374 protein-coding genes, 15 tRNA genes, 6 rRNA genes, 2 pseudogenes and 7 riboswitches (2 of these 404 only partly in view) are annotated in these 461,373 nt (G+C 50.7%); of the genes and pseudogenes, 306 read left to right on the plus strand and 91 right to left on the minus strand.

Annotation, left to right across the window (positions count from 1 at the left end; genetic code table 11):
* From QU597_RS02030 to QU597_RS02065, 8 genes are all read left to right on the plus strand, one after another.
* Positions 1 to 110: the final stretch of a pyridoxamine 5'-phosphate oxidase family protein gene (locus QU597_RS02030; RefSeq protein WP_310831142.1), read on the plus strand. Its footprint begins 328 nt before the window's first position; the window shows 110 of its 438 coding nt (coding positions 329–438); its start codon lies off the left edge, out of view; its stop codon occupies positions 108 to 110.
* A 170-nt stretch (positions 111 to 280) separates the two neighbouring features.
* The gene (locus tag QU597_RS02035) at positions 281 to 1,318 is read left to right on the plus strand and encodes an EAL domain-containing protein (RefSeq protein WP_310831143.1); all 1,038 of its coding nucleotides are present in this window, start codon (positions 281 to 283) and stop codon (positions 1,316 to 1,318) included.
* 148 nt (positions 1,319 to 1,466) lie between these two features.
* Positions 1,467 to 2,141: a response regulator transcription factor gene (locus QU597_RS02040; RefSeq protein ID WP_236335672.1), complete on the plus strand. Its 675-nt coding sequence runs from the start codon at positions 1,467 to 1,469 to the stop codon at positions 2,139 to 2,141.
* Positions 2,138 to 3,574 (plus strand): HAMP domain-containing sensor histidine kinase, encoded by a 1,437-nt coding sequence (locus tag QU597_RS02045; protein WP_310831144.1) that lies wholly within the window; start codon positions 2,138 to 2,140, stop codon positions 3,572 to 3,574. The genes QU597_RS02040 and QU597_RS02045 overlap by 4 nt, the downstream gene beginning before the upstream one ends.
* Before the next feature lie 62 nt (positions 3,575 to 3,636).
* A complete protein-coding gene (locus QU597_RS02050) occupies positions 3,637 to 4,548 on the plus strand; it encodes an ABC transporter ATP-binding protein (RefSeq protein ID WP_310831145.1) in 912 nt (303 codons plus the stop codon).
* Positions 4,545 to 5,261, plus strand: a complete 717-nt coding sequence (locus QU597_RS02055; protein WP_310831146.1) for an ABC transporter permease — start codon at positions 4,545 to 4,547, stop codon at positions 5,259 to 5,261. The genes QU597_RS02050 and QU597_RS02055 overlap by 4 nt, the downstream gene beginning before the upstream one ends.
* Positions 5,262 to 5,263: 2 nt before the next feature.
* Positions 5,264 to 6,004 carry an ABC transporter permease gene (locus QU597_RS02060; protein WP_310831147.1) on the plus strand — a complete coding sequence of 247 codons (741 nt, stop codon included), beginning with the start codon at positions 5,264 to 5,266 and terminating at the stop codon, positions 6,002 to 6,004.
* A gap of 144 nt (positions 6,005 to 6,148) precedes the next feature.
* A complete protein-coding gene (locus tag QU597_RS02065) occupies positions 6,149 to 6,514 on the plus strand; it encodes an ArsR/SmtB family transcription factor (RefSeq protein ID WP_054943168.1) in 366 nt (121 codons plus the stop codon).
* Positions 6,515 to 6,592: 78 nt separating this feature from the next.
* Here the strand turns inward: QU597_RS02065 and QU597_RS02070 are convergent, their stop codons facing one another.
* Positions 6,593 to 7,549, minus strand: a complete 957-nt coding sequence (locus QU597_RS02070) for a cation diffusion facilitator family transporter (RefSeq protein WP_310831148.1) — start codon at positions 7,547 to 7,549, stop codon at positions 6,593 to 6,595.
* A 238-nt stretch (positions 7,550 to 7,787) separates the two neighbouring features.
* Here QU597_RS02070 and QU597_RS02075 point away from each other — a divergent pair, with 238 nt between their 5' ends.
* Positions 7,788 to 10,061: a heavy metal translocating P-type ATPase gene (locus tag QU597_RS02075; RefSeq protein WP_310831149.1), complete on the plus strand. Its 2,274-nt coding sequence runs from the start codon at positions 7,788 to 7,790 to the stop codon at positions 10,059 to 10,061.
* A gap of 191 nt (positions 10,062 to 10,252) precedes the next feature.
* Positions 10,253 to 12,283 (plus strand): methyl-accepting chemotaxis protein, encoded by a 2,031-nt coding sequence (locus tag QU597_RS02080; RefSeq protein ID WP_310831150.1) that lies wholly within the window; start codon positions 10,253 to 10,255, stop codon positions 12,281 to 12,283.
* 75 nt (positions 12,284 to 12,358) lie between these two features.
* On the opposite strand, the gene QU597_RS02085 is transcribed toward QU597_RS02080, so the two are convergent.
* From QU597_RS02085 to QU597_RS02095, 3 genes are all read right to left on the minus strand, one after another.
* Positions 12,359 to 13,321 (minus strand): L-lactate dehydrogenase, encoded by a 963-nt coding sequence (locus QU597_RS02085; RefSeq protein WP_310831151.1) that lies wholly within the window; start codon positions 13,319 to 13,321, stop codon positions 12,359 to 12,361.
* A gap of 324 nt (positions 13,322 to 13,645) precedes the next feature.
* Positions 13,646 to 14,152, minus strand: a complete 507-nt coding sequence (locus QU597_RS02090; RefSeq protein WP_310831152.1) for a CcdC family protein — start codon at positions 14,150 to 14,152, stop codon at positions 13,646 to 13,648.
* Between the two features lie 182 nt (positions 14,153 to 14,334).
* Positions 14,335 to 14,595 (minus strand): GlsB/YeaQ/YmgE family stress response membrane protein, encoded by a 261-nt coding sequence (locus tag QU597_RS02095; RefSeq protein WP_054943165.1) that lies wholly within the window; start codon positions 14,593 to 14,595, stop codon positions 14,335 to 14,337.
* A 278-nt stretch (positions 14,596 to 14,873) separates the two neighbouring features.
* Between QU597_RS02095 and QU597_RS02100 the strand changes: the two genes are divergently transcribed.
* Positions 14,874 to 15,932: a lactonase family protein gene (locus tag QU597_RS02100; protein ID WP_310831153.1), complete on the plus strand. Its 1,059-nt coding sequence runs from the start codon at positions 14,874 to 14,876 to the stop codon at positions 15,930 to 15,932.
* A 70-nt stretch (positions 15,933 to 16,002) separates the two neighbouring features.
* Here QU597_RS02100 and QU597_RS02105 read toward each other — a convergent pair whose 3' ends face one another.
* Complete coding sequence (locus QU597_RS02105) at positions 16,003 to 18,303, minus strand: alpha/beta hydrolase (protein ID WP_310831154.1); 2,301 nt, start codon at positions 18,301 to 18,303, stop codon at positions 16,003 to 16,005.
* Positions 18,304 to 18,711: 408 nt separating this feature from the next.
* On the opposite strand from QU597_RS02105, the gene QU597_RS02110 reads away from it, so the two are divergent.
* From QU597_RS02110 to QU597_RS02125, 4 genes are all read left to right on the plus strand, one after another.
* Positions 18,712 to 19,836 carry a sulfate ABC transporter substrate-binding protein gene (locus tag QU597_RS02110; protein WP_310831155.1) on the plus strand — a complete coding sequence of 375 codons (1,125 nt, stop codon included), beginning with the start codon at positions 18,712 to 18,714 and terminating at the stop codon, positions 19,834 to 19,836.
* An 80-nt stretch (positions 19,837 to 19,916) separates the two neighbouring features.
* Positions 19,917 to 20,756 (plus strand): sulfate ABC transporter permease subunit CysT, encoded by an 840-nt coding sequence (gene cysT / locus QU597_RS02115; protein WP_310831156.1) that lies wholly within the window; start codon positions 19,917 to 19,919, stop codon positions 20,754 to 20,756.
* Positions 20,757 to 20,809: 53 nt separating this feature from the next.
* Positions 20,810 to 21,673, plus strand: coding sequence for a sulfate ABC transporter permease subunit CysW (cysW, locus tag QU597_RS02120; RefSeq protein WP_310831157.1), 864 nt, complete (start codon positions 20,810 to 20,812; stop codon positions 21,671 to 21,673).
* Positions 21,674 to 21,775: 102 nt separating this feature from the next.
* Positions 21,776 to 21,997, plus strand: a complete 222-nt coding sequence (locus QU597_RS02125; RefSeq protein WP_310831158.1) for a YezD family protein — start codon at positions 21,776 to 21,778, stop codon at positions 21,995 to 21,997.
* Positions 21,998 to 22,158: 161 nt separating this feature from the next.
* Here QU597_RS02125 and QU597_RS02130 read toward each other — a convergent pair whose 3' ends face one another.
* Positions 22,159 to 22,467 (minus strand): hypothetical protein, encoded by a 309-nt coding sequence (locus QU597_RS02130; RefSeq protein ID WP_310831159.1) that lies wholly within the window; start codon positions 22,465 to 22,467, stop codon positions 22,159 to 22,161.
* Between the two features lie 258 nt (positions 22,468 to 22,725).
* Here QU597_RS02130 and QU597_RS02135 point away from each other — a divergent pair, with 258 nt between their 5' ends.
* From QU597_RS02135 to QU597_RS02145, 3 genes are all read left to right on the plus strand, one after another.
* Positions 22,726 to 23,133, plus strand: coding sequence for a GNAT family N-acetyltransferase (locus tag QU597_RS02135; RefSeq protein WP_310833208.1), 408 nt, complete (start codon positions 22,726 to 22,728; stop codon positions 23,131 to 23,133).
* A 94-nt stretch (positions 23,134 to 23,227) separates the two neighbouring features.
* The gene (locus QU597_RS02140; protein WP_310831160.1) at positions 23,228 to 23,860 is read left to right on the plus strand and encodes an NAD(P)-dependent oxidoreductase; all 633 of its coding nucleotides are present in this window, start codon (positions 23,228 to 23,230) and stop codon (positions 23,858 to 23,860) included.
* A 640-nt stretch (positions 23,861 to 24,500) separates the two neighbouring features.
* Positions 24,501 to 26,168: an NAD(P)H-hydrate dehydratase gene (locus tag QU597_RS02145; protein WP_310831161.1), complete on the plus strand. Its 1,668-nt coding sequence runs from the start codon at positions 24,501 to 24,503 to the stop codon at positions 26,166 to 26,168.
* 7 nt (positions 26,169 to 26,175) lie between these two features.
* On the opposite strand, the gene QU597_RS02150 is transcribed toward QU597_RS02145, so the two are convergent.
* Both QU597_RS02150 and QU597_RS02155 read right to left on the minus strand, forming a co-directional pair.
* The gene (locus QU597_RS02150) at positions 26,176 to 26,631 is read right to left on the minus strand and encodes a hypothetical protein (RefSeq protein ID WP_310831162.1); all 456 of its coding nucleotides are present in this window, start codon (positions 26,629 to 26,631) and stop codon (positions 26,176 to 26,178) included.
* Between the two features lie 110 nt (positions 26,632 to 26,741).
* Positions 26,742 to 27,641 carry an SDR family oxidoreductase gene (locus QU597_RS02155; protein WP_310831163.1) on the minus strand — a complete coding sequence of 300 codons (900 nt, stop codon included), beginning with the start codon at positions 27,639 to 27,641 and terminating at the stop codon, positions 26,742 to 26,744.
* 201 nt (positions 27,642 to 27,842) lie between these two features.
* Here QU597_RS02155 and QU597_RS02160 point away from each other — a divergent pair, with 201 nt between their 5' ends.
* Both QU597_RS02160 and QU597_RS02165 read left to right on the plus strand, forming a co-directional pair.
* Positions 27,843 to 28,430: a DUF4269 domain-containing protein gene (locus QU597_RS02160; RefSeq protein WP_310831164.1), complete on the plus strand. Its 588-nt coding sequence runs from the start codon at positions 27,843 to 27,845 to the stop codon at positions 28,428 to 28,430.
* A gap of 23 nt (positions 28,431 to 28,453) precedes the next feature.
* Entirely contained in the window at positions 28,454 to 28,870 is a 417-nt protein-coding gene (locus QU597_RS02165; protein ID WP_310831165.1) for a GNAT family N-acetyltransferase, read from the plus strand.
* A gap of 112 nt (positions 28,871 to 28,982) precedes the next feature.
* Here QU597_RS02165 and QU597_RS02170 read toward each other — a convergent pair whose 3' ends face one another.
* Both QU597_RS02170 and QU597_RS02175 read right to left on the minus strand, forming a co-directional pair.
* A complete protein-coding gene (locus tag QU597_RS02170; RefSeq protein ID WP_310833209.1) occupies positions 28,983 to 29,963 on the minus strand; it encodes an NAD(P)H-quinone oxidoreductase in 981 nt (326 codons plus the stop codon).
* A gap of 9 nt (positions 29,964 to 29,972) precedes the next feature.
* Positions 29,973 to 31,202 carry an MFS transporter gene (locus tag QU597_RS02175; RefSeq protein ID WP_310831166.1) on the minus strand — a complete coding sequence of 410 codons (1,230 nt, stop codon included), beginning with the start codon at positions 31,200 to 31,202 and terminating at the stop codon, positions 29,973 to 29,975.
* Positions 31,203 to 31,313: 111 nt separating this feature from the next.
* Between QU597_RS02175 and QU597_RS02180 the strand changes: the two genes are divergently transcribed.
* The 3 genes from QU597_RS02180 (at position 31,314) to sdaAA (ending at position 33,818) form a co-directional block, all read left to right on the plus strand.
* Positions 31,314 to 32,144, plus strand: a complete 831-nt coding sequence (locus QU597_RS02180) for a helix-turn-helix domain-containing protein (RefSeq protein WP_310831167.1) — start codon at positions 31,314 to 31,316, stop codon at positions 32,142 to 32,144.
* Between the two features lie 88 nt (positions 32,145 to 32,232).
* Complete coding sequence (sdaAB, locus tag QU597_RS02185) at positions 32,233 to 32,943, plus strand: L-serine ammonia-lyase, iron-sulfur-dependent subunit beta (protein ID WP_310831168.1); 711 nt, start codon at positions 32,233 to 32,235, stop codon at positions 32,941 to 32,943.
* Entirely contained in the window at positions 32,940 to 33,818 is an 879-nt protein-coding gene (sdaAA, locus tag QU597_RS02190; RefSeq protein ID WP_310831169.1) for an L-serine ammonia-lyase, iron-sulfur-dependent, subunit alpha, read from the plus strand. The genes sdaAB and sdaAA overlap by 4 nt, the downstream gene beginning before the upstream one ends.
* A gap of 36 nt (positions 33,819 to 33,854) precedes the next feature.
* Here sdaAA and QU597_RS02195 read toward each other — a convergent pair whose 3' ends face one another.
* Positions 33,855 to 34,157 (minus strand): hypothetical protein, encoded by a 303-nt coding sequence (locus QU597_RS02195; RefSeq protein WP_310831170.1) that lies wholly within the window; start codon positions 34,155 to 34,157, stop codon positions 33,855 to 33,857.
* Positions 34,158 to 34,224: 67 nt separating this feature from the next.
* On the opposite strand from QU597_RS02195, the gene QU597_RS02200 reads away from it, so the two are divergent.
* Positions 34,225 to 34,419 (plus strand): YwbE family protein, encoded by a 195-nt coding sequence (locus tag QU597_RS02200; RefSeq protein ID WP_054943150.1) that lies wholly within the window; start codon positions 34,225 to 34,227, stop codon positions 34,417 to 34,419.
* A gap of 114 nt (positions 34,420 to 34,533) precedes the next feature.
* Here the strand turns inward: QU597_RS02200 and QU597_RS02205 are convergent, their stop codons facing one another.
* Entirely contained in the window at positions 34,534 to 35,391 is an 858-nt protein-coding gene (locus tag QU597_RS02205) for an HNH endonuclease (protein WP_310831171.1), read from the minus strand.
* A 159-nt stretch (positions 35,392 to 35,550) separates the two neighbouring features.
* Here QU597_RS02205 and QU597_RS02210 point away from each other — a divergent pair, with 159 nt between their 5' ends.
* The 14 genes from QU597_RS02210 (at position 35,551) to QU597_RS02275 (ending at position 55,115) form a co-directional block, all read left to right on the plus strand.
* On the plus strand, positions 35,551 to 36,033 hold the full coding sequence (locus QU597_RS02210) for a hypothetical protein (protein WP_310831172.1): 483 nt from the start codon (positions 35,551 to 35,553) through the stop codon (positions 36,031 to 36,033).
* A 51-nt stretch (positions 36,034 to 36,084) separates the two neighbouring features.
* A complete protein-coding gene (locus QU597_RS02215) occupies positions 36,085 to 37,101 on the plus strand; it encodes a LacI family DNA-binding transcriptional regulator (RefSeq protein ID WP_310831173.1) in 1,017 nt (338 codons plus the stop codon).
* A gap of 97 nt (positions 37,102 to 37,198) precedes the next feature.
* Positions 37,199 to 38,536 carry a glycoside hydrolase family 30 protein gene (locus QU597_RS02220; protein ID WP_310831174.1) on the plus strand — a complete coding sequence of 446 codons (1,338 nt, stop codon included), beginning with the start codon at positions 37,199 to 37,201 and terminating at the stop codon, positions 38,534 to 38,536.
* Between the two features lie 166 nt (positions 38,537 to 38,702).
* Positions 38,703 to 41,930, plus strand: coding sequence for a cellobiose phosphorylase (locus QU597_RS02225; RefSeq protein ID WP_310831175.1), 3,228 nt, complete (start codon positions 38,703 to 38,705; stop codon positions 41,928 to 41,930).
* A gap of 138 nt (positions 41,931 to 42,068) precedes the next feature.
* Positions 42,069 to 43,571 carry a spore germination protein gene (locus QU597_RS02230; protein WP_310831176.1) on the plus strand — a complete coding sequence of 501 codons (1,503 nt, stop codon included), beginning with the start codon at positions 42,069 to 42,071 and terminating at the stop codon, positions 43,569 to 43,571.
* Entirely contained in the window at positions 43,568 to 44,728 is a 1,161-nt protein-coding gene (locus QU597_RS02235) for a Ger(x)C family spore germination protein (RefSeq protein WP_310831177.1), read from the plus strand. Before QU597_RS02230 ends, QU597_RS02235 begins: the two co-directional genes overlap by 4 nt.
* Positions 44,729 to 44,977: 249 nt before the next feature.
* Positions 44,978 to 46,069: a GerAB/ArcD/ProY family transporter gene (locus QU597_RS02240; RefSeq protein ID WP_310831178.1), complete on the plus strand. Its 1,092-nt coding sequence runs from the start codon at positions 44,978 to 44,980 to the stop codon at positions 46,067 to 46,069.
* Between the two features lie 295 nt (positions 46,070 to 46,364).
* Positions 46,365 to 47,321 carry an ABC transporter permease gene (locus QU597_RS02245; protein ID WP_370656249.1) on the plus strand — a complete coding sequence of 319 codons (957 nt, stop codon included), beginning with the start codon at positions 46,365 to 46,367 and terminating at the stop codon, positions 47,319 to 47,321.
* 19 nt (positions 47,322 to 47,340) lie between these two features.
* Entirely contained in the window at positions 47,341 to 48,231 is an 891-nt protein-coding gene (locus QU597_RS02250) for a carbohydrate ABC transporter permease (RefSeq protein ID WP_310831180.1), read from the plus strand.
* A gap of 100 nt (positions 48,232 to 48,331) precedes the next feature.
* Positions 48,332 to 50,032 (plus strand): type 2 periplasmic-binding domain-containing protein, encoded by a 1,701-nt coding sequence (locus tag QU597_RS02255; RefSeq protein WP_310831181.1) that lies wholly within the window; start codon positions 48,332 to 48,334, stop codon positions 50,030 to 50,032.
* Between the two features lie 97 nt (positions 50,033 to 50,129).
* Positions 50,130 to 52,025, plus strand: coding sequence for a cache domain-containing sensor histidine kinase (locus QU597_RS02260; protein ID WP_310831182.1), 1,896 nt, complete (start codon positions 50,130 to 50,132; stop codon positions 52,023 to 52,025).
* On the plus strand, positions 52,022 to 53,614 hold the full coding sequence (locus QU597_RS02265) for a response regulator (protein ID WP_310831183.1): 1,593 nt from the start codon (positions 52,022 to 52,024) through the stop codon (positions 53,612 to 53,614). The genes QU597_RS02260 and QU597_RS02265 overlap by 4 nt, the downstream gene beginning before the upstream one ends.
* Before the next feature lie 29 nt (positions 53,615 to 53,643).
* On the plus strand, positions 53,644 to 54,447 hold the full coding sequence (locus tag QU597_RS02270; RefSeq protein WP_310831184.1) for an AAC(3) family N-acetyltransferase: 804 nt from the start codon (positions 53,644 to 53,646) through the stop codon (positions 54,445 to 54,447).
* A gap of 29 nt (positions 54,448 to 54,476) precedes the next feature.
* Positions 54,477 to 55,115 carry a histidine phosphatase family protein gene (locus QU597_RS02275; protein ID WP_310831185.1) on the plus strand — a complete coding sequence of 213 codons (639 nt, stop codon included), beginning with the start codon at positions 54,477 to 54,479 and terminating at the stop codon, positions 55,113 to 55,115.
* Between the two features lie 89 nt (positions 55,116 to 55,204).
* Here QU597_RS02275 and QU597_RS02280 read toward each other — a convergent pair whose 3' ends face one another.
* The 4 genes from QU597_RS02280 to serS all read right to left on the minus strand — a co-directional run bounded on the left by QU597_RS02280 (position 55,205) and on the right by serS (position 64,836).
* Complete coding sequence (locus tag QU597_RS02280; RefSeq protein WP_310831186.1) at positions 55,205 to 56,473, minus strand: MFS transporter; 1,269 nt, start codon at positions 56,471 to 56,473, stop codon at positions 55,205 to 55,207.
* 36 nt (positions 56,474 to 56,509) lie between these two features.
* Positions 56,510 to 57,415, minus strand: coding sequence for an ArsR/SmtB family transcription factor (locus QU597_RS02285; protein ID WP_310831187.1), 906 nt, complete (start codon positions 57,413 to 57,415; stop codon positions 56,510 to 56,512).
* A gap of 354 nt (positions 57,416 to 57,769) precedes the next feature.
* On the minus strand, positions 57,770 to 63,193 hold the full coding sequence (locus tag QU597_RS02290; protein ID WP_310831188.1) for an S-layer homology domain-containing protein: 5,424 nt from the start codon (positions 63,191 to 63,193) through the stop codon (positions 57,770 to 57,772).
* 350 nt (positions 63,194 to 63,543) lie between these two features.
* Positions 63,544 to 64,836 carry a serine--tRNA ligase gene (serS, locus tag QU597_RS02295; RefSeq protein WP_310831189.1) on the minus strand — a complete coding sequence of 431 codons (1,293 nt, stop codon included), beginning with the start codon at positions 64,834 to 64,836 and terminating at the stop codon, positions 63,544 to 63,546.
* Between the two features lie 424 nt (positions 64,837 to 65,260).
* Here serS and ssuE point away from each other — a divergent pair, with 424 nt between their 5' ends.
* A complete protein-coding gene (gene ssuE / locus QU597_RS02300) occupies positions 65,261 to 65,815 on the plus strand; it encodes an NADPH-dependent FMN reductase (RefSeq protein ID WP_310831190.1) in 555 nt (184 codons plus the stop codon).
* A 450-nt stretch (positions 65,816 to 66,265) separates the two neighbouring features.
* Here ssuE and QU597_RS02305 read toward each other — a convergent pair whose 3' ends face one another.
* The 4 genes from QU597_RS02305 to QU597_RS02320 form a co-directional block, all read right to left on the minus strand.
* On the minus strand, positions 66,266 to 67,297 hold the full coding sequence (locus tag QU597_RS02305) for a ribonucleotide-diphosphate reductase subunit beta (RefSeq protein WP_310831191.1): 1,032 nt from the start codon (positions 67,295 to 67,297) through the stop codon (positions 66,266 to 66,268).
* 243 nt (positions 67,298 to 67,540) lie between these two features.
* Positions 67,541 to 69,874: a ribonucleoside-diphosphate reductase subunit alpha gene (locus QU597_RS02310; protein ID WP_310831192.1), complete on the minus strand. Its 2,334-nt coding sequence runs from the start codon at positions 69,872 to 69,874 to the stop codon at positions 67,541 to 67,543.
* Between the two features lie 440 nt (positions 69,875 to 70,314).
* A complete protein-coding gene (gene nrdG, locus QU597_RS02315) occupies positions 70,315 to 70,830 on the minus strand; it encodes an anaerobic ribonucleoside-triphosphate reductase activating protein (protein WP_310831193.1) in 516 nt (171 codons plus the stop codon).
* The gene (locus QU597_RS02320) at positions 70,827 to 72,812 is read right to left on the minus strand and encodes an anaerobic ribonucleoside triphosphate reductase (protein ID WP_310831194.1); all 1,986 of its coding nucleotides are present in this window, start codon (positions 72,810 to 72,812) and stop codon (positions 70,827 to 70,829) included. Before QU597_RS02320 ends, nrdG begins: the two co-directional genes overlap by 4 nt.
* Before the next feature lie 341 nt (positions 72,813 to 73,153).
* Positions 73,154 to 73,384, minus strand: a riboswitch (cobalamin riboswitch).
* A gap of 387 nt (positions 73,385 to 73,771) precedes the next feature.
* Here QU597_RS02320 and QU597_RS02325 point away from each other — a divergent pair.
* The gene (locus QU597_RS02325; RefSeq protein WP_310831195.1) at positions 73,772 to 74,080 is read left to right on the plus strand and encodes an MTH1187 family thiamine-binding protein; all 309 of its coding nucleotides are present in this window, start codon (positions 73,772 to 73,774) and stop codon (positions 74,078 to 74,080) included.
* A 77-nt stretch (positions 74,081 to 74,157) separates the two neighbouring features.
* Positions 74,158 to 74,229, plus strand: a tRNA-Thr gene (locus QU597_RS02330).
* 511 nt (positions 74,230 to 74,740) lie between these two features.
* Here QU597_RS02330 and QU597_RS02335 read toward each other — a convergent pair.
* On the minus strand, positions 74,741 to 75,490 hold the full coding sequence (locus QU597_RS02335; RefSeq protein WP_310831196.1) for a hypothetical protein: 750 nt from the start codon (positions 75,488 to 75,490) through the stop codon (positions 74,741 to 74,743).
* A gap of 1,138 nt (positions 75,491 to 76,628) precedes the next feature.
* On the opposite strand from QU597_RS02335, the gene QU597_RS02340 reads away from it, so the two are divergent.
* The 10 genes from QU597_RS02340 to QU597_RS02385 all read left to right on the plus strand — a co-directional run bounded on the left by QU597_RS02340 (position 76,629) and on the right by QU597_RS02385 (position 87,656).
* On the plus strand, positions 76,629 to 77,570 hold the full coding sequence (locus tag QU597_RS02340; protein WP_310831197.1) for an alpha/beta hydrolase: 942 nt from the start codon (positions 76,629 to 76,631) through the stop codon (positions 77,568 to 77,570).
* Positions 77,571 to 78,075: 505 nt separating this feature from the next.
* On the plus strand, positions 78,076 to 79,605 hold the full coding sequence (locus QU597_RS02345) for an HD domain-containing phosphohydrolase (protein ID WP_310831198.1): 1,530 nt from the start codon (positions 78,076 to 78,078) through the stop codon (positions 79,603 to 79,605).
* A gap of 213 nt (positions 79,606 to 79,818) precedes the next feature.
* The gene (locus QU597_RS02350; RefSeq protein WP_310831199.1) at positions 79,819 to 80,202 is read left to right on the plus strand and encodes a NusG domain II-containing protein; all 384 of its coding nucleotides are present in this window, start codon (positions 79,819 to 79,821) and stop codon (positions 80,200 to 80,202) included.
* A complete protein-coding gene (locus tag QU597_RS02355) occupies positions 80,186 to 80,737 on the plus strand; it encodes a Gx transporter family protein (protein ID WP_236335743.1) in 552 nt (183 codons plus the stop codon). Before QU597_RS02350 ends, QU597_RS02355 begins: the two co-directional genes overlap by 17 nt.
* A gap of 31 nt (positions 80,738 to 80,768) precedes the next feature.
* Complete coding sequence (locus QU597_RS02360) at positions 80,769 to 81,632, plus strand: ATP-binding cassette domain-containing protein (protein ID WP_310831200.1); 864 nt, start codon at positions 80,769 to 80,771, stop codon at positions 81,630 to 81,632.
* Positions 81,608 to 82,507 carry an energy-coupling factor transporter ATPase gene (locus QU597_RS02365; protein WP_310831201.1) on the plus strand — a complete coding sequence of 300 codons (900 nt, stop codon included), beginning with the start codon at positions 81,608 to 81,610 and terminating at the stop codon, positions 82,505 to 82,507. The genes QU597_RS02360 and QU597_RS02365 overlap by 25 nt, the downstream gene beginning before the upstream one ends.
* Positions 82,500 to 83,291 carry an energy-coupling factor transporter transmembrane component T family protein gene (locus QU597_RS02370; protein ID WP_310831202.1) on the plus strand — a complete coding sequence of 264 codons (792 nt, stop codon included), beginning with the start codon at positions 82,500 to 82,502 and terminating at the stop codon, positions 83,289 to 83,291. Before QU597_RS02365 ends, QU597_RS02370 begins: the two co-directional genes overlap by 8 nt.
* A gap of 20 nt (positions 83,292 to 83,311) precedes the next feature.
* Positions 83,312 to 85,237, plus strand: a complete 1,926-nt coding sequence (locus tag QU597_RS02375; protein WP_310831203.1) for a peptidase U32 family protein — start codon at positions 83,312 to 83,314, stop codon at positions 85,235 to 85,237.
* Positions 85,238 to 85,419: 182 nt separating this feature from the next.
* Complete coding sequence (locus QU597_RS02380) at positions 85,420 to 86,733, plus strand: aspartate aminotransferase family protein (protein ID WP_310831204.1); 1,314 nt, start codon at positions 85,420 to 85,422, stop codon at positions 86,731 to 86,733.
* A 38-nt stretch (positions 86,734 to 86,771) separates the two neighbouring features.
* Positions 86,772 to 87,656, plus strand: coding sequence for a UbiA-like polyprenyltransferase (locus QU597_RS02385; protein WP_310831205.1), 885 nt, complete (start codon positions 86,772 to 86,774; stop codon positions 87,654 to 87,656).
* Positions 87,657 to 88,091: 435 nt separating this feature from the next.
* On the opposite strand, the gene QU597_RS02390 is transcribed toward QU597_RS02385, so the two are convergent.
* From QU597_RS02390 to QU597_RS02405, 4 genes are all read right to left on the minus strand, one after another.
* On the minus strand, positions 88,092 to 89,072 hold the full coding sequence (locus tag QU597_RS02390; protein WP_310831206.1) for a polyprenyl synthetase family protein: 981 nt from the start codon (positions 89,070 to 89,072) through the stop codon (positions 88,092 to 88,094).
* A gap of 18 nt (positions 89,073 to 89,090) precedes the next feature.
* A complete protein-coding gene (locus tag QU597_RS02395) occupies positions 89,091 to 89,540 on the minus strand; it encodes a hypothetical protein (protein WP_310831207.1) in 450 nt (149 codons plus the stop codon).
* Between the two features lie 220 nt (positions 89,541 to 89,760).
* On the minus strand, positions 89,761 to 91,644 hold the full coding sequence (locus QU597_RS02400) for an FAD-dependent oxidoreductase (RefSeq protein WP_310831208.1): 1,884 nt from the start codon (positions 91,642 to 91,644) through the stop codon (positions 89,761 to 89,763).
* Between the two features lie 49 nt (positions 91,645 to 91,693).
* Positions 91,694 to 92,602 (minus strand): FMN-binding protein, encoded by a 909-nt coding sequence (locus QU597_RS02405; protein WP_310831209.1) that lies wholly within the window; start codon positions 92,600 to 92,602, stop codon positions 91,694 to 91,696.
* Positions 92,603 to 93,080: 478 nt separating this feature from the next.
* Between QU597_RS02405 and QU597_RS02410 the strand changes: the two genes are divergently transcribed.
* From QU597_RS02410 to QU597_RS02435, 6 genes are all read left to right on the plus strand, one after another.
* Positions 93,081 to 93,284, plus strand: coding sequence for a CsbD family protein (locus QU597_RS02410; protein ID WP_236335756.1), 204 nt, complete (start codon positions 93,081 to 93,083; stop codon positions 93,282 to 93,284).
* Between the two features lie 56 nt (positions 93,285 to 93,340).
* Positions 93,341 to 93,607, plus strand: a complete 267-nt coding sequence (locus QU597_RS02415; protein ID WP_310831210.1) for a hypothetical protein — start codon at positions 93,341 to 93,343, stop codon at positions 93,605 to 93,607.
* A 157-nt stretch (positions 93,608 to 93,764) separates the two neighbouring features.
* The gene (locus QU597_RS02420; protein ID WP_310831211.1) at positions 93,765 to 95,162 is read left to right on the plus strand and encodes a sensor histidine kinase; all 1,398 of its coding nucleotides are present in this window, start codon (positions 93,765 to 93,767) and stop codon (positions 95,160 to 95,162) included.
* 118 nt (positions 95,163 to 95,280) lie between these two features.
* Entirely contained in the window at positions 95,281 to 96,555 is a 1,275-nt protein-coding gene (locus QU597_RS02425; RefSeq protein WP_310831212.1) for an MFS transporter, read from the plus strand.
* A 43-nt stretch (positions 96,556 to 96,598) separates the two neighbouring features.
* Positions 96,599 to 97,261 (plus strand): oxidoreductase, encoded by a 663-nt coding sequence (locus tag QU597_RS02430; RefSeq protein WP_310831213.1) that lies wholly within the window; start codon positions 96,599 to 96,601, stop codon positions 97,259 to 97,261.
* A 106-nt stretch (positions 97,262 to 97,367) separates the two neighbouring features.
* Positions 97,368 to 97,748 (plus strand): RidA family protein, encoded by a 381-nt coding sequence (locus QU597_RS02435; RefSeq protein ID WP_054943116.1) that lies wholly within the window; start codon positions 97,368 to 97,370, stop codon positions 97,746 to 97,748.
* Between the two features lie 168 nt (positions 97,749 to 97,916).
* Here the strand turns inward: QU597_RS02435 and QU597_RS02440 are convergent, their stop codons facing one another.
* The gene (locus QU597_RS02440; protein WP_310831214.1) at positions 97,917 to 98,675 is read right to left on the minus strand and encodes a TspO/MBR family protein; all 759 of its coding nucleotides are present in this window, start codon (positions 98,673 to 98,675) and stop codon (positions 97,917 to 97,919) included.
* A gap of 199 nt (positions 98,676 to 98,874) precedes the next feature.
* Here QU597_RS02440 and QU597_RS02445 point away from each other — a divergent pair, with 199 nt between their 5' ends.
* The 3 genes from QU597_RS02445 to QU597_RS02455 all read left to right on the plus strand — a co-directional run bounded on the left by QU597_RS02445 (position 98,875) and on the right by QU597_RS02455 (position 105,542).
* The gene (locus QU597_RS02445; RefSeq protein WP_310831215.1) at positions 98,875 to 101,322 is read left to right on the plus strand and encodes a glycoside hydrolase family 31 protein; all 2,448 of its coding nucleotides are present in this window, start codon (positions 98,875 to 98,877) and stop codon (positions 101,320 to 101,322) included.
* 303 nt (positions 101,323 to 101,625) lie between these two features.
* On the plus strand, positions 101,626 to 104,715 hold the full coding sequence (locus QU597_RS02450; protein WP_310831216.1) for a DEAD/DEAH box helicase: 3,090 nt from the start codon (positions 101,626 to 101,628) through the stop codon (positions 104,713 to 104,715).
* Positions 104,716 to 104,756: 41 nt separating this feature from the next.
* The gene (locus tag QU597_RS02455; RefSeq protein WP_310831217.1) at positions 104,757 to 105,542 is read left to right on the plus strand and encodes a hypothetical protein; all 786 of its coding nucleotides are present in this window, start codon (positions 104,757 to 104,759) and stop codon (positions 105,540 to 105,542) included.
* A gap of 195 nt (positions 105,543 to 105,737) precedes the next feature.
* Here QU597_RS02455 and QU597_RS02460 read toward each other — a convergent pair whose 3' ends face one another.
* Entirely contained in the window at positions 105,738 to 106,472 is a 735-nt protein-coding gene (locus tag QU597_RS02460; RefSeq protein WP_310831218.1) for a GTP pyrophosphokinase, read from the minus strand.
* A 205-nt stretch (positions 106,473 to 106,677) separates the two neighbouring features.
* On the minus strand, positions 106,678 to 107,052 hold the full coding sequence (locus QU597_RS02465) for a hypothetical protein (RefSeq protein WP_310831219.1): 375 nt from the start codon (positions 107,050 to 107,052) through the stop codon (positions 106,678 to 106,680).
* Between the two features lie 205 nt (positions 107,053 to 107,257).
* On the opposite strand from QU597_RS02465, the gene QU597_RS02470 reads away from it, so the two are divergent.
* Genes QU597_RS02470 through QU597_RS02485 form a run of 4 tightly spaced genes read left to right on the plus strand, consistent with a single transcriptional unit; the run spans position 107,258 to position 109,920 of the window.
* On the plus strand, positions 107,258 to 108,043 hold the full coding sequence (locus QU597_RS02470; RefSeq protein WP_310831220.1) for a zinc ribbon domain-containing protein: 786 nt from the start codon (positions 107,258 to 107,260) through the stop codon (positions 108,041 to 108,043).
* A gap of 58 nt (positions 108,044 to 108,101) precedes the next feature.
* Positions 108,102 to 108,926 (plus strand): TrmB family transcriptional regulator, encoded by an 825-nt coding sequence (locus tag QU597_RS02475; protein WP_236335773.1) that lies wholly within the window; start codon positions 108,102 to 108,104, stop codon positions 108,924 to 108,926.
* A 42-nt stretch (positions 108,927 to 108,968) separates the two neighbouring features.
* Entirely contained in the window at positions 108,969 to 109,274 is a 306-nt protein-coding gene (locus tag QU597_RS02480) for a hypothetical protein (protein WP_310831221.1), read from the plus strand.
* Positions 109,275 to 109,326: 52 nt separating this feature from the next.
* A complete protein-coding gene (locus QU597_RS02485) occupies positions 109,327 to 109,920 on the plus strand; it encodes a xanthine phosphoribosyltransferase (protein WP_310831222.1) in 594 nt (197 codons plus the stop codon).
* Between the two features lie 450 nt (positions 109,921 to 110,370).
* Here the strand turns inward: QU597_RS02485 and QU597_RS02490 are convergent, their stop codons facing one another.
* The 3 genes from QU597_RS02490 to QU597_RS02500 all read right to left on the minus strand — a co-directional run bounded on the left by QU597_RS02490 (position 110,371) and on the right by QU597_RS02500 (position 113,163).
* Complete coding sequence (locus QU597_RS02490) at positions 110,371 to 111,324, minus strand: diacylglycerol/lipid kinase family protein (RefSeq protein ID WP_310831223.1); 954 nt, start codon at positions 111,322 to 111,324, stop codon at positions 110,371 to 110,373.
* Positions 111,325 to 111,429: 105 nt separating this feature from the next.
* Positions 111,430 to 111,768 carry a DUF4870 domain-containing protein gene (locus tag QU597_RS02495; RefSeq protein WP_054943105.1) on the minus strand — a complete coding sequence of 113 codons (339 nt, stop codon included), beginning with the start codon at positions 111,766 to 111,768 and terminating at the stop codon, positions 111,430 to 111,432.
* A gap of 375 nt (positions 111,769 to 112,143) precedes the next feature.
* Positions 112,144 to 113,163, minus strand: a complete 1,020-nt coding sequence (locus QU597_RS02500; protein ID WP_310831224.1) for a serine hydrolase domain-containing protein — start codon at positions 113,161 to 113,163, stop codon at positions 112,144 to 112,146.
* A 456-nt stretch (positions 113,164 to 113,619) separates the two neighbouring features.
* On the opposite strand from QU597_RS02500, the gene QU597_RS02505 reads away from it, so the two are divergent.
* The 7 genes from QU597_RS02505 to QU597_RS02535 all read left to right on the plus strand — a co-directional run bounded on the left by QU597_RS02505 (position 113,620) and on the right by QU597_RS02535 (position 120,125).
* On the plus strand, positions 113,620 to 113,808 hold the full coding sequence (locus QU597_RS02505) for a hypothetical protein (protein ID WP_038585388.1): 189 nt from the start codon (positions 113,620 to 113,622) through the stop codon (positions 113,806 to 113,808).
* Between the two features lie 398 nt (positions 113,809 to 114,206).
* Positions 114,207 to 115,253, plus strand: a complete 1,047-nt coding sequence (coxB, locus tag QU597_RS02510) for a cytochrome c oxidase subunit II (RefSeq protein ID WP_310831225.1) — start codon at positions 114,207 to 114,209, stop codon at positions 115,251 to 115,253.
* Positions 115,254 to 115,381: 128 nt separating this feature from the next.
* Positions 115,382 to 117,220, plus strand: a complete 1,839-nt coding sequence (gene ctaD, locus QU597_RS02515; RefSeq protein WP_310833210.1) for a cytochrome c oxidase subunit I — start codon at positions 115,382 to 115,384, stop codon at positions 117,218 to 117,220.
* Between the two features lie 8 nt (positions 117,221 to 117,228).
* Positions 117,229 to 117,855, plus strand: coding sequence for a cytochrome (ubi)quinol oxidase subunit III (locus QU597_RS02520; protein WP_206102927.1), 627 nt, complete (start codon positions 117,229 to 117,231; stop codon positions 117,853 to 117,855).
* Positions 117,856 to 117,859: 4 nt separating this feature from the next.
* Entirely contained in the window at positions 117,860 to 118,183 is a 324-nt protein-coding gene (locus QU597_RS02525) for a cytochrome C oxidase subunit IV family protein (RefSeq protein WP_206102929.1), read from the plus strand.
* A gap of 530 nt (positions 118,184 to 118,713) precedes the next feature.
* On the plus strand, positions 118,714 to 119,634 hold the full coding sequence (ctaG, locus tag QU597_RS02530) for a cytochrome c oxidase assembly factor CtaG (protein ID WP_310831226.1): 921 nt from the start codon (positions 118,714 to 118,716) through the stop codon (positions 119,632 to 119,634).
* A gap of 26 nt (positions 119,635 to 119,660) precedes the next feature.
* Entirely contained in the window at positions 119,661 to 120,125 is a 465-nt protein-coding gene (locus QU597_RS02535) for a DUF420 domain-containing protein (RefSeq protein WP_310831227.1), read from the plus strand.
* A 726-nt stretch (positions 120,126 to 120,851) separates the two neighbouring features.
* On the opposite strand, the gene QU597_RS02540 is transcribed toward QU597_RS02535, so the two are convergent.
* Positions 120,852 to 121,634, minus strand: coding sequence for an MBL fold metallo-hydrolase (locus tag QU597_RS02540; protein WP_310831228.1), 783 nt, complete (start codon positions 121,632 to 121,634; stop codon positions 120,852 to 120,854).
* A gap of 194 nt (positions 121,635 to 121,828) precedes the next feature.
* Between QU597_RS02540 and QU597_RS02545 the strand changes: the two genes are divergently transcribed.
* The 7 genes from QU597_RS02545 (at position 121,829) to QU597_RS02575 (ending at position 126,691) form a co-directional block, all read left to right on the plus strand.
* On the plus strand, positions 121,829 to 122,557 hold the full coding sequence (locus tag QU597_RS02545; RefSeq protein WP_310831229.1) for a hypothetical protein: 729 nt from the start codon (positions 121,829 to 121,831) through the stop codon (positions 122,555 to 122,557).
* Positions 122,558 to 122,573: 16 nt separating this feature from the next.
* Positions 122,574 to 122,969 carry a GntR family transcriptional regulator gene (locus QU597_RS02550; protein WP_310831230.1) on the plus strand — a complete coding sequence of 132 codons (396 nt, stop codon included), beginning with the start codon at positions 122,574 to 122,576 and terminating at the stop codon, positions 122,967 to 122,969.
* Between the two features lie 16 nt (positions 122,970 to 122,985).
* A complete protein-coding gene (locus QU597_RS02555; protein WP_310831231.1) occupies positions 122,986 to 123,915 on the plus strand; it encodes an ABC transporter ATP-binding protein in 930 nt (309 codons plus the stop codon).
* Between the two features lie 3 nt (positions 123,916 to 123,918).
* Complete coding sequence (locus QU597_RS02560; protein WP_310831232.1) at positions 123,919 to 124,821, plus strand: ABC transporter ATP-binding protein; 903 nt, start codon at positions 123,919 to 123,921, stop codon at positions 124,819 to 124,821.
* A complete protein-coding gene (locus QU597_RS02565; RefSeq protein ID WP_310831233.1) occupies positions 124,814 to 126,100 on the plus strand; it encodes an ABC transporter permease in 1,287 nt (428 codons plus the stop codon). Before QU597_RS02560 ends, QU597_RS02565 begins: the two co-directional genes overlap by 8 nt.
* A gap of 12 nt (positions 126,101 to 126,112) precedes the next feature.
* Entirely contained in the window at positions 126,113 to 126,307 is a 195-nt protein-coding gene (locus tag QU597_RS02570; RefSeq protein ID WP_310831234.1) for a hypothetical protein, read from the plus strand.
* Positions 126,308 to 126,451: 144 nt separating this feature from the next.
* Positions 126,452 to 126,691 (plus strand): hypothetical protein, encoded by a 240-nt coding sequence (locus tag QU597_RS02575; RefSeq protein WP_310831235.1) that lies wholly within the window; start codon positions 126,452 to 126,454, stop codon positions 126,689 to 126,691.
* Between the two features lie 67 nt (positions 126,692 to 126,758).
* On the opposite strand, the gene QU597_RS02580 is transcribed toward QU597_RS02575, so the two are convergent.
* Entirely contained in the window at positions 126,759 to 127,211 is a 453-nt protein-coding gene (locus QU597_RS02580; RefSeq protein ID WP_310831236.1) for a hypothetical protein, read from the minus strand.
* 165 nt (positions 127,212 to 127,376) lie between these two features.
* Positions 127,377 to 127,544: riboswitch (cyclic di-AMP (ydaO/yuaA leader) on the minus strand.
* Between the two features lie 425 nt (positions 127,545 to 127,969).
* A riboswitch (cyclic di-AMP (ydaO/yuaA leader) is annotated at positions 127,970 to 128,169 on the plus strand.
* Between the two features lie 108 nt (positions 128,170 to 128,277).
* Between QU597_RS02580 and QU597_RS02585 the strand changes: the two genes are divergently transcribed.
* Positions 128,278 to 128,688: a hypothetical protein gene (locus QU597_RS02585; protein ID WP_310831238.1), complete on the plus strand. Its 411-nt coding sequence runs from the start codon at positions 128,278 to 128,280 to the stop codon at positions 128,686 to 128,688.
* 73 nt (positions 128,689 to 128,761) lie between these two features.
* On the opposite strand, the gene QU597_RS02590 is transcribed toward QU597_RS02585, so the two are convergent.
* The 3 genes from QU597_RS02590 to ytxJ are packed head-to-tail and all read right to left on the minus strand — an operon-like array spanning position 128,762 to position 129,755.
* Positions 128,762 to 129,163 carry a VOC family protein gene (locus QU597_RS02590; RefSeq protein WP_310831239.1) on the minus strand — a complete coding sequence of 134 codons (402 nt, stop codon included), beginning with the start codon at positions 129,161 to 129,163 and terminating at the stop codon, positions 128,762 to 128,764.
* A 29-nt stretch (positions 129,164 to 129,192) separates the two neighbouring features.
* A complete protein-coding gene (locus QU597_RS02595; RefSeq protein WP_206102952.1) occupies positions 129,193 to 129,432 on the minus strand; it encodes a glutaredoxin family protein in 240 nt (79 codons plus the stop codon).
* Complete coding sequence (ytxJ, locus tag QU597_RS02600; RefSeq protein ID WP_310831240.1) at positions 129,429 to 129,755, minus strand: bacillithiol system redox-active protein YtxJ; 327 nt, start codon at positions 129,753 to 129,755, stop codon at positions 129,429 to 129,431. Before ytxJ ends, QU597_RS02595 begins: the two co-directional genes overlap by 4 nt.
* Before the next feature lie 164 nt (positions 129,756 to 129,919).
* On the opposite strand from ytxJ, the gene QU597_RS02605 reads away from it, so the two are divergent.
* Positions 129,920 to 130,318, plus strand: coding sequence for a MerR family transcriptional regulator (locus QU597_RS02605; protein ID WP_310831241.1), 399 nt, complete (start codon positions 129,920 to 129,922; stop codon positions 130,316 to 130,318).
* 34 nt (positions 130,319 to 130,352) lie between these two features.
* Complete coding sequence (locus QU597_RS02610; protein WP_310831242.1) at positions 130,353 to 130,694, plus strand: thioredoxin family protein; 342 nt, start codon at positions 130,353 to 130,355, stop codon at positions 130,692 to 130,694.
* 96 nt (positions 130,695 to 130,790) lie between these two features.
* On the opposite strand, the gene QU597_RS02615 is transcribed toward QU597_RS02610, so the two are convergent.
* Positions 130,791 to 131,714 (minus strand): CHAD domain-containing protein, encoded by a 924-nt coding sequence (locus QU597_RS02615; protein ID WP_310831243.1) that lies wholly within the window; start codon positions 131,712 to 131,714, stop codon positions 130,791 to 130,793.
* Positions 131,715 to 131,967: 253 nt separating this feature from the next.
* Here QU597_RS02615 and QU597_RS02620 point away from each other — a divergent pair, with 253 nt between their 5' ends.
* Positions 131,968 to 132,885 carry a lipoate--protein ligase family protein gene (locus QU597_RS02620; RefSeq protein WP_310831244.1) on the plus strand — a complete coding sequence of 306 codons (918 nt, stop codon included), beginning with the start codon at positions 131,968 to 131,970 and terminating at the stop codon, positions 132,883 to 132,885.
* Between the two features lie 186 nt (positions 132,886 to 133,071).
* On the opposite strand, the gene QU597_RS02625 is transcribed toward QU597_RS02620, so the two are convergent.
* The gene (locus QU597_RS02625) at positions 133,072 to 133,851 is read right to left on the minus strand and encodes a carbon-nitrogen family hydrolase (RefSeq protein ID WP_310831245.1); all 780 of its coding nucleotides are present in this window, start codon (positions 133,849 to 133,851) and stop codon (positions 133,072 to 133,074) included.
* Between the two features lie 194 nt (positions 133,852 to 134,045).
* Between QU597_RS02625 and QU597_RS02630 the strand changes: the two genes are divergently transcribed.
* Genes QU597_RS02630 through QU597_RS02640 form a run of 3 tightly spaced genes read left to right on the plus strand, consistent with a single transcriptional unit; the run spans position 134,046 to position 135,471 of the window.
* On the plus strand, positions 134,046 to 134,474 hold the full coding sequence (locus tag QU597_RS02630; protein WP_206102964.1) for a MarR family winged helix-turn-helix transcriptional regulator: 429 nt from the start codon (positions 134,046 to 134,048) through the stop codon (positions 134,472 to 134,474).
* 40 nt (positions 134,475 to 134,514) lie between these two features.
* Positions 134,515 to 135,150 (plus strand): nitroreductase family protein, encoded by a 636-nt coding sequence (locus tag QU597_RS02635; RefSeq protein WP_206102966.1) that lies wholly within the window; start codon positions 134,515 to 134,517, stop codon positions 135,148 to 135,150.
* A gap of 24 nt (positions 135,151 to 135,174) precedes the next feature.
* Positions 135,175 to 135,471 (plus strand): putative quinol monooxygenase, encoded by a 297-nt coding sequence (locus QU597_RS02640; RefSeq protein ID WP_054943077.1) that lies wholly within the window; start codon positions 135,175 to 135,177, stop codon positions 135,469 to 135,471.
* Between the two features lie 187 nt (positions 135,472 to 135,658).
* Here the strand turns inward: QU597_RS02640 and QU597_RS02645 are convergent, their stop codons facing one another.
* Entirely contained in the window at positions 135,659 to 137,182 is a 1,524-nt protein-coding gene (locus QU597_RS02645) for a methyl-accepting chemotaxis protein (RefSeq protein ID WP_310831246.1), read from the minus strand.
* A gap of 256 nt (positions 137,183 to 137,438) precedes the next feature.
* Here QU597_RS02645 and QU597_RS02650 point away from each other — a divergent pair, with 256 nt between their 5' ends.
* The 5 genes from QU597_RS02650 (at position 137,439) to QU597_RS02670 (ending at position 142,228) form a co-directional block, all read left to right on the plus strand.
* Positions 137,439 to 138,623: a pyridoxal phosphate-dependent aminotransferase gene (locus QU597_RS02650; RefSeq protein WP_310831247.1), complete on the plus strand. Its 1,185-nt coding sequence runs from the start codon at positions 137,439 to 137,441 to the stop codon at positions 138,621 to 138,623.
* A gap of 44 nt (positions 138,624 to 138,667) precedes the next feature.
* Positions 138,668 to 139,045: a hypothetical protein gene (locus tag QU597_RS02655; protein WP_310831248.1), complete on the plus strand. Its 378-nt coding sequence runs from the start codon at positions 138,668 to 138,670 to the stop codon at positions 139,043 to 139,045.
* A 118-nt stretch (positions 139,046 to 139,163) separates the two neighbouring features.
* Positions 139,164 to 139,490, plus strand: coding sequence for an ArsR/SmtB family transcription factor (locus QU597_RS02660; RefSeq protein ID WP_038585474.1), 327 nt, complete (start codon positions 139,164 to 139,166; stop codon positions 139,488 to 139,490).
* A 107-nt stretch (positions 139,491 to 139,597) separates the two neighbouring features.
* Complete coding sequence (locus QU597_RS02665; protein ID WP_310833211.1) at positions 139,598 to 141,376, plus strand: SulP family inorganic anion transporter; 1,779 nt, start codon at positions 139,598 to 139,600, stop codon at positions 141,374 to 141,376.
* 147 nt (positions 141,377 to 141,523) lie between these two features.
* Positions 141,524 to 142,228: a DUF1361 domain-containing protein gene (locus QU597_RS02670; RefSeq protein ID WP_310831249.1), complete on the plus strand. Its 705-nt coding sequence runs from the start codon at positions 141,524 to 141,526 to the stop codon at positions 142,226 to 142,228.
* Here QU597_RS02670 and QU597_RS02675 read toward each other — a convergent pair.
* Positions 142,204 to 142,545, minus strand: coding sequence for an MGMT family protein (locus QU597_RS02675; RefSeq protein ID WP_310831250.1), 342 nt, complete (start codon positions 142,543 to 142,545; stop codon positions 142,204 to 142,206). The two genes, QU597_RS02670 and QU597_RS02675, sit on opposite strands and share 25 nt — an antisense overlap.
* Before the next feature lie 68 nt (positions 142,546 to 142,613).
* Between QU597_RS02675 and QU597_RS02680 the strand changes: the two genes are divergently transcribed.
* The 12 genes from QU597_RS02680 (at position 142,614) to QU597_RS02735 (ending at position 154,006) form a co-directional block, all read left to right on the plus strand.
* A complete protein-coding gene (locus QU597_RS02680) occupies positions 142,614 to 143,123 on the plus strand; it encodes a DUF2569 domain-containing protein (protein WP_310831251.1) in 510 nt (169 codons plus the stop codon).
* Between the two features lie 156 nt (positions 143,124 to 143,279).
* Positions 143,280 to 144,827: a spore germination protein gene (locus tag QU597_RS02685; protein WP_310831252.1), complete on the plus strand. Its 1,548-nt coding sequence runs from the start codon at positions 143,280 to 143,282 to the stop codon at positions 144,825 to 144,827.
* Entirely contained in the window at positions 144,824 to 145,981 is a 1,158-nt protein-coding gene (locus QU597_RS02690) for a Ger(x)C family spore germination protein (protein WP_310831253.1), read from the plus strand. The genes QU597_RS02685 and QU597_RS02690 overlap by 4 nt, the downstream gene beginning before the upstream one ends.
* 6 nt (positions 145,982 to 145,987) lie before the next feature.
* On the plus strand, positions 145,988 to 146,191 hold the full coding sequence (locus QU597_RS02695) for a hypothetical protein (protein ID WP_310831254.1): 204 nt from the start codon (positions 145,988 to 145,990) through the stop codon (positions 146,189 to 146,191).
* Positions 146,192 to 146,217: 26 nt separating this feature from the next.
* On the plus strand, positions 146,218 to 147,324 hold the full coding sequence (locus tag QU597_RS02700; RefSeq protein WP_310831255.1) for a GerAB/ArcD/ProY family transporter: 1,107 nt from the start codon (positions 146,218 to 146,220) through the stop codon (positions 147,322 to 147,324).
* Between the two features lie 152 nt (positions 147,325 to 147,476).
* Positions 147,477 to 148,103, plus strand: a complete 627-nt coding sequence (locus QU597_RS02705; RefSeq protein ID WP_310831256.1) for a hypothetical protein — start codon at positions 147,477 to 147,479, stop codon at positions 148,101 to 148,103.
* Between the two features lie 58 nt (positions 148,104 to 148,161).
* Entirely contained in the window at positions 148,162 to 148,620 is a 459-nt protein-coding gene (locus QU597_RS02710) for a hypothetical protein (RefSeq protein WP_310831257.1), read from the plus strand.
* A gap of 245 nt (positions 148,621 to 148,865) precedes the next feature.
* Entirely contained in the window at positions 148,866 to 149,162 is a 297-nt protein-coding gene (locus QU597_RS02715) for an antibiotic biosynthesis monooxygenase family protein (RefSeq protein WP_054943065.1), read from the plus strand.
* Positions 149,163 to 149,176: 14 nt separating this feature from the next.
* Positions 149,177 to 149,989 carry a phosphotransferase family protein gene (locus tag QU597_RS02720; protein WP_310831258.1) on the plus strand — a complete coding sequence of 271 codons (813 nt, stop codon included), beginning with the start codon at positions 149,177 to 149,179 and terminating at the stop codon, positions 149,987 to 149,989.
* Between the two features lie 23 nt (positions 149,990 to 150,012).
* Entirely contained in the window at positions 150,013 to 150,558 is a 546-nt protein-coding gene (locus QU597_RS02725) for a DUF1697 domain-containing protein (RefSeq protein ID WP_310831259.1), read from the plus strand.
* 297 nt (positions 150,559 to 150,855) lie between these two features.
* A complete protein-coding gene (locus QU597_RS02730) occupies positions 150,856 to 152,967 on the plus strand; it encodes a glycosyltransferase family 39 protein (protein ID WP_310831260.1) in 2,112 nt (703 codons plus the stop codon).
* A 55-nt stretch (positions 152,968 to 153,022) separates the two neighbouring features.
* The gene (locus tag QU597_RS02735; RefSeq protein WP_310831261.1) at positions 153,023 to 154,006 is read left to right on the plus strand and encodes a glycosyltransferase family 2 protein; all 984 of its coding nucleotides are present in this window, start codon (positions 153,023 to 153,025) and stop codon (positions 154,004 to 154,006) included.
* Between the two features lie 426 nt (positions 154,007 to 154,432).
* Here QU597_RS02735 and QU597_RS02740 read toward each other — a convergent pair whose 3' ends face one another.
* From QU597_RS02740 to QU597_RS02750, 3 genes are all read right to left on the minus strand, one after another.
* Positions 154,433 to 154,999 (minus strand): FAD-dependent oxidoreductase, encoded by a 567-nt coding sequence (locus tag QU597_RS02740; protein ID WP_310831262.1) that lies wholly within the window; start codon positions 154,997 to 154,999, stop codon positions 154,433 to 154,435.
* Between the two features lie 141 nt (positions 155,000 to 155,140).
* Entirely contained in the window at positions 155,141 to 156,844 is a 1,704-nt protein-coding gene (locus tag QU597_RS02745) for a sensor histidine kinase (RefSeq protein WP_310831263.1), read from the minus strand.
* Complete coding sequence (locus QU597_RS02750; protein WP_236335829.1) at positions 156,841 to 157,527, minus strand: response regulator transcription factor; 687 nt, start codon at positions 157,525 to 157,527, stop codon at positions 156,841 to 156,843. The genes QU597_RS02745 and QU597_RS02750 overlap by 4 nt, the downstream gene beginning before the upstream one ends.
* A 472-nt stretch (positions 157,528 to 157,999) precedes the next feature.
* Here QU597_RS02750 and QU597_RS02755 point away from each other — a divergent pair, with 472 nt between their 5' ends.
* The 3 genes from QU597_RS02755 to QU597_RS02765 all read left to right on the plus strand — a co-directional run bounded on the left by QU597_RS02755 (position 158,000) and on the right by QU597_RS02765 (position 162,826).
* A complete protein-coding gene (locus tag QU597_RS02755; protein ID WP_310831264.1) occupies positions 158,000 to 159,163 on the plus strand; it encodes a glucose-1-phosphate adenylyltransferase in 1,164 nt (387 codons plus the stop codon).
* Positions 159,164 to 159,185: 22 nt separating this feature from the next.
* Positions 159,186 to 160,289 (plus strand): glucose-1-phosphate adenylyltransferase subunit GlgD, encoded by a 1,104-nt coding sequence (glgD, locus tag QU597_RS02760; protein WP_310831265.1) that lies wholly within the window; start codon positions 159,186 to 159,188, stop codon positions 160,287 to 160,289.
* A gap of 107 nt (positions 160,290 to 160,396) precedes the next feature.
* A complete protein-coding gene (locus QU597_RS02765; protein WP_310831266.1) occupies positions 160,397 to 162,826 on the plus strand; it encodes a glycogen/starch/alpha-glucan phosphorylase in 2,430 nt (809 codons plus the stop codon).
* Between the two features lie 89 nt (positions 162,827 to 162,915).
* On the opposite strand, the gene msrC is transcribed toward QU597_RS02765, so the two are convergent.
* A complete protein-coding gene (gene msrC / locus QU597_RS02770) occupies positions 162,916 to 163,395 on the minus strand; it encodes a free L-methionine (R)-S-oxide reductase MsrC (protein ID WP_310831267.1) in 480 nt (159 codons plus the stop codon).
* A 208-nt stretch (positions 163,396 to 163,603) separates the two neighbouring features.
* Here msrC and QU597_RS02775 point away from each other — a divergent pair, with 208 nt between their 5' ends.
* Together QU597_RS02775 and QU597_RS02780 are read left to right on the plus strand one after the other, a co-directional pair.
* Positions 163,604 to 163,903 (plus strand): hypothetical protein, encoded by a 300-nt coding sequence (locus tag QU597_RS02775; protein ID WP_310831268.1) that lies wholly within the window; start codon positions 163,604 to 163,606, stop codon positions 163,901 to 163,903.
* Between the two features lie 179 nt (positions 163,904 to 164,082).
* On the plus strand, positions 164,083 to 164,637 hold the full coding sequence (locus tag QU597_RS02780) for a GNAT family N-acetyltransferase (protein WP_310831269.1): 555 nt from the start codon (positions 164,083 to 164,085) through the stop codon (positions 164,635 to 164,637).
* Between the two features lie 147 nt (positions 164,638 to 164,784).
* On the opposite strand, the gene QU597_RS02785 is transcribed toward QU597_RS02780, so the two are convergent.
* A complete protein-coding gene (locus QU597_RS02785; RefSeq protein ID WP_054943051.1) occupies positions 164,785 to 165,252 on the minus strand; it encodes a MarR family winged helix-turn-helix transcriptional regulator in 468 nt (155 codons plus the stop codon).
* 369 nt (positions 165,253 to 165,621) lie between these two features.
* Between QU597_RS02785 and QU597_RS02790 the strand changes: the two genes are divergently transcribed.
* The 3 genes from QU597_RS02790 (at position 165,622) to QU597_RS02800 (ending at position 169,030) form a co-directional block, all read left to right on the plus strand.
* Positions 165,622 to 166,935: an MFS transporter gene (locus tag QU597_RS02790; RefSeq protein WP_310831270.1), complete on the plus strand. Its 1,314-nt coding sequence runs from the start codon at positions 165,622 to 165,624 to the stop codon at positions 166,933 to 166,935.
* A 71-nt stretch (positions 166,936 to 167,006) separates the two neighbouring features.
* On the plus strand, positions 167,007 to 167,738 hold the full coding sequence (locus QU597_RS02795) for an ABC transporter ATP-binding protein (RefSeq protein WP_310831271.1): 732 nt from the start codon (positions 167,007 to 167,009) through the stop codon (positions 167,736 to 167,738).
* The gene (locus QU597_RS02800; RefSeq protein WP_310831272.1) at positions 167,717 to 169,030 is read left to right on the plus strand and encodes an ABC transporter permease; all 1,314 of its coding nucleotides are present in this window, start codon (positions 167,717 to 167,719) and stop codon (positions 169,028 to 169,030) included. The genes QU597_RS02795 and QU597_RS02800 overlap by 22 nt, the downstream gene beginning before the upstream one ends.
* An 87-nt stretch (positions 169,031 to 169,117) precedes the next feature.
* Here QU597_RS02800 and QU597_RS02805 read toward each other — a convergent pair whose 3' ends face one another.
* Entirely contained in the window at positions 169,118 to 170,380 is a 1,263-nt protein-coding gene (locus QU597_RS02805) for a BaiN/RdsA family NAD(P)/FAD-dependent oxidoreductase (protein ID WP_310831273.1), read from the minus strand.
* Between the two features lie 387 nt (positions 170,381 to 170,767).
* On the opposite strand from QU597_RS02805, the gene QU597_RS02810 reads away from it, so the two are divergent.
* From QU597_RS02810 to nadE, 3 genes are all read left to right on the plus strand, one after another.
* The gene (locus QU597_RS02810) at positions 170,768 to 172,261 is read left to right on the plus strand and encodes a two-component system sensor histidine kinase NtrB (protein WP_310831274.1); all 1,494 of its coding nucleotides are present in this window, start codon (positions 170,768 to 170,770) and stop codon (positions 172,259 to 172,261) included.
* Between the two features lie 121 nt (positions 172,262 to 172,382).
* Positions 172,383 to 172,817, plus strand: a complete 435-nt coding sequence (locus tag QU597_RS02815; protein ID WP_206103017.1) for a BrxA/BrxB family bacilliredoxin — start codon at positions 172,383 to 172,385, stop codon at positions 172,815 to 172,817.
* A gap of 99 nt (positions 172,818 to 172,916) precedes the next feature.
* Entirely contained in the window at positions 172,917 to 173,726 is an 810-nt protein-coding gene (nadE, locus tag QU597_RS02820; RefSeq protein WP_310831275.1) for an NAD(+) synthase, read from the plus strand.
* Positions 173,727 to 173,807: 81 nt separating this feature from the next.
* On the opposite strand, the gene QU597_RS02825 is transcribed toward nadE, so the two are convergent.
* The gene (locus QU597_RS02825) at positions 173,808 to 174,641 is read right to left on the minus strand and encodes an alpha/beta hydrolase family protein (RefSeq protein ID WP_310831276.1); all 834 of its coding nucleotides are present in this window, start codon (positions 174,639 to 174,641) and stop codon (positions 173,808 to 173,810) included.
* A gap of 240 nt (positions 174,642 to 174,881) precedes the next feature.
* Here QU597_RS02825 and acpS point away from each other — a divergent pair, with 240 nt between their 5' ends.
* Both acpS and mutY read left to right on the plus strand, forming a co-directional pair.
* A complete protein-coding gene (gene acpS / locus QU597_RS02830) occupies positions 174,882 to 175,298 on the plus strand; it encodes a holo-ACP synthase (protein WP_310831277.1) in 417 nt (138 codons plus the stop codon).
* 53 nt (positions 175,299 to 175,351) lie between these two features.
* Positions 175,352 to 176,590, plus strand: a complete 1,239-nt coding sequence (mutY, locus tag QU597_RS02835; protein WP_310833212.1) for an A/G-specific adenine glycosylase — start codon at positions 175,352 to 175,354, stop codon at positions 176,588 to 176,590.
* Positions 176,591 to 177,026: 436 nt separating this feature from the next.
* Here the strand turns inward: mutY and QU597_RS02840 are convergent, their stop codons facing one another.
* On the minus strand, positions 177,027 to 177,635 hold the full coding sequence (locus tag QU597_RS02840; RefSeq protein ID WP_054943040.1) for a superoxide dismutase: 609 nt from the start codon (positions 177,633 to 177,635) through the stop codon (positions 177,027 to 177,029).
* Between the two features lie 597 nt (positions 177,636 to 178,232).
* Here QU597_RS02840 and QU597_RS02845 point away from each other — a divergent pair.
* The 5 genes and pseudogenes from QU597_RS02845 to folE all read left to right on the plus strand — a co-directional run bounded on the left by QU597_RS02845 (position 178,233) and on the right by folE (position 182,280).
* The gene (locus QU597_RS02845; RefSeq protein WP_236335856.1) at positions 178,233 to 178,652 is read left to right on the plus strand and encodes a GNAT family N-acetyltransferase; all 420 of its coding nucleotides are present in this window, start codon (positions 178,233 to 178,235) and stop codon (positions 178,650 to 178,652) included.
* 199 nt (positions 178,653 to 178,851) lie between these two features.
* Positions 178,852 to 179,469: a signal peptidase I gene (gene lepB / locus QU597_RS02850; RefSeq protein WP_310831279.1), complete on the plus strand. Its 618-nt coding sequence runs from the start codon at positions 178,852 to 178,854 to the stop codon at positions 179,467 to 179,469.
* 52 nt (positions 179,470 to 179,521) lie between these two features.
* A pseudogene (gene queG / locus QU597_RS02855) lies at positions 179,522 to 181,286 on the plus strand (tRNA epoxyqueuosine(34) reductase QueG).
* 102 nt (positions 181,287 to 181,388) lie between these two features.
* Positions 181,389 to 181,640 (plus strand): YneF family protein, encoded by a 252-nt coding sequence (locus QU597_RS02860; RefSeq protein ID WP_310831280.1) that lies wholly within the window; start codon positions 181,389 to 181,391, stop codon positions 181,638 to 181,640.
* Positions 181,641 to 181,686: 46 nt separating this feature from the next.
* Positions 181,687 to 182,280 carry a GTP cyclohydrolase I FolE gene (folE, locus tag QU597_RS02865; protein WP_236335864.1) on the plus strand — a complete coding sequence of 198 codons (594 nt, stop codon included), beginning with the start codon at positions 181,687 to 181,689 and terminating at the stop codon, positions 182,278 to 182,280.
* Between the two features lie 133 nt (positions 182,281 to 182,413).
* On the opposite strand, the gene QU597_RS02870 is transcribed toward folE, so the two are convergent.
* Positions 182,414 to 183,598: a Fe-Mn family superoxide dismutase gene (locus tag QU597_RS02870; protein WP_310831281.1), complete on the minus strand. Its 1,185-nt coding sequence runs from the start codon at positions 183,596 to 183,598 to the stop codon at positions 182,414 to 182,416.
* A 177-nt stretch (positions 183,599 to 183,775) separates the two neighbouring features.
* Entirely contained in the window at positions 183,776 to 184,816 is a 1,041-nt protein-coding gene (locus QU597_RS02875; RefSeq protein WP_310831282.1) for an alpha/beta hydrolase, read from the minus strand.
* Positions 184,817 to 185,041: 225 nt separating this feature from the next.
* Here QU597_RS02875 and QU597_RS02880 point away from each other — a divergent pair, with 225 nt between their 5' ends.
* The gene (locus tag QU597_RS02880; protein ID WP_310831283.1) at positions 185,042 to 185,785 is read left to right on the plus strand and encodes an IclR family transcriptional regulator; all 744 of its coding nucleotides are present in this window, start codon (positions 185,042 to 185,044) and stop codon (positions 185,783 to 185,785) included.
* A gap of 133 nt (positions 185,786 to 185,918) precedes the next feature.
* On the plus strand, positions 185,919 to 188,144 hold the full coding sequence (locus QU597_RS02885) for a response regulator transcription factor (RefSeq protein WP_310831284.1): 2,226 nt from the start codon (positions 185,919 to 185,921) through the stop codon (positions 188,142 to 188,144).
* A 78-nt stretch (positions 188,145 to 188,222) separates the two neighbouring features.
* Here QU597_RS02885 and acnA read toward each other — a convergent pair whose 3' ends face one another.
* On the minus strand, positions 188,223 to 190,967 hold the full coding sequence (acnA, locus tag QU597_RS02890) for an aconitate hydratase AcnA (protein WP_310831285.1): 2,745 nt from the start codon (positions 190,965 to 190,967) through the stop codon (positions 188,223 to 188,225).
* A 323-nt stretch (positions 190,968 to 191,290) separates the two neighbouring features.
* On the opposite strand from acnA, the gene QU597_RS02895 reads away from it, so the two are divergent.
* The 8 genes from QU597_RS02895 (at position 191,291) to def (ending at position 198,180) form a co-directional block, all read left to right on the plus strand.
* On the plus strand, positions 191,291 to 192,319 hold the full coding sequence (locus tag QU597_RS02895) for an amidase domain-containing protein (RefSeq protein ID WP_310831286.1): 1,029 nt from the start codon (positions 191,291 to 191,293) through the stop codon (positions 192,317 to 192,319).
* A gap of 19 nt (positions 192,320 to 192,338) precedes the next feature.
* Positions 192,339 to 193,430 (plus strand): D-alanine--D-alanine ligase, encoded by a 1,092-nt coding sequence (locus QU597_RS02900; protein WP_310831287.1) that lies wholly within the window; start codon positions 192,339 to 192,341, stop codon positions 193,428 to 193,430.
* Between the two features lie 51 nt (positions 193,431 to 193,481).
* Positions 193,482 to 193,799, plus strand: coding sequence for a hypothetical protein (locus QU597_RS02905; RefSeq protein ID WP_036723794.1), 318 nt, complete (start codon positions 193,482 to 193,484; stop codon positions 193,797 to 193,799).
* Entirely contained in the window at positions 193,796 to 194,803 is a 1,008-nt protein-coding gene (uvsE, locus tag QU597_RS02910) for a UV DNA damage repair endonuclease UvsE (RefSeq protein WP_310831288.1), read from the plus strand. Before QU597_RS02905 ends, uvsE begins: the two co-directional genes overlap by 4 nt.
* Before the next feature lie 120 nt (positions 194,804 to 194,923).
* Positions 194,924 to 195,808, plus strand: a complete 885-nt coding sequence (locus tag QU597_RS02915; protein ID WP_310831289.1) for an inositol monophosphatase family protein — start codon at positions 194,924 to 194,926, stop codon at positions 195,806 to 195,808.
* A 15-nt stretch (positions 195,809 to 195,823) separates the two neighbouring features.
* Positions 195,824 to 196,111 (plus strand): hypothetical protein, encoded by a 288-nt coding sequence (locus QU597_RS02920; protein WP_310831290.1) that lies wholly within the window; start codon positions 195,824 to 195,826, stop codon positions 196,109 to 196,111.
* Between the two features lie 108 nt (positions 196,112 to 196,219).
* Positions 196,220 to 197,518, plus strand: coding sequence for a stalk domain-containing protein (locus QU597_RS02925; RefSeq protein WP_310831291.1), 1,299 nt, complete (start codon positions 196,220 to 196,222; stop codon positions 197,516 to 197,518).
* 101 nt (positions 197,519 to 197,619) lie between these two features.
* Positions 197,620 to 198,180 carry a peptide deformylase gene (gene def / locus QU597_RS02930; RefSeq protein WP_310833213.1) on the plus strand — a complete coding sequence of 187 codons (561 nt, stop codon included), beginning with the start codon at positions 197,620 to 197,622 and terminating at the stop codon, positions 198,178 to 198,180.
* Positions 198,181 to 198,342: 162 nt separating this feature from the next.
* Here def and QU597_RS02935 read toward each other — a convergent pair whose 3' ends face one another.
* A complete protein-coding gene (locus QU597_RS02935; protein ID WP_310831292.1) occupies positions 198,343 to 199,659 on the minus strand; it encodes a glutamate-1-semialdehyde 2,1-aminomutase in 1,317 nt (438 codons plus the stop codon).
* A gap of 101 nt (positions 199,660 to 199,760) precedes the next feature.
* The gene (locus QU597_RS02940; protein ID WP_310831293.1) at positions 199,761 to 200,810 is read right to left on the minus strand and encodes an LCP family protein; all 1,050 of its coding nucleotides are present in this window, start codon (positions 200,808 to 200,810) and stop codon (positions 199,761 to 199,763) included.
* A gap of 125 nt (positions 200,811 to 200,935) precedes the next feature.
* Here QU597_RS02940 and bcp point away from each other — a divergent pair, with 125 nt between their 5' ends.
* Entirely contained in the window at positions 200,936 to 201,403 is a 468-nt protein-coding gene (bcp, locus tag QU597_RS02945; protein WP_310831294.1) for a thioredoxin-dependent thiol peroxidase, read from the plus strand.
* Between the two features lie 119 nt (positions 201,404 to 201,522).
* Positions 201,523 to 205,806, plus strand: a complete 4,284-nt coding sequence (locus QU597_RS02950) for an acyl-CoA dehydratase activase-related protein (RefSeq protein WP_310831295.1) — start codon at positions 201,523 to 201,525, stop codon at positions 205,804 to 205,806.
* Positions 205,807 to 205,868: 62 nt separating this feature from the next.
* On the opposite strand, the gene QU597_RS02955 is transcribed toward QU597_RS02950, so the two are convergent.
* The gene (locus QU597_RS02955; protein ID WP_310831296.1) at positions 205,869 to 206,573 is read right to left on the minus strand and encodes a DinB family protein; all 705 of its coding nucleotides are present in this window, start codon (positions 206,571 to 206,573) and stop codon (positions 205,869 to 205,871) included.
* Between the two features lie 266 nt (positions 206,574 to 206,839).
* Here QU597_RS02955 and QU597_RS02960 point away from each other — a divergent pair, with 266 nt between their 5' ends.
* On the plus strand, positions 206,840 to 207,292 hold the full coding sequence (locus QU597_RS02960; protein WP_310831297.1) for a MarR family winged helix-turn-helix transcriptional regulator: 453 nt from the start codon (positions 206,840 to 206,842) through the stop codon (positions 207,290 to 207,292).
* Positions 207,289 to 208,830: a DHA2 family efflux MFS transporter permease subunit gene (locus QU597_RS02965; protein WP_310831298.1), complete on the plus strand. Its 1,542-nt coding sequence runs from the start codon at positions 207,289 to 207,291 to the stop codon at positions 208,828 to 208,830. Before QU597_RS02960 ends, QU597_RS02965 begins: the two co-directional genes overlap by 4 nt.
* Before the next feature lie 76 nt (positions 208,831 to 208,906).
* Here QU597_RS02965 and QU597_RS02970 read toward each other — a convergent pair whose 3' ends face one another.
* Positions 208,907 to 209,860, minus strand: a complete 954-nt coding sequence (locus QU597_RS02970) for a helix-turn-helix transcriptional regulator (RefSeq protein ID WP_310831299.1) — start codon at positions 209,858 to 209,860, stop codon at positions 208,907 to 208,909.
* Positions 209,861 to 210,017: 157 nt separating this feature from the next.
* On the opposite strand from QU597_RS02970, the gene QU597_RS02975 reads away from it, so the two are divergent.
* On the plus strand, positions 210,018 to 211,271 hold the full coding sequence (locus QU597_RS02975; RefSeq protein ID WP_310831300.1) for an MFS transporter: 1,254 nt from the start codon (positions 210,018 to 210,020) through the stop codon (positions 211,269 to 211,271).
* A gap of 108 nt (positions 211,272 to 211,379) precedes the next feature.
* On the opposite strand, the gene QU597_RS02980 is transcribed toward QU597_RS02975, so the two are convergent.
* Entirely contained in the window at positions 211,380 to 212,048 is a 669-nt protein-coding gene (locus tag QU597_RS02980; RefSeq protein ID WP_310831301.1) for a DedA family protein, read from the minus strand.
* 108 nt (positions 212,049 to 212,156) lie between these two features.
* Between QU597_RS02980 and QU597_RS02985 the strand changes: the two genes are divergently transcribed.
* From QU597_RS02985 to ilvA, 36 genes are all read left to right on the plus strand, one after another.
* Positions 212,157 to 213,545 carry a polysaccharide deacetylase family protein gene (locus QU597_RS02985; RefSeq protein ID WP_310831302.1) on the plus strand — a complete coding sequence of 463 codons (1,389 nt, stop codon included), beginning with the start codon at positions 212,157 to 212,159 and terminating at the stop codon, positions 213,543 to 213,545.
* A gap of 155 nt (positions 213,546 to 213,700) precedes the next feature.
* Positions 213,701 to 215,095: a DUF58 domain-containing protein gene (locus QU597_RS02990; protein WP_310831303.1), complete on the plus strand. Its 1,395-nt coding sequence runs from the start codon at positions 213,701 to 213,703 to the stop codon at positions 215,093 to 215,095.
* On the plus strand, positions 215,064 to 217,418 hold the full coding sequence (locus QU597_RS02995) for a DUF4129 domain-containing transglutaminase family protein (RefSeq protein ID WP_310831304.1): 2,355 nt from the start codon (positions 215,064 to 215,066) through the stop codon (positions 217,416 to 217,418). Before QU597_RS02990 ends, QU597_RS02995 begins: the two co-directional genes overlap by 32 nt.
* Before the next feature lie 172 nt (positions 217,419 to 217,590).
* Positions 217,591 to 219,129, plus strand: coding sequence for a glutamine-hydrolyzing GMP synthase (gene guaA / locus QU597_RS03000; RefSeq protein ID WP_236335890.1), 1,539 nt, complete (start codon positions 217,591 to 217,593; stop codon positions 219,127 to 219,129).
* 756 nt (positions 219,130 to 219,885) lie between these two features.
* A riboswitch (purine riboswitch) is annotated at positions 219,886 to 219,985 on the plus strand.
* Positions 219,986 to 220,113: 128 nt separating this feature from the next.
* The gene (locus QU597_RS03005) at positions 220,114 to 221,514 is read left to right on the plus strand and encodes an NCS2 family permease (RefSeq protein ID WP_310831305.1); all 1,401 of its coding nucleotides are present in this window, start codon (positions 220,114 to 220,116) and stop codon (positions 221,512 to 221,514) included.
* A gap of 223 nt (positions 221,515 to 221,737) precedes the next feature.
* Positions 221,738 to 223,684 carry a glycosyltransferase family 39 protein gene (locus QU597_RS03010; RefSeq protein WP_310831306.1) on the plus strand — a complete coding sequence of 649 codons (1,947 nt, stop codon included), beginning with the start codon at positions 221,738 to 221,740 and terminating at the stop codon, positions 223,682 to 223,684.
* Positions 223,681 to 227,502 (plus strand): phospholipid carrier-dependent glycosyltransferase, encoded by a 3,822-nt coding sequence (locus QU597_RS03015; RefSeq protein WP_310831307.1) that lies wholly within the window; start codon positions 223,681 to 223,683, stop codon positions 227,500 to 227,502. The genes QU597_RS03010 and QU597_RS03015 overlap by 4 nt, the downstream gene beginning before the upstream one ends.
* Positions 227,503 to 227,547: 45 nt before the next feature.
* Positions 227,548 to 228,525 (plus strand): glycosyltransferase family 2 protein, encoded by a 978-nt coding sequence (locus tag QU597_RS03020; protein ID WP_310831308.1) that lies wholly within the window; start codon positions 227,548 to 227,550, stop codon positions 228,523 to 228,525.
* The gene (locus tag QU597_RS03025) at positions 228,515 to 228,916 is read left to right on the plus strand and encodes a GtrA family protein (protein ID WP_310831309.1); all 402 of its coding nucleotides are present in this window, start codon (positions 228,515 to 228,517) and stop codon (positions 228,914 to 228,916) included. The genes QU597_RS03020 and QU597_RS03025 overlap by 11 nt, the downstream gene beginning before the upstream one ends.
* Before the next feature lie 52 nt (positions 228,917 to 228,968).
* Positions 228,969 to 229,619 carry a class D sortase gene (locus QU597_RS03030; RefSeq protein WP_310831310.1) on the plus strand — a complete coding sequence of 217 codons (651 nt, stop codon included), beginning with the start codon at positions 228,969 to 228,971 and terminating at the stop codon, positions 229,617 to 229,619.
* Positions 229,620 to 229,739: 120 nt separating this feature from the next.
* A riboswitch (cyclic di-GMP riboswitch) is annotated at positions 229,740 to 229,820 on the plus strand.
* A gap of 74 nt (positions 229,821 to 229,894) precedes the next feature.
* A riboswitch (cyclic di-GMP riboswitch) is annotated at positions 229,895 to 229,975 on the plus strand.
* A 14-nt stretch (positions 229,976 to 229,989) separates the two neighbouring features.
* Complete coding sequence (locus tag QU597_RS03035; protein ID WP_310831311.1) at positions 229,990 to 230,799, plus strand: transglutaminase-like domain-containing protein; 810 nt, start codon at positions 229,990 to 229,992, stop codon at positions 230,797 to 230,799.
* A 370-nt stretch (positions 230,800 to 231,169) separates the two neighbouring features.
* Positions 231,170 to 232,717 (plus strand): 16S ribosomal RNA (locus QU597_RS03040).
* Positions 232,718 to 232,960: 243 nt separating this feature from the next.
* Positions 232,961 to 235,886: ribosomal RNA gene (locus QU597_RS03045) — 23S ribosomal RNA — on the plus strand.
* Positions 235,887 to 235,965: 79 nt separating this feature from the next.
* Positions 235,966 to 236,082 (plus strand): 5S ribosomal RNA (gene rrf / locus QU597_RS03050).
* The 16S, 23S and 5S rRNA genes sit together here, the layout of an rRNA operon.
* Positions 236,083 to 236,297: 215 nt before the next feature.
* On the plus strand, positions 236,298 to 237,095 hold the full coding sequence (locus QU597_RS03055) for an acyl-[acyl-carrier-protein] thioesterase (protein WP_310831312.1): 798 nt from the start codon (positions 236,298 to 236,300) through the stop codon (positions 237,093 to 237,095).
* Positions 237,096 to 237,291: 196 nt separating this feature from the next.
* Positions 237,292 to 239,430, plus strand: coding sequence for a DNA topoisomerase III (locus QU597_RS03060; protein ID WP_310831313.1), 2,139 nt, complete (start codon positions 237,292 to 237,294; stop codon positions 239,428 to 239,430).
* A 295-nt stretch (positions 239,431 to 239,725) separates the two neighbouring features.
* Positions 239,726 to 240,970, plus strand: a complete 1,245-nt coding sequence (locus tag QU597_RS03065) for an MFS transporter (protein WP_310831314.1) — start codon at positions 239,726 to 239,728, stop codon at positions 240,968 to 240,970.
* A gap of 94 nt (positions 240,971 to 241,064) precedes the next feature.
* Positions 241,065 to 241,328, plus strand: coding sequence for a DUF1294 domain-containing protein (locus QU597_RS03070; protein ID WP_310831315.1), 264 nt, complete (start codon positions 241,065 to 241,067; stop codon positions 241,326 to 241,328).
* A 49-nt stretch (positions 241,329 to 241,377) separates the two neighbouring features.
* Entirely contained in the window at positions 241,378 to 241,812 is a 435-nt protein-coding gene (locus QU597_RS03075; protein ID WP_206103087.1) for a universal stress protein, read from the plus strand.
* 199 nt (positions 241,813 to 242,011) lie between these two features.
* Positions 242,012 to 242,113, plus strand: a riboswitch (purine riboswitch).
* Between the two features lie 237 nt (positions 242,114 to 242,350).
* Entirely contained in the window at positions 242,351 to 242,836 is a 486-nt protein-coding gene (gene purE / locus QU597_RS03080; protein WP_310831316.1) for a 5-(carboxyamino)imidazole ribonucleotide mutase, read from the plus strand.
* Positions 242,833 to 244,050, plus strand: coding sequence for a 5-(carboxyamino)imidazole ribonucleotide synthase (gene purK, locus QU597_RS03085; protein ID WP_310831317.1), 1,218 nt, complete (start codon positions 242,833 to 242,835; stop codon positions 244,048 to 244,050). The genes purE and purK overlap by 4 nt, the downstream gene beginning before the upstream one ends.
* A 6-nt stretch (positions 244,051 to 244,056) precedes the next feature.
* Complete coding sequence (gene purB, locus QU597_RS03090) at positions 244,057 to 245,352, plus strand: adenylosuccinate lyase (RefSeq protein WP_310831318.1); 1,296 nt, start codon at positions 244,057 to 244,059, stop codon at positions 245,350 to 245,352.
* A 375-nt stretch (positions 245,353 to 245,727) separates the two neighbouring features.
* Positions 245,728 to 246,618 (plus strand): phosphoribosylaminoimidazolesuccinocarboxamide synthase, encoded by an 891-nt coding sequence (locus QU597_RS03095; protein WP_236337204.1) that lies wholly within the window; start codon positions 245,728 to 245,730, stop codon positions 246,616 to 246,618.
* A gap of 122 nt (positions 246,619 to 246,740) precedes the next feature.
* A complete protein-coding gene (purS, locus tag QU597_RS03100) occupies positions 246,741 to 246,986 on the plus strand; it encodes a phosphoribosylformylglycinamidine synthase subunit PurS (RefSeq protein ID WP_019913657.1) in 246 nt (81 codons plus the stop codon).
* Between the two features lie 5 nt (positions 246,987 to 246,991).
* Positions 246,992 to 247,681, plus strand: a complete 690-nt coding sequence (gene purQ, locus QU597_RS03105; protein ID WP_310831319.1) for a phosphoribosylformylglycinamidine synthase subunit PurQ — start codon at positions 246,992 to 246,994, stop codon at positions 247,679 to 247,681.
* Positions 247,659 to 249,905, plus strand: coding sequence for a phosphoribosylformylglycinamidine synthase subunit PurL (gene purL / locus QU597_RS03110; RefSeq protein ID WP_310831320.1), 2,247 nt, complete (start codon positions 247,659 to 247,661; stop codon positions 249,903 to 249,905). The genes purQ and purL overlap by 23 nt, the downstream gene beginning before the upstream one ends.
* Entirely contained in the window at positions 249,890 to 251,386 is a 1,497-nt protein-coding gene (gene purF, locus QU597_RS03115; RefSeq protein WP_310831321.1) for an amidophosphoribosyltransferase, read from the plus strand. The genes purL and purF overlap by 16 nt, the downstream gene beginning before the upstream one ends.
* Positions 251,387 to 251,710: 324 nt before the next feature.
* Positions 251,711 to 252,751 carry a phosphoribosylformylglycinamidine cyclo-ligase gene (gene purM, locus QU597_RS03120; protein WP_310831322.1) on the plus strand — a complete coding sequence of 347 codons (1,041 nt, stop codon included), beginning with the start codon at positions 251,711 to 251,713 and terminating at the stop codon, positions 252,749 to 252,751.
* Positions 252,751 to 253,365, plus strand: a complete 615-nt coding sequence (gene purN / locus QU597_RS03125; RefSeq protein WP_310831323.1) for a phosphoribosylglycinamide formyltransferase — start codon at positions 252,751 to 252,753, stop codon at positions 253,363 to 253,365. Before purM ends, purN begins: the two co-directional genes overlap by 1 nt.
* 250 nt (positions 253,366 to 253,615) lie before the next feature.
* Complete coding sequence (purH, locus tag QU597_RS03130) at positions 253,616 to 255,163, plus strand: bifunctional phosphoribosylaminoimidazolecarboxamide formyltransferase/IMP cyclohydrolase (RefSeq protein ID WP_310831324.1); 1,548 nt, start codon at positions 253,616 to 253,618, stop codon at positions 255,161 to 255,163.
* Positions 255,164 to 255,189: 26 nt separating this feature from the next.
* A complete protein-coding gene (gene purD, locus QU597_RS03135; protein WP_310831325.1) occupies positions 255,190 to 256,455 on the plus strand; it encodes a phosphoribosylamine--glycine ligase in 1,266 nt (421 codons plus the stop codon).
* Between the two features lie 288 nt (positions 256,456 to 256,743).
* Positions 256,744 to 258,057, plus strand: a complete 1,314-nt coding sequence (locus tag QU597_RS03140; protein ID WP_310831326.1) for a tetratricopeptide repeat protein — start codon at positions 256,744 to 256,746, stop codon at positions 258,055 to 258,057.
* A 251-nt stretch (positions 258,058 to 258,308) separates the two neighbouring features.
* Positions 258,309 to 259,715 (plus strand): helix-turn-helix transcriptional regulator, encoded by a 1,407-nt coding sequence (locus tag QU597_RS03145; protein ID WP_310831327.1) that lies wholly within the window; start codon positions 258,309 to 258,311, stop codon positions 259,713 to 259,715.
* A 224-nt stretch (positions 259,716 to 259,939) separates the two neighbouring features.
* Positions 259,940 to 260,179, plus strand: a complete 240-nt coding sequence (locus QU597_RS03150) for a Spo0E family sporulation regulatory protein-aspartic acid phosphatase (RefSeq protein WP_310831328.1) — start codon at positions 259,940 to 259,942, stop codon at positions 260,177 to 260,179.
* Positions 260,180 to 260,614: 435 nt separating this feature from the next.
* Entirely contained in the window at positions 260,615 to 262,795 is a 2,181-nt protein-coding gene (locus QU597_RS03155; RefSeq protein ID WP_310831329.1) for a methyl-accepting chemotaxis protein, read from the plus strand.
* Positions 262,796 to 262,990: 195 nt separating this feature from the next.
* On the plus strand, positions 262,991 to 264,253 hold the full coding sequence (ilvA, locus tag QU597_RS03160) for a threonine ammonia-lyase IlvA (RefSeq protein WP_206103109.1): 1,263 nt from the start codon (positions 262,991 to 262,993) through the stop codon (positions 264,251 to 264,253).
* 49 nt (positions 264,254 to 264,302) lie between these two features.
* Here ilvA and QU597_RS03165 read toward each other — a convergent pair whose 3' ends face one another.
* Positions 264,303 to 265,247, minus strand: a complete 945-nt coding sequence (locus QU597_RS03165) for a hypothetical protein (protein WP_310831330.1) — start codon at positions 265,245 to 265,247, stop codon at positions 264,303 to 264,305.
* A gap of 40 nt (positions 265,248 to 265,287) precedes the next feature.
* Entirely contained in the window at positions 265,288 to 265,950 is a 663-nt protein-coding gene (locus QU597_RS03170; protein ID WP_310831331.1) for a DUF1129 family protein, read from the minus strand.
* Positions 265,951 to 266,134: 184 nt separating this feature from the next.
* On the opposite strand from QU597_RS03170, the gene QU597_RS03175 reads away from it, so the two are divergent.
* The 13 genes from QU597_RS03175 to corA all read left to right on the plus strand — a co-directional run bounded on the left by QU597_RS03175 (position 266,135) and on the right by corA (position 278,240).
* Positions 266,135 to 266,335 (plus strand): hypothetical protein, encoded by a 201-nt coding sequence (locus QU597_RS03175; protein WP_310831332.1) that lies wholly within the window; start codon positions 266,135 to 266,137, stop codon positions 266,333 to 266,335.
* A gap of 187 nt (positions 266,336 to 266,522) precedes the next feature.
* Positions 266,523 to 267,353, plus strand: coding sequence for an alpha/beta hydrolase (locus QU597_RS03180; RefSeq protein WP_236337186.1), 831 nt, complete (start codon positions 266,523 to 266,525; stop codon positions 267,351 to 267,353).
* Between the two features lie 135 nt (positions 267,354 to 267,488).
* Positions 267,489 to 268,265, plus strand: a complete 777-nt coding sequence (locus QU597_RS03185) for a DODA-type extradiol aromatic ring-opening family dioxygenase (RefSeq protein ID WP_236337185.1) — start codon at positions 267,489 to 267,491, stop codon at positions 268,263 to 268,265.
* 123 nt (positions 268,266 to 268,388) lie between these two features.
* Positions 268,389 to 269,489, plus strand: a complete 1,101-nt coding sequence (locus tag QU597_RS03190; RefSeq protein WP_310831334.1) for a DUF3048 domain-containing protein — start codon at positions 268,389 to 268,391, stop codon at positions 269,487 to 269,489.
* A gap of 204 nt (positions 269,490 to 269,693) precedes the next feature.
* Positions 269,694 to 270,311, plus strand: coding sequence for a DUF47 domain-containing protein (locus QU597_RS03195; protein WP_236337180.1), 618 nt, complete (start codon positions 269,694 to 269,696; stop codon positions 270,309 to 270,311).
* 13 nt (positions 270,312 to 270,324) lie between these two features.
* Positions 270,325 to 271,314: an inorganic phosphate transporter gene (locus QU597_RS03200; protein WP_310831335.1), complete on the plus strand. Its 990-nt coding sequence runs from the start codon at positions 270,325 to 270,327 to the stop codon at positions 271,312 to 271,314.
* Between the two features lie 355 nt (positions 271,315 to 271,669).
* Positions 271,670 to 272,398 (plus strand): amino acid ABC transporter ATP-binding protein, encoded by a 729-nt coding sequence (locus tag QU597_RS03205; protein ID WP_310831336.1) that lies wholly within the window; start codon positions 271,670 to 271,672, stop codon positions 272,396 to 272,398.
* Positions 272,399 to 272,435: 37 nt separating this feature from the next.
* The gene (locus QU597_RS03210) at positions 272,436 to 273,287 is read left to right on the plus strand and encodes a glutamate ABC transporter substrate-binding protein (RefSeq protein ID WP_310833214.1); all 852 of its coding nucleotides are present in this window, start codon (positions 272,436 to 272,438) and stop codon (positions 273,285 to 273,287) included.
* Between the two features lie 157 nt (positions 273,288 to 273,444).
* A complete protein-coding gene (locus tag QU597_RS03215) occupies positions 273,445 to 274,095 on the plus strand; it encodes an amino acid ABC transporter permease (RefSeq protein ID WP_310831337.1) in 651 nt (216 codons plus the stop codon).
* A 74-nt stretch (positions 274,096 to 274,169) separates the two neighbouring features.
* A complete protein-coding gene (locus QU597_RS03220) occupies positions 274,170 to 274,820 on the plus strand; it encodes an amino acid ABC transporter permease (RefSeq protein WP_310831338.1) in 651 nt (216 codons plus the stop codon).
* 88 nt (positions 274,821 to 274,908) lie between these two features.
* Positions 274,909 to 276,201: an ATP-binding protein gene (locus tag QU597_RS03225; protein ID WP_310831339.1), complete on the plus strand. Its 1,293-nt coding sequence runs from the start codon at positions 274,909 to 274,911 to the stop codon at positions 276,199 to 276,201.
* 3 nt (positions 276,202 to 276,204) lie between these two features.
* Entirely contained in the window at positions 276,205 to 277,107 is a 903-nt protein-coding gene (locus QU597_RS03230) for a response regulator (protein ID WP_310831340.1), read from the plus strand.
* 173 nt (positions 277,108 to 277,280) lie between these two features.
* Positions 277,281 to 278,240: a magnesium/cobalt transporter CorA gene (gene corA / locus QU597_RS03235; protein ID WP_310831341.1), complete on the plus strand. Its 960-nt coding sequence runs from the start codon at positions 277,281 to 277,283 to the stop codon at positions 278,238 to 278,240.
* A 46-nt stretch (positions 278,241 to 278,286) separates the two neighbouring features.
* Here corA and QU597_RS03240 read toward each other — a convergent pair whose 3' ends face one another.
* Positions 278,287 to 278,838: a tyrosine protein kinase gene (locus QU597_RS03240; RefSeq protein ID WP_310831342.1), complete on the minus strand. Its 552-nt coding sequence runs from the start codon at positions 278,836 to 278,838 to the stop codon at positions 278,287 to 278,289.
* Positions 278,839 to 279,275: 437 nt separating this feature from the next.
* Here QU597_RS03240 and QU597_RS03245 point away from each other — a divergent pair, with 437 nt between their 5' ends.
* The 10 genes from QU597_RS03245 to QU597_RS03290 all read left to right on the plus strand — a co-directional run bounded on the left by QU597_RS03245 (position 279,276) and on the right by QU597_RS03290 (position 292,318).
* Positions 279,276 to 279,566, plus strand: a complete 291-nt coding sequence (locus tag QU597_RS03245; protein ID WP_019913624.1) for a YerC/YecD family TrpR-related protein — start codon at positions 279,276 to 279,278, stop codon at positions 279,564 to 279,566.
* A 3-nt stretch (positions 279,567 to 279,569) separates the two neighbouring features.
* A complete protein-coding gene (locus QU597_RS03250; RefSeq protein ID WP_310831344.1) occupies positions 279,570 to 280,337 on the plus strand; it encodes a sirohydrochlorin chelatase in 768 nt (255 codons plus the stop codon).
* 516 nt (positions 280,338 to 280,853) lie between these two features.
* The gene (locus QU597_RS03255) at positions 280,854 to 281,747 is read left to right on the plus strand and encodes a diacylglycerol kinase (protein ID WP_054943765.1); all 894 of its coding nucleotides are present in this window, start codon (positions 280,854 to 280,856) and stop codon (positions 281,745 to 281,747) included.
* Between the two features lie 155 nt (positions 281,748 to 281,902).
* On the plus strand, positions 281,903 to 283,450 hold the full coding sequence (gene rlmD / locus QU597_RS03260; protein WP_310831345.1) for a 23S rRNA (uracil(1939)-C(5))-methyltransferase RlmD: 1,548 nt from the start codon (positions 281,903 to 281,905) through the stop codon (positions 283,448 to 283,450).
* Positions 283,451 to 284,384: 934 nt separating this feature from the next.
* Entirely contained in the window at positions 284,385 to 285,491 is a 1,107-nt protein-coding gene (locus tag QU597_RS03265; RefSeq protein ID WP_310831346.1) for an ABC-three component system protein, read from the plus strand.
* 3 nt (positions 285,492 to 285,494) lie between these two features.
* On the plus strand, positions 285,495 to 285,998 hold the full coding sequence (locus QU597_RS03270; RefSeq protein ID WP_310831347.1) for an ABC-three component system middle component 2: 504 nt from the start codon (positions 285,495 to 285,497) through the stop codon (positions 285,996 to 285,998).
* On the plus strand, positions 285,995 to 287,839 hold the full coding sequence (locus tag QU597_RS03275; protein WP_310831348.1) for an AAA family ATPase: 1,845 nt from the start codon (positions 285,995 to 285,997) through the stop codon (positions 287,837 to 287,839). The genes QU597_RS03270 and QU597_RS03275 overlap by 4 nt, the downstream gene beginning before the upstream one ends.
* Positions 287,840 to 287,995: 156 nt before the next feature.
* A complete protein-coding gene (locus QU597_RS03280) occupies positions 287,996 to 288,388 on the plus strand; it encodes a hypothetical protein (protein ID WP_310831349.1) in 393 nt (130 codons plus the stop codon).
* A 1-nt stretch (position 288,389) separates the two neighbouring features.
* Positions 288,390 to 290,114, plus strand: a complete 1,725-nt coding sequence (locus QU597_RS03285) for a hypothetical protein (RefSeq protein WP_310831350.1) — start codon at positions 288,390 to 288,392, stop codon at positions 290,112 to 290,114.
* 512 nt (positions 290,115 to 290,626) lie between these two features.
* Positions 290,627 to 292,318: a DUF262 domain-containing protein gene (locus QU597_RS03290; protein ID WP_310831351.1), complete on the plus strand. Its 1,692-nt coding sequence runs from the start codon at positions 290,627 to 290,629 to the stop codon at positions 292,316 to 292,318.
* A 306-nt stretch (positions 292,319 to 292,624) separates the two neighbouring features.
* On the opposite strand, the gene QU597_RS03295 is transcribed toward QU597_RS03290, so the two are convergent.
* Together QU597_RS03295 and QU597_RS03300 are read right to left on the minus strand one after the other, a co-directional pair.
* The gene (locus QU597_RS03295; RefSeq protein WP_310831352.1) at positions 292,625 to 292,786 is read right to left on the minus strand and encodes a hypothetical protein; all 162 of its coding nucleotides are present in this window, start codon (positions 292,784 to 292,786) and stop codon (positions 292,625 to 292,627) included.
* Positions 292,787 to 293,340: 554 nt separating this feature from the next.
* Positions 293,341 to 294,096: an alpha/beta hydrolase gene (locus QU597_RS03300; protein ID WP_310831353.1), complete on the minus strand. Its 756-nt coding sequence runs from the start codon at positions 294,094 to 294,096 to the stop codon at positions 293,341 to 293,343.
* Between the two features lie 546 nt (positions 294,097 to 294,642).
* On the opposite strand from QU597_RS03300, the gene QU597_RS03305 reads away from it, so the two are divergent.
* Both QU597_RS03305 and QU597_RS03310 read left to right on the plus strand, forming a co-directional pair.
* The gene (locus tag QU597_RS03305; RefSeq protein WP_310831354.1) at positions 294,643 to 295,143 is read left to right on the plus strand and encodes an RNA polymerase sigma factor; all 501 of its coding nucleotides are present in this window, start codon (positions 294,643 to 294,645) and stop codon (positions 295,141 to 295,143) included.
* A complete protein-coding gene (locus tag QU597_RS03310; protein ID WP_310831355.1) occupies positions 295,127 to 296,278 on the plus strand; it encodes an anti-sigma-I factor RsgI family protein in 1,152 nt (383 codons plus the stop codon). The genes QU597_RS03305 and QU597_RS03310 overlap by 17 nt, the downstream gene beginning before the upstream one ends.
* Positions 296,279 to 296,420: 142 nt before the next feature.
* Here QU597_RS03310 and QU597_RS03315 read toward each other — a convergent pair whose 3' ends face one another.
* Positions 296,421 to 297,719, minus strand: a complete 1,299-nt coding sequence (locus tag QU597_RS03315) for an MFS transporter (protein ID WP_310831356.1) — start codon at positions 297,717 to 297,719, stop codon at positions 296,421 to 296,423.
* 361 nt (positions 297,720 to 298,080) lie between these two features.
* Here QU597_RS03315 and QU597_RS03320 point away from each other — a divergent pair, with 361 nt between their 5' ends.
* On the plus strand, positions 298,081 to 299,073 hold the full coding sequence (locus QU597_RS03320; protein ID WP_310831357.1) for a tRNA dihydrouridine synthase: 993 nt from the start codon (positions 298,081 to 298,083) through the stop codon (positions 299,071 to 299,073).
* Here the strand turns inward: QU597_RS03320 and arr are convergent.
* Positions 299,064 to 299,480, minus strand: a complete 417-nt coding sequence (arr, locus tag QU597_RS03325; protein WP_310831358.1) for an NAD(+)--rifampin ADP-ribosyltransferase — start codon at positions 299,478 to 299,480, stop codon at positions 299,064 to 299,066. The genes QU597_RS03320 and arr overlap by 10 nt on opposite strands.
* A 211-nt stretch (positions 299,481 to 299,691) precedes the next feature.
* Here arr and QU597_RS03330 point away from each other — a divergent pair, with 211 nt between their 5' ends.
* The 3 genes from QU597_RS03330 to QU597_RS03340 all read left to right on the plus strand — a co-directional run bounded on the left by QU597_RS03330 (position 299,692) and on the right by QU597_RS03340 (position 301,968).
* Positions 299,692 to 300,261 (plus strand): SF0329 family protein, encoded by a 570-nt coding sequence (locus tag QU597_RS03330; RefSeq protein ID WP_310831359.1) that lies wholly within the window; start codon positions 299,692 to 299,694, stop codon positions 300,259 to 300,261.
* A 46-nt stretch (positions 300,262 to 300,307) separates the two neighbouring features.
* Positions 300,308 to 301,270 (plus strand): helix-turn-helix transcriptional regulator, encoded by a 963-nt coding sequence (locus tag QU597_RS03335; protein WP_310831360.1) that lies wholly within the window; start codon positions 300,308 to 300,310, stop codon positions 301,268 to 301,270.
* Positions 301,271 to 301,341: 71 nt separating this feature from the next.
* Positions 301,342 to 301,968 (plus strand): type 1 glutamine amidotransferase family protein, encoded by a 627-nt coding sequence (locus tag QU597_RS03340; RefSeq protein WP_310831361.1) that lies wholly within the window; start codon positions 301,342 to 301,344, stop codon positions 301,966 to 301,968.
* Positions 301,969 to 302,042: 74 nt separating this feature from the next.
* On the opposite strand, the gene QU597_RS03345 is transcribed toward QU597_RS03340, so the two are convergent.
* Positions 302,043 to 305,873, minus strand: coding sequence for an S-layer homology domain-containing protein (locus QU597_RS03345; protein ID WP_310831362.1), 3,831 nt, complete (start codon positions 305,871 to 305,873; stop codon positions 302,043 to 302,045).
* A gap of 447 nt (positions 305,874 to 306,320) precedes the next feature.
* Here QU597_RS03345 and QU597_RS03350 point away from each other — a divergent pair, with 447 nt between their 5' ends.
* The 5 genes from QU597_RS03350 (at position 306,321) to QU597_RS03370 (ending at position 313,903) form a co-directional block, all read left to right on the plus strand.
* On the plus strand, positions 306,321 to 306,650 hold the full coding sequence (locus QU597_RS03350; protein WP_310831363.1) for a MazG-like family protein: 330 nt from the start codon (positions 306,321 to 306,323) through the stop codon (positions 306,648 to 306,650).
* Positions 306,651 to 306,668: 18 nt separating this feature from the next.
* Entirely contained in the window at positions 306,669 to 308,561 is a 1,893-nt protein-coding gene (locus tag QU597_RS03355) for a DNA/RNA helicase domain-containing protein (protein WP_310831364.1), read from the plus strand.
* A gap of 238 nt (positions 308,562 to 308,799) precedes the next feature.
* Entirely contained in the window at positions 308,800 to 310,113 is a 1,314-nt protein-coding gene (locus QU597_RS03360; RefSeq protein ID WP_310831365.1) for a hypothetical protein, read from the plus strand.
* Between the two features lie 3 nt (positions 310,114 to 310,116).
* Positions 310,117 to 312,078 carry an McrB family protein gene (locus tag QU597_RS03365; RefSeq protein ID WP_310831366.1) on the plus strand — a complete coding sequence of 654 codons (1,962 nt, stop codon included), beginning with the start codon at positions 310,117 to 310,119 and terminating at the stop codon, positions 312,076 to 312,078.
* Positions 312,068 to 313,903: a hypothetical protein gene (locus QU597_RS03370; protein WP_310831367.1), complete on the plus strand. Its 1,836-nt coding sequence runs from the start codon at positions 312,068 to 312,070 to the stop codon at positions 313,901 to 313,903. The genes QU597_RS03365 and QU597_RS03370 overlap by 11 nt, the downstream gene beginning before the upstream one ends.
* A gap of 179 nt (positions 313,904 to 314,082) precedes the next feature.
* Here the strand turns inward: QU597_RS03370 and QU597_RS03375 are convergent, their stop codons facing one another.
* Complete coding sequence (locus QU597_RS03375) at positions 314,083 to 314,349, minus strand: helix-turn-helix domain-containing protein (RefSeq protein WP_310831368.1); 267 nt, start codon at positions 314,347 to 314,349, stop codon at positions 314,083 to 314,085.
* Between the two features lie 151 nt (positions 314,350 to 314,500).
* On the opposite strand from QU597_RS03375, the gene QU597_RS03380 reads away from it, so the two are divergent.
* The 4 genes from QU597_RS03380 to QU597_RS03395 all read left to right on the plus strand — a co-directional run bounded on the left by QU597_RS03380 (position 314,501) and on the right by QU597_RS03395 (position 320,480).
* A complete protein-coding gene (locus QU597_RS03380) occupies positions 314,501 to 314,998 on the plus strand; it encodes a hypothetical protein (protein WP_310831369.1) in 498 nt (165 codons plus the stop codon).
* 145 nt (positions 314,999 to 315,143) lie between these two features.
* Entirely contained in the window at positions 315,144 to 315,839 is a 696-nt protein-coding gene (locus QU597_RS03385) for a nuclease-related domain-containing protein (protein ID WP_310831370.1), read from the plus strand.
* 17 nt (positions 315,840 to 315,856) lie between these two features.
* Positions 315,857 to 318,094 (plus strand): MrcB family domain-containing protein, encoded by a 2,238-nt coding sequence (locus QU597_RS03390; protein WP_310831371.1) that lies wholly within the window; start codon positions 315,857 to 315,859, stop codon positions 318,092 to 318,094.
* Positions 318,066 to 320,480: a DUF2357 domain-containing protein gene (locus QU597_RS03395; protein WP_310831372.1), complete on the plus strand. Its 2,415-nt coding sequence runs from the start codon at positions 318,066 to 318,068 to the stop codon at positions 320,478 to 320,480. The genes QU597_RS03390 and QU597_RS03395 overlap by 29 nt, the downstream gene beginning before the upstream one ends.
* 210 nt (positions 320,481 to 320,690) lie before the next feature.
* Here the strand turns inward: QU597_RS03395 and QU597_RS28740 are convergent, their stop codons facing one another.
* On the minus strand, positions 320,691 to 320,783 hold the full coding sequence (locus QU597_RS28740; protein WP_369698837.1) for a putative holin-like toxin: 93 nt from the start codon (positions 320,781 to 320,783) through the stop codon (positions 320,691 to 320,693).
* Between the two features lie 318 nt (positions 320,784 to 321,101).
* Here QU597_RS28740 and QU597_RS03400 point away from each other — a divergent pair, with 318 nt between their 5' ends.
* Positions 321,102 to 321,896, plus strand: a complete 795-nt coding sequence (locus QU597_RS03400; protein WP_310831373.1) for a hypothetical protein — start codon at positions 321,102 to 321,104, stop codon at positions 321,894 to 321,896.
* Between the two features lie 136 nt (positions 321,897 to 322,032).
* On the plus strand, positions 322,033 to 323,190 hold the full coding sequence (locus tag QU597_RS03405; RefSeq protein ID WP_310831374.1) for a cobalamin-independent methionine synthase II family protein: 1,158 nt from the start codon (positions 322,033 to 322,035) through the stop codon (positions 323,188 to 323,190).
* Between the two features lie 100 nt (positions 323,191 to 323,290).
* Here the strand turns inward: QU597_RS03405 and QU597_RS03410 are convergent, their stop codons facing one another.
* The 3 genes from QU597_RS03410 to QU597_RS03420 are packed head-to-tail and all read right to left on the minus strand — an operon-like array spanning position 323,291 to position 324,408.
* Complete coding sequence (locus QU597_RS03410) at positions 323,291 to 323,572, minus strand: GNAT family N-acetyltransferase (RefSeq protein WP_310831375.1); 282 nt, start codon at positions 323,570 to 323,572, stop codon at positions 323,291 to 323,293.
* Between the two features lie 2 nt (positions 323,573 to 323,574).
* On the minus strand, positions 323,575 to 323,817 hold the full coding sequence (locus tag QU597_RS03415) for a (4Fe-4S)-binding protein (protein WP_310831376.1): 243 nt from the start codon (positions 323,815 to 323,817) through the stop codon (positions 323,575 to 323,577).
* Between the two features lie 15 nt (positions 323,818 to 323,832).
* Positions 323,833 to 324,408 carry an NADPH-dependent FMN reductase gene (locus QU597_RS03420; RefSeq protein WP_310831377.1) on the minus strand — a complete coding sequence of 192 codons (576 nt, stop codon included), beginning with the start codon at positions 324,406 to 324,408 and terminating at the stop codon, positions 323,833 to 323,835.
* Between the two features lie 235 nt (positions 324,409 to 324,643).
* Between QU597_RS03420 and QU597_RS03425 the strand changes: the two genes are divergently transcribed.
* Complete coding sequence (locus QU597_RS03425) at positions 324,644 to 325,912, plus strand: carbohydrate-binding domain-containing protein (protein WP_310831378.1); 1,269 nt, start codon at positions 324,644 to 324,646, stop codon at positions 325,910 to 325,912.
* Between the two features lie 132 nt (positions 325,913 to 326,044).
* Here QU597_RS03425 and sstT read toward each other — a convergent pair whose 3' ends face one another.
* Positions 326,045 to 327,286, minus strand: a complete 1,242-nt coding sequence (gene sstT, locus QU597_RS03430) for a serine/threonine transporter SstT (protein WP_310831379.1) — start codon at positions 327,284 to 327,286, stop codon at positions 326,045 to 326,047.
* Between the two features lie 292 nt (positions 327,287 to 327,578).
* On the opposite strand from sstT, the gene QU597_RS03435 reads away from it, so the two are divergent.
* The 3 genes from QU597_RS03435 to QU597_RS03445 all read left to right on the plus strand — a co-directional run bounded on the left by QU597_RS03435 (position 327,579) and on the right by QU597_RS03445 (position 334,361).
* Positions 327,579 to 330,644: an EAL domain-containing protein gene (locus QU597_RS03435; RefSeq protein ID WP_310831381.1), complete on the plus strand. Its 3,066-nt coding sequence runs from the start codon at positions 327,579 to 327,581 to the stop codon at positions 330,642 to 330,644.
* A 277-nt stretch (positions 330,645 to 330,921) separates the two neighbouring features.
* A complete protein-coding gene (locus tag QU597_RS03440; RefSeq protein WP_310831382.1) occupies positions 330,922 to 333,021 on the plus strand; it encodes a CAP and S-layer homology domain-containing protein in 2,100 nt (699 codons plus the stop codon).
* Between the two features lie 173 nt (positions 333,022 to 333,194).
* Complete coding sequence (locus QU597_RS03445) at positions 333,195 to 334,361, plus strand: DUF4317 domain-containing protein (protein ID WP_310831383.1); 1,167 nt, start codon at positions 333,195 to 333,197, stop codon at positions 334,359 to 334,361.
* 160 nt (positions 334,362 to 334,521) lie between these two features.
* Here the strand turns inward: QU597_RS03445 and QU597_RS03450 are convergent, their stop codons facing one another.
* A complete protein-coding gene (locus tag QU597_RS03450) occupies positions 334,522 to 335,463 on the minus strand; it encodes a helix-turn-helix domain-containing protein (protein WP_310831384.1) in 942 nt (313 codons plus the stop codon).
* A 236-nt stretch (positions 335,464 to 335,699) separates the two neighbouring features.
* On the opposite strand from QU597_RS03450, the gene QU597_RS03455 reads away from it, so the two are divergent.
* From QU597_RS03455 to QU597_RS03500, 10 genes are all read left to right on the plus strand, one after another.
* Positions 335,700 to 336,719, plus strand: coding sequence for a glycoside hydrolase family 88/105 protein (locus QU597_RS03455; protein ID WP_310831385.1), 1,020 nt, complete (start codon positions 335,700 to 335,702; stop codon positions 336,717 to 336,719).
* Positions 336,720 to 336,731: 12 nt separating this feature from the next.
* The gene (gene gnpA, locus QU597_RS03460) at positions 336,732 to 338,894 is read left to right on the plus strand and encodes a 1,3-beta-galactosyl-N-acetylhexosamine phosphorylase (protein ID WP_310831386.1); all 2,163 of its coding nucleotides are present in this window, start codon (positions 336,732 to 336,734) and stop codon (positions 338,892 to 338,894) included.
* Positions 338,895 to 339,111: 217 nt separating this feature from the next.
* Positions 339,112 to 339,864 (plus strand): peroxide stress protein YaaA, encoded by a 753-nt coding sequence (gene yaaA / locus QU597_RS03465; protein WP_310831387.1) that lies wholly within the window; start codon positions 339,112 to 339,114, stop codon positions 339,862 to 339,864.
* Positions 339,865 to 340,352: 488 nt separating this feature from the next.
* Positions 340,353 to 340,988, plus strand: a complete 636-nt coding sequence (gene xynA / locus QU597_RS03470) for an endo-1,4-beta-xylanase XynA (RefSeq protein ID WP_310831388.1) — start codon at positions 340,353 to 340,355, stop codon at positions 340,986 to 340,988.
* Positions 340,989 to 341,106: 118 nt separating this feature from the next.
* Complete coding sequence (locus QU597_RS03475) at positions 341,107 to 341,964, plus strand: formylglycine-generating enzyme family protein (protein ID WP_310831389.1); 858 nt, start codon at positions 341,107 to 341,109, stop codon at positions 341,962 to 341,964.
* A gap of 178 nt (positions 341,965 to 342,142) precedes the next feature.
* Positions 342,143 to 344,428: a helix-turn-helix domain-containing protein gene (locus tag QU597_RS03480; RefSeq protein WP_310831390.1), complete on the plus strand. Its 2,286-nt coding sequence runs from the start codon at positions 342,143 to 342,145 to the stop codon at positions 344,426 to 344,428.
* A gap of 268 nt (positions 344,429 to 344,696) precedes the next feature.
* Complete coding sequence (locus QU597_RS03485; RefSeq protein WP_310831391.1) at positions 344,697 to 345,656, plus strand: ABC transporter permease; 960 nt, start codon at positions 344,697 to 344,699, stop codon at positions 345,654 to 345,656.
* A 15-nt stretch (positions 345,657 to 345,671) separates the two neighbouring features.
* Positions 345,672 to 346,544, plus strand: coding sequence for a carbohydrate ABC transporter permease (locus QU597_RS03490; protein ID WP_310831392.1), 873 nt, complete (start codon positions 345,672 to 345,674; stop codon positions 346,542 to 346,544).
* A 71-nt stretch (positions 346,545 to 346,615) separates the two neighbouring features.
* Positions 346,616 to 348,292 carry an ABC transporter substrate-binding protein gene (locus QU597_RS03495; protein WP_310831393.1) on the plus strand — a complete coding sequence of 559 codons (1,677 nt, stop codon included), beginning with the start codon at positions 346,616 to 346,618 and terminating at the stop codon, positions 348,290 to 348,292.
* A 145-nt stretch (positions 348,293 to 348,437) separates the two neighbouring features.
* Entirely contained in the window at positions 348,438 to 351,803 is a 3,366-nt protein-coding gene (locus tag QU597_RS03500; protein ID WP_310831394.1) for a HEAT repeat domain-containing protein, read from the plus strand.
* 52 nt (positions 351,804 to 351,855) lie between these two features.
* On the opposite strand, the gene QU597_RS03505 is transcribed toward QU597_RS03500, so the two are convergent.
* Positions 351,856 to 352,857 carry a MerR family transcriptional regulator gene (locus QU597_RS03505; RefSeq protein WP_310831395.1) on the minus strand — a complete coding sequence of 334 codons (1,002 nt, stop codon included), beginning with the start codon at positions 352,855 to 352,857 and terminating at the stop codon, positions 351,856 to 351,858.
* Positions 352,858 to 352,992: 135 nt separating this feature from the next.
* On the opposite strand from QU597_RS03505, the gene QU597_RS03510 reads away from it, so the two are divergent.
* The 5 genes and pseudogenes from QU597_RS03510 to QU597_RS03530 all read left to right on the plus strand — a co-directional run bounded on the left by QU597_RS03510 (position 352,993) and on the right by QU597_RS03530 (position 358,177).
* Positions 352,993 to 353,997 (plus strand): ABC transporter ATP-binding protein, encoded by a 1,005-nt coding sequence (locus tag QU597_RS03510; RefSeq protein WP_310831396.1) that lies wholly within the window; start codon positions 352,993 to 352,995, stop codon positions 353,995 to 353,997.
* A complete protein-coding gene (locus QU597_RS03515) occupies positions 353,994 to 354,785 on the plus strand; it encodes an ABC transporter permease (RefSeq protein ID WP_310831397.1) in 792 nt (263 codons plus the stop codon). Before QU597_RS03510 ends, QU597_RS03515 begins: the two co-directional genes overlap by 4 nt.
* A gap of 79 nt (positions 354,786 to 354,864) precedes the next feature.
* Positions 354,865 to 355,578 (plus strand): annotated as a pseudogene (locus tag QU597_RS03520) (ABC transporter permease).
* A 113-nt stretch (positions 355,579 to 355,691) separates the two neighbouring features.
* Entirely contained in the window at positions 355,692 to 356,960 is a 1,269-nt protein-coding gene (locus QU597_RS03525) for a helix-turn-helix domain-containing protein (RefSeq protein ID WP_310831398.1), read from the plus strand.
* Positions 356,961 to 357,013: 53 nt separating this feature from the next.
* Positions 357,014 to 358,177 carry a GyrI-like domain-containing protein gene (locus tag QU597_RS03530; protein WP_310831399.1) on the plus strand — a complete coding sequence of 388 codons (1,164 nt, stop codon included), beginning with the start codon at positions 357,014 to 357,016 and terminating at the stop codon, positions 358,175 to 358,177.
* Between the two features lie 127 nt (positions 358,178 to 358,304).
* On the opposite strand, the gene QU597_RS03535 is transcribed toward QU597_RS03530, so the two are convergent.
* Genes QU597_RS03535 through QU597_RS03545 form a run of 3 tightly spaced genes read right to left on the minus strand, consistent with a single transcriptional unit; the run spans position 358,305 to position 360,304 of the window.
* Positions 358,305 to 358,727, minus strand: coding sequence for a VOC family protein (locus QU597_RS03535; protein WP_310831400.1), 423 nt, complete (start codon positions 358,725 to 358,727; stop codon positions 358,305 to 358,307).
* A 39-nt stretch (positions 358,728 to 358,766) separates the two neighbouring features.
* Positions 358,767 to 359,738 (minus strand): phosphotransferase enzyme family protein, encoded by a 972-nt coding sequence (locus tag QU597_RS03540; protein ID WP_310831401.1) that lies wholly within the window; start codon positions 359,736 to 359,738, stop codon positions 358,767 to 358,769.
* 26 nt (positions 359,739 to 359,764) lie between these two features.
* Entirely contained in the window at positions 359,765 to 360,304 is a 540-nt protein-coding gene (locus QU597_RS03545; RefSeq protein ID WP_310831402.1) for a ClbS/DfsB family four-helix bundle protein, read from the minus strand.
* A gap of 171 nt (positions 360,305 to 360,475) precedes the next feature.
* Between QU597_RS03545 and QU597_RS03550 the strand changes: the two genes are divergently transcribed.
* The 5 genes from QU597_RS03550 (at position 360,476) to QU597_RS03570 (ending at position 365,451) form a co-directional block, all read left to right on the plus strand.
* Positions 360,476 to 362,029 (plus strand): glycosyltransferase family 39 protein, encoded by a 1,554-nt coding sequence (locus QU597_RS03550; protein WP_310831403.1) that lies wholly within the window; start codon positions 360,476 to 360,478, stop codon positions 362,027 to 362,029.
* 32 nt (positions 362,030 to 362,061) lie between these two features.
* Positions 362,062 to 362,292, plus strand: coding sequence for a hypothetical protein (locus QU597_RS03555; RefSeq protein ID WP_310831404.1), 231 nt, complete (start codon positions 362,062 to 362,064; stop codon positions 362,290 to 362,292).
* Positions 362,293 to 362,376: 84 nt separating this feature from the next.
* Positions 362,377 to 363,420, plus strand: a complete 1,044-nt coding sequence (locus tag QU597_RS03560) for a LacI family DNA-binding transcriptional regulator (protein ID WP_310831405.1) — start codon at positions 362,377 to 362,379, stop codon at positions 363,418 to 363,420.
* Between the two features lie 390 nt (positions 363,421 to 363,810).
* On the plus strand, positions 363,811 to 365,049 hold the full coding sequence (gene ulaA / locus QU597_RS03565; protein ID WP_310831406.1) for a PTS ascorbate transporter subunit IIC: 1,239 nt from the start codon (positions 363,811 to 363,813) through the stop codon (positions 365,047 to 365,049).
* Positions 365,050 to 365,109: 60 nt separating this feature from the next.
* Positions 365,110 to 365,451 carry a cupin domain-containing protein gene (locus QU597_RS03570; RefSeq protein WP_310831407.1) on the plus strand — a complete coding sequence of 114 codons (342 nt, stop codon included), beginning with the start codon at positions 365,110 to 365,112 and terminating at the stop codon, positions 365,449 to 365,451.
* A gap of 65 nt (positions 365,452 to 365,516) precedes the next feature.
* Here the strand turns inward: QU597_RS03570 and QU597_RS03575 are convergent, their stop codons facing one another.
* Both QU597_RS03575 and QU597_RS03580 read right to left on the minus strand, forming a co-directional pair.
* Entirely contained in the window at positions 365,517 to 367,292 is a 1,776-nt protein-coding gene (locus QU597_RS03575) for an ABC transporter ATP-binding protein (RefSeq protein WP_310831408.1), read from the minus strand.
* Positions 367,279 to 369,054 (minus strand): ABC transporter ATP-binding protein, encoded by a 1,776-nt coding sequence (locus tag QU597_RS03580; RefSeq protein ID WP_310831409.1) that lies wholly within the window; start codon positions 369,052 to 369,054, stop codon positions 367,279 to 367,281. The genes QU597_RS03575 and QU597_RS03580 overlap by 14 nt, the downstream gene beginning before the upstream one ends.
* Before the next feature lie 354 nt (positions 369,055 to 369,408).
* Between QU597_RS03580 and QU597_RS03585 the strand changes: the two genes are divergently transcribed.
* Together QU597_RS03585 and QU597_RS03590 are read left to right on the plus strand one after the other, a co-directional pair.
* Complete coding sequence (locus tag QU597_RS03585; RefSeq protein WP_310831410.1) at positions 369,409 to 370,320, plus strand: GNAT family N-acetyltransferase; 912 nt, start codon at positions 369,409 to 369,411, stop codon at positions 370,318 to 370,320.
* 44 nt (positions 370,321 to 370,364) lie between these two features.
* A complete protein-coding gene (locus tag QU597_RS03590) occupies positions 370,365 to 371,216 on the plus strand; it encodes an aminoglycoside phosphotransferase family protein (protein ID WP_310831411.1) in 852 nt (283 codons plus the stop codon).
* Positions 371,217 to 371,298: 82 nt separating this feature from the next.
* On the opposite strand, the gene QU597_RS03595 is transcribed toward QU597_RS03590, so the two are convergent.
* Positions 371,299 to 372,288: a DUF4003 family protein gene (locus QU597_RS03595; RefSeq protein WP_310831412.1), complete on the minus strand. Its 990-nt coding sequence runs from the start codon at positions 372,286 to 372,288 to the stop codon at positions 371,299 to 371,301.
* A 237-nt stretch (positions 372,289 to 372,525) separates the two neighbouring features.
* Here QU597_RS03595 and QU597_RS03600 point away from each other — a divergent pair, with 237 nt between their 5' ends.
* From QU597_RS03600 to QU597_RS03695, 20 genes are all read left to right on the plus strand, one after another.
* Entirely contained in the window at positions 372,526 to 374,976 is a 2,451-nt protein-coding gene (locus tag QU597_RS03600) for a hemoblobin-interacting domain-containing protein (protein WP_310831413.1), read from the plus strand.
* 28 nt (positions 374,977 to 375,004) lie between these two features.
* Positions 375,005 to 376,879, plus strand: coding sequence for an S-layer homology domain-containing protein (locus QU597_RS03605; protein WP_310831414.1), 1,875 nt, complete (start codon positions 375,005 to 375,007; stop codon positions 376,877 to 376,879).
* A 267-nt stretch (positions 376,880 to 377,146) separates the two neighbouring features.
* A complete protein-coding gene (locus QU597_RS03610; RefSeq protein ID WP_310831415.1) occupies positions 377,147 to 379,414 on the plus strand; it encodes an S-layer homology domain-containing protein in 2,268 nt (755 codons plus the stop codon).
* Between the two features lie 190 nt (positions 379,415 to 379,604).
* The gene (locus tag QU597_RS03615; protein WP_310831416.1) at positions 379,605 to 381,395 is read left to right on the plus strand and encodes a sensor histidine kinase; all 1,791 of its coding nucleotides are present in this window, start codon (positions 379,605 to 379,607) and stop codon (positions 381,393 to 381,395) included.
* On the plus strand, positions 381,392 to 382,537 hold the full coding sequence (locus QU597_RS03620) for a response regulator (protein WP_310831417.1): 1,146 nt from the start codon (positions 381,392 to 381,394) through the stop codon (positions 382,535 to 382,537). The genes QU597_RS03615 and QU597_RS03620 overlap by 4 nt, the downstream gene beginning before the upstream one ends.
* A gap of 127 nt (positions 382,538 to 382,664) precedes the next feature.
* Positions 382,665 to 383,006, plus strand: a complete 342-nt coding sequence (locus QU597_RS03625; RefSeq protein WP_054943839.1) for a zinc ribbon domain-containing protein YjdM — start codon at positions 382,665 to 382,667, stop codon at positions 383,004 to 383,006.
* A gap of 219 nt (positions 383,007 to 383,225) precedes the next feature.
* Positions 383,226 to 385,172 (plus strand): DUF8426 domain-containing protein, encoded by a 1,947-nt coding sequence (locus QU597_RS03630; protein WP_310831418.1) that lies wholly within the window; start codon positions 383,226 to 383,228, stop codon positions 385,170 to 385,172.
* Positions 385,169 to 386,479 (plus strand): McrC family protein, encoded by a 1,311-nt coding sequence (locus tag QU597_RS03635; RefSeq protein ID WP_310831419.1) that lies wholly within the window; start codon positions 385,169 to 385,171, stop codon positions 386,477 to 386,479. Before QU597_RS03630 ends, QU597_RS03635 begins: the two co-directional genes overlap by 4 nt.
* A 199-nt stretch (positions 386,480 to 386,678) precedes the next feature.
* Positions 386,679 to 388,379, plus strand: coding sequence for a hypothetical protein (locus QU597_RS03640; protein ID WP_310831420.1), 1,701 nt, complete (start codon positions 386,679 to 386,681; stop codon positions 388,377 to 388,379).
* Positions 388,380 to 388,416: 37 nt separating this feature from the next.
* Positions 388,417 to 389,652 carry a GGDEF domain-containing protein gene (locus tag QU597_RS03645; protein WP_310831421.1) on the plus strand — a complete coding sequence of 412 codons (1,236 nt, stop codon included), beginning with the start codon at positions 388,417 to 388,419 and terminating at the stop codon, positions 389,650 to 389,652.
* 201 nt (positions 389,653 to 389,853) lie between these two features.
* On the plus strand, positions 389,854 to 390,750 hold the full coding sequence (locus QU597_RS03650) for an SDR family oxidoreductase (RefSeq protein ID WP_310831422.1): 897 nt from the start codon (positions 389,854 to 389,856) through the stop codon (positions 390,748 to 390,750).
* Positions 390,751 to 390,863: 113 nt separating this feature from the next.
* A complete protein-coding gene (locus QU597_RS03655; protein WP_310831423.1) occupies positions 390,864 to 393,335 on the plus strand; it encodes a serine hydrolase domain-containing protein in 2,472 nt (823 codons plus the stop codon).
* A gap of 83 nt (positions 393,336 to 393,418) precedes the next feature.
* On the plus strand, positions 393,419 to 394,015 hold the full coding sequence (locus QU597_RS03660) for a TetR/AcrR family transcriptional regulator (RefSeq protein WP_310831424.1): 597 nt from the start codon (positions 393,419 to 393,421) through the stop codon (positions 394,013 to 394,015).
* Positions 394,016 to 394,344: 329 nt separating this feature from the next.
* Positions 394,345 to 395,346 carry an aliphatic sulfonate ABC transporter substrate-binding protein gene (locus QU597_RS03665; RefSeq protein WP_310831425.1) on the plus strand — a complete coding sequence of 334 codons (1,002 nt, stop codon included), beginning with the start codon at positions 394,345 to 394,347 and terminating at the stop codon, positions 395,344 to 395,346.
* 36 nt (positions 395,347 to 395,382) lie between these two features.
* Complete coding sequence (locus QU597_RS03670) at positions 395,383 to 396,156, plus strand: ABC transporter ATP-binding protein (protein ID WP_310831426.1); 774 nt, start codon at positions 395,383 to 395,385, stop codon at positions 396,154 to 396,156.
* A 60-nt stretch (positions 396,157 to 396,216) separates the two neighbouring features.
* Positions 396,217 to 397,059 carry an ABC transporter permease gene (locus QU597_RS03675; protein ID WP_310831427.1) on the plus strand — a complete coding sequence of 281 codons (843 nt, stop codon included), beginning with the start codon at positions 396,217 to 396,219 and terminating at the stop codon, positions 397,057 to 397,059.
* A gap of 41 nt (positions 397,060 to 397,100) precedes the next feature.
* Complete coding sequence (locus QU597_RS03680; RefSeq protein ID WP_310831428.1) at positions 397,101 to 398,354, plus strand: alkyl sulfatase dimerization domain-containing protein; 1,254 nt, start codon at positions 397,101 to 397,103, stop codon at positions 398,352 to 398,354.
* A 31-nt stretch (positions 398,355 to 398,385) separates the two neighbouring features.
* The gene (locus QU597_RS03685) at positions 398,386 to 399,840 is read left to right on the plus strand and encodes a sulfatase-like hydrolase/transferase (RefSeq protein ID WP_310831429.1); all 1,455 of its coding nucleotides are present in this window, start codon (positions 398,386 to 398,388) and stop codon (positions 399,838 to 399,840) included.
* Between the two features lie 193 nt (positions 399,841 to 400,033).
* Complete coding sequence (locus tag QU597_RS03690; protein WP_310831430.1) at positions 400,034 to 400,411, plus strand: YciI family protein; 378 nt, start codon at positions 400,034 to 400,036, stop codon at positions 400,409 to 400,411.
* Between the two features lie 211 nt (positions 400,412 to 400,622).
* On the plus strand, positions 400,623 to 401,276 hold the full coding sequence (locus QU597_RS03695; RefSeq protein WP_310831431.1) for a M48 family metallopeptidase: 654 nt from the start codon (positions 400,623 to 400,625) through the stop codon (positions 401,274 to 401,276).
* Here the strand turns inward: QU597_RS03695 and QU597_RS03700 are convergent.
* Together QU597_RS03700 and QU597_RS03705 are read right to left on the minus strand one after the other, a co-directional pair.
* Positions 401,258 to 401,989: a class I SAM-dependent methyltransferase gene (locus tag QU597_RS03700; protein WP_310831432.1), complete on the minus strand. Its 732-nt coding sequence runs from the start codon at positions 401,987 to 401,989 to the stop codon at positions 401,258 to 401,260. The genes QU597_RS03695 and QU597_RS03700 overlap by 19 nt on opposite strands.
* Positions 401,990 to 402,070: 81 nt before the next feature.
* The gene (locus QU597_RS03705; protein WP_310831433.1) at positions 402,071 to 402,655 is read right to left on the minus strand and encodes a GNAT family N-acetyltransferase; all 585 of its coding nucleotides are present in this window, start codon (positions 402,653 to 402,655) and stop codon (positions 402,071 to 402,073) included.
* 239 nt (positions 402,656 to 402,894) lie between these two features.
* Between QU597_RS03705 and QU597_RS03710 the strand changes: the two genes are divergently transcribed.
* The 6 genes from QU597_RS03710 to QU597_RS03735 all read left to right on the plus strand — a co-directional run bounded on the left by QU597_RS03710 (position 402,895) and on the right by QU597_RS03735 (position 408,597).
* Complete coding sequence (locus QU597_RS03710; RefSeq protein ID WP_310831434.1) at positions 402,895 to 404,826, plus strand: asparagine synthase-related protein; 1,932 nt, start codon at positions 402,895 to 402,897, stop codon at positions 404,824 to 404,826.
* 29 nt (positions 404,827 to 404,855) lie between these two features.
* Positions 404,856 to 404,981 carry a paeninodin family lasso peptide gene (locus QU597_RS03715; protein ID WP_206103200.1) on the plus strand — a complete coding sequence of 42 codons (126 nt, stop codon included), beginning with the start codon at positions 404,856 to 404,858 and terminating at the stop codon, positions 404,979 to 404,981.
* Between the two features lie 112 nt (positions 404,982 to 405,093).
* On the plus strand, positions 405,094 to 406,029 hold the full coding sequence (locus QU597_RS03720; RefSeq protein WP_310831435.1) for an aldolase: 936 nt from the start codon (positions 405,094 to 405,096) through the stop codon (positions 406,027 to 406,029).
* Positions 406,030 to 406,032: 3 nt separating this feature from the next.
* Positions 406,033 to 406,332, plus strand: a complete 300-nt coding sequence (locus tag QU597_RS03725) for a lasso peptide biosynthesis PqqD family chaperone (protein ID WP_206103202.1) — start codon at positions 406,033 to 406,035, stop codon at positions 406,330 to 406,332.
* Between the two features lie 5 nt (positions 406,333 to 406,337).
* Positions 406,338 to 406,784, plus strand: coding sequence for a lasso peptide biosynthesis B2 protein (locus QU597_RS03730; protein ID WP_310831436.1), 447 nt, complete (start codon positions 406,338 to 406,340; stop codon positions 406,782 to 406,784).
* A gap of 13 nt (positions 406,785 to 406,797) precedes the next feature.
* Positions 406,798 to 408,597, plus strand: coding sequence for an ABC transporter ATP-binding protein (locus tag QU597_RS03735; protein ID WP_310831437.1), 1,800 nt, complete (start codon positions 406,798 to 406,800; stop codon positions 408,595 to 408,597).
* 463 nt (positions 408,598 to 409,060) lie between these two features.
* On the opposite strand, the gene QU597_RS03740 is transcribed toward QU597_RS03735, so the two are convergent.
* Positions 409,061 to 410,245 (minus strand): nucleotidyltransferase domain-containing protein, encoded by a 1,185-nt coding sequence (locus QU597_RS03740; protein WP_310831438.1) that lies wholly within the window; start codon positions 410,243 to 410,245, stop codon positions 409,061 to 409,063.
* Between the two features lie 190 nt (positions 410,246 to 410,435).
* On the opposite strand from QU597_RS03740, the gene QU597_RS03745 reads away from it, so the two are divergent.
* Positions 410,436 to 411,188 carry a hypothetical protein gene (locus tag QU597_RS03745; RefSeq protein ID WP_310831439.1) on the plus strand — a complete coding sequence of 251 codons (753 nt, stop codon included), beginning with the start codon at positions 410,436 to 410,438 and terminating at the stop codon, positions 411,186 to 411,188.
* A gap of 37 nt (positions 411,189 to 411,225) precedes the next feature.
* The gene (locus tag QU597_RS03750) at positions 411,226 to 412,140 is read left to right on the plus strand and encodes an aminoglycoside phosphotransferase family protein (protein ID WP_310831440.1); all 915 of its coding nucleotides are present in this window, start codon (positions 411,226 to 411,228) and stop codon (positions 412,138 to 412,140) included.
* Between the two features lie 49 nt (positions 412,141 to 412,189).
* On the opposite strand, the gene QU597_RS03755 is transcribed toward QU597_RS03750, so the two are convergent.
* The gene (locus QU597_RS03755) at positions 412,190 to 412,807 is read right to left on the minus strand and encodes an NAD(P)H-dependent oxidoreductase (protein WP_310831441.1); all 618 of its coding nucleotides are present in this window, start codon (positions 412,805 to 412,807) and stop codon (positions 412,190 to 412,192) included.
* 175 nt (positions 412,808 to 412,982) lie between these two features.
* On the opposite strand from QU597_RS03755, the gene QU597_RS03760 reads away from it, so the two are divergent.
* The 3 genes from QU597_RS03760 to QU597_RS03770 all read left to right on the plus strand — a co-directional run bounded on the left by QU597_RS03760 (position 412,983) and on the right by QU597_RS03770 (position 414,892).
* Positions 412,983 to 413,687: a winged helix DNA-binding protein gene (locus QU597_RS03760; protein WP_310831442.1), complete on the plus strand. Its 705-nt coding sequence runs from the start codon at positions 412,983 to 412,985 to the stop codon at positions 413,685 to 413,687.
* Between the two features lie 85 nt (positions 413,688 to 413,772).
* Positions 413,773 to 414,213, plus strand: a complete 441-nt coding sequence (locus tag QU597_RS03765; RefSeq protein WP_310831443.1) for a HEAT repeat domain-containing protein — start codon at positions 413,773 to 413,775, stop codon at positions 414,211 to 414,213.
* An 85-nt stretch (positions 414,214 to 414,298) separates the two neighbouring features.
* A complete protein-coding gene (locus QU597_RS03770; protein ID WP_310831444.1) occupies positions 414,299 to 414,892 on the plus strand; it encodes a hypothetical protein in 594 nt (197 codons plus the stop codon).
* 90 nt (positions 414,893 to 414,982) lie between these two features.
* Here the strand turns inward: QU597_RS03770 and QU597_RS03775 are convergent, their stop codons facing one another.
* On the minus strand, positions 414,983 to 416,524 hold the full coding sequence (locus tag QU597_RS03775) for an acetate--CoA ligase (protein WP_310833215.1): 1,542 nt from the start codon (positions 416,522 to 416,524) through the stop codon (positions 414,983 to 414,985).
* A gap of 211 nt (positions 416,525 to 416,735) precedes the next feature.
* Here QU597_RS03775 and QU597_RS03780 point away from each other — a divergent pair, with 211 nt between their 5' ends.
* The 4 genes from QU597_RS03780 to QU597_RS03795 all read left to right on the plus strand — a co-directional run bounded on the left by QU597_RS03780 (position 416,736) and on the right by QU597_RS03795 (position 419,982).
* Positions 416,736 to 417,575, plus strand: coding sequence for a gamma-glutamylcyclotransferase (locus QU597_RS03780; RefSeq protein ID WP_310831445.1), 840 nt, complete (start codon positions 416,736 to 416,738; stop codon positions 417,573 to 417,575).
* Between the two features lie 105 nt (positions 417,576 to 417,680).
* Positions 417,681 to 418,496 (plus strand): methyl-accepting chemotaxis protein, encoded by an 816-nt coding sequence (locus QU597_RS03785; protein WP_310831446.1) that lies wholly within the window; start codon positions 417,681 to 417,683, stop codon positions 418,494 to 418,496.
* A 14-nt stretch (positions 418,497 to 418,510) separates the two neighbouring features.
* On the plus strand, positions 418,511 to 419,032 hold the full coding sequence (locus QU597_RS03790; RefSeq protein ID WP_310831447.1) for a GNAT family N-acetyltransferase: 522 nt from the start codon (positions 418,511 to 418,513) through the stop codon (positions 419,030 to 419,032).
* A gap of 233 nt (positions 419,033 to 419,265) precedes the next feature.
* A complete protein-coding gene (locus QU597_RS03795) occupies positions 419,266 to 419,982 on the plus strand; it encodes a stalk domain-containing protein (protein ID WP_310831448.1) in 717 nt (238 codons plus the stop codon).
* A gap of 129 nt (positions 419,983 to 420,111) precedes the next feature.
* On the opposite strand, the gene QU597_RS03800 is transcribed toward QU597_RS03795, so the two are convergent.
* Complete coding sequence (locus QU597_RS03800; protein ID WP_310831449.1) at positions 420,112 to 420,237, minus strand: DUF4023 family protein; 126 nt, start codon at positions 420,235 to 420,237, stop codon at positions 420,112 to 420,114.
* A gap of 333 nt (positions 420,238 to 420,570) precedes the next feature.
* On the opposite strand from QU597_RS03800, the gene QU597_RS03805 reads away from it, so the two are divergent.
* The 28 genes from QU597_RS03805 to QU597_RS03940 all read left to right on the plus strand — a co-directional run bounded on the left by QU597_RS03805 (position 420,571) and on the right by QU597_RS03940 (position 449,030).
* Positions 420,571 to 422,397, plus strand: coding sequence for a sensor histidine kinase (locus QU597_RS03805; RefSeq protein WP_310831450.1), 1,827 nt, complete (start codon positions 420,571 to 420,573; stop codon positions 422,395 to 422,397).
* Positions 422,390 to 423,913 carry a response regulator gene (locus QU597_RS03810; protein WP_310831451.1) on the plus strand — a complete coding sequence of 508 codons (1,524 nt, stop codon included), beginning with the start codon at positions 422,390 to 422,392 and terminating at the stop codon, positions 423,911 to 423,913. The genes QU597_RS03805 and QU597_RS03810 overlap by 8 nt, the downstream gene beginning before the upstream one ends.
* Before the next feature lie 178 nt (positions 423,914 to 424,091).
* Entirely contained in the window at positions 424,092 to 425,588 is a 1,497-nt protein-coding gene (locus tag QU597_RS03815) for an ABC transporter substrate-binding protein (protein ID WP_310831452.1), read from the plus strand.
* 89 nt (positions 425,589 to 425,677) lie between these two features.
* Positions 425,678 to 426,610, plus strand: coding sequence for an ABC transporter permease (locus QU597_RS03820; RefSeq protein WP_370656250.1), 933 nt, complete (start codon positions 425,678 to 425,680; stop codon positions 426,608 to 426,610).
* Positions 426,611 to 426,633: 23 nt separating this feature from the next.
* Positions 426,634 to 427,551, plus strand: a complete 918-nt coding sequence (locus QU597_RS03825) for a carbohydrate ABC transporter permease (protein WP_310831453.1) — start codon at positions 426,634 to 426,636, stop codon at positions 427,549 to 427,551.
* Between the two features lie 26 nt (positions 427,552 to 427,577).
* On the plus strand, positions 427,578 to 429,890 hold the full coding sequence (locus tag QU597_RS03830) for a glycoside hydrolase family 3 N-terminal domain-containing protein (RefSeq protein WP_310831454.1): 2,313 nt from the start codon (positions 427,578 to 427,580) through the stop codon (positions 429,888 to 429,890).
* Positions 429,877 to 433,056: an alpha-mannosidase gene (locus tag QU597_RS03835; RefSeq protein ID WP_310831455.1), complete on the plus strand. Its 3,180-nt coding sequence runs from the start codon at positions 429,877 to 429,879 to the stop codon at positions 433,054 to 433,056. The genes QU597_RS03830 and QU597_RS03835 overlap by 14 nt, the downstream gene beginning before the upstream one ends.
* Positions 433,057 to 433,637: 581 nt before the next feature.
* Entirely contained in the window at positions 433,638 to 434,957 is a 1,320-nt protein-coding gene (locus tag QU597_RS03840) for a glycoside hydrolase family 125 protein (RefSeq protein ID WP_310831456.1), read from the plus strand.
* Complete coding sequence (locus tag QU597_RS03845; RefSeq protein WP_370656228.1) at positions 434,954 to 438,172, plus strand: beta-galactosidase; 3,219 nt, start codon at positions 434,954 to 434,956, stop codon at positions 438,170 to 438,172. Before QU597_RS03840 ends, QU597_RS03845 begins: the two co-directional genes overlap by 4 nt.
* A gap of 20 nt (positions 438,173 to 438,192) precedes the next feature.
* Entirely contained in the window at positions 438,193 to 440,937 is a 2,745-nt protein-coding gene (locus tag QU597_RS03850; RefSeq protein WP_310831457.1) for an alpha-mannosidase, read from the plus strand.
* Between the two features lie 436 nt (positions 440,938 to 441,373).
* Positions 441,374 to 442,921, plus strand: a 16S ribosomal RNA gene (locus QU597_RS03855).
* Positions 442,922 to 443,215: 294 nt separating this feature from the next.
* Positions 443,216 to 446,142: ribosomal RNA gene (locus QU597_RS03860) — 23S ribosomal RNA — on the plus strand.
* A 79-nt stretch (positions 446,143 to 446,221) separates the two neighbouring features.
* A 5S ribosomal RNA gene (rrf, locus tag QU597_RS03865) occupies positions 446,222 to 446,338 on the plus strand.
* Positions 446,339 to 446,395: 57 nt separating this feature from the next.
* Positions 446,396 to 446,472, plus strand: a tRNA-Ile gene (locus QU597_RS03870).
* Between the two features lie 3 nt (positions 446,473 to 446,475).
* A tRNA-Asn gene (locus QU597_RS03875) sits at positions 446,476 to 446,551 on the plus strand.
* A 3-nt stretch (positions 446,552 to 446,554) separates the two neighbouring features.
* A tRNA-Ser gene (locus QU597_RS03880) sits at positions 446,555 to 446,644 on the plus strand.
* Positions 446,645 to 446,782: 138 nt separating this feature from the next.
* Positions 446,783 to 446,854 (plus strand) — tRNA-Glu (locus tag QU597_RS03885).
* A 6-nt stretch (positions 446,855 to 446,860) separates the two neighbouring features.
* A tRNA-Val gene (locus QU597_RS03890) sits at positions 446,861 to 446,936 on the plus strand.
* Between the two features lie 86 nt (positions 446,937 to 447,022).
* Positions 447,023 to 447,096, plus strand: a tRNA-Met gene (locus QU597_RS03895).
* 10 nt (positions 447,097 to 447,106) lie between these two features.
* Positions 447,107 to 447,184: transfer RNA gene (locus QU597_RS03900), tRNA-Asp, on the plus strand.
* A gap of 95 nt (positions 447,185 to 447,279) precedes the next feature.
* Positions 447,280 to 447,354, plus strand: a tRNA-Gln gene (locus QU597_RS03905).
* A gap of 10 nt (positions 447,355 to 447,364) precedes the next feature.
* A tRNA-Lys gene (locus QU597_RS03910) sits at positions 447,365 to 447,440 on the plus strand.
* Positions 447,441 to 447,456: 16 nt separating this feature from the next.
* Positions 447,457 to 447,540: transfer RNA gene (locus QU597_RS03915), tRNA-Leu, on the plus strand.
* A 7-nt stretch (positions 447,541 to 447,547) separates the two neighbouring features.
* A tRNA-Gly gene (locus tag QU597_RS03920) sits at positions 447,548 to 447,622 on the plus strand.
* A 10-nt stretch (positions 447,623 to 447,632) separates the two neighbouring features.
* Positions 447,633 to 447,709, plus strand: a tRNA-Arg gene (locus tag QU597_RS03925).
* Between the two features lie 31 nt (positions 447,710 to 447,740).
* Positions 447,741 to 447,814: transfer RNA gene (locus QU597_RS03930), tRNA-Pro, on the plus strand.
* A gap of 11 nt (positions 447,815 to 447,825) precedes the next feature.
* Positions 447,826 to 447,896 (plus strand) — tRNA-Gly (locus QU597_RS03935).
* Positions 447,897 to 448,079: 183 nt separating this feature from the next.
* Positions 448,080 to 449,030: a helix-turn-helix transcriptional regulator gene (locus tag QU597_RS03940; protein ID WP_310831458.1), complete on the plus strand. Its 951-nt coding sequence runs from the start codon at positions 448,080 to 448,082 to the stop codon at positions 449,028 to 449,030.
* A 59-nt stretch (positions 449,031 to 449,089) separates the two neighbouring features.
* Here QU597_RS03940 and katA read toward each other — a convergent pair whose 3' ends face one another.
* Together katA and glgP are read right to left on the minus strand one after the other, a co-directional pair.
* A complete protein-coding gene (gene katA, locus QU597_RS03945) occupies positions 449,090 to 450,547 on the minus strand; it encodes a catalase KatA (protein WP_310831459.1) in 1,458 nt (485 codons plus the stop codon).
* 331 nt (positions 450,548 to 450,878) lie between these two features.
* Positions 450,879 to 452,495 (minus strand): alpha-glucan family phosphorylase, encoded by a 1,617-nt coding sequence (gene glgP, locus QU597_RS03950; protein ID WP_310831460.1) that lies wholly within the window; start codon positions 452,493 to 452,495, stop codon positions 450,879 to 450,881.
* 357 nt (positions 452,496 to 452,852) lie between these two features.
* On the opposite strand from glgP, the gene QU597_RS03955 reads away from it, so the two are divergent.
* The 3 genes from QU597_RS03955 (at position 452,853) to aroD (ending at position 455,638) form a co-directional block, all read left to right on the plus strand.
* Positions 452,853 to 453,764, plus strand: coding sequence for a copper amine oxidase N-terminal domain-containing protein (locus tag QU597_RS03955; RefSeq protein WP_310831461.1), 912 nt, complete (start codon positions 452,853 to 452,855; stop codon positions 453,762 to 453,764).
* A gap of 151 nt (positions 453,765 to 453,915) precedes the next feature.
* Positions 453,916 to 454,830: a ribokinase gene (gene rbsK, locus QU597_RS03960; RefSeq protein WP_310833219.1), complete on the plus strand. Its 915-nt coding sequence runs from the start codon at positions 453,916 to 453,918 to the stop codon at positions 454,828 to 454,830.
* Between the two features lie 43 nt (positions 454,831 to 454,873).
* Entirely contained in the window at positions 454,874 to 455,638 is a 765-nt protein-coding gene (aroD, locus tag QU597_RS03965) for a type I 3-dehydroquinate dehydratase (protein WP_310831462.1), read from the plus strand.
* Between the two features lie 42 nt (positions 455,639 to 455,680).
* Here aroD and QU597_RS03970 read toward each other — a convergent pair whose 3' ends face one another.
* The gene (locus QU597_RS03970; protein ID WP_310831463.1) at positions 455,681 to 456,091 is read right to left on the minus strand and encodes a carboxymuconolactone decarboxylase family protein; all 411 of its coding nucleotides are present in this window, start codon (positions 456,089 to 456,091) and stop codon (positions 455,681 to 455,683) included.
* 101 nt (positions 456,092 to 456,192) lie between these two features.
* On the opposite strand from QU597_RS03970, the gene QU597_RS03975 reads away from it, so the two are divergent.
* Positions 456,193 to 456,579, plus strand: a complete 387-nt coding sequence (locus tag QU597_RS03975; RefSeq protein ID WP_310831464.1) for a MerR family transcriptional regulator — start codon at positions 456,193 to 456,195, stop codon at positions 456,577 to 456,579.
* Between the two features lie 86 nt (positions 456,580 to 456,665).
* Here the strand turns inward: QU597_RS03975 and QU597_RS03980 are convergent, their stop codons facing one another.
* Positions 456,666 to 457,433: a MerR family transcriptional regulator gene (locus QU597_RS03980; RefSeq protein WP_310831465.1), complete on the minus strand. Its 768-nt coding sequence runs from the start codon at positions 457,431 to 457,433 to the stop codon at positions 456,666 to 456,668.
* Between the two features lie 238 nt (positions 457,434 to 457,671).
* Positions 457,672 to 458,424, minus strand: a complete 753-nt coding sequence (locus QU597_RS03985; RefSeq protein ID WP_310831466.1) for a 3'-5' exonuclease — start codon at positions 458,422 to 458,424, stop codon at positions 457,672 to 457,674.
* Positions 458,425 to 458,731: 307 nt separating this feature from the next.
* Here QU597_RS03985 and QU597_RS03990 point away from each other — a divergent pair, with 307 nt between their 5' ends.
* Both QU597_RS03990 and QU597_RS03995 read left to right on the plus strand, forming a co-directional pair.
* Entirely contained in the window at positions 458,732 to 459,157 is a 426-nt protein-coding gene (locus tag QU597_RS03990; RefSeq protein ID WP_310831467.1) for a hypothetical protein, read from the plus strand.
* 14 nt (positions 459,158 to 459,171) lie between these two features.
* Positions 459,172 to 459,561 carry a nuclear transport factor 2 family protein gene (locus QU597_RS03995; RefSeq protein WP_310831468.1) on the plus strand — a complete coding sequence of 130 codons (390 nt, stop codon included), beginning with the start codon at positions 459,172 to 459,174 and terminating at the stop codon, positions 459,559 to 459,561.
* A 20-nt stretch (positions 459,562 to 459,581) separates the two neighbouring features.
* Here QU597_RS03995 and QU597_RS04000 read toward each other — a convergent pair whose 3' ends face one another.
* Both QU597_RS04000 and QU597_RS04005 read right to left on the minus strand, forming a co-directional pair.
* A complete protein-coding gene (locus QU597_RS04000; RefSeq protein WP_310831469.1) occupies positions 459,582 to 460,319 on the minus strand; it encodes a spermidine synthase in 738 nt (245 codons plus the stop codon).
* 13 nt (positions 460,320 to 460,332) lie between these two features.
* Positions 460,333 to 461,373, minus strand: partial view of a response regulator gene (locus QU597_RS04005; RefSeq protein WP_310831470.1) — the 3' portion only. The gene runs 456 nt beyond the window's last position; 1,041 of the gene's 1,497 nt are visible here — the last part of the coding sequence; its start codon lies off the right edge, out of view; it ends in the stop codon at positions 460,333 to 460,335.

The following is a 461,373-nucleotide window of genomic DNA, read 5'->3' on the forward strand; positions in this document are numbered from 1 at the left end:
CGGATGATCCGGACTATGTCGTTCTTGAGCTTGAGCCTACACGGATCGAGTATATGAGCAAGAATAAGGAGCATGGTGTTTGGCAGGCTGGCACCCCGGTAGGCAAGTAACAGAACAGCAGCTTTTTATATAAAAAAGGTAACAGCCACCGGCGAACTCTGATTCGTTGGTGGTTTTTTGTATAACCTTGTCATCCTGTGCCTGCACGTGGTTGAAAATTGGCAAATCATGATATAATGACTTGACCTCAGTTTGTCATTTGATGCGAAGGAGGATGTCTATGAACTGTAAGGACTGCTCTGCAATTGAGCCGGTGGAGGATGAAGGAGAAATCCGGTTTCGGCCGTTTACCTTTGTGCTTGCCTCCGCTTTACGGGCTGCAAGAGTAGAGTTTGCAGGCACGAAGAATACGGGGAAGATTACGTATACATCCCGGGAGGCGCTTTTTGAACTGCTGAAGCTGCTGAATTTACTCCAGAAACAACTGGATACCTCGCTGGAGTTATGTATTAACAGCAAGACGGGCAAAGGATCGGCAGAACGTTGGGTTTCCTTGGATCAATTAGAGATAAGGTTCGCCAATGACAATCTGATTTCCATCATTTCCAACCATGATTTTACCAGTCATATGCAGCCTATTGTGAATTTTAATGAAGAGATTATAGGTTTTGAGCTTTTGCTGCGGCCGCTGCCGCAAGGAAGTGTATTTCAGCCGTATGAGCTGTTCGAACTTGCCCGCCAAACCGGCTTTCACTCCTTTTTGGACCGGGCTGCGCGGATCTCGGCGATTGAGACCAGTGCAAGACTGCTGCCCAAAGGCATCAAGCGGTTTATTAATTTTCTGCCTTCTTCTATTTATAATCCCAGTTTTTGTCTTACGCATACCTTTGAAGCTATTGAGAGACTGAACCAGGACCCGGAGGATTTCGTATTTGAAGTTGTCGAGACGGAGCGTATCCATGACATGGGTCATCTGCAGGCGATTTTTACCGAATACCGCAAACAAGGCATGCGGGTTGCTCTGGATGATGTCGGTGCCGGCTATTCTACGGTAGAGGTGATGTCCAGTCTCCAGCCGGATTATGTTAAGATCGACCGGGCTCTAATTAGCTATTGTGATCAAGATGCAGTGAAACAGAAGGCCATCAACGATATCCTAAGCCGGGCTTCAGCTTTCGGAGCCGAAATACTCGCCGAAGGTATTGAGCGGCGGGAAGAATTCCTGTATTGCCGGGATATCGGCATTCAGCTGGGCCAGGGGTATCTCTTCGGTAAACCGGAGGACAAGCCTCCGGCGAATTTCGGATTTATTGCATAAGGTCATCATTTACATACTCCCCGTGGCGCTGACGGTTTATTGCCCGCCCCGGGGGCTATTTGCTGAAGAAACGGATACCATCCTTAGGGGAAGGGAACTCCGTTTCTTCTTGTTTGGGCATTTTCTTAAAGAAAGGAACTGAAGCTGTATGAGCGTTACACTGCTGTATGTGGAGGATGACCGGGAGATTGGCAGTGCAGTCTCTGCGGATCTGCGGGAACGGGAATATGCTGTCCGCTGGCTGGAGAGCGGCGAGGGTGCAGTGGAGGCAGCTGCCGGCTGCCAGCTGGCGGTTCTTGATGTGATGCTTCCCGGACTCGACGGGTTCACTGTGGGACAGCGGCTGAAACGGGCGTACCCCGGCTTGCCGATCCTGATGTTATCGGCACGTGCTTCGATTGACGACAAGCTGCAGGGACTGGAATTCGCTGACGATTATCTGACTAAGCCGTTTCATCCCGATGAATTGGCCGCACGGATAGAGGTTCTGCTGAGACGGACCGGGGCTGCAGAGCCTTCGCCGCTGGTACTTAAGCATCTTATTGTTTATGAAGGAAATAATGTCATTCAGGAGGCTGCAACCGGCCGGGAGATTCTGCTGACCGGCAAGCAGTTCCAGATATTCACCTATCTGCTGCGTCATCTCGGCCAGATTCTGACCAAGGAACAGATTTATGAAGCGGTCTGGGGCGAAGCCTATATGGAGGGTGACAAAACGCTGATGGTTCATATCCGTTATTTGCGTGAGAAGCTGGAGCTCGATCCGGCAGCCCCGGAGATTATTGAGACTGTACGGGGCATCGGCTACCGGGTGAGAGCATGAGAAGACCCGGGCAGCTGCGCAAGTTCCATAGCTCATTGCTCTCCCGCTATTTACTGATTATTATCGCGGCCTTACTGTTTATACCCGTTGTGCTTCCTTTGTCTTTGGCAGGTTACACTATGTTCAACAGCTGGACGGGGGAACAACCGCCGGAAGAATATGCGATGTATTCCAACATCGCCGGACTTGAGAAGCTATGGCATAAAGAAGCGCTGGCGCTGCTCGGCCAAAGTCCGGAAGCGATCAGCAGCCGGCTGCAGAAACTCAGCAGTAGCTACCCGCTGGCGAGGATGTTCTGGGTAGACGGGCAGGGAAAGACCCGGCTGACGCTTACACCAGATGATCCCCGGATGCGGGAGCAGCTCCGCGCCGATACGCTTCCGCCGCAGTGGAGTGCATCGGAAGCGATCGCTTTTATGAAAGAGAGCACGAAGCAGGACCCGCTGGCCATCGTCGCGTTTGTGGGCGATGAGATGGATGCCGGACAAGGCTTTATGGTCATGCAAATTCCAGCGGTTGTTACAGGAGACTATCAGGTCAGGAGTATAGGTTCATGGTACGTTCTAATTCTTCTGATCATTTTCGCCCTGTTTATTGCGGTTTCCTGGCTCTTCTTCATTGGAATCCGCAAGCGGCTGCTCCGGCTGCAGACCGCCATGAGCTTTACGGGAGGCGCCGGCATTCCGCAGCAGATAGCTCCCGGCAGGGCAGATGAGATCGGCCGCCTTGAAGAGGCTTTTAACTCTATGGTGGCCGAGCTTTCCGCCAGCCGTCAGCGCGAGTTGGAGGAGGAAGGGCTGCGCAAGCGGCTGGTATCGGATCTGTCCCATGATTTGCGCACCCCGCTGACTGTAATCCGCAGCCATCTTCATGTTCTCGGCAAGGAACCTCTGTCACAGCGCGGACAGGAATCGCTGCAGCTGATGGATGTCAGGATTGACAGCCTTAGCGGCCTGATCGAGAATCTGCTGTCATACAATCTGCTCAGCAGCGGCCGGATGACCCTGAAGCTGGAGCAGAAGGATGTGCTGCGGGTGCTGCGGGAGAGTGCTGCTGCCTGGTACCCGCTATGGGAGAAGGAAGGCTTTGAGGCGGCGATTGATCTGGAGGCTGAGCCGCTGTATTGGGTCATCGATGAAAGCTGGTTCCGCCGGATTCTCGATAATCTTTTCCAGAATATTGTGCGCCACGCACATGACGGGCATTATGTCGGGGTCCGGGCCGATGTCCGGGAGGGAAAGCGTGTGATTGTGATCTCGGACCACGGTAAGGGGATGGAGAGCCCTTCAGAAACCAAAGGTGCAGGACTCGGCCTGTCCATCGTCGATTTACTGCTGAAACGAATGGAGCTGGAGTGGAGAACGGACAGCTCACCGCAGGGGACCTCCATTGTGATCGGTCAGGCTCCGGAGCGAAATTTAAACAAAATTTAAACTTGCACCAGCCGCTGCTTTAACCTCGGGACGATATGCTAGATACCGGGGTGAAGAGAACAATGAAGCAAACTGTGATTAGAACAAGTGATTTAATGAAAGTCTACCGCGGCCGGGCCGCGGTGGAGCATCTGGACCTGAATATAGGGAAAGGGGAAATCTACGGGTTCCTCGGACCGAACGGCGCCGGCAAAACAACGACCATCCGCATGCTGTTAGGGCTGATCAAGCCGACCTCCGGCCGGATTGAGATCTTCGGCCAGGAGCTGCGGAAGCATAAGCTGCAGATCCTGCGCAAGGTAGGTTCACTTGTAGAGTCTCCTTCCTACTATGGGCATCTGAGTGCGGTGGACAATCTGGAAGCGATCCGCCGGATTCTGGACGTGCCCAAAAGCCGGATTGCCGAGGTGTTGGACATTGTGTCCTTAACCGGTGAAGAGAAGCGGCCGGTCAAGGGGTTCTCGCTCGGGATGAAGCAGCGGCTGGGCATAGCAGCCGCACTGCTGGGCAGCCCGGAGCTGCTGATTCTTGACGAGCCGACGAACGGCCTCGATCCTTCAGGGATACAGGAGATCCGTTCGTTGATTAAACGTCTTCCCGCAGAGCAGGGGATTACCGTGCTGGTATCGAGCCACCTGCTGAGTGAAATCGAGCAGATGGCCGATACCGTCGGCATCATCCGCCAAGGCAAGATGGTCTATCAGGACACGATTGCCCATCTGCAGGAGCAGGCGGCCGGGGAGCTGCGGCTGGCTGTGTCCGAACCCGAAGCTGCGCTGGAGCTGGCGAAGCGAAGAGGCTGCGGCGGCTCCCTGCAGGAGGGCCGGGTGGTTCTGCCCCGGATGAGCGATGCCAGGGTGGCGCTCCTGATTAAGGAACTGGTAGAGAACGGACATGCGGTTTACCGGGTGGAAGAACACCGGCAGTCACTAGAGCAGTTCTTCCTGCAGGTGGTTGAGGGAGGCGCATCATGATGTGGCGGGCATTGTCAGCGGACTGGCTGAAGATACGCGGCAAGGGGCTGTGGTTTCTGGTCTTTCTGGGTCCGCTTGGGCTTACTCTGATGCAGGGGCTGAACTTCGGGATACGCTATGATTATTTGAAGGACCAGTATCGTGCAGACCTATGGGGCGGACTGCTAAGCAATGTGGCCGATTTCGTGCCGGTGGCCCTGTATCTGGGAGGAACGCTGGTCTGTTCGCTGATCGCGAATGTTGAGCATCAGACGAGCTCATGGAAACAGCTGCTGGCTTTGCCGGTCTCGCGGATCTCTGTCTTTATGGCCAAGCTGCTACTCTGTCTGCTGCTCCTGGCCTGCTCCTGTCTGCTGCTATCAGCCGGAACCCTGGCTTTAGGGCTGATCCTCGGGTTCGGTTCACAGGCAGTCCCCTATCCGGATATTCTGCGGATCGGTTTATCTTCTTATGCTGCCGCACTGCCTGTGATTGCGTTGCAGCTGTGGTTCTCGCTGTCGAGCCGCAATCAGACCCTTCCGGTAGCCCTCGGCATTACCTTGTCGCTGTTCAGCCTGTTCGCTATGTTCCTGTCAGAATGGATGCCTCTGACATGGCCTGCCTTGGCCTGGAGTGCGGCTTCACCGTGGCAGTTCATCGTATCGGGTCTGCTTCTTGGCCTGCTGGTGCTGATGTCCGGAGCCCTTCATTTTGCGCGAAAGGATGTGGACTAACGATGCAGAGCTTCTTGCGAATTCTCTCGGCGGAGAGACTGAAGATGTCGAGGTCCTATGTCTGGCTGCTGGTTCTTGTCAGTCCGGCGGTTGCACTGCTTGTCGGAGCGATGGCCAATATACAGCAGGATGGGGAGGTTATTACCTGGCAGTTGCTGCTCAATGTCATGTCCTTAGTCCATGCTTTATTGTTTCTGCCGGTACTTTCAGGGATCTTCGCCGCGTTGATCTGCCGTGCCGAGCATAGCGACGGCGGCTGGAAAATGCTGCTGTCGCTTCCCGTAACAAGGAATTCTGTCTACCTGGCTAAATTCACTTTAGTTATGCTGCTGCTGGCGTCCGTACAATTGGTCTTTCTAGCAGCGCTGCTGGGAATGGGCATATACCGCGGGGCTGAAGGGGCTGTACCCTGGGCGATGATATTCTCCAGCCTGGCCGGAGGCTGGTTTGCCTGTCTGCCGCTGGCGGCACTGCAGCTGGGAGTATCTCAAGGCTGGAGCAGCTTTGGTGCACCGCTGGCGGTGAACGTAAGCCTAACCATACCGAATATGCTGATCGCCAATTCGTCGACTTATGGTCCTTACTATCCATGGGTTCAGCCTTTGCTGGCTATGTCACTGTATGGGGAAGATAAGTTTGGTGCCTTTAATCTGCCGGGAGGGACGCTGATGCTTGTAGTGTCCGGCAGTCTGATTCTATTTTTGACAGTTGGCCTACTCTCCTTCCGGCGTAAGGCTGTTTGACCGTTGATTCCCGGCCTGCCGCTGTGCTTATCGCTCCGGAAGCCTTCTCCATGGACATCGTGTAAAGTTTTTTCTATAATTAATCGTAGAAGATCTTATTAACGACCGGTGCAACCGGAGAAGCATAACTAGGAGGGCGAGAGCATGGAGCCGGCGGCACTTGAAGAATGCGACAACACATGTAGTGGTTCGGAGCTGGGGCCTGAGACTGCGGCGCTCATTCTGCCTGACCGGGGAACCACGGATAAAATGGCGGAGATGTTCAAAGCACTGGGCGACCCTACAAGGGTAAGGCTCATCTACGCATTGTCGCAGAGAGAGCTGTGTGTCCACGATTTGTCCTCCATCCTGGACATGGGGCAATCGGCGGTATCCCATCAGCTCCGCTATTTGCGTAATCTGCGGATTGTGAAGCGCCGCAAAGAAGGCAAGACGGTATATTATTCGCTGAACGATGCGCATGTCGAGCAGATTTTTCTGCAGACGCATGAGCATATCCGGCACGAATAGATGGGCTAGACGGAAGAAACCGTCCCTAACGGCTAATAAGCCTGAGGGACGGTTTCTTTTTGAATGAATCAGGCAGGCTTATACTTTCAAATGGTCATGCTGTAGGGAAGAGTTCTCCACTTGCAGGGTGGCATGCTGAATGCCGAACTTCTGCTCTACGAGGCGCACGGCCTGCTGCAGAATGTCCTGCTGGACGCTGTGATCCTCTATCAGCAGATGGGCGCTCAGTGCATCAAGTCCTGATGTGATACTCCAGATATGCAGATCATGAACATCAATGACGCCCTCGATATGCAGCAGCTCTCTTCTGACATCATCGGAATTCACTGTGAGCGGGGTGCCCTCCATCAGGATATGGAATGCCTGCCTGATTACGCTCCAGGCGCTCCGCAGAATGAGCAGTGCCACAATTACACTAATTATGGGATCAGCAATGTACCAGGAGAATACATTCATGACAAGCCCGGCAATCAGTGCCCCTACAGAGCCAAGGGCATCGCTGACAATATGAAGATAAGCGCTGCGGATGTTGATATTCGCGGTTCCGCTGCTTTTGCGCATTAGCGACCAGGCGCTGACGAGGTTGGCCAGCAATCCGACTGCTGCGATGATTATCATGGTGCCGCTGGCAACCTCCGGAGGCGCATTGAAGCGCTGGAACGCTTCCCACAGAATAAATCCGGCAATGACAAACAATGTAACCCCATTGAACAGGGCGGCCATAATTTCGAATCTGTGAAACCCGTAGGAATTCTTCGAGGTTGGCGGCTTGGCTGCAAAGATCATGGCAACAAGACTTAATGCCAGGGATGCGGTATCGCTCAGCATATGCCCGGAATCTGAGAGCAGAGCCAGGCTGTCTGTAACAAGTCCCCCGAAAAATTCGAGCAGCATAATACCGCCGGTAATGAGTAATGCGATCGTTAGACCCTTACGGTCACCGGGCGAATGAGAGTGTGCGTGCCCGTGCACGTGACTATGATTATGACTGTGGTCCGCATGTGTATGATCATGATCATGACTATGATGATTCATAAAGATACCCCTTCCTCAAATAACATATGAATGATTGCTCATATATCAATATTATTCTTGTTTAGGCGTAATTACAAGGCCATACTTTTCAGGCAAGAACATTCATTAGCATCCTAAAATAATGGAGAAACTATACAAATCCTGCGTTGACACCGCAAGTTTAACAGGAATATAATGTGTTTAAGTTAACATATGAACAAATACTCATATATAGTTTTATCCAAGGGAGATGAGTCATTTGAGCACGGCAGAGGGGCAAGTGAAACGCCAGTGGATGCTTGAAGGGCTGGACTGCGCAAATTGCGCCATGAAAATTGAGAATAAGGTTAAAAAAATCGAGGGCGTATCCTCCTGCTCCGTCAACTTCACCATGAAAATGATGACACTGGAGACCGCGGCCTCCGAGGCAGAGACGATCTCAGAGCAGGCGCGGCAGACGGTACTATCGCTTGAACCGCATGTGAAGCTCAGGGAAATGAAGACCGGAGCCATCCGGAAGCCGCTGCAGTCCGGCAGCTTCCGTACCGGCCATCCCGGCGAAGCAGGCGGTCATGCCCATGATGCCCATCATGATCATGATCACAGTCAGGGGACTGCGCATCAGCATGAGGATACTCCTGAGGAAGCCCATGGCCACAGTCATGATCACGGGACAGGCGATACACGCCGCATCCTGCTGCGGCTGGCCGGGGGCGGTCTCCTGGCTGCCGCGGGAATGTTCCTGCCGGTCAGCGGAATTCCGGAGCTGCTGCTCTTCCTGGCCGCTTATCTTATTGTCGGCGGTGAGGTTGTGTTGTCAGCAGCCCGCAATATTATCCGGGGCCAGGTGTTTGATGAGAATTTCCTGATGGCTCTGGCGACGATTGGGGCCTTTGCCATTGGTGAATATCCCGAAGGCGTCGCCGTCATGCTCTTTTATCAGGTTGGCGAGCTGTTCCAGGGGATGGCGGTTAACCGTTCGCGCCGTTCCATAACGGCACTGATGGATATCCGGCCGGAATTCGCCTATCTCAAGGAAGGCGGCAATCTGCGCCGGGTTTCGCCGGAGGAAGTGGAGATCGGCGATGTGATCGTCGTGAAGCCGGGCGAGAAGGTTCCGCTGGACGGAACCATTCTGGAAGGCAGGGCGATGATGGACACCTCGGCACTTACCGGCGAATCGGTACCGCGTTCAGCTGAACCGGGCAGTCAGGTGCTGAGCGGGTTTATTAACCAAAGTGGCGTAATTACGGTGGAAGTTACGCAGACGTTCGGGGATTCGGCAGTATCCAAAATTCTTGAGCTGGTGCAGAATGCAGCTGGAAACAAAGCGAAAACAGAAAATTTCATTACCAAATTTGCCCGTGGATACACACCAGTAGTTGTGATTACAGCCTTGCTTCTGGCGGTCCTTCCTCCACTGGTGCTGAGCGGGGCGACATTCTCAGATTGGATTTACCGTGCGCTGGTCTTTCTCGTCATTTCATGTCCCTGTGCGCTGGTCGTTTCCATTCCGCTCGGCTTCTTCGGAGGGATTGGAGCAGCTTCACGCAGCGGCATCCTGGTCAAGGGCAGTAATTTCCTGGAGGCGCTGAACGATGTGAAGATTGTCGTGTTCGATAAGACAGGTACGCTGACTAAAGGTCAGTTCACTGTAACGGGAATCTATCCTTCGGAGGGTTTCACCGAAGAAGAGCTGCTGCGGACGGCTGCCTATGCGGAGAGCCATTCCAGCCATCCGATTGCCGCATCTATCCGCGCAGCATATGGCAAGGAGATTTCCGGAGAAGCTACTGCGGACTACAATGAAATCTCCGGTCACGGGATTGAGGTTACAGTAGAAGGCAGAGCAGTTCTCGCCGGAAATGCAAGGCTGATGGAACGTGAAGGGATTGCCTCAAGTACCCCGGCGCAGATGGGGACCATTGTTCATCTGGCCGTGGAGCATAAGTATGCCGGGTATCTTGTAATTGCTGATGAGGTGAAGGAAGACTCGTTGTCGGCAATCCAAGCGCTTGAGGCGCTCGGCATCCGCAAAACCGTTATGCTGACAGGTGACACTACTGCAGTTGCTGAGGCCGTTGGCCGGCAGCTGGGAATCGGCGAGGTTCATGCCGGGCTGCTGCCGCAACATAAGGTCGAGGTTATCGAGCGTTTGGAGCGCGGGAAAAGCCAGCGCGAGAAGATTATTTTTGTCGGTGACGGCATTAACGATACGCCGGTGCTGGCGAGAGCGGATGTCGGGATAGCGATGGGCGGACTAGGCTCGGATGCAGCCATTGAAGCGGCGGATATTGTTATTATGACGGATGAACCTTCGAAAATTGCGGCGGCGATTGGTATTGCCAAGCGTACACGGACTATTGTCTGGCAGAACATTATTTTCGCTCTGGCTGTCAAAGCGGTGTTCCTGCTGCTTGGCGCCTTCGGGATTGCAACGATGTGGGAAGCGGTATTCTCGGATGTGGGCGTCACGGTGCTTGCCGTGCTCAACAGTGTCCGTGCATTGCAGGTTCCGAATAAATTGGCATAAGCTTAGCTGATGCGTCAGCAAATCAAATAATTGAAGAAATATGAAAAATAAGTCTTTTAGATTCCATAATGTGGGTCTACAGGCTTATTTTTTGTTGTTTATATAATGTAAATTGTCTGTTCTTGCCGATATATAAGCAGGGATTTACAGCATATGGAAAAGAGAAATTAGGACTGCTGGGAGGACTAAGGGTGGAGAGCAAAGCGGATAGCTGGACAAAAGTGAAAATGAAAGCAACAAAAAGTAAATCGGCCTCGGTGCAAAGAAAATGGTCACTGGTTGTATTAGCCATTTCGATTGTGCCTTTACTGGGGTCTACTATCTTTTTTACCCAGTATTTTGGCGGGGTAACAAAAGATGACAGCGAAGCATTGGCGGAAACGATTCTGGATATGAATGCCTCGCGGCTGGATGAATGGCTGATGTCCAAAACATCGGCGGTGCAGGAGCTGGTGGCCCAGCATCCTGAATTCGATACTTCGAAACCGGAGACTATTTTCCCGGTTGTTAAGGTGATGGAGGACAGCGACAAGCAGTCTGAGGGCTATAGTGTCATTAATAAAGACGGGCTTTTGACCAATATGCTGGGACTTACGGCCGATATGGGGAAAGCGGATTATTTTCTCAAAGCCAAGGGGACCTTGACTCCGGCGGTAGCCGGCATGACCTATCTTGAGCCGCTTAGCAAATATATTATTCCGGTAGTTGTTCCGGTTGTGGGGCAGGATAAGCAGTTTGCCGGCGGGATCGCCTTCTCGGTTACACCGGAAATGATGATGGAAATGGCCAAAAGCATCAAGGTGGCAGAGAGCGGTTACGGATATGTCATCTCGGGAACAGGCGACTATTACGCCTATTTTGATACCCAGCGCATCGGGAAGAACATCGCAGATTACGCTAAAGAACCAGCCATGAAGAACGCAGTCAAAACCATTCTGGCCGGAGAAAGCGGTTCGGTAACGTACAAAGGCGAGGACGGCAAAAAAGTCATTACATATTTCAAAAAGGTTCCCGGTACAGACTGGAAGCTGCTGATTAATGTGCCCAAAAGCGAAATTTATGCCAAGGTGACCTCGGCCCAGATGATAGCTTCTATTTTCGTGGCTGTTGTCATTATTGTGGTTGTATTCTTATCGCTGTATCTGACCCGCCGGGTTGTAAAACCGATTACGGCTATCTCCCAAGTAATGAAGCGGGTGACAGAGGGCCGGTTAAGCGAGCGGGTAGTTGTAGCGTCAGACGATGAGATTGGCCAGATGAGCCAGAGCATTAATGAAATGATTGATTCGCTATCCGGCATTGTCACAATGATTGATGCAACTGTGGTAGAAGTGGCGGCTTCTGCTAAAGGCTTGCTGGGGTATGCCAAGGAGTCTTCAGATACCTCGGCGGAGATTGCCGAAGTTATCAAAGAAGTAGCTCAAGGCATGGAAGAGCAGTTCAGAGGCTCGGAGCAGTCCGCTCGCGCGACAGAGGAAATGGCCGTGGGTCTGCAGAAAATTGCGGAATCTTCGGTGAGTGTGTCCGATCAGGCGGAAAGTGTAAGCGCAAAGGTGGAACACGGCTACCAGGGAATTCAGTCCACACTGGAACAAATGACGGTCATCAGTTCCACTGCCGGCCAGACCGCAGAGCTGATTACTACCCTTACACAGCAGTCAGAGCAGATTGGGCAAATCGTTGATGTGATTTCCGAGATTTCCAATCAGACGGGGCTGCTGTCGTTGAATGCGTCTATCGAGGCTGCCAGAGCGGGTGAACACGGCCGGGGCTTCGGTGTGGTAGCAAATGAAGTGAAGAAGCTGGCGGAACGGACGAACATCTCGATCGTGCATATTGTAGAACTGATCCGGCAAATCCAGACCTCGACGCTAAATGCGGCCGATTCGATGGAGAAGAGTATTACTGAAATCGGTGAGGGTATGAATAAAATGAAGAGTGTCGGAGCTACCTTCGATCATATCCGTTCGTCGATGCGTGAAGTTTCGACGCAAATTCAGGATGTATCCGCCATTAACGAACAGATGTCGGCGGGAACAGAAGAGATTACAGCTTCCGTCTCCGATATGCTGACGATTGCCAGAAATTCGTCGGAAAATGCCCAAATGGTTGCCGAGGCTTCCGAAGAGCAAAAGGAACTGATGAAGAAAGTGGTGACTTCGGCACAATCCCTGACGCTGATGATGTCTGAGCTGAAGGTTGAAATCGAGAGGTACCGGTAAAGAACAGGAATAAAGAAGTGCTACAGCAGCAAGCCCCCCTATAGAATTAGGGGGGCTTGCTGTGTAGCAATCAGCCTATATTTTTTGTTCCAGGTTCAGGCTTTCGATACCGGAACGTATGATGCCGCAGGAGGCATCGAACTTCGCGAACTCCTGATCATTGAGATTCAGCTCCAGCAGCTCCTGGATACCGCCTCCGCCGATAATTGCCGGTGCACCGGCGCATACATCCCGTTGCCCGTACTCGCCGTCAAGAATCGCCGAGACCGCAATGATTTTGTGCTCGTCATTCAGAATCGAGCGGGTAATATAGGCCAGCGCACTGCCAATGCCGAAATGGGTCGACCCTTTGCGGGTGAAGATTTCCCAGCCTGCGTCTTTAGTCTTGCGGGCAATATCATCCAGATCGAGACTGCGGAACCGTTCACGGTGCTGCTCCATAATCTGCAGCAGCGGTTTGCCGCCGATCGTGACATGAGACCAGGCAACGAATTGGGACTCGCCATGCTCGCCGAGCGCGTAGCCGTTAACGCTGCGCGGATCGATCGAGAACACTTCGGAGAGCAGTGTCTTCAGGCGTGAAGAGTCAATGGAAGTGCCGGTTCCGATAATCCGGTGGCGCGGCAGGCCGGAAATTTTCCATACCATATAAGTAACAATATCGACCGGATTGGCAGCCACCACGAAGATGCCGTCGAATCCGCTGGCCATGATTTCCGTAATAATTTCTCTGGTTATGACAGCAGCGTCGTCCAGAACATCCAGCCTGGTCTGGCCAGGCTTGGGATTGGCTCCGGCGGTCAGAATGACAACATCCATATTGCCGCAGTCACTGGCGGTGCCGGCATATACTTTGGTCCTTGTACCTGTGAAATCCATGCAATGCGAGAGGTCAAGCGCTTGTGCCATGGCGCGGTCATAGGTGCGGTCGACCATCATGATCTCATCGCATATCGCCTGGTTGACCATGGAATAGGCACAGCTGGAACCTACATTGCCGGAGCCGACGATCGCCACTTTTCTCGATTTTGTTTTCAAATGCCTTGCCCTCACTCTCTAAAAGTAATACCCATGCCTACATTTTACCTGATCTTACCGTAAGTTACCTGACATCAGAATGAAAAATACGGTGCCGATCTTCCGGTTTTTGACACAATTAACACAGGAAGTCATCATTTTCCGGGCGGTCTATATAGATATTGTATGCAGAAAATGTGATTACGGGATATAAGTTGACAAACATATGCTAAATTATATTAGTTGTGTGACAAGAAATTGCGGGCAAGGACGAAAAGAGCATTCATGCGCCCGCCGGGTCGATGGAATGCTCTCTTTTGTGAATAATGCAGTGCGGCTTGAGGCTTAGCCCCGTGTCTGCGGAATACGGGTCTCAGGGGGAGCCATAAGAGTGTAGCGCTTATACATGAACACCCGCCAGTGAAGAATCATACCGAAGGCCAAGATGAAGAACAGGCCGCCGGATTGCGGAATCGATACATATTGGTTGATGAACTCATGCAGTACGGTGCGGATCAGCAGCAGACCGAGCAGAATGAAGGCGAAGCTCTTGGAACGCTGGGCGTAAATCTGGCCCTCCCGTGCTTCGAATTTGGTACTGCGCATCAGCGGATAGGCAAAAATAAACCAGCCGATCAGGAAAGCCAGCACCGCCCACCACCAGGGGAAGCGCACCTCAGGTACTACGAACATGGCAAAGCCTGTTGACATGCCGAGCGGCGGAATCCATATTTTGCGGATGGTCACCGGGCGTGAGCTTGCCTTCAGACGGATAAAAATAACCATCAGCGCCATAAACACGGCTCCCAGAGTGGAGCCCACATGCAGAAGCGAGGGGTTAATATTGCCCATGATACACGTTCCTCTCTGTGATTTGTGTCACTTATTTTTTCATTATAGCAGATATTTCTATATATACAGAATGGGGGGCGTACAGCAATCAATGAACATAATAAACCCGCCAGGGGATCCTGACGGGTTCATTATGCAAGTATAAGTTTTAACAGGTTCAAGGTCGCTCATAACTATGCAGATTAAGAGCGGCTGCGTCCGCCGACCGAACGAAGGATCAGGCTGACGATAAAGATCAGGACGATCGCACCGATAAGTGAAGGGAAGACATAGAAATCACTGATCTTAGGTCCCCAGCTTCCCAGCAGCATGCCGCCGAGCCATGAACCAAGAATACCGGCAATGATGTTACCGATAATACCTCCCGGAATATCTCTGCCCATAATCAGGCCTGCCAACCAACCAATCACGCCACCGACAATCAACATCCATAATAAACTCATGATGCTTCAGCTCCTTTGTATGTGTTTGTGTTTCTTCGATGGTTACTATTAACCCTCGACTCGTACGTTTAAACCATGTGAGAAATTTTGTGGTGATGCATATTTTGTATATCAGTATGCCCTATAAATGGCTGTTTAACACGGTTCATGTGCCGGGTATATAAACATGTTATAGTGAAAAAGAAGCGCGGATGTGAGTGAACACTCCACTGCATAGGGTATACATAAGTAAAGGGAAATAAGCCTATGCGCTACTTACTATAAAAGGGGATACTGCCATGCACCAGCCTAATGAAGTATTGTTTTACATTGGAACCTACAACACTAAAGAAGAGGAGGCTATCCTGCTGGGGGCCCTGGACAAGGAAACAGGGGAAATGCGGGTGCTGAACGGTACAAAGGGCATCGAGAATCCGTCCTATCTGGCCTTAAACCGTTCGGGCACCGTACTCTATGCGGTAAGCGAGCAGGATGAGGGTGAGGTTCATGCCTTTGCCGTGGAAGACGGTACCGGGGCGCTGCATCCGCTGGGCGGCAGACGTACGGAAGGCGGAGCACCCTGTTATGTCTCCATCCGTCCGCAAGGCGATTACATATTTGTAGCCAATTATATGGGGGGTAATGTGAATGCCTTTCCGGTGAATACCGATGGTTCACTTGGAGAGATGTCTGCCCAGGTAAGGCATGAGGGTTCAGGAATCCGTCAGGACCGGCAGGAAGCGCCGCATCCCCATTCGGTTATTCCTGACAGTACCGGCGGGCGTGTGCTGGTCTGCGATCTGGGCATCGATCAGGTGCTGCTTTACCGTGTCGAGGACGGCAAGCTGATTACGCACCGTGAGGTGAATCTGCCGCCGGGCGCGGGACCGCGCCACTTGGCCGTGCATCCGTCGAAGCAGTGGATCTATCTGATAAATGAGCTGGACAGCACCATTACTGTCTTTGCCAATGATGAACAGAACGGTGACCTCAAACTATTGCAAAGCCTCAGTTCATTGCCGGAAAATTATACTGCCGGCAGCGATGATACTGCTGCGGATATCCATGTCTCCCCATGCGGACGGTTCCTGTATGCTTCTAACCGCGGCCATGACAGTGTGGGTTTATTCTATATAGACGCTGAGACAGGGCTGCTGGAGTCTGGCGATTGGGTGATATCCGGCGGGCGGACCCCGCGTAATTTTACAATTATCGGCGGCATGCTGCTTGCGGCCAACCAGAACAGCAACAATATCGTATCGTTCAGAATCGACAGAGAGAGCGGACGGCTGATTCCTACCGGCAACGAACTGGAAATCACAGCACCGGTCTGCCTGACCCCCTTGCAGCTAATATAGAATAAGGGTCTCCCTTAGCAGCCTTTGCGGCTGTTAGGGAGACCCTTAATTTATAAATTTGCACAGACAGCTATTTCACTCCGCCATCTATATTCTCTTCTCCAGTATAGAATCCGATATCATCGAGCATAATTTTATCGCCTGCTTCCTGCAGATAGAAGGTTATTCCGGCCAGCTCATCCGGGCTCAGGCGGGGTTCTTCCTCAAGGAAGCTTTCGAAGGGCAGCTCATAGGTCTGGAAGATTGCCTCCGAAAGGTCCCCGTATTTACCGTTACTGACCCGTTCCTCAAGCCAAGGGCTTAGCGTAAACTCTGTCTGCGGCAGCGGCAGAATGTCCATCACTTTGTCCAGCGGCAGGCGCGCACTTATATGATTGCTGTCAGTCAATTCAACTTCTATAGCAGGAACCGGCGGGATTTCCGCCGCTAAGCCTTGAGCGCTGTCGTCTTCCAGAGCATCGGCATTACGGTTCGCCATGGAGAAAGTCAGGCCGGACGCACCCGACCCGGCGACCTCCCTGGTGAGGCTGTCTTTAAGCTTGATGCCGTAGGCGGCTTCTTTGTTGTCTTCTCCGGACTTGTATTCCAGAAGGATGCCGTAGGTCGCTTTGCTCTTGGATTCCCGGTCCTTGGCGGTTTCTTCCGTCCAGTCCAGACCTATAGCCGCGGCTGTGCCGCCTGTCACCGTATTCTTGTTGCGGTCCTCATCAAAGGTAGCCACCGGGATATAGTTACCGCTCTGGAACCGGCTATAGTAAGCCGTATCCGGCAGCCACTGCGCACCGCTGCGGTAATCGCGGAACAAATCCTGATATTCGCTTTGCCCGTGCAAAGTGGTCTCCAGAAATGCCGAGACGTACACTTTGGCAATTTGCCGCTGCTTGTTACCGTCCATGATCTGCGCGCGGCTTAGGAATAAGCCGGCCGGCAGCGCCTGGTCATACAATCCCCAGCTTGTGTTGAACTGGCTGTGGTTAGCATCGGCGATGTAGAGTGAGCTTTTGAAGGCTGCGGAGCCGCTGGAGAAGCTTGAACGTATATACTGCCGGTCTCCGTAGAAATCGTGAACATCGCCGTCGCGTGCACCCTGCAGTGTCAGATAATTGACATCTTTCAGCCGTGCCTGCTGATTATCAATTGCTTTATCTGTAGGAGCCAGGGCGATGACCGAAACAATGTTGAACTGCCTGGTTGCTGCCAGTACAGGATCGTCCTTGAACCAGCGGGCGGCATCGGCAGCCATGGCAACTGCCTGCCCGCCGCGGCTGTGGCCCAGCAGGGCTGTATGACTGTAATCGACCTTCTGGTAGAAGAGATTTCCGGGCTGCTGCGCGAAGTTTCCGATTTGCTGCAGATGCTTCAGGATCAACCAGGTCCGCACTTTGAAATCATTGTCCGGAATGCCGGACCAGGCCGAGTAATTCAGAAAGTTCTCGTCCAGGGAGACGGCAATGAAGCCCCGGCTGGCCAGCTGCTCCCCTAAGTAGGCGTAACCGCCTTCTGAATAGTCCTCCATCATGTGATTGCCGTGCACCATCAGTACCAGCGGAAAGGGGCCTTCCCCGTCTGGCATCCATACCTTTGCATTGACAGGAAGCGCATTGTAGTCGAATCCCCAAAAGATCGTACGGAGCCTAGGCCAGTTCTTGATAAAGGCTGATGCATCGGCAGAAGCTGAGGTCAGGGTGACGTCTGTGCCATACTCCTTACGGTGCAAGTCTTCACCGCTGCCATAAGTGAAATACTGATACGTATAATCCCCCGGACTTCCGGGATCGGCTGCTTCAATGGGAACGGCATTTCCGTTTGATACAGCCGATGTATCCCGGGCGGACTCGCTGTGTCCAGTGCCGTATAGCGGCAGCGGAGCCAGCAGGACGGCTATAGCCAGCAGCGTTCCGGTTAGGGTCCGTCTGCTGCGCAGCAGACCGATGGACAGACCGGCTGCTCCGCCGAGCAGGGCGGCGATGCCGGCTATTACGGCAGCTGCTTCAATCTCAATATCCGCAAAATATAGGATTAACAGTACAGCTCCCGTGGAACTCAGGAAGGTGCCGGCAAACAGCCGCGGAAAGCGGAGGCCGGTTAAGGACAGCAGCAAGGCCAGAATATTGCCGGCCAGCGCCAGCACGAGAGTTCCCGCACCGGCAGCCAGTATGATATCCGCTGCGGTTCCGAGTCCTGTAGGAATGCCCAGAACAGCAAGGATAAAGGCAAGGGTCCCTATCGTCCAAGGACCGGCCAGAGCCGTCCTCCATAGTCTTGTGTCATATACATAGGTGTCTTTGATGCGTCTTGCCATTTCCCCAAGTATGCGTTTAGGCAGCCGCGCTCGCTGCGGCTGCGGAACATACTCCAAATCCATTCCCATGATTCTCTCCCCCGGCAGTTGCGGTGATTTCTGTTTTTTTTGGCCTATAAGATGTAGCAATAATATTACTTTACGGCTTCAATAACAAGTGGGTCTTACAGGAACAGCAGCCACCTGCTTCCCTGACGGTACCCCAAAAATATCTTGCTCCCATTTTGAAAAAAAGATTTGACAGGGTGCGGAGATTTCAGTATTATGTGTATAACCTACTAAATGGGTAGGAATAATTGAATAAATTGTTCTTACCGTACAGACGGAGGAGCGCCCGCTTGACGCAAGCAGACACGTGTCTTTGGACCGGTTTGACCTGCCATACGTGGGCCTTCTGCGTCTTTTTCTGCTACTGGAATTTCATAGGAAGTACGGAAATCATTCATTATTATGAGAAAACATGGGGGAGTGGTTTGAATGAAGAAAGGGATCAAGAAGGGGCTTATCGCCGGGTTCACCTTATTACTGACGGCAGGGCTTACTGCTTGCGGAAACAATAACAATGCGAATAACAGTGCGAATGCTGCGACAGATGCTCCGGAAGCCACCACTGCCGCAACCAATGCGGCTGCTACAGCTGAAGCGACCAAGGCGCCGGCAAAAGATCCGGTAGAGCTGCTGAATGTATCCTATGATCCAACACGCGAGCTTTATGAGAACTATAACAAGGCTTTTGCTGCTTATTGGGAGCAGGAAACCGGTCAGAAAGTAACGATTAAGCAGTCTCATGGCGGTTCAGGCAAGCAAAGCCGCGCTGTCATTGACGGTCTGGAGGCCGATGTCGTTACGCTGGCACTTGGCTATGACATTGATGCACTGCAGGAAACGGGCCTGATCAATGAAGGCTGGCAAAACAAATATGAGCACAACAGCTCACCATACACTTCGACGATCGTATTCCTCGTTAGAAAAGGCAATCCGAAGGGAATTAAGGACTGGCCGGATCTGCTCAAGGAAGGCGTAGAGGTTATTACACCGAATCCGAAAACCTCTGGCGGTGCCCGCTGGAACTATCTGGCGGCCTGGGGTTATGCGCTCGACCATAACAACAACGATGAAGCTAAGGCACAGGAATTTGTACAGGAATTGTTCAAGCATGTACCTGTACTGGATACCGGAGCACGCGGCTCCACTACCACCTTCGTTGAGCGGGGAATCGGCGATGTGCTGATTGCCTGGGAGAATGAGGCTTACCTGTCGATTAAGGAGCTGGGTCCGGACAAATTCGAAATCGTAAATCCTTCGGAAAGCATTCTGGCAGAGCCGCCGGTTGCGGTAGTTGACAAGATTGTCGACAAAAGAGATACACGTGAAGTGTCCGAAGCCTATCTGAAGTATCTCTACTCCGAAGAGGGGCAGACCATCGCTGCAGAGAACTATTACCGCCCTACGCTGGAAAGTGTGAAAGAGAAGTTTAAGGATCAATTCCCTGAGATCAAGCTGTTCACACTGGCTGATAAATTCGGAACCTGGAAAGAAACACAGGAGAAGCATTTCAATGACGGCGGAATCTTTGACAAGATTTATGTGCCGGGCAGCTAAGGAAAGAGCCTGCGGGGAAGGATTCCGTCAGGGGTGCTGATCGGCATAGGAGCCGAAGGCAGGAAAGGATGAATGCGTAAATGAATGTCTCTACCACGGCTGCAGCGCAGCGCAAGGTGCTTCCGGGTTTCGGGCTTACCATGGGTTACAGCGTGCTGTATCTGAGTCTCGTTGTTCTGCTGCCGCTGTCTGCCCTGCTCATAAATTCCACTGGACTGACCTGGGCTAAATTCTGGGACGTGGCCACAGACCCGCGCGTTCTGGCCTCGTACCGTGTCAGCCTTAGTACTGCGGCAGCAGCGGCTTTAACGGATGCTTTTTTGGGTCTGCTGATGGCATGGGTGCTGGTTCGCTATGAGTTTCCGGGCAAACGGATTTTCGACGCCCTGATCGATCTTCCGTTCGCGCTGCCGACCGCGGTAGCGGGGGTATCACTTACAGCACTTTATTCCCAGAATGGGTGGATCGGCTCCCTGGTGGAGCCGCTCGGGCTGAAGGTGGCATTCACGCCGCTCGGCATTACGCTGGCGCTGATGTTTATCGGGATTCCATTCGTGGTCCGTACCGTACAACCGGTGCTGGAGGATCTGGACCGGGATATGGAGGAGGCCTCAGCGACGCTGGGTGCCGGACGGTGGCGGACGTTCCTGCGGATCATCCTGCCAGAATTGCTTCCTGCGCTGCTTACCGGGTTCGCGTTGGCTTTTGCCAGAGGAATCGGTGAATACGGGTCCGTAGTCTTCATCTCCGGCAACATGCCGATGAGGACAGAAATTGCCCCGCTGCTGATCATGACCAAGCTGGAACAATTCGACTATGCCGGCGCTACGTCGGTGGCACTGTTGCTTCTGCTGATCTCCTTCCTGATGCTGCTGGTGATCAACACGCTTCAGCGCTGGGCACGCAAGGGCTCCCGGTAGGCTATGCACTTCCTTAACGGATTTAGCTATTATACATGTTAGGGGGAATAAACATGGCAGGTACTGTACCCATGTATGCTCCAAAGCAAAAAAGCAGTGTATCTTCACCCGCCACTAGGGAATCCTCTGTGGTGAAATGGGTACTGATCGCTGCCGCCGGGCTGGTGCTGCTCTGGCTGATTGTCCTGCCGCTGATCGTTGTGCTGACGGAGGCGCTGAAGCAGGGCTGGGATGTCTACATTGCTGCCCTGACTGATCCGGATGCGGCCTCGGCATTACGGCTGACCCTGCTCGTGGCGGCGATTACTGTTCCGCTCAATACGGTGTTCGGGGTGGCAGCGGCTTGGGCCGTTACTAAGTTCCGCTTCCGCGGCAAGGGCTTCCTGATTACACTGATTGATCTGCCGTTTGCTGTATCGCCGGTTATCGGGGGACTGATCTTTATCCTCGTGTTCGGATCGCACGGCTGGTTCGGCTCGTGGCTGAGCGATCATGATATCAAAATCGTCTTTGCACTTCCCGGCATTGTGCTGGCGACGTTATTTGTAACCTTCCCTTTTGTGGCCCGTGAGTTGATTCCGCTAATGGAGGATCAGGGGACACAAGAGGAGGAAGCGGCGATTACGCTGGGTGCGCGGGGCTGGCAGATCTTTTTCCGTGTGACACTGCCCAATATTAAATGGGGCCTGCTCTACGGGATTATTCTCTGCAATGCGCGGGCAATGGGAGAGTTCGGTGCGGTATCCGTAGTGTCTGGCCATATCCGCGGAGAGACGAACACGCTGCCGCTTCATGTCGAAATTCTGTATAGCGAATATCAATTCTCCGCTTCTTTCGCTGTCGCTTCATTGCTGTTGCTGCTGGCCCTGGTGACGATGATCATCAAAAGCTGGCTGTTACGCAAAAATGCTCATTGACAGCTCTTTTGATTCCATGCTAAGTTAAAGCTCAGTATACAAGTTGGATATTACGGAATTTAACCGGAAATCACCCCTGTCCGGGGAAAGGGAGGCTGGAGAATGGCTAAGCCACTGAAGGTGGATGAGGTATGGCTAACACGGATTGCAGAACTTCTGGACAACATGGAATTTGGCTCACTGCATATTGTGGTGCATGAAGGCCAAATCGTTCAGATGGAGCGTACGGAACGCAAACGTTTCGAGAATAGCTCTGCTAATCCGCGTTATAGTGTAGAAACCGGAAGCCGGCGCACCGATACCCGTTCCGCGGGACGGGGATAGAAGCTATACCCTACCACTGGACTTACTTTTTCTGCAGCAGGAATAATTGCCCCTGTCATTATAGCGGTTCCGGATCGGTACGATACAGAAACCAAACAGAGCAGTGATCCTCCAATGTTGGAAGAATCACTGCTCTGTTTCTGTCGTAAGGCCTAGGCAGGTTAATACCGCGGTCTCTGCCGGGAAGCAAAGATACCTTCAAATAGCAGGATAACGGCAGTTATGACATGCATGATCCAGCCGACGAATGGAATAAAGGCGACTATCGAAGTGACAATCCCGACGATGTTGCCGATGAATGGCCCGCGTTCCCTCAGCAATATGATTACCGCAGCTGCGTGGAGCAGGAAGGCGATGCCGAGCGGCACCCAGCCATTGGCTACCACAAAGGCACCTCCGATAAACGGCAATGCCAGGAAACCCTCGTATGCAAAAGTCCCCCATTTAAACAATTTTCCTAATGATGACATGATTCTTCACCGGTCCTTTTCAGATTAATAAGATGGCTTTGTCTGTTATTAGTTACCCGTCTTTTATGGACTGAGAATTATGCAGGTACAGTGTAGCGGATTTCCATATAGTTTACGTCAAGATAAGCTTTACGTTTCAATTTCTGTACTGGGTTAATCCGGCCCGGCTTGATGCAGCTGCTGCTGTCGTATATATTGGTAACAGTGTGGACGCCTGTAAGCAGGCTTGGGCAGAGAACGGGGGAGAAGAGCGTGGATATGGCAGGAAACCTGGAGATCCGCTATGTGCCTCCTGCAGTAGAGCAGTATCTGTCCCTGCGGGTGGAAGCAGGGCTAAGTCCGATGAGTGCCGAGGGTGCAGAGGCCGGGCTTCCGCGTTCTTGTTTTGCGGTAACGCTCTATGACGGGGAACTTCTTATCGGAATGGGGCGTGTGATCGGGGACGGGGGCTGTTTTTTTCAAGTTACCGATATCGCCGTCAAACCTTCCTATCAGGGGCAAGGATTAGGCAAAGTCATTGTGCGTGAAATCAGGAGTTTCCTGGACACCATTCCCGCACAATCCTATGTCAGTCTTATCGCTGACGGGGAGGCCTCGAAGCTGTACGGGCAGTATGGCTTTGTTCCGGTAATGCCGTATTCGCAGGGGATGTTTCTGCGGCGCTGAGGTTCATAATATGACAGGCCACAGGAAGAGGCAGACCCCACATTGTGGGGTTATTTTTACCTGATTACAGGTTCAGGAAGGTGAGGAAGCAGGAATGGATGTTGTGGTGTTTGGTGCTTCAGGAAGAATAGGGAAAGCGATCGTACAGGAAGCGTTAAAAAGAAAACACGAGGTGACCGCTGCTGTCCGCAATCCGGAATCCATAGAGCTGCAGCATGAGCGTCTGCAGATTGTGTCCGCAAATATTCTGGATCCGGCATCGGTAGCTGCAGCGGTATCGGGCCACGGGGAAATTATCAGCGCCTTCGGACCCGGATCCGGGCAGGAGAATGATCTGCTCAGGGCGGCAGAATCGCTGCTGGAGGGGATGCAGCAGGCCGGTGTAGCACGCCTGATTATTGTAGGCGGGGCAGGCAGCCTTAAGACGGAGTCCGGTGAATGGCTGATGGATACGCCCGGGTTCCCGGAGGACTTCCGGCCGCTGGCTGCCGCCCATGCGCATGCCTATGAAATCTATAGGGGCTCAGAGCTGGATTATACGTACATCAGTCCGCCCGCTGCCATTATTTCCGGCCGCCGGACCGGCATGTTCCGGATTGGCCTGGACCGGCTGATTACGGATGAGGACGGGAAGAGCAGCATCAGTGTGGAGGATTTTGCGGTAGCAGTGGTGGATGAGCTGGAGGAAGGCAATTTCAGCCGTGAACGGTTTACTGTAGCTTATTAAGCGGCGGCGGACCGGGGAAGATATAACAAGGAATGGTTTGGACAGGCAGGGATTCTGTCCCGGCGGATAGGGGTAAGGCTTATTGCATAATATGCTGTAAGGCTTACCCTTTATTTAAATATTGATTGATTGTCGGGTTGCATGTTGATTAATGGATAAAAGTAAGACGAAGTGCCGTGCAGCTGGCTCAAGGGAGCTCTCTGCAAATCACTGAAACGAGAACAATTTAGTGAAAAGTGGGAGTGGGAGGGCTGAGGTGAAGTAGTGGGCTACAGAGTCCTCCTACTAATTTTTTCCGGGCGACGGGGAGGGAACGTAATGGGATTTTCTCCTGCTAATTTCTTCTGGGGGGGATGGGGAGAGGACCGTAGTGGATTTCCTCCCCCTAATTTCTCCCCTTTGGATCAAAAGCACTTTACTTGGGAAATTAGATTGAGTTTTTCCGTTTTAAGTCGAAAACGAGTGAATTAGTTGGAGTTTTTCCACTATAGCTGGACACAGTCCTTCAGGGCGATGAACCGCTGCACGCAAATACTCGCTTTGAACTATTTTTCTATTGTTTGATTCTTGTGTGTGTTTTAGTTCATCTTTAAGCTAAATCAACAGGTCTGCACATTGTGCAGCGGAAGGGATGGGGACAATGGATCTAGTCACTGCGGAGCAAATGCGGGAGCTGGACCGCATGACGATAGAGAAGCTTGGCATTCCGGCAATTGCTCTGATGGAGAATGCCGGACGGGCAATTGCCGAGGAAGTGATTGCGTTGTGTCGGCGCGGAGGGGATTTGGATGGGGACAGGGCTGGCGGTAGTGTAGGTGGAAGCGGCTGGGGCGGCGAGAGCCGTGGGCGTGGCGTGGGCCCGGCGGTCCTGCCGCCGGGCTTTGCGGTCAGCGGCGACCGGGCGCTGACCCTGGATGCTGCCGGCGAGCATTGGCTGATCCTCGCCGGCAAGGGCAATAACGGCGGCGACGGCCTCGCCGCCGCCAGGTACCTGCGTGAGGCGGGCATCGCCGTCACGCTGGTGTACGCGGCCGCGCCGGAGTCGCTGGCCGGCGAAGCGGCCGTGCAGCGGGACGCCGCAGCGGCCATGGGTCTGCCGGCCGTAGTCTACGGCCGGGACGTCATTGACTTTGCCGCCTGCAGCGGCATCGTCGATGCGCTGCTCGGCACCGGCAGCGCGGGTGCCCCGCGCGGGGCCTATGCGGCCCTGATTGCCGCCGCGAACAGCAGCGGCAAAAGAATTGTGTCCGCGGACATCCCGAGCGGGCTGAACGCGGACACGGGCGAGCTGCATGAGCCGTGCATTCATGCAGCAGTGACGGTATGTCTCGCGTTTCTCAAGCGGGGCCTGGTGCAGTATCCCGGCGCGGGAGCCGCCGGGCGGGTCGTAGTCCGCTCCATCGGCATCCCTGCTGCCTCGGCCCGTGAGGCCGGGGTGCAGGCCAGCCTGCTGACCCCGGAAGTGCTGCGGACACGTCTTCAGGTCGACGTGTCGCGCCGCCGCTCGCCCGAGGGCCACAAGGGCACCTATGGGCATGTCTTGCTGGCGGCGGGAAGCCTTGCGATGAGCGGTGCGGGTCTGCTTGCGGCCCGGGCCGCGCTGCGTGCAGGCTGCGGTCTGGTGACCTGGGCGCTGCCGGACAAGCTGCTGCCTTATGTAATCGGTGCCGCACCGGAGATTATGCTGGCCGCGGCCGGCGGCCGGGAGGACGGCACCTGGAATGCGGGGACCGCTGCGGAGGTGCTGAGGCTCGGCGCTGTACGCGATGTGACCGCCACCGGTCCCGGCCTTGGCCGGTTCGAAGGGGACGGGGAGTGGCTCCGCATGCTGTGGGAAGGCATCAAGGGACCGCTGGTACTGGATGCCGATGCCCTTAACATCCTGGCGGACTGTGACTATTCGGCCTGGTCCAGCCCCGGCCGGCCCGTCATTCTTACGCCGCATCCCGGGGAGATGGCACGGCTTGCCGGACTAACTACAGCGGAGGTGCAGCGTGACCGGATCGGCCTGGCACTGGCTTATGCCATGCAGCACGGTGTAGTGCTCGTACTGAAAGGAGCGCATACCGTCATTGCCACACCTGACGGAGAAGCTTATGTTAATGTCACAGGTCACCCGGGAATGGGTACAGGCGGAGCGGGTGATGTGCTGACAGGGATTATTTCCGGCCTGCTGGCGCAGGGCCTGAGTGCCGTTCAGGCAGCGGCTTTCGGTGTGTATCTGCACGGAATGGCCGGGGAGCGGGCGGCAGGCGCGAGAAACCATCCGGCGGGTTTAATCGCCGGGGATATCATCGAAGCGCTTTAGCAGCGGCTTACATTAGCACGAGGCAGAGCAGCGGCACGAACAGTGCGAATACGGGCAGGAGCAGCGGATAACGTTCGCCGGACAGCTGGGCTAGCCGAAACAGCAGCAGCACTCCGATACCGTAGAGGGCACAGGTCTGTGCGTCTCCGCCTTGCTCGGAGGCCAGCCATAAGCCGGCGCCGAATCCGGTAGCAGCATACAGGACAAGCGAAGGGCCGAGGGATGAAGAACGGAACATGCGCAGGAGGGCGTCTGCAATGAGTGCGGCCGGCAGCCCGTAGGCATAAACGGCATAGGGCACGGAAACCGGCCAACCCTCCGGCACCCCGTCTGTATGCGGTAAACCAAGCAGTACAAGCGACACCAGCATGAAGGTCAATCCGGCAGCGGATAACTTGGACAATGCATACATACCTGCAGACAGCCGGACAGAGGGCAGATCGTACTCTTTGATTTTGTTCATCTGATAACGTCCTTTCAGGTTAGGTGAACGGCGCTGCCGGACTCAGCGGAGTATCCGGCGGTTTTGTAATGTGCAGATTTCAAGCGATCTAAACCGCTTCTTCCCGCAGATCAGCTGGTGACCATGTCCCCGCCGTTAACATGAATGCAGGTGCCTGTTACATAGGAAGAATCCGGTCCGGCCAGATAGACATAGGCTCCGGCAAGCTCATAGGGTTGTGCGGCACGCCCCAGCGGGGTATCGGTTCCGAATACGCTGACTTCGGCAGCAGAATAGCTGGAAGGGATGAGCGGGGTCCACACCGGACCTGGAGCAACGCTGTTGACCCGGATTCCGGTATCGGCAAGCGACAGGGCAAGAGAGCGTGTGAAGGTGACGACTGCACCTTTGGTGGACGAATAGTCGATCAGTTTCTTATTGCCCTGGTAAGCGGTAATGGAGGCGGTGTTGATGATGGAGGCTCCCTTGTTCAGATGCGGCAGTGCAGCCTGAGTCAGGAAAAAGTAAGGAAAGACATTGGTCTGAAAGGTCTGGTACAGCTGCTCTTCGGTGATATCCAGAATGCTCTGCTGCGGATACTGCACAGCAAGATTGTTGACTAGAATATCCAGCCGGCCAAAGGTCCGTACAGTGTGCTCTATCGCCTGGAAGCAGTTTTCCCTATACCGTAAATCGGTTTCAATCCGCAGGCAGCGGCGGCCAAGCTGTTCAATACGCTGTGCTGTGACCTCGGCGTCTGAGGCTTCATACAGATAGGCAATGGCCACATCCGCTCCTTCTTTGGCAAAAGCGATGGCCGCCGCCTTGCCGATCCCGCTGTCTCCGCCGCTGATAAAAGCAACCTTGCCCTGCAGCTTGCCGCTCCCGCGGCTGTCCGGGTCTTCACTGATTGGCCGGGGATTCATCAGGCTCTCCAGGCCGGGCTGGCGGTCCTGGTGCTGGGGCGGGAAGGCAACGGGCTGCTTGCGGCATACTGTCTGTTCCCCGTAATAGGGGTAAGTAGGATTCATTGCGTGATACTCCTCCTTGCGCACTGTCTGTTTTGTATATTTTTATGCATACGCCCAGAGAAGCGTGCGCCATCCGCTGGCGTGAGCTGACAGAAGCCGCCGGCGGATTTCGCTCTTTGTGTTTCAAATCTCGCAGCGTACCGGGAGAAAGAAATGATAAATTAAATCTGCGCTAACTTGCACGATTTTGAGGAGGAACACATGCCGGATATTGCTGATTTTGCCGACCCTGACTATTTGTTGAGGGGATCCGTTCTGCAGCAGGAAGTGTATGATCTGCTTCGCGGGCTTCGGATCACGGAAGTGCTGGCGGCTTATCATCCGCTGCTAGCGGGTACGGTTCCTCTCGGAATTCAAGTGGAGGGAAGTGATCTGGATATTATTTGCGAGGTGCATGATCACGTGCGGTTTACCGCTGAGGCCCGGAGTTATTTTGGGGACAGGGAGGGCTTCTCAGCTATAACCCGTATCGTTCAGGGAATCGTCCGTACCAAAATCAACTTTGTTGCCGGCGGCTGGCCGGTTGAGCTGTTTGGGCAGCCCAGGCCAACCCTGCGGCAAAACGGGTATCTGCACATGGTGGTGGAGTGGCGGATTCTGAATATGCTCGGGGCAGGCTTTCGCGAAGCGGTGATTGAACTGAAGAGGGGCGGAATGAAGACGGAGCCGGCCTTTGCCAGATTGCTGCATCTGGAAGGCGATCCATATGAGGCATTGCTGAACCTGGGTACTCTGACACCGGAAGAACTGAATTCTGTATGCAGCAAGGTTTATCCTTACATATATTAAATTTGGAAAGCGGGGAAGAAGAAATGCTTTACAGAGCAATGATTGCGGATGATTATGAGGCGGCTTATCAGTTATGGGGGAACACAACGGGCATGAACCTGAGCCAGGCGGATTCGCGGGAAGAAATTCTGCGTTATCTGGAGCGGAATCCAGGAATGAGCCAGGTATGCGAAGATACGGACGGCACGCTTGCCGGCACTGTCATGTGCGGACACGACGGGCGGAGAGGGTATATCTATCATGTAGCCGTCAGCGGTGCCTGCCGGGGCAAGGGGGCCGGCCGTGAAATGGTGTCCCGTTCGCTTCATGCCTTGCGGGAAGCGGGCATTGCGAAATGCCATTTGATGGTCATTGAGGGCAACGAGCTGGGACGCAGCTTCTGGTCGGGCACAGGCTGGCAGGAGCGGGACGGCATTATACTCTTTTCACAGAATACCTGATCGTGCGGGGGCTGATGCCGTTCATGGGGCTTGCTGTCTGACAGCCGCCGGACTGCCATCTCCTTCCCCTAGCTGCGTTCCGGCCCCCGCTATGATAATACGGCTAGGTCAGTCATTCATTAATGGTAATCATGATCTTGCCGGTATTCCGGTTGTGTTCCATATATTGATGAGCATCTGCGATTCTTTCCAGCGGGAAGGCAGAATCTATAACGGGTTTTAGGTCCCCGTGTTCAAAATAGGCAAAAGTATGATCCATAAACTCCCTTGTGAGCCGGGCTTTATAGGCATCGCTTCTAGGTGTAAGTAAAGTTCCGGTAATTTGCACGCATTTGGACATCAAGGCGAATAGATCCACTTTATTGACCTCGCTCCCGCCAAGGATTCCGATCAGAACCCAGCGGCCGCCAGTCTTAATGCTATTCAGATTATGTTCCCAATACTCCGCCCCGATAAAGTCGAGAATGAGATCCGCGCCTTCACCGTCTGTAGCCTGCAGCACGGCTTCCGGAATAGACTGCTCTTTGTAATTGATTAGGACGTCTGCCCCCAGCTCTTTACATAAAGCCAGTTTCTCCGCTGATCCGGCCGTCACAATAACTTTAGCCTGACCCAGCCGTTTGGCGAGCTGAATGGCAGCAGTACCCACCCCGCTTGCACCGGCATGAATCAGGACAGTTTCCTGCTTTTGAAGTTTGCCGATCCAGAACAGCGTTTGGTAAGCCGTAAGAAATACTTCCGGAATCGCAGCCGCCTGTATAAATGAAAGTGAGTCAGGGATTTTCATTGCCCGGTCGGCCGGTAACACCGCATATTCCGCATAACCTCCGCCATTTACCAGCCCCATCACCTTATCACCGATTGCGAAAGAAGCGCCCTCGCTTGCTTGCACAACCGTTCCGGCAATTTCTATTCCAAGTACGGGATTCGCCAAATAGCCTGCGGTGCCCTCCCGTAACAAAATATCCGTGCGGTTAACAGCTGCTGCATGTACGCGGACAAGCAGTTCGTTCTCTTTCCGGTCAGGAACAGGCAATTGAGTGACAGTCAGCTGCTCGGCACCACCAGGTTTTTTTACAATAATACCTCTCATCATCATTCTTCACTCCCATAAGTTTGTATTCATTTCCCTTGTGTAACGGTTGTTTAGGCGTTTCGTCTGATTTCCATGGAGTATAAAATACAAGATGGCCAGTCCCAGAATCATGCATCCGCTGATCACCATACCGTTGACCTGGCCGACATGATAAGCGAAAGTCCCGATTCCCGAGCCAATGGAGCCTCCAAAATAATACCCCACCATGTACAAGGAATTTAACCGGCTGTGTTTCTCCGGAGCCAGGCTGTAAATCCGCCCCTGATTCAAAGACATATTCATCCGGGAGCCGACATCCAGCAGGAAGGTAACGACTATGAGCAGAATGAGGTGATTCCAGCCGAAACCCAATACGGCAAAGGAGAGTAACATCAGAATTAACGCGGCCTTATTCCATTGTCGGGCATGCGGGCTGTCGGATAAATGACCGGAGAAACCTGCCGCACCGGCACCGGCAATTCCGATGATCCCGAACATCCCGGTCAAACCGCTGCTGAAATGATACGGGGCACCGTTCAGAATAAGGGTAAGGGGCACCCAGAAAATGTTGAAAGCGGCAAAAGCGGCTGCTCCCAAAATAATCGTTTCTCTCAGAACCGGCTCTTGGGTAAGCATTGGAATCATAGAGCGCATAATTGCAGAGTAAGACGTTTGCTTCGGCGCAAGGTCATCCGGCAGCTTGACGTATAGATAAGCGGCAATGAACACGAGCAGGGCGGCAGCAAAGATGTGCATGGTCTGCCAGTTGAAAAGTTGTCCGATCCATCCTCCTGCTACCCGGCCAAGCAACACCCCCAGGAAGATGCCGGTCAATAATCTGCCGATGACGGTTCCTTTATTCACGGTTTGCAGGTTGGAAGAGACAAAAGGAATAATCAGCTGAGCTGTGACTGTGCTGATCCCAAGCAGAAATCCGGCGGCCAGCAAGAGATAGAACGTAGGGACCACGGTCATAAGAACGAGCCAGAACGCAGACAACAGCAGACTAGCCAGGATTAGGCGGCGTCTGTTCAACCGGTCGCCCAGCGGGACAACGAACAGCAGGCCGATGGTATATCCGGCCTGGATGACGGTTAAGAGCAGCCCGGCCCTGTTGGAATGGACATGGAAATCGTTCATTATGCCGGATAGCAAGACCTGGTCATAATACAAATTGGCTACTGCAATGGCACATACAGCAGATAACAGCCATTGGAGCGTTACAGTAAATGACCTTTGGCCGGAAACAGGTTTCATTGGATAATCATCCTTTCTGCTTGCGATAGGAACAGTGTAAAGAAAAAAACGGACGCCAAGAAGATCCGTGTTATCCTAGGATTGTGAGTCCTATGGAAAAGGAGAACCGGTATGACCTTGGAACATGAAAAGCATCTCGCCTTAGGGCAATTTCTGAAGAAAAAACGTGCCTCGCTGACACCGGAGCTTGCAGGTCTGCCGCTGGGCAAAAAACGGAAAGTATCCGGATTACGCAGAGAAGAAGTGGCCGATCTGGCGAATGTAAGTGTGGATTGGTATATACGTCTGGAGCAGGGGAGAGCCGTCCAGCCTTCGGTAGATGTACTGATGTCGTTAAGCGGCGCGCTGCAGCTGAACCGCAAAGAGCGCGATTATTTGTTCAACCTGGCGGATCAGCGGCTGCCGGAGGAGATGCCGGGCGAGGTTGTTGTCAGCCCAAGATTGCAGCAGTTTCTGGATGCCCAGAACCCCTATCCGGCGTATGTATCGGATGACCAATGGAATATCGTGGGGTGGAATAAAGCGGCAGCGCTTGTGTTTGGGGATTATGCCAAGATGACGGCTTTGCAGCGCAATTCCTTATGGCGTGCCTTCACAGACCCGTACCTGAAAGGACTGCTCGATAATTGGGAGGGCCATGCCAAACTGCGGGTAAGCCAATTAAGAATGGCGCATAGCCAGTTTCCGGCAAATCCGGAGCATTTGGCGCTCGTCGATGAATTATGCCGGCAAAGTCAGATATTTAATGAGTGGTGGAATGAGCCGTTTATTATGGGGACTCCAGAGGGGAAAAAACTGCTGCATCACCCGGTTGCCGGGGATATCCGTTTAGATTATCTTTCCTTTCAGACGGACGAGCATCCGAATGCAACCGTTACCGTCCACTTGGCAAGTGATCAGATTTCGAGAGAGAAACTAAGCGGGCTTTTCAACAAGCAATGAAATTGCGAACAATAGTGTAGGTTCTGCATTCGTGCAGTATAATATATAGGCAAGTAAATGGCGAAATTGAATAGCAGGTGATCTGACAATGCGTTTTAAAGATGTGTTCTCTATAATCGGCCCGGCCATGGTCGGGCCTTCCAGTTCACATACCGCAGGAGCGGCACGGATCGGCAGAGCAGCCCGGCAGGTCCTCGGCGAAGTGCCGCGTGAGGCGGAGGTCATATTTTTTGGCTCGTTTGCCGCAACGTATCAGGGGCATGGAACCGACCGGGCTATCGTCGGCGGATTGCTGGACTTTGCTACAGACGACCACCGTTTGCCGGATTCCATTGAGCTGGCCGCTGAAGACGGGATGGAGATTTCTTTCCGTCAGGGCGCGGGCTTGTTCCCCCATCCGAATACCGTGAAGCTGCGTCTTACCGGCCGTGACACAGGCACAGAATTGACGCTGACGGGGATCTCGATTGGCGGGGGAAATATAGAGATCGTTGATATTGACGGTTTCGGGGTTAAGCTGACCGGAATGTATCCGACTGTTCTAATCAACCACATGGATTATCTCGGGGTACTCGCCAGTGTTACGGATGTAATGCGCCAGGGCCAGTTTAATATCGGGCATATGTCCCTTGACCGCAAGAACCGCAGCGGTGCGGCGCTGACCGTGCTGGAGCTGGATGAACCTGCAACTGCAGAACTGCTTCAGGGGCTGCGCGCTCTGCCTGCTGTGAAATCAGTCAAAGTGGTGGATCTGAACGAGGATACGCGAGCACAGAAAGGGAAGGAAAGTACAACATGAATTTTCAAACTTTAAGCCAGCTGGCTGTATTATGCGGGGAGCGGGGCCTTGGCATCGGTGCGCTGATGCTGGAGGAGCAGAGTGCGGAATCCGGACGCTCGAAGGAGCAGGAATTCGCTACGATGAGCCAATATTATGGCGTAATGAAGGAGGCGGTACACCGCGGCATGACGGAGAATACGACCTCGCGCAGCGGCCTGACGGGCCTGGATGCCCAGCGGGTTGCCGCCTACAATGCCGCGGAGGAGCCATGTCTTGGCGGACCTGCCGGACAGGCGATGGCCTACGCATTAGCCGTATCAGAAGTGAATGCCTCTATGGGGCGGATTATCGCTACTCCGACAGCAGGCTCCTGCGGAATTATTCCCGGCGTATTTCTCAGCTGCCAGGAGCGTTTCGGATGGGATGATGATTATATGGTGTCGGGATTGTTTGCCGCAGGCGCAATCGGATATGTTATTGCCAATAACTCTTTTGTATCCGGGGCAGAGGGCGGCTGCCAGGCGGAAGTCGGTTCCGCAATCGGTATGGCTGCGGGAGCGCTGACGGAGCTGCGCGGCGGTACACCGGCCCAGGCGGTTCATGCCGTGGGGCTGGCGCTCAAGAACACACTTGGCCTGATTTGCGATCCGGTGGGCGGGCTTGTAGAAATTCCCTGCATCGTGCGCAACGGCTTCGGTGCTGTTACCGCACTGGCTGCAGCGGATATGGCGCTTGCAGGTGTGCGCAGTGTGATCCCCTCTGATGAAGTGATCAAGGTGATGCTTGAGGTTGGCTCAGCCATGCCGGAGAAGCACCGCGAGACGGCCGGGGGCGGGCTGGCCCAGACGCCTACCGGGCGCCAGATTATGAAAGATTTGCGAAGCAAGAAATAATCGGCTTATATTTCGCCGGGTAGGCATTATATGATCTTATAACATATGGAAACGTTCAAGTTGCTCCCACATGCCCTCCTGCCGGAGAATTTCCGGCTGTTTCGGTCCAAGCAGATCGAAGTGGGGGAAGGGTTTGCGGTTATGGATATATTGCGGCGGAAGACCGTTCTGCTGGCACCAGCGGCGGAGACGGGGCAGGTCGCTGCAGCCAACTTTGGTTACGGTGGTGATTCCCGGAAACCGCGGATCGAGCCAGTAATGGGTCAAAAAAGCGATCTCCCCCCGGGAGACCGCCTGCTTCCACCGGTTCAATTCTTCTCTGTTAATTCCGAAGGCCATAGCTGTCTCATCCTTATCCTTATCAGTAATTGTTGATCCATTACATCTCTTGAAAGGGGAATACAACATGAACGGGCAAGTTAGAGCCGATATCCGTCCCGGACTTGAGGTGGATATTGTACTGAAGCAGGATCAGGCTACAGGCAAACTCACCCATGGTACAGTAAAAGATATTCTGACCAACTCACCCCGCCATCCGCACGGCATCAAGGTGCGGCTGAGCGACGGTCAAGTCGGGCGGGTCAAGAATATTACGGGCTGAATGCACAGCCCGCTTAATCTATAGTTCCGAAGGCGCTCTGCCTGATGCTACTTTGCCGGTTAATAGGCTAGTATCAGGCGATGCGCTTTTTTTTTCTGCTCAGCAGCAGGGCGCCTAACGCCCCATGAATTCCTCGACATACTGATCCGCTTTGGTCTGGTTACACAGATTGCAGGCACAGACACAGTTGTCGGGAGTGGTATGGCCGCCCTTGGCCCGGGGCAGAAGGTGGTCGATGGTGTCCCCATACAAGCCGCAAAAATGACAGGTATAATTATCCCTTGTCAGAATTAAAGCTCGGAAATCCTTGTTGCTGTACAGGCGGCGGATGGTGCGGCGGTTTACAACCACTGCGGCATGCTCCCTGACGAGCGTAACAGCCAGCTCAAGGTCAATTTCCTGATGCCAGCGCCGCCCTTTATCGCTGTGGCCGCGCATCAGGATCATTCCCTTGGCAGAGGGGATAAGTGCAGAATAGTCGCCGGGCTCCGGCTTGAACCCCGCGGTCTGCGGGGGCCTCCGCCGTTGTTCGCCCTGGCGCGGCCGCGCTTTTCCCCGGCTGCCTGCGGCAGCCGCAGGATGCTTGGCTTCCTTGGAGCGCTCCGGCAGGGAATGCTGATGCACCTTAGGCGTAGCAGCCTTGTGACCCGGCAGAATTGCCGGGATTGCAGCTGGTGATTGCACCGGCTGTCTGGCAGCGGAGGCTGTAGCCACAGGTGCGGAAGCCCGCGCCGAAACAGAGGCCTCTGGCCTCTGGACTTCCTGAAGCCCCTTGGCTGAACCGCTCTCGCGTGCCTTGCGGCATTCGCGGCAGGCCCCGCGGCGGGACTGGCCCTTGGACCGCTTGCCGGTCCGCCTGCGGAATTCGGAGAGCGGTTTATGCTGATGGCAATATGCGCATTGTTTAGATAAAGGCAGGCTGATATCGGTCATAAGTATGTTTGGAAGGACGCTATACCAGCGCCTGTCCATTCCCCTCATTTTTAAGATAACTTTAGTATAGCGTAAAGCGCGGCCATTCACACGGCAGGTAAAAAAAGCTGCAAATTTTCTAATTTGTGACATCTGTCTTGGCGGCAATTAGGGAAAACCTGTAAAATCAATAAAAAATACGAAAGCGGGGAATCGGGTATGAGGCAAAGCAACAGAAGGCCGGCTGCTGTTATTTTACTGTATATTCTTCAGGCTTTTCTGGGGGTAGGAGCGATTGCCGGCGGGGTGATGCTGCTGATTGACCCGAGCGGAGAAATGATGGGAATGCCAACTTCCGTGCTGGAAAGATCACCTTTTAATAATTTTATTATTCCGGGTATCCTGCTGTTCCTTGTTTTTGGGGTGCTGCCGCTGGTGGTGCTATACGGTCTGGTTAAGAAGCCGGACTGGGGGTGGGCTGCGCCGTTGAACCCCTTCAGGGCTCTGCATAGCGCCTGGGCTTTGTCCCTGTATATCGGGTTTGGGCAGATTATCTGGATTATGGTTGAAACGTACATGATGAATGCTGTCTCTATGGTGCATGTATTCTATACAAGCCTTGGGCTGCTCATTCAGGCAGTCACCCTGCTGCCGCCGGTGCAGAGATATTTTATACTAGACGGCCGGCAGGAAAGAAGTTAGAATGGCAGTGAACAAAAAAGGGCTTTCATTTGACCCTGGAGGTGAACCGGAATGACTACAATATACGATATCGCCAAAAAAACCGGTTACTCTCCGACTACGGTATCTAAGGCGTTCAATAACTACTCCGATGTGCGGGAAAAGACGCGGGAGGAAATTCTGCGTACGGCCCGGGAGATGGGTTACCTGCCTAACGCGCATGCCCGGACACTGACCACGAAGAAGTCCTGGACCCTCGGCGTATTGTTTGTGGAGGGCACGGGGGTAGGCATCCGCCATCCCTTTTTCGGTGCGGTTATTGAGAGCTTCAAACAGGTGGCTGTAGCCAAAGGATATGCCCTGATGTTCATCTCGAAGGATGTCGGCGGCAAGCAGAGCGGATATTTGGAGAATTGCCGGATTCATGGTGTCGACGGTGTGGTGGTGTTCCTCTCCGACTATGAAGACCCGTATTTCCTGGAGCTGCTGGAGAGCGATATTCCGACAGTGATTCTGGATTATGAGACAGCCCAGTCTCATACGGTCTGCTCGGATAATACGGCCGGAGCAATGCTGGCGGTGGAGTATCTGACTTCTCTGGGACATAGCAGAATTGCTCATATTTCCGGCGGAATGAACACCATTCCGGGCAGAAGGCGTGAGGAAGGCTATGTGGCGGCGATGAAGGTGCACGGTCTGGAGCTTCGTGAGGATTACATCGTTGAAGGCGCATTCTATGCACTGGAGAATGGGTATGCCGCCATGCAGAGGCTGCTTGAATTACCTGAACGTCCAACTGCCGTATTCGCTTCAGGCGACTTGCTGGCACTGGGTGCCGTAATGGCGGCCAGGGACAGCGGCTTGTCCGTACCGGAAGATATCTCCGTTATGGGCTATGACGATATCGAGCTTGCCAGATACGTCACACCTGCACTGACGACAGTCCGGCAGGACACGGCTAATCTTGGCACAAGGGCAGCGGAAATTTTACTTGCTTCGATTGACCGCAAGGGGACAGGAATGGAAGCCATCGTACTTCCTGTGGAAGTGGTTGTGCGGGAATCCTGTGCGCCGCCTGGCGAGGTTTAACAGCGTTTCGCCGGGACGCGCTTTTTTTTCGAAACAAATCGAAACCGGTTTCGATTTGGATTAAGTTTTTAAACCTAACTAAGGAGATGGATTCATAATGGCAGCAACCCGCTCAGTCGTAACAGCAAAAGAAACAGGAGAACGTTTAAGTCCACGGGAAGGTTTGCAGTTTAAGACCTGTACCGCCGGCCAGCCGGCTGATATTCAGCTGCAGCCGGAGAAGGAGTTCCAAAAGGTGATTGGTTTTGGCGGCGCTTTTACGGAAGCGGCGGCTTATACCTTGTCGCGGATGAGCCCGGGTAAACGGGCGGAGGTGATCCGCAGTTATTTTCACCCTGAGGAAGGCTTAAGCTACAGCATGGGGCGCGTGCATATTCATAGCTGTGACTTCGCGCTCGGCAACTATACGTACGTGCAGGATGGGGATACAGAGCTGGCTACCTTTGATATTTCCCATGATCATCAATGGGTGCTGCCGCTGATTAAGGATGCCATGGAAGTTAAAGGCGGCACCTTTACCATGCTGGCTTCGCCCTGGAGCCCACCGGCCTGGATGAAGACGAACGGAGAGATGAATAATGGCGGTTCGCTGAAGCCGGAGTATGCCGATGTCTGGGCGCGGTATTACACAAAATTCATTGAAGCCTACCGTAAAGAGGGAATTCCGGTCTGGGCCGTATCCGTGCAGAATGAGCCGGCAGCGGTGCAAACCTGGGATTCCTGTGTATACAGCGCAGAGGAAGAGCGGGATTTCGTCAAAAATCATCTCGGCCCGGCTATGCATGAAGCCGGAATGGGGGATGTAAATATCGTCATTTGGGATCACAACCGCGACATTATGGTAGAGCGTGTAACTCCTATTTTGTCAGACCCTGAAGCTGCGAAGTATGTATGGGGTACCGGTATCCACTGGTACGGCGGTGAGGAATTCGACAAGGTAGCCAAGGTGCATGAGCTTTTCCCGGATAAGCATGTGCTGTTCACGGAAGGCTGCCAGGAAGGCGGAGTCCGTCTGGGCGAATGGTTCACCGGAGAACGGTACGGACGCAATATGATCGGTGATCTGAATGCCTGGACGGAAGGGTATCTGGACTGGAATCTGGTGCTGGATGAGACCGGAGGGCCTAACCATGTGGGCAATTTCTGCGATGCACCGGTTATCGCCGACACGGTTACGGATGAGGTCCATTACAACAGTTCGTATTATTACATCGGGCATTTCAGCAAATTTATCGCTCCCGGGGCAGTGCGGATCGGACTGGAATCCACAGCGGAAGGTATTCTGTCCACGGCTTTCCGCAACCCGGACGGCAGCCTCGCCGTTGTCCTGATGAATGAGAGCGGAGAAGCGCGCAGCGTGACGCTTGGGCTGGGGGATGAGCAGGCCGGCTGCCAGCTGCCGCCGCACTCTATTACCACACATGTGATTTCGTAATTGCGGCGTTAACTTAACTGGAAGCAGGCTTCCGATGCGGGCTTTGTACGAAGTATATCCAATATGTTATGTGCTAACAAAACTAAGCGTATGCTTCCGAAGCGAGTTTTATTTGTAGAAGATTCGATGAAGTATAGGCTCATAAAACTTTTAGGAGGTTATCAACATGAGCAATTATTATTTTGATTCCGGCAAATTTGTAATGGAGCAGTTTCATGAGAGCAAGCCGTTTGCCAGCTTTCTGCCCGGGCTTGCCGGGCTTAAGGGGATTCCGATGTGGACTTTCTATGTCAACCGCGGGCAGGGGGTGTGCAGCTTTGGGGTGCGTGACAAAAACTCCCCGATCATGGAGTTCTCACCGGCGAACATCTCCCACAAGAATGTAGCGTCCTCCGGGTTCCGGACGTTCATCAAACTAGGGCATTCTCCGGAGGTCTATGAGCCGTTCCAGTCATCCCGGCCCGATCCGGCGGCCAAGCGTAAGATGACGATCCTGCCGAACGGGTTGACTATTGAGGAGTCCCATGCCGCTCATGGCCTGAAGACGACCGTACACTATTTCAATCTGCCGAATGACGACTATGCCGCTCTTGTGCGGCGGGTGGAGATTGAGAATACAGGCAGTGGAGAGCTTGAGCTCGAGCTGCTGGACGGTCTGCCGGAGATCCTTCCATACGGCTCAGCCAACAGCGGATACAAGGAAATGGGCAACCTGCTGCGCAGCTGGATGGAGGTCTACAATCTGGAGAAGGGCATTCCCTTCTACAAGCTGCGCTCCAGCACGAACGATGATGCGCAGATCAGTGAAATCCAGAACGGCCATTTCTATCTGTCCTTTACCGGGGAAGGAGAGCTGCTGAAGCCGGTTGTCGATTTCGAGCTGATCTTTGGCGGCAACACCTCTCTTGCTTATCCGGACCGGTTCGCCGGGCTGTCCCTGGCTGAGCTCCTGGAGCAGCCGCAGTATCCGGTAAATAAGGTACCTTGCGGCTTCAGCGGCAGTGCACAGACACTGACTTCAGGCAGCAAGCTGGTGCTCAATACGATTATCGGGCATGTCAGCGACATCGATAAAATCAACCGGAAGGCGGATCAGCTCTGCCGTGATGAATATATTACCGGCAAGGCGCAGGAAGCGGCTGAGCTGACCGAGAATCTGACTGCTGACATCGCCACCCGTACGTCCTCGGCTTTGTTCGATGCCTATTGCCGCCAGTCGTATCTCGACAACTTCCTGCGCGGCGGGTATCCGTTTATTTTTGACAATGGAAAAGACGGCTTTGTAGTGCATCTGTACTCACGCAAGCACGGCGACATGGAGCGGGATTATAATTTCTTCTCGCTGGCTCCGGAATACTATTCACAGGGCAACGGGAACTTCCGCGATATGAACCAGAACCGGCGGAATGATGTGTTTTTCCATCCGAAGGTCGGCAGCTTCAACATCAAAATGTTCTACAGCCTGATCCAGGCCGACGGCTATAATCCGCTCAGTGTGCAGGGGACCAGCTTTGAAGTCCGGCCTGAACATGCCGCGAAGCTCAAAGAGTGGATTGCAGCTTCTGCAGCGGATCACCAGGCTGAGCTAGAAGCACTGTGTTTAGGCAAATTTACACCGGGCCGGCTGATCAACTACATCGCCGATCATGATGCGGTGCTGAAGGTGGATGAACAGGAGTTCCTCCGCGGCGTGCTTGCCCTGTCTCAGCAGAATATTGAAGCCGCCTTCGGCGAAGGCTTTTGGAGCGATCACTGGACCTATAATCTGGATCTGGTCGAAGGTTACCTGGATGTATTCCCGGATAAGCTGGAAGAGCTTTTGTTCGGGGATGAGACCTACACCTTCTATGACAGCCCGGCTTATGTGCTTCCGCGCAGTGAGAAGTATGTAATCAGCGGCGGCAAGGTCCGGCAGTATGGTGCGCTGCTGGAAGATGAAGAGAAACTGCATAAGCTGCAGCGCAAAGCCGGAGATACCCAGTGGCTGCGCACGGAAGGCGGATTCGGGGAGATCTACCGCACGAGCCTGTTCGTCAAAATGCTGTCCCTGACCTTGAGCAAGTTTGCTACCCTTGATCCATACGGCATGGGGGTAGAGATGGAAGGCAACAAGCCGGGCTGGAACGATGCCATGAACGGTCTTCCGGGCTTATTCGGCTCAGGGATGAGCGAAACGTTTGAACTGAATCGGATGATTCTCTTCCTGCTGGAGTCCCTGGAGAGCGGAGAAACCGGTGACAGAACGGTGGCGCTTCCGGTAGAGATGGCCCTGCTGCTGGAGCGGGTGCATCATGCTGCAGCCACGGTGCTTGCCGGAGGACTTGCTGAATTTGACTATTGGGATACTGTAGCTACAGCGCGCGAGGCCTATCGTGAGAGTATCCGCTTTGGAATCACCGGTGAACAGGCTGACGTTAGCCTTGCAGTGATCCGGGAGGCGCTGGGCAAGTTCCTGCACAAAATTAATGCCGGGATTGACCGGGCTGTCGAACTGGGCGGCGGACTGGTGCCGACTTACTTCCGCTTCGAGGCTGTGCGCTATCAGCCGGTAACGGATGAGGCGGGCAAACCGGTGATCAGCGGCTATGGCCTGCCGAAGGCTACAGTGGAGGAATTCGAGGCGATCGCCCTGCCGTATTTCCTGGAAGGCCCGGCCCGCTGGCTTAAAACGCTGGAAAGCACCGATCAAGCCAAGGAAATCTACATTAAGGTTAAGGGAAGCGGATTGTTCGATCCGGTAACCTCAATGTACCGGACTTCTGTATCCCTGGAGGAGGAATCGCATGAAATCGGGCGGATTCGGGCCTTCACACCGGGCTGGCAGGAGCGGGAGTCGAATTTCCTGCATATGTCCTACAAGTATTTGCTGGAGCTGCTGAAGGCAGGACTGTATGAGGAATTCTTCAGTGAAATGAAAACTTCGCTGATTCCCTTCCTTGATCCGGAGGTCTACGGGCGCAGCACACTGGAGAATTCCTCCTTCATCAGCACAGGCGGCAACCCGGATCCGGGAACCCATGGGCGGGGCTTCGTAGCCAGACTCAGCGGATCCACTGCAGAGTTCTTGAGCATGTGGAGAACGATGATGGCGGGAAGCCGGATGTTCTCGGTAGAGAATGGCGAGCTGACGCTGGAACTGGCACCGGCGCTGCCAGGCTGGCTGTTTGACGAGCAAGGCAAGCTGTCGTTCACGTTTCTCGGGGGAACAGAGGTAACCTATCATAATCCGCGGCGTGCGAATACTTACGGTACGGAGCGTGCGGTCATCGGGCAGCTGACACTGGTCTACAGTGACGGCACTGTCCGGCAGATTGACGGAGCGCTGGTGCGCGGTGAGGACGCCGAGGCGCTGCGCCGGGGCGAGATATCATCGATCCGGGCAGAAATGGTATAAAGTCATTTATGGGAAGGCCGATGAGGCCTTCCTTTTTTATGGGCATAAAAGAGGCTGGCTTACATAAAAAATGGTCGATATTGACACAATAAGTTTGATTATGGAATTATTCGAATATGTTTGGGGAGGCGAATGATTATGTCTGCACACGTGATGAACAAGAACCTCTCGTCCAGTTTAGATGAAAATATTAAGTTTTTTGAAGAGCTGTTTCAAGGGGACGATACCTTGCGATTCCGCAGGTTTGGCAACCAACGTAATCTTCACATGACGTATTGTATCCTATATATCAATGGGATGGTGAATGAGAATATCATCACCGATACCATCCTTCATCCCCTGGTCAGCACAACGTTCGAACTTAATGAAGTCCAAGGATTGGATACGATGATTGAGCAGGTCATTGATTCGGCATTCGCCAATAAAACGGGAGATATGGACTTATTAATAGAGGCTATATTAGATGGACAGGCTGTTTTATTTGTTGACGGCATACAGGAAGCCATTATTATCTGCACCAGAGAAGTGAAGACCAGAGCCATTGAAGAACCTGATTCGGAACGTGTTCTCCGTGGACCGAAGGAAGGATTTACGGAGTGCATTACGGACAACTTGACCATGCTTAGACGCAAACTAAAGACGGTTAACCTGAAATTGAATTCTAGAGTGATCGGGACGGAGACCCGTACGAGCATTTACGTTTGTTATCTGGAAGGCATAGCTAATCCCCAGATTGTTGAAGAGCTGAACAAGAGGCTTAACGCCATTGAGCTGGATGGAGTTCTGGATTCAGGCTACATTCAGGAGCTTATTCGAGATTCGCCACTCTCCGTATTTAAGACAGTAGGCAGCACTGAACGTCCAGATGTGGTTGCGGGGAAATTGCTCGAAGGGCGTATCGCATTACTTGTGGACGGAACTCCTGTAGCATTGACGATACCTTTTATTTTCGTGGAATATTTCCAGTCCCCGGATGATTATTATCTTAATTATTACTTCTCTTCTACCGGACGCATGTTACGCATATTGGGTTTCCTGATTACAATCAGCATCGCATGCCTTTACAGTGCTCTGGTCACCTTTCATCAGGAGATGATTCCTTCCGCCCTTGTGTTCAATATTTATGCTGCACGCGAGGGTGTTCCATTCCCGACAATTGTTGAAGCCACCGGGATGCTAATTGTTTTTGAAATCCTGCGGGAAACGGGTCTGCGCATGCCTACTTTAATGGGACAAGCATTAAGTATTGTGGGCGCATTGGTTATTGGACAGGCCGCAGTTGAAGCCAAGTTCATTAGTGCTCCGATCGTGATTGTTATCGCTCTTTCAGGCATTACAGGGCTGATGGTTCCGAAGCTTAAGGGAGCAGTCATTCTGATTAGATTTGCATTCATTGCTTTGTCAGGGATTCTGGGCCTTTACGGATACGTATTTGGACTTGCCGGGTTATTAATTCATCTCTTCGAGCTGCGCTCCTTTGGCGTTCCCTATATGTATAAGCTGATGTTACTTAATTTTAAAGAGGACATTAAGGATACTGCCATCAGAGCCCCGTGGTGGTATATGAGGTACAGACCGGGACTAATCGCGCTGAACAAAATAAGGAATACCACAAAGAACCGGCAGAGAAACAAGCAATGAGAAGGAAAAAGGTGCTGCTTGTGTTTGTGATGACCGCCGGTCTTACACTTGTAAATGGCTGCTGGAACTATCGCGAGATTGATTCGCTTGCGATTGTATCCGGTGTTGGTATCGATCGCAGCGAGGATGGACAACATTATGTAATGACTGCCGAAATTATCGGGTTTTCCGGGACGGGGAAAGATGCCAGAATCAAATCTGAGCATGTGGAAGCGAAGGGTGAAACCCTGTTTGATACTGCAAGAAATATGACCCGTACCGCCCCCAAGAAGCTCTACTGGAGCCATGCAGGTGTATTTATCATCAGTCAGGAAATTGCAAGAGAAGGAGTGGTACCGTTATTAGATTATATCGCAAGAGGTACGGAGCGAAGACTGCAGATTGTTCCGATGGTGTCCAGAGAAGAAACAGCAAGCGAAATAGTGAAGCTGCACAGTATTACTACTGAGGTACAGATGTATGCTTTGAGAGATGCTATTGAAACTGAGCAAAAAACTTCCTCCAAAGTTCCTTATGTAAATGTAAGGGATGTTATTAATGCCCTTTCTGGGGAAGGGGTATCCGCAATAATGCCTGTGGTGGGCATTAATGATACGGGTGAGAAGAATGCCTCTACAGATTTAGCGGGTACCGCAGTATTTAAAAAGGAGAAACTGGTGGGCTTTCTATCCCCCGATGAAACGAAATGGTATTTGTTTGCCATAAACAAGATTAAGGGAGGGCTTATTCCGGTAGATGTTGAACTTGAGAATATCCACGAGGTTTCTCTAGAAATATCTGATAATAAAACCAAGATAAAACTAGTAGACACAAGCAAGAAACCTAGGGTCAAAATCAAGGTTCATACTGTACTTTCTATCCAAGAAATTGGGGTTACCGACAATCTTCTTGCTGGTGAAGGGTTGCAGCGATTGAAAACAAGCGCTGAAAAAACAATCCAGACAGGAATTGAGGAAGTGGTGAAAAGTGTTCAAAAAAAGTTTGGAACGGACATTTTTGGTTTTGGGGCGGCTTTGAGACAAAGTGATCCCAAGGCATGGAGAAAATGGGAAGAGGAATGGGGCCTGGTGTTTTCCGAATTGGATGTGCAGATTGAGGTGGACGCCGAAATACGGAACAGCAGTGTCTTAAATAAGAGCATTGAAGTGAGGGATTGAGCATGATTCTAAGTTTTGTGCTATATGCAGTACTCTACCTTTCCTCCGTGATATCAGATCTGTTCCCACTCTATCAGAACAAGCGCACAGCATTTTTTTGGATTCTGATAGTGATGGTAGCGAGCTCTTCAGTCTTGACGTTGTTCATAATGTTGGGGGTGAAACTACCCAGTCCGGCGCATTTTCTTGAACAGGCTGTAAATGCCGTTATCGGATGACAACCATAACCACCTTGAGAGGGAGCCCTTTATGAACAAGGAAGTTATTTCAAGCAAGCAAGGCTATGCTATGATCATGATGTTTCTAATCGGGAGTGCGATTGTGTTAAGTCAGGGCGTTCAGGCCAAACAGGATGTTTGGCTGGCTTATATTTTCGCAATGGCAATTGCCGTGCCCGTTAATCTGATCTATGCAAGACTGCTTGCCATCTTTCCCGGGATGGATCTCTTCGATATTGTGCGCGAAATTTTTGGCAAAGTGACTGGGAGCATCATATCGCTGCTTTATATGTGGTACGCCTTCCATTTGGGTTCACTGGTGATGCGGAATTTTTCCGAGTTTATTCAAATCATCTCACTGCAGGAAACCCCTCAATATGCTATTGTTGCCATCCTGGGCGCCTTTTGCATCTGGTACGTAAAGGCAGGTATCGAAGTGATGGCAAGATGGGCGCGGTTTGTATCCGTTATTGTATTAATTGTACTTATGAGCATAGCAGCACTATCCTTAAAAGAAGCGGATTTCTCCAATCTCCAGCCCTTCCTATACAATGGAATTCAGCCCGTTATCAGCAGCGCGTACTCTATTTTTTCGTTCCCCTTTGGCGAAACTATTATTTTCACCATGATTTTTTGTAAGGTCAAGAACAAATTTAATGTCTATAAAGTATTTCTGGTTGGTATACTGCTGGCTGCGTTTATCCTTATAGTTGCTTCAATCCGAAATATTATTGTGTTAGGTATGGGCACATTGGATATGCTGAACTTCCCTTCTTACGCTGCAGTGGGCCTCATTAATATCGGGCATTTTCTGCAGAGAATCGAAGTCGTGATATCTGTAGTGTTTCTGTTGACCGGCATTGTCAAAATTGGCGTGTGCTTGAGCGCGGTATGCAATGGGGCAAACAAAGTTTTTGGCTTGAGGGGTCCTCTGCCGATAGTAGCCCCTATATGTTTTTTAATGATGAATTTGTCTTGCATTATCTATAGCAATACGATGGAAATGCTCGAATGGGCATCAGAAGTATATCAGTATTACGCATTCCCGTTTCAGATTATATTGCCAATACTGATTTGGATTTGTGGAGAATTCCACAGAAGAAAGAAACGGAAGCGGGCTTAAGCTTCGTCATAATGCCTGAAGGCGATAAGGAGTATCGCTGCTCCGGAACCATATGCCTCACGTGCCCCGCTGAAGTGTCCATGCTGCAAGCACCGAATGTTGCTTGTGGTGTTTTGGCATGCTGAATATTCGCCATCCGAAAAATGAGCCCCTAAAACGGAAATTCGCTACCTTACCCTCAGCCGTGAAGACGGTTACAATAAGCACATAGAGCTGCAAGCGCTTTAAATATAGAAAAAGATTTATCTTGGAGGTCCATACGATGGAGAATAAAACAAGCGGCGGCGTAAGTCCGATGAAAAAGCAGCTGATTCCGGCTGTTATCGAAACCGGTTCAGGTCGCAAAAGCTCACTTTGGAAAAGGCTGCTTGCCCAAAGGCATCTGCAGACAATGGCTTTGCTTGGCGTGGTCTGGATGATTATTTTTAACTACATTCCGATGTACGGGCTGATCATTTCCTTCAAGGATTATAACATCGTCAAGTCGATCGCTGAGGCTCCCTGGGTAGGACTTGACCACTTCAGAGAATTCTTGGATGATGAGGACTTGCGGAACGTGATTAAGAATACACTCGGCATCAGCTTGATCAAGCTGCTCATCGGATTTCCGCTGCCGATTATCTTCGCCCTGTTTCTTAATGAGGTCCGTTCCCTCCGCTACAAAAAGACGATTCAGACCATTTCCTATCTGCCGCATTTCCTGTCCTGGGTTGTTCTGGGCGGTATCCTTGCTACCTGGCTGGCGGATGTGGGAATTATCAACAATATCCTGCTGGCGCTGAATGTGATTGACAAGCCGATTACCTATTTGGCTGAACCGAGCTACTTCTGGACCATTATTATTACCTCCGACATTTGGAAGGAGCTTGGCTGGTCGGCCATTATTTATCTGGCGGCGATCTCCGGGGTATCTCCTGAAATGTATGAAGCGGCTACGATTGACGGGGCCGGGCGTTTTCAGAAAATGTGGTTTGTGACGCTGCCGTCCATCCGCTCGACAATCAGCATCCTGTTTATTCTGGCGGTCAGCGGTGTGCTGAACTCCAACTTTGATCAGATCCTGGTGCTCCGCAACTCACTGAACGACAGTGCCAGTAATGTAATTGACTATTATATCTACTATACAGGGATTGTTTCCAACCGCTTCTCCTATTCTGCGGCGGTCACCTTGATAAAAGCGGTCATAGCATTGATTCTGCTGCTGATTGCCAACCAGGTATCCAAAAAAATCAACGACACGTCGCTGTTCTAGAAGAAGGAGGATCTATACCATGTTTTCTCTCAAACGCAAAACGACAGGCGAGGCTCTATTCGATATCGCCAACAATCTGGTTATGCTGTGTATCTGCTTCATTACCTTATATCCGATCTGGTACGTGCTGATCAACGCCTTCAACGACGGAAACGATGCCATGCTGGGCGGGATCTACTGGTGGCCCCGCATGTTTACCCTAAAGAACTTCGATGCTGTATTTGCCAGTCCCGGCATTATGACGGCCATGGGCATTACGGTGGCCAAGACAGTCCTAGGCGTACTGGTGCACGTGTTCTTCACAGCGATGGTAGCTTATGCGCTATCCCGCAAAGGCCTGATCGGCGGCAAGCTCTACATTCTGCTCGGTACGATTACGCTGTTCTTCAACGGGGGACTGATTCCGACGTTTCTGCTGAACCGGGATCTTCACCTGCTCGATAATTTCCTGGTCTATATTATTCCGGTAATGTTCAGCTTCTTCGATCTGATTATCTTCATGACCTTCTTCCGGGAAATTCCCGAGGGACTTGAGGAAGCGGCGCGGATTGACGGCGCCAACGACTGGTCGATTTTCCTCCGGGTGGTGCTTCCGGTTTCCATGCCGGTCATTGCGACGATTGCCCTCTTCCACGGGGTGTATCAATGGAATGATTATTTTTCCGGAATTATCTATATCAATAACCCGGACCTGCAGCCGATCCAGACCTATCTGTTCCGGGTAGTGGCCCAGTCCAGCTCCAACCAGATGATGGTCGCCGTGCAGGGCAGCAGCGTTACGAAGACCGTAACCTCGCAGTCCATCAAGCTGGCCACAATGGTAGTGACTACCCTGCCGATTGTGTTCGTCTATCCGTTCCTGCAGCGCTATTTCGTAAAAGGCATGATGATCGGCTCGATCAAAGGCTGATTAGCAGCCGTCTAACACAGGGTAACTCCTCCGGAGTCAGCATAGGGCCGGTTCCGGGGTTGAGCTTATAATTAACATTTTAGAAAAGGGGTAAATAAGCATGGGCATGAAACGCAAGCCAAAATCAATGGTGCTGCTGCTCTTGGGGCTAATGCTGGCTTTCTCGGCGTCAGGCTGTTCAAGCAACAACAATGCCGGTGGCAATGCCAACGAAAATAAGGGGAACAGCAATACGCCGGCTGCAACAGCGGAGGCTTCCACAGAACCTACAGCCGCAGCCGTATCGGCAGATGAGCCGGGCTGGAAAAGCGACACTTCACCAATTACCTTCGACTGGTATCTGAATTTCTCCTGGTTTCCTAATAAATGGGGTGTAGATCCTACTTCGCAATATGTAACGAAAAAGACCGGCGTTAACATTAACTTTATCGTGCCAGCCGGCAATGAGAATGAAAAGCTGAACACCATGATTGCTTCCGGACAGCTGCCTGACTTCATTACACTCGGCTTCTGGGAAGATGCCATCAAGAAAATGATTGAAGGCGACATGGTGCTTCCGCTCAACAAGCTGGCGGATGAATATGATCCGTACTTCTACAAGGTTTCCGATAAAGATAAGCTCGGCTGGTATACTCAGGAGGACGGCAATGTATATGGCTATCCTAACTCTTCTTCTTCACCGGCAGACTATGAAAAATACGGTGCGAACTATGTATCCAACCAGACCTTCGTAGTCCGCAAGGATATTTATGAAGCTATTGGCAGCCCGGATATGCGTACACCGGAAGGCTTCCTGAACGCACTGAAAATGGCTCAGGAGAAATTCCCGGAAGTGAACGGCCAGCCGCTGATTCCACTCGGTTTGCATGAGTTCACAGAGAACGGTAATGACTCCCTGGAAGGCTACCTGCAGAACTTCCTGGCGATCCCATGGCAAAAAGACGGAAAGGTGTATGAACGCGAAACCGATCCTGAATTTGTCCGCTGGATGAAGACACTCCGCCAGGCGAATGAAGACGGTCTGCTAGCCAAAGACATCTTTATCGACAAACGTGCACAAATGGAAGAAAAAATCGCGCAAGGCCGGTATTTTGCAATGCTGTACCAACGTACTGACTTTGCCTCCCAGCTCGGTACGATTTTCCAGAAGAATCCTGAACAGACCTATATTGCTGTAGACGGACCTTCCAATGCGGCGCTGGATCAGCCGACACTGAACGGCCCTGGGATCTCCGGCTGGACCGTCACGCTGATCTCCAAGAATGTAAAAGATAAAGCACGCGCGATCAAATTCCTCAGCTATCTGAACAGTGAGGAAGGAAATAAAGACTTGTATCTGGGCGAAAAAGGCGTCAGCTATGATACAATTGACGGGAAGGACCAATTTCTTCCTGAGGCATTTGCTCTGATGAACAGTGACCGTGCGGCATTTGATAAGAAATACGGATCTTCCTTCACTTTCTGGATGATGCAGAACACGAATATTACCGATCAATGGGCGCCTAAATCGGTAGAACCGTTCAAACAGCTGGAAGACTGGACACGCGGTAAAGCGATCAACACCTCCGAGTTCCAGTTGATTGACCCTACCGGCAACTCACCGGAAGGTATTATCGCTACCAAGCTGAAGAACCTTCGCGGTAAAACGTTCCCGAAACTGCTGATGGCCTCCTCTGATGCCGAATTCGACAAGATCTGGAGTGAATATCTCGCGAAGAAAGACAAGGAAGGCTTTGCTACCTTCGATGCATACAGACAGAATAAATATCAGGAAAACAAAAAGAAACTCGGCATGGAATAGTATAGATTAAGCCCAATTGCCCGCTGACCGCGGGCTTTTGGGTTGTTTTCTTCTATATATGTAATTGCAGGACCGATGCAATAACGGGAGAGTGTGTATGCGTAAACGGACAAGAGAGCTTTGGAATTCTTTCAGCTACTGGTGGGGGCGCAGATCGCTGCAGAGCAGGCTGGTCGCCGCGTATATTTTTATCATCCTCGGCCCGAGTCTGCTCGTCTCCGTGTATTCCTTCAGGACGATCAACAATACGTATGTCCGTGATGCTGTGGACAAGAACAACTACCTCCTGCAGATGGAGAAGCTGCATATCGTCAATCAGATTGAAGTGATGGAGCGGGCGGCCCAGATGGCCGATTCTGATAAAGTGGTTCAGAATTATCTGATGAATGAAGTCGATCCTCCGCTGGGCGAGCTAATTGATTTTAATAATACGACATACATGACTTTAAACCGCATCCAGGTCATTAATCCGAGTATTGAGCATCTGCGCCTATATTCTCCAAGTCTCAATATGTATGAAATCTGGCCGATTATTTTTCGCGAAAGCCGGGTTTCGGCTGAACCCTGGTTCCAGAAGGCTCTTGAGCTGGGGGAGCGGGAGATGTGGATATTCCAGAATAATGATCCGGATCTCATGGAGCGTTCTACGAATCCGATGACAGAGGAGCAGCCAAAAGTATCTTTGATAAGGGAAATCAATGTTCCGGCCGGTCACCATATAGGGATGATTCAAGTCGATATGATGCTGAATAACTTCACCCCCAAAACCTATACAGATGTGCGGGACAATCAGTCGCAGATGTTCATTGCAGACAGCGAGCTGCGGCTGTTTACACGTACAGACCATTCGTTCACCGAGAATAGTCCGCAGCTGGAGAGCGCCATTGCTGAGCGGCTGAAGATCTATCAGAAGACCGGTGAGTGGAATATTGACTATAAAGAGGGCGGGAAATCCTTTCTGCTGATTCATGCACCACTGGACCGGATCGGTGCCTCGCTGCTTAATGTCGTATCTATGGAAGATGTAATGAAGCGTATCTCTCATACCCGCAACCTGCTGATCGGCGCCAACATCGGCTTTATTTTTCTGCTAACCGCTATTGCTTATGTAATGAATGCATTTATCCTGAAAAATCTGCGCCGTTTAACCGAAACGATGAAGAAGGTGCGCAAGGGAGAGACTTACACAGGGATCACGATCCGCGGAGGCGGAGAGGTGGGAGAGCTGGCGCATCATTTCTCCAAGCTGATGAATACCATTAATACCCTGGTGGCTCAGGCTGTCTACAAGCAGGCGCTTTCGAAGGAAGCCGAGCTGCGCACACTGCATAACCAGATTGATGCCCATTTTCTGTACAATACGCTGGAGAATATCAAGATGCTTGCGGAGATTGAGGACCAGCGGACCATCTCGGATGCCTTGACCTGGCTGGGCGGCATGATGCGTTATAACTTCAAATGGTCCGGCGAATATGTGAAGCTGCGGGATGAAATCCGCCATATTCAAAATTATATCGAAATTATGAATATCCGCTTTGAACACCCCATCCGTCTGGAGTTGAATATAGAGAATGCTTACCTGGAAGTGGAAGTACTGAAAATGTCGCTGCAGCCGATCGTTGAGAACAGTGTGAAGCATGCCTGGACTACCGGCGGAGAGGAGCTCACCGGCCGCACCATCCGTATCGATGTGACAGAAGCAGAGGGAGATCTGTTTATCCTGATCCGTGATAATGGCCTGGGGCTAACACCGGAACGGCTGGCCGCTCTGCATGAGGCGATTTACGCCAGGGAAGAGGAAAGTCAGGAGTTCTCCGGTTCCGGAACCGGGGGCTATAAGGCCGGGGGGATCGGTCTCAGAAATGTCCATCAGCGGCTGCAGCTGTTCTATGGCGAGGCTTACGGACTGGAGCTGCAAAGTGAGCCGGGGCAATGGACTACGGTATTCATGACGCTGCCTAAAGTACTTTTGACGGGGGATAAAAGTTCATGAAGAAACTTCTGATTGTAGATGATGAGAGAATGATCCGCCAAGGTCTGAAGGCGATGATTGAAAGGGAATATCCGTCCCTCTACAGCATAGCACTGGCCGGCAATGGCGCGGAGGCACTGGAGCTGTTCCGGCAGGAGCCCAAAGATATCATCATTACAGATATCCGAATGCCGGTCATGGATGGCATTACCCTGCTGGAGCACCTGTCTGCGGAGTCCGCACCCGGTAAGGGTCCGGCTGTGGTTATCCTGAGCGGCCATGATGATTTTGAATATGCCAAAAGCGCGATCCGCCACCGGGTCAAGGATTATCTGCTGAAGCCGATCCGCCGTGAAGAGCTGTTCGAAACGCTGGAGCAGATTTACCTGGAGCGTAGTGGGAAAGAGCAGGAGTCCGGCGTACAGCAGCTGGAGCAGGAAACAGAGGGGTACCGCAAGGAGCTGCGTGCCACCCGTCTGCAGCGGCTGCTGCTGCTGCAGGATGTACAGCCGTCACCGGAACAGCAGGAGGAGCTGGGCCGTCTGCAGCTTCCTTTTACAGTGGGCGTACTGAATTATTATTATAACGACGGTACACGGATGAAGCCGGGTGAGGTTCAGGGGTTGCTTGAACGGCTGTCCGGGCCGCTGGAGGAGCATTTCAGTGAAATTTTGACGGATTGGGAAGGGAAGCTGGTCCTGGTCGGCAGCGGCAGGGATCGTTTCCGGAACCTCTACCGGCTGGCGGAGGCGAAGGAAATTAAGGGTCTGCTTATTGGGGTTGCTGAGGCAGGACACAGCCCCGGGGAGTTCCAGAGCTGCTATAAGCAAGCCTGCCGCGCACTGCAGTATACCTTCCTGTCGCCGCAGGCGAGCTTTATGGATTATGCCAGTATCCGGGTGGGCCGGCGCAGCTTTCCCTCTCCGGATGAGGAGCTGCGCAAGCTGCTTAATATGCTGGGTACCGAGCGTGAAAAAGAACTCAAAAGCCTGCTGGGCACTATTTTTCATACGGAGCATTTGCCGCACTTGGATTTGGCTTACCTGGAGAGTGTCGCGCGGAGCATGAACGAACGTGTGCTGGATGAGGTGTTCCGGGTACACGGGGAGGCTTCCGTAGAGGTGCTTAAGCTGTATCGTACCGTCGGCGACTTGTACAATTACCGCCATTTTCATGATTATTACCGCGCATTGGAGCATTTGCTCATTAGTGTGAACGATTATATTATTGGGATAAGATCCGCACATACCGAACATGCCGATATGGAAGCAGCACTGGCTTATATTGAGGAGCATTATGCCCGCCCGCTGAATATGGCGATGGTCAGCAACTATGTGTCGCTTAGCTACTCCTATTTCAGTGAGGCGTTTAAGGCCTATACCGGAGAGAGCTTTGTCGTATATTTGAAAAAAGTGCGCATCCGCCATGCGAAAGAGCTGCTGTCGTCCAGCCGCATGAAGCTGTCGGGAGTGTCGGAAGCCGTCGGATTCGAGAACAGCAAGCAGTTCACCCGTGTGTTCAAGGAATTGGAAGGAATCTCTCCCGGAGAGTACCGGGCGAAACTGCTGGATCCCGGGTCCATTCGTCCGGAAGATAAGGAATTCTATTGATTAAGGCTTGATCGTTTGGGGGATGGAAAGTGGAAGAAGTGCAGGGTAATTTGATTACGGTAGAGACCTTAGCGGCCGATTTCCGCAGGTTAGGGGTGCAGGAGGGCATGACGCTACTGCTGCACTCCTCGTTTAAATCGCTTGGCCAGTGGGTGGCCGGCGGTCCGGTGGCAGTAATTCTGGCTCTGGAGGAGGTGCTCGGCGCAGAGGGGACGCTGGTTATGCCGACACACTCCTCCGATTTGACCGATCCGGCAGGGTGGAGTAATCCTCCGGTGCCGGAGGCCTGGTGGCAGACAATCCGGGAACAGATGCCGGCCTATGATCCGGATATGACCCTGCTGCGGGGAATGGGCATTATTCCCGATACCTTCCGCAAGCAGCAGGGGGTTAGACGCAGCAGCCATCCGGTCCATTCTTTTGCCGCTTGGGGGAAGCACCGGGATAAGATTACCAGCGGGCATGAGCTGGAGTTCGCCTTCGGGGAGCATTCCCCGCTGGCCAGGATCTATGATCTGAACGGAAGCGTACTGCTGCTGGGCGTAAATAGTCTGAACAACACCTCTCTTCATCTGGCGGAGTACCGGGCTGATTATGCGGGGAAGCAGGAAGTGACTGCCGGTGCGCCCATGCTGGTGGGAGGAGCCAGGGAGTGGGTGCAGTTCAGGGATCTGAACTGGAATTCCGATGACTTTGCGGAGATTGGTGAAGACTTTGACCGGGAGACAGGCCGGATAACCCATGGTAACGTTGCAGCTTCAGCAGCACAGCTGATCCCGCAGCGGGAGATCGTAGATTATGCGGCAGGCTGGCTGGCACGGAAGCGGAAATAGCTAAGACCTGAAAAGGAGAGAGCTGAGTTATGGGGACAACAACAGTATTTTTGACACGGCATGGCCAGACAGAGTGGAATGTGCAGCAGCGTATGCAGGGACATCAGGACTCGGCGCTTACTCCGCTTGGGGTGCAGCAGGCACAGTGGCTCGGCCGGGGGCTGCAGGAGGTGCAGCTGGATGCGGTATATGCAAGCTCCAGTCCACGGACGCTGCGTACCGCGGAGCTGATTCTCGGGGAGCGGAAGATTCCTGTAACGGCTTGCGATGAATTCAAGGAGATATGCATGGGCGCCTGGGAAGGCCGTGAGTCCTCCGCGATTAAGCAAAGTGATCCGGAGCAGTTCCGTTATTTCTGGGAGGATCCCGGAAAATTCAGCGTGGAAGGCAGCGAAACGTTCGCAGAGGTGCAGGAGCGGGCGCTGAATAAGCTTCAAGAGCTTGCGGACAGGCATGAAGGGCAGACCCTGCTTATTGTGACGCACACGGTAGTGATCAAGGTGCTGATGGCGTACTTTGAAGCCAGGGCTATGGATAAGCTGTGGGAGCTGCCTTATATTTATCCCACTTGTCTGTGCAGAATCGATATTACAGATGGTGTGCCGGAGATCCTGCTGCACGGGGACATCAGTCATTATGAAAGTAGCGAAGCCGGAATGGAATCCTAAATATACGCGACGATGTACCTGCGATATTCCTATAGCTATAGACGGCAGGCGATAACCGCTGAAAAGCGGGCATCGCCTGTTTGTGCTGCTTATTTGGCCAGTGTGACCAGCGCTGCGTTGTTGCCGCCCGGACCGGTTTCCGCCGGATGCGCCGGGAGGTCGCCGTCAAGCGGCCTGAGAACTGGAAGCAGTGTAGCAAGTGCGGCGCAAACGGCCGGCAGCAGTCCGGCAGCCAGGAACAGCGTGGGCACCCCATAGACCTCTGCGACCACACCGCCGGCAAAAGCGCCGGCCGGCTGCAGGCTGCCGCCGATCAGGAAACGGATCGAGTTCACCCGGCCCTGCAAGCTGCCGGGAACCAGCCGGCCATGCAGCGCGGAGCTGATAGAACCAAAGAAAGGACCCAAGGCTGCACTGCTGAATGCGGCGGTGAGCGCAAACGGATAGCTTGGGATCAGGCCCCACAGCGCAATGATGATGCCCATCCCGCATAGGCTGCCGAGCATGACAAGCCGCCGGTGTTTGACTTCCCCGATCAGCGAAACCACACTGATTCCGGTTAAATAGCCCAGCGCAGAAGCGGTGCTCAGCGTACCCAGCGCTGCCGCATCCCGCTGCAGCACTTCACGGACATAAGGGACCATCATGGTCCAGACGGCAATCGAGCTGAAGTTGCTGATGGAGACCATAATCATAATGACCAGCATGGACGGGAACTGCTTATAGAAGCTGAATCCTTCGGCAATTTCCCGCAGGTATGCCTGGACGGAGAAGCTGCCGGCAGCTTCCTGGGGCCTCGCGAGCTTCGGCAGGTACAGCAGGGTGGCGATGGCGGCTGCATAACAGACTGCGTTGATGCCAAGCGCCGGTATTGCTCCGCTGCTGGCGGTCAGTACGCCGGCCAGGGCCGGGCCGAGCAGGGCGGCGGCGCCTTTGCAGCCGTCAATGACGGCAAAGGCGCGCATCAGCTTGCGGTCACCGGCCATGCCCGGGACGATGGCCATGGCCGTCGGCAGGAACAGCGCGGAGCAGGCGCCGCTGAGCGCTGCTGCGGCGAACAGATGCCAGAGCTGCAGGTGGCCAGCCAGGCCCATCCCGAGCGGCAGGGCGATGGCCAGCAGCCGGATGGCCGCCAGGAAGGCCATGAGGCGCACGCGGTTCAGCCGGTCAGACAGCGGCGAGCCCAGCAGGCGGATCAGCAGCTCCGGAATGCCGGAGCAGAGTACAAGCGCACCCATGGCCAGCTTGGAGCCGGTCAGTTCATAGACCATCCATTCCATGGCCAGGAGTCCAAAAGTATCACCGAAGGTGCTTAAGGATATGGTGGACAGCAGTCCGAAATAACTGCGTTTTAACATGGGAAGGCTCACCTCTTTTTTGGTATTGATCCCGGTTTAGCTCTCCAGATACGTTCCGATTTGATGAGGCAGTTCAGTCAGTGCCTCCAGCCGCAAGCTGTAGGAGATGCTCTTGCCGTTGTAATGGACGATGACCAGCCCCGCCGCACGCAGTGCGATCAGATGGTAGTGGATTGTGCTTTTGGAAAGGCCGACCAGCTTAACAATCTCAGTGAAATTCAGCTGCTTCCCGGTAAGCAGGCGAAGAATGTACAGCCGTGTCTCGTCTGAAAGAGCCCGGGTAAGCCGCAGCAGCGCCGGTGCCGGGCGTCCCTCCTCCGGTGGAAGGACATCGCAGGAGTAGCTGGTGAACACAAATTCATCATAAAAAGCCGAAGTAACCAGCGGCCGGGGATGATATTGCGGGATAAGGATGACCTGTTTCAGCTGTCCGGCGGGATACAGCCTCATGCCTGCGGTGGCCTGCTCGTAAACCTCCATGTCATTCCCGCCGGTTAGCATGTCTTTTCTGGCATCAGCCTCTTGATGCAGTCCCTCAAGAATCTGCGGATCAATCCTGCTGAAATAGCCGGCATCCCAAACGCGCAGGATCTCAGTGGCGGCACTTCGCAGCTCGGCCAGATTGGAGGGAACAGATTGGCCGAAACGGCCGGAGATCTCGTACAGCTCACCCGTGGTCAGCTCATCGAACCAATTCAGGAACCCGCTGACGGTGCGCTCGCCCGGGCAGGTCCAAATATATGGAGCTAAGCTGAAATCCTCGGATATGGTGATAATCTCCCGCATTCTCTGCAGCTGCACCGGAGCGAACTGTTCCTGTACCTCGCGGACCCAGAGTTTTCCCGCGTCCATGGCATTATGATTCTGTTTGTAAAGAAAAGCATTAAGGCTGGCAATACATTCATACATTGGCGCAAAATCCACTTGTACCTTATAGCTCATACCGGATTCCCCATTTCGGTTGTTGTGATGCTGATGAACATTATGTTCTATAAATATAGAACTACTTGTTGGTTTTATTATATGCGAACAAAATCCAGATTTCAAGATAAAGGGAAAATAATATTCAGCCGTTATTTCAGTTATATAGCTATGGAAAGGATAGAGGTTATGAAGGAGGTGGAACTATAAGGCGGCAATTTAATTTCTGAGCAGGAAATGACTGCGCCGGTTTCGGCAGCTGTGAAATAAACGAGGTGATTTGCGGGAAGAACTGCATACGCAGTATAAAAAAAGGCGGTTCCCGATGGACGTTATTCACGTCCCGGGAACCGCCTTTTCAAGTGAGGTTAAACGTTAGTTAATAAATCCGAGTGACTTCAGGGTTTTCTCCAGCATCGTGGCGGCTTCCGCGCGGGTAGCCGATTTCTGCGGAGCGAACGAGCCGTCCGGCTGTCCCTGAATGATGCCCTCAGCGGCAATCTCAGCTACCGCCGCCTGAGACCAGGCAGGGAGGGCTGCTGCGTCACTGAATTTCTTCAGCGCCGAGAGATCCCCATTTAATGTTTTGCCGGTGAATTTCATGGCCTTGGACAAGATCGCTGCCATCTCCTGGCGGGTGATCGGACTGCTTGGCTTGAAGCTGCCGTCAGTATAACCGGTGATCAGTCCTGCTGCAGCTGCCGTCTGCACAGCCTCCGCATACCATGCGCCCGCACTGACATCACTGAAGGTGGTGCCGCTGCTTGCCTTCGCCAGACCAAGCGAGCGGGTAATCAGGGCTGCGAATTCTGCCCGGGTCACCTGCTGCGAAGGCGAGAATGCAGTGGCACTGGTTCCGGTAATAATCAGCTTGGATGCGAGGAGATCAATTGCTGATTTGGCCCAGTGGCCGGTAATGTCTGCGAACGTCTTAGTAGACTGGACAACGGTGTAATAGCTGTTGCTGTTGCGTTTGATCGTGACCTCGGTAGTTCCATCTGCCTTCGTGGTGAATACGGAAGGTACGAAGGCAATTTTTCCGGTTACCGGGTCGAAGGATACGGCTGTTGCCGATCCCGGATTCAAGATGGATGGAGCCGTAAGCGTCCGTTTCACATAGGTGCTGCCGAAGCTGTTCAGCGGTACGCTGGCAGTTCCCGATTTCGCAGTGATGCTGAACTCAATTACCGGCGCTGCCAGGGTGCCGGAACCCGCTTGTGCAGCAATAGCCTGGTTCACACTGCTCAGTGTGGCCGTGCTGGCTGACAGAATGGAGACGGTGATCGTGAAGTCACTGCTGCTTAGCTGTGCTGCAAGTGCCGTTCCGTTTACGAGGCTGAGCGGAAGTGAATAAGAGCTTCCGTTCGTTGTAGTAAACGTAAGCACTGTTGCCGGTTTGGCCGCAGCCTGCTGGATCAGCACACTGCCCGGAAGCACAATCTGGGCTCCGCCGGCTGAGCCGGTAACCGGAATGACGAGTTCGCTGCTTCCGGCCGGCAGAGCTGCCAGTTTGGCAGTCAAATCAGCAGCGGTAATTGTAGTCACTTGCGGTGTTGCTGCAGGTGCTGCTGATGCGCTGGCTGTAGGTGAAGGTGTTACGGTTATTACGCCTCCGCCAGGTGCACTGGTAGCTGTTGGAGTCGGTGTAGGTGTAGCTGTTGGAGCCGGAGTGGTTCCTTTCAGGTCGGTGATCCGGCCTTGGACAGCGACGTCTACGGGATTGTGATTTTTCAAATAGGACAACAGAACTTCAAAATCCGGAAGACCGAGCTCATAATAACGTCCGTCCGCCTTGGCTGCAGCCAGCGCCCGGTAGAAGTCGCCGCCGCCTGCCATGAAGGAGTTCGTGGACAGAATATAGTAAGCGTTCGGATCAACAGGCACATAGGAGCCGTTAGCCTGCTGAATATCAACAGATACAATGCGTTGTCCGGCTTGTGTCACATTGCCGGTTAACGGGTCGACAATTTCCGGCGTCTTCGTAGAGTCATACGTATATTTCATGCCGGAAACCTGTGCGAACCGGCCCTGGTCGGAGCTAAGGCCGCTGACGGAGTTCTCCAGTGAGGAGATGATTTCCGCACCGGTAACCTTGAGGGCAACCAGGCTGTTGCCGAAAGGAAGAGTGGTCAGCACTTCACCCATTGTGATGTCGCCCTTGTCGATGGCTGCACGGATACCGCCGCCGTTCTGGATAGCAACAACGCCCTTAATCGAAGCGAGGTCACTTGCCGATACGAAGTTCGGCAGCAGCTCTTTAACTTTCTCCGAGATACTGTCGGCAATCATGTTGCCGATCGGTGTTTCTTCCTGACGTACAACCCGTACCGATTTGCCGTCAATCGTGCGGTTGACGTAAAGATCAACGTTTGAGGAGCCTACTACAGTGCTGCGTACGGTAGCCAATTCTGCATCATACGGAGCAAGCAATGCTTTGGCAGTTGCATCTTCGCCGAAGCGGTTAACATCCAGCAGTGCCCCGCTGTAACCGAGAATTTCTCCATTTTTATCAAAGGTAACATCCAGCTCACCGAGAAATTGGCTGTATTCACCGGTCTGCACGATGAGTACCTTTTTGCCGGTTCCAACATTCACAACCGGAGACGGAGGATTATCGATCTTCGTATGCGAGTGACCGCCGACGATAATGTCAATTCCCGGAACGGCCTTGGCCAGCTCCTGGTCAACGGTATAGCCCAGATGGGTAACGGCGATGATTTTGTTAATACCCTGGGCTTCCAGCAGTGCTACTGTTTTCTTGGCGCTTTCCACATGATCCTTGAAGCTGATCTTGTCGCCTGGCGAGGACAGCCCTACCGTATCCTCTGTAGTCAGGCCGAAGATCCCGATCTTCTCGCCGTATACATCCTTGATGACCGAAGGGTAGATGTTTCCATCCTTTGCTGTGCTCTTGGTCTCATCAGTTTCGAGCGTCCCGGTGGTGCCATGATAGAGCTCTGCAAGCTCGCTGTTCTTCGTTGTAAAGTCAATGTTGGCGCTGGCGAACGGGAATTTGGCCGCCGTCACGAAGTCTTTCAGCACTTCCGGCTGCCCCTTATTCAGGTCAAACTCATGGTTACCGAACGTCATCGCGTCATAGCCGATGTTGTTCATGAACTTGATGTCTGCTTGTCCCTTGAACTGGGTGAAGTACAGCGTGCCGGAGAAAACGTCGCCTGCATCGAGCAGTACGGAGTTGCCTGTCCGTTCGCTGCTGATCGCCGAGGTGCGCTTCGTTACATTTTCCAGATGGCTGTGTGTATCATTCGTATGCAGTACACGCAGGTTAAAGTCAGTTGGGGCAAAGTCAATCTGTGCGACCAGCGGGTCATGGTCACTTACCCGGATATCTTCAGGGAAGGTAACGCTGCTGGCATAATCGCCTGGATCGGCAAAATCAGCATTGAGATGCACGATATCCAGCTTGCTGCCGGATGCCAGCCTGTTGTTAACGAGAATGTGATCGAGCGTCTGTGAATTGCCCTGATATACATAGGAATAACGTTGGTTTAGCGGCAGGGTGTTTACGAGATTCGTAAGTGCACTGCCTTTTAACAGATTCAGGGTGTTAGAGAACTGGAAGTCATTCAAATCGCCGAGCACGATGACATTGGCATCCGCATTCTGCTCAAGCACATCTGCAACGAATCCGTTGACTGCCTTGGCAATGTTCGCCCGCTGGACTTCGCTGCTGAAGGCCGGCGGCTGGGTGGAGCCGAACAGATAGCTGTCGCTGCCCTTGGAGTTAAAGTGGTTGGCGATGAGGATGACATCATTACCCTTAAAAGTAAATTCTGCTGCCAGCGGTTTGCGCGAATTAGTGAAGGCTCCATTCAGCGGATCAATCCGACCGGGGTTCAGACTGAGGCCTGCTGCTGCGCTGTAGCTTACCGCTTGCGTTGCAGTTCCTTTTGTACCTGCTTTGAGTTCGACTCTGTTCTTATTGTAGAGGAAGCCGGAACGGATGTTGCCGTCCGGAGCACCGCCGTCTTTGTTATTCTCCGGGGCGATATCCGTATAGGCATAATCGGTGCCGCTGCTGCCGGGAAGTGCATTGATGGCGTCAATCAGCGCCTGGAAGCTCTCGCTGGCATCAGTCACGCCTGAATCGGCGGTGCCGTCATTGTCCTGCACCTCTGTGAGGCCGACAATATCCGGAGTCTTCAGGTTGACGACAATATCCTTCGCTACATTGGTTATCTTCTTGTTGTCATTGAGCTTGGAGAAATTCTCAATGTTAAAAGAGGCAACCGTCAGCTTGCCCTCATCGTAGGCGAGGATAGTGGTTTCTCTTTGCAGGGTGCTTGCGCTTACTCCAGGGAGTGTTCCTGATTCCGTGGAGATGATGAATTTACCGTAATCGTAAGACAGAATACCGGTGATGTTCTCCGTGAACTTCTGGCCTGTGGTGAGAATAGGCGCGGTCTTCACAGAGAGCATCAGGCGCTGCGGATTGAAGTCGGCACCGGTCAGCACCAGGCCGCCTGCAGCGGAATAGACTTCGTTTGTATTGGCAGTTCCATTATCCGTAATGACCGGAATCTCAAAAGTGCTGCTGGATGCATAATAGACAGCCGGACCGACGGTAGTCGGCTTGTTGAGCTGCAGGCGCATGCCCTCCAGACTCTCGTAGAAGTCGATGGCATCCGTAGCCGGCTCAAATTTGGTCAGCTTGTCATCATCGATGACTGCCGTTGGAATCACGCGTCCGCCTGTACCTGTTACAATTGCAGCCGGCAGTGCGTTGCCGCTGCTGAGCACAGCAATTTTGGTGGCGGCGATTTCCGTTGTGGTTAATTGGCCACTGAAGCCGTATTCCTGAACGGTTCCGTCAATGGTAACGGAGTCGCCTGTCTTGACGGCGCTGCTGCCGCCTTTTTGATAGATCATCACCGCTTCGGAGGTTTTGATATCCGTATCGGCATCTGCATCAGGCGATTGAATGTAGAAAGTATCCGCATCCTTGATGTAGGTGACAATCCCCTTCACATTCGTAACCAGGCTGTCGGCATACGGCGAAGTATGGGCGGCTCCCTGGATTTGATTAATCTTCAAATTATCGAGTACGGATACGGCTTTGTAGGTAAAAGTAGCAAGAGGGCTGTCTGTAAGCCCCGGTGAAGTGGAGTAGGCTTTAATGGTAAGGGTATTATAGCTAGCGTCAACTGGAATTGGCGTCTGGTACCATACATTATCCAGAGCAGCAGTGGTGCTGCCGTTGGCGTATACACTGTAGTACACGCTTGCAGTGACGGATGAAGTGCTTAAAGCGATGGTGGAGCCTTTGCCTACCGTAGAGCCGGAGGCCGGAGAAGCTGAGACAGGAGGGGACTGGGTGGTGCTGAACATTTCTACCTTGGAAACACTTTTAATGCCGGGTACTGAAAAGTAGGCTTCTGTCTTTCCTGTGATCACAATCTGTGTACCCAGGAGCGAAGGGTTGGTCTTCAAACCAAACTGTTTGCGGATATAATCGGGTGATGAGGGCAACTGGACGGGCATGATTTTGGCGGGATTCGTCTCTGCGGGGTTGTCTGCGACTGCAAGATTCGTGTCTGCGGTGAAACTGGCCGGGTCTTGGGAATATGTACCTGTACCCGTGGTATACCACCCGACAATATACCCCAAGACGGTTACATTCTCGATTGCTGTCTTGGCTAAGGCGGCTTCTACTGTTATCGGCGCGTCTGCCGAAGCTGTACCGGTGCCGGGAGAAATTCCCGGGAAGCCCCCGGTTAGAAATAGTACTAACACCAGAAGAAGACTGAGTGTTTTCCTGCTTTGTGAAGACAATTTCATGTAAGTATACCTCCCCATAAAATATCTTTCGCACTCTATTATAATAGTAATAAAATAATAGCGAAGCAATTTTTCGTTAATATTTGTTAATTATGCATAAATTAATAGGGGAATATTACGAAAATACATAAATTTTTTGATTAAATTTGCGATAAAAACGGTTGGTTCTAATGCTTGTGTTAATTGAGTGTTAGAGGAGTGTTAGAGAGGACGGAGAAACGTTCAAGTGAGAGGAGGATGATATTACGGATACGTTCGTCTAGAAATTTTGATAGATTAAAGCGGTTCTGTATTGTGAATAAATGTATTACAGCAAAGAGGCGCCTCGAATGACGCCTCTTCGCTGTTTTTTATTTATTTCTCTGCGGCACTTCAAGCCGCTCCAACCCGTTCATATATTTACGAAGCGCTGCCGGAATATAAATCGACCCGTCCTCCTGCTGGTGGTTCTCCAGCAGCGGTATTAAAATCCGCGGCGTAGCCACTGCGGTGTTGTTCAGCGTATGGCAATACTGCAGCCGCCCGTGCTCGTCACGGTAGCGGATATTCGACCGGCGCGCCTGGAAATCCAGCAGATTGGATGCCGAATGCGTCTCGCCGAAGGCCTCACGGCTGGGCATCCAGGTCTCCACATCATATTGCTTGTGGGTCTTCAGCGACATATCACCGCTGCATACCGCAACGATGCGGTAAGGCAGCTCCAGCAGCTGCAGGATATACTCGGCGTTGGCCAGGATCTCCTGCAGCATCTGCTCCGAAGTATCCGGGTTATTCTTGCATAATACCACCTGCTCGATCTTCGAGAACTGGTGCACCCGGTAGAGGCCGCGTACATCGCGCCCTGCCGAGCCGACCTCCCGGCGGAAGCAGGCCGACATGCCGGCAAGTCGCATCGGCTCATCAAGTTCTACGATCTCATCGCTGTACAGCGAGACCAGCGAGACCTCCGACGTGCCGGCCAGCCAGCGGTTCTCCCCGTTGAGCTCATAGGTTTGGTCCTTGCCGCCAGGGAAAAAACCAGTCCGCTCCAGCGCTTCCGGACGGACAATCACCGGCACATCCATGGACGTGAAGCCGCGCTCTGCGAGTACATCCAGGGCCAGCCGCTGCACGGCCAGATGCAGATAGAGGCCGGCATTCTTCAGCACATAGCTGCGCGGTCCGCCGGCTTTGACCCCGCGCGGGATGTCGAGGATGCCGTGCAGCTCGCCCAGCTCCACGTGATCGCGCGGCGCGAAGCTGAATTCCGGCAGGGTTCCGGTCCGCCGCAGCTCCACGTTCTCGCTGTCGTCCCTGCCGATCGGCGTATCCGCCGATACGGGATTCGGCGCAAGCAGCTGAAGCTCCCCGCAGCGGCGGTCGGCCTCGGCCAGATCCGCTTCCAGAACTGCCAGCCGGCTGTTCAGCTTCCGGACCTGCTCCTTAGCCTGCTCCCCGGCAGCGGCATCGCCCTGGCGCAGCAGCTGTTCCACCTCTTTGGTCAACCCGTTGCGCTCAGCCCGGTGTTGCTCCGTTTCGCGGCGCAGCAGGCGCCGCTTGTCGTCCCACGCCAGCAGCTCATCCAGCGGGAAATCGACTCTTTTCCACGCCGCCGTATTTCTCACAAGTTCTTTGTTCTCCCTAATCCAGTTCATGTCCAGCATGCCGCATTCGCTCCTTTTGTCTTAAAAAAATACAAAAAACGCCCTCATCCATGGGACGAGGAGCGTCAGCTCGCGGTGCCACCCAGGTTGACCGAACTCCATAAAAATAGCTTAACAGCGGAATCCGATCCTCTTTGGTCTTCGCGGTAACGGGCGAAACCCGGTAAACTTAGGGAACACAGAAATGCTCCGGTCGCAGACGCCTCACGGTTGGATGCCGGTCATTGGCCTGATTGGGATGTAGGTTTGCCGATCATTATATCCCAGAAATCTGACATATGCAAGGGCTCCGAGTCTGCCTGCAGCGTAGATCAGGTTTGACAATAATCCGTCTTATTTGATAGGATTATTACTAATTTAAAGTAATTATGCTTGCACAAAGCGGCATATTCCATTCATACCCAGAAGCGGAAGAGGTGTAGAAGTGGCCAAAATAGTTGTAATTAACGGAACGCCATCCCTGGTATCACGGATTAACGCGGTCATCGAATATGCAGAGGGAGATCTGCGCGGGCGCGGTTTCGAAGTAGATCGGATTAATGTTGCCGAGCTTCCGGCCGAAGATTTGATTCACACCAAGTTTGAGAGCGAAGCCATTGTCAAAGCCAATGGGCTTGTAGCTGAGGCCGACGCGGTAATCGTGGTTAGCCCGGTATATAAGGCTTCTTACACAGGTGTACTGAAGACCTTCCTCGATCTGGTTCCGCAAAAAGGCCTCGCCGGCAAAATCGTGCTTCCGCTCTTCATGGGCGGCAGCCTGGCACATCTGCTGGCGATTGACTACGCACTGAAGCCGGTGCTGTCCGTACTCGGGGCACGTCATATCCTGGGCGGCGTATATGCGGTTGACTCCCAGGCGGTGCGTAACGATCAGGGTGTCGTTGAACTGGCCGAGGAGCTCAAGCTGCGACTGAACAGCGTGCTCGAGGAGCTTGCGGAAGAAACTACGCATAAAGCAGCGCGGAAAGCCGGAGAGTAACTAACCCAGCAACTATCGGCGTGTGAACAGAACAGTCGAAACCCCCACATTGCCGACAATTCAGCGATTAGCTAACCCAGAACCAGCGACGTGTGACTAGAACAAATAAAATCCCCGAACTGCCGGAAATCGGCGGTACGGGGATTTTTACATACCAATTTTACAGTCGGGCTAAGCCGATTACGATTCTATTGCATTCTGTGCAGCAGAATCGCATCCTCGAGCGGTGAAAGTAGATTTGATTGCACTTCGTACAATAGAAAGTGGCCGATTACGCCTAAATCAGGCTACCTGCCGACAATCTGCTGCACAAACTACAACAGATCACATGTTTAAGCTGGAATTAATTAAATCTGCTGCACGAACTACAACAGATTCCCTTTTAACGGCAGTCGAAGCTAATCCATTGCTATTGAGCTGGATAACCGCTCCTGCGCAGCGGCTCTTTTTTTACAAATCATCAAATCCGTTGTCGTCGCCGACCTTGCCGTAATTGCGCGATTTGGCTTCGAAGAAGTCGGTTTTGGTCGCGTTCAGCGCTTCGTCAGAGAAAGGCTTGATCCACGGCATGCAGTTAACGTCGACGCCTTGGTAAGCCTTGTCCAGACCCATCAGGGTCAAGCGTTTATTGGCAATATATTTGATATAGTCGCTCAGCTCGTTCATGTCGATGCCGCGCACATTGGTCAGCGTGTAGTGCCCCCAGTTGGTTTCCAGCTCTACAGCGCGGTCAATGGTACGGTAGACGTAGTCCATGTTCTCTTTTGTGTTCAGCTCAGGGTAATCGACCAGCAGCTGCTTAAACACTTCCGCGAAGAAGTAGCAGTGCTGATTCTCGTCACGCTGGATGTAGGAGATCATCTGGCTGGTCGCCATCATCTTCTGGTCACGGGCCAGATTGTAGAAGAAGGCGAATGTGCTGTAGAAGAAAATCCCTTCCAGGATGAGATCGGCCACCAGTGCGCGGAAAAAGGTATCCTTCGACGGCGCGTCGCGGAACTCCTGATAGATGTCGGAGATGAACTGGTTACGCTCCAGCAGTACCGGATCATGCTTCCAGTATTCAAAAATCTCCTTCTGCTCGCTGTCAGACACAATCGAAGAGAGGACATAGGAGTAGGACTGGTTGTGCACGACCTCCTGCTGTCCGATGATTGCCGAAATGGCCTCAAGCGAAGAGTCGGTAAAATAACGCTTCACATCGCCGACGAACATCGTCTGCATCGAGTCCAGCACCGCCAGCAGCGAGATGTTGATCTTGAACACGCGCTGTTCCTCAGCCTCCAGCTGCGGGAACTGCTGGGCATCCTTGGACATCGGGATCTCGTCAGCGATCCAGTGGTTGAGCAGCAGCACCTTGTACAGCTTGTACATATGCGGCATGCGGATATCGTTCCAGTTCAGAATTCCCGAGCATTCCCCGTCGATGATACGGGTCGATTGGTTCGGTGCTTCCGTATTAAAAATCTTTTGTAATTGCATTAGGTTCCCTCCTGTAATTTGCTTGAGCTAATCTTTCTGTGGTGGTTTGTCCATAAAAACGGTTGGAGTCACGGAGAGGGAGTTTGGAGCTGGAGGAGCGTCAGCGTTCGCCTTTGTCTGCGGATTTCAACCGTGAATAACGGTTGAAATAAAGAAATCTGCAGACAACAGCGACCGGAAGCCCAAACATTCCTCGCAGTGACGAACAAATCACCGTTTTTTTCTGTTCAAGCACTAAGAAAATTAGCTCGCGCAAGATTCACACTCTTCTATGGTAAGTGCACGGCTCCGCACATAATACGTTGACTTCAGTCCGCCCTTCCAGGCGTTCAAGTGCAGCTGCAGGAAATCGGTGGCCTTAATGTCCGGCGTCACGTACAGGTTGAAGCTCTGGCCCTGATCGACGTGGCGCTGGCGGGCCGAGGCCATGCGGATCGACCAGTTTTGATCAATCAGGAAGGCCGTCTTGTAGTACCAGATGGTTTTCTCGGACAGATCTGGCGCCGGGTTAGCGATCTTGTAGGTAGTCTTCTCCTCGTAGGAGAGCAGCTCATAGAGCGGATCGATACTGGCGGTCGAGCCGGCAATGATCGAAGTCGAGCCGTTCGGCGCAATCGCGAACAGCCAGGCGTTGCGCACGCCGTCCGCAGCCACTTCCTGCTGGAGCTGGCGCCACTGCTCTGCTGTTACATACTTGCCTTCCTGTTCACCGCTGGTATAGCCGCGTTTCGTGAAGTACTCGCCGGTCTCCCAGTCGGAGCCGGCAAACTTCGGATAGCGGCCCTTTTCACGGGCCAGCTCCATGCTGGAGCGCACAAGCAGATAATTGATGTGCTCATACAGATGGTCGTTGTATTCGATAGCTTCCTCGGACTCCCAGCGGATGCCTTCCAGGGCCAGCAGATGGTGCAGGCCGAAGGTGCCGAGGCCGACAGCACGGTATTGGCTGTTCGTGTACTGCGCCTGCAGCACTTCAATATTGTTAATGTCGATAACATTGTCGAGCATGCGGACCTGAATCGGCACCAGTCTTTCCAGCACGCCAGCCGGAACAGCGCGGGCCAGGTGGATGGAGTTCAGGTTGCAGACAACGAAGTCGCCGGGGATTTTGGAGATGACGATCCGGGTCTGGCCGTCCTTCGTCACCAGTTCTTCCTGCTCGATCACGGTCGCCGACTGGTTCTGCATAATTTCCGTGCACAGGTTGGAGGAGAAAACCATGCCCTGATTGCGGTTCGGATTGGTGCGGTTGACGGTATCGCGGTAGAACATATACGGCGTACCGGTCTCGAGCTGCGACTTCATAATCCGCTTCATGATGTCGATGGCCGGCACCGTGATGCGGGAGAGCTCCAGATTGGCTGTGGCTTCAGCGTATTTTTCGCGGAAAGCGCCTTGGCCAAGCTCTTCGTCATAGAAATCCTCAAGACCGAGAGCGCGGCCGTTCGCGTCTTTCCAGCCCATAACCTTCTTCACTTCATGCGGGCAGAAGAGGTTCCAGTGGCCGCGTGCTTCTACAGCTTCCATGAACAGATCGGGCAGGCAGACACCGTGGAACACGTCATGGGCGCGCATCCGCTCGTCGCCGTTATTCAGCTTCAGGTCGAGGAAGGCGAGAATGTCCTTGTGGAACACGTCGAGATAGACAGCGACCGCGCCTTTGCGCGTGCCGAGCTGGTCTACGCTGACAGCGGTATTGTTCAGCTGGCGGATCCAAGGGATAACGCCGGAGCTGGTGTTCTTGTGGCCGCGGATATCGGAGCCGCGGGCCCGGACTTTGCCGAGGTAGACGCCGATGCCTCCGCCCATTTTGCTGAGCCGGGCTACGTCGGTGTTGGAGTCAAAAATGCCCTCCAGCGAGTCGTCCACTGTGTCGATGAAGCAGCTGGAGAGCTGCCCGGCGACCTTTTTACCGGCATTGGACATGGTTGGCGTGGCAGCGGTCATATAAATGTTGCTCATGGCCCAGTAGGCCTCTTTTACCAGCTCAAGGCGCTTCTCTTCCGGCTCACGGTGCATGAGGAACATCGCGATAATCATGTAACGCTCCTGCGGGAGCTCCATCACGCGTCCGTCAAAATCATGGGCCAGATAGCGGTCGGACAGTGTCAGCAGCCCGATATAATCGAACAAGAGGTCACGGGTGTAATCGATACATTCGCCAAGCTCGGCAATCTGCGCTTTGGTGTAGTGGGTCAGCAGCTCTTCGCGGTAGATGCCTTTTTTGACCAGGTCGGTAATCAGCGGGTAGAGTTCACCGTAAGGCTCCTCCGGATAGGCTTTATAGCGGCGGTTGACGGCGGCTTTCTTATATAGGGAAGTCAAAAGCGAGCGGGCGGCGGCAAACTTCCAGTCCGGCTCTTCTTTGGTTACGAGCTCAAGGGCGCTCATCGTAAAAGCACTGCTGATTTCTTCTCCGCTGACCTCTTCACGGCGCAGCTTGGACTGCACTCCGCGCAGCAGCGTTTCTTTGCTGAGCTGTTCCAGGCCATTCAGGATACGGTCGGCATATACGGAAAGGCGCATTTCATCAAAAGCCAGCTGGCGGTTATCGGGTTTCACTACGAGTTGTGGCATAAATTAATCATCCTTTCGTGGTTATATAAGTTGAATGTAAGTCTTGTAGAGTAAAGATCAGTCGCAACTACGTTGAATGTTTGGACTTACGGCCGCTGTTGTCTACAGATTTCTTGATTTTTACCGCTTATTGCGGTTGAAATCCGTAGACTGCTTATGCTTCCGAAGCTAGCTTTCCTGCGGAAAGCTTTCAGGCGGACGCTCTCGCTCCTTCAGTTCCAAAATTCCCCTCCGTCGCTCCTTCCTTTCTTCAATAGTCTTAAAGTTCAATCTATATTAGTTTAATTTTCAATATCAAAATTTGATCTATAGGGGCGAAAAAAACGGCCTGCAAGGCCAGTGAAAAGCGTATTACCGTCCTATGCAGGACGGCACCGCTTCAATAAAAACACAAGGATAAAGTATAGCACGAATCATGCTGCTGAACAGCCGAATAACATTTACAGCACCGCCGGCTGCCAAAGCACAACTTCGCTGCCTGCCAGACTGGCCGGGATATCAATGATCCGCTGGTTGCTGCTTCCCCGGTAGGGGAGGGTAGTGTCTTTGAGTTCTTCTACAAAACGTCCATCAATGACCACCTGGCACAGGGCCAGCAGGTTCCATTCCGGTGAGCCGGGAGCAGCAGTGAGCTCCTCGTACGTGTAGCCGGTATAGATCCAGATCGGAAAGTCCGGCAGGACGGCACGCAGCTCCTGAATGAAGCCCATAGCCTCCTCTGCCGAGAAAAAAGGATCGCCGCCCGCCAGCGTCAGTCCATCCAGCAGCGGGTTGGCAGCCATTTCGGCGATGATCTCCCGCTGGCGCTCCAGGGTGAAAGGTTCGCCGAAATTGAAATTCCAGGTCTTCGGGTTGAAGCAGCCCGGGCAGCGGTGCCGGCAGCCGCTGAGGAAGAGGACGGCCCGCATGCCTTCTCCCTCGTTAATCGATTCCGGGTAGTAGCCGCAAATATTCATAGATGCTTAATGCGGTCTCTTACTTCTGCCTGCTTGGCAGCATTGAAGCGGGTCTGATAGTCGCCGGTCAGATATCCGGTTACCCGGCGCAGCCGGCGGATATGAACATCATGCTCATGTGCATCGCAGGAAGGGCAGTTCGTGCCGATTACGCCTTCATACCCGCAGCCGGAGCAGCGGTCAATCGGATGGTTGATGCTGAAATAGCTAATCTCCTGCTCCAGCGCGTACTTGATGATTTTGACAAAAGCCGACGGATTGCTGCGGGCATTGCCGTTCAGCTCGACGTAGGAGATAGCTCCGGCGTTGCAGTATTCATGGAAAGGAGCTTCCAGGCTGATTTTCTGCGCAGCGCCGAGCTCGTGGTATACAGGAATATGGAAAGAGTTCGTATAGTATTCGCGGTCGGTTACGCCCGGAATAGAGCCCAGTACCTTACGGTCCACTTTAGTGAACTTGCCAGACAGGCCTTCAGCCGGTGTGGCGAACAGGGTGATGTTAAGATTCAGCTCGTCGCTCTTGCGGTCGCAGTATTCGCGCATGTGGCGGACGATGGCCAGCGCCTTGGCGTGAACTTCCATATCTTCGCCGTGGTGCTTGCCGTACATTGCCTTCATGCACTCCGCCATACCTATGAAGCCGATGGACAGGCTTCCGTGCTTGAGCAGCTCGCCTACGCTGTCGTCAGGTGCAAGCTGTTCGCCGCCCTCCCAGACACCTTCGCGCATCATGAAGTCCGAGGCTTTGGCTTTCTGGGAAGTCTGGATGCGGAAGCGGTGCAGCAGACCTTCCAGTGCGATGTCCATATAATGATTCAGGTCATCGTAGAAGCCTTCCTCATCAGCGGCAAGACGGCGGCCGGTTACAGTCCCGTGGGCGAGGCCCAAACGGACAAGGTTCAGCGTGTTGAAGGACAGGTTTCCTTTGCCGGAGCAGTGATTGCGTCCGAACCGGTCGCCGAGCACCCGGGTGCGGCAGCCCATTGTGGCAAATTCCGTGTCCGGATCAGCCGGATCGTAATATTGCAGGTTGAGCGGCGCATCCAGATTGGCGAAGTTCGGATACAGTCTGCGGGCTGAGCATTCAGCCGCTTTGAGGAACAGCTCATAGTTCGGATCGCCCTGCTGCTGATTCACGCCTTGCTTGCACTTGAAGATTTGAATCGGGAACACCGGTGTTTCACCGCTGCCGAGGCCGTTCATCGTCGCAGTCAGCAGGGAGCTGATGACCAGCTGGCCTTCCGGAGAAGTGCAGGTGCCGTAGTTGATGCTCGTAAAAGGAATCTGCCCGCCGGAGCGGCTGGACATCGTATTTAGATTATGTATCATGCTCTCAGCTGCCTGAAGGGTTTCGCTTTCTGTTTCTTTCTGCGCGAAGCGGAATGCCCGCGGATACTGCTCAGCCAGATCGGTGCGGCTCATGGAGATGTCGCCAAGATGCTCGCCGGCTTGTCCTTCTTCGAAATACTCCAGTCCCTTACGGAACAGCTTGGCAAAGGACTTAGTTACATAAGGCGCAAGATCGTAGTCAATCTTATTGGCCGATACCCCGCCGTACTGGGCATTCTGCTGAGACTGGAAAATAATCGCAACCAGCGACATCGCCGTCATAATCGAGTTCGGAGGGCGGACGCTGCCGTTGCCGGTGTTGAAGCCTTCACGGAGCAGGCGTTCAAACGGGATGAAGATACAGTTGGTGGTTCCGATGGCGTATTGGTCCAGATCGTGGACGTACACGACATTATCAAGCGTCGCCTGCACGAGCTGCGGCGGCATAGTGAAATTGCGGGCATACCATTTGGAATACTCGCTGCCAAATTTGCTCATTTTACCGGAGAAGCTTTCCCCGTTCAAATTGGCATTCTCGCGCAGCAGGTCGAGGTCCCGGCTTTCGATAATATCCCGTCCCAGATGTATTACTTCATCCAAAAGAACCTCCTGTGCAGCTTGTCCACCATTGTACCGTTTCTCCAGCAGCGTCATGTATAGCTCTCTCCTCTCGGTATAGTCGTACTAGTAATAAAATATCTTTCTTATAAATTCCTCTATCTGAACTCAGTAAAAAGGCATCTCCCGCCTTGGAGGCGGAAAATGCCCGGATGCGTCATAAATATCCGCCAAGCGGATATTTCCAGTGGTCTGGATGTAAAAGAAAATCGGGCATAGCTTAGCCCTCTTGTCTTTTTGCAGAAGCCGATACCTGAAGGCGATAAGGGTTATCGCCTTCAGGTATCGGCAGCCTTGTGCTCCCCAAAGACAGGGTAGGCTATTTCTGCTGCTGCAGGCCGCATACGGACACCTCTCCTGTTCCTCGCAGGCATGAATACGGTGCCCGGAAACAGGCAGGTCTCCTGGCTTCCGGTACATCTTCCGTGCCTTCCCAAGGGCCTCATGCCCTCAGTGGCTCTTAGTGCCGGAAGATGCTGGCTGGCAAGCCCCGTTAGGCCTCCCGCATCCGGTTACAGTGGCGGGACCGCAGCGGATTTGCACCGCGTTTCCCTATTAAGCTTCAGCTCCCTATTTAAGAGCAAAGCACCTGTTTCCACTATATTTTGTTGTCGTTAGTTAAAAATAACCCAATATATTGTGTTTGTAAACCACTTTTTAAAAACCCGCTCCAGGCGCGGGTTCGGCCCGCTTACTCACAAGTGATCCACAGTTAGTCCACAGGTAATCCACAACCTGAGCATAAAAAACAGCGTTCCGGGTCATAAATTGTCCGAAAAAATGCCACAAAGACTCCATAAATATTGTGATTGTGACACTGGAATTGTGACTCGGTGATCAACCTATTAATAGATTCGAATAAAAGGGGTCTGGGGAAGATCCTCATGGCAATTTGTAGGAGCACAGCGGAGTTGCTACAATAAGAAGAGACTAGCGGGATTTAACGGATTCGATAAAGGGAAGGCTCACAAATCTTGTTCAGGAGGGATTTAGAGATGGCTATTGGCGAAGTTACGGTAATTCCGATCGGTACAGGCAGCACTAGTCTCAGCAGCTATGTGGCCGACATGCAGCGGGTATTGCAGACAGTGGAGGGGATCACCTTTGAACTTACTTCTATGGGGACAATTATTGAGGGGCCGGTCTCACAGATTCTGGCTGCGGTAGAAGCACTACATGAATCTCCGTTCACAGCAGGGGCACAGCGTGTATCCACCTCGCTCAAAATCGATGACCGCCGCGACAAGCCTTCTACCAGCCGCAGCAAGCTGCAATCGGTAGAACGCAAGCTGCAGGATAACTAGTTTCCAGGTACAAAAAGTGTTGCGTTTTTTGCTGGAAGTTGTATAATGTTTTTTGTTTGACGGCAAACCTGCTTCAAGCTGGTGTAGCTCAGGGGTAGAGCAACGCACTCGTAATGCGTAGGCCGGGGGTTCAATTCCCTTCACCAGCATCCGCGCTTAAAAGTCCCGTTATATCAACGTATGTCAGCGTTGAATGTGACGGTAGGACATACGATAGGCCAACGTGTTCCCGGTGTTATTCCGGTAGTACGTTGGCGCTGATTTACGAAGCCCCCACAGTAAAATGTGGGGGCTTTTCTATGTCTATTAATCCGCGATCAGGGGGCGAAATTACCGATGTTAGGAGAATTAATGCAGAGCTGCTGCGTACGCTTTAACCAGCTCGTCACTCTCTGGTTTCCGCAAATTCCTTTGAATTTCTCATAACATTCGGCTATTTTCAGCTTCATGACTTCGTCTTGGCATTGCTTGGTTGAAACGAGCATTTGTCGGCTCGTCCTCTTGTAAAAACCACTTCTCGATACCCCAACCAGTTGCACCATAAAATCCAGCTATTAAGTGCGATTAATTAAATCCATCAGACTCATCATAGTCAATTCCATCGGTGTTTTTACGATGTAAGATGAATTTTTGGGTCGCTGTGAGGAGTAGGATTATTAGTTATGATGCTGGAGGCGGTACTGCATTCTCCAGGTAACAATTACTTGACCAGTATCCATCGACACAGAGTGTATATTGTGGGACATAGCACAATATAACTATGCTTGCATTACAAACTAATTTAGTATAAATAGTTTTAGCACCATATCTACATAATGTTCCAACTAAACCATTGCATTCATCTTGGATGTTACCACCATAACTTTGAGTTTGAGTACAATACCAACAATAAAGCGGAGTGCTAGCTTGATTAGTGTTATTACTAATTTTTATCGCATCAAGCTTTTTGTTTATTTCCTTCTCTAGCCCGTTATAATTTTCATTGTCTCTTACAGAAAAGCCAAAGTGCTCTTGGTTGGTTTTTAGATCAATTATATAGACATTTTTTTCAGTTAATACTTTACTGTAATCTATAATTGCAGCGCTTAATTCCTCCGTATCTTTAGTGTACACAATACTAAGTATTGAAGTTAATTTCGCTTCTCCTTGTAATTCATAATTGTACTTAATCTCATACTGGACTAAGAAACCATTAGGGAGTGAATCTTCTTTTGTGACTTCCTTTAAAATATAGGGAGTCTCTGAAACCAAAAGCTCTTTATAATCTAAAAAATAGTCTGTTTTTTTAACTAATTCAATAAATTCATCTGTATTATCTATTTTTGAAGCAAACGAGGTGGTTCCTGTAATAGAAATCAGCAGAAATAGAATGGGAAAAATCATCATTGATCTAGTAAAGACTTTCTTCATAATTTTCCTCCCTATTTCAAATTTTGAGACTGCATGGTTAGCGATTTGTATAAAGCCACTTTCTTCTTTATGGAATTAGATTTCCCAAAGCTAATTAAATTCAAGAAAGTCCAAATTATAAGTAAAGTGAACGGCCGTTCTGTAGATTCTTCACTTTCAATAAAATGCTTATTTTTATGAATATAAGCGGCCTCCTTTCCGAAGAAATGTATAATGTATATATATTATACCATAAAAATCCATTTTAGGCAGCGCGATTTAATCATTTTAGCATACTTGACCGAACTAATTGAAATTAATCATTCCGATAAACTGGTCTATGACGGGCAAATAAGCTATAATGCAAAAGACATTTCGACTAAGAAACTGACGCTCACAGACACTGCTGAACTAATTGGTATGTATCGGGTACCTGGCGGGTATCTTCTTAATAGAGGTTTTATAGATGTTCAGGAAGGAGCGTATGCATAGGAAATGGGCAGTATTCTTATTGCGTGGCTTTGCATGCTTTGTCTGTTTTTCACATTTAAAGATAAGGTCAGCCGGAGAATTCTTTATCCGGTAGCACTGGTTGTGGTTTTCGGCACTTTGGGTTATTGGACGGTTTTAATGTAATCTTTAGGTAACTATCAGCTTATTTTCAGGTAGATCATTTATATTGAAGTTACCAAACACCCCCCAGTGTTATATGGTACCCTGCAGGTCTTGCCAACTCCCATGGCAAGGCCTTTTTGTTACCCGGGAGGGAACGAATAGTCGTAGTTTAATCAATTATATAAAAAAATAATTAATTATATTTTTATTATCTAGTTTCATGTGACTTTTTTCACAATAAAATATCTTGAATTGATTTATATTGAATTTGAAATACTAAAGATGAAAATAAAGCTTACGAAAGAAGGAGAATAATGATGAAATATGAAGGAAGTCTCCGGCGCGGTTTGATCTTCGGTTTGGTTTTAAGTGTTCCATTGTGGATGTCCATGATCGGCTGGATGCAGCTGCTATAAATATACTGGTGTGTACTTTACAAAAGCTGTTGCCGAGTAAATCCGACGACAGTTTTTTTGGTGTTTTCAGAAGCTGCAGGCGGCATGTTATACTATGCTGAAATCAGTATCTTAAGGGGACAGTATTTATGTGGACGATCATTTTACTTGCAGTTATAGTTGTCGCCGCCGCAGGGCTGGTTTATGCGGGCTTCTATTTTTACGGGGTGGCGATCAAGCGGGCGCCGAAGGAATTTTTGGCGAAAACGCCTGATTTGAAGGTGGATCCGCCGGTTGCCGGAGCTTCCTGGGGAGAAGGGGCAGAATGGGTCTCCCGGCAGCATTTCCGGGAGGTTGAGCTGCGCTCGGACGACGGTTTGAAATTGAAAGGCTACTTTTTGCCTTCAGAGCGGGCTGAAGGACGGACTGCGATCATTGCCCACGGTTATTCCGGGAAAGGCAAGGATATGGGCGCAACCGCCAAGATTTATTATGAGCATTCCGGCTACAATGTGCTGATTCCGGATGCCAGGGGACATGGCCAAAGTGAAGGGGATTACATCGGCTTCGGCTGGCCGGAGCGCAGGGACTATCTGAAATGGATAGAGTTTGTTCTTCAGGAGACCGGGCCGCAGGCCCAGATTGTACTGCACGGGGTATCCATGGGAGGCGCAACGGTGCTGATGGCTTCAGGGGAAGAGCTTCCGCCGCAGGTCAAAGCTGTGGTTGCCGACTGCGGATATAGCTCGGTGAAGGCACAATTATCCTACCAGCTGCGCCGGATGTATCATTTGCCGGGGTTTCCCTTCATCCACTTCGCTAGTCTGATTACGCGGATCAAAGCAGGTTATTTCTTCGGTGAAGCCTCTGCGCTGAAGCAGGTGCGCAAAGCGAAGGTGCCAATTCTGTTTATTCATGGAGATGCCGACAAATTCGTGCCCTTCTTTATGATGGAGGATTTATATCAGGCCTGCAGCGCTCCCAAGGATAAGCTGGTGGTGCACGGAGCCGGACACGGGCTTGCCTATGACACGGATAAATCTGAATATATCGCCAGAGTAGATAATTTCATTGCACGGTATGTTCACTAATCGGTGAATATACCCCCAGAAAGTAGACGTGCCCGATATCCGCAAGCCGCGGTTATCGGGCACTTATATGTTCCACACATGGATGTGCTCTCTGCAACAAGAAAGCAGCTAGGCCATGTCTTCTCGGTATATTTCATCCCCCGCCGTTCGTGAGCGTAACGGGTATCGTAATTCCTTGTTATTTCCAGCAGCCGTGTGGCGAGAATAATCCTTCCAAAACGACAAAAGCCCTACCTCTCTCTTGTCCTTGCGGCTCCGTGGCCGCGCCAGTGTGAATCGGAATGCTATGTTCGAATTTAGTCTCATAAAAAGGAAGAGTCATGCAAGAAAACGTAAGATTTTGTGTCCAAAATGCCGATAATAAAAGGAAGCAAAGCAATCGGCCTGACATCTTCTTGATGGGGATATATAATACACCTAAACAAATATTATTTTATTATATCACGGAATATATGTTATTGCAAATATAAAAAAGCGCTCGGAAAGACTGGGGATGGGGGAGCAAATGAATATATACGGGGCTTTTTTGAAGAAACAGATCGGAAATTATTTGTTCGGCTCCGTTGTTGCTGTAATGGCGGTGGGTAGTCTGATATTGCTGTCTTCTCTGGAGATCAGCGTCGTGGAGTATGGCCGCCTGTTAATTGTACTGGTGCTTTCGTTCATGATTATGGTATTTGCAGAGGTCAGCGTATTCCTGAAGCAAATTAGACCGGTCCGCACCGCTTTAATGGAATCAAAACCAACGCTGGCTGTGCTGGAAGAAGCTTATCTGCACACGCATCAGCTGCCAAGGCATGCAGTCCTGCGGATTCTTGGTCCCCACCTGCTCGGTTTGTCTGTGCCGGCAACCCTGATGACATTATGGATGATTCACAGCGGACTGCTCAGCATTCCTTATTTTTATCTGCTGCTCGCGGTCATTGGGGCGGTTCTTATTGCCAGCATGCATGCACTGATTGAGTTCTATCTGACCTGCTCGGCAATTATTCCGCTGATTAAGGAATTCAGAAACCGGGCGCTTGAGATATACAATGTGGATTTCTCGCTGGAGGGGCATGTCTTCGTGCCGATCCGTCCGAAATTTTTGATCAGCTGCATGCTGATCGGGACGTTTCCGCTGTTTCTTTTTATTATGGCCACGCAGATACGCATGAACAATACCGGAAGCGGGCTGATTGGCCTGCAGAGCTATTGGGCCTGGGCAGGCATGGTGCTGCTGATCGGCACTTTTTTCTCCTCGGTAGCGGCACTCCTCTTGACCAACAGTGTGCAGCATCCGATCAATGAGCTGTACCAAGCGATGAATCACGTAAAGGATGGACGCCTCCTGCAGGTGCAGGATGAATATTCTGATGAATTTTCTAAGCTGGTCGCCGGATTTAATATGATGGTACGGGGTCTGCAGGAACGCGAGCAGCAGAACCGGCAGCTGCTGGACAGCTATTTTACGACCCTCGCCGTTGCCCTGGATGCCCGTGATTCCTACACTGCCGGTCATTCGCTTCGGGTGGCGGAATACTCTGTCATCATCGGGCAATTGGCAGGTCTGTCCGGACAAGGTCTTGATGATTTGCGGAAGTCGGCACTCCTGCATGATATCGGCAAAATTGGCGTCCCGGATAATGTCCTGTTCAAAGAGGGGAATCTTACAGATGAAGAGTTTGATCAAATCAAAAGTCATCCGGTGCTCGGAGAAAATATTTTGCGCCAGATCGAACCGGTAGAGAAAATGGCTCCATATTTAAGCGGAGTGCGCTCGCATCATGAACGCTATGACGGCAAAGGTTATCCCGATGGGCTGGCGGGAGCGGGTATTCCGCTGCATGGCAGAATTATTGCAGTAGCGGATGCTTATGATGCGATGACCTCGGACCGCCCGTACCGGAAAGGGATGGACCATGAACGGGCGCTGATGATTCTGGAACAAGGCCGGGGCAGCCAGTGGGATCCTGAGTTCGCCGGACTATTCCTGGACTATTTCGGGAAAACTGTAAAATCCGGCGAAAGACAGTATCCGGGCCGGACGGGGTAATCCAAGCCGTATGCTGTGAGTATGGTTATCCCCTAATATTTCTAGCGAAAGCGGATACTTCCATTTTGTGGAGGTGTCCGCTTCTCCTTGCGTGCCTATTTTGTGAACAGCTCTGTAAAACCGACAATTAACGACTACATTCATTGAAGGATTGAGGGTAGACCGTTATAATTATTAAGTCTGGATTTTAATTAAAAAATAAGGGAGAATTTTATGAAACGCGCAGATGTGCTGCTAATATCCATCGTGCTGATTGCTGCGCTTGCTTTTCTCGTGCCAAGATGGCTGGGCGATGATAAAGGCGGGCCGGGCAAGAATCTCGTGGCCAATATAACGGTGGACGGCAAGCTATTTAAGACCGTACAACTTACACAAGAAGAGCAGACGATTGAAATCCGCACAGACCGGGGTTATAACATTCTGAAAGTGCATGATTACGGAATCGAGATGTATGATGCGGACTGTCCCGATAAGGTATGCCTAGGCTTTGGAAAGATCACTCAGCCCAAACAGACCATCGTGTGTCTGCCGCACCGGGTACTGGTAGAAATTGCAGGGACATCGGGAGGAGATGAGATCGATGGCTATGTCCAGTAAGGAATCAGCAACGGCTCTGAAAAGAACGGTGATTATTGCGATTTTTGCTGCGGTTGCCGTAGTGCTAAGTATTGTGGAAGCCCAGATTCCGCTCGCAGGAATGGGCCTGATGCCCGGTGCGAAGCTAGGATTTGCAAACATAATGATTTTGACCTGTATTTTCTTTTTGCGCGGACGTGACGCTTTTGTGCTGGTGATTCTGAAGACCCTGCTTACCGCATTTTTGCTCGGTACTTTCTCAAGTTTGCTCTTCAGCCTGTTTGGTTCACTGCTCAGTTTTGTGGTCATGTTCCTTCTGGTCCGCTTTGGCCGCAAAAAACTCAGTGTCATCGGAATCAGCATCGCCGGGGGACTCGCCCACAATACCGGGCAGCTGCTGGCTGCATCCATGGTATTTAACTCTACGAGTATTTTATACTATCTGCCTGTTTTGCTGGTTACAGGTATTGTGACGGGGATTCTTGTCGGCTTTGCGGTGCGCTATCTGGTGGCTTCATTGTCGAAGATTTCGCTGTTTGAAGAGTTTCTGAACTGACCGGGTCAGTAGCTGCGGAAGGATGACTAACATGAATGAATCTTACAAGGAAACAGAAGCCGGAGAGAAAGCTGCAATTATCTCTCTGGAGGGAGTGGCGTTCGGATATGATCCGGAGCACCCCATTCTGCAAAATATTACGCTGTCCATTCCTGAGGGACAATGGGTGAGCGTGGTCGGCCCGAACGGCAGCGGCAAATCGACGCTGGTCAAGCTGTTGAATGACCTGCTGCCCAAAAGCGCTGGAGAAATCATTGTCTGCGGACACCGTTTAGAAGAGGAGACCATCGGAGCCATCCGTAGATGCATCGGTATGGTCTTTCAGAATCCCGATAATCAGTTTATCGGTGCAACGGTAGAGGAAGACATCCTGTTCGGCCTGGAAGGCCTGTGTTTATCCTACACAGAGATGGACGAACGCCTCAAATTCTATACAGAGAAGCTGGGGATCGGCCATTTGCTGTCCAAACACCCGGGTGAACTGTCCGGCGGGCAGAAACAGCGGGTTGCCATCGCCTCCATTCTTGCCATGAAGCCAGGCATCGTCATCTTTGACGAGGCCTCTTCTATGTTAGACGAGGGGAGCCGGGATGAGCTGCTGGATATTCTGCGGGGGATGCGTGATGAAGGGTATACCATTCTGATGATTACGCATGATGCCGATGAGATTCTGGCTTCTGACCGTGTGCTTGCGCTCCATGGAGGCACTCTGGCAGCAGACGTGCTGCCGGTGGAGCTGTTCCGGAATCAAGAGCTGCTTACGAAATGCCATCTGCGCGAGCCTTATCCCTGGAGGCTTGCCCGTGAATTGCAGCGCTTGGGGATCCAGGTGGATGTTCCCGCCAGTGAAAAGGAGCTTATAGATACACTATGGCCATACAACTACAGCAAGTAAGCTACACCTACGCTGACCGGAGCCTATGGAAGCAGACGGCGCTGCATGATATTAATCTGAATATTTCAAAAGGGTCCATGGTCGGGATTGCCGGTGCAACAGGCTCCGGCAAGTCTACACTGCTTCAGCTGTTCAACGGGATTCTGAAGCCGTCGGAAGGGACAGTCAGCGTGCTTGATGTAACCATCCGGGCCGGCGAAAAATCGCCGAAGCTGCTGCCGCTCCGCCGCAGGGTGGGCCTTGTCTTTCAATTTCCGGAGCAGCAGATGTTCGAAGAGACCGTGGAGAAGGATTTGATTTTTGGACCGCTTAATTTTGGCATGAGTCCGGAGGAAGCCAAACTGCGGGCCCGTCAGGCGATGACGGATATGGGGCTGGACCTTAGTCTGCTGGAACGCAATCCGTTCCGCTTGAGCGGAGGACAGATGCGTAAAGCGGCGATTGCTTCGGTGCTGGCGATGGACCCGGATATCGTCGTGCTGGATGAGCCGACGGCGACGCTGGATCCTGTCAGCCGCGCAGAACTGATCAGCCTTCTGGAGCGGCTCTGCCGCGAACAGGGGCGGACGATAATCATCGTAACCCATCGAATGGACGAGCTGCTGCCCTATGCTGATCACTGGGCACTGCTCAAGGAAGGGCGTATGGCCTTTCAGGGGAGCGGGCAGGAGCTTGCTGCAGATCCTGATATCCTGGAGAACTGCGGGCTGACAGTCCCGCATTCGCTCCGGTATTGGCGGGCGGTTGCTGAGCGGTTCGGTCTGGAAGGCGAGAAGCCTTGCCTGACTGCTGAGAGCCTTGCTGCGCGGATCGCCTCACTGCAGGGAGAAGCGGAGAGCAGCGGGTCTGCGGGAAAGAGGGATGGCTATGAATGAACGGCTGCTGCTTGGACGCAGCATTGAGACCGGGTCCTGGGTGCACAAGCTGGATGCCCGCTCCAAAATAACCGGGATGTTATTGTATTTAGTCATTATTCTGCTGTCGCATTCCTGGGCAGCGATGGGGCTGCTGGCTGTATTCTCGATCGCGGTGATGGCGTCGACGCGCATCCCGCTCCAATATTTCATTAAAGCTGCCAAGCCTTTGCGGTTTTTGATGTTATTTATTTTCATTGTACAGATCCTGTCGGTGAAGGAAGGCGATGTATGGTTCTCGCTAGGGTCGTTTTCGCTGTACGAGGGCGGACTGCGTCTGGGATCCTTTTCGGTCATCCGCATGCTGTTTCTGATCACATTCACGGCGCTGCTGACCTTCACGACAACACCGGGCAAGCTGAATCAGGGTCTCGAAGGTATTCTTTCTCCGTTCAAGAAGCTGGGGTTATCACCGGACCGGCTCACGATGATGATTGGCATCGCCCTGCGCTTCATTCCGACGATTCTCGATGAAGCGCAGATCATTATGAAAGCCCAGGCCTCCCGCGGAGCGGATCTCAAGGAGCTGCCGCTGAAGGAAAAGGGGCGGATGCTCGTATCGCTGCTTGTACCGGTAATCACCAGCGCCTTCCGGCGCGCCCAGGATCTTGTCTATTCCATGGAAGCACGCGGCTTCCGCATGGATGCCCCGCGCAGCCAGTATCACCGCCTGAGGTGGGGCATGGCTGATACTTTGTTCGTCGTTATGTTCATCATCATGGGAGTTGCAGTAGCATTATTGTAATATTTTAGGGGGAAACAAGCATGGCACGTTATTTTAATGGCAGGGAAATTGAATTATTGGCACCGGCAGGGACGTTTGAGATTTTCAAGGATGTTGTTCAGTCGGCTTGTGACGCGGTTTATTTTGGCGGTCCGGTCCTTAATATGAGAATGATGCGCAAAGGCTACAATCTGTCGCACGAGGAAATTGCCCAGGCGCTGGTGATTGCCCACAGTCTTGATAAAAAAGTGTACGTTACCGTCAATAATCTGTTCAGTGAAGAGGATGTGGAAGAAGCCAGAGAATACCTGCGGTTCCTCGACGAAGTTCAGCCCGATGCGCTGATCGTGCAGGACATGGCGGTGCTGGAGCTGATCCGCGAGATGGGGCTTACGGTCCCAATTCATGCTTCAGTAATGATGAATGTCCACAACCTGGAGATGATCTACGCGCTGCGCGAGCTTGGGGTAAGCCGGGTAGTGACTTCGCGTGAGATGGATTTGCAGACGGCGAAGCTGCTGGGACAGAGAAGCGGAATGGAGCTGGAGTATTTCATTCACGGCGATATGTGTTCAGTGCATGGGGCCAACTGTTATTTCAGTTCCCAGGTGTTCGGGATGAGCAGCAACCGGGGGAAATGCATGAAGCCTTGCCGCTGGGATTACCGGATCAAGAAAGACGGCTATGTCTTCCCGGCAGAATATCCGCTGGCTGTCAAAGATATGTTCATGTATGAGCATCTTCCGGAGCTGATCGAATCGGGAATAACCTCCTTCAAAATTGAAGGCCGGATGCGCGACAAAGAATTTATGGTCATGCTGGCGAACAGCTACGGCGAAGCCATTGACCGCTACATCGATGATCCGATCGGCTTTGACCGTACCGTAGACTCCAAAGAGCTCTACAAAAACCGCAAACGCGATTTTTCCACCGCTTATGCTTTTGGCAAACCGGGCTTAGCGAACATTAACCGCCGTTATGAAGGTACAGGCAAGTTTTACAGCACAGGCAAGGTATTCAGCACACCTACTGCAGAGCGGGAATTGTCAGAGGACCGGGTAATGCAGCTGAAGGAACGGTTTGCGGAAGGTAAAAAAGCAAAATCAGCCAAACCTGAGCTTGCGGTACGTGTGAATAATATGGAGCAGGCAAAGCTGGTGCTTGAGCTGGGTGTAGACCATCTGTATCTTCCGGGGGATGTATTCGAGCCGGATCTGCCGTTCACCAAACAGGATATTAAAGAACTTGGGGCGCTGAAGGGCCGGACGAAGCTGTATCTGGGGATGCCGCGAATGATGACGGAGCTGCATTTTGATCAGTTCAGTCAATTGCTGAGCGGTGAGCGTCTGCCGGTTGACGGGCTGCTGGTTACGAATTTAGGGGCGATTCACCGCTTCAGAGATATGGGATATCCAATGATCGGAGACAGCAATCTTAACGTTTATAATCATCTCTCCGCTGGTTTATATACAGGCCTGGGTCTCCAGAAGCTGACGGTTTCACCAGAAATGACCATGGAGCATTTTGCCTCCTTTACCTCCCGTTGCGATCTGCCGCTTGAAGTTGTAGTTCACGGCACACCGGCACTGATGTATATGGAACATGATTTGTTTGAGAACACGGAGGTTATGGAGCCGATCGGCGAGGAAGATAATCTGCATGTCAGCAACAAGGTGCTCGTGCTTAAGACAGACAAAGGCGAAAACCCGGTCTATCGTGACCAGTATGGCCGCTGCCACCTGCTCTTCTCCAAAGAACTGTGCTTCCTGCCGATGCTGGGTGAAATGAGCGATCTCGGGATTGCCACCTTCCGGATTGAAGGAGCGACTTATAGCACCACTGAACTGCGGATCATCATTACAGCTTATCAGGCCGCTATGAACGGCACTAGTGATAAAGAAGATCTGCTGGGCGGATTGCAGCCTGTGTATGCAGGATATACCCTGGGTTCTCTGCAATTCAATTAATATTTAAAATTTAATATACAAAGCTGTATTATTTATGCGATACATTACAGATTGCCAAGTTACATTTTTCACAAACGATATGGATGGTTAGGGGCAGGCACGGACGATATAATAAGTAAAAAGCGCTGTGGATCATTCCTGCAGGCAGTGAATTTTCATCAGATGAAAGAGAGGGTATCTTCATGGAGCAATCACCATTCATCGGCAGAGAGGCTGTAGCCGCTAAACGCAAGCAATATTTCTATCCTTGTACAGCACACTTTTATCGTGATGCCCCGCAAATAGTCCGGGGAAGCATGCAATATGTCTATGATGAGAACGGCAAGGAATACACGGATTTCTTCGCTGGTGTTTCGGTTGTGGCCTGCGGCCACTGCAACCCGGCTATCACGGCCCGTACGATCGAGCAGCTGCAGCAACTGCAGCATACCTCGACGGTGTATTTGACCCAGCCGAATGTGGATCTCGCAGAACGGCTGGAAGCTGTGCTGCCGGGAGGCTTGTGCCGGAGCTTTTTTGTGAACAGCGGCTCGGAAGCCAATGAAGGTGCGCTGCTGCTGGCTAGAATGCATACCGGACGCAAGGGCTTTATTGCGCTGGAGAGCGGCCTGCACGGGCGGACCAATCTTACAATGAGCGTAACCGGACTGCAAATGTGGCGGACGGACAAGTATCTGGATGAGGATGTCACCTTTATTGAACGGCCGTATCATCCTGAGCTGTCGCTGGAGGAGGCTGCAGCACGCTCGGTTCAGAGCCTGAAGCGTGTTCTGGAAGAGAAGGGTGACAGCATTGCCGCAATGATCGTTGAACCGATTCAGGGCAATGGCGGCATGATTATGCCGGCGCCTTCGTATTTCCGCGAAGTTAAAGCGCTGCTTGAGCAATACGGTGTACTCTTGATTGACGATGAAATTCAAACCGGCTATGGACGTACGGGGGCCATGTTTGCGATTGAGCATTTCGGAGTCGTTCCGGATATCATCAGTATGGCAAAAGCGCTCGGCAACGGTGTTCCGGTGGCGGCCTTTGCAACCACGGATGAAATTGCCGGTTCGTTGAACCGTCCGTCAGCATCAACCTTTGGAGGTAATCCTGTGTCTGCGGCGACGGCACTGGCTGTGCTGGATTATATCGAAAGTGAGCGGTTGCCGGAGCGTGCTGCAGAGCTGGGCGGACATCTGAAACGCGGCCTGCAGCAGCTTCAGGCGAGTTATCCTGCGCTCATCTGTGATGTACGGGGCACCGGCTTCATGCTTGGCGCCGAATTAACCGGCAATGCAGCGGTCAGTGCGGCCGAGCTGACGGATGATGTGCTGGAAGAGATGAAGGACCGCGGGTACCTGATCGGCAAAAACGGTGTGAACCGCAATGTTCTTGCCTTCCAGCCGCCGCTTATCGTTACAGCGGAGAATATTGATGGTATGCTTAAAGTACTGAATGATGTGCTGCTTCAAGCATCGCATAAGCTAACTGCGGCCGTGCAGGCCGAGTAGACAAGCCGGACAGGAATCGAAGGTAAAGGACGAATGATATGGTTATATTGAATGCTTTCAAAACAACGGCCCTTAAGCTGAAAATGTTCAGCGAGCTGGTCATGTTCTCACATACGCTCTTCTCCCTGCCGTTTGCCATCATCTCGATGGTATGGGCAGCAGGCGGATGGCCTTCCGGCCATATGATGCTATGGGGGCTCATCGCACTGATCGGGGCGCGCAATGGTGCCAATGCCTTTAACCGGCTGGTGGACCGTACCTTTGATAAACAGAATCCGCGCACCGCGCACCGGCATCTGCCGCAGCGGCTGCTGGCGGAGAAAGAAGTTATTCTGTTTATCGTCATCAACTATGCACTGTTTATTGTTGCCTCCGGTATGCTGAACCTGCTCTGCCTGGTGTTGTCGCCGGTGGCGATTGTCCTGATCTCTACTTACTCTTATACTAAACGCTTTACCTTTCTCAGCCACTTATACCTGGGATTCGTGATTGCTTCGGCACCGATTGGTGCCTGGTTCGCGGTGACCGGGAATATCGCGTTTACCCCGTTTGTCATTGGCACGGTCGTTATGCTATGGATTGCCGGCTTTGACATCATCTACGGTACGCAGGATATCGATTTTGACCGGCGGCACGGCCTCTGGTCCATCCCGAGCTTCTTCGGGCTGGAGAACGCCCTGCGCATCTCCAAGGGCCTGCATTTCATCATGGTGCTGCTGCTGCTCTTCCTGTACCTCTGGCGTGATCTGGGCTGGATGTACCTTGTGGGCATCGGTATAGCCACCCTGCTCCTGATGACGGAGCACAGGATTATCAAACCTTCGAACCGTAAGCTGATGAAGGTGGCTTCGTATAATTTGAATCAGGTGATCAGTATGGTGATATTGCTGTGTACGCTGATTGATTATTTTTATGTTAGCTAGGGGGCGGCGGTGGCTCGGTTAGGGTGCTCTGCTGCGAGGAATGTTTGGACTTCCGGCAGCTGTTATGTCTGGATTCCCTGATTGGAAACCGCTGTTCGCGGTAGGAATCCAAACATAAAGGCGGACGCTATCGCTCCTACAGTTCCAAAATTCCTCTCCGCTCGCCTACACCTCGCCTGGGCTAACAACAAAAGAACAACATGCCTACCCAGCAGGGGGCGGCAGAAAGGCGCGTATAAGGCTGGCTACGCGCCTTTTTTGCTGTTCCCAACCCCCAAAAACCAAAAACCCCCATGCTAAACTCACTCACGGGCGCTACGCTGCGTTCGGCTGGTTTAGCGGTGGGAAGAAATGGATGCAAAAAAAAGAGCCCGAGGGCTCTTTTTTGCGTTTGAGGGGAGGCTTCAAGTGTTTAAAGATAGATTACATTAGTGATTAGTGATCGCGCCCTGCAAAATACTGCAGCAGGGTATCCAGATTGGCATGGGCCGGATAATCGGAGAGCTGCTGCACGATGGCTGCGGCTTGATCCAGATAGCTCTGGCTGACTGCCTCAGTACGGGCTAAGGCATCACTGCTGATGATTAGATCCAGTACATATGACACTTCTTCTTCGGAGGAGGCGGGGCCAATCGTACGAATCGCCGGAGCGAGCTTAGGGTCCTGAAGCGCAAAGAGCACGGGAAGGGTTACCTGGCCATGCCGCAGGTCGCTGCCGGCGGGCTTGCCCAGCACATCCGCAGACTGGGTGAAGTCAAGCAGGTCATCCTGTATCTGAAAGGACATGCCCAGCGCTTCCCCAAAAGTATAAAGCAGCTGTGCGACTTCTTCTGAGCTCTCCGTAGACAATGCGCCGACCCGCAGGCAGGTAGCCATTAGCAGGGCTGTCTTGTTGCGGGATTTCTCCAGGTATTGCTCAAGCGTCAGATTATAATCGAAGGCATGCTCCATCTGCTGGTATTCACCGAGGCAGAGCTGAGCGGTTGCTACGGCAGAGAGATCATGAACGTAGCGGTTTTTGTCTCCGGTATACTTGCTTAACAGCTCGATTACCCTGGCAGACATATAATTGCCGATATGAACAGCGGATAGAACACCGGTCTTCACGTGCAGGGCGGCACCGCCGCGCCGCAGCTCGGCATCGTCGATAATATCATCATGAATTAAAGAGGCTGCGTGGATAAATTCTGCAGCTGCGGACAGCTGCAGGGTTCTGCGTCCTGAAGGTTTGCGTCCAAACCGTCCGCCGACGATGACCATCAGCGGGCGGAGACGTTTGCCACCGGAGCCGACCAGCTCAAGAATGCTCTGGGCCAGCTGCGATTTTTTGGGAACATCCTTATCACGGGCCACGAGATTTTCGATTTCACGGTTAATTTCATTCAGATCTATATTCAAGGCTTCATGCAGCTTCATGTTTAGGATTCCCACCTGTCAAATGGCTTTGCTTGTGCGGCTTCGCTGGCTGCGCTCTTGGAGAAGGAACTCTTCGATTCCAGCCGCCGGATTTTGCTCTGCGAAGTCTCCATTTGAACGTCTGATCTGCAATTTCTTAATGGATGGAGCCAAATAAGCAACGAGGTCCAGCTCACGGCATTTCACTGCAAACTGCAGATAAAAGCTATACAAATAATCTCCGTCCAAAATGTTGCGGGTAAGTTCGGGATGATGTGGGACACATTCCATATGGCGCTGTGCCGCCACGGTAAGAATGGTATAAATACCTAGCAAATGGACTTTGCGGTCATATTCCAGATCATGGCGTTCCAATACCGCGAGCAACTGCTCACATTCCGCCGGAGAGAGATACAATTGAATACCGGCGATAGGGGACATTTCAGTCTGTAAAAGCCGGAAGGTATCTTCAATGAGTTGTCTGTTCATTAAGCTCCTCTCCTTCATGTCGGTTTTGACGGAAGCAACCATTGCCCTGATTATCCCTACAAAACCATTCTTTAAAACCTTGTTAAATAAGGAGAGTAATGTGTCCTAGGGACACATTACTCTTAAGAATATCTTATTCAACTGTAGCACACATAAATCACATAATAATATGGTTAAATGAATTATGACTTATAAATGGTGGAGAAAGTATTGATATGCATCAGTCCGTAAACAGATACCAGCGCCGGACGAGCGGAATTCTCTTCCATTGCTTCTTGAGCCAAGGCAGGACGTAGTAGTCCAGACCGAAGACGCTGCCCGATCCGCCGATGCATGCAATAGCTGCTCCAACGTACCAGAGCATTTCTGTTGAAGCCATCTTGGTAGACCAGATCATAACGGCCATACCTATGGTCGCTATGGAAGCAATAGCTGTAAACAGACCAACGATAAGCATCACACCGAAGACGATTTCGGCACAAACCATGCCGATTTGGAACCATTTAGCCAAGGCTGTATAAGCTGTTCCGTCGCTGTTATAGAACATCAAGTTCATAAACCAGTGGGTAATATCATAAATCCATCCCGGAACCCACAAAGCTTCAACTGCTTCTTTTGCAGTTGTTACTGCGGAAGCTGCGGATTGGGCATCTACTGTATCCTTGACGGCATCGACGGCAACGCTGGCCGAGGAGGCAGCATCTGTAAGATGGGCAGGAGCAGGAATCAGGAAGATATTATCCGGATTATCCCAGATCTTCTTAAACTTATCGATACCTTCATACAGCCACATGCCTCCGAGAAGCATACGCAGCGGAACGAGCCAGAAGTTAGGTGAACGTTTGGAGAAGTACCCGCCCACGAAGCTCTTGCGGTTCTCTACATGGAAGAACTCGTGCATCATATAAGTCCATACTTTATTGAAACCTACTACCTGTGACAGATAGAACATGTTGATGAAGTGTTTGGACAACATAGCCATGAATCCGGTAAGCATGAACAGTTTGCCAGGAAGGCCAACGTTCGCTACGCCGTAGCGGCTGCCGATGGAAACCATCGTACCGTGGAATCCCGGTTTGTAGGCTTTCTTAGCAGTACCTTTGATATCCGCTGTAATGTTTCCGGCAATAATTGGAGCCGCTTGTTCAGCGTTCTCAACCATTTGCGGTACAGGGCGGGTTTCGCCTTCAGGGATGAAGAAGATGTTATCCCCAACAACATAAACGTTCTTGTGGTCAACACTTTCCAGATGTTCGTTAGTAACAATACGCTTGCGTCCTTGTTGTTGAACATCAAGATTCCCTACGATTTCAGAACCTTCAACACCGGCTGTCCAGACAATAGTCTGTGCTTCCACAATGTTTTTCTCACCGAGTGCAACACTGCCAGCTCCAACTTCGGTGATTTTCGCGCTGGTAACAATTTCTACATTCAGCTTACGAAGACGGGCTTCAGCTTTTTGAATCAGTTTATCCGGAAGGATAGGCAGAACCTTCGGAGCCATATCAGCAACGATCAGGCGTACTTCGGAAGGATCAATGAAGAACTCTCTGCACAACTCTTCGCGTTGCTCGGCCATTTCTCCGACCAGCTCGACACCTGTAAAGCCGGCGCCAATGATAACGAAGGTCAGCATGGAACGGCGAACAGCCGGATTCTTTTCTTTAGCCGCTTTGGTGTACATATCGCGGATTTGACGTTTCAGCGCAACGGCGTCGTCATAGGACCAGAAGGAGAAGGTGTTCTCTTCAGCTCCGGGAATACCAAAGAAGGTTGGTTTGCTTCCTGTACCGATAACCAGGTAATCATATGCATAAGTAGCTTTATCGGATTTAAGCTTTTTGCCTTTGAAATCAATATTGCTGATTTCATCAAGCACTACATCTACTTTAAGACCTGCAAAGATTTTCTTCAGATCAATCTTAATTGAATCCTCAGGCGCGCGGTTCGCTGAAACCTCATGCAGCTCAGTCAATAGAGTGTGATAGGGATTCCGGTCGATCAGTTTGATTTCTACATCTTTGTCGTTCTTAAATTTCTTTGCCAGTTTCTTAGCCGTGAGTACGCCGCCGTAGCCGCCGCCCAAAATGACTATTTTCTTCAAGAGAAATTCACCTCATTCGTCTGATTAGCTGCAAGAGGTAAGCGAATAATTATTTCGCGCCTTCGAGTGCTTTTTCTGCAAGTGTAAAGTATTCGCCTACGTGGATGGATACGCCGGAAATTGCATCGGTTTTGCCTTCAGCATCCAAAGTAGGTGCGGCACCTTTATTGTCAAGGAAATACTTCTCAGCCAATGCGATTTCTTCATGCCATTCAGCAGAAGCGCCGCCGGCTTTCATGCCGTATTTGCCATCTACAGAGTATTGTTTCTTGTCATCGCCAGCAGCATTCACGCCGCTGAAGTTAGCAGCTACGATATTACCGTTAGCAACAGTCAAAGCTACAGTTGATTTCCAGCCGGATTCTGCATCCATTTCGCCTTCAGCTTTATATCCGCCGTCTTTGTAAGGACCAGCTTCAGTAGGGCCTGCAGCAAGAGCGGTTTGCGCTGCTGCTACGAAGTCGCTGACACCAACGGATACACCGGAGATTGCATCAGTTTTGCCTTCAGCGTTTACAACAACCGCTGCCGGATCCTGCTTTTCAATTAAGTAAGCTTCAGCCTTAGCCGCTTGCTCATGCCATTCAGCTTGTCCGCCGCCTTTGGATACCAGACCGTAGTTGCCGTCTTCAGAAACCTTTTTCTTCAGGTCGCCGGCATTTTTAACATTGAAAGCGTCCCAATCAGCTTTAGTGATTTTTCCGCCTTCAACAGTCAGCAGCACGAAGGATTGCCAGCCTGTTTTTTCGTCAGCAGGTGCAGTACCGTAATAAGTTCCATCTTGATATTGTCCAGCCTCAGCTGTGGCATTACCGGAGTTTGTTGCTGCAGGAGCAGTTGTTTCAGCCGGAGCATTGGTAGCGGCAGTGTTGGCAGCGTTGTTATTGTTGTTGCCACACCCTGCGAGCAGGGTACCCAGTACCAGTGCGCTCGACAAAATTACAGAAGCTTTTTTCATTTGTGATGACCTCCAAATTAGTTTAAAATATATATATTAAAATGTAAAACATTTTAATAGACATGGAAGTGATAAATATCACTTTATAAATGACAAATGTCACTCTTATTATCGGCAGGAAACCCTTTTTGTTGCAGTACTTTGACATATATCAGTAAACATTCGATAAAATTTTAAACATCTTGTTTCTGCTCCGAAGGCATTTTAGCACAATAAACGAATCGCACATGTGAAAATAATCACTAAACCTAAAATAATTTATCTATATTTAATTTATCTCTATTTGGATTATATCAAATTTTAAAAAATTTGAATACCACATATAAGAGACTATTATGTGACAAAATACGACCCCGGTAATTAAGTTCCTTCTTCAGAACCTCCCGATTCAGTTCCTGCGGCAGGGGGTAATACATCCTTAGCACGTGAAACTCTGAATATACCTTAAATTTAGGGAAAATAAGGAGATGAACTTGTAATGGACAGCAATGTATTTAAAGGGAAATGGATGCAGGTTAAAGGTGAGGCCAAGAAGCAGTGGGGCCAGCTTACGGATGATGATCTGGATGTTATTGATGGTGAAAAAGATAAATTAATCGGCAAGCTGCAGGAGCGGTACGGCCATACCAAGGATCAGGCAGAGGCGGAGTACCGCAATTGGGAGCAATCGGTCCGCAGCTAATTAAATGAGGCTTCGGGTGATAGGGTAGTCACATTTGCATGAAGAGGCGGTGTCATATGTACAAACCGACCGTCGTCACCGGCAGGATTATTGAAGTAAATGCTGATCGCGTGCTTACACAGCAAGGAAACATGTTCTGCACCTATCATCCCCGGTATTATACACTTCCGGATGCAGAGATTTGGACACACGCCGAATGTGACCTGGAAGAAAAGCCTGAACCGGATTTGGCAACAGCAGACGGTATGCAGGTGACCAAGAGGCGCTGGAATCCGATGTGGCTCTGGTTTTTGTCTCAGAAAAAGAGCGCAAATCGAATTTGATTTGCGCTCTTTTTTGGTTTTTAATCCAACAGTAACTGCAAGACCCAATTATTCCTATACATAGTACTAGAACTGTGGTTTCATGAATTTAAATTATTATTATGATAGTATGAACTAAGAAAAGGGATAAACTTATAAAAGCTGCAGGAGTGAGGCTATGGAGTATTTGAAAATCTTTTTTATCAACACAGCCCTGCTGATTACTTTGGCCTATCTGGGCAATTTAATATATAAACATACCATTACATATGCACCTGAGCGGATGAAGAAGATAAGCTGGGTCATTCTGGCGATCTTTGCCGGATGGATTAGCACGGTTTTCGGATACCGGCTGGGCGAGCATGCAATCTTTGATTTGCGGTATGTACCGCTGATCATTTCCACTTTAGCCTACCCGCAGCCTTTTATTCTCATATTGATTGGTGTGGGCATCGGAATTACCCGGCTTACCTTTGGAATCAACGAGGCGACAGTGGCGGGCGTACTTAACTTGTCCATTCTGGGGTTTGTCTGTGCCGCCCTCAGCTTATGGGTGCGCCGTTCGAATGTTGCTTATTGGATCAAAAGACTGATCGTAATTCTCGTGGTGAACTTAATGAATGCAGTCAATATCATCGCCTTTGGCGTGGTGCCGGACCGGATGTATATCACGGATATAATGCCTATAACCTTATCTGCCGGGCTGGTGCTCAGCCTGCTGTTCGCACTGATTATCCGCGATTTCCAGCTCGATCTGCTGCGCAACGGACAAATTATAAGAGCGAATGAGCTGCTGTCCGCCCAGACTGAAGAATTGCATAAGAACAAAATTATTCTGGAGGAAAGAGCGAAGCAGCTGACGCTGGCTTCCCAATACAAATCAGAGTTTCTGGCCACGATGTCACATGAGCTCAGAACGCCGCTCAACAGTGTTATTAATTTGTCTCAATTAATAGAAGAAAATAATGACTCCCTGAACCGGGAGGAGACAAAGGAATATGCGGGAATCATTCACCGCTCGGGCGAGGATCTGCTGATGCTTATTAATGATATTCTGGACTTATCCAAGGTAGAGGCCGGGAAGCTTGATATTAACAAGGAAGATTTGAACGTCAGTGAAATTCCGGAGCTGCTGACGTTGCAGTTCAGTGTTGCCGCCAGGCTTAAGGGGCTGGAATTCACGGTTACGCTTGACAGCCAGGTGCCGCAGGTCATTCATTCCGATCCCCAGCGTGTGCAGCAGATTCTCCGTAACCTGCTCTCTAATGCCTTTAAGTTTACTATGGAGGGACATATCTCGCTGAATATCCGCACGTTTGAGCAGAAGGAGGGGGCTCTTCAGCGGCGCTGGATTGTATTTGATGTGCAGGATACCGGCATCGGAATTGCCGCAGAGAAGCATGACATCATCTTTGAAGCTTTTCAGCAGGCAGACGCAACGATCGGCCGCAAATATGGCGGAACCGGACTGGGCCTGTCGATCAGCAATGATCTTGCCAGACTTCTGGGCGGATTTATCACGCTTCACAGTGAAGAAAAGCAGGGGAGCAGGTTCTCTCTTTATTTGCCTTTATAGCTGGTAGGGGGAAGGGATCCTCCGGCTCCAACATAATTTGTGATTTTGCTGTATTGACAGCAGGGTGATGCTGAGTAGAATGGAGCCAATGCCGCATCAAAGGAGTGTTATCACCCCCATGAACATCATGAGAAACAGGCTGCCGGGTATTCGTCCCAAACGTGTCCGCAAAGCTTCGGTTCACCGCAACAATCTTAGAGTCGCTACGTTTGAAGGGATACCATCGACTATTTTCCAGGTGCTGCTGCAAGGGCAGTTTTTAACTGGATTTCTGCTATATTTGGGGGCGAGTTCCAGCCAGATTGGATTTGTACTGGCGCTTACCACGCTGGTCAACGTAGCACAGATTGGTGTTGCTTTTCTGATTCAAAAGCTGCCAAGCCGCAAATGGGCGATGGTCACTTTTATTGGCCTGCATAGAGTGCTCTGGGCGGCGACTGGGCTTGTGCCCTTTGTCTTTCCCAAGGAACACTGGGTTGCAGCTTTCATCGTTATGTATACAGTCGCGTTCATTGCCAATACGGCGGGTGGTATGCTGTGGACCTCGGTTATTAGCGACCTGGTTCCCGCACGTGTAAGAGGCCGTTATTTCGGCATCCGCAATACGTTTCTGAACGCGCTGGGAAGTCTCGTGATGTACGGCGGAGGTATTGTGCTGGACCGCTATCCGGGCGGGCACGGATTTCTGATTTTGTATATCGTTGTATGGATCTTCTCGGTCTCCAATGTAATTGTGTTCTGCTTTTATCCGGATGTTCCGTTTGAGAAGTCGGAGGAAAAAGAATTTCTGCCGATGTTTAAGAAACCGCTTCACGATAAGCTGTTTATGAAATCAACACTATTTCTTGCCGCCTGGCTGCTGCTGCAGAACCTTACCGTTCCGCTCTATTCCTATGTCATGCTGCAGCTTATGCATATTAACTATCAGACGTTATCGCTGCTGAATGTGTCACAGACGATCTTCATGATGGCCAGCTTCTACGTCTGGGGCAATCTGAATGCCAGATACAGCAATAAACGGCTGCTGCTCTGGACGCTGCCGATTATCGCACTGTCCTCACTGATGTGGGGGATGCTGTCCGTATTGCCGGTGCTGCCGGTGCTTTTTGCGGCGCATATTATGTTTGGCCTGGGCGTAGGGGGATTCAACCAGCTGGCGTTCAATTTTATTATCGGAGACACCCCCAAGAAGGAGCGGCCGATGTACATGGCGATGTATGCGGCGCTCACCGGGCTGGCAGCTTTCTTCGGTCCGCTGATCGGAGGCAAGATTTACGAATGGATTATTCGCTGGCCGGAGTGGACGCAAATCTACGGGATGCAGGTTGTTGTCGGGTTACTGATGATTGCGCTGGCGCTGCTGCTTGGCCGCCGGATTCTCAGGGATGAATAGAGAAAAAGCCAGGGCTTATGGCAACGCAAAGGGAGAGGTCTAAATGACAAGGGTAGCGGTAGTGCTTGGAGCTACAGGACTTATAGGCAAGGCGGTCACCCGGGAATTGCTTACCGGGGAATGGGATGAGGTGCGTGTACTCGTCCGCCGTCCGCTCGAGCTGAACCATCCCAAGCTGAAGCAGATCCGTATGGACTGGGAGCAGCTAGGGCAATATAAAGAACAATTCGCCGGGGTGAGTGCCGTCTTTTGCTGTCTGGGCACAACGATCAAGAAAGCCGGTTCGCAGAAACAATTTGAGCGGGTTGATCTGGAATACCCCCTTGAAGCTGCCGCAATAGCCAAAGCATCCGGTGTGAAGCAATTTCTGGTGGTCTCCTCTATGGGTGCAAGTTCCAAATCGCGCAACTTCTACTCCCGGACCAAAGGACGGACTGAAGACGGGCTGACAGCCGTCGGTTTTCATGGCCTGCACATCTTTCGGCCGTCGCTGCTGCTGGGGGAGCGGGCTGAACACAGGCTGGGCGAACAGGTTGCTGCCGTCATCATGAAGGCTTTGGATTTCGCGATGGTTGGTAAGCTGGCCCGGTACCGGGCGATTCCCGGGGATAAGGTAGCAAAAGCGATGGTGAATATTGCTCTTGCCAATACGGGCGGAGTACATATATACACGAACGAGGTTATCCATGTAATCGGCAGCCGGTAAAGGGTATGAGGAGTTTGCAATAAACCGAGTCAAGGACGTACAATGGGACATAAATCATCTGTACATAATGACATAGATGTCGTGTACACCTTAGGAGGAGCTTATTATGAGTAAAAAGCAGATAGCAACCACCCAGGCGCCAGGAGCCATCGGGCCTTACAGTCAGGCTATTGCAGCCGGCAATTGGGTGTACACCTCAGGACAGCTGGGTCTGAACCCGGAAACCGGAGAGCTGGCAGAAGGGGTGCAGGAACAGGCCCGGCAGTCGCTTAGCAATGTAAAGGCTATCCTTGAGGAAGCCGGCGCTTCGATGGACCAGGTTGTGAAGACCACAGTCTATTTGAAGGACATGAATGATTTTGCTGCTGTCAATGAAGTGTACAGCACATTCTTCACTGAGCCTTATCCGGCCCGCAGTGCAGTAGAGGTGGCCCGGCTGCCCAAAGACGGACTGGTGGAAATTGAAGCGGTCGCACGCAAGAAATAAACGGTCCTTATAATCCTTATGGCAACATCCCTCAATGACTCTGTGTAAACAGGGACGTCGGGGGATTTTTTTGTGGGAAACAGATCGTCAAAGAGGCTGCCTTCAGTCCATGAGCAATCATGAACGGGCGGCCTCTTTGCATACATGCCTGCCTATCCGCCGTGACCGTTAGTATCTCCGGCGGCGCGGTGTGAGCAGCAGCCATAGGCTATAGAGCAGCAGTAGGCCCGCCGTGACCGCTCCGGTTACGAATATGCTGCTGGTCTCCCGCTGCTCAAGAGCAATGGCGATGAACGCCCATACGAAGACCAGCGGATAGATAGGGTCACGATGAGGGAAACTGACAATTACTGCGAGTAAGGTGCCCACGCAAAGCATAATTACAGCCCAGGCAGGATCGCTCAGGCCAAAGCCGTCCCAATTATTTTTCTCGAGCACGACACTGACGTTGACGATGGTAGCAACAGAAATCCAGCCGAGATAAATGCTGAAGGGCAGTCGGATCAGCCATTGTTCGCCGGTAGTCGGGTGATCAATAGCTCTGGTCTTCCGGTAGATGACGATCAGCGAGATCAGAATCAGAACCATAGCGACCAGAGAAAGCTCGATGTATAAATAATGCCAGAGAAACAGCCAGCTCATATTAAAGACGCAGTTCAGCACGAACCAGATTCCGATAGATTGAACGGAGTCCCGTGACCCGGTATTTGGGCGGAACTGATAAATAACGAATCCGGCCAGCAGAAGATAGATAACCGACCAGATGGAGAACGCATAGCCTGCCGGTGTGAGGTAGGTATGGTACTTGTCGGAGATTTCACCGGTGCTGTTGCCCCCTAGCGGCAGGACTACAGACAATGTGTTGACTATGATGACACCCAGGAAAAACAGCAGGTTCCACCACTTATAAGGATTGTTCCGCAGCATAATTATTTCACTCCCTAAGCTTTATAGTGAAGACGTGACGGGCTTGACCTAATAGAATATACCCGCTTTGCCGGCAATTAAGACTATCTTCCGTAAAAAAAATGACTTGCAGGTCATGAAGTTGGCGGATAGCCGTCAAGCAAGTCGGGGTAATATGTATTTAATGCAAGAAAGATGATGGCAGGAGGGGAAAGCGAAGATGGAGAGCAGTGAAGCAATACGCCCTGAAAAGATGGGGCCGCTGGTAATGACGGAGACATGGAATACCCCGGGAAGAATGGTGTCCTGGGAACGTTCAGAGAACATCTACATTGTCCGCGGGGAATGCGGGGGAATGGTGTTTGTATTTTTAAGTGATGATATGTTCCGGATGAAGGTCTTCCGGGGCCAGGTGCCGGATCTGACGACAACCGAGGCAGTGCTGGCAGAACGCTGCATTCCCCATTTATTCCCGGTGGAGGAGACGGAGGAGCAGCTGATTTTTACGACTGGTGTCATCACAGTAATTATTGAGAAAACGACCTTTCTGCTCCGGGTAGAGAATAGGGATGGCAAAGTCATTATGCAGCAGAATATGACGAGCTGGAATCCGCGCGGTGCCAGCCATGCTGAGTATGACATGCAGCCGGATTCGCATTTTTATGGTCTGGGGGAAAAATCCAGCTTTCTGGATAAGCGCGGGGAGCATTATACCAACTGGAATACGGATGTTTTTGCCCCTCACCTGCCTGAAATTGAAGCGCTATACGAATCCATTCCGCTGATTATTCATATGCACGGCGAACTCACCTACGGATTGTTTCTCGACAATACCGGACGGAGTGATTTTGATATGCGCTCACACGGGGTTGCCTTCACGATTGGCTGCTCCACGGGCGCTTACGACATTTATTTTATTAACGGGCCAGAGATGAAGGATGTGGTCAAAAGATACACTACGCTGACCGGACGGATTGCGCTTCCGCCCAAATGGGCGATCGGTTATCATCAGTCGCGTTACAGCTATATGAATCAGCAGGAGGTGCTGCAGCTGGCCCGGACCTTCCGCGACAAGAATATTCCCTGCGATGTGATTTATCTGGATATTCATTATATGGACGAGTACCGGGTATTCACCTTCGATCCCGTTAACTTCCCGGAGCCGGAGAAGATGATTGCTGAGCTTGGTGAAATTGGTGTGCGCATCGTGCCGATTGTAGATCCCGGTGTCAAAAAAGACCCCAAATACGAGGTATACAAGGAAGGGGTGCTGAACAAGCATTTCTGCCGCAGGCTGGAAGGCGACATCTTCTTCGGTGAGGTCTGGCCGGGTATCAGCGCATTCCCGGATTTCAGCGACAGCCGGACGGCCGAATGGTGGGGGGATCTGCATAAATATTATACTGACCTCGGTATTCAGGGGATCTGGAATGATATGAATGAACCGGCGGTATTCAATGAATCCAAAACAATGGATCTTGATGTCATGCATTTTAACAACGGGCGTCCGGTGACCCATGAGGAATACCACAATTTGTACGGGATGATGATGTCCAAGGCGACCTATGAGGGGCTGGTAGAGCATATGGCGGGTGAACGTCCTTTTGTGCTGACCCGGGCGGGATATGCAGGCATCCAGCGGTATGCGGCCGTGTGGACCGGGGACAACCGCAGCTTCTGGGAGCATATGGCTATGGCTATTCCGATGGTGCTTAACATGGGCCTGTCCGGGCTGGCCTTTGCCGGGCCGGATATCGGCGGCTTCGCCCATCATACCTCTGCACAGCTGCTGGTGCGCTGGACACAGATGGGAGTCTTTTTCCCTTACTGCCGGAATCATTCCTCTATTGGTACGCTGCGCCAGGAGCCGTGGTCCTTCGGTGCTGAAGTGGAGGGCATTCTCCGCGAATTCATCGGCCTGCGGTACCGCTGGATGCCGCATATCTATAATCTGTTTCGTGAAGCGGAAATCAGCGGCCTGCCGGTAATCCGTCCGCTGATTCTGGAGTACCCGCGTGATCCGCGTGTGACCAATCTGTGTGACCAGTTCCTGCTTGGTGAGAACGTGCTGATTGCCCCCGTCTACCGTCCGGATACGGATCACCGCTCGGTATATTTGCCGGAAGGCTGCTGGCTGGATTACTGGGACGGAGAAATTCATGAGGGCGGGCGGCATATCCTTGCGGCAGCACCGCTGCACATCATGCCGATGTATGTGAAGGCGGGCACCTTTGTTGCCGAAGGGCCGCTGAAGCAGTATGCGCTGGAGGAAGTCCAGGAGACGGTTACCTTCCACTTGTATGGTGCAGAGCAGGAGGAAGAGTTCTCCGCAATGTTTACCTTGTATGAGGATGACGGGCACAGCTTTGGCTACCGCAGGGGGGAGTATTCGCAGCTCATTGTCCAGGCTGAAGGGACAGGAGACGGGCTGCTGCTCAACTGGTCCTATACCGCCGATGCGTATAAGCCGGTGCGGGAAATGCTGCGGTTTGCCCTGTGCTATCCTTTTTTCAAAGCTGATGCTGTAGACGGACTGCCTGAGATCAGTCTCGAAGAGCTGGAGCAAGGCCGCAAGGGCTGGACGCGCAACGGTAAGAACGGAGCGATTATTATTCAGACCCCGGATGAACGGAGCGGCGGGGGACTGCGAATTAGGGCGGCAGAATAACCTGTGAGCAAGGAGGAATGGGCTGCCCTAGCGGGCGGCCTTTTTCTTAAAAAAATAATTCCGGATTTTACCATATTATCAAATCATCCCTATACAGCGCCGCTAGAAGGCAGGATTAACTGCTGCTTCTACATAAAATTACAGAAAAAATGCAGAAACGTTTTTAAATCGCGGCTTTTTCGTATAAGATGAAGGGATGAAGAATTTGTTCCGGTTCAAAATATATTTCTCGCGGAGAAGGATACGGTCCCCCAAATGGAACGGGCTGGCTCTTTCTGTTTGCTTAAAGACAGGAGATCACCAATGATTAAGCATCTGTATGCAATATGGTTAGGGGATGTTTTATTTTGCTTCTCCGGTGAAACCTCAGAACCTAAGGTCGACGCATGGACACGCGTGATCAAGAAGCTGGAGTTCCGGGGAGGAGGGCGTCCTTTTGCGGGTGCTGCGCTGCGGCTGGCGGAAGTGAAATATCCGGTTGCCACTCTGACGGAAGGGAGGACGGCGCGGCGCGGATTGCCTGGGCGTACGCTTGAAGGGCTTGCCCTCACGCCGAAGGATGCGTTTGAGCTGCTGCTGGCCTGGGATGAAGAGGTATGCCGTGCCCAGGGAGTGGAAGCAGGCGGTGAACTGCGCTACTGGGCGGCTGCGGCCAGGTTTGCACTGGAGCTGATGGGCACAGGCGGGATTGTGCCTGGTGCAATGCCGCCACGCCCTATGGGCTCCCGCCGCCGCGGCGGGGAGCAGGCAGCTACCGCCTGCTGGTCCCCGGCTTTCCGGAATGAGGCGGACAAGGAGTTTTTTCTGCAGCTGGCAGCGTCCATGCCAGTGCTGGCGCTCGGAACCCATGTTGCCGAGGAGGGGGATTTGTCTTCGCGTGAAGATGCCGGCGGCTATGTGCTGTATTCCTTTTTGCAGGCAGTAATGACTGCGGAGATCAAAAAAATTGTTGCAGGTATAGAAAGTGAACTCGTCCCTTACAAGGCGAATTACCGCCGCGGATACTCGCCCCTGACAGAACTGTGGTGGAACAGTCTGCTTACAGGCAGCCGGGACATTCCGGTTCAGGGGACGCCCGCTGAGGTGACTGAACTGCTCTCAGCGGTAAACGGGACCGCAGGAAGCGAAGTGCCGCATGCCGAGGCAGAGGAGGAGCATAGCGGGCAGCTTAGTCTGGGACTGCGTCTGGAGCCGCCTGCAGAGGAGAGTGAGCTATGGCACTTGAGCTTCTGGGCAGAGAGCCGGGAGGAAGGGGAAGTCTGGCTCCCGGCTGCGGCAATCTGGAGCAGTCCCGAGCGTGAGTTCACCTTGTGGGGCAAGCGGTACCGCAATATCCAGCAGCAGCTGCTGGCTGCGCTGGGGCGGGCGGCAAGAATATCGCCGGACATTCAGCGTGCGCTGACTGTTCCGGCCCCGACAGGCGCCATACTTGAGCCGGAGCGCCTCTACTTCTTCCTGAAGGAGAGCGTGCAGCAGCTGCGTGAGTGGGGCATCACTATACAAATGCCCTCACGCTGGAGCCGTGAAGGGCGGCGGCGGATCGGGATGAGAATGAAGATGCAGCCCCCTCAAGGCACAATGGACGGCCCTGCACAACCGTCGCTGGGTATGGAGGAGCTGATCTCCTTCCGGATCGAAGCATCGCTTGGCGACAATCCAATCACTGAAGAAGAGTTGAATGCCCTGGTAGAGGCGGGAGTGCCGTTCGTGCGCTTCCGGGGAGAGTGGATCGAAGTGGATCCCAAGGAGATCCGCCAGGTGCTGAGATATATGAAACGCCATGAAAGCGGAGAAATGTCGGCAGCGGACTGGATGCGTCTGGAGGCCGAGGATGGGGAAGAACGGCTCTGGAAAGGCATGTCCGTTACAGGCATGGAAACGTACGGGCTGCTGTCCTCACTTATGCATGGTGATATTCTGCGCAGTCTTCCGGTACGCACAGTGCCGCCTAGCCTGCATGGTACACTGCGGCCTTATCAGGAGCGGGGGTTTCAATGGCTGGCTGCACTCAGTGGGCTGGGCTTTGGTGTATGCCTGGCTGACGATATGGGGCTTGGGAAGACCATTCAGGTCATTACCTGCCTGCTGGACAGGGCCTTAACAGCCCCGCCTGAAGAAAAGCGGGAGCCGGTGCTGATTCTGTGCCCGACCTCACTGCTCGGGAACTGGCAGCGCGAGCTGCAGCGCTTTGCGCCGTCACTGAGCGTGCATATTCATCACGGGGGGAGACGGGTGCGGGGTGAAGGATTCATAGAGCTTGCTGCCAGTCATGAGATCGTGCTCACCACCTATCACTTAGCCGGCCGGGACAGTGAAGATCTGGCGGGGGTACGCTGGTCCACGGTTGTTCTGGATGAAGCACAGTATATCAAGAATCACCGTACGAAGCAGGCGCAGAGTGTGATGAAGCTGTCGGCTCCGCACCGGATTGCCATGACGGGCACACCGGTGGAGAACCGGCTCGGTGAGCTGTGGTCCATTTTTCACTTTCTCAATCCTGGCTATCTGGGGTCGTATCACTCTTTCCGCCAGCGGTATGTTTCCGGCGAAGGCGGGGAGCGGCTGCAGGAGCTGCACCGTCTGGTTTCGCCATTCCTGCTCCGGAGGCTCAAGAGTGATCCGGACATTTCTAAGGATCTGCCGGAGAAGCTGGAGCTGAAATCCTATTGTCCGCTGACGGAGACACAGGCGGCACTGTACCAGGGCGTAGTCGATGAAATGCTTGGCGTGATCGGCGAACGTTCTGGCATGGCCCGCCGCGGTCTGGTCCTCTCATCTCTGACCAAGCTGAAGCAAATCTGTGACCACCCGCAGCTGTTCCGCAAGGAAGAGGGACGGGGCCTGCGCACTGAACAATCCGGCAAAATGGAAGTGATGTTCGAGGTGCTGGACAGTATCGCCGAACTTGGGGAGTCTGCGCTCATCTTCACCCAGTATGTGGCGATGGGGGAGCTGCTCGTCAGCAGATTGGCCAAAAGATACGGCAAAGCGCCGCTGTTCCTGCATGGCGGCATTCCCAAACGGGAGCGCGATGAGATGGTTCATGAGTTCCAGGAAGGCGAGGGTCCGGCATTCTTCGTGCTCTCGCTCAAAGCGGGGGGTGTCGGGCTGAACCTGACACGGGCCAATCATGTGGTGCATTATGACCGCTGGTGGAATCCGGCCGTTGAGAATCAGGCGACCGACAGGGCTTTCCGTATCGGGCAGCACAAGAATGTGCAGGTGCATAAGCTGATTTGCCAAGGCACGCTGGAGGAACGGATTGACGAACTGATCGAACGCAAGAAAAACCTCTCCGAACAGGTTGTCGGTTCCGGGGAGAATTGGCTGACAGAAATGTCCAACCATGAGCTGCAAGAGCTTATTGAGCTTCAAGGCCAGGACTGGATGTAGATAAAGGTAATACAGAAGGTTCAGTAAAAGGAGGATTATCCATGAGTGAACAGCCGGAACTGCGGCTAGTCATCGAGCCGGGCGTTATACAAGTGCTGGAGATGCAGGGGCTGCTTCAAGCAGCGGAAGCACCGGGGACAAGATCCGGAGGCGCAGCGGCCGCCATCCAGGAGCAAGCGGTAAAGCCGGTTCTCTCTTTGGAAGTTCCGCAGTGGTCTGCTGAACGGAAAGAGGAAGTGCTGCAGCAGCTTGCCGGACATCCGGGTGAACTCTATGAACTCCTGCAAGGCAGAGTGACTGGCGGTGTGGCCGGGCTTCAGCTGTTGCCGGCTGAACTGGATCCGGCGGGTTACGGCAGCAACCCCGAAGCCCGGCAGCCGGGGGGGCTCCTGGCCTGGGTTAAGAAGCGGCTTGCGGAGGAACCGCTGCTGATGTTCCTGCTGCGCGGAATGAGCAAGGAGGAGCTGCTGGGCGCTGTATTTGCTCTCTGGATGGAGGAGGAAACGGCCCCTCAAGATGAGGGCCATACGGCACCGGGTAGTGTGCTTGCGGCAGAGCTTGCCCGGCTGGAGCGGAAAGGCCCTGCTGTACCCACCGGGGAATGGCTGGCGGAGGCGGCAGCCGAAGGCTCGCTGCACCAGCCGGGGCCCTTGTTTCATGAGATTGCCTCCCGTCCTTTTCCTGCCTCGCCGGTCGTGGCAAAAGTGACGGAGAGCTGGGAGACATTATTGCCGAATACGCCCAGGGCAAGCGAAGGGCTTACTCTGATCATGCGGCATGTGGCAGAATCCGCCGCCCGGCGGGCGGCGGGGCTGGGTAAGCTGTAACCTTAATTGTACGCAGGTCCGTATCTCAAAGGGGATACGGATCTTTTTTATAACAATACCTATCGACCTCTTCAGAAGAAACAGCGGTGAAGAGGAAATAATGGAATAAATGCAGCAAGGCAGTGCCTAAAGCAGCATAGCTGCTCCGGCACTGCCTTGTCTGACTTCCGTTCTTGCGATCCCCGCAGGGACGGGCTATTCTCCGGCGGGACTGTCTGCGGGGCGGCTTCCTCCGGACAGCTCAAGAATTTCGCTGCGCAGGCGGAGCATCTTCTGATCCAGCTCGTCTGCGGCACGCGCCGCTTCCTTCAGCTCCTCGGCCACATGCGGAGGCAGCTGCTTGTCGAATTTATAGTAGAGGATATGCTCCATACTGGCCCAGAAATCCATGGCGAGTGTGCGCAGCTGAATCTCTGCCTTCACCCAGCGGGTTCCATCAAGCAGTACGAGCGGGATGGCTATAATGACATGAAGACTCTGATAACCGTTCGGCTTAGGCTGGGCGATATAGTCTTTGATCTCCAGTACCCTGATATCCTCGCGGACACACAAATGATCTACCAGCCGGTAGATGTCCTTTACAAAGGCGCATACAATCCGCATGCCGGCGATATCATGAATGTGCAGCTCCATATTCTCCAGGGTGAACTCATGCCCTTTGCGTTCCATCTTTCTCAGGATGCTCTTGGGTTCTTTAATCCGTGACTTGATATGCTCGATCGGACAGTAGCCGTCACGTACCTGCCATTCCGTTTTGATCACATCAATTTTATTCTCAAGCTCATTCAAAGCATGGCGGTAAAGTGCCGGCAGGGTCTTGAAATCCTCAACCTGTCTGGCGAAATCCTCACTGTTCTGCCACGTCTGCAGATCCTTGACATGCACCTGCAGCTGATTCAGTGTAACTTGTGTACTATCGTCTTCTTTCACTGAGACTCTCCCGGGTTTCATTATTTGTGACTACTCCAGTTTAACCGATTTTAGGCCCTGGAAGCAAAATAACATACGACATCCCATGCGGGTTGCCGAAAGAACCGGACGGATTAGCACTTGAAACAGCCCGCACCAAAAAAAGCGGAAACATTCTTTCCACATCGGCGTATTAGCACACATAAAGAATGATTATCCGGCGTAATTATTTGTTCGTAGGTGATCCATCACCATATCCTTTGTCCTCATACCCTGTGTTTTCCAGTTTGGATAGCACACCCAGCTGCTCAATGGTTTGCTGCGTCTGAGCACTTCCAACGCGGTGAAGATACCTGTACAGCCTGATGGTTCCATCATCAAACTGTTCGGCAGCGTCATCATGATCGGCGGATTTATAGGGCACGGCGGCGCGGCGGAAGGCATAATTATCTTCTTGTCGCAGATTCTGAAGCAGATCTTGTAGCACCGTCAGCTCGTCCTTGGACAACAGCACCTCAAATTCATTGGAGTCACCGGGTACATCCCGGATAATTCCGTGATTCACAGAAACGTAATAGCTTGTTTTGGGTTCATCCGGCAAAGTGAATCCCTCCCTCTTTGTTTCGGTAAGGTTCGCGTGCGGGTTATGTTTACTAATTTACACAGAACGACAAATAATGAATCTATTCGAGACTTTTGGTATGATAGAAGCACGTTTCCGGTAATGCGCGAAGCGGTAAGGGTTCATCTGATCTTTTTTGGCTAATTATCAGCCCTATTCTCACTCTGGAGAAGGAGGAAATACCATGAATATTCTGCAACGCATTAAAGACGGTGCCAGCCGGGTGAGTGAAAAAGCGCAAAGCTCGGTGGAAATAGGTAAGCTGAACGGGCATATTTCCGATATTGAACGCGAGATGGAACTTGAATTTATGAAAATGGGCAAGCTTTTCTATGACGGGTACCGTGCAAGGGATCTATCGGTGGCCGAAGGGAAAATGGTGGAGCTGTCTAAGCTCTGTCTAAAACACCAGGAGCAGATTGATGAACTGCGCTTCAAGATCGCTGAGCTCAAAAATGAACGGCTGTGCGTATGCGGCAATGTGGTCGCGCTGGATGCGAATTTCTGTCCGAAATGCGGACATAGGCTCGAGGCCCCGGCTCCCAAAAAAGAAGCACCGGCCGTAACGATCCGTACGATTCATGATGATGAGGAAGATCAATATTATGGTGAAGACGAACTGACCGAGGAAGAAAAGGAATTAGCGCTGAGAACAGAGCAGCGGACCGAACACCGGGCCGTGTACACCGAAGTGCTGCATGACGACGAGGAGCTTGAGGCGGGGGGGTATGCCGGCCAGACCCATGACAGTGAGCGGGGCCGCCGGGAAGCTGACGAGCTGGAGCGGGAGCGGGAAAGACAGCTTGAGCTGGACCGCCGCATCCGGGATTGGAAGGCCGGGGAGCACTCGGAGGAAGCAGCGGCAGTCAGCGAAGGAACCGTCCGGGATATCGTCAAATGCCAAATTTGCCGGGCAGACTTACCTAAAGGCTCGATGTGGTGCCCGCGCTGCGGTTCCGAACAAATTTAGCAACAGAATACTTAGATTCACCGACTAAAGCTTGTAGCGTATTAGGAGGACAACATAGATGGAACAGTTGCTGCTGCATCTGCGCAATTTGGGATTCACGGAAATGGAATCCAAAATTATGGTCGAGCTGGCTACCAAAGGCGAGGCTTCGGGCTACGAAGTGGCAAAGCAGCTAGGAGTATCAAGATCGAATGTCTACGCGGCGCTTCAGCGTCTGACGCAGCAAGGATATGTAAGATGCGGAGAAGGAGAGCCTGCACGTTACAGCGTGCTGGATCCGGAAGAGCTGGCGACCATGATCTCCGGCCGGGTACAGGCTTCACTGGCCTATATGGAGAGTGAAATGCCGCGAGGCGGTCCGGTCAGCCCTTCGTTCTATAATATTGAGGGCGACCGTAACATGCTGGGGGCGCTGATCCGCCAGCTGAATTTGGCCGAGAAGGAAATTGTGGTGGATGTGTGGCGGGAGGAGGCTTCCCTGTTGCGTAATGAATTGGAACAGGCAGAGCTGCGTGGAGTGAAGCTGCTGTGGGCCTTTGACGGCGGCAATGCGGCCCCGGCCCCTTATCCGGTCTGGCCGCCACTGGGCGGGAAGCCGCGCAGAGGCGGAGGGCGGAAATTCTCGTTCGTCATTGACCGGAGCTGGTGCATGCTGGGCATGCGTTATGAGGACGGTACGGCCCAGGCGGTAGTGACCGAGCATGAGGTGCTGATTGAGCTGCTCCTGAACCACTTTTCACAGGAAATGGTGCTGTTCGAGCTGGAGGAAGATATGGGACCTGAGCTGACAAAACGCTATGGTGAACGTTACAGCCGCATTTACAGCAAATATGTGATGCATGATAAGGATACGGATGAGCCCGGGAAGGATCAAGCAGAGTAGCTCCGGGCGGCGCAGCCGACACTAAACGGGGAGGTGAAAAGCGTGGAATGTATTGTTCATTTTGATGTGCAGCATCCCGAAGGCTCCAAGTCACTGCGGGGTCTGCTGTTTCTGGAGGAAGGTCAAACCCCGGGGGAAAAAGAGCTGATCGACATGTTCAAGGACATGAAATTCGATGTGCGTCTGGAAGACCGTGAGAAGCTGATCTTCAAGCCGGTGAATCCGGCCGAGAAGTATTCGGAAATCCGGATCACAGGCTATGACGGGGGCAAGACAGGCAGCAAAGAGGATCATGACCTGAAGTCTATCGTTGGTAATCTGCTTCCGCAGAAGCCGACCGGACTGTAGAAGAAGGGACGCCAGGGTCCATTTGAATCGGAGGAGAAAAGAGGGAGCACGAATGGAATTGTTGAGACAGAAGGTCATTAATGAAGGTATTGTTCTCGGTCAAGGTGTGCTCAAGGTGGATTCTTTTCTGAATCACCAGATGGACCCTTTTCTGATGCGTGAGGTCGGCCGCGAATTTACCCGCCGCTTTGCCGGAGAAGAAGTGACCAAGGTGCTGACTATTGAATCCTCAGGGATTGCACCCGGGATTATGACGGCGCTGGAGCTCGAGGTTCCGCTGATTTTTGCCCGCAAGCAGAAGTCGCTGACTCTGACGGAGGATATTTACGTGGAGACCGTCTATTCTTTTACGAAAAAAGAAAGCAATGATATTACCGTTTCCAAAAAGTTTATCGCCCCCGGCGAACGTGTGCTGATTGTCGATGACTTCCTTGCAAACGGGGAAGCAGCCTTCGGGCTGGCCCGGATTGTTGAGCAGGCAGGCGGCACCGTCATCGGCATTGGCATCGTGATCGAAAAAGCCTTCCAGCCAGGTAACCGGCTGCTGAAGGAAGCGGGCTACCGTGTAGAGTCGCTGGTGCGCATCGCTTCGCTGGAGGATGGGCGTATTTCGTTTGTGGAGGAAGAGGGAGATCAAGCGGGCTGAGTACTTATACGGCCCGGGAAGCCCTCTAATCTAAAAAGTGTACACATATTAGTTAAAAGCCCAAGGAGGGAACACCAGCCGTTGCTGGTGTTCCCTCCTTGGGCTTATTTATTTATTTATCTGGTGCGGCTGCGGATGCGGGCGTATGACACTGCTCCATTAAGGACCTGCACAAATTTGTATCGCCTTTGCGGCTGTCTTGGAACGGCATGAATGTCTATTGCACTTTATGCAGCAGAATACGCCATGTCCGGGCTGGAAATTGAAATCTATTGCATTTCATGCATTAGAATCAGGAGAATCGCAGTCAAAAGTAGATGTTATGGCAAATCTACTGTACAACCTGCAATAGAATGTCCTTTAAGCTGCTGTATTGCTGCTTGTGATTGTACTAAGTGCAGCAGATTCCAATGGAGAATGTCTTCCTCCATGAGGTGGCCATAGATGGAATCAGCCGCTCGCCTGGCAGGAGCCGGCTTCAGCGGCTCCGTCCTGCGCCGCGGCGGCCAGCGGCGTCAGCACGCGCAGCGCGCCCGGCTCGCAGCGCACCGCCAGCGGCGCCGTGCCCAGCGGCTCGCCGTCGCCGATGGCGTGGCGGGGCTGCGCGAAGTGGACGGCTACGCTGCGTCCGCGCAGCATGGACACGAAGGGCAGCGCCACATGCGTGCCCTTCAGCAGTGTCGGGAACAGCCGCAGCACCTGCCCGCGGCTGCACCCGTGGACGACGCAGACGTCGAGCAGGCCGTCACCGGCCTCCGCCTGCGGGCAGATCAGCAGCCCGCCGCCGTAGCTTGGCAGGTTGCAGACCGAGACGAGCCAGGCTTGCTCGAAGGCCTGCTCTTTGCCGTCCAGGGTCACGCTGACGCGGCAGGGCTTGAAGGTCAGCAGCGTATGCAGGATGCCGATGATATAGGCCAGCTGCCCTGCGCCGATGGCATTGCACAGCCGCTTGTAGCGGCTGTTGTTCACGTTCACGGCCACCTGGGCATCGAAGCCGCTGGCGACAGCAGTCAGGGTCAGCCCGCCGCTGCCGCTGAGCAGATCCGCTTCCAGGCAGCGGTCCTGCAGCGCGGCGTCCAGCGCGGCTTCGGCCGTCAGCGGAAGGCCGAAGCCGCGGGCCGTGTCGTTGCCCGAGCCGGCGGGGATGACCGCCAGCGGGACGCCTCTGCGCCGCAGCGCACCGAGTACGCTGTGGATCGTACCGTCGCCGCCGATAACGATCGCGGCGCGCCAGTCCTCGCGGCGGGCCAGGGCATGAAGCACCTGCGCCTCAGCCTGTTCGGGGCTCCGGGTGAAGAGAGCCTCATGAGCGATACCGCGCGACTTCAGCAGGCCCTCCACCGTCTCCCAGGTCCGCTGTCCCGCACCGCCGCCGGAAGCGGGATTTATGATCAATAAATACATGGATGTTCCTCCAGCCTGTAGATTCCTGTATGTCCTGATTCCATTGTACGGAGTAGACAGGCAAAAGGGAATCTCAAAAACCTGGATCTCCGCAGGTGTGCGCAATCACAGGTGGCGGAGCTGGCTTTCTGCCAGATCTCCCGCCCAGGGAAGCTTATACCATCTTCCGCCCAGGGTGTGATAAATCATGAGCAGCCAGATGGCGAAGCTGCATAACGAGAGAATGGCTCCGATCAGCGCACCGAGCAGGGGGATGAATCCGCTCATCACATGAACGATCATCAGCAGGCCGAACGTTATCAGCGACTGCAGCGCATGAAAGAGCACGAAGCGGCTGCGTTTCTCCAGAGCAAGAAACACAATTCCGCCGATAAAAGGAAAGAAGTAGCATACGCAGGCGGCAATATTCTCGGGCAGTCCTGTGGAAGATTTGAATGGGGACAAAGCGCTCACTCTCCTTGTACTTGGAGAAGAAGGGGGAAGCCTGGCTATAAACATCGTTAGCCAGATCCTTGCTCCTTCTTCACTATATAGATTAAACCTGGGAAATAAGGATTAAGGGGGAGTGGCGAAAGAGAAGTTTGGAACTGTAGGAGCGATAGCGACCGCCTAAAAGCTTTCCTTGGAAAGCTTGCTTCGGAAGCATAAGCAGTCTACAGATTTCTACTACGAGCAGTGGGGATAATCAAGAAATCTGTAGACAACAGCAGCCGGAAGTCCAAACATTCTCTGTAGTCACGGCCTATCCCGAAATAGGAAATCACAAGTTGAATCTATATAGGAGCCTATGATTTGCCAGTACAAAGTATGTAACCGGTTTTAGAGTTTCATTGCCGGAATGACATACTGCTCAATCAGTCTGCGCGGATTCTTCCACCGGTTTACTGCACTTTCTGCGGTGAAAATGACGGCGGCATTCAGGTCCGGCAGCAGCCAGATTTGCTGGCCCCCGTGGCCGTGGGCGAGACGGTAGGCTTCACCGCTCATGCGTCCGTTCCAGAACTGATAGCCGTAATCACCGTAAGCCGGATAGCCGGCCGTCTGTGCCGTGAAGGCCGCTTCCAGCCAATTCTGCGGGATGATCTGCTGTCCTCCGTGCTTGCCGCCGTCCAGCAGGCAGATAGAGACTTTGGCGAGATCACGTGAGGTGAGATATAGTCCGATATGTCCCATGCTGTGGCCCTCCGGGCTGGGCAGCCATGCGGTATGGGTGATGTCCAGCGGCTCAAACAGATGCTGCCTGGCATAGGTGAATGCATCCTGTCCGGTGAATTCGCTGAGCATGACAGAGAGGAGATGGGAATCGCTGCTGCGGTATTGGAAACAGCCGATATTTTCGGCATCTATGGGTAAACTTAGAATATAGGACACCCAGCGGCGGCTGCGCTGCAGATTCCGGACAAGCGGCTCACCAAGCTTATTGCCTGTAATCCAGCGGAAGCCCGAGGTCATGGTCAGCAGATGGTGCAGTGTTAGCTGTTCAAGCTGCGGGGAAGGGGGAGCCGCAAGATATTTACGCAGGGTATCCCGCACAGAGACATCCGTTCCCGGTATGTCACCTCTGCCGATGGCTATGCCGGTGAGCAGGGAGAGGAAACTTTTGGTGGCGGAGCGCAGATCATTCAGCATTCCCGCATGATGATTTCCGTAATACCGTTCAAATATCAGTTTCCCGTGGCGTACGACAAGCATACTATGCATTTTAGGATACGCTTTGGTGATTTCCTTGTGAGCCTGCTCCAGCTGCCTGCTGCCGGTCCCGGTATCCTCCGGGTCAGTCTGCGGTACTGGGGGTGCTGCGCTATAAGGCGTGCTTAACAGGGATAGCCGGTTGTCCATAACGTTCCCCTTCCTGCGTTAGTGTCTATTTAAAGGATTTTGGATGTGCAGATAGTGTATTTTAACCATAAGTTTGCCCTCTCTCCTGCTGTGGAAGACATAAATTTTTTAAAAATTCCATACGCATATTTTACAAGGAAAGGTGGAACTTGGCCTTGAATATGATACAATATAACGATAAGGCCCGAAAGGAGTGATTCAGCTAGTGGCTCTTCGGGTAAGTAAAGTGTCAAGATGTCCTGCCTCAAGGCGTCTTACTCTCAGCCCAAATCACGACGAACCTGCTTCACCGGCAAGGCGGACCTCCAGAACTCTGGAATGATAGTCTAGGCGGATAATGCAAGCCACGTATGTGTTGCGGTATCTGAACTTGCATTTCGAGGTTACGGCGGACTTTTCATCATGCATTCTCTACAACGGAGCATTCATTTTCAATGTTTTGGGAGGGAACTGATCATGGCAAGTAAAGGTCATAACGAAGTCAAGGAAAGTCTACGGGAAATGACACGCATTTTCCGGCCCAAAGATCCCAAGAAATTTGTAAAGGAGTACGTCCGGAAGTATCGGATCACGGGAGGCTACGAAGAAGAGCTGACCATGGTCGTGGAGCATGAGCTGGGAAGAATCAACTCATCCGTCTCCTAATACACACAGGATAGTGTTCTGATTTTGACGGCAGTAAAGTTGTAATTACATCCATGAGGATTCTCATAAACCGTACCCGGGTGAAACGCTGCCTCTGGATGCGGTTTTTTTTGCTTACTTTTTTTTGAAAAACGGTTCAAAGGCTTTCTAATTAGTCAAATGAATTAATAGACATAATTACATATGTATGCGTTTTACTATAAAATGGGCCTGCTTGCAAAATTTTTGTAAGCGCTATTAAATGCTGTAATGACAAGCCTTCTGATCAACAAAAAAGACTTTGTGAACTTGTTGTGAACGATTGACAAAACACCCCCTTAAACTTATATTAATAGTGATTGTTATAATTGACAGGAAAATCCTCTACTCTACGAAATCGGGAAAAGCGGGGTTGATCTATGATGAAAACGTGGCAGGCTGGAAAGCGGCTTCTTCCCATGACCGCAACACTTGGACTCATTCTTGCCGGATGCGGACGGGAGGACCTGTCGGTACTCAGACCGCAGGGACCTGCAGCCGAAAGCTCGTTCGATCTGATGAAGCTGGCGATCACCATTATGATTGTCGTACTGCTGATCGTCTTTTCCATTGCGGCTTATGTGCTTATCCGTTTCCGCAGAAAACCGGAGCAGCGTGAGATTCCCGAGCAGGTAGAGGGTAATTTCAAGCTGGAAGTGCTCTGGACAGTCATCCCGCTGATCCTGGTGGTTGTACTTGCCGTTCCTACGGTCAAAGCGGTATTTGCTGCCGGGAATGATCACTCGGATGATAAAAATGCGATTAAGGTTAAAGTAACCGGCCACCAGTACTGGTGGGAGTTCGAGTATACCGATTATGGCGTGAAGACGGCGCAGGATCTGGTGATCCCCGCCGGTAAGGATATTGCTTTTGAGCTGAGTACTGCGGATGTGCTGCATTCGTTCTGGGTACCCTCCCTCGCAGGCAAAATGGATACCAACCCTGACGGCACGATTAACCGTTTCAGCTTCAGTGCGCCAAATGAAGGCGTTTACCGCGGCAAATGTGCGGAGCTGTGCGGGCCGTCCCACGGCTTCATGGAATTCAAGGTGAAATCGGTCAGCGATGCGGAGTTTGAGCAGTGGCTGGCTTCGATGAAGTCCCCGGCTGTCCTGCCGGAAGATCCGGAGATTGCCGCGAAATTCAAATCCGCCTGCCTGCAATGCCATGCCGTTGGGGATCAGGGTATTGCGATGGGTCCCGACCTGACCGGGATCGGCTCACGTGAGTCGGTAGCGGGCATTCTGCTGAATGACGATACGGGTGTAGACGGCGCTCCAATTCTGGATAATCTCAAAACCTGGCTGCATGATCCGCAGGGCGTTAAGCCCGGCAACAAAATGCCGGATCCGAAGAAGGATCTCGGATTAACCGATGAAGAGATTGACGGAATCGCAGAGTATTTGGCCGGTTACACGCTGGACTAAAGCCTGCAGCGACAAGCGGAAGCAGCATATTTGAAAAGGGGGTAGGAACCTTGGCTCAAACAGCGCAATCTTTGAATCCCGTCCGGCCGCCTGAGGCGGGTCACAGCGTCAAACGCCATACCGGGCTAATGGACTGGATCACCACCGTCGATCATAAAAAAATCGCGATTCTGTACCTGTGGGCCGGAGGTTTGTTTTTCGGCATCGGCGGGCTTGAGGCCATTCTGATCCGCATCCAGCTGATTAAGCCGATGAATACCTTTCTGGATGCCCAGACGTTCAATGAATTAATCACGATGCACGGTACAACGATGATTTTTCTCGGGGTCATGCCCGTTATCTTCGCGCTGATGAATGCGGTTATTCCGCTGCAGATCGGCGCGCGCGATGTTGCCTTCCCTTTTCTGAATGCGCTCGGCTTCTGGACCTTTCTGTTCGGCGGCATTCTGCTCAATCTCAGCTGGATCATGGGCGGTGCGCCTGATGCCGGCTGGACATCATATACCCCGCTGTCTACTACAACCTACAGCGCCACTCACGGGGTGGATTTCTATACGATAGGCCTGCAGATTGCCGGACTCGGCACACTGATCGGCGGTATTAACTTTCTGGCGACCATCATCACGATGCGTGCGCCGGGGATGTCCTATATGCGGATGCCGATGTTTGCCTGGACCACTTTTATCACTTCGGCTATTATCCTATTTGCTTTTCCTGCCATTACCGTAGGGCTTGTACTGCTTACCTTTGACCGGATTCTCGGAGCGAATTTCTTCGAGGTTGGCGGGGGCGGCAACCCGGTGCTCTGGCAGCATATTTTCTGGATCTTCGGCCATCCCGAAGTGTATATTCTCATTCTGCCGGCTTTCGGCATTATTTCTGAAGTCATCCCGACCTTTGCGCGCAAAAGATTGTTCGGCTACAGCTCGATGGTCTTCGCAACGATTCTGATTGCCTTCCTGGGCTTCATGGTCTGGGCGCATCATATGTTTACCACCGGCCTCGGCCCGGTAGCGAACGCGTTGTTCTCCGTGTCTACGATGCTGATTGCCGTTCCGACCGGGATCAAAATCTTCAACTGGCTGTTTACGATGTGGGGCGGACAGGTGCGTTTCACCACCCCGAATCTGTTTGCAGTCGGCTTCATCCCTACCTTCACGATGGGCGGGGTAACAGGGGTCATGCTGGCTTCTGCTCCTGCTGATTTCCAGTTTCATGATACTTACTTCGTCGTCGCTCATTTTCACTATGTCATTGTCGGCGGTCTGGTGCTCGGCCTGTTTGCCGGGCTGCATTACTGGTGGCCGAAAATGTTCGGACGGATGCTGGACGAGGGCCTGGGCAAATGGACCTTCTGGACCTTTATTATCGGGTTCCATATGACCTTCTTCGTGCAGCACTTCCTTGGTCTGATGGGTATGCAGCGCCGCGTATTCACGTATCTGCCAAACCAGCAATTTGATCTGTTGAATCTGATTAGTACGATTGGCGCGGGACTCATGGGTGTAGGAATGCTGTTTTTCCTGGCCAATATCTTCCTCACTTCCAGAAAGCCGGCCGATGCGGCGGATGATCCTTGGGAAGACGGACGGACACTCGAATGGACGATTCCTTCGCCGCCGCCGGAATACAACTTCAAGCAGACACCGCTGGTGCGCGGCATCGATGCCTTCTGGAAGGAAAAAACCGCCGGTCACAAAGGCATGACGCCATCTGAGCCTGTCGGATCGATTCATATGCCGTCGGCGACGATCCTGCCGTTCCTGATGTCCGTAGGGATTTTCATTGCCGGACTTGGATTTATGTTCAGCCGCGATACGTTCAGCAGTGAGGCTTTAAGCTTTCTTTTCAACAACTATATTGTTACCGGACTTGGACTGCTCATAACCTTCGGATCAATGCTGATGCGTTCGCTGTATGACGACCACGGCTGGCATATCGAGCCCGAAGAGCTGGAAGGAAGGTGAATCAGCCAATGACAACCGCACATGCTGAAGCAGTGAATGGAACGCTGCCGCACGAACCGGAAAAAGCGACACTGGAAGGCCGCAACAAGGTGCTTGCCTTCTGGCTGTTTCTCGGCGGGGAGGCTGTACTCTTCGGTACGCTGTTCGCCACATTCCTGGCCCTGCGCAATCAGACGAACGAAGGTCCGTCCGCGAATGAGCTGTTTCACCTGCCGCTGGTGGCGGCCGCGACGTTCCTGCTGCTGGTCAGCAGTCTGACCAGTGTGTTCGCTATCCAGGCGATGCACCGGAACCGTCCGGCGCTGCTTCGCTCCTGGTTGCTCGTTACTGTTGTGCTGGGTGCAGCCTTTCTCGGCCTGGAGATTTACGAGTTCAGTGAATATGTGAGACATGAGGAATTCGGCATGACCACCAGTGCGTTCAGCTCGGCCTTCTATACGCTGGTCGGCTTCCACGGCGCACACGTTGCCTTCGGGATACTCTGGATCTCCGTACTGATCGGCCAGCTGGTCCGCAAAGGGCTGACGGTGGTCACCGCGCCTAAAATTTATGTCTCAGCGATGTACTGGCATTTTATCGATGTGGTGTGGGTGTTTATCTTCACCGTTGTATACCTGCTTGGAAAGGTGGGCTGAAGCCATGGTAACGGAACAGCATCCGCAAGAGGGCAGTGTGAAGCACCGCCACCGGCAGGAGGGCCCTCAGCGGCATATCGTAGTGTTTATTTTCTCCGTCGTGCTGACCCTGATCGCGTTCGCGGCGGTAGCCGCGGGAGGCGTCAACGCTTCCTTTGCCGTTATTCTGCTGCTGGTCATGGCTGTCCTGCAGGTGTTTTTGCAGATGGGCTTCTGGATGCATCTGAAGGACAAGGGACATCTGATGCCGATCATATTCATGCTTGGCGGCTTTTTTATCGCCGGGACCTGCATCGTGATGGCACTTTACTGGGTCTGGTGGGATTAAGGCGACGATGAGAAGAGGCCGGCGGCAGCCGTCGCCTCTTTTTTGCTTTACGGGGAGTGGAGAGGCCGGGTGGATTCAGGATGGAGTTTCGGCGCCTCAGCGCTCCTACTAGTGGGAAATTGTCCAGTTAATCGGTGCGTTTCTGCCCGAAAATGCAGATTAGGTGGAAATGCTCCATCTACTTCTCCTGGAAAGCAGTGACTTGGCTTCAATGGAGCAAATTAGTTGGAGGTAATCCCGCTAACCACTCCGTTAGAAAGGTGAAGCGGGAAATAGTTGGAGTAAATCCGAGTAAATAAAAGTGAATCCAAGTGAATCCAAGTGAGTCCCAGTGAGTCCGAGTGAATCCAAGTGAATCCAAGTGAATCCAAGTGAGTTCAACCAATTCCAACTAATTTCCGTAAGAAACAGGTGTCAGACGAAACATTGAGGCTGCCCAGACGCAGCCCATTTGTAGATTAGAATTTTGCCGGAGTAGCGATTCATCTATAATCAACTAAATAACTCTGCACAAGGGGAGGAATTGTACGATGCTGGGATTACAATATTTTAGCTTTGCCGACCTGTGGAGCCCGCTGATACTGGCAGCAACGCTGCTGCTGGCCGCCGGGTATCTGCTGCTGATCGGTCCGCTGGCGCAGCGTTTTCCCGGTTCCGCTATAGTTCCGCTCCGGCAGAGAGTGCTGTTTATGGGCGGGCTGCTGGCGCTTTATCTGGCCCAGGGCGGTCCGGTGAGTCTGCTTGGGCATATCCTGTTTTCCTTCCATATGGTCAGCATGGCCTTATCCTATCTTATTGCGGTTCCGCTGATGATGCTGGGCATCCCGGACTGGTGCTGGCGTGCCTTGCTGAAGGCTAATCCTCTGCGGAGGCTCTCCTTCCTTGCCCATCCCGTCGTTGCGGCGCTGCTATTCAACGGGTTATTCTCGCTGTATCATCTGCCGGTGATTCATGATTATGTGATGCTGCATTTTGCGGTCCACCGCCTGTATTATGGTGTGCTGTTCCTGACAGCCGCGCTTATGTGGTGGACGCTGATTAATCCGCTGCCGGAGCGCCGGAAGATCGGGAGCCTTGGCCAGATCGGCTTTATCTTTTTGAATATGGTGCTGCTGACCCCGGCCTGCGGGCTGATTATTTTTGCCGGAGCTCCGCTCTATGCGACCTATAGTGATCCAGGTGCCTGGGCACGGGCGATGGGTTACTGTGTATCCGGTGATCCGGCCTCGCTGCTGCGGACTTTCGGCGGGCCGGCCTTCTTCGGCGGACTGTCGCCTAAGGTGGATCAGCAGGTGGGCGGCATCGCGATGAAGTTCATTCAGGAAATAATTTTTGCCTCGATGCTTGCTTATGTGTTCTATCATTGGTATAAAAAAGAGAACAGGCAAGACGACGCGGACACTTCCGCGCCATCCGGCGAGCTGGGGGATGGTGTTTTGACCCGGGTATAGCAGGTAGAGCACCGAGGGGGATAATCATGGATATCTTTACAGTGTTTCCAACGATCAGTACATCTTTCATCGTAATCAGTGCGGTGCTGGTGGCTATCGGCTGGAGACAGATCATCAAGGGCAAACGTGAAGCGCACAAGAAGACAATGATCGCTGCCGCAGTGGCTGCTACCCTGTTCTTCATTGTGTACATGTCAAGAACTGTGTTTGTGGGAAATACATCGTGGGGCGGACCGGATAATCTGTCGCTCTTGTACCACATTTTTCTGATTTTTCATATCGTACTGGCAACGGTGGCAGCCGTGTTCGGGATTACGACACTCACGCTGGGCTTCCAAGCCAAGTATGCGAAGCACCGCAAATGGGGCAGAGTGACTGCTGTGATCTGGTTCATTACAGCCATTACAGGAGTTGCTGTATACGTGCTGCTCTACATATTTTATCCGGGCGGGCATACCAAGCCGGTCTGGGATGCAATCTGGGGTTTTTAACTGGCCTTGAAATCGGTCTGTGTACCGGCATCTTCTGCAAGGAGGGTGCTGATGCGCAGGCCTTTTTTATTTGTGCTTGAACGAGGTGAGCGGGAAGCCCAGCGTCCCCAAACCCGCTGGAATGAGAGGTATAAATACCTCAGAATTCGAAGAAAGTGGGCTACGTGGCTGAGTTAGCGGGATAAATCCTATAGAAATTACCGAAAACGGGCTGTACGGCGAAAATAAAGGGATAAATCCCGTAGAATTTGCCGAAAACGGGCAGCATGGCGAAATTAGTGGGATAAATCCCATAGAATTTGCCGAAAACGGGCTGCGTGGCGAAATTAGTGGGATAAATCCCTTAGAATTTACCGAAACGGGCAGCATGGCGAAATTAGTGGGATAAATCCCATAGAATTTGCCGAAAACGGGCTGCGTGGCTGAAATAATGGGATAAATCCCATAGAATTTGCAGAAACCGGGCAGCGTGGCGAAAATAGTGGGATAAATCCCATAGAATTTGCCGAAAACGGGCTGTGTGGCGAAAATAATGGGATAAACCCCATAGAATTCACAAACAGCTGTCTGTTGTAGGTACAAAAGTTAATATATTCTCCCCTGTCGCCGCTTAGCGCATCTATAAGGAATTGTTCGAATTTCCAGTTAATAAGCTAACGAACAAAGGAACACAATTTCCAACCCCCAACCCCGTTTCTAGATACCCCTGACCATTGCTGCATAAGCTTAGAATTGAATGCTGAACCCCTTAAAGTGATGGATACCGGTGCCGAACCGGATCAGTGCCTTCTCCCGCAAAAAATGAACCGCAAGCTTCACTTCCTCCAGAATCTCCGGCTTTAGCCCCAGCGTATTATGCGAGCCGAATACCTTCGTGACTCCTGGGATTCCCGCTATCCGTTCCAGAGAGTTGATCAGATCCGCGGGATTGGTAGAAGGATAAAAGGCATAAACAGGCGTTTGATCATACAGCAGATCACCTGTGAATAAATAACCCGAGGGTTCCTCCAAAAAGCATAAATGTCCCGGCGAATGACCTGGAGTATGGTACACTTTCAGGCTTCGGCCTCCCAAATCAAAAACCTCGCCATCCTTTAGCAGTCCGGCCGGTATACCTTGAAAAGGTGTGTAGGTCACTGGATTGAATCCTTCCGGCAACGGCTTACTCAAATCCCGTCCAATATCTTTTCGGATCTGTTCAATCGTTAAGCCTTGGATGCCGTGTACGAGCCAATCCCGGTCCTCCTGATGAACATAAATATCCGTGAACAGCCCGTGGCCCCCGATATGATCGGTATGAACATGGGTGGTGAATACGTCAATCGTCAATGAAGTCAGCTGGTCGGTAACGCTCCGGATATTGCCGATTCCGAGGCCGGTGTCAATCAGGACGGCTCTCCTATGCCCGAGCAGCAGAAAGGAATGAACCTTCTCCCAATGCCCGTATTCGCTGATGGCAAAGGTGTGCTCATCAATACTATGAACCGTAAACCAAGGATCCTTAATCATATATACCTCCCCAAGTGACTTTGTCTCAAGAGTAGCATAAAGGGCTGCAGGTAACAGCTTCAAGATTTATCCAAACAAAACCTTGACTCTGGAAAATATAGGACATATACTGTGTATATAGATATATACAGTAAGCACAGAGCTATACACACTGAATCTGTATACCCTCTGAATTAAAGTGAGGTTGAGGCAGCATGACAACAATCAAACAGGCCTGGATTATGGTAAGGAGTGACTTTCGCGGCGACAGGCTGAGACTGTTGTGGGCATTTCTTGGGGCAGTCGTATTAATGGGGTACATGGGGATGATGACCGGAATGGTCACGGATGATGTGCTGGGCGAAGGGGAGGGCAAGGTTCTTGCCGACTTTATGCTCGTTACCGTCATTCCTATGCTGGGCTTTACCTTCTCCAGGCGGACGATGAAGTATGTGATGGAAGATTCCTATACCCGGATGCTGGCCTATATGCGCAGTTTGCCGGTTCCATCTGCAGTGATCCTCTGCAAAAGAAAGCTTCATACAGTGTTCTCTTTTTCGCTGAACGGAGTGCTGTTCTTCGGCCTGATCTATACGCTCAGTACTAATATACGGCATGAGCTTCCTGTGCCGGCCTATCTGACCTTCGCCCTGACCTGGGTCGGCTATGGACTGATCGTTACGGGGTTGTTCATTTTCATCGAACTCCTGACCAGCGGCAAAGCCTACTGCGGATGGCTCTTTCTTTTCATGCTGCTGTCCATCATTGCCGCTCTGCTCATTAGTCTGGCTGGAGGGAACCTGTTTTTGTACACTGTGAACTGTTCTAGAGAGTGGGGGCTGTTGTCCCCGCTGATGTGGGGAACGCTGCTGCTGGGAACTGCATCGGTACAGCTGTTCTCCGCATGGACGATTCAACGGCTTAAGAGCCGCGATCTCGTATGAGAGGGCGGTGGTAAATATGTGGATACCCATTCAGATCAACGAGAATAGCGCTGAGCCGTTGTACCATCAGATTGAAACACAGCTGCGGTCACTCATTATCAGCGGCGGAATTACAGAAGGAACACTGCTTCCTTCGATCCGCGAATTTGCCGGAGATTTGAAATGCAGCGTCATCACGGTCCGCCGGGTTTATCAGGATCTGGAGAATGAAGGGCTGCTGCGGACCCGGCAGGGAACAGGCACATTCGTCTCCCATGTGGGGGAAGGTGCCATGGAGGAATACAAGCTGGAAGCCGTCCGCAAAGCATTGGAAAGCGCAGTCGATGTCGGGTTGTCCGTGCAATGCAGCGCAGAGGAGCTGACCCGGATATTTACGGACATGGTGAAGAGCAAATATAACAAACTTGAATGAAGGGTGGAGTCATTTCATGGTACAACAGGCCATAGAACTGCGGAACGTAAGCAAGAAACGGCGTAACCGGATTATCGGACCGCTTAATCTGAATCTACCGCAGGGCTATATAACCGCACTAGTGGGCCAGAATGGCTCCGGCAAAAGCACACTGCTGCACATGCTGATGCAGCTGAGCTTCCCTGAAGAGGGCGAGATCCGCTGGTTTGAAGAGGCGCACGGGAACGGGATGCCGCTCGCCCTGCGGCAAACCATTGCTTATGTCCCGGAGAACTCGCAGAGTGAGGAGAATCTATGGACAGCGGAAGAGGCGGCTGAGTTTCGCCGTCAGTGGTACCCGGCATGGGACCAGCAGTATTTTGAAGAATTGCTGGGCAGATTCGAGGTGCCGCAAGGGGCGAGGCTGGGCAAGATGTCGAAGGGCGAGCGCCGCAAGTTCGAGATTGCCGCTGCGCTGGCAGCCCGGCCCAAGCTGCTGCTGCTGGATGAGCCGTCTTCCGGTCTTGATCCTTTTGCCTGGAAGATCCTGATAGAAGCACTGCGTAAATATATGGATGAGACTAACGCAACGGTGCTGATTTGTACCCACATCATCGAGGAAGTACGGAGGCTGGCCGATTATATTGTGCTTATGCATCATGGACAGCTGCTCGGCATGGCCGAGAAAGACAGTCTGTTCGGCTCCTGGAATGAGGTCTGGGTGAATGCGGCAGATGAGGAAGAACTACATGAATTAGCGGCAGAATTGCCGGATGCCCTGAATTTCACCTGGGAGTCATCTGGAATGGGTTCATTTATTACCCAGAAATTTCATCAAAATGAGAAACGCATCCAACAATTGGGCGTAAAGGTTATTAAGAGCCGGGCACTGGAACTGGATGAAATACTCAGCTTATGGACACAAGGACATCGTCCGATCCTGATCGACCAGAAGAGAGGGGACTAACGAATGGAAGCTTTGAAGCTGGAACAGGTAGTGAAGCAATATGGTGATAAAACGGCAGTAAACAGAATTAACCTGAAGGTGGAGCAAGGCGAAATTTATGGGCTGCTGGGGGCCAACGGCGCCGGCAAAACCACAACAATGCGCATGGTGCTTGGTCTGATTTATCCCGATGAGGGGAAGATCCTCTATAACGGCAAGCCGTTCAGTAGCGAGCTGCAGCATCTGATGGGCTATCTGCCGGAAGAGCGCGGCCTCTACCCGAAGGTGAAGGTCAGCGAGCAGATCATCTATCTGGCCCGGCTGCGCGGCATGGCTGCAGGCGATGCGGAGAAGAGCCTGCGTTACTGGCTGGACCGCTTTGAAGTGCCGGAATATTACAACAAGAAGATTGAGGAGCTCTCCAAGGGCAATCAGCAGAAAATGGGTTTTATCGCTGCCGTTGTACATAAGCCGCAAATTCTTATCCTTGATGAAGCCTTCAGCGGACTGGATCCTGTAAATGTAGAGCTCTTAAAGGACACCGTCAGAGAGATGCGCGATCAGGGGACGAGTATCCTGTTCTCTACCCACCGCATGGAGCATGTCGAAGAGCTGTGCCGGAATATTACCATCCTTGACCGTTCCAATACAGTAGTTCAAGGCGATATCCGCGAGATTAAAAAGGGCTATCCGCGTGAGGAGGTATTCCTGCGGACGGTTGGAGAAGTCTCCGGGCTGGAGGGAATCGCCGGAGTAACCGCAGTGCAGAGGCAGGAACGGGGCTATGTGCTGGCGATCAGTGAGATTGGAGCAGCGCAGCGGATTTTGCAGCACGCCGTGCTTGCCGGTGAAGTTGAACATTTCGAAATCAAGGAACCGACGCTAAACCAAATCTTTATCAGAGCGGTGGGTGAATCCAATGAATAAGCTGGGAACGATTATCGGTTTTACATTCAAGAATAAGGTGCGGACTAAATCTTTTTCGATCACAACGCTGATTATCGTGCTGCTGATTACCATCGGTATGAACATTCCTTATTTTATCGACAAGTTCAACGGGGACGACGAAGCGGGTGCTGCGCGCATCGGAGTGGTGACGGAAGCCGGAACCCCGGTATCGGAACTGCTGCTGGCCTATACTGCGCCCGAAGATTCCGAGACCCAGGTATCGCTGGAGTCCTATGCATCTGCGGAAGATGCAGCCCTTCAAAAGGGACTCAAGGAGGGCGATATTAAAGGTTATCTCACCTTCGGCACTGCGGCGGGCGGAGGTGTACCTCCGGTCACTTACCACAGCAATGAAGGAGAGCTGGACGGAGATATCCAAAGTTATCTGCAAGCTGCCCTGCAGCAGGTCAATACGCAGCTGATTACGGAAGGCAAGCTTACGCAGCAGGAAGTGTCCGCCATATTCACGCCGGTCACTATAGAGACGCAGCAGATCGGCGGAGGAAGCGGGACTGACGGCGCCAGTCAGGATGAATCTGCACCTGCGATCAATTATGTGATTGTCTATGTACTGCTGATGCTCTTCTTCTTGTCGATTATGCTGACCGGCAATATGATTGCCGCTGAGGTCACAGCGGAGAAGAGTTCGCGCATTATGGAAATTCTGATTACGAGCGCTTCACCTCTGAGCCAGATGTTCGGCAAGGTGCTGGGGGTGTTCCTGGTCGGGCTGCTGCAGATTGCGATCATTGCCGCAAGCATTGCGGCGAACCTGATGCTGCCGCATAACTCGGGTATTCTGACGGATTTCGATCTTGACTTGAGTCAATTGAATATAGGCATTCTGGTTTACGGCCTCATCCTTTATATTCTGGGCTTCTTCCTGTATGCGCTGATGTATGCCGCTGTAGGCTCGATCGTGAGCCGCACTGAGGAGCTGGGCCAGGCAAGCATGCCGGTGATGATGCTGGGTTTTGTGAACTACTATATTCCGACATTCAGCGTTTCTGCACCGGACACACTGCTGGTTAAGATCGCCAGCTACGTACCGTTCACTTCACCGCTCAGCATGCTGCTGCGGATCGGTGTCGGGGATGTGGCCGTATGGGAAATCGCAGTTTCACTGGTTATTCTGCTGGTTACTATCTTCCTGTTAGGCTGGCTGGCGGCTAAGATCTACCGCACAGGTGTCCTGATGTATGGTAAACGTCCTAGTATCAAAGAGATTAGAAAAGCTATGAAGGCCTACAAAATTTAAGGAGTGGGAATTATGGATAAAAAACAACAACAAAACTTAGCGCTGCTGTTTATATCATCTTTCTTCTCGCTGACGTCTAGCAGACTTGTTCCAGATAGCGGGTCGAATCTGATGGATTTTACGCAAGGGCTTCTAACAGGTATAGGCATTACCGGAATGCTGTTGGCGATCGTATTCTTTGGCAAGTATCATAAGCGCAGCCATTAAGCTAAATTCGTTTCAGGGACAACTATTTAAAGGCATCTCCGCAGTTAATGCGGAGGTGCCTTTTTGGGCGCAGCAGCTAAGGGACTCACTAAAACTGGTGATCCGGCCGTTTATAGTGTACCTTAATAGTAAGGAGTGGTGATTTTGAAATTAAACATAAAAACTCCCGTGCTGGTCACGGTCTCCATTGTACTGATCATAGTAAGCAGTATGCTTAGGCCCGAAGGCTCAACACTGCTGGGGGCGCTGCAGACTCTGCTGCTTGGTCTTGGAATTCTGGGATGCCTGATGGCTTTTTTACGGTTTGCCAAGAGTGGCAACAGTAAGGGCAAAGACATAAACAAAGGCAAGAGCAAGAGTAAAGGCAACAGCAAGGGCAAGTAAAGCCAATAAAGCCGCAGCGGATTGCTGCGGCTTTATTGGTGAATGAATCAGAAGAACAGGCGGCCATTTACACAATAGACAAATTAGCCTGTGATCTCAGCGGCTTCTGCCCCGCCGTGTGCTCACGAACCTGCCGGAGCTGAGCCTTCAGCGCCGGCAGGCTCTTGCCGAGAATTTTGCCGATTTCGGGCAGCGGAAGCAGCAGTCCATACCATAGCGCTTTTACGAGCTGATCGTCCCACGACAACTCTTTAGAGGTGCGCAGATTCCGGCTCTTCGCGGATTTTGTGCATTGCAGGATGCACTCCCGGTAGGCTTCTACCGGAAAGTCGGCTGCTTTCAGCTTTCCTTTGCAATACGGCTCATACAGCTTGTTGAAGGTTCCGGCCGTCACCCGCTCAGCCTCACTGCCCTTCCCGAGCAGAATGGAGCTAAGCGCAAGGACACCTCCGCTGTACTCCCGGATATATTGCTCAAATCCGGCGGCAGCGGCCGGCTGCGGGGATAATAGGTCAGGCATGTCAGCACGTTCCTTCCTGGATTAAGAGATGGATAAGATAGAGAATCACAGCTGTCTGCCTTCAATGTATAGGGGTGCGCAAAAAACCGCAGGCAGAGGAGAACCTCTGCCTGCGGTCCGGATACAGGCGGAAACAGGCCTGATGCCAAAACGTGGCGGATCAAGGGGCTCTCTCTATACACTTACGAGGTTAGCTGCAGGATTCGGGCGGTGAGAGTCGCCCTACCTGGTGAGAATGCGGGAGTCGCAGTCTCCTCAGGATTCACCCCATGGCCGTATTAGCCGGATGGTTCCCCCGTTTCCCGCTGGGCGGGAATTCAGCGTTCGAATATCATCATTTTTGCGAATCGATTCAACACGAATCATACTCTTTCCGGCATGTCTTTGTAAAAAAGCAAAGGGATTCTCTAATTGCGGATTAGCGGGGAATTGCGGCGGGAACAAAGCTGCGCTAGTCGAAAAGACTATTTATCAGCGATTATCAGGTCATTTTCTCGCTCAGGCGTCATCTTTTGATTTTTACTGGAAAAAGACAAGAACCGCTGTAAACTCCGCGGAAGATACACGAACCGGTATTCTTTATCTGTTTTTCCTAACCCCTCAGAAAAGCGGGGAAATCAGAGGATTAGGGAGAATAAAGCTTAAGTAAGCGTTATCTGACCGGTAATCATCCCATTTAATGCATTATTTTGGCGCTATTAGCGTTTTACAAGCGATCATCGCAGAAGGTATGATTACATCTGTTTAAGCGCAATTGAATAAGCAATCCGCTTAATCTCCGTTTACGGAGAGCGGGGGAACCAAACAACCGGAAGCCGATCGTGAGAGGCGGAGCCGGTTATGGGGTGAATCCTGGGAAACTGCGAGAACTGAAAAGTCTCGTATGGATAACAGGTAGGGCGACTCTCAACGCCCGAATCCGGCAGCTAACCTCGTAAGCGTACTGTAGAGAGGATAGGCGCATTGTGACCGTTAATTGGACCACAAAGGGAATCCTTTGTGGTTTTTTGCTGTGCTGGTATAGATGAATGCCGGCTATAACGTGAACCGGGAGGGGGAGACAGAGATGGGCAGCCAGGAGGAATATGTACTCATTAGCGCTCCGACGAAGGCAGGGGAACAGTTTGTTAGAATGCTCCAAATAAAAGGCTGCCGGATGGCAGGGCTCGCCAACAATCCGGCTGAACACGCGCGGCTCCAGGAGCTGGGGGTTGAGGTTATTTTTGAGGTGGATACCCGGCATCTGAATACTTGGCTTAGGCCGCCGTTTGCCGTAGGCAGAATTTATCTGTTCGAGAGCAGTGTGGCATTATGCTGCCGTTATGTGCAGATGTGCCGGACGTGGACCGCGAAGCCTATCTTTGTCATTACCACCTCCATGAATCCGAGACTGGTATACAAAGGGCTTGGGGCGGACCATGTCATCTATACCCATAGCGGGAATGTGGGTCATCTGGTAGCCGAGTGCGAATATTGAACCTGAAAGATATAAGTTTATAGGGGGATAAAAAAACGCCGGTGACCTTAAACAGGTAACCGGCGTTTTCATATTAGCGTTTCGGCATTTTGCTCTCATCCATGTACAGCAGGTTCCAGCGGTGACCGTCCAGGTCGGCAAAGCCTGCGCCGTACATCCAGCCGTCCACTTCACTTGGCTTGCCAAAGATATTTCCTCCGGCAAACTCTACTTTTTGAATAAAGGCATCTACTTCTTCTCTGCTTTCTGCACCAATGGAAAAGATGACTTCTGCGCATTGGGAAGTATCAGCGATTGTTGAACCTGTGAATTTCTCAAACGCCGCATCCGGGAACAGCAGAATCGTCGTTTGCCCTATGGCAAGCTTGGATCTCTCGTTACCAACGCTCACCGCATGGAATCCAATCGAATTGAAAAAGGCAGTTGACCTCTCAACATCTTTAACCGGCAGGTTAATCCAGATCTCCTGTGTCATGGCTGTAGCCTCCTGGAATCATTCATGATTTATTTCGCTGCAGCAATAAGTTCCTTAAGCTCAGGAAGGTTGAAGCCTTTGACCGCATATTCTCCGGATACAGTGACAGGTACTCCCATGAAGCCGAGCTTCTCTACTTCCTCCTGATAGACTGTACTGGTCATAACATCGCGCACTTCGAACGGAATGCCTTGTTCTGTGAGCAGCTGTTTTACCTGATTGCAGTCGCTGCAGCCGGATGTAGAGTAGACAATTACAGACTGGCTCATTTGCTCACTGCCTCCTTGATGGCATCGCGGGTGATTTTCCAGTGGGAGGTGTTCCAGCGGACTTCTCCGTCTTCCAGCAGAAAAATTTGCGGAGATTCGTGTTTGATGCCGAATTCTTCAGCAATCTGGTTCGAGACCGGACGGTCTTCAATCACATGAACAATAGCTGCCGGCGTATCAGAGCTCTGTACAAACGCCAGAAACTCTTCGTTAGCTTTGGCGCTGATCGGGCAGGTTGTGCTGTGCTTAAAAAGCAGTTTCTTGCCGGGTTGCCCGACATATTGGTGCAGTTCATCCAGAGTATGAAGTTGTTGAATAGACATCGGTAAATCGCCCTCCTGGGATTCTATATTTTTGTAATTAAGATTGTAGCATAGTTCAAAATTAAAGCAAAAGATACGGCAGAAATAAAAGCCTTGACCCTGACACTGGTGTCAGGGTTTATACTGAAAGCAGACCATTTCTCATGAACCCCGGGGAGAATGCCATGAAAATAGGTGAACTTGCAGCGCGGACAGGTGTCAGTGTCCGTTCCCTGCGATATTATGAGCGTCAAGGATTGCTTACACCGCTCCGGGAGGCCAACGGCTACCGTGAGTATTCGCCGCTGGCCGTCGAAACGGTAGAGACGATTAAGCTGTATTTGAATCTGGGGCTGTCGACAGAGGAGATTGCCGGATTTCTGCATTGTGTACTGAAGAATAAAGAGTCCTTCTGTGCAGAGGTGATGCCGCTCTACCGCAGCAAGCTGAAGGAGATTGAACGCCAGATTATAGAACTGAGCCAGATCAGGCTCAACCTCCAGCAGCGGATGGCTGCAATGCAGCAGGAGCAGATGGAGAGCGGGACTGCTGAGCACGGAAATACTGAACTGGAAAATAGTTAAGCGTACAGTCATAGAGTTACGGGAGGGAAGAATTATGGCAATTATGAATGTGGAGCATGCGGGAGCCCTGCGGGCGGAGCTGAACCGGAGCGGAACAGTGCTGGTTGATTATGGTGCGCCGAGGTGCGGACCCTGCAGAACGCTGCTGCCGATTCTGGAGGAACTGGATGAGGAGTATGCGGACAGCGTGTCTATAGTAAAGGTAAACTGTGATGAGCTGCCTGAGCTGGCGTCGGAGGCTGGCGTCATGGGCCTGCCTACTGTGGTCGTGTACAGCGGAGGACAGCCGGTGGAGAAGCTGGTCGGTCTGCGTCCGAAATCTGTCTATCAAGGCGTATTGCGAAAGTATGCCGCGGTGAGCAGCAGTACCAGTTAACGCATAGAGGCGGGAAGCGGCATGCCAGGCATGCGCTTCCCGCCTTTTTTACATATCAGAAAGTAACTACTCAGGATATACAGGAGTTATGAGGGCTTATTGTTCATTCAGCACTGCTGCAGGCCGTTCGGCAAATGAAGCCGGAACCGGGACAACCTCGTTCTGGTGCAGGGCTTCCAGTATCTCTTCTCTGAGGCTGCCGGTAAATGCGCCCCAGGCCTTTTTACCGACGCCAAGCTCATCGCGTCCAATGGACTGCAGGGTGTCCAGCCAGACCCGCTTGTCATTAATCACTCCCAGCTGCTCCTGAATGTTCTTATAGATTTCTTCATGGGCATGAAATTTCTGATTGAGTGCAAAACCCGCGGCGCTCGCGGTATACCGCAGCTCCTTAGCCGATATTCTTAGCTCATGCAGGGCCTCGAAGGCGGCCTTGGACTCCGCTTCAGGTTCTTTAAACAACGTTTTGCAGGCCTTTTTTTTCTGTTCGAAGGCCACCTCCAGCTCACGCATGACGACGTTTGCGTCCCGTTTGGCGGTCAGGGCTTCCAGGGGTCCGGCGAGAAAAGCCGTCCAGAGCCTGTCCAATTCCTTTCCGGTCAGCTGCGCAAGCCCGGTTTCCAGCTTCTTGCGGTACTCTTTCCGTTTCTCCTTCTGATGCTTAATGACGGCCTTCAGCAGCTCAGCTGTCTTGTCATCGCCGTCTTCCTTCGCCAGTTTGCGCCGCTCTTTGAAGGAATGAATCAGAACATCTGCATCCCTGACCTTGCCGAGCATCTTCTGGGCCTGTTTAAAAGTGCTGTATAGCTCTCCGGTGGAGGAATGATCGGGATCAAGAATCGACAGCAGCGTCAGCAGCTTGCGGCTGTTTACCCTCGCCTGATGAATATCCTCATCTCCGAAATCCTTCAGTGCGTCCTTGCTGTAATCACGGAAGTTAACATAGAGCTTGATCATCGCCTGTTCCCACTGACGGGTCTTACTGGCTTGCCGGTCCTTCGTTAGCTGTTCGACGGTCATGCGGCATCACTCCTAAAGGTTGTGTGTGTATTGCATGAACTTCAGCACATTCTGTCTAACACGGGGAGTATCTTCTTTAGTATAAGGATAACGGTTGGATGAAGCGATTTCAAATGCTTTAGGTGTCCTTGCCTTCGCGCCGGGAGGGGAATGGGTTACAATAGGAGCAGTATTAATTTCACGGAAATGAAGAGCGGGCTGCCGGTTAGTTGGACAGTCTAATATTCATCTTAGAGGAAGAGGGTAATCATCAGTGGTTTCTCATGAGGGCTTGGGGCTATTAAGCAGACTCTTTGACGGGCAGGAGCAGAGAACGACCAGCGTTCTTCCTGCGGAAATGGCGGTTTTTGAGCATTTTGCCGGAGAACAGCCGGTCACGGGAGCGGAGGATATGCTGATTCCGTTCGCTTATGAAGAGACGCTGTGCCGGGACGTTGGAGCGGGAACGGTCCCGCCGTCCCTGCATCTTTGGAGTCACCCCGGAGGGGTTGCGCTGGGTCTGCGGGACAGCAAGCTGCCCTTTGCCGCTGCAGCGATGGCGGAGCTTGAAGGGGCGGGAATCCGCACGGCAGTCCGGCATTCCGGCGGTGCCGCCGTGCCGCTTGACGCGGGGATTGTCAATGTGTCCCTGATTCTCCCGAAAGCTCCGGGCAAGCTGGACTTTCACGATGATTTCCGGCTGCTGGCCTCGCTGATTGCCGAGGCCGCAGCCGTAAGCCATCCGCAGGCCGCGGCAAGGATCAGGGCCGGAGAAATCGCCGGCTCGTACTGCCCGGGCGATTTCGATCTGGCGATCGGCGGCCGCAAGTTCTGCGGCATTGCCCAGCGCAGGCAGAGCAGCGCGTACTTCGTGCACGCGTTTGTGGTCGTCTCCGGCTCCGGACAGGAGCGCGGGGAGCTGATCCGCGGATTCTATGAGACTGCGTCCGGAGGGGACGAGTCTCTGGTCTATCCGCGGGTCCGCCCGGAGACGATTGCCGCGCTTGGCGAGCTTGGCGGGCCGGATGCAGCGGCGGTGTTTGCTGCAGGCATCCGGCAGGCGGCCGCCAGCCGGGGTGTGCAGCTGACCTCTGCCGCGCAGCTGCGGCAGGAGACGGGGTATGATCTCCAGTACAGCGATCCCCGTGTGCTGGAGGCGGCGGAGATCCTGCGGGAGCGGTATGCCCGCTGAATAAGCTTGCAGCATTAAGCTTGAATCCATAAGCTTGGATGAGTGAGGCACGATCGTGCCCTAAGTAAATAAGCGCAACGAGAAGAGCAGTGATTCCCCGGTGACGGGAGGATCACTGCTCTTCTTCTTTCGGTCATAGCTGCTCAGGCCGTACATATTCACCTGCTGGTAAAAGCAGCTTCTTGGCTACAAGTACAGCTCAGGCCGCCGGTCAGTGAAGATAGGAATCTGCTGGCGCACCTCACGGACCTTTTGCAGATCAATGCTTCCGCTCAGAATCATCTCGCTCTCTGCAGCTTCACTTATAACGTCCCCCCAAGGATCAATAATCATCGAATGTCCGGCAAAGACGTTCGCCGGATCAGCTCCAGCACGGTTGCAGGCGATCACGTAGCATTGATTCTCGATCGCCCGGCTGATCAGCAGGGCGCGCCAGTGGGCAAGCCGCGGCATCGGCCATTCGGCACTGACGAACAGCACCTCGGCACCAAGCGCCGTGTGGGCGCGGACCCATTCCGGGAAGCGGATATCGTAGCAGATCAGCCCGGCGCATAAAGCCCCGTCCAGAGTGAACAGCCCCTTGGCTTCCCCCGGCTGCAGATACAGATGCTCATCCATCAGCCGGAACAGATGCAGCTTGCTGTATGCACCGGCCAGCCCGCCTTCACGGTTGAAGACGAACATGCTGTTGGTAATCCCGGCAGACTGCTTGCTGGCAACAGAACCGGCCACAATGTTGATGCCGTATTCCAGCGCGAGTGAAGAGATCATGGCCTTTGTCTGTGCACCGTCTGGATCGGCAATCTGCTCCAGTCGGGTCAAATCGTATCCGGTCGTCCATAGCTCAGGCAGGATGAGGCAATCGGGCTTTGCTGCGGCAGCCCTGCGGATAAGCTGTTCCGCCGCAGCATAATTTGCCCCGGGATTGCCAAATGCTATATCGAGCTGAATCAGGGATATTTTCATGCGTCAGCCTCCTTTATAGTATGAAATTATAGTGTAATCTGCCGGCAAAGCAATCCGAAGGAGGCACTAAAAAGGAAGATAAAATAAATAGTTGACGGGTCAATTAAATCGGTGTAAACTAATTTTCGTCAAGAAGATTTTGCACAATCTATTTTTTAAATCATTAAGCTCACTACATTTTAAGGAGGTTAACATTGACGGGACATCAGCCTGACGAAGAACGCATATTTGAACTGCTGCAGGCGCTGAACAAGGGAATAAGCCCGAAGTTTGAACGATGTGCCGGCATCAGCCCCACAAGGCTCCGCCTGCTCCATGAGCTGTTCCAGGTTGAAGAGATCAGCCAGATTGCGCTGCAGAAGGAAATCGATATCGATGCCGCAGCCATTACCCGCCATTTGAAGGGTCTGGAAGAGAGCGGAATGGTCACCCGCCGTAACAACCCTGTAGACAATAGAGTTACTTTGGTCTCACTGACCCAGCAAGGGCGGGATAAGGTGCATTGCTACAAGGAAGAGAAGAACCGTTTTATCAGCAGTTTACTTACCGGATTTGACGAGCAGGACCGCAAGTCACTCGTGGATAAGCTTACCCGGCTGCAGCATAATATCAATCTACTGTAGCCTTCACCCATATACCAACTATCAAAGGAGATTATTTCACATGAATGCAACGAAAACAAATGACTTCACATCGATTATTACAGGCCGCCGCTCCGTGCGCCAATATGATCCAAGTGTCAAAATCAGCAAGGAAGAAATGACCGAAATTCTTACAGAAGCTACCCTGGCTCCATCCTCAGTAAACATGCAGCCTTGGCGCTTCCTGATCATTGAAAGTGCCGAAGCCAAAGCCAAGCTGGCGACGATCGCCAAGTTTAACCAGCAGCAGGTTGAAACCTCAGCCGCTATGATCGCTGTGTTCGGCGATTTGAACAACTTCGAGTATGCTGAAGAAATCTATGGTACTGCAGTAGAGCGCGGCTTGATGCCGAAGGAAGTGAAAGAAGGCCAGCTGTCCCGTCTGGCAGTACATTTCGCCAATCTGCCTGCCGATATCAACAGAGAAACCGTAATGATTGACGGTGGCCTGGTCTCCATGCAGCTAATGCTGGCTGCCCGTGCCCATGGATATGATACCAATGCTATCGGCGGTTTCGAAAAGGACCAGATTGCCGAAATGTTCGGTATGGACAAAGAACGGTACATTCCGGTAATGCTGATCTCCATCGGGAAAGCTGCTGCTGAAGGCTATCAATCCGTACGTCTGCCGATCGATAAGATTGCAGAGTGGAAATAATCGACTAACCAGGAGGAATGAACAATGATTATTATTCATGCTACACTTCAAGTGAACCCTGAACGTGAGGAGCAATTTCTGGCAGAAGCCGAGACCCTGCTGAATGCTACACATGAGGAAGAAGGCAATATTTCTTATGAGCTGTACAAGCATGTCTCCCGGAGCAATGTCTATATTATGGTGGAGGAATGGCGTGATGCCGAAGCTGTTGCCGGTCATAATGCAAGTCCGCACTTCACCGGCTTTGCGGCCAAAGCAGGCGAATTTCTGACAGCACCGCTGGATGTTAAGGTATATAACGGAGAACTGTTCAGCAAGTAAGGGCAAGTTGTTGTGAAAAAAGCTCGCAGGAGCCTGTGTTTACATCACGCCGCCATGGCTAGGGTAATTACCCTTCATGGGATGGCGGTGTAAGCAGGCTTCTGCGAGCTTATTTGTGCTAGAGAATGACGGGGCCTGGTGTGGCCATTTCCGCAGTAGTGACTTCTGCCCCGGATCGCCAGTCTCCTCAGCTGGTTTCGAATTTTCTGCGCAGGGAATGGGTGAGCTCCTGTAGGTCGATGATTTTGTCGTTAACCTGTTGGGAGGAATTCATTTGATTTTCACTGCCTGCAGACAGCTGCTCCATGGAAGCCACATTCTCCTCGATAACGGCGGAAATATTCGTCATATCATTGGATATTTCCTGTGATGCTGCTTCGATAGTCTGAATGGATCCATTCAGCTCGTTAATCGCTGTCACCAGCTGGCTGATGGTTTGATACACCAGGTCGAAATCTGACATGAATTCTTTGGCAGAGGCAACAGACTCATCCGAGGTCTGTTTGCCGGTCTCCATTTGCGATACAGAAGTGGCACTTTCTTCCCGTACTTTATTGAGAATGAGCCTGATTTCTTCGGTGGAATTATTGCTTCGTTGAGCCAGTTTACGGATTTCACTCGCTACCACGGCAAACCCCTTGCCATGCTCACCGGCTCTTGCGGCTTCGATCGAAGCATTAAGGGCCAATAAATTGGTCTGGGTAGCCACATCCTGAATTAATGAAATGATGCCTTCGATTTTTTGAGTGGACTCATTCAGGGATACAATGGTTTCAGTAGCTGTCGTAATCGTTTCGGATACAAGGGAAACCTGATTGTATAATACTCTTGTGTTATTACGGTTCTCCGACAAGGCCTGCTCGGTAGCTGCCGTTCTTTTTTGCATGGTGGAAGAGGTCTGAGAGGTCTGTTCGATCATCTTGGTAATAGATTGCACGGAATTCTCCATGCTGACCAGCGACCCGCTTTGATCACTCAGACCGGTGGATACCTCCCTGAACGATTGCAGCATCTCTGTATTCACGCGGATGTTGCCTTCCGACAGCTGAGAGACGGCAGAGGAGGTGTGGTCAAGCTCATCCGAGAGCTGCTTCACCGTTTCTAAGAGCAGGATAGCTTCGTTCTGTTTTTTAGTCTTCTCCCCTTCAAGCTGTGAGGTAATTTTTTGCTTAGAGATGATCTGCAGGATGGTAGCCGCTGAGGTCATAAGCAGGAACAAGGCATGAATAAGCATCATTGTAAAAGGATAGCTCGATACTCCGAACACCAGCTCAGGGACGAGCAATAATCCAAGGATATGCTGCAGCGCAAACAAAACGGTCATGATCAGAGTAAGCATGATATTCTCGTAGTAGGCAACAATTGCAATCGCCATGAAAATGGAAAAGTGAAACTCTACCGTTCCGCCCCCGCCTGCGATCATGGAGAAGCTGCCGAAGGTTATGGCCAAAGTATTCAATAAAGGGATGTACTTATGTTCCCTGTTCTTGCTGTATAGCCAAATGTTAATGACCAGGAAGATGGCCGGAAGGGCCAGCAGCACATTCATAGAAAAAGCAAAGTCCCGGGCAATCGTTAGGGCTTCCTCTTCGTTGTGAATCATGCCCAGGCTCAGTAAATCAAACTGCCTATGCAGCAGATGAATCAAAATACTGATGAAAATCGTTGCGGCTGACATCCAAATCATTAATCTGTTTTTTTGCTGGATCATGGTTCATCATCCCCTCATATGCAAAGCAAGTATAGATCCCATGAACCTTCTAAACTACTAATCAATAAGTACATATTCGACAAAACTCATAGTTTAATGGGTTCGATTAATAGGTCTATATTGCTATATAACGGTCTTTTGGCATCATATTTTTATAACATCCCATGTGAAATTATGAATCGGCTGGCTTTGGGTTTCCCGAACCGCTAGAATAAAATACAATATGTAATGTTATTAACGAGAGGGTGACCCGGCAATGAATATTTTCGAACCTTCCCAAATGCTCAATGCTTTGCCTAAGCAGTTCTTTGCTGCGCTTGTTGCCAGGGCCGGCCAGGTAGCGGCTGAAGGACATGATGTCATTAATCTCGGGCAAGGCAATCCTGACAGGCCTACCCCGTCTCATATTGTAGAAGCCTTGCAGCGAGCGGCGGTTGACCCTATGAATCATAAGTACCCGCCTTTTCGCGGGCATGGCTATCTTAAAGAAGCTGCGGCAGCTTTTTATAAACGGGAGTATGGTGTAGAGCTGGACCCGCAGCGGGAGATTGCTATACTGTTCGGCGGGAAAACCGGACTGGTTGAGGTAGTGCAGTGCCTGCTGAATCCGGGTGATACCGCACTCGTGCCGGACCCCGGTTACCCGGATTACTGGTCTGGTATTGAGCTGGCCCGGGCTGTTATGGAGATGATGCCGCTCAAGGAGGAGCGCGGGTTCCTGCCTGACTATACGGCTATAACCCCGGAAACGGCGGCCAAGGCAAAGCTGATGTTTCTTAACTACCCGAACAATCCGACCGGAGCGGTGGCTGACGGTGAGTTCTTTTTGGAGACGGTCCGGTTTGCGGAGAAGCATAACATATGTGTGGTGCATGATTTTGCCTATGCTGCGATTGGCTATGAGGGGCAGCGGCCGGTGAGCTTCCTCCAGACACCAGGAGCTAAGGAGACCGGCATCGAAATTTATACCTTGTCGAAGACCTATAATATGGCCGGCTGGCGGGTGGCCTTTGCCGCAGGAAATGCCAGTGTGATCGAGAGCCTGAATCTGTTGCAGGATCATATGTATGTCAGCTTGTTCGGGGCCGTACAGGAAGCGGCTGCTGCTGCGCTGCTGGGTCCGCAGGATTGTGTCCGCGAGAACGTAGACCGCTATGAAGCGCGGCGCAACACGTTGATCAGCGGCCTGCAGCAAATTGGCTGGCAGGTGGAGGCTCCGCGCGGCTCCTTTTTCGCCTGGCTTCCTGTTCCGGAAGGCTATACCTCACAGAGCTTTGCGGACCTGCTGCTGGAGCAGGCGCATGTGGTCGTCGCTCCAGGCATTGGCTTCGGTACTTATGGCGAAGGCTATGTGCGGATCGGACTGGTAAGCGATGAAGCCCGGCTGGCGGAAGCTGTGCAGCGGATCGCGGGATTGAAGCTGTTTACTGCGGAAGAATAGCTGCATATAGCATAAGTGATATTAAGAAGAAGCGGGGCACAGAGATGAAGATAACCCTATTGAAGCATGGGATCAGGAAGAATGAGGTATGGTTTGCTGCCGACTGCGGTGAGGGCAGGGGAATCTGGGGCGGCGGGTCTTTGCCGGAGCCCGGAGCTGTGCTTGAGGCGGAATTTGAGCTGCCTGCGCTTATTATGCGCTGGGTAGATCTGGTTCCGGTCAATAGCAGTGACTGCGGGATACGCATCGACGGGGAACAGGTGATATTAACCGGTATACTGGAGAATATTGAGGCGGACGGAACGGGATATCTGCGGCTTGGGCCGGAACTGATCATGTTCGAATGCCTGGGTGAACCGATGGCACTGGGCGGCTGGGTGGAGATACGGACCCGGGAGCTGGCGGTCTATCCGGTGATTTAATAAGCGGAGCGAAAGCTGCTGCAAGCTTATAATTATTGCATCTGCATAGCCACTCCTGAAAAAATAGGCTAAGATAAAACAACAGGTTTGAAGTACAGCTATAAGGAGCAGAAGTCCAATGAACAGCGATATTCAACAATTTAAGACGGAATTTTTTAAGGCGCTGGCTCATCCGATGCGGATCCGCATCCTGGAACTGCTGAGCGAAGGCGAGAAGAATGTGAATGAGCTGCAGGCGATTCTCGGTTCGGAAGGCTCTGCGGTATCCCAGCAGCTGGCCGTCCTCCGTGCCAAGAATGTGGTAGCCAGCGTCAAGGAAGGGACAACGGTGATTTACTCTCTGCGTGATCCCCTGATTAAGGACCTGCTGGCGGTGGCCAGACAGATCTTCGATAACCATCTCGTGAATGCTATATCCCTCCTGGAGGGCATCCGCAGCGAATAAAATCCGCCCTCAGGAGGGTGGATTTTCCGTTGACAAGAACGGCAGGCAGGAGTATTGTTGCTCATATATTCAAATAATCAGATATTTAAAGAAAAGAAGGTTAGATGATGACAGGGTGGGGCCGTTTTCAAGGCTACAACATTGCTTCTCTGCGGAAGGATATCATTTCAGGGACAATCGTCGGCGTTATTGCCATCCCGCTCGGGATGGCATTTGCTATTGCGTCCGGTGTAAAACCGGAGTATGGAATCTATACGACCATAGTAGCCGGGATACTGATCTCCTTATTCGGCGGCTCGAAATTTCAGATTGGCGGACCGACAGGCGCGTTCATTCCGATTCTATTCGCAATCGCCATGGAATACGGCTATGAGAATCTGCTGATTGCAGGGATGATGGCCGGAGTTATTCTAGTAGTTATGGGCCTCTTAAGGCTTGGGGTTCTGATAAAATTTATTCCGAAGCCGGTAACCATCGGCTTTACAGCCGGGATTGCCGTCATTATCTTTACCGGGCAGATCGGGAATTTCCTCGGGCTTAAGGGAATTAAACGCCATGAAGCCTTCATCGACAATATGAAGGAACTTGGCATGCATATCTCAACGGTGAACCTGTATAGTGTGCTGACCGCTGCAATATGCTTTGCGGTAGTCGTGCTGGGGCTGCGCTTTGCCCCCAAGATACCGGGATCACTGGTCGGGCTGCTGTGTGCCAGCGTGGTTGCGGCGTTGTTCTTTAGCGGTAAAGTCACTACCATCGGCTCCGCTTACGGCGATATTCCGAACACGCTGCCGAGCTTTCACTTTCCGGTGATCACCTGGGAGCGGATCAGGCATCTGCTCCGGCCGGCGTTTGTGATCGCCATGCTGGGTGCGATTGAATCGCTGCTGTCGGCGGTGGTTGCCGACGGAATGTCCGGCAGCCGCCATAACAGCAACCGGGAACTGATCGGCCAGGGCATCGCGAATATTGCCGCGCCGATGTTCGGGGGAATCCCGGCGACAGGCGCGATAGCCAGAACGGCAACGAATATCCGCAGCGGGGCCGCTTCTCCGCTGTCAGGTGTGATTCACGGCGTTGTAGTGTTCCTTATTCTATTGTTGTTTGCACCGTATGCCTCCAGCATTCCGCTTGCAGCCATGGCGCCGATCCTGATGGTGGTTGCCTGGAATATGAGCGAGCGCAAGCAGTTCCTGCAGCTGCTGAAGCTGGGAACGGGGGATTCCCTTGTACTGGCCATTACCTTCCTCTTGACGGTATTCGCGGATTTAACGGTAGCCGTGGAAGTAGGGCTGGTATTGGCCGTAATCCTGTTCGTCAAACGGATGGGTGAGACCCATCTGGTCGCCAAGGTACTGCCTGATCCTGCATCGGTGAAGGTAGCGGCGCATATGGTGACAGACAGCCATGATTGCCCGCAGATCGGAATTTATAATGTGGAGGGGCCATTGTTTTTCGGGGCGGCTTACAGGTTTAATGATACGATGCCGGAGCTTGGCCCCGGCCAGGCGAAGCTTATTATCCTTCGTATGGGCAAGGTGCCGTTTATCGACACCACGGGTGAGGCCAATCTGGCGGAGCTTGTGAAACAGCTGCAGGCAGATGGGGGCAAGCTGATGATTACCGGTGCCCAGCCCCAGCCGTATGATCTGCTGAAGAGAACAGGCCTGTACGACAAAATCGGAGCCGAGCATTTCTTTGACCACACTGGAGATGCCATCAATGCAGCACTGGGAATGATCCATACAGACCGCTGCGCAGGCTGCAGACATGCCGCGTTCCGGGAATGCGGAGCGTTATCCGGAATGGAGGAAGTGCCGGGCAGAGGCGTCTTCAAAGGCAGAAAGCCGGCAGTCGCGGGTAAGCTCAGCAGCGGTATCCAGTAGGGCAGAGCTTCCATAATTTCAAATAAATATAACAGCCCGGGTGCATCCTGATGCCCGGGCTGTTATATTTATTATGGACTGGTGAATACCCTATTTGTACATAACTAACAGTATTCTATGTAATCTGGATAAGGAGATTGTACCCTGATGAAGGAACTTAATTATGGCAAGGTATTTATGCTTTTGGCTGGACTGTCCCTGGCTACTCTGGGTGTGTACCGTGTAGTTTCGCTGCGGACCGATACGTTTTATGATTTTTTACTCTGGAATTTTTTCCTGGCCTGGATTCCCTTTTTGTTCTCAAGTGCCGCATATATGCTGGATAAGCGGAAGATCGGCGGGCTCCTGCTGCTGCTGCTGGGGATTGCCTGGCTGCTGTTTTTTCCAAACGCGCCGTATCTGATGACGGACCTCCTGCACCTGACCGCGAGAAAAAGCATCTATATTGTCGGCGGAGAAGTGCAGAGCCGGTTCTGGTATGATCTGGTTACCTTGCTTCTATTCACCTGGAGCGGCTGGCTGACGGGATTCTTCTCACTGTACCAGTTTCAGAACGTGATCTGCCGCAAAAGCAATCTTGTGTTTTCCTGGATTTTTGTATTCGCCGCATGTGCGCTGGGGGGGTATGGCGTGCTGCTTGGCCGGGTATACCGGCTGAACAGCTGGGATGTATTGACAGACCGCCATCAGCTGTATCAGCTGGTCGAAGACAGCCTGAACCGGCAATCGCTGTTCTTCAGCCTGTTTGTGGCGGTTGTTCTGCTCGTGATTTATACTACGCTGTACTTCCTGCTGAACGGACTGGGCAGCAGCGGCAGCCGGAGAGCTTATGGCAAAGGCGGCAGAAGCTGATCCTCCGGGTCAGGCTGCAGATGAAACTGGAACCTATCCAGGTCGATCCCGCCATTGTCTTCAAAGAGAACCCCTTCACCAAGCAGATATAGCTTCTGGAGGGAGCCGGATTCATCGTCCAGAGCGATTCTTCCTTTGGCGTTGACAACTCTGTGCCAGGGCAGCTTGTATTTGCGGCTCATGGAATGCAGAATCCGCACGACCTGTCTGGCGGCTCTCGGGCTTCCGGCAGCACGGGCCACTCCTCCGTAGGTCATCACTTTTCCCTCGGGGATGGCTTGTATAATTGCAATAACCTTCGCAGTAAATGGTGTCATAGGTTCTCCTTTAAGTATCAGCAGCTGTAGTAACTCATTAACTAATTATATCAAAGGATGTGTATGCTTTGGGAAAGCTTATCCCCGGACAACAAGGGATGAGACTGTCGCCTGATCACCCAAAAGGGCTTGGCGGCTGGCTGGTGCTTGTGCAAATCGGGCTATACCTTACGCTTTTCAGAACCATTTTAACGATTTTTCAATTTTTCACCAGTACATTTGGCAGTGAGACCTGGGATACGCTGACTACTCCCGGAGGGGTGGATTATCATACCCTGTGGAGGCCAACGCTGTTGCTTGAAGTGATCGCTAACATCGTGATAGTCCTGCTTGTAGCTTACCTGCTTATACTGCTGTATAACAAAAAATCTGTGTTTCCGCGTTGGCTGATTTTCTTCTACCTCGGTAATCTGCTTGTGCTAATCGTTGATGCTGTGCTGCTCTCGAATATTCCATCCTCAGACGAGTGGGTCAGCGGCAACAGAATCCAGGACATTGCGCGTACCCTGCTAACCTGCCTAATCTGGATTACCTATGTTTTACGCTCCAAGAGAGTCCGTAATACGTTTGTCGAATAGATATGCCATTATCATTCTTTCGTAAGAAAGCCGCAGCCGCAGCTTTTTTTTTTCGGAGGTGTCCCGGAAGGTTTTCCTCAAGTGCAAAATATTGGCGAATAGGAGTGAGGATAGCAGGGGATAATCAGGACAAAAGCATGGACAGGAGTGACGGCTGTGGCAAATACAAAAATCACAGAAAACAGCGACCGTTCTGCCCTGAAAATAGATTCTTCCCAGCCCCTCAGCCGTTCTCTGGATGATATGATGGCGCTGTTCCGGCGGATATTCAGAAATGATGGCACACTAAGAATAAGAGTGATAGAGAATGCCCGTGACAAGCGTATCCGCTGCGGCATCATCTATGTTGACGGAATGATCGACAGGGATCTGATTCAGAACGGGATTACGAAGCCGGTCATGACCTATGAGTTTACCGATGAGGATGGAAGCAATCCGGCTGAGCTCATGGAAACGATCCGTACCCGGGTGATCAACATCAGCGACATTATCACTTCGGAGAAGCTGGATGAACTTATTGGCGCCGTGGTCGGCGGCAAAACGATTTTTTTCCTGGACGGCTATGCCGGTGCACTGAATATTAATGCTCAGGGCTGGGAGACGCGGGCAATAGAAGAACCAACAACCGACAAAGCGGTCCGGGGACCAAGGGAGGGCTTTAATGAGTCGCTGCTGACCAATCTGACCCTGATTCGCCGCAGAGTGCAGAATTCCGATCTGAAGTTTGTGTTTACCGATATCGGTACACGGTCGAAAACCCAAACCTGCATCTGTTATATGGAGAGTCTGGCCTCGCCGGATATTCTTAAGGAGCTGCAGGGGCGGCTGGCGCGGGTGGAGATAGACCATCTGCTGGATACCGGGTATCTGGCCGAGCTAATCCGCGATGAACCCTACTCTCCTTTTGAGATGATTGGAAGTACGGAGCGGCCGGATTCAGTTGTCAGCAAAATTATGGAAGGACGGATTGCCCTGCTGATTGAAGGCAGTCCGTTTGCCTTGACCCTGCCGTATGTATTTGTGGAGAATTTCCAGGCCAGTGAGGATTACTATATCAATTATTCCTTCGCCACGTTTAACCGGCTGCTCCGGGTAATCGGTGCCTTTATGTCGATCAGCATTCCTGCCGTTTATGTCGCACTGGTGACGTACAGTCAGGAGATGGTGCCTACGCTGCTGCTGCTCAGTATAGCGACTGCACGACTGTCGGTTCCTTTTCCGACTATTGTTGAGGCGTTTCTCATGCTGACCATCTTTGAGATTCTGCGTGAAGCAGGCGCGCGGATTCCCAATTCGATCGGCCAGGCGGTCAGCATTGTTGGTGCGCTGGTATTGGGTCAGGCTGCCGTGGATGCGAGGATTGTCAGCGCACCGATGGTCATTGTTGTCGGTCTGACCGGGATCACAACGCTGCTCAACCCCCGGCTCACGGGGCCTTTGATTATCGTGCGAATCCTGCTGCTGCTGACAGCTTTCTTCTTCGGGATCTACGGATATTTCTTCGGCCTGCTGGGACTGGTGATTCATCTGATGAGCCTTCGCTCCTTCGGCGTATCTTATATGCTTGGCGTGGGCTCCATCCGGCCGCAGGACATCAAGGATACGGCTGTCCGTGCACCCTGGTGGGACATGTATCTGCGTCCGGCGGTCATCAGTGCGCGAAACATGAAGCGGAAGCAGCCTAAGAGACAGGTCAAACGATGATGAAGAGCATGTCCAAAATTCTGTCTGCCCTGCTCTCTGCCGCTATGCTGATCAGCCTGTCCGGCTGCTGGAACTATTCGGAGATCGATGATATGTCCATTGTCGCCGGTGTGGCGATCGACAAGAATAAAAAGGAGAACAACCTGCAGCTAACTGTGGAAATGGTAGATACCCAGGGAGGAATGCAGCAGAGTCAGGCCAGCTTCAAAATGATCAGCCTCACCGGTAATACGGTATTTGATATTGCCCGCAATATGATCTCTTTGACCGGCAAAAAGCTGTTGTGGAGTCATGCCAGGGTCATTATCCTCAGCGAGGAGGTGGCCCGGGAGGGCCTGATTAAAGTCATTGACTGGTACAGCAGGGATACGGAAACCCGGGCGGATGTATTTCTATTTGTATCGAGTGAAAAAAATGCCCGCGACGTGCTGAATCTGAACAGCCAGACAAAAACGATCATTTCCTATGAACTGGCCCAGATGATGAATGACGAGACCTTTACCAGCACTGCGCCGGTTGTGCAAATCTGGGATTTCATCGACAAGCTCGAGACGGCAGGGAACAATGCGGTAGCGCCGCTGATCGATATTAAGGAGAAGAACGGACAAAAAAATGAGCACGTAAACGGAACCGCGGTATTTGTGAGAGACCGGATGGTCGGCAAATTGGATGGGGAAGAAACCAAATATGCTCTTTTTGCCAAAAACAAAATCAAAGGAGGCGTCCTGGAGGTGGAAAACGCAAAGGGGATTCCCACCTACTCTCTGGAGATTTTATCAAGCCGAACGAAGGTGAAGCCCAAATGGGTGGATGGCAGGTTGGAAATGCAGATCCATACGGTCACACATGCTGGACTGGACGAGGCGATGAGTGCTGAGGGATTTGCCGGCGACGAAAGTATTCAGGCCATTGAGGAACGGGCGGGTGAAGTCCTGCAGCAAAAGATTCTCTCCGTCATCCGTAAGGTGCAGCGGGAATATCATGCCGATATTTTTGGCTTTGGCGAAATTGTACATGAAGAGATGCCTAAAAGCTGGCGTGGACTTAAGGAGAAGTGGCCCGAGGAATTTACCGGTCTGAACGTGAAGGTCCGTTCGGAAATCATCATTCAGAGCACAGCTAAAACATCCAGAACAATTAAGTTAGGAGATTAAATACAATTGCCCATTTACATCGTGCTGATTTATGCGGTTATCGTGTTATTCGATCCCTACGGGCTGCTGAAGCAAGGGAACAAGCGGGATTTCTATATGTGCTCTGCACTATGCCTTGTTTCCTTTTCCCTGGCCTTTGCGTTATCGATGCACTGGGAGATTCCAAGTCCCTCACCGCTGATTGTTCATATAGTTAAAATGTTATTCTAGGATCTGCCTGAAAGGAGGGAGCTGGCGTGGGCAAAGAGATTATACCGGCTGGACAATCGACCAGCATCGTCATCCTGTTCATTATCGGCAGCTCCCTGTTTATGGGGGCCTCCGGGCAAGCTGGCAACAGCAGTTGGATCGCGCTAATCATTGCTATGACACTGTCTGTTCCTCTTATGCTTATCTACGCGAGACTGCATGTGCTTTTTCCGGGAAAAGATCTCTATGATATGCTGATCTCTGTGTTCGGGGCTTATGCAGGCAGGGCACTCTCGTGCCTTTACATTTGGTATACCTTGCATTTGGGGGCACTGGTGCTGCGTAATTTCGGGGAATTCAGCAAAACGGTTGCTTTGACGTCCACGCCAATGATCGCACCGATGCTGATTATCGGTCTGCTCTGTATTTGGGTAGTGAATGCGGGAATGGAGGTGCTTGGACGAAGCGCCAAATTTCTGCTGCTGTTCACCCTGGCGGTTATTATTGTTGTCCAGCTGCTCTCCGTTCCCAAATATGAAATTCATCATTTGAAGCCGCTTTTGGACAGCGGGTGGGGACCGGTCTTTACAGATGCCGGGGGCGCGGTTACCTTCCCGTTTGCAGAGATTGTGGTTTTTCTTGGCGCGTTCACCGTTCTTCCCAAAAAAGGTTCAGCGGCCCGGGTTCTGCTCAGCGGCGTACTCGTTGCGGGGACCATAATTACGGGGATCTCTGTGCGTAATTTGCTTGTGCTGGGTCCGGATATTTTATCCTCCCTGTATTTTCCTTCCTATGTGGCGGTCAGCCGAATCAATATAGGTGATTTCCTGACCCGGATTGAAGGTTCGGCGGCCATTGTATTTGTGACGGCGCTGTTCATCAAGGTGAGTCTCTGCCTGTATGTGTCCTGCAACGGGATTGCGAAAGTATTCCGGCTAAAAAGCTACCGTTCTGTGGTGCTGCAGATGGGGCTGATCATGGTCTACCTGTCTGATTTTATCTACGTGGACATTATGCAAATGCAGTATTTTGCGTATCATATCTACAAAATTTACGCCCTTCCCTTTCAGGTGTTTATTCCGCTGACGTTGTGGGTTACGGCTGAGATTATGGCCAAAAGGTCCAGAAGCAAAGCGGCGGCACCGCAGCATTAACAGGGCGTAAGAAGAATCACAACTTCCTGGACATTACTTACAGGGAGTTTTTTTGACATTTCCAACCGTTGCCGAAGATCGTTATAATGGTAAACATAGCAGATGCCTTTGCAGGCTGTTTGCAGCATGAACGTTGGAGAGGAGGAAGCCTAATGAGCGTTTCGAGTATCATGATGTCCTCCCACTGGGGCAGAGAGGTTCGACATAAGTATCTTGTACAGGAATCCAAGGTGCTGGCTGTTGTCTTTCCGGGGCAGAATTATTCCGCCGAGCGCTCCCTGCTCGATTACGCCGGCAAAGTAGCGGCGGAATACGGCTGTGATCTTCTGATCCTGGAGTATGGTTATCAGAGTGCACGGGCGGGATTTAAACGGGAAGAGCTGGATATTGTTGTAGAGGAATGCAAGGCGGCGCTTGCCGCAGTTCCGGAGTATGAGCAGCTGCTGTTCATCAGTAAAAGCATGGGTACGGTTATCGCCGGACGGCTGGCAGCTGAGATGGGCGTGCAGAAGAAGACTTCACATCTGTATTTGACCCCGATCGCGGAGACTCTTCCATGGATCCAGCAGAGCCGGGGCAGTGTCATCTATGGCGGCAGCGATCCGATGTTCAGCGGACAGTATGCAGCAGAGATCAGCGGACTGCATAATATCAGGGTGTACCGGATTGATGATGCCAATCATGCATTGGAAGTGGGCAGTGTTAATGAATCACTGGCGGTACTGCTGGTGATTATTAATTTCTATCATGAGTTTTTTCGCGATGCACTGCAAGGGTAAAGTGGAAGCGAAAGGAAGAATGGACCATAACTATAAAGCCGATTGACAGTCGAAGCGTGTGGCAGGTCGCCGGATTGATGAACCGGTTGAAGCCGGACTTCTGGAGCCCGGAGGGAACCAAGGAGCAGCTGGAAGCAGGCATTGGCAGGTACATGGCATCGGATCCGCCAGATCAGCCCGGGAGCTGCCGGAATACCGGACGCTTCAGATCGATACAATGGGGGCTGACGAAGCAGGCAGGCTGGCGGTGAACCACAAGTTGGGCGGGCTGATTGATCAATGCCTTGCATATGGTGCCCAGCAAGGATATGTGAATCTATCCTTTATTATCGGTTCAAGAGGGTTATCATGCCATGGGCGGGAGCTCAGCCTGGTCTCGGAGGAGCTGCAGAAGCTTCATGCACAGGACCGGCCCGAGTACGTGTGGCTGACACAAACTGGCTTCCGGCCTTCTGGCATATATCCACAGATTTACGGAGAGTATTATCACGGGATTCTTTTAATCAGAACAATATGAAATTACTATATAAGATGAACTTGGTGATATTGAACTTGATAATAAATATTTAGGGAAAAGTGGCGGAGGGGAATTTTGGAACTGGAGGAGCGTTAGCGTCCGCCTTTGTCTGCGGATTTCCACCGTTAATTACGGTAAAATCAAGAAATCTGCAGACAACAGCGGCCGGAAGTCCAAACATTCTCTGTAGTCACGGCTAATCCGGGAATAGAACAATCACAATTATACAACTAGGAGTGGATCCGATGATATTGGAAGCAGCCATGCTGCAGGTAAAGCCAGGGCTTACCGCAGAGTTTGAAGCCAGCTTTAAGGAAGCGTCTCCGCTGATCGCCTCGATGGAAGGCTACCTGGGACATGAACTCCAGCATTGTCTGGAGGATGACCACAAATATCTGCTGCTAGTAAAGTGGCGTACCCTTGAGGATCATACGGTAGGCTTCAGAGGATCAGCACAGTATCAGGAATGGAAGGCCTTGCTGCACTCCTACTACAGCCCATTCCCGGTGGTAGAGCATTTCACCAGTATCAATCTGGACTAAACGGGAGGAAGGTTATGCAGGGGAACCGAATTGGAGTTGGACGGACAGCAGAGGTATGGGAACATGGGGAGGGCACCATTTTGAAGCTTTATCTGGAGGATCTCCCCGCTGCGGCTGTAGAACAGGAATTCAAGGTTAGTACATATGTCCATGCCCAGGGTATCCGGACTCCCCGGCCGCTTGAGCTGATCGAGTCAGAGGGGAGAAGCGGAATCGTATTTCAGCAGATTCATGGCCGTTCCCTGCTGAGCATGATTGGCGAGAAACCTTGGAAAATAGCTGAATATTCTAAGAAACTAGCCGCCCTCCATTACAATTTGCATCAGCTTGAGGGCAATCCGGAACTTGGACTGTATAAGGAGCAGCTGCGAAAACATATCATTTCCGCACCCATGCTCACGATGGAGGAGAAATCGGCAGTTCTGGAGCAGCTGGAGAAGCTGCCGGAGGGCAGCAGACTGTGTCATGGCGACTTCCATCCCGACAATGTGCTGCTGGATAAGGAAGCGTGGATTATCGACTGGATGACCGGTATTACGGGGAATCCTGCTGCAGATACGGCACGGTCGGTGCTGATGTTAAGTATAGGGGCAATGCCTCCGGGAACTTCCCTGTTTACCAGAGTGGTCACAGGCTTTATCAGGCAGAGGCTTACAAAAGGCTATATCCGGGAGTATCTCAGCCTATCGGGGGGGAGCTATGCTGAAATCAATGCCTGGATACTGCCGGTAGCCGCAGCCCGGTTAATCGAAGGCGTTCCGGTAGCAGAGAAGGAGCAGCTTGCCAAGGAAGTCCGCAAACGCCTGAGATCTGTCCGCAAGGCCTAACCTGTTCGGGAAAGAGGTGCATCATGCCCACATATATTGCGCTGCTGCGCGGCATTAATGTCGGAGGCCATAAAATTATTAATATGCAGGATCTAAAGGCGATGTTTGAATCGCTCGGGTGTGGGAATGTCCGCACCTATATCCAGAGCGGTAACATTGTGTTCGAGAGCGGGGAATCCTCAGGGGAAGACCTGGTCCCGATGATAGAAAAGCGGATCAGGGAGACATTCGGCTTTGAGGTTCCTGTAATCCTTCGTACTGTGGAAGAGCTGGAGTCAGCTATTCAAGCGAACCCTTTTCAGGTGGAGGATCAGGAGGATTACAAGCGGCTGTATGTATCATTTCTCGATCAGGCGCCGGCTGCTGGCTCTCTGGAGAAGCTTCTTCCCTACGGGGACGGAGCTGATAAGCTGCGGGTAGTCGGTAAAGAATTGTACATATTGTATGAGGTAAGCGTCAGCCAATCGCCGCTGTTTAAGGTTTCCCTGGACAAGCTGCTTGGTGTGCAGCTCACCGCCCGCAACTGGAACACGGTGAACAAGCTGGCTGCACTTTGCCGGAAACCCTGAGGCTTAAGGAAATGGACACGCTGTAAGGGCGGCTCTTCAAGCATCACAGGTCATAACATGTAGTACAGGCCCCGCCCATGCGGGGCTTTTTTGGCGTGCGGTTGTCCCGATGGCTGTAAGGATTCGATGAACTACATTCTCCGGATTCCTTAGATTTGAGGATTCAGCTAACATTCAGCTTGATTTCATTATCCGTTAAGGTAAGGGTGCCATAATACACCTAGGCAAAGGTTGACACTGGGGATCGAGCACTGCCGGATTAAAGGATAATTGAACGAACGATGGGAGTGGGGGACAATGAGTTTCATTAAAAAACTGGGTTCTGACGTAGTGTTGCTGATCATACTGCTGCTCGCTGCATTTCTATACGGCTATGGAATCTGGAATGACCAATATGTAAATACGTACTATACAACCGCGGTGGGGAGCATGATGCAGAGCTTCCATAATTTCTTCTTCGCCTCACTGGATTCTGCCGGTTCGGTAACGGTAGATAAACCGCCGGTGACGTTCTGGATTCAGACGCTGAGCGCCATGATCTTCGGTCTGCACGGCTGGAGCGTGATTCTGCCGCAGGCCCTCGGCGGCGTGGGTTCAGTGTTGATTGTATATCTGCTGGTAAAGCCCGGTTTTGGCAGAACCGCAGCGCGCCTGGCCGCACTGGCGATGGCTTCCACTCCTGTAGCTGCAGCAGTCAGCCGTACGAACAATATCGATGCCATGCTGGTGTTTACGCTTTTGCTGGCAGCATGGTTTTTATTCAAGGGAACTAAACATCATACAACCGGCAGTCTTCTCATCGCCTTCGGGCTGATCGGGGTCGCCTTTAATGAGAAGATGCTGCAGGCATATATGGTTGTACCGGCCTTTTATCTGTTCTATATTCTAGCGGCAAAAGGGAGTTGGAAGAAGAAAACCGGCGTACTGGCCGCCTGCACTGCTGTGCTGCTGGTGATTTCACTCTCTTGGGCGGTCATCGTTGATTCCATCCCGGCAAGCAAGCGGCCTTACATGGGGAGCAGCGGTACCAACTCTGTGCTTAATCTGGCATTCGGCTACAACGGGGTATCCCGGTTGACGGGTGACCGCAGCACTGGCGGCAGCGGGGGCGGAATGCCCGGATTTGGCGGCGGCAACTTCGGGAATGACGGGCAGATGCCGGGTATGAATGGAGAGATGCCGTCATGGAGTGGCGGACAAATGCCGGGCATGAACGGAGAGATGCCTGCGACGGGTGGCACCTGGAGACCTGCGGGCGATGACGGCGGAATGCCTGGACAAGGCGCGGGAGGCAGAGCGGACGGAGAAGGCCGGCAGTTCGGCGATACTGACGGCGCACAAGGCCGCGGCATTATGGACGGCGGTATGAACGGCGGCGGTGGAGGCATGTTCAATACAGGTACAGCCGGACCGCTGAGACTGTTCCAGTCGGCATTGTCCGGGCAAGCCAGCTGGCTGCTGCCCTTTGTATTATTCGGCGTAATCGGAATCTTCGCCAGTCTGCGCCGGAAGAGCTTCACCATGAAGCATAAAGAGGCTTTGTTCTGGCTCGCCTGGCTGGTACCGGCTATGGGATTCTTCAGCATCGCCGGATTCTTCCATCAGTATTATCTGATCATGATGGCTCCGCCGGTTGCTGCGCTGGCCGGTGCGGGCTGGTCACAGCTCTGGAACTATTATAAGGAGCGTTCAAGCTGGCTCTCCTGGCTGCTGCCCGTGGCCGTGCTGGCTACAGCAGCCTTCCAGTGGTACATTATTCATCCTTATGACGATACGATTGGCAGCGGATGGTCGGCGGGGGTTCTGGCGGCAGGAATTGCCGCAGCTCTTCTACTGATTATCATTAGAATCATTAAAGGCCAAGAGAAGAGAGTCTTTGCCCATGCAGCAGCGGTAATAGGGCTGCTGGTGCTTATGATCGGGCCGCTCTATTGGGCGTTTACGCCGATCACCTACGGGCTGAACAGCATGACCCCGGCAGCCGGACCCGACAGCAGCGAAAGCGCCGGCTTCGGAGGCGGGGGCAGAAATAACCCTACCGGAGTGAATGGAAATCTGCTGGCTTACCTGAAGGAGCATAACACCGGTGAACAATATCTGTTCGCTGCCATGGATTACGGAACAGCAGGTCCATATATCATTGACGAAGGCGAGCAGGTAGTCATTCTGAACGGGTTCAACAACTCGGATGTACCTTATACGACTGATACCCTGAAGGCACTCGTTGAGAGCGGCAAAGTGAAGTATTTCCTCGTTACCAGCGGCGGTATGGGCGGCGGACGGGGCGGCGGCAACTCTGAAATTACCAGCTGGATCACCGAGAACGGTAAAGCGGTGCCGTCAGCGGATTGGCAGGGAACTGAAACAGGCGTGAACGGCGGAACGTTGTATGAGATTACACTTAACTGATGGATGAACCTAAGTACGAAGCGGTTATGACAAAACTTTTTAGGAGGAGCTGCTCATGAGTACCAACGTGCGCTATTCCATAATAATACCGATGTTTAACGAAGAGGCAGTGATTCAGGAGACCTACCGGCGGATCAAGAAAGTGATGGGAACGATAGGAGAATCCTATGAATTACTCTTTGTTAATGACGGCAGCACAGACAACTGTGCACAAATGATAGAGGAATACAGCTACTGGGATGAGAGCGTAAAGCTAATCGATCTATCCCGCAACTTCGGGCATCAAATCGCGATTACGGCCGGCATGGACTACTCCCTGGGCGATGCGGTGATCATTATCGATGCCGACCTTCAAGATCCGCCCGAGCTGATCTTGAAGATGATTGAGGAATGGAAAAAGGGTTACGAGGTCGTATACGCCAAACGCATCAAACGAAACGGAGAGTCACTGTTCAAAAAATGGACGGCCAGCGTCTTCTACCGGATACTCCGGTATTCTACGGATATCTCCATTCCGGTCGATACCGGTGATTTCCGGCTTATTGACCGCAAGGTCTGCGATGAGCTCAAACGCCTGCCGGAGAAAAACCGGTTTGTACGCGGCCTGGTCAGCTGGGTAGGGTTCCGCCAGAAGGCGATCGAATATGAGCGTGACGAACGGCTGGCCGGAGAGACCAAATACCCGCTCAAGCGCATGATCAAGCTGTCCCTGGACGGCATCACCTCTTTCTCGTACAAACCGCTGAAGCTTGCGGGGTACCTCGGAGGTCTGCTGTCAGCCGGAGGTTTTCTATACCTTATGTATGTGCTCTATCTGGTGCTCTTTACGGATGCGGCCGTTAAGGGCTGGGCGTCGATGATCGGCATTACCTTAACCTTCAACGGGTTCGTCCTGATCATGCTGGGCATTCTGGGCGAATATGTAGGCCGGATCTATGACGAGACCAAAGGCCGTCCGCTATACATTGTACAGGAGTTTTATGGAGGCAGGGTGCAAAAGACCGTGACGGAGCCTCGGGTAGCCCACCTTAACAAATAACGGCGGAAGGTAGCTGAGGTGAAGACGGGACAGGCCAGACATAACCGAAAAAGACTATTGTCTAGGACTGGCTTAACTATAGTGGGAAAACCTCTAACTAATTCTGTTGATTTCGCCTAATAACGTAATTTAGGTGGAATTCCTCCTGCTAAGTTCCATGGAAACGCCGGTTTTACTCCGAATGGTAGGAATTAGATGGAGAAAATCCCGCTATAGACAGACTCCGTTTTTCCTGCAGGAATTTAGGTGGAGCAAATCCCTCTACTGGCCTCCGTCCCGTCAAAGCAACTGTTGTTCATGCAGTTCCTACTCATGAAGGCGGAGGCCCGAGCGCGTGTTGAATAACCTTCCCTCAGGGTATAAAAAAGGCCAGCCGGTAATTACCGGCTGGCCTCTTACTGCGCAAACCGCAGCAAACGTAATGTATTATGCCTTCAGTAAATCGTGGTCCACATACCGGGCGCCGTTCAGCTCACTGATAATGTTAATGGCCACCTTTGCACCATCACCGGCAGTGATAATCGCATGTACACTGACTCCAGCCACGGTTCCCGCTGCCCAAATGCCTTCGACATTGGTTTTGCCTTCCGCGTTCACGGCAACCACAGTTTTGATTCTTGGCTCCGTGCCATCTTTGGTCTCCACGCCTGCCTTAACGGCGAGATCCGTCAGTACGCCTGTAGCCAGGATCACATGCTTCGCTTCATAGGTAGCGCCGCTTTCACTCTCAATGACTACACCTTCGCTGCCCGCAGTGAGATTCACGGCCTGATCGTTCACAAGCTCCGCTCCGAATTTGACGGCCTGCTTATGTCCGGTTTCTACGAGGTCTGGGCCGCCGATTTCAGAGATTCCGTAGAAGTTCTCATACCAGCCTCTGCGGGTCATGCCCTTGTCGTTATCGATCAACAGCGTTTTTTTGCCCGCCTTGGCGGCGAACAGGGCGGCACTTGCACCGGCAGGACCGGCTCCGATAATTGCAATTTCATACATGGATTGCGACCTCCTCAAAGTTTTGTGAGCATAGCTTCCTGACTAATCATCGTACAAAACTCGCTTCGAAAGCATATGCTTAAGTTTTGTGAGCGTAGCTCCCTGCTTACTATTATAACGTTGATTACTGCTTATTAGCTACTAATCCAATAGACATGGCAAGGTAATATTGAAGCTTGTGCCTTCACCCGGTGTGCTCTCGACGCTGATTGTTCCGTCATGCGCCTCGACAATCGATTTGGTAATCGACAAGCCGAGGCCGGAACCGCCGTATTTCCGTGTACGCGACGAATCGCTGCGGTAGAACCGCTCAAAGACATGGGGGATATGCTCGGCTGAGATGCCGCTTCCGTTATCCCGAACGGCAAGTTGCGCTTCCGAATTCCGGGTGTGAAGCGAAATATGGATACTGCCTTTTTCGGTATCCGTATGTTGTACGGCATTATGGAATAGATTAAGAATGACTTGTTTAATTTTGTCGGAGTCAACCATTCCGTTGATCCCGTATGAAAGATCAAAAGTAACCTTACGCTTGCCGGCAAGCACTAGCAGCTGCGGCTTCATTTCGTCGATGACTTCGCCCAGCGGCAGCTTTCTGACCCTTAGCTGGGGGGCTCCGTCCATTCGGGCCAGCAGCAGGAGATCCTCAACCAGCTTGTTGATCCGCTTGGATTCCCCGTGCATGCTCTTCAGCGCATTGTAGAGCTGCTCTTTGTTATCGGCAGCTCCGCGCAGCAGCACCTCCAGGAAGCCGTGAATCGAGGTGAGCGGCGTCCGAAGCTCGTGGGAGGCATCTGCGGCGAACCGCCGCATCTGTTCTTTGGCTTCACGCTCATTATGAAAGGAGATTTCCAGCCGCTCGAGCATCCCGTTGAAGGATTGGGAAAGCTTGTCGATCTCCATTTGTCCCTGATCAACGGGAAAGCGGACGTCCAGATTACCGGCATCGATACGCTGCGCCGCCTCGCCCATATTGGATAAAGGCACTAATGTTTTGCGCAGCGCGGGCAAATAGAGGAATAATCCGGCCAGCAAAGCCACTACCGACAAGGCGGCGAAAATAAGCAGCTGCTGCAGGATTACATCCTTCAGCGGTCCCGTCTCCACACTCATCTGCAGCAGGATTCTATTTCCGCCGGGTCTCCCCAGATCCATGAAGACAGCCAGATGCTGGCTTCCGTCCGCGGAGGTAATCAGCTTGTATTTTCCCTTTGCCTTACCCGTTGTGTGGTCCAGCAGCTCATCGTATTCCTCATTGCTCAGCCGCGGGGCAGCAGACTCGGACAGGGTGTCCTGCTGCAGATCCTTAAACGTGCCGTCTGAGCTGTATACAGCGATCGTGGTATGAGCGTCAAGCAGCAGCGGGCGTCCGTTCTCTCCCGTCCGCTGATTACCCGGATTTACGCCCGGCAGTCCGCCGATATTGCCTCCCCCGTTCTCTCCCGGCATGAGCGAGCCTTGGCTGCTGCCAGCCAGGCCGTTCTGCCCGGAGTTATTGCTGCGTCCGGAGCTGCTGTCTGCTCCGCTGCTGGATGTAATGCCGGAGGCGGTGGGGTCAGCACTTAGCGGACTATCCTGCTGTCCTGCGTTGTTCAGATTCTCGGGATATATTCCCGCATTCCGGGAATATAGCGTATAAAAAAAATCACGCGGCACGGAATGCAGCTGGGTTTCCATGGATTCAGCCCTGTTGCTGTAGATGAAATTGCGCATCAGCACATATTGCAGTACTCCGATGAGCAGGAGGAGCACCGATAGAATAAGCAGTGAAGTGGCAAGCAGCTGCTTACGCAGGGAGCGTGGTGCGGAATGTCTGCGGAAGAGGCCAGACAGGCGGGCAATCATAACAGGTCCACCCGGTACCCTGCACCGCGCAGCGTGCGGATAATCCGGTGCTCCTTATCACCGAGTTTCTCACGGAGGGAGCGGATATAGACCTCGACGATGTTTTCTTCCCCACCGAAATCATAGCCCCATACCTTGTCCAGAATCATCGGCTTGCTCAGCACGAGGCCGTGGTTGATGACCAGATATTGCAGCAGCTCATATTCGGTAGGGGAGAGCTCCAGGACCTCGTCCCGGTGGCGGATTTCTTTGCGTCTGCCGTCGATCCGGAACGGGCCGCAGCGGACTTCCCCGAGCAGTCCGGGAAACTGATTCCGCAGCCGGGCCTGTATCCGGGCCAGCAGCTCATCGAAGCTGAACGGCTTAACCATGTAATCGTCGGCGCCGATGGACAGGCCTTTGACGCGGTCATCCACTTCGTCTTTGGCCGTAAGCATGATTACGGCAATTTCTGTTTCTTCTGACCGGAGGTAGCGGCAGACCTCGAATCCGTCCATTCCCGGCATCATCACATCCAGGATCGCCACATGAGGCTTGAAATCGGCAGCAATGGCGATTGCGCTCGCCCCGTCTGGGGCAGTTTTTACTTCAAAGCCTTCGTTGATTAATCCCAGTTCCAGGAACTGGAGTATATGAGGCTCGTCATCAACGAGCAAGAGTCGTACACCTTGGGCAGCTTTCATCTTAAAGACCTCCATTTACAGTAAGCGGTAGCTACATTATTACACATCAGGTTGAAGGTTTGCTGAAGAACTCTTTAAAATCAAAGATTAGAAAATGTCGTTCATGGTTAATCATAATGGTTAATCTATTTATAAGGGATATGAATGTTAATATTAAGGAAAATAGTTGGAAATTTAACTTTTTGAGCTTGTAATAAAGGGTTTTGACGGCGGGCCTAGAACAATTTACAATAGGGATACTACCCGGATTGTTTAAGACTTTTTAACCAGTCCGGTAACTTGTTCCGATTCCATTTGTTTTCCCCCGTTTCTAAATCTTATCAAATTTCCTATCAAACACATTTCTTTCATTTGACTTCTTTCTGATACACTTCTTTCTGGAATTCCGCGTTTGAGTCTAATCTGCAACATATGATTTATTCAACCCATTTATTTACATGCTTCAATACCCATATGTCAAGGAGGCTCTTCCATGAAGAAAAAAGAAATGGTAGCCATGCTATTGGCGGGAGGCCAAGGGAAAAGGTTGAAGGGATTAACAAAATCTCTCGCCAAACCCGCTGTATATTTTGGAGGAACCTATCGGATTATCGATTTCCCGCTAAGTAATTGCTCTAACTCGGGTATTGATACGGTTGGTGTGCTGACGCAATATGAGCCGCTTGTTCTCCACTCATACATCGGGGTAGGCAGCGACTGGGATTTAAACCGTAAAGATGGCGGTGTATTCGTGCTGCCGCCGCATGAACGGGAGAACGGAAGCAGCTGGTATCGGGGAACGGCTGATGCAATTTACCGCAATCTCAAATTTGTAGACCAGTTTGATCCGGAGCATGTGCTTATCCTGTCCGGGGACCATATTTACAAAATGGACTACAACGCAATGCTGCAGTACCACAAAGCAAGAAACGCTGACTGCACCATCTCGGTCATTGACGTTTCCCTGGAGGAAGCAAGCCGCTTCGGGATCCTTAATACGGATGAAGACCTCAAAATTTACGAATTTGATGAAAAGCCCGCCAAGCCGAAGAGCACACTGGCTTCCATGGGTGTATATATTTTTAAATGGGACGTTCTGCGCAAGCATCTGCTGGAGGACGGCGAGAAGGCAAGCTCCTCCCATGACTTCGGCAAAGATATCATCCCTTTGATGCTGGAGGACGGCAACTCCCTGTACGCTTATCCTTTTGTCGGCTACTGGAGGGACGTTGGTACGGTCACCAGCCTGTGGGAAGCGAATATGGACCTGCTGAGCGACCATCCGCCGCTGAACCTGAATGATCCGAACTGGCGGATCTTCACCCGTAATCCGAATCAGGCTGCGCAATATGTGGCGCCGGAAGCGAAGGTGTCGAGCTGCATCATTAATGAAGGCTGCATTGTGCATGGAGAGGTTAAGCATTCGGTGCTGTTTTACGGGGTGGAAGTGGGCGAAGGCAGCGTCATTACCGACTCCGTCATTATGCCCAAGGTCAAAATCGGCAAGAATGTAAGAATTCATAAAGCCATCATTAGTGAGAATACAGTCATCGAGGATTATATGGAGATCGGTATCGAACGGGAGAATGAGGATGAAATTCTGCTGATCGACAATCGCAGCAAGAAACGTAAATCAGTCGCAGCCAAAACCATATAACCACAAAGGACGGTGACCCGCGATGAAAGAGCTTTTGGGCGTAATCAATCTTGACCATGAACTGGACAAATTGAATGAGTTAACTTATTTCCGCTGCGGCGCGGCCGTACCTTTTGCCAGCCGTTACCGGCTGATCGACTTTGTCCTGTCCAATATGATGCGGGCGGAGCTAGAGAGTGTCGGGCTGTTTGTCCGCCGCAAATACCGTTCGCTGATGGACCATCTCGGTGACGGCAAGTCCTGGGATATGAACCGCAAGCACGGGGGATTGTTCATTCTTCCGCCAGACTGGAATGATCCGACGGATACATCGCTCGGCGATTTGCAGCATTACCACAACAACCTGGATTTCTTCAAGCGGGCTTCAGCCAAATATATTGTATTCTCCGGCAGCCAGCATATTAACACTGTTGATCTGCAGGATGTGTTCCAGTACCACTTGGAAAAGGGAGCCGATGTCACCCTTGTCTATAAAGCGATCGACCAGCTTCAGCCGGAGCATGATCCGTGTCTGCGGCTTGAATTGAATGACAATAACCTCGTTACCGAGATTCACCAGGAGAAACATCATCCGAACGTGTATCTGGACATATTTATCATGGAGAAGAAAGTATTCCTGGAGCAGGTTGAATACTGCATTGCGCACGGCGAGAGCTTCTTTTTCCGCGATGTTATTCAGAAGAACCGGGCTAACTTTAAACTTGCAGGCTATGAATATAAGGGTTATCATGCGGTAATCAATTCACTGGAGAGCTATTATAAGAATAGCCTTGAGCTGCTTAAGCAGGAGAATTACCGTGATCTCTTCCAGGAGAATCCGGTACAGACGAAGATCAAGTATGAAGCGCCTACCCGTTATCTTGACAGCGCGAATGTTAGTAATTCCCTGGTCGCTAACGGCTGTATTATTGGCGGAACGGTAGAGAACAGCGTGATTTTCCGTGGTGTGCAGGTTCGTGAAGGTGCGAGGATTATTAACTCTGTCATCATGCAGAAGTGTATTATTGAAGAGAATGCTGTGATCGAGAATGTCATCATGGATAAAGATGTGCATTTAAGCAAGGAACGGATTCTCGTCGGGGATAGCAAACGGCCGTTTGTCATCGCCAAGAGCAGCAAAATTTAACCCCAGGATCAGCTGGACTGTGCACCATAGCAGTCTGGCTGGTCCTGAGTTTCAATAGAGGCCAGGTATTTCATACAAATTATGCATCTGACAGGAGGAACCTGCTGTTGTTCAACGACAAAGAAACCTTTAAAAAAGTGTTCCGCGAGACACTCATCGGTAAACTGGGTAAGCCGCTGGAAGAAGCATCGAATGGTGAAGTGTACAATATTATCGGTAATATGATCCGTGAGAATGCGGGGAAGAACTGGGCAGAGACGAATCAGAAGTATAAGAACAATCAGGATAAGCAGGTCTACTATTTCTCTATGGAGTTTCTGATCGGCCGCCTGCTTGGCAATAATCTGCTGAATATGGGTGTGCTTGAGGTTGTGCGCGATGGCCTTGCGGAGCTTGGGTTCGATCTGCGGGAGGTGGAGGAGGAAGAATCGGATGCAGGGCTCGGCAATGGCGGCCTGGGCCGGTTGGCTGCCTGCTTTCTGGATTCCCTGGCTTCCCTGCAGTATGCGGGGCATGGCTGCGGCATCCGTTACAAATACGGCTTGTTCGAGCAGAAGATTGTGGACGGTTACCAGGTGGAATTGCCTGACTATTGGCTGCAGAATGATAATGTGTGGGAAGTGCGCCGGGAAGACAAGCAGGTAGAAGTGCGGTTCTGGGGGCGCATCGAAACCCGTGAAGAGAACGGCGAATTGGTCTTTGACCACAAGGATTATGAAGCGGTACGCGCGGTCCCTTATGATGTTCCGATTATTGGTGCCGACCGTAAGCATGTGAATACACTCCGCAACTGGAGCGCGGAGTCGATTACACTGGCTTCCCGGATGTCCGGATCGCTGACGGGCTCGGACTATCATAAGTTTCTGGAATACAAACGTTCGGTGGAATCCATCTCAGAATTCCTGTATCCGGATGATTCGCAGTACGAAGGCAAGCTGCTCCGGCTGAAGCAGCAGTACTTCCTGTGCAGTGCAGGACTGCAAAGTATACTGCGGACCTTCAGCAAGACCGGAGCACCGATTGAGTCATTGCCGGACAAAGTGGCGCTGCATATTAACGATACCCATCCTACCCTGGTTATCCCTGAGCTTATGCGGATTCTGATGGATGTGCACGGTATCGGCTGGGATCAGGCCTGGAGCATGACGACACGGATGGTGTCTTATACGAACCATACCATTCTAAGCGAAGCGCTTGAGAAATGGCCGATGGGGATGGTTAAGGAACTGCTGCCCCGTATCTTCCTGATTATTGAAGAAATCAATGCCCGGTTCTGCGGCGAACTGATGAGCAAATATCCCGGTGATCAGAACCGGATCAACCAGATGGCGATCATTCATGATGATCAGGTCCGCATGGCCCATCTGGCAATTGTAGCGAGCCACAGTGTTAACGGGGTAGCGGCGCTGCACACCGAGATTCTGCAGAAGCGGGAGATGCGGTTATTCAATGAAATGTATCCGCACCGGTTCAATAACAAGACGAACGGGATTACGCACCGGCGCTGGCTGCTGCATGCCAATCCCGAGCTGGCTGGACTCATCAATGAATCCATCGGTACCCGCTGGATTCATCAGCCGCAGGAGATGATTGGGCTGATCAAATACTGTGAGGATGGATCCTTCCAGGAGCAGGTGGCTGCGATCAAACGCCGCAACAAGCTGCGCCTGTCTGAATACATCACCAAGAAGCATGGCATCCAGGTGGATCCCGATTCGATCTTTGATGTCCAGGTCAAACGGCTGCATGCCTACAAGCGCCAGCTGCTGAATATTCTGCATATTATGCACCTGTACAATCAGCTTAAGGATAACCCGTCCATGGATATGGTACCGCGCACCTTTATTTTCGGGGCTAAGGCAGCACCAAGCTATCATTTGGCCAAGCGGATTATCAAGCTGATTAACACTGTAGCTGATGTCGTCAACAAAGATCCGGATATTAAGGGCAAAATCCGTATCTTTTTCCTGGAGAATTATTCGGTATCCCTGGCAGAGAAGATTATCCCTGCTGCCGATGTGAGCGAACAGATCTCTACGGCCAGCAAAGAAGCCTCCGGTACGGGCAACATGAAGTTTATGATGAACGGCGCACTGACGATCGGCACCATGGACGGGGCGAATGTAGAAATGCATGAAATGGTCGGGGACAACAATATGTTCCTGTTCGGTCTGCGGGCGGAGCAGGTGCTCGATTACTACCAGTTCGGGGGATATCACTCCCGCGATATCTATAATGGCGACGGGCGCGTCAAAGAGGTGCTGGACCAGCTGGTGACACCGGGACCTATTTGCTGCAATACCCAGGAATTCGATACGCTGTACCAATCACTGGTTGACAATAATGATGAGTTCTTTGTACTCAAAGATTTTGCCGGCTATGTGGAGACACATGTCAAGATCGATCTTGCGTACCGTAACCAGAAGGAATGGCTGAAGAAGTCTATCATCAACATTGGCCACTCCGGCAAATTCTCCAGTGACAATACGATCAGCCGCTATGCTACTGAAATTTGGAACATTAATCCGGTTAAGTAATGAGGTAACAGATCCGTACCAGAGCAAAGAGGCCGTCACAGGCGCAGGTTATTCCTGCATCTGTGACGGCCTTATGTTGTTCAAGGTGCCTACAGTACTTCGGCAACCATCTCTGCGAACCGTTCCAGAAAGCGCCGTTCCTCATCGTCAAAGCGGTGTTTAAGCGGACTGTCTATATCGAGTACGCCAAGCAGCCGGCCCTCTTTGAGGAGGGGAACGACGATTTCGCTGTTCGATGCAGCATCGCAGGCAATGTGTCCGGGAAAGGCATGGACATCGTCTACGACAAGCGTACGGCGTTCCTCAGCTGCTGTTCCGCAGACCCCGCGGCCCAGCGGAATGCGAATGCATGCGGGCAGTCCCTGAAAAGGTCCAAGTACAAGCTCCTTGCCGTCAAATAAATAGAAACCGGTCCAGTTGGTATCCGGTAGAGAGAATTTGAGCAATGCCGAAGCATTTGCCAGATTGGCAATAGCATTCGGTTCGCCTTCCATCAGTGCCGCAAGCTGCGTCAGCACTGCTTCAAAGCGCTCGCTGCGTGTCCCGTCATAGGGCATCGCCTGAAACATGAAGCATCACCTTCCTGTACATGAAGTCAGTATGAAACCAGAACTGTAACTAACAACATAGTACAGCAAGACTCGATACGTCAAGCATTACCGGATTTTTGCAGAAGGTACAAGGGATACCGTAACTGGAGCGGGAGCGGTGTTTCCCCATACGCTTCCCAGGGTAATGCTTACTATATCGAAGGCTCTTGGCCGGAAGGAGTGGAATATGCGCGCCGATGTACAGAACTTGTTCATAGGAATTCATATGCTTTATATTGCACATGAGAGGGACTTGACATTATCGGAGATGCTGCCGGAACTTGAGGAACTGGGGTACCGGGTAGCGGAACGCGAAGTGAAGCAGGAGCTGGAGCGGCTCACTCAGGAGAATTTCCTGACAGCCCATGGTGATGCCTTTAGTATCACCGGTACGGGAATCGAGGAATTCAAGGATATTCAGGTGAAGCTTCAGGTACTATGCTCCGAGGTGCTTACACCGGCCAAAGCGGCGAAAGCCTCGGGCTAAGCCCGTGCATCTAGTTTCTGCAGCGGGCAAGCTTTAACGAAGCCCATTTTTCAGGCAATGAACAGCGTCAGCATCAGGGGAGATCCATGGCCCGGTGCCGGCGCTTTTTTTGTGAGAGAGGAATGCAGAAAATCCTTACCTATGAAGTATACTTATAAGAATGAAAGGGGACGAGGGTATTGTATCTAAGCCGTGGGGTAGCACCGAGACTGGGCGGAACAAGAATAGAGCTGCAGCCGATTGCTGCGGATCATGCTTCTGCGCTGTTTGAGATATGGACTCATCCTGCTGTTGCCCCCTGGCTGGACACCCCGCCGCTGGCATCTGTCACGGATGCGGAGCAGCTGATCGCTCTTCTGCTGCAAATGGGCAGGGAGGAGGAGAGCCTGCGCTGGAGCATTACCCTGCCGGATGGGGAGATTATCGGCAGCTGCGGCTATAACCAATGGCAGCTGCCGGGAGCCTATCGTGGAGAAATCGGCTGCGAGCTGTCTCCGTCCTGCTGGGGACAAGGGTATATGCGCGAAGCACTGGAGCTTGTGCTGGACTTCGGCTTCGGCACGATGGGCTTGAACCGGATTGAAGCCTTATGCCACCCCGGCAATATCCGGGCGCACGGGTTGTTTCAGGCGCTGAACTTTTCGCAGGAAGGCCTGCTGCGCCAATACCGCCATACCGCTTCAGGTTTTCAGGACGTGAGCCTTTACGCTCTGCTGCGTGATGAGAAGTTATAATGTAGAGAGAGATGTCATGAGCCATAGGCGGATCACATGAAGAAACGGCTGCACAGTCCAGAGGGGACCGTGCAGCCGTTTCTTGTCATCAGGAATCAAGCCGTCAAAAAGATAGTGAATAGATTCACAACATCCGCTCTGCCAATCCTACTTGCGGGGCAGCGGCGAGAGCTTCTCAGCTTGGAGACCCATCTTCTTTAGCAGAATGATCATCTGTTCTTTCTCATCATCGTTCAGACCGCTGAAAGCCAGGTGCAGGCGTTCCGAATATTTCGGATACATCTCGCTCATCAACTGTTCGCCTTCTGCTGTCAGCTCAGCGAAAATAACACGCCGGTCATTCGCGCAAGGTTTGCGCTGCAGGTATCCGCGTTCTTCAAGCTTGTCAATCACGTAAGTAACGTTGCCGCTCTGCAGCAGCAGTTTGGCACCGATCTGCTGAATCGGCTGAGGTCCCTTATAGTAGAGAACCTCCATCACAGCGAATGCTGTCGGATTGAAGCCTTCAATCTTGCTTCCGGTAACGGCATGCTCATTGATGCTTTTGAAAGACTTGGCAAAAACCCGGTACAAATGCAGCGTTAATTGAGTATCGCGTTCATAGGATTGTATCATGCTTCTCCACCCTCTATCGTTATCGTTAATCGTGTGGGTTTCCCCGCACATTTTGGAATCATTGCCCGTATGCACGCTTCGTAGGTGCAGTAAAACTTAAGATAACTTTACAATACGTCAAACAATGAATGAAGAACATGTGATTTGTCACAATGAGCACACTTTTAATTATTAAAAATCAAACAATTTTTTGACGGTGCTTAAATTTTGCAAAAAAAGAATGCCTTTTTGGCTATCCGCCTGTAGATTGATTAGCTTTTCAGTCTCAGGCACCGCATATAGTTACAACCGGGGATTGATGAAGGGAGCCGCGGGTTCCTTTACTATAAATTACAAATAAGGAATAGTGGCAGGGGAGTGGGGGAAAAGATGAAGGAATCTAATAATACGGAAGTGCAGGCAGTAAAGTTGACAGCAAACCGGCCGTTTATGCTGCTGATGTCCGCGCAGCTTATTTCCAATGTAGGGGATTGGCTGCATCTGCTCGCGCTGCTGACAATGGTCGGCCTGAAATGGCAGGCTACACCTTGGGAGATTACAGCAATCTCACTGTGCATGGCCGTACCTATGCTGCTTGGCGGTCCGCTGGCCGGATATTTAAGTGACAAAATGGACCGCAAGGCGATCATGATCGGCTCGGATCTTGCGCGTGCGGGGATTGTAGCCTGCCTCGTATTTGCCGGTTCGTTGTGGCAGGTCTACCTTTTGCTGATTGCCAAAGGAATTCTGGATGTACTGTTCTCCCCGGCCAAAAGCGGGAAGCTCAAAGAACTGGTGCCTTCCGGGCAAATGGATCAAGCCATTGCCCTCAGCTCGTCTATTGAGCAAATTACCAAAATCATCGGCCCCGCGCTTGGCGGTCTGCTTGTTGCAGCTTTTGGGATCTCGGCCTGCTATGTGTTGGACTCGGCTACTTATCTGGTTTCTGCAGTCATTCTGCTGGCGGTGCCGCAGGCCGGGAAATACCGGACGGACAGAGGGACAGATACGTCAGAGGAACTTCAGGGCCGCAAATCCTTCCGCAGGGAAGTGAGTAGCGGACTGCGGATGATTGCCGGAATGCCTGCGGTGCTGGGTGGGGTGGTCATGCTTGTAACGGTACTGCTGGTACTGCAGATTGCGGATTCCCAGACGGTGACTCTGTTCCGGGATATTCCCGGAATCAGCGGGGATTTGCTGGGCTGGTGCCTGGCGGCGAGCGGTTTGGGAACGCTGCTCTCAGCCCTTGTCTCCAGCCGGATGGGCAAGCGGCCGCTGCTCTTTATGAGTGCCGGTGCGGTCCTTATGGGTTCAGTATTTACTGCTGCCGCGCTGGTGACTGCATACGGAGAAGCAGGTTTATGGATGAATATCATGCTGTTCAGTTCGTTTACGGCCGCGGGAGCGGGGGCAGGACTGGTCTTTATCCCGTTTTACGCGATGCTGCAGCGGAGAACACCGGAAGCCTACACGGGGCGGGTATTCGGCACGGTCAACAGCCTGACCAGCGCAGCGGTCATTCTTGGCCCTGTAGCCGGTGGCGCACTTGTAACAGCCTCGGGACCGGTTTCCGCATTCATTCTTTCGGGTGTACTGGCCGCGCTGCTTGGCCTTGCAATGCTGATGCTGCGCAGCAGAATCGAGGAGAGGGACAATGCGGGCGGGCTGGACACACAAGTAATGTTTGAAGTATCTCAGCCATAGTTCGTATAATGGTAGAAAGCCCGGATTCATTCGGGACAATGGGTATTCAACATTAGGAGATGGAAAGCTGCATGGAAGAGATAGATGAGGTGGAGGACGAACGGGGAATCGTATTGGAGGTTCTCATTGATGAAGCCGGATATGAAGCGGGGGATATGAGGATATCAGGTATATCCTTCCAGGTCCGGCAGGGGGAACTGCTGGGATTGATCGGCCCGAACGGGGCCGGGAAAAGCACGACGATCAAAACGCTGCTCGGTCTGCTCAAGCATGCCAAAGCTAAGGTAACGATTGGCGGAGAGAACAAGTCCTACGCCTATGTGCCGGAACAGCCTGTGTTCTATGAGGATCTGACACTCTGGGAGCATTTGGATCTGGCAGCTGCGGCGTACGGACTGCCCTATGATAAGTTCGAGGCAACCGCAGGAAAGCTTTTGGAGCAATTCGGGATGGACAATGTGCGCGACGACCTGCCGGCAGGCTTCTCCAAGGGCATGAAGCAAAAGATGATGCTGATGCTCGGGTTTCTGGTCCAGCCGGATGTGTACATTGTGGATGAGCCGTTTATCGGACTTGACCCCCGGGCCACGAAGGATTTCCTTCGGCTGCTGGAGGCGGAGCGGCAACGTGGTGCAGGCGTGCTCATGTCTACACATGTGCTGGATACCGCTGAGAAAATCTGCGACAGCTTCGTGCTGATTTCCGGAGGGAGAATGACAGCAACAGGCACATTGGAGGAGATCCGCGACATCGCGGATTTGCCGGAGGGGTCGTTGTTTGATTGCTTCGACGAATTAACATGAGCGGACGGAATAATGAGGTAATACACAGGAATACTCCGAAAAGCAGATCGGCCTACGCGTTCCCTACGGGTCCGCGTCTGTTCCGGCGGCGGCTGTTCTCGCATTGGCGCGAGCAATCCGCGATTATCCGGACCGCAGCGGACTGGACAGTGCTGCTCTATATCATCATTCCCGGCAGCCTGCTGGGCGGACGCTTCTATTACGGATTCTGGAAAGGGGACATGCCTGCCTGGACATCGTTCCTCCCCTTTATGATGATTCCTCTGCTGTTTGCCATACTGCTTGTAACCGGGGGAATGGTGCTGCTGCTGCAGGAAGGCGATTTGCTGTTCCTCAGACAGCGGCAGAACTGGATTAATAGTATCCTCCTCCGCGGAATAATCTATAGTCTTATTGTCACCACACTGAAAATTGCTGCTGTCTTTGCCGTTCTGCTGCCCTTTATCATCCGCGGCTACGGCCTAAGCCCGGGAGCAGCCGGATCGCTGCTGCTGCTTACCATAACCGCCGGTTGGAGCGTCAAGCTGCTGGGGCATATCGTCAAAGTGCAGCGCCAGGGCTTCCGCCGCTGGCTGTGGCTGATTCCCGCAGTCACTGTACCTTCCGGAATCTACATCCGGCTGGTCCTCCTCTGGGAGAACAGCCCGCTACTGCTGCTTGCTGCCTCAGCCGTATACGCGGCAGTGACCGTCTGGGCAGTCCGGTACCGCCTTCGCTTGCACGGGACCTTTCTCAGCGATGTGCGTGAAGACTATAAGCAGCGGATGAGAATCGCAGGGCTCTTGCTGCGGGGGGTACTTGATAAGCCTCGTCCCACCCGGTACAGACCCTGGATCTTCCGCAAATCGCAGCCGCTGCTGTCCTCGACACTGCCCGAAAGCCGCTTCACGGCAGCGGGAATCAAAGCTCTTGTACGCAATCCGGCGCATTTGAAGCTGTATTTCGCATTCACAGGGGTATCCATGGGGGCGTTATTTATTGCTCCGGCCTTTCTGAAGTGGGTCCTGCTCGTGGTGTTGGCTTTATTAATGTGCTACTGGCTGAGCTCCTTCTGGCTGCTCTTTGCCGGAGATGACTACATCGGCATTCTGCCGTTTACCAAGTCACAAAAGGCTGAAGCCGGCTCAAAGGCAATTAAAATCCTGATCCTTCCCTATACTGTGGTGTGCTCCGCAGTGGTGTTTATTCCTTTGTATGGATGGTTGGGACTGCTGCTCTTTGCACCTTTGGGCTATGGCCTGGGAGTCTTCATTTCACGTATATTCAGCACGATCCGCCTGACAGAGCATTAAGCTGTATAATCTAAAAAAGCGTTGCCTGCGATCTTGCGCAAGCAACGCTTTTTTTGGAATATAAGAAAGGCAGTCGAGCCTGAACGGCTACAAATGTCCGGCAGCATGTTTGCCTGCCGTATAACCTGTGGAGAAAGCGGCGGTAATGTTGTAGCCGCCGGTGTATCCGTGGATATCCAGCACTTCCCCGCAGAAGTAGAGGCCTTGGGTAAGCTTCGATTCCATGGTTTTTGGATCGATTTCCTTCAGGTTGACGCCTCCGCCGGTCACAAAGGCCTCAGCCAGAGAACGGGTGCCGTGTGCAATAACAGGCATCCGCTTCAGAAGGGCTGCTAGAGACTGCAGTCCGCTTTTGGGCAGATGATGGCCGGTAAGATCCCCGTCCAGCCCGGCTTTGGACAGCAGAAGCGGAATCAGGCGCTCGGGAAGCAGCCCCTTCAGCGAGTTGCGGATCGCTTTTTTGGGCTCCAGCTCGAGCTTGTGCAGCAGCTGGGACTCCACTTCCTGCGGCTGGTGGTCAGGAAACAGGTCAATGGACAACTCCACGGCATCGGTTCCCGTTTTACGCTGGACCTGGCGCAGAAACTGGCTGCAGCGCAGGGCAATCGGACCGGACAACCCGAAATGGGTAAAGATCATATCTCCGCGGTGGGAGATGAGCTTTTTGCCTTTGGGATTCCAGACGGAAAGTGTCACATCGCGCAGAGACAACCCCTGCAGATCGCCTGACTTGATCCATTCCTCGCGTGAAACGATGGGCACTTCTGTCGGGAAAAGCTCCGTAATCGTATGTCCCGCTGCCTCAGCCCACGGATAGCCGTCTCCAGTGGAACCGGTCTGGGGTACGGATTTACCGCCGGTGGCAATAATCACGGCCGCAGCGCCGAAGGCTTGTCCTGATTCCAGCCGTACCCCCTGTACCGCACCTTCCGCATAGAGCACTTCCCGTACCGGACTGTTGGTCATTATCTGAACGCCGAGACTCCGGACCTTGCCAATAAGTGCAGAGACGACGCTTGAGGCTTTGTCGGATACAGGGAACATCCGCCCGTTATCCTCCTCCTTAAGGGCAATCCCCAGATTCTCAAAAAATTCGATAATATCACGGTTATTAAAATGATCGAATGCGCTGTACAAAAACCGGCCGTTGCCGGGGATATGGGCGATCAGCTCTGAGGTTTCCTTAACGTTGGTGACGTTGCAGCGTCCGCCGCCCGAAATTCCCAGCTTCCGGCCAAGCTTGCCCCCTTTATCAATCAGCAGCACGGAGGCACCGTGCTCTGCTGCGGCTACGCTAGCCATCAGCCCGGAGGGGCCGCCTCCAATGACGATTACATCATAGTTACTCATGAATCTTCTCCTTTATATGCTTCAGGTTGTGCGGATTTCCATCTCTACTAACGGCATCATACCACCTACGGCAGGGCGTATCCAGAGCAGCTGCCCCGGCATGCAGTTATCGTTGTCAGAAACGTCTGGCTGTGCTTTAATCTTAGTGGAAAGGGTAATTGTTAAACTCAGGGAGTGATTGCAATTATTAATGCGGTAAAGGATATCTTAGTGCAAATATCGGCTGCCTGCTCCTTTTTATTTCTGTTTCAATGGTGGCTGGATAAAGGTCTGATGGCCCGGAGAAATCGGCGGTTTCCCGATGATCAGACATTTTTGATTATCACCTGTGCGCTTAGTATTACCTTCAGTACAATCCTTTCAACGACATTAGTCGGAGAAGTTTATTTGAATTTGGCGATCTTACCAGCCTACATTGGTATTCTATATGGCAACAGCCTTTCCGGAATATGCTTGGCTGTCTTTTTTTTGCTGAGCACCGCTTTGTTCTCGGAGCCGTCCGGACTCAGCGATATGGTCATTAATACAGGTATCCTGCTGTATCCGCTGCTTTTCGGCTTAACGCGCCTTTTTAAAGAAGTTAAGCTTATAGAGAAAATAATTATACTTTGGGTCGTGCTGTTCCCAAGTATGCTATTTATAGTCCTGGTTCCCAAAATGAAGGGGGTTCGTGCATTTGAGAGCTATTCACCCGAATCCCTTCTGGTTACGCTGTATCTGTTCACTACGCTTCTGCTCGGCAGTCTTCTGGTCTACTTTATCGAAACCGCTTGGGATAAGGTTCAGATTAAGGATAAGATGAATGGAATCTCTGAGAGATTCATGTGGGAATCGAAGAAGCTGGAGCAGGTTACTGATATCGTACAGCTGAATATAATGTCAATGAACGGACGGGGCTATGTAACAGAGCTTAATGAATTCATGCTGAAGCTGGTTCACCGGCATTATCCCGATTTCACTAGAGAGATGATTCTTTCCCGGCCGGCGTCGGTGTTGTTCGGGGACAGCGTGGATAAGCAGACCTATGCCCAGCTTCAGGAAATTTTCTACAACAAACAGCGCTCCAATGCCAAAATAAAGTGCGGCAGCTATACTTATCAAATCTATACCGCCCCGCTCCAGCAAGGTACCGAACCTCCGGACGGAGTAGTAATGATTGTTCAGGATGTGACGGAGGAAGAGAAAATCCGCACCGAGCTGGACAATGTGGAGCGTCTGACTCTGGTAGGGCAGATGGCGGCCGGTATCACTCATGAAATCCGCAATCCCATGGCGGTGGTGTGCGGGTTCTTACAGCTCATGAGAGAGAAAAGCCCCGTGGAGCTTGATTCGTATTATCAGATCGTAATGGATGAGCTGGACCGGGCCAACGGAATTATTAATGATTTTCTGTCACTGGCCCAAAGCCGCATCTCGGATAAAGAAGAGGTGCAGCTGCATCTTATAATAGAAGAACTTGGTCCTCTCATCTGGGCGGATGCCAATCTGCGCGGCCAGAGTGTTGAGTTTAGCTTAAGTCCTTCGCTGCCGCGGCTTAAGCTGAATGTCAGGGAAATCAAGCAGCTGATCCTTAATTTGGCCCGCAACGGAATGGAAGCAATGGATGCCAAGGGAGTACTCACATTGGAGACACGAATGAATGGCAATAAGGCTGAATTGATGATTAAGGATACAGGAAGCGGTATTCCGCAAGATAAACTCGGGAATTTATTTGCACCTTTTTTTACAACTAAAAATCATGGTACAGGCCTTGGCCTGTCTCTCTGCTTAAGTATTGCCGAGCGCCATAACGGCACAATCAAGGTAGATTCGGTGCCTGGCAGAGGAACTGTTTTTACAGTTGCTTTTCCTTTTGAAGCGGAAGAGAGCCAGGCGGGGTAATGATGCAGACTTAGCCGGCATTCCTTGCTTTCACAGGGTATGTATGTATAATAAAGTTAGTAAGTGCTGCGGTAATGCAGCCTGACCAAACACTTTATAAGGCAAAGGAGAGTGCAGAAGAATGTCCATGTCATTTAATCAATATATGCGGGATTCGATTCAGCCTATGCGTGATGACCTGACTAGTATCGGGTTTCAGGAGTTGTTGACTCCAGAAGAGGTGGAAGCCACTCTTCCAACCGCAAAGGGCACGTCGCTTGTTGTTGTTAATTCTGTCTGTGGCTGTGCAGCCGGCCAGTGCCGTCCCGGTGTAGCCCAAGCTTTGCAGAATGAAATTTTGCCGGATCACCTGTTCACAGTGTTCGCGGGCCAGGAGAAGGAAGCCACGGCCAAAGCACGTGAATACTTCGCTCCATATCCGCCTTCTTCACCTTCCATTGCTTTGATGAAGGATGGGGAGCTCGTTCATTTTATTGAGCGTCATGGTGTTGAAGACCGCTCGGCGGCTGAAATCGCTGCTGAATTGAAAGAAGTGTTTAATCGTCTTTGCCAGTAAATAAGGAATAAATTAACGTGATCTCGCGGCGGCCGGCAGTCCGGCTGCAGGCGGGATTTTTTTCGACATAGAAGCAAAAACCAGAAACGGGGAATGGTTGTGAGCTTGCAAGAAGAGATTATTGCAGCGTTGGGCGTAAAGCCCGCTATTAATGTAGAAGCAGAGGTTGAGCGGCGGGTAGACTTCCTGAAAGCCTATGTACGTCAGGCAGGTGCAAAAGGGCTGCTGATTGCAATCAGCGGCGGTGTAGACAGCGCGGTGGCTGCAGGCTTATGCAAACGGGCGACAGATGAGCTGACGGCCGAGGAAGGCAAAGAATATATTACACTCGGTGTTTTCCAGCCTTACGGTGAACAGGAGGATATTGAGCACAGCTATGCGGTGGCTGAAGCGTTTGGGCTGACCCACAAGGTAGAGACCAATATCGAGGAAGCTGTTAACGAGATCGCGCTTGAAGTAGAGCACAGCCTGAAGGCGCTGGGACAGCATCGTCATATTACGCATCAGGGCAAGGGCAACGTCAAGGCGAGAACACGTATGGTGATGCAGTATGCACTCGCTTTTGAGAATAATCTGCTGGTGGTAGGAACCGATCATGCTTCGGAAGCCATTACCGGATTCTATACGAAGTGGGGCGACGGTGCCGTTGATATTACCCCGCTGAGTTCACTTAACAAGCGGCAGGTACGCCAGCTCGCAGCCCATCTGGGTGTGCCGGAAGAGATCGTGACCAAGGCGCCGACGGCGGGACTCTGGCCGGGCCAGACGGATGAAACGGAGCTGGGTATTACTTATGAGGATAACAGCGACTATCTGGAGGGCAAGCAGATCAGCCCGGAGGCCGCAGAAAAGCTCGAGGGCTACTACCGGAGAAGCGCGCATAAGCGCAATGTGATCCCGGGTATTTAGTTTTGTTTATGACCCAAAACCGCCGAAGTGCGCAGCAGCTCACTTTACGGCGGTTTTGTTGTTGCCGGCTCCTAAAGAGAGTTACAAGGAGAGGTTCCGGGCTGCCAGCGTATGTTGGATAAAAGCCTCCGAAGCAGCAATGGCCTGCTCCAGCTGCGGAGTGGATCCGTTAAACGGGTGGACCGTGCAGAAGGTATGATTGCCTCCGGCGATTTGCACCCACTCGATATCAGGGCGGAGCTTAATTAACTGCTCTGATCCCTGACGCAGCCGTTCACTGTCTTCTGTCCCCTGGATCAGGATGGCCGGAAACTGGGCTGACTTCATCCGCTCGAGAATATTGTATCGTTCGGCTTGGCGCTCCAGATCCTCTATGAGTACAGCATCCAGCGGCATCTGCTGGCCTGTGCGGCCATTCAGCACATGACTCCGGCCCAGCGTTTTCATTTCGTATTTTTGTTCATCTGTGAACAAATCAAGGTTCGTGATTCCGTTCCAGGAGATCACTCCGGCAATCTCATCCGGATGATCCAGTGCGTACAGCAGACTGTCGCCGCCGCCGCGGCTGTGTCCCAGCAGGAACAGAGGCAGAGCACCAAATTTATGATGCTGGCTCAGATAGGAGAGGAGAATTTCCATATCTTTAATTTCACGGTTATAGGTGTTGCGGGCAAATTTCTCCAGCTCGGTGAAATTCTGCAGATCCCCGCCGATTCCGGCATGGGAGAAATTAAAGGAGATGACTTCATGCTCCCGGCTGAGCGAAGCTGCAACGTAGGGAAACATTCCCCAATCTTTGAACCCCTTGTAGCCGTGTGCGATGATAATCAGGCTTTTGGCCTTATTCTGGGCAGGGAAATGCGAGCAGCGCAAAACAGCATCTTCTCCGGCAGGCAATTCGAAATTGCGGTTCATCGGGCGAACCCCCTCTCTTCTATCGAATTAAGATTCCTCGGTGAAGGTCATGATGCGGGGAAGAAGCCGGGCCGATAGACTTTGGCGGCTTTTTCTTTTAAGATAGCATAAAGAATCTCAGACTATAATCTATTCTATATACCAAGAATATACATGAAGATCATACCATTAATAAAGCTGTAAAGGATAGATATCAGATTGAGGCGGCTAGGGACAAAACGTCCATAAGGAGCGGGGATTGTGATTTACGGAATCGGGCATGATGTGGCGGAAATCCAGCGTATCGGTGCTGTAATGACAAGAGAATCAGGAGCAAGGCTCATCCGGCGCATTCTGACACCGGGGGAACAGGTACTGGCAGAGGGGCGGAAGAGCAACCTCGCTGAATTCGTTGCCGGCCGGTTTGCCGCTAAAGAGGCTATTGTTAAGGCGTTGGGCTGCGGCATCGGACGCGAGGTGGGCTTCCAGGATATTGAGATTCTGCCGGACGCCTCCGGCAAGCCGTCTGTGTCGCTCTCGGGAGAAGCCTGGTCCAGGCTGGACATGAAGGAACAGGAGTACAGGATCCATCTTACGATTACCCACAGCCGCGAGCTGGCCTCCACGTTTGCAGTGGTGGAGCGGATTTTAGAGGGAGCTAAAGAGCGGCCTATATAGATTGAGTTTGAAAATATAGATACACTGAGAATACAGAAGCAAGGAGAAAAATGATGACAACGCATGAACAACAGGAGCAGCAGGAGCAGGACGTAAAGTTGTTTTTCAGCTCGCATCTGCTGGAATGGTATCATGGGCAGAAGCGGGACTTGCCATGGCGGCGCCACCGCAATCCGTATTATATCTGGATCTCGGAAATTATGCTGCAGCAGACGAGAGTAGACACTGTCATTCCTTATTTCAACCGGTTTATCGAGCGTTTCCCGACGGTGGAGTCTTTGGCGGATGCGCCGGAAGAAGAAGTGCTTAAATGCTGGGAGGGACTGGGCTACTATTCGCGCGCCCGGAATCTGCAGCATGCAGCTCGGCAGGTTAAGGAGCTGTACGGGGGACAAGTCCCGGATGACCGCGATGCGGTATTCGGGCTTAAGGGCGTGGGCCCCTATACAGCCGGAGCTATTCTCAGCATTGCCTTCAACCGGCCTGAGCCGGCGGTAGACGGCAATGTGATGCGGGTCTTGTCCCGCTACTTCCTCCTGGAGGACGACATTGCCAAGGGACCGACCCGCGTGAAGATGGAGCGCCTGGCGGCAGAGCTGATCCCGGAGGGGGAGGCTTCGCATTTCAATCAGGCGCTGATGGAGCTGGGCGCGCTGGTCTGCACGCCGAAATCACCGCGCTGCCTGCCCTGCCCGGTGATGGAGCACTGCGCTGCGCGCCTGGCGGGCTGCGAGACCTCGCTGCCCGTCAAGACCAAGGCCAAGCCGCCGCGCCCCGAGGAGCGGCTGGCGGCCCTGGTGACCGGCAGCGGCGAGCACGCCGGCCGGGTGCTGATCCGGCAGCGGCCACAGAGCGGGCTGTTAGCCCGCATGTGGGAGCTGCCGCATTGGCCGGCGCCGCCTGCGGAGGGCGGCGCTGCTGGCGCGCTGCTGCCGGAAGCGGCAGCGCTGGACCGGCTGCGCCGGTCCCTGCGTCAGGCCGGGATTTTCGCCCGGCCTGAAGGGCACTGGACGGCTGCGGAGCATACGTTCAGCCATATTGTGTGGACCCTGCAGGTGTACACCTGCAGGGAAGAGGACGCCCTTGCGCTGCCGCTGGCGGCAGAAGCGCGGGCGTCCTATGCGGCGGCTGCGGAGCTGCCTGTGGAGCTGTTTGAAGACGGCAGCGGGCATCCGGAGGACGGCGGCGCAGTGCGCTGGATCAACCGTGAGGATATGGCCAATTATGCCTTTCCGAATGTGTTCCTTAAGCTGCTGAACCGTCACTTCGATGAGGCAGAGCAGCAACAGTAGCCTGAATAAAAAGAGGGCCTTGCCGGCACTAATGCCGGCAAGGCCCTTGTCAGAGGCAGGGAACTGTCTCTTTTCTGACCCTCATGACTGTACTTTGTGCAACAGATTTCACATTAATCTGTTACGAACCGCATTCTGTTGTATTGGGTGCAACAGATTTTGGGAGTAGGGGTCAAAAACACCTGGATTACATGTTTCTAATGTACAAAGTGCAATAGAATCAGTTTACCGGCCGATTAAAGGGATATCTGCTGCAGAAAGTGCAACAGATCGGTGCGCACCTTAATTTGACCAAGCTTCTGGACTGGCCATTTGAAATTTCTGAATTAAGATAAAAACGGCTGCATCCGGTCCTGAGCGGACGGTGCAGCCGTTGTGCTTAAACTATGAAATATAAGGCGCCTAGGAAGGCGGCAGCTATTTAGGCTGCAGAACCTTATTTTGCGCTTTCGTAACGTTTGCCGACTTCTTCCCAGTTAACTACATTCCAGAAAGCTTTGATGTAATCAGGGCGTTTGTTTTGGTAGTTCAGGTAGTAGGCATGCTCCCAAACGTCAAGGCCAAGGATTGGTGTTGCGCCTTCGCTGATCGGGTTGTCCTGGTTAGGTGTGCTTGTTACAGCCAGCTTGCCGTCTTTAACAACGAGCCAAGCCCAGCCGCTGCCGAAACGGGTAGTTGCTGCAGTAGCAAAATCTTCTTTGAATTTATCGAAGCCGCCCAGTTCGCTATCAATGGCTGCTGCGAGTGCGCCTGTTGGTGCGCCGCCGCCGTTTGGTCCAATTACTTCCCAGAACAAAGTGTGGTTAGCGTGTCCGCCGCCGTTGTTACGGACTGCAGTGCGGATCGCTTCAGGTACTGCGTTCAGGTCAGTGAGGAGTTCCTCGATGCTCTTGTCTTGCAGTTCAGGCGCCTTTTCCAGAGCAGCGTTCAGGTTCGTCACATAGGTGTTATGGTGTCTGTCGTGGTGAATTTCCATCGTCAATGCGTCGATGTGCGGTTCGAGAGCGTTGTTCGGATAAGGAAGTGCCGGTAATTGAAATGCCATGGAAAAATCCCTCCTGAGTTTATTAGAATTTGTATGATAAAGAATTTTGGCGGTCTTGACGTCAAAACCCCTTATGTCCGATGCGTCTTATGGGGTATGTATCCAATAAGATACTCTTATTAAACCGTATCTGGAACAATAATGCAACATTAAACAAACATAAATGTTTGTAAAGTAAATCCCTCTATTACCTGACCGGAAGTGTTAACGCTATGTTAAAAATATAGATTCCCCCGAAGTGTGAACATTTATACACGAAAAGTTACCTTTTAAAAGAAATTGTGTAAAGTTGTTCAATGAAAGCGCTTGATATAAAGCGCTTTCTAAAGAAAAATGATGATATCACCAGGAAAGTATGCTTTAATAGAGATAAAAGCAGGTATTCCTCGATTTTTGAACATTGAAGATGTTTCGGGCCGCTTAACATTCGGTTAATACTTCTTTAACCAGGAGAAAAATCTCTTCAGACGATGGATCCGGTAACTTCTTCGAAATCATCCATTGGGTTTTTCTTATGCTTTTTTTTCTTTGTTTACTGTTACGGGAACTCCTTCTTTTTGTTAAATTCTAAGCCATAGAAAAGGGAGATTTTAAAGAATGCACGTTCGTTCCTTTCAATTAAGCGACGTTACCCCTGTGACTGAATTGCTGCAGACCGCATTATCGGAAGAATGTTTCGAGAGCACGATCGAGCCTTTCTCCAGGCAGCTTTCTTGGGATTCCGATCTCATTGTAGTTGCTGAGGAAGAAGGAGAAATTGTTGGTGCGCTGATTGGTACGATCGAGAAGAACCATGGCTGTTATTTCCGCATTGCCATTCATCCCGATTACCGCCGCAGAGGAATTGGCAGAAGTTTGGTATCGGCGATGGAGAACAGGTTCCAGGCACGCAAGGTCAGCGGTATTTTTGTAGCCGTTGATGAGCATAACGCCTTTGCACTGCCGCTGTATGAAGCAATGGGTTATAACGAGGATCAAATCTTCAAATCAGTACGTAAGCTCAGCATCGTCGGATAACTTTCTTTGATTTCGGCGCGGCGAAAGCGGAAACATTTACTAGAATAGAGAACTATGACGACTTGCATAGTCTGTTCCATTATACTAAAGCATATCTTCCCGGTGTCCATTGCAAATGGCAGGGAGATATGCTTTTCTATTGTTACGGGCAAAAGTTTCAGCAGGGCCTTATTTATCATTTGAGGCAAGAAGGTGGCATATGAACGGGGAAATTGAAGGAGAATTCAAGCGTGGCCGCAAGCATAGATACCGCTCTGTCACCCATACCGGCTCCAGAAAAGGGCAGGGACCTAAATGGATAATCGATCTAAGGAACTGGCTCATCACTGCCGTAATTGTATTTGCAGTCATGTCCCTGCTTAATATATTTGTGTTCAATGTCTCGACCGTAATCGGCCACTCCATGCAGCCTACGCTGTATGAAGGGGAGAAGCTGGTCATTAATAAGATTACCCTTAGCTTTGCAGCCCCCGGACGGGGGGATGTTATTGTACTTCATGACCCCAGTACCGGGCCGGACCGTAAGGAATATCTGGTGAAGCGGGTGATCGGGATCCCGGGAGATATTATAGAAGTAAAAGAGCATCAGCTATACGTAAACGGTGAACTGGCGGATGAACCCTATATTGATACGGAGATTGAGGATTCCGATTTTCCGGCGCTGACGGTTGAGAAGGGGACCTATTTTGTTATGGGGGACAACCGCCATGCCGGAGCCAGCAAGGACAGCCGCTTTTTTGGACCTGTCCCGCTGTCATCCATCGTTGGAAAGGCCGAGTATATCTGGTGGCCTCTGTCTAAGCTGGGCTCATTGTAAGAATGGATAGTAAGGCCGTATAAATAAGAAGCAAGTAAAGGAGAAGGCGGAAATGAACAACAAAGCTCAGTCAGCATATGCCCCGCCGCTCTCCAAGTGGGAACATCTGAAGGCTGAAATTAAGGCGGCGGCACCTCAGCTTGGCATCGACGATATCGGGTTTGCTGCGGCCGACCCTTTTCTATATTTGAAAAACATTCTTCAGGAGCACAGGGATAAGGGGTATGAATCCGGCTTTGAAGAACCGGATCTGGATAAACGGACAGTCCCGGCGCTGAAGTCCGGTGAACCATTGTCTATTCTCGCAATTGCTGTAGCTTATCCCTCCAAAATGGAGAACCCGCCAAAGTCGGAACCCGGGGCGCGGCGCGGCATACTCGCCCGGGCCTCCTGGGGCCGTGACTATCACCATGTGCTGCGTGAGGCGCTGGAGAAGCTCGAAGGCTTCATCCGTGAACGCGTACCTGAGGCGGTAATGGAAAGCATGGTTGATACCGGCGTGCTGGTGGACCGGGCGGTAGCGGAACGGGCGGGAATCGGCTTCAGCGGCAAGAATTGCGCGATTATTTCTCCGAAATGGGGATCATGGATCTACCTGGGGGAGATGGTGACGAACATTCCTTTCCCTCCCGATGCTGCGGTTGAGGAAGGCTGCGGAGAGTGCACGAAATGTATTGATGCCTGTCCTACAGGTGCCCTGGTTGGACCGGGACAGCTTAACGCCCAGGCCTGCATCTCCTTTTTGACCCAGACCAAGGGGTTCCTGAGCGAGGAATACATGACGAAGATCGGCAACCGCCTGTACGGCTGCGATACCTGCCAGATTGTCTGCCCCAAAAACCGGGGCAAGAGCTGGAACCACCGTCCCGAGCTGCAGCCGGATCCGGAGGTTGTAAAGCCTCTGCTCCTGCCGATTCTTGAACTCAGTAACCGTGAATTCAAAGAAAAATTCGGCATGAGCTCGGCGGCCTGGCGCGGTAAGAAGCCGATCCAGCGGAATGCGGTTATTGCCCTTGGAAACTTCAAGGAGGCTGGCGCCGTTCCGAAGCTTACGGAGATTGTCCTGCGGGAAACCCGTCCGGAGATGCGCGGAACCGCAGCCTGGGCGCTGGGTAAGATCGGCGGCAGGGAGGCGCTGGAGGCTGTGGAACAGGCGCTGCAGGGTGAAGAGGTTGCCGAGGTGCGGGAGATGCTGATCAGGGCCCGGGATAAGCTGCTGAACCGGGGGGAGAAAGCCGATGAATAAGCTTACAGAGGCTAGTGCCGGCAACCGGACGGCGGTTTATTACGGTGAGCTGGTGGAATCGCCGATTGGTCCCTTGACGTTATGTGCAACAGACCTGGGGCTGTGCCTAATCAAGTTCGGGTCACTCGCAGAGACCCGGGAGAGTATGAATAAATGGCTCAAGCTGCAGGTCGGCGCAGTGGAATTAAGGCCTGATGAAGAGAAGCTTGCCGAAGCCAAACATCAGCTTACAGCGTATTTTGCCGGAGAGCTGCGGGAATTCACACTGCCGCTGGATATGCGCGGAACGCCGTTCCAGCGTCAGGTATGGGGAGCGCTGCTTACGATTCCCTACGGTGAATCGGCTACCTATAAAGAGATGGCGCTGGCGATCGGGAACCGGCAGGCGGTACGCGCAGTCGGCGGAGCGAATAACCGTAATCCCGTGCCGGTAATCGTGCCCTGCCACCGGGTAATCGGAGCCGCAGGTGCGCTTGTGGGCTATGCCGGAGGCCTGGCGGTTAAGAGCCGCCTGCTGGAGCTGGAAGCCGGGCAATCGGCACGGGACCAGACCGGGATCTATCTCTTTTAACTCATGGGATTTACCAATTGCTGTCCTGTTGTTGAAATGCTATGATAGAATCGCGTGCCCATTCGGGCAATGCCGACAAAAGAGTGCAGAGGTGGACTTTAGATGAATATTGCATTACCTATTATTACGCTTGTCGTAGGTCTGATCGGCGGATTTGCCATTGGTGTTTTCTATCTGCGCAGACAAATGACAACGATGCAGAATGATCCTGAAATGCTGCAAAAGGTTGCAAAACAAATGGGCTATAACCTGAACGGTAAGCAAATGCAGCGTGCCCAGCAAATGCTCAAAAACAATAATCAGCCTGGACGTGCTCCTGCTGCTAAAACAAAACAGGGCCGCAAAGGCAGATAAACGGTTCCGGATAAATGAGATAAACCGGACGGAAGGGGGAGGCTTCATGGGAGGCATCAAGGAATACGTGAACGGCAAAGTTTCGGCGAACCGTGAGCAGATCGAGTACCACGTTGCGAAAATATTGGAATTAATCGGAGAAGACACCAGCCGTGAAGGATTGCTGGAAACGCCGGCACGAGTCACGCGGATGTACGAGGAGATATTTGGCGGTTATTCAATAGATCCCCGCGAGGCGCTCGGTGTAACATTTGATGAGTCTCATGAAGAACTGGTCATTGTAAAAGATATCGTCTATTACAGCCAGTGTGAGCATCACATGGCCCCTTTCTTCGGCAAGGTGCATATCGGCTATGTTCCAAGCGGACATATTGCCGGGCTTAGCAAGCTGGCCCGGCTGGTGGAGGCTGTAAGCCGGCGCCTGCAGGTGCAGGAACGCATTACAGCGCAAATTGCGGACATTATGGTAGAGGTGCTGGGCCCGCATGGTGTGATGGTAGTTGTGGAGGGGGAACATCTGTGCATGTGCTCCCGCGGGGTGAAGAAACCCGGCAGCAAGACGGTAACCATGGCGACCAGAGGTTCTTTCCGTGAAGATGCTTCTGCACGCGCAGAGTTCCTGGCCTTGATTAAAGAATAGAGCGGATAAGGCATAAACCGGATTCGCATCAACTTAGGGAAGCCCGCCCGACACTACGGTGTTGGACGGGCTTTTTGGGTGCGCTTGGGAAGCGGCTGCTAGCGGCTAGACCGGAGCCTGCGGCACGATCAGCTTAATAGGGCTGCCACATCAGCTTGCGGGCTGCGGCATAACGCTCAGAGACGTAAGGCCAATTGACGACCTTCCACCAGTCTTTAATATAGCCCGCCCGGTCACTCTGGTGTTTAAGGTAATAGGCATGCTCCCAGACATCCAGAGCCAGCAGCGGAACCACATCCCATTGCGATAGATTCTGGTGCTTCTCAGCGGTCAGTATTTCCAGCCTGCGGCTGCGCGGGCTCCAGACGAGAATGGCCCAGCCGCCGCCTTCAACCTTACCCGCCGCTTCGCTGAACTGTGTCTTGAAGGCGTCATAGCTGCCGAAGCTGCGCTCAATGCCATCAAGCAGCGCTCCGGTGGGGCGTCCGCCGCCTTGAGGCGACATGACATTCCAGAAGATCGTATGCAGATAATGACCGGCACCGTTGAAGGCCAGCTCCCGTTCCCAATGCTTAACGAGGTCAAAATCACCGCTTTTACGGGCTTCTGCCAGCTTAATTTCCGCTTTGTTCAGTCCGTCTACATAGCTTTTGTGGTGTTTGTCATGATGGATAGTCATTGTCTTTTCATCAATGTAAGGCTCCAGTGCATTATAGGCATAGGGAAGCGGAGGCAAGGTGTGACCGCCGATAGGTACACTGCCCGTTTCTCGGGCTTCGGGCGGCGAAGCATTGAGCCCTGCCTGCTCCTGACCGCCCGGGCCGTCCGTCCTGTTATCCAAGGGGAGCGGAGCTGGCTGATCCACGGCTGCATTCCGCATGAGTCCGGCGACCTGTCCCGGGGTGTTCAGCGTTCCCAGCACAGCAAGGAAATACTCGGACTCGCGGATAATATGCAGGAGCACTGTTCCGGCAAGGGGCTGGGCCTTTACAGCTTTGCTTGCTTCCCGCAGGGCGTTCAGCTGGCGGATGAACTCGCGGGATTGGGCGCAGGAGGTGTGCACCAGCTGTTCCGTTTCGGCGGCAAGTGCTGGATGTCCGGCTGGTGAGGGGCCGAGCGAAGCTTCCAGCAGCCGCCGTGCGGCCTGCTCTGTAGCTCCAAAGACCACAGCCCATTCGTCCAGCAGTCTGACGTAAGGCTCCTCCAGGTTCGGAACAATCGCTTTGATGACCTCGGTATGCTCCTTCTCCTGGGTTTTCCAGAAAATAATTTCCTCGAGAATGCGCACAGGCAGCAGCGGCCCGTAGATATATAGCATTGCTGGCAGACCTCCCGTCATGATTCATTAACGCTTCAGTATATGAGCATAAAAGGGAGGTTATGAGAGTTAACGGGTACGGCGGGAGCGCCTGCTGACAAAAAAAGAATAACAAAAACGCACAGAGCCGTATTTTTCAATACACTCTGTGCGCTATTTCGCCTAAGGATTCAGTGATTATTTGCTTGCGGTCGATGTCTGGCTGTTCTCCTGAGATTTGGCCAGCTGGACATTGCCGAGAAAGGCGGAGACACGCCGCAGGTACTCGCGGGGATGCTCACGGAAGAGCAGCTCATGGTGGCTGTCTTCTATAATCCATGAATCGGAGTACGGATTGCTCTGGTTTGCTGCCAGCTCCTCCGCAATCGGATAAGGTGCCTTGTCATCCAGGGTGCCGTGCATGAACAGAATCGGGAAGGCATAGTCCTGTTTTTTTACCTTGGAATAGGGAATCTGATTCAGTCCTGTACCGTTCAGCACGGGAAACAGCATTTCCATAATCTCAAGAGAAGGCTGGCGTGGAAGGTTGATATTCTGCTTGATATTATGGTAGAGCGTGTCCGGCTCCAGCAGGAAGGTGCTGTCCAGAATCATCGCATCGACATCCTTCGTCACAAGTCCCGCCTGGAGTGCAGTTCCTGCACCCATCGAGAAGCCCCAGACGACGATCTCGCTGGCTCCCCTATCTTTGGCAAATTTTATGGCCCCGAGCAGCTGCTGGGATTCTTTTTTGCCGCCGGTTGCAATGTCCTTGTTAGTCTGGGAAGCAAAGCCGTAGTCGAACATGACAACATTGAAATTCAGGCTGTGCGCATAGTGTGCCAAGTCATACATCGGAACCCAGGTCTCTTCACGGTTGGCCCCGTACCCATGGCTGAAGACGATAGTCTTGGTGGCGCCTTCGGACGGAATGTACCAGCCCTGCATCGTACGGCTGCCATCCAGTGCAGGGAAGGTCACATCCTCATACTCCAGCCCTTTGGCGATCATAGGTGTGGAATAGAGAGGGGCTACCGTCGGATTGGACAGCACCCAGGCGATATAGGCATGGAGTGCAATGAAGCAGAAGACAAAAAAGAAAAATATCGACAATAAAAGCGCTACAACAATATGTTTAACGCGAATCATCCGCAGAGAAAGCTGGTGTGCTGCACCTGGCTTTTGCTTATCAGGCTTACGGGAGACAGGCGTGCCAGTTCGTGTAGTTGCCAGATCCATAACGTCCACTCCTAGAAAATAGTTCATATGTTTAATCGTAGGGTCATGGCCCGGCAATGTCAATGAATTCGCTCGTTTTGTAATCTAACTGTAAACTGGAACCCAAGCATTTCCGGACCTGTGAATATGCTGGACTTTCTTTGGACTTTTGCTCTAAGATAGAGTTGATTATGTAGAATAATGTAACCGGGTTTCATTTAATGAAACAGGTAAGGGGAGAACGCTGTGGAGGACCGTAAATTGACTGTTCGCGCCGTAGAACGTGCGCTGGATATATTGCTTTGCTTTACACAGGAGAGCGATTTAAGCCTGACGGAGATTGCCGCCAAAATTAGCCTGCATAAAAGCACAGTACACCGGCTGCTGACGACACTGGAGGAGAAGGGCTTTCTGCTGCGCAATGAAGCGACGGATAAATACCGGCTCGGTATCCGCATCTGGGAGCTGTCCACCCACCTGCCGACACTGGATGAACCGGCGGCACTGCTGCTCCCGGCAATGGAGCGGCTGCGTGACCAGCTCGGGGAGACGGTGAGCCTGTACTTGCGCGATGACCTGGAGCGTGTGCGCATCCAGGCAGTGCAGAGCCATCAGGCAATCCGGCGGGTAGCGCAGATTGGGGCCCGGCTGCCGCTGTCCGTAGGCGCCTCCAGCAAGGTGCTGGCGGCCTACGCGCCGCCTGAAGTACAGGTGCGTCTGCTGGCTGACTCCTCCTGGCCGGAGGCGGTCGACCGGAGCCTCTATCTGGAGCAGCTGAAGGAAATTACGCGCTGCGGCTATGCGACCAGCTTCGAGGAACGGGAGCCCGGAGCGGCTGCAGTGGCCGTACCGATCGTCGGACGCAGCGGTAAGGTGGTGGCAGCTCTGTCACTATCGGGGCCGGTCAGCCGGCTCTCCCGGGAGACGCTGGAGCAATACGCGGCCATTCTGACGGAAAATGCAGCCGAAATGGGCCTGATGATCGATTAAACAGGATTATTCGTTATAGGAACGTAAGATGAGGGTAAATAAAAGTAAAGCAAAGGTAAAGTGGGAGTAAATTGGAAATGGAGAATTTGTCTATATATGAGCTTTCGGTTGATTTTGGGTATGGGGTGATTCTATGAGTATGAAAGTGGGAATACCCGATTCTTTGATGGAGGAGATTCAGCAGCTTCAAGACACGTTTGGTGCTGTGATGAGTCAGGCTATTGTGCTTACCGATCAGGAAGGGGACATGATCACCCGTCCCACAATCACCGGAAAGTTCTACGGGGAAATGCTGGATTCCCTGCAGGGGTTCGAGCGGCCCTTTGGACCACCGCTGCACCGGCTGGGCCCGTTCTCACACCCTACCGTCTTGGAGGAGTGGATTCCGGGATTGAAGTACGTCGTCAGTCCGCTGGTTTCGGGGTATGGCCAGACTTACTATTTATGGTCAGGACTTTACATGGAGCAGGGAGCCAAGGAACAGGTGCTGGAACTTTTCGGGGCCCAAATGAAGCATCACCCCGAATATAAGCAGCTGCATGCGGAGCTTCTTGCTATGCCTGAGTATAGCCAGGAACGGATAGCGGAAATCAGGGAGAAATTAACGGTGCTTGGCAGTCTGCTGTGCAAGCTGTTCGCCGGCTGGGCGGTTAAACCGCAGGAAGAACGAAGCGGTATGATCATGACCCGGCTTCTGGGCAATCTGGAAGAAGATTTTCTGAATGTTGAAGCAGTACTGCAGATGCTGGCCGAGACGGCAGCGGGAGATTTGTATGCCCTTGCCATGGAAACGGACGATGGCCAATTTAAGGTGAAGTACGCTGCGGGAAAGGATGCCCGTCTGCTGCTGAATGCGGTTTTCCAGCAAGGGGACGGCTTTTTGGGTCAGGCTGCGCTGGGTAAGGAGCCTCGTCACTGGCAGGCTGTTTCCAAAGATCCGAGAGCGCTTTTTTTCACTCAGCTGGGACTGGAAATGCCGGACTATTTATCCTGTTATCCTGTTCGAATTAACAATGGCAAAAGAGCTCTTATGTTCACAGCCGGCACAGGAAGAAATAGCCTGGAGAGCGGGAGCGGGCACCAGGAGAGAATGATTGCTTCGCTTCTGGGGATCTCAGAGCGGGGAGAAGAGCTGCTGCGCCAGGTGCAGCTATGCAAAGAAGGTACACTATGGCTTAAGGAAGCGGCGGCACTGCTCCCGCAGAGCGGATCTTTGCATGAGCTGGGGGCACAGATACTTAATGTAGTGATGGGGCTGCCATTTTATCCGTCTTCTGTACTGGTCTACTTCCAGGATAAAGGATATCCTGCTAATACATATTTCGCCAGAGGATGGACGCCTGAGTCTGAAGCTTACTACATTCAGGAGCTGGAAGCCCGCTATTCCCCGCAATCTTTTCTGTCGTCAGCAATTTTTCACGAGACTGCCAAGGGATCCCTCCTGCTTGAATCTCCATTGATGTCCGGGAATGAATTCAGGGGAGTATTATCCGTTGGATTCAGGCAGCGGGAGGAAGCAGAGCGGTGGCTGACCCTGTTGGAGACTGTTGCTGCCCTGGCCGGAACGACCATATGTCTAATCGAGAAGGACGCCAGATATGTGAAGCAGTCAGAGGTGCTTCTGAGAAATTTACGCCAGTTTCTTCAGAATAACCACTCCTTATTGCAGAATCTCTCGCTGGATGTATCGGATATGGCCTGCACCTTTGCCCGCTTCCTCGGCCTTTCAGAAGCTGAATCGGAACAAGTTAAGCTGGCGGGTCTGCTGGCTCCGTTCCGGATTGAGCTTGTAGCGGAATACGGCTTTTTTAAGCCTGAGCTTATGGTGCTTAAACAGGTTGACCAATTGCCAGTCTGCCCTTCAGGAACGGGGAAGCCGGTCTTGCCGACAGTGGTTCAGGTGCTTGCACTTGTGCTTCACCATATCGGTGGACAGGCCGAGTCAGAAGAGCTTGAAGGTTCTCCGCAAAAGTGGATCGATCCGTCCAGGTTCCGCCTGAACTCTGCGGTGACCGCTGTGGTCGGGGATCAGCTGCTGTCTTCGTTTCAGTCTTTTCTGCGGAGTCATGAGGATTCACCGCCGAAGAAAAGGGTGATTACCGGGAAGAGGCTGCTGGACAGTGCAGCCCTGACGCTTCCAAAAGAAGAATGGGGCATATCTCCGCGTGAGGAAGAAGTGCTGGAGCTGATTGTGCACGGTAAGACGAACAAAGAAATCGCCAGCGCCCTATTCATTAGTGAGCATACGGTCAAGAACCATTTGAGCCGGATTTTTAATAAAATGAATGTGACAGACCGCTCACAAATTATCGCCTTGGTCTACAAGCGGATTTTGAGCTCGGAACGGATTGAGATCTAATAAAGAAACAGCCCCCGGTGCTCACAGAGCGCCGGGGGCTGTTTCTTTATTTCTGATTCAGTTGCGGTTAAGGCGGATTTATTCCACCGGCAGTGCTGTTTCCGAAGCTGTGGCATCAGCCAGCATCTGGCGGAGCACCGTCTGCAGAATGCCGCCGTTGCGGTAGTAATCAATGTCAACGGTACTGTCCAGCCGCGCAATGACCGGGAAGTCGAACTGTGTACCGTCTTCACGGGTAGCAGTGACGGTCAATTCCTGGCCCGGCAGCACGTTATTGTCAAGACCGGTGATGTTGAAGGTCTCGCGTCCGGTCAGCCCCATGCTGCTCCAGCCGTGGCCTTCCTGGAACTGCAGCGGAAGTACGCCCATGCCGACAAGGTTGCTGCGGTGAATCCGCTCGAAGCTCTCGGCGATGACGGCTTTGACGCCAAGCAGCAGCGTGCCTTTGGCTGCCCAGTCGCGTGAGCTGCCTGTGCCGTACTCCTTACCGGCAATAACGACGAGGTTCTGTCCAGCCGACTGGTACAGCATAGAAGCGTCATAGATGGACATGACTTCTTCACTTGGCAGGAAGGTGGTCACGCCGCCTTCTGTACCCGGAGCAACTGCATTGCGGATCCGGATGTTGGCGAATGTACCGCGCATCATGACCTCATGGTTTCCGCGGCGGGAGCCATAGGAGTTGAAGTCGGCGCGTTCTACACCGTGACCGCGCAGATATTCCCCGGCAGGGCCGGAAGTGGAGATATTGCCTGCAGGCGAGATGTGGTCCGTTGTAACGGAATCACCCAGCAGCGCCAGCACACGTGCATTGCTGATTTCTTTGATATCGCCGATGCCGTCAGCCAGATTCTCAAAGAATGGCGGGTTCTGAATGTAGGTAGAGTTATCATCCCATTCATACAGCTCGCCTTCCGGAACAGGAATTGAATTCCAGCGTTCGTTAGCGGTGAAGACATTCTCATATTTGCGGCGGAACATTTCCGGACTCAGGGAGAGACCGATAGCTTCGCGGATTTCAGCAGAAGTTGGCCAGATATCCTTCAGGAAGACAGGCTCTCCCTGCGGATCATAGCCGAGCGGCTCGGTCTGCAGGTCAATGTTAACCGTACCGGCCAGGGCGTAAGCGACAACGAGCGGCGGTGAGGCCAGATAGTTGGCCTTGACCTGGGCATGCACGCGGCCTTCAAAGTTACGGTTACCGGAGATTACAGCGGCTACTGTCATATCATGCTCTGAGATGGCCTGACTCACTTCGTCCGGCAGCGGACCAGAGTTACCGATACAGGTCGCGCAGCCGTATCCTGCCAGATAGAAGCCCAGGGCTTCCAGCGGCTTCAGCAGATCTGCCTTCTGCAGATATTCGGTAACCACAAGGGAACCCGGGGTCAAGCTGCTTTTCACGTATCCCGGTTTCGTGAGTCCGCGTTCTACAGCCTTTTTGGCGAGCAGCCCCGCTCCGAGCATAACACTTGGGTTGGAGGTGTTCGTGCAGCTGGTGATCGCGGCAATAACAACGGCTCCCGTGCCCATCTTGCTGGTGGTTCCGTTCTTATGCTGCACCTCAACAACCTCGGCAATCTTCTCATCGCTGAGGCCATATCCGCCTTTATCAACCGGTGTGCGGATAATCCCTTCGAAGTTCTCCTTCATATGTGTTAGCTCTACCCGGTCCTGCGGACGTTTCGGTCCGGCAAGGCTCGGAACAACGGAGGCCAGGTCAAGCTCGATAATGTCGCTGAACTGCGGATCAGGAGTATCGGCAGTGCGGAACATGCCCTGTGCCTTATAGTAATCCCCGACCAGTTCAACCAGTTCATCCGGACGGCCGGTGCTGCGCAGGTAAGCCAGCGTTTCGTCATCAACAGGGAAGAATCCGATTGTTGCACCATACTCAGGAGCCATATTAGCGACGGTTGCGCGGTCAGCCAGACTGATGTTGGCCAGACCCGGACCGTAGAATTCTACGAACTTGCCGACTACGCCCTTTTTACGGAGCATTTGGGTAACGGTCAGTGCCAGATCGGTTGCTGTAGCACCTTCTACCAGACTGCCGGTAAGCTTGAAGCCCACAACATCCGGTGTGACAAAATACAGCGGCTGCCCCAGCATCCCGGCTTCGGCTTCGATACCGCCGACACCCCAGCCGACGACGCCAAGGCCGTTGATCATGGTGGTATGGGAATCGGTGCCGACGAGGGAATCCGGATAGACTACCGTTTCACCGTCGACGGTTTTGGTTGTTGCAACCGAAGCCAGATACTCCAGGTTAACCTGATGCACGATTCCGGTTGCCGGCGGAACAGCGCGGAAGTTGTTGAACGCAGTCTGCGCCCAGCGCAGGAAGCGGTAACGTTCTTCATTCCGTTCGAATTCAACGTTCATATTATAATCGAGTGCATCAGCCGTGCCGAAAGCATCAACCATTACGGAGTGGTCAATAACAAGGTCTACGGGCACCAGCGGATTGATCTTCTTGGGATCGCCGCCTGCCTTCTTAACGGTGTCTCGCATGGCTGCCAGATCGACAACAACCGGAACACCGGTGAAATCCTGCAGGACGATCCGGGCAGGAATAAACGGAATTTCTTTATTGCGGTCGATGCCGCCGGACCAGCCGGCCAGCTGCTTAACATGTTCTTCGGTAATTGCCCGGCCGTCATATTGGCGGACAGCGGCCTCAAGTAATACTTTGATCGAAAAAGGCAGGGAGGAGATGTCGCCTGCACCTTGCTCTTCGAGGGAATTAAGATGATAGTAGCGATAAGTTTTGCCGCCTGACACCAGGCTCTTGGATAGCGAAAAATGGTCCTTGCTTGGCATATATGCGCCTCCTTGTTTCATCTGATGAAACTCCATTTCATATTGCGTATATCTAAAGTATAACGGTTACATAGAGGAGAGTAAAGTTTTTTTTGCGGATCATTCAGCCTAGTTTTGCCCTGCTGCGGGCCGTTTCACACAGGCTTTTCCGTCATATGGAAATAGAAGGAGGATATGAGGCAGGGGCTATTTTCCACCCCAATCAATCACTGCTGCAGGGAGTCCGTATCCAATCCCGGTTCCGGCCTGTTTCCGGCTGTATAGCTGCAGGGCTTCGCTCATATACATAGGACAGCAGCCAAATAGCGAAAGGCGGTCGTGAAATGGAGCAGGAATGGAAACAGAGTCTCTATGTTTATGTGGATCAGGAGAATAAGGGGCGGGTCGCTCCGGCGATTATGCCGGTTCATCACTCGGTCAAGGACAGCCGGTTTCTCAAAGCCCATGGCGAACGGTCCCGCCGCCTTGCGGAGTGGTATGACCGCCGGGGAATTACGCCGCTGCGCGGGGAGACCGGTGTCCGCACACTGCGGACCGTCCGGCAGAGCTCTGGCGAGGTTGTGGCCGATGTAGCCCTGCACAGCGCGTTTTATTATGAGAAGGGCGGAATCACGCACCGCGAGGATAAAATTGAATCGGAACGCCTGACCTTCGTCCGTACAGGGAAAAACTGGGAGATTGTGAACATTGAGCGTAGTGTGCCCGAGAGGAACCTCCTGCGAAGAGCGGCTGAAACGGAGCCGGCGCTGCGGATGTCCAAATGGGGGGAAGTCCTCCCTGCCCCGCGGCCGTCACAGCCGCTGCTGAGCCGCAAAGTGCAGCGCAGCATCAGCGGCGCAAAGGAGGTGCGCTACCGCCGGGAGGAGGCGGCTGCCTATGCCGACCGCTGGTGGAAAGACGGCAATCCGGAGTTTGAGGTTTTCGAGGTGGATTGCACGAATTACGTCTCCCAATGTCTCTTTGCAGGGGGAGCGCCTATCAACTATACTGGTAAAAGAGAAACGGGCTGGTGGTACAAAGGCTATAATGGAGCCCAGGAATGGTGGAGCTTTAGCTGGGCCGTGTCGGACAGCTTGGAACGTTATTTGAGCGGGCACCGGAGCAGCGGTCTCCGCGCTGAAGCCATGGAGCGTCCGGACCAGCTGAGTCTTGGCGACATCATCCAGTATGACTGGGACGGTAACGGCCATTACCAGCACAGCACCATTGTTACTGCTTTTGACGCTGAAGGGATGCCGCTGGTGAATGCCCGGACCGTCAGCAGCCGCCACCGCTATTGGGATTATCGTGATTCCTATGCATGGACCGACAGAACGGCCTACCGTTTTTTTCATATCGATGACTACTTATAATTCAGAAAGAGGTTAGGGCATGGGGAACATGAAATGTACCGTAGGACTGGTGTACGGAGGCAAATCCGGAGAGCATGAGGTATCGCTGCAGACGGCTTTTGCCGTCATGAACGCTTTTGACTACGATAAATATGAAATTATTCCATTCTATATTTCCAAGCAGGGGCTGTGGAAAGTGGGAGAGAAGCTGACTGCCCCTTATAGCGGGATTGAGCAGCTGAAGCTCTCTGAGGCAGCAGGAGATATGGGGACGGCTCTGAACACTGTATTCAGCGGGATTAGCGGGGGCGGGCAGGCGGTTGATGTCATGTTCCCGCTGCTGCATGGAACGAACGGGGAAGACGGCACAATTCAGGGATTATTTGAAATGGCGAATATCCCTTACATCGGTGCAGGCGTTCTGGCTTCATCCGCAGGTATGGATAAGGTAGTGATGAAGAAGCTGTTCGGCGAAGCGGGACTTGAGCAATGCGAGTATTGTTATTTCAGCGCCGGTGCATGGAAGCGTAAAAGCCATGAGCTGATCGTCGGTGTGGAGGATAAGCTCGGTTATCCGGTATTCGTCAAGCCGGCGAATCTGGGCTCGAGCGTAGGCATTTCCAAAGCTGTAGACAAAGAAAGTCTGGTTAAGGCTGTCGAATTTGCCCTCCGTTATGATACCAAGGTTATTATCGAGGAATTTGTTGATGCCCGTGAGGTAGAAGTTGCCGTGCTGGGTAATGAGGAGCCGGAAGCATCGGTTCCGGGTGAAATCGTCTCTTCTGGAGAATATTATGACTATGCGGCAAAATATATCGACGGCAAGTCGCAGATGCTGATCCCTGCCCCGCTGGATTCTGAAGTCGCCGACCGTCTGCGTGAAGCGGCACTGCAGGCTTTCCGGGCGATTGAGGGCAGCGGCATTACACGGGCAGACTTCTTCCTGCGCAAATCAGACGGCAAGATTCTGATCAATGAAGTAAATACGATGCCGGGCTTTACGCCCTTCAGCATGTATCCGCTGCTGTGGCGCGAAACCGGTGTGTCCTACCAGACGCTGCTGGACCGCATGATCGAGCTGGCGCTGGAGCGGTATCAGTTTAGACAGGGTCTCAAATACGACAACGAATAAATACAAAGCTAAGCGGCGGATTTCATCCGGCCGGGAAGGAGAATCGAAGCAATGGGATTTCAATCGGAATTCAATTCAGTCTGCAAATTCAAGAATGAGCAGGAGCTATACGAACTGCTGGAGTACGGGCGCACCAAAATGGTAAAGCAGGGCTTCCGCGTGTATCCTACCGGCCAGAAGGTCATTGCCTACACCCCTGAGAATGTGGCGGTGGCGATTGTGAAGATTTCCGCCTCGATTGCGGAGATTAATTTTCAGGGCAATGAAGTAACGGCGGTTGAGATGGATCTGGTACGCAAGCTGAATGAGGAAGAGTCACGGGTGCAGACTGCCCTTGCCTATGAAATGTTCTTCGGGGAAGAAGGATGATTGTCCGCTTCGGATATGTGGCCATGTCAACAGTCATCAAAGATTGCTCTCCCTCCAAGACCATGACCATGGCCAGCTTCAACAAGCTGGGGGACCGCGAAGCTGCGCTGCGGCGTCTGGAGCAGCTGGCGAAGATGAACCTGCATAATACGCTGCGTCTCTTGAAGCATAACGTCGGCTCGGATATTAAGGTGTACCGGCTGACGTCCAAGCTGATCCCGCTCGCGACGCATCCCGACTTGCAGGACTGGAACCCTTTTGCGGCGCTGGCTGAGGAGTTTGCTGAAGTCGGTGAATATATTAAAAAGCACGGCCTCCGGGTCTCCTTTCACCCGGATCACTTCACCGTCCTGAGTACGCCGCGCCCCGAGGTGCTGGCCAGTTCCGTCCGTGATTTACAGCATCATACCGATATGCTCGATGCGCTGGGACTCGCTGCAACCGCCAAGAACAATATCCATATCGGCGGGGCTTACGGGGACAAGCCTGCAGCATCAGCACGGTTCAAAGAAAATTTCGCAGAGCTGCCGGCAAGGCTGCAGGAGCGGATGACGCTCGAGAATGATGATAAGACGTTCAACGCGCCAGAGACGCTGGAAGTCAGCCGTAGTCTGGGGCTGCCAATGGTGCTCGATATTCATCACCAGTGGGTGAACAATGAGGGCGAGCTGCCCTGGGAGCTGTGGCCGGATATCATGAAGACCTGGAAGAGTGAGCTTGCCCTGACGGATGTCCGGCCCGGTGAACTGCTTCCGCCCAAAATCCATGTCTCCAGCCCCCGCAGCCCCTCTGATCCCCGCAGCCATGCGGACGGGGTTGAGCCTGCGCCGCTGCTTGCTTTTCTGAAGCGGATTGCGGCGGATACGCCTGCTGTCGATGTCATGATTGAAGCCAAATTAAAGGACGGTGCACTGTTCGGGCTGATGGATGCCATGAAGGAGCTGGCGGAAGCCGGTAACGGGATTACGGTGCTGGATGGAGCAAGTGTAAATATTGAACCCTAGATAAGACTTGATAAGTATTCTGAAATAGGGTACGTTGAATGAAACTTAAGCAGCAGGAAGTGCGCTTAATAGCAGTGTTTCACGGGAGAGCGATCAAGTTCAAGAAAGCGGAGTGAAGAGATGAATCCTTTAAATCCTGATAACCGGAACGAACGGGAGCCCTATGTAGTAACGAGCAAGGGGTATACGGCAGCGGCAATCAACGCTGCGGCCAAGGCGGGGGAATGGATCAAGAGCAGACAGGGACAAGTGAAGGAACTGGGCAGCAAGACGTCGGCGCAGGATCTGGTTACTGAAGTAGATAAAGGTGTGGAGCAGATGATCCGGCGGCTGATCCTGACCCATTATCCCGACCATGCCATTCTTGGGGAAGAAGGCGTTATGCCGGGTGCGGACGCGGTTACAGCCGCTCTAGAGGAAGGGCGGAAGCATGAATACCTGTGGATTGTAGACCCGATTGACGGAACGACCAATTTCGTACACGGCTTTCCCTTCTATTGTGTTTCCATTGCACTTGCAATCAAGGGAGAACTGTCTGTAGGGGTTATTTACGACCCGATCCGTGACGAGATGTTTGTTGCCGAGAAGGGCAAAGGGGCTTACATGCACGGGATTCCTACCTCCGTGTCCAGTGAGACGGAGCCGGGAAGCAGCCTCATCGCTATGGGCTTCCCGCCGGACCGAACCTTCGCCCAGCCGGCCAACATGGCCGGCCTGCAGCAGATTCTGCCGCAGGTTCGCGGAATCCGCGCCGGAGGATCGGCGGCCCTGCATCTGGCCTATGTCGCAGCAGGCCGGGTAGACGGCTACTGGGAGGTCGGCCTAAGCCCATGGGATTGCGCCGCAGGTGTCCTGCTGGTGCTTGAATCCGGAGGCAAAGTGACCGATACGCTGGGCAGTCCTTATGATATTGGTACACGCCATGTAGTGGCGAGCAACGGATATATTCATGATTTCCTGGTTTCAGCGCTGAAGGAAGCGGAAGCAACGGGACATAAGCGTTAAGGAGGCAGCCAAGGCATGGGCGATAATGATGATTTGGAGCGTAAGCTGAGCGAATTGCTGCAGGAAGGCGAAATGGAACAGGGTGACCGTAAGGCTAAGGAAATCCGCCAGATTTCGCCCAAATACGAGATCAGGATCCAGACTACGCTTGATCCTATCGTGGAAGAAACCCTGCGGTACCGCAAGATCGCTTATGAGCTGGATGACCGTTACGACAAATATCTGGAGCGTTCGGGCAAAAGCCTTAACCCGCAGCAGGAGAAGGCCAAAGGACAGCCTGCTGAGCCCGGAAACAGACAATAATAGAGCGTTGATGGTAATGGAGCGGTTTCTCAAATAATGGGAAGCCGCTTCTTTGCGGGAGGCGGGTCAAATGTTAGAATGGAATTATATTAATGTAGGAGGGATACGATGCTGATGGCATGGAAAAAGATTGTGGCTGCCGGAACAAGCGGCATGCTTTTGATAACGCTGCTGCTTAGCACAGCTATAGGATCCGTTGATGCGGCTGACGCGGCAGCAGTACAAGGAGCAGAGCAGGATGTCTTTCGCATCGTGGCGTTGGGAGATTCCGTAACTGCCGGGTATGAACCGGGAATGACGGACCCGAATACCAAACCTTACGGATATGCTGAAAGACTGCTGGAACAGGGCTGGTATCACGGAAGAAGCACACTCAGCAATTACGGAATACTGGGGCTGACCTCATCGGGACTGCTTAACTATACAGTAGCCATTAAGGACGGCACGGCCACTACGCCGGATGGTATACAGGCCGCACTGCGTGATCCCCGGATCAGCCAGTTTGCCGCGCTGACACCGCAAATCAAGACGGAGCTTGAGGCAGCGGACCTGATTACAATTACAATCGGAGGAAATGATGTCAGCAGCCTCTTTCTGAATGTGAAGGAAATGGCCACTGCGGACTTTGATGCTCAGCTGGAACAGCGTTTGGCGGCCTACGGCACGAACGTGAAGACTGCGCTGGAGAATATACGTGCTGTCAATCCGGCTGCGACCATTCTGCTGGCTGATCAATATCAGCCCGCTCCCAAAATTGCGCTTGGCGCGAATTATACTACGCTGATGAGCGCTGCGGAGCGCTTTACCGGAGTAGTGGATAGCATCACGGCAAGCCTGAATAAAGCAGAAGCCCCTGTGCTGACAGCCCATATTGCCGCACAATTCGCGGGAGTGGAGGCCTCCCTGACCCATATTATCGGCGCGGGTGCAGCGGATTTTCATCCAACCCAGCTGGGATATGAGAAGATTGCCCGGGTCTTTGCCGAGCTGGTGTGGGGCGAGTACCGGACACCTGCTGTCCCTGCAATGACGACTGCTAACGCTACTGCACCAATGTCCATTGTGGTAAAGGGTGTAGAGCTCAATACGCCGAATAAGCCGATTTTGAAGAACGGACAGAACTTTTTGGCGCTCAAGGATATCCTGAATGCCGTAGGCGCTAACGGGAAATGGGACAATAAAACCTCCAGCGCTACAATTGTATATGGCGGTCGTACGGTCGTCATTACCATCGGCTCCAAGTTTATTAAGGTTAATGGTGTGAATCAGGCGATTGATACACCGGCATTTCTGCAAAAAGTCGGCAAAGAGGATAAAACCTATCTGCCGCTCGCTGCGCTCGCTACCGGACTTGGCTTTGATGTGAATTACAGCAGCAAACTGCGGACTGCATTTATAAACCCATAATCTGCATACAGCTATAAATGTAATTAATAATTAACCCTATTGGCAAAGGTGGATGAAATTCGTTGTCTAATGCAAAATATAAGGCGGAATATCTCATTACGATGGATGATATTGTGCGGGAAGGTGACCCCGTGCTCCGCACTGTAACAGAGCCGGTGAAGCTGCCCCTGGAAATTCAGGACCGGGAGGCGCTGGAGTGCATGCTGCAGTTTCTCAAAAACAGCCAGGACGCTGAGCTTTCCGCCAAATATAAACTACGCTCCGGTGTAGGCTTATCCGCCAACCAGATTGGCCTTACGCAGCGGATGTTCGTGATGTATCTGAAGGATGAGAACGGGAAAACGGTGGAGCATGCCTGGGTTAACCCGAAGATCATCAGCCATTCGGTGGCGATGGTGTATCTGCCTGAGAGCGAAGGCTGCCTGTCCGTTGACCGTCCGGTGCACGGGTTTGTACCGCGTTATGAGTCGGTGAAGGTAAAAGGCTATAACCTGGACGGCCAGGAGGTCGTCATGAAATTCAAGGGGTATCAGGCAATCATCATTCAGCATGAAATGGACCATCTGGACGGTATTATGTTTTACGACCGGATCAACCAGGAGAATCCGTTCAAGCTGCCGCAGGGGGTTGAAATCCGCAGCCTCTATGATCTGAAACAGTGAATACCGCACCAGAGAAGACCGCTATCCGGATCAGGATGGCGGTCTTTTAGCTTGCAGCTGATAGCCGTGAAAATAGTTAAAAATCTTTATAAAAAACAACCCGCTGCGCAGTAGCAGCGGGTTGTTCTCTAAAGTATAAAATTGCTGTTGGAACACCTATGCTTATTTCTCCGCAGCCATTGCCTGGAAGGAGGCCTCAGCCGCTTCCAGCGTAGCATCAATATCTGCATCGGTATGGGCTGTAGTCAGGAACCAGGCCTCATACTTGGACGGGGCAAGGTTGATGCCGCGGTCCAGCATATGGCGGAAGAAGCTGGCGAACATTTCGCCGTCCGTATCCTGAGCTTCTTCATAGTTCGTGATCGGGTGAGCACAGAAGTGGGTAGAGAATGCGCCGCGGATCCGGTTGATCGTCAGCGGAATGCCGTGACGGTCTGCGGAAGCCTGCAGGCCTTCGGTCAGGCGGATCGCAAGCCGCTCCATTTCCTCGTACACCCCTGCGCCCTGCAGTACTTCAAGACAGGCGATTCCTGCCGAGATGGAGGCCGGGTTGCCGGCCATGGTTCCGGCCTGATAAGCCGGTCCCAGCGGAGCAACCTGCTCCATGACATGCTTGCGGCCGCCGTAAGCACCGATCGGCAGACCGCCGCCGATAATCTTGCCAAGCGCAGTCAGGTCCGGGGTGATGTCTTCATGGTTATCAAGACCCGCATAGGTCTGGGTGGAGCCGTAGTGGAAGCGGAAAGCGGTGATCACCTCGTCGTAAATGACGAGGGAGCCGTTGTCGTGCGCCTGCTTGCACAGTCCTTCGAGAAAGCCCGGTTTAGGCATAACCATGCCGAAATTGCCGACGATCGGCTCGACCATAACAGCAGCAACATCCTCGCCCCACTTCTCCAGTGCCGCACGGAGGCTGTCCAGATCGTTGAACGGAACCGTAATGACCTCCTGGGCGATGCTGCCCGGTACACCGGCGCTGTCCGGGATGCCGAGAGTGGAAGGGCCGGAACCAGCGGCTACCAGTACCAGATCGGAATGTCCGTGATAGCAGCCGGCGAATTTAACGATTTTGCTGCGCTTCGTATAAGCGCGGGCTACACGGATGGTGGTCATAACGGCTTCCGTACCGGAGTTGACGAAGCGTACTTTATCCATCGAAGGGATAGCTTCCTTGAGCATCTTGGCCAGCTTGATTTCAAGCTGGGTGGGCGTTCCGTAGAGGAGGCCATTCTGTGCAGCTTCCGTAATCGCTGCTGTGATATGCGGATGGGCATGGCCGGTAATGATCGGGCCGTATGCCGCGAGGTAATCGATGTACTCGTTGCCGTCCTCATCCCAGAAGCGGGAGCCTCCGGCACGTTTCATGAATACCGGGGCGCCTCCGCCAACGGCTTTGAAGGAACGGGAGGGACTGTTAACGCCCCCGACAATATGCTGAAGAGCTTCCTCGTATAATTGCGCTGATGTGCTGCGGTTCATAATAGATCATCCTTTCATTTGTCCTCAGGGCAAGGGAACGGGCGAACAGCGATGGATATCGTTGTCCGCCCGTCCTTAGGCCGAGTAGGTGTAGTGCTTCACTAGTTTCCGCTTGTGGCTGATGGACTGCTCTCGGGAGAGGCTTCCGGTGATGCCGTCGGCTCGGGTGCAGTCATGGTATCCTGTACGAATTGCTTAAGCTCATCTTCGCTGCTGATGCCGATGACAGACGCGCCGCCGCTGGTCTTTTCTTCAGTCAGCAGTTCCATTGGCGGAATCTGTTCGCTGCCGCCCATCGAGCTGTCATAACCGACGCTAGCCAGCTTCCACATATCGTCAACCGACAGGTTCGTATCGATATACGGGGTAACCTGTGAGAGAATGCTTGGCAGCTTAATAATAGAAGTGGTACTGATTACCTTGTCAGCTACGGCTTTCAGGAAGCCGCGCTGGCGTTCCGTCCGGGTGAAATCGGAGGTAGCGTCATGACGGAAACGCACATATTGCAGTGCCATATTGCCGTCGAGATGCTGGAAGCCCTGTTTGAGATCGATGTCGTATTCAGGCCCGTCGGCTATGGTCTTGTAAACCATGTCCTTCTCGACCTCATAATCAATTCCGCCAACCGCATCCACCAGCTTAATGAAGCCTTGGAAATCGGTGTAGACATAGTATTGAATCGGGATACCGAGCAGGTCGCTGACCGTCTGCATCGCCGTATTGGGACCGTGGGTGATCGCTGTATTAATACGCTCCTTGTCATATCCGGGAATGTTCACGTAGGTATCGCGAAGAATGGAGAAAACATAGAATTTCTTCTTTACCGGATCAAGGGAGGCAACCAGCATCGTATCTGAGCGCGGGACTTCGCCTTTCTTCACTCCGCGCGCATCGACACCCATGAGGAGGATGTTTACGGGCTCGGTACCTTCCCATTTTGGGGGCTGAACGGCTTCAGCTGAAGGAGAGGGGACGGCTGCAAAAGGTGAAGCAGAGCCGGTTTTGTGTAAATTGTCCAGCTGGTTGTAGATAGAGGTGAAGTAAAAGATCGTCCCGCCGACAACTAGGAGGAGTATAATTGCCAGAGTCCAGAGCAGCGGTTTCTTTTTTGATTTGCCGGCTTTTGTTTGCCGGTTCTTTCTTGGTGGCATTTCGTTCTTCCTTTCGCATTCACATTGACTACATTATAATTTCTTTTAGGAATACAAGCAATTTCGGAATATTCCGCCAATTTTTTTAGAAAAATCATAATGAAGAATGTTAGGAGTAGATACATATGACGAATATTATCGAAATCGGGCAGCAGGTACCTGATTTTACACTTCCTGCATCAACAGGCGGGGTGATGAGCTTAAGCCAGTTCCGCGGACGCAAGGTGCTGCTTTATTTTTATCCGAAAAATATGACGCCCGCCTGTACCCAGGAGGCCTGTGAATTCCGTGACGCCCATGATGAAATCACCGCCCGGGGAGCCGTAGTGCTGGGAATCAGCCCGGACAGTCTGGCTTCGCATGCCAAGTTCATCAGCAAGAATAGTCTGCCGTTCCCGCTATTGTCCGATGAAGATCATCGGGTAAGCGAAATGTTCGGGGTCTGGCAGCTGAAAAAGCTGTATGGCAGAGAATTTATGGGCATCGTACGTTCCACTTTCCTCATCGATGAGCAGGGTATACTTACGGCGGAATGGAAAAAAGTCCGCGTAAAAGGCCATGTTGAAAAGGCTGTAGAAGAAATCATGAAATAATTAAGTATGATGGTAATGATTTCTAAATGTCTATAACATTTTTAACAGCTTTCCTAAGGCGCTCTCATGATATAGTTGCCTCATATTACTTCAAATTTGGGGAATGGCAAGGGGATGGCATGATGATGCGTATTGGGCTTGATGTCGGATCAACTACGGCCAAATTGGTTGTTATGGAACGGAATACAATTGTTTATCAAGATTATGTTAGACACTATAGCGATATAAAAAAAGCTGCCCTCTCCCTTCTGTCTGATGTCCGGGACAGATTTCCGGATAGGAAGGCAGCATTAACTGTAAGCGGTTCCTCGGGCCTGTCTTTATCGAAGCTTGGCGGAGTCCCCTTCGTTCAGGAGGTTATTGCCTGTACCAAAGCGATCAGTGAGCTGATCCCGCAGTGTGATACGGCAATTGAACTTGGCGGGGAAGACGCCAAGATTATTTATTTGAACGGCGGCATCGAGCAGCGGATGAACACGGCCTGTGCAGGCGGCACAGGAGCATTCATCGATCAGATGGCCTCACTGCTGCAGACCGATCCTGCCGGTCTGAACACCCTTGCAGAGAAGCATGAGCGGATTTATCCCATCGCTTCGCGCTGCGGTGTATTTGCCAAAAGTGATGTGCAGCCGCTGCTTAATGAAGGGGCCCGGCGTGAGGATGTTGCCGCCTCGATCTTTCAGAGCATCGTGAACCAGACCATCAGCGGTCTGGCCTGCGGGCGTCCGATCCGCGGCCGGGTGGCTTTTTTGGGCGGTCCGCTTACCTTCCTGCCTGCGCTGCGGGAACGGTTTGCGGAGACGCTGGGACTTAAGGAAGGCGAGATGCTGTTCCCGGAACGCTCCCAGTATTTTGTAGCGATTGGTTCAGCGCTGTCACAATCGGAGCCGCTCGTGCTTCCGCTGGCGGACTGGATCGCACGGATTGCTGCGGTCGATTTCAAGGCCGACCGTGCTGAGGACGCCGAGCTGCCGCCGCTGTTTGAAACGGCGGCGGATTTGGCCGACTTCCGGCTGCGCCACAGCAAAGCTTCGGTTGCCCGCGCAGAGCTGGCGGACTACAGCGGCCCGTGCTATCTCGGAATTGACGCCGGCTCGACAACAACGAAGCTGGTGATCACAGGTGCAGACGATGAGATTCTGTATACCTCTTATGGAAGCAACAAGGGGAATCCGCTGCAGTCCGTCAGTGATGCCATGAAGGAAATCTACCGGATTCTGCCGGATGACTGCTATATAGCCGGTTCCTATGCGACCGGTTATGGTGAAGGCTTAATTAAAGCTGCGCTGCGCACGGATGGCGGGGAAGTGGAGACGGTAGCCCATTATAAGGCAGCCTCCAAGTTCATGCCCGAGGTCGATTTTATTCTCGATATCGGCGGACAGGATATGAAGTGCATCAAAATCCGCGGAGGTGCGATTGACAGCCTGATGCTTAATGAAGCCTGCTCAGCAGGCTGCGGTTCGTTCCTGGAGAGCTTTGCCTCTGCCCTGGAGCTTGGAATTGAGGAATTCGCCAAGTCCGCGCTGGAATCGAGCAAGCCGGTTAATCTGGGCTCACGCTGTACTGTATTTATGAACTCCAAGGTGAAGCAGGTGCAGAAGGAAGGCGCCTCCCTGGCCGACCTGTCGGCAGGACTCGCCTATTCCGTAATTAAGAATGCACTGCAAAAGGTCATTAAAATCCGCAACCCTGAGGATCTGGGACGTAATATTATTGTTCAAGGCGGAACCTTCTATAATGAAGCCGTTCTGCGGGCATTTGAGCAGCTGACCGGCAGAACGGTGGTAAGACCCGATATTGCCGGGGTTATGGGAGCGTACGGCTGTGCGCTGATTGCCAAGGAGAATGCCGGAGCCAGCGGATTCAGCACACTGCTTGGTCCGGATGAGCTGGATGCATTCACCTACGAGGTTTCCCCGGGCCGCTGCGGCCTGTGCGCCAACAACTGTGCACTGACAATCAGCCGTTTCCCCGACAAGAGCTTCCACGTCACCGGAAACCGCTGTGAGCGGGGGGCGGGCGGCAAGAAGAAGAAGAATACACTGCCCAATCTGATGCAGTATAAATATGAGCGCTTTTTTGATTATGAAGGGCTGCCGGAGGAGCAGGCAGAGCGGGGAACCGTCGGGATTCCGCGGACAATGAACATGTTCGAGAATTATCCGTTCTGGCATACCTTCTTTACAACTTTGCGCTACCGGACTGTGCTGTCCCCCAAATCCAGCAAAAAGCTGTACGAGAGCGGCATGGACACCATTCCTTCTGAATCGATTTGCTATCCGGCGAAAATGGCCCACGGGCATGTGCAGAGTCTGGTCGGTAAAGGCGTTGATTTTATCTTTTACCCGGCGATTGTGTACGAAAAGAAAGAGGATGACGCGGCGACGAATCATTTTAACTGCCCGGTGGTCGCTTCCTATCCCGAGGTTATCCGCAACAATATGGACAGCCTGAAGGAGGGGAGAGTTCCGCTCGTCAGCCCGTTCCTGACCTTTGACGATATTGCTGCCCTGACCAAAGGGCTGATCAAGACGTTCACAGACATTCCGAAGGAAGAAATATTCGCAGCAGTACAGGCGGGGCTGGCCGAAGCAGAGCATGCCAAAAAGGATGTGCGTACGAAAGGCGAGGAAACGCTGGATTTCCTGAGCACAACCGGGACGAAAGGGATTCTGCTCTGCGGTCATCCCTATCACGCCGATCCGGAGATCAACCACGGGATTGCCGATATGATCACCGGGATGGGGCTCGCTGTACTGACCGAGGATTCGGTCTGCCATCTGGACCGCAGTGAAGGCGATGTCGCAGTGGTCAACCAATGGACCTACCATGCCCGGATGTACCGTGCCGCGCGCCTGGCGGCTTCCAGGAACGATCTGGAGCTGGTTCAGCTGACCTCCTTCGGCTGCGGCATCGATGCTATTACCTGTGATGCAGTCCAGGAGATTATGGAGCGGCACAACAAAGTGTACACCTTGATTAAAATCGATGAGATCAGCAATCTCGGTGCAGCCCGTATCCGCCTGCGCTCGCTTCAGGCAGCCATGCGTGAGCGGGAGAGAAGTGATGTGCAGCCGCAGCTGCTGTATAAAACCCAGGCCAATGTTCCGTTTACCAAGGAAATGAAGGAGACCTATACGATTCTGGCGCCGCAGATGTCGCCGGTCCACTTCGAACTTTTCGAACGCGTCTTCCGTGATGCCGGATACCGTCTTAAGGTGCTGGAAACCACAGGGCCGCAGGAGACGGAGGAAGGCCTCAGATTTGTTAACAATGATGCCTGCTATCCAGCCATAGTCACCATCGGGCAGATCCTGTCGGCGCTTAAGAGCGGAGATTACGATCCGAACCGGACCGCAGTCATTATGTCACAGACGGGCGGCGGATGCCGGGCTACCAACTATATTTCGCTGCTGCGAAAGGCGCTCAAAGACTCTGATTTGGGGCAAATCCCGGTAATCTCCCTGAATGCCTCGGGCATGGAGAATCAGCCTGGCTTCCGCATCAGCCTGAAGCTGGCCAACCGGCTGGTCGCAGCGGCCTGCTACGGAGATCTGATGATGCGGCTACTGCACCGGTTCAGACCCTACGAGCGGATACCGGGAAGCGCGGAACTGCTGTACCGTAAAGGGATGGAGCGCTGCAAGAGCAGCCTGTCGAACTTCTCGTTCCGTGAGTACAAACGGGTGATCCGGGGGATTGTTGCCGAGTTCAGCCGTCTGCCGGTCCACTCTGCCTTGAAACCGAAAGTCGGTATCGTCGGCGAAATTCTGATCAAGTTCCATCCGGACGCCAACAACCGGATCATTGAGATGATCGAAGCGGAGGGCGGCGAAGCGGTGATGCCGGATTTCCTGGACTTTATCTTCTATTGCATCTATAACCCGATCTACAAGGCGGAGCAATTCGGCAAGAGCAAGAGGCTGGGATACATCAATCCGATGCTGATCTCTTATCTGGAAATTTACCGCAAGCCGGTCAAGGTAGCGCTGGAGGAAGCGGGCCTGGCTAAGAGCAGAGAAAACATTTACGGTCTGGCTGAGAAGGCAAGCCGCCTTGTCTCCGTGGGTAATCAGATGGGCGAAGGCTGGTTCCTGACAGCGGAAATGATGGATCTGCTGGACAATGGTGTGAATAATATTGTCTGTATTCAGCCGTTCGCCTGCCTGCCGAACCATATCACAGGGCGCGGCATGATTAAAGGGCTTAAGGAGCTGTATCCCGGAGCCAACATTGCTGCCATTGACTACGATGCGGGGGTCAGCGTGGTGAATCAGGCAAACCGGATTAAGCTGATGATGTCCATTGCCAGCGAACTGGTTAGCGGAACGCATGCTAAACCGCCGGCAGCCAGCCTGGTACAGCCGGCGTTGCTGGGGACCTTCGGAAGCGGAGTATAGTCTTGGGGGCATATATATAAGCAAGCGGACCGGGGGTTCTTCCCGGTCCGCTTTTTTTGTTGCTATGTACTGCGGGTAGAGGATTTTTGCAGCTTAAGTTTTACATGCATCGCTTTGTTCAGATGGAGGAAGTTATGCCGGGTAGCCGGCATCAGCACCAGGCCGGCCAGGGTTTTGCCGCCCCAGTAATCAAGCAGCCATTGCTCAGAAGCTTTTACAGCTCCTTGGGCGCTGATTTGGCGGATCCGCTCAGGACTTACCTTGTCCTTCAATTGAGCCGGACATAATGCGGGAATGATGGAACGGGTCCGCTCTGCAACCGCCTGCCGGTAATCTGATAACGCATCTATGGAGATGGATGAGCTCAGCTCGGCAATTTCTCCCTCGTCCATCCCGTTGCCGGTATGGATGAAGCGGGTTTGCAATTTACCTGCATAATCCTCACTGTGAAGGAGTTGCTCCTGCCCTGAGATTAGGACGTTCATCGTGAGGTCTTCGATCCGTGCACAATGCCAAAGATGCCAGGCGATGGAGTTTTGACTTACGGATGTCCGGACCGGATAAGCACGGAAAGTCTGCTCCAGTAAACCGCTGAGAATGGCATCCTCATAGGTTGGCTGCACGGAAGGTTCCCGGCCGGAGGCATACAGCCATCTGTGCTGTTCCAGGAACAGTGCTATGGCGTTAGGATACTCTTCAGGCCTGGATAGTATTCCAGTCAATATTTTGTGATTGGCATTCCAATGTTTTCGCTGCTCAAGATTCATCAGAAGTTCCCCGCTTTCCTCTCCATGATTCTTCCAGCTTAATTATAAATAAAATCCAAATCTGAACGTATTTTAGAAGTGTCAATTTTACGGCAGGAGTCCACACTAAGCAGAGAAAGATCGTTCTTTCATACAACTTTTAATAAAAGAAAGCCGGAAGATTGTGTTTCAGAAATTTTCAGTAAGCTATTGACGAGGAAATATGTAAATAGTAAAATAGTTCGCATGCGAAGTATTTTACTATTTACGTGAAAGGGGCGATGAATGTGGAGGAAAAGGAAAAACAGCTCGATGATATTCTCTCTTCTTTCCGTTGTATCACCCATAATTTCCAGCAGCTTTTGTGGAAAGACGCAGAAGAGCTGAATATTACATCGACCCAGCTGATGGTGCTGCGCAAACTGGCGATGCACCCCGATATTGGCATCACTGAGCTTGCCGATCTGCTTCATTTGGGGAACAGTGCAGCAAGCGGAGTAGTGGACCGGATGGTAAAGGCCGGGCTGATCACCAGACAACGCTCGCAGAGCGACAGACGTATATTTAATCTGGCAGTAACCGACAAGGGAAAAGAAATAAGGGAGCTTAGCAAGCAATCCCTTAGGAGGCACCTGCAGCCCCTCACTGAAATACCTGCTGAGGATGCCCAAGAGCTGCTGCGGCTGCACGGCGAAATTCTGAAAATTTTAGTGCAAGGGAGAGAGAATAAGAAGCTATGAGTACAATAACTGCAAACGCTGGCGGTGAAGCCAAGGCAATCCGCAGAGGGCCGATTATCGCGGCGCTTCTGATCGGTGCTTTCGTTGCGCTGCTGAATCAGACGCTGATGAATGTGGCACTGCCGAAGATGATGGAGGATTTGAATATTGCCGCCAATACGGCGCAATGGCTGACAACCGGCTTTATGCTGGTGAACGGGGTGCTGATTCCGATCAGTGCCTATCTGGTGGAGAAGTTCACTACCCGCCAGCTGTTTATTACCGCAATGATATTATTTTCTATAGGAACATTAATTTGTGCAGTCGGAACGGGTTTTGAAATGATTATGGTCGGCCGTGTGGTTCAGGCTGTCGGCGCCGGCATTCTGATGCCGCTGATGAACATCGTGTTCCTCCGCATCTTCCCGATCGAAGAACGCGGTAAAGCGATGGGGCTTATGGCTGTAGCCATGATCTTTGCCCCGGCCGTTGGACCGACACTGTCCGGCTGGGTAGTACAGAATTATTCGTGGCGTGTGCTGTTCTACATCGTACTGCCGCTTGCCATTTTCTCCACACTGCTTGGAATGAAGGCGATGCAGAATGTCGGGAAGCTTACTTCTCCCAAGCTGGATAAGCTGGGTATTATGTTATCGACGCTTGGATTTGGCGGACTGCTGTACGGCTTCAGTGATGCAGGAACCGACGGCTGGAAGAGCGCAACCGTAATCTCCTGTCTGATCTTAGGGGTGGTATCGCTGATCCTGTTCGTATGGCGTGAGCTTACAACGGATAAGCCGCTGCTGGAGTTCCGTATTTTCCGTTACAACATGTACTCCCTTACTACAGTAATCAACATCATCGTTACCATGGCTATGTACGCCGGTATGATTCTGCTGCCGATTTATCTGCAGACCATCCGCGGCTTTACACCGATGGAATCTGGTCTGATGCTGCTGCCCGGAGCCATTCTGATGGGGATTATGTCTCCGATCACAGGGATTATTTTTGATAAAATCGGTGCGAGATGGCTGGCCGTTATCGGTCTGCTGATTACCACCATTACGACCTGGGAATTCAGTCAGATTTCCGACTCCACCACTTACACACATTTGATTCTGACTTATACGGCCCGGATGTTCGGAATGTCCATGCTGATGATGCCGATTGTAACAGCTGGACTTAACCAGCTGCCGCAGCGCCTCAGCTCGCATGGAACTGCAATGTCGAATACACTGCGTACCGTAGGCGGAGCGCTGGGGATGGCACTCTTTGTCAGCCTAATGACCAACCGTACGAAGAGCAACATCACGGAAGCCCTGACAAGCGGGGCGGTATCGCAGAGTGACAAGGCAGCAATGCTCAAGCTTACACAGGAAGCAACCATCAACGGGATCACACATGCGTTTACAGTGGCTACATGGGTGACGGTTGTGGCTCTGGTCCTGGCTCTGTTCATCAAGAAAACATCGCCGCAGGCCGACTTCCTGAAGTCAGAGGAAGCAGAACCGGCAGCGCAAGATATGGTGAAATCCCAGCAAGCACAGGCTGTAAAATAAATATACGAAAACGGGACTTTCCGGCGGCCTTGGGGCTGCGGGAAAGTCCCGTTTTTTTATTATCATTTGATGGAGCTTAGGCATTACCACCGGCGCTGCCCTGGTATTTAGCGGCGACCCCTGCCGCAATCTCACCCAGCTTAAGCCGGATATGCTCCGGCTCCAGTACTTCTGCTGCGGTTCCGAACCCCAGCAGGAAACCGTACAGCCAGTTATCCTCCGGGTAGCAGACAGTCACGGTGTATCCCCCGTTCCCATCCGGCTGAAGCTCGCTGTAATCAAAATAGTCTTCCGCAAGATGTCTGCCTTCAGCGGAAAAGTGCAGCACAACGGGGGTCGTGTCCGAGGGGGTTGACCACCCGCTGCTCCAGGGCAGCTCTTTCAAGGGGAGCTCCTGCCGGACATAGCTGCGCTTTTCCTTGATCAGCGACTTCATGCGCAGCAGCTTAAACAGCCGGAAATCCTCGCGCTCTGCACAGAATCCGTATAAGTACCAAGCCCGGCCTTTGAGCACCAGCGTATAGGGCTCTACGGACCGCCGGCTTATTTTACCGTCGGCAGTAACGTATTCGAAGGAAACGGCTGCCGCTTCTTCCAGAGCCTCTTTGAGCAGTGCGAGCCGCTCCTCCAGCGGCTTCTGCAGCCCCCAGGGGGAGAAATCGACGATCAGCTGGGTGGTTTTACTGCGGAAGGCAGCGGTTTGGGAGGGGGGGATAACGCTGCTGATTTTTTCCATAAGCAGGTTATGCTCGCCTCCGCCGTAGGTGGATACACTTTGTAGCGCGGTGAAAATGTCGGCAAGCTCGTGCTCCGTCAGCACATTGCGGTCGAGGCGATAGCCCTCCATCAGCCCAATTCCGCCGCCGGCTCCCTGATAGGTCACGACGGGAATGCCGGCTCCGTTAATGCTGTCAATATCGCGGTAAATGGTGCGTACCGATACCTCAAACATATCGGCGAGCTCCTTAGCCTGGATTAGGGGGCGGTTCATCAGCAGAATGACGATGGAGAGCAGACGGTCTATTTTCACGGGAGGGCACCTTCTTTATCAGTGGATTTCCATAAGGCAATCAACAATCATTCTATAATTTTCGCCGGTGAAAGAAAAGAAAGCATTGCCATAACCTTTAAATTCGATTACTATCTAATTAGATATTTATTTAATTTTGATTGTGAGGGTTATTACAATGGTTAACGGGATTACGGTTCCGGCCGGAAGGCAGCCAAAGGGATATTCAAGGCTGTTCGCTGCCGGACTGATCAATGGAATAGGAGACCGCTTCAGCAGTGTTGCCATGCTGGCGCTGGTCCTGAAGCTGACCGGGTCGGGTATGGCGGTAGGCATTTCACTCGGGGTACGGGTGCTGCCCTATCTTTTTATGGCTCCGCTGGGGGGGATGCTGGCTACCAGGCTGCCGCGCAAAGCCATTATGATTGCGGTAGATTTGCTGCGTATACCTGTCGCATTGTCATTTCTGCTGGTCAATGGGGAAAGCAGGCTGTGGGTGCTTTATGCCGGCAGTTTCTTAATGGCTGCGGGGGAAGCGATATATAGCCCGGTACGCAAATCGTCGATTCCTTTACTGGCCGATGCTTCTGCTCTGCTTAGAATCAACGGCCTGGAACAGCTGATGAACGGCTGTGTGCTCATTCTGGGCGCGTTTATCGGCGGTATCGTCTCGCTTTGGTTCGGTCCGGACATGGCGTTCATTGTGAATGCAGCATCTTTTTTAGTGGCGGCACTGCTGCTATGGGGGCTTCGTTTCCCGCAGTCTGACGGAAGGTCAGCTGTACGGGAAGAAGAGGAAGCGTTCCAGGAATCAGCAGCAGCGGGTCAAGAAACTGCAGGACGCTTCCAGACCCTTAAAGTTGTGGCGGGGGGTAGCCTGGCGCTACAGATTGTGATCGGGTATGAACTGCTGGTACCGGTTATTAACGGCTGGGACAATGTGTTAATTAGTGTATATGCTGTGCAGGAGTTTCATGCCGGGGATGCCGGGGTTGGCGCTTTTTATGCGGCGCTTGGGATTGGACTCAGCCTTAGCTTTTTTGCCGGCCGGCTGCTTCAGAAGCGGCTGCTGACCATAGCGCTCACGGGTCTCCTGCTGGAAGGGCTGTTGCATATGACAATCAGCGCAAGCAGTCATTTCATTCATGTCTTCTTCTTGTATATTTTGCTGTCTCTGGCGGGAGGACTCGGCAATGCCTGTCTAGACACCCTTGTCATGCGGGAGACGCCGGTTCAGCTGCAGCCTGTGATTTTTGGAATGCTGTCGGCGGCGGGCGGGACACTCGTGGGAATATCGATGCTGGGCGCCGGCTGGCTGCTTGAATACGTAGAGCCGCGCATGCTCGGGTTCGCCGGCGGGGCGGGATTCGCAGGAATTGCGCTGGTGCTGGCAGGATACGCTGTAATGAGAAGCAGGCAGAAGAAGGTATAGTCCAAACACTAAAGTCAGGGCGTAAGAAAATAAGCAGCCAAGGCTGCCTTTCCGAAAATCATTCGGGAGGCGCCTGGCTGCTTTTTTCGATATTGCAAAGGTAAGGGCTCAGCGGCCCTTGGAAGTCTCCTTCAGTTTGGCTTTCAGTTCAAGATCCGGTTTGCGCCGGAGCAGACGGATAGCCAGTGTGCGGCGGTAGCGGTAGATGACGATCAGGCCCGCAAGTGCCGCAAGACCGGAGATAATCCAAGGTGCATACAGCTCGAACAGGTGGAAAATGCCCATCCATTGCGGTCCGAATATTTTACCGATGCCCAGAAACAGCAGCACCCAGAGCAGGGCTCCGCCGTAGGCGTACATTGCAAACTTGCGGAAGGGCAAAGCGGTAATGCCGGCAAAATAACCGGTAAAGTGGCGGACCCCAGGAATAAAATAGCCGATGGAAATCAGAAGACTCCCGTACCGCTCGAACCAGCGCTGCGTCTTCTCCAGCTTGGCCGGAGAGAATAGAAACCATTTGCCGTAGCGCTGAATGAAGGGAAGCCCCGCTTTTAGGCCGATAAGATAGGTTATGGTCATTCCGGCAGTAGTGCCTGCAAAAGCGACAGCAACCAGCGCCGGGAAATCCAACCTCCCAGTGTAAGAAAGGAAGCCTGCAAAGGCCATTGTTGTCTCCCCTGGAAAAGGCAAGGCTACAAACTCCAGCAAAAGTCCAAAGAACAGCACATTATAGCCGTAATTGGCGAATAACTCCTGAATCCATTTCAGCATTTCCATAACCAAGTCACTCTCCAAGGGCAGCATGCCTAATTCTATTTTGAAGCTTGTCTTCATACAATCTACCAATAAGTTTGAAGCGCCAATAGAATGCTGGAGGTAGAGAAGATGAAGGGTAGCAAAAGAACACTGATCCGCCGGATGATCATCCGCGGGTTGCTTACTATGGCAATAATAGTAGGTGTAATAACTGTACTCTCTAAGAATAATCTTCCGGCTGCCGCGACGCAAGATTTGCCCGAACCGGCTGTGAGTCCGGCTAAGGTATCCCCGGTCCCTGTCCAAGCTGTGACGCCGCCTTTCGTCCCGATAAGCCGCAGTACACCAGGGAATAATGCAGCCAAAGTATCCGCTGTAACCGGGAAACCTGCGGCAGCTATTGTGCCCTTGGTGCAGAAGAAGGAGCAGCAGAAAGAGCAGAAAGAGCAGAAGAAGTCGCAAAAGACGGTCTACCTTACTTTTGATGACGGCCCCAGTAATGTGACGCCTGTAGTGCTGGAAACCCTGCGCAAGCAGGGGGTGAAGGCAACCTTTTTTGTGCTGGGAGAACAGGCCAGAAGCCGCCCCGAGCTGATCAATGCCATCTGGGAGCAGGGGCATGCCATCGGTAATCATACCTATAATCATAATTACCATGATTTATATAGCGGATTCACGGAATTCTGGAATCAGATCAAGCAGACAGAAGAAGTGGTGCGGGACATAACAGGTCTCCGGCCGCAGCTTGTCCGTGCACCGGGGGGAACCTACGGCCATTTTGATGCGACCTACTTTGAATTGCTGAAGGAAGCAGGATATACCGTCACGGATTGGACCGTGGACAGCGGGGACTCCAAGCGCAAAGGAGTGCCTGCAGCGGAGATCCTGCGTCAATCGGTGGCCTCGATGAAGGCTTCCAGCATTATTCTGCTGCTCCATGACGGGGCAGGCCATTCGGAAAGCGCGAAGGCGCTGCCGGAGATTATCGCAAAATACAAGGCTGCCGGATATACGTTTGGTGTACTGGATGCAGGGCAGGAACCGGTGCAGTTCAGAGTGTCCGCTGAGGCTGCAGCGTCGGATCGCACTAAACCGTCCAAGGCCTGGATTGCCTCCAATATTCTGCCGAATGCCGGACTGTTTGCACCGGGCAAGCCGCTGGCTCTGGAAGTGGGGATGCTGGAAGCGAAGCTTGAGCCGGGAGAATTCCGGATCATTGGAGGGCAATATATGGTTCCGCTCCGGGCTGTTATTGAAAGGCTTGGCGGACAGGTGAGCTGGAATGCAGCCAGCCGCAGCGGCAGTATCATCTGGAACGGACATCATGTCAGCGCTGATGCGGTCAAGAAACGACTGACGCTGACTTCGGAGGATGGCACCACCGTGTACAGACAATCCAATGTAGAAATGATTGGCGCTTCCTTGTGGCTACCTTTGCGCGAGTTGCTTGAGGCAACGGGACATCCTCTGCTGGAGGCCCGGGTGACGGGGGGAGAACGCCGGGTCATAGCGAGCTGATCGCAGGAATCCATAGTACTGAAGGGGATATGCGGGGTTTGGGTACCCTTTTTCGTGGGAAGAATAGACAATAGTAGGCTTCTTAGTACTGTTTCCATCGATTTCTGGAGACATACTGCGGAGCTAGTCTATGACCGCAAAGGAAGGTTATCCCATTGTCCTATTCATCACTAATAGAGCAGACACAAAATAAGCAGCAGGACCAGTTATCCGCCGCTGCAGGAAGGATTCTTCCGCACAGCCGCAGTATGGCGTGGCAGTGGCTGCGTATGCTTGCTATCACTGCAGTGCTTGCCGCGTTATATGCCTGGCGGGGCGGAGCCTCCCTGCTGTTCCTCCTGACAGCCAGCGGACTTTTGATGTTAGGAGGCTTCCTGCTGCAGGCTTGCGGGCCGCGCAGCGTAAAGATCGTCCGCAGCATGTCTCCTGCCCGCCCGGTGGCCGGGGATAATGTGAACGTTGAGGTGCAGGTCAGCTTCACCACCTGGCTCCCGATCCCGTGGATGATCATCACTGATTATTGGAGCGGCGGCTGGCATCAGGAATTGCTGTTTCCGGGCTTTCGGCGCTCCTTCCATTATGTCTATAAGCTTCATGAGATGCCGCGCGGCATCCATCAGCTTCACGGCTGCAGAATGAGCTGGGGGGATCTGCCCGGACTGTTCACAGGCGGGTGCTGCCCCGAAGGGAACGCAGGCTTCAAAGTCCTTCCAAGGCCGCTCTATATCGGCGGAACTTTGCCGGAGAGCATCCTCATGCCCGGAGATGTGCTGTCGCTGAAGCGGGGCCGGAACAGCGGTGAAGCAGCGGATATCCGTGATTATGCACCGGGTGATCCGCTCAGCCGGATCCACTGGAAGAACAGCGCCCGTAAGGGCTCGCTGCAGAGCCGGGTGCCGGAGCGGGAAGAAGGGCGCATGACCTGCATTGTGCTGGCCAACAGCCCCGAGAACTACGAGGTTCCTTATAGCGCCCTCATCCCGCGCAGCCAGCGGAGTACGGCAGCCCCTGCCTTCGAACGGGCTGTATCCACAGCAATGGGGCTGATGCTGTCGGCGGAGCGCAGCGGAGCCTATGTCCAGCTGTTCAGCGGCGGCTGGCCGGAAGGGCTTGCCAGACATGAGGGGCTTGGGAAGCTTCCCGGCAGAGTGCAGGATATGCTGACCGAAATTACGCCTAGCGGCACGCGCAGCCTCAGCCGGCTGCTGGAGGATGCATCGAAGGGCTGGATTCCCGGCATGACAGTGGCCGTCATTACCGGACGGCTGGAGGAAGAGGCAGCCCGGACGCTTGCCCGGTTCCTTGTACAAGGGGTGAGAGTAGAGCTGTATTATGTGTGGGACCAGCCAGCTCCCGCTGCGGCGGACATGTTGCGGAATCCGGCCGTTCTCAATGATCCGGCAGTGGAATATAAGCATCATACTGCAGGAACGATAGGGAGCAGCCTGGCCCGGCTCGGAGCCAAGATGTACTGCCTGCATCCGGTTCCGCCAGACGGGCATAAGGAGGCGGAGCTTCATGAATTTCCGGGGAGACCGACTCTGGGGTAGGCCGCCAACGGATGCCGCGGCAATGACGGTCGCTTCATCTGGGAGACGCAAGCGAAACGGGCAGAGTGTACAGGTAATGCCCGGGCCTGCACAGCAGCCTGTTCTAGAACAAACGGAGAACAGTCAGACGGGAAACGGAGGCAGCATTCCTCTGTCTTACCGTTTGTTGTTCTCTTTGGCTATTCTGGGAATGTTTGTGGAGTGGCTGATGCCTTTGCACCGGTCGGTGAAAACGGCGGACACGGCAGAGCTGCTGGAGATTCTGATGCTTGCGGCAGGGGCGCTGCTCCTGTGGGGCAGCTTCCGGGTTCCCGGTGTACTGCAATTTTCAGTCCAGTCTGTGGTGATCATCTTGACCTGGTACTGGGCATGTGCCAGAAATGAGGGTCCCGGATGGCTAACAGCTTACGCGGCGGGAATTCCGGAGGAGACGGTTTTATTCTTCACGGGTCAGGTGTCGGAGCTAAGCGAGGACAGCAGGCTGCTTATTCTGGTACTGGGCTGGGGCCTGCTGGTTGCTTCCGTGCAGCAGCTGGCGCTATACAGGGGAAGTACGTCCCTGTTCACGATAGTAACTGTAGGTTATCTGCTTGTACTGGATATGGCCTTCAGCTTGAATACCACAAGCAATGTGCTGGTCACGGCAGGGCTGATCCTCTGGATGCGGGGACTCAGCGGACTGCTGCGACTTAAGGAACGGACGGAGAAACGCGAGCTTCCTTACGTCCGCTGGGGAGGCTGTGCCCTGATCACTGCCACCCTGCTGACAGCAGCAGCCTGGACAGGGGGACAGCTGTATGGCCCGCGTCCGGCTGAACCCGTTACACTGCAGAAGGTGATGACACAATTGCAGCAATGGGGTGAAAGCCGGGTCTTAAATCAGACGAAGGAACTGCAGCCTTCAGCGGGAGCTACAGGATACGGCACAGGGGAGGGGGAGCTTGGAGCACCACTGTCTTCCAGCAAAACGCCTGTATTTACGGCCATTACCAGCCGCCCGGTCTACTGGCGGGGAGAGAGCCTTGCCTATTATGACGGCCGCCGCTGGATAAGGGAAGGCACATTGTATGCACCGCTTAATATAAGAGAGCTTCCTTCCCGGGAGCTGTCAGCATCCGGATTCGGAGACACAGCGATGCTGGTCCAGCGGATTGAGTTTGACGCGCCCTCTTCCGGTGGTCTCCCGCTGTTCAGTGCCGGAACGGTAGCGGACGTGGAGCGGGTAGAGCTGAAGGACGGGAGCGGGCTGGGTTATGTGCTGGCTAACCGGGAGAGGGACCGCTTCCGTCTGCCGAAAGTTTCCGGCTCTGCCCGAATTACAGGGTACACCGTGAAGTCACTGCTGCCCGAGAGTGATCCGGCAGTACTGCGCAAGCTGGACACAGCGGACCCTCAGGCTGTAACGAATTCATATTTGCAGCTGCCGGCAGAGCTGCCCGGACGGATTGCCGCACTCTCCAGACAGCTAACTGCCTCTGCGGATAACCGCTATGATGCGGTCACTGCCGTACAGGGGTATTTGCAGAACGGCTACACCTACACGCTGGAGACCCGGATTCCGCCGGCCGCTGCGGATTTCGTGGATGACTTCCTGTTCACCACGAAGCAGGGCTATTGTGTCCATTTCGCATCGGCGATGACAGTACTGCTGCGCAGCAGCGGTATCCCGGCCCGGTATGTCCAGGGCTACGGGCCGGGGACGCTTGAGGCCGGCGGCAGCGGGCAGCCGCGCTATAATGTCACCCAGGCTGATGCCCATGCCTGGGTGGAGGTGTATTTCCCCGGCGCGGGCTGGGTACCCTTCGATCCTACGCCGGGGACTGCTTTTGCCGCCCGGGAACCGGCGGCACTCCCCGCTGCGGCGCCTGCCGCCGCGCCGCAGGAGACGTCCGCTGCGCTGCGCGCGGACGCCCTGCCCGCCCTGCCGCCGGCGGGCGGGAACCCGGCGCCGCCCGCTGCGGCGGCGCTGGTGCTCGCCGCCGCCTGGCGCTGGCGGCGGAGCCTGGCCCTGCTGCCGGCGGCACGGCACGCCGGCAGGGCCAGCCGCGAGCGGCAGCTGCGCGCCGCCGCGCTGGCCTGGGGCGGCCTTGCGGCGCGGTACGGCCCGCCGCCGCAAGGCCTGACAGCCAGGGAGTACGCAGCCTCCCTGGCGATCGAGGACGCGCGGCTGCGCGCCGCGGTCCGGCAGTTCGTACGCCAGTGGGAATCGCTGGCGTACAGTCCGGACGGGGCGGAGCCTCCCGGCCCGGCAGGGCTGCAGGACGGCGTAGAAGCCGCCGCCTTTATCGGCCACTGCCTGACCATTACCTTCCGTCTGGCCTAAGCGGAAACGGGCAGCTTTTCCAAAAGAGCCGCCCGGCTTTTTTCCCTCCGGCTCCGATCCTTGCACTGCCGGACTTTATGGGCAAAAAGCTTATGGATTACGTGTCCCCCTTTCCTTGACGGTAAGAATTAACCATGAGTATAATGAATCCAATAATCAAGGGAGGCACGTAATGAATAAGCCAAATGAAATTATCGTCGTTCTCGATTTTGGAGGACAGTATAACCAACTTATCGCGCGCAGAATTCGGGACCTGGGGGTATACAGCGAGCTTCTGCCGTACAATACGCCAATTGAGAAGATCAAAGCACTTTCACCGAAGGGGATTGTTTTCTCCGGGGGACCAAGCAGTGTTTACGCTGAGGATGCACCTCACGTGGATCCGGCTATTTATGATCTGGGACTGCCGATTTTTGGGATTTGCTATGGTATGCAGCTTATGGCCCACCAGCAAGGCGGAAAGGTTGAACGTGCGGACAAGCGGGAATACGGCAAAGCCAACGTTGACTTTGAAATGGGCGCTGTACTTGCTACCGGACTGGAGAGCGGTCAGACTGTTTGGATGAGCCACGGCGATCATGTAGTGGAGCTTCCAACCGGATTTAAGCTCGATGCCGGCACAGAGAGTGCTCCGATTGCGGCAATGAGTCATGTAGACCGCAAATTCTTCGCGGTGCAGTTCCACCCTGAGGTACGCCACTCCGTGAACGGGAATGAGATGATCTCGAACTTCCTGTACGAGGTATGCGGCTGTGAAGGCAAATGGACGATGGAATCCTTTATTGAGGATGCCGTTAAGGATATCCAGGATAAAGTCGGCGACAAAAAAGTGCTCTGCGCCCTCAGCGGCGGTGTAGACTCCTCGGTAGTAGCGATGCTGATTCACCGGGCGATCGGCGATCAATTGACCTGTATGTTCATTGACCACGGCCTGCTCCGCAAAGGCGAAGCTGAGAGCGTAATGGAAACCTTTGTCGGCAAATTCGATATTCATGTCGTGAAGATTGACGCACGGGAGCGTTTCATGAGCAAGCTGGCCGGTGTCTCCGACCCTGAGCAGAAGCGTAAGATTATCGGCAATGAATTTATCTACTGCTTCGACGAAGAATCGGCCAAGCTGGGTGATTTCTCGTTCCTGGCCCAAGGTACGCTGTATACGGATATCGTAGAGAGCGGAACGGCAACCGCACAGACCATCAAATCACATCACAATGTCGGCGGCCTGCCGGAAGACATGAAGTTCAGCCTGATCGAGCCGCTGAATACACTGTTCAAGGACGAAGTCCGCAAGCTGGGTGAAGAGCTGGGCATGCCAAGCGCGATCGTCTGGCGTCAGCCGTTCCCAGGTCCGGGACTGGCTATCCGTGTGTTGGGTGAAGTTACGGAAGAGAAGCTGCAGATCGTCCGTGATTCCGACTACATTCTGCGTGAGGAAATCGCCAAGGCCGGTCTGGACCGGGAAATCTGGCAGTATTTCACCGCCTTGCCGAACATGAAGAGCGTTGGCGTTATGGGGGATGAACGTACCTATTCCTACACCGTAGGTATCCGTGCGGTCACTTCCATCGACGGCATGACGGCCGACTGGGCGCGTATTCCATGGGATGTGCTGGAGAAAATCTCCGTTCGCATCGTCAACGAAGTAGACAACGTCAACCGTATCGTCTACGACGTAACCTCCAAGCCGCCTGCAACGATTGAGTGGGAATAGGCTGAAAACTAGATTTCATAAAAAATACAGGAGCTGGAGTGCCGTTTACGGCGTCTCCGGCTCTTTTTTTTTAAGATAAGAACTATGCCGGTAGTACAGAGTGGGCCTCTCTAGCCCAGACGAAATGAAAGGTATAAATCCCACTGAATGTGCGAAAACCAGCTTTGGCAGCAAAAAGAGAGGTATAAATCCCTCTGAGGTTACGAACTTTCAGTTGACTCCCCCTCAACCAACCCGATTCACCTCAGTACACCTCAGTTCAACTCAATTCACCCACCCATCCACCCCAAACCAATCCAGTTCAATCCATCTCAATCCATCTCAATCCATCTCAATCCATCTCAATCCATCTCAATCCATCTCAATCCATCTCGACTCATCTCCTCTTGTCTCATTTCATTTCTTCACATCGTACACTTGCTCATCCGTATGGGTAATAGTTCTCCACTGCATTTCTCCTCCCATTCCTCTCATTCCTTCCGTTCCTCCCCCAAAATACCGCTACACATCATCGGTATCTCCTGCATAACCCCGAAAAATTAGGGCATTTCTAGAACAGAAGGGAATTTCAGGACGGGAGTGTGCAGGAATCCGATCCATTCATTGCATGACTCAGCCGTATTCTGGAAGTCTGGGGGCCTAAGCCGCGTGGCGGATTCATGAAATTGTCTTATTTACGAACAATAACAAAAACATTACGTACAATGTTCGTATTTCCCATTGACAAGTCATGTCATGTACACCTAAAATAAAAAAGCGTTGAGCAACATAAATATTCGTATAATTCCGGGGATCGGCCCGGAAGTCTCTACGAGGTCACCGTAATGACCTGGCTACGATTAAGAAGAGCGATTCCATGAGGACCTTCGGCCTTTCCGGCTTGGGGGGAGATAAGGGACCTTCTCTTTTTTCGGGCCGGTGTCTAATCAGATACCGGCTTTTCTATGGGCTCAGACACAACATACACCTTAGGGGGAGAACCATTTGAACCGCTTTTTCAAACTGAAAGAAAACGGCACTACAGTACGCACAGAGATTATGGCCGGATTGACCACGTTTATGGCTATGGCTTATATCCTGTCGGTGAACCCCGGCACGCTCACAGCCTTCGGCCGCATTGATATGGGCTGGTATTCTGTATTTCTGGCTACAGCACTTGCAGCAGGTATTTTTACAATTGCCATGGGACTGTTCATTAATTTCCCGGTAGCTCTGGCACCTGGTATGGGCCTTAATGCATATTTTGCTTCCGTAGTTTTAGCTTCGCAAACGACTGATCATCCTTTCAGCTGGCAGATGGGTCTGACTGCGGTGTTTATTTCCGGTCTGATCTTTATTCTGCTAACCGTCACCAGGGTGCGGCAAATATTGCTCACCGCTATTCCTGACAGTCTGAAGCATGCGATTACAGTCGGCATCGGGCTCTTCATTACAATTATCGGTCTTAAGAACAGCGGACTTATGACGATCGGCGTGGAATCCGGTAGCGACATTGCTGCTAACAAGTTTACAGATGTTCTTTCCTTTGAAACGGTTATTCATATGGGCAGCCTGGAAAATACGAACGTTCAGCTGGTAATCATCGGTCTTCTGCTGATCGCCGTACTGATGGTACTGCAGGTACGCGGTGCAATTCTGTTCGGTATTCTGGGTACTACATTGGTCGCCATTCTTATGGGCGCGGTTGATTTCAGCACACTTAACAGCCCGCAAACCCCTTGGGTTCCAGATTTCACGCAGCTGAACTTCATGGAATTTGACTGGGACGGCATCATGCACACCGGTATTGTTTCGGCGATTGCCACCTTTACCTTTGTTGAATTGTTTGATACTTTTGGCACGCTGGTAGGTACTGCTGAACGTGCAGGAATTATGAAGGACAAAGAAGAAGGTAAGAGACGCGTCGGAAACGCGATGTTCGTAGATGCGATCGCTGTTACAGGCGGTGCTATGCTCGGTACTTCCACTACAACGGCTTATGTCGAAAGTGCTGCCGGTGTTGCCGAAGGCGGCCGTACAGGTCTGACTGCCGTAACTACAGGTGTCTGCTTCTTGCTCGCCTTGTTCCTGGCTCCGGTAGTCGCGCTGATTCCTGGTTCAGCTACTGCAGCGGCCCTGATTATTGTAGGTGTGCTTATGGCTCAATCGATCCGTGAAATTGATTTTCAGGATATGGTTTATGCAATTCCGGCCTTCCTGACCTTTGCGATTATGCCGTTTACTTATAACATTGCTAACGGGATTTCGTTCGGGATTGTAACTTATGTAATCCTTGCGGGCGTAGCAAATGTGGCCGGCAAGAAGAAATATGATATCCACTGGATGATGTGGGTGCTGGCAGTTCTGATTATTCTGCGTTATGTTCTGATCGGAAGCCAAGGCTAAGCCTCACAACTTATTTAATTGGATTGCTAACGGCTCCTTCAGAGATGAAGGGGCCGTTTTTTTTGTATCTTTTTTTCTCCTCGCTTACAGCTTCAAAATAGGACAAAGAGCTGCTCCGGACTTTTCATCATCCGGTATTTAGATTATATTGTTGAAGAGGTGATGTAAGTTGTCCGGCTTCCTTAATAGGACATATAACTCCTGCAAGAGCAACCCGTGGCCTTTGCTGCTTTTTGTGCTGGGGGCGGTCATCCGGCTGGTTTACATAGGATCGGTTCCGCCGGGCTTGAATCAGGATGAGGCATCTATAGGCTATGACGCTTACGCTATCCTTCATTATGGGATAGACCGCAGCGGTGTTCATTTGCCTATTCATCTAACCGCCTGGGGCAGCGGACAAAATGCGCTGTATGCGTACTTGTCGATGCCGTTCCTGCTGCTGTTTGGACTGACACCGCTATCGGTGCGGGCTCTGAGTGCTGTAATGGGACTTATCGGAATGCTCTTCTTCTATTTAATTATGAAGCAGCTGTTTACTACAAGAACTGCCGGTATAGCTGCCATGTTTTTTATTGTCATCAATCCGTGGCATATCATGATGTCAAGATGGGCCCTGGAATCCAATTTGTTTCCAACCCTGATTTTGATAGCTGTATATTGTATTCTGAAATCCTTTCATTCCCCAAAATGGATATTTGCTTTTACCGCTGTACTGGCTTTATCGCTATATGCTTATGGTACAGCCTATTTTTTTGTTCCCGTGTTTGCCTTAGGGACTGCAATTCTTCTATTGTATAGTAAAGTCCTGAAAGTCCGTACGCTGCTCTGGAATGGGCTGCTGTTTGTATTGCTTGCCCTGCCCATATTATTATTTATAGTAATTAATCATTATGACCTGCAGGCGATAACGACTCCGCTGCTGACTGTTCCGAAGCTGACGATGCCGCGGGTGGAGCAGATTTCTTCTGTATTCAGCGGGCAGCTGCTGCAGACAGCCTCAGACAATTTCCGTGAATTCATTCAAATTATGCTGAGCGGAAGCGACGGATTGCCCTGGAATTCAATATCCTGGTATGGCTATGCCTACCCGGCTGCATTGCCCTTTGCACTCCTTGGACTTATTGTGATGATACAGGCGCTGAGGCGGCAGGGGCGGAAGGAAGCGGGGGGGGCGGTAATTCTGCTCTGGCTCCTGACAGCTATACTGATGGCCTTTATCACCAATGTGAATATTAACAGGATTAACATCATTTTTTATCCGCTGATTATGCTGGTTGCGGCGGGATTTATCTGGTTGCACCAAAAGTTAAAAATCGCCGGCATTCTGTCTGCTGCTGCTTTTACAGTGATGTTCGCCTCATTTACAGGAGTATATTTCCGTGATTTTCCCGATAGGATCGGCCCGGCGTTTTTTGATTCTCTTGGTGAGGCAATACAGTATGCCTCTGAGCACAGTACCGGAGAAGTCTACGTTACGGATGAAGTCAATATGCCCTACATTTATGTCCTGTTTTATGAGCAAATCAATCCACATGATTTTCTGGAATCGGTTGTCTATTCCAACCCCGGAGATGCATTTCAACAGGTCTCTTCGTTCGGCAGATACAGGTTCGGCAAGCCGGCTGGTTTAACCGGGAACTCGGCATATATCTTTAGGAACAGTACCCCTCTCCCCGCAGCGGCGGAAGGAGGGTATACGGTTAAGCGATTTACCCATTACAGTGTATTACTCTCTACAGAGCATCAAGACGGGGATGTCCCTCTCGATCCTTCAACGGACAAAGGATTTTATAACGGAGGATTTGAAGAGGGTGCCGCCGGCTGGAGCTTTTCGGAGGGGACAGGGGTGGCAAGCAACAATCCCGGCTCCGGAACTTATCTGGCTTACCTTGATGCAGGCGCAGACAAAACAATCACCCAGGCCTTCACAGCACAAGCACCGCCGGGAGAATACAAGCTGTCTGTCCTGGTGAGTGCCGGCGGCGGAGGCGGAAAGGTCGGGCTGCGCGTGAATGGGATCTTGCAGGCTGAAGCGGATCTGACAGCAGGAGAAGAATATCATCAGATTACACTGCCGGCGGTTGCCCTTCATCAGGGCGATCAGGCGAAGGTTATTATAACCGGCGGAAACGGCTGGATTAACATTGATGAGGTGAGGTTGGAACGATGATCAAGAATACACGCGCGGCTGCAATCCTTGTATTAATGCTGCTGATGTTCGTACTTCCTGTAACAAGTATTTATGCGGAAGGAAATCTGCTGCAGAATCCGGGTTTTGAAGAAGGGGAAGAAGGAGTGCCTGCCGGCTGGACGAAGGATGCCTGGATTGCCGGAGACAGCTCCGGTCTTCTGTCGGTTCAATCTGAGGAAGTTCATTCCGGCAGTAAAGCGGCAGTCATTGAGAATCTTGAACCGAATCATTTGAAATGGGTCCAGAATATTACCGTCACGCCGGACAGCTACTACAAGATTTCCGGATATATCAAAGTCGCCAGCACTGCCGGCCAAGGCTTAGGCGCGAATATTTTCCCGGTTGGTATTGGCGGCGGGTACCCGGCTACAACGGATACCGGCGGAGACTGGCAGTATCTGGAGTTCATCGGCCAGACCGGGAAAGAGCAGACTGAGCTCGGCATAGGTGCAGCTCTGGGCGGGTACTCCAGTCTGATTCAGGGCAAAGCTTATTTTGATGACTTGTCTGTAGAACAATTGGATGCTGCTCCGGAAGGAGCGAGTGTTATTTTGCTGGATAGCGGCGCAGCGGCCCAGGCGGGAGGCAGTGATGCTGAAGCGCCACCGCACAAAGTGTCACCAGCTAAGCTTTTGCTGATCTCGGCAGTATTCAGCGTATTTTTTGCTCTTCTATATAATAGAGCTTTGCGCAGCAACAAGCTGCTTCAGCAGCGGGAAAGTGTCTATACGAGATGGATTTATATCGTGTTTGCTGCTGCTTTTATTCTGCGTATTTGGATCGGCCTAACAGCTAAGGGGTATCAGAATGATATGAATACCTTTATTGCCTGGGGCCAGCGCCTAGTCGACAGAGGTCCGGGCGGATTCTATGAGGAGGGCTACTTCGCAGATTACCCGCCGGGTTATTTGTACATATTGTATCTGCTGAGTGCAATCCGCAGCCTGTTCGGCTTCGCGCATGGCTCGGGCGGGGAGACGCTGCTCTTTAAGCTGCCGGCCATTGTGTCGGATCTGGTGCTGGGTGCTCTCATTTACCGGATCGGACGCAAGAAGCTCGGGTCTGGTATAGCTTTAGGCCTAATGCTGCTGTTCCTGTTCAATCCGGCGGTATTGATGGACTCTGCGGCCTGGGGCCAGGCGGACTCCTTCTTTATGGTGTTTCTGCTGCTCAGTATTATGGGCGCTGCAGATAAAGCCTTTGTCCGCTCTGCCATCTGGTTTGCGATTGCTGTGCTGGTTAAGCCGCAGGCACTGATTTTTACGCCTGTGCTGCTGCTGGCTTTCTATCATCACCGGGCCTGGAAGCAGCTGGCGGTGGGTGCCCTTTACGGGCTGGGGATATTCGTCCTGCTGGCGGCTCCGTTTTTCTGGAATAACGGCGGTTTAGGCGGACTGATTGATTTATACAAGAGTACCTTATCGTCCTATCCTTATTCTACGGTGAATGCCTTCAATCTCTATGCCCTCACGGATCCTATGTGGTCGTCCATGGATCTGACGTGGCTGGGAATTACTTATCGCACGTGGGGCTTTATTTTCATTCTTGCAGCAGTAGCCGCGGCGGTATATTTTTCCTTCAAAAAAGACCGCAAGGAGCTGTCCAAATCCTACTTCATCGGTATGGTTCTGATCGTCATTATGTTCGTGCTGGGCACCAAAATGCATGAGCGTTATATCTATCCGGCCTTGATTCTCTGTTTGTTTAGCTACATAGAGAGCCGCGACCGGCGGTTCCTGACCTTGTTTCTGGGGTTCACCTTAACGCAGTATATCAATGTTGGTTATACACTGGCCCATCTCAATGCCGGGAATAATCCCCCGTCGGACGGAATCGTGCTGGTTACTGCGATTGCCAATCTTGCTTTGCTGGTATATACGCTGTACACCGGGTATATGGTATATGTCCGCAAACAGACGAAGCTTCTCGCGCCTCCGGCTACGGACACAGAGAAGCATGCTGCTGATATAGCACTTGCCGAAGGCATACGTCCGCTGGAGCAGAAGAGCAAAGCTAAGTTCAAGCTGCTGCGTAAAGACTGGGTGTGGATGCTTTCCATTACTGCCGTCTATGCAGTGCTTGCGCTAATTAATCTGGGGTCAACCAAAGCACCGGAAACCTTATGGGAGCCAGCGGCGAGCGGCGAGAGCTTCTTTGTCGATCTGGGCCAGAGCAGACAGCTGGAACGTGTAAATGTATTCGGCGGTGTAGGCACCGGCAAATTCAAGCTGGAATTCAGCGAGACTCCGGATACCTGGAGCAGTCCGCTGGACGTGAATGAGGAAGTGGGGAATGTATTTATCTGGAAAAGCCAGCCTTTGAATGTAGCGGCAAGATATGTGAAGCTGACCGTTACTTCGCCTGGCTTTACCCTGAATGAAATGGCCTTCTATGAACAAGGAGGAGGCAAAACTCCGCTTCCCGTAACCAGTGTCACTCCGGATGCCGCAGCAGCTGCCAAAAGAGGCGAGCCTGCGAATCTGTTCGACGAACAGTCTGTCATCCCGGAGAACTCCAATTTTATGAACAGTACGTATTTTGATGAGATTTATCATGCGCGCACAGCATACGAATATTTCCACGGTATTGTGGCCTATGAGAATACCCATCCGCCGCTTGGCAAAATTCTGATCGGAGTGGGGATGGAGCTGTTTGGCGTAAATCCGTTTGGCTGGCGGATTATCGGCACCCTGTTTGGGGTTGCCATGCTGCCGCTGATCTATATCATGGCTCTGCGGTTATTCCGGAAAAGCCGTTACGCCGCGCTTGCCGCCGGACTGTTCGCACTTGATTTCATGCACTTTACACAGACACGCATCTCGACAATAGATGTCTATGGCGTCTTCTTCATCATGTTAATGTTCTATTTCATGCAGCGCTATTTCACAATGAACTTTTACCGCGAACCGCTGCGCCGGACACTGGTCCCGCTGTTCTGGTCCGGTCTTTTCTTCGGCATCGGCGTCGCCTCTAAATGGATTGTGCTGTACGGCGGTGCCGGGCTGGCTGTTATGCTGGCTCTCTCGCTGTTCGAGCGTTATAAGGAACATGCAGCAGCAGGACGTGTGCTCGCGGAAGGCAAGCTGAGTGATCAGGAGGTCAAGACCGCCTGCCTTACAGCAGACAGAACCTTCTGGAAAAACACCGTCATTACACTGGCAAGCTGCATCGTGTTCTTTGTAGTCATTCCTGCCGTTATCTACGGATTGTCCTTTATCCCGGTGCTGTCCGTTACGGCCGAGGGGTACACGATTAAGGGGCTGATCGAAGCCCAGAAAAATATGTATGACTACCACAGCCAGCTGGTGGCTACCCATCCGTTTGCCTCTTCCTGGTGGGAATGGCCGTTTATGAAACGTCCAGTATGGTTCTTTAGCGGCGGCGAAGGCTTGCCTGAAGGTCAAGTAAGCAGTATTGTCACTATAGGCAATCCGTTGATCTGGTGGACCGGAATTTTCGCTATGCTTGGTGTGGTTTATCTTACCGTGAAGCGTAAAGACAAGAGCCTGTACATGCTCTGGATCGCCTTTTTCTCGCAATACGTGCCTTGGATGCTCGTTCCGCGTGAGACGTTCCTGTACCATTATTTCGCTATGGTGCCGTTCATGATTCTTGCGATTGTATATGTAATGAAGCTGCTGGACAGCAAATATCCCGAAGCCAAGTATATCCGATATGCTTATGTAGCCCTTGCGGCACTGCTCTTTATCCTATTCTATCCGGTGCTGTCGGGTATGCAGGTGAGCGGCGATTATGTCAACACTGTGCTGCGCTGGTTCCCTTCCTGGGTGTTCTAGGAGCCAGCCGGTTTTATAATTACCATACTTTTAGGAGGAACAAGGGTGAAAGCCAGATACAGTGTAATTGTCCCGATGTACAATGAGGAGGAGGTCATTCAGCATACGTATGAACGTCTCCGAAAAGTAATGGACGAATGCGGCGATTCCTATGAGCTGGTCTTCGTCAACGATGGCAGCCGGGACCGTACAGCTGAGATTATGCGCGGTATCAGCAGCCGGGACGAACATGTCAAGCTGATTGACTTCTCGCGCAATTTCGGCCATCAGGTCGCTATTACGGCCGGGATGGATTATGCCGAGGGGCAAGCGGTGGTTGTCATTGATGCGGATCTTCAGGACCCGCCTGAGGTCATTTTGCAGATGATCGCCAAGTGGAAAGAGGGCTATGAGGTAGTCTACGCCAAGCGGCTTAAGCGCCATGGGGAGACACTGTTCAAAAAAGTGACCGCCAAGCTCTTCTACCGTTTGCTCAGCAGCATGACGAGCGTTGAGATTCCTACGGATACCGGCGACTTCCGGCTGATTGACCGCAAAGTATGCGATGTGCTGCGTGGACTGAAGGAGAAGAATCGTTATGTCAGAGGTCTGGTGAGCTGGGTGGGCTTCCGGCAGACGATGGTTGAATATGTACGGGAGGAGCGGTTCGCCGGAGAGACTAAGTACCCGCTGAAGAAAATGATCCGGTTTGCGCTCGACGGCATCACCTCCTTTTCACATAAGCCGCTCAAAATAGCCTCATATATAGGCTTTTTCCTGTCCTTCTCCAGCTTCCTGTACCTGTTCTTTGTATTGTTTCAAAAGTTATTTACTTCCTGGACGGTTCCCGGCTGGGCTTCCATAGTGGGTGTCAATTTACTATTTAACGGTATCGTGCTGATGCTGCTTGGGGTAATCGGAGAATATATCGGACGTATTTATGATGAATCCAAGGATAGACCGCTCTATATCGTGCGCGAAACCAAAGGCTACCGTGACGGAGAGCATGATGAAATGCGAGAGGACAATGACGATGGCAGATAAGAGGCTGAACGCGGGGGTTATCCAGTTTTTAAAATTCAATGCCGTAGGGCTGCTGAATACGCTGATTGATTTTGCAGTATTTACCCTGCTTCATTCACTGGGGATGATCAATACCCCGGCACAGATCATTTCTTATAGTGCAGGAACAGCAAACAGCTTCTTTTGGAACAAAAAAGTGACTTTTCGTGACCGTGACGCCGTTAAGGCTGGATCTGACCGGCTGCAGCTGGTGAAATTTATCGTACTCAATCTGGTGGTGCTTGGAATATCAGTGCTGCTGATGCATCTTCTGACAGACAGCTTCGGGCTTCAGGTATTGATTGCCAAGGTGCTCGTTACGTTTGTCACTGTGATTATCAATTTCTTCGGAAGCCGCATGTGGGTATTTTAAGACAAATATTAGAACAGGGCTTGCCCGGTTCCAGACTAACGGGGTGATGTATATGCGGAAGTTTTCCTATTTGATTATACTGGCCGGAATCCTTGTCATGCTGTATCCGAAAGCGAACGAGTGGTATAACGACAGACAACAGGATAAATTGCTGAAAGAGGCCGAACAGGCTTATAGTGAGATAGCCCCGACCTCTCAGCCGGATCTGGAAAAACCGTACGCAGAGGTGACTCAACTGCTCACAGAGGAATCAGCAGATGAAGAACAGGTGCAGCCATCAGCACAGCCCTCCCCGGAGATTAAGGTGGGCGGTAAGATCATCGGAATTATCCAGATTGACCGGATTGACTTGAAGCTGCCTGTTTTAGAGGGGGCGACCAAGTCTAATATGAAGCATGCTGCTGCCCATATGAAGGAGACGGCTCCGCTCGGCGAAGTCGGAAATGCAGCTATTGCCGCTCACCGGTCAAGAACTACGGGAAGACTGTTCAACCGGTTGAATGAAGTGAAGATTGGAGACACAATCTCGATCAAAACGAGTACAAAAGAGTACCAATACGAGGTTTATGATATTTCCGTAGTAGAGCCGACGGATGTATCGGTGCTGAATGGAGATAACATTAATAAAATCCTTACTCTGATTACTTGTGATCCGCTGGTAAATCCGACACACCGCTTGATAATCCACGCAAAATTGTCCTGATTTGAGGCTAAGGAGCTGTGACCCGAATTATGAAGAATTTTAGTGGAAAATGGTAGGAATCTAGCAATTTGGGGCTTGTATATAGATGACAATATGATACTATATAACTATAAAAGCTATACACGATAACGGCAAACCTATCGAAAGGTAGGGACGCAAAGCTAGAGGGCCTTCCCGAAAGGATGGCAGCCAGCTACCGAATGAGGGGCTTTTTTTGTTTGCTTTTTTGAGAGAAATCTAGCATTTATTGGTAGATGAGAGAACAGATAAAGCTGCAACGATAACGGCAAACCTATCGAAAGGTAGGGACGCAAAGCTAAAGGGCCTTCCCGAAAGGATGGCAGCCAGCTACCGAAAGGGGTTTTATCCAATGAAAAAGTTCTATTTTATGTTATTAACGTTGTTTGTCGTAGTCACTTCCGTTCAGACAAGCCCAGCTTCAGCTGCAACTGCAACTACGGGCTGGTTAAATACAGCGAAACTGGATCAGGGCGTTGTCGAAGTTTCCTATGATGTCCCCGCAGACAAGCGTATCAAAGTCATGATCACTAAGGATGGCAACAGCTACACCTACAACTTATATGCTTTTCAATCCACAGAATCCTTTCCACTGCAACAGGGGAATGGCACATATAAAGTATCTATTCTTGAGAATACAAGCGGCAACAAATATAAAGTAATTTCTTCCGAAAATGTAGAACTTAACTTGAGCAATGCCAACGCCGTATACCTGAGTTCCGTACAGAACGTCAAATGGAGCTCCTCCGATAAATCCATCCAGAAAGCTAAACAGCTTACGCAAGGCCTGACAACAGATGAAGCTAAAGTAACAGCCATCTATAACTACATTGTTGCAAATGTGAAGTACGACTACAAACTGGCTGCAACTGTAACGCAGGATTATATCCCCAAGAACGACAACACATTGCTCACCAAAAAAGGGATCTGCTACGATTATGCTTCGCTATTTGCAACCATGCTGCGCAGTGAAGGAATCCCGACTAAATTGGTAATGGGCAATACCAGTTATGTTTCAACGTACCATGCTTGGAATGAAGTATTGCTTAACGGTAAATGGGTAACAATCGATACAACAGTTGATGCCGGGTTGACTAAGAACAGTAAAGAAACAGCATTGATCAAAATAGCAAGCAAATATAGCGCTGCAAAATTCTATTAATAATTCATTATATAAACCCCAGACAATACGTGAGATAACCTGCTTAAGGATTAAGCAGGTTATCTTTTTTAGTTAAGGGGGTTGCTTTTCAATAGGTATCTGCGGTATTATAGGTAAGCGTTGTTAGAGCGCACGAAAGTTTGACTGAAATGACCGAATAAGAAATTTCAGAAAAAGCTTGCGTTTCTAAATCAAACGTGATATATTATAAGAGTTGCTGGTGGCGAGCTAATCGACACTGACAACGAGCTTGATCTTTGAAAACTGAACAACGAGTGAGTATCGGAAATCACTTCGGTGAGATCCGAAATTAGAGAATGCAAATTCTCGTCAGATGTTTCAAAATGAGCAATCGCTCTTTCTAAATACCAATTTGGAGAGTTTGATCCTGGCTCAGGACGAACGCTGGCGGCGTGCCTAATACATGCAAGTCGAGCGGAGCTTATCCTTCGGGATAAGCTTAGCGGCGGACGGGTGAGTAACACGTAGGCAACCTACCCCTCAGACTGGGATAACTACCGGAAACGGTAGCTAATACCGGATAATTCCTTTTCTCTCATGAGAAAAGGATGAAAGGCGGAGCAATCTGCTACTAAGGGATGGGCCTGCGGCGCATTAGCTAGTTGGTGAGGTAACGGCTCACCAAGGCGACGATGCGTAGCCGACCTGAGAGGGTGAACGGCCACACTGGGACTGAGACACGGCCCAGACTCCTACGGGAGGCAGCAGTAGGGAATCTTCCGCAATGGGCGAAAGCCTGACGGAGCAACGCCGCGTGAGTGATGAAGGTTTTCGGATCGTAAAGCTCTGTTGCCAGGGAAGAACGTCCGGTAGAGTAACTGCTACCGGAGTGACGGTACCTGAGAAGAAAGCCCCGGCTAACTACGTGCCAGCAGCCGCGGTAATACGTAGGGGGCAAGCGTTGTCCGGAATTATTGGGCGTAAAGCGCGCGCAGGCGGCTATTTAAGTCTGGTGTTTAAACCTTGGGCTCAACCTGGGGTCGCACTGGAAACTGGATGGCTTGAGTACAGAAGAGGAAAGTGGAATTCCACGTGTAGCGGTGAAATGCGTAGATATGTGGAGGAACACCAGTGGCGAAGGCGACTTTCTGGGCTGTAACTGACGCTGAGGCGCGAAAGCGTGGGGAGCAAACAGGATTAGATACCCTGGTAGTCCACGCCGTAAACGATGAGTGCTAGGTGTTAGGGGTTTCGATACCCTTGGTGCCGAAGTTAACACAGTAAGCACTCCGCCTGGGGAGTACGGTCGCAAGACTGAAACTCAAAGGAATTGACGGGGACCCGCACAAGCAGTGGAGTATGTGGTTTAATTCGAAGCAACGCGAAGAACCTTACCAGGTCTTGACATCCCTCTGAATCCTCTAGAGATAGAGGTGGCCTTCGGGACAGAGGAGACAGGTGGTGCATGGTTGTCGTCAGCTCGTGTCGTGAGATGTTGGGTTAAGTCCCGCAACGAGCGCAACCCTTGACTTTAGTTGCCAGCAGGTAGTGCTGGGCACTCTAGAGTGACTGCCGGTGACAAACCGGAGGAAGGTGGGGATGACGTCAAATCATCATGCCCCTTATGACCTGGGCTACACACGTACTACAATGGCCGGTACAACGGGAAGCGAAACCGCGAGGTGGAGCCAATCCCAGCAAAGCCGGTCTCAGTTCGGATTGCAGGCTGCAACTCGCCTGCATGAAGTCGGAATTGCTAGTAATCGCGGATCAGCATGCCGCGGTGAATACGTTCCCGGGTCTTGTACACACCGCCCGTCACACCACGAGAGTTTACAACACCCGAAGTCGGTGGGGTAACCCGCAAGGGAGCCAGCCGCCGAAGGTGGGGTAGATGATTGGGGTGAAGTCGTAACAAGGTAGCCGTATCGGAAGGTGCGGCTGGATCACCTCCTTTCTATGGAGAATCGTTTCCTGCAACGGAAACATTCAAATCGGAAGCTCAGCTTCCAAAACTCAGGTTTAGGCCTGTTACTCACTCGTTGGTCAGTTTTGAGAGTTTAAGCTCTCAGCAGTACCTTGATCCTTGAAAACTGGATACCGAAACGAATTTGCGTTTTAGAATATTCCTTTAAGCTGAACTTGTGTAAACAAGTTTCAATTATAGCGATGCTGGCGGTTTCCTTCGGGAGAACGCATTGGTTAAGCTAATAAGAGCACACGGAGGATGCCTAGGCGCCAGGAGCCGACGAAGGACGTGGCGAACAACGAAACTGCCTCGGGGAGCTGTAAGCAAGCTTTGATCCGGGGGTGTCCGAATGGGGAAACCCAGCTGTGGTAATTCGCAGTTACTCACATCTGAATACATAGGGTGTGTAGAGGCAGACCAGGGGAACTGAAACATCTAAGTACCCTGAGGAAGAGAAAACAATAGTGATTCCGTCAGTAGCGGCGAGCGAACGCGGAACAGCCTAAACCAAGGGGCTTGCCCCTTGGGGTTGTGGGACGTCTCACATGGAGTTACAAAGGAATATGGTAGGTGAAGAGGTCTGGAAAGGCCCGCGATAGAGGTAAAAGCCCTGTAACCTAAACTGTATTCTCTCCGAGACGGATCCCGAGTAGTGCGGGGCACGTGAAACCCCGTATGAATCCAGCAGGACCATCTGCTAAGGCTAAATACTACCTGGCGACCGATAGTGAAACAGTACCGTGAGGGAAAGGTGAAAAGCACCCCGGAAGGGGAGTGAAATAGAACCTGAAACCGTGTGCTTACAAAAAGTCAGAGCCCGATCTATGGGTGATGGCGTGCCTTTTGTAGAATGAACCGGCGAGTTACGTTTAACATGCAAGGTTAAGGTGAGAAGCCGGAGCCGCAGCGAAAGCGAGTCTGAATAGGGCGATTTAGTATGTGGACGTAGACCCGAAACCGTGTGATCTACCCCTGTCCAGGGTGAAGGTGCGGTAACACGCACTGGAGGCCCGAACCCACGTATGTTGAAAAATACGGGGATGAGGTGGGGGTAGCGGAGAAATTCCAATCGAACTCGGAGATAGCTGGTTCTCCCCGAAATAGCTTTAGGGCTAGCCTCGGTGAATGGAGTGGTGGAGGTAGAGCACTGATTGGGTGCGGGGCCCGCAAGGGTTACCAAGCTCAGTCAAACTCCGAATGCCATTTACTTCTTGCCGGGAGTCAGACAGTGAGTGCTAAGATCCATTGTCAAAAGGGAAACAGCCCAGACCATCAGCTAAGGTCCCCAAGTGTGTGTTAAGTGGGAAAGGATGTGGAGTTGCACAGACAACCAGGATGTTGGCTTAGAAGCAGCCACCATTGAAAGAGTGCGTAATAGCTCACTGGTCGAGTGACTCTGCGCCGAAAATGTAACGGGGCTAAACACACCACCGAAGCTATGGCTAGATGCTTTGCATCTGGGGTAGGGGAGCGTTGTATGTGGGTTGAAGGTGTACCGTAAGGAGCGCTGGACAGCATACAAGTGAGAATGCCGGTATGAGTAACGAAAAGATCAGTGAGAATCTGATCCGCCGAAAGCCCAAGGTTTCCTGAGGAAGGCTCGTCCGCTCAGGGTAAGTCGGGACCTAAGGCGAGGCCGAAAGGCGTAGTCGAAGGACAACAGTTTGAAATTACTGTACCACCGTAATCCGCTATGAGCGATGGGGTGACGCAGGAGGGTAGTGACGCGGACTGATGGATGTCCGTCTAAGCAGTGAGGCTGGTGTGTAGGCAAATCCGCACATCGTAAGGCTGGGCTGTGATGGGGAGCGAAAATTATAGTAGCGAAGGTCATGATCTCACACTGCCAAGAAAAGCCTCTAGCCAGGAGAAGGTGCCCGTACCGCAAACCGACACAGGTAGGCGAGAAGAGAATTCTAAGGCGCGCGGAAGAACTCTCGTTAAGGAACTCGGCAAAATGACCCCGTAACTTCGGGAGAAGGGGTGCCTCGGTAGGGTGAATAGCCCGAGGGGGCCGCAGTGAAAAGGCCCAAGCGACTGTTTAGCAAAAACACAGGTCTGTGCGAAGCCGCAAGGCGAAGTATACGGGCTGACGCCTGCCCGGTGCTGGAAGGTTAAGGGGAGTGGTTAGGAGCAATCCGAAGCTATGAACCGAAGCCCCAGTAAACGGCGGCCGTAACTATAACGGTCCTAAGGTAGCGAAATTCCTTGTCAGGTAAATTCTGACCCGCACGAATGGCGTAACGACTTGGGCGCTGTCTCAACGAGAGATCCGGTGAAATTTTAATACCTGTGAAGATGCAGGTTACCCGCGACAAGACGGAAAGACCCCATGGAGCTTTACTGCAGCTTGATATTGAATTTGGGTACGATCTGTACAGGATAGGTGGGAGCCGTAGAGGCAGGAGCGCAAGCTTCTGCGGAGGCGCCGTTGGGATACCACCCTGATCGTATCTAGGTTCTAACCTGGTACCCTAAGCGGGTACGGGGACCGTGTCAGGCGGGCAGTTTGACTGGGGCGGTCGCCTCCTAAAGAGTAACGGAGGCGTTCAAAGGTTCCCTCAGAATGGTTGGAAATCATTCGAAGAGTGCAAAGGCATAAGGGAGCTTGACTGCGAGACCTACAAGTCGAGCAGGGACGAAAGTCGGACTTAGTGATCCGGTGGTACCGCATGGAAGGGCCATCGCTCAACGGATAAAAGCTACCCTGGGGATAACAGGCTTATCTCCCCCAAGAGTCCACATCGACGGGGAGGTTTGGCACCTCGATGTCGGCTCATCGCATCCTGGGGCTGAAGTAGGTCCCAAGGGTTGGGCTGTTCGCCCATTAAAGCGGTACGCGAGCTGGGTTCAGAACGTCGTGAGACAGTTCGGTCCCTATCTGTCGTGGGCGCAGGAAATTTGAGAGGAGCTGTCCTTAGTACGAGAGGACCGGGATGGACGTACCGCTGGTGCACCAGTTGTTTCGCCAGAAGCATGGCTGGGTAGCTACGTACGGACGGGATAAGCGCTGAAAGCATCTAAGCGTGAAGCCCCCCTCAAGATGAGATTTCCCAATTAGTAAGACCCCTTGAAGACGACGAGGTAGATAGGTTGGAGGTGGAAGTGCAGTAATGCATGGAGCTGACCAATACTAATCGGTCGAGGGCTTATCCAAATTTCGAAGAATGCAGATTCGTTTCGGATTCAGTTTTCAGGAATTAAGGTTCCTGAAGCATTTACGCTGTAAATGCCCGTTTGGTGGCGATAGCGGAAGGGTTCCACGCGTACCCATCCCGAACACGACCGTTAAGCCTTCCAGCGCCGATGGTACTTGGACCGAAGGGTCCTGGGAGAGTAGGACGCCGCCAAGCACATGAAGCCATTGTTGAGTTATCGACAATGGTTTTTTTTGTGTCTTTTAGTAATGGGGATAAGTGTCATGGGGATGATGAAGCATTGTTATAAAGTGTGTGTATAACCAGTAAAAATAGCGGAAAAGAAAACTTATGCACATGTGGATAGATTCTTAAAGTGCCTATAAATTTAAAAGTACTCCCCAATTTGTGTGGATAGAGATATAGATTGTGTGGATACTTCACTGGATAATGTGAATGAATACGTAGAGGAGCGTAAAGTTATGGACAAGCAGAGTAATCTTTTGTGGACAGAGGATTTTACGGTACATGCTAGTGACACTGACTTTCAGTCCAGAGGCAAGCTTTCCTTTCTTCTGGATATTATGCAGCGTGCTGCGGATTCAGCTGTAGGCAGTCTGGGGTTAAGTATAGATAAAATGCTTGAGGCAAGAATGGGCTGGATGGTTATTACGCTTATTGTGGATATTCACCGTTTGCCTTACCCAAACGAAATTCTTAAAGTACATACATGGAGCAAGGGGAACAAGGGAGCACTCTGGCAGCGTGATTATAGGATTTTTGACGAGAATAGCGTAGAAATTGCGGCGGCGCGCTCGATCTGGGCTCTTGTGGACATTGATAAACGAAAGATTCTCCGGCCGTCTGCCTTGCCGATAGCAGTAGAGCCCTATCTTGAGGATTCTGTAGGGAGTCTGCCGGATAAAGTGAGGATTCCCGCTGATGTTCCTATGGAGGAAGCTTATCGTTATCAGGTTAGGTATAGCGGACTCGACAATAATGGACACCTTAACAATGTACGGTATGTAGATTTATGCTGTGATGCCCTCACTTTAGAGGAATGGGAAGAGTCGAGGCTAACCGGCCTTCAGATAACTTATGCACAGGAAGCGAAGTATGGTGAGGATTTTAGTATTATGCGGTCTTCCCTTACTGAAGAGGGCATTTATGTACGGGGCCAAGGCGAGGATCGGGTATTTTTTGAGGCTTGTCTGAGGTTTGGACAATAGGTTCTAGAACGGCGCTGCAGCTGCTCGGATTTAAGGGGCTGCATGAATAAAGCCATATCCAAATAAGTCTGTGTCTGCTGAGCAGATTCGGGCTTGTTTGCCGTTAAGACAGGGTTGGAGTCGATGAAACAGCCTGATGATTTGCAGGCTTTTGAATAATGGTATAATAAATTGTTGATTTGGAAGGGAGAGAATTATGAAAGTATTAGTGCTTGCGGAGAAGCCTTCGGTTGCGCGCGAGATTGCGCGGGTGATGGGCTGCGGGAATAAACAGAAGAGTTACATTGAAGGTCCTAAATATGTCGTAACCTGGGCGCTGGGGCATCTGGTCGGCCTGGCTGAGCCGGAGGATTATAATCAAAAATTTGCTGCCTGGGCATTGGAAGACTTACCTATTCTGCCGGAAAAAGCCAAGCTGAAGGTATTGCGGGAGACAAGCCAGCAGTACAAGGCAGTACAGCAGCTGATGAAGCGCCAGGATATTGAGGAACTGATCGTCGCCACGGATGCTGCGCGTGAAGGGGAGCTCTTGGCACGCTGGATTATGAATATGGCGGGCTGGAAAAAGCCGTTCCGGCGGCTGTGGATCTCTTCGCAGACGGATAAGGCCATTAAGGAAGGGTTCACGTCGCTGCGCCCCGGGCGGGATTTTGACCGGCTCTATGAATCAGCCCGCTGCCGTGCTGAAGCGGACTGGATGATCGGGCTTAATGTTACCCGGGCACTCACCTGCAAGTTCGGTGCGCCCCTGTCAGCCGGCCGGGTGCAGACACCGACTCTGGGCATGATTATGGACAGGGAGAATGAAATTACCGGCTTCCGTTCCCAGGAGTATGAGCAGCTGACTGCCGATTTCGGAAGCTTTCAGGCAGGCTGGCGTGCCCCGGGCGGGGACGGGCGTATTTTTGAGAAGGAGAAGGCAATTGCGCTTAAAGACAAGCTCACTGGAAGCACAGGACGGATCACAAAGGTGCAGAAAAGTGAAAAAATCGAGCCGCACCCGCTGGCTTATGATCTTACAGAGCTGCAGCGGGATGCTAACCGTAAGTTCGGATTCTCGGCCAAGCAGACCTCGAGTGTGCTGCAGCGGCTGTATGAGCAGCATAAGCTGGTTACTTACCCTCGTACGGATAGCCGCTATCTGACTTCCGATATGACAGGGACTCTGAAGGAACGTCTGGATAGCGTTGCAGTCGGCCCTTATGCGGCATTAGCACGGCCGCTGCTGCGTAAGCCGCTGCCGATAACGAAACGGATCGTGGATGACAGCAAGGTAAGCGATCATCATGCGATTATTCCAACCGAACAGACGGTTCTGCTGAATCTGCTCAGTGCAGAGGAGCGGAAGCTCTATGATCTGATTGTCCGCCGCTTTATCAGCCTATTCTATCCCCCCGCCCGTTATGATGCCGTTGCAGTAACGGTAACCGTTGAAGGAGAGAGCTTTCATGTCAAAGGCACGACAGTAAAGGATGCCGGCTGGCGTGAGGTTTATGGCGGAGATATGAGCAGTGATGAAGATGAGGAGAATACGGCAGAGGAGCCGGCAGCCAGCACGGTGAAGCTGCCTGAGCTTCGCGAAGGCGAGACTGTAAAAGTGCAGCGCTGTAATATCCGTCCGGGGCGGACACAGCCGCCAAAGTGTTATAATGAAGCTTCACTGCTGACTCAGATGGAGAAGCACGGGCTGGGAACCCCGGCCACACGCGCAGATATCATCGAGAAGCTAGTTAGCTCAGACACGATTGAACGCCAAGGCAATCTGCTGCATCCGACCGGCAAGGGCAAACAGCTGATAGGACTGGTGTCGGCGCAGCTGCGCACACCGGAGCTGACCGCGCGCTGGGAAGCCGAACTCGAGAAGATCGCCCGCGGGCAGGGTAAGCCGGAGCCTTTCCTTCAGGGTATCCGCAGTATGGCACAGGAGCTAGTATCCGGTGTTAAGAGCAGCGGAGCGGAATACAAACCGCATAACGTCTCCAGCAGCCATTGTCCGGAATGCGGAACAAGGATGTTAGAAAAGAAGACGAAGCGCGGCAAGCTTCTGGTATGTCCGGCAGACGGCTGCGGTTATACCCGGGCAGGAGAGAAGAAGCTGTCCAACCGGCGCTGTCCGCAATGCCATAAGAAAATGGAGCTCAAAGAGGGCAAGGCTGGGCTCTACGTACAGTGTTTGGGCTGCGGAATAACCGAAACCATGGATAAGGACCATAAACATATCAATAAGCGTGAGCAGCAAAAGCTGGTACAGCAGTATAGCAAGCCGGAAAGTGTAGGCTCAAATCTTGGCGATCTGCTCAAAGCCGCTATGGAAGCAAAGGCAAAGGGAGAATAGTCCGAGCTGGTTTACTGTGGAATTTTATTCCTTAATAAGGGAATTAAATTCAGATAAAGATCGAACGGCCTTGTACAGGTTGTTTGTGAGAGGTGCGTGAACAAGACTGCGGAGATGATCTGCAGTCTTGTTCAGGTTGAAGGATTGCGCAGATTAAAAGCGTGAGAGCATACTGTGATTTTTGCTTACGTGAAATGAAATAAGTTGCTACTGTTATATGTAAGAGAGATATGGTTTACTGAAAGAATTAGGCTGGGAGGAAAAATCCCAGCAAATGTGAATGGAGTGATTTGGAGTGGTACCTTCAGAAGCAGGTAAGCAGTATGATCAGGAACAAGAAACAGCTGGGCCTTCTAATGGAAAAGGAAGCAGCCGGATTTTCTTTTTAGCTATCGTATTTATGTTCTGGTTCTCTTCATATATTTATGTTCCGGTACTCTCACCGTATGTGGAGCATCTCGGTGCTTCTTATATCATGGTCGGTGCGGTACTTGGTGTGTACGGGCTGATGCAGATTCTGTTCCGGCTGCCGATCGGCATCGGGTCGGATTATCTGAACCGGCGGCGGCCGTTCATTTATCTGGGCCTGATTGCTAGCGGCACGAGTTGTCTGATCTTTATGGCAGGCGCAGATCCGGTATGGGCACTGGTGGCACGCGCTGTGTCAGGGATTGCAGCCTCCGCATGGGTTGTGTACTCGGTAATGTTTGCTGGGTATTTTCCCAAGGAGGAAGCGGGGAGAGCGATGGGGATGCTGCAGTTCACCACCGTCATTGCCCAATTATCCAGCATGATGATCAGCGGCTACATGGTTGAGCATTGGGGCTGGAGCACTCCTTTTATAGCCGGAAGTATCGTAGCGGTACTTGCTATGCTGCTTGCGCTGCGTTTACCTGAACAGAGACAGGCGAAACGCGAAGGCGGGATCCGGCTCAGAGACCTGGCGGGTGTAATCAAGGAACCGCTGCTGGTCAAAGTCTCGCTATTGTCCGTTCTGGCGCATTGTGTTCTCTTCATTACCATGTTCGGCTACACGCCGAACCAGGCGCTTGATATAGGTGCGAGTAAGGAAAGCCTCGGCTGGTTAACGTTATCTTTCATGGTGCCGCATGCTGCAGCCACACTTTATGGCTCACGGATGTTTGGCAGGCTGCTCGGGGATAGAGGGACTCTGCTGCTGGGTTTTGCCGGGAGCGCGCTGTTTACCCTGCTGATCACGTCCATGCCGACGCTTGCGGCGCTGTGTGCGACACAGGTGGGGAACGGTTTTATGCAGGGGCTGATTTTTCCATTGCTGCTGGGCAAGTCGGTAGCAGGAGTAGAGTCGTTTAAAAGGGCTACAGCGATGGGCTTCTATCAGGCAGTCTATGCATTTGGCATGTCAGGAGGCCCTTTTGTGGCCGGGTGGATGAGTGCTGCCTATGGGCTCAGAGGCGGTTTTTGGCTGGGCGGATTTGCTGCGGCACTGGCTGCGGTATTATCCTGGGTATGGATTCGTGAGCCCGCAGCAGCTTCCAAAAAGCTTCACAGAGCGGGGTAGATACTTTGCAGCTAATGTGAGGATTATTGGTTTTTTGAGGCAAAGGGGAATATAATAGGAAGTAGATAGGATGCAAGAAGGAGGGGCCGGAAAGATGGTCAGGGGCGTGCTGCTGTGGTTTGTGCTAATTAATATCATCGCTTATGTGGTGATGTCCGAAGACAAGAATAAAGCCCGCGCGCGGCGCGAACGTGTGCCGGAGAAGACGCTGTTTCTGCTGGCGTTTATGGGCGGCGCACTAGGTATATGGATTGCGATGTACCGCAAACGGCATAAAACAAGGCATACTTCCTTCCGGATCGGAATTCCGCTGCTGCTGCTGCTTAACATTCTGCTGTATGGGTATTTTTTAAGATAGTGTTTGGGAAATGGCTACTGGTTACACAAAACAGAAAGAGGTGGCGTATATGTTATTCTCTAAAATTTTGCTCGCCTATGACGGTTCAAAAGCTTCCAATCAGGCATTGGAGCGGGCGATCGAACTGGCTAAGGTAACTCCCGGTTCCTCCATTTACGTCGTACACGCATTCGAATTCCCGCGGTTTTTCATCGGGGAAGCTCTCGCGCCTCTGCCGGCTTCAGTGAACAAGGATTATTATGATTTGGCAGTGCAGACCACCGAAGAAGTGAAGGGACGTCTGGAAGAGGAAGGTCTGAATGCGACTGTTGAGTTGCTGCAGGGTTCTCCTGCTGAAGTGATTCTGAATTATGCCAAGGAGCAGAATGTGGATGTTATTGTCATCGGCAGCCGCGGACTTGGGGGAATACGTGAATTTGTCCTGGGCAGCGTAAGCCATAATGTGGTACAAAGCTCCCGGATTCCGGTACTGGTCGTAAAATAATAGAGGGTTAGCGGGCGGGACGCTTAGGTGTTCCTCCCTTTTTTCTATAGTTCTACAGGAAGCATAAACGTGGAGAAAGAGGCCATCCGCTGTTCGATTAGTCATTTTCAGGAATTTGATTGTGCCCAAAAGCGAACATTTTGACGGATGGAAATAACAATGTTCGTGTTTAAGTTGACACGAAGTGTAGGGCATTGTTAAACTGAACCTATGAAGAGCTCGTATAAAACCGGGAATAGGGCCCGGAAGTTTCTACCCGGTAACCGTAAATTGCCGGACTACGAGGAAATAGGATGACTAGAACAGCTCTTAAGCGCCGCTCCGGTATCCGGGGCGGCGAGCTCTGCGCTTGACTCTATCTCCGCCTCTGGCGGATAGCGGAGCAGTCCTCTCCTGATTCCTGCAGTAGTCTGGGTCCACCCGCAGCAAAATGCGTCTGGAATCCGGGCTTTTTTTTTCGGATTTATGGAAAACTAGTGTGAAACGGGACAACTTAAAGTAAATGAGTTTCTATATTGAGCGGAAGGTAGGTTGAAACATGTCTTTGCAGGTTGGGGTTATCATGGGCAGCAAAACCGATTGGGAAACGATGGAGCATGCCTGTGCCGTGCTGGAAGAGCTGAAAGTTCCGTATGAGAAAAGAGTCATCTCTGCACATCGTACGCCGGATCTGATGTTCCGCTATGCGGAGGAAGCGGCAGCACGTGGCCTCCGGGTTATTATTGCCGGAGCGGGCGGTGCAGCACATCTGCCGGGCATGGTCGCGGCAAAGACGATTCTGCCCGTTATCGGTGTGCCGGTGCAGACCAAAGCACTGAACGGCCTGGATTCGCTGCTATCTATCGTACAGATGCCGGGAGGGATCCCGGTGGCCACGGTGGCGATTGGCCGTGCCGGGGCAACCAATGCAGGGCTGCTTGCTGCGCAGATCATCGGCGCCTTTGATCCGGAGGTACAAGGCAGGGTGCAGCAGCGTCGTGAGGCAATAGAGCGCGAAGTGCTGGAAAGCAGCGATAGCTTATGAGGCAGGAAGAATTGAGGGCCGGCGCTTTGGATGCAGCCCGCACGCTGCTGCCGGGCCGGACGACGATCGGCGTGCTCGGCGGCGGCCAGCTCGGCCGCATGATGGCGCTGGCCGGCAGCGCCATGGGGTACCGCTTCGTGGCGCTGGACCCTGCGTCCGATGCGCCCTGCGGGCAGGTAACGCCGCAGATCACCGCGGCTTACAATGACCGCGGCGCGGCGCGGGAGCTGGCGCAGCGCGCGGACGTCATCACGTACGAGTTCGAGAACGTCGACGCCGGCGTAGCCGCCTTGCTGACGGAGGAATCGTACGTGCCGCAGGGCAGCGAGCTGCTGTATACGACGCAGCACAGGCTGCGCGAGAAGGCCGCGATCGAGGCTGCGGGCGTGCCCGTTGCCCCGTACCGCAAGGTCGGCAGCCTGGCGGAGCTTACCGCCGCGGCTGCCGACCTGGGCCTGCCCTGTGTGCTAAAGACCGCCACAGGGGGATATGACGGCAAGGGACAAGCCGTCATCCGCCAGACAGAGGAGCTGGAAGCAGCCTTCCGGCAGGTCGCACCCGGTGCAGAAGCGCAGCACGGCGAATCCGAAGCGCCTGAGCTGGTGCTGGAGAAATTCGTGAAATTCAAGTGTGAAATTTCCGTCATTGCCGCGCGCAGCACCTCTGGTGAAGTGAAGAGCTTCCCGCCGGCGGAGAACATCCATGTGGACAACATCCTGCACCTGTCCATTGTGCCGGCACGTGTCTCCGAGGAGATCCAGCAGCGGGCCTGCGGGTTAGCCGAACGGCTGGTGTCCGGACTGAATGCAGTCGGACTGCTGGCTGTGGAGATGTTCGTTACGGAAGATGGGGAATTATTCGTCAATGAGCTGGCTCCGCGGCCCCATAATTCGGGGCATTATACTATGGACGCCTGCATGACCTCGCAATTCGAGCAGCATATCCGGGCGATCTGCAACTTGCCTCTCGGTGAGACTACACTGCTTACGCCGGTGGTCATGGTGAATGTGCTTGGACAGCATTTAGACGGAGTGATTCAGCGGACCGGACATCCGGATGAAACGGCAAAACGGCTTGGGATTGCTCCCAAGCTTCATATATATGGCAAGACCGAGAGCAAAAACGGCCGCAAAATGGGCCATATCAACCTGCTCTGCAAGGATACCGGCGACGGATTGTCCTGGGTAGAGCAAACTAACCTTTGGAGGAACTGAACAGATATGATCGAACGTTACAGCAGACCTGAGATGCGGGCCATTTGGACCGAAGAAAATAAATTCAATGCGTGGCTTGAAGTAGAAATTTGTGCTTGTGAAGCGTGGGCTGAGCTGGGAGTTATTCCGCAGGAAGATGCCGCCAAGCTGCGTAAGGATGCGAAATTTGATATTGACCGTATTAATGAGATCGAACTTGAAACCCGCCATGACGTAATTGCCTTCACGCGTGCCGTATCGGAGAGCCTGGGTGCAGAACGCAAATGGGTACATTACGGCCTAACCTCCACAGACGTTGTGGATACGGCACTCGGTTACCTGCTGCGTCAGGCGAACGAGATCCTGGAGAAGGACATCATTAATTTCATTGAGATCCTCAAAGATAAAGCAGTGGCTTATAAAGATACCCCAATGATGGGACGTACCCACGGTGTTCATGCTGAGCCAACAACCTTCGGTCTCAAAATGGCATTGTGGTATGAGGAAATGAAACGGAACCTGGAGCGCTTCCGTCATGCCGCTAAAGGCGTTCAATTCGGTAAAATTTCAGGTGCAGTCGGCACCTATGCCAACATCGACCCGTTCGTGGAAGAATTCGTCTGCAAGAAGCTGGGAACCAGCCCGGCTCCGATCTCGACACAGACGCTGCAGCGTGACCGCCATGCTGAATATATGGCTACACTTGCACTGGTAGCAACATCGCTCGACAAATTTGCCACCGAAATCCGTGCTCTGCAAAAGAGCGAGATCCGTGAGGTGGAAGAGGCTTTCGCCAAAGGTCAAAAAGGCTCCTCCGCAATGCCGCACAAACGTAACCCGATCGGCTGCGAAAATATTTCCGGCCTGTCCCGCGTGATCCGCGGCCACATGGTTACAGCTTACGAGAACGTGCCGCTCTGGCATGAGCGCGATATCTCGCACTCGTCAGTAGAACGGATTATCCTGCCGGATGCAACGATGCTGCTGAACTACATGCTAAACCGCTTTGGCAACATCGTGAAGAACCTGACCGTGTTCCCGGAAAATATGAAGCGCAACATGAACCGCACCTTTGGCGTTCCGTTCTCGGGCCGCATCCTGACCAAGCTGATCGACAAAGGCTTCAGCCGCGAGCAGGCATACGATACCGTGCAGCCGCGTGCGATGCAGGCCTGGGAAGAACAGACCCAGTTCCGTGATATCGTCGAAGCTACTCCGGAGATCACTGCTGTGCTTAGTCCGGAAGAAATCGACGATGCCTTCAATCCTTCCTGGCACCTTAAGCATGTGGACACCATTTTCCGCAAGCTGGAACTTATCTAATTATTAAAAGGTAAGTTAGTGGTGAACTAAAGAGCTGAAGAATAATACGGGCGAGGCGCCGGGCAGCTTTTTCTGAGAAGCGAAGCATCAGGGGAAAGTGGAATAGGAGGTTGGGTTAAAGAGGAACGGAGAGAAATTTTGGAACTGGAGAAGCGTCAGCGTTCGCCTTTATGGTTGAATTTCTACCGCAGCTAGCGGTTTAAATCAGGAAATTCAAACATAACAGCGATCGGAAGTCCAAATATTTGTTGCAGTGATCCTATTAACCTGAAGGAGTATTTCAGTTTCTGTCGATTCGAAGCGAAGGAATAAAGCGTCTCAGTGCTTCCAGCTCAAGTATATAAGCAAGATCATTCGTTCAAGGGAGGAAAGGTCATGACATACCCTGCCGTTTCCACGGCTGTGGATCTCGTAAATGCACCGCTGCTCTATAAAGGAAAGGTTCGCGAATTGTACGATTTGGGGGAGCATGTACTGATCGTCGTTACGGACCGGATCTCAGCGTTTGACTATGTGCTCGACCCGGCGGTGCCGGACAAAGGCAATGTGCTGAACCGGCTAAGCGCCTTCTGGTTCGGCCAGACCAAAAATCTTATTGAAAACCATGTGGTACACATTGATGTGGATCAGCTCGGAGACATTGTACGGGACCGCGAGGCACTCAAAAACCGCGTCATGGTCGTACGCAAGGCGGAGCGGATAGATATTGAATGTGTGGTGCGCGGCTGCATTACAGGCGGAGGCTGGCGTCAGTATCAGGAGACCGGAAAAGTTAACGGTATTGAGCTTCCCAAAGGACTGCGCAAAAACGCAGTGCTGGCGGAGCCGATTTTTACCCCTGCGGCTAAAAATGATGTAGGACACGATGAAGACATTCCTTTCGAGCAGATGCAGGAGCAGATTGGTGCGGAACTGGCGCTTGAGCTGAAGGAGAAAAGCCTGAAGCTGTTTGCTTTTGCCAGAGAATATTGCAACGAGCGCGGCATCATCCTCGCGGACTGCAAATTCGAATTCGGCCTGCTGGACGGTAAAGTGATTTTGATCGATGAGATTTTTACGCCGGATGCTTCACGCTTCTGGGCTAAAGATAAATATGCGCTGGATATTGAAATTGACAGCATGGACAAGGAGCCGGTCCGGACGTATCTCTCCGCATCCTCCTGGGACAAGAACAGCACGCCGGATCCGCTGCCGCCTGAAGTGGTGGAAGAAACCAGCCGCCGTTACTTGGATATCTATCACCGTCTTACCGGCAAGGATTTATAAGCCAGTCTTTATGTAGGCTAACCGCAGTATAAGCGCTAATTGCACTTTTACAGTTAATCGGATGTCTCTTGTGGATGAAGGCCTTAGTCGGCTCATTAAATTTTAGGAGGAACTACAAGCGTATGTTAAAAGCGACAGTCTATGTCACCATCAAGAAAAGCGTGCTCGATCCCCAAGGTGTAGCAGTGCAGGGGGCGCTGCATTCGGTAGGTTTCCAGGAAGTCGAAAGTCTGCGCATCGGCAAATACATGGAGCTGACTCTCGATACGGACAACCGCGCTGAAGCGGAAGGACGCCTGAAGGAAATGTGCGAAAAGCTGCTGGCCAACACGGTGATCGAGGATTACCGCTACGAATTGGAGGACTAAAAGTCATGAAATTTGCTGTACTTGTCTTTCCAGGCTCCAATTGCGACATTGACTGCTACAAAGCAGTAGAGGACAGCCTTGGTGAACCTGTAGATTATGTGTGGCATACCGCGACTGACTTGTCGGCGTATGACTGCATTCTCGTGCCGGGCGGTTTCTCTTATGGTGACTATCTGCGCTGCGGCGCGATTTCCCGGTTTGCTCCGGTAATGGCCGAAGTGGCCAAAGCGGTGGAGCAGGGCAAATTCGTGCTCGGCATCTGCAACGGGTTCCAGATTCTGACCGAAGCGGGGCTGCTGCCAGGTGCACTGCGCCGTAATATGTCCATGAAGTTCCGCTGTCATGACACGGTGCTTAAGGTCGTTAATAACACAACCCCGTTTACGGTTGATTATGCGAAGGATGAAGAAATTGTTATTCCGATCGCACATGGCGAAGGCAATTATTACTGTGATGAAGAGACTTTGGCATCGCTCAAAGCAAACAATCAGATCGTATTCACATACAAGGGCAACCCTAACGGCTCGGTAGCCGATATTGCGGGGATTAGCAACGTCGCAGGCAATGTAGTAGGCATGATGCCTCACCCGGAACGCGCTGCGAACAGCCTGCTGGGTTCGGAAGACGGCAAACGGATGTTTACATCCATTCTCAAGACATGGAGGGATCGTTATGACGCAGCAAGTATCCGCTAAGGAGCCGACCGCAGAGCAAATCGCGGAGCAGAAAATCTACAGTCAATTCGGAGTATCGGACAGCGAATATGAGCTCATCACTTCTTTCATGGGGCGCAAGCCTAACTATACCGAAATCGGCGTATTCAGCGTAATGTGGTCCGAGCACTGCGCTTATAAGAACTCTAAGCCGCTCCTTGGACGTTTCCCGACAAGCGGTCCGCGTGTACTGATGGGTCCGGGCGAAGGTGCGGGCATCGTGGATATTGGAGACAACCAGGCAGTTGTGTTCAAAATCGAAAGTCATAACCATCCTTCGGCTGTTGAGCCTTATCAGGGCGCGGCGACAGGGGTGGGCGGGATTATCCGCGATATTTTCTCCATGGGTGCAAGACCGGTAGCCCTGCTTAACTCCCTGCGTTTCGGGAAGCTTGAGAGCGACCGGGTAAAATATTTATTCGAGCATGTCGTGTCCGGGATCGCCGGCTACGGCAACTGTATCGGAATCCCGACTGTCGGCGGGGAAATTATGTTCGACAACAGCTATGACGGCAATCCGCTGGTTAACGCAATGTGTGTCGGACTGATTGATCATGATAAAATCCAGCGTGGTGTCGCCAAAGGTGTAGGTAACCCCGTGTTCTACGTAGGTCCTCCTACCGGACGCGACGGCATTCACGGCGCTACCTTCGCTTCTGTAGAGCTGAGCGAGGAATCCGAAGCCAAGAAAACAGCGGTTCAAGTCGGCGATCCGTTTATGGAGAAGCTGGTGATGGAATCCTGTCTGGAGCTGATCGACAGCGGCATCGTGCTTGGTATTCAGGACATGGGTGCAGCAGGCTTAACCTGTTCCAGTGCTGAGATGGCCAGCAAAGCAGGTAACGGGTTGGAGCTGTATCTGGATCAAGTGCCGCAGCGTGAAGAAGGCATGACGCCTTATGAAATGATGCTGTCCGAATCCCAGGAGCGGATGCTGTTCGTGGTTGAGCCTAAGGATGAAGCGCAGGCACAGGAGATTTTTGACCGCTGGGGCGTGATCTGCCGCAAAGTGGGCAAGGTAACGGATGACGGCCGCCTGAAGCTGTTCCATCATGGTGAGGTTGTCGGCGATATGCCGGTAACTGCGCTGGTAGATGAATGCCCAATCTACAAGAAGCCTTCGGCAGTTCCGGCTTATTATGAAGAGAATGCAAACGTAGATACCCTCCGTTATGAAGAAGTTACTGATCTCGGCGGTGCACTGCGCACGGTACTGGCTTCGCCTACAGTGGCAAGCAAAGCCTGGGTCTATAACCAATACGATTATATGGTCCGTACCAGCACGGCGGTTCGTCCGGGCTCCGATGCGGCAGTGGTTACGATCCACGGCACACGCAAAGGCCTGGCAATGACTACAGACTGTAACGGACGTTATGTCTATCTGGACCCTGAAGTCGGCGGACGCATCGCGGTAAGTGAAGCGGCCCGCAACATTGTCTGCTCCGGCGCTAAGCCGCTGGCGATTACGGACAACCTCAACTTTGGCAGCCCGGAGAAGCCGGAGATTTTCTGGCAGATGGAACGTGCCGTAGATGGTATGGCTGAAGCCTGCCGTGTGCTCGATACGCCGGTTATCGGCGGTAACGTCAGCTTGTATAACGAAAATGCTGCCGGCGCCATCTATCCGACCCCGGTTGTCGGTATGGTGGGTCTGGTTGAAGATACGGATCACATTACGACTCAAGCCTTCAAACAGGAAGGCGATGCCATTCTGCTGCTTGGCGTAACCAAAGCAGAGCTTGGCGGCAGTGAATTCCAATATGCCGTGCACGGTCTGACAGAAGGCCGTCCGCCGGCACTGGATTTGGCTACGGAACAGAAGCTGCTAGACGCAGTGCTCGGTACGATCCGCAGCGGTCTGGTCCGCTCGGCGCATGACCTGTCTGAAGGCGGCTTGGCAGCAGCACTGGCCGAGAGCTGCATCAGCGGCGGTATCGGTGCTAATGTGGAGCTGTCCGCTGGCGGACTGCGTCCGGATGTGGCGCTGTTCAGCGAAAGCCAATCCCGCATTGTGCTGACAGCAGCACCTGACCGGGCAGAAGAATTGAAAGCAGCCGTTGCTGCTTACGGCGTACCGGTGGAAATTATCGGAACGGTCGGCGGTGACAGACTGCGCGTATCCTTGGACGGTGCATCTGCACTGGATGAGGCTGTATCAGAACTCAAATCCGTTTGGGAGGATGCTATTCCATGTCTTATGAAGTAAAGACCGGGAACAAGCAGGAGACCCCCATCCTGTGGACCGGCGACTTTTACAATGAAGGAACGGGCTCGGGAGATATTTTTGACACGTTAAAAGAAGAATGCGGCGTCTTCGGGGTCTTTGGACACCCGGAGGCTGCATCCATGTCTTATTATGGACTGCATGCCCTGCAGCACCGTGGTGAAGAGAGTGCGGGCATCTGCGTAGCGGATGGCCGTGATTTCAACTATCACCGCGGTATGGGCCTTGTTAAGGAAGTCTTCGACAAGGACAAAATCGCTTCGCTGGTCGGCGACATGTCCATTGGACATGTGCGTTATTCCACCAGCGGGGACAGCCGGCTGACTAATGCGCAGCCGCTGGTCTTCAAGTACCGCGACGGCGATCTGGCGATTGCCACTAACGGCAATATCGTGAATGAGCCGCTGATCCGCAAGCAGCTTGAAATGAGCGGCTCCATCTTCCAGACCACCAGTGACACCGAGGTGCTCGCGCATCTGATTGCGCGTTCGCCGAAGGATTTTGTCGAAGCAGCTAAGGATGCGCTGCGTCAGCTCGTCGGCGGCTTCGCGTTCCTGCTGATGACTAACGACAAGCTGATCGTCGCCTCTGACCCGCACGGGCTGCGCCCGCTGGTGATGGGCCGCCTCGGTGAAGCGTATGTCTTCGCTTCGGAGTCGTGCGCGCTTGAAGTCATCGGGGCCACGCTGGTCCGTGATATCGAACCGGGCGAGCTGCTGGTGCTGGACAAGAACGGATTCCTGGAAGACCGTTTCACAGAACCTAAGCGCAAAGCACTGTGTGCGATGGAATATATCTATTTTGCTCGTCCTGACAGTGATCTCAACGGCTCCAACCTCCATTCCGCCCGCAAGCGGATGGGCAGCCGCATGGCACTGGAATCCTTTGTGGATGCGGATATTGTAACCGGTGTGCCGGATTCCAGTATCTCTGCGGCGATCGGCTACGCCGAGCAGACCGGTATCCCGTATGAGCTTGGGCTGATCAAGAATAAATATACCGGCCGGACCTTTATCCAGCCGAGCCAGGAGCTGCGCGAGCAGGGTGTTAAGATGAAGCTCAGCGCTGTGCGCCGCGTTGTCGAAGGCCAGCGTGTCGTCATGATCGACGATTCCATCGTCCGCGGTACGACCTCACGACGGATCGTTAATCTGCTGCGCGAAGCCGGAGCGCTTGAAGTGCATGTGCGGATCACCTCGCCGCCGTTCAAGAATCCGTGCTTCTACGGTATCGATACTCCGGACCGCCGTGAGCTGATCGCGTCTTACAAGACTATTCAAGAGATGTGCGAAGAGATTAACGCTGACTCGCTGTCATTCCTCTCACCAGAGGGACTGATCCAGTCCATCGGTGGCTACAGCAGCGAAGAGTATAAGGGTGGCCTATGCCTCTCCTGCTTCGATAACGATTACCCGACGCAGGTGGATTTCGGCGGGGAAGAGAAGGACGGCTGTTCCTGCTAGAAGGTAGGCATGCTCTCGCGAAGCGAGGCGCTTGGCTTCGCCAAGAGCGCCGAGCCACTGCCCCTGTGCAAGGCGCGAACTTCGGCTTGCGGCCGGGTTGTCCAGGTGGTTGGAAGCCATGGAGAGGAAGTTTGGAACTGTAGGAGCGTAGCGTTCGCCTTTATATTTGGATTTCTACCGCTGCCAGCGGTTTCAATCAGGAAATCCAAATATAACAGCGACCGGAAGTCCAAACATTCCTTGTAATGGCGCCCCATTAACCACCAGAGAATCCCTGCAGCCCCGAGACAGCGCTCTAAACTAATTAAAATGAGGTGTCCAAAAGTGTCGGAAGCTTATAAAAACGCCGGAGTGGATATTGCGGCTGGCAATGAAGCGGTAGAACGCATGAAGAAGCATGTGAAGCGCACATACCGTCCGGAGGTCATGACAGAGCTTGGCGGATTCGGCGCACTGTTCGGTCTTAATAAAGATAAATACGAAGAGCCGGTGCTGGTATCGGGAACCGATGGTGTCGGCACCAAGCTCAAGCTCGCGTTCGCGGCAGACCGCCATGACACGATTGGCATCGACGCTGTAGCGATGTGTGTCAACGACATCGTGGTACAAGGTGCAGAGCCGCTCTTTTTCCTGGACTATCTGGCTTGCGACAAAGTCGTGCCGGAGAAGATCGAAGCTATCGTGGCCGGAATTGCTGAAGGCTGCCATCAGGCAGGCTGCGCGTTAATTGGCGGCGAAACAGCTGAAATGCCGGGCATGTATGCTGCGGGTGAGTACGATATCGCCGGCTTTACGGTGGGTGTGGCTGATAAAGCCAAGCTCGTTACCGGTGCAGATATTGCACCTGGCGATACGGTAATTGGCCTCGCTTCCAGCGGGATACACAGCAACGGCTTCTCGCTGGTGCGCAAGCTTTTACTGGAACAAGCCGGCTACGACCTGAATGATGTCATTCCTGAGCTGGGCGCTCCGCTTGTGGATGTACTGCTTGCTCCGACCAAAATCTACGTCAAACCGCTTCTGGCACTGCTGGAGCAGCTTACGGTCAAAGGCATGGCGCATATTACCGGCGGCGGCTTCATCGAGAATATTCCGCGGATGCTGCCGGATAATGTGAACGTGGAGATCAACTATGGCTCCTGGCCGATTCAGCCAGTGTTCGGCTTGATGCAGAGCAAAGGCAGTGTAAGCAACCGGGATATGTTCACTACTTTTAATATGGGTATCGGCCTTGTCCTGGTTGTTCCTGCAGCGGATGGGGAACGTGCGCTTGAGCTGCTGAAGGCTAGCGGTGAAGAGGCTTATTTGATCGGCACCGTTACAGAAGGGGAACGTATCGTTACCTTTACGGGAGCTGAAGTGTGATGCAGAGCAGCCGGATCGCTGTGTTTGCCTCCGGGCAGGGCAGCAATTTTGCCGCACTGATAGAGGCGCAGAGAGCAGGACAGCTTGGCGGGGGCAGCATTGAGCTGCTGGTCTCCGACCGGCCGGAGGCGTTTGTGGCCCAAAGGGCGGAGGCTGCAGGCGTTCCCGCCCTCCTGCTGCGGCCGAAGGAATTCGGAAGCCGTGAGCTCTATGAGGCGGAGATCGTTGCCGAGCTGAAGCGCCGGGACATCGGGCTAATTGTACTCGCCGGATATATGCGGCTGATTACCCCGGTGCTGCTGCAGCCGTACGCCGGCCGGATTATCAACATTCATCCTTCGCTGCTGCCGGCCTTTGCCGGGAAAGACGCGATTGGACAGGCACTGGATTACGGGGTAAAGCTTACAGGAGTGACGGTGCATTTTGTCGACGGAGGCATGGATACCGGACCGGTTATTGCCCAGCGCAGTGTTGAGATAGAAGAGGGAGATACGGCCGAGTCGCTGGCGGAGCGGATTCATCAGGTGGAGTACGAGCTGTATCCCGAGGTCGTGGGTGCTTTTGCCGCCGGGAAGGTAGAACTGCACGGAAGACACGTTATTGTCCGTCAGTAGGTTTACCATAGGTGGAAAGGGCTTTGCAGGGACACTTAACTGAACTTATTGTCTTATAACTGCAGCTTTTTTCGACACTCTGCACATCATCCGCGGGTTCTGATATTTCTCGGGAAATATTGCACAAACATTTAGTTGTTGTCGGTTGACGGCTGTAGTGTCGATTATAGACCATTACAGTGTCGTATATATAACAAGAGGCTCTAGTCAATAATACTAATCTAGCATCATCCGGAGGAGGACTATTCAAGTGAGTATCAAAAGAGCGCTGGTCAGCGTATCGGACAAACAGGGCATCGTGGATTTTTGCCGCGAGTTGTCTGCACTAGGCGTAGAAATTATCTCTACAGGCGGCACTAGCACACTTTTGGCTAAAGAAGGCGTACCGGTTATCGGTATTTCCGATGTAACAGGCTTCCCCGAAATCATGGACGGACGCGTCAAAACGCTGCATCCTGCTGTACATAGCGGCCTGCTTGCGGTTCGTGACAATGAGGAGCACACACGGCAGATGACCGAGCTTGGCCTTGACTACATTGATCTGGTAGTGGTTAATCTGTATCCGTTCGCGGAGACTATTGCCAAACCGGATGTATCGTACGAGGAAGCGATCGAGAATATCGATATCGGCGGACCGACGATGCTGCGTTCAGCGGCGAAGAACCATGCCTTTGTCAGTGTGGTTGTGGATGCGGCTGATTATGCTAATGTGCTTGAAGAAGTGCGTGCAGGCGGGGATACAACGCTTGAAACCCGCAAACGTCTTGCAGCAAAAGTGTTCCGCCATACGGCGGCTTACGATGCCCTGATTGCCGATTATCTGGCTAATGTGACCGGTGAACCGCTGCCTGAGCGCTATACAGTGACTTATGAGAAGATCCAGGATCTGCGTTACGGGGAGAACCCGCATCAGAAGGCAGCATTCTACCGCAAGCCTCTGGCGGCGCAGGATACGCTGACCGCTGCCGAGCAGCTGCACGGCAAGGAACTGTCCTATAACAATATCAATGATGCCAACGCGGCGCTGCAGATCGTTAAGGAATTCGAAGAGCCTGCGGTTGTGGCCATTAAGCATATGAATCCATGCGGCGTAGGCGTGGGAACAAGTGTATATGAGGCTTATCAAAAAGCTTACAACGCTGATCCGACCTCGATCTTCGGCGGAATTGTTGCCGCGAACCGGATCATTGATGCGGACACTGCCAATCTGCTTAAGGATATTTTCCTGGAAATTGTTCTGGCACCGGGCTTCACTGAAGAAGCGCTGGAAATCCTGACGAAGAAGAAAAATATCCGACTGCTCAAGATCGGTAATCTAAGTGCCGCAGCGGCGCGCAAGAGCAGCTTTGTTGTGACCTCCATTGAGGGCGGGATGGTTGTGCAGGAGAGCGACGTGCACTCCGTGAATCCGGATGACCTGCAGGTCGTTACGGACCGCAAACCTACAGAAGAAGAGCTCAAGCAGCTGCTATTCGGCTGGAAAGTGGTTAAGCATGTGAAATCTAACGCCATTGTACTGGCAGCGGATGATATGACGGTCGGTGTTGGTGCAGGCCAGATGAACCGTGTCGGCTCTGCGAAGATTGCAATTGAACAGGCTGGAGAGAAAGCCAAGGGCGCAGTGCTGGCTTCCGATGCCTTTTTCCCGATGGGCGATACGCTTGAACTTGCTGCAAAAGCAGGAATTACCGCTGTAATTCAGCCGGGCGGGTCGATCAAAGACGAGGAATCGATCAAGGTTGCCAATGCATACGGAATCGCTATGGTCTTCACCGGCGTCCGCCATTTCAAACACTAGAATTACTCGGGGAGGATTTCATTTCAATGGATATTTTAGTGGTCGGCAGCGGCGGCCGGGAGCATGCGATCATCTGGAAGCTGTCCCAAAGCCCCTCAGCCGGTAAAATCTACTGTGCACCCGGCAATGCCGGGATTGCCCAGCTGGCGGAATGTGTGCCGATCGGTGTATTTGAGTTCGATAAGCTGACTGCATTTGCCAAAGAGCGTGAAGTAGGACTTGCGGTCATCGGTCCCGATGATCCGCTGGCGGCAGGAATTGTCGATGCGTTCGAAGCGCAGAACATTCCAGTCTTCGGTCCGCGCAAGAATGCGGCTGAAATTGAAGGCAGCAAAACGTTCATGAAGGATCTGCTCCACAAATATCATATTCCGACAGCAGCCTACGAGAAGTTCAGCGATTATGAAGCTGCGCTTGCCTATTTGCGCGGGCAGGGACTGCCGATTGTTATCAAGGCCGATGGCCTGGCTGCCGGCAAAGGGGTTACTGTTGCGTATTCGCGCGAGGAAGCCGAGCAGGCGCTGCGTGATATTATGGTGGCCAAGGTGTTCGGCGAAGCAGGCGCCCAGGTCGTGATTGAAGAGTTTCTGGCAGGACAGGAAATGTCGATTCTCGCTTTTGTCGACGGGGAGACCGTTCGCCCGATGGCGGCTGCGCAGGATCACAAGCCAATATTCGACGGTGATAAGGGGCCTAATACAGGCGGTATGGGGACTTATTCCCCCCTGCCGCATATTGATGAAGCCATAATCCGTGAGGCGGTCGAGACGATTATTGAGCCTACGGCCAAAGCCATGGTAGCGGAAGGCCGTTCCTTCAGCGGCGTGCTGTTCGCAGGCCTGATGATTTCACCGGACGGCAAGCCGAAGACGATCGAGTTCAATGCGCGATTCGGCGATCCGGAGACACAGGTTGTGCTGCCGCGGCTGCGGAGCGATCTGCTGGAGATCTTTTTGGCGGTAGCTGAGGGCAGACTTGCAGATATCGACATTGAATGGAGCGATGAGGCGGCTGTCTGCGTGGTCCTGGCCTCCCAGGGTTATCCGGGGACTTATCCGAAGGGTGTACCGATTACCGGTCTTGCGGATGCCGGAGACGGGCTCGTATTCCATGCAGGAACGGCGCGGGATGAGGAAGGGCGCTGGATCACGAACGGCGGACGTGTACTTGGTGTGGTAGGCAGGGGGGCGAATATTGCCGAAGCCCGCAATGCAGCATACGCAAGCGCGGATAAGATTCAGTTCGCAGGAAAGCAGAACCGCAGTGATATTGCCATGAAGGCGCTGATCTGAGGATAAAGAACTGCAACCTAGCAAATTTTTACGCTATTAGTCCCAAAAAAGGACTGACAAGTGATAGAAGAAGTGCTATAATACAACACGTACGGGGGAAAATGTGCGGATATATACAGATAAAGGGTCTTTCCTTTCATGGAAAGGCCTTTTTTAAATCAGTTTTTTACGTATGGCGTGCCTGCTGTCTTATATAGAATGCCTCGTGCCGGGAAATGATACTTATAGTGCAAAAGTAGCGATGCGCTTATGCGAATGGCTAGCCACAGATTTAAGGGGGAATCACTTTTGAGTAAGGTTGGAAGAAATGACTTATGCCCATGCGGAAGCGGGAAAAAATACAAAAGATGCTGCCTGGGTAAAGAAACGTCAGCGGTGGAGTCCATACTGCGGCTCGTAACAACGGAAGAGGCGGCAGCCCGCGAGGCTGTAGTGGCTGAACCAGAGGCGATGCCAGCGGCTCCAGAAGCGGTCGTCCGGCCTGAAAGCAAGCTTACGCTGACCAAGCTGAAAAAAATGGTAGCACGTGAGCTGAAATGGGAGCATCCGGCCCATGAACAGCTGGCATTGCAGCTGATTGAGAGCATGAGGGAGCAGTACGAGCGGGAACTGATTTTTGAAGCATTGGTTCTCTGGAACGGCTTCTCCCGCCAGACCAAACCTGCGGTGAAGAAATCAGGCTCGTTCTGCGCGGCCATTGAATATATATTATCCGAGGAATACGGCTTCACTCTGACCCAGACTGGGCTGGCCGAAAAGTATGAGGTTACCACGGCAACCATCTCCCGTAAGGTGAAGGAAATACTCAACTATATAGAGGAATACGGCATGGGCGGAGAATCGGATGAACTGCTCGTCCTTAACGGCCCGGGCACGCCCAGAGAAAAGTCGCAAATGCTGCTGCATAAATCCATGGAAGCCACCTCTGTGAAGCGGCGGATTCAGCTGGCGGAAGCGGCACTGGAGATTTATCCGGATAACTCCGATGCCTACCTGATCCTCGCCGAGGAGTCAGAGAATGAGCAGGAGGCACGGGCTTTGCTGAAAGCAGGGATCGCTGCCGGCGGACGTGAGCTGGGTGAGGATTTTTTTGCGAAGAATAAAGGCCATTTCTGGGGTCTTCATGAAACCCGTCCTTATATCCGTATATGCAAGAGCTATGCCGAATCCTGCTGGTTTGGCGGAAAAGCGGAAGAAGCGGCACAGACGCTGGAGCATATTCTGGAGCTTAATCCCGATGACAATACCGGAGCGCGTTATTTGCTGGCTGCGGTGTACCTCTACAGCAATCAGCTGAAAGAGGCGGAGCAGGTGCTTAAGAAATACGGCAAGGAGGATGCCGCTGCGGCTTTTGCCTATGACCGGATTGTCCTGGAGTATAAAAAGAACGGAATCACCTCCCAGCTCAAAATGCTCTACCGTGTAGCGCGCGGAGTGAACAAGCATGTGCCTGATTATTTACTGGGTGTGAAACGGCTGCCGCATAATCTTCCGGATTTTGTCGGCATGGGTGACTCCAATGAAGCGATTGAATACGTCATTATGCATTCCCGTTTATGGGCAAGTGTGCCGGATTTATTAAAATGGATGCTGAAGCAATAGAAATGTAGAGCTGCCGGGAAATCCCGGCAGCTTTTTTGTGTGTCCTAATACATAGGTTTTATCAACATAGTAGGACAAAAGTTTTATTATATAATATGCTGCAAAAAAATGGGGAAAAAGAGAAAAAAAACTGTTGACGAGCCTGAAGTAATTGGCTATATTTGTAATATATTAGAAAATGTTATCAGTTATCAGCGAAGAAGCAGAGGATACTGCATGTACTGCCGATGTTCCTTTTAGGGGGTGGTTAATTGAACTACACAACCACGATTCGCAGCGAGCTGGAAGATTTCATAGAACGGGAAGGCTTGAATCTCAGTCAACTGGGCAGGAAGGCAGGCCTGAATGCCGGCACCGTCAGCTCCATTCTGAAAGGAAACAGGATTATGGCGGTTGACCAGCTGGACAGGATGACTAAGGTTCTGAACCTGCCGGAAGGTTATTACTATGAGCAGTATATTCAGGAGTGTATCGTAGAGACTGTACCTAACTGGCGCAGGATCAGGCCGTTTCTTTTCCGCTGTGCGGAGCTGGACAGTCTGGATTGCATCCGCCGGTCAGTGCAGCTGCTGCTCGACAACTTGACTTATTCGCCGCTGCTGTTTGAAGTTGCAGAAGAGTTCCTCACTGCGGGCAAACATAAGGCTGCTATTATTCTCTATGAAAGCGTTGCCGCAAGTGAACGAAGGCAGCATTCGGAGCGTCTCGCCTTTTGCCAGTACCGGCTGTTTACGCTTCGCTTAGGTGATAATCAGGAGCGCAATCTTCAGGCAGCCATACAATTTGAACCTTTTGTGGACAGGCTGGATGAAACGGATCAACTCGATGCCTTGAGGGAGTTAGCTAATACATACAAGTCATTACAACGTTGGGATAAGGTTGACGAAATCGCAGAAGAACTGGGGAATAAAGCAAAAATACAGCTGCAGTTGCCCTCTAAGCTTGTACATAGGAGAGGGGAAGCGAAAAAGAAACTGAAAAGACCGCTCTTTGTCTATTTAACATTTTCATATCTTTTGCGCGGCGGTGTTTGTGATGCGAGAGGTGCTTATGAAGAAGCGCTTCAATATGCATATAAATATGCCGATTTAAGCTGGGTGAAGGACGAGGATGAAGAAACTCAGAAGTGGGTTAAGCTGTTTAAGGGTTGGGCCAAAGCAAATATTTTCGTCTATAAGCTCAGGATTGGGCACGAAAGTGTCATATCTGACTATGCAGAATTCATTGATCATAATGAGGATGAGTTGCTGATAGGGATCCATAATATAGCAAGTGCTGCTAATAAATTTGATTTTGATATAGATCCTATTCTTGAGAAGTATAAGTCACGAATTTTGGCCTATGCAACGCCGCAACCGGAATCCATAGGTATGTACACGCATCAGATTATAGCTGAAGAGTCTACACTATGCTTTTACGAATTAGCTTATTATTATTTATCCAGAAAGGCTTTCCCAGAAGGCTTTAAATACCTTCTTGCTGGTTTAGTGAAAGCTAATTTCATCAATAAAGATACACGTATTCTTTCATTTGTACGATTGTTTGAAAAATTCCGGGATTACGCAACTTTTGATATACAACGCAATTATCAAAATTTAATGAAAAGGGAGATTGGTAAACATGAAAAGAAAAGTGGCGGCATTGTTAGTGGCAAGTAGTTTGTTGTTGGCAGCTGTGGTTCCTGCAGTATCTGCAAGCAGTATTGTCCCTTCAGGTCTTCATGGTGGGTGCTAATTCTTACTAATTCATCCTTAGCTCAACTTTCAAGGACCAGCCCCCGGCTGGTCTTTTTCTTTTCACAATTCTTAATATTTATCTGAAAAAAATTTCACGTGGAGAAAGGCATAGTCTTTTACAATACTATAAAAAGGAGGGATAAAAGGTGAAAGAGTCAGAGATTCTCAAGCAAAGTATCGAACAAGCCCGGCACAACTTAAATAAGCTCGAAGAGAAATTTTACCTGGGCCATCCCGCCGTGCTCCATCAATCGATGGTACTCGACGAACTTATAAATGAATACAACCGGCATTACTTCAAGGAGTTAATGGGCACCCTGCACACCAATGAACCTGCGGGCGAGGGGCTATGGCCGGCTCAATCGCTGCGGCTGCGTTATATCTGAACGACTCCACTCTCAGAAGTATCATAGAGCAGTACCTGTACGTGGTTGCGGCAAAACGCTTGCACAACATTTGAATTGATCTCTGCCGCATCCGCATCCTCTTTTTGCGATTCCCCTGCTTTTATTCTGCCGAGTACTCCATCTTTCTTGAACGCTATACTTCCTCTAATGATATTAAACCTGACACCAAACTCATCATTAACCCCGGTTTTACCGATAATTAAGCTAATAAATGAAAGTTTACTGATAAAAATGTTTATTTAATTCGCTTTTTTCTGAAAAAAGCTGACATGGACACAGTTTTTTCACAGCTCGATGCAAAACGTTAAAGGGATAAAGAGTTTTTTTGCAGAAATAAGCAGAAATAAGTCGAAAGCATAGCAGTATACAGAAGAGAGTACTATCGGCTCATATTTATAAAAGGTGGGGAGCCCTATGGCACTAAGGAAAATCAAGGAAGAGATAAGCAAGAAAGGGCAGAAGCCTGAGCTGAAGGCAGTGGATGGGGCAGCCCTGCTTCCACCTGCGGACCGGTCTAAGGAGAACGCTAAGCCGCGCTCATGGAAGCCGTCGATTGGGGCAGTCCGTAATATGGGGATTCGCGGCAAGCTGTTTTTGTCCGTGATTTTGTCTGTTGTGGCTATTTTCGTTATTGTAGCGGTAGTTATTTATAGCAATGCCAAACAGATTATCGTGGATGATCTGCACAGTTCCCTTTCTTACGAGAAGGAGAAAATCAGTGTGAAGGTGGGTGAACTGCTTCAGCCCGCTTCAGACAGCGTGGAATTGCTGAATGCGAACGCCTATGTCCGCAACTTCATCGCACAGGTGGATTCTGCGGATACGGTCAAGACCACTGAGGGGTACAGCGAATTAATTCAGACGCTTAACCTGATTAAGGATAGCAACAAGAATCTGCTCAATGTATATATCGGCCTGGATGCGGTGAATAAGGTCATTACCCAGGATGAGTTCGAGCCTCCGGCAGACTTCAATATGAAGGAACGCGGCTGGTATGCTACCACGGTCCAGAACAACAAGCTGACGGTGACGGATCCCTACATTGATGCTGGTTCAGGGAAAATGGTTGTCAGTGTTACAGCGCCGATCCTGAATGACGCCGGCAAGCTGATCGGGGTGGCCGGGGCGGATATCTCAACGGAGCAGATTATCCAGGCGCTGAGCGCTTTTAATTACAACGGCAGCGGATTTGCCATATTGATCGATAAGACGGGGACGTTTATCTATCATCCCGACACTGATAATATCCTGCTGCAGAAAATGAGCGATCTTGGAGCAGACTGGAAGGCTGTCGGCGAAAAAATGGTTCAGTGGGGCGCGAATGTGATCCTGACGGATATCGACGGCAAAGCCAGCTATGTCTCCTATGCGCCAGCGGTGGACAAACAGTGGTCCGTTGCACTAATGGTTCCCCAGAAGAATGCTGAGAAGGAACTGCAGACGTTTAAGCTGATATTCTTCCTGTCGATTATTATTTCTGTTGTAGTGATGTTAGTACTGCTCTATTTGGTCTCGGGCAGTATTCTGAAGCAGATTCCCATTCTGACAGCAGCGTTCCAGAAAGCCATGATGGGGGATCTGTCAGCGCGGGCCAGTGTTACGGCGAAAGATGAAATTGGTGTGCTGGCGGAGGGGTTTAACGATATGATTTCTTCTCAGCAGAGATTGATACAGGACATTAAGCTGAGCTCACACAGTATCTCGGAGGCACTGGACAACACCGAGAAGAATGTATTTGTACTCGACGGGAGTATTTCGGAAATCTCGGCGATAACCGAGGAGTTGTCGGCCGGGATGCAGCAGACGGCAGCTACTATGCAGGAAATGAACGCCAGCACGAATGAAATCGAGTCTGCGATCAGCGGCATTGCCCGTAAAGCCCAGGAAGGCGCCGAGGCGGCCGGACAGATCAATGAACGTGCTGATAAGCTGAAGGAAGCTGCTATCCGGTCCAGGCAGCAAGCGGATGTGGTATACGGGCAGAGCGAGGAGAAGCTGCGTAGTGCGATAGAGCAGGCGGGGTCCATCTCACAGATCACGGCCTTGTCAGGCGCGATTCTTGAAATTGCCGCGCAGACCAATCTGCTGTCGCTTAATGCATCCATTGAAGCTGCCAGAGCGGGTGATGCAGGCCGGGGCTTCGCCGTTGTAGCTGAGGAGATCCGCAAGCTGGCTGAAACTTCACGCACGACTGTTACGGAGATCCAGGACGTAACCGAATCCGTTGTAAAGGCGGTCTCCAAGCTTGTTGAGGGTGCGGAGAGTATGCTGCGCTTTATGGACAGCCAAGTGCTGAAAGATTACGATTCCATGCAGGAGACCGGTCAGCGGTACAGTGAGGATGCCCGGTACATTGATGAGCTCGTGACGGATTTCAGTGCCACTTCCGAACAGCTTCTCGCCTCTATTCAGAGCATGCTGACAGCGATTGGAGAGACCAGCAGCGCTGCGAACGAAGGGGCAGAAGGGGCCAGCAGCATTGCTGTCCAGGCAGAGCAGATTATCGGTAAATCTGGTGAGATCGTGACGGAGATGGACGAGATTAAGAATAGCTCGGCACTGCTGCAGCAGGCCGTATCCAGATTTAAGGCATAAAGGTTCAAAGTATTTCGTAAGCCAGCTTTGCGGCCAAGGCGCAAAGCTGGTTTTTTATGGGATTACGTGAATACTTATGTTGTATGTTTGCCTGTTGAGTATTGCCTGGAGAGGACAGTTCTTGATAAAATGTCCTTGGAAGAGTATGTTACAAGAAGCGGAAATTATAGATAGAGACAGTGAGGCGAGGAATTGATGAGAGACGGCGAAGACCGGATCGTAGGAATGGAAGATATTGTGCGGGCACACCATGTGCTGCGGGAGGTAATCGTCCGTACGCCGCTTCAGCTGGATGCGGTGCTGTCAGCCAAGTATGACTGCAATGTATACTTGAAGCGCGAAGATTTGCAGATTGTCCGTTCCTTCAAGATTCGTGGCGCATACAATATGATTCGCAGCCTGCCTGCTGAAGATAGAGCCAAGGGTATTGTCTGCGCAAGTGCGGGGAACCATGCACAAGGGGTAGCTTACTCCTGCAAAGCGCTGGGGATTAAAGGGAAAGTCTATATGCCAAGCACGACACCGAACCAGAAGATCAAGCAGGTCCGGCGCTTTGGCGGTGAATTTGTGGAGGTTATTCTCAAGGGGGATACCTTTGATGATGCGTATGAAGAGGCCCTTCAGGCTTGCGTAGATCATAGCATGACCCTGATTCACCCGTTTGATGAACCGCGGATTATTGCCGGTAACGGAACGATTGCCATGGAGGTTATGGAGAGCCTGGACAAGCCGGCGGATTTTGTGTTTGTCACCATTGGCGGCGGCGGTCTGGCAGCAGGCGTAGCCACCTATGTGAAGACCGTAAGTCCTGCGACGAAGGTCATCGGTGTGGAGCCGACAGGGGCAGCTTCCATGAGTGAAGCCCTGCAATGCGGAGAAGTTGTAACCCTGGCGGAGATTAATAAATTTGTAGATGGGGCTGCCGTGAAGCGTGTCGGCGGATTAACCTATGATATTTGTGCCCGTCTTTTGGATGATGTGGTCAAAGTGCCGGAGGGCAAGGCGTGCACGACGATTCTGGAGCTGTACAATGAGAATGCAATTGTTGTTGAACCGGCAGGCTCGCTGCCTATTGCGGCACTCGACATGTACCGGGATCAAATCCGCGGCAAAACAGTGGTCTGTATCGTCAGCGGCGGCAACAATGATATTGACCGGATGCAGGAAATTAAGGAGCGTTCGCTCATTTATGAAGGACTCAAGCATTACTTCATGATCAACTTCCCGCAGCGTGCCGGTGCGCTGAAGGAGTTCCTGGCCGAAGTGCTCGGACCTGATGATGACATTACCCGTTTTGAATATACCAAGAAGAATGATAAAGAGAACGGGCCGGCGCTTGTCGGGATTGAGCTGTTCCAGCGGGAAGATTATGAGCCGCTTATCGAACGGATGAAGCAGAAGGGCGTCGATTATACGGAGATTAACAAGGAACCTAATTTATTTAATATGCTGATCTAAAAAAAAGGCCCGTCTCGGAGAAATTCCGGGGCGGGCCTTTCTGTGTATGCTAAGTCAGTGGGACCTCTTCCTTCAAATACTTCTCTACGCTGGCATCCTGCTTATAGCCGTTCTCTTTTAGCAGCTTCATCAGGCCGTCAAGCTTCTGCAGGAACGGGCTGTTGCCATTATCTTTAGCCAGAATACTGGTGTAGGCCTTCTGTGCCTCCAAATCCATTTCCAGATTGTCATAATGGAAGAGCGGCGTATTGTTCTGTCCGTAAAAGGTATTGGTGACATACACCCGATACAGTGTCTTGACCGCTGTGATCCGGTTAGACTTGGGATAGTGCTGGACGAACTGCTCCTGGTTCAACGCTCTGGCGGCAACCTCGGACCAGCCGATGACCAGTCCGTTATCCTTGGAAGAAGGCAGATCCGACTCCGTAGCCATAATCGTTATATAATCGCGGATGTCACTCATCACGTACACTTTATATTTGCGGTAGGCGGCGTAATCAATGACCGGGAAAAAGGAGCCCTCGGCCGTCTCCAGCTTATACCCGCTCTCCCCGGCAGTTTTCAGTAAGGTGCGCAGGGCAGCGTCCTCTGTACTCTCAGCCAGCTTAGCCATGCTGATCCCTGCTTTGTAAACGGAGGTAAGCTTCCGCTGTACAGAGCTGCCGCTGAATCTGCTCTCCCAGACAGGAAGTGCCGCCTTGTGGAGATTCTCGAGCTTCAGGATCAGAACAGTAGCCTGGTAAGGGCTGACTGCATAGATATTGCTGTTCAAATATTGGATGGCCTGCGGAAGCCTGGCGGAGTCTGCCAGAAGCGGCAAAGCAGCTTTATATACCGCCTGGGCATGGCTGCTGGTACCGGCCGCAGTAGTAAGAGTCTTCCCGGCTCCGGCAGAGGTGTCAGCAGCCGTCCCTTCGGCATGAACGGTTACGCCGGCTCCTTGCAGTCCAAGCGTGAGGGCCAGTGCAGTGATTAGAATACTGTGCTTCTTCATGGAAGTTTCCCCCTGTGTTGTCGGAAGTAGAATAATAAACTTAGGATTTGAAAAATATAAATTTCAGTCCGAGCCCGCCGGCCAGACTTATAATCAGGCTTACCCAGGGTGAGATCGTAATCACCGGGAACAGATTATCGAGGAATATCCCGGCAAAAATCACAACGACAGCCACTGCGACATAGATACCGAGTGCCTTAATATCGAAAGTCTTGGCTTTCGGCGCATCATTCTCTGACAGTGAAGACATCCATCTCACCAGCAGCTCCATAAGCACGATGGAACCCAAGCCTACGACGATCAGTGTAAATACACTAACCTTGCCGAACATATCTGCCGAACCGCCGCTCCACTCCATAAAGAGCCCGGCAATGGCCATTACGCCGAAAAATAGGGTCAGCGCCGTCCACGCAATCATCAGGTAATAGTTCAGTTTGCTGCGTTCAGGCCGCGCTGGAACGCTGTCCATAATATCCTTGAAATAATCCTCCGGATGCTCACCGAAGATTTGCTTGGCGTTTCTGCCTTTGCCCTGTCCCTGCAGCAGCAGTGCCGCCGCTTCCAGCAGCAGCTTCTCCGCACGTACCGGGTCTACCCGGCTTGCCCGCATAGCCAGAATCATATCTTCAAAGTAGGAACGGTTAAACGGGGTCATTTGTTCACGCAAGGCGTTGTTTTCTTTAATCATGGCTTTGACTTTCATAGTATGGATGTAAACCTCCAATAGTGGTTAATCGAGTTAGCCTTTAACCTAGAGTATACGTTTGCGCGGCGGTTGTGTGCAAGGACAACCCTTTCGCTTTGCCATGAATAATCTATTTTGGAAGAGTGAACACTGAAATTGTGATTAGCTTCACAAATATAGCTTAGGAAGGGCAGGTAGCGTTATGGGACATGAGAAGAAAGAAGAGGTAGGTAAATTCATGGGTGACGGCTTCGCACCTGCAGAGACAAACCAAGTGGGAGATTGGGGCAATTCTGACGGCTTCAGTCTGTGGGATTCTGCAGGACAAGATTCGGAGACCGGCTTCGAGGACTGGGAAGGCCGCCAGGAAACCCACGATATGTTTCACAACAGCTACGATTGAGTGAAGTTATGAGAAGGTCCGGCCTCTTTTGCTCCCAAGGAGCAGAAGAGGCTTATTCATGTTCACATTTAGGTGTGTGGATATTGACAATAAGAGCGTAAAACGTATAATAAAGATATTAATCATACTAAAGTAATCGGAATTATAATACTTTGAAATAGCATTACTTTTAGAGGGGGATACAGCAATGGAGCGGAATATTGTAATCCGGCATAACCAGGAAGAACTTACAGCGAGCATACACTATCCATCACGGGAAAAGGGAACCTCCGGACGATGCAAGGACCGGGTGCCTCTGGCGGTCATCTGCCACGGGTTCGTGGGTAACCGGATCGGTGTTGACCGGATTTTTGTTAAGGCTGCGCGTGAGCTGGCCCAGGACGGATATATGGTAATCCGCTTCGACTATGCAGGCTGCGGTGAGAGCAGCGGCAATTACGGCAGTGAGGACATGGAATCGATGATTGCCCAGACCCGGGCAGTCCTGGACTACGGCATCGGCTCAGCGGATGTCGATCCGCAGCGCGTCACCCTGATCGGTCACAGCCTCGGGGGAGCAGTAGCGCTTCTGACAGCCGTCCGTGACCGCCGGGTTAAGAACCTTGTGCTGTGGGCGGCGGTTGGCTATCCGTTCAATGATATTGTGAAGATCGTGGGCAGAGAGGCCTATGACCGGTCTGTCAAAGCCGGCTCTGCCGATTATGCGGGCTATTCCTTTACTCCGGTGTATTTCAACTCCCTTGCGGCGTTCCAGCCTTTTCAGGAGGCCGGCAAATTCAGCGGCGATGTGCTGGTCATTCATGGCACCTCCGATGATGTGATTCCAGTCGATTATGCGTTCCTATACCAGAAGCTGTTCTGGACACGCCCCGAAGGGCGCTGCGACAAAGAAATCATCTTCCAGGGAGATCATACCTTCTCATCCGGACCGGCGCAGGAACAGGTACTGAAACGGACCAAGGACTGGATGAACCAGCAGGAGCATTTACAGCAGGAATGGCAGAACTGGATGATATAACATCCCCGGTATTAAGGTGGCGTCAGCTATAGCAGCCAGCCCCTCTGCCAGAGAAGCTCACTCGCAATCACCGGTAAATAGGGTTAAAATAAAGGGGCAGACCATATACTGGGTTATGGAGGAGGTTGGCTCCCTATGAAATTACCGGCATTTTTTATCGCGCATGGCTCTCCGGTCCTCGCGCTCGAGGATAACGAATATACCCGTTTCCTGGAGCGCCTTGGTCAGGATCTGGGGACGCCCCGGGGCATCGTTGTTTTCTCTGCACACTGGGACAGTCCCGAACAGCTGATTACGGTAGATGCACAGCACGAAACGCAGCATGATTTCTATGGATTTCCGGAAGAAATGTACTCCCTGACCTACCCGGCACCTGGCGATCCAGCGCTTAGCAGCCGGATTTCCGAGCTTTTTAACCAGAGCAATCTCCCGCACCAGCCTGTTCTGGGCCGTGGTCTGGATCATGGCGTTTGGGTCATTCTTAAGAAGATGTTCCCTCAGGCCGACATTCCGGTTGTGGCATTATCAGTGGATTCTCTACGCTCGCCTGAGGAACAGTATACGATCGGGCGGATGCTGGCTCCGCTGCGTGAAGAAGGGATTCTGCTGCTCGGCAGCGGCGGACTCGTACACAATCTGCGCATGCTGAAGCAGGATGATCAGCCCGAATCCTGGGCTCAGGAGTTCGACGCCTGGATCGCCAAAGGACTCGAAAGCTGGGATCTGCCTTCCTTGTTCGCTTATGAGAAGAAGGCGCCGCATGTGCGGGATGCCGTCCCCTCTTATGGAAGAGAGCATTTTGTTCCGCTGTTTTACATTATGGGCACTGCCGATGCCGGCAGGCAGGCGCAGCTGATGATTCAAGCTTACCAGTACGGCACGCTTAGTCTTAATTGTTGGATGGTCGATTAGCATAAATACAATAACCTGAGGATACAGCCGATAAAAAGGCTGTATCCTTTTTATTTGCAGGCTCAAGACAAATAGGCCATGCTGTGATTAAATGGAAGAAACAATTAGGAGGAACAAAACCTGATGCCCCTGAACCGCTATCCTTTCCGGCTGATATCCGGTATTCTGCTTGCTGTCCTGCTGCTCTCCGCCTGCGGGTCAGAGAACCCGGCGCCAGAGTCCGCTCCGACGGCCGTGCCTACCTTGTCTCCGCTCCCAAGCACAATACCGGAGCCTTCACCTACTGCTGAACCGGCAGCACAGCAGGTGTCCGGACTAACCGGCCTTCCCGTGCAGGAGGGCAGTCTGCCGCGTCCGCTCGCCGTCATGATCAACAACGCGCCAGCCGCCCGTCCGCAGTCCGGGGTAAGCGAGGCCGACATCCTGTATGAAGTGCTGGCCGAAGGCGGGATCACCCGGATCATCGGGATATTCCAAAGCCATACAGGAGTGGTCAAAATCGGTCCGATCCGCAGCATCCGCCCTTATCTGATTGATCTCGGCGAGAGCTATGGCGGGGTAACAGTGCATGCCGGTGGCAGTCCGGCAGCTTATGCCATCCTCCAGCGGCAGAAGAAGGAGGATATGGACGAGATCGGCAAGGCCGGTGCTTATTTCTGGCGGGACAAGGAACGCAAAGCGCCGCATAATTTGTACAGCAACGCAGCGAAGCTGCGTGAAGGAGCTGCGAAGCTGGGCTATGCCGAGAGTGTAGAGGTTCCGGGTTACCAGTTCACCGATCCCGACTTCCTGCCGACTGAGGGAGAAGCCGCAGCGGAGCTGAACGTTAATTTTTTGCTCAAAAGCTATACAGTAGGCTATAAATATGATGCGCAGCGCCGAACCTATCTCCGCTCGGTCAACGGTAAGCCGCATCTGGATCTGAATAATAATAGTCCGGTGGAGGCTGCCAATGTCATGGTGATCGGAGCGGATCATAAGGTGCTTGACGATGTAGGCAGACTTCAGGTCGATGTGGAGCTGGGCGGAGAGGCGCTGCTCTTCCAGCGCGGAACAGTCCTGAAGGGCAAATGGGCGCGCAATCCGGGAGATATCATCCGCTTTGTAAAGGCAGACGGCACGGAAGCGCTGATGTACCCCGGGGTGACCCATATACTGATCGTACCGAACAGCCCTTCCTTCAGCAGTCATGTGGAGTATCCGGTTTTGCCAAGCCAGGGCTGATTTTGTCCGGAAAAAAGCGGGTTCAGAGAATGAATTTGTCCATTCCGGGGAATTGTTAATATAGTGTAAAAAAGTTCGGTTCTTTTACTTCTATCCCTTCGGCTGATATGTTAAGATAACAAAGGTTGTCATTCATTTTCAGGCTGCTTACATTTGGAAGACATTCCGTTTTCACGGCAATATTATGTAAAGGGGTTTAAACTAATGAAGTTGAAAAAAAAGGATATTTTCTTTGAGACGCTGGAAAATATGGCGGATACCATTGTTCAGGCGGCAGATTACTTCGCTCAGAATATTACCAGTCTCCGGGATAATGTCGATAATTTCGCTGCGGTGATGAAGAAGTACGAAAACCAATGCGATACCTACACGCACACTGTCATCAAGGAATTGAACAAAACGTTCATCACTCCGCTTGAGCGTGACGACATTATGGATTTGATCACCAGCATGGATGATGTTATGGATGGTCTGGAGGCTTCAGCTTCACGGTTCTATATGTATAACCTGCTGGACGCGGATGAATATATTGTGCAGTTCGCGGAAATCCTCCGCCAGTCTGCCTATGAAATTCAAAAAGCGGTCCATCTGCTCTCCCAGAAAAAGCTGCTCGCGATTCGTGAATATACGATCCGTCTGAATGATCTGGAGAATCAGGGTGACGAGGTACTTCGTATCTGCACCAAAAACCTGTTCGAAACCGTTACAGATCCTATCGAGCTGATTAAGCGCAAAGAGCTTTACGAGCGGTTGGAAACGACCACTGATAAATGTGAAGACGTAGCCAACATGCTGGAATCGATCATCATGCGCAATTCATAAGGGGCTCTAAGATATGGAAACATCATTATTAATGCTCAGTTTTGTTATATTTCTCGCGCTAGCGTTCGATTTCATCAATGGTTTCCATGATACGGCCAACGCCATCGCCACTTCTGTTTCGACACGTGCGCTGAAGCCGCGCACCGCCATTATTATGGCAGCGCTGATGAACTTCATCGGGGCGCTGATGTTTACAGGCGTAGCCAAGAAAATCGGCGGCAGTATCACCGACCCGACGCTGCTTACTAACGGTATAGACATTGTAGCTGCGACCCTGATTGCCGCTATCATCTGGAACCTGATCACCTGGTGGCTCGGTATTCCGTCCTCCTCCTCCCATGCCCTGATCGGTGCTTTGGCCGGTGCGGTCTATATCGGAGCCGGTTCGGACCACATCAAGTGGAGCGGGTTCATCGAGATCGTTGAGGGGCTGGTATTCTCCCCGCTGATCGCCTTTGTGATCGGTTATATCATCATGACGATCCTCAAGTGGGTGTTTGCCAAACGCAGTCCGCATACAGTGAACAAAGGCTTCCGTTCGATGCAGGTACTGACGGCAGCGCTGCAGTCCTTTACACATGGTACCAATGATGCCCAGAAGGCCATGGGGATTATCACCTTTGCGCTGGTAACCTCGGGACATCTGGAGTCAATGGAAGTTCCGCTGTGGGTTAAAATCGCCGCCGCAACTTCTATGGCCCTCGGGACCTCGATTGGCGGATGGAAGATCATTAAAACGATGGGCACCAAGATATTCAAGATTGAACCGATCAACGGTTTTGCCGCAGATATCTCTGCTGCATCGGTCATTTTCTCAGCTACCCTGCTGCATTTGCCTGTAAGCTCCACGCATGCCATTACATCGGCCATTCTCGGTGTAGGTTCAGCCAAGCGGTTCTCTGCTGTGAAATGGGGAGTAGCCGGCCGGATTATCATTACCTGGTTTATTACCATTCCAATCAGCGCAGTGCTGGCAGGAATCATCTTTAAGATTTTCTTCTAGAGCATCGTAACTAAGATGTTAGAGGCCAAGGACGGCTGCTGACATCTTTTTTTGTTGTATAACAGGAATTCCATAGATTGGGCTGAGGACACCGAAAGGTGTCTTTTTTGCTTATTTACAAGAGAGAAACGTCACTAAAAGTTACATGTATTTGATAAAAAACATTAATTGGGGCAAAAAGAAAATGAAATACATCACTTTCTGAAAAGAAAATGACATGTTTTTTTGAAAAACAGAGTAGGATTATATAGTTTTCGGTAGTCTCTACAGTAAGGTGTGTTTTAAGTGTTACCATAGCTGACAGAGAGCAGCTTAAGAAAGCTTATAACTAGAAGTGTGTAAAGGAGGCCTGTCGTTGATCGACTTTCATCAGGTAGAGAAACATTACGGACAATTTCATGTGCTGAAAACCATCGACCTTCATGTACAGGAAGGGGAAGTGGTTGTCGTAGTCGGCCCTTCCGGGTCCGGCAAAAGCACCATGCTGCGCTGCATCAACCGGCTGGAGACGATAACCAGCGGCGGACTGACTGTTGATGGAATAACGGTTAATGAGCGCAAAACAGATATCAACAAGCTGCGCAAGGAGATCGGAATGGTGTTTCAGCATTTCAATCTGTATCCGCACAAAAAGGTGATCGACAATATTACATTGGCACCAATCAAGGTGCTGGGACTAAGCAAGACAGAAGCAGAAAAGACAGCGATGTATTATCTGGAAAAGGTCGGCATTGCTGATAAAGCCCATGCTTATCCTTCCCAGCTGTCCGGCGGGCAGCAGCAGCGTGTAGCTATAGCCCGGGGGCTTGCGATGAAGCCGAAGATTATGCTGTTCGACGAACCGACCTCGGCGCTTGATCCGGAGATGGTCGGCGAGGTGCTCGATGTCATGCGTACGCTGGCTAATGAAGGTATGACCATGGTAGTGGTTACTCATGAGATGGGCTTTGCCAAAGAGGTGGCCGACCGGGTCATCTTCATGGATCAGGGACAAATCGTGGAAGAAGCCGAGCCGGCGCAATTCTTCGCCAGTCCAAAGGAAGAACGGACCCGGACGTTTCTCAGCCGTGTACTAAGTCATTAACCAAATATATAGATTATAAGGAGGAAGAGAAATGAAGATACTTAAAAGCTTCAAATGGTTAAGTGTGCTGATGGTCGCTGCATTATTCGTCATTGCAGGGTGCGGAAATAACAATAATGCCGGGAATAATTCCGCAGCCAGCGGCGGCAATACCGCCGGGGAAGCGGCGGATTCTGCTGCGATCGCTAAGATTAAGGAACGCGGCAAGCTGCTGGTTGGAGTTAAATATGACACCAGATTGTTCGGACTGAAGGATCCTGCCTCCGGCAATGTTGAAGGCTTCGATATCGATATCTCCAAAGCCATTGCCAAACACATTCTGGGTGACGAAAATGCAATTGAGCTGAAGGAAGTCACCTCCAAGACACGTATTCCGATGCTGAATAACGGTGAGATCGATATGGTTGTCGCTACGATGACAATTACCGAGGAACGCAAGAAGGAAGTGGATTTCTCCGACGTGTATTTCCAGGCCGGACAATCGCTGCTCGTGAAGAAAGGCAGCCCGATTACCGGACTTGAAAGTGTAACCAAGGATACCAAGATCCTTGGCTCCAAGGGTGCCACTTCGATCAAGAACATTAAAGAGAAGGTTCCGGGTGTAACGGTACTGGAATTCGATAACTATCAGGATGCTTTCGCAGCCCTGAAGGCAGGTCAAGGGGATGCGCTGACAACCGACGATGCGATTCTGTACGGTATGGCTTCCCAGGATGACGGTTATGAAGTTGTAGGTAAACCGTTCACTGATGAGCCGTACGGCATTGCCGTACAAAAAGGCAACACGGATGTGGTTAAGGCCATTAATGATACACTGGCTGAACTGAAAGCAAACGGCGAATACGATGCCATCTATACCAAATGGATCGGTAAAGCTCCAGCGAAATAAGTGAGAACAGGTCTTGCCCTTATAAGGATTCCAGAAACGGTACCCGGCCCTGTAGAGGACCGGCTCTGCCGTTTCTTCTTGTAAACAGACAGGGCAGGGTAGGAACAAAGTAAGTAAGTCCAACTAATTATCTTGTAGGCAAGGGTAGGTGAGAACGATGGATTTTTCGATATTAACCGGTTATTTCGATCTTTATCTGGAGGGCTTCTGGGGCACGATTCTGTCCAGTGTGCTGGCGCTGATCGGCAGCTTCCTGATCGGAGCGGTAATCGCGGTGTTCCGTATCACCACGGTGAAGGCACTGCGCTGGTTCGGAACGGGATACGTCGAGTTCGTCCGTAATATTCCGCTGCTGCTCGTTGTGTATATTTTCTATTACGGCCCGTCGGCACTGGGTTTTCCGCTCGACGGCTTCAAGGCAGGAACGATAGGTCTGGCCGTGTACACCTCAGCATTTATTGCTGAAGCGATCCGTGCAGGAATTATGGCTGTGCCCAAAGGCCAGATGGAGGCGGCACGTTCGTCCGGACTCAGCTATATCCAAACGATGATGCATGTGATTTTGCCGCAGGCCATTAAGCTGGTCATTCCGCCGCTCGGGAACCAGTTCATTAACCTGATCAAGAACTCTTCCGTGCTGACCATTGTTGCCGGGATGGACCTGATGTATTTCGCAGACAGCATCTCTACAGAGACCTATCGCACATTCGATACTTATATTTTTGTGGCGGTATTCTATCTGGTGCTGACACTGCCGCTCAGTTATGGTATCCGGGTGTGGGAACGCAGACTGCAGCGGAAGTACTAAAGAGTACCAAGAGGGTACACTCCCGTAATGAAGATTTAGGAACACTTTGATAACTAGCACTAAGGAGGGATACTATGGATTTTGCCGGTGCATTTTCCGCCGCTAATTTAGGCTTTTTAATGGACGGCTTCTACCTTACACTGATTGTGGCTTTTGTGTCGATCATTCTGAGCTTTGTGATTGGCGTAATTGTCGGTGTAATCCGCTATGCAGAAGTGCCGGTCCTCTCGCCGGTGATGTTCTTTCTGGTCGAGCTGATCCGTAACTTGCCGCTGCTGCTGATTATTTTCTTCGTCCGTTTCGCGCTGCCTGAGGTAGGAATCAAGATGGGACTGACCACTGCTGCGATTGCCGCACTCACGATCTTTGAGGCTGCGATGATTGCTGAGATTGTACGCGGGGGATTAACGGCCGTTGACAAGGGACAGATCGAAGCCGCACGTTCGTCCGGACTCAGCAGCTTCCAGACGCTGTGGCATATCGTGCTTCCGCAGGGACTGCGTCATATGGTGCCGCCGCTCGTCAGCCAGTTCATTTCACTGCTCAAGGATACCTCACTCGCGACGATCGTCGCCCTGCCGGAATTGATGCATAATGCGAAGATCGTTATGGGGCAGAAGGAAAGCTTCACGATTCCTGTTCTTATGATGGTTGCCGTGCTGTATTTCGCAGTGAATTACCTGCTGTCACTGGTTTCGAGAAGACTTGAGCATAAAACGGCCTGATTTGGCGGAAACCAATACCATAGCATATAAAAGAAGCGGGGGTTATGGTAGTATAGTTGACAACATCTCTTGGCAGGAGCAGTGGGCGATGGGACAATCTATACTTAAATCCAGGGCTTTGCAGATCGCTGTGGTAGCTTTGGGGACAGCAGTGGCCGGGGAATTCAAAATAAATCCGTTTGACGGCGACATCTTCCGGATTGCACTAGGCAGCAGCGCTTTTCTGCTGTTTTTGCTTTTAATGAGGCGGCTGCCTTATATCACTACGGGAATCGCAACCGGTGCCACCGTGTTATTATTCCGCACCGGGATGGATGCTGCAGGCAGCAGCGGAACTTCGTTTCTGCAGAGCCTGAACAGCCATTTCTCAGCGATGGTCTATTATATCGTCTTCGCAGTGCTGATGAGTCTGATCAAAAGCCGGCTGGATACATTCCACCCTCTAGTCCTTGGCGGCGTGGCGGCGCTGATTGATCTGCTGTCGAATGAGATGGAGCTGCTTACCCGGCTGATTGTGCTGGACTCGGCCACCTTCCGGCTGAATGAATGGACGTTTCTGATGGCGATTGCGGTGATCCGCACTTATTTTACAACCGGGGTATACAGCAGTATTTCTGTCAGCCAGATGCGGATTACGCAGCGGGAGCAGAACCGGCGGATGGAGCAGATGCTCGGCTTCGGCTCAGGGCTGTATGGGGAAGTCTTTTATCTGGAGAAATCGATCGGGACGCTGGAGCGTGTGACTTTAAGCAGCTACGATCTTTACCGCAGCCTCAAGGCGGAGGAAGAACTGAGGCCTTACAGCCGCCAGGTGCTTGACATAACCCAGCAGATTCATGAAGTGAAGAAGGATTCGCAGCGTATTCTGGCGGGTCTGGTGAAGCTTGTGGAGCGTGAGGTGACCGGCGATCTGCCGTTGTCTGTGATCATGAAGTTTACGCTCAAGAGCAATGCCAAGTACGCTGAAATGCTGGGCAAGCAAATTCATTTTACACTTATGATGAACTCTGACTATACCACCGCTAGCTACATCCCTCTGTTAACTCTGCTTGGTAATCTAACGGCTAATGCGGTTGAAGTGATAAAAGTTGACGGCAGTGTGTCTCTTGAAGTGTATGAGGATGGGGAGAATACGGTTTTTGCAGTAGCGGACAGCGGCGGTGGGATTCCGGAACGTGACCGTGAGCTGCTGTTCGAGCCGGGCTTTACCACGAAGTTTGATCAGGAGGGCGTTGCGGCTACGGGAATTGGACTGTCGCATGTGAAGGACATTGTGGACTTATTCGGGGGACAACTTACAGTCGATAATGCCTCAAAGCATGGAGGGGCCAGGTTTCAGATTATTATGCCAACGGCAAAGCTGCGGAAGGAGGAGGAATAGGGAATGCCGCTATCTTTCTGTATTGTGGATGACGACGGATCAGCTAGAAGAATGCTGCAGCATATTATTGAGGACAGCGGACTTGGCGAAGTGACCGGTACAGCGGAATGCGGGCAGGACGGAGTGCGTCTGATTCTGGAGGAACGTCCGGATATTGTGCTGATGGATCTGCTGATGCCGGACCAGGACGGGATTGAGACGATTAATTCGCTGCAGGCCCAAGGCTGCCGCTCCAAGTTCGTGATGATCTCGCAGATTGAGAACAGTGATATGGTCGGCCGTGCCTACCGCAGCGGAATCGAGTTCTTCATCCGCAAGCCGATCAATAAAATCGAAGTCGAGTCCGTACTGCATAAAGTGAATGAGCGTTATGCGATTAACCGTTACCTGGATGAGATCAAATTGAGTCTCGGCAAGCTGGAAGGGCTGCAGTTCGGACTGGCGCCGGCAGCGGTGAATAAACGTTCTGTGAAAGAGATTATCCAGCCGATTCTGATGAATATGGGCATGATCTCTGAGGCCGGAAGCCGGGATATCATTCTGATGATGGAGCTTACGGCCGCTAGAGAAGATAACCGGACCCTTCCCCCGCTCAAGGAGTTGTATGAGATGGCCGCGGCCACCTATAAGACTTCTCCTGCTGAAGCAGCCAAAGAGGTCAAAGCGATTGAACAGCGGCTGCGCCGTGCTTTGTCTGCCGGGCTGATGAATCTGGCTTCGATCGGGCTGACCGATTACGGGAATCCGAAGTTTGAGCATTATGCGCCGCTGTATTTCGACTTTGAAGAGGTGCGGCTGAAGATGAAAGAGATCGAGCTGGGCCGGGATTCCGGCAAAGTGAAGGTCAATCTGAAGAAGTTCCTGCAGGTGCTGCATTTGGAGCTGCTGGAAGGCCTGGGCCGCTAATTCTGCGGACGGCAGGGCATGACAATCCGACAACCACTGGAACCGCTGAACAGCGGGCTGGCGGTTATTTTTTTGCAGATGGACAGGGATTTGGGCAGAAGCCGCCGCATGCTGTACAATGGTAAATAAAGCCGCTGCAAGCTTAGAAACAGGATTAAACGGAGGACTCATAGATGATACGTACACTGGCGGTAACACATGAGGGTGAAGTGCTGACAGATCTGCCGCTTCAGAGCATAACGATAGCTGATTATGCCTGGATCTGGGCGGATTTCGCCTCCCCAACACCGGAGGAAACGCTCCTGCTCGACACCTATTTTCATTTTCACCCTCTGGCGATAGAGGATTGCATGCATGTCCTGCAGCGGCCCAAGCTGGATTATTACGAGAATGTGCAGTTTTTAGTGCTGCATGCGCTCAATGAAGTGACGCTGGAGGCGGAGGAAATAGACCTGTTCTTAAACAAAAGCTTCCTCGTCTCCTATCATCACCAGCAGAAATCGGAAATGGATGAAGCCTGGGGGATAGTGCAAGGGGAAATCCACAGCCGTAAAGGCTGGTCCGGAGGCCCGATGGCTGCCGCCTATACCGTGATGGATAAGCTGGTCGACAAATATTTTCCCAGCCTGTACGGTCTGGAAGACGAGCTGGCGGACCTCGAGAGCATGGGCAGCACGGAATCGGTGGAGGAGCTGATGAGCCAGGTGTTCAATGTGCGGGGGCGGCTGCTCAAGCTGCGCCGGACGATTGTTCCGATGCGTGATCTGATGTACCGGATCGTCAATTCGCAGCATGTGCAGAGCAACGGGGAGGAACGGATCTATTTCGGCGATATCTATGATCATCTGCTGAAACTGACCGACATGATTGAGGTCGACCGGGAAATGACCGCCGATCTGCGTGACAGCTATATCTCTCTCAATTCCAACCGGATGAATTCCATAATGAAGACACTCACCGTGATCACGACGGTATTCATGCCGCTGACCCTGATCGCGGGAATCTACGGTATGAACTTCAGAGTGATGCCGGAGCTGGACTGGGCATACGGGTATCCTGTGATCCTGCTGCTGATGCTGCTGCTGGGGATGGGCATGTTCCGGTGGTTCCGGCGGAGCGGCTGGTTTAAGTAGAGCGGAAGAGCCTGCATTAACAAGAAAAAAGCGTGAAACGCCACCGCTAAGTGCGGCGGCGTTTCACGGAGGCAGGAGAAGACTTGCGATTTTTTTTGGGTGGGGATTTACGGCGCTGCGTAGAGGGGCGTCTTTTTTTGCGCGATTTGGGCTTATACAGGGCAGCATCCTCTTCCGCGGCCAGTGCGCCCGAGCCTTTCTTTTTACCGAAGGTGCCCATAACGAGCTTCACCATCGGTGCCATTTGCTGAAAGCCCTGCATCACCTTCTGTACCTTGCCCATAGAGTTTACGATCCCGTCGATACCGCCCATCCGGTCAATAATTCCTTTGAGCTGATCCATATTGGCCAGATTGCCGAGATTCCCGAGATTGAGACCGCCCAGCAGTCCGCCGGCTTTTGGGGCAGCGGCAGCTTCGGTTACGGGTACAGCCAGCGCTGCTTCTGCCGCCTCCGTCCCAAGCGCAGGAAACATTCCGGCTTCCACAGGGGGAGGCGGCTGGACGTATGAACCGATTCCGGGATAGGGCGAATAATTATACGGACCGGCCAGTGAACGTCTATCCCGGCTGGAATGATTGTAGTAATGATTAGGCATAACATCACATTCCTTCGTTAGTGGTTTGCTATACTGTATGTCATAGGCGAACATAAGGTATAGACAAACGCCCGGGTTACCGGGATAGCAGCGGAAAAGGGCGAATGCCCATCAGGCGTAAGCGGAAGTGAAGAAACCGTGTCCATGCTTGATTTTCGGTGCTTATGTAGTACTATAATTAAGGCGGTAAATCCTATAGAGTAGAGGAAGCGGGTTTTCATTTACATAAGATTGTGTGCGCCTGTGGTGGACGGTTGTCCATTGTTTTCGTTCTTTACAGCGTGAAATCGTTAATGCTTGAAAAAACTGCTCCAGTACAATATAGTAGAGGCAAGATAGTCGGTTTAACTTTATATTTTTAATGTTTTAATGTCAGTTTTGTATAATGCTTAATCAGTGAAAATGATGCTGACCAAACTTTTAGGGGATGATCTACGATGCAGCTTAAGAAGCTAAACGATAAAAGTATTGACCAATTATTCGAGGCGATTCTAACACTCAAAAATATGGAAGAATGTTATGTGTTCTTTGACGATCTGTGCACTGTGAACGAAATTCAGTCGCTGTCTCAGCGTCTGGAGGTTGCACGCATGCTCGGCAAAGGCTCTACCTATAACCAGATCGAAGCCGAGACCGGAGCAAGCACAGCGACAATCTCACGGGTTAAGCGCTGCCTGAATTACGGTAATGACGGCTATAAATTAACGCTGGAACGTCTGGGGCGTTAAGACATGAAGCCGGGCGTACTTATTATCAGTCATGGCTCCCGCGACAAGGCCTGGGTTTCTATTGTAGATGAAGCAGTGGGCCATTTATCGCTGGAGGAAGAGCTGCCGGTGGCGGTTTCTTTTCTGGAGCTGGTAGAAGGCCGTTTGATTCAAGATGGTATAAATGAGCTGGAATCTGCAGGGGTCACAGATATTATTGTGATCCCCTTGTTTGTTTCCTCAGGAAGTACGCATGTCGATGAGATAGAGTATGCAATTGGGGCGAAGCCTGCCCCTGAACGCGAGACCGATCTGGAATGCTTCGAGGTGCAGGCTAATGTGCATTACGGCTACCCGGTTGACGATGATCCGGATATTGCCGTAATGCTCTGGGACAAGCTGCGGGAGTTGTCTGTCCAACCGGAGCGGGAGACCATTCTGCTCGTGGGGCATGGCAGCATACATGACGGCTTCCGCCAGCGCTGGGAAGTTGGCATCTCCTCCCTGGCGGAGCGGGTACGCCAGGTCAGCGGAGTGGCGGCGGCAGATTACGGTCTGCTGAACCCCGAGAATGTAAGAGAACGGGCTGAATATTGGATCGGGCAGGGCCATGATGTACTGGTGGCTCCGCTCTTTCTGAGTGAAGGCTATTTCACTAAAGTAGTCATTCCGAAGCGGCTTGAGGGCCTCAAGTATGCTTATTCAGGCAGCACCCTGCTGCCGCATCCGCTGCTGCCGCACTGGATTGAGCAACAGGTGCTCAAGATGCTGGAGAAGCTGCGGGTTCATTAATTGCGGAATTCACACTCCAGGAGTGTTGATTTCTGCCGCTGCCGCATACATATATTTAGATTGCCTGCTGATCACTAGACATTGAACTTAAATGCGGTAGCGTGTATGTCCGAAGATCAATGAGGTTTACGGCTTAATTGTACTTTGTACAATAGAATGCTTACCGATCTGCGGAAAAACGCATTCTGCTGCATTTCGTACAACGGAATATGGAAAGGTGGATTGAAAACGCCTTAATTCCAGAATTCTGCTGCACAAAGTACAATGGATTCCATTTGCGGGCCGATTAAACGGGGATCTGATGCAGAAAGTACAATAGAATATACCCTCACCTTAACATTGGCCGGAAGTCCGAACGTTCCCCGCAATCTGCGTACAATGCCGCGTAGAAAGTAAAAAGGTGCAACTTTTAAAGTGAAATATATTCGCCGGTTAGTCTCCAACATTGCTTGTAGGGTGCTGAATTGGGTATAATCAGTAAGGTTATCTATTATATAAACAGGTGGCGTTCCGGTAATGAAAACTGCGAGATTGATTTATAATCCCACTTCTGGTCGGGAAGAAATGAAAAAGCGACTCGCCGACATTTTGGACCGGCTGGATATAGGCGGCATTGAAGCAACTTGTCATGCTACAACCGGAGAAGGCGATGCTACTGCAGCTGCAGCAGAGGCGGTTGAACGCGGATGTTATGATCTGATCATAGCAGCCGGCGGCGACGGCACGCTGAACGAGGTTATTAACGGTATGGCGGAGAAGCCCAATCTTCCCCCGCTCGGCGTATTGCCGCTGGGTACTACCAATGATTTTGCCCGGGCGATGGGCATTCCGAAGAACTGGGAGGATTCCTGCGATCTGATTCTGCGCCAGGAGTCGCGCCTGATTGACCTCGGCAAAGCCAACGACCGATACTTCATTAATATAGCCGGCGGCGGCCGCCTGACCGAGCTGACATACGAGGTTCCCAGCAGACTCAAGACGATGATGGGACAACTGGCTTATTACCTCAAAGGGATTGAGAAAATGGCCAGCCTGTCACCGCAGGAGCTGTACATCCGCGCGAACGGCCAGGAGCTGATCCATGACGAGTTCATGCTCTTCCTGATCGCCAACACCAACTCCGTCGGCGGCTTCGAGAAGCTGGCCCCGGATGCCCGCATCGACGACGGTCTGTTCGACGTCATTGCCGTCAAGAAATGCAACCTTGCCGAGTTCGTCCGTCTGGTCACGCTGGCCATCCGCGGTGAGCATCTGCAGGACAAAAAAGTCGTGTACTTCCGTACCGATGCGATGGAAGTCACCTCCCCGGGATACGTCCAGCTCAATCTGGACGGGGAACTCGGCGGCACCCTGCCGGGCAAGTTCCAGATCCTGCCGCAGCATCTGCGGATTTTTGCGCAGAATAACTAAGGGTAAGGGAGTTTCGGAGATGCGGCTGATGAGGTCGCATTGTAAGACGTTAACATGACAGAAATGCTCCACTTGATTCGTGCGGTGGCCCGCCCGGGTCGGCTGGAGCTTTTGTATTAGTATTAGAAGAACACGAAAGAAGTGAATATATAGCTATGAGTAAACAACGCAGTGGACGCAGCGCAAGCCGCCGGGAAGGCACGGCACCTGCCGCCGGACTGCCAGTGAATAAGAATGACGAGGTTATGCTCGATATCATCGGCATGACCCATGAAGGTGAAGGGGTAGGCCGCGTAGAAGGCTTTACCCTTTTTGTGTCTGGAGCCCTGCCCGGTGAGAAGGTCCGGGCGAAGGTGCTCAAGACCAAGAAGCAGTATGGCTACGCCAAGCTGCTTGAGCTTGTGCAGGCCAGCGGCGACCGCATCGCGCCGCCATGCCCGATCTACGACCAATGCGGCGGCTGCCAGCTGCAGCATATGGATTACACCGCCCAGCTGGCGTGGAAACGCCAGCTGGTGGTGGACAATCTCCAGCGGATCGGGAAGCTGGAGGTGGCTGGGGCGCCGGGAAGAGGCGCGGAAGCCGGGAGTGGCGATGGTTTGGCAGGGACGGAACGGGTGGCGGCTGAGGGAGAGAGCGTGGCGAGTGGAAGTGCTGCGAGGGCTCAAGCGGAGGGTATCATTGTTCAGCCTACCCTGGGTATGGACGAGCCTTGGCGTTACCGTAACAAGGCCCAAGTACCGATCGGCGTCACCGAAGGCGGACTGGTCGGCGGCTTCTACGCCCGCGGCAGTCACCGGATCGTTGATATGGAGACATGCCTGATTCAGCACGAACATAACGACGACGTCGTTTCAGCGGTGAAACGTATTGGCAGAGAGCTGGGCATCTCCGCCTATAATGAAGAAACTGGACGCGGACTGCTGCGCCATGTCGTCGTGAAGAAAGCCTTCCGCACCGGTGAAATGATGCTCGTCCTCGTAACCAACGGCCGTGACATTCCGCATCTGGACGCCTGGCTCGGCAGCATCCGGGAACAGCTCCCGGATGTAGTCAGCATCTGCCAGAACGTGAACACCCAGCGCACAAATGTCATCTTCGGCAACGAAACCCGTGTCCTGTGGGGCAGAGATGTTATCTATGACTATATCGGTGATGTGCAGTTCGCCATCTCCGCCCGATCATTCTATCAGGTAAACCCGGCACAGACTGAAGTACTATACGGTAAAACTGTAGAATATGCCGGACTGACTGGCAACGAAACGGTTATTGATGCCTATTGCGGTATCGGAACAATCTCGCTGTTCCTGGCGCAGCACGCGGCTAAGGTATACGGAGTGGAGATTGTGCCTGAAGCTATTGAGGATGCCCGGGGAAATGCCCGCCTTAATAATATGAACAACGTAGTGTTCGAGGTTGGCGCGTCCGAGGACGTAATTCCAAACTGGAAAGAGCAAGGCGTCACGCCGGACGTCATCGTCGTCGATCCGCCGCGTAAGGGCTGCGATCCTAGGTTATTAGAGACAATTCTTACGATGAAGCCGGAGCGAGTGGTGTATGTGTCGTGTAATCCATCGACACTTGCGAGGGATTTACGGGTACTGGAGGATGGCGGGTACAAGACAATGGAGGTAACTCCAGTGGATATGTTCCCGCATACCGTGCATGTGGAGTGCGTAATATGGATGGAGAGAAGGGGCTAGCCGATATGGCTATGCCCCTTGTTTTAATGGGTTTTGGAAGTTGCAACTGATTTCGATAGTACCGTCTTCGTGAACGTCAACACGGTTAATCATCTTGTGAATCATATCCCTCAGTATTTCCTCGTTACTTACGTCTAGCGCGGCGAAATTCATTAACTCAGCCTTGAATGCCGATACACGCGATTCCGTATCATGTTCGTGGGCGCGATTTCTACTTGAAGTCGCGCCCCACGTTCCTCTAATGCTTGGCGTTCGTTCTTTACCGCTAAAGAACAAGCGTTGAACATTTCCTTTTCAATATCGCCGCTAGTCCATTTCCTCGTAAGCTGTACAAGTTCCCTATCCAATTTACTGATTTCGCGTTGAACCTTATCGAGTTCCTCAACGGCATTATTTTTCTTGATTCCTGCTCGTTGAATTGTAACGTCCACAAGGGATTGCATATTTAGCGAGTTATCAATTAAATCCTTTAGGTGTGTAAGGACAGCTAACCGGAGTTTACCCATCTTTGCGCCGCGCCAAATTTCTCTGAAAAGTGCTTACCTGCAATAATCGGTTATAAATAAAAAAACCATATTGAAAATACAATTCTAAGCCAACTTAACCCCGCCAATTATGACAAAACTCTTTACGGAACTTATGCGCCCAAATCGTAACTGCATGTGAGCTATTCTTGCTATTAATATTTTATAAGAAAGATTAGGTTGGCAATATTTTAGCTTAATTTCAAATGGGATTTGTCGATTACTGAAAGTCACTAATTTAGTCCGGGACAATAAATTGCCTAGTAGGCAATCATAATAAAAAAGATGAAAAGCATCAAGCATTTATATAGGCATAGTTATCTAGGTCAATATATCTAAAAATCAGATCAACATAAAAGGTAGTTTGTGTTATTATTTGGATAGGAAAAATAAGGACGTGGTGATTTATTTTGATAGAAATTGAAAAAGATACGGTGGATATAGCAGAGCCTGTGGTTTCGGTTAAATTATCAAATACAGATTTATTGTTAGGAAAAGTAATTGAACCTATTAAGAGGCTACAAGTTATCTCCGACAAAGACTTTGAAGACCTTGTGAGAGAGTGGTCATGCGGCTATTTAAAAAATAAGTATGTCAAAGTACGAAGATGTGGCGCGGCAGGGGATATGGGGAGAGATGTTATAGCATATGTTAGCTATGACAAAAAAAATGATTTGATATGGGATAATTATCAATGTAAACATTATAATGCTCCTTTAGCCCCAAGTAGTATTTGGATTGAACTAGGAAAGCTATGTTACTACTCTTTTATAAAAGAGTACTCAATACCTAGAAAGTATTATTTTGTAACACCCAATGGCGTCTCAACAAAGCTATCTAATTTAATTGACTCACCCAATAAACTAAAAGAGGGACTAATAAAAGAGTGGAATGATAAATGCCAGAATCACATTATCACAGGGAAAAAGATTGATTTAGTAGGGGACTTTCTTTCTTATGTAGAAGGTTTTGATTTTTCAATATTTGATGACATTGATCCACAAGAATTAATTGAGCAACACTCTAAAACTAAATATTTTTTCTATAGGTTCGGAGGGATACATAAAACCCGTCCTGAACCTGTTGAACCGCCCGAGAAAGTAACTACCACAGAGTTGCTTTATGTTAAAAAATTACTTGAGGCTTATTCGGACAATCATAAGTCTAAAATAAATGACATTTTACAACTTCCAAACCACTCTAATTATTTTAATCATTTCAATAGACAAAGAAAGTGTTTCTATTCTGCCGAATCTTTAATGTTATTTGAGCGGGATACTCTTCCCCCAGGTGTTAATGCTTACGAAGATTTAAAACAAGAGGTTTATGATGGAGTAATAGACATAATAGAGTCTAAACATGATGATGGATTTGAGCGTGTTAAAGCGGTTTGCAAAGCCGCAAGAAGCATTAATGTCCCAAGCTATCCATTATACACTTCTGTTAAAGGGAATGACTTAAACGGCTTATGTCACCATTTGGCAAATGAAGATAAGATAATAAGTTGGGTGGATTAAATAATGCCAAATAACACCGAATTGATAGGCTTTAATTCTTCTTTTGAAGTTGGTCTAAGAGCTCTTGTTATCCTTGGAATAGCCTCATCTAAAAATTTAGATTTACAAAGACTAATCTACTATGATTATTTGGTAATACATTCGAGTGATATCGGAGAGATTCATAGTCCTCAGTCCATACACCCAGATACTCCACATAGATCAGGGGGGATTATTGTAAGACGAAAAGCTATGCAGGAGGGCTTAGAACTAATGTACAGCAAGAGCTTGATTAACATTGTATATGATGAAAATGGTATAAGCTATTCGGCTTCAGAATTGACAATACCTTTTCTTAACTTACTAGAATCTTCCTACAGTAAAAGATTATATGACAATGCCGAATGGGTTTTGAATTATTTCTCTAAATTCTCTGATGAAGAATTAAGAGCATTTATTGAAAAAAACATTAATAAATGGGGCGGAGAATTTATGTATGAGGCATATGTAAGGGGAGGTATTGAATGACTACAGAGGGCTTCTATATAACAAAGCTACGTTTGGAAGGCAATGAAGAGTTGTTTTCAGAAATAGAACTAAAGAAAGGTCTTAATGTAATTGTCGGTCCGACGAATACAGGGAAATCATACATATTTGATTGTATAAATTATATGCTAGGTGGAAAGGATGCTCCTGAACAAATAGATGAGGTCATTGACAATGGATACCACACTATTTTTATGGAGATAGAAAGTAACAGGGGTCAAAGGTTTACTTTTAGAAGAGGGCTTTCTGGAGGAAACTTCATAAAGTATAATTGCCCTTTAAATCAGTTGACACAAGATACCTCATATGAAACTCTTTCTCAAAAACATAGCGGTAAGAAAGATAGTATGTCAAGGTTCTTAATGTCTTTATCAGGATTTGAAGAAACAAATTTATATATTAAAACCAACCTAGCTAATAAATTAAATCGTTTTACTTATAGAAATTTCAATGATTTCGTATTGATAAATGAGATGAAAATAATCTCAAAAGAATCACCTGTTCATTCAGATAACAATAAGACAAAAACAGCTGAAGAATCCGCATTTAGACTAATACTAACTAATAAAGATGACAGCCAATTAACTGAAAATTTTAAAGAGAACAGTTCGAATACATCCGTTACTGTTCAAATAGAATTAATTGATAGTTTAATTAATACCTTGGACTTGAATACAACACGAGTCCTGCTAGCGTCAAACGAGGACATTGAGGCGCTTATCAATAATTTAACTGTTAAGAGGAGTGGAATTAGTTCTGATATTGAAAGTTTATCAAAAAGTAGAAAAGTCTTATGGACTGAGATTCAACAATGTGAATCTAAAATGTTATCTACAAATGAATTGCTGAAGAGATTTCGTTTATTAAATGATCAGTACAAAACAGATATCGATAGAATTTCTTTTTTAATAGAGGGTGAGCATTATTTTTCTTTGTTGAATTACGAGAAGTGCCCTACCTGTGATCAGACTATTAAAAATGGGATACTCACATGTTCGCATATAGAAAAAGACCAAAAACAGGAATCGTATAGAATTGAACTCCAGAAAATTTCACTGCATCGTGAGGATCTACTTAATACAATCACAGTAATGGAAGAAGAATTTGATTTATTAGTTAGTGAATTAGAGAATAAGAAAAATGAGTATAACCGTTTGAGTAAAATAATAGATGAACAATTAGAACCCCAAAGTTTCATTGTGCAGGAAGAACTCCGAAAGGTCCTAGAAACGCAGAAATATATTAATGAAACAGAAGAAAAGAAAAACACACTAAATAAGTTGCTCAACGAGAAAAGAAAACTACTAGGTCTTATCGGAAGTGAGTCTGAAGCAGAAATTGATAATACCCCTGTTGTAAATGATTACTCCAGTTATTATGAAAAACTATGTGAAAGTATTCAATATTATTTAAAAGGTTGGAAATACCCAGGATACGAAGATATTAAATTCGATAATAGACAGAAAGATATTATTATTTCAGGAAAGTCAAGAAGGCTATTTGGTAAAGGTTATCGTTCAATTTCTTATAGTGCTTTTGTGTTGGGCTTGATGCGATATTGCAATCAAAATGGCTTGCCCCACCCCGGTTTAGTTGTTCTTGATTCTCCAATTACCTCGTACAAAGAGGAAGACGGAGACGAAGATAAGACTTCTGAGGATTTACAAGCAAGGTTTTTCGAGTATTTATCCCAATTCCCCTACAATAATCAGGTAATCATTTTAGAGAACAAAATACCTCCGAAGAATGTGATTCAAAATATTAATTATATCGAATTTACAAAAAATCACGATAGAGGTCGGTATGGATTTATTGTATTTTAGGAATAACTAACATAGCGAATACTGTCACATCGAAAAGCTGTCTACTTAAATTTGGTTGGATTTCTTTAGAATAATATCGACCAAAGCAAGGTTTTTTACAAATTGACTCGAATTGAATTAATAGGGTAAATAATTTTATAGAAAGAGGGTATTTATATGGAACTAATCGTAGTAGAAAATGTTGAGTTTACTAAAGCAATAGATGAGGTTAATAATTTATTCACTTCTGAACAAAAAGAAAAATATAAAATTGTACCTAGGAATATTGAGTTTAATTTCGGTGATTTAGAAATATGGTTTGGAGCTATTACAGCTGTTTATACGGTAATTCAAATCGTAGATTTGGGTGGAAAAAAAGTAAATGAAATGGTGAAGAACAGAGAGTTGAAATATGAAAAAGACCAAGAGACGTTTGAAATTAAAGATGTGAAGCAAAAAAATAGCGATTATTTTATCACCGTTGAGGATAAGGAAGTGAAAATATCTGTGAAGAAAGAAGATAAAGCATATTCAATTAAAATTGATAATGTAAAAAGTTTAGGGAAATAAAATGAATAAAAATGTGAGTTTCGCAAATCTTCAAAAGTGGAGTGTGAATTGGAAAGATGTATCGGATATTGCCATTTGTAGGCATGAATTAATACACTCAGAATTTTTTATTCATACGGTATATGGCTCTTACCAATCTTTAATTAGCAAATTAATAAAACAACATTCTGATGATAACCCCGACTACAGAAATCAGTTATTAATACTAAATTATGAGTTATATAAGCAAAGTGTATATGCTCATGAAGTAGTTGCTACTTACTGTTCAATAAAACAACTAGATGTAGAATTAATAGAAAATTATCTTTGTACCTTATCAACAGAGTATATGAACTATTACAATACTCTGTCTAAATTAATAGATCCATACTTTAAGAGTACATATATGCAATATTTAGTTGGGCATAGATTAGTAAGTCTTTGCTTTGACTCCTACATCAGAAATGATATAGAAAGTTGTTTGGGAAGCTATAATTGCTATATTGATAAAACCAATTCACCGAACTATAGACTTAATGAAATATTGAGCAATATTAATGAAAACGATTTAAAAAATCTGGATAATAGTTTGAAACTTTTCTTGGACAAAGAGATAGTTAAATTTATTAAAGAATTTGATTATCAAAAGGAGGAAGATTGGAAAGAGATTAATCTGCAAAATCAAAATACACTAAACAAATTATTTGGAGATCATATTTATGACTATTTAAGAGAACTACTTGAAAATCGAAATGTAATTAAATGCTCATATATTGAAGAGGAACAGGAGGGGTTTTTAGAGGTAATAAATAATCTTGATAAGAATTTGTCTGTGAAAATATTATCTGAGTATGACTTTGAAAAGCTTAAGATAGCAGGATTAGAACAATCTGACTATGATGTGATTGGTAATATGCATATTAATAATAGTCAGATTAATAATCATGCAAAATATAGATTCAATGAAAACGTTGTAACGCCTGAGAAAATCCCAGTTTTTGAACATGGACATTGGCCAGTATTAAATGAGCTTTCGGTTATTCACACGGATAAAATATATGATCCAGATAAAAAGGATGATGTTTGGTTTGCTGTGAAGACAAGGAACTCAGATTATCAAACGTCTGCTTGTTGTATTAATAAGAAAATGTACATGGATATACTAAATAATAATGTTAATACTCATATATTTGACAATAATGAAATAAATACAAATATCATTGGTATTCATGCTAGTTGCTTTAACGATACTTTCGAAAGTATAGAAAAAAGAATACTTGAAAGTATAAATTCTATATTCCTAGGCGATCAATATTATGTGATTAGTAAAAACAATAGACAAAAAAATCAACAGAGACATCTAGAATCCAAGATGAAAAACGTTTTGTGGTATATGCACGGAGATTTTATAGCATGGATTAATTTCTTGCTCAGTACCAAAAAAGTTAAGTGTATGACAGTGCAGTTTAATGATAATAACGCAACTAATCTTGATCTATTGGTTTCGAAGAAGTTAAAGAATAGTATATTTTTTGGAGCTGTGGTTTTCTATTCAGATTACCTTCCGGGGACATTTATTAGATATTTTAATGTGAGTTCATACCAACTCGCATATTTAAGAATACTAGAATTGATAAATAGTAAACGTTTAATTGTCGAAGATCATTCAAAATCTACACGAAGGTTCCATGAAAAGAAGGTTATTCGAGCTTTTAAGGTGATTGAATCGGTTTGGGAGTTTTATTAGTTTTCAAATATTCTTTTCATCAAACTTAATCGTATCTTTAATCATATTAGTGAAAATTTCATTTATTTTCTCTGAATATCTTGATTTCTTAGATCAGTTGCCAAGTATGAATTCGCCGCCATCTTTCAACCTAACTCACTTCACCTCAAGTTTACAGTTCATACGGTAGTGAGTTAGTAGTAATGTAAAATGAGTTCATAAACAAGCGACTACTGCCACATCAAGTTGTCTATTTTATGCAACCCGCACATGTGGAGTGCTGTGTGTCGCTCGTAAGAAAGTAAGATTATAAGAGCCACATTTACCTACTATATTAAACTGTTAGAGCCTAAGCGGAGTCAGCGCTTGGGCTATCCTTGTGAGGAGATACTGTAGTAGAGCCAATTTGAAAGATGTTCAGGAAATGGAAGGGGATTGAAGAAATATGTCGAACTGTTATGAGGGTAATGATTATTTGTAACAATCTGGCACGAGGCTGGAAGTATACTCATGAAGGATTGAGAGGTTTGAGTATGAGTAAATTAATTGATAGCAGTATAACAATATACGAGGCTTTACAAAACATCAAAAACGGCAAGTTTGTTATGCCTGCATTTCAAAGACAGTATGTTTGGAGCATTGAGCAAATTGAAAAGTTGTGGGACTCCATTCTGCTTGATTACCCAATTGCCACATTCCTGTTCTGGCACGTGGATGATGACAATGTGACATGGGATACATACTTCTGCAACTTCCTGTCTGAGGTAACGTTCGATAGCAGAAAACAGGCAGACAGCGTAAATTATGAACTGTCCAGCATAGATGTGAAGATTACTGATACTGCGGTGTTGGACGGACAGCAGAGATTGACTTCTCTGTTTCTGTCCTTGTTAGGAGGTGCCTATATTCGGCAAAAACACGCAAGGAAGCAAAATAGTGGTGGATTGGTCACAAAGCTATTGATTGAATTGAATAAGAATAAGCTGACAGTTGATGAAGAGGAATATAATAGTAAAAAGTATGACATCAAGTTCAGTGAAAAGGTAGGTAAGCTGAGTCCGACACAGTTTGAAATTAAGAGTATTCTAGACGAGAAGTTCCAGGATGGATCCACCAGAGACCAAGCAATCGATGAAGCCATTGCCAATGTTCCGGCAGACAGTAAACAGTATGCAAGGGATATTCTAAATAAGCTGTATAATAAAATCTTTGTAGAAAAGCTGATTCGTTTTACAGAAATCCAGGACATGAAACAGGATGATGCCCTTGAGATGTTCGTAAGATTTAACAGCGGTGGCAAGGCACTCCGCAAATCGGAAATTACGATGTCCATCCTTGAGGCATATTGGCCAAGTGCAAAGACGGAGTTCGGAAAACTACTTGTGGAGTCTTATGATGGATTCGGTTCGGATTTTATTATCCGTTCTGCTCTTATGCTTTATGGTGATGTTGTAAAGTCAAATATTAACAAGCAGATAGCAGAGGAACTGAAGAATAACTGGAGTGCTTTCAGAAAGGCACTAAAGGATCTGGAAACTGTGCTGAAGGGTATGAAAATCGAGGTCAGCCGTTTTTCAAGCAGCTGGAACGTACTGTTACCTATAATCTACTTTATTTATTACAACCCAGAATATAATAAAAACCTTGATGGCATTCGTGCTTATTTGATTAGAGCGGTTCTGTTCACGTATTTCCAATCTGGCACAACTAGCAAACTTCAACAGATGAAGAGTAACATCAACAGCTATGATTATGAAATCAATGTGGATATGCTCAACCAGATGAATGAACTCAGAGTAACGGACGGCAAAATTGAAGATGTACTCAATGCAGAAAAAGGCAGTAGAGTTGCTGGAGAGGCACTATATTATCTGTCCCTTGACTGGATGAACAGAAACTTTAAGTATGAGCAAGACCATCTGCATCCATATGACAGATTTGAAGGTAACAAGCCTGTGTCTGTTTCTATGGAAGATTGGAAAAGGTGGCGTGGAAATCGTAATCGACTACCTAATCTACATTTGCTTGAAGGTAGAAGTAACGGGAGCAAAAATAATATGCGACTTGTTGATTATTACAATGATATGAATGATCATCAGAAAGCGGAGTTCCTGAAGCAGGCTATGATTGCAGATGGTGTTTCACTTGAAATTGAGGATTTTGAAAAGTTTTATGAGGCAAGAAAAGCAATACTCTCGGAAAGGGTACGAGAGTTGCTAGGGTGATTAACTTTTGTTAGGTCAAATAGATATATTTACGAGTGGTAAGGTTGAATGTGAAACATATCGTATTGACAAATAACATGGACCCAAACCACTTTTATTTTTAACAATAACTAATACCTCCCTAGGAAAAATTAACCGGTTGGTTCCCGACGTTCCCCACTTTTTTAGATCTATTATGTGTTGACACTGTATACTCATCCCATGTGGAGGCTGTTTGTTCCTTGATCTATAAAGGTGTATCCAACAAATAAACCCCTGATATTACAAATATACTCGTGCTAAAAATCGAATAAAGTCGTGATAAAATCATCTAATCGCTAAATGGAGCACGGTGTAAACCCAGATCCATGCGATTCCGCAGAGCCGACCGATTTTCAGGATTTTCTCCTGCATTTCGATCGGTTTTTTTCTCTTTTTCCTTTTTCTCAGCCCCCTCGCCTTATCACCCCAATCTTTTTTCTCATCCATTTTCTCTCTCTTTTTTTTAACCTAACCTCTGGAATCTCTTGCCACACCAGCATTCTCTATTTTTTTACTCGACTCTTTTCCTGAAGCTTTTAAGCCTATCTCATGTGTTTCCTCGGCTTTTTAATCGATCATTTACCCTGATTATGTTCTTCCTAAACCCGGCACTTTACCTATGTTTTCTCCTGCTCTGACGGTAGATGGTTAGGTATTTGACGTAGAGAAGAAAAAAGGCGAGAGAAGGCTGTGATGCTTGTTGGAAGTGGGGTTTGGGCGATTGGAACGGGAGGAGGCGGCCCCTGTGAATTTCAAGCCTTTCCCTGTGTTTTTAGCAAGAGTTTATTTATTCAGGTAACGGTGGAATGCGGGTTTGAGGATTTTTTTTAGCAGAAGTTTATTCATTTTGACGTCAAGCGTTGAAAATTAAGGGGGTTAAGCACAAGTGAAATGTGGTATTTGGGAGTGTCCCGAATTTTGTGTTCATTACTATTTCTGAAGTAAACACAGTTGTGATGAGCTTATATCCAGTTTACATTCAGTTTGCTTATTAGTGAGTGCTATAATATTTTTTCCAAGTCGTGGTCAATCTCCTCGAATTTCCTGTACTCATGCAGGATATTTAACGAATCCAAATATAAATGTAAAATTTCATTATCGCAAAATAATATGTCAGCTGTGCCGATATGAATATCAATTTTTAGTTTACCGCGAATTTTTTCCGCATTTTGCCGTACCAAGCATAAAATATTGTTTTCCTCCAAATACCATTCTTCTCTCATCATATCTTCGTATAACTCGATGACTTTTTCCGGTGCTACCCCCACAGTACGAAATTCTTTGAAATAGAGATGGTGATAGGTTCCTGCGTAAGGGGTTACGGAACTAAACAGCTCGGGGTGCTTAACTGCATAATAAAACGCCATGTTGCCGCCCATCGAAAACCCTGACAGCATTCTGTTCTCACGGGTTGTGTCTGTTCTGTACTGACCGTCGATATGGGGAATCAGTTCCTTAATAAGGATGGATTCAATTTGCAATAAGGCATCGAAATAATTGTCTTCCGACGAAATGGCGTTGACAAAAACAGTAATGGCTCGTCTGTTTTTATAGACCTTTTCCAGCGGCCATATCTCGGAGGATTCGTTGCCCGTCCATCCGTGAATGTGGTACGCAACCGGATATTTTTCGCCGCAGTCTTTGTACCCAGACGGAAGATAGATATTATAGCCTACTTCATGATTTAATACTTGGCTGTAAAATGTTTTATGAGTAACATATTGAGGTGATTCTGCTGGCGGGTTTACAAAGTTCATTCAACACTCCTCCGATGCCGACTAATATAAATTAAATTATTGACCTTAAGAAAACAATTACATCTTAAAAAATATTTCTACTATTTGATTATATTGCTAGACAGACAGTTATTCAAATGACAGGAACTTCTGGCGTAGTTACTATTCTACGGTATGAGGTCTTTTTGTCATTGTCCTTTTTCTTTGTTCTGCTCACTGTTCTAAGAATTGGTGTATCCCCCAAATAAACCCGTGATATATCGTAGCGGTGCTAGTTAAATGAGATAGGACTAAACAAAATGTGACGGTAGCAGAACCCTTCCAGCATGGCGGATGGGTTCTTAGGTTTATATGGTTCTACGAGTTAATGAATTCTATCCAATGACAGCATAACGAAGAGATGTGCGGGAATCCACGTCTCTTTTTTTTGTTACCACGCGTGAATTCCGGCTGGAAAATGAAATGAAGGTAATAATTCTATAAAGGTATATTTTTCAAATAAAAAACAAAAAAATATGTGCAAGGATTCTTATTGGTCAATCGTATCCAGTATAGAAAGGAGAAGAAATGGCCCAATTACCGATTGATATCAACGATAATATTTCAGCTGCGCTCACCCAATATTCTGACCTTGTACGTCGAATATGCTTTATATATCTACATAATAGTGCAGATGTGGATGATGTTTTTCAAGAAGTATTCCTAAAGTTGTTACAAAATAACTCCCGCTTTGAAAGTGCTGAACATGAAAAAGCATGGCTAATCAGAGTTACAATCAATAAATGCAAGGACATCTTAAAAAGCTTTTGGAGAAAGAAAATGGTTTCAATTGAAGGTATGGAATTACCATTTGAAGATCAAGCAGAAAATGAACTCCTGCAGGTCGTTTTATCGCTTCCGGACAAGTACAAGGATGTTATCTATCTATTTTACTACGAGGAGTATACCGTGCCTGAAATGGCTCAGTTACTAAATAAAAAAGTAAACACTATCTATTCTCACTTACACAGAGCAAGGGAACTTATGAAACAAAAGTTAGGAGGCAAAGAACATGATTTCACGTTTTAAATCTGCGATCAATCAAATTAAAGCGGAAGAGGCCTTAATAAGCAGAACTGAAGTATTTCTAAAAGACGCATTAATGAAAGAGAATACTAAAAACATAAAATACAGTCATTGGAGGACATTCTTTATGAAGAAAAAGTTAGTAGCAGCTGCATGCATGGCAACCTTAATCGTTGGTGGAGGCGGTGCGGCATACGGCTATTATCAAACACCGGTATCATACCTTAGTCTGGACATTAACCCTAGTGTAGAAATAGGAGTTAATGCATTTGATAAAGTTGTAAAAGTTAAAGGAATCAATGACGACGGCAACAAGATATTGGCTAAAATAAACATAAAAGGTTCTAATGTTACTGTAGCTGTCAGCACACTGGTTTATTCTGCCGTTGATAATGGTTTTATAGCTGTTGACGGTTCATCTGTTGTTTCTCTTACCTCTGAAACAGATGATTCAAATACTGCAGCCGAACTTGAAAATGATGCTGAAACCGGAGCAAATCAGGCTTTACAGGAAACTGACACAACAGCAACTGTTATCAAAGATAATGTTGCCCTTGCCCGCAGGGATCAGGCGAGAGCTTTAGGTATCAGCCCTGGAAAGCTTAATCTTATTAATAAGCTTCAAAAAGTTGATCCAACCGCTACTGTGGATCAATATAAAGATGCAAGTGTCAAAGATATAATGAAAACTATAAAAGAGAGCAAAGACAAGCTTAAGAATAACGCTGATAATAAGGATGAAAATAAAGATCAAACCAATAGTACAACCGACAATAATACAAACGACAATAATACAACCGACAATAGTACCAATACTAGCACCACTAACACCGGCACTGCCACAGACACAAGCGATGCAAATAATACAAATGCAGCTAAAATAAATAATGGATCTAAAGCTAATGAAAAAGAAGATAAGATAAGCAGTGAGGACAAGGATAGCAAAGATAATAATGCCGCCAGTGTGACCAATAAATCTAAAATAGATGATGCTGAAGATAACGATAAAAAAGAAGTAGACAACAAAAACCAAGGCGCAACCAAAAGTAATGCTGCACCTCATGAAAATAAGAATAGTGACGCAAATACAAATGCAAATAAGAATGGTGATGAAAAAGTTAAGAATGAAGATAATTAACTAAGGCAAAATTCTAAAGAAGAATGGGCTATGTTTTTCTGACAACGAAAAACATAGCCTTTTTTGAGGTTACAGGAAATTAAAAAAGCACAGAGCAGCCATAAGAGCTACCCTGTGCTAATTGCCGTTTGGAGAGAAGAAACTAATCTTCCAACCTCCATATATGTTTATCCGCCCGGAACGGCAGGCAAGAACATGCACCGAAAATTCCGATCGCAAGGAATAGCAAAGCTGCTCCGGAGCCTTTGCCTGTGCCGACCAGTGTGACCCACAGGCTGTTCATTGGCTGGACTGCCATAAAGGGTTCAAACACCCGGTCAACCAACACGCCACCGCACAGATATCCTACAGGAATGGTGAAAAACTGTAAGGTATTCCTTGCCGAGTAGACACGCCCCTGCATCTCAATTGGGATGGTTGAGCGGAAAAGCACATCCATATTAGCGTTCATCACCGGAATGAATATCCATCCGAGGATGGCGCCCAAACACCACACAGGTGTACTTCTGCCGAAGGCAAGGATGAAATTCTCGGAGCTCATGGAAAACAGCAAGCAATTCAAAATGACCCGAACCCGGCTTTTAGGCGGCGGCAGAATAGCAACCGCAAGGCTTCCAGCCATCATGGCTATCCCTGTAACGGTGTTGACCATACCTAGCGCTAACTCTCCGCCGCCAACACGTGAGAGCATCATTGCGGGCAGGGCAGCATTGAAGATAGACGCGGTAAAATTGATTACGGCCAAAAAAAGAATCAAATCGAGAATGCCTCGGTTGTCCCTGAGATACCGTAAGCCGCTTTTGGCAGATTGTAATACCGACTCACTCCCCGTGCCGCTCTGGTTTGGAACTTGGGGGATATGGACAAAGCATAGCAACGCCATGAACGCTGTAGCAAATGTAATCAAATCAAACAGGATAACAACCCGGATACAAGTAAAGGAAAGCATTGAAGTGGCAAGTATAGGCGTCAGTATGGTAACCAGCGAATTGGAAAAGGAACGCATCCCGCTAACCTTCTGATAGTGTTTTTGCGGAGCCAACAGGCTGATCGCTACATCCGATGCCGGCTGCTGTACAGTGTTCATCAGTCCATTCAAGGTATTGATCAAATACAGATGCCAGATCTGGAGCTTACCCGTTGTCATCAGAATAAGGATCGAAACGGTACACAGTGCCGCAAAGCTGTCACTGATCAGCATGGTGGCCTTCTTGTTCCACCGGTCACTCAGTGCCCCTGCGAAGATACTCAGCAGGACATAGGGTGCATAGGAACAGATAACCAATAGCGAGCTGGTAAGAGCCGACCCTTGCTGCTGATAAGACCAGATCACCAAGGCAAAGGAGGTCATTGCACTGCCCAGTGCTGAAAATGACTGTGTAATCCATAAAATCAGGAAAGTCCGAAGCTCCCTGACGTTCGTTTTTAATTTTTTTATCATGACTCTGCTCCTCTTTCAATGAATTCTTAACGATTCAATGAAAGTGCAAAGCCGAACGGACGAACTCAATCCGCTCCGTGCAGTTTCGTCCGGTTCAGACCTTGCACGGAGCGGTGCCACTGCATATTTTCATTTGGTTTCTCCTTCTTTATCGCCTGAAGTTAAATTCACCTTAAAGTAAATTCTTCTTTATTTTACCATGTGCGAACCCGGAAAATAATTATATAATTGAAATTTCCAAGGATGTAGCCCTTACCCGGTGAGTATGCTTCTCTTTGGGTTATGATATACTCGTTATGAACAGGTTAGTTTACTATTTCGGGATAAAGAGTGTCCCGGTATCTATAGAGAGGTTATTGATATGACAAACAATTTTTGGCGTGACTTACCACGGCCATTTTTCATACTGGCGCCCATGGAGGATGTGACGGATGTTGTTTTTCGCCATGTCGTAAGTGAAGCGGGCAGACCGGATGTATTTTTTACGGAGTTTGCGAATTCAGAGAGTTATTGTCACCCGGAGGGGCACCATGCAGTGCGCGGCCGTCTGACGTTTACAGAGGATGAACAGCCGATTGTAGCGCATATCTGGGGAGACAAGCCGGAATACTTCCGTCAGATGAGCATCGGAATGGCGAAGGAAGGCTTCAAAGGCATCGATATTAATATGGGTTGTCCTGTAGCGAATGTAGCAGAGAACGGGAAGGGGAGCGGCCTGATCTGCCGTCCCGAACTCGCAGCGGAGATCATCCAGGCGGCCAAAGCCGGGGGACTCCCCGTCAGTGTAAAAACAAGGCTCGGTTTCACAGACATCGACGAATGGCGCGGCTGGTTGACCCATATTTTGCAGCAAGACATTGTGAATCTGTCCATTCATCTGCGCACAAGAGAGGAAATGAGCAAAGTAGATGCCCACTGGGAGCTGATTCCGGAGATTAAGAAGCTTCGTGATGAGGTGGCACCACATACCCTGCTGACCATTAACGGGGATATCCCTGACCGTCAGACCGGCCTGAGGCTCGCTGAAGAGTACGGTGTGGATGGGATTATGATCGGACGCGGTATTTTTCATAATCCGTTTGCTTTTGAGCAGGAGCCGAAGGAGCACAGTAGTGAGGAGTTGCTTGATCTGCTGCGGCTGCATCTGGATCTCTATGATCAATACGCAGGACAGGCACCACGTGCCTTCAGCCCCCTTCAACGATTCTTCAAAATCTATGTCCGCGGTTTCCGCGGGGCAAGTGAATTAAGAAATACCTTGATGAACACCAAGTCCACAAAAGAAGTGCGTGCGCTGCTTGATGAGTTTGCAAGCAAGGTGCAGGATGACGAGGAACGTAAGGATCAATCGTAAATTACAAATTTCCCTTGTTCATGCAGCATTTTTATAGATTCCACCATATGATTAATTTGTTCTTCGGAGTGTCTTTCCCATGATCCTAATTCCGCTATGATTTTGAGTGGAGATTTGGATCTATAAGAACGTGTCGGGTTTCCGGGGAATCTTTTGTCCGTTACGTTCGGGTCATTTTCAAACTCGCCTAAGGGCTCAACCATATAAATCCTTTCTTTGGTTTCAGAAGCTGCTAATTCGGCACCCCATTTGGCAGCCTCTAACGTGGCCGTGAAATAGATATAATTGGATTTTTTATTCTGGTAATTAGATAAGTGTTGAGGTTCTAACAAATCTCCAATCTTCAGCTCTGCTTTCGTACCGTGTAAAAAAGGGCCGTTATCCAGCACATCTTTTGGGTTATTCATATAGATCCACCTCTTCTTTGCGATTGGTACACACTAGTATAGTGGGCAAACCGGCAAAAGTGTAGTCTGTAAATCCATCGTAAATCGCAGTATAATTAAAGTAGAGAGAAGATCAGACGGCGGTGGAAGGTGTCCATCGCTTTTTTTTGTGCGTTAGCGTTGGGGGGGCCGAAAGCAAGCCTGTCCGCTATTTTATATAAAGGGGGATTACATGTCCTGGAGTAAACTAAAGCAACAACTGGAGGGCTTTCTCAGTCCTGCGTTACATGGAAGGGTAGAATACCGCGCACCGGGTTACCGTTATCTGCCTGATAAATCAGGGATTTGTTATATCTCGGTAGATAAAAAGAACATACTCAACATGAGTGATAAAACGAACCCTATCAGATGGTATCAGACCGAGCTCCAAATCAAGAATGATCCAGACATTCAAATTCTCATCACCAATGACGACATTGAAGCAGTCAGAGCAGGTACCAAGGGGCCGGTGCCGGAGGATCGGCTTATCGTAATGGCTAGAAGCCACAAAAGCACAGAGCATGCCAAAGATCTTATGTCAGCCCAGGCTGCATTAAGCAAATCGAATTTTAACGCCCAAGCTAACAAGTTTCTGACTACACCTATAGAGGAAAGCCTAGAGAGCGATGATATTTTGATGAATGTTCTGGCTTTGGTGGACAAACGAGTGGGGAAAAAACGGATTTTGAGCATGGCTCAGAAGATGGAGCTGAAGCATCCGGTTGTGCGGTATTTTTATGAACTGCGGCGGGGGACGTTGTGAGGTAAACTATTTCTAGCAGATTTCATAACAAATGAGGGCTTATGTGATGCCGAAAAAAGATAATATGCTGGCCATCCTATGGATGCTGAACTCCGGCGTGAAAATAACTGCGAAGCAGATCGCTGAGAAGCTCGAAATTAATATACGGACAGTGTACCGGTATATCGATGCACTATGTGCCAGTGGAGTGCCTATCATCTCCGATTCTGGTCATAACGGCGGGTATAGCTTGCTCAGTAATATGATCAGAGCACCTCTACTATTTGATATGGAAGAAAAGAAAGCGCTCCTTCATGCTGCTCTTTTTGCCAAAGAGGCCGGATCCCCTATGAGTGAGGCATTGGACAATGCGGTATCAAAATTAAAAATGTATTCGAATCAGGAGCAGGAAAATATCCTTAGCCGCCATTTAGCCGGCTTTGAGGTCATAAACCGTATGGGGCCTTCTTCTATCCAGCCGGTGCTTGAGGAATTGGAACAAGCCGTAGCCAATGAATACTCTGTAGAAATGGAGTACCGCACAAGCCGTGAAGAACATCCCAAAAGCAGGGTAATTGACCCGTATGGAATGGTCTACTGGAATAACAGATGGTACACAGTTGCATTTTGCCACTTGAGAAATGAGATTCGCAGCTTTCGGGCAGACCGGATTCTGACAATCAAGCGTACGCCGCTGACGTTTAAGCGTTCCGAAGCTTTTTCGGCCCGTGAATGCTTCCTGCAGAATCTGCTGCCTGATGTAGCAGGTGAGCAAGGAATAATTTCTTTAAGGATAGAAGGCACGGCGGATGCTTTGGACGACCTGTGTATGCACTGGTTTCTGGGGCATCATCTGAAAGAGCGGACAGCTGGTCAGGCCATCTTTTTACTTGAGAAGGAGTCCATTCACAGGTATGTCCCTAATTTTCTTCTACCCTATGGGAAATCGATTCGCGTAATAGAGCCGCAGAGTTTAAAAGAAAGGCTCGTTGCTACTACGTCGGAGTTAATGAAATATTATCAGCTTTAACAGCTTCACTGACAGCGGATGTCAGTGGAGCTGTTTTATTATGGTGGTAATCACTGAAGGAGGAGTTATCAATGAATAATACGGTATATCTGTATGTCTTTGACACAATGGCAGACTGGGAAATAGGTTACTTAACAGCCGAACTGAACACGGGAAGATATTATAAAAAAGGGCTGGCCCCATCAAAAATAGTTACCGTGGGAATTGATAAAACACCTGTAACTACAATGGGTGGACTAACAATACTGCCTGACATCAAACTGGATGAGTGCAGCATTGAAAGCACAGATACATTGATTTTACCCGGTGGAGAGACATGGACAGAAACCATTCATGAGCCCATTTTAACAATCGTAGAGAGGTGCTTACAGGAAGGTACATTGGTTGCAGCGATTTGTGGTGCTACAATGGGACTTGCCCAGGCAGGATTGCTGAATTCACGTCCGCATACAAGCAATGATCTGGAATACCTTAAAATGATCTGTCCCGCTTATACAGGCGAAACGTATTTCAAAATGGAGTCTGCTGTAACTGATGGAACACTGATCACAGCATCTGGAATAGCTCCGCTAGAATTTTCTGTTCAAGTCTTGAAAGCTATGGGGGTGTTTTCTTCACAAACATTAGATGCCTGGTATAGTCTTAATAAGAGTCATGAACCTAAATATTTCTATGAGTTGATGAATTCCATCCAATGAAGGGTTAAATGATATCGCCAAATGATAAAAAGGCGCAGAACTTAAATCTGCGCCGTACAATAATTGCGTGACCTCTAATTTTCGAAGAACTGACTTTTATCTGTTCCGGCAATGGTTAAATTTATCGCTGCAGAGTTTGCGACAATTTTGAATTGTGTCTCATTTACTTTTATTGCTGTCGCAGACACTGAAGCTAGTTGATAATTTAGATCATTAACCAAGTCTTCCATATCGTAATATTCCCATTCTAACAAAATAGTTGCTGTGTTTGTGCCATCATTAACTGTAAACGTACGGTTCTTGGTATGATCTTCGTCTGTGCCGGTGTAATAGTTACTATCAAAGAAAAATGACCAGTCATTCCCACCTAATGTAACAGAAGCATCTGATCCAGTCTTAAAAGTGGATATAAAGAATGTGTCATTAAATCCCATTCCAGCCAATGTCCGTTTCCCTAAGTCTATTCCATGTGCATTACAGTAGTCTTGGATAAAACTATCTATCGCTGAGCCTACTACCTGTCCTGAAGTAAATCCATTCAACGGAATATTCCAGGTTAGGTCAACGGGTATTGTAATGGTTCCATCACTAATAGTGAAATGTTTCGGATTACTTTGGAAATCTGTTGAGGTTATCTTTTTGCTTTCTTTCCTAGCTTGAGTAGCATAGGTGACTGAGAAGTCGAAATTTGTTATAGCTTTACTTGTAATAGTCTGTGGTTCATTATTCTCGGCTTGAACATGGATGGTAATTTCTTTTGTATCAGAAATGGTTGCTGAGGTAATTGTCGCTATGAGCACTACGTCAGTATCAGCTGTTAACGCTGCACGAGTAATATTCCCCGTCGAAATATCTACAATTGAAGATTGCATAGAATCTTTTAATGCCCAGGTAACAGCGGCGCCATCTTGAATGCTTGGCAATGTGACTTGGTCATCGGTTCCATTGTATATTACCTTTAAATTTCCTTTGGCTGTTGCTACTAATTCCAGCCCAATAATCGCTGCCTCTGCATCCGTTAATCTGGAAATATCCCCTACCAGCGTCTTCTGTGGTGGTGTTAAGTGATTAAAATCCATACGTGCCTTAACTACAGCGGTTTTGTTGGCCAGGGTAATTTCTGCTTTTGCAGGCAAGGCGGCAATTTGGCTTTTCACCTGGTTGGCTGCTGCAAGGTCTAGTGCCGCTTGAGTTTCCAGCGCAACAATAGCTGCCTCTGCATCTGTTAATCTGGAAATATCCCCTACCAGAGTTTTCTGGGCTGCTGTTAACGCATCAAAATCAGTACGTGCTTTAACTACAGCAGTTTTATGGGCCAGGGTGATTTCTGCTTTTGCAGGCAGGGCAGCAATTTGGTCTTTTACCTGGTTGGCTGCTTCAAGGTCTAGTGCCGCTTGAGTTTCCAGCGCAACAATAGCTGCCTCTGCATCTGTTAATCTGGAAATATCTCCTACCAGAGTTTTCTGGGCTGGAGTTAAAGCATCAAAATCAGTACGTGCTTTCACTACAGCTGTTTTGTTATCCAGGGTGATTTCTGCTTTTGCAGGCAAGGCGGCGATTTGGCTTTTCACCTGGTTGGCTGCTTCAAGGTCTAGTGCCGCTTGAGTTTCCAGCGCAACAATAGCCGACTCTGCATCTGTCAGTCTGGAAATATCCCCTACCAGAATTTTCTGGGCGGGTGTTAAAGCGTCAAAATCAGTGCGTGCTTTAACTACAGCGGTTTTGTTGGCCAGGGTGATTTCTGCTTTTGCAGGTAAGGCAGCAATTAGGTCTTTCACCTGGTTGGCTGCTTCAAGGTCTAGTGCCGCTTGAGTTTCCAGCGCAAGAATAGCCGACTCTGCATCCGTTAATCTGGATATATCTCCTACCAGAATTTTCTGAGCTGGTGTTAAAGCATCAAAATCCGTACGTGCTTTCACTACAGCTGTTTTGTTGTCCAGGGTGATATCTGCTTTTGCAGGCAAGGCGGCAATTTGGCCTTTCACCTGGTTGGCTGTTGCAAGGTCTAGTGACGCTTGAGTCTCCAGCGCAACAATAGCTGCTTCTGCATCCGTTAATCTGGAGATATCTCCTACCAGAATTTTCTGGGCGGGTGTTAAAGCCTCAAAATCAGTACGTGCTTTCACTACAGCAGTTTTGTTGGTCAGGGTGATTTCTGCTTTAGCAGGCAAGGCAGTAATTAGGCCTTTCACCTGGTTGGCTGCTTCAAGGTCTAGTGCGGCTTGAGTTTCCAGCGCAACAATAGCCGACTCTGCATCTGTCAGTCTGGAAATATCCCCTACCAGGGTTTTCTGGGCGGGTGTTAAAGCCTCAAAATCAGTACGTGCTTTAACGACAGCTGTTTTGTTGGCCAGGGTGATTTCTGCTTTTGCAGGCAAGGCGGCAATTTGGCTTTTCACCTGGTTGGCTGCTGCAAGGTCTAGTGCCGCTTGAGTTTCCAGCGCAACAATAGCTGCCTCTGCATCCGTCAGTCTGGAAATATCTCCTACCAGGGTTTTCTGGGCGGGTGTTAAAGCATCAAAATCAGTACGTGCTTTAACTACAGCTGTTTTGCTGGCCAGGGTTATTTCTGCTTTTGCTGGCAAGGCAGCAATTTGGCCTTTCACCTGGTTGGCTGCTGCAAGGTCTAGTGCCGCTTGAGTTTCCAGCGCAACAATAGCTGCCTCTGCATCCGTTAATCTGGAAATATCTCCTACCAGAGTTTTCTGGGCGGGTGTTAAAGCATCAAAATCAGTACGTGCTTTCACTACAGCTGTTTTGTTAGCCAGGGTGATTTCTGCTTTTGCAGGCAAGGCAGCAATTTGGCCTTTCACCTGGTTGGCTGCTTCAAGGTCTAGTGCCGCTTGAGTTTCCAACGCAACAATCGCTGCCTCTGCATCCGTTAATCTGGAAATGTCTCCTACCAGGGTTTTCTGGGCTGGTGTTAAAGCATCAAAATCAGTACGTGCTTTAACTACAGCTGTTTTGTTGGCCAGGGTGATTTCTGCTTTTGCAGGCAAGGCAGCAATTTGGCCTTTTACCTGGTTGGCTGCTGCTTGATCTATTGTATTTTGAGGAACTTCTGTGGGTTGTGTAGGTGTATATGTAGGTGTAGATGTAGATGTAGGTGAAGATGTAGGTGTTGGTGTTGGTGTTGGTGTAGGTGTAGGTGTTGGTGTTGGTGTTGGTGTTGGTGATACAGGTGGCGTGGGCTTTTGTTCATCAATCTTAGTCTTTTCTGTTAAAAACTTAGAAGCGACAATAGCTACATCCTGACGGCTTGCTATATTAACCGGGTTGAAGGTGCCATCGGGGTTTCCCTGCATGAGTCCTAATTCAACGGCAGCTCCAACGGCATCCTTAGCCCAACTGGCAATGGAATCAGCATCAGAAAATTTCAAATCATTTCCTTTTCCGGCACTATCAATACCTAGAGCGTTCACAAAAATCACAGCCATTTGTTCACGGCTGAGGCTTTGATTGATACCAAATATTCTATTTCCCATACCTTTAAACAGGCCTGCTTTAACAGCAGCTTCTACAGCTGAAAAGGCATAACTGCTTGCCGGGACGTCTGTGAAGGAAGGTGACTTTGGAGGATTACTTAGATCCAGATTGAGAGTCTTTGCCAGTATGATAGCAAAATCTTGTCGTTGGATATTGCCTGTCGGATTGAATTTACCGTTACCTGTACCATTGATAATTCCTTTTTCGACTAGCTCAAGAATGGCATCTTTGGCATAGCTGTTTGAGATATCGGTCAATGATTCCGCTGCATGTGCTTGTGGTACTAGGGTGCTGAGTACAGCAACCGTAGATAGGAGGGATAATGATTTTGATTTTAAATTTTTCTTCATAAATTTCTCCTTAAATTTTAAGTAATTAATCAGATGGATGTCTATCTCTATCGCTTTTTGCCCTAGCATCACTCCTGCGACAATTAGTGAACTTAATCGCTTGTTTTATCTCCGCTCGTAACATGTATATTCTACTATATTTTGAAAAGAAATAGTCAACTGATATGATCTTTGTTATAGACAACACCACCTTTTTTGTATACACGAAGTGATGCCTTGTAAACTGTTGACAATCCACAACTGTTTACGACAGGGGAATGGAAGCTAATCAATAAATTATTCTATGATTACAGGTGGAGATACGGAGATATAAATGGTTGGATGAGGACTCAGCAAAGGCGGGGTCTTTTTTTGTATTGGGGTAAGGCGCAAGCTGTCCGCTATAGCTGAACAGTGTTTCCCGCCGTAGAGGAACTATAGGAATTTTATGGATTTACATTGAGTATTGGGCTATCATTATTTTGTGCAGAGCACGTGTTAGAGATTGAAATTTGAATCAACATGACGGGGGTACAAATGAACGAATTAATTGAAAAAATTATTCAATTCCGGGACGAAAGAGATTGGAAGCAATTCCATGATCCTAAAGATCTGGCTCTCTCTATCTCGTTAGAGTCTAGCGAATTGCTGGAGCTCTTCCAATGGAAGAACAGCCAGCAAGCTATAGAGCAACATTATTCAGACATGCAGGACGAAATCGCCGATATTCTCATCTACACGCTAACACTCGCTCATGATTTGAAGATCGACGTAAAGGATGCCATCCTTCAGAAAATAAACAAAAATGCAGAGAAATATCCGATATCCAGCTCCAAGGGAAGTTCGCAAAAAAGTACGCGGCAGTAACGAATAGGGGAGAACACCATGATTATTTATGAATCGACCAAGCAGCAATTTATGAATGATGTGACCGAGGACACCATTGCGGTAAAGATTCATAATCAGTACGTGCAAAAAGTCGGCAGAGTTTCCATGGGTGAGATTAATGCATGGAACAATTCCATGAACTACCTTTATAAAGTATTGAACACATCGACCATTCCGGATGACGTAGGAATCGCAATCGAGTATAAAATTCCAGCGACCTCGAGAAGAGTCGACTTCATGATTACAGGCTTGAATGAGGAGGATGAATACTCCGTTGTCATTATTGAGCTAAAGCAATGGACAAGTGTTGAAACGGTTGAAGATGCGGATGGCCTTGTCAAAACCCATTTTAATCGGACAAAGACTAAAACGCAGCATCCTTCTTATCAGGCATGGTCTTATGCCAAATTGATTAGCGAATATAACGAGACCGTACAGAACGAAGAGGTCCAACTTTATCCTTGTGCTTACCTACATAACTATATACAGACCGATAACGACCCTCTACTGCACCCAGTCTATGATCAATATATTGAGGAAGCTCCGATCTTCTCCAAGGGAGATGCTCTAAAGCTAAGAGGATTTATTTCGACCTTCATTAAAAAAACTGATAGAAGCAAATCACTTTACCTCATTGAGCATGGCAAAATCAAGCCCTCTAAATCGCTTCAGGACTCACTCGTCAGCATGCTACAGGGAAATCAGGAATTCATCATGATTGATGATCAGAAGGTCGTATATGAGGAAGCGTTAAGATTGGCGAAGCAAGCCCAGTCAGGAAAGAAACAGGTTTTGATTGTTGAAGGGGGTCCAGGGACCGGTAAGTCGGTCCTCGGAATTAATCTTTTGGTAGAACTTACTGCGCGAGAACTAGTCTGCCAATATGTAACCAAGAATAGCGCACCTCGTGCCGTGTACATGAAGAAGCTGCAGCAAAACCTGAAGAAATCGTTCATTGATAACTTGTTTAAGGGATCAGGCGTTTACTATGAAGCATTGCCCAATGAATTCGATTGCTTGATTGTTGACGAGGCGCATCGCTTAAATGAAAAGTCGGGTCTGTTCAAGAATAAAGGGATTAATCAAACCATGGAGATTATCCGCGCTGCCCGGTTTTCTGTATTTTTTATCGATGAATATCAGAAGATCGCGATGCACGATGTTGGCAGCAAAGAGCAGATTAGACGGTATGCGAAGCAAATGGATGCTGATATTACCGAGTTAACATTGGCTTCTCAATTCAGGTGCAATGGATCAGATGGATATTTGGCATGGCTCGATGATGTACTCGATATCCGTGAAACGGCCAACGCGGATGGTTTCGATTTCGACTATGAAATTCGGCTCTATGATGACCCGAAAGAATTACGGGACGAAATCTTCAGCAAGAATCAGATCAATAACAAGGCCCGAATGCTTGCCGGATACTGCTGGGATTGGAAGAGTGATGGAAAGAACAATCCTGGCGTCCATGACATTCAATTAGATCGCTATCAATTTTTCATGAGCTGGAACCTTAGCAATACGACGACCTGGGCGATCGACCCTGAATCCATCGAACAAGTGGGCTGCATACATACCTCACAGGGACTTGAATTTGACTATGTCGGAGTTATCATTGGCGAAGATATGCGTTTTGAAAATAACCGTATCGTCACCGATCCGTTCAAACGTGCGAAAACGGATAAGTCTCTTTCTGGCTTCAAGACCTTGTATAAGAAAGATAAGGACGAGGCGCTCCGAATGGCCGATCAAATTATCCGAAACACCTACAGGACGTTAATGACCCGGGGAACGAAGGGATGCTATATCTACTGTGTCGATCCTCATTTAAAGGCGTACTTGCAAAGGCGATTGGCTGTACAAGGTTCGGCGGTGATTTCGGGGTAGGACTAATTGATATCAGTGATCTGAATAAAATGAGGATCGGATGAATGCGGGGAAACTTGACTCCAGCAAGCTGATTCTCTTTTTTATGTGATAAGAACATAATTAATGAGGATTATAGATCGTCCTCATTGGGTAGTAAGTTAGGCCATTCTTACTAAAGAAATGTTATAATCGCAGGATTTTATATTATTGTCTAGTTCAATCGATGTTGGTAAACTTAAAATAAGGAGGTAAGAACATGCATGAAAGCGAGTGGCTTCCAGATATCCTGGTAAAGAGTGATTTAGTACATATTTGTAAGGTTTTAAATCTGTCAATAGATGGATTTCGAATAAGTAGTCTTGCTAGTAGACCGGTCGAACAGATCCGAAGTCTTGTAAGATCTGCACTTCGAAGTGGTATTGGGAAGAAAGGGCGGATGAAAAAAGACCCCAATATAATTCCGATTGATATTTTTTTTGAAGAGCTGTCTGCTGACGCTAGGAAAGAACGCAATGAGTTAGCGACAGATGACTTTGATATGTTTATGATAGCTCTCTTGTCTGATGATAAGTTGCGGCCCTATCAAAAATTGTCATTATTATATGATCAGTTTCATGAAACGTATATAACTTATTATGATGTGTTAGTAAAAAATGCCCGAAGTAAAACCGATCTCTTATTAGGTGTTTATGCAGCTGACGAGAAGAAACTGCTTAATTTGTTGAATAACCAGGCCCCATTGCCTACATTAGAGCAATATGAAGCTTACGTGATACAAGCTGGACTTAAGAGCAAATACGATTCAATAATAGAGGCTTTAAAGGAGAAGAACGATACGACTTTAAAAATCTTGTTTGTAAATAAACTACAAGGTGAGGAGAAGTTTTTAGGACAGTTGGCTTTGCTTCCGACATATCCAGATCTGGCTTATAGTGTCTACGCCTATTATATGCAGGTCTATCTCGTTGTTCAACAAGAAACAGTGGCGACGTCAGAAAAGGTCGAAGAGCTTAAGATGCTACTTTATGAGGAAGAGAAGAGGAACGCAGATACTCAGGATAGGGTTAGCTTCATTGAGCAGATGGTACGAGAAATTGAAAAGGATAAGGCTAATGCGCATTTAACTATTGAAAATTTGAAAAGGCTTTTAAATAAGGCAGAAGAGAATACTGCAGAAAACCTTATAACAATACAAAGTTTAAGTTATAAAGTCACCAAACTTACCCATCAGGTCTTTGAGTTAGCGGAGTATCAAGAATTTTGGGAAACCTTTTTACCACGAACTAGTCAAGCGAGAATAATTACGGAATATCCAGATTTAAGACTGCAACGATTATTTAAAGGCATGATTTTTTCGAAATCCTACTTGCTGCAACAAATTAAACAACCAGATGAAATGAAGAATAAAATATGGTTTGTGGATCGTAATCATTTTACAAATACAAAAGAATGGATGGAGTTAAGGCGATTTTTTACTAATCATGAGATTTCTTACGAAGAATTCACCGATGATATTGGACTCATTTTAGGATACGCAACATTATACAAAGACAGTGAGACGGAGGAGTAAGGGATGATTAATCCGAAGGTAATGCGAGAATTAAGCAGTTGTTACATTCTTGCGAGGTTAGCAGATGATAGTGAACCTCAATATATACCCGGTCTAGGCATTGAGCGAAAGAGTGTAACACGCAGCCAACGTAATGAAAATGATATAGTGTTTTACTTACAATCGTTAAACGAGGAACCAAGGCCTATTAAAGATATAATTGGTAAACATCAAAAAGAGTGTTATGTCTCTTTTGATGATCGGAATGGACGTTACTTACAAACTATTAAATATTATGAACAGCAGGATAAAGTTTCATTTCTAAGAGAACATCTGGAAGGGAAGCTAATTCTTATAAAGCCAAAACTTAACCACCGCCATGATAATCCAAATCATCCCTTTCACTATAATTTTGATATTGTTATGGTTTCTGAAGATAAGCAGGAATCAAATTATTATCTCCCGATCCCACAAGTGAAAAAAGGAGTACCTGCGGTTCGTTTTGAGAAAGCTTTGTTAGAAGGAGCTCCAATTACTCTTCCCGATTATCCTAGTCTTTTGGAGACACCGGAGTTTATCTTATGTGATGGATACTTGTATCATATATCAGATCCTGATAGTTTAAAGGGCAGCGAAGTCAATGTGACAACTTATTATGCCCTACAGCCAAAAGGTATTAAAAAACTTGCTTTGACTGATTTGGAAGATTTTTGGGGAAAATTGAGATGTGCATACAGGGAACTGGGCTTTATAACGGATAATTACTCTATTGAATTGAGAGACTTATTTGAAAAACGAGGTGTATCGTTGTTCCAGCAGGAACAGATTAAAAAAGAAGATAAAAAGCAAAAAGCCTCATTTGAAATGCCTATTAACTTAACTGAAATGGAGTTTATCACACGATTAAAACAATTAGCGCAAGATGCCGAGTTAGTCTATCCCGAAGAAGATCTTATTAATTTCCATACCTCGTTAAAGACAGGTGGAATAGCTGTAATTGGCGGAATGAGCGGCACAGGGAAAACTCGGCTTGCGCTATTATATGCTGATGCATTGAAGCTGAAAAAAGATGAAAATCTTCTATATGTTCCCATCTCTCCATCATATACTGAACCGGCAGATATTTTGGGTTATCTAAATCCTCAACTAGGACTATTTATGGAAAGTGAAACTGGACTGACATCCTTTCTGGAGCGAGCTAGTCAGTATCCAGACGAGCTTTTCATGGTTTTATTCGATGAAATGAACTTAGGACAAGTTGAACATTATTTTGCACCCTTTATTTCGCTATTGGAGTTACCAAAGGATCAGCGGGAATTGCGTGTCTACAGCCAAGGATCTATTTGCTACAATAAATCTTTTGCTAAAGGATGTATTCCTGTTCGTGATAATGTTCTGTTTGTGGGAACCGCTAACTTCGATGAAACTACCAAGGACTTTTCTAACCGCATGCTAGATCGTACGAATGTAATTTTTTTAGAAAAGCTGACTTTTGGGGAAGCATCAGTTCCCAAGGAAGAAAACGTTGAAGCCACTAATATGTCAGGGGGAGTTAATCGTAAAATCTATAATCAGGAATGGATCAAAGTAAATGTTGCCATGGAGGAACACGAGATCTTATTATTGGATCGTTTACATGATCTTATGAGAGAATACGATTCGCAATTAGGAGTAAGTTTTCGTATATATAAAGGCATTGAGAAATATTTAGCCAATACACCCACTGATGCAGACGGTAATGCATTGATTACTCGACATACTGCGTTTGATTATCAAGTAAAGCAGCGGATTCTGACTAAAATCCGGGGTCATCGAGAACAAATACAGGATTTAATCGGCTATTGTGACGCTGAAAATCGTTATCACATGGGTTATATTGGTCGTCTTTTAATGGAAGAGGGAGAAGGGGAAGATAAGTTTAAATTCTCCCTTGCCTTTTTAAAGCAGAAAGCTAAGGAGCTGACAAGGAACGGCTATGCAATATAATGCCACCGACCTACCTTTTGTTTTGGAGTTTTTTACAAATTCTACTTCAAGACATACTCAGCAAGCTCAGTATTTTTGGAGTTCTCAACATACACCCGCTTCAGTATCTTATTTTATATCTGTAAAAGAAAACATCCCGTTGGGCATTCGGTTGTATGCCAAAAATGAAGAACTACCAAAAGATACCAAGGTAATAATAGAATCAAGCACATATGATGAGTTCGGTAAACAAAAAAGATTAACTGTTGCTGAAACAACTAGAGATCATAACGAATATTTATTCATGCCTCATACGGGAGATGAATTTCCTTGGCGTTTAGGCGTATACTTTTTAGAGGTACACGTTGGTCAAGAAGTGTATAGTGCTGGTCTTATGGTTTCTCCGATTCACTTGTCACAAGAACAGGTGCAGCATATGCATCACTTGCTAGAGCAAGAGATTGATGGCATGATTTACGATCTGATATTCACACAAACTTCCACTAGTCAAGAACACGAAATATTAAAAATGAAGTCCTACTATGATTATGTATTGCGGCTAATTAACGATAAGGATTTCTTGTCTTCCAGTTTGATGCAGATAGAGAGAAATCTGCTTTCAACTATTGAAACAATCTACAAAGCAGAGGCATTTCAAGGTAAGCAAGATCAAAAAAGTTTGCGGATGAATCAGGTAAAAGGTAATACAACAAATTTCAACAAGCGTAAACGTTTAATCATAGATTTGCCTGCCAATCGTTGGATAAAGCATGTGTTGCTTACTTGGAAAAGCGAACTATTGAATGTTAGTGGCGCTATAGAAGTGGACTTGACACAGGCTTTAACTACTATGGCTAAAAAGGAAGAGGATAAACGAGCCAGCGAAATGCACAAACAGCGATATTTTAATGCACGTGATATTTCTTATGAAGCGCGTAGTGCGATGAGCAGGCGAATATATCGATTAGCTGATGAAATTTCCAGGACACAGCGAGAGGTAGGGGTGCTATCTAGGTGGCATGATGTTGTCCAACATATGATTGGTCGCATAATTTATATCTTAGCTTCTACAGATTTGAAAAATATACAAGATGGACAACAAAAGCCACAGTTAAAGGAGAAACATTACCGCGATATCAGCCAATGGGTTGAAGAGGGGCGCAGAGTGTTACTTGGGCAAGAATCGGCCAAGCATATTGTACGCGTGCTTAAACCAACTTGGAAAGTGTATGAACAGTTTGTGTACTTTCAAGTTGTAGAACTTGTTAAAAGGATGGGATTTCAGGTCTCCTTACAAGTTCCTTTGGATCAATTAAGAGATCTTCGTTCTGGTACCTGTTTGACACTGGAAAATGATAAATATATTATTCATGCTTGGTATGACAGAGTTGTGGATCTTAGAGAGGATGCCTTACGCACTAAGGATCAATTTTTCTCTCGACAAATAATCCAACCGGACATCCGCCTTGATCTTTATAGAAAAAGCGATGTACCTATACTATTGTCTTGCGTAGCTATGGATGCCAAGCATCGTAAATATAGATCACTTTATAATGAAGCTTACACAAATGAGGTTTTTACACAGCTCTCAAAATATTTAAATATTTTTTTTGCTGGTCAAAACACAACTCCTAGAAACAAACGGAGTACCGTAGTTCATCGAGTTATCTGTTTATATAGTAAGGATGATGATGCAAATGTATTTCAAGATGAGCAACCACTTATATATATTCAATTGTTCCCCGATATTGAAAATGGCAACATAATTGGTTCGGAAGAGTTATATCGAGAACTTAGTGCTTGGTTTGAAGAGTCGGTGGGTGAAGAAATAAATATTGTCAACTAACTTTATCTTTTACTACCGTATGTCAGTATGAAAATAGAAGTACCTAAGCAAACCATTAGCCGAGTGAGTCGAGTTAGTAGCTCCTCGGGCTTTTGGTGTTGTCTTTATAAAAACAAATATTAAGGAGCAATATAATATTCCTATATATATGTTGATTTAAAATACTTCCAGCGTCGTACTTACTCAAAGTCATTCATACACTTAGTTTCCCCCAACAACTCCCCAACAGAAACCTCCAGCGCCTTCGCTATAGCAACCACCTCATAATCCTGCACAAGCCTATACTGACCTTCTAAACGAGACAAACTAGTCGGGCTAATATCTAACCCGAAGGTTTGCAACCTGGCAAGGAAATCCTTTTGCTTCATTCGCTTAGCTTTTCGAATAGCTACAACACGGGTCCCGATGATGTTTTTGTCACCTGGGGGTTCTTTGCGATGCTTCATTTCCGGGTCACCTCACAATTTAACCAAATTGTATGCGAGGTAACTGTTGTTTTAATGCGAATATCGAATTAAAATAAAATAAACCGATAACCGCATTAAAATTTCTGTACATCGTCTACAGATATAGCTTTTCCAGGAGGGAGGGGTTGTAATGCAGCATTTGAGTCAGAAATATGAGGAGGAAAAGCGCAAGCTGAATGACCTTGGACAAAGATCGCTTGAGGAGGGAGTTCCGCTCAGCGGGAATGAAGCGGTTCAGTCTCAGAGTCGTAAGGTAGATGAACTTATTATTCAGATGTATCAAGAAAAGGACAGGCAATCAGAGGTTTGTCGTTTAAACTTCTTTGATGGAGGAGATGTGGTGAGCTTTCCGGCATGGTTTGTACAAACGATGCAAGGCAGATTAAATGAAGTGACCGCACAGATCGAATACCAATCCGAGCCCAGACTTGTTTTTGAAGAAGAGAATAAGGCATTTCAGGCTCTCTTTGACTCCATGGACATTGCACGTATGCCTGAATTTGAAGCCTGGGAGGATAAGCTTCAACTGAAGCTCTCCGTTTTATATGAACGTCTTTATCTCCAAGGATTAAAGGATGGTATGCAGCTTGCCAATGCCTTTACTGCCCCTTCTGTTCTCTCGGATTAGACGGCGAATTCTAAGCATACACATACTTTATATTTGGACTGTCCAGGCGACAGTCTTTTTCTTATGTATATGATTGGAAGGGATACATTCCTATATTGTCGAATAACCATACATATTGTAAATCCAGACGATGAGAGGTTCTACTATGTTTAAAGCGCTATGGTCTATCTTCAAGAAGTCAGATACTGAGCCACCCCAGCCTGTGCGTAGAGCACCAACTGCCAAGGGGAAGCCGAAGGTGGCTGCCACAAGAATTGGTGAGCTGGGCGAGCATAAAATCAATATCCAACTGGACCAGCTACCTAAGGAATGTAAATCGCTAAGCGATCTGTTACTCCCTAATCCCAAATCTCGAACAGGCTACGCTCAGATTGATCATGTTGTTATTTCCCCGTATTGCTTATTCATCATTGAGACCAAAAACTACAATGGAGAAATAAAAGGTGGGCGAACGGATCAACAATGGTCAGTGAGCAACCGTTACAAGATGTATAATCCGCTCAAGCAGAACTATGGCCATATAAAGGCCGTTGAGAGCCTTCTAAAGGATATTCCTAAAGTGAAATCTGTATCGATTATTTCATTTACGATGAGATGCCGCTTTAGCATAGATCCAGAGCTCCGGCAAATTAAATCCGACGAGCTTGTCATTTACGATGTGGAGTTGAGTGAATTTATCTCCAGAAAATTGCTCCGATTAAAGTCGGAGAGCCCAGAGCAATTATTTTCTCAAGTGCAGGTTCAATCTATTTATGATCAACTGATTCAGGCTAACGTTACAGACTCAGAGATCCGCAAGCTCCATATAGAGAAAATTACATCGACTACTAAAAATCGTTAACCACCTTGGAGGACTCCATGCCATTACCAGAAGCAATCACACAGATTTTCAAGCGTAAGCAAAAATCCTATAAAATGGTCCTGATCTTATCCTTAATAGAAGAGTTAAGAGCCACTAGTCAAGATCGTGTCTCGTATGACCGAGTGAAGGAGCGATTCCTTAACTATTTCTTAGCTAAACAAGAAAGAGGACACCGGGTAGATCAGCCCCCAGGGCGAGAGCTATGGAAGGATGCTCCGAAAAGCCAGCTGAAGGATATCATTAACAGTCCTATTAATGCCCTCTCACATATTCTGTTTGTTAATTCAGAAGATAACACCATAGGCTTTCATAGCCAGATCCAAAGACAGCTAGGGGAAGAGGAGCTCTCACAGCTAGAGCAAATTGCTAACGAGGAACTCGACTCATACAACGCAGCCTTGCAGCGATTCTCCTTACAAAGCTATCTGGAGAGAATTATGGCTGAGTATGGTACTGCTAAAAATGAAACCTTTGCAGAGCACGCTTTAGGTACTTTGTTCCGTAGGACACTTCCATCTGAACTAAAAGCATTACCCTTCATAGATGAGCAATACAAGGTACAAGGCTCGGTTGGTCAAGGCAATTGGGCAACGGTTCCTTGGCTGGCTATCCTGGATAAACGAATAACAGAAACGACCCAGCATGGGGAATATGTTGTGTATCTGTTTGCTGAGGATATGAGCGCGGTGTATCTTACGTTTAACCAAGGGGTGACTGTGCCTATCCAACAGAAGGGGCGTAAAGAAGGCTATGCTTTTTTACGAAACCGGACGCAAGAGATTCGGGAGCTTCTTACTCTTTCTAATATGAATAAAGATGAGAATATTCGTCTGGTGAATAGTGGTCTAGGACAAGACTATCAGGTATCTACTGTTGCTTATATTAAGTATGAGCGAGGAAGTGTCCCGAACGATGAGCAGCTTATTCAAGACCTTGGGAATGTGATAGAAGATTACCGCTTATATGTGGAAACAGTGTCTTCTACGGATGAAGAAGCCAACGACGAGGAAGTGGAATTATTACCACAGGCAGCCGAACCTCTGAAGGACGAGCAAGTAACAAGCATTCTCCACCAAATCCAAGCCCACATCCGCCGCCAAGGCTTCTTTTTCCCTGAGCATCTAATTGAAAACTTCTACCTCTCGCTAAAAGCCAAACCGTTTGTCATTCTGGCAGGCATCTCAGGCACGGGGAAAACGCGGCTGGTGAAGCTGTTTGCGGAGGCAATGGGGGCGACGCGGGATAATGGGCAGTTTAGCTTGATTCCGGTGCGGCCGGATTGGAGTGATCCTGCGGATCTGCTGGGGTATAAGGATCTGTCGGGCAGGTTCCAGCCGGGTCCCATTACGAAGGTATTAGTGGATGCGCGGCAGCCGGAGAATCGGCATAAGCCTTATTTTATCTGCTTGGATGAGATGAATTTGGCCCGGGTAGAGCATTATTTCAGTGATATGCTTAGTGTGCTGGAGACGCAGGAGTGGCGGGAGGGGGCGATTCAGACGCAGGACCTTATCTCTCCTACCTTGCTGGATACGCCTGAGGACCAACAAACCTATGGTGGCCTTGGCATCGCGGAGAATGTGTTCCTGATCGGGACGGTGAATATGGACGAGACGACACATCCTTTTAGCAAAAAAGTGCTCGACCGCGCCAACACCCTGGAGTTCAATTACATCAATCTGCAGCAGTATCCAGATCAGAGTGAGCAGGTAGAGGCTAATGAGGGTCCTGATGCTGCGGAGCTGAATCATCTTTTTCTACGCTCCGATTATTTGCAGCTTGTAGATGCTTATGATGTCAATAAAGAGCTCGTTGTCCGGACGACTGAGCGATTGGTTAAGATCAACGCCTTGCTTGAGGATATTCATGCTAATGTGGGCTTCCGGGTGCGGGATGCGATTTGCTTCTATATGATTTATAACGATCGGTACAAGCTGATGAGTGAGGAAGAAGCTTTTGACTGGCAGCTGCTGCAAAAGATACTGCCACGCATCCAAGGGAGCCATTCCTCGGTTCGCCGAGTCCTGTTGAACTTGATTAAAGGTGCTATTGGTAATGGAGCTGGCGTGACGGTAGATATTGATGACCTCATGGAGGACGCTGCTCCTCTCTATTTGAAATGGGCTACTGGCAAAACTCCGCCTGTGGCCAAACATCCACAAAGTGCCCGTAAATTGGCATTTATGCTCAGGAGGCTGGAGGAAGATGGATTTACCTCATTCTGGATCTCTTAATGGGACGGTGGAGTTGCTCCGTGTAGAAACGGAGCTTTTTACGCTTTTTCTCCAAGGACGGCCTTATCATCCTACGGTAGAGACCTTGCAGCTTCATCGTTCTTCTAGTCAGGAGTGGGTGAATACACAGCTTGGGCTTGATTGCTCCGAACGGCTAGGTAATGTGCAAATTAAAGTCTTTTCACCTGAGATCAGTGGGATGGTGGACTGGCAGCCGGGGGAGTCTGTTTTTCCATGCTTTTATGAGACACAATCGTATGAACTGGTTATCCAGAATAAGAGCGCGGATAGCCTTTCCTTTTATCATGAGAATGTGCTGCTGCGGCAGGCGGTTAAGCCTCTAGGTGAATCGATTCTTGCGGGTGTTCTGAATTTTGGGAATGAGGTTGGGTTGACGGAGTGGGAGGTCCGAAGTAAGGGACAGACTGTACTGCGAGTAGAGATGGAGATTTTTCCCTCGAAGATGGATTACAAGCTGGATTACCAGAATATCCTGAATGAAGTGAACGCGCAGATTTATAATTTGGCCTTCGATTTCCTGCGCCGAACCTACCAACTCACAGGCCTGCGGGAGACGCAGCATCAGAGCCTGACGGAGTTCTTCACCATATTACAGCATGTCTTTAGACAGCTCTTGGATGCGGTCGAGCGGATTAACAAGAATCCTAATTATGCGCTGCTCCAGGATCGCCGGCTAGTGGATGCCAACCGGGTCAAAAAGGCAGGAAGAGAGAATATCCGTGAGCTCGCGAAGCATCCCGAACGTTTAAGAGAAGATACGGACCATGGATTCTTAACAATCGGCAGCCGAAATTACACAGCCACACATTTAATAGAGACGCGTAAACGGCTCGCCTATGATACGAATGAGAACCGGTTTATCCGCTGGATGCTAGAACGTATTCATGGGAAGCTGAAAGAACTCAAGGGTCGCTGGAAGCAGAATAGCCGAACCCCAGATCCATTACTGATTAAAAGGTTAGACGCCATGCTCACCCAGCTAGAGCGAGTGCTCAAGATGGATTTCTTGCGTGAGGCTGGAGTGCTGAAGCAGATGTCTGTTACGCTTGTGCTGCAGATGGCCCCCGGATACCGCGAGGTCTATCGCTGTTATCTGATGCTGCTTAAGGGCCTGTCTATCCAAGGCGACCTGTTCCGCTTATCGATGAAGGATGTTGCTCAGCTCTATGAGTATTGGTGCTTCCTCAAGCTGAATCAGCTCCTGGGGCAGAAGTATAAGCTGGTGAAGCAGGATATTATTAAGGTGAACCGGAACGGTATCTTTGTTACGCTGGATCGCTCGCAGAGCGCTAAGATGGTCTACGAGAATCCAGTCAATGGGGAGCAGTTCATCCTGTACTATAATACGATTCCCGGCTCGGATAAGACCCCGACGCTCAGTCAAAGGCCGGATAATGTACTGACACTGAAGAAGAAGGATGCTGGCAGAGTCAAAGAGTATAAGTATGTTTTTGATGCGAAATACCGCTTAAACCCGGCCTATGAGGGCACTTCCTATCATCAGAAATATGGACAGCCTGGGCCTGAAGAGGATGATATCAACACGATGCATCGCTATCGTGACGCGATTGTGTACCAGGAAAAGGGATCGGGAGAATATGAGCGAAGTATGTTTGGCGCGTACGTGTTGTTCCCCTATCCGGATGAGGAGCGGTACAAGGCACACCATTTTTATAAAAGCATCGATCTATTGAATATCGGCGCCTTGCCGTTCCTGCCAAATTCCACAAGCCTGGTGGAGCAATTCTTGGATGAGATTATCCAGGATAGTCCGGAAAAAGCTTTTGAGCGCTCCACACGTCCACGAGGCACGAAAGAATACTATGCCAATCAGCTTGCGGGTAAAAATGTGCTTGTCGGTTCTGTTCGCGGACCCGGGCAGGTGGAAGTGGCGCTTAAGCATTCTTTTTACCATGTGCCGTTAAAGAACCTCTCAGATGTAAAGATCCTCACTCAGCTCGAATACGTAGCAATGTGCCAGTCCAGGAATAAGTTTACGGATCCCGCAGAAACAGGCATTCACTGGGTAGGGAAGGTAGCGGATTGGAAGATAGTGCGGCGTAAGGAGATTAAGGAAGTCCCTTGTCGCCCAGGTACGGAAGAAGATCTGTATGTGCGATTTACGGTTGAGGAATGGAAGCGGCTGGCTGCTCCAATCGCACTTGGAGGGCAAGGGATCTATACGGTGCTCTATACCAGTAAATACATCCTTGACCGGGCCTTGGAGATTGCTGAGCTCCGTCTGGAAACGGAGGAAGCGCTGCGGGAATGGCGTGAGAAGCGCCGTAAGGGCAGAGTGCAGGTGAAGCTGGATCATGAGCAGTATGTGGATCTGGGGAAGGTTGTGGAGGTTCGGAATATTTAGAATGGAATATATAGAATGAAGAAGGTGAGAGCATAGTTGTGTTATGAGTTGTAAAACATTGTCATCATGGTATAATGAACTCAGAAACAGCGTACAATGGCAAAGAGAGCCGTGCTGGTAACACGACTCTCTGCGCAATAGCCGCTTTTAAGGGCGGAGGCTTAAAAGGTTATCCATTGAAATAGGACCGCATCCTTTGACCGGGGCGGCCTATTTCTTTTTGTGGAAAGATAGAATCAACACAACCAGAGTCGCAAACGAAATCATTAGCGTCAATGCTTGGTATACCTCCACTGGCGTCACCTCCCTTCCGGGAGATTAGCCGGCCGCCCATATAAGCCTTTCTATCGCTTCTGCGATTATACCATGAATGGAAAATATTGAATACTTGGCGATTCGTGATAATTCGCCTCAATTAGACGTTTCGGCTGAGTCGGCTGTGCGTCTTTTTTCTGTTTTTATTCTATCTGCATACCATTGCCATAAGCGTCTAACAAGCAGGTGATTGCAGAGAATCTATAGAACTAAATCTCTAGAATATTTGGAGATAATGTACCATAGAGACGGATGATTGCGAACATTACCATGATTACTTATTGAATGTTTAAAGGAAGTGAACCAATGGATCAAAAAGCTAAAAAAATCCTAATGAACACCTTCTGGACTTCTGCCGGCTGGAAGGGCACTCCGGCACCCTTTGCCGGGGAGGATTTTGACTATGCCAAAAGCAAAGGGCTGATGTTCGATCCTGTGACCATTACTCATGACGAGATCATCCGTCGGTTGCATGAACTGCATCAAACGATCACCAAGGAGCGGGTAGCTGCTGCGTTCCTGCACAGTCTGTCGACGAAAAAAGTCCATTTGCGGAGTGCCCTTTCAAGCTGGGCCCTGACTTCCGGTTTACCTGTGCATACCTATGAGCAGCGTAGTTCAGTCCGGGCAAATTACAGCAACTGCGGGGATTGTGATTTTCACGGACTGATGTCAGATAGGGACTATATAAATGAGGATCTAAATGTGCTAAATTTCGAACGGGTCAAATGGGGCGGGATTCGCCTGAACTGGCTTTTATATTGCTGGCTGGATCTCGAATTATTCAGTAAGGAGGAACATTTCGAGAGTACCGCCGAGGATGTAGCCTTACTCTCAGGAATGCTAGAAGCGATTCGGGATTGTGCGGACCATGAAAGTGCACGGATGCTGGAGAAGCGGTGGAAGGACGTGGTTCCCTCCAGTAAGAATGAACGGGATGTGATGATGGAGATATGGGGCTATGCCGGACTACTGGTACCGCGTGATACACCCCGTAAGGGCAGAGGCGGGAGTTCTGATTACAACTCTATGGCGGAGTGGCAGGGGGATGACGGCTTTTCTCAGGAAGCGCTGGAGTTTTATTTTGGTGCATTTTTGTAAATTATCTAAGCCTGTGACCTTCACTATACCTTTTACCTATAACCAGATATCACTTTTAAGTGTTATCTAGATAACATTCCTCCATGCTAGAATCTAAGCAATAGCAAGATATGCGATAGATTGAGGAGGAATTATTATGTGCAATAGATTTCAAATCGTAGGCAGCCTGCTGCGTCCGGCGGATTTATTAGAATATAAACATCAGATTGAGCATCGGGATGATATCCAGTATCCTTTTTACCAGGACTTTCAGGGGTATGAGCAGTGTGAAGCGGATGCGATCCAGGCTGTAGTCGATAAAGAAATTAACAATGGCTTGTCCGTTCTTACAGATGGGGAATATTCCAAATCGATGTGGCATCTGGACTTTGTCTGGGGCTTCCAGGGGATTGAGCGCTATATTGCGGATCATGGGTATTTCTTCAGAGATACAGATGGAACATCGAAATACGAGACCAGAAAAGATATTGGTCTGCGTATTACAGGTGAATTGGGCGGAACGAACCATCATTTTATTGATGCCTATAAAAAGCTTCAAGCTCTTGCAGGCGACCGGGAAACCAAGCTGTGCGTGCCTTCTCCATCCCACATTTTTGGGGAGCTATCCTGGTCGGATAACATTGGCGGCACAGAGGCTGTTTATAAGGACAGATATGAGCTTAAAGACGGTCTGGTTAAGGCTTATAAGGATTTCGTCGGGGAATTCGCTGCTGCCGGAGGACAAATCCTGCAATCCGACGATTGCTTATGGGAGCTGTTTGCCGATGATAACCCGAACTCTCCATATACCGGCGAGAACATCAATCAAGAGGAAGTCCAGGCGCTGGCTGCAGAATTCATTGATATTAACAACACCATCATTGATTACGGGCATAGCTTAGGCCTCAAAATGTGGACGCATAACTGCCGCGGTAACTATGATTCCCGTAATATGGGCGGCGGCTCCTATGCGAAGATTGCGAATCTGTTCCTGAAGCAGCTGAAATACGACCGCTTTTTCCTGGAATGGGATGATGACCGTGCAGGCTCCCTTGAGGCGCTTGCAGTGTTCAAGGATAAGCCGGAGACGGAAATTGTACTTGGCTTGTTGTCTTCCAAAACGAGTACGCTAGACGATGAGGCCCGTGTAGTTCAAATGCTGGACGAAGCTTCAAAAATTATTGATAAGGACCGGTTATTGCTATCTCATCAATGCGGGTTTGCGTCCTGCGATGGCGGCAATGAATTAACGGAAGCTGAACAGTGGGCGAAGATTAACCAAGGACAACAGATTGCTCTGCAATATTGGGGTTAATAATCGATTGAAAGATAGGAGAAGAGCCTGAGGGGGACGAAGAAATCTCGTACCCTCAGGCTCTTCTCTCTTATTATTGTCATAACCATATGATTAGTGATTATTTATTGAGAACATCTGCGTATTCGGAGATACGTTCGAATCGTCCCTTGGCAAACGGGCATAAGGGGATAATCTTAATACCGTTTTCCCGCGCGTATTCCACCATAGCTTTGAGAAGCTTATCGCCAAGCCCTTGTCCCCGGTAAGCATTTTCGACTAAGGTGTGATCAATAATGTAAAGCTCCGGACTTGAGATTACATACGTCATTACCGCAGCAGCAGTACCGTTATCTCGAATAAGAAATCTTTTATTAGCAGGTTGATGATCTACAATATGCATGTTCATCCCTCTTTCTGTGTTGAATATTCATCGTCCAGACGTCTATACGTCAGTGCTCCGCTTGGACATGTGTCAATCTGCCGGGCAATTGCCTCCGCAGTGTTAGCATCGGGATTAATCCAAGGCCGTTTGCTTAAATCAAAAACACCAGGGAGGCCCTTTACGCAATAACCGGAATGAGTGCATACCTCCGAATTAAACATTACCTCGATATCTTTACCGTAGTATAACTTCTGCTTAGTCATTATTTTTCACATCTTTCACTTTTGAGTTTGTTTAAAGACCAAGATCCATTCTTCGAAAGCAGTCAGAAATCTTTCCAAATGGCGAAGCGTTGATTCGTCGTCTAATTCTCCGGTGGTTTCATTCATTTTTTCGTGAACGCTGCCGATGAGAACCTTCGGACCCGGCATCGTATAGGCATTCATGGCAAGCAATGTCTGCCTTACCTGGGCTTGTGACTGAGCTGTCCCCCCACCGCCCGGAGTAGCACCTGCTATCGCAAAAGGTTTTTCTATCAGCACTGAGCTTTTACCCGGACGCGAAGCCCAGTCTAAGGCGTTTTTCAAAACGCCCGGGATTCCCATGTTGTATTCAGGGGTGACAATCAGTACACCGTCCGCTTGACGAATGCTTTCTTTAAATTCGGCAACGGACTGGGGGTCGCCTTGGCTTTCGATGTCCGAATTAAAAAGTGGAATCATCGATAAGTCAACGTGTTGAATCTCCCAATGCTTTGGCGCAAGCTTTTCCATAGCCTTTAACACTCTTCTATTGAAAGAACCTTCACGAAGACTTCCACATATGGCAGTGATGGTGAGTTTGTTTTCGCTCATTCTAACGCTTCCCTTCTCTTGGTATCATCTACGCATTAGAATCTAGTTGGTATGTTCTTATAATATCGTTAAAGAGCCTGCTAGTAAATGTGAACAAACAATGTACAACTAGAATGTTTTGTTTTGATTGGTCATTTAAGTTTGGTTTAAGTATTCTGCGTTAAGATTTATCTAAATCAAGCAATACCTTTTTCTAAACAATAATTTCAACTGATAATACAAGGAGTGTTTATTAATGAAAACCAACAAGATCAAAAGCATAAGTGTCGTTACTTTGGCCGCATTACTAGCCGTATCCATCGCAGGATGCTCTAAGGCAGAGGTCAGCAGCGAGGTTGCGGTTGCAGCTACGCAAACAGCAAGTCATGCAGTATCGTCAAGCGCACCGTCAGCAGACACAGCAACATCGTCAACGTCAGAAACGTCAACGGCACAAACTTCCGTTCAAGACACAGCAGAATTGTTCAGTGACCGGGATTTAGAACAGACGGCAGATCTTACTGCGGCAAAACAAATGAAATTGGTAAGCAATCAGGATGTGACACTGAGTGAGGAAGGCGTATATGTCCTAAGCGGTGATGTAGAAAATGTAACGGTAACGGTTGATGCGCCCGATGATGCAAAGGTTCAGATCGTCCTTGATGGTGTCAGTATCACGAATGATGATTCACCTGCCATTTATGTGAAGGCAGCGGATAAAGTATTCGTTACATCCACGGACAGTGAGAACCACATGGAGGTATCCGGAACTTATGTAGCGGATGGGGAGACCAATCTGGATGCGGTCATTTTCTCAAAAGCAGATATAACCCTGAATGGAACCGGCACCTTAGATATTGTATCAAGTCAAGGCAATGGTATCTCTTCCAAGGATGATCTCAAAATCACTGGAGGCGTGTATACCATTCAGTCAGCAGCGGATGCAATAGAGGCCAATGATGCCATTCTGATCAATGATGGAACAGTTACAATCGATACGGATAAGGATGCCCTGCATAGCGAAAATGCTGATGATGCGACTCTTGGGAATATCTACATTGAAGGCGGCACATTAAATATCAACGCTGCCGACGATGCCGTCACGGCCAACAACCTTGTGCAAATTGATGGCGGCACCATTGCCATTGAGACTGCTGTAGAAGGTATCGAGGCAAATAATATCATCGTGAATGACGGCCAGATCACCTTGTATGCGAGTGATGACGGCATCAACGCCACACCGAAAGTTACTGAGGATACATCGATTGTTGTCAATGGCGGTACGATTAAAGTAACTATGGGCAGCGGGGATACGGACGCTTTTGATGCCAACGGTGATATCTCGATTAATGGAGGAACCATTAACGTAGAAGCCACTTCCGCCTTTGATGCGGATGGTACAGCTCAATTGAACGGCGGGACTGTCACAGTCAATGGCGAACAAATCACTGAAATCACGGTATCACGCGGCGGTGGCGGCGGAGGCCGGGGCGGAATGGGCGGCGGTGGAGGAATGGGCCATTAATTTTGAAGTCACGGCCCAAAGCTCTGATCATAACCGGCTGTATCCCGTATATGCATAGTCAATCATAAGATGAACGCCCGAGAGATCCCTGAATGAACAGGGTCTTTCGGGCGTTTTTGTTGATCTTAGTTCTTATGCACTTTTTCTCGTGAGAATCTCGATTTTTTTGCCTTCTTTACGTTTCTTTGCATATTCGGCTGTTGCTGTGAAGAGTAAGTCGGAAGATGAATTAAGGGCCGTTTCACAAGAGTCCTGCAATACACCAATAATAAAACCTACGCCAACGACCTGAATCGCTATATCATTCGGAATGCCGAAGATACTGCATGCCAGAGGAATTAATAAGAGCGACCCGCCGGCAACACCGGAGGCACCTGCAGCAGCTACAGCCGATAAGATACTTAGGATCAGCGCCGTACCAAAATCCACCTCAATGCCAACGGTATGGACAGCAGCGAGGGTCAAGACAGCAATCGTAACCGCTGCACCCGCCATATTAATTGTAGCCCCTAATGGAATGGATACCGAATACGTATCTTTATCCAGCTTCATTTCTTCACATAAGCTCATGTTGACAGGAATGTTAGCAGCAGAGCTGCGGGTGAAGAAGGCGGTAATCCCGCTTTCCTTCAGGCAATGAAGAACAAGCGGATAAGGATTTCTGCGAATATTCAGATAGACGATTAATGGATTCACCACAAGCGCCATAAGTAGCATACATCCAATAAGAACAAGAAGCAGTTTGCCGTAATCCTGCAGGGATGAAAGCCCGTTGGCTGTAATGGAATCAAACACAAGGCCCATGATGCCCAGAGGTGCCAGGCTGATCACCCATTTGACGATTTGTGAGACAGCATCCGAGAAATTCGTAAGCAAGTTTTTGGTACTATCGTTTGCATTTTTCAAAGCCATTCCAAGAACGATAGCCCAAGTCAGGATTCCGATATAATTAGCATTCATAAGGGCGCTTACCGGGTTGTCGACAACGTTGAATAGCAACGTCTTAAGCACTTCGACAATCCCATCAGGTGGAGTCAGGTCATTCGCTCCCGTTACCAGCGACAAGGTCACCGGAAATACAAAACTGGCAATAACCGCAAGCAATCCCGCTAAAAATGTACTAATACCATACAGAGCAAGAATGGACTTCATATTCGTTTGGCGGCCTTTTTTGTGCTGGGAGATAGCTGTCATTACTAAGAGCAGGACCAATACGGGGGCAACGGCCTTTAAGGCGGATACAAACAAGGAGCCGAAAATGGCAATCCCTGTTGCATTAGGTATCGCTAAAGCCAGGACAATACCAGCTATGATCCCTATAAAAATTCGTTGTACTAGGCTTACTTGGTTCCACTTGAGCAATAATGCGTTCATGTATTCCCTCCGGTATCAATATGGAAATATAACTAAGCCCAGTCGCTTTACTATGTTGATGCATAGCTGCTTTACTATGTTAAGGCGATTATATTTAGCATAGTTTATCATGAAACTTACCGGTTGTGTGAGAGTGGGAATAACTGTGAATTACTCACTAGTATTCACCAGTCTGATGCTCATTTGATATTAATAGGAAGTCGTTTTTTTACCGAAATATAGATGTAGCCATAATACTAAAGGTTTCTCTCTGGCAAGCATGATCTGCAGGGGATAAATGGAGGGGCCAATTTTGTCATTAACATCTATTTTTTCTTTAGTTTTTTTTATTGCGTTTGCTATTTATTTTATTTTGGGAATATACACGCTATCCATCAACACTAGAAACAGTTTAAATAGGGTCTTTTCAGCAGTATTTCTATCTGTTTCTGTATGGGCATTTTGTTTTTCTATTGCTAATTCAGCGCCGGACTATGAAACTGCTATCTTTTGGCGAAGATTGACATCAGTCGGTTGGGGAACCTTATACAGCTTACTGCTGCATTCTTGTCTCATTCTGACGGAGCGAAATAAAATTCTAAAAACCAAATGGATTTATGTGCTACTGTACCTGCCAGTGGTGGTGAACGTTTTTGTGTTTGGTTATAGTGATACCGCCAGGGGACATTACAAGCTGGTGAATACTGCAATGGGTTGGGCTAATGTTTCAGTGAACGACTGGGCGAATGTATATTTCAACCTGTATTACGTTAGTTTTATCCTTGGGGTATTGTTGCTGCTCTGGGCTTGGGGGAGAAAGACGGAAGACCCTTTAAAGAAAAAACTGGCTTATCTGTTGATATCTTCATGTACCATAGCTACGATATTGGCAACCCTGACAGATGTGATTATAAATACATATACATCCTATAAAGTCATCCAAGTGGCACCTATTATTCTACTTTTGCCTACAACAGCGATTTTCTATGCCATTAAACGGTATGGGCTCATGGGGATGAAAAAAAGTGACCAGGCTGAACCGGGGAAGATATTGAGTGAAGTCAACATGGACAGATTTATAAAAATCATGTCTTTCGTGTATATCATTGGAGGGATGCTGAATTTCGCGGCACAGTATTTTTTTAACCAGAAAGTCCCTCATTTCCACGCTGTTTTATTGTTCAGTTTTTTCTTTTTTGCTATAGGGGCACTGCTAACCATTATTAAATTTCTGCCCATTAAAGCAGATTATAAAGAATACATGTTCATTCTTATTATGTTAGCGTCCATCCTTCTGATCGCGGTTAACTTTATAGATTCGGCAAGTATTACCGTATGGGCGGCGCCTTTTATTATTGTGATGCTCTCCGTTCTTTTCAATAAGCGGCTGATGATCTTGTGGATAGGCGTTTCAATTCTGATTACGCAAATCTATATTTGGGTGAAAATACCGAAAACAATGGTCCAGGTGGATGGGTCGGATCATCTTGCTCGGATTGGTATCTTAGGCATCACCCTCTGGCTGGCCTATTTTGTCAACCGGGTATACCTTCAGCGTCTTGAGGAAAATGAAGCACAAATCAGGTTTCAGAAGATGGTTTCTCAAATGTCCGGTGATTTTGTTAAGGTTACCGAATCCAACCTGGATGAAAAAATCAATGAACTGTTAGAGCTGAGCGGAAGGCACTTTCAGGTAGACCGGACTTTTTTCGTTCATTTAACTGAACATCAAAAGATGTATGAATGGTGCAATGAAGGCGTTGAATCCGCGATGGACATGATTCCTAAGCTGACCGGCGATGCATTTCCATGGTGGATGAACGAGATGCTAAACAGTGATCTGGTAAATGTAATAGACGTGGACATGCTGCCGCCAGAAGCCGGAGCGGAAATTGAGACGTTCAAGTCTCATCAGATGAAGTCGCTGATCTCCATTACGGTAAGAAATAAAGGCAACATTATGGGGATTCTGTTCTTTGCATCCGTCAAGGCGGTGAAATCCTTAGGGGCTAATCATCAGGAACTGCTGAGAATCCTGGCCAACTTATTGACAGATGCGCTTGTAAAAGTGGAGGCTGAAAAAGAGATCAGCTACATGGCGTATTATGACGCTTTGACAGGATTTCCTAACCACGCCTTGTTTAAAAAACAGCTGGAACAAGCGATCCATCTAGCCAGGGGAACCGGCAATCTCATTGGTGTGCTTTTCATTGATCTGGATTCTTTCAAATCCGTTAATGACACCATAGGCCACCTGGGTGGAGATGAGATGCTGCAACAAGTGGCAGCCAGACTATCCGGTTGTTTGCGGGAACATGATATGGTGTCACGTTTTGGCGGGGATGAATTTTTGATCAAGCTCACAGGAATAGACCGGGTAGAGGATATTAGGAAGATTGCCGGAGAAATGATGAGGTCGATCATTCAACCCGTCATTGTCAAAGGCCAGGAATTTTTCATTACCGCCAGTGCAGGGATTGCAGTATATCCAACAGACGGCGAAAGTACAGAGGAATTGATTAAGAATGCCGATCTGGCGATGTACGCCTCGAAGGAAAAGGGCAAGAACCAGTACACCTTATGCTCACCAGCCATGAAAGAAAAGGTGCTCCAAAAAACGCAGCTGACAAACAGCCTGTACAGGGCACTGGAAAGAAATGAATTCGTGCTGTACTATCAGCCGCAAGTGAGTGTTTCAACCCGGGAAATCGTGGGGCTTGAAGCCTTGATCCGTTGGAATAACCCGGAGTTAGGAATGATTTCACCGGCGACCTTTATCCCCCTGGCAGAGCAGACCGGGCTGATTATCCCGATTGGCCAGTGGGTTCTCGAGACAGCATGCCGGCAGATTAAGGAGTGGCAGGTGATGGGGCTACCGTCCATTCGCATGGCAGTGAACCTATCGGTTGTGCAGTTCCAGGAGCGGAATCTGCTTAGCATTGTTGGCGGCATATTAAATGAAACGGGCCTCGAAGCAAAATATCTTGAATTGGAAATCACTGAAAGTGCTGCAGCTGACGGGGAAGACGATATTGTCCATGTGCTTCATGAGTTGAAGGCACTGGGAGTGAACATTTCCATTGATGATTTCGGGTCCGGATACTCTTCCTTAAGCCGATTAAAGACATTGCCTGTAGACCGGATCAAAATTGACATGCAGTTTGTACGCGGTATTTCCACAGGGAACAAGGATGAAGCCATAGCAAAAACGATCATTCAGCTCGCCAAAAACCTGGAGCTTCAGGTAATTGCCGAAGGGGTGGAAACCGCATCGCAGGTTGAGTTCTTTAACACCTATAAATGCGATGAGATCCAAGGGTATTACTTCTATAAACCTATGCCTGCGTCGGAGGTAGAGGGGATTTTGGTAAGGAAATAATAAAGAGGGGCCCTAAGCCCCTCTATTTCTTTTGCCTAGTCATGGTTACTTCTTTTGTCTGTTTACCGGTAGCCCATTCCAATTCAGTACTCAGCAAAAATTGCTTTATATTTCTCTTCGAATATCGCCCAGCGCTTCTCGGCTCCGTATTTTAAATTCAGCTGCTCCAAGTAATACTGTGCGGTTTCCTTATCGCCTCATTATATTTCAAAGATTAAATTAAAGGAAAAATATTGAAAATCGTCGAATGACTATAGTTATAAAAAGGGGGATAATCATGCTAAATGTCAGAAAAAGACGAAGTCAGGCGGTTCCCAGCCAGCGTATGCGCTTGTTGCAGCGTGTCTTGCTCTTCGTCCTGCTCACCGGAATTATAAGTACAGGGTTATGGAATGGAAGCAGTCTTACTGTTGCAGCAGATGCAGCTAGTGGGGAAGCGGGGTATACTTCAGATCAGCTGGAAGGTCTGAACTTCCTCAACGAGGTGCGCACCCGCGCTGGTGTTCCGCCTGTTAAATTGAATGCAGCCATTACCAAAGCGGCTATAGCGCATGCTGAATTTTATAATGCCAATCAAGCAGACCTTCCGGGATTAAGCGCCCACTCCGAAATTGCGGGAAAGCCCGGATATACGGGGAAGTCGTCCTTGGAACGGATGAAGGCGGCTGGCTGGGTCTCAGGTTCACTGGGGTATGCTTCCGGAGAAGTGATGCATTTTGGTCAAAACAGCAGTGTAGCAGCGATTCAAAGCTGGCTCAATACGGCCTATCACCGTTCCATTATTCTAGATCCCAGCTATACTGAGATCGGAATTGGATTGGCTCAGGGGACGACAGTTCTGGATGCCGGAGGTCCCGGCAAAAGCCAGCAGGTGGGGATTACAGTGTACCCCTACGATCAGCAGACCGGTGTTCCTGTCGGGTTCTATGGAGGCGAAATTCCCGATCCGCTTAGCCAGTTTGCAGCCGAACACTCGGGTTATATTATATCTGCCAATACCGTTAAGAATATGACTTCGCATACAGCGGTAATAACCGATGAGAAGGGAACGGAGATTCCTTTTTATGAAGAAGTGAAGGGAGATGATCTGTATCTTTTTCCCAAAACTGTATTGAAGGGGTATTACGGGTACACTGTATCTCTGGAATATCAGGTAGAAGACTCTGCGGATACCCTCAAGAAAGTATGGTCGTTCACAACCGGAAAAGGGCATGTTCTAACGGAGCTGATCCCGGTCTATAAGGAAATCGTGATCAATGAAGGCGGTGGATTCCAGCTTCAGATTGAAGGCGGATATGATGATGGAACATCAGAGTTGCTGCCGGGCAGTGAGGTTAAATATACTGTTAACAAAAGTAACGGCCTCACGGTTTCCTCCACCGGGGCTATCGCGGGGGCCAAATCAGGAGATTATCTCCTTACTGCATCCTCCGGGGCCGTATCTTCACAAGTAAAAGTAAAGGTGTATCCCAAATTCAAAACAAAAGTCTACCCTGCGGCTGACCCGGCTAAGCTGACGGACATTACGGGGAACAAGGCGCTGCCGGCCATAGAATGGGCGCTTCGGGCAGGCGTCATGTCTGAAGCCGGAAAGGGACTTTTCAAACCTGAGGCCGCAGTAAGCGAGGCTGAATTCTGGACCATGCTGCTAAGGGCATATAATGTCAATATTGATGCTTATAAGCCTGCTAAAATAAAGCATTGGGCTGACGCGGCCTACCTGATCGCCAAGGACCGCAATTTCCCGCTTAATGGTTTATCCAATCTGAGTGCAAGGGATAGCCGGATCACCCGGTTAAAAATCGCAGAGATTATCGCTGCCGCAGACGGGCTGAATGTCAAAGGCAATGATGCTGTGAAGCTTGTGCTTGGTAAGGATTATGTACAATGTGAAACAGAGCTTTCACTGGCAGGCTATCAAGGGGAGAAATGGATTACCCGTGCTGAGGCTGCACAGATCCTCCAGTATTTGCGGCCCAAGCTGAGTGAACTTCGGGGGCGTCCGGTTAGTGCAACGCCAGCTTCAAGTTTGCCGGCGCTTCCTCCTAAGCAAGTGTATGCCGAGCCGGTTACGCTCGAAGACCGGACCTTCTTTGCGAAATTCAAGGAAGATCATACACTTACCGTTAAAGGGAAATTCACACAATTTGCCGGCCAGACGCTCAAAGTGCGTGTGCAGACACAGAAACAGCCCCGAAAAATGCTGGAAGGTGCAACTGTAACCTTAGACAGTGAAGGGAATTTCCAGGCAGATTGCGGGCCCTATGAACAAGAGGGTTTGAATCTGTATTTTACAACACCCCAAGGGAGTTTCTATCTGAATATACAATATAACACGATGAATATTATGAAATACCCCGGCTCCTACAACAGCTGAGTAGTTAGACGATGAACTTCTGCACTCTCTTAAACCTGGAGAAATGCTCCCCAGTGAATACCCGTAGCGATCTGCTATGGGTATTTTTTACGCTGCAAGATACTTAGATAAATTCGTCCCCATCCTTTATACTGGATAGAGTCATAACTTATTGAAGGAGCCCCGAATCCATTATGAATAAAAAAGAAGTAGCGCACATACGCAAGCAGTTTAAGCTGGATCATGATTTGCTGAGCCTATACGATATCCTTAACGTCTATATTATGAAGGACAGCAGCGAGGTTTATCATTGGGAGCGCCTGCCGTTTGGTATGGTGGACAGAGAGAAGCAGGAGCTCTATATGGGCAACTTCAAAAAACTGCTGACTGGCGAGCTTGACCATAAGCTGTTCGAGCTGAAGTTTCAGGAGGAAGCTGAGGAGCCGACAAAGGTCATGCTTCACCAAGGCCTGGTGACAGGTGATCCGGAGGAATGGCAGGACCTGATGCTGATGCTGGTGGATAAGATGTTGGCCGATACCAAATATGAAAAGGACACAGTGATTACCTTCGTCCGCGGGCAGTATCACCGGCCGACTAAGGCCAGAAATGATGAAGCGGAAGAGAGTGAGAAGAACGAGACGTTTGCGCATCAGTTTATCCTGTGCAGCGTGAATTCTACGGAACAGCAGCGTAAAAACCTCATGTTCGATTATGTGGAGCGGGAGTTCAAGTATAATGTTATCGTCGATCCCATTGTTAAGCTCAGCTCGCCGGAGCAGGGGTTCTTTTATCCGAGTGTGACGGACAACTATTCGGATGTGAACCGCATTCTATATTGCACGGGAAAATCTAATTTTCCGGACCCGCACTTCATTGAGCAGGTCTTGAATGCAGAGACATCAGTAACAGCGCTGGAAGAGAGAGCCTATTTCGAGGACATCGTGAAGGAATTGGCCGGTGAACAGCTCGATACGACGACTATTGCCCAGGTGTATGAGCAGATCCAGCAGGTTATCGAAGATGCCGCAGGGGAGGAAGAGCCGCCTACGCTGGATTTCAAGGATGTGGAACGCGTCCTGAAGGTGAGCGGCGTAGAGAATGTGACGGCTGAAAAGGTGGAGCAGGCCTTCGAAACGGTCATCGACGACCGGAACTACGAAATGAAGGCAAGCAGCGTGATTCCGAAATTTACGACCAAGTCGATTAAGATCGAGACCAAGGTGGCAACCATTTCCGTCAGCCCGCAGGATCTGCGGTATTTGAAGCAGGTGAATTATCAGGGGAAACGCTGCATTATGATCGAGGTTGACGAGGATGTTGTGATCGAGGGCTTTACGCTTAGTACGGAAATTTTGTAATTACTCGACTCAGAAACAGTGTACAATGCAAAGAGAGCCGTGCGCTAACACGACTTTCTCCGTTTACAACAGCCGCTTTTAATAGCGGAGGCTTGATATAGGATTTAGGCAGAAATAGACCGTCTCCTTTGACCAGGGGCGGTCTATTTCTTTTTGTGCCTCACACCCATCCCGTAAACTCCAAAATCGATGCCTTCGCCGATTGCGCTTCAGATTGCGCGCCTTTACGCCATTCCTTGGGCGATGTGCCCATAAGCCGGGAGAAGCTGCGGTTGAAGCTGGAGATGGAATGAAAACCTGCCTGCTCGGAGATCGAAAGAATGGAAGCATCCGTGCTTTTAAGCTGCTTACAGGCCTCCTCAATCCGGGTGCTGCTCAGGAAATCGAGAGGCGCCGTGCCCATGATTTCATGGAATTTTCTGCGGAAATGGGTGGTGCTTAAGTGGCATAGCTCGGCCAGGTAATCGATGGTGATGGGGGCCATGTAGTTTTTGGTGATATACTCCAGCGCCGGAGAGATGACAAAATCCCCTTTTAGATGATGCTCGGTATCTTGTTCAGTCAGCGTTTCGTTCGTGGAATGGATTCTAAGGAGCTCTATATAGAGAGACAGCAATAAGCCGTAGGCACTTTCCTGATAGTATGGATTCTGCTGCTTCAACTCCTCTACGACCGAGGTAGCGAGAGAATGGACCTTTGGGTATTGCTCCTTGTTCAAAATACAGTTCTTTCCCTGTATCCGCCACAGGTTCGGCTCGAAGCTGTTGTAAGCGCTTTTAAGAGAGGGTTGAAACAGCTCCTCCGGCGAGAAAAAAAGATAGGACCACAGACTGGCGGTACCGGGCGAGCTGTACGTGGTATGGGGAAGATATCTGGGAAGAACGGTGACATCTCCGGCTTTAAAAGGGACGGCTTCTCCTTTGATCTCCATAATGCCGCCATCTGAATAGCAAATGCCAATCTCCAAATGGTTATGGAAATGCAGATGCTCGCTTTTGATATCCGAAATCCTCCAGCGCTCCCCGCTTAACAGCAGGACAGGGAAATTGATCGGCAGGCTGTAGTGGCGGTACTCGATGACGGGTTTCTTTTTACTGGGCATGTTCGGCTGCTCCTCTTCCCATGACGAGAATTTGAGTTGATTATAGGTGAACAATAGGTAAAATTTCAACTATATAAATTGGATTGGATAAATAGTCGAAATTGCGCAGTTTTGCTGCGAATGTGCCTAGATGTATACCATTATACTGCTTACAATAGAAACTATAAAGCGTTTACAATAAGACGGACGGCTCTCAATCGCCTTTGGGGGCGTGTGCGGACGAGAGGGGAATAAGAATGCTTCAATTGGATTATGACAGAGAACAGATTTTACAGGTCATTGACAAGGTTACCCGCAAAACATTAGCTATGGACTTAACGTGGGACTGGCCTTGCGGCGTTGCTTATTATGGAGTTTCCAGAGCCTATAAGACTACAGGGAATAAAGATTACCTGAATATGCTTATCCAGTGGGCGGATGAATATATCGAGCTGGGCCTGCCGGACTGGACAGTCAATACCTGTGCTATGGGCCATGTGCTGATTACGCTGTACGAAGAGACCGGCAACCAGAAATATTGGGATATTGTGATGAGCAAGGTGGATTATCTCCAGAATCATGCGCTGAGGTTCGGAGACAATGTGCTGCAGCATACCGTATCTGTCGCGAATGATTTTCCGGAGCAGGCTTGGGCGGATACGCTGTTTATGGCGGCATTTTTCCTGCTGCGTGTCGGAAGCAAGCTGAATGATCAGGCGATGATCCAGGATGCCCTCAATCAGTATTACTGGCATATCAAATACCTGCAGGACCCTAGCACCGGCTTCTGGTTCCACGGCTACAACAATGTGAAGCAGGATCACATGTCCGGATTGTACTGGGGCAGAGCCAATGCCTGGGGCGCTTATACCATGTCGCAGGTCAAACCACTGCTGAAGGACTGGTATCTGTATCCGCAGTGTATGGATGTGGAGTGTTCCCTGCGTGATCAGCTGGCGGCGCTGAAGCTGGTGCAGACAGAGAACGGCCTTTGGCGGACGGTGCTGGATGACGAGGAATCTTATGAAGAGGTATCTGCCTCCTGCGGGATTGCCGCGGCCATGATCAATAACGGCAATCCGCTGCATACGAAATATGTGCAGAAAGCGCTGGGTGGCATCCTGGAGAATATCAGCGAAGATGGACGGGTACTGGGTGTATCGGGCGGAACTGCTGTGATGAAGGACCGCGAAGGCTACCGCAACATTCCGAAAGACTGGATTCAGGGCTGGGGACAAGGCTTAGCGCTTGCTTTTCTGTCCGATATGATTAAATAGGAGGGGAACAGGTTGGCCAAACCGACTAAGGGCGCTTTTACCCTGCCGGGTGAATCCGGTTATGAAGCACTGACCCTGGAACTGGCGGAACGCTGGGGTGCCGATGTTATCCGTGACAGTGACGGCACGAAGTTGTCCGATGAAATTATTAATGCAGGATACGGGATCTATTCTACGATCTGTATCATCAGAGATCACAATGAGTGGGCATCGCAGAATTTGGATAAACTGCAGCAGTGTTTTCTGATCACCAATCCGAAGGTAGCGGTGCAGGATTACTTATCCGTCTATCTGATGGAGGATTTCTTCGCGGAACAGTTCAGAGTCAATGATTCCAAAGAAGCGTTCAAATACTGGCAGGTTACCGACCGGACGACCGGAGAAGAGGTTCCGAGAGAACAATGGAATTATGACCGCGAATCGGGGAATGTGGTCCTGACCGGAATTACGCCTTGGCATAAATACACAGTCAGCTTCATGGCCTACCGGATCTGGGAAGAGATCTCCATGTACAACCACACCACGAATAACTGGGACAAAGAGCATCTGATGCAGATAGATCCCATGTATCCGGATACGCAGGCGTACATGCTGGACTGGATGGAGAAATGGTGCGCTGAGCATAAGGAAACTACCGTTGTCCGCTTTACCTCGCTATTCTATAATTTCGCCTGGATCTGGGGCAGCAGTGAGCGCAACCGCCATCTGTTCTCGGACTGGGGCTCCTATGATTTTACGGTGAGTGCCAGAGCGCTAGATTTGTTCGCCAAAAAATATGGCTACCCGCTGACGGCTGAGGACTTCGTAAACGGCGGGAAATACCGTGTCAGTCATATTCCAGCGGAGCAGCATAAGCTCGACTGGATGGCTTTTATTAATGACTTTGTGATCGGCTTCAGCAAGCAGCTCATTGACATTGTACATAACCACGGCAAGCTGGCGTATGTTTTCTACGATGACAGCTGGGTCGGTATGGAGCCTTATAATGACCGGTTCGGAGAGTTTGGCTTCGACGGGATGATCAAATGCGTATTCTCCGGCTATGAAGCACGGATGTGCTCAGGGGTAAAAGTGGATACGCATGAGATCCGGCTGCATCCTTATTTGTTCCCGGTGGGGCTGGGCGGTGCGCCTACCTTTATGGAGGGCGGGGACCCTACCCTGGATGCCAAGAAATACTGGATCAACATCCGGCGCGCACTGCTCCGCGAGCCGATTGACCGGATCGGACTGGGCGGGTACCTGCACCTGGTCGAGCCTTATCCGGATTTCTGCGACTATATCGAGAAGATTGCTGATGAATTCAGGGAGATCAAGGAGCTGCATCACCAGGGCAAGCCGTATCAGGTGAAGACCAAGGTAGCGGTTCTGCACAGCTGGGGCAAGCTGAGATCGTGGACGCTGTCCGGCCATTTCCATGAAACATTCATGCATGACCTGATTCATATCAATGAAGCCTTATCCGGGTCGCCGGTGGAAGTGCAGTTTATTGACTTCGAGGATATCCGTCAAGGAGTCCTGCAGAACGTAGATGTAGTGATCAATGCCGGTGCAGCGGGTTCAGCCTGGAGCGGCGGTAGGCACTGGAAGGACAGCAAGGTTGTAGACCTTCTGACCAAATGGGTATACGAAGGCGGCACGTTCATCGGGGTTAATCAGCCTTCCGCCGTTGAAGGCTATGACACCTACTTCAGAATGGCCCATGTTCTTGGTGTGGATGAGGATACCGGCGCCAGAGTCGTCCATGGCAGATGGGCTTTTGAAGCTAAGGATGAGCTCGGCCTGTTGCCTGAAGGCGCAAGCATTGAAGCCAAGCAGGGGATCTATCTTACCGATGGAGCGGCATCAGTAGTACAGCAAGCCGGCGGCAGAGTTACACTGTCCACGAATGCCTTCGGGAAAGGCAAGGGAATCTACCTTCCTTCGTTCGAATTCAATCTGGAGAATACCAGACTGCTGCTGAACCTGATCCGTTATGCGGGTAATGAGCTGAATGACAACAAGTACATCACGGATAACCTCTACACAGAGTGCGCTTATTATCCGGAGAGCAAGATGCTAGTCGTGATTAACAACAGCGCTGAGCCGCAGAAGACCTCCGTTGAGACGGAGTACGGCCAGCAGACGCTGGAGCTGGCCCCGTATGATACGGTGATTACTACAATCGGTGAATAGCAGGAGTCACGGTCAAACCCTAAATAATAAGATCTCAAAGTCAATCTCTATAATAACTATTGAAAAGCTCAAGCCCGCGGCTGTATGCCCCAGGCTTGAGCTTTTTGCGGTGAGCCTCTCTCTGCTGGTAATGATGAATAGAAGCCGATGAGAGTGAAAATGTGATAGGATAAGAAGACATTTATTATCCCCGTGGGGGAGTAGAAAAGGGAGTATCATGAGAATCATTATTTCGCCTGCCAAAAAGATGAAGACAGACACAGATATCTTTACGGAGCGCCAGATGCCGCAATTTCTAAGCGAATCGGAGACGCTGCTGGCCGCTTTACAACAAATGAGCTACGAGGAACTAAAAGCCATATGGAAATGCAATGATGCTATCGCCACGCTGAATCTTGAGCGGATTCGGGATATGGAGCTAACCCGGAACCTGACACCGGCGCTTTTTTCCTACGAAGGAATTCAATATCAATATATGGCACCAGGTGTGCTGCAAATGGACGAGCTGGAATACCTGCAGGAGCATTTGCGGATATTGTCCGGGTTCTACGGGATGCTCCGGCCGTTTGACGGGGTTGTTCCCTATAGACTGGAAATGCAGGCTAAGCTGGCCGGGCCCGGCTTCAGTTCGCTCTATGGGTTTTGGAACAGAAGGCTGGCGGATCAGCTTTTCTCGGAGAGTAAGTGCATTCTGAATTTAGCCTCCAAGGAATACAGCAAATGTATCTCCCCTTATCTGGGCGAAGATGTCCGGATGGTTACTTGTGTGTTCGGGCAGGAAATCGGCGGCAAGGTGGTTGAAAAAGCGACGTTCGCCAAGATGGCCAGAGGTGAAATGGTCCGCTTCATGGCCGAACGGCAAATCCGGCATGTGGAGGAGATTAAGAGCTTTACCGGACTAGAGTTTGGTTATGCTGATGAGTTGTCGAGTGAGAGCACCTATGTGTTTATACAACAAACGGGCAAGTAGTATGGATACGGACATCCACTCGAATTAATTAAAAGTAATGGTGCTGTTTACGATGAGCCTATTAGGGTAGCTGCCCCCATAGCTTACGATGCCAGGATTAGCCGGTGTCCTAAGGCCAAACACCAGAGAGATGCCCATAATCATGACAAAGAATGTGGCGGTCAGTCTTTTCATAGATTGTTCAAGCTGTAAATAGAGATTTTCCAGCATTCCGGTTTGCTGCTCTTATGTAGAGCCGTCCTTTCACAGGACGGTTTTTTATTTTGGGCTTTATCCAATTAGATGGACAACTTCTATAAAAATTGGGATTAAATCTTTAATTTGCTAACTGTATTGTAAGCGCTTACGAATTATAATTTACTCGGAAAGGAGGCGGAAGCAGGTTTTTGGAAGTAGATCAGTAAGTTATGAGCAGTAAGTGGCAACACCCGGTAAGTAGTGTACAGGTAAGCAGTAACCAACAACAAAACATTTTAGGAGGTAAGGGTATGTTTAAATTTAATAAGAAATTATTAACGGCCTTATTTGCAGCTTCAATGAGTTTCAGCTTGTTTGCAGCAACTTCAAGTGCAGCGACAGACTATTGGCAAAATTGGACCGATGGCGGCGGGACAGTAAATGCTACGAACGGATCTGGCGGAAACTACAGTGTGAATTGGTCAAATACCGGGAATTTTGTTGTTGGTAAAGGCTGGACTACCGGATCACCTACTAGAACCATCAACTATAATGCAGGCGTCTGGGCACCATCCGGCAACGGGTATTTGACTCTCTATGGATGGACAAGAAACTCCCTGATCGAATACTACGTTGTGGATAGCTGGGGTACTTACAGACCTACCGGAACCTATAAAGGGACCGTGACCAGTGATGGAGGCACATACGATATTTATACAGCCACACGAACCAACGCCCCTTCCATTGACGGAACAGCAACCTTCACCCAGTTCTGGAGTGTACGGCAGTCGAAAAGAGCGACCGGAAGTAACGTTGCCATCACTTTTGGCAACCACGTGAACGCATGGAAGAATTACGGGATGAATTTGGGCAGCAGCTGGTCTTACCAGGTGCTGGCGACCGAGGGATATCAAAGCAGCGGGAGTTCTAACGTAACGGTGTGGTAACCGTTCAGCTGCCAGCAGGGCAGCAGACAGTTTCATTGATATGACCAGGGCCTGCCGGCCACACAGCCGGGGGCCTAATATATTAACCTTTTCCATTCTGCTTAAAGGGGATCTATCCATGAGAAAATTATTGATTTTCTTTATCATAGCCGTCATAGGCGTTATCACCGCTTGTTCGCAGGCAGAGCCTGATAAGAACGAAAAGCCTGAATCCAAGGATAACCTGGTATTCGTCCAGGGCGGGAGCTTTATAAACACCAAGTCCAATTACTATGGGAAAAATGTAAACCTGGCCGATTTTTATATCAGCCCATATGAGGTAACTCAGCAAGAGTGGATAGAAGTCATGGGGAGTAACCCGTCCCACTTCCAAGGCGGTAATCTGCCAGTAGAAATGGTAAGCTGGTATGACGCAGTGGAGTACTGTAACCGCCGGAGTATACAAGAAGGTCTGGAACCTTACTACAATATAGACAAGGATACACAAGATCCGGAGAATAAGAGCAGCAACGATAATATAAAGTGGACAGTAACGGTCAACGAGGGAGTGAATGGTTACCGGCTGCCGACAGAAGCGGAGTGGGAATATGCTGCAGGCGGAGGCCAGTTGAGCAAGAGCTACACCTACAGCGGAAGCAACAATGCCGATGAAGTCGCCTGGTATTGGAGAAATGCCGGGGATCAATATTTATCCGGAGAATGGAACTGGCCCATCATAGAAAACAACAATAATGCAACCAAATCTGCCGGCATCAAGAAGCCAAACGAGCTGGGGCTTTACGATATGTCAGGGAATGTAAGGGAATGGTGCTGGAACTGGTACGGGGATTCGGATAGTACAGGAGGTGCTTACCGGGTTGTGAAGGGCGGGGGCTGGATTGGCGGCGTCAATAATAACGAGTCCGCTTTCCGAGGGAAGTTTGAGGGAAGCGGCATAGGTCCTGATCAGGGGTTCCGTGTGCTCCGCAGTGAGTAATGTGATAATCCTGCCTTGGTGCTAAGAAATTCGTCTCCTGCTGTTGTTCCTGTAAAATCAAAGAATCCCCGGCAAGTACACAAACTGTACATGCAGGTTTCAATTTGTACATAGGAAGCCTCTATAGATTTCATATATGATGGTAAATGTACAAAAAAGGGAATGAGGGGGAGGGCATTTGAATTTGGAAAGGGGTCACTTCACACAAAGCGTGGTTTTTCGCTTAATTCTATCGTATGCGGTGATTCTGTGCATACCTGTTATTCTGAGTGTAATTATTTATGGCCAAACCAGGGGCATTGTAAAAAATGAAATTAAGCTGGCAAGCGGAGCAATGCTCCAGCAGGTAAGATATATCGTGGACAGCGAGCTGCTGCAGACAGAGAGTCTGGCGGCACAACTGGCCGTTCATTCGGAGGTTAAAGCACTTCTTTCTTCATCGACAAAGGAGAGCGCTTACAGGATTTACAGACTTAAGCAGGAACTGAACAAAATGACCTCCGCGAACAATTTCATTAAGGAGATTAACCTGTATTCGAAGCCTCTACAATCGGTTCTTTCCAGTGAAACGTATATAAAGGAACAGTCTTTTTATGAGATGAAGCTGCAGACGGACACGTTTGCGTATGAGGATTGGCAAGCGCTGTTAAACCGGCATCATCCGGGGGAGTATATGCTGCTTCCGCTCAAAAACCAGGATCAGAAGGTTACCTATACACCGTTCTATGTCCGTTCCTTACCGATCCAGACGACTGCCGATCTGGCCGGCGCGCTTATCATACCGCTCAATGTTGAGAAGCTGACAACGATCCTGTCGAACATCGATTGGATCGAGCGGGGCCAGGTATTCATTATGGATACGAAGGGTCAGATCATGATTCAGAATGCCGGAGAACCGATGATTGAACCGTCAGCCTACCAGGAGTGGAACGATCGGGGGACAGGTACCTTTACCGGCACATTCCAGGGTGTCAAATCGATGATCACAATCGAATCCTCCGATACGACTGGCTGGAAGTACATCAGTGTGTTTCCGACCGAGGTTTTCTGGGAGCAGGCCGGAGGGATTCAGACGATGAATATGCTGGGGCTGCTGCTGTGCTTTGCGATCGGCAGCGCGGTTATCTATTATTTCGCCCGCAAAAACTACAATCCGGTAAAAGAATTGGTTAGCGTCTTTTCCCGGAATCCGGCGCAGGGCACCGCTAAATATTTGGACGAATATACGTTTATCCGCCGCAGTGTGCTGGAGACAATCCGCGAACGGGATGATATCCATAGCAAGCATGATCAGCAGCTGCGGGTGCTGCAGAATTACTATTTGGGAAGACTGCTGAAGGGACAGGCTGACCGGAATGTTCCGTTAACGGAGCTGGCCAAAACGTACAAGTTCGCTTGGCCGGCTGATCAATTCGCAGTATTGCTGTTTTATATTGACAGCGGCGGAGCAGGGCCCCATGATCTGGCCTTATCACAGTTTATTGTGTCTAATATCGTGGCTGATGTGATCGGCAACCGGTCGCCGATTCATTTCACCGATGTTGACGGTATGCTCGCGGCGGTCGTGAATATTGATCCACAGGGCAATGAGCATTGGAAAGACGACATCGAGGCAGATCTGACCAAGGCCAATGAATTCATTGCGCTCCGGTATAAGCTCTGCTTCACTACAGCGGGGAGTGAGCTGCAGACAGGCTTGGAGGGTGTACATCTGGCCTTTCTTCAGGCACTGGAAGCCCAGGAGTACTGCATTGTGCGGGGCGAAGGGAAGCTGATCTGGTACGGAAGCATCAAGCCGGGGGAGAGCAGCAGCTATTTCTTCACGGTCAACGACCAGATGATGCTGATCAATTTCCTAAAGGCTGATGAATTCGGTAAAGCAAGAGAGATGATCCTGGACATCATCGAGCAAGCCTTCCAAAAAGAAAGATCGCATGAAATCGCGAAGTGTATTCTGCTTGATGTAGCGACAACCCTGATCAAGGCAATTCCTGACCAGCAGCAGACAGGGATTGCCTGGGATGAATGGAAGCCGCTCAAGCGGCTGTTATCATGTTCAACGAAGCTGGAATTTGAGCAGGAAATTCTCGGACTCTTCGACCGGGTATGCGAGGCGCTTCGCAGCAAGTCAAGCCTGCAGACGAATGCGGGGATTGGTGAGAAGGTTATCGCCTTTGTACAGGAGAACTATGCCGATAAGGAACTAAGCGTGTCCTTGATAGGAGATCATTTCCGGTTGACGCCGCAGTATGTCTCCCGGTTGTTCCGCGAGCAGACAGGGCAGACCGGACTGCACGATTTCATCAGCCAGACGCGCATAGAAGCCGCTAAGGTGCTGCTGCTGCAGGGGGCAAGCATTGATGAGACGGCGGCCAGAGTTGGTTTCGCCAGCAGTCATGCTTTTATCCGGGTGTTCAAGAAGTATGAGGGGATTACACCGGGCAAATACAAAATGATCCAATAAACAGATGGCTTCCGAATCTTCGGAGGCCATCTGTTTTTGCTTTTTAAACCGCATATTTGCAAAAAAGTTCATCCGGTTCAAGATGTCCACCGCCATTTGCCGGGTATCGTACATCATTTCTGTTATTGAACATTGCTGACCTGGAGCGGCTCCGGGTACATTGATGGAGCAGGCGGCGCGGTAAACATCCACCTGCAGCGCTAATACCTCATTTATAGTAAACGGTTACATCATTAGTGTGAATTAATCGTAAGGAAGTGATGATGACATGGCAGTTCCGGTAAAAGCCAAGCATGCAAGCCCCGCCCGGCTTAAGCATGCAGATACAATCCCGCTTTGGAAGCATGTGAAGCAAGAATGGAAGCTGTATTCGTTTCTTGTCATTCCGGTAATCTATTTTATTATTTTCAAGTATGCACCGATGGCCGGGAACATTATTGCTTTCCGGAAGTACAGAGGCGGGCCTAATATTTTCGGATCAGAATGGGTGGGATTTACATACTTCGAGATGTTCATGAAGGACCCGACGTTCTGGAGAGCATTCTTCAATGATCTTACCCTGAGCGTGAGTTACCTGGTGGTTAAATTCCCGGTCACTCTTTTGTTCGCATTGCTGCTGAATGAGATACGGATGATTAAGTGGAAGAAGTTCGTGCAGACCGTATCCTATCTTCCCCACTTCATATCCATGGTCATTGTAGCCGGGATGGTAAAAGAGGTGGTTTCCCTAACGGGGCCGGTGAACAGTCTATTGACCTCTATCGGAGCAGAGAAGATTTCGTTCATCTCCTTGCCGGAATGGTTTCCGGTGATCTATGTCACCTCCGGCGTCTGGCAAAGCCTGGGCTGGGGAACGATTCTGTATTTGGCAGCGATGACCGGCATCAATACCTCACTTTATGAAGCAGCTAAGATTGATGGCGCGAACCGGATGCGGCTCGCCATGCATGTCACGATTCCGGGTATTCTGCCAACGATTATGGTGCTCCTGATTCTGGATATCGGCAGCATTCTGAGTTCCAATTTTGAGAAAATCCTGCTGCTGTACAACCCGTTAACCTATGAAACGGCCGACGTCGTCTCCACCTATGTGTACCGGATGGGGATCACTGGAGGGAACTTCAGCTATGCGACAGCCGTGGGCTTGTTCGAAGGCATTATTGGACTAGTTCTGGTGACGATCGCCAACACTGTATCGAAAAAAACTACAAAATCCAGCCTGTGGTAGAAAGGAGCCGTCCCTGTGAAGAGAAGTGCATCCTTCAGTATGTTTACCATTGTAAACGGTTTATTCATGACGCTGATTGTCATCTTCACCTTGTATCCGTTTGTTTATCTTGTAGCACAGTCCTTCAGTTCGGAAGCTGCCATCTATGCCGGCAAGGTGACGCTATTTCCGGTTGTATTTACGACCAAGACCTATGAGGTCATCTTAAGCAAGCCTGACTTCTTCCATTACTACTGGAATACGATTGTGTATTCCGTGACCGGCACGTTTATCTCCGTCGCGGCGACAGCGGTCATGTCCTATCCCCTGTCCAAAGATAAGCTGCGGCTCAATAAGTTTTTCATCCCGTTCGTGCTGTTTACGATGTATTTTGGCGGGGGGCTCATCCCCAACTACATCCTGATTGCGAAGACACTGGAACTAAGAGACACGATCTGGGCGATTGTCATTCCGGGGGCGATCAGCGCCTTCAATGTCATTCTGATGAAGACGTTCTTTGCCAGCCTGCCTTATGAATTGGAAGAGGCGGGACGTGTCGATGGTCTGGGTGTGTTCGGGATTTTTACGAGAATCATTCTTCCGTTATCGAAGCCTATTCTGGTAACCATTATGTTGTTCGTCATGGTAGGTATGTGGAACAACTGGTTCGGACCATCGCTCTATCTGCAGTCTAAGGAGAAATGGCCGGTCGCCCTGTACCTGAAGCAAATTATCGACAACGCCGTCAGTCCGACAGAAATCGGTGCATCCTCCGATCAGACCAGCCAAATTGCCGCAAGCATCAAATCGACGGCGATGGTACTCACTTCGTTGCCTATCATCTGCATCTATCCCTTCGTGCAAAAGTACTTCGTACAGGGAATGATGATCGGGGCCGTCAAGGGATAAACGGTATAACCGGAAGCGGGCCAGCGTCCATTTCCGTTATATATAGCTCTATCTAAAAAGGGAGGCAAACTATGAGAGTCAGAAAATCAAGTGTGATGGTATTGCTGACATCCATGCTCGTGCTAATGACCGCATGCTCGTCCGGAAATAATGGTGCTTCGGGAAACAATACCCCAGCAGCATCAAACGATGCAGCTAACAACACGACAGCAACAGCTGAGGCGGCAGATTACACCTTCGGTGCAGACCAGACATTCCACTCCAACGAGCCGGTATCCTACTCCATGATGTACAGCGACCATGAGAATTACCCGTATAACAAGGACTGGCGGCTCTGGAGTGCGATTCAGGAAAAAACGAACGTGACCTTCGATCTGTCCATTACGGCAAGAACAGAATACGAGAATCAAAAGTCGCTGCTGGTGAACAGTGGGGATGCCCCATATATTATTCCTAAGACGTATGATGAATCCGCTTTCGTGTCCACAGGCCAAATTGTACCTGTCAGTGATTGGGTGCAGTACATGCCGAACTATATGAAGGCTGTGCAGGATTGGGGGATGGAGGAGGATCTGAAGGCCAAGCTGAAGGAAGACGGGAAATATTATGTGCTTCCGGGCATGTGGGAGATCGCAGGCGGCGGCTATTCCTACATCATCCGTAAGGATGTTTTTGAAGCAGCAGGTGTGGACGTTGAGGGACAGCAGGGGAACTGGACGTACGAGGATTTTTATGAAGCTATGAAAAAGGTCAAGGATTACACGGGCAGTAATTACGTGATCTCTGATCAGTTCAAGGGAGAATCTGCGCTGAATATTGCTGCTGTTCAATATGGGGTTACCGGCGGCTGGGGGCTGTCTAACGGTCTGAATTTTGACCATGATAAACAGCAGTTCGTTTTTGCCGATGCGTCGGAGGATTTCAAAAACTATCTGGGTTATTTCAATAAGTTAATTACTGATGGCATTATGGATCCCGAATCCTTCACACAGGAAGATGATGCGGCCCAGGCGAAGTTCTTCAAAGGCGATACTTATGTGATCAGCGGAATCTATCAGGTGCTGGCGGATTTCAAGAGTAAGATGCAGGTTCCGGATAGCGAGCTCTATATGATTACACAGCCGGGCGGCCCGAAAGGTAAACTTCAGGTCGAGACCTCCCGTCTTGAGAACGGCATCATGATCAGCCAGAATGCGCTCGATGATCTGGGTGAAGAAGGTTTTATCAAAATGCTTCGTTTCATCGACTGGTTATGGTATTCCAACGAAGGTCAGACGCTCAGCCTGTGGGGCGTAGAAGGTGAGACCTATACTAAGGATGCAGCCGGCAACATCGTGCTTAATCCGGATATCTATTACAACGGTATGAATGAGGGAGCTGCCAAACAGCTGAATGTGGATTACGGCTTCGCAGGAGGCGTGTTCGCCTATGGGGGCTCTGAGAAACTGAAAATGTCGAAGATGACCGACGGTGAGAAGGATTTCGTGAACAGGGTCCAGACCACACGGGAGACGCGCAAGCTGGTACCGCCGATCATGGCAACGCCTGAGGAGAGCGAACAGATGAAGCTGATCTCCACACCGCTGATGGATTACGTCAAGACGATGACCCTGAAGTTCATCACCGGTCAGGAGAGCTTCGACAACTGGAATCAGTATACGGCTCAGGTAGAAGCGAACGGCAGCACGCGGTATACAGAGATGGCCAATGAAATTTTCCAGAAGACGAAGGACTTGCTCGGGTATTAGGTTATAAACAAGCTCAAGCCTGCGGCTGTCCTGCGGAGGCTTGGGCTTTTTGGTATGTAAAATTTTAGATTTTTAAAGGGGATGGATTGGCAGATGGAGAATAAAAGCTGATTGGATAAATTAGAACTGGTGAAGGCGGGGACTTATGATGTTCAAAAAAGATCTATTAGATAAAAAGAGTTTACTCAAAGAATTAGATTCACTGGGACATTCAGACAGAATCCGTACGGTGGCCATGCTGGGCCGTAATCATATGAAATCAGCCGAGTACCCGGAATTGCTCGCTTCGTTACTGAAGGGGGGAGTCTACGAGGCTCAGCTTGCCATAATTGGCGCTATTGCCACACAGAATGCCAACATCATTGTGTCAGCATTAAAGCATCCTAAGGCTACTATTCGACATCAGGCTGCTGGTCTTCTAGCCAAAGTGGCTTCAAATATTGAGATTGAACGTGAACTCCCGGATTTATCACAGGAAGGCCGCCGTAAATTGCTGCGCAATATTTCATTTGTTAACCGTCAGGAATTGGCGGAGCGGCTGCTGCCTGTTGTATACGCCCGGTGGGGGGCGGCGGAGGCCTCCATTTTACTGCCTGCATGTCATCAGGAAACAGTCAGTAAATGGCTTACCGATATTGGATATGCTGTTGGAAATTGGGGTAAGTTGGCCAGCCGTCATCTGGATGTGGTTGCAGCGTATTTCAGAACGACTTTAGAAGGTACATCCCCTAGGGAAAAGGGAGCTGTCTGGTGGAGGTTTGCTTCTGCAATCGAAGCTTTATGCAAGGCAAAGCCGGATTTGGTGCTCGAATGTGCTATGAATCATGGACCGATGGGGGTCATCCATCCTGAACTGAGGAAACATCTGGGCACTTTAGTCCGCGTAAATCCGGATGCCGTATACAGGCTGCTAACCCGGCAGGAGTCACGAAGCAGTCTGCTTTCTCATGGGGTGCCGGAAGGCATATTAAATAGAAAAAAATACTTTTCTATCGCTCAGTGGATAGAAATAGCCAAATTACTTGCAGATACTCCCGTCCATCTGGCGAAATTACTGGACAGTATCGCTCCTTCAAGCCGTAAAGTGATTTTCGAGGCGGTATATGAAGAGGATAAGCGTCAAGAGCGTATTTTTCCGGAACGGTTACTGCAGCAGCTGCCGCATGTTGTGCGCGATCAGGAAGCCACCCGAATGCTTGGTCTGCGTGAAATCTATGATAACCGGGAAAAAACGATTAGGATTACTGCCTGCCGTTCTATTCATCATTCTAGAGAGCCCCTGGAAAAAGCCGCATATGCATCTAATGCAGACGAACGTGCAATGGCACTCGTACAGCTGATTAAGAGTACTGCGTTATCAAGACAGGGTATGGATGAGACTCTAGTCTTTCTGGGACGCATCAAAAATGATCAGGACCCGGTACGTTGTGCGGTAATGACAGAGCTAACTGGCACTCCTGCGTCTATGTTTACGGATGAGAATGTAGAAGACCTTACTGTTCTTGTTGATAGTGTCGTGGAGGCCAGAGATACTTCATATGCTACAAGGTCTGCCACTCAGGCACTAGCATTTGTAATCATGCGGTTTAATGCAGGGAATCCCGGAAGCGGGATCTTTAAGTTTGCTTTAAGCACGATCGTAAAGTTAGCCAAGCAGAGCGGGCAGCTTACCCTGCCGTCCTTACAGGACAATTTCCCCCGGGGGATAGAAGAACGTTTGTTTGAAGAGATTTATCCGCTGGCGGCCGCGTCCAATCGCAGAGAAGAATACAATTTGCTGTTCAGCCTGGCGAACTCTTTTGGCAAAAGGGGCTATGGCATCTCAAAGCTTCAGGACTTGCTAAAGGAAGCGGTAAAGGCGAAAACAGCAGCTACCTCAGCACGGGCGGCAAGATATTGGCTTGCTTCTCCTGCAACAAGGGATGAAAGAGTAAGAGAACTATTAACCCTGGACAAATCTTTTATCACCATATTTGAAGTGTTCCGTCATATACATCTTAAACGCCAGGAGTGGCTGGATCCGTTTATTTCGGGAGCTGCTATTAAAGGCAAATTTTTAACGGGGAAAACCATTTATATGGTGCCGGCTGCAGATGGGTTTAGCAGGTGGCTGCCGCGTCAGCAAGAGTCCTTCCGGTCTCTGATTGAAAGAGTTGCTTCCGATGCCAAACGAAGTTTACAGGAGCGCTCTACAGCGATAAAGGTAATGGCAGCAATGCCTGAACTCAGCACAGATAAGCTGGCAGAGTTCTTGGAAGATGAGAACATAGCTATAGTAGAAGCAGCTCTTTATGCACATTCGTTATTGGAGGAGCCCGAAAAGGCACTTCTTGTTCTAATGGCGAATTTGGATGGAGACAGAGCCCGTGTGGCCATGTACTCCATCCCAAGATGCATCCGCAGAGTGAATCCGGCCGTATTGGCTTCCGTGCTTAAAGAACTGTTAGACCGCGACAAGCTGAAAATCACAGTCAGAAAAGAAGCGATTCGGCTACTCGGTGCTTATAGAAGCAGTGACAGCATACCGGTATTGATGAATGAGATCGAAAAACCAAATGCACATAAGGACGTAATCATTGCCATAGGGCACGCAGCGAGACAGCTGTTAGATGATGAACGCGCCTGGGAGATTTTAAGCAGAATGGCTTCTTCCTCACAGAGTGATATTGCAAAAAGTATATTATTCCAACAGCCGAATGAGCTTCCCGCAGACTATAGATCAAGATATTTGGAACTAATTATTAAGATTGCAGGTCATACCGACCCGGATACCGGAAGGCTTGCCCTGAACAGTATGATCCGCTGGTCTAATGGAAATGAAGGGGTCATCGCAGAGGCCACAGCGAAGTTTATCGTGGATTTGGCAGATAGCTCCAGATGGAATACTGCAATGAATACGCTAACCGAAATATGCCGTGATGGTGTAGTCAATGAGCTGGTAATAGGTGTGTTCAAGAGCTTGGCCAGTGTCACAGTAAGAGAGGATTGGAATGCCAATGCCAAAAGAGATTTGCCTCACCGGCAACGCCTGTTGAAATTTGCAGACAAACTGGCAGCACTGCCGAAGAACACACGCGTAAACCTTGTGCCTTTGTATAAGGGGATTATTGACTGTCTGGCACCGGATGAGACATTAATGCAGCCTGTAATGAAGTTGTATGTAGCTTCCATCGATTGGACCCATGTAGCGGAATCCGTTGTTTACTTGAATACTATTGTGAATTGTGTCTCCAATCAGCGGCGTCTTTTGGACAATGCCTATATGCAGATTGCGCAAAATCTAAATGACAGCAAGGGGTATTGGATTCCGGAGACGCTATTGGGAATTGTAGAGGTATTATGGTCTCAAGGCAGTTACGAAGCTCAATGGCTTGGACTATCCTTGCTAGAAGTTGCAGGGAGCGAGTTGTTGTGGAGCCCGGATTGTACCCGCCTATTAAAATTATATAGAAATCATCCAAACATTGAGCTTCGCTCACTTGCGTTAGATATTTGGACGGTAATAGATTAGCCACGACAGCAGATGTATCCTTTCATACAGGGTGGTGTACAGTTGGAGCCTTCTATTGTAGCTCCATGACAATTTGTTTTATTTTGTTGGCGCTTATAGACAAATGACCAAGGGTCTCCAGCCAATGATCGCCTGCACTGATAAATTCAATTTCGGAATCCGCTGTGGGCTGGTTGAGTGCAAGGATGGCCCCGGCGCTGTTGCCGCTGTCGAAAAAGAGCAGGCTGCGCTGGATCGCGGCTATGCTGTAATGATTTTGCCTGAGCATATAGATAATGCGGAGCCGTGCCAGTTCGCTATCCCCGTAGACCCGGGCCTGGTTACGCTCGCGTGGAATATCGATCAGCCCGTTGCGCTCCCAGTTGCGTAATACTTCCGGTGTGACCCCCAGCAAAGAGGCTGCTTCCTTGTGAGTATATACATTTCCTGTGGACGGCAGCTGCCTTTTTTCGGTCCAGTTCTTGAGCAGTGATGCGGTTTCCAGCGCTGAGGCATATTCATTCTCCAGAAGATGCTGATAGGCTGTTGCATGGGTTAAAGCGAGCTGTACGTCCCAGGGTTTAAGCGCGGTTAATACCGAAAAAGCAGTATTTCGTAAGGTGCGGTTGGTAAAGGGGGTGCCAAAGATTAATCTGCAAATCCGAAGCTGCGCAAGATGCCGGTGTGTAAATTGACGATAGTGGTTGTTCGAGCGCTCTACCGGTGAGAGCAGCCCGATTTGTTCATAAAATCTGATCGTATTGGGGTGTACGCCCAGTTCCTGTGCGATTTGCCCGGTCGTATAAAGGAGATCTGCCCCTTGTTTGAGGAGCGGTTTTGGCTTCGCGGGGGCTTCGGGCGGAATATACTTCATTACCTCCCCAATTTCACATCCGAGAGCTGTGCAGATTCTGGCCAGCACCCCAAGATCCGGCCGCTTAATCTCATTGGTGATGTACAGCTGAAGCTGGCTTCTCTGAACCTGTGCAAGCTGGGCCAGCCTGCCGCTGCCGATTCCTCTCCTGCTCATAGCAGATTCTAGAATCATTTCGAAATGTCCCCACTGCTCCGCCATACCCCATTACCCTCCTGGAAGAAATCTGGATTCATTATATCGTATGGATAAGTAGCTATCAAACATAACCTTCCAACTATACACCACCCTTCCCCCGGAATGTTACACTCCTCACATCAGAAGGAGGGGGAGCTTATGGCGTATCATATCCAAGTACAACATTTATCGAAAACCTATCGTGTCCCAGTCAGGAAGGCTGGACTTCGTTCGGCCGTCCGCAGTCTAATTCGTCCACAATTCAGCGAGGTCAAAGCGGTTGATGATGTGAGCTTTACCATAGAGCGCGGGGAGATGGTGGGTTTCATCGGACCGAATGGGGCGGGCAAGACTACAACACTCAAAATGCTGTCCGGACTGCTCTACCCCACATCGGGCGAAGTCACGGCGGCGGGTTTCACCCCATGGCAGCGGAATTCCCAATATCTCAAAAAAATCAGCATGCTTATGGGAAATCGCAGTCAGTTGCAGTGGAATAACACCGTATATGATACGATGTACATTTTCAAAGAGATCTACGGGGTCTCAGCAGAGGATTTCAAAAAGCATCTGGGGGAGCTCACCGAAATGTTCGATGTGGGAGACCTCATGAACAAACGTGCACGCAACCTCTCGCTTGGTGAACGTTCAAAGTGTGAGTTTATTATTTCCCTTCTGCATAAGCCGGAAATTTTGTATCTGGATGAGCCGACGCTGGGGATGGACGTAACGATGCAATTAAGGCTGAGGCAATATATGAAGGAATATAATCAGAAATATGGTACAACGGTTATTCTAACCAGTCATTATATGTCGGATATCACCTCTCTTTGCTCCAGAGTCCTGTTAATCAACAGCGGGAACCTGATCTATGACGGCAAGCTGTCCAGCCTGACGGATAAGCTCACGCCGTTCCGGGTAATCCGGCTGACGCTTGAGGAAGAGAATCCGCGGCTGTGCGGGGAAAGCCTTCAGACGGGCGGGATTCCGGCAGAATTGATCGAAAATAATGGCAATGAGTATACGCTTCGGGTGAACAAAGAGGAGGCGGTAAAAGCAAGTGCAATGCTGATGAGCAGGTATGCCCTGATTGATTTTGGCATCGCGGATCCCCCGGTCGAATCGGTGATTGATAAAATATACGCGGAGGGGATTACCGTATGAATATCCGTGGCGGAATGGCTATGATTCGGGGGCAGCTCTTCAGCTTTCTGTCGGAAAAGGCCTTCTTCTGGACGCTTGCCGTTGGCTGGATGACAGGGCCAATCATCTATATGATGGTTTGGGCGACGGCAGCGTCATCGGGCACCATCGGAGGGTACGACAGAAATGCCTTTGTTTTGTACTACCTGTGCCTTATCCTCATCAATCAGATGACGTATCCGACGACACATTGGTCAACAGCTCAAGCCATACACAATGGTTCAATATCCTCTGCGTTGCTGCGCCCCTTGCCGCTAATTTATGGGGCAATCGGACAGGAGGCGGCAGTCAAAATAGTGTGTGTTCCGTTTGTCGCCGCTGTTGTTGTGGTAGCGGGCTTATTATTCGGTGTACAGGTCAGCTTTACGTTCACACACCTGGCTGCGGGCCTGGCGGCGCTGGCACTTGCACTACTGATTCGATTTCTGCTCGCCTATATCCTATCGCTTCTTGCTTTTTGGACGCAGCAATCAGGTGCTCTGTTGAATGTCAACGAGACCTTCATCTTTCTCTTTGGCGGACAGGTGGCTCCGCTTGCCCTGTTTCCGGATAAGCTTAGCCATCTCACCTACATATTGCCCTACCGTTACATGATTTCCTTCCCGGTCGAAGCGTTAATGGGAACGCTGTCAAGCCGGGAGTTGACTCAGGGCTTTATGATGCAGCTGATCTGGGCGGCTGTTCTAATGCTTGTGCATTACGTTATCAACCGCTACGGTCAAAAAAAATATTCGGCAGTGGGAGGCTGACATGAGATATTTCAAACTAATTGTCATCTTCATTCAAGCGGCATTTCAGAATGAATCGGCGTACCGGATGAATTTCTTCATGAATTTTTTAAGCGCAGGTTTAAGTCTGGCGGGCGGTATTGGAGGTATCTATATTCTGTACGTCAACAATGAGGTCCTTAACGGCTGGACGATGACGGAAACGTTGGCCGTACTCGGCGTTTATATGCTGGTGCAAGCCGTGAAAAATATTGTGATTGGTCCTAGCATGAACAAGCTTGGGGGCTTGGACGGCGAAATTGAAAATGGAACGTTTGATTACACCTTACTGAAGTCCATATCCACACAATATTATGTCAGCGTAAGGGAATGGTAGATTTGGTCAGTCATGCATATTGCCGTTGCCGCTGGTGTTATTATTTTTGCGTTAAACGGCATGGACCAGGAAATCGGCGTATTGGCTATTGCCTTGTTTATGCTTGCGCTGCTTGTTTCACTGGGCATCCTGTACTCCATCATGCTGATTTTGAGTTCCCTCGCTTTCTGGTACAGAGGCACTTACGTGCTGTGGATCATGGAGGACTTTCTGCAGGCAGGAAGGTACCCTTTAGGTATCTATCCGCGTTCGATTCGTTTGTTTCTGCTATGGGTACTGCCGGTCGGTTTTATTGTTGCCGTTCCGGCCGAAGCTCTTGTCCAAAACGCGCAGCCTTTCATGCTGATGGCAGGGTTTATTCTGATGATTGTTCTGTTCGTGTGTGCGACGATTTTTTTCAACCGCAGCCTGCGGAAGTATTCTAGCGCGTCAAGCTGATAGTCAGGAAGGATTTTCCATAACCTCTGTGGAAATAGGAAGGAACGGATGCCGGGGTCTCCAATGGCTGGAGGCTGCCCGGCCGCTTCATCTCACCCTTTTGGAGGATCGTAATGGACAAAGCCGTCAGGTTCACAAAATCCATAGCGTTCATAGAGGAACATTTACAAGGCGACATTGATCTGGAGCTGGCCGCACAGGCCGGATTCACATCCCTGATGCAGCTGTATCGGGATTGTTACACCTATACCGGTCATTCGGTTAAGGAATACATCCGCAAACGCCGGCTGTCGAGCGCACTCGGTCTGATTAAATGTTCGGAGCTCCCACTCGCCGAGATTGCATATGCTTGCGGTTACAGCTCCCAGCAGGCCTTATGCAAATACGTAAAATCAGCCACCGCAATGACTCCATTAGAATACCGTAAGAGTGAAACCTGCTACTTCTTCCCCAGATTCGGCAGCGAACCGGTAAGGCCGGTAACCGTTACTGCAGAAACGATCCCCACGACCATACACACCAACTTCTATGATCCCAAGCTATGCGGCATGGAACAGCGGGCACTACGTGCGCTGCACGAACTTTTACCCGGATACATAGGCAGAATTTTTGGCAGAAACGGACAGCAGCAGGACGGATTATTTTGTTATGAGCTCGCTGTAGAGTATGACCTTATCGTGCTGAGTGAGCTAAAACGCAGTATTTTTCAAGGAGCTGCTATCCATCCGGAAATCCGGCAGACCTTCGCCAAAACGAGCGTTATCAATGATGAGACGGAGATTGGGCTGGCCTGGAATTATCTGTATATGAATTGGCTGAGAACCAGCATGTTCATGCAGGCTGCCGAGAGTTATTTTGAAGAGTACATCTATAAAGGCGGTGAAGTGAAAAAGCTCATTTTGTATTTACCGGTGAAGAGGCGGACGGATTACAACAAGATCAGCAGGGAATTCTGTGCAGGCTTACTGTTCCTGGTATCCTCCCAAAGCGGGGAGCAGGCAGAGGAAGCGGCTTCTGCAGCGGTAATGAATTACCTTTTGCTGGTTAAGCCTGAGGCTATAAGAACTGTGAGGGAGTTTTATGTAGCCCGGAGCGGTACGGACTGCACCTGCGGAGTAAGGATTGAACAGGCGCTGGAGCTTCCGCTGAATAGCGGGCTGGAGATTCTGCGGGTTGCCGAAGGCAGCTATGCAGTACTTGAGAGCAGCGGCAGCAGTGACAGCGGGGTGCTCGAGGAGCTGTTGGACCGCTATATCAGCGAGAACGGATGGAGCAGGGACAACGGGACTGCTTTTACAACGTATGAGACAGGCGGCAGGCATGAACCGGAGAAGATACAGATGAAAGTATGGATCCGGATGAAACATGTTAAAAACCGATAATACCGGTGACATTATTTTCGGTAAAGTAGAGCTATGAAAGGAGCTGGAATGTAATGAATCTAAGAAGGCAAGCAATGCCGGAGCAAGCATCTGAAGGTTACAGCCCCCAAGTAAAACCGGTAATCCTGAGAATGGTCGAGGAGATGAACCAGATGGAGCTTCCAAGTGAAGTATTCGTAGAACAGGTCACTGAATATTGCACAATTGTGGACAGACCAGAGATGAACATTGTTGGCATTGCCCTGCCGCTTACCTATGAAAGCCGGGGATACGGCGGTTATTATGGTTTTGAGCATGCGAGCTGCACGCTGAATGACTACTTTTATACGAAAAAACTGATCTCAGAGGGCGATATAGCGTTACTCTCCGGCATTATCAGCCAGCACATCAAAGGCAGAGATATTGTCACGGTCAGAACAGAGGTGAAAGGCGACGGGAATTACAAAGTGGTTGTTGGATATGAGGTGAGCAGCTTTGAGGGGCTGCCGGAATGTCTGCCGGAATATACGGAGACGCTTACAGTACCCGCCTGCCGTTATGCCAAAGTTCTGATCAACGAAACTCAGCAGGACGGACGGATCGGCTATGGCGAACGCATGCATGCGGATGAATACTTCGTCGGCGAATTCCGCCATGACACCAGCTATGTCTATAACCCCGCCGGGCTTGGATTCAATACATATGATGACTCGGGGGATATCCTCACCAAATATGAGCCTGTCCTAATTCCGGAGAATACCGCAGAACGTTTTGCCTCTATTCGCTGTAAGGTGGTTGCTTTGCCGGAGATGAAAATCGCCTGTAGCGTAACACCGCCCGATTCTGAGGATTTTGTGATTTCGAAATATTTTAAGGTTCAAGATCAGGTGTTTGCCACAGAGGCGGCTAAATACTATCTCCATGATTATTACGGGTTTCCGACGAACAGCGATCAGGAAGGGAAGATCAACTCCTGTTTTGGCACAAGAGTCAGTACCTTTGATTCGCTTCCGGATTGTGTGGAGAAGATCACTTTGCCAGGCGGCATCTATCTGCACATTACCCAGCTCGAAGTAAATGGCGATAACCCGGGCATTCCATATGATGTAGCGTTTAATCATCTGGATGAGCTGTTCCTGTCTACGCATCCCGAATACCAGCGTGACTGGAGCAGGCACGTGATCGCCCGGTTCCGGCAGGCCAATTGTGCTTCTGTATTTGTACCGCTTTCTAAGTAGCAGCAAATATGACCTATAGCCCAGTTAGCGGAGCAATATAACAAGCGTCCTGCTGTTCTGGATGAACTGGCCAAAATCTAATAAAGAGGGCCAAGTGCGCCCTCTCCCCATTAATTCTCCGCGGCCCCTATCTCTCCGTTTGCTCCGTCATCAGCCCCCAGCGGAAGCCAAACTTATCCACGACTGAAGCCATACAGGAACTGTAGGTCGTGCTGCGCAAGGGATGAATGATGCTGCCTCCGTCCGTTAGAACTTCGTAAGCCTGTTTTACCTGATCCGCAGTTTCAAAAGTCACCGTAAGGAATAGAGAGTTGCTCTTAGGTGCATCCGGCCCGATTTCATCCGCAAGCATGAAACGCTGTCCGCCGATATAACCCTCCGAATGATATACATACGCTTGCTGTTCTGTTGTTAAGCTGACGTTCCAGTCGCTCGGGTCCGCATCGGTGTAATGCAAGATGAAACTGGTTTTTAGGTCAAAAGCCTTCTGGTACAAGCTGATTGCTTCTTCGCATTGTCCGGAAAAGTGAAGTGTGGGGGTGACATTCATTGTTCTTCAGCTCCCTTTGGTATTCTCCTGAATCAAATGTTAGTTAAGCAAGAAGGGCTCCCCGTTAAGATATTTCTGGCAATAGTGCCCGATAACATAGGGGATGGTGCGGGACAAATCTTCATGCTCCAGCGGATTTACAGAGAGGAAGGCAAAGTTTCTGAGAATAGCCCATATGAAATAGCTCTCGAGCAGGTTCACATAGTCTGCCGGCAGCTGGTGGTGCTGCTTATAAGCAGAGATGAATGCTTTCCGGTTGTCGGGCAGGAGATGCAGGAAGGTCTCCGCAATATCAAACAGGTAAAACCCGTAACCGCAGGCGGAGAAATCAATCGGTCTGGGGTCTTGGTGATGAAACACATAATTACTCTCATGAAGATCGGAATGGATGATTCCCCAATGCTCTGGCGTTAATGGCTGCTGTCCTATAACTTCTGTAATTCTGCGGGCTGTGGATTCGAGCAAAGTGAATTGTTCATCGGTGAGCAAGCCGCTGGAGATTTGTTTATGTAATTGTGCTAGTGAGGACATTAAACTCTCCACATGATAGACCGGACGGACAAAACCTTCCGGAATCTCCCATTGCATTGAGTGTTGATGTAGCGCAGACATTAAGAGAGCCAGCTTAGACACCTCTTGGACTGTCGGTTCTCTATCCAGGACTTCGCCATCGACCCAGCGGTAGCAGGTGACGTTCAAAGATTCTTCTGTTCCGTATGAGATAACGGTAATCAATTCATGATCCCCGTTTCTTACAGGTGCAGGGACGATTAGGTCTGTATCATTAGATAAAGCTTCCAGCCAGTGGAGCTCTGATTCGATGACGTCTTTGGTTCTGTTTGCGCTATCTGAGTAGTGAAGCTTAAGAAGATAACCCGAGTTCTCATGAGAAGAGTTAACCCGAAAGGTTACACTATCGCTTTTACCCAGGTAGACCAGCTCAGTGATCCCCAAATCGTATTTCTTCAACGCTTCTTGCGCAATGATTACATAGTCGCTCTCCGTGAACACTTAACCAGCTCCATTATCATCTGTTTTCAATATTCTACCATATTGTTCCTGGAAGATAGGTGCTTTTTCCACTTTCTAATTTTTGCCCGGAAGCTCTTAAACGGCGCTGCCGAATTGATGTGAATCCAGCGGACCATCGGCCAGTTGTCCTTGCTGCCGGTCCACCCGCGGATGCCTTGGGTAAATAATTCTTCTTCGGTTAATGTCCCGATCCAAGCCAGCCACTGCTGCTCCGCCTGCCGGAATAATTCCCGGAGTTCAGCTAGTGAATATGCGGCATACTCTGTGTAAAAAGATTGATACAGTCCGCCAAGCTGGTTCCATTGGTAGAGCGGAGACGGCATACATACACTATGCCCTTCAAGCTCCGCCTTGTCCCAACCCATCACCAAATGAAGCCAGCCCAGCTGATAGGCGATCATCTCGGCGGGTGTCCGATCCACTTCGGGTATCCGCAAATCTTTGTGATTGTCATTGATTTCTGCAAATTCGGCGTCCAGCAACAGGTAAAGGGTATGGATGGTTTCCGTTAAATTCTGTTTGGATGTGTATTCATAGCTTGCCATGACACGCACTCCCTCCTGATCTTGATTTAGTTATAACATATGGCTGTGACAGCTGTATGTCCAGTTCACACTGGCATTCATTTGATCTTCAGGTTGGGTAGTTATAATACGTTTTATAAATCGGAGGATGGATAGATTAAGGGCTTTCGATTGTGCTGGAGGAGGTATTTCATGGTACGGGGAATTCAAAAATCAATGTATGTCATACTTGCGTTATTCATAGGACTGTTTATCGTGTCCTCCTTTTTTATCAGGGCGAAGTATAGCTATTTCGTGTATGGAGATACGCCGGTGCTGGAGAAGCAGGAGCTGGGTCTTTTTATTCTGGTGATTGCGGTAGTGCTGGCACTAAGCGTGGCGCTGTACAAAATAGGTCTGAAGCTTAATAAATTCCGCAGAAAAATCGTCATTCCAGTTGTACTGCTGTGCTCCTTTGCGATTCAGCTCGCGCTCATCTTCCTGTTCCCCCGCCTGCCGACGGATGATTCGCAGACAGTGCTGTCACTGGCACTTGATATGCTGTACCGGGGGGATTATTCATCTTTTGACACGAGCGGTTATCTGCATATGTTTCCGTTTAATTTCTCGACCGTCCTGTACTTAAAAATGCTGCTCCTAGCATTCCCGGACAATTACCTGACCATCAAAATCTTCAATATCCTGTTTACACTCGTTACATCGCTAATGATCTACCTGCTGTATAAACAACTCAATTCCAAAGAACAGGACTATGGGATCTTAATTTTTGCCGCAACCTATATCCCTTCCTTGTTGATGAGCAATTTCATCTATAACGATGTGATTGCTACGGCCTTTCTGACGAGCGCTTTATATTTTGCCGTGAAATTTATCAAAAGAAGATCGCTCAAGGATATTATCTTCGCAGCAATGTTGCTGGCCATCGGGAACTACTTCCGGAGTATCGGCGTTATTTTTCTGATTACGATCCTCCTTAGCCTGTTGTTCAGCATACGTACGATCGGAGTGAAGAAGGGCTTAACCGCGTTGTTCCTCACGGCTATCGTATTTAATGTTCCAAACTGGACTCAGAATGCAGTGCTGCAGGCGGCGAATGTCGTGGATGAACCGGTTAACGCGAACTCTGCGCCGGTCTATATGTGGCTGAATATGGGGATCAACCTGGAGACCTTCGGCTTCTGGGACAACCGGGAGAGCTATAGTATCTATCAGCAGGATGCAAACTATAATAAGGCTGTAAGTACGGAGCTGTTTAAAGAGGAGATCAGCAATAAGCTCTCCGGGGCGAGCCTAGGCGATTTGGTGAAAATGTATTATAAGAAGATCATCTGGACCTGGACGGAAGGAACCTATCAGGTTGAACGATACGGGCTTGGAAATGACGGATCATCCGGCAGCAGAGGAAGAATGGTTGGGGCGGTTATGGACAGCTACAGTTACACGAATGCTGCTACAGATTTGTTCAAGGGTGACTCCAATTACAGAAGCGGACTTCTGTGGGTGCTGTATGTCCTGAACTTCCTGATGTACGGCTGTATCCTCGTCCGTCTGATTGGCGGAATCAGAGCCGGAAGGTTTGAGGAGAACCCTGTCATTCTAGTGGTTCTTGGATTTATTGGATTCTATCTCCTGTGGGAAATCAAATCCCGCTATATTTATCCGGTGTACCCGATGCTGATTGTGTTGTCCTACATGGGTTTCAAGGACGTATACGAATATATGATGAGACGATATTTCACGAGATAAATGATTTATACCCGGAAAGGGGGGAATAGGCGATGGGGACCAAACGATATCTTGCTTTGATCATAGCCGTGCTAAGCTGTTCCATGGTGCTCGTCTCCTGCGATGCCATCACCGCCCAGAAGATATCAAGTACCGATTCCGGTTCAAGGGGGAACGGGGGCCAGGGCTTCAAGGGCGGCCGGGGCATGGATGGCGGCGGCTTTCCCGGCATGAACGGCGGCGGGAGAAGAAGCAGCGGCCAGGGAACGGACGGCGGACAATAAAGTCTAGGAAAGGTAAACATATTTTCTTCCCCCTGAAAGAAGGTATATAATACAGTAACGGATAGTGTTCTAGGGGGAAGAATCATGGGAGTCACGATGAAGGAAGTTGCCGAGCTTGCAGGGGTATCTAAAAGCACGGTTTCGCAGTTTCTGAGCAAGAGATACAATTATATGAGTGCAGATACTAAGAAAAAAATTGAGCAGGCGATTGAGGAACTGGGCTATATCCCCAATGAGGTGGCCCGCAGTCTCAAGCATAAAAAAACATACATTGTAGGTGTCATTTCTTCTACCATTTTATCAAGATTCACTACAGAAGTTGTGCGTGCCATTGAAGACGAGTGCCAGCTGAAGGGAATTCAGGTCATTGTCTGCAACACGGATGATGATCCCCTCAAAGAGAAGGAATATGTCCAGTCGATGATTGCGCGGCAGGTGGACGGACTGATCATTTTTCCGACGGAAGAGAACAAGAAGCTGTATGCTTCGCTAATTAAGAACGGGTATCCCTTCGTATTTGTGGACAGAAAAGTCAATGATATCAGTGTGGACACGGTGCTGCTGAATAACGAAAAAGCAAGTGAGCTGGCGGTAGAAACATTCATCCGGCATAACCATACCCGCATTGGCATCATTACCTTTCCGTTAGGCAAAAAGACGATTACCACACGGAGTGAGCGGCTCTCTGGTTACAGAAAGACGCTGGATACATACGGGCTGGCGGTGAACGAAGGCTATATCAAGAGCGGCAGGCTGGATCAATTGCCGGGTCTGATTGACGAGCTGTTCCATATGGATCCTCAGCCAACGTCCATTGTTGCGACTAATGATATGATTCTGGAGCAGGTGCTGATCTATGCTAAAAAGAATCAACTAACCATACCGGATGATTTCTCTTTGATCGGGATCGATGATGTATCCTTTGCGTCCTTTTATACCCCGCCCATCACTACGATATCCCAGCCCAGCTTTGAAATGGGAAAAAGAAGTGCCCGGCTGCTGCTGGACAAAATTGATCAAAAGGAACAGGGGCCGGACGGAAGAGCCGATATCATCAGGCTGGATCCGGCGATTAACCATAGAGAATCTGTCCACAAATTGAGCATGAAAGATAAAGAAAAGGTGTGAAAATAAATCAGAGCTTATTTTCTTTTCTTTGTATCCAAAGAGAAAATAAGCTTTTTTTGTGTAATTTGTGTAACCGTTTTATTTTTCTATTGCAAAAAGAAAATTACACGATATAATGATCCTATGATTCGAGTCAGAAATACCCTTGCATTCCTGAAAGTACCTTTTAGCTGGGTGATAACGTTGAATCTGAAGAAGGGGGGAAGAGTACGAATTTAAGCCATTCATTATCGGATTGATTGTGATTTAGTTCACAATTCCTGAGAAACAGTCATTGTTAACTCCCGGTCGTAGCGGGAAAATTTTTTTGAAGTTTTACTAAATCGATTTAGTAAGTAAAGAAAAACTATAATTATCAGAAAGAAGTTGGGAACCCGCATGGATATGTTTATGAGTATCATCAAGGAACCTTCAATTATTATTGCGATTGTTACACTCCTCGGACTTCTGTTCCAGAAGAAAAAATTGCCCGAAGTCATCACCGGAACAACGCTGTCTTTCATGGGCTTCACGATGATCAAAGTCGGCGGCGGAATTCTCGGGGGCGTGCTCACGAACTTCAGTAAAATATTCTCCTATGCCTTCAATCTCAAAGGTGTTGTACCGAGTAATGAGGCGATTATGGCGCTGACCATTGATCAGATCGGTGCGGATGCTGCGCTTATTCTACTCTTTTCCATGATTCTTAATATTTTGCTTGCACGTCTGACGAAATTCAAATACATTTATCTCTCTCTGCATCTGATTCTGTTCATGAGCTTTGCTGCTACAGCTGTCATGAAAGGTCTGGGCATGAACTCGCTGGTTACAATCATTGTCGGTTCTCTGGTAATCGGAAGCTATATGGCAGTGTTCCCGTACCTGCTCCGGAATGCCAGCAGAAATATCATCAAGTCCGATGAATATACAATCGCTCATGCTTCCATGACTTCTTACATCATCGGTACATACCTCGGCAAAGTGTTCGGCAACAAAAACAATGATACTGAGAATGTGAAAATCAATGACCGCATCAGCTTTTTGCGGGATCCGAATGTGGCAACTACCTTAACGATGCTGGTGCTGCTGCTGGTATCGGGGCTTGTAGCCGGTGCTGACTTTGTCAGTGAGCTGGCAGATGGCAAAGAATACATCGTGTTCATCCTTGAACAGGCGGCTATCTTCGCTGCAGGCTTGTATATCGCAAAAGCGGGTGTTAAGCTGTTCACTACGGAAATTGTACCGGCATTCAAAGGCTTCTCCCAGGTATTCGCTCCAGGAGCAATCCCCGGTGTGGATGTACTGGTCCTGTTCGACAAAGCGCCGAATTCCGCGCTGGTGGGCTTCCTGGTCAGCTTCTTTACCGGCGTAGCTTGTGTCTTCATCTTCCCGCTGGTTGGCCTGCCTGTTATTGTCCCTGGAATCATGGCCTGCTTCCTGGCCGGCGGTGCCGCGGCGATCTTCGGCAATTCCAGCGGTGGTTTCAGAGGTGCTGTCATTTCCAGCTGTCTCAACGGATTCCTGCTCTGTCTGCTGCCTGCGCTTACTTTGCCGCTGTTCAATTACCTGGGAGCTGAAGGGGTTACCTTCGCGGATCCGGATTTCACATCGCTGTCGGCAATTCTCTGGGCCATTTTTCGCTGGTTTTAACTAAATCGATTTATTTAAAAATCATTAGTTTAATGTAATTCTTTATAGGAGGAATCATACATGTTTTTTAAAGACAAAGAGATTCAGACGGTTACCGTTGATAGTAACACTACCCGTAAGGTACTGGCACATAGTGAACAGATGATGTATGCCAAGGTGATGTTCGCCAAAGCCCAAAAGGGAGAAATTCCTCTCCACAAGCATGTACATGAGCAGATCACGTATGTGATGAAGGGCAGTTTTCAGTTCATGATTGATGATGGGGTAACGAAGGATATACAGATCGTCAAAGTAGGCGACAGCATCCATTTTCCATCCAATGTACTGCATGGCTGTATTCCGCTGGAGGATGACGGCATCCTGCTGGATGCCTTTACACCGGCACGTGCAGACTTTCTGTAGCAGAGGCAATAAAAACCCCCTGCATTTGCGGAGTAGACTTCCGCGGATGCAGGGGGTTTTCTTGTTTAAGCTTCCATTTTCTGCGCCGTGTAAAGCCGGTAGTAAAGGCCGCGGCTTGCGATCAGCTCATCATGGGAGCCGCTTTCCGCGATACCTTTGTTCGACACATACATAATGCGGTCGCAGTTCTTCACGGTGGACAGGCGGTGCGCGATAATGAACGAGGTACGTCCCTTAAGCAGTTCGTTAAGGCCCTTCTGCAGCAGCCGCTCGGTCTTGGCGTCGATGGAGGAGGTGGCTTCGTCCAGAATCAGAATACGCGGGTCAGCGAGCAGCGTTCTGGCGAAGGAGATGAGCTGCCGTTGGCCTTGCGAGAGCTTGGAGCCGCGCTCATTAACCTCCGTCATATACCCGTGCTCGAACTCGCGGATGAATTCGTCCGCGCAAACGGTCTTGGCCGCAGCGATAACCTCTTCCTCGGTCGCATCGAGTTTGCCGTAACGGATATTGTCCAGGATCGTCCCGGAGAAGATAAAGCTGTCCTGCAGCATGATTCCCATCTGGCTGCGTAAGGACTTCATGGTGACCTGTGAGATATCCTGGCCGTCAATCAGGATGCTGCCGCCGGTAAGATTATAGAAGCGGGAGATCAGGTTGACGACCGTAGTTTTGCCTGCGCCTGTCGGTCCGACAAGGGCAATGCTCTCACCTGCCTGGACGTTAAAGGAGATATTCTCCAGGATGTTCAGTCCAGGATCATAGGCAAAGGTTACGTCGTCGAAGGTCACCTGGCCCCGGACAGGCAGCAGCTCCTCCGCACCCGGGATATCGCTTACCGTAACCGGTTCATCCAGCGTTTCGAAGATACGCTCCAGATAGGCAACAGCATTAATGAAGTTGTTATACAGGTTCGAAAGATTCAGGATCGGCTGCCAGAAGCGGGCTGCATAGGTACTCATGGCCAGAATGACGCCGAAGGTGACATCTTGTGGGCTCAGCGTGAGCAGGCCTACCAAGAAAATCAGTGTTGTGACGATCGTTGCCAGATTGTCGACAGAGAACGGGATCAGCGCGTTAAAACGCAGGGCCCGCATCCATTCTGTCCGGAAATTGCCGGCCAGACGGGTGAAGATGCCTTCATTGCGCTGTTCCCGTGAGAACATCTGGGTCACGCCGATCCCGCTGATGCTCTCCTGCAGGTAGGCATTCAGGTTGGAGCTCTTATTGGATACCGCCTGCCATGCCCGGCGCTGCCGGGTTTTGATCAGCAGCATGATGCCGAGGAATACAGGGAGTCCGGCCAGCGTAACGAAGGAGAGCCGGACATCAACGGCGAACATGAAGGCGGCAATAAAGATCAGATTCACGATTTCCAGAATGAAGTTGATAATGCCGTTGGACAGCACATCGGAAACCGAGTTGACGTAGTTAACAACCCTGATGAGGATTTTGCCCTGCGGACGGTCGTCATAATATTTGAAGGGCAGTTCCTGCAGATGCTTGAACAAATCCGTACGGATGTCAAAGATAATGTCCTGCCCGACGCTCGTCATAATGCGTGAACGGATGGTCGCCAGAATGACGCTGACCACGATGGTCAGCAGCATCAGCACCGACCAGCCGACCAGCGCAAGCTTCGCTTTTGCCGGAATGGTTACATCAACGACATGCTGCATAATCAGCGGGGCTGACAGCGAAATGGCGGCGGATAAGGCGCTCAGAATGAATGCAATAATCATCGGTTTCTGCTTCCGTTTGATGTACACCATTGCACGCCGGAAATGTTTGATATTAAATGGAGATTCCAGATTTTCGTCGACGTCGAATTTATTCCTTGCCATGCTGGCTCACCTGCCTTCCAATGCCCTCGTTCTGCAGCATAAACACGTCGTAATAATAACCCCGCTTCGCCAGAAGCTCGGCGTGGGTGCCTTCCTCGATCAGACGGCCGTGGTCCAGGATCAGGATACGGTCCGCTTCACAGGTTGTGGATACCCGCTGCGCAATAATGATCTTCGTGCAAGGGTATTCCAGCTCGCGAAGACTGCGCTGAATATGCTCCTCTGTCTCCAGATCGACCGCAGAGGTCGTATCGTCCAGAATCAGGATCGGACGGTGGACGGCCATCGCCCGCGCCAGTGCAATACGCTGCTTTTGCCCGCCTGACAGGCCGACACCGCGTTCCCCGACAACCGTATCGTAGCCTTCGGGCATTTTGGTAATGAATTCATGGGCCGCTGCGAGCCGGGCGTAATCCATCACCTCTTCCTCCGGAAGCTCAGGATCACCATAAGCGATGTTTCCGTCAATCGTATCGGAGAATAAGAGCACATCCTGGGTGGCCATGCCGATATTGCCCCGCAGCTCATCAAGCTCCAGCTCCCGCACATCAACGCCATCCACAAGCACACGTCCTGAAGTTACATCGTAGAACCGGGGGATCAGATTGATGATGGTTGTTTTGCCCGCACCTGTCGAGCCCATAATGGCTACGGTTTCACCAGGCTCCACCGTAAAGCTGACATCGTCCAGGACGACGGCACTGTCGTATTTGAAGCTGACATTCTGAAACTCTATACGTCCCTCATAACGGCGTTTATCAACGGGATTGTGCTCATTTACGATCGCCGGCCGGGCATAGTAAATATCGACGATTTTGGATAGACTGGCAAAAAAACGCTGGATATCATTAATGATAATACCGATATTGCGCATCGGGTTCGAAATGGCCCAGATGAGTGAAGAGAAGGCTGCGAATTCACCAAAGGTAATCCGGCCGTCCATCAGATAAAGTCCGCCGGCTATCATCAGAATAACGTTGAAGCCTTGAGCGAAGGTCTCCAGGTAAGGGAAATAATCGAGCCAGACGAGTGCGGCTTTCTTATTGGCAACCGAATAGTTAACATTCTTGTCTGTGAATTTCTCAATTTCGAATTCCTCGCGGGCGAACGCCTTGACGACCCGGTTGCCGGAGATATTCTCCTGTGTAGTTGTGTTCAGCTGGGACAGCCGCTCGCGCAGATCGATATACATCGGGCGGACGCGCCGCGCAAATATGTAGGCCACAATAAAAATAGGCGGCGAAAGAATCAGCATCCACAGCGTCAGCTCCGCATCAATCGTGAAGAAATAGATGACGGCAGCAGCAAAAATTGTCAGTGATTCGATGATTGTTTTGAAAATCCATGCCATCGAGTGCCGGACCATGTCCAGATCGCCAGTCATCTTGGTCATAAGATCACCGGTGCGGTTATGGTCGTAATACTCCCTGTCCTGTCCCTGAATTTTGTTGTACAGATAAATACGGATGTTGTACATCATGTTTTGCGAGGAGCGCTCGTACTGCATGGTTGTCAGATAAGCAAGACCGGTACGCAGCAGGGAAAAGCCGATCATGCCCAGACAAAGCGCAATCAGAAGCCCACGTTCCTCTGTCAGATTCTGCACTGCATTATCGCCGGCTATAAACGTATCGACAATGCGCTGACTGATGTACGGATTCACGATAGTAAGCGCTGAGCCTACCACCGAGAGGCAGAGTGCCACAATATACCTCGTGCGGTTCCCCTTGAGGTTCTGCCACAGCCATTTAAGCTCGAACATTTGATCACCTGTTTCTGTGTGTTCTTACACTCTTGCTGGCGAAGAGTGAATAAATCAAAGTGATTATAACACATTAAGCGGCCGCCACCCGCTGCTGTGAAGATTTCTTGTTACAATCGCTTGAACTGGTTACTATACACCTGCCCGGCTTATAAATCCCAGTATAAATTCAGACGGAATTCCGCCATATCACCATAATCGCAAAGTTTCCGCATGAACACCATGTGGAGAATATTTATAAATAAAGTTTCCCTTGCATATTTAAGAGAGCGTATTCAGTATTAAAATGGTAAAAATACCAATTGAGCTGTCTGTACGGCAATATTCCGTATGGCAGATAGGAGACGATGTTTGTTGATAAAAGAGTTTGTGATCCGAAATGTGCGGGATGGAGAGGAAGAGAAGCTCGAGAAATTCGGTTTTGTGCTCAAAATGCTCTATCTGTATCACGGGGATCTGGATAAGAGAAATATGTTCCTGGCTGTAAAAGATGAGGAAGTGGTGGCCGTTGCCCATCTCATGCTCCATGATACGTTTGATGCGGAAGGGCATGATGAGGATCAGGGCTTTGTCCGCTATCTAATCAGTGAAATCAAGTTTGCTGATGGGGATGAGGATGAGGATGAGGAGATCAAAGACGCCTTACTGGATGCGATGATTGTCCGCGCCAAAGAGATCAAGGCACAGCACCCGGATAAGCGGATCGTGATAGCCCAATATACGGATACGGATGACCTCCCGGAGCAGAACTATTACCTGAAACGCGGGTTTACGGTTTACGATACCATTGTCGTATTCAAATATGATCTGAGCCGGGTGATTCCACAGTATCCTTTGCCTGAGGGGGTGCAGATACGCCCCTATGTGCTGGATAACAACGAAGCCCGCGAACAATATCATCAGGCAGAGCTCGCCTCCTTCGACGGTGTGGCCTGGAGCATGAACCAGCTGGCCTGGATGCAGGGGGCAGAGGAAATGACGAACTTCTGCGCGTTTAGCGGTGACCAGTTCCTGGGCAACACCTCAACCTGGAGAATTGCTGAAGGTCATAGTGCAACGGAAAATGTATTCGTCATTCCGGAATGGCAGAAACAAGGGATCGCCCGGAACCTCCTCTGCACCGCGCTGGAATACCTGAAGGATCAGGGCAAAACCATCGCCACCCTGGGGACATATGGGACCAATAAAAAAGCCATCCGGCTCTATACTCAAATCGGCTACGAATTGGACGGATTTAGGCTGACACTTGGGTATGCGATTGATTAACCTTCCGGGAGATAAATAAACGCTAAATATGGAAGGAGTCCTAAATGGGAAGCCTCTTAGGCAAGGTGGACTGGATCGGGAGAAGCGGGCTGCTGGAGAAACTCCTGGAGGAGCAGGACGGGCTTGTCATACAGACCTTGGATCAAGGGTTTGAGGCTGAGGTGATGAAGATCGTATCCGGGCGGGAAAGCTTCGTGCTGAAACTCTGGAACAAAAGCTCCCGGCCGGATATCCGCACTCAGTTTCTTCTATTGAAGGAACTGTTTGAACGGGGGATAGCCGTCTCAGAGCCTCTGGGCTGGGGAATAGATACTAACGGGGATCAGGTGCTGTTAACGACCTTTGACGGGACGCCCGTGAAAAAAGTGAATGCACGGAAGCTGGCGGTGCTTGCGGATATGCTGGCGAAGCTGCATCAGATCAAAGTAGAAGATTTGCAGGGGACACATCTGCCTGCCAATGATTTTATGAAGTACTTTTTCCCGGGGGTAGAAGAGTACGCCGATATCTCCCGGTTATTGATTCCCCTTGTTCAGAAGGCTCAAATGAAGCAGGAAAGCATAATACACGGCGACTTCCATATGAACAATATTGTAGAGAAGAACGGACGCTATACGGTCATAGATTGGACGAACGGGCAGACAGGTGATCCAGGGTATGATTTTGCCTGGAGCGTTGTTCTGCTGAGCGTATATATTTCAGAGCCGTATGCAGCAGCGTTTCGTTCCGCCTACTTACAGCGATATAATATTGGGCCGGAAAAGCTTAAGATATATGAAGCGCTGGCTGTTCTCAGATGGAGGCTGCTTCAGCGCAGCGGCGGTGTGCCTGTAAAGCAGGATACATTCCAGCGCATAACGAGTATTGCTGAACATAATCCTTTTCTGCAGGGATGACGTTTGAACAAGCCAATAGGACTGTGCCAACTTTGACCGGGCTGGCACAGTCCTTTGTTATGCGGCAGACCTGCAAAAATTATTAATTGGAAGAGGATGAGGCAGCGGCAGCCGAGGACGTGGCGGCTACGGCAATAGCTGTCTGCTGGGCGATAACAATATTGGTCAGGCTGGTGGAAAGCGCCGTCGTTAAAACACCGTTTTTCAACTCATCGATCTGCTTATAGGCAACCAGTGCAGCCGAAAGCAGCAGCAGCTCCTGCTTGGTAATAGACCAACTGCCGAAGCCTTTTTTGGTCCGAAGCGAATCATAGGTATCCGAAATGTCCTGCACGATTGTTTCAAAGCCGATAGGCAGTAACGACAATACACCCAGTGACGAGAGGGTATATTCTTTATCAAGCCGGATGTTCCGGCTGCGGAAAGCATCCCGCAGGGCGAGGACACGGGCCGCCGCTTCCGGAGTATCTTCACCAAGCACCAGTACCTGCGTCAGCGCCTGCACGCTGTTGCCCGACAGGAATTCCGGCTTCAGTTCAGCATAGAGCTGTTCCATCCGGGCTGCACCACGTTCCGGCTCAAGATCTGACAGCGCGAGCATAGCCGCGAAGATATAGTCGTCCTGTCCGGTGAGAAAACGGTGGTTCGCCTTCATGCTGTCGTAGAAATGCCGTGCTCTGTCTGCCGTCCGCTGATATTGATCCGGGGTCTTATGGGCGGCGATCTGGTAGGCAGCGACCACAAGATAATCCGAGGCCCGGAATTTCAGTCCCTTCAGCAGGTCATACACGGCAAGGGTGTCTGCCAGCAGGGCTTCCTTGCCGTCTGAAAGCGACAGCAGTGCCGCGATACAGACGGACAGGTTACCTCTGAAGGTTGAAAAGGGGCCGGTTGTGCTCTTGATCAAGTCACTGCTCCCGCGGATGGCATCTACATCCACCACTTTATTCTCTGCTGTGTACAGCAGGGCAGCCAAACGGTTGATCTGCCCGCTTTTCCAGGCAAAAGCCTTCTTGATGGTCTGTGTATTCTGGGCGAATAATTCAAGCCTTGCTTCAAACTGCGCTTTCATTATAGAGCTCCTCTCATCAGCCGGGTATAGTCTCACATAGATCATTTTACTATAATTAACCAGCAGACATTCAAAAAAATGGAAGGCTGTATTCTGCGATGATAGTAACTAGGACCCTCGAAGGATGAGGGTTCTTTTTGTTGTGTCGAAGTTTGTCATTTTCTTGTCATTGGAGGTATATATACTGGTCTTTAGTAACGTTTTTAAATAATAAAATTTTAGGAGTGAGGTATTCAGATGGTAGGAAGCAATACAAAAAGCAAGCCGGGCTTCATGCAAACGATATCCAAGATGATGGCGGTCATTATTACGGCTACTACAGTTTTTACTGTATCACCCGGCAAGAGTCAGGCCACACCCCTTATTTCACCGGTAACTTCGGCAACGGCTGAAGTAGGCAGCAGCAATACCGCAATCACCGTAACTTTTAATACTTATGCGATTCCGGCTACTGATCTGGCTGATTTAAAGTCGGACATTCAAATTGAACGTTCGGGTTCCGGCTCTTTTGTAGACCTTTCTGCCGATAACGCAGGTAATGAGATTAGTATGAACGCTGACGGCGAACTTGTTATAACCTTGAATACCGCGCTCACAGGTTCATCTAACAGCATCAATGTTGCTGCCGGCGCTGTGATGAATGAGGACGAGGTTCCTTCGGATACTGACATCACGGTTAACAATATCTCTGCACTGGACATCACTCCTCCTGCATATACCGGCTCTACCTCCAATCAAGGGCGCTCCGTGTACCTGAACTTTGATGAGGATTTCACGATCAATGCTCCGGATGGCGCAGATGAAGAGCAGGCCCAGGCTTACCTGGCCGGTCAATTGGGCGTAGCAGCGGATGGGAAGAATTTCGTGCCTGTTACAGCGCAGCAAGCCTCGGTGTACCAGAACGGCTCCAGACAAATCTACCTGAATTATGACAACAACATGAAGGTTATTCTGGGAAGCCATACCGTGATTCGCATTGCTGCCGGCACACTGAAGGATGCAGCAGGCAACCTGAATGAAGAAATGAATCTGCAGGTGAGTCCGCCGGTCATTCAAAGCGCTTCGGTCAGCGGGGGCAATCATGATGTAACGATCACTTTTGATAAAGATGTATTTGATAACTCCGGCGATTCGCTGAAGAACTATATCTATCTGGTAAAAGGAACGAATGACAGCTGGAAGGGATTAGTCGCCCAAGATACCGTGTCCATTGATTCCGGGAAGCTGACGATCCATTTTGCAGAAGCGCTGTCCGGAACTGACAGTCAAGTTGTAATCAATGGCGGCGCTCTGAAGGATGTTTACGGAAACATTCAAAATGATGCTCAGGCTACGGCTCTAATTGAAGCAGATGCTTCCGACCTCGACCCGGCTCCTGCGGATACTACAGCGCCTAAGTTCTTGTACTACTATCTTTCGAATGATAAACAGGAGCTGAATTTTGTCTTTAATGAAGATGTATTCAATGCAAGAGCGGATGTAGCAAGCTTCCTGCAGAATGTGCAGTGGTACAACCCTAATACCTACAATTGGCAATATGCTCTTCCGTCGGATACAGCGGTAACCTTTACGGCAAAGGTAGCAACCCTGCATTTCGCAGCGCCGCTCACAGGGTCTCAGTACTACTTCTATATTTACCCTAATCATTTCCAGGATGCCGCCGGTAATGTGCTGACGGATTATATCAATACGAATTGGCTGTATCCGCAGCAGAACTCGGGAATTACTTTAAACGGCGGGTATTTCTCCCATAGCGGCCGTTACCTCAGCCTGCAGTTTAATTCCAATACAGCGCTTGTGGATCGGACGCTTGTGGATGGAGTATCCCGTTTGAATGAGTATATTACTATTTCTACAGATCACGGTGTAACTTATAAAGCTCTGGATGCGCAGGATGTTGTATACGTTCATGAGAACACCATCAACATGGTCTTTCATGAAGCGAAGCAGAATGGTTCAGTCCGAGTTAAAATCGCTGCGGATGCAGTAAGCGATACCTACGATATGATCCGTAACGGGGAAGTTGAACAGGAGATTGCTTATAATACGCCTGACATTACCGGGTATTTCTTCAGCAATACAGCAAGTGAGTTCACATATGCAGATAATGCAGCCTGGAGAGAGCATGTGAGAGTGATCCGGGTGTACGACAATACTATTGATGTATACAGACAATTGGACAGCTCGGAGTATTCGCTCAGTGAAGGAAAGCTGACCTTTGCAAAGGGTGTTTTCCAGACAGGACATGATTATGAGGTTATGGTAGACGCTGAAGGCTACAGCAGCCAATATTTTGAAGGGTATACCTATAAATCTTCAGAAGTGTTCTATATGACTGCACCGGCAGTGACTGTAGACAATGGAATTTCGGCAAGCATTAATATATTCAACAATGCCTACCAGGAGTATGTGATGGGGAACCAGACAGTAATCTTCGAGCTGTTCGACGGCTCTACGCCGGTGAGTATCGTTGCTGCGAATCTAAAAGTAAACACAGGCAGCTATTCTGCCAGCTTCAATGTCAGCGATGCGGATACGAATCCGAATTATACAGTAAAAGCGTATGTGGTGAGCAAGTACAGTAGTAACTATACGGATCTTGGACTGAACCTGGCTACCGTTAAGACTCAGCTTGAGCTGGATCAGGCCATTCTTAATACTGAGACTAACAAAAATAATAATGACTAGAATCGGAAGAAAGCGGGGGAATGTCAAAGTGAAGTTACGCATGTTAAGTATGACGCTGATCGTAGCGCTGTGTATATCGCTTGTACCTGCTGCGGTATTTGCAGCCAGCGCGGCGGTTACGTTAAATCCGGTAGCTTCTGTAGAGACTGGCGGTACTGTGGTGATTACAGGCACATCGACGCTGGACGAAGTGATTATCCAAGTGCTGCGTCCGGTAAAAAGCACGGTCTTCTATGATATCGTTCAGGTCAGCGGCGGACAGTTCAGCAGCACCTTCACCTTGGGGAAAGCTGAAGCAGCCGGAACATATAAGGTGACAGCCGGACAAGGCAATCAGGTAGCTACAGCCGATTTGATTGTAAAAGCGGCAGCTACGGGTACTGGGAGCGGCGATGGGAACGGTACCGGAAATGGTGGCGGAACCGGCAGCGGTGGCGGAACCGATCCGGGCGGTGAAACCGGCGGAGGAACGGATACAGGAAATGGAACAGGCAGTGGATCAGGCAGTGGTACAGGTAACGGTACAGGTAACGGTACAGGTAACGGTACAGGCACTATCACTGTCGGCAGCGGTGGCGTGACTACCGGAACAATCACCACACCGGGAACCCCCATAACTCCACCGGCAACGAATGCGGTGCCGGTCAAAGTGGACACGGGCAAGAATACAGCGGTATCTGCAGTATCAGCGAATGGTGTGGTAACGGCTACCGTTACTCAAGACGCTGCGGCTCTGGCGGAGGCTCTAACAGCTGCGGCGAAGCAGGATAATCATGGAGCAGCACCGATTGTTTTTGTAGCTTATAATAATCCAGCCGGTGAAGGGGTTCAGTTTAAGCTTCCGGCTTCTGTACTGGCAGCTGCAGCCTTGAATGCGCCGAATACGATTATCTCCCTGCAAACCAACGACGGGGAATATTCACTGCCGCTCAGCGTGCTCAATTTTGCGGCGATTGCGCAGAGCTTAAGCACAGCAACGGCAGACTTAAGTATTCAGGTGAATATTTCTCCGGCAGCGTCAGACCTGAACAGCAAGATTCAGCGTGACGCGCAGGGAATTGCTGCTTCCCAGACCGGAGCTGCAATTGACTTTTCGGTTACAGCCTCCGGGAACGGTACAACGATTGAGCTGAACCATTTTGGCTCCACTTATCTGGAGCGGAGTATGGTGATTACGGCTCCGGTCGATAAGACCCGCGCAACAGTCGTTCTGTACGATGATTCCACTGGTCAGTTTTCCTTCGTGCCGGCTGTATTTAACAAGCAGGCAAACGGCTCCACAAAGGTAACCTTCAAGCGGAACGGCAACAGCATTTATACGGTGCTTACCGCGAGCCGTACGTTCGGTGATATCAGCAAACACTGGGCCCGGGCGGATATCGAGCTGCTGGCGTCCAAGCTGATTGTAAATGGTTCCACATCCAGTGAATTTACTCCGGACAGCAGCATTACAAGAGCTGAATTTGCAGCTCTGCTGGTCCGTTCGCTGGGGCTGACACCGGATGCTGCCTCGGCGGCGTTCACAGATGTCAAAGAAGGCGACTGGTACGCCGGTTCCATCGGTGCTGCTGTGCAGGCCAAGCTGGTGGATGGCTTCCAGGACCATAGCTTTAGACCAACTGAGACGATTACCCGCGAACAAATGGCGGTCATGATCTCGAGAGCCATCGGCGCTGCTGGGAAGGCAAGCGGTGCTGCAGGTAATCCGGATGAACTGCTGGCAGGTTTCACAGACAAAGCTGCAATCGGCAGCTGGGCACAGGCTGCTGTAGCCCAGGCTGTAGAGGCGAAGATCATCACAGGTATGACCTCAGCAACCTTTGTTCCTTCAGCCAAAGCCAGCCGGGCACAGGCCGCTGTGATGCTGACACGGCTGCTGCAATATACCGGATTTGTGAACTAAGACGTTTATTAGAGAGACAGCTGCTTCAAGGTCCATTGAAGCAGCTGTTTTTTTGTTGTATAGGAGGTAGAAAAACCTTTCATTCCACATAGATAGGTCAATCTGGCTCTTGGTATGTTGCTCGATTGGTCCAGCGGGCTACTTTATTCTGTCAATCGGTTGTAATGTGGTCACTACTTGTCGAAGTTTGTCATTATCTTGTCATTGAAGGAAGCTATAATTATTTAAAATATAAGCATTGAGAAATTGAAGGGATGAACAGGACAAATGAAAAAGTCTTCATTAGGGAAACTGGGCTTGGTCTCAACTCTGGTTATCATGTTGTTAAGCGGCTGTGTGGTTAGTACAAACTTAGTCACCGTTAACCTGCCAAGCGACAAACCGGATGCTTCGGAGCATTTATTCTTAAGATATTCAGACGGAAGTGTGATCCAAGTGCCGGATGATACAGGGACAGGCTCTATTGCGGTCAACACGGATCCCGGCAAAACGATTGTTGGCGGATACACGACGGACAATGTGGTAAGCTGGGTTCCAGTCTTATCGTATGGCTCCTCTACTGTCAATGTGAGCGGATTTGCAGCCCACAAACCGGTATTAGCCGCAGATCACGTTGCATTGTTTCAGGCACCGGCTGTGGCGGACAGCGCGTATCCGGGATATATCAACGTAACCTTTGCAGTCTACGGAACAAATGACGAGCTTGTTGACGGACAGACGGAGATATTTGCCCATGCTGCAGACCGGAATCTGATTTTCTATAATACGGACCCCTATGACACTATACCTTTCAAGAGTACAGAGTCCAGAGAGGGCTTCTCCTCCTTCACGGTGGATGGGAAGGTAACCTTCCTGATCAAATCGGATACCGTGGATATTAAGACACCGATTTCACTCTATTCTGGTGCGAAACTGCTTGCCGATAATGTATTCCATAAGGTAACCGGCATTTCGGTGAGCAGCACCGGAGAGGTGTATTCTGTACAAACCGGTGAAACCTTGTCCATGAGCGCTGAGGTATTGCCGGCAGATGCCATCAATCCGGGTGTCATCTGGTCTGTGGGTAACGGAACGGGTTCGGCGGTAATTGATGAGACAAGTGGTGAGCTTACTGCAGGAGAACCAGGTACAGTAATGGTTACAGCCACAGCTACTGACGGCACCGGCGTAACAGGCAGTGTGGAGGTTACCATTACTGCTGCTCCGACCGAGGCGCCAACTGAAGCACCGGCCGCGACCCCGACAGTAGCGCCGACCGAGGCGCCAACCGATGCTCCGGCCGCGACCCCGACAGTAGCACCGACAGTAGCACCGACCGAGGCGCCGACTGATGCCCCTGCCGCGACCCCGACGGTAGCGCCGACCGAGGCGCCAACCGATGCTCCTGCCGCGACCCCGACGGTAGCGCCGACCGAGGCGCCAACCGATGCTCCAGCCGCGACCCCGACGGTAGCGCCGACGGAGGCGCCAACGGATGCGCCGGCCGCGACCCCGACAGTAGCGCCGACACCTGTCTCTATCGCGGTTTCAGCGATCACAATATCCGGCGTTTCTCCGGTAACCGTGGGGCATTTCATTCAATTGAATCAGGCTGTTGTTCCAGCGGATGCAACGAACCAGAGCATTGTATGGTCTATAGAGAACGGAACTGGTACAGCTACAATTAGTGCAAGCGGATTGTTAACAGGAATCTCTGCAGGTATGGTTACTGTTAAAGCTGCAGCAGCAGACGGTTCAGGTGTATATGGCACGACAGCTATTGAGGTTGTAGCGTCCAGCTCGAATAGCGGCGGTACGCCTGCGGCAACACCGTCCGCCAGCCCGTCCGCAACACAATCTGCAGCCCCTTCGCCGACAGCTTCAGCCGCACCGGCTGCCGGTGGCGCTGCTAAATTTGCCAATAATGTAGTTCAGCTTGAAACGGTACTGTCAGGCTTCAACCAAAAAGTAGAATTGGCTAACGCCAATCCATCTCCGGTGTCATTCACAGACATCTCCACCCATTGGGCGGACTTGACGGTAGAAACCTTCGTGAAGCTGGGGATTGTCCAAGGTTATGAGGATGGAGGATTCCATCCGGATGCCGGTATGACCCGTGCAGAGTTTGCTGCTGTCATTGCCAGGGTGTTCGAATTGCCACGCAGCGGAAGCAGCAGCACATTAAGCGATATTTCCGGACATTGGGCGGAAGCAGCGATTTCATCCCTGAAGGAAAAAGGTCTTGTCTCCGGTTACCAGAATGGCACGTTCAAGCCGAATGCCGAAATCAGCCGTGCAGAGATTATCGCGGTCATTGCTAAGATCGTTGATATGAGCGGTGTTGATGTCCCGGCAGCCGCTACTTTCCAGGATATCGGAAACACATGGAACCAGGATGAGATCCGGCAGGCGGCAGCTGCAGGGATTATCAGCGGTGCCGGCAGTGGAGAGTTTCTTCCGGCCAAGCAGGCATCCCGCGCAGAAGCTTTGACGATTGTTCTGCACGTACTGCAGCTTAATCCGGAGCTCAAGGCTCTTTTGGAAACTCTGAAATAAGCACAAACAGACATTCATACAGGCGCCTGAAGCGGCGTCTCTATACAATTGCAAGCCGGCTTCGCCTATAATGGCGAAAGTTGGCTTTTTTTGTCGAAAAAATTTAAATTTTAGTTACTCTACCCCAGGTCGATCTGTTAACATAGGAGGCATAGATTCCCGATTTATTCCTGAAAGAGGTCAGCCCTGGATGAGCTATAATTTGTATTTGTTTGCACTGCTGATGGCAGCGACCTGCTGTTCACTGGTTTTGGCTTATCTTTGCTGGAAGAGAAGAAGCCTGCCGATCGCGATCAGCTACGGTCTTGGCATGCTGACCGGGTCCTTTTACAGCTTTGGTTATGCTTTTGAGATTCTCAGTACCTCTTTGGAGCATATCCGTTTTTGGCTGCGGATTGAATATATCGGAATTCCTTTCGGGACAGTGCTGTGGTTTATTATGGTGCTTCAATATACAGGGCGGCAGACCTGGGTAAACCGGAGAAATGTTCTGCTGCTGATGATTGTCCCGGTAATTACCTTTATAGCCCACAACACTAATGAGTGGCATCACTTGTTCTATAAGAGCATGACCCTGAATTACACGGAAGGCTTCCCGCTGGTTACGCTCGTGAAAGGGCCGTTGTATGCGCTGCATGTGTTCTATTCCTATAGCTTCTTTGTAATTGGAATGGTATTTTTGGTGCAAATGTTTATCAGGTCCGCTCCCCGGATGAGGATACCGGTCGCGCTCATAATCATCGGCTCCTGGGGGCCTTACGGCTTCACCCTCGTGTATCTGAGCGGGCTGGTCTATATGCCGGTTGATATTTCACCGTTCGGTTTTTTGATTTCGGGTATTTTTTATATCTGGGGAATTTATCAGTTTAATATGCTGCGGCTCGCTCCCCTGGCGCTTCAGCAGGTATTCGGCTCCATGCAGGAAGCCGTCATTGTCTTTGACCTTGATCATATTCTTACAAGCTTCAACCGCTCGGCGGCAGAGGTCATTGACGGATTAAACAGCAGGAGTATCGGTAAAACGGCCTCCGAGATATTCACTGACTCTCCCCTTTTATTGGAGCTTATGAGGCAAGAGCCTTCCACTATAAGCAAGCTTCAGCTCTCAAACCGCTCCGGAGACAAATTCTATCATGTCAAGCTGTCTTATATCCGGAATAACAGCCATAAGCCTGTCGGGAAAATGCTGCTTTTAAGCGATGTAACTGACAGTGTGCGCACAGAGGAAAGACTGCATGATAATGCCAGACAGCTTAGTGAACTGAACACGTTCAAAGACAGAATGTTCAGTGTGGTTGCCCATGACATCCGTGATCCGATAGCGGTGCTCGTCAACCTGATGGAGCTGCTGGAGGAAGAAATGCAGGAGCTCGGAGAGAGCCGGACGGAGGTTGTCGATGAGATGGGGCAGCAGATCCGCAATACGTTTGCCCTGGTGGAAAGCCTGCTGGAATTTTTCCATACCCAGACCGGAGGGCTTCTGCTTCAGCCGCTTGAAAGGGACTTGGCTCTGTCGGTGGAATGGAATTTACGGCTGTTATCCGTCCGCAGCGGCAGTAAACAGATCCGTCTGATTTCCGAGATTCCGGAAGGGACCTATGTGTATGCTGATAAAGAGATGCTCGATCTGATTATCCGTAATCTTTTGACGAATGCCATTAAATTTACAACGGTTGGAGGAAGCATCTCTTTGAAGGCAGAGCAGAAGGATACGATGATAGTAGTCTCTGTAAAGGATACGGGGGAAGGAATCGCCCGGGAACAAGCCGATACGCTGCTGCAGGACGAGTACCCGGTCTCTTTACTGGGAACGGAGGGAGAGCGAGGGATTGGCCTGGGGTTATCGCTATGCAGGGAATTTGTCCGCCTGAACGGGGGCGAAATCTGGTTTGACAGCATACCTTCGGAGGGGAGCACCTTCTATTTCTCCCTTCCGCTCCCGCCGGTTCCCGCGTTTGTGTCAGGAGGCAGGATGGTATGAAAGTGATCATTATCGATGATGAGAAGGCCATGCACTTAATCCTGAAGCGGATGCTTGCCAAAATGGCAGAGGTTGAAATCGCCGGTATATTTGCGGATACAGCTGCCGCTTATACGTATTTGACCCATCATGAGGTGGATCTGATCTTCGTCGATATCAGCATGCCCCGTGAGAACGGGCTGGAATTTGCACAGCGGCTGCGGGAGAGCGGCAAAGGTACGAAGCTAGTCTTCATTACTTCCCATAAGGAATATGCGCTGCCTGCTTTTGAAGTATATGCCTTTGACTATATCGTCAAACCGGTAGTACAGGAGAGGCTTGCCCATACCGTACAACGGGCGGTTACACAATTCCGTCTGGAGAATGCGGCAGAAGGAGCTCCGGAGAAGCAGAATCCTGAAGTGCTGGTCAGCTGCCTGGGCGGGATTGAAATTCACAGTACACAGGGAATCAAGACGAAATGGAAATCCAAAAAAAGTGCAGAGGTCTTTGCCTACCTCCTGATCCATAAAGGCAGGCTTGTCTCCAGAAGCAGGCTGATCGAGGATATCTTTGACGGGCTGCCGCAAAAAAATGCCGAAATCTATCTCAACACAACGATCTATCAGTTGCGGAAGCTGCTGGACACCTATGGCTTAAAAAAGAGTCTGCATTCCGAGAATCAGCATTACGGGCTGAATCTTAGCGGGGTCCGGGTAGATGTGCTGGCCTTTGAGGAAGGCTGCCGGAGAATGGCCGTAATCAATGACACAAATATTGATGCTGCAATAGAGCTGGAACAGCTGTTCATGGGAGATTTGTTCGGTGATCAGGTGTTTGCCTGGGCCTGGAATGAGATTGAGCGGATGTCACAGATGTATACCCGCTTTACCCGGCGTCTATGTGCCGCTTTGCTGGATAGAGGAGAGGCCGGTGCCGCCACCCGGCTTTTGATGAAGCTGCTCTCCCGCAATGAGCTGGATGAGGAATCGCTAATGCTGCTGCTGACGGCTTCCGCCCAATTGAAGAATAAAGAGGCGCTGACCCGGCAGTATTCGCAATTTGCGGAGACCCTGCGTGCGGAGATCGGCATAAGCCCCTCGCTTGAAGTCAAATCCTTGTATGCCGAGCTTTTGACGGGGCTGGATGCTACGGGAGATTAACAGGGATCTGGTCAGGTATACTCGCTATATTTCAAATATTCATATATTCAGCTTTTACATATGTGCTAGAATAAGAGGGTTGCCGTGACCGCAACAAGGAACCTAAGTGCGAATGGAGAAATGAATAATGAATGAATTGCCGAATTGTCCGCAATGCAGCTCAGTGTACACTTATGAGGACGGAGCGCAGCTGGTTTGTCCGGAATGCGGGCATGAGTGGACTGCCGGTGCAGAGAACGGGAACAGTGAAGACCTTAAGGTTGTGAAGGATGCCAACGGCAATGTCCTAAGCGACGGAGACTCTGTAACCATCATTAAGGATTTGAAGGTCAAGGGAAGCTCCTCGGTGCTGAAGATCGGTACAAAGGTGAAGAACATACGGCTGGTTGAAGGCGATCATGACATCGACTGCAAAATTGACGGCTTTGGCGCTATGAAGCTGAAATCGGAGTTTGTCAGAAAAGCATAGAACGGGATTCATACAGGAGAAGCTGCGGATAGGTGCCGCGGCTTTTTTGTTTGAGATAAAGGAAACTGAGCCTGCGCGAGACATCTAAAGTGAATTAATAATATGAAATAATGGTATTTTGATCCAAAGTTATATACTATCATGGTCTTCAAAGTGGACTTTCATACTGATATCTGGAAGAACAAAGCGACTCTATCTTATTGTATAGGAGCTAACCTAATGAGTGATTTATCCAAGCTTAACAAGCAACAATACATCTACTGGTTAAAGCAGAAGAGAAAATCAAATGGGGAACTATATTCCGAAAATACAGTAAATTCGTACGCCTCATCATTATCGACCGCACCTGCCAGACTTTCAGGAATTGAACTGGAGAATACAGATGTTTACGGGATTACTTCAGCTAATTATTTTCATGAGATTAGACAGCGTATGGAAAGGGCGGAGAATTTCGAAGAGATTAACATCAAGGCTGGCAATAAAGCTTTTCAATATGCTCTTGAGTACTATGAGGATTTCTTGCGTGAACAGGAAAAGGGGAATGAACCGGTTGGTGATGCCGATGGAAATCCTTTGAACTATTCGATAACGAGCACGCCTATAGTATTTACAGCTGCTGCAGGACTGCCTACTGCACTCCTTGATAAAAATATCATTTTATATGGCCCTCCAGGCACAGGCAAAACCTACAATACGGTCACATATGCAGTCGCAATCATTGAGAACAAGCCCTTACATAACATTATGTATGAAGTAAGAACCAGAGGTTATGAAGTAATCCAGGAACGCTACCGTTCTTACAAAGATAAAGGGCTTATTGAGTTCACAACATTCCATCAATCCTATGGCTATGAGGAGTTTATTGAAGGGATTAAGCCGAAGATTCAGCAGGGTGACGAGACAGGTCAGATTGGCGATAATGTTGCGTACGAGATAAAACCGGGAGTATTTAAACAATTCTGTGAAAAAGCGCAGACTCCAGTTATTCAGGACAGTAATACGTACGGAATTCGTAAAGAACCAGTCATATGGAAGGTTTCACTCGGCGGTTCAGGTCAAAGTGATGTGAAACAGGATTGCTTTGATAATGATAGAATCCGGATCGGGTGGGACTCTTACGGAGAACGGATTACAGATGAGACAGACTTCAGAGAATATGGCGGAGCGACGATCCTGTCCCGGTTCATGAGCGAGATGGTGATCGGTGATATTGTCCTGATTCTCCACGATGAAAAAACTATTGATGCCATCGGTGTCGTTACAGGTGAATATGAATGGCTCAATCAAATGGAGGACTACAAACGTTCCCGCAATGTAAAATGGCTTGCCAAAGATATCCGGGAGGATATTTATGCGCTCAATGGAAATAAGGTTATGACACTGGGCTCAGTATACAGGCTGAACAGAATCACGCTTGCGGATGTGCTGGTCATGCTAAAAGCTAATAGCAATGTTCATAGTACAGCAATTCAGGAGAATGCAAACAATTACGTGTTTATTATCGATGAAATCAACCGCGGCAATATCTCGAAAATTCTCGGGGAGTTAATTACACTGATTGAGCCGTCCAAACGTATTGGACAAGCAGAAGAAATCAGATTGAGGCTGCCTTACTCACAAGAAGTGTTCGGTGTTCCGGGCAATGTCTATCTGCTTGCCACAATGAACACTGCTGACCGTTCGATTGCCAGGCTGGACACTGCGCTGCGCCGCCGTTTTCATTTTGCGGAAATGATGCCGTGTCCGGAAGTGCTTGTTAGTATACAGGTTGGCAGTGAGGTCATTGAGTTGTCCGCCATGCTGGAAATGATGAATCGTCGTATCGAGGTACTATATGACAGGGAGCATATGATCGGGCATGCTTACTTTATGTCATTAAACAATCACTCTGCTCTGGATGATCTGGCTCACATTTTCCGCAATACAATTATCCCGCTGCTGCAGGAGTACTTTTATGAAGACTATGACAAGATCCGGCTCGTACTTGGTGACAATAACAAACCTGAGAGTGAACAGTTTATTCTGGCCAAAAAGACGGATATAACGGAGCTGTTTGGGGATATGAACGGTTTTGAGTTTGATGACGAAGCAGGCTACATGCTTAATGAAGAAGCGTTTGAAAATGCCCAAGCCTACCGCAAAATATACAGTCGCAGCTCCCTATGATAAACCGGACGAAATATACCATTAAAGAATATGACTCGTTCACCAAGAATCCGGATGTGAAGCTCCCGAACCTTCATTATATGCCTGAACCTATTTTTGACTGTCTGGAGCAGTTTGTGTTGTCCAATCGACAGGTGTCAGATACGGATCCATTAGAGCTGATGGTGGTAACGAGCAAAAGAGGGATCGGCAAAGTTATCAGCGCCCGTAACTATGTAGGTGTAATCACCATGAATAGTGGTGCACAGATTGAGATCCTGCCTAAACTATATTCACGGAATGCGGAGAGCTCTGAGAGTGAAACCAAACAGGTTTTCCTGAAAATGCTGAAATCCCTCCTGCGGATGCCTTTTAAGCATTTTAATGTCTCCAGTCTGAACCAAGAGAAATACAGTATTCTTGATATTTTCATCCGGATGTTCGTTGAAGAAGCCTATAATCTGGTCAAACGGGGATTGAAATCCGCGTATACCGAACACGAGGATAACGAGTATTTCTATAAAGGCAAACTCAAGTTTGCTGAACATATCCGGCTAAATGCGGTGCACAAGGAGCGCTTTTACATCGAATATGATGTATTCAGTGCAGATCGTTCGGAGAACAGATTGATTAAATCAACGATCAAATTTCTGCAGAAAGTCTGCTCAAGCAGAAAACTACAGAAGGACCTGTACACCCTGTCAGCTGCATTTGAGTCCGTAGAGTTCTCGACAGATTACAATCAGGACTTTGCCAAAGTCACAGACGATCGGAATATGAGTGAATATGCAACAATTCTGCAGTGGTGCCGAGTGTTTCTGTACAGAAACAGCTTTACGCCGTTTATAGGAAGCGGGGTAGCATATGCTCTATTGTTTCCTATGGAGAAGGTTTTCGAAAGCTATCTTGCCGGACAATTGAAGAAAAATCTGGCTCACCCCAAGTATTCGCTGATGACACAGCACCGGCTGTACCATCTTTATGATGAGCCCGGGCAGCGCTTCCTGCTAAAACCGGATATCGTAGTTACCTGTGCTCAGGGTACGGTTGTACTGGATACCAAGTGGAAGATGCTTACACCGGATGGGAATCATGGGATCTCGCAATCTGACATGTATCAGGCCTATGCTTATCATAAGAAATACACTGCTCAAACTGTAATTCTCGTATATCCTTGGACAACAGAGGTTGCGGAGATAAAAGATCCAATCATATATAGAAGCAAGGACGGTGTTTCGGTTCAGGTGTATTTTGTAGATTTAAGTGAGGGTAGTGATGGTGCAGGAGAGCTCAGCGGATTAATTGAGGAGGCACTTGCCGGCTTCTGAACGAGCCTTATTGTTCCAAAACGAAGTTTTGGCAGGTGATTGATTATACACCTCTATCTACCAAGTTAGATAGGGGTCTTTTTCTGACCCGCAGCGTGCATTAATAATTCAACCAGCGAAGCACAATTGCCGATAAGTAATAACAGGCGCACGTTAATATTGCTTGCTGTACATATCGCATTTAATGGGGGAAACATCAATGAAAAGGATTTTTGGTCTGTTGCTGGTGCTGTTGATGGTAACACCGGCCTTTGGCACCGCTACTTATGCAAGTAACACGGTGAAGGCCACGGTGACCGGGAGCAGTACCTATTTTGAGGGGGAAGAAAAGAGCTCTAACGGCTTCAATATCGCGGGCAGCAATTATTTCAATCTGCGGGATCTGGCCCGGAATTTCTCGGGAACCCCGAGCCAGTTCGATATCACCTGGAATCAGGAGAATAAGGCCATTGAAATCGTAACAGGAAGAGCCTATACGCCTCAAGGGACGGAAGACAGTATGTATTTTAGCCGGAGCAGAGCTTATGCTGCCGCGCTGTCCACCTCCAAGGTGATGATCGACGGAGTGCTGCAGTCTATTAAGGCCTACAATATTGAGGGGAGCAATTACTTTCAATTAAGAGATTTGGCCGGCAAAATTCCATTCGAGCTGGAGTATGACAGTCAGCTGAACCGGCTGGTGATGTTCTCCAGAACACCGGACAATGCCTATCGTACCCAAGCATCCGGTGAAGCGGTGGATAATGCCGAGTCCTCTGATTTTCCAAGATGGAAAAGTACAGTGTCGTCGTACCTTGTCAATAACTCAGACGGTTCGGTAAGTGTCGTAGAAGCGGGCAAAGAGGTCACAATTGACACGTACAATGCAAACTACGAACGAACTGCAACGCAAAAGATTGCTTACGAGCTCCCGCTGTTCGGCGGCTTTTATAGCGGTGAACAATATAATTATATTGCTTATGGACAAGAGAACCGGGAAGAGAACGACAGTAAAGAAGTGATCCGCATTGTTAAATACGATAAAAGCTTCAACAGAATCAGCAGTGTCTCTATTACGGGCGGTCAGAGCTATACAGTGGGTCCTTTTGACGCCGGGTCCGGAAGAATGGCTGACTCAGGGGACACTCTGGTATTCCATACCTCGCGTACAAGATACACCACAGAGGACAAGCTGAACCATCAATCCCAGCTTACAATTATCGTGAATACCTCAAGCATGACTGTAACCAATGATCTGGGGCGCTTCCAGAAAAATCATGTGAGCCACTCTTTTGATCAATACGTGCTGTTTGACGGCGGTGAACAGGTGCTTGTGGATCATGGGGATGCTTATCCCCGTTCGGTTGTTCTACATAAAGGAACCGGAACGAGTTACAGCGAGGTGGATTTGTTCGATATCCCGGGTAAAACCGGAGCGAATACGACCGGGGTTTCTATTGGCGGGTTCGAAATGTCCTCAAGCAGCTATATTGCTGCCATGAATTCGATTGACCATTCTTTGGTCAGCGAATATACCTCTTATGAGATGGTGGGTCTGGAGACGGATCAGCGGGATATCATTCTGAGCGTGTTGCCCAAAAGCAGCTTGAACAGCGCCTCCGTTCATACGATTACACTGGCTAAATATGTGGGCACGGACCGGATAGCGTCCATTCCTAAGCTTGTCCGGATAGCAGATGATCAAATGATGGTGCTGTGGCAGGAGTTCGATAAAGAAAATCATCCCGGTGATGTGAAATATGTGTTTACCGATGGAAGCGGCAAAGCTGCCGGGGATATTCAGAGTATCAAATATTTTACACTGTCTGAATGCAATCCGGTGGTCAGCGGCGGCAAGGTTATCTGGTACACCAACAGCAATGGATCCCGGATGTTTTATACGATTCCTGTGAAAGGATAACGGATAGCAGACACCCACACGGAGGATTTAAACCACATTGAACAAGTTAATCAAAGCAGCTTCCATGATCGTATTGCCCTTATTGTTAATGGTATTGGCTTATCTGGCTTATAAGAACGTACAGGCCTTGTCCGGTCCGCAGCTGGATTTGCTGAAGCTGGCACCCTACGCCGTCTTTCTGACCGGGGGTGTCCTCGCCTGGAAATTTAACCGCAGCCGGGAGTTTTTCCTGATGGTTATTTTTACGCTGGCTGCAGCTTCGCTGCAGTATTTACCGGAGCTTCCGGGAACGGGCGCAGCCATGGTGCTACCTGATCTGTACGTTATTCTGTGTGTACTGCTACCGGTGAATATTTTGATCTTTTCCTTCTTCAAGGAGCGTGGGATATTCAGCTTATGGGGATTGATCCGGCTGGGATTGATTGCGGCAGAGGCGGCGGCTGCCGTCTGGGCGATGCTCCCGGAGAGGCGCGGTCTACTGGAGCGGCTGCAGATGGAACTGCTGCCTGTGAATTTGCAGGGGGTGACGCCTTTGTCCCAGCTGTCCCTGATGATCTTCATAATCACATTTATCCGGCTGCTGATCCGGCAAATGTCTTACAGGTCTTCACAGGATGTTGCTTTTATGGCGGTGCTGCTGGGGATGCTCTACGTGCTGCAGCTGGATCATGATCCAGTCGCCTACGCCTTGCTGTGGACAATGTCAGGCATCATTCTGATCACCTCGATTATTCAAGACTCGTATGCCATGGCTTTCTCGGATGAGCTTACCGGCCTGCCTTCCAGGCGGGCATTGAAGCAGGACATGCTGAAGTTGGGCATGAACTATGCGATTGCGATGCTGGACATTGACCATTTCAAAAAATTCAATGACACCTATGGCCACGATACCGGAGATGAAGTGCTGAAGCTGGTGGCTTCGATTGTTAAGGACGTGACCGGGGGCGGCAGAGCCTTCCGCTATGGCGGGGAGGAGTTCACCATTCTATTCCCGGGCAAAAGCATCCAGGAGGCTATGCCGCATCTGGAAGAGCTAAGAGAGAAGGTCGCGAAGCGCGGGTTCACAGTACGGGGGCAGAGCCGTGGCAAAGGGAAGGCTAAACGTAAATCAAAATCGCGCAGCGGGGGAGCAGGGAAACAAATCTATATCACGATCAGCATCGGGATTGCCCAAAAGAATGAGAAAAGCAAAACACCGGATGCAGTCATGAAAGCGGCCGATACCGCATTGTACCGGGCGAAGAAGAAGGGCAGAAACTGCGTCAGCAAGTAGCTGTGTACATAAATTATTTAGGAAATAGGATCATTTTAAGCTGGAGCCGTTTAAGCACAACCGGGCCGTCCCTTCGTAAAGGGGCGGCCCGGTTGCTGTTTAGCATCGGGAATTATGGTTACATAAAAAGAGTCTAAGTGTTTTGATGTTTATGGTGCCATGGTCATCACCCAATGGAAATTCACAGAGGAGGAATGTACAATGAGCGATCAATATAAGGTTCAAGACCCTGCGACCCAATATCCCAAAGCAACACCGGAATATCAGCAGCAGCAGCCAGCCCCGGGACTGGAAACCGCGATGCATCCGAAGCCGGATGACGGTGCGGAGACCTATCGCGGCAGCGGGCGGCTCACCGGACGCAAAGCGGTGGTCACTGGAGCAGACAGCGGGATTGGCCGTGCGGTGGCGATAGCTTTTGCCCGTGAAGGAGCGGATGTATTGCTGGCGTATATGCCGGAGGAAGAAGCCGATGCAAGGGAAGTAGTGAAGCTTGTGGAGGATGCCGGACGTAAGGCAGTTGCGATGCCGGGTGATCTCAAGGACGAGCAGTACTGTGAGCAGCTGATTGCTGCCGCTGTGGAGCAGCTCGGCGGGATCGATATTCTGGCGAATATCGCGGGCATGCAGCAATTTGTGCCGGATATTGCTGATCTGACAACAGAACAATTCGATGCCACCTTCAAGACCAATGTCTACTCGCTGTTCTGGCTCTGTAAGGCAGCGATTAAGCATATGAAGCCGGGCAGCACCATTATCAACACTTCTTCCATTCAGGCCTATACGCCTGCACCGATCCTGCTGGATTATGCAACGACCAAGGCAGCGATTAACACCTTCAGTAAATCGCTTGCCCAGCAGGTTGCCGAAAAGGGGATCCGCGTGAATGTGGTGGCTCCCGGACCGGTATGGACTCCGCTGCAGGTGAGCGGCGGCCAGCCGGTAGAGGCGCTGAAAGACTTCGGCGCCAAAACGCCGCTCAACCGTCCCGGCCAGCCGGCCGAAATGGCTCCGGCCTACGTGTTCCTGGCCAGTCAGGAATCCAGCTATATCAGCGGCGAAACGCTGAATGCGAACGGCGGCATGCCGACGCCTTAAGGGAATAGCTGGAATTGTCCCGGAATGATAAACTAAATACAACCAGCAATTCAGTTGCGCGTGCCGGTTCCTAACCGGTACGCGCTGTTTGCTTAGCAGAGGGGAAGTTTAGCATGGGACAAAGAGCGAATCTGATTATAGTCAGAGAACAGGCTTATGAGTTGTATTATAGTCACTGGTGTGCGAATACTTTGCCGGCTGATTTATTCTGGGGGCCGGAGTATGCTCTGTCATTCATAGAAAGGCAGACCCGGGCGGTGGAATCCGGACCGGGATGGCTGAATGAGGTGTGGGCGGAAGGCGGCGCAGTAATAGATTTGGAGAAGAGGAAGCTGGTATTTTACGGCGGCGAAGATATTCTCCTGGATATCCCCCTGCGAACCCTCTTTTTAAGGCTTATGGGAAGTATCTGGCAGGGGTGGGAGATCACCTGGGCCTATGAAGGCATAGTTGATCTTGCATCCTATGTAGGCTATCCCCAAGAAGCACTATTAGCGGAACGTGAAGCATATACCGGTGATATGACTCTGGCTCCCTCATCACCAAGGGAATGGGTTGACCTGGTTGCAAGTGTGAAATTTGCCGATGATGACCTGCTGTTGTTCCCTTTGGCCGAAGAGCTTGCAGCTTATCTGTTGAGCGGTCCCGCGTTCATTAACCGCATAAATAAGTCATATGGTTACCGAAGTTTAGCGTTGAGCGAATGGACGGAGGATTTTCCGGCTGCAGGCTTTCATATTGACGTTACGCAAAAAAGGATCGAGATCTGGCATGCCAAAGATTTTGCGGCAGCTCAAACCCGGATTCAGTCTGAATGGCCGGGCTGGGAGGTCATTGATCATTGCGGGAATTACGAATCGCAAGTCAAGAGAACCGGAGGAGCTTTGAAATTACAAGTCGCAGATGAGCATCACTTGCTGGATCAATTGCAGAACATGTTACTAAAGGATTTCGCATCCAATCCAGTTAAGGCAGTCACTTTCTTTGCCCAGAAGGAAGCAGAGGCAGGAAAAACCGTAGAAATCAACCCATATGCCTTGAAGTATGATACATACCGCTTTCCCGGAGAGCTAAAAGCAGAGCTGTGGAAAGCTGCGGTCAGCAAGCTCCGGATGCACAACCAGCAATTGTTAAAAGGATTACCCGAAGATCACGGCCTATCTTGCCGTACACTGCTGGACTTCTTCTCGCAAATCGAACAGTCGGCTCTCGCCGTCAACACCTTCATACTGCTGCAGGACGGGGTGGTTACGTCAGCATTTGCCCGGGCTCCTTATCGTCTGGATCAGCCGCAGCTGCTGTATTCTCTGAGCAAAAGTATCACCTCTATAGCAGTTGGGATTGCCATTGACGAAGGGCTTTTGACGCTTGCGGACACCGTCATATCCTTCTTTCCGGCGAAACTTCCAGGGAACATTTCACCCAATCTGGCCCGGATGACGGTACACCATCTGCTGTCGATGAACGCAGGCCATCACGATAATATTTACGGCGCTGTGGCGCAGGAAGAAGACTGGGTGCGGGCTTTTCTGGCGCAGGAGGTTCCGCATGAGCCGGGAAGTCATTATGTATACAGTACCCACTGCACTTATATGCTGTCCGCGATTATTGAGCAGGTTTCCGGCCAGAGTCTGGTTGATTTTTTGCAGCCGCGCTTGTTTGAACCTTTGGAGATCCCAAGACCTGTGTGGGAAACCTGTCCGTTGGGGATTACGGCTGGAGGAATGGGCCTGAGCCTGTCTACCGAAAGTATCGCCAAATTCGGCCAGATGCTGCTGAATAAAGGAGAGTACGCCGGAAAAAGAATCGTATCTGAGCGTTATCTCGCCTTAGCTACCTCGGAACAGAGCGATAACCGCCTGTCTGCCCCGAAAGACCGTACCGATTCCGCCCAGGGATACGGTTATCAGTTTCACATGTGCCGCAGGGGCTGCTACAGAGGGGACGGTTCTTTTGGCCAGCTGTGCCTGGTTGCTCCCCAGGAACAACTTGTTATAGCGGCAACGGCCGCGTTCGGGAGCATGCAGCAGCTGCAGACACTGCTAGATTTCATCTATGAATATATTATTGACCGGTTAGACCGCGAGGAAGCTTATAACCATACAGATATGCTTGAACTGCAAAACAAATTAGCCGCTTGGACTTATCCTCTTCCACCGGTTCAGCCCGTTCCAAGCCCGGCTTTTTATTGTGGCCGCAAAGGTTACCGCCTGGCTGACAATCCTCATGGGCTGAGGGAGATCGTATTGGAGATACAGGGAAATCGGCTGACGGTTCAGTTGAGCTATGGGGTTGAGCGGGATAACGTGCTGCCGTTCAGTTATACAGAAATGCTGCATGCGCAGGATGTTTTCTACAAAGATTTGTCACTGCACCGGCAAGAGGTAGTCACTTCTGCGGCCTGGCAGGATCAGCACACCCTCCAGCTCACCCTGTTGTACATCGAGACCCCTTACGTTGTTACTTATACTATCGGCTTCCGGGAAGAGGAGATCGATGTGGGGTTCCGGATCAATGTGTCCCTGAATATTCCGGAATACAGCACAACCGGCGTAATCGTGCACGACGAAGGTTCAACAAATTGATTCCTTCCCGTGTGCGTTCTTGATCACAAGGTATACTACCACGTATGATACAAGGGAAAACATGCTGCTATGGAGGGACAACCATGTCACCACGAAACCTTGAAAAAGACCTTTTACAAAGAAAGCAAAGAAGAAAACAGATCATAGATGCAGCCTTCACCATGTTCACCAAACGCGGGATCGAAGCCTGTAAAATGAGCGATATTGCCAAATTCGCCGGACTCAGTCACGGCCATGTATACAATTATTTTCAATCCAAGGAAGAACTTCTGGAAACCCTCATTCAACGATCACAGCAAATCTACACGGATTTGCTTACAAGCGCCCGGACGCTTCCCGGAGATGCAATCGATAAAATCCGCTGGATCACGGAGCAGTATTTATCCGACTCCCGTTCCGGCAGAGCGTATTGGGTCTTGCTTCAAGCCCAGGCCTCTGATGTTCTTGGCGAGGATAAAAAGCAGGATATTCACAAACGAATGATAGACAACCAGTATTTGCTCGCCGCTATTATCGAAGAGGGGCAGCAGGAAGGGGTTATCGTCGCAGGCGATTCCGCCGAACTCGCGCTGCTCACGGTTACGCTGCTTACAGGTGTCAGCATGTGGGAGATCCGCGGCTATGCCCAGTCTTCCGAGTCAGCCTCCAAACATATCATCAAGATGCTGTCCGCCACTTAAATAATGCCGAGAATAATTATAGGGATTGACAGAAGGTTCCTGTCAGATTACAATCAGTTCAACATAGTGACTCATGAATCATTTTGTGAAAGTTCCACGCATCTCGTCCATCGACCGGTCCACCGGAAATGAGACAAATCCATCAACAATCGAAGGCAGACGGCTATCTCCGCTCCCTGCGGAGGCACTGTTCTGTGAGAAATCAAAGCGTTTATCTGCAATGTTATCAGCAGAGCACCCTTTGAATTTCGTAGTTGTTGGTTTTTTTCTCGCCAAAACCCTACTATGCAGATCAGAAAACTAATAAAACGATAGGAAAGGATGATACCATGAAATCCGGAAGAGGACTTAGAACATCCATATTTGTTATTGTTGCGGCTATCACACTGATTGGAGCAGCCATTGCTCCACATTCGGCACCCGAAGCAAATGCAGCTAAAAAAGAGCTTAAGGTAAATATCGCTATTAACGGCTCTTTAAATATTTTCTCCATCATCAAAGAAAAAGGTCTGTTAAATGATGTACTGAAACAACATAACGCCACCGTATCCTGGAGTGAATTTGTCGGCGGTCCCCCGATTCTCGAATCACTCGCCGCCAAAAGAGTCGATATCTCCGTGTTAGGCGACGGAGCCGCTTTGCAGGGATTATCGGCCGGACTGCCTTTTTCCAGCATTGGCCTTGTCAGTGACGGATCCCGGCTGAATTCCATCCTGGTCGCACCGGATAGCGGAATCAAGAGCGTAAAGGACCTCAAGGGCAAAACCGTTGCACTTGCTAAAGGAACGACCTCTCATGTATTCCTCGTCAAAGTGTTGGCAAAGAACGGACTCAAGGAAAAGGATCTGAAAATCGTTAATCTGCCATTACCGGAAGCCCAATCCGCATTCCAGGGCGGAAAGGTCGATGCCTGGGCGACAATTGATCCGTACACCACCCAGCTCACCCTCCAAAAGAAAGCCCGCAGCATCGCAGGTGCCGAGCAATCAATCCCGGCGCCAATTACCCTCATCGCAAGAAATGCTTTTGCCAAGGCAAATCCTGAGCTCGTTACAGAAATTCTCAAGGTGTATAAAGAAGCCGTGGACTGGCAAAACACGCATGTCGATGAGGCCGCCCAATTATTTGCCGATCAGAAAAAGATCCCCAAAGCCGTAGTCAAATCACTTCTATCCAATCAAAAAGCGAAGCTGTCACCGATTACGAAGGATATCATCTCTACCCAGCAGGCATCGGCGGACTATCTGTATAATTCCAAATTCCTGAAGAAAAAAGTCAATTATTCTTCCTCGGTCAATAACACCTTCGTAACCAAGGCGCTTGCTCCATAAGACCAATATTATAAGGTTAGCCAAGAGGAGGTACCCATGACACAGAGTCCATTGCTGGAAATCAAAAATGTGAGTAAAACCTTTTATTCCGACAAAGGACCGGCCCATGTACTGGACCGGATTCAGCTCACGATACAGGAAGGCGAAATCGTCTCGATTATCGGGCCCAGCGGTTGCGGAAAAAGCACGCTGCTCAAAATTGTCTCGGGACTGGATACGGAAGTTCAGGGAGAGGTGCTGCTGGAAGGGGCTAAAAGCATAAAGCCTTCTAAGGATAAGGGATTTATCTTTCAGGAGCACCGGCTGTTCCCCTGGTTAACCGTAGAAAGAAACATTGCCGCAGAGCTATCCTGGCGTAGTCCTGACGTAAGAAACCAGGTGGCGGACCTTATCCGCCTGGTGGGACTGCAGGGATTTGAAAAAGCCTATCCGAAGCAGTTGTCAGGCGGTATGTCCCAACGTGTAGCTATCGCACGGGCGCTTCTCCGTAATCCTAAAGTTCTACTGCTTGATGAACCTTTTGGCGCTTTGGATGCATTCACCAGAAAACATATGCAGGACGCCCTGCTGGATATTTGGAGAGAGAACCGGACAACCATGCTGTTTGTAACCCACGATATTGATGAAGCTGTGTTCCTGTCCCATCGGGTGGTTGTTCTGGATCCCCGCCCGGGAAGAATTAAAGCGAATATTCCCGTCGACCTTTCGCATCCCAGAACACGGACGGGCACTGCCTTCCAGGTACTGCGGAACGAGGTATTGAAACAACTGGAACACTCGGAACCGGAAGAAGAAGGTTGGACCATTTAATCCCCTAAATAAGGCTATAATTCTGCCATCCGCAGATGAGGTTAGGAAGGATGATCAAGAATGTCAATTCAGACAACAACGGACGGGGCGCTGACACGCAAGGTGGAGCAGCCTGCCGGCTTACGCTGGAGGAAACCCCGGGGGAAAAGCAGAAGATTCTTTCTCGGAATCCTGTTGCCTTTATTTATCCTGGGGCTCTGGCAGTTTCTTAGTACACATCAGTACGCAGACCCTGCATTATTCCCGGCACCTAGCGCAATCGTGAAGGAGCTGTACAACATGATTGTTTCCGGAGAACTGCAAAGCCACCTGAAAGTCAGCGTATTGCGTGCACTGTTAGGTTTTCTGCTTGGCGGCAGCGCAGGGCTTATCACCGGACTGCTCGTCGGGATGTTCAACAAAGCGGAGGAAATTCTGGACCCGACCATACAAATGGTTCGGGCCATCCCGATTCTCGCGATAACGCCTTTATTTATACTGTGGTTCGGGTATGGCGAAGTATCCAAAATCTTGCTCATTTCCCTGGCTTCGTTCTTTCCTCTGTACATCAATACCTTTCTTGGCGTACGGAACGTCGATGCCAAATTATTCGATGTTGCCAAAGTTCTGGAATTTAACCGGGCTCAGCAAATGCTCCGTCTGGTCATTCCGGCGGCAATGCCCAATTTTCTGCTGGGCCTGCGGCTCTCGATCAGCTTCTCATGGATGGTTCTGGTCTCTGCAGAGCTCATGGGTGCTGAGAAGGGTGTGGGGTACCTGATTCAGGATGCCCGCTCCTTTATGCGCACTGAGGTTGTGTTTATCGGCATCTTTTTGTTCGCTGCCGTCGGTAAGCTCTCGGACTCTTTTGTCCGCCTGCTCGAACAACGGCTTCTGAAGTGGCAGGATACTTATAAAGGCTAATTTGCATCTCAAAAATACGACAAGATTAGGAGCGTGGCGGCATGTCACATATACAAAATCAACAAGTGGTAACCAATGACACAGCAAAAGGAAGAGTAAACTGGTCTGCTGGAAGCGATTCTCAGCTGATTGAGCTGGGAGACGGCTATTATTCCGCTATAAATTACGGATTAGGCAATGCAGGCTTCGTCATCACCGGGGAGGGCGTTGTCGTCATTGATTCTACCGTATCGGCCGCCGGAGGCGAGGCCGTTCTGGCGGAAATCCGCAAACTAACCGATTTGCCGATCCGTTACCTGATCTATACTCATGGACACGAGGATCATGTCGGGGGTGCTGCCGTTTTCAAGCGGGAAGGGGCGACCGTAATCGGCCATACGAATGTGGCTCCGCGGTTCGACCGGTATTCCAGGCTGCGCGACCATCACGTCTCCATCAATACGCTGCAATTTCAATCCGTAGATTTTGCTGGTGATAAGCCTTCCTATGTATACCCGGATATCGCTTATGACAAAGAGTATACCTTTGAATTAGGCGGGCGGACCTTCCGGCTTGTACATGCCAAGGGGGAGACGGATGATGCTACCATTGTCTATATCCCCGAGGACAGAGTTGTATACATCGGAGATTTCATCATTTGGACGTTTCCTAACGTAGGGAATCCGAATAAGGTCCTTCGTTATGCACGGGAATGGTATGAGACATTGGACCGGGTTCTCTCCTGGCAGCCGCGGATCATTGCTCCCGGACACGGGCCAAGCCTGACGGAGCCGGGGATTATCAATAAAGCACTTCGTGATACCTCGGATGCCCTCCGGTTCCTTGAAGAACAAACGGTCATCCATATTAACAAAGGCTCATCCGAAGAGACGGCTATACTAAATATTCAGCTGCCGGAGCATTTGGAACAAAGTCCTTTTTTAAGGCAGGTGTACGGGACCAGAGAATTTGTCATCCGCGGAATCTACCGCCGCTATACAGGTTGGTATAACGGTAATCCCACTCATCTGGCACCAGCACCTCAGGAGCAGGTAAGACAAGCGGTGCTGGAGTTAATCGGCGATGGTGCCAAGATACTGGCCAAAGCCGAAAATTTAAAAGCCAAAGGGGAGCTGCAGCTCGCCCTGCATATTGTTGATCTCCTGATCGGGGAATCCGGGAAATCAGATGAGGCACGCACACTTAAGGCCGACCTGCTCCTGGAGCTGTCCGATCGCTCCCAGAATCTGTTCTATCATAACTATTATAGAGGCAGTGCCAAGCAGCTAAAGCTTGACGCGGCGGCAATTGTGTAATGTCGGCCAGCTATATAAAGGAGGTGCAGCTATGAGCTCCGAGCCACAAAACCTGCTGTTTATCATGTCCGATCAACACAACCGCGATATGCTGGGCTGCAGCGGCCATCCCATAGTAAAGACTCCGAATCTGGATGAGCTTGCCCGGCAAGGGGTCTTCTTCTCGAACGCTTACACCAGCAGCCCGATCTGCGTCCCGGCACGTGCAAGCTTGGCCACCGGGCGTTATCCCCATACAATCGGGGCCTGGGATAATGCGGCGCCATATACCGGTGAGCAGGCCAGCTGGGGCCACCGTCTTACCGAGCAGGGCGTCCCGGTCACGACAATTGGAAAACTCCATTACCGGAATACGACGGATGATACCGGCTTCCCGGACCAACGGCTCCCTATGCATGTATCGAATGGCGTAGGAGATCTCTACACTCTGGTCAGGGAAGCGGGGATACCGATTAAGGAAACTGTCCCCCGCAAACTGATACTGGGTGCCGGGCCTGGCGAGTCTGCCTATACCAAGTTTGACCGTGCCGTTACCAGCAGGGCTGTAAGCTATCTGAGGGAAGAAGCTTCTGCAAGCGGGAAGCCGTGGGTACTGGTTGTCTCCTATGCCTGCCCGCATTTCCCGCTGATCGCCCCCCGGGAATATTACGACTTATATCCTCTTGAGGATGTTATATTCCCGAAGCAATACGGACTGAATCAGCGTCCTATGCATTTTGTGCTTGAGGAGTACCGCAGGTTAAGCGGATTGGCGGATGAACTGGATGAAGCGGACATCAGAAAAGCGATTGCCGCCTATTATGGACTGTGCAGCTTCATGGATGCCCAAATTGGTGAAGTGTTGTCCGCTTTGCGCGAGAGCGGCCTGGATAAAACCACACGCATTATTTATACCTCCGACCACGGGGATGCCATGGGCGAGCATGGCCTTTGGTTCAAATCGACGATGTATGAAGGCGCCGTGGGTATCCCATTCATTATTGCCGGAGCAGACCTGCCCAAAGGAACAACGGTGACGGATAATGTGTCTCTTGTCGATTGTTTCCCGACCATATTAGAATCCGCCGGAGTCCAACTGAAAGAAGAGGACAGCGATCTTCCGGGCACTTCGCTGCTGAGGCTGGCCCGGGGAGAAGTTGCACCGAACCGGACTGTGTTCGCTGAATACCATGCTGCCGGCAGCATTACAGGGTTCTATATGCTCCGGGATGAACACTACAAATACATTCATTATGTGGATTACCCGCCCCAGCTGTTCAACCTGAAGGATGACCCGGACGAACTGGAGGACCTCGCAGGCGATCCTTCGTATGAAGATGTCATCCGCCGTTTTGAGGAGCAACTTGCCGAAATGCTGGACCCGCAGGAAATCAATTCGAAAGCCAAAAAAGATCAGGTACGGCGGCTTAATGCTCACGGAGGACGCGAGCAGATTATTGCCCAAGGCTTCAAAGTGCCCTTTACCCCCGCCCCGGGCGTACCGTAAAGAGAAGGGGTGTCTCCAAATGATATGCTCCCCATATATTAGCAGGTGAAATAATAAAAACCTGTTACTGTATATGGGGAGTATTTTTTATGGAACAATTATTATCATGTGTCGATTTTGAAGATACCGGTTCGTTGTATTTATAATGAGGTTAATAAGGGTTCCGCCTCTAAAAAAGAAGGAGGAGTTATTTATGCTGTATATGTTGATTGTCAAAGCCTCGAAGAATTCGGAAGCCGGAAAGCTTCCAAACGCTGAGCTCATTGAAGCCATGACGAAGTACAATGAGGAATTAGTTAAGGCTGGCGTGCGGGTTGCGGCTAAGGGACTTCATCCAAGTTCAAATGGGATTCGCTTTTCGTTTCCGAAACCAGGGGAGAAGCCGGTGGTAACGGATGGCCCATTTACGGAATCGAAAGAAATAATTGCCGGGTTCATTCTGATTGATGTGAAGTCAAGGGAAGAAGCCATCGAGTGGGCCATGCGGATGCCAGATCCGCAAGGAGATGGGGAAGGTGAGATTGAATTGCGTCAAGTATTTGAGGTGCCAGAGCTGATGGAGCTGGATTAAGTGGAATAGGATAAAACTATCCAAGAGCAGTTTGCCGACGTAGCAGCTGTTCTTCTGTCGTTAAGCTACCGGTGAACAAACAATATCGGCAGACCGCAGCTTGAGACATGAGCGGTCTGTTTTGCTGTGTAACGCGGGCTATACCCTAAGATTCATGCTATAGTTAGTCCGAATAGCTTGTTTCTCAATATATATGAAAAAGATGGTGGCCATGCAGATTCAACTCGAAGATCAAACTTTTACCCTAAGTGTCCAATACAGTAAACGCAAAAAAATATCCCTGCAAATCGATGGAGCAGGCCGGATCACCGTGAAGGCTCCGAAGGGGACAACCGAAGAAGTAATTCTAAGTGCAGTTCAGGGGCACAGCGGATGGATTATGGAGAAGCTGCGCGAACAGGCCGCGGCCCGGCAGGTACCCAAGGCGAAGGAATATCAGGAGGAGGGCAGCTTTCTGTACCTCGGCAAGGAGTTCCCGCTGCATGAACTGATTACAACCGGTGAGCGGGATGCCGAGGCGCTGAAGCTGGAGCTGAAGAAGTTCTATTTTGCCAGCCTGAAGAAAATAGTGGCGGAGCGGATGCCCCGGTATCAGGCCGTACTGAAGGTAAAACCGAAGTCGTTCGAGATCGTAGAGTCACGGACCAAGTGGGGGAGCTGCAGCAGCGATAAGAAGCTGACCTTCAATTACCGGCTTGCGATGGCTCCGCCCGAGGTTATTGATTATGTGATTATCCATGAGCTGTGCCATCTGCTGCATATGAATCATGACCGGTCCTTTTGGCGGCGGCTCGGAAGTGTTATGCCGGATTACAAAAGACAGGAAGAATTTCTGGCCCGATTCGGTCAGTTTATGACGCTCTGAGCTGCCAAGAACAAAAACAAGGGGATCCGCCGTCTTCGCTCATAGGTTTCCTCACTAATAAAATATTTGCGCTGGGGATTAGACTCTCTTAAGTTGTGGACGGCAAATCCCGCTTGCTGCAATGCGCTGTAATAATTCTCAATGGTGCGGTGGTACTTGTAGACGGTGCCGCCCAGCCATTGCTGCTCACGGTAGCCCTCCATAAAATAATTGTCCACGGTCCAGTTGGTCCGCATCCCGGAAGTTTGCAGGGTTGATGTAATAACCGGGTGTTCTACAGAGAAAACAAGCTTTCCGCCCGGCTTCAAGGTCCGGTGAATGTTCCGGAACAGACTGCTTATATCCTCGATATAATGAATAGCCAGCCGGGAGATTACGAGATCAAAGCTGTCCTCTGGATATTCCCACTCCTCCATAGAAGTCTGAATAACTTTGCCCCGGGACCCGTCCAGTATTTCCGAAGCAAGCTCCGCCATATTACCCGAGCCTTCAATTCCGGTATATTCCGCACAGCCCAAATGAAACAGATCCTTAGAGAACTTGGCATCTCCGCAGCCTAAGTCTAGAATGCTGAAGCCTGTAACATCTCCGATAAGTTCACAGATCACGGGTTTCTCCAGCGTATCGTTTGCATTTTCCTGCCAGTTCCGGCGCTCTATGTATTTCTCCAAATTAGCATCGTTATCGTAAAAGTCAGACCCTTTATAGCTCATAATTAACCTCCCGGGGATTCTGTCTGAATTTTTCCTTCTATTATAAGTGCTGCATTAATACGCCACATCATAAGTACTGCATTAATACTCCACGCCCCGCACCTTGGCAAAAATCATGGTATCCCGCAGCTTGCCATCCACATCACATTTGTCATTTCGCAGAATACCTTCCAGTGTAAAGCCGGAACGTTCGGCAACCCGTGCGCTAGGCGTATTGCGTGTGTCGCAACGGATTTCAATCCGGTTCGCATGCAGCTCTTGAACGGCATAATTCGTAATCGCGTGGACCGCCTCCGTGATATAGCCCTGTCTGCTGTAAGAGGAGCGGACCCAATAGCCGATTTCAAATTTCCGCGTCTGCCAGTCAATCCGGTGCAGGCCGCTGCTGCCTATGAGTTCCCCGGAGGTTTTGTGTAACAGGAGGAGTCTAAGGTCTTTACGCTCCAGGAACTCCAGTCGGGATTTTCTAATAATGGCTTCGGCTTGTTCAGGCGTAGGGAGCAGCCTGGCCCAAGGCATCCAGGGACGCAGTTCATCAAGGCTTTCCAGTACCGCTGTATTCACAGCAGCCCCGTCTCCCCATAAGGGCGCCCTTATCAGGAGCCGTTCACTTTCGAAGCTTTCCGGAAAAGATAACAGAATAGGATGGGCAACAGCATTTTCCATAGAATCAGCCTCCTAAAAAATATTAACAATAACATATCATGTAAAATACACGACTGTACATGAAGAAAAATCTGTACGACTATTTCGGCCTGTCTGTATACCACATAAGTGCACTCAGGTCAATACGCTAAAGGATAACGAAATTTACTCCTTGGTGTAATTCACATTCAGCAGCAAGCGCGTTATCTTATATAGTAAGAAATGTTCTTTATAAAGAACCAACAGGTGGAGGCCTTCCTATGAGTGCAATCGCCGGTATCTACCATCTACAGCAGCATAATTTGGACCCTGAGCAGGGACCGGATTTGATGAAGCAGCTTAACCGTTACCCGGCTGACGATGCCAGGGGCTGGCAGAGTAAGAGTGTTTTTCTCGGATGCCGGTCACAGTGGATTACACCACAATCTATAAATGAGCAACTGCCTTACTATGATCCCGAGCGGAAACTGGCCATTACAGCTGATGCGATCATTGATAATAGAAGTGAATTATTAAATACACTGCGCGTACCCGCCCCAGACAGGGAATCTATACCCGATAGTCTGCTGATCCTGCTGGCTTATGAGAAGTGGGGGGAGCAGGCACCGGTATATCTGGTGGGTGATTTTGCATTTATGATCTGGGATGAGCGGCAGCATAAACTGTTTGGGGCAAGGGATTTCTCCGGCAACCGGACGCTTTATTTCCACAGATCCCAGAGCAGCTTTACTTTCTGCACAGTTATTCATCCGCTGCTGTCGCTGGCGGGTGTGGGGAATGAACTAAGCGAACAATGGGTTTCTGAATTTTTGGCGATTCCGAATAGAGTAGATGCTACGGACTGCTTCTCGACAGTGTACCGGTCGATCGAACAGCTCCCTCCTTCACATTCTATCTCCATAACCGGAGGGAACATCACCTTCTCCCGTTATTGCACACTGCTAGCGCCTCCGGAATTGCGTCTTAGCTCCAATGGGGAATATGAAGAGGCTTTCCGTGAAGTCTTCGGACGGGCAGTGAAGGACCGGCTTCGCACCCACTTGGCAGCAGGGGCTAACTTAAGCGGCGGACTGGATTCCGGCTCTGTCGTCAGCTTCGCAGCTGAAGAACTCCGGCACCGCGGCCGGCCACTCTATACGTTCAGTTCTTATCCTGTAGACGGCTTTGCCGGATTCAATCTCGGGAAAAGGGTTGCTGATGAACGTCCCTACATTCAGGAGACGATCGATTATGTAGGAAACATTCAGCCCAGTCTGCTGAACTTTCCCGAACGCAGCCCGTACAGTGAGATTGATGAGTGGCTGGATATCATGGAGATGCCGTATAAATTTATCGAAAATTCCTACTGGCTGAAGGGAATCTATGAGCAGGCACAGCAGAAGGACATAGGCGTGCTGCTCAGTGGACAAAGAGGCAACTGGAGTATTTCCTGGGGACCCGCTCTGGATTATCAGGCTAAGCTGATCCGTGAATTCCGGTGGCTTACCTTTTATCGTGAGAACAAGGGCTATACCCAGTCCATGGAGGCGAACCGCCGGAAGGTGCTGCAGATTGTCGGCAAAAAAGCTTTCCCTTCACTAGGCAGACTGCTGCCCCGCCAGCAGGAGACGGTCCCTGAGCTGATTGATCCCGGCTTCGCCAAGCGGACGGAAGTGCATGAACGGCTCCGGGAATTCAATGGGCCCGTGGGCGCTTCTTCGCCGACTGTCTATGATATCCGAAGGAAACATTTCGAACAGCCGCATATCTGGAATGTTAACGGAACAGTCGCCACTAAGCTGTCGCTTAAATACCGGATATGGGACCGGGATCCGACGAATGATCTGCGAGTCATCCGTTTCTGCCTGTCTGTTCCGGAAGAACAGTACGTTCAGAACGGGGTAGACCGCTCGCTGATCCGCCGTGCGATGGCGGGCCGGTTGCCGGATAACGTCAGGCTGAACCGGAAGCGGCGCGGAGTGCAGGGGGCGGATGGTATCCACCGGATGATTCCGCAGTGGGGCGCCTTTCTGAGCGAGCTCCGGGAAATGACTCAGGATGCCCGCGCAGCTGCCTATTTGAATAGTGCCGGGCTCGCCGGATGTTTGGACCGGCTGGGTAGTGAGCCCGCACCAAGCTTGATCTTTAATGCGGATTTTCGCCTTTTGACACGCGGACTTGTCTTTTACCGTTTCTTGAAGCGTCTGTCTTAATGAAGATCGCCTGAAAGGGGGTGACAAACATGAAAAAGGAATACAGCAAGCCTGCTTTGGAAGTGCTCGACGTGAAGATGACTATGGCTGGACCCGGAATAGCTATTGCCGACTCCTTCCAAGATGATCCGGATGAGATCGTACATTATTCCTAAAATTTTGTGGTTCGCGCGGCCCTCATCCCCCTGTGCTTGCTGGAGGGGGATCAGGGCTATTTCCATCATCCGGACTATTCCGGGTGACAAATTGGCTTAGGGAGGGAATCTGATGGCGAGTACCGTTCAAGGCCTGGCTTATAAAGCCTTCGGCCTGCAAATATTCAGTGAATTCCCCTTGCCGGAGCTTCCCCTTACAGATGAGCCGGGATTGATCGGCAGCGTGGCTGTGATTCGCGGCGATCTTGCGGAGCGCTGGCAGGCGATTCCCAAGGTGACTCCAAGTCTTGGTATGCTGGGCAGCGAGGTGATGTTCGAAGCGAAGGATACGGCTATTTTTTCAATTCAGGACGGGATTAGGATTACGGTATCGCCTGCGGCTGGAGCAGATATGGACTGTGTCCGGCTGTATATCCTGGGGAGCTGCATGGGCGTCCTGCTGATGCAGAAAAAGATTCTCCCGCTGCATGGCAGCGCGTTAGTACTCGATAACAAAGCTTATGCGCTTGTTGGACGTTCAGGAGCGGGCAAATCGACACTCGCCTCGTATTTGATGGATCAGGGACATCTGCTGGTCAGCGACGACGTTATTCCCGTTATGGTGCAAGAAGGGCAGCCGCTTGCAGTTCCAGGTTATCCGCAGCAGAAGCTGTGGCAGCAAAGCCTGGACTATATGGGAATGAATTCGTCCCTCTACCGTCCGCTTTTTGAAAGAGAAACCAAGTTTGCTGTTCCGGTGCATGACCGCTTCCAGACAGAGCCGCTGCCGCTTGCCGGTGTGTTTGAACTGGCGGTGTCTGAAGAGGAAGGCCCCGTAACCGTGCAGCCCATCAATGGGATGGAGCGTTTCCATACATTATTCAATCATACCTACCAGAAGGCGATTGTCGACCGGATCGGGATCCGGGAATGGCATTTCGGCATGCTGGCATCCTTCGTGAACCGGCTGCCGATGTACCGGCTGACCCGGCCGAAACAGGGCTTTAGTGCTCCTCAGCAGACCTCGCTGATTTTTGAAACGATTAAGCCACAAATGGAGGAGAGATAAACGATGAATACAGCAGATGTGTTGTCGCTTCAAACAGTGCTCGTTAAGCGTCCGGGCAATATCGCCAGCGATATGGACGGCGAGAAGGTCATGCTGAATGTGAAGAACGGCAAATATTACAATCTGGGTGAGGTCGGCGGAGAAATCTGGTCTGCTCTGGATGAGCCGGTCTCCATTAACCGGATTGTGCAGGTTATTCAGGAAACGTTCGATGTTCCGGCAGAGACAGCAGAACAGGACGTATTCGAATTCGTGCAAAGCCTGCTGGCTGAGGATCTGGTTGCCATTGACAGCGGGTCATGACAGCAATGCGGCGGTTTCGTCTGTTGCTTAATGACCGGGCCGTTGTAGCGCTGCTTCCGGAAGCCTTATGGCGTCTGTTCCTGGCGAGAATCCGGCTGCTGTTCCCGTTCGATAAAACGGCGCCTCAGCTCGGGGCTCAGTCGCAGGAAACTGCTGAGGTGTCCAAGGCCGCCGATGCGCCGAAGATCCGCCAGATTACCCGGGCCATCCGGGTAGGGAGCAAAGTGACTCCCTGGAAAAGCACCTGCATGGTCAGGGCAGTTGCAGGCCTCAAAATGCTTGAAAAACGCGGAATTGACAGCACATTATACATGGGCGTCGCCAAAGACAAGCAGGGCCGGATGATTGCTCATGCCTGGCTGCGCAGCGGGTCTTATTACGTCTCCGGTGACGATGTGATGAAGGGTTTTGTTGTGGTGGAGAAGTTCGCGAAGGTGATACAAGCCGAGTAATCGAGGTGTGCTCATGCAAGCAATAATCTATTATATCCGGCAGCTTCAGCGCTTGTCCGGAGTGAAGCTGTATCTGAATCTGCTGGGCATGGTGATCAGCGGCCTGCTGGAGAGCTCGGCAATTCTGCTGCTTGTGCCGATGCTGGGCATGGCGGGGCTGCAGCTGGGCGGAACAGGAGCTGTGTACAATCTTCCTGTGCTCGGGTTCATATCGGAGCTGCCGCAGACATCAGCACTTGGGCTGGTGCTCGGCGCATACGTCCTTATCGTACTCTGCCAGAATTTAATTTCGCGTTTTGTTGCAGTCCGCAACGTGGAGATTCAGCAGAGCTACAGCCGGCAGCTGCGATATGAAGTTTATAGTGCTCTGCTGCGGGCAGAGTGGTCCTTTTTCCTGAAGAAACGCACCTCAGACCTGATCAATATCATGACTACGGAGATGGCGCGGGTGCTTGCCGGTATCAGCTGCTTCCTGCAGTTTCTTACCTCGCTGCTGTTCACTATGGTACAGATCGCTTTTGCCTTCTGGCTGTCTCCGAAGATGACCCTCGCTGTACTGGTCTGTGCGGTGCTGCTTTCCTTATTCTCCCGCAGATTTATCCGCAAGGCCAAGAAGCTGGGCAGCCGCAGTTCCCTGCTCGGCCAAATGTATCTGGCCGGAATTTCCGACCAGCTGAACGGAATCAAGGATATCAAGAGCAACAATCTGGAGCAATCCAGACTGGACTGGCTGCATGAATTTACCGGTGAGGTGAAGAACGAACAGCTGGATTATACACGTCTGCGTTCAAACTCCCAATTGCTCTACAAAATGTCCTCCACACTGCTGATTGCAGTGTTCATTTTCGTTTCTTTCCGCTTTCTGCACGCGGAAGGGCCGAATCTGCTGCTGGTCATTCTTGTATTTGCCCGGCTGTGGCCGACCTTTGCCACGCTGCAGTCGCTGATGGAACAGCTCGCCTCCGTGCTGCCTTCCTTCAAGCAATTGAAGCAGCTGGAGGAGGAATGTCTGCAGGCTGCCGAACAAGGTACTCCAGATGGAACCGGAGTGCCGGTTAAGGCTATTACCTTGAAGCAGAGCCTGGAAGCGAGAGATGTCTATTTCCGTTATCAGCCGCAGGAGCCGCACTATTCGCTGCAGGGGGTCAATGTCACGATTCCGGCTAACCGGATGACGGCCATTGTCGGACGCTCAGGCGCAGGAAAAAGCACGCTCGTTGATCTGCTCATGGGACTGATGCAGCCCGAGTCGGGCGACATTCTGGCCGACGGCAAGCCGATTACGGGAGAACGGCTGCTGTCTTACCGCCGCTCGATCGGTTATGTGGCGCAGGACCCGTTCCTGTATAATGCCACAATCCGGGATAATCTGACGATGATCAAACCGGATGCCAGCGAGGAAGAGCTGTGGGAAGCACTGGAGTTTGCCTCTTCGGCCGACTTTGTCCGCAGGCTGCCGCAGGGGCTGGACACGCTGATCGGCGACCGGGGCATCCGCTTATCCGGCGGCGAGCGGCAGCGGCTGGTGCTGGCCCGGGCGATTATCCGCAAGCCGTCCATCCTGGTACTGGATGAGGCGACAAGTGCACTCGATACCGAGAACGAGAAGCGGATTCAGGAGGCGCTCGACCGGCTGAAGCACTCCGTCACGCTGATCGTCATCGCCCACCGCCTGTCCACGATCCGCGGCGCGGATCAGATTCTGGTCATCGACCAGGGCCGCGTAATCCAGCAGGGCGTATTCGGCGGCCTGGCCTCGGACAAAGGCGGCATGTTCAGCCGGCTGCTCAGCAGCCAGGAAGAGGCGATGTAACACGAATCCGTTAGTGTGATTTACTTCAGGCGGATCAGCGCTGGATACAAGCGAAGCAAAGCCCCTCCCAAGTTCGGGAGGGGCTTTGCTTGTTTGGTTGTGCTGCTGTTAAAGCAGCAGTCCAAATTAAAATTGATTCTACTGTACTTTGTGCAGTAGAATTGCCTCGGTAAGGAGCAGAAAGTGATTCTATTGCATTTTATGCAGTCGTAAGGCGCAATTTTGGCCAAAATCCACATAAACGGGCGAATCAGCTGTACAAAATACAACAGAACGGCGATACGGTTTGCGGAAGGCAGGATCTGCTGTACACAATGCAACAGAAGTGTTATTCAACTCCATAGGCGAGCAGTTCCGGCATGCGTTGCAACAGAGCAGCCGGTTAGCTCGGCTTCTTGAAGCTGTGCTATTCACGAAATCCAGTGTCAGGATGCAGCCGGTACTATCCCGCGATCCTTAGTGGTTATTTTTCTGCGCCGGTTACCTTCCGCCAAGCCCACAGGAAAGGGCGCAGCGGGAAGTAGAGTACATGCAGCGGCTTCGGGAGCGGCAAAGTTTTGGCATCCGCCGCATACGGATAGAGGAAGCCGGCCACGTACAGGAACTGGTGCCATGGCGTTAGGATCGCCGGCTGATAATATTTGAAATGCCGCTTCACTTCCGGCGCAAGCGGCGGATTGTGCAGATTGACCATCCGGGATACATAAAATAACGCAAGCTGTGCCAGTCGGCGGGCCTTCGGTTTGTCTGCCAGAGCAGACAGCCTGGAGTCAACCGGTGCTTCCAGCAAATCGCTAGCTAGGATCAGCGTCTGCCCGGCGGCAGCTTCATAGTTATACCGTTTCAGCAGCTTGGCAAGTGCGGCATAATCCGGCTGCTGAAGCAGCAGCTGCCTGATATCAAGCAGCCATCGCAGGCGCGACCAGCCATGCCGCGAACCGTGCGCCGCCAGGAACAGGAACAAATCCTCCCTGCCTAAATAATGCACCTCCGGGCCCATTAGCTTACTTGTCCGCGCATGCTGCCATAGCTCGTCGAAATCCGGCTCTGTGGATGGACCGGGACTTAATCTCCAGTGCACTTCAACTTTGATTTTGCTGTCTTGATGATTGAAGGTCGTATGATGCTCCCGCCACTTCCAGTCACCTAGAATACTCTCGAAGTCTTCCTCCTTCACATACCCCAGGCGGAGCAGCAGTGCTTCTGCCTCGTGAAGCTGCTTCATCGGCACCAGGAAATCAAGGTCGCGCGAGGTGCGCAGCGAAATATCGCCGTACAGATCCTCTGCCAGCACCGGGCCTTTTAGAAAAAGAGACCGGATCCCCGACTTGGCAAGCTCTCCGCCGATGCGTCCCATCTCTCCGCTGAGCTGAAGCATCTGGACTGTATTTCTGCGGTATTCCCGCTGTAAACGTTCGCTGACTAGTGCAGGAACAAGTTTATTTTGCATCCGGCTAAGCTTGGGATATATGAAAGGGTACACACGGTGATGCAGCGTAAGCCGGACAAACTGCTCCCAGTTAATCTCCGCGAACCGCTCCGGGCTCCGCTGCGCCAGCTCATCAATAGAATCTGTTGTTAAAAAGGCAAGAAGAAGCAATATTTCCTTAGATAAGCTCCCTTTATCAAGGGTATACCGGTCAGTCATAGGGACTCTCCTTACTGGAATTTAGATACGAATGGAGCAGGTATGTTCTATTTAAAGAACGAACGCACACAGAGCGTAACATCGGCAGCAGAATGTTGTCAATTTGAATATAGTAATAGTTAGAAAATATGATAGACGATGGGATATAATGGTGCCAACTGGAACTTTAATTTTTTCACCCGGAGGGAATATGCGAACCGAACTATTTCTTGAACAAATCCGGATACTGCTGCAAATGCATGCTAACGGGCTGCTGGGCGGGGAGGTGATGCCGGAGGATGCGCTGCTCGGGATTGTTCCGGCTGCTGAACTGCCGAATGTGCTGACACTGGCGATGTCGCTTAATTATCAGAGGAATGCCTATGCCCTCTGGCAGGCGGTGGCTAAAGCTTATATAGATAAGAGTACCCGGTGGGTTTTTGATCCGCAGGCTGCATCTGCCAGTGATCCGGTGGAACTGCAAACCGCACTGCTGCTGCATCGCGTAGCCTTACAGCCTAACCGGCATCCGGTGATCTGGCAGCGGGTCGCCGGGGGAATTGCCCGCTCCTCCGCAAACGGCGATGTAGCCGGTTTAATCGATGCAGCACAGTCCGACATTGCAATCCTGCAAAATATAATACAGCATAAACGCAAATCTGATTTTCCCTATCTGTCCGGCCCAAAAATCTTCAATTACTGGCTGTATGTGATGGAGAGCTATGCGGGGATTGTCTGGAGGTCGCGTGAGCTGATTACGATTGCTCCGGATACGCATATTTTGCAGGCAAGCGTGAAGCTGGGGATTTGCTCTGAAGGAGTGCTAAACGGTACTGCCGAAGACAGACATTATGTAGCTGAAGCATGGGAGACAGCGCTTAGAGGTTCGGGTCTGGCACCGATTGATGTACATACTCCGCTCTGGTTATGGAGCCGGGCCGGTTTTCCGCCGCTTATCGCATAGGAACTTAATAATTGAGATGGATAAGGAGGGGGAAATCATGACGGATCCAAGAATACAAGGAATTCCGGGAGCGGAAACATGGCGGACGATTGAACAGGTACTCAAGGGCTGGTCGGATGATCAAAAGGTTTACATAGAGGATAACGAAGGCAACAAGCTGCTGCTCCGGCTGTCGGCAGGGAATACTTTTGCCCGCAAGCGGGAAGAATTTGCACTCATTAAGCGGTTTAATGAACTGGATTTTCCGATGTCGCAGGCGGTCAGTTTCGGAACATGCGGTGAAGGTGAAGAGAAACAAGTGTATATGCTGCTGACTTGGGTGGAGGGAGTTCCGCTGGAGGAATGTCTGACCGCACTTACCCCCGAGGGACAGTATAAGCTGGGGATGGAGGCTGGCCGAATTTTAAAGAGGATACACAGTATCCCAATCAGCAACGACCTGTCCGGCTGGGAAACGGCCATGCAGGCCAAGATGCTGAGGCGGATCAAGGAATATGAAGATTGTCCGTATCATCTGGAGGACGATGAACATGCCATTCATTATGTGAAAGAGAATATCGGCCTTATTCATAACGTGGAGAAAGTCTGGCACCATGGTGATTTCCACGCTGGCAATCTCATTTACACCCCGGAGGGCGGGATCGGTGTTATTGATTTCAACCGCTGGGACACTGGTGATTATGTAGAGGAGTTCTACAAAGTCCAGTTCTTTGACCGGGAACTGAGTATCCCCTTTGCCAAGGGTAAGCTGGACGGTTATTTTGCAGGATCACCACCGGAGGCCTTCTGGCGGAGACAGGCATTGTACGTGGCCTACAGCTCGCTTTTTTCGATTAAATGGGCGATTCCCTTTGGCATAGATGAGATTCAAGGGATGATGGCCCGCGGCAGGCAGGCCTTTCAGGACTACGATGCTTTTCACAGGAACATTCCGCGCTGGTATACCGATTAGCCCCCGGCCTCAGGTCTGAAGGCAATCTGTATACAAACGGTTATGCCGTCTACAAACGCGCAAACCGCTGCTCGGTTTTGGCGAGGAATTGGCTGCGTTGTTCCGGGCTGCGTCTTTCCATGCCTGTGTAGTTGTACCAGCGCAGCTTGTGGAAGCCCATCTTGCGGAAGGTGCCGCGGAAAAGGATTTTGGTTACCGGATTCCCGAAATACCAGCGGTAGATCTTGTCCGGGGTACTCATCACGGTCAGCAGCGATACACCTTGAAGATTTGGAAGACAATGAACAAAGGGGCGTCCCGGCTTCGGTTCGTTGTACAGCACGCCTTTGGCGAATACTTTGTCCAGGAATCCCTTGGTCAGGGCAGGCATGGACTCCCACCACACGGGGAAAATAAAAATAATATGATCGGCGGCAATCAGGCGTTTCTGATAATCGGCGGCTAGCGGATCCAGCGTGGTCTTCTGCCTCCAGGCAGACAGCTCTTGCGCTGAAGTAACCGGGTTAAAGCCGTCGGCGTGCAGATCCATAAGGTCGATCTCATGCTGCTGTGTATTCAGCCCCCGTATGACTGCTGCCAGCAAAGCCGCCGAATAACTGCGGGCATGGGGAACATTGTCCGATGCTCCGGCTCCATAAGGATGATCGAAAATTATAGCCACTCTCATATCTATCGTCTCCGTTCCTAATATTGTTTCTTGGATTATAAAAAATGTTTCTTGGATACAATAATAGAATCTGGTTTCCTATATGTCAATAATATTTCCTGGAAACTTTATTTGCGGTTGGTTCAATGCTACACTGTGAATAGGAGAGACCTATCAGAAAGTGAGGAGAACCGGCATGCCTGATGCTTCCGGAAATACTAATACTAAACCCGGAAATCCCGGGAAGGAGATGCTGATTGCCCGGCTGATGCAGGCCGTCACTAAGCTGCAGCGGCGCTTCCAAAATGATGATGACGAGGAACGGGAATGGATGATCCGTAATTGCGCCAATCCCGCTGTTATTGAGTTTCTTAAGGAGTCTACCGTGATGATGCTGCATGTTATCGATGCCATCGGACAGCTGGAGCCGGTCAACGGTGCTTCCATTTCGAAAGAATTTGGGATCCCCAAAGGCAGCGTATCCAAGATCACCCGCAGACTGCTCGATAGAGGGATTATCTGTACGGAGCTGCTGCCGGACAATAAGAAAGAAGTGTTGTTCCGCACAACGCCGCTCGGGCAGGAAATCTTCACGCTGCATCAGGCGCTGCACAAGCAAATGGATGTCGGCATTCATCTGTTCCTGGAGCGTTACAGCGAGAATGAACTGCTGTTTTTCACTCAGGGGATTGAGGATACGGCAGAGGTTTCGTGGACTGAACCGGAATCGATTGCCGCCAGATTCACAGCGGTGAAGCATCTGCCGGAGGATACGGAACCCTTTACGGCCAGAGATTCCGCAGAGCTGCATGAGATTACAGCAATGCTCCGGAAGCTGGATGAGCGCAGCCTGAGGAAGGCTAAGACGATTCTTGAGGATGTTTTTTTCAAGGTGTATTAAAATTTGGACAAAAGATTGAAATCAGGGAGCGCAAACGGTAGAATTGCACTACCAGCAGATTTAACCAAGAAGGGGATTGTATCGTTTGAATAATGAAGAACTGAATCAAGAGCTGCCAGAGAATTATGAGGAGCTGAAGAAGGCTGCAGGCCGTTCTGCGGACTGGAGAGCGCGTCTTGCGGCTGTCGAAGAGCTGGGTAACTGGAACCACAAACAAGTCATTGATATCCTGAACCGTCTGATGATCAGTGATCCTGTATATACTGTACAAGAAGCCGCGTACAAGAAGCTGAGTGCATTCGGCGAAGATGTAAAAGTACCGTCCAAGAACAAAGCTGAGCTGTTCAGAGGGATCTCCAAGATCGTGCTGCGCATCAAGAAAAGCCTCCCGCGTGACCATTCCTATGAAGAGTTCAAGGAGAAGCTGAAGAAGATGCGGATTGATGTCTACGATGCTTATGAAGGCGAGAAGGGCGAAGATTTCGACAACTGGCTGAAGAAGCAGTGGGTTTCAGCGGTTAAATAGTTTATCCAAGAGAAGCGGATCGACAGGGACTGGACAAGTTCTCATTGGTCCGCTTTCCTAATTTAATCAAGTAAAGGATGACAACATGTATACCCATTCTAATGAACACCCGCTTTCTGCGCAATTTCAGACGTACCTTGAGCTTTCCGCCCAATTACGTCCTAACTATACAGCCAGCCTGGGGATCTGCGCTAACGGCAGCGCGGCAATCACCGATCGGGTACCGGATGCCCCGGATCTTCTTAAGGTGATCTACAGCCATGTTGCAGGAACAAGCAGCGGGGAAGAGGAGCCGAGCCTGATCGAGTTCATCCCGGGATACCGTCTCATTCATATCACTGAATATGAACAGGAAATGCAGGTGCTGGCAGGCATTCTGGAGGAGAAGGGACATACTGGCGGCGGACAGATTTTCCCGCTCCTGACGAACTATGGCAGTGATTTCATCTGCTGCTACCGTTCAGAGGACGGCGCGGAGGTAATCTGTGATCTGCTGCATGACTACGGCGATCTGGTCGTGATGTACGATTCGCCTGAGAAGTTCCTGGAAACGCTGTGTGAATTCTACAAGCAGGAAGCCTATTTCCTGGATGAGGAAGGTTATTTGGATTGCGACCTGGTCAAAGAAGGCGAGATCGGTGCCGAGCTGAATCCGGGCGCAAAGTATTGGTCGGAATAGATCGTTAATGTAGTTTAAGAACCATATACGTCAAAGCCCCCATTCTCCATGGTGAAGCGGAGAATGGGGGCTTTTTGCTGCCAGAAACTACTATTCTTGCGAAGCGCGTTTTTCCTGCTCACGCAGCTCTACACGGCGTATTTTACCGGATGCAGTCTTCGGCAGATCATTGATAAATTCGATCTTGCGAGGATATTTGTAAGGGGCAGTCATCTCTTTGACATGACTTTGCAGCTCCTTAACCAGCTCGGGGGAACCTTCCTTGCCGTCCTTCAGCACGACAAAGGCTTTGACGATAGAACCGCGGATCTCATCGGGACTGGCAACAACGGCACATTCCTTGACGAGATCATGCTTCATCAGCGCTTCTTCCACTTCAAACGGGCCGATGGTGTAGCCTGAGCTGATGATAATATCGTCGCCCCGGCCTTCGAACCAGAAATAGCCGTCCTCATCCTTACGCGCCCGGTCTCCGGTAACGAAATACTCCCCGTGCGAGGCATTCGCCTTACGTTCCGGGTCTTTGTAATAATTCTGGAACAGGGCAGGCATGCTGAGGTGCACTGCGATATCTCCAACTACACCCGGAGGAACCGGATTCCCCTGATCATCAATGATCTCCGCGATGCCGGGGGCAATCGATTTGCCCATGGAGCCGATCCGGATCGGATCATCCTTCAGCGCAGCAATGATCAGCGTGCTCTCTGTTTGCCCGTAGCCGTCGCGGATCGTAATATCAAAATGATGCTGGAAGGTGTTGATGACTTCCAGGTTGAGCGGTTCACCGGCGGACACGGCGCAGCGCAGCTTGGACAGGTCATACCGTGATAGTCCTTCTGTCTTAGCCATCAGGCGGTATTCTGTAGGCGTGCAGCATAATACCTGGATGCCTTGATCCTGCAGGAGCTGCAGATAACGGTCCGGATGAAAAGAACCATTATAGACAAAGCCGGTGGCACCGTTGCCGAGCACCGTCAGGAACGGGCTCCAGATCCATTTTTGCCAGCCCGGAGCTGCTGTAGCCCATACGGTGTCCGATTTGCGGATGTCCAGCCATTGAGGTGAAACGATCCGCAGGTGGGCATAACCCCAGCCATGGGTGTGTACCACAGCTTTCGGATTGCCGGTTGTGCCGGAGGTATACGCCAGGATGGCGATATCGTCACGGCTGGTGGCCAGGGCCGGACGGGAATCCGGCTGTCCGTCCATCAGGCTCTCCAGATCGCTCCAGCCGGCTTCAAGCTCGTCCTTGTTTCCGGATACCGACAGGCGGTAGTCGAGAGCCGGCAGATCTTCAGTGATTTTATTGACTTCGCCGGTAACCTCGGACCAGACAATGACCGCTCTGGCCTCCGAATGCCGCAGGCGGTAGGACAAATCCTTGGCCCGCAGCATTTCGGAAGAAGGAATAACGGCCAGTCCCAGCTTTAGGCAGGCGAGATAGATGACGTAAGCGATGATACGGCGCGGAACCATGACCAGCACGCGGTCGCCTTTATGAAGTCCCAGACCGGCAAGCCCTCCGGCAAGCCGGTTGGCCTGGCTGAGCAGCTCACCATAGGTGATTTCCTCGAAGTTTCCGTTCTCATGAAGCCATTTAAGCGCAATCTTATCCGGAGGATGCTGTTCCATTTCCGAAGTCAGATTGTAGATTTCAGGTGCAATGAAGCGCTGATTGTCCAAATGTACCTCTCCTATATAATCGTGATGGTTGCAACTAATGTATAGTATAGCATGTTATATTAGTACCAGATGCTAATAAACAGCAATATCTTTAAAGAAGGTTTTGTGACTCTTTTGGTATAATGCAGGGAAAGCGTTATGCAGGCGGAGGAATGCCACTATGGAAAAAATATTTGTGTATGGTACCTTGCGGCAGGGCGAACAGTATCATGATTTGCTGGGGGACAGCAGATTATTCTCACTGCTGGCGCAAGTAAAGGGAACGCTGGCCGATACGGGATCAGGTTATCCGGTTCTGCTGGAGACGGAAGGCACAGTGGCCGGCGAACTCTACGAAGTGACAGCGGAAGTGCTGCAGCAGCTTGATGAGCTGGAGGAGTATTATGGTCCCGGCGATACGCGGAATGATTATGAGCGGGTAGTGACAGAGGTGACAACCGACACCGGTGTGACCGAAGCCTGGGTCTATGTGTACAGGCACACGCAGCAATATGCCGCAATTCCGGAAGGAGACTGGAAGCTTTACCGGCTGAAGGATAGCGGGGAGCTGCTTTATTTTGCCTATGGGAGCTGCATGGACTTGCGGCGTATTCAGCTTGCCGGAAGAGAAGACGATTTCAACAGCGTAGAGGGCTGCGGTGTGGCGGAGGGCTTTCAAGTAGCCTTTACCCTGCCTCTTGCCGATGGGGGACGGGCCGATCTGGTTGAAACCGGCGGCAGAGCGGAAGGTCAGGTGTACCGGATAACACCGGAGTGTCTGCTGAATTATCTGTATGTGCGGGAAGGTGTGGCGGAGGGCTTATACCGACCTGCTGTCGTGCCTGTGCAGCTTAGGGACGGGACAAGCCATGCGGCGGTAACTTTTGTTGTGGTGAACAAACAGGCCGAGACAGCTCCGCCCGTGTATTACATGGAAGAGATTCTGCGGGGAGCGCAGCCGGTTGTTTCACCAGCCTATTATGCAGCGCTAGAGATGCGGTTTAAACGTGATTTTAACTAGTTCGGCAGTGGGGATTTTTACAAGTACATTAAGGCATTTTTTGAAAAAACGGAGTGCTATAATCAGTTTAGATCATATATTTATGGAACAGGCGGTTGATGACCCATGCTAGTGAATAAAATTCAACAATTGCAGGACATGCTTAGTGTAATCCAGCTGACGTATCCGGAGGATGCTGCTATGGTGCTGGCTGATACCGAGAAGGTGGTGGCTTATCTCCCGGGTCAGCAGATTGATCTTAGGGTTCCAGTAGGCGCTCCGCTGGAGAAATTCAAAGGAACCGTTTCCTACAGAGCTTTTGAGACTGGAACGGTGCAGCGTGAAGAACGGGGGGCGGAGGCCTTTGGAGTACCCTATCTTTCTTCAGCGGTACCGGTTATCGAGAATGGGGCAGTCGTTGGCGTTATTGCAGCCATGGTGTCCACCCACCGTACCTCTGCCCTTCAGGACGGGGCACAGGAGCTGTCTTCCCTGGTCCAGGAAATGACCGCAACCTCAGAAGAAGTGACCCGCTCAGCGCATGGCGTGACGGAGCGTCTGGACGAGCTGGTTGGCCATTCCAAAGCGATGGTGCGTGATATCGAGAGCAGCTTTGAAATTTTGTCTTCTGTTAAACGGATTGCCGATCAGTCCCATATGCTGGGGCTTAATGCTGCGATTGAGGCGGCCCGGGCAGGCGAGCAAGGCCGGGGCTTCGGCGTAGTAGCGACAGAAATCCGCAAGCTGGCTAATGACAGCCATTCGCTAGTGCAGAATATCCATAGCCAGCTGGCCGGGATGAAGCAGGCCATTCTGCAGATGGACCGGTCGATTCAGGACATTATGGGCTTTTCGCAGCATCAGGGCCAGGCGATGCAGGAGCTGAGCCGTGCGTATGAGCATGTTGCCAGTACGGCGAATGAGCTGTCCAATCTGAAATAAATGAGGAGGCCTATATGCATCCTTCAGACTTTGATGAAATCTATACCCTTATGGAAGCCTCGTTTCCTGTCAGTGAGATGAGAAGCTACGGCGGCCAGAAGGCTTTGCTGGACAACCCCAGCTACCGGATCTTTACCGAGCAGGAGGCTTCCGGCCGGATCATGGGCTTCTTAGCAGCATGGGAATTTCCGCTGCTTCGTTTTGTGGAGCATATCGCCGTGAACCCGGCTACGCGCGGCGGCGGAATCGGCTTTAAGCTGATGGACAGCTATCTCGCCCGTTCGGACAAGCCGGTGCTGCTGGAGGTGGAGCCGCCGGCTGGAGAGCTGGAGCAGCGCAGAATCGGATTTTATGAGCGGCTGGGCTTCCACCTGAATCCTTATGATTACGTCCAGCCCCCGCTGCGTACCGGACAGCCTGATCTGCCGCTGCGCATTATGACGTATCCCCGGCCCATCCGTCTAAGTGAGTTTCAATTATACAGAGAAATTCTATATACAGAAGTCTATAAGACTGCTGTCTCCCGCAGCCGCTAATTCAGAGCCTTATCCAGAACAGCCCGGTCCATCCTCCTTTGGAGATGGCCCGGGCTGTTGCTGTATTACGTCAGCCTCCCCTTTGATGCAGAAAGAGGGTAATTATAGATAGCGGGGCTTTGAAATGCTTCTTTACAATCCGGATACAAGTTAGAAATAAGTTCATGGTTAAATTGATCTATAGCAAAGAACAACACTAACAACAAACTGGGTCACAAGGGAGACGATATTCAATGAAAAGCAAAAAGATGATCATAGCAACTATGGTGTTCGGAATGGCAGTTACAGGGTCGGCCGGGGTTTATGCAGGAACCAATCTGCAGAAGATCAGCGCCTATCTGAATCACAGCATCGGCTTCAAGGTCAACGGAGCAGCGTATACACCGGTGGACGGCAACGGCAAGACACTGTCTCCCATTACTTATAACAACACTACCTATCTGCCTGTCCGTGCACTGGCGGATGCCCTGAATGTACCGGTAACCTTCAATGCTTCGGCCAATCAGGTCGTTCTTGGAAGCGGTTCGGGAACTCCGGTACCGGATAACGGCTCCGCCATCACCCTAGCTCCGATAAATTATACTGCCGCACAAAAAGAACAGATCACCAAAGCATTCGCAGACTATCAGGGCTTTGAAACGGCCTATGCACCGGCACAAATGATCAGCGGGGACAGCTTCGTAAGTGTGGGCGGCGGTGAAGACGGTGTGTCCTTCCTGTTCAAGCATATGCGTGTGAATGTTTCTCCGCGGGATTACTCGTATGACTATAACGGAACTACGGTGAAGCTGGCGAATGGAACAAGCGCCAAATGGTATACGCCTTCGGATATCCCGATGCTGACCTTCAAGCTGGATGACCGCTATGTGACCCTCAGCTCGCCGGATCAGTCCCTGAGCAAAGCAAAGCTGGAGAAGGTAGCCGTAAACGTAGCGAAATTGAGCAAGTAACCCGCGGTTTGTGCATATCGTAGAAGCCGAAAAGCAGCAGTCCGTTCTGGATTCACAGAACAGGCTGCTGCTTTTTTAGCGGGAATTAACGGTGTAAATGTTTCACGTGGTAAATTATTAGCCCTCGTTTTATTTATTTGTGCCGTGCTGCTTAGTAGCCAGTCTTGCTTCCGGGGAGCCTTTGCCCCGACGTTTGTTTTTCTCTGCCTTCCGCTGGTTCTCCTGGAACTTCTCCACAAATTCGTGCGTGTCCATACCTGTCTGCCTCCTAACGGGTTGTGTGCATAGTCTAGTCAGAACTGACGTTATTATGTCCATTCCGAATCATTTTGATGCATGGACACCGTCCGCTCTTAAGCAAGTCCTGGGGATGTACGGGGGTTATCCGCCTTATGCTTACCTTTAATTTGTACAGTAAAGCTTTAGTTTTTACCCTGTGATGTACAGGCGGGCATAGCTTATTGTTGAACTTAACGGCAGGAACAGCACAGACGTTTATGCCGGGCGTGATATAATTTGACGATCCGGTAAAATATATGCCGAAGTGTGTATGACGAGAGACAGAAGACTAGGAGGAACACGGGGATCATGCTGCTTCCGGGAAATTTATACAGAAAGCATTTTAAGAACAATCTGTTCATGAAGATCATCCTGATCTTCTCCATTATTGCCGTAGTCACGACAATTACGTTCTCTTATCTGATGTTTCTCTTAATGTCACAGTCCGTGGTGCAGAGACAGCTGGAGATTCAGAAACGGACAGTTGAGAGCGTCAATAACTATATGCAGCAAAAATACGATGCCGTGCAGACAATGATGCGTGATGTATACCGGGATGAAGAACTCGCGGCCAACACCTCTTATCTGCTGGAGCATCCTTATCAGGACTATGTCACCTATAGACTAGACCGTTACCTTAACGAGAGCAGCACAACTACGGATAGTGTCCAGTATTTCCGCAACCAGATGGAGGATGATCCGGATATCCGCCGGGTGCTGCTTTACAGCTCTGCCCGGCAGCTGCTGTATGCTTTTAATGAACAGGAGAATTTTAATATTATTTCCACCAATGCGGCAAAATCATTTGTTCCGGATGCCTTGTATCTGGAGGAGGCCAGCAGTGTGACGCTTCCGAATATCTGGGTGCGCAAAACGATTTCCCTGGCCGATTCCCCGATGTTCTCCATCCGTGTGCCGGTTAATGACAAGCTGTCGCTGCGCAATATCGGGCAGCTGCTGGTTTTCTATGATGCTGAGCAGATCTGGAAGAGCATGGGGGATTACAGGGATGATTTCAAGGGCGATATTATTGTGCTGTCGGCAGATAATGACGTACTGTTTGACAGCTCCGGGACATTCTACGGGAAGAAATATCCCTATCCGGAGCAGATTGATACCATTTATGCTGACGGTGAAAAAGTGAACGGAATGCTGATCACGAAGCTGACCCACAGCCAGGGCGGCTTTACTGTGTTAAGTGCGGTTCCCGAGCAGGAGCTGGCTGCAACGTACAGCGGTCTGCGCAATATGATTATCACCATCTGCCTGATCTGTATTCTATTCGCTGTGATTACTCCGTCACTGTTCATCAGCAATTTTGCTACCCGGGCGCATAACATTATCCGCTTTACCCGCAAAGTGAAGAATGGCGACCTGAATGCCCGCATCACCGATGTCAAAGAAGATGAGCTCGGACAAATATCCAAAAGCTTCAACGATATGCTCGATGAGCTGAATCTGTATATCGACCGTGTATTCAAGGCGGAGATCAAACAGAAGCACAGTGAAATTTCGGCGCTTGAGGCAAGGGTCAATCCGCATTTCCTCTATAACACACTGGAGGTCATCCGCATGCGCGCGATATCCCAGGGGGCGGCGGATGTGGGCGAAATGATCTACAGCCTGTCCGTACTGTTCAAAAGCTATGTTCATCCCAAGGCGAAGCATACCTTGAAGGATGAGCTGGAGGCGTGCCGGCTGTACCTTGAATTGTTCCGCATCCGGTACAAGGATAAATTCTCCTACGAGCTGCAATGCCCCAAGGAGCTGGAGGGGCGCGTTGTCCTCAAGATGTCACTGCAGCCTATCGTCGAGAATTATATTCTCCACGGGATGAGGACAGACCGCAGCGACAATCATATCCGGGCTCAGGTGGTTAAGGACGGCGGGATCCTGCGGGCCGTCGTTACCGATAACGGCCGGGGGATTCAGCAGGAGCGGCTGCAGCAGATTCAGCAGGATCTGCTGCATGCAGACAGTTCTTCGCAGTCCTTCGGTCTGCGTAGTATTCACGAACGGATGAAGCTGCTGTACGGGGAACCGCACGGAATTGAGGTAGAGAGTACAGACGGGCTTGGAACAACCGTGACGGTATGTTTCCCTGATTTGGGTGAGGAGGAACCAACCTATGTATAAGGTGTTTATTGTAGATGACGAGCCTTTTATTATCGAGGGTCTGTATGACATCGTTGATTGGGCCGGAATGGGCATGGAGATTGTCGGCCGGGCGGAGAACGGGCAGGAGGCACTGGAGGCACTGTCCTCGCTGCGTGCAGATATACTGATCACCGATATTTCGATGCCAATGATGAACGGGCTTGACCTGATCCGGGCCGTCCGGGGGCTTCAGCCGGGCCTTAAGGTCATTATCCTCAGCGGGTATGACGAGTTCGGCTATCTTAAGGAAGGCATGACCCTGGGCATCGAGAATTATCTGTTGAAGCCGATCAATCTGGAGGAGTTCAAGGCTACGCTGAATAATACGGTGGAGAAGCTCCATATGAGCAGAGTCGAAGATGAACGGAATGCGCACAGCATCTCCATCTTAAGGGACAATATCATGTACCGCTGGCTGAGAGGCCAGATTGGGCCGAATGAATTCCGGGAGCGCTCAGAACTGCTGCGCATACAGCTTGATAAGCCGCTGCTGCTGGCGGCACTGCTGCGTCCGAAGGCCGGTACCGGCGGTGAGCTGTTGGCGGCGGCAGCAGATGCGCTTGGCGGCGAAGGCTCCGTCGTTCTTTTTCAGGACATGGATGGAGACATTGTACTGCTGCATGGCTTAAGCGAATATCAGCTCGGGAAGGAAGCGGCGGATCGCTGTCATGAGCGGCTGCTGGAGCAATTGTCTTCCTTTGAGCCGCTCCGCCTGTCGCTCGGAACCGTCGTGGAGACGGAAGAACGGGCAGCGGAGAGCTACGCGCAGGCGAAGAAGGCGCAGGAGTATTTCATGCTGTTTCCGGAGCGGAATGTGATCCGTTATGAGGAGATTGAGCACCGCAGCGAAGGAGACGGGCGGGAGATCACGCTGAACTGGGAGCAGGTGCAGAAGCTGATTCTGGCTAAGGATAAAGAGACGCTGCTGCAGTGGATTGACGAGCGGTTTGAGCAGCTGCGGCATATGGAGGGGGTAACCCCGGAGATGCTGCAGGATTTCTCGATGGAATGGATGATCCGCTTCAAAATGCAGCTGAAGGAAATCAGGCACTGCGAAGAGCCGGAGCTGTATCAGGAGGGCTTCCGCAGACTCCGCGAGACGGCCTCCATTCATGAATGGATCTCGATTCTCAAAGAAGCCGCTTCGCTTACGGTGGATCTTCTGATCCGCGATGTGAAGAGTCCGGTGGTCCAGCAGGTGCTTAATTTTATTCATGAATCCTATGCCGATGAGCTTTCCCTGAAGACACTTGGCGCCCAGTTCAACATTCATCCGGTCTATCTGGGGCAGCTGTTCAGCAAGGAGCTGGGCGATACGTTCACCGAATATATCAACCGCTACCGGATTGAGAAAGCCAAGGAGCTCCTGCGGACAACTCCGTATAAGGTTCACGAAATTGCCCGGAATGTTGGCTACTGGGAGACCGGATATTTCTACAAGCAATTCAAAAAGTACATGGGCATTTCCCCCACAGAATATAAAGGACTTGTGTAGCGGCGGCTTGCCGGGCAAGTTCTTTTCTTTATTTTCTACATGATTTATTTAGTTTAGCTTCTGTCTGAGAATGCTTACATCTACTAAAGTTAAGGTAATCCTTGAACGGGCAGAGGGCGACAGAGACATTGTAATGCTCCTGCGGCTTCGAGGTGATAAAAGGGGAGGGAAGTAACAAATGAACAAGAAGAGCAAACGGTTTTCCCTGTTACTTACATCAATGATGGCGTTCTCGGTACTGCTTAGCGCATGCGGCGGCGGATCGGACAATGCCGGGGCTAATGATTCCGCTTCAGGAACAGGCGGCACTTCGGAGAAGCCGGTAGAGCTGATCTGGTACACCATCGGTGCTCCGCAGAAGGACCTGGATAAGGTCGTACAGGAAGTCAACAAATACACCAAAGAGAAGATCAACGCAACCCTGAAGGTCAACATGATCGACTACGGCGACTATTCACAAAAAATGCAGGTGAAGGTTGCTTCAGGTGAACCTATGGACATTATGTTTACCAGCTCGTGGGCGCTTGATTATGTGCAGAATGCCCGCAAAGGCGCATTTATGGAAATCGACAGCCTGATCGATGAATACGGCAAGGGGATCAAGGATACTATCGACCCTGCATTCCTGGAAGGCTCCAAGGTAGACGGACACAACTACGCCATCCCGGCTAACAAAGAGCTTCCGGCACAGGAAGTATGGCGCTTCAACAAAGAGCTGCTGGACAAGTACAACCTGGATATCAATAGCGCAACCACGCTGGAAAGTATTGAACCCCTGCTCAAGACGATCAAAGAAAACGAACCGGGCGTTACTCCTTATGCAATGGTGAAGGATTACATGCCGGTATTGCCTTTTGACTATATCATCGAAAAAATGCCGATGGCCGTTTACCTGGACACCAAAGACTACAAAATCGTTAACATTCTAGAAACACCAGAGCTCAAATCCAGTCTTGAAACCGTACACAAATATTACAAGGCAGGTTATCTGTCATCGGAAGTAGCAACAACGACCTCCGTGGATGACCTCTACAAAGCCGGCAAATGGTTTATGGACCGGGCCACAACCCAGCCAATGGCTGATAACCTGTGGACGGCCAGCTACGGCTACCCTGTAGTTTCTACACCGGCAGGTGAATCCTACATTTATAACTGGTCTGTTATGGGCTCGATGCAGGCCATCTCGGCGAACTCTGAGTATCCGGAGAAAGCGATGGAGTTCCTGAACCTGCTGAATACCGACCCTTATCTGCGCAACCTGATCGACTCGGGGATTGAAGGCGTGCATTACGAGAAAATCAATGATAACACCATCAAGAATCTGCCGGAAGCGCAAAACTATGATATGCCGTCCTTCTCCCTGGGCAATATCATGATCAACTACCTGAACGAAGGCGACCCTGCAGACAAATGGGAGCAATTCAAGAAGTTTAACGAAGCAGGTATCAATGCGCCGCTGCTCGGCTTCAACTTCGATACCTCCAAGGTAACGAGTGAAATCGCTGCAGTGCAGAACGTCAAGGAAGAATTCTGGGCTCCGCTCATGACAGGAACTGTAGATCCTGAAGAATATCTGCCAAAAGCGATCGAGAAATTCAAGGCTGCCGGACTCGACAAAATCATCGCAGAAGCACAAACCCAAATCGACGCCTGGAAAGCCGCGAACAATAAATAACTCATTGCTTGAAAGAAGATCGGGCGGGTGCCAAGCCTCATGCCCGGTCTTTTCTTTTACAGTTCAGATTAGGAGGGCTCAACGTGAAAATGATTGGCGGATTCATCCGAAACATCATCAAAGACAAGGTTATGCTGCTCATGGTCCTACCGGGCGCGCTGTGGTTCCTCTTCTTTTCCTATCTGCCGATGGTGGGTACCGTTATTGCCTTTAAGGAGTACCGCTACAGCCGGGAAGGCTTCTGGGCAAGCATCATCAACAGCAAGTGGGTGGGCTGGGATAACTTTAAATTTCTGTTCACCACCAACGACGCGTACATCATCACCCGGAACACCCTCTTATACAATGCTGTTTTCATACTGGTGGGGCTGGTGCTGTCGGTGGTCATGGCGATTGTGCTTGCAGAGATTGCCAACAAAAAACTGGCCAAGGTCTACCAGACCGGTATGTTCCTGCCGTATTTTCTGTCCTGGGTCGTAGTCGGCTACTTTGCCTTCAGCTTTCTCAGCTCCGAGAGTGGGGTACTGAACCAGATCCTGAGCTATTTTGGGGCAGAACCCGTCAACTGGTATTCCGAGAAGAAATACTGGCCGGTCATCCTCGTGCTCGTGTATCTGTGGAAGGCGCTCGGTTATAACAGCGTAGTCTATCTGGCCGCTATTATGGGTATCGACAAATCGCTGTATGAAGCGGCGATGATCGACGGTGCAGGCAAATTCCAGCAGATCAAGAACATTACGCTGCCGATGCTGAGCCCGATTATCACCATTATGACGCTGCTGGCCATCGGGAAAATTTTCTACGCTGACTTTGGACTGTTCTATCAGGTGCCCCGCAATTCAGGGACGCTCTACAGTGTTACGAATGTTATCGATACCTATGTCTACCAGGGTCTGAAATCAACAGGCGAGATCGGCATGAGTACTGCGGCGGGCTTGTATCAATCCGTTGTCGGCTTCGTGCTTGTTATCACCTCGAACTATATCGTGCGCAAATTTAACAAGGACAGCGCCTTATTCTAGATCAGTGAAAGGAGTGAATCCGAATGTCCACCTTAATCCGCAAAGAACGTGATTTTCATAAGCTCTCCAAAACCTGGAATGTGCTGTTCAACCTGTTTGCCGGTATCTTTGCCTTTCTCTGCGTTTTCCCTTTTATCTTTGTGGTGATCATCTCCTTCACCGATGAAGGGGTACTGGCCCGGGACGGCTACAGTCTGCTTCCGGCCAAATGGAGTCTGGGCGCGTACCAGTATGTGTTCCAGTCGGGGGATATGCTGCTGCGCTCTTACGGGGTAACTATCCTCGTCACCGTGCTCGGCACTTTGATCAGCCTGCTGTTTATTTCTTTTTATGCCTATGCCATTTCGCGTAAAAGCTTCCGATACCGCAATTTCTTCGCTTTCTTTGCCTTTTTCACCATGCTCTTCAACGGCGGGCTCGTTCCGACCTATATCATTGTTACCCAGTTCCTGGGACTGAAGGATACGATCTGGGCGCTGATCATGCCGCTGGCCGTGAATGCTTTTTATATTATGATCCTCCGTACCTTCTACAGCACCAGCGTTCCCGATGCCATTATTGAGTCCGGCAAAATCGACGGTGCAGGCGAGTTCCGGATATTCCTGACGCTTGTGCTGCCGTTATCCTTGCCGGGCCTCGCTACGATTGCACTGTTCAGTACCTTGGGCTACTGGAATGACTGGTTCAATGCGCTGCTCTATATCGATGACCCGAATCTGGTGCCGCTGCAGTCCATGCTGATGCGGATCGAGACCAGCATGCAGTTTATTATGCAGAACTCCACCAACAGCTCGCTCAGCCTGGAGGCGCTCCGCTCCATGCCGCAGGATACCTCCCGGATGGCGATGGTCGTGCTGGCCACCGGACCGATTATTTTTGCCTATCCCTTCTTCCAGCGCTATTTCATCCAGGGTCTTACGGTAGGGGCTGTTAAAGAATAAGACCTCAGCAGAGAGGAGTGGAGAATATGACATACAAAGATCCAGGCAGACCGGCCAAGGAACGGGCGGAGTACTTACTGGGACTGATGACCTTGGAAGAAAAGGCCGCGCAGCTGGTTCAGCCCTTCGGCTGGCAGGTCTATGAACATACAGATGGTGTTATTACGCTTACGAAAGACTTTAAACGCCAGGTGGCCGAGACAGGCATCGGTGCTTTATACGGTATGCTTCGGGCCGATCCGTGGACCGGTGTGACGCTGGCCGGCGGATTATCGCCGCGTCAGGGTGCGGAAGCTGTGAATGCTATTCAGCGCTATGCCATTGAGAACTCGCGCCTGGGCATTCCCGTTCTGATAGGGGAAGAATGCTCGCACGGTCATATGGCAATTGGAGCTACGGTATTCCCGGTTCCGCTGTTGCTGGGCAGCTCGTGGAATGTCGATCTGTACCGGGAGATGTGCCGGGCAGTGGCGCTGGAGACCCGCAGCCAGGGCGGAACGGTGACGTATTCGCCGGTGCTCGACGTGGTGCGCGACCCCCGCTGGGGCCGCACCGAAGAATGCTTTGGAGAGGACGCCTATCTGATCAGCGAGCTGGCCGTGGCCTCCGTCGAGGGGCTGCAGGGGGATTCGCTGAGCAGCCAGGCAAGCGTCGGCGCAACGCTGAAGCACTTCGCCGGCTACGGCAGCTCTGAGGGCGGGCGTAATGCCGGTCCGGTGCATATGGGCTGGCGCGAGCTTTTGGAGGTGGATTTGCTGCCGTTTAAGAAGGCAGTGGAGGCGGGCGCGGTGTCCATTATGCCGGCCTACAATGAGATCGACGGCGTTCCCTGCACGACGAATACTGCACTGCTGGAGGATATTCTCCGCGGAGCGTGGGGCTTTGACGGTATGGTCATCACCGATTGCGGCGCCATCGAGATGCTGGCGGAAGGTCATGATGTCGCCGAAGACGGTTTGGATGCGTCCGTGCAGGCTATCACGGCGGGGATCGATATGGAGATGTCCGGTGTGATGTTTGGCAGCCATCTGGTGAACGCCGTTCGCAGCGGCAAGCTAGCCGTGGAGGTCCTGGACCGTGCCGTGCAGCGGGTGCTGGAGCTGAAATTCAGGCTCGGCCTGTTCGAACAGCCGTATGCGGACCCGGAAGCGGCGGAGAAGTTTATCGGCTGCGCAGAGCACCGGGCACTTGCCCGGAAGCTGGCCGCTGAGAGCATCATTCTGCTCAAGAATGAGGGGGGAACGCTGCCGCTGGCACCCGGCTCCGGTTCCGGCAAGATTGCCGTGATCGGACCGAACGCCGATGCGCCCTACAATCAACTGGGCGATTATACCTCGCCGCAGCCGCGGTCGAGCATCGCAACCGTGCTGAACGGCGTGCGCAGCAAGCTTGGTCCGGAGCGGGTGCTGTACGCACCCGGCTGCCGGATCAAAGGCGATGACCGGGAAGGCTTCGAGGCTGCGCTGTTCTGCGCTGCGCAGGCCGAGACCGTAGTAATGGTACTCGGCGGCTCAAGTGCCCGCGATTTCGGCGAAGACAGCATTGACCTGAAGACCGGAGCGTCGAAGGTGACAGAGCATTCCTGGAGCGATATGGACTGCGGCGAAGGGATTGACCGGATCTCGCTGGCCCTTTCAGGAGTGCAGCTGGAACTGTTCAAGGAGATTCATCAGCTCGGCAAGCCGGTGGTTGTCGTCTATATCAACGGCCGTCCGGTGAGCGAGCCTTGGATCGAGGAACATGCCCATGCCATTCTGGAGGCCTGGTATCCCGGACAGGAGGGCGGCCATGCCGTGGCCGATATTCTGTTCGGAGACGTGAATCCTTCCGGCAAGCTTACGGTCTCCTGGCCGAAGGATGCCGGACAGCTTCCGGTGTACTACAACGGCAAGCGCTCACGCGGCAAAAGATATCTTGAAGCCGATTCACAGCCGCGCTACCCGTTCGGGTATGGACTAAGCTATACAAGCTTCAGCTACTCAGATCTCAAGGTGGAGCCGGAGCAGATTACAGCGGATGAAACGGCAACCGTATCCGTGCAGATAAAGAACACAGGTGAGCTTGCAGGATCTGAAGTCGTTCAGCTCTATATCTCCGATGTTGCCAGCAAGGTATCAAGACCAGCGAAGGAACTCAAAGGTTTCCGTAAAATCACGCTGGCTCCGGGAGAAACACAAACCGTGGAATTTGAAATTGGCGCGGAGCAGCTGCAGTATATCGGCCCGGACTATCAGCCTGTCGTAGAGCCGGGGGCATTCAAGGTGCTGGTGGGCGGCCATGTGAATGATGTGCTGGAAGCTGCACTAGTTGTAATGGAGGGTGCTCATGGAACGGATTAGAAGATTTATCCGCGAGCTGTCCGAGCGGCAATGGCTGGAGCAGTACACGCTTGAGGAATGGGACATCCAGGCTTCGGTATATACCGTACCGGGTCAATATGACGGAATGCGGCCTTATACTGAAGGCGGGGATTTCAGCCTGTTCCCGAGTGTACAAGGAACTACGTATTTTTTCCGCCGTACGCTGGATATTCCCCAGGAATGGAGAGGGAAGCGTGCGGGTCTGATTTTTGAGTCGGGAGGCGAGGGTTTGCTGCGGGTTAACGGAGAATCGCGCCAGGGCCTCGACCGGAACCACACCTTTGCCACACTTGAAGCATCCCCGGACGGAAGACCGCTGGAGCTGGAAATTGAATTGTTCGATCCGGTCCCGGAGCCGGTGGACCCCCTAAATCAGCAGGCGGTCATCCAGCCGCCGATCCGGGCCATCCGCTCTTTGCTTGTATTGATCAATGAGCCGGTACAGAGCCTGATGTATACCGCCGTCATTGTCCGCGATGCGGCCATGCTGCTGCCGGAAGAGGATATGCGCCGCATACGGATGCTGGAAGCCTTGTACCGGGTGATGGATGAATATCTGAATTTGGAGGAGTCAGCGGTACGTGAAGGAAGTGCTGTCTCCGTGCTTGAGGAGAAGCTGCGTACTGATATTACAGGAATCGGCGGTAATGCGGAAGGCACCATTCATATGGTCGGCCAGTCGCATATCGACATTGCCTGGCTGTGGCCTGTGCGGGAGACCGTACGGAAGACCAGCCGCACCTTCTCGACGGTGAATGCCTTAATGGAGGAATTTCCTGAATATCATTTCGCCCAGAGCCAGCCGCAGCTGTTCGAATATCTCAAGGAGAATGATCCGGTTTTGTTCGCCAAGGTCAAAGAGAGAATCCGCGAAGGCCGCTGGGAGCTGGTCGGCGGCATGTGGGTGGAGCCGGATCTGAACATCCCGAGCGGGGAATCGCTGATGCGCCAGATGCTCTACGGCCAGCGGTTTTACCTGGAGGAATTCGGCCAAACCTCTGACATTGAATGGCTGCCGGATACCTTCGGCTACTGTGCATCGCTTCCGCAGATTATGCGGCATGGCGGCGTGCGGTATTTCATGACTACGAAGCTGGGCTGGAATGACACCAATGTGTTCCCATATGATCTGTTCCATTGGGTCGGCATTGACGGCACCCCGATACTGTCCTATCTCAACCATGGGGTGAACGAGAATACGCTGCCTAAGGATGTTCACGACCACTGGCAATCCTTCCGCGAGAAAAAAACACACAACGAGCAGATGCTGCTCTACGGCCATGGCGACGGAGGCGGGGGCGTGACTCGCGAAATGCTGGAATACATCCGCCGTTCCGGGCTGATGGTCGGCCAGCCGGCCGGCACGTTCAGCAATGCCGCCGGGTTCTTCGCCGGCATTGAAGAGCGGCAGCCGAAGCTGCCCGAATGGCGCGGCGACCTGTATCTGGAGCTGCACCGCGGCACCTATACCACCCATGGCCGCAATAAAAGGAACAACCGCAAAGCGGAAATCCTGTACCGGGAGGCGGAGCTGTGGCAGACGGTGGCCTCTTCCTTTATGAAGCCGGAGGAACGGGGAAGCAGCATTAACCGACTGCACAAAGGCTGGAAGCTGGTCCTGCTGAACCAGTTTCATGATATTATCCCCGGGTCGGCGATTACCGAGGCCTATGAAACCTCTGAGAAGGAATACCGCGAGGTGTTCGCTCTCGGGGAGGCAGCACTCCGGCCGGGGCTTGAGGCCCTGGCGGGCCAAGTGGCTGCGGCAGGTGAAGGGATTCCTTATGTGCTCTTCAACAGCCTGGGCTGGGCACGGGATGCCGTTGCTGTAATTGATTTAGCAAATATAGCTTCAACCTATATAACAACAGGATCCGCTGCCGCTGGACCGGCAGATCTGAATTGGACTGCGTATGATGACACCGGCCTTTCGCTGCCGCTGGATATCGTCTCCTCTCCTGCAGCAGCGGGCCAGCCTTCATTCCGCATTCAGGTTCCGCTGATCCCGGCTCTGGGCTATAAGACAATCTGGCTGAGAAGCGGAGCTCCGGATACAGCCGTTGCTGCCCCGGCCTTGGAGGCGGCAACGGTGACGGAATCCCCTGTGCTGGATGACAGCTGGGAGACACCGTATTACCGCCTCATGTTCAACGAACGGGGCGAAATCACCAGTCTGTTCGACAAAGCAGCCGGCCGCGAGATTGTACAGCCGGGCGGGCGGGCCAACCGGTTTCATTTTTTCCATGACCGTCCGACTTTGTGGGATGCCTGGGACATCGACAGCCGTTATGAAGAACAGCCTGCTGGCGAAGCTGAACTGGCTGGGAAATACGTGCTGCACTCCGGCAAGGTGCAGGATGTGCTCCACTTCCGCTGGAAGCTGGGCGGGTCGGAAATTATCCAGGATCTTATTTTATATAAGAAAGACCGTAGAATCGACTTCAAAACACAGGTGAACTGGAATGAAGCCCATAAGCTGCTGAAGGTCGGCTTCCCGGTCGATGTAATTGCAGATAAAGCGACTTATGAGATTCCGTTTGGTGCGCTGGAGCGTCCGACCCACCGCAACACCAGCTGGGAGCAGGCACAGTATGAGGTGTGCGGCCACCGGTTTGCCGATGTATCCGAGCACGGATATGGTGTAAGCCTGCTGAATGACAGCAAATACGGCTATGACATTCAGGGCAGCACGATGCGCCTCTCCCTGCTGCGCGCGCCGAAATGGCCTGATGCCACAGCGGACCAGGGTATTCATGAATTCACTTATTCGCTCTATCCGCACACTGGAGACTGGCGGAGTGCGCACACGCTGCGCAAGGCGGCAGAGCTGAATCTTGAGGTGCCGGTCATCGCAGCCGTTGGGCAGAGCGGTCACCTGCCGCCTGCTGGATCCTTGATCGGTTTCAGCGGAGAGCATGTCGTGCTGGACACCGTCAAACCCTCCGAGGATGGACAGGGCAGCGTTCTGCGCCTCTATGAATCCTCCGGCGGGCGCGAAACCGTGAAGCTCAGCTGGGAGCAGCCTTTTGGCGAAGTATATCTATCCAATACGCTGGAGGAGAAGCTGGAGGCTGTTGCCCATCATGAAGGGCAATTTCAGCTGCATTTCGCTCCATTTGAGATTAAGACTGTCTATATCCGATGACGTGGTGACTGCATAGTGCGCAGTATCTGGCAAGCAAGCATTGTAGATTACAGTTGCCAAGGACAGCTGCTGGCTGGCCTTGGCTTGAAACCATAACTGTACATGCACAGAAGTGTTGGCGCTTAGCACGCTACTGCCGCTATATAGGGCTCACAGGTGGAATTTCTCCACCTAATTTGCTCAAACTCTGCCCGGGGCAGCATTTAGTGGGAAAATCTCCATCTAACTCAGCACATTGCTTCATTTATCCGGCCGTCATGGCTGATTAAGTGGACTTTTTCCCGCTAGCAATGATTGCTTATGCTGATCGCTAAGATTAGTCGGAGTTTTTCCACTTAGCCCTATGGCTCAACGAGCCTAATAAGCCTAATAAGCCTAATAAGCCTAATAAGCCTAATAAGCCTAATAAGCCCTAATGAGTCTATTAAGCCCAATAAGCCCAAATTTCCGGCAAGCTCAATCATTACTGAAGCCTAACCAGGCGCCTGTATGCCGTTCAACTCACCTGATTAACGGAATCTCCAGGTCTAATCTTTACCCTGACTAATTCAACCTACATGAACATAAGGAGTGTGTCTTCCTTGGAACAATTCAGATTACCCAAAATTCCGATGCCGAAGCTGGAGCTCCCCCGGGCTGTACAGGAGGTGCTGGCGGAAGCGGAAGAGCAGCTGGCCCACCGTCCGAAGCTGCTGCAGCTGTTTAAGAACTGTTTTCCCAATACGCTGGAGACGACTACGAAGCTGATGGAAGATGGCACTACCTTTGTTATTACCGGAGACATCCCGGCTTCCTGGCTGCGCGATTCGGTGGAGCAGGTCATTCATTACGTGCCGCTGGCCAAAAATGACCGTGATCTCCAGCGCATCATCGGCGGACTGATCAAACGTCATATTAAGTACATCCACATCGATCCTTACGCCAATGCGTTTAATGAATATGCCAATGACTGGCATTGGAACACCACAGACGTTACGGAGATGTCACCGTGGGTCTGGGAGCGCAAATTCGAGATTGATTCTCTGTGCTTCGTGGTGCGTCTCGCCTATACCTACTGGCAGGAAACCGGGCTTACCGATTTCTTCGATGCCGAATTCAAGGCTGCCCTGCGGACCATTATCGATTTGTTCAAAAGAGAGCAGCATCACTTCGAGCAGTCGCTGTACCGCTTTACCCGCAACAATGGTATTCCTGAGGATTCACTGCGTAACAGCGGGCTCGGCATGCCGGTGAACTATACAGGGATGATCTGGTCCGGCTTCCGTTCCAGCGATGATGCCTGTGATTTCCACTACAACATTCCCGGCAATATGTTTGCCGTTGTAGCCCTGCGCCAGATGCAGGAATTTGCCGAATGGGTCTTCCGCGACATGGATATGCTGGCAGAGCTGAAGGAGCTTGAATTCGAGGTAGATCACGGCATTAAGCTGTATGGTATTTACCGCCATCCGGAATTTGGTCCGATCTACGCCTACGAGACAGACGGCTTCGGCAATTACTGTCTGATGGATGACGCCGGAACCCCCGGGCTGATCTCCATCCCGTATCTCGGCTATACCACGGCAGATGATCCGGTCTACCAGAACACCAGACGGTTTGCGCTCAGCAAAGAGAATCCTTTCTATTATGAAGGAACAGCAGCCAAAGGCATCGGCAGCCCGCATACACCTAAGAACTATATCTGGCACATGGCCCTGTCGATGCAGGGAATTACTGCAGAATCTGTGGAGGAAAAGCTGCAGCTGGTCGAGCTCCTGGAGAGCACCGACGCAGATACCGGCTTCATGCATGAAGGCTTCCATGCTGACGACCCTTCCGTGTTCACCCGCAGCTGGTTCGCCTGGTCGAACAGCCTGTTCTCGCAGCTAGTGTACCGGATGATGAAGGACGGACAGCTGTGAGTGCGGGCACTGTGATTCTGTTCAGCGACCCGCAGTTCCCGGGCTACTCTGGTGCTGCCGGACAGCTCCGGGAGCTGGCGAAGCAGCAGGGCGGGTTAGATCATACCGCCCATGCCGCCCATCCTGCTAATAATGCCCGGCCTGTCCCCGGCGTTCAATCCGCCCTTCCTGTCCATGCTGTCGCTGCGGATCAGCTCGCAGCGGCGCTGGATGCCGCCGGGCCCGGCGGATGCTTCATTAACTTGCATGCCCCTTACTTTCCCAAGGAGGCATGGGGCTCCATCGTCGCCTACCTGAAGCGCGGCGGCGGGCTGCTGAGCATCGGCGGCGCCCCGTTCAAGCATCCGGTGCGCCGGGAGCAGGGCGGGTGGCTGGCGGAAGTCGAGCAGACCGCCTACCACCGCCAGCTGCATATCCACGAAGCGCTGCGCGTGGATGGCAGCCGGGTGCAAGCGCATGCCGCGCTTGCGGAGATCCCGCTGTTCGCAGGCCGCGAACAGCTGCTCGAGCCTTCGGGCACCTGGAATCTGGTGCCCCATGTGACCAAAAGCAGCGATCTGCCGGAGCAAATGGGCGCCAGCGGCCCCATGGATACCCGGATCTATCCGCTGCTGAAGGGCATCTCCGGCGAAGGCCGTGAGGTGTCTGCCCCAGCTGTGCTGTGGGAGCATACCGGCGGTCCCTTCGCCGGCGGGCGCTGGATCTTCATCGGCCAGCGCCTTACACCTGAGGCCTGCAGCGATGCAGGCCGGGAACTGCTGGCGGCCTGCGCGGCCTTTGCCGCCAAAGGCGTCACCGAGCTGTGGCTGAAGCCGAACTACGCCTCTTATGAGGCGGGCGAACGGCCGGTTATCAGCCTGCAGAGCCAGCGGCTCAGCCGCGCCCGGACCGGAAGTGAAGGCTGGAAGCTTCACTTCTCACTGCAGCGGGACGGAGCGGATTCCGTATGCTATGAACACTCTTGCGAGATAACCGTAAGCAGCGAAATGAATTTTCTTCGCTTGCCTATACCCGTGGAGCTGGAGCCGGGCCTGTACCGTTTGAACTGCACCGCTGAGGCGGAAGACGGCGAACTGCGCGTATTGCGCCAGGGTTTCTGGGGCTATGATGCCGAGCTGCTTGCAGAAGGGGAGCCTATCACTGCCGGCCGGGACTATTTCCGGAAGAACGGGCAGCCGCTGCCGGTTGTAGGCATGACCTACATGACCTCGGATGTGGCGCGGAAGTTTCTTTTCCTGCCGAACGCCGCCGTGTGGGACCGGGATATGGCCCAGATGAGGAAGGCCGGAATCAACTGGATCCGTACCGGCATCTGGACGGCCTACCGCAATATCATGCAGGTCGACGGGCATGCCTCGGAAGAGGTGCTGCGGGCCATCGATGCTTTTCTGCAGACAGCGGGGAAGCATGATCTTCAAGTTACCTTCACCTTTTTCTCCTTTACACCGGAGAGCTGGGAGGGCAGCAATCCGTATCTGGACCCGCGCAGCGTGGAAGCACAAAAGCGGTTTATCCGCTCCATTGTTTCCCGCCATGTTCACACCACACATGTGGACTGGGACCTGATCAACGAGCCGTCGATGTTCGATCCGCCGCGTATTTTTTCAGATGGCCCGAGCCCGGCAGGGGATATTTACGAGCAGCAGGCATTCACCGCCTGGCTGGAGCAGCGTCACGGCAGCATTGCCCTTCTTCAGGAACGCTGGAACATGACGCCGCTGGAGCTGCCGGATTTCGCCTCAGCACGGCCGCCCGAGCAGGCGGAGATTAATTTCAGCATCCAGGATATCCATTCCGGCAAACGCGGAACACGCTGGCTCGATTACTGCCTGTTCTCGATGGAGATGCATAATGTCTGGGCCCGGGAGCTGTACGGAGCCATCAAAGAGCTGAACCCCGCCCATCTCGTGACCGTAGGCCAGGACGAAGCGCTGGGAGCGCAGAGACCTTCGCCGTTCTTTTATGGGGAAGCTGTAGATTACACCACAGTCCATACCTGGTGGCTGAACGATAATCTGCTGTGGAGCAGTATCTTTGCCAAAACAGAGAACAAACCCAATCTCGTCCAGGAAACCGGAATTATGTATGTAGAAACCCCGGACGGACGCGCCAAAAGATCTGAGGAAGAGCTCCGCTCTATCCTGGAACGAAAGTATGCTTATGCTTTTGCTGCGGGCGGTGCGGGTGCTGTCCAGTGGATCTGGAATACCAATTTTTATATGGATAATGCCAATGAATCGCAGATTGGTGCACTGCGTGCGGATGGCACGGAGAAGCCCGAGGCCGATGTATCCTATGATTTCGGACGTTTCATTGCGGAAAGCGGACATTTGTTTGAGGGGCGCAAGCTGGAGGATATCGCCGTTATTTTCCCGTATTCCAATGACTTCTCAAACCGGAAGCTGGCGTATGACGCCACTACCCGGCTGACCCGTATTCTGTCCTATCAGCTGCGTCTGCCTTTCCGCGGGGTTTCAGAATATGGTCTTGAAGCGCTGGAAGCCCAGCCGCCGAAGCTGATCCTGCTGCCTAGTGCGCATAATCTGGATGACAGCGCCATGAAACAGCTAATTTCTTTTGTGGAGCGAACCGGAGCGGTGCTGGTCGTGACCGGAGCGCTGGGACTGAGCTCTTACTGGCAGCCGTCGGAGCGCCTGGAGGGAATTCTTGGAAAGCGTGAGTTCAGCAATGTGCGGCGCGAAGAGCGGATGAAGCTTGGCGCCAGAACCTTTGCCGTTTCTTTCGGGCAGCGGCGGATCGCAGAGCTGGTCAAGGAGATCCGGACAAACAGAGCTTCCGGGGTTCACCAGCCTGCTGATAATGGGGATACCGTGTTAGATATTCCGCTCGGCAATGGACGCCTGATCTGGTGCCCGCTGCCGCTGGAGCTGAATGAGCGTGATGAACCCATCGTCGAACTATACCGCTATGCAGTGGAGTGTACTGGCATCACATCCGGACTCGAATGGATTACCGGAGGTGATCTCCCGGGAGTCTACGGGCGTAAGCTGGATTTTGCCGAGGGAGCACTTTATATCTTCGTATCTGAATATGCCTGGGATGCTGATATTGAAGTCAAAGACCCGCAGACCGGCGCAAGCTTCAGCTTCCGGCTGGAGAAAGAACGCACTGTGCTGTTTGCAGCGGATAAGCAGGGGCGGGTGCAGTCCATCTATAGACCGGACAACACTATCATTACAACAGGCCTAAGCTGAGCAAAGGAGAGATGGGACCCATGATGAACAAAAAAACCGCGCATATCGTTTCCCACACCCACTGGGACCGGGAATGGTACTTGCCTTACGAGAAGCATCACGTCCGCCTGGTGCAGCTGGTGGATGCGCTACTCGATAAATTGGATCACAGTACGGCCTTCCGCAGCTTTTATCTGGATGGCCAGACGATTATTTTGGAGGATTATCTGCAGGTCCGTCCTGAGAATAAAGAACGGCTGGAGCAGCATATCCGGGATGGCCGGATTTTGATCGGTCCGTGGTATATTCTGCAGGATGCTTTCCTGACGAGCGGAGAGGCCAATGTGCGCAATATGCAGATCGGCCATCAGGATGCCGGCAAATACGGCAAGCCAACCAAAATCGGCTATTTCCCCGATACCTTCGGTCTAGTCGGACAGACACCCCAGCTCATGCTCCAATCAGGCATTCAGAATGCCTTTTTCGGCAGAGGCGTTAAACCGACAGGCTTCAATAACACCGTATCTGACGGGGGGTACGAGTCCTCGTTTTCTGAGCTGGTCTGGGAAGGGCCGGACGGCTCGCGGATTCTCGGTATTCTTTTTGCCAACTGGTATTCTAACGGAAATGAGATTCCTGTGGACGGAGCCGCTGCGCGTGAATTCTGGGACCGCAAACTGGCCGATGCCGAAAAATATGCTTCCACAGATGAGCTGCTGTTCATGAATGGCTGTGACCATCAGCCGCTGCAGCTTGACCTGCCGGAGGCGATTGCCACGGCTCAAGCCTTGTACCCGGAGGTGGAATTCGTTCATTCGAACTTCCCGGATTATCTGGACGCGCTGAATGCCGATCTGGAGAAAGGGAAGCGGGAGCTTTCTTCAGTAACGGGCGAGCTGCGCAGCCAGCGGACGGACGGCTGGGGGACACTGGTGAACACCGCCTCGGCGCGCGTTTATCTGAAGCAGATGAACCAGAAGGGCCAGACCCTGCTGGAAAAAGTAGCCGAGCCGCTCGCTTCCATCGCGGGCCTCATCGGCAAAGACTATCCGCATCATCTGTTCACCTACGCCTGGAAGACGCTGATGCAGAACCATCCGCATGACAGCATCTGCGGCTGCAGCGTGGACGAGGTTCACCGCGAGATGGTGACTCGTTTTGATAAAAGCCGCCACGTAGCGGAGAGTATTATAGAAGACAGTGCCAGATTTATTACTGACGCTGTAGATACTTCTTTATTTGAAAAATTATCAGAAGGAGGCCAGGCGGTTCCTTTGGTGGTGATGAACACCACGGGCTGGAGCCGCACGGGCACCGTTAGTATCGAGCTGGATGCCGCCCGCTTATACCTGCGTGAAGGCTACGGTCTGGAGGAAACCTCGCGCAGAATGCAGGAGTTTGACCTCTCCGGCCGTGTACTGGTGGACGACAGAGGGAAGGTGCTTGCGTGCACCGTGGAGGATCTGGGCCTGGAATTCGGCTACGATCTGCCGGATGACAGGTTCCGCCAGCCGTATATGTGCCGCAGAGTAAAAATCACCTTCGAAGCGGCGGATGTTCCGGCACTCGGACTGCGTGCTTATGCTTGGGTGGTTCAGCAGGCAGCCGCTGTTCCTGCCGCCTCCACGCTCATTAACGGTGAACATGTGCTGGAAAATGCAGCTCTTCGTGTGGAAGTTGCTGAGGACGGCTCCTTCAGCCTTCATCATAAGCTGAGCGGTGCGGTATACCGTGATCTCGGCATCTACGAGAACACCGGAGATATTGGTAACGAGTATATGTATAGACAGCCGGATGGCGAAATTCCTCTGACAACTAAAGGTCTTAATGCTGCCATTACGGTACTCGAAGATACACCTTACCGGGCAGCGATTGAGATTAAGCATGCATGGGAAATCCCCGCTTCAGCAGATGCCACACTGAATCAGGAGCAGCGCTCACTGGTCTATTATCCGGAGCGCAAAGCCCAGCGCAGCAGGGAGACTGTAATTCTAGAGCTTCGTACTGTCATCTCGCTGGAGCGTGAAGGCAATGGGGTACACATTGAATCGACGATCAATAATAAGGCCAAGGATCACCGGGTGCGGATGCTGTTTCCTACAGATCTGCAGACTATGGTGCATCATGCCGATTCCATGTTCGAAATTGCCAAACGGGACAATGAGCCTGCGGCTGAATGGCTGAATCCGAGCAACACGCAGCATCAGCAGGCTTTTGTGGATGTCAGCAGTGAAGAGGCAGGCCTGACTGTAGCCAATCAGGGGCTGAACGAATATGAAGTGCTGCAGGACGGACGCAATACGATTGCGGTCACCCTGCTCCGCAGTGTAGGCGAGTTGGGCGATTGGGGCTGGTTCTCGACACCGGAAGCCCAATGCCAAGGGGAACATACTGCTGAATTAATGCTGATTCCGCATTCAGGAGATGGCATTACTTCGGGTGCCTATGCTGAAGCATACCGGTTCCAGGCTCCATGGACAGTCTTTCAGACAGGCATTCACACTGGAGAGCTTGCCTCAGGATATTCCCCTCTGGCTTGGAAGGGTCCGGAAGCAGCGTTCTCTTCCATGAAAATGAACGAATCGTCCGGTGATCTGCTGTTGCGCTGGTACAACATGAGCAGCCAGGCGGTAGAAGTAGAACTACAGCTTAGTATTGATCATCAGCAGATGTACCGAACCGGGATCCTTGAAGAACGGACGAATCCGCTAACGTATTCCGGCAGTGCGATTCATCTTCTGAAACTGGGTGCATGTGAAATTGCAACCTTAGGCATTCAATTCTAAGCATATCTGCTAGACCCAAACCTCCCCCGGCGCTGTTCTGCCGGGGGGAGGTTTACTTATTGAAGTTGCTGACTGGGCGGTAAAGGATGGGGAAATATAATACAGATTAAAAAAAGCTTGCATTGTTTTCTTATGCATGATATATTCTATTTCTGGCCGCGAAACATCAACGCCGAGCTCGAAAAAGAAGTTAAAAAAAGAGCTTGCATTGAACGGCTGGATGTGATATATTATAAGAGTTGCTGGTGACGAGATGATCGGCACTGACAACGAGCTTGATCTTTGAAAACTGAACAACGAGTGAGTATCGGAAATCACTTCGGTGAGATCCAAAACTGATGATTTTCACAGCGTCTTGTACGCTTTCGAAATTCATCTTGAGAATGCAAATTCTCGTCAGATGTTTCAAAATGAGCAATCGCTCTTTCTAAATACCAATTTGGAGAGTTTGATCCTGGCTCAGGACGAACGCTGGCGGCGTGCCTAATACATGCAAGTCGAGCGGAGCTTATCCTTCGGGATAAGCTTAGCGGCGGACGGGTGAGTAACACGTAGGCAACCTACCCCTCAGACTGGGATAACTACCGGAAACGGTAGCTAATACCGGATAATTCCTTTTCTCTCATGAGAAGAGGATGAAAGGCGGAGCAATCTGCTACTAAGGGATGGGCCTGCGGCGCATTAGCTAGTTGGTGAGGTAACGGCTCACCAAGGCGACGATGCGTAGCCGACCTGAGAGGGTGAACGGCCACACTGGGACTGAGACACGGCCCAGACTCCTACGGGAGGCAGCAGTAGGGAATCTTCCGCAATGGGCGAAAGCCTGACGGAGCAACGCCGCGTGAGTGATGAAGGTTTTCGGATCGTAAAGCTCTGTTGCCAGGGAAGAACGTCCGGTAGAGTAACTGCTACCGGAGTGACGGTACCTGAGAAGAAAGCCCCGGCTAACTACGTGCCAGCAGCCGCGGTAATACGTAGGGGGCAAGCGTTGTCCGGAATTATTGGGCGTAAAGCGCGCGCAGGCGGCTATTTAAGTCTGGTGTTTAAACCTTGGGCTCAACCTGGGGTCGCACTGGAAACTGGATGGCTTGAGTACAGAAGAGGAAAGTGGAATTCCACGTGTAGCGGTGAAATGCGTAGATATGTGGAGGAACACCAGTGGCGAAGGCGACTTTCTGGGCTGTAACTGACGCTGAGGCGCGAAAGCGTGGGGAGCAAACAGGATTAGATACCCTGGTAGTCCACGCCGTAAACGATGAGTGCTAGGTGTTAGGGGTTTCGATACCCTTGGTGCCGAAGTTAACACAGTAAGCACTCCGCCTGGGGAGTACGGTCGCAAGACTGAAACTCAAAGGAATTGACGGGGACCCGCACAAGCAGTGGAGTATGTGGTTTAATTCGAAGCAACGCGAAGAACCTTACCAGGTCTTGACATCCCTCTGAATCCTCTAGAGATAGAGGCGGCCTTCGGGACAGAGGAGACAGGTGGTGCATGGTTGTCGTCAGCTCGTGTCGTGAGATGTTGGGTTAAGTCCCGCAACGAGCGCAACCCTTGACTTTAGTTGCCAGCAGGTAAGGCTGGGCACTCTAGAGTGACTGCCGGTGACAAACCGGAGGAAGGTGGGGATGACGTCAAATCATCATGCCCCTTATGACCTGGGCTACACACGTACTACAATGGCCGGTACAACGGGAAGCGAAACCGCGAGGTGGAGCCAATCCCAGCAAAGCCGGTCTCAGTTCGGATTGCAGGCTGCAACTCGCCTGCATGAAGTCGGAATTGCTAGTAATCGCGGATCAGCATGCCGCGGTGAATACGTTCCCGGGTCTTGTACACACCGCCCGTCACACCACGAGAGTTTACAACACCCGAAGTCGGTGGGGTAACCCGCAAGGGAGCCAGCCGCCGAAGGTGGGGTAGATGATTGGGGTGAAGTCGTAACAAGGTAGCCGTATCGGAAGGTGCGGCTGGATCACCTCCTTTCTATGGAGAATCGTTTCCTGCAACGGAAACATTCAAATCGGAAGCTCAGCTTCCAAAACTCAGGTTTAGGCCTGTTACTCACTCGTTGGTCAGTTTTGAGAGTTTAAGCTCTCAGCAGTACCTTGATCCTTGAAAACTGGATACCGAAACGAATTTGCGTTTTAGAACATCTTTTAGCTGAAACTTGTGTAAGCAAGTTGAAATAGTTATTAGTTGATACGAATTTTTCTGTGAAGGAAATGAAGATCTTGAATTTATTCAATGGTCCGATATTTCTCCTCCGGAGAAAATCGAGGTTAAGCTAATAAGAGCACACGGAGGATGCCTAGGCGCCAGGAGCCGACGAAGGACGTGGCGAACAACGAAACTGCCTCGGGGAGCTGTAAGCAAGCTTTGATCCGGGGGTGTCCGAATGGGGAAACCCAGCTGTGGTAATTCGCAGTTACTCACACCTGAATACATAGGGTGTGTAGAGGCAGACCAGGGGAACTGAAACATCTAAGTACCCTGAGGAAGAGAAAACAATAGTGATTCCGTCAGTAGCGGCGAGCGAACGCGGAACAGCCTAAACCAAGGGGCTTGCCCCTTGGGGTTGTGGGACGTCTCACATGGAGTTACAAAGGAATATGGTAGGTGAAGAGGTCTGGAAAGGCCCGCGATAGAGGTAAAAGCCCTGTAACCTAAACTGTGTTCTCTCCGAGACGGATCCCGAGTAGTGCGGGGCACGTGAAACCCCGTATGAATCCAGCAGGACCATCTGCTAAGGCTAAATACTACCTGGCGACCGATAGTGAAACAGTACCGTGAGGGAAAGGTGAAAAGCACCCCGGAAGGGGAGTGAAATAGAACCTGAAACCGTGTGCTTACAAAAAGTCAGAGCCCGTTTTAGGGGTGATGGCGTGCCTTTTGTAGAATGAACCGGCGAGTTACGTTTAACATGCAAGGTTAAGGTGAGAAGCCGGAGCCGCAGCGAAAGCGAGTCTGAATAGGGCGATTTAGTATGTGGACGTAGACCCGAAACCGTGTGATCTACCCCTGTCCAGGGTGAAGGTGCGGTAACACGCACTGGAGGCCCGAACCCACGTATGTTGAAAAATACGGGGATGAGGTGGGGGTAGCGGAGAAATTCCAATCGAACTCGGAGATAGCTGGTTCTCCCCGAAATAGCTTTAGGGCTAGCCTCGGTGAATGGAGTGGTGGAGGTAGAGCACTGATTGGGTGCGGGGCCCGCAAGGGTTACCAAGCTCAGTCAAACTCCGAATGCCATTAACTTCTTGCCGGGAGTCAGACAGTGAGTGCTAAGATCCATTGTCAAAAGGGAAACAGCCCAGACCATCAGCTAAGGTCCCCAAGTGTGTGTTAAGTGGGAAAGGATGTGGAGTTGCACAGACAACCAGGATGTTGGCTTAGAAGCAGCCACCATTGAAAGAGTGCGTAATAGCTCACTGGTCGAGTGACTCTGCGCCGAAAATGTAACGGGGCTAAACACACCACCGAAGCTATGGCTAGATGCTTTGCATCTGGGGTAGGGGAGCGTTGTATGTGGGTTGAAGGTGTACCGTAAGGAGCGCTGGACAGCATACAAGTGAGAATGCCGGTATGAGTAACGAAAAGATCAGTGAGAATCTGATCCGCCGAAAGCCCAAGGTTTCCTGAGGAAGGCTCGTCCGCTCAGGGTAAGTCGGGACCTAAGGCGAGGCCGAAAGGCGTAGTCGAAGGACAACAGTTTGAAATTACTGTACCACCGTAATCCGCTATGAGCGATGGGGTGACGCAGGAGGGTAGTGACGCGGACTGATGGATGTCCGTCTAAGCAGTGAGGCTGGTGTGTAGGCAAATCCGCACATCGTTAAGGCTGGGCTGTGATGGGGAGCGAAAATTATAGTAGCGAAGGTCATGATCTCACACTGCCAAGAAAAGCCTCTAGCCAGGAGAAGGTGCCCGTACCGCAAACCGACACAGGTAGGCGAGAAGAGAATTCTAAGGCGCGCGGAAGAACTCTCGTTAAGGAACTCGGCAAAATGACCCCGTAACTTCGGGAGAAGGGGTGCCTCGGTAGGGTGAATAGCCCGAGGGGGCCGCAGTGAAAAGGCCCAAGCGACTGTTTAGCAAAAACACAGGTCTGTGCGAAGCCGCAAGGCGAAGTATACGGGCTGACGCCTGCCCGGTGCTGGAAGGTTAAGGGGAGTGGTTAGGAGCAATCCGAAGCTATGAACCGAAGCCCCAGTAAACGGCGGCCGTAACTATAACGGTCCTAAGGTAGCGAAATTCCTTGTCAGGTAAATTCTGACCCGCACGAATGGCGTAACGACTTGGGCGCTGTCTCAACGAGAGATCCGGTGAAATTTTAATACCTGTGAAGATGCAGGTTACCCGCGACAAGACGGAAAGACCCCATGGAGCTTTACTGCAGCTTGATATTGAATTTGGGTACGATCTGTACAGGATAGGTGGGAGCCGTAGAGGCAGGAGCGCAAGCTTCTGCGGAGGCGCCGTTGGGATACCACCCTGATCGTATCTAGGTTCTAACCTGGTACCCTAAACGGGTACGGGGACCGTGTCAGGCGGGCAGTTTGACTGGGGCGGTCGCCTCCTAAAGAGTAACGGAGGCGTTCAAAGGTTCCCTCAGAATGGTTGGAAATCATTCGAAGAGTGCAAAGGCATAAGGGAGCTTGACTGCGAGACCTACAAGTCGAGCAGGGACGAAAGTCGGACTTAGTGATCCGGTGGTACCGCATGGAAGGGCCATCGCTCAACGGATAAAAGCTACCCTGGGGATAACAGGCTTATCTCCCCCAAGAGTCCACATCGACGGGGAGGTTTGGCACCTCGATGTCGGCTCATCGCATCCTGGGGCTGAAGTAGGTCCCAAGGGTTGGGCTGTTCGCCCATTAAAGCGGTACGCGAGCTGGGTTCAGAACGTCGTGAGACAGTTCGGTCCCTATCTGTCGTGGGCGCAGGAAATTTGAGAGGAGCTGTCCTTAGTACGAGAGGACCGGGATGGACGTACCGCTGGTGCACCAGTTGTTTCGCCAGAAGCATGGCTGGGTAGCTACGTACGGACGGGATAAGCGCTGAAAGCATCTAAGCGTGAAGCCCCCCTCAAGATGAGATTTCCCAATTAGTAAGACCCCTTGAAGACGACGAGGTAGATAGGTTGGAGGTGGAAGTGCAGTAATGCATGGAGCTGACCAATACTAATCGGTCGAGGGCTTATCCAAATTTCGAAGAATGCAGATTCGTTTCGGATTCAGTTTTCAGGAATTAAGGTTCCTGAAGCATTTACGCTGTAAATGCCCGTTTGGTGGCGATAGCGGAAGGGTTCCACGCGTACCCATCCCGAACACGACCGTTAAGCCTTCCAGCGCCGATGGTACTTGGACCGAAGGGTCCTGGGAGAGTAGGACGCCGCCAAGCGGACAACCACAAACACTGTGGTATTTTTTTTGCCCTTAATATTTTAATAAGATAGAAGGGCCTTTAGCTCAGCTGGTTAGAGCGCACCCCTGATAAGGGTGAGGTCGGTGGTTCGAGTCCACTAAGGCCCACCATTTTCCCTGATAGCTCAGTTGGTAGAGCACTCGACTGTTAATCGAGTTGTCACAGGTTCGAGTCCTGTTCGGGGAGCCATATGGAGAGGTGTCCGAGTTTGGCCGAAGGAGCACGATTGGAAATCGTGTAGGCGCCACAAGCGTCTCGAGGGTTCGAATCCCTCTCTCTCCGTAGCTTTACTTCCCTGAATTGGGATGAGAATCCTCAGTGGTTCGTTGAAGCATAAGCTTCGTTAGCATTACATCGCAATCTCGATTGAAATGAGAGTATCCCTCTCTCCGTTCGATTTTGTTTTATTCTTTACAGCATGGCTCGTTGGTCAAGGGGTTAAGACACCTCCCTTTCACGGAGGTAACATGGGTTCGAATCCCATACGAGTCATATTATGGAGGCTTAGCTCAGCTGGGAGAGCATCTGCCTTACAAGCAGAGGGTCGGGGGTTCGAACCCCTCAGCCTCCACCATAATATTTCCCCAAAAGTGAAGCGAGGCTTCGTAGAGGATTCCGGGTACATTCCGGGACCGCAAGGGAATATATATTTCTTACTGACGCGGGGTGGAGCAGCCCGGTAGCTCGTCGGGCTCATAACCCGAAGGCCGCAGGTTCAAATCCTGCCCCCGCAATTACTTTTTTGGAACCGTGGTGTAGTTGGCCTAACATGCCTGCCTGTCACGCAGGAGATCGCGAGTTCGAATCTCGTCGGTTCCGCCATTTTAAATGGTATTAAGGTATCAGGGATTGTGCATCCTATATCTCGAAGTATAGAGTATCCACCCGATTCCGTAGGTTTTGCTAATTATGAATATTGGGGATTAGCCAAGCGGTAAGGCAACGGACTTTGACTCCGTCATTCATAGGTTCGATTCCTATATCCCCAGCCATTATGTATAAGAGCCATTAGCTCAGTTGGTAGAGCACCTGACTTTTAATCAGGGTGTCGAAGGTTCGAGTCCTTCATGGCTCACCATTTTCTCACAAAGTGTGCGCGTGTGGCGGAATGGCAGACGCACCAGACTTAGGATCTGGCGTTTCACGACGTGGGGGTTCAAGTCCCTTCACGCGCACCATGTTTTTGCGGACGTGGCTCAGCGGTAGAGCATCGCCTTGCCAAGGCGAGGGTCGCGGGTTCGATTCCCGTCGTCCGCTCCATATAGATTTTGCGCCCTTAGCTCAGCTGGATAGAGCGTTTGACTACGAATCAAAAGGTCGGGAGTTCGAATCTCTCAGGGCGCGCCACTTATTTTTTTGAAGTGTGATTACCGTATTACGGGATGTAGCTCAGCTTGGTAGAGCACCTGGTTTGGGACCAGGGGGTCGCATGTTCAAATCGTGTCATCCCGATTTTATATTTTGCGGGTGTAGTTCAATGGTAGAACTTTAGCCTTCCAAGCTAATAGCGTGGGTTCGATTCCCATCACCCGCTTACGAAACAGAGCAAGAGCTGTGGATTATCCGCAGCTCTTTTTTTGTTTTCCGGTAAAAGGATGGATAGAAATAAGTGAGACCTGAGGAAAGACGTGTATTTGGTGACAGCGGGAATGCCGGATATTGATATATTATATTTACATAATTATCCGCATTGAATACAAGCCAAGGAGCATACCGCATGACAGACAAAGTAATTCGAATCTTCAAAATTATCAACGCGATCCAGTCTAATCCCGGAATCACAGCCAAGGATCTTGCATTCAGATGTGACGTGACCCTCCGGACGATTTACAGGGATCTTGATATTATCAGCCATTTTGCCCCGGTTACGAATGAAGGCAGGGGGACCGGCTACAGGTTCCTGGGTAAGTTTTATCAATATCCGCTGGATTTCTCTGAGCAGGAGGCATTAGCCTTTTCCCTTTTGCCCTCAGTGCTGAATCCGGACAAAATCCCTCCGGGTTTTCACACCGCCTATGACAAGGTTATGGGCACACATCTGAAAGAAAAGTCTAAGCAGAATGGAATTCTGGAGAACATTGCGGACATTATTCAAATGGGGAAACCTGCTTACCGCAAGGAAAGCCGTAATTTTCTACAGCCGATTATCGGAGCGATTCTGGATCAACGGAGCATCCGGACGATATATCACTCGCAGTCACGCAATGCCACAACTGAACGTGAAATTGATCCCTATTATTTAATTCCGCGTGACCAGCGTTTTTATCTTATTGGGTACTGTCATGTTAAGGGGGATATCCGTACATTCCGTATGAGCCGGTTTCAGCAGGTTGAGGTCACGGACTCAAGCTTTGACAAAAACGGGTTTAATATTAGAAGTTATTTGAAGCATACCTGGTCGATTAACCGCGGGAATAAATACATAAGGTTCAAGGTGCGCTTTTCTCCTGAGGTGGCGCGCTATATTAAGGAAGAAGAGCTGTTTGTTCATCCACGGATGAGCGATGAGCAGGACGGCAGTCTTCTGTTCGAAGTGACCGTTAACAATGCCAGTGAGTTCATGAAATGGATTTTGCAATATGGCCCAAATGCGGAGATTCTCGAACCACTGTCGGCCAGAGCGGAGCTTCAACTTCAATTGGAGCAATGGGTGGGGCTCTATCAGTAAAGTTGGCTAAAATCGAAAAATCCCCGGGCTCCTAGCCCGGGGATTTTTATTGAAAGCTTTTATTCAGCTGCAGGTACAGGTAATCCAAGTCCGGCAGCAACACGCTGTCCGAATTCAGGATCAGCTTTATAGAAGTGGCCGATCTGGCGGATTTTGATCTCATCGTATTCCACAGGCGTCATGGCCCCTACGATATTCTGCACAAGCCGGGCACGTTCCTCTTCACTCAGCAGACGGTACAGATCACCAGCTTGTGTATAATGATCGTTGTGATCGTATGCCACACTGTCTGCCTGGCCGGAAACTTTAAAAGCTGCAGGCTTATGCTGTGGAGATTCTGTTGCTCCGCCAAAGCTGTTAGGCTCGTAGTAGACGGACCCGCCGCCATTGCTGGTGGAATTCATCGCACCGTCACGCTGGTTATTGTTCACCTCGGCGACAGGCCGGTTGATCGGCAGCTGGTTGTGGTTGGCACCTACCCGGTAACGGTGGGCATCGGCATAAGCGAACAAACGCCCCTGGAGCATTTTGTCTGGTGAAGCTTCAATTCCGGGCACGAACGAACCTGGGGAGAAGGTGGCCTGCTCGACTTCTGCGAAATAGTTCTCAGGATTACGGTCCAGTACCATATGGCCGACCTCAATCAGCGGATAGTCCTTCTGCGACCAGACCTTGGTTACGTCAAAAGGATCGAACCGGTACGTATCCGCATCCTCCTCTGGCATAATTTGCACACACAGTCTCCATGCCGGGAAATCGCCTTTATCAATGGCGTTGAATAAGTCCTCGGTATGATAATCCGGATTCTCACCGGCAAGCTGTGCGGCCAGGTTGACATCCAGGTTTCTTACACCCTGTTCTGTTTTGAAATGATATTTAACCCAAACAGCTTTACCTTCAGCATTGACCCATTTAAAGGTATGGCTTCCGAAGCCGTGCATATGACGGAGCGTTGCGGGAATGCCACGGTCTGACATCAGAATCGTAACCTGGTGCAGCGACTCGGGCGATAATGACCAGAAGTCCCAGACAGCATTTGGATTCTTCAGGTGTGTCTGCGGATGACGTTTCTGGGTATGGATGAAATCCGGGAACTTGATCGCATCGCGGATGAAGAAGACCGGCGTATTGTTGCCGACAAGATCATAATTGCCTTCCTCAGTGTAAAATTTAACGGCAAAACCGCGCGGATCGCGCACAGTATCGGCAGAACCCAGCTCTCCGGCAACAGTCGAGAAGCGGATAAACATAGGTGTGCGCTTGCCTACTTCAGACAAGAATGCCGCTTTGGTATATTGGGACAAATCCTGTGTAACCTCAAAATATCCATGAGCACCGGCCCCTTTAGCGTGAACGACACGCTCTGGAACACGTTCTCTGTTGAAATGGGCCAGTTTCTCGAGCAGATGAACATCCTGCAGCAATGTGGGTCCACGGGAACCTGCTGTCATTGAATTCTGATTGTCTCCTACGGGGGCACCCCAGCTTGTTGTAAGTTTGTTATTGCTTTGACTCATGAATACACTCACCTCGGTATAGGATTTGAATTTAGAATTAGTATAAGTTCTATAATAACAAAAATTTGATGAAAATCAATTCTTTTTTATAATCATTTTAATTAACAATATGCGGAAGGAGATTATTTCATGATGGGGACAACTAGCGGTGAAAAATTAGGTAGCATGGTATACGCATGGCGGGATAATTGGGAAGAAAGAAAGCCGAAGGCAGAATGTGCTGTAATAAAAGAGCCTCCCCTCCGCTAAAGCGGAGGAGAGGCTAGGAATGAGATAGATCTCCAGAGATCATGGAGTGATCAGGAGCGTATAATTAACCGTTAATACCTGCTTAACCCTTGATGTACATTTTGCTGTAATATTCATCCAGCATTCGTTTGCTTGCGAATTCGGTGCGGGTAGTTTCGATGCTCTTGTGCATCATTTCTACCCATTTATCACGGTTCTCATAAAAGGTCGGGACTACCCGGTTCAGGAGTGTATCATATAATGCGTCGCTGTCATGCTTGTCAAGCACTGCAAAATCAGTAGTTTCAAAACCGTCACCAATCTGCCAGCCATTCTCCCCGTCAATGCAGGCTTCCGGCCACCAGCCGTCCAGGATGGAGCAGTTCAGCACCCCGTTCATCGCAGCCTTCATTCCGGAGGTTCCGCTTGCTTCCAGCGGTCTGCGCGGATTGTTGAGCCAAATGTCGGATCCGCGGGTCAGCTGTGCACCGATCGTCATGTCGTAGTTTTCCAGGAAAACTACGCTCTTCGGATATTTCTTCATCATGGCGACGAGATTGCTGACAATTTTTTTGCCGTTGTCATCCAGCGGATGGGCTTTGCCGGAGAAGACGATTTGGATTTTGCCGTCTCTCAGGTAAGGCTCGATCACTTCCGGCTGGGAGAAAATCAGGTCGCTGCGCTTGTAAGGCGCAGCACGGCGGGAGAAGCCGATCAGCAGATTGTCGGGATTCAAGGCAATGCCGGAGCGCTCCTCAATAAAGCCGATCAGTTCATTCTTGATCTCTGTATGTGTAGCCCACAGATCGCCGCCTTCCTCAAAGGCGCGGGTTATCCGTTCGTCTACCCAGGTAGGAGTATGAATGGCATTGGTGATGCCGATGATTTCTGATCTTCCGGCAACCTCTTTCCACATTTTATTAGCGGTATCGGCGTGCAGCTGGGCAACAGCATTGGAGATCCGTGACAGGCGCAGGCCGGCAACGGTCATGTTGAACGGTTCACCGCCGATCCGCTCCATTTGGTCACGGGTTAAGCCGTTAAAGGCACTCATGTACTCCAGACGGTCTAGCGGGTGGGTCTCATTGCCTTCTTTTATCGGGGTGTGGGTAGTGAACACAACTTCTTCGCGCGTCGCTTTCCACGCTTCTTCAAAGGTGCTGCCGCCGGACATTTTTTCGCGGATCAGCTCGATTGCAGCCAGCGCAGCATGGCCTTCATTGAAATGATAGACATCGATCGGAATCTGCAGCGCACGCATCGCCTTGACCCCGCCAATGCCGAGCACAATCTCCTGTGCAATCCGTTCTTCACCAAACCAGCCGTACAGCTGGCCGGTAATCCAGGCATCACTGTTCTCCGGGATATCCGTATCAAGCAGGTAGAGCGGGCTGTTGCCGAATTGCTCGGTTTTCCACACTTTGCAGACCACATCGGTTTTTCTGACTTTTACAGTAACCTTAACCCCTGTATCTTCAAGGAAATCATAGACGTAATTGTGGTAAGAGTCATAGGGATTGCCATTCGCATCAATCTTCTGGTCCGTGTAGCCTTGCTTCCATTTCAGTCCGATAGGGATGATTGGGGCACCAATGTCCTTTGCACCTTTGATGTAATCTCCAGCAAGGATGCCCAGGCCGCCGGCATACATTTTGAAGTCGGAATGCAGGCCATACTCCATGCTGAAATAAGCGACAGACGGTAATTTGTTCTGGTTCACTTGATAAGCCTCCTAAATACGAATTAGATTGGAATCAGGTGCTGCTGTAAGCTACATCTAAGGTGCAAACGTTTGCTCAAAATGGTGAAGTTTTCCCTGGAAGCGATTGCACACCTATTCTAGCACATTTGCAGAACAAAAGCATAGCGAAGTTTGAAAAACAATTCGACCAGGAAAAGCATACAAATTCAGCAAGCCGGGGTCTGCACGAAGTAGGTATCCTTGGCTAGTGCCAGGGGAGTATCGCAAGTTCCGGACTGAGTAAAACCTCCTAAATATTCATTTTTACTCATCAGGCTGAGGACGGCAACCGAAATATATGATGAAGTACATCACAACATAGGGGGAACAGAACACATGAAAAAATTCCTTAGTATCTTTGCAAGCTGTGTTTTGGCAATTAGCATGATGTCGGGAGCGGCACTGGCCAAATCTGAAAACGGTAACGGAAAGGGTAACAGCAACAGTAACAGTACTAAAGAAGCTGCTGTGAAACCTGCGGCGACACCTGCTGCAACACCTGCAGCCGACAAAGCGAAAGAAAAGGAAAAAGAGAAGGGCAATGAAAAGGCTAAAGAAAGCGTTACTTCTGTTACATATGCTACATATGAAAACAAGGGTCACAATGGATATAAAGGGCTTCTGAATGCGATCGAAAATGTGAAGGACAAGCCGGCAGGAGCAGTTATTGAGGGGCTGTTGTTGACCAAATATAATACTGAGCTGACACCGGAAATGAAAGCTGAGCTGGAGGCCATTCAAGATAAGGATGCTGCGCTGTCGGCACTTGCGGATATGCTGAAGGAGCGGGGAAGTGTAACTGATGCAGTGTATGTGCAGAAGGAAGCTATTCTGGCCAATGTCAAGAATCTGAATTCATACAAAAAGCTTGGCGAGCTGTATGCACAAACCGGCCAAAACGGGATAAAGCTGTATGTTAACGGCGAAGAGTCCACCTCAGCAGTTGCTCCAATTCTTAAAGCCGGAACTACATTAGTACCGTTCAAGGCTATTGCGGAGGCCCTGCAGGCCGAGGTGGTCTGGAACGCTAAGGACCGCTCTGTTACCATGACCCGGGAAGGGACTACCGTGAAGCTGTTTATCGATAAGAAGACGGCATATGTTAACGGTCAGGAAATCATTCTCCAGGTGACGCCAGCCATCGTTAAGGGCAATACCGTGGTGCCTGTCCGCTTTGTCAGTGAAACCTTGAAGGCTACTGTCAAATGGGAGCCGGTATCCCAATCTGTAGTTATCTACGAAGATTAGTATAGTTCAATATTCGCTAAGGCACGGCAGATACTGCCGTGTCTTTTAACGTATAAGGATAGAAATAGATCACGTCATCGTTTGATTAATCCGGGGAAATCCGAGTAAGATAGAGAGTAACAAGTTTAGGATGGTGAAAAGATTGGGAATCGTGATAATCGGCAGCCTGAATATGGACATGGTCGTGCGCACAAGCCGGGCTCCTGAGGCCGGAGAGACCTTGTTTGGACAGGCCTTTGCCTTGTCTCCGGGCGGAAAAGGGGCTAACCAGGCTGTAGCCGCAGCCCGTCTTGGCGCAGAGGTGACGATGATCGGCAGAGTGGGCAAGGATGGATTTGGCCGTGAACTGCTTGAGGTCATGCGGCAGGAGGGGGTCCATACGCAGTATATCGGGCAGAGTGAAACCCGGGCTACAGGTGTAGCTTCCATCGTAGTGGATGAAGAAGGGGAGAACCGGATTATCGTTGTGCCTGGGGCGAATCTTGAAATGGGACGTGAGGATATCGCAGCATTGGCACCGGTTATCAGCCAGGCGGAAATGGTGGTCATGCAGCTGGAAACGGATCTTCCGATGTGTGAACAGGCTGCGTCTATGGCGCATAGCTATGGGATCCCGGTTATTCTCAACCCGGCCCCGGCCCGCGCGCTTAACGATGAGTTGTTACAGCATGTGGCCTACCTGACTCCCAATGAAACGGAGGCGGGCCTACTCTCGGGAATGGCCGTGAACAGCATCGAAGATGCCGGGCAGGCCGCGCGGCTTCTGCTGAAAAAAGGCGTAGAGAATGTTGTTGTTACGCTCGGTGCCAAAGGGGCGCTGATTGTGAATGATGCCGGCAGCCTGCACATCCCGGGATTTCCGGTACAAGCCGTGGATACGGTTGCTGCCGGAGACTCTTTTAACGGTGCGCTGGCCTATCAGCTGACCTCCGGAAAGACGCTTGCGGAAGCCGTCCGTTTCGCCAATGCTGTCGGTGCGCTGGCGGTAGGCAAGCACGGGGCGATTCCATCACTGCCGCAGCTGGCGGAGGTTGAACAGTTCCTCAAGGAATCGGCCGGAGCTTAAGGTTAATTATAAGCATATTGAAATACATAAGGAGCTGAACATAGTGAGCGGCACTGTAACGGTTAAAAATGTAACGCTGGGCGAAGGAATGCCTAAAATCTGTGTACCGCTGGTTAGTGGAACATTGGCTGAACTGGAAAAAGAGGCCGAGGCGCTGAAAGCACTCGCACCGGATGTAGTGGAGTGGCGTAGTGATTTTTATGCTGGTGTGGAGGATATCGCAGCGGTTATGGAAGCGCTGGAGCGGATTCAGTCCATTCTGCCGGACATTCCGCTGATCTTCACATTCCGCAGCGCGAAGGAAGGCGGGGAGAAGGAGATCTCCACCGAATATTATATTCAGCTCAATAAGGCGGCCGCTGAGAGCGGCTGGGTCGATATTATCGATGTGGAACTGTTCAACGAGGAGACTGTCGTACGTGATTTAATTGCGGCTGCCCATGCCTGCGGGGTATTCGTAATCCTGTCCAATCATGATTTTGAGGGAACACCGTCCGAAGAGGAGATTGTCTCCCGGCTATGCAGGGCACAGGAGCTTGGAGGCGATCTGCCGAAAATTGCCGTTATGCCGGGCAGTCCGGGGGATGTGCTGACGCTGCTGGCAGCAACGAATAAGATGCAGGAGCAATATGCAGACCGTCCCATCATTACGATGTCCATGGCCGGAGAAGGGGTAATAAGCCGCCTGGCCGGAGAAATCTTCGGCTCGGCGCTGACCTTTGGGGCAGCACACAAGCCTTCGGCTCCGGGCCAGGTGGCGGTAACCGAGCTGCGCAGAGTGCTGGAGCTGCTGCACCGCAGCCTATGAGCCTTGGGCCTTGAAGGGACCGGGAGAATACAGACAGCTCCGTCAGTCGGAGCTGTCTTTTTGCTGATTCTGCACCGTAATTTCCCGTGATTTAAATACGTCCTTAGCCACAAAGGTTGCATTCAGCACACGCGGAAATCCGGCGTAAGGCGCGCAGTGCAGGATGGCTTCCACTATTTGTTTAGGAGAGAGTCCTACATTAAGCGCGGCATTGATGTGAACGTTAAGCTGTGGTTCGCAGCCGCCCAGAGTAGTGAGTGAGGAGATAGTGATAAGTTGGCGCTGCCGCAAATCCAGCCCATCCCGGGTATAAATATCGCCAAAAGCAAACTCGATTACAAATTGCCCCAAATCGGGAGAGATATCTTTCAGCGATTCAATCACTTTGGCTCCTCCGGTACCGTCCACCTCCATCAGCTTTTCCCAACCGCGATTATAACGTTCTGTAGTCATAAGTAAACCTCCGTTTAATAGAATTTCTATGCTCTACACACAGAGTACAGCTTAGAGCGCGCTCTAATGCAACTGTTCATTTGCTGTGGTATGATTTCAGCATGAACAACTTACTTACGATTCAGGAAATGTCCCGCCTGACGGGACTATCAGCGCATACGCTGCGGTATTACGAGAAGGTAGGCATGCTGGAGGGCGTGTCCAGGAATGAACAGGGCTACCGTGCCTATTCCGAGGCCGATGTGTCTTGGGTACAGTTTCTGGTCATTCTGAGGGAGCTGGATATCCCCATCCGGGAAATGAAGCGTTATTCCGATCTGCGCAGCCAGGGTCCCTCCACTGTCCATGAGAGACGATTGATGCTGGAAGCCCACCAGAGCAGGGTCCAGCAGCAGATGCAGAAGCTTGGCGATAATCTCGGGAAGATTGCCGACAAGATTCAATACTACAAAGAAATGGAGGAAGAGGTGGAAGCGGAGATAAAATAGAGCGGCAGCGAATATCCGCTGCCGCTGCTTCATGGTAAGGAACGCCCTATAATAAGGACAGGTGAATCTTGAACCTGAAATCATTTTTATTCTTGCCCAGTCCCGGTATACACATGAACGGAATCCCTCAGAAACTGGGCCATGCCGGGACGGACCTTGTCGTAGTAAGCGGTAAACCGCTCGTCATCCACATACATCTGGGCAACTCCGGCATGGGCTTCTTTCGTGTAAGTGTCCCAATAGAAACTGAGCCACTGGCGGTGCAGGTCAGCGGCTTTTTGCGCCAGCTCGCTGGCAGAATCGCCTTCCTCCATCGCCTGCTCCAGTGACGCGAACATGTCTGCTTCGAGCTGCTGAAGGGCAGTGTACTGCTCTTCCGTCATATTGCTCAGCTTGCGGTTTGACTTCTCCACAGCTTCCGCGCCGTATTTCTCACGGACCTCTTGTCCGTATTTCTGCTCGTTATCGTCGATTAGCTTCTGCTTAAAGCCTGCGAATTTCTCTTCATTACTCATGGTCATTCTCCCTTCTGATTGGGCCAGTGTCTGCTCGACGTTTGCAATCAGCTCATCCAGCTGATTCCTCCGCTGAAGCAGCCTTTCATGGTGTTCCCGCAGAGCCTGTGCGCCGTCAAAGGACGGTGAGGTTACGATTTCCTTGATTGCCTCAAGGGTTAGGCCGAGCTCACGGTAAAACAGAATCTGCTGCAGCAGATCTACTTCAGCCTGGCCGTAAATACGGTATCCCGATGAGTTAATTCTTGCAGGCCTCAGAAGTCCGAACTCATCGTAATAACGCAGCGTCCGTGTGCTGATTCCCGCAAGCGCCCCCAGCTTCTGTACGGTATATTCCATAATAACTGCCTCCTGTAACAGATTTTCAGCGTTTGATTCCTCTGCATGACTGCACATCCCGCCGGTAAGCTGCGCTTACAAAACCACTCTACACCTTCACGTAACGGCAATGTCAAACGCTATTTTTATTGTAACCATCTTTTTTATCAGATAGGCAAAGGACACAAAAAAGCGGCAGTCTCCGCGGGGATACCCCAACTGGAAAACTGCCGCTGTTCATACCGTCTAAAGACGCAGATTACTTCTTGCCTAGCTGTGCTGCAAAATAGGCCTGCAGCTCCGCCGCTTTGCGGGGATCGGCCAAAGCGTCTTCGCCCGGGAAGTAGTGCTCGGCTACCAGTTCCCAGGTGGGAACGATTTTTTGCGAGGTCATGGCTTTGATCGCAATTTTGACCGTTTTGCGCTCTCTGGCATTGGAGAAGGTGTCCACATAGTGCTGTGACCGCTCAAAATCCAGCTCCGGGAAGACTGCACGGAAAATCTCCGCAGTCATCTTGGCATCGTCTAGCGCCCGGTGGGCGGAGCCGGAGGGCTCAAGCCCAAACAGCGCCATCGCACCTTCAACGCTGATGTCATTGCTGAGTCCACGTGCCCGCAGCACCCCTTTGAGGAGATCAAAATAGGTTGCCGCCATCCAGTAGGCGTCGTCCATTTTGTGCATCCGGACGTCCTGAATGATCCGCTTCATGTCCTCGCCGCCCCAGGTCAGGAGCAGCACGCCGTCAGGGCTTTGATCGAGCCAGGCCCGGAACGCGGTAATGACTTTGGGGAACCGGTCAGCGACGTCGATGTCCTCTTGGGGGATGCCGGTTTTTTTCTTAATAAACGAATTCAGGGTAGAGAAATATATAGGTTTGATTAAGGCGGAGAACTCATCCTTAAGCTGCAATGAAGCGTCTAACCGGACGGCTCCAATCTCAATGACCTCCATAGGATGCTCGCTGGCAAATTTGCGGCCGTTGAATTCGATGTCCAGAATAATATAATCCACAGGTAATGCCTCCGTTTCAGTGACTGGCGCTTTCAAGCCGAAGCCTGCGCCGACTCTTCTATTTTAGCAAAAAAAGCGGACAAAAGGGAAACGAGCCTGGAATTGCCGAGGGGCAGCTGAAATGTATGATATTTTGGCGTGCAGATACAGGAAGCAGGAGTAGTAGACGGCAGAGGAGAAGAAATAGAAATGGAAATGACGGGAGTAGAACTGTGCAGCAGAACTTTGAGCTCATGGAAGAATACTTCAGTTCCTGAACTATAAGAGGCAATGCCGGAGCAGCATGGTATAACCAATCAGAGGAGGAATGCTTGTGCTGCTGTATGTCACTGTCAAAAATTCAGGAAAGCGCAAGCCGGTATTGGAACGCCGGGAACTTGTCCTTCAGGAAACTCCGGGTAATCTGGAGGAGCTGATCACGGCTATTGTAGCCTTGCAGTTGAAGGAGCTAGCGGATAAGCAGGGCAGGGGTGAGCTTATTCCATACCTGACAAGAGGCGAAATCAGAGAGCGGGGAATCAGCGGTAAGATTGGCTTCGGAACGGTCTATAACAACAAGCCGCCTGAGCTGGAACAAGCGGTGGAAGCTGCGCTCCTGGCGTTTGAGGATGGGCTGTATAAAGTGTTTTTGCGCGAGGAAGCCTTTACCCGGTTGCATGAACCTATGGAGATAGGGGAGGGAGACGAACTGGTTTTCATCCGGTTCACCATGCTAGCAGGAAGTCTATGGTAAAGGGGAAAGTTACTATGGAAGACAAAAAGGAAGATACAAAGGAAGCAGTACTCATAAGGCATATCTGCGAACTGGAAGAAAAACTGCTGAGCGCGGAGGTACGGAGCTGTCCGGAGGAGCTGTCCGAGCTGCTTGCGGATGATTTTTTTGAATTCGGAAGCTCGGGAAGGGTGTGGTATAAGCAGGATTTAATGGGGGAGGACGGGGCAGGCGAGGTCCGGATGATCTTGAGCGGGTTCGAACTGCATCTGTTGTCTGAAACGGCTGCTCTTACTACTTACCGGATTCTGAACGAAGAAACGGGGGGAGCGACGCTGCGAAGCTCGATTTGGAAGCAACAAGACGGGCGCTGGCAAATGTTCTTTCATCAAGGGACGCCGGCCGGGAGTCCAAGCCACATATAGCAGTTGATCTGCTCCGCTGTTCAGTCTCTGATCACATGGCCCTGACCGAGGGTGACCTCAATGAAGCCGGCCATTTGCCGGGCTTGATAGCGGATCGGCTTGCCGCTGCCCATAATAACAATGTTGCGGATATCTGCAGAGCCTTCCGCAGGAAGCGCGAAAGCTTTGATATAGGGGTATTCTTCACTAAGCGTAGTATGGATGGCGTTCATCAGCCGGTCATTTTCAATTCTGCCCATCAGATTCATCAGAATCGAACCGCGCGGATGGAGCTTGGAACGGGTGAGACTGAAAAACTCGCTGGAGGTTAAATGCGGCGGGGTTCCGGCGGCAGTGAAGGCATCCAGCAGAATGTAGTCGTAACGCCCGTTCTGCTCACCCTCCAGCAGACTCCGGCCATCACCAATCATGACGTTGTCCTGATTATATCCGAAGTGGGTTCTGCTATAGTTTACGACCTCAGCATTCACCTCTGCCACCTTGAAGCTTTTCTCCGCAAAATAACCGGCAATGGTTCCGACTCCGTGTCCGATCAGGAATACATCCTGGAAATAGGGCTCATTGCATTCCATTAAATGAATCATTGCCCGCGGGTATTCAAAGACCACACGCCGCGGATGCTCCAGATCAAGCGCGCCCTGAATCGCATCACCGGAAAACTGGAGAACGCGGAAGCGTCCTTTTTCACCATAAAGCTCTGTAGTTTCATACACCTGGATCTCATCATTATTCCGTGATGCCGGGAACTGTGGCTGCACAATATCGGTCTCCTTATACGAGGGAAATTCGTTTGTATTCGTTCGGCGTGACGCCGACAACTTTCTTGAACAGCTTGTTAAAATAAGCGGGATCGGGATAGCCGACTTCGGTGCCGATTTCATGTACCTTTAGGTCGTGGGCACTCTTAAGCAGGTGTTTGGCTTTGCGGATGCGGATTTCAATAATATAGTCCGTCAGGGTGAGCCCGGTCTCCTGCTTGAACAATTTGCTGAGATAGCTTGGCGTCAAAAATACCATACCCGCTAGCGTATTGAGGTCAGCATGCTGATTATAATTGGCCGACACCCAGCGCTTCACCGTTTCAACTGCTGTACCGGACATTTCCAGCCGGTGAGTGCGGATTTCATTCAGTGCAGCGGAGAAAAGAGTCGTGAACAGCTCTTCCATTTCGCCAAGGCTCATGCAGGCTTTGATCTGCTCCTCCAGCCTTGGGCGGGTCTCTTTCCAGTAGACGGCTGCGAATTCCTGCAATTCTTTGCGGGCGGTTTCCTCCACCTGCTGGAGGGAGCGGAGAATCAGATCCGGATTGGCCTGCCCTGCTTCCAGCTCGCGGAACATCTTGCGGATCCACTCCTGCGCCCCGGCGATACTCAGAATCTGCAGATCATGGATCAGCGGCTCCCGGAAGGGAGCGAAAGGATCTGCTGCAGACTTCTCCGCAACGTTAAGTTCCTCAATAGTAGCATAATGCAGCGGCTGCGGATTATAAATTCCCGCATCACAGGCTTGCTTGGCTTCGAGATAAGCGGTTCTCAGCCTGGCCGGATCGGAATAGGAACGGCTTGCCCCGATATGCAGGCGCTGATTCCTGCCAGCCGGACTGACATAATCCATGATATCGCGCTGCTCCTCAGGGGTTAGCGGCTGCGGAGAATAACGGGCCCACACCTGAATGCCTTTATGAATCTCCAGAAGGTCAAATAGAGCGCCCTTCTCTTGCCGCAGACGGTCAGCATAGGCACAGACTGTTTCCCGGGTGCCCCCTTTTAGCACATAGAGCGAAAAATACGGCTGGGGCAAACCCAGACCGTT

It is taken from the genome of Paenibacillus pedocola (assembly GCF_031599675.1).
GTDB classification, from domain to species: domain Bacteria; phylum Bacillota; class Bacilli; order Paenibacillales; family Paenibacillaceae; genus Paenibacillus_AQ; species Paenibacillus_AQ pedocola.

Coding starts and splice junctions, on each gene's coding strand:
- QU597_RS02035 (WP_310831143.1), top strand. CDS start 281: ATGAACTGTAAGGACTGCTCTGCAATTGAGCCGGTGGAGGATGAAGGA.
- QU597_RS02040 (WP_236335672.1), top strand. CDS start 1,467: ATGAGCGTTACACTGCTGTATGTGGAGGATGACCGGGAGATTGGCAGT.
- QU597_RS02045 (WP_310831144.1), top strand. CDS start 2,138: ATGAGAAGACCCGGGCAGCTGCGCAAGTTCCATAGCTCATTGCTCTCC.
- QU597_RS02050 (WP_310831145.1), top strand. CDS start 3,637: ATGAAGCAAACTGTGATTAGAACAAGTGATTTAATGAAAGTCTACCGC.
- QU597_RS02055 (WP_310831146.1), top strand. CDS start 4,545: ATGATGTGGCGGGCATTGTCAGCGGACTGGCTGAAGATACGCGGCAAG.
- QU597_RS02060 (WP_310831147.1), top strand. CDS start 5,264: ATGCAGAGCTTCTTGCGAATTCTCTCGGCGGAGAGACTGAAGATGTCG.
- QU597_RS02065 (WP_054943168.1), top strand. CDS start 6,149: ATGGAGCCGGCGGCACTTGAAGAATGCGACAACACATGTAGTGGTTCG.
- QU597_RS02070 (WP_310831148.1), bottom strand. CDS start 7,549: ATGAATCATCATAGTCATGATCATGATCATACACATGCGGACCACAGT.
- QU597_RS02090 (WP_310831152.1), bottom strand. CDS start 14,152: ATGGGCAATATTAACCCCTCGCTTCTGCATGTGGGCTCCACTCTGGGA.
- QU597_RS02095 (WP_054943165.1), bottom strand. CDS start 14,595: ATGAGTTTATTATGGATGTTGATTGTCGGTGGCGTGATTGGTTGGTTG.
- QU597_RS02100 (WP_310831153.1), top strand. CDS start 14,874: ATGCACCAGCCTAATGAAGTATTGTTTTACATTGGAACCTACAACACT.
- QU597_RS02105 (WP_310831154.1), bottom strand. CDS start 18,303: ATGGGAATGGATTTGGAGTATGTTCCGCAGCCGCAGCGAGCGCGGCTG.
- QU597_RS02110 (WP_310831155.1), top strand. CDS start 18,712: ATGAAGAAAGGGATCAAGAAGGGGCTTATCGCCGGGTTCACCTTATTA.
- cysT (WP_310831156.1), top strand. CDS start 19,917: ATGAATGTCTCTACCACGGCTGCAGCGCAGCGCAAGGTGCTTCCGGGT.
- cysW (WP_310831157.1), top strand. CDS start 20,810: ATGGCAGGTACTGTACCCATGTATGCTCCAAAGCAAAAAAGCAGTGTA.
- QU597_RS02125 (WP_310831158.1), top strand. CDS start 21,776: ATGGCTAAGCCACTGAAGGTGGATGAGGTATGGCTAACACGGATTGCA.
- QU597_RS02130 (WP_310831159.1), bottom strand. CDS start 22,467: ATGTCATCATTAGGAAAATTGTTTAAATGGGGGACTTTTGCATACGAG.
- QU597_RS02135 (WP_310833208.1), top strand. CDS start 22,726: ATGGCAGGAAACCTGGAGATCCGCTATGTGCCTCCTGCAGTAGAGCAG.
- QU597_RS02140 (WP_310831160.1), top strand. CDS start 23,228: ATGGATGTTGTGGTGTTTGGTGCTTCAGGAAGAATAGGGAAAGCGATC.
- QU597_RS02145 (WP_310831161.1), top strand. CDS start 24,501: ATGGATCTAGTCACTGCGGAGCAAATGCGGGAGCTGGACCGCATGACG.
- QU597_RS02150 (WP_310831162.1), bottom strand. CDS start 26,631: ATGAACAAAATCAAAGAGTACGATCTGCCCTCTGTCCGGCTGTCTGCA.
- QU597_RS02155 (WP_310831163.1), bottom strand. CDS start 27,641: ATGAATCCTACTTACCCCTATTACGGGGAACAGACAGTATGCCGCAAG.
- QU597_RS02160 (WP_310831164.1), top strand. CDS start 27,843: ATGCCGGATATTGCTGATTTTGCCGACCCTGACTATTTGTTGAGGGGA.
- QU597_RS02165 (WP_310831165.1), top strand. CDS start 28,454: ATGCTTTACAGAGCAATGATTGCGGATGATTATGAGGCGGCTTATCAG.
- QU597_RS02170 (WP_310833209.1), bottom strand. CDS start 29,963: ATGAGAGGTATTATTGTAAAAAAACCTGGTGGTGCCGAGCAGCTGACT.
- QU597_RS02175 (WP_310831166.1), bottom strand. CDS start 31,202: ATGAAACCTGTTTCCGGCCAAAGGTCATTTACTGTAACGCTCCAATGG.
- QU597_RS02180 (WP_310831167.1), top strand. CDS start 31,314: ATGACCTTGGAACATGAAAAGCATCTCGCCTTAGGGCAATTTCTGAAG.
- sdaAB (WP_310831168.1), top strand. CDS start 32,233: ATGCGTTTTAAAGATGTGTTCTCTATAATCGGCCCGGCCATGGTCGGG.
- sdaAA (WP_310831169.1), top strand. CDS start 32,940: ATGAATTTTCAAACTTTAAGCCAGCTGGCTGTATTATGCGGGGAGCGG.
- QU597_RS02195 (WP_310831170.1), bottom strand. CDS start 34,157: ATGGCCTTCGGAATTAACAGAGAAGAATTGAACCGGTGGAAGCAGGCG.
- QU597_RS02200 (WP_054943150.1), top strand. CDS start 34,225: ATGAACGGGCAAGTTAGAGCCGATATCCGTCCCGGACTTGAGGTGGAT.
- QU597_RS02205 (WP_310831171.1), bottom strand. CDS start 35,391: ATGGACAGGCGCTGGTATAGCGTCCTTCCAAACATACTTATGACCGAT.
- QU597_RS02210 (WP_310831172.1), top strand. CDS start 35,551: ATGAGGCAAAGCAACAGAAGGCCGGCTGCTGTTATTTTACTGTATATT.
- QU597_RS02215 (WP_310831173.1), top strand. CDS start 36,085: ATGACTACAATATACGATATCGCCAAAAAAACCGGTTACTCTCCGACT.
- QU597_RS02220 (WP_310831174.1), top strand. CDS start 37,199: ATGGCAGCAACCCGCTCAGTCGTAACAGCAAAAGAAACAGGAGAACGT.
- QU597_RS02225 (WP_310831175.1), top strand. CDS start 38,703: ATGAGCAATTATTATTTTGATTCCGGCAAATTTGTAATGGAGCAGTTT.
- QU597_RS02230 (WP_310831176.1), top strand. CDS start 42,069: ATGTCTGCACACGTGATGAACAAGAACCTCTCGTCCAGTTTAGATGAA.
- QU597_RS02235 (WP_310831177.1), top strand. CDS start 43,568: ATGAGAAGGAAAAAGGTGCTGCTTGTGTTTGTGATGACCGCCGGTCTT.
- QU597_RS02240 (WP_310831178.1), top strand. CDS start 44,978: ATGAACAAGGAAGTTATTTCAAGCAAGCAAGGCTATGCTATGATCATG.
- QU597_RS02245 (WP_370656249.1), top strand. CDS start 46,365: ATGAAAAAGCAGCTGATTCCGGCTGTTATCGAAACCGGTTCAGGTCGC.
- QU597_RS02250 (WP_310831180.1), top strand. CDS start 47,341: ATGTTTTCTCTCAAACGCAAAACGACAGGCGAGGCTCTATTCGATATC.
- QU597_RS02255 (WP_310831181.1), top strand. CDS start 48,332: ATGGGCATGAAACGCAAGCCAAAATCAATGGTGCTGCTGCTCTTGGGG.
- QU597_RS02260 (WP_310831182.1), top strand. CDS start 50,130: ATGCGTAAACGGACAAGAGAGCTTTGGAATTCTTTCAGCTACTGGTGG.
- QU597_RS02265 (WP_310831183.1), top strand. CDS start 52,022: ATGAAGAAACTTCTGATTGTAGATGATGAGAGAATGATCCGCCAAGGT.
- QU597_RS02275 (WP_310831185.1), top strand. CDS start 54,477: ATGGGGACAACAACAGTATTTTTGACACGGCATGGCCAGACAGAGTGG.
- QU597_RS02280 (WP_310831186.1), bottom strand. CDS start 56,473: ATGTTAAAACGCAGTTATTTCGGACTGCTGTCCACCATATCCTTAAGC.
- QU597_RS02285 (WP_310831187.1), bottom strand. CDS start 57,415: ATGAGCTATAAGGTACAAGTGGATTTTGCGCCAATGTATGAATGTATT.
- QU597_RS02290 (WP_310831188.1), bottom strand. CDS start 63,193: ATGAAATTGTCTTCACAAAGCAGGAAAACACTCAGTCTTCTTCTGGTG.
- serS (WP_310831189.1), bottom strand. CDS start 64,836: ATGCTGGACATGAACTGGATTAGGGAGAACAAAGAACTTGTGAGAAAT.
- QU597_RS02305 (WP_310831191.1), bottom strand. CDS start 67,297: ATGCAATTACAAAAGATTTTTAATACGGAAGCACCGAACCAATCGACC.
- QU597_RS02310 (WP_310831192.1), bottom strand. CDS start 69,874: ATGCCACAACTCGTAGTGAAACCCGATAACCGCCAGCTGGCTTTTGAT.
- nrdG (WP_310831193.1), bottom strand. CDS start 70,830: ATGAATATTTGCGGCTACTACCCGGAATCGATTAACGAGGGAGAAGGC.
- QU597_RS02320 (WP_310831194.1), bottom strand. CDS start 72,812: ATGACGCTGCTGGAGAAACGGTACAATGGTGGACAAGCTGCACAGGAG.
- QU597_RS02325 (WP_310831195.1), top strand. CDS start 73,772: ATGGCTATTGGCGAAGTTACGGTAATTCCGATCGGTACAGGCAGCACT.
- QU597_RS02335 (WP_310831196.1), bottom strand. CDS start 75,490: ATGAAGAAAGTCTTTACTAGATCAATGATGATTTTTCCCATTCTATTT.
- QU597_RS02340 (WP_310831197.1), top strand. CDS start 76,629: ATGTGGACGATCATTTTACTTGCAGTTATAGTTGTCGCCGCCGCAGGG.
- QU597_RS02345 (WP_310831198.1), top strand. CDS start 78,076: ATGAATATATACGGGGCTTTTTTGAAGAAACAGATCGGAAATTATTTG.
- QU597_RS02350 (WP_310831199.1), top strand. CDS start 79,819: ATGAAACGCGCAGATGTGCTGCTAATATCCATCGTGCTGATTGCTGCG.
- QU597_RS02355 (WP_236335743.1), top strand. CDS start 80,186: ATGGCTATGTCCAGTAAGGAATCAGCAACGGCTCTGAAAAGAACGGTG.
- QU597_RS02360 (WP_310831200.1), top strand. CDS start 80,769: ATGAATGAATCTTACAAGGAAACAGAAGCCGGAGAGAAAGCTGCAATT.
- QU597_RS02365 (WP_310831201.1), top strand. CDS start 81,608: ATGGCCATACAACTACAGCAAGTAAGCTACACCTACGCTGACCGGAGC.
- QU597_RS02370 (WP_310831202.1), top strand. CDS start 82,500: ATGAATGAACGGCTGCTGCTTGGACGCAGCATTGAGACCGGGTCCTGG.
- QU597_RS02375 (WP_310831203.1), top strand. CDS start 83,312: ATGGCACGTTATTTTAATGGCAGGGAAATTGAATTATTGGCACCGGCA.
- QU597_RS02380 (WP_310831204.1), top strand. CDS start 85,420: ATGGAGCAATCACCATTCATCGGCAGAGAGGCTGTAGCCGCTAAACGC.
- QU597_RS02385 (WP_310831205.1), top strand. CDS start 86,772: ATGGTTATATTGAATGCTTTCAAAACAACGGCCCTTAAGCTGAAAATG.
- QU597_RS02390 (WP_310831206.1), bottom strand. CDS start 89,072: ATGAAGCTGCATGAAGCCTTGAATATAGATCTGAATGAAATTAACCGT.
- QU597_RS02395 (WP_310831207.1), bottom strand. CDS start 89,540: ATGAACAGACAACTCATTGAAGATACCTTCCGGCTTTTACAGACTGAA.
- QU597_RS02405 (WP_310831209.1), bottom strand. CDS start 92,602: ATGAAAAAAGCTTCTGTAATTTTGTCGAGCGCACTGGTACTGGGTACC.
- QU597_RS02410 (WP_236335756.1), top strand. CDS start 93,081: ATGGACAGCAATGTATTTAAAGGGAAATGGATGCAGGTTAAAGGTGAG.
- QU597_RS02415 (WP_310831210.1), top strand. CDS start 93,341: ATGTACAAACCGACCGTCGTCACCGGCAGGATTATTGAAGTAAATGCT.
- QU597_RS02420 (WP_310831211.1), top strand. CDS start 93,765: ATGGAGTATTTGAAAATCTTTTTTATCAACACAGCCCTGCTGATTACT.
- QU597_RS02425 (WP_310831212.1), top strand. CDS start 95,281: ATGAACATCATGAGAAACAGGCTGCCGGGTATTCGTCCCAAACGTGTC.
- QU597_RS02430 (WP_310831213.1), top strand. CDS start 96,599: ATGACAAGGGTAGCGGTAGTGCTTGGAGCTACAGGACTTATAGGCAAG.
- QU597_RS02435 (WP_054943116.1), top strand. CDS start 97,368: ATGAGTAAAAAGCAGATAGCAACCACCCAGGCGCCAGGAGCCATCGGG.
- QU597_RS02440 (WP_310831214.1), bottom strand. CDS start 98,675: ATGCTGCGGAACAATCCTTATAAGTGGTGGAACCTGCTGTTTTTCCTG.
- QU597_RS02445 (WP_310831215.1), top strand. CDS start 98,875: ATGGAGAGCAGTGAAGCAATACGCCCTGAAAAGATGGGGCCGCTGGTA.
- QU597_RS02450 (WP_310831216.1), top strand. CDS start 101,626: ATGATTAAGCATCTGTATGCAATATGGTTAGGGGATGTTTTATTTTGC.
- QU597_RS02455 (WP_310831217.1), top strand. CDS start 104,757: ATGAGTGAACAGCCGGAACTGCGGCTAGTCATCGAGCCGGGCGTTATA.
- QU597_RS02470 (WP_310831220.1), top strand. CDS start 107,258: ATGAATATTCTGCAACGCATTAAAGACGGTGCCAGCCGGGTGAGTGAA.
- QU597_RS02475 (WP_236335773.1), top strand. CDS start 108,102: ATGGAACAGTTGCTGCTGCATCTGCGCAATTTGGGATTCACGGAAATG.
- QU597_RS02485 (WP_310831222.1), top strand. CDS start 109,327: ATGGAATTGTTGAGACAGAAGGTCATTAATGAAGGTATTGTTCTCGGT.
- QU597_RS02490 (WP_310831223.1), bottom strand. CDS start 111,324: ATGTATTTATTGATCATAAATCCCGCTTCCGGCGGCGGTGCGGGACAG.
- QU597_RS02500 (WP_310831224.1), bottom strand. CDS start 113,163: ATGGACAACCGGCTATCCCTGTTAAGCACGCCTTATAGCGCAGCACCC.
- QU597_RS02505 (WP_038585388.1), top strand. CDS start 113,620: ATGGCAAGTAAAGGTCATAACGAAGTCAAGGAAAGTCTACGGGAAATG.
- coxB (WP_310831225.1), top strand. CDS start 114,207: ATGATGAAAACGTGGCAGGCTGGAAAGCGGCTTCTTCCCATGACCGCA.
- ctaD (WP_310833210.1), top strand. CDS start 115,382: ATGGACTGGATCACCACCGTCGATCATAAAAAAATCGCGATTCTGTAC.
- QU597_RS02520 (WP_206102927.1), top strand. CDS start 117,229: ATGACAACCGCACATGCTGAAGCAGTGAATGGAACGCTGCCGCACGAA.
- QU597_RS02525 (WP_206102929.1), top strand. CDS start 117,860: ATGGTAACGGAACAGCATCCGCAAGAGGGCAGTGTGAAGCACCGCCAC.
- ctaG (WP_310831226.1), top strand. CDS start 118,714: ATGCTGGGATTACAATATTTTAGCTTTGCCGACCTGTGGAGCCCGCTG.
- QU597_RS02535 (WP_310831227.1), top strand. CDS start 119,661: ATGGATATCTTTACAGTGTTTCCAACGATCAGTACATCTTTCATCGTA.
- QU597_RS02540 (WP_310831228.1), bottom strand. CDS start 121,634: ATGATTAAGGATCCTTGGTTTACGGTTCATAGTATTGATGAGCACACC.
- QU597_RS02545 (WP_310831229.1), top strand. CDS start 121,829: ATGACAACAATCAAACAGGCCTGGATTATGGTAAGGAGTGACTTTCGC.
- QU597_RS02550 (WP_310831230.1), top strand. CDS start 122,574: ATGTGGATACCCATTCAGATCAACGAGAATAGCGCTGAGCCGTTGTAC.
- QU597_RS02555 (WP_310831231.1), top strand. CDS start 122,986: ATGGTACAACAGGCCATAGAACTGCGGAACGTAAGCAAGAAACGGCGT.
- QU597_RS02560 (WP_310831232.1), top strand. CDS start 123,919: ATGGAAGCTTTGAAGCTGGAACAGGTAGTGAAGCAATATGGTGATAAA.
- QU597_RS02565 (WP_310831233.1), top strand. CDS start 124,814: ATGAATAAGCTGGGAACGATTATCGGTTTTACATTCAAGAATAAGGTG.
- QU597_RS02570 (WP_310831234.1), top strand. CDS start 126,113: ATGGATAAAAAACAACAACAAAACTTAGCGCTGCTGTTTATATCATCT.
- QU597_RS02580 (WP_310831236.1), bottom strand. CDS start 127,211: ATGCCTGACCTATTATCCCCGCAGCCGGCCGCTGCCGCCGGATTTGAG.
- QU597_RS02585 (WP_310831238.1), top strand. CDS start 128,278: ATGGGCAGCCAGGAGGAATATGTACTCATTAGCGCTCCGACGAAGGCA.
- QU597_RS02590 (WP_310831239.1), bottom strand. CDS start 129,163: ATGACACAGGAGATCTGGATTAACCTGCCGGTTAAAGATGTTGAGAGG.
- QU597_RS02595 (WP_206102952.1), bottom strand. CDS start 129,432: ATGAGCCAGTCTGTAATTGTCTACTCTACATCCGGCTGCAGCGACTGC.
- ytxJ (WP_310831240.1), bottom strand. CDS start 129,755: ATGTCTATTCAACAACTTCATACTCTGGATGAACTGCACCAATATGTC.
- QU597_RS02605 (WP_310831241.1), top strand. CDS start 129,920: ATGAAAATAGGTGAACTTGCAGCGCGGACAGGTGTCAGTGTCCGTTCC.
- QU597_RS02610 (WP_310831242.1), top strand. CDS start 130,353: ATGGCAATTATGAATGTGGAGCATGCGGGAGCCCTGCGGGCGGAGCTG.
- QU597_RS02615 (WP_310831243.1), bottom strand. CDS start 131,714: ATGACCGTCGAACAGCTAACGAAGGACCGGCAAGCCAGTAAGACCCGT.
- QU597_RS02625 (WP_310831245.1), bottom strand. CDS start 133,851: ATGAAAATATCCCTGATTCAGCTCGATATAGCATTTGGCAATCCCGGG.
- QU597_RS02635 (WP_206102966.1), top strand. CDS start 134,515: ATGAATGCAACGAAAACAAATGACTTCACATCGATTATTACAGGCCGC.
- QU597_RS02640 (WP_054943077.1), top strand. CDS start 135,175: ATGATTATTATTCATGCTACACTTCAAGTGAACCCTGAACGTGAGGAG.
- QU597_RS02645 (WP_310831246.1), bottom strand. CDS start 137,182: ATGATCCAGCAAAAAAACAGATTAATGATTTGGATGTCAGCCGCAACG.
- QU597_RS02650 (WP_310831247.1), top strand. CDS start 137,439: ATGAATATTTTCGAACCTTCCCAAATGCTCAATGCTTTGCCTAAGCAG.
- QU597_RS02655 (WP_310831248.1), top strand. CDS start 138,668: ATGAAGATAACCCTATTGAAGCATGGGATCAGGAAGAATGAGGTATGG.
- QU597_RS02660 (WP_038585474.1), top strand. CDS start 139,164: ATGAACAGCGATATTCAACAATTTAAGACGGAATTTTTTAAGGCGCTG.
- QU597_RS02665 (WP_310833211.1), top strand. CDS start 139,598: ATGACAGGGTGGGGCCGTTTTCAAGGCTACAACATTGCTTCTCTGCGG.
- QU597_RS02670 (WP_310831249.1), top strand. CDS start 141,524: ATGAAGGAACTTAATTATGGCAAGGTATTTATGCTTTTGGCTGGACTG.
- QU597_RS02675 (WP_310831250.1), bottom strand. CDS start 142,545: ATGACACCATTTACTGCGAAGGTTATTGCAATTATACAAGCCATCCCC.
- QU597_RS02690 (WP_310831253.1), top strand. CDS start 144,824: ATGATGAAGAGCATGTCCAAAATTCTGTCTGCCCTGCTCTCTGCCGCT.
- QU597_RS02705 (WP_310831256.1), top strand. CDS start 147,477: ATGAGCGTTTCGAGTATCATGATGTCCTCCCACTGGGGCAGAGAGGTT.
- QU597_RS02715 (WP_054943065.1), top strand. CDS start 148,866: ATGATATTGGAAGCAGCCATGCTGCAGGTAAAGCCAGGGCTTACCGCA.
- QU597_RS02720 (WP_310831258.1), top strand. CDS start 149,177: ATGCAGGGGAACCGAATTGGAGTTGGACGGACAGCAGAGGTATGGGAA.
- QU597_RS02725 (WP_310831259.1), top strand. CDS start 150,013: ATGCCCACATATATTGCGCTGCTGCGCGGCATTAATGTCGGAGGCCAT.
- QU597_RS02730 (WP_310831260.1), top strand. CDS start 150,856: ATGAGTTTCATTAAAAAACTGGGTTCTGACGTAGTGTTGCTGATCATA.
- QU597_RS02735 (WP_310831261.1), top strand. CDS start 153,023: ATGAGTACCAACGTGCGCTATTCCATAATAATACCGATGTTTAACGAA.
- QU597_RS02740 (WP_310831262.1), bottom strand. CDS start 154,999: ATGTATGAAATTGCAATTATCGGAGCCGGTCCTGCCGGTGCAAGTGCC.
- QU597_RS02745 (WP_310831263.1), bottom strand. CDS start 156,844: ATGATTGCCCGCCTGTCTGGCCTCTTCCGCAGACATTCCGCACCACGC.
- QU597_RS02750 (WP_236335829.1), bottom strand. CDS start 157,527: ATGAAAGCTGCCCAAGGTGTACGACTCTTGCTCGTTGATGACGAGCCT.
- QU597_RS02755 (WP_310831264.1), top strand. CDS start 158,000: ATGAAGAAAAAAGAAATGGTAGCCATGCTATTGGCGGGAGGCCAAGGG.
- glgD (WP_310831265.1), top strand. CDS start 159,186: ATGAAAGAGCTTTTGGGCGTAATCAATCTTGACCATGAACTGGACAAA.
- msrC (WP_310831267.1), bottom strand. CDS start 163,395: ATGTTTCAGGCGATGCCCTATGACGGGACACGCAGCGAGCGCTTTGAA.
- QU597_RS02775 (WP_310831268.1), top strand. CDS start 163,604: ATGCGCGCCGATGTACAGAACTTGTTCATAGGAATTCATATGCTTTAT.
- QU597_RS02785 (WP_054943051.1), bottom strand. CDS start 165,252: ATGATACAATCCTATGAACGCGATACTCAATTAACGCTGCATTTGTAC.
- QU597_RS02790 (WP_310831270.1), top strand. CDS start 165,622: ATGAAGGAATCTAATAATACGGAAGTGCAGGCAGTAAAGTTGACAGCA.
- QU597_RS02795 (WP_310831271.1), top strand. CDS start 167,007: ATGGAAGAGATAGATGAGGTGGAGGACGAACGGGGAATCGTATTGGAG.
- QU597_RS02805 (WP_310831273.1), bottom strand. CDS start 170,380: ATGAGTAACTATGATGTAATCGTCATTGGAGGCGGCCCCTCCGGGCTG.
- QU597_RS02815 (WP_206103017.1), top strand. CDS start 172,383: ATGTCCATGTCATTTAATCAATATATGCGGGATTCGATTCAGCCTATG.
- QU597_RS02825 (WP_310831276.1), bottom strand. CDS start 174,641: ATGAACCGCAATTTCGAATTGCCTGCCGGAGAAGATGCTGTTTTGCGC.
- mutY (WP_310833212.1), top strand. CDS start 175,352: ATGACAACGCATGAACAACAGGAGCAGCAGGAGCAGGACGTAAAGTTG.
- QU597_RS02840 (WP_054943040.1), bottom strand. CDS start 177,635: ATGGCATTTCAATTACCGGCACTTCCTTATCCGAACAACGCTCTCGAA.
- QU597_RS02845 (WP_236335856.1), top strand. CDS start 178,233: ATGCACGTTCGTTCCTTTCAATTAAGCGACGTTACCCCTGTGACTGAA.
- lepB (WP_310831279.1), top strand. CDS start 178,852: ATGAACGGGGAAATTGAAGGAGAATTCAAGCGTGGCCGCAAGCATAGA.
- QU597_RS02860 (WP_310831280.1), top strand. CDS start 181,389: ATGAATATTGCATTACCTATTATTACGCTTGTCGTAGGTCTGATCGGC.
- folE (WP_236335864.1), top strand. CDS start 181,687: ATGGGAGGCATCAAGGAATACGTGAACGGCAAAGTTTCGGCGAACCGT.
- QU597_RS02870 (WP_310831281.1), bottom strand. CDS start 183,598: ATGCTATATATCTACGGGCCGCTGCTGCCTGTGCGCATTCTCGAGGAA.
- QU597_RS02875 (WP_310831282.1), bottom strand. CDS start 184,816: ATGGATCTGGCAACTACACGAACTGGCACGCCTGTCTCCCGTAAGCCT.
- QU597_RS02885 (WP_310831284.1), top strand. CDS start 185,919: ATGAGTATGAAAGTGGGAATACCCGATTCTTTGATGGAGGAGATTCAG.
- acnA (WP_310831285.1), bottom strand. CDS start 190,967: ATGCCAAGCAAGGACCATTTTTCGCTATCCAAGAGCCTGGTGTCAGGC.
- QU597_RS02895 (WP_310831286.1), top strand. CDS start 191,291: ATGGAGCAGGAATGGAAACAGAGTCTCTATGTTTATGTGGATCAGGAG.
- QU597_RS02900 (WP_310831287.1), top strand. CDS start 192,339: ATGGGGAACATGAAATGTACCGTAGGACTGGTGTACGGAGGCAAATCC.
- QU597_RS02905 (WP_036723794.1), top strand. CDS start 193,482: ATGGGATTTCAATCGGAATTCAATTCAGTCTGCAAATTCAAGAATGAG.
- uvsE (WP_310831288.1), top strand. CDS start 193,796: ATGATTGTCCGCTTCGGATATGTGGCCATGTCAACAGTCATCAAAGAT.
- QU597_RS02915 (WP_310831289.1), top strand. CDS start 194,924: ATGAATCCTTTAAATCCTGATAACCGGAACGAACGGGAGCCCTATGTA.
- QU597_RS02920 (WP_310831290.1), top strand. CDS start 195,824: ATGGGCGATAATGATGATTTGGAGCGTAAGCTGAGCGAATTGCTGCAG.
- QU597_RS02925 (WP_310831291.1), top strand. CDS start 196,220: ATGCTGATGGCATGGAAAAAGATTGTGGCTGCCGGAACAAGCGGCATG.
- def (WP_310833213.1), top strand. CDS start 197,620: ATGGATGATATTGTGCGGGAAGGTGACCCCGTGCTCCGCACTGTAACA.
- QU597_RS02935 (WP_310831292.1), bottom strand. CDS start 199,659: ATGAACCGCAGCACATCAGCGCAATTATACGAGGAAGCTCTTCAGCAT.
- QU597_RS02940 (WP_310831293.1), bottom strand. CDS start 200,810: ATGCCACCAAGAAAGAACCGGCAAACAAAAGCCGGCAAATCAAAAAAG.
- bcp (WP_310831294.1), top strand. CDS start 200,936: ATGACGAATATTATCGAAATCGGGCAGCAGGTACCTGATTTTACACTT.
- QU597_RS02950 (WP_310831295.1), top strand. CDS start 201,523: ATGATGATGCGTATTGGGCTTGATGTCGGATCAACTACGGCCAAATTG.
- QU597_RS02955 (WP_310831296.1), bottom strand. CDS start 206,573: ATGAATCTTGAGCAGCGAAAACATTGGAATGCCAATCACAAAATATTG.
- QU597_RS02965 (WP_310831298.1), top strand. CDS start 207,289: ATGAGTACAATAACTGCAAACGCTGGCGGTGAAGCCAAGGCAATCCGC.
- QU597_RS02975 (WP_310831300.1), top strand. CDS start 210,018: ATGGTTAACGGGATTACGGTTCCGGCCGGAAGGCAGCCAAAGGGATAT.
- QU597_RS02980 (WP_310831301.1), bottom strand. CDS start 212,048: ATGGAAATGCTGAAATGGATTCAGGAGTTATTCGCCAATTACGGCTAT.
- QU597_RS02985 (WP_310831302.1), top strand. CDS start 212,157: ATGAAGGGTAGCAAAAGAACACTGATCCGCCGGATGATCATCCGCGGG.
- QU597_RS02995 (WP_310831304.1), top strand. CDS start 215,064: ATGAATTTCCGGGGAGACCGACTCTGGGGTAGGCCGCCAACGGATGCC.
- guaA (WP_236335890.1), top strand. CDS start 217,591: ATGAATAAGCCAAATGAAATTATCGTCGTTCTCGATTTTGGAGGACAG.
- QU597_RS03015 (WP_310831307.1), top strand. CDS start 223,681: ATGATCAAGAATACACGCGCGGCTGCAATCCTTGTATTAATGCTGCTG.
- QU597_RS03025 (WP_310831309.1), top strand. CDS start 228,515: ATGGCAGATAAGAGGCTGAACGCGGGGGTTATCCAGTTTTTAAAATTC.
- QU597_RS03030 (WP_310831310.1), top strand. CDS start 228,969: ATGCGGAAGTTTTCCTATTTGATTATACTGGCCGGAATCCTTGTCATG.
- QU597_RS03035 (WP_310831311.1), top strand. CDS start 229,990: ATGAAAAAGTTCTATTTTATGTTATTAACGTTGTTTGTCGTAGTCACT.
- QU597_RS03060 (WP_310831313.1), top strand. CDS start 237,292: ATGAAAGTATTAGTGCTTGCGGAGAAGCCTTCGGTTGCGCGCGAGATT.
- QU597_RS03070 (WP_310831315.1), top strand. CDS start 241,065: ATGGTCAGGGGCGTGCTGCTGTGGTTTGTGCTAATTAATATCATCGCT.
- QU597_RS03075 (WP_206103087.1), top strand. CDS start 241,378: ATGTTATTCTCTAAAATTTTGCTCGCCTATGACGGTTCAAAAGCTTCC.
- purE (WP_310831316.1), top strand. CDS start 242,351: ATGTCTTTGCAGGTTGGGGTTATCATGGGCAGCAAAACCGATTGGGAA.
- purK (WP_310831317.1), top strand. CDS start 242,833: ATGAGGCAGGAAGAATTGAGGGCCGGCGCTTTGGATGCAGCCCGCACG.
- purB (WP_310831318.1), top strand. CDS start 244,057: ATGATCGAACGTTACAGCAGACCTGAGATGCGGGCCATTTGGACCGAA.
- QU597_RS03095 (WP_236337204.1), top strand. CDS start 245,728: ATGACATACCCTGCCGTTTCCACGGCTGTGGATCTCGTAAATGCACCG.
- purS (WP_019913657.1), top strand. CDS start 246,741: ATGTTAAAAGCGACAGTCTATGTCACCATCAAGAAAAGCGTGCTCGAT.
- purQ (WP_310831319.1), top strand. CDS start 246,992: ATGAAATTTGCTGTACTTGTCTTTCCAGGCTCCAATTGCGACATTGAC.
- purL (WP_310831320.1), top strand. CDS start 247,659: ATGACGCAGCAAGTATCCGCTAAGGAGCCGACCGCAGAGCAAATCGCG.
- purF (WP_310831321.1), top strand. CDS start 249,890: ATGTCTTATGAAGTAAAGACCGGGAACAAGCAGGAGACCCCCATCCTG.
- purN (WP_310831323.1), top strand. CDS start 252,751: ATGCAGAGCAGCCGGATCGCTGTGTTTGCCTCCGGGCAGGGCAGCAAT.
- purD (WP_310831325.1), top strand. CDS start 255,190: ATGGATATTTTAGTGGTCGGCAGCGGCGGCCGGGAGCATGCGATCATC.
- QU597_RS03155 (WP_310831329.1), top strand. CDS start 260,615: ATGGCACTAAGGAAAATCAAGGAAGAGATAAGCAAGAAAGGGCAGAAG.
- ilvA (WP_206103109.1), top strand. CDS start 262,991: ATGAGAGACGGCGAAGACCGGATCGTAGGAATGGAAGATATTGTGCGG.
- QU597_RS03165 (WP_310831330.1), bottom strand. CDS start 265,247: ATGAAGAAGCACAGTATTCTAATCACTGCACTGGCCCTCACGCTTGGA.
- QU597_RS03170 (WP_310831331.1), bottom strand. CDS start 265,950: ATGAAAGTCAAAGCCATGATTAAAGAAAACAACGCCTTGCGTGAACAA.
- QU597_RS03175 (WP_310831332.1), top strand. CDS start 266,135: ATGGGACATGAGAAGAAAGAAGAGGTAGGTAAATTCATGGGTGACGGC.
- QU597_RS03180 (WP_236337186.1), top strand. CDS start 266,523: ATGGAGCGGAATATTGTAATCCGGCATAACCAGGAAGAACTTACAGCG.
- QU597_RS03185 (WP_236337185.1), top strand. CDS start 267,489: ATGAAATTACCGGCATTTTTTATCGCGCATGGCTCTCCGGTCCTCGCG.
- QU597_RS03190 (WP_310831334.1), top strand. CDS start 268,389: ATGCCCCTGAACCGCTATCCTTTCCGGCTGATATCCGGTATTCTGCTT.
- QU597_RS03195 (WP_236337180.1), top strand. CDS start 269,694: ATGAAGTTGAAAAAAAAGGATATTTTCTTTGAGACGCTGGAAAATATG.
- QU597_RS03200 (WP_310831335.1), top strand. CDS start 270,325: ATGGAAACATCATTATTAATGCTCAGTTTTGTTATATTTCTCGCGCTA.
- QU597_RS03215 (WP_310831337.1), top strand. CDS start 273,445: ATGGATTTTTCGATATTAACCGGTTATTTCGATCTTTATCTGGAGGGC.
- QU597_RS03220 (WP_310831338.1), top strand. CDS start 274,170: ATGGATTTTGCCGGTGCATTTTCCGCCGCTAATTTAGGCTTTTTAATG.
- QU597_RS03225 (WP_310831339.1), top strand. CDS start 274,909: ATGGGACAATCTATACTTAAATCCAGGGCTTTGCAGATCGCTGTGGTA.
- QU597_RS03230 (WP_310831340.1), top strand. CDS start 276,205: ATGCCGCTATCTTTCTGTATTGTGGATGACGACGGATCAGCTAGAAGA.
- corA (WP_310831341.1), top strand. CDS start 277,281: ATGATACGTACACTGGCGGTAACACATGAGGGTGAAGTGCTGACAGAT.
- QU597_RS03240 (WP_310831342.1), bottom strand. CDS start 278,838: ATGCCTAATCATTACTACAATCATTCCAGCCGGGATAGACGTTCACTG.
- QU597_RS03245 (WP_019913624.1), top strand. CDS start 279,276: ATGCAGCTTAAGAAGCTAAACGATAAAAGTATTGACCAATTATTCGAG.
- QU597_RS03250 (WP_310831344.1), top strand. CDS start 279,570: ATGAAGCCGGGCGTACTTATTATCAGTCATGGCTCCCGCGACAAGGCC.
- QU597_RS03255 (WP_054943765.1), top strand. CDS start 280,854: ATGAAAACTGCGAGATTGATTTATAATCCCACTTCTGGTCGGGAAGAA.
- rlmD (WP_310831345.1), top strand. CDS start 281,903: ATGAGTAAACAACGCAGTGGACGCAGCGCAAGCCGCCGGGAAGGCACG.
- QU597_RS03270 (WP_310831347.1), top strand. CDS start 285,495: ATGCCAAATAACACCGAATTGATAGGCTTTAATTCTTCTTTTGAAGTT.
- QU597_RS03275 (WP_310831348.1), top strand. CDS start 285,995: ATGACTACAGAGGGCTTCTATATAACAAAGCTACGTTTGGAAGGCAAT.
- QU597_RS03280 (WP_310831349.1), top strand. CDS start 287,996: ATGGAACTAATCGTAGTAGAAAATGTTGAGTTTACTAAAGCAATAGAT.
- QU597_RS03285 (WP_310831350.1), top strand. CDS start 288,390: ATGAATAAAAATGTGAGTTTCGCAAATCTTCAAAAGTGGAGTGTGAAT.
- QU597_RS03290 (WP_310831351.1), top strand. CDS start 290,627: ATGAGTAAATTAATTGATAGCAGTATAACAATATACGAGGCTTTACAA.
- QU597_RS03295 (WP_310831352.1), bottom strand. CDS start 292,786: ATGGATGAGAAAAAAGATTGGGGTGATAAGGCGAGGGGGCTGAGAAAA.
- QU597_RS03300 (WP_310831353.1), bottom strand. CDS start 294,096: ATGAACTTTGTAAACCCGCCAGCAGAATCACCTCAATATGTTACTCAT.
- QU597_RS03305 (WP_310831354.1), top strand. CDS start 294,643: ATGGCCCAATTACCGATTGATATCAACGATAATATTTCAGCTGCGCTC.
- QU597_RS03310 (WP_310831355.1), top strand. CDS start 295,127: ATGATTTCACGTTTTAAATCTGCGATCAATCAAATTAAAGCGGAAGAG.
- QU597_RS03315 (WP_310831356.1), bottom strand. CDS start 297,719: ATGATAAAAAAATTAAAAACGAACGTCAGGGAGCTTCGGACTTTCCTG.
- QU597_RS03320 (WP_310831357.1), top strand. CDS start 298,081: ATGACAAACAATTTTTGGCGTGACTTACCACGGCCATTTTTCATACTG.
- arr (WP_310831358.1), bottom strand. CDS start 299,480: ATGAATAACCCAAAAGATGTGCTGGATAACGGCCCTTTTTTACACGGT.
- QU597_RS03330 (WP_310831359.1), top strand. CDS start 299,692: ATGTCCTGGAGTAAACTAAAGCAACAACTGGAGGGCTTTCTCAGTCCT.
- QU597_RS03335 (WP_310831360.1), top strand. CDS start 300,308: ATGCCGAAAAAAGATAATATGCTGGCCATCCTATGGATGCTGAACTCC.
- QU597_RS03340 (WP_310831361.1), top strand. CDS start 301,342: ATGAATAATACGGTATATCTGTATGTCTTTGACACAATGGCAGACTGG.
- QU597_RS03345 (WP_310831362.1), bottom strand. CDS start 305,873: ATGCTAGGGCAAAAAGCGATAGAGATAGACATCCATCTGATTAATTAC.
- QU597_RS03350 (WP_310831363.1), top strand. CDS start 306,321: ATGAACGAATTAATTGAAAAAATTATTCAATTCCGGGACGAAAGAGAT.
- QU597_RS03355 (WP_310831364.1), top strand. CDS start 306,669: ATGATTATTTATGAATCGACCAAGCAGCAATTTATGAATGATGTGACC.
- QU597_RS03360 (WP_310831365.1), top strand. CDS start 308,800: ATGCATGAAAGCGAGTGGCTTCCAGATATCCTGGTAAAGAGTGATTTA.
- QU597_RS03365 (WP_310831366.1), top strand. CDS start 310,117: ATGATTAATCCGAAGGTAATGCGAGAATTAAGCAGTTGTTACATTCTT.
- QU597_RS03370 (WP_310831367.1), top strand. CDS start 312,068: ATGCAATATAATGCCACCGACCTACCTTTTGTTTTGGAGTTTTTTACA.
- QU597_RS03375 (WP_310831368.1), bottom strand. CDS start 314,349: ATGAAGCATCGCAAAGAACCCCCAGGTGACAAAAACATCATCGGGACC.
- QU597_RS03380 (WP_310831369.1), top strand. CDS start 314,501: ATGCAGCATTTGAGTCAGAAATATGAGGAGGAAAAGCGCAAGCTGAAT.
- QU597_RS03385 (WP_310831370.1), top strand. CDS start 315,144: ATGTTTAAAGCGCTATGGTCTATCTTCAAGAAGTCAGATACTGAGCCA.
- QU597_RS03390 (WP_310831371.1), top strand. CDS start 315,857: ATGCCATTACCAGAAGCAATCACACAGATTTTCAAGCGTAAGCAAAAA.
- QU597_RS03395 (WP_310831372.1), top strand. CDS start 318,066: ATGGATTTACCTCATTCTGGATCTCTTAATGGGACGGTGGAGTTGCTC.
- QU597_RS03400 (WP_310831373.1), top strand. CDS start 321,102: ATGGATCAAAAAGCTAAAAAAATCCTAATGAACACCTTCTGGACTTCT.
- QU597_RS03405 (WP_310831374.1), top strand. CDS start 322,033: ATGTGCAATAGATTTCAAATCGTAGGCAGCCTGCTGCGTCCGGCGGAT.
- QU597_RS03410 (WP_310831375.1), bottom strand. CDS start 323,572: ATGCATATTGTAGATCATCAACCTGCTAATAAAAGATTTCTTATTCGA.
- QU597_RS03415 (WP_310831376.1), bottom strand. CDS start 323,817: ATGACTAAGCAGAAGTTATACTACGGTAAAGATATCGAGGTAATGTTT.
- QU597_RS03420 (WP_310831377.1), bottom strand. CDS start 324,408: ATGAGCGAAAACAAACTCACCATCACTGCCATATGTGGAAGTCTTCGT.
- QU597_RS03425 (WP_310831378.1), top strand. CDS start 324,644: ATGAAAACCAACAAGATCAAAAGCATAAGTGTCGTTACTTTGGCCGCA.
- sstT (WP_310831379.1), bottom strand. CDS start 327,286: ATGAACGCATTATTGCTCAAGTGGAACCAAGTAAGCCTAGTACAACGA.
- QU597_RS03440 (WP_310831382.1), top strand. CDS start 330,922: ATGCTAAATGTCAGAAAAAGACGAAGTCAGGCGGTTCCCAGCCAGCGT.
- QU597_RS03445 (WP_310831383.1), top strand. CDS start 333,195: ATGAATAAAAAAGAAGTAGCGCACATACGCAAGCAGTTTAAGCTGGAT.
- QU597_RS03450 (WP_310831384.1), bottom strand. CDS start 335,463: ATGCCCAGTAAAAAGAAACCCGTCATCGAGTACCGCCACTACAGCCTG.
- QU597_RS03455 (WP_310831385.1), top strand. CDS start 335,700: ATGCTTCAATTGGATTATGACAGAGAACAGATTTTACAGGTCATTGAC.
- yaaA (WP_310831387.1), top strand. CDS start 339,112: ATGAGAATCATTATTTCGCCTGCCAAAAAGATGAAGACAGACACAGAT.
- xynA (WP_310831388.1), top strand. CDS start 340,353: ATGTTTAAATTTAATAAGAAATTATTAACGGCCTTATTTGCAGCTTCA.
- QU597_RS03475 (WP_310831389.1), top strand. CDS start 341,107: ATGAGAAAATTATTGATTTTCTTTATCATAGCCGTCATAGGCGTTATC.
- QU597_RS03485 (WP_310831391.1), top strand. CDS start 344,697: ATGGCAGTTCCGGTAAAAGCCAAGCATGCAAGCCCCGCCCGGCTTAAG.
- QU597_RS03495 (WP_310831393.1), top strand. CDS start 346,616: ATGAGAGTCAGAAAATCAAGTGTGATGGTATTGCTGACATCCATGCTC.
- QU597_RS03500 (WP_310831394.1), top strand. CDS start 348,438: ATGATGTTCAAAAAAGATCTATTAGATAAAAAGAGTTTACTCAAAGAA.
- QU597_RS03505 (WP_310831395.1), bottom strand. CDS start 352,857: ATGGCGGAGCAGTGGGGACATTTCGAAATGATTCTAGAATCTGCTATG.
- QU597_RS03510 (WP_310831396.1), top strand. CDS start 352,993: ATGGCGTATCATATCCAAGTACAACATTTATCGAAAACCTATCGTGTC.
- QU597_RS03515 (WP_310831397.1), top strand. CDS start 353,994: ATGAATATCCGTGGCGGAATGGCTATGATTCGGGGGCAGCTCTTCAGC.
- QU597_RS03525 (WP_310831398.1), top strand. CDS start 355,692: ATGGACAAAGCCGTCAGGTTCACAAAATCCATAGCGTTCATAGAGGAA.
- QU597_RS03530 (WP_310831399.1), top strand. CDS start 357,014: ATGAATCTAAGAAGGCAAGCAATGCCGGAGCAAGCATCTGAAGGTTAC.
- QU597_RS03535 (WP_310831400.1), bottom strand. CDS start 358,727: ATGAATGTCACCCCCACACTTCACTTTTCCGGACAATGCGAAGAAGCA.
- QU597_RS03545 (WP_310831402.1), bottom strand. CDS start 360,304: ATGGCAAGCTATGAATACACATCCAAACAGAATTTAACGGAAACCATC.
- QU597_RS03550 (WP_310831403.1), top strand. CDS start 360,476: ATGGTACGGGGAATTCAAAAATCAATGTATGTCATACTTGCGTTATTC.
- QU597_RS03555 (WP_310831404.1), top strand. CDS start 362,062: ATGGGGACCAAACGATATCTTGCTTTGATCATAGCCGTGCTAAGCTGT.
- QU597_RS03560 (WP_310831405.1), top strand. CDS start 362,377: ATGGGAGTCACGATGAAGGAAGTTGCCGAGCTTGCAGGGGTATCTAAA.
- ulaA (WP_310831406.1), top strand. CDS start 363,811: ATGAGTATCATCAAGGAACCTTCAATTATTATTGCGATTGTTACACTC.
- QU597_RS03570 (WP_310831407.1), top strand. CDS start 365,110: ATGTTTTTTAAAGACAAAGAGATTCAGACGGTTACCGTTGATAGTAAC.
- QU597_RS03575 (WP_310831408.1), bottom strand. CDS start 367,292: ATGGCAAGGAATAAATTCGACGTCGACGAAAATCTGGAATCTCCATTT.
- QU597_RS03580 (WP_310831409.1), bottom strand. CDS start 369,054: ATGTTCGAGCTTAAATGGCTGTGGCAGAACCTCAAGGGGAACCGCACG.
- QU597_RS03590 (WP_310831411.1), top strand. CDS start 370,365: ATGGGAAGCCTCTTAGGCAAGGTGGACTGGATCGGGAGAAGCGGGCTG.
- QU597_RS03595 (WP_310831412.1), bottom strand. CDS start 372,288: ATGAAAGCGCAGTTTGAAGCAAGGCTTGAATTATTCGCCCAGAATACA.
- QU597_RS03600 (WP_310831413.1), top strand. CDS start 372,526: ATGGTAGGAAGCAATACAAAAAGCAAGCCGGGCTTCATGCAAACGATA.
- QU597_RS03610 (WP_310831415.1), top strand. CDS start 377,147: ATGAAAAAGTCTTCATTAGGGAAACTGGGCTTGGTCTCAACTCTGGTT.
- QU597_RS03615 (WP_310831416.1), top strand. CDS start 379,605: ATGAGCTATAATTTGTATTTGTTTGCACTGCTGATGGCAGCGACCTGC.
- QU597_RS03620 (WP_310831417.1), top strand. CDS start 381,392: ATGAAAGTGATCATTATCGATGATGAGAAGGCCATGCACTTAATCCTG.
- QU597_RS03625 (WP_054943839.1), top strand. CDS start 382,665: ATGAATGAATTGCCGAATTGTCCGCAATGCAGCTCAGTGTACACTTAT.
- QU597_RS03630 (WP_310831418.1), top strand. CDS start 383,226: ATGAGTGATTTATCCAAGCTTAACAAGCAACAATACATCTACTGGTTA.
- QU597_RS03635 (WP_310831419.1), top strand. CDS start 385,169: ATGATAAACCGGACGAAATATACCATTAAAGAATATGACTCGTTCACC.
- QU597_RS03640 (WP_310831420.1), top strand. CDS start 386,679: ATGAAAAGGATTTTTGGTCTGTTGCTGGTGCTGTTGATGGTAACACCG.
- QU597_RS03650 (WP_310831422.1), top strand. CDS start 389,854: ATGAGCGATCAATATAAGGTTCAAGACCCTGCGACCCAATATCCCAAA.
- QU597_RS03655 (WP_310831423.1), top strand. CDS start 390,864: ATGGGACAAAGAGCGAATCTGATTATAGTCAGAGAACAGGCTTATGAG.
- QU597_RS03660 (WP_310831424.1), top strand. CDS start 393,419: ATGTCACCACGAAACCTTGAAAAAGACCTTTTACAAAGAAAGCAAAGA.
- QU597_RS03665 (WP_310831425.1), top strand. CDS start 394,345: ATGAAATCCGGAAGAGGACTTAGAACATCCATATTTGTTATTGTTGCG.
- QU597_RS03670 (WP_310831426.1), top strand. CDS start 395,383: ATGACACAGAGTCCATTGCTGGAAATCAAAAATGTGAGTAAAACCTTT.
- QU597_RS03675 (WP_310831427.1), top strand. CDS start 396,217: ATGTCAATTCAGACAACAACGGACGGGGCGCTGACACGCAAGGTGGAG.
- QU597_RS03680 (WP_310831428.1), top strand. CDS start 397,101: ATGTCACATATACAAAATCAACAAGTGGTAACCAATGACACAGCAAAA.
- QU597_RS03685 (WP_310831429.1), top strand. CDS start 398,386: ATGAGCTCCGAGCCACAAAACCTGCTGTTTATCATGTCCGATCAACAC.
- QU597_RS03690 (WP_310831430.1), top strand. CDS start 400,034: ATGCTGTATATGTTGATTGTCAAAGCCTCGAAGAATTCGGAAGCCGGA.
- QU597_RS03695 (WP_310831431.1), top strand. CDS start 400,623: ATGCAGATTCAACTCGAAGATCAAACTTTTACCCTAAGTGTCCAATAC.
- QU597_RS03700 (WP_310831432.1), bottom strand. CDS start 401,989: ATGAGCTATAAAGGGTCTGACTTTTACGATAACGATGCTAATTTGGAG.
- QU597_RS03705 (WP_310831433.1), bottom strand. CDS start 402,655: ATGGAAAATGCTGTTGCCCATCCTATTCTGTTATCTTTTCCGGAAAGC.
- QU597_RS03710 (WP_310831434.1), top strand. CDS start 402,895: ATGAGTGCAATCGCCGGTATCTACCATCTACAGCAGCATAATTTGGAC.
- QU597_RS03715 (WP_206103200.1), top strand. CDS start 404,856: ATGAAAAAGGAATACAGCAAGCCTGCTTTGGAAGTGCTCGACGTGAAG.
- QU597_RS03720 (WP_310831435.1), top strand. CDS start 405,094: ATGGCGAGTACCGTTCAAGGCCTGGCTTATAAAGCCTTCGGCCTGCAA.
- QU597_RS03725 (WP_206103202.1), top strand. CDS start 406,033: ATGAATACAGCAGATGTGTTGTCGCTTCAAACAGTGCTCGTTAAGCGT.
- QU597_RS03730 (WP_310831436.1), top strand. CDS start 406,338: ATGCGGCGGTTTCGTCTGTTGCTTAATGACCGGGCCGTTGTAGCGCTG.
- QU597_RS03735 (WP_310831437.1), top strand. CDS start 406,798: ATGCAAGCAATAATCTATTATATCCGGCAGCTTCAGCGCTTGTCCGGA.
- QU597_RS03740 (WP_310831438.1), bottom strand. CDS start 410,245: ATGACTGACCGGTATACCCTTGATAAAGGGAGCTTATCTAAGGAAATA.
- QU597_RS03745 (WP_310831439.1), top strand. CDS start 410,436: ATGCGAACCGAACTATTTCTTGAACAAATCCGGATACTGCTGCAAATG.
- QU597_RS03750 (WP_310831440.1), top strand. CDS start 411,226: ATGACGGATCCAAGAATACAAGGAATTCCGGGAGCGGAAACATGGCGG.
- QU597_RS03755 (WP_310831441.1), bottom strand. CDS start 412,807: ATGAGAGTGGCTATAATTTTCGATCATCCTTATGGAGCCGGAGCATCG.
- QU597_RS03760 (WP_310831442.1), top strand. CDS start 412,983: ATGCCTGATGCTTCCGGAAATACTAATACTAAACCCGGAAATCCCGGG.
- QU597_RS03770 (WP_310831444.1), top strand. CDS start 414,299: ATGTATACCCATTCTAATGAACACCCGCTTTCTGCGCAATTTCAGACG.
- QU597_RS03775 (WP_310833215.1), bottom strand. CDS start 416,524: ATGGAACAGCATCCTCCGGATAAGATTGCGCTTAAATGGCTTCATGAG.
- QU597_RS03780 (WP_310831445.1), top strand. CDS start 416,736: ATGGAAAAAATATTTGTGTATGGTACCTTGCGGCAGGGCGAACAGTAT.
- QU597_RS03785 (WP_310831446.1), top strand. CDS start 417,681: ATGCTAGTGAATAAAATTCAACAATTGCAGGACATGCTTAGTGTAATC.
- QU597_RS03790 (WP_310831447.1), top strand. CDS start 418,511: ATGCATCCTTCAGACTTTGATGAAATCTATACCCTTATGGAAGCCTCG.
- QU597_RS03795 (WP_310831448.1), top strand. CDS start 419,266: ATGAAAAGCAAAAAGATGATCATAGCAACTATGGTGTTCGGAATGGCA.
- QU597_RS03800 (WP_310831449.1), bottom strand. CDS start 420,237: ATGGACACGCACGAATTTGTGGAGAAGTTCCAGGAGAACCAGCGGAAG.
- QU597_RS03805 (WP_310831450.1), top strand. CDS start 420,571: ATGCTGCTTCCGGGAAATTTATACAGAAAGCATTTTAAGAACAATCTG.
- QU597_RS03810 (WP_310831451.1), top strand. CDS start 422,390: ATGTATAAGGTGTTTATTGTAGATGACGAGCCTTTTATTATCGAGGGT.
- QU597_RS03815 (WP_310831452.1), top strand. CDS start 424,092: ATGAACAAGAAGAGCAAACGGTTTTCCCTGTTACTTACATCAATGATG.
- QU597_RS03820 (WP_370656250.1), top strand. CDS start 425,678: ATGATTGGCGGATTCATCCGAAACATCATCAAAGACAAGGTTATGCTG.
- QU597_RS03825 (WP_310831453.1), top strand. CDS start 426,634: ATGTCCACCTTAATCCGCAAAGAACGTGATTTTCATAAGCTCTCCAAA.
- QU597_RS03830 (WP_310831454.1), top strand. CDS start 427,578: ATGACATACAAAGATCCAGGCAGACCGGCCAAGGAACGGGCGGAGTAC.
- QU597_RS03835 (WP_310831455.1), top strand. CDS start 429,877: ATGGAACGGATTAGAAGATTTATCCGCGAGCTGTCCGAGCGGCAATGG.
- QU597_RS03850 (WP_310831457.1), top strand. CDS start 438,193: ATGATGAACAAAAAAACCGCGCATATCGTTTCCCACACCCACTGGGAC.
- QU597_RS03940 (WP_310831458.1), top strand. CDS start 448,080: ATGACAGACAAAGTAATTCGAATCTTCAAAATTATCAACGCGATCCAG.
- katA (WP_310831459.1), bottom strand. CDS start 450,547: ATGAGTCAAAGCAATAACAAACTTACAACAAGCTGGGGTGCCCCCGTA.
- QU597_RS03955 (WP_310831461.1), top strand. CDS start 452,853: ATGAAAAAATTCCTTAGTATCTTTGCAAGCTGTGTTTTGGCAATTAGC.
- QU597_RS03970 (WP_310831463.1), bottom strand. CDS start 456,091: ATGACTACAGAACGTTATAATCGCGGTTGGGAAAAGCTGATGGAGGTG.
- QU597_RS03975 (WP_310831464.1), top strand. CDS start 456,193: ATGAACAACTTACTTACGATTCAGGAAATGTCCCGCCTGACGGGACTA.
- QU597_RS03980 (WP_310831465.1), bottom strand. CDS start 457,433: ATGGAATATACCGTACAGAAGCTGGGGGCGCTTGCGGGAATCAGCACA.
- QU597_RS03990 (WP_310831467.1), top strand. CDS start 458,732: ATGCTTGTGCTGCTGTATGTCACTGTCAAAAATTCAGGAAAGCGCAAG.
- QU597_RS03995 (WP_310831468.1), top strand. CDS start 459,172: ATGGAAGACAAAAAGGAAGATACAAAGGAAGCAGTACTCATAAGGCAT.